Here is a 452,029-nt window from a genome sequence, read left to right on the forward strand (position 1 = left end):
AGCCCGGTGTACACCAACCAGGGCTTCAACACCACCTTCCGCGTGGTGGCGAACGACTTCAAGCTGGGCAGCTCGCTGGGCAAGTACGCCACGCAGAAACTGGGCGCCAAGCGCATCGCCGTGATCGACGATCGCACCGCCTACGGCCAGGGCGTGGCAGCCGAATTCCTGAAGGAAGCCAAGAAAGGCGCCGGCGTGCAGATCGTGGACAAGCAGTTCACCACCGACAAGTCGACCGATTTCAACGCCATCCTGACCTCGATCCGGTCCAGGAACCCGGACCTGGTGTTCTTCGGCGGCATGGACTCGGTGGGCGGCCCGCTGCTGCGCCAGATGAAGGCGCTCGGCATCAAGGCCAAGCTGATGGGCGGCGACGGCATCTGCACCGAAGCGCTGCCGAAACTGTCGGGCGGCGCCGACGACGTGGTGGTGTGCGCGGAAGCCGGCGGCGTGACGCCGGAGCAGGAGAAAAAACTGGACGAATTTGCCGGCCGCTTCAAGAAACGCTACGGCTACGACGTGCAGATCTACGCCCCGTACGCCTACGATGCAACGATGGCAATTGCCCACGCCATGGCCGATGCCAAGTCGACCGACCCGGCCAAGTACCTGCCCTTCCTGAAGAAGGTCAGGCATGACGGCATCAGCGGCACCATCGCCTTCGACGCCAAGGGGGATATCAAGGATGGCGCGCTGACGCTGTTCGGCTACAAGGCCGACAAGAAAACGCGCATCGAAGTAATCAAATAAAAAAAGGGGACGTACCCCTTTTTCTTTGAAAAATGGGGTACGTCCCCATTTTTTTACGTCATTTCTGGGACAGGACCCATTTCACCAGGGTCTTGGCTTCCGCCTCGCTTACCTGCGGGTTGGCTGGCATCGGGACTGCGCCCCAGACGCCGGAACCGCCCTTCATGACTTTCGCAACCAGCTTGGCTTCAGCATCTTTCTGGCCGGCGTACTTGGCAGCGACATCCTTGTAAGCCGGGCCAACCAGCTTGGTGGCCACTGCGTGGCAAGCCATGCAGTTCTTGGCCTTGGCCAGGTCAGCGTTTGCGAAAGCAGCCTGCGACGAGAAAGCCGCGGTAACCAGGAAACCAACCAACAGTGAACGTTTCATTTTCATCTCCAGGAAAAAAACTGACACAATTCTACTCCACAACGCGCACTGCGTATTATGGGTTGACCGTTAGCCGGATATTGCTATGATGGAATACTAAGGAGTTTTCCATGCCCATTATCTTATTGATTATCGCCCTCGTGGCACTGAAGTACTTTGAAGTCTGGAAGTTCGCCGACCTGTCGTGGTGGTGGATCGGCGGCATCATGGCCATTGCCTTTGTCTTTTTCGAAGTGATCGAGCCGATGCTGGGCCTCGACAAGCGCAAGGCCCACAACGTCGACGAGCAGCGCCGCAAGGATCGCGTCAAGAAGGCGTTCGACGACCTGAAGAAGCGTAAGTAAGGGTTTCGCCATCCGCGGGCACGACGACGCGGCCGGCCAGGCCTGCACGCAGCGCCTGTTCCTGTAGCGCTGCCCGCTGAACCGGGCAGTGGCTCAAGGCTTCAAGATGGTTCGCCACCACGATGCCCTTCGTGACGCGGGCGAACTGCAGCACCTCTTCGATTCCCATGATGATTTCGTGGCCCAGGTCGAACCTGGCGCCGCCTGCCGGTACGACGCTGACGTCGGGCTGGTGCAGCGCCAGGAAATCCAGCACTTCCTGCGTCAGGATGGTGTCGCCCGACAGGTACAGGCTCGGCTCACCGGGCATCTCGATGAAGTAGCCCACGCCGTGTTCCATCATCAGGCTGACCAGGCCTTTGCCGTGGCGGCAGTTCACGGTCCTGATACGCCCTTCAAGGAAGGGCTGGGGTTCGTGATGGCCCGGCGCCAGCGGCTGCACGTTCAAGCCGCGCTGGAGCAGGTGTCCCTCATCATGCGGCGTGCAGATGACGGGGATCTGCTTGCCGCGTAGCCAGGCTTTGGCGGCGCGGTCCAGGTGGTCGAAGTGGCCTTTCTGGCAGTGCGTGATCAGGCAGTGCGTGACCGTTTCCAGCATGCCTTCCGTCAGCGGCGGCAGCTCGACGACCGGATTGCGCAGCCTTTCCCCCAGCAGCTTGAGCGGCGGCAGCGCGCCCTTTGGCGCCAGCATGGGGTCCACGAGTATTTTGTATGGGCCAAACTCGATAATGGCCGTCGCGTTGCGAAGTTGAGTGATCTTCATGCCGAAATTGTGCGCCCGGGCGGCTCGCTCTACAATGGCAGGATCCGACACAATCCATCCATTTCCCGCCATGCGCATCGGCCTCCTGCTCTACCCGAATTGCCTGCCTGCCGGCTTGTTTGCCGCGATGGACTTGCTGCACGCCGCCAACCTGCGGGCCGGCAAGCCGCTGTTTGAACCGGTCTTTGTCGCCGCCCGCGCCGGCAAGGTCGAATGCGCACACGCCCAGCACCTGCACGCCGCGATAGCGCTGGAAGAAGCGGCAGTCGATGCTTTGCTGGTGCCAGGCTTCTGGGGCCAGTCCCTGGGCCAGGCCGCGCGCACCCTGGACGCCAGCGCAGGCCTCGTCGCCGCGCTTGCCGCGCTGCCGCGTCGCGTGCAGCTGTGGGCCTACTGCACCGGCGTATGCCTCGCCGCCGCAACGGGCCGGCTGGACAGGCAAACGGCAACCCTCACCTGGTGGCTCGCCGATTACGCCACAACAAGCTTCCCCAAGGTGCGCTGGCAATTCGAGCGCACGCTGGCAGTTAACGAGCGTACCGCCACCGCATCGGGCGTCAACGGCCATCTGCCCATCATTCAGTCACTGATTGAGGCCAAGCTAGGCAAGGAAGCCTATCGTGAACTGGCAAGGTTGATGGTGTTGCCGCGACCGGAGGAAAGAACCCACCACACCTTTCACATGCTCGACCTGATCGAGCAACAGGACGCCATGCTGCGCAAGCTGCACCTGGCCGTCGAGAGACTGCCGGCCAGCGAAGCCTCCGTGGCGCGTGTAGCGGCCGAGATGCATACCACGGAAAGGACGCTCGCCCGCAAAGTGCTGGCAGCGAGCGACATGCCGGCTGCTGCCTACATCCGCCGCATCAAGTTGCGGCAAGTAAGCGAGCGCCTGATTTACACCAAGGCATCCGCCAGCACGATCAGCATCGAGCTAGGCTTCAGCAGCGACTCAGGCATGCGGCGCATGTTCAAAGACCTCACCGCCCTCACCCCGACCCAATACCGAACTAGCTTCAGCAGACTTTTTATTTGCGAGCGAGCTGGCTGAGATCGCGCACGGCGCCGCGGTCGGCGGAGGTGGTCAGCGCGGCGTAGGCTTGCAGGGCTTGCGAGACGTAGCGCTCGCGATCCACCGGTTTCCAGGCGTCGGCGCCGCGAGCTTCCATTGCGGCGCGGCGCTGTGCCAGCGTCTCCGGCGTCACGCGCAGGTTGATGGTGCGCGCCGGGATGTCGATGTCGATCATGTCGCCCTCTTCCACCAGGCCGATCGCGCCGCCTTCGGCCGCTTCCGGCGAGGCATGGCCGATCACCAGGCCAGACGAGCCGCCGGAGAAGCGGCCGTCGGTGAACAGCGCGCATGCCTTGCCCAGGCCTTTCGACTTGATGTACGAGGTCGGGTACAGCATTTCCTGCATGCCCGGGCCGCCTTTCGGGCCTTCGTAGCGGATGATGACCACGTCGCCTTCATGCACGGTGTCGCCCAGGATGCCTTCCACCGCAGCGTCCTGGCTTTCGAACACGCGTGCCTTGCCGCTGAATTTCAGGATCGATTCATCCACGCCGGCGGTCTTCACGATGCAGCCCTTTTCGGCGATGTTCCCGTACAGGACCGCCAGGCCGCCGTCCTTCGAATAAGCGTGCTCCAGGTCGCGGATGCAGCCGCTGCTGCGGTCCAGGTCCGAGGAGGCATAGCGTTCGGATTGCGAGAACGCCACCTGGGTCGGGACCCCGCCCGGTGCGGCGCGGAACAGCTGGTGCACGGCAGCGTCGTCGCTGCGCTTGATGTCATATTTTTCGATGGCGTCGCCCATGGTCGGGCTGTGCACGGTGTGCTGGGTGGTGTCCAGCAGGCCGGCGCGCGCAAGTTCGCCGAGGATGGAGATGATGCCGCCGGCGCGATGCACGTCTTCGATGTGGAACTTGTCGGTCATCGGCGCAACCTTGCACAGGCATGGCACCTTGCGCGAGATGCGGTCGATGTCGGCCATGGTGAACGGCACGCCCGCTTCGTGCGCGGCTGCCAGCAGGTGCAGCACGGTGTTGGTGGAACCGCCCATGGAGACGTCCAGCGCCATCGCGTTCTCGAACGCCTCCTTGGTGGCGATGGAGCGCGGCAGCACGCTGTAGTCATCCTGTTCGTAGTGGCGCTTGGTGATTTCCACGATCAGGCGGCCGGCGCGCAGGAACAGTTCCTTGCGGTCGCTGTGAGTGGCGACGATGGTGCCATTGCCCGGCAGGGACAGGCCCAGCGCTTCGGTCAGGCAGTTCATCGAGTTGGCGGTGAACATGCCGGAGCAGGAACCGCAGGTCGGGCAGGCCGAACGCTCGATTTCCGCCACGTCGGCATCGGATACGGTGCGGTCGCCGGCCTTGATCATGGCGTCGACCAGGTCCAGCTTGATGATCTTTTCGCCGCCGTTGACAGCCTTGATCACCTTGCCCGCTTCCATCGGGCCGCCGGAGACGAAGACTGCAGGGATATTCAGGCGCATGGCGGCCATCAGCATGCCCGGGGTGATCTTGTCGCAGTTCGAGATGCACACCATGGCGTCGGCGCAGTGGGCGTTGACCATGTATTCGACGGAGTCGGCGATCAGGTCGCGCGAGGGCAGCGAGTACAGCATGCCGCCGTGGCCCATGGCGATGCCGTCGTCAACGGCGATGGTGTTGAATTCCTTGGCAACGCCTCCCGCTGCTTCGATCTCGCGTGCAACCAGCTGGCCCAGGTCTTTCAGGTGCACGTGGCCCGGTACGAATTGGGTGAAGGAATTGACCACGGCGATGATCGGCTTATTGAAATCGCCATCTTTCATGCCGGTGGCACGCCACAGGGCGCGCGCGCCTGCCATATTGCGGCCTTGGGTGGTGGTGTAGGAACGGTATTGCGGCATGGTGGGGTCTCCTCAGTAAGAGTCTAAGGTTGCCTTGCCCCTGTCGAGTTGTCAAATATATGATAATCACTGCTGTGATATGCTTTGCGAATGAATATCGAACTTCGCCAGCTGCGCTATTTCGCCACGGTCGCCGAGGAGCTGCATTTCGGCCGCGCCGCGCGCCGGCTCCACATGACGCAACCGCCGCTGTCGCAGACCATCATGGCGCTGGAGGAGATGCTGGGCGCACCGCTGTTCGAGCGCAACCGGCGCGGCGTGGCGCTGACCGCGGCCGGCGAAGCCCTGCTGCCTGAGGCGCGCCGCATGCTCGAACAGTCTGCCGCCCTGCCGGCGCTGGTGCAGCGCGCGGCCAGCGGCGCCAGCGGGCGCCTGTCGCTGGCTTTCGTGTCGTCCGCCGACTACAGCGTGCTGCCGCCGACATTGCAGGCCTACCGTGCTGAATTCCCGCTGGTGGAGATCACGCTGAAGGAGGCCACCTCCGACCTGCAACTGGACGATCTGCTGGAAGGCCGCGTCGATGCAGGCCTGCTGATCCCGCCCCTGCCCGACCGTGCGCGCCAGGAACTCGACTACCTGCCCGTCCTGAGCGAACCGCTGGTGCTGGCCGCACCTGCGGGACTGCCTGCACTGGCGCGGGCGCGTACCGCCAACTTGCGCAGGCTGGCAGGCCTGCCCCTGATCATTTTCCCGCGCCATATCTCGCCCGGCCTGTACGATGCCATCCTGTCCGTGTTCCGCGAGGCAGGCATTACCGCCGAGGCGGGGCAGGAAGCGATCCAGATGCAGACCATCGTCAGCCTGGTATCGGCTGGCATGGGTATCGCACTTGTGCCACAATCCGTGTCGAATTTGCGCCGGCCAGGCGTGGAATACCTGCCCCTGGTCCAGAGCACGCCGCTGGTGGAAACCGGCCTGGCCTGGCGGCGCGACAATGCCTCGCCCGTGCTGCGCGGCTTTTTGGAATTGATGAGAAAGAGAATCTGAATGCCCTTAATGCATCCAATGCCCGATCCGGTCGCCGTCCACCTGGGTCCTGTGGCGATCCACTGGTATGGCCTGATGTACGTGCTGGCCTTTGCCATGTTTATCGCCTTGGGCCGCGTGCGCATCAAGCAGCCGCACATTGCCGCGCAAGGCTGGACCAAGGAAGACCTGGACGACATCCTGTTCTACGGAATGCTGGGCGTCATTGTTGGCGGCCGCCTGGGCGAAGTGTTCTTCTACCAGCCGGAAATGCTGCTGACGCCGCTGCGCATCTTCAAAGTGTGGGAAGGCGGCATGAGCTTCCACGGCGGCTTCCTCGGCGTATTGATCGGCATGGCGCTGTGGGGGCGCAAACGCAAGCGCAACCTGCTGGACGTGTATGACTTCATCGCGCCGCTGGTGCCGCTCGGTTATGCCGCCGGCCGCATGGGCAATTTCATCAACGCCGAACTGCCGGGGCGCATTGTCAGCGATCCGAACCTGCCATGGGCGATGATCTACCCGAACGTAGGCCCAATGCCGCGCCACCCCTCGGCCATCTACCAGATGCTGGTCGACGGCATCCTGGTGTTCTGCATCCTGTGGCCGTTCGCGCGCAAGGCCCGCCCTCGCCTGGCGGTCGGTGCGCTGTACGTGCTGCTGTATGGCTGCGCGCGTTTCTTCACCGAGTGGTTCCGCACGCCGGACTGGGAAATCACCGTGGCCGGCCTGCCGATCACTTCCGGTCAGATGCTGTCGCTGCCGATGATCATCGGCGCCATCATCATGCTGGTATGGGCCTACCGCTCAAACCAGCCCGATCGCGCCGGCCAGCGCGCCTAAGGCAATCAGCCACAAGGGATTCAGCTTGGTCGCATAGGCCGCCGCCGCGGCGGCCAGCGCCAGCACGATGCCGCGCCATCCGGCGCCGGCCACGCTCAGGAAAGTCCAGGCGGCGCCGGCCAGCATGCCGGCCGCCAGCGGCGCCAGCGCATCGCGCAGCGCGCCGGCCCAGCGCCCCTCCCCGCCGCCGTGGCGGTTGATCACCGTCCCCAGCGCCAGCACCAGGCAAGACGATGGCACGATTGCCGCCAGGGTAACCACGACGGCGCCCAGCCAGCCCTTGATCATCCAGCCGATCAGCGTGACGAACAGCAGGTTCGGGCCGGGCGCTGCTTGCGCCAGGGCGTACATGGCGGCGAACTGTTCATCGGTCAGCCAATGGTTCTGCACGGAGACGTAATGGTGCACGTCCGGCGCGACCAGCACCACGCCGCCGCCGATTGCCGTCAGCGACAGCACGGCAAGGTGCCATGCCAGCCCGCCCAGTTTGACGTCATCGCTCATGGTTTCCTCCAGACGAAGGCAAACAGCAGGAAGCCGATCGGCACCAGCGTGGCAACCACCGTGATGAGTCCGACCTTGGCTACCCCCAGGCCGATGAAAGCCGCCACCAGCAGCGCGACCTGTACCGCACGGCGGGCCGGCAGCGCAGAGCCGCGCAACATGCCGACCGCCAGCTTGAGCGCAGTCGCGAGGATCAGCCCGGACGCCGCTGCCGCCATGCCGCGCATGGCGTTGATGAACAGCGGATGGTGCGCCAGCTCCTGGTAGGCCGCGCCTAGCGCGATCACGATGAAGAATGGGCCAAGCAGGAGACCGGCCAGCGCGGAAAAGCCGCCTGCCACGCCGGCGTAGCGCTGGCCGACCATGACGGACAGGTTGCAGATCGTGGGCCCGGGCAGCAGCTGCGCGATGCTGAGGAGCTGGCCAAATTCAGCGGCGGTCAGCCACTGCGTGCGTTCAACCAGGTGGCGGTAGGCAAAGGGCAACACGCCGCCAAAGCCCTGCATCGCCATGTGTGAGAAGACCTTGAACAGCGCCCAGCATCCGATCCGTGCATCCTGCATCGCAACCTCCAATCAGCCGGCACGTCCGGCTGCCGCCGGGGCGCCGCCACGCATGCGCTACGCGAACGCGTGATAGGACATATATCCCGCCAGTGCAAACAGCACCACGGCAAACACCCGCTTGAGCGCCGCCACATCCATCTTGTGCGCCATGCGCGCGCCGAGCGGCGCCATGGTCACGCTGGCAGCCACGATCACGGCCAGCGCCGGCAAATAGACAAAGCCCAGCGAATACTGCGGCAGGCCCGGCTCGGACCAGCCAAAGTAAATATTCGACAAGGTGCCCGACAGCGCGATCGGGAAGCCCAGCGCCGCGCTGGTCGCCACCGCCTGGTGAATACGCACGTTACACCAGGCCATGAACGGCACCGAGATAAAACCTCCGCCCGCACCGACCAGCCCCGCTAGCGTGCCGATCACTCCACCGGCAGCGAACATGCCCGCTGTGCCAGGCAAATCGCGCCCGGCGGAAGGCTTCCGGTTGCGCAGCATCTGCAGCGCTGAAAACGCGACGAATAGCGCAAACAGCAGCGACAACGCCGAAGTATTCATTTGCTTGCCGATCCAGGGCCCGATCCACGAACCGAGCACGATGCCCGGCGCCAGCAACGCCACGATGCGCCACTGCACGGCGCCATGCCGGTGGTGCGCGCGCACCGATGACAAGGAAGTAAACATGATCGTCGCCAGCGAAGTCGCAATCGCCATATGCACCACCAGCCCGGGCGCAAAGCCCTTGGCCGTGAAGATCATGGTGATGAAGGGCACCAGCACCATGCCGCCGCCAATCCCCAGCAAGCCCGCCGCGTATCCGCCGCCCGCCCCCATCAGGAGCAGGACGCCGACCAGACTCCAATCCATCAATCGCCCTTCAGCAGCGCCATCACATGCTTCCACTGGGCCGGCGTGACCGGCGTGATCGACAGGCGGCTGCCCTTTTGCAGCACCACCATGTCTTCGAGCTGCGGCAGCGTACGCATTTCCGCCAGGGACAGCAGGCGCGTCTTGCGCACGCCCTTCACGTCGACGGAAATCCAGCGCGGCTGCTCCTGCGTCGCCTTCGCATCGTAATAATGGCTCTTGGGATCGAACTGGGTCGCGTCGGGATAAGGCCCGCTGGCCACTTCCGCGATGCCGGCAATACCGGGCTCGGGACAGGAGGAATGGTAGAACAGGACACCGTCGCCAACTTTCATCGCATCGCGCATGAAATTGCGGGCCTGGTAATTGCGCACGCCGAACCACGGCACCGTCTTGCCCTTGGCAGACATCACATCATCGATGCTCACTTCGTCGGGCTCAGACTTCATCATCCAGTATTGCATGGCTCTCCTCTGGGCGTAAAAAAACGGTTGCGCACCCTTGGGTGCTGGCAACCGCTTTTATGGAATGAGGCCCCGCCTGTGCCGTTATGCCGGCATCCCGAACCTTACGGTTCAAGGTGGTTGCAGTTAGTTCAACTTCGGGTTCATCAGACTAGTGACGCTCACGCCCGTCGAACAAATTTCCGCAACCGATGCGTGTAAATGGTTCAAGGAATATATGGCAAATCTCGAACACCGCAGGGTGACACGAAGTTTACTCCTCAAACGTTTTGCGGGAAAGGCCTTTAAGACAATTTTTGGGAATTAGAAGAGATTCTCTTGCGGGGTCAGCGCGTTGTCGAGCACCTTGTGCATGGCGCCCAGCTTCTCCTGCACTTCCAGCATCGACGGGCCGCCGTTGGCAGTTTTCGATGCCAGGAATTCCGCCGCCATGCCCAGCGCCGCCATCACGGCGATGCGGTCATTGCCCTTGACTTTGCCGGCGTCGCGGATGGCACTCATCTTTTTGTCGAGCAGGTTGGCCGCTTCGCGCAGCGCGCGTTCTTCATCGGCCTTGCATGCCAGCTTGTAGGGCTGGCCCATGATGGTCACGTCGACATGGATCATTGCGCATCCTCAGGAGTGTCTGCTTCGGCAGCGGGGATTTTGTCCAGCAGCGCCATCACGCGGGCATGCGCTTCGCCCAGGCGGCGTTGGTATTCAAGATTATCGGCTACCAGGGCTGCATTTGCCTGGCGCAACTGAGCGTTCTCACGGCGCAAGGTGTGCGCGAGTTCCGCCAGGCGGTCGATTTTATCGGAAAGTTCTTGGAAGTCTGCGATCATCCCGAAACTATATGGCCGTACGGTTGCACGGTCAACTTGGTGTTAAACATTCTTACGATTGTAGCTCATTTGAAAGGATGGCCCGCAATCTTGCGCGCCGCCGCTGCGATGTCGATGCACACGTCCTTGAATGCGCCGCCGATGTCGGCCAGGTCATTGCCTAGCTCCCTGAACCAGATGCCAAGGCTCATGATCCGTCTCCCGTGATTGAACCCCGCCATTACACCAAACGAAAATGACAGCTGGCCCACGCTTTGATTACAAAGCTGTAATCGAGCGCCGTTCGCATTGACGGCGCTTTGGCATTTCCTGACAATGCTGGGCATGAAAGCCCTACTGGTAGAAGACGAACAGCGGATCGCGAGCTTTGTATGCAGCGGATTGCGCGAACAAGGCATCCTGGTGGACCATTGCGAAGATGGGAACCAGGGCTATGACTACGCGCTGTCACGCCAGTACGACATCATCCTGCTCGACATCATGGTGCCGGGCCGCGACGGCCTGGCGATCCTGAAAGCCCTGCGCCGCGACGGCCGCGATACGCCGGTGATCCTGCTCACCGCGCGCAATGAACTGGACGACCGGCTGGAAGGCCTGAACCTGGGCGCCGACGATTACCTGGCCAAGCCGTTCTATGTGGAAGAACTGATTGCCCGCATCCACGCCCTGCTGCGCCGCGTGAGCGGCGAGCGGCAGAACGTGCTGACCGCCGGCCCGCTCAAGCTGGACCGCCTGTCGCGCGTGGCGGAACTCGATGGCCGCGAAGTAGAACTGACCAGCCGCGAATTCAACCTGATGGAATACCTGATGCGCGCCCCGGGCCGGGTGTATACCCGCACCCAGATCCTCGAGCATGTTTGGGGCTACGATTTCGACCCGCAAACCAATATGGTCGACGTCTGCATCCAGCGCCTGCGCAAGAAGCTGGCCTTGCCCGAACACGTAGCCATCGAAGCAGTGCGCGGCGTCGGCTACCGCCTGCGCAAGCCCGACGGCGAAGCATGACGCCGTCGCACCGCCCCTTCATCCGTTCGTACCGGCTGCGGGTGGCGCTGACGACCGGCGGCCTGGTCACGGCGGTGGTGGCCGTGCTGTTTGTCGCCGCCGCCCTGACCTTGCTAAACCGGCGCGCAGCCATCATCGACCGCGTCATGCTGGCCCAACTGGCCGGGCCGGGCTTCGGCGCTTCGCCGGTCCCGCTCTGGAATGCCATCGACGCCCACCTGAACGCCAGCTTCAGCGGCTTTGCGCCGGAAGGAGACGACGAGAAATTCGCCATCCTGCGCGCGGCGGACGATGCGCGCGGCGTGATTTACCAAAGCCCCAACTGGCCCGCTTCGCTGCTGGTGCCGGAAGCGAACGACAGGCAGCTGCGCACTTACTACGGCGGCGGCAGCCAATGGCGCATCGGCCAGGTCCGGCGCGGCAGCGTGCTGGTGCAGATGGGCGTCAACACCACCCTGTCGGAAGCGCAGCTGGCCGTGTCGATCAAGCGCTTCGGCGCATTCGTGGTCGTGCTGTGCCTGATCGTATGCGGCGTGGCCTGGTACCTGGCCGGGCGCGCCATGCGTCCGATCGAGCACCTGAGCAGCGTGATGGAGCGCATTCGCGCCAGCGATTTGCGCCAGCGCGTGGCGGCCGACGAGGAGGTGCAGGAGTTCGAGCGCCTGGTCACGGTGTTCAACGACATGCTGGACCGGCTCGAGCGCAGCTTCCTGCAGTCGGCCCGCTTCTCCGGCGACGCCGCGCACGAACTGCGCACGCCGGTCTCGATCCTGCAGGGCGAGCTGGAACGGGCCTTCGAACGCGCCGCCGCCTATCCGGAACTGGAACAGTCGCTGGCCGACATGCTGGACGAAGTGCGCCGTCTCGACAACGTGGTGCGCAAGCTGCTGATGCTGTCGCGCGCGGACGCCGGCCAGCTCCAGATACCGATGCAGGCGCTCGACCTGGTGCCGGTCCTGCGCGAACTGGCCGACGACCTGGACCTGATGGCGCCCGAGCGCCCGCTGCGGCTTGACATGCCGCCGCGCATGCAGGCGCAAGGCGATGCGGACCTGCTGCGCCAGGTACTGCAAAACCTGGTCAGCAATGCCGTCAAATACGGCGTGCCGCAAGGCTGGATCGCCATCACCGGCCGCCGCACCGCCAGCGGCTGGCAGATCGACGTGGCCAACGCCTCCGCCGGCATCGCCATCGAGCAGCGCGACCGCCTGTTCGACCGCTTCTACCGCGCCGGCCATGCCTACAACCGCCGCGTGGCCGGCGTGGGACTGGGCCTGGCCCTGGCGCGCGAGATCGCCCGCGCCCACGGCGGCGAACTGCGCCTGTCCGACTGCACCTCCAGCGAGGTGACGTTCAGCCTGTCCCTGCCTGCAAGCGCAAGCGACAACTGACTAGCATTTCAGGCATATCAAGCTCCCAAGAAATATAGCCGTCCGGAAATACCAAACACCCTTCGTTCATAGAGAGGACGTGCCGGCACGCCCTTCCCGCGCACGCTTGCATGAGCTCCCGTTGCGACAGCAAGCTGAACTTGTCATTATTTATTTACGAAAAGACCACAAATTCTGACAAGTTTTGCTGGGAGGGACTATGCAGTACAAGCAGGTCGAACGGGTCGACGCTGCGCTGGACGCAACACGCACCGACGACCCCTTTCGCGATGACCGCTTGCTGGCGGAAATGCAGGACATCGTCACCGGGGAGAACACCTTCGGCATCAGATTAGTCGACACGCCCGAAGGGCGTAGCAAGGCTAGCATGCTGATCCACAAGATGTACGCCTGGCGTGGCCTGGAGGGCACCCATGCACTGACCGATGACCCGAACCGCGTCACGCTCATGGCGCACAACCGCGACGAAGCAGTCGGCACGCTGACCCTGGGGCTGGACAGCCCATCCGGCATCCTGGCCGACCAGCTGTTCCGCGCCGAGATCGACGCCTTCCGGGCGCGCGGCAAACGTGTCTGCGAATTCATCAAGCTGGCCTTCGACATGGGGCCAAAATCGAAGAGCTACCTGGCAGCGCTGATCCACCTGGCCGTCATGTATGCCTACGACATCCACCGCTACGACGTGCTGTTCATCGAAGTCACGCCGCGCCATCGCCAGTTCTACCAGCGCATGCTCGGCTTTCGCCAGCTTGGCGAAGAGGTCGTCAATCCGCGCGTCAACGTGCGCGGGGTGCTGATGCACATCGAACTGTCGTACATGAAGGAGCAGATCCGCCTCCATGGCGGACAGCCCGATTCCGAGGAACGTTCCTTCTATCCCCTGTTCTTCTCGCAGCATGAAGAAGCGGGAATCATCAACCGCCTGCGGGAACAGGAATAATCGCCATGGCCGAATCCAACACCGAACGCCGCTTCGATTACGAGCAAGCCTTCTCGCGCAATATCGGCTGGGTCACCGAAGCGGAGCAGCAGGCACTGCGCAACAAATGCGTGGCGATCGCCGGCGTCGGCGGCGTGGGCGGCGTGCATTTGCTGGCCTTGGCGCGCATGGGCGTGGGCGCCTTCCACCTGGCCGACTTCGACACCTTCGACATCCCCAACTTCAACCGCCAGGCCGGCGCCTTCATGTCGACGCTGGGCCAGCCCAAGGTGGAGGTGATGGCGCGCATGGCGCGCGACATCAACCCCGAAGTCAAGATCCGCACCTTTCCGCAGGGCGTCAACCAGGGCAACCTGCGCGATTTCCTGCAGGGGGCGGACGTGTATGTCGACGGGCTCGACTTCTTCGCCTTCGAGGCGCGCAAGCAGACCTATGCCATGTGCGAGGCGCTGGGCGTGCCGGCCACTTGCGCGGCGCCGCTGGGCATGAGCGTGGCGGGCCTGAACTTCGTGCCGGGCGGGACGACCTTCGAAGAGTACTTCGGCTGGGGCGACCTGCCGGAGCTGGACATGGCAATCCGCTTCCTGGTCGGCCTAGCGCCGGCCGCCCTGCATCGCAGCTACCTGGTGCCGGGCGGTATCAACCTGGCGGAGCGGCGCGGCGCCTCGACCTCGATGGCTTGCCAGCTTTGCTCGGGCGTGGCCGCCACCCAGGCCGTCAAGATGATGCTCAAGCGCGGCAAGATCCTGGCCGCACCGCATGGCTTCCAGTACGACGCCTATCGCGACAAATTCGTCTACACCTGGCGACCGGGCGGCAATAGCCATCCCCTGAACTGGCTAGCAATTCAGTTAGCCAAGCGCAAATTCTCGGCAATGCTTGCCGCGCAGTCGAAATAAATGCAGTTTAATTTTAAATTAATACTCACGCCGAGCGCGGCATAAAAAGTCACACAAAATATCAAAACATGCGAATGCTCACCAAATATATCATCCAAGTCATTGAATTTGCTACTTAATCTTGAGAAGCTACATGTCGGAATATTTTACAGAGCAGGCCGCGCAGCGCAAACAACATGGTTTGAAAGTTAATACTAAGTTTTTGTTTTTCGGCCGCATTTTAAATGTGGCATATGTATTGCTTTGATAAAGATCATGACCTGAACAAATTTAATGCTCAGTCATCCCAAAACTGGTGCTTTATCCTCTCAACGGAGAAATGTAATGAAGATTCTCACACCTAGCGTTCGCGGCCTGGCCGCCAGCATGCTGCTAGCGTTTGGCGCTCTGGCAACTGGCAGCGCTGCCGCTGCACCCTCCTTCCAGGTGGACCCAACGGGACTGGCACCTGCCGGCAACATCTTCACCGCCGACGCCATCAACGGCGTGTCGTCCGCGCGCGTGGCCTATACCGGCGTGGGCAACAATTACGTGTCCAACGGCTACATCGTGTTCAGCGGCTTTTCGCTGAATTCGAACAACGTGTCGACTACGGATACCCGCGTCAACTTCGACTATGGCTTGTATGCCACGTTCCACCAGGACTTCTCTTGCAGCGGCATTCTTGGCCCGGGCGTTTCCTGCACCCCGACCGCGCTGTCGCTGCAGCTGTGGGCCGACGTCGGCAACGACAACACCTATAACCAGGCCGTGGTCGGAACCGATCCGTCCATTAACTTTGCCGGCGCCCAGACCCAGCTGGCCTGGTCCGACTTTGCCTACAATGGCGTAGGCGGCATCGACAACCTCGGCGGCGTGTTCCAGAACGTCACCATGAGCTGGTTCCTGACCGCGGAAGGCAAAGCCTACTTCTTCGACCCGGATCCGTTCTACACTGCCTCGTTCGCAGCATTCAACAACACCACGCAAGGCGTCGATTGCGATACCGTGGATTGCACCAACGCCCTCGACATTGCCATCACGCAGGAAGGCGGTATCCTCGATTTTGTCGCCCCCGTCCCTGAACCGGGCGTGCTGGGGTTGCTCGGCATCGGCCTGCTCGGCATGGCCGGCGTGCATCGCCGCAAACAGCATTGATCTGCGTGCGTGACCATGATGGGACCGGCGACGGTCCCATTTTTCTTTTATAACTGCCCCGCTTTACCCCCTCCCCGCCACTCGCGCGCCATGCCGTTGCATCTCTGGCATGATTGATATCAATTCAACGCTTGACCAAGCGCAAAGAAATTCCCTTGAAAAGGGAAAGTGTCGTCCCTATAATTGTTGGCACTCGTTAGCCGAGAGTGCTAACAACTGTCAATAAACCGAGTAAAAGGAGTTTTGTATGAACCTTCGCCCTTTGCATGACCGCGTCATCGTCAAACGCCTGGACCAGGAAACCAAGACCGCGTCCGGCCTGATCATCCCTGATGCAGCCGCTGAAAAGCCGGACCAGGGTGAAGTGCTGGCAGTTGGCAACGGCAAAGTTGCTGACAACGGCACCGTGCGTGCTCTGGAAGTGAAAGTGGGCGACCGCGTTCTGTTCGGCAAATACGCCGGCCAAGCCGTCAAGGTAGACGGCCAGGAACTGCTGGTAATGCGCGAAGAAGACATCATGGCCGTGGTACAGAAGTAATCACAGCCCCCTAGATACAGAATTCAGGAGAAACAAACATGGCAGCTAAAGAAGTCATTTTCGGCGATTCCGCACGTTCCAAGATGGTCGAAGGCGTGAACATCCTCGCCAACGCAGTGAAAGTCACCCTGGGCCCGAAAGGCCGCAACGTGGTGCTGGAGCGCTCCTTCGGCGCCCCAACCGTCACCAAGGACGGCGTTTCGGTCGCCAAAGAGATCGAACTGAAAGACAAGCTGATGAACATGGGCGCGCAGATGGTCAAGGAAGTCGCTTCCAAGACCTCCGACAACGCCGGTGACGGTACCACCACCGCAACCGTGCTGGCCCAGGCCATCGTCCGCGAAGGCATGAAATACGTTGCCGCCGGCATGAACCCGATGGACCTGAAGCGCGGCATCGACAAGGCAGTTGCTGCCACCGTCGAACAGCTGAAGTCCATCTCCAAGCCATGCACCACCTCCAAGGAAATCGCCCAGGTTGGCGCGATCTCCGCCAACTCCGACGCATCGATCGGCGAGCGCATCTCCGAAGCGATGGAAAAAGTGGGCAAGGAAGGCGTCATCACCGTTGAAGACGGCAAGTCCCTGCACGACGAGCTGGACATCGTGGAAGGCATGCAGTTCGACCGCGGCTACCTGTCCCCATACTTCATCAACAACCAGGAAAAGCAAGTTGCCGTCCTGGAGAACCCATTCGTCCTGCTGTGCGACAAGAAGATCTCCAACATCCGCGACCTGCTGCCAGTACTGGAGCAAGTAGCAAAAGCCGGCCGTCCACTGCTGATCATCGCTGAAGACATCGAAGGCGAAGCACTGGCGACCCTGGTGGTCAACAACATCCGCGGCATCCTGAAGACCTGCGCAGTGAAAGCTCCTGGCTTCGGCGACCGTCGCAAGGCCATGCTGGAAGACATCGCCATCCTGACCGGCGGCCAGGTAGTGGCTGAAGAAGTCGGCCTGACCCTGGAAAAAGCCACCCTGGCAGAACTGGGCCAAGCCAAGCGCATCGAAGTGGGCAAGGAAAACACCATTGTCATCGACGGCGCAGGCGAAGCTTCGGCCATCGAAGGCCGCGTGGCACAGATCCGCACCCAGATCGAAGGCGCGACCTCCGACTACGACCGCGAAAAACTGCAAGAGCGCGTGGCCAAGCTGGCCGGCGGCGTTGCCGTGATCAAGGTTGGCGCAGCCACCGAAGTCGAGATGAAAGAGAAGAAGGCCCGCGTTGAAGACGCACTGCACGCAACCCGCGCAGCTGTGGAAGAAGGCATTGTGCCAGGCGGCGGCGTAGCCCTGCTGCGTGCCCGCGCTTCGCTGAACGTGAAAGGCGACAACGCCGACCAGGACGCAGGCATCAAGATCGTGCTGCGCGCAATGGAAGAGCCACTGCGCATGATCGTCACCAACGCCGGCGAAGAAGCTTCGGTGGTTGTGAACGCCGTCCAAGCCGGCACCGGCAACTACGGCTACAACGCTGCCAACGGCACCTACGGCGACATGGTTGAAATGGGCGTGCTGGACCCAGCCAAGGTAACCCGTTCCGCTCTGCAGAACGCAGCCTCCATCGCTGGCCTGATGCTGACCACCGACTGCATGGTTGCCGAAGTCGTAGAAGACAAGCCAGCCGGCGGCATGGGTGGCATGGGCGGTATGGGCGGTATGGGTGGCATGGACGGCATGATGTAATCGCCGACAGCCTCACAGCTGACTAAAAAGCCTGCAAGGTTTGCGCCTTGCAGGCTTTTTCTTCATTGAGATACATCATTTCCCCTATGCGCAAAAAGAAGCCGGCAAATAACCGTGCTACAATCACAATAACTTTTACGCAACCTTCATTTAATTTCGACAATATGAAGAAACTTCTGACCGCCCTCCTGTTTGTCGTCGCAGGCACCGCCTATGCGGGCCCGATGGAATTGATCACCAATGGCAGCTTTGAAAAGAACGGCGTCGCCGCTGGTTCCTGGACCATCAAGTCCGCGCTGGACGGATGGAGCGTCGGCTCAAAAGGCGTTGAAGTGCGCAATAACGTGGCCGGTACGGCCCAGGACGGCGGCAACTTCCTGGAACTGGATTCCTCGGTCAATAGCTGGATCAGCCAGACCATCGACACCGTCGCCGGCGGCAGGTACAACCTGTCTTTCTACTACGCCCCGCGCGAACACACATCGGCCGCCACCAACGGCATCGACGTGCTGTGGAACGGCAATCTGCTGAAGCACGTCGAGCAAGACAACTTCACCTCGAAGACCAATTGGTTCAAGATTGAGTTGTCGATGTTTGCCGTCGGCAGCCTGTCGAACCTGAGCTTCCAGGCTTCCGGCATCAGCGACAGCATCGGCGGTTCGCTCGATAACGTCTCGCTGAAAGCCGTACCGGAGCCTGCAACCATCGCCTCGATGCTGCTCGGCCTGGGCATGATGGGCCTTGCCCTGCGCCGCCGCAAGCAGTAAGCGTCCACTCTGCGTATCCCGAAAGCCTGCCTGGTTCACGCCTCGCAGGCTTTTTAATTCTGTTAGTATTGGCGCACTTTCACCGCATGGTCGTGCCAAGCAATGTCTTCCTCCCGTAAATCCGCCATCGCCGGCGCCGTTGCCGGCCTGCTCCTTGCAGGTATCGGTGCCTGGTATGCAAGCAATCACAACATCCATGCAACTGCTGCGCCGATGGCCGCTGCGGCGCCTGTGGCCATGCCAGCAGCGAAAGCAAACCTGAGCCGCGACCAGGCGGTTGAAAAACTGATGGCGCTGCCGGAGCTGAAACGGCTGGCGGACGCCATCGAAAAGCGCAGCGGCGGCGAGCGCCATGGTGCGCTGCTTGAAACCGATCCGGCGCCGCGCGACGTGAACGGCAGCCCTTATTACCAGCTCATTTTCGTGGAGAACGGCGACGACATGGCGCAAGCCGTGGCCAGCTTTCTGGTCTCGCACGTGAACGGCGATATCCTGGTTGAAGACGATATCAGCGGCGAGCTGATGTCGCTCGATCAATGGCGCAAAGGCTTGAAGGACTAGACCATGTACACCCTCTATTACGGCAAAGGTGCAGCCAGCCTGGCGATCCACGCGGCGCTGAAAGAGATCGGCGTGCCTTACGAACTGGTGGCAATCGACCTTGAAGCGGGCCAGCAGCGCAGTCCTGAATACCTGCGCATCAACCCGCAAGGCAAGGTGCCTACCCTCCTCATCGACGGCAAGCCCTTCGCCGAATCGGCGGCCCTGATGCTGATGCTGGCCGAACGCCACCCGCAATCGAACCTGGCGCCGCCTGCCGGCTCGCTGGCACGGGCCGAATGGTACGAGTTGATGGTGACGCTGGCGAACAGCCTGGGCAACAATTTCCGCCTGTGGTTCTACCCGTCCGACCTTGGAAGCACGAATGACGACAGCGCGCTGCGCAGCGCAATCCGGCAGCGGATTGAAGCGACGTGGGCCACGCTCGATGCCCGCCTGGCCGATAATGGCCCTTACCTGCTGGGCGAAACGTTTTCCGGCGCGGACCTGATGCTGACCATGTACATGCGCTGGTCGCGCAACATGCCGCGTCCTGCAACTGCCTGGCCGGCATTGCAACAATATGCCGACATGATGCGCGCGCGCCCAAGCTGGCGCCACATTACGGAAGTTGAAGCATTAACTGGATGGTAAAGATGTTCAAGAAGTTGTTTGCGGCGTTCAGCGCCAAGTCAAAAGTCCGCGCTGACGCGCCGTACGGCACGGAAGAGTTAAACACCGTGCACAAGATGCTGTTCGCCGACGATGCCGGCCAGCTCTTTGGCGAAGCTCCCGACGCGCGCGTGGTGCAAGCCATCGCACAGGACGCAAGCGAAGAATCGCGCGTGCGGCTGCTGGCTGCGCACTGGCTGCGCGCCAACGGCCATGCCCCGGCCGCGCCGGAAGTGCTGGGCGTGGTGATTGAAGTGCCGCTGGACGGCAGCATGGACACCCTGGCCGCCTACGCCGACGGGCGCGTGCGCTACATCAACCAGACCGGGCGCACCGCCGTTTTCGAAGGCGCGCCGGCCGACGTGGCGGCGCAGGCGAAAGTGCTGGTCGCAAGCGCCATCCCGGCCTTCATCAAGGCTTCGCCGCAAAGACCGGTGTATGCGCCGGGCCCGGGCCAGTTGCGCTTCACCTTCCTGTCGCAGGACGGCAATCGCGTCACCGACGGCTTCTTCAGCGACGTCGTGCGCGATGAACTGGCCAAGCCCGTGCTCGAGCAAGGCCAGCGGCTGCTGGACCTGGTGGTCAAGCAGGGGAACGCGCAGTAAGCGGGACGTGCGCGCTCTGCACGCGCCCGATCCACCATACCGAGAACACGATAAGCACCGAGGCAATGACGCCGATGGTGCCGTATCCCAGCAAGCGCCCTGTCGCATCGGTATGCACCAATAGGCCGCCGGCAAAGGCGCCAATCCCCGTTCCCATCTGCTGGACCGCCGCGTTCGCGCTGAGGAAAGCGCCGCGCCGCTGCGGCTCGGGGATGGTGGTCAGCAGCGCCTGCAACGGCACGAAGCGGCCCGACATGGCGACCATGAAGAATGGGAAGAACAGCATGATCGCCAGCAGCGGGATGTGCGGCATATGCGTCATGAACAGCGTCGGCGCAATCGAGAACAGCGCCACCCAGCGGAATACGCGTTGCTTGCCGGCCCGGTCGGACCAGCCGCCAATCAGGCGTGAGCTGAACAGGGTCGCAATGCCGCCGCACAGGTAGACGTAGCTGATCTGCGCCGGTTCGATGCCCAGGTTCCCGACCAGCATGGGCGAAATGAAGGGAATCACCATCATGCCGCTGACTGTCACCACAAAGCACAGCAGGAAACCGCGCAAGTGGGCGCCCACCGTGAACAGGCCAAACAGCTCGGGCAGCACGCGCGCCAGCGGCACCGGCGCGTTCGCCAGGTGCGCAGTCATCGCAGGCAGGGTGCGCGCAGCGACCAGCCACACGACCATCGACAGTACTACCAGCAGATAGAACGGCGACTGCCAGCCGAAGTGCGCGCCAAGCATGACGCCGATCGGCACGCCCGCGATCGCGGCCATGCTGAAGGAAGTCATCACGACGCCGGTGGCGGCGCCGCGGCGTTCCTGCGGAATCAGGTCGGCGATGATGGACATGCTGATCGCCCCCAGCACGCCGCCGGTCATGCCGGCAAAAGCTCGCGACAGCACCAGCACGTGGAAATTCGGCGCCAGGGCGCAGGCCAGGTTCGACAGGTTGAACAGCATGAACACGGTCAGTTGCAGCTTCTTGCGGTCAAAGCGGTCGGCATAGGTTGCCGCCAGCAGGCCGGAAAGCCCGGCGCACCAGGCGTAGGCCGATACAGCGCCGGAAACCTGGGCGGCGCTGATGGTGAATGCCTTCATCAATTGCGGAGCAAGCGGCATCATGACCATGAAGTCCATGATGACGGTGAATTGTATGAACGCCAGCAGCCACAGGACTGTGCGTTCGCGTTGCGGAGTGAGTGTCTGGGTCATCAGCTGAGTTGGTTAATGTCGTTGATGGCGCGCTTGAGGATAGCGCGAATTGCGTCGACGTGCTCGCGGCTGGCACGCGGGCCGCGGCCGCGGGTGATGACGGCGTCTTTCAGGGCATGCATCAGGGTGCGCAAATCCCCCCCGTCTTCCCCCCTCGCGTTTTCCACCAGGCGCGCCATGTAGGCGTCCACCATATTGCGGTTCTCGTCGAGGAACTGCTGCCCTTCCGGCAAGACCGAATACAGCTTCTTGTTGCCATCCTTGACGATGTCCACATGGCCCATGTCGGCCATCATCGACAGCAGCGGGTAGATCGCGCCCGGGCTGGGCGAGTAGCTGCCGCCGGTCAGCGTTTCCAGTTCCTTGATGATTTCGTAGCCGTGGCGCGGCTTGTCGGCGATCAGTTGCAGCACGACGTAGCGCATGGCGCCAGCGTCAAACATCTTCGGCCCGCGGCCGCCGCCGCGCTGGTGATGGTGGTGTTCATGGTGCAGCCGGTGGTGGCCGCGGAAAAAATGGAACATGGCTTTCTCCCGGAAAGTTAAGATATATCTCATTAAGACATATCTTAACTCATTTTTTGCAAAATGCAAGAAGCTTGAATGTTAAATCCCGCATGGAAGCCAACCGGCGTGCGCCCCACAATGGCCTCACTTAGGGGAGATAGGATGGAAAACCATAAACAACACGGCGTATTGCCAGGGCGCCTGGTCATGCTCGGCTTCGGCAGCATCGGCCAGGCCGTGGTGCCCTTGCTGTTTCGGCATTTCGGGCTGGAGCCGTCCCAGCTCACCGTCGTGTCGCGCGGCCCGGACAAGAGCGGCGTCGCCGAGGAATATGGCATCGACTACCAGGCTACGCCGCTGCAGGAGGGGAGTCTCGAGAGCATCCTCGATCCCCTGCTGCGCAAGGGCGACTTCCTGCTAAATCTTTCAGTCGACGTGTCGAGCCTGGACCTGATCCGCTATTGCTGGCGGCGTGGCGTCCTTTATCTCGACACATGCACGGAACCGTGGAAGGGGTTTTACGATGACGAAGACCTATCGTTGTCGCAGCGTTCGAACTACGCGCTGCGCGAGGCAGTGCTGGCCTTCCGCCTCGACAAGCGCCACGGCGCGACAGCCGTGGTGACGCAAGGCGCCAATCCGGGCCTGGCCTCCGTGCTCGTCAAACAGGCGCTGATGAATATGGCGCGCGACCAGCGCCTCGAAGTGGCGCGCCCCGACTGCTACGAAGACTGGGCCAGGCTGGCGCACCAGCTGGATATCAAAGTAATCCACATCGCCGAACGCGACACGCAAGTCTCCAGCCGCCGCAAGGCGCGCGACGAATTCGTCAACACCTGGTCGGTGGACGGCTTCGTCAGCGAGGGCTTGCAGCCGGCGGAGCTGGGCTGGGGCAGCCATGAGAAGCATTGGCCGGCCGACGCCGCCCGCCACGGCTACGGCAGCGACGCCGCCATTTATCTGAAGCGCCCCGGCATTGCCACCCGCGTGCGAAGCTGGACGCCGCTCGAGGGGCCTTATCACGGCTTCCTCGTCACGCACGCCGAGTCGATTTCGATCGCCGACCACCTGACGCTGCGAGAAAACAATGAAGTGGTATACCGCCCTACCGTGCACTATGCCTACCATCCCTGCGACGACGCAGTGCTGTCGCTGCACGAAGTGGCCGGCAAGAACTGGCAGCAGCAAAGCGAACAGCGCATCATCGGCAAGGAAATCGAAAGCGGGATGGACGAACTGGGCGTGCTCCTGATGGGTAATTCGAAAGGCGCCTACTGGTTCGGTTCGCGCCTGGACATCGAACAGGCGCGCGAACTGGCGCCGCACAACTCGGCGACTTCGCTGCAGGTGGTGGCGGGCATCCTGGGCGGCATGGCATGGGCCCTGCGCAATCCCGATTGCGGCGTGGTGGAGCCGGACGACATCGACGACCAGCTGGTCATGGAAATCGCCGCGCCCTACCTGGGCGAGCTGGTTGGCGTATATAGCGACTGGACGCCTCTCAAGGAGCGCAGCGGCCTGTTCGACGAGCCGCGCGACCTGGAGGATCCCTGGCAGTTCCTGAACTTCCGCGTCACCTGATATGGGCACGCTGCTGCGCAAAGAACTGGGCGTCATCGAGAACTCATACTATGAGGCGAGCGTGCAGCGCGCCGCTGCCCTGCCCCCGTTGGCAGGCAGCACCAGCGCGGACGTCTGCGTGATTGGCGGCGGCCTGGCCGGGCTGTCCGCCGCACTGGAGCTGGCGGAACGCGGCTATTCCGTGGTCTTGCTGGAAGCGCAGCGCCTGGGCTGGGGCGCGTCGGGCCGCAATGGCGGGCAGGTATTGCCCGGCTTCGGCAACGACGGCGAGTCCGCCATCGAGCGCCAGTTGCCGCGCGAGGACGCGCGCCGCGCATGGGACGCCTCGGTGGCAGGCGTGCAGCTGCTGCGCAAGCGCATCGACAAGTACAGCATCGATTGCGACTACAAGCCCGGCGCACTCAGCCTGGCCGTCAAGCCGGGCAAGATGCGCGCGCTTGAAGCCTGGGGGCGGCATGTGGAAAAAGCCTACGCTTATCCGCTGCACTGGATTTCGCCGCACGAGATCGGCCGATGGATCGACAGCCCGCGCTTCCATGCCGGCGTGGCCGACATGGGCGGCGGGCATGTGCATCCGCTCAAGTACACCCTGGGTCTTGGGCGCGCGGCGATGGCAGCCGGCGTGCGCATCTTCGAGGATTCCCCGGTATTCCTGCTGGAGCGCGGCAATACGCCGCTTGTGCACACCGCCCAGGGACAGGTGGCCGCGCGCTTTGTTGTGCTGGGCGCGAACGTCTATCTCGCCGAGTATGGCAACCTGGTGCCGCAGGTGAGTGCGCGCATCATGCCGGTGGGGACGTATATCGTCGCCACTGAAGCACTCAGCAAGGAACATGCAGACAGCCTGCTGCCGCGCCGCAGTGCCGTGTCGGACACCAACTTCGTACTGGATTACTTCCGCTTCAGCGCCGACCACCGGCTGCTGTTCGGCGCCGGCGACAGCTACAGCGCCAAGACGCCGGCCAACCTGGTCGAACGCATCCGGCGCCGCATGGTCGCCGTGTTTCCGCAACTGGCGGACGTGGGCATCGATTACGCGTGGGGCGGCTTCATCGACATCAGCATGAACCGCGCCCCGGACCTGGGGCGGATCGGCCACAACATCTATTACATGCAAGGCTTCTCAGGCCACGGCTTGGCCTTCACCGGCATGGCCGGCCTGCTGGTGGCGGAAGCGATTGCAGGACAGGCCGAGCGCTTCGACATCTTCGCGCGCATCAAGCACGCCCCCTTCCCCGGCGGCACGCTGCTGCGCACGCCGGCGCTGGTCTTGGGCATGCTCTACTTCCAGATGCGAGATCTATTTTGAAAGTCGGGGTCAGGTCTGGCAATCCGCCAAAATGGCGGATTGCCAGACCTGACCCCGACTTTCAATTATCAAGGTGGGAGATTTGCAGGCGGCGGCTTTCCTGCACCACGCCGTTGGCTTTGTGCTCCAGCACCAGTTCGGCGTTCTGCTCGTCCAGCGAGATGCCGACTGACAGGATGTCGATCAGCAGCAGCTGCAGGATGCGCGAAATCATCGACAGGAAGGCGCTGCTGTCTTCCGTGTGGTCGACCGCCAGGCAAACCGTAGCCTTCTTGGCCAGCGGCGATTGGCTGCTGGTGATGGCGATGACGTCGGCCCCGGCGTTGCGGGCTGATTCCACCGCTTCAACCAGCTCCGGCAGCTTGCCGGAATTGGAAATCGCGATCACCACGTCCCCCGGCTTCAACAGTTCGGACGCAAGCTTGAACAGGTGGGAGTCGCCGTAGGCGGCGGTCGGAATGCGGAAGCGGAAGAACTTGTGCTGGCCATCCAGGGCTACCACGCGCGAGTTGCCCATGGCGTAGAACTCGACCTTCTTGGCCTTGGACAGCAGCTCGATCGCGCGGTCCAGCGAGTGCACGTCCATCTGGTCGCGGAACTTCAGGATCGCGGAGACGGTATTGTCGATCACCTTGGCGCTCAGGTCGTGCGTGCTGTCGGATACGCGCACCTGGCTGTGACGCACCGGAATGGCGCCGGTCAGGCTGGACGCAAACTTCAGCTTGAAGTCGGCCAGACCCTGGAAGCCCAGCGAGCGGCAGAAGCGGATCACGGTCGGCTGCGATACTTCCGCCAGCCGTGCAATGTCGGCGATCGGTTCGTTCAGCACCAGGCGCGGCTGCTCGATCACCAGTTGCGCAACGCGCTGTTCGGCCGGGGTCAGTTCCGACTTCAGCGACTGCACGCGTTCCATCAGGGTGTTGGCGCCGGTGCGGCCGCGCAGGTGTTCGGACAAGATCGTGGCGACGCCGTAGAACGCCGGGTTCGGCGTGGTGATGACATAAGTCGGAATGTCGGCCAGGTAGGACGAGAAACGGCCCTTGGCTTCGAAGCGGCTGCGGAACGGCGACTCCTTGAACCATTCGCCCATGCGAGGCACGATGCCGCCGCCGATGAAGATGCCGCCAAAGGAACCGAGCGTCACCGCCAGGTTGGCCGCGGCGCCGCCCAGCATGGCGCAGAAGCATTCCAGCACTTCGAGGCAGAGCGCATTCCTGTCTTTCAGCGCGCCGGCGATGATCTGCTGCGAGGTCAGGTCGCGCACGCTTAGGCCGTTGCGGCGCGCCAGCGCACGGTAGATGATTTCCATGCCGGGGCCGGAAATCAGGCGTTCGTTCGACACGTGCGGCCAGGTCTGCCAGGCGTATTGCAGGATCGCGTATTCACGTTCGTCGGCCGGCGCAAAGTTGGTATGGCCGCCTTCAGAACCAAGGGTCACGAAACCGTCGGTGGTCGGGATCACGCCAGAGCAGCCCAGGCCAGTACCGGGGCCGAGCACGCCGATCACCGAGTTCTGCGCCGGCGAGCCGCCGCCAACCTGCATCAGGTCTTCCGCCTTGAAGCCTGGGATCGCCATCGCCAGCGCCGTGAAGTCGTTCACCACCAACAGGGTATGCAGGCCCAGTTCACGCCGCACTTCGTCGGTGGAGAACTGCCAATCGCGGTTGGTCATGCGGATGTAATCGCCATGCACCGGGTTGGCCAGCGCCAGCGCGCCGTGATTGAGGTTGATGTCGCCGTGATCCGCCAGGTAGTTGCGCAATAGCGGGACGATGCCGGTGAAGTCGTCGCACTGCAGCACCCGCACTGCCTGGAACTCGCCAGGTGCGGTTTGCAGCGCCAGGCGCGCATGAGTGGCGCCGATGTCAGCCAGCAGGCGGGGGCCGTCCGCAAAAGCGGATCGGTTAGCTTTTGGGTCTGCCTCTATCTGTTTCATTGTCTTTTAAGTATTAGATAACGCCTTAAAGGCGGGAGGATACCCGAAAAACAAGGCCCCGTGCGTAGACGGGGCCTCTTATATTTATACTACGTAGCCAAACCAGGCGCCGTAGCCTGGCAACTGGACCTCTTCGCCGGCCACTTCGCCCGGAAGGCCCGGCTGCTCCAGCTTTTGCGCCCCCTTGGCTGCCGGCAGCGCGAAATTGACCGGCGCCGCGCCGAGGTTAAACAGCGCCAGCACGCTGCGCTGCCCTTCCAGGTCGCGCCGCAGTGCCAGCACCGGCTCCGGCGCGTCGTAGAACACGATGTCGCCGCGCGTCAGCTGCGGCATGGTCTTGCGCCAGGCGATCATTCGGCGCGCGAAGTTCAGCGGCGAATCCGGGTCTTCTTCCTGCACCGAGGCGGCGATGGCCCTGTGCTCCTCCGCCACCGGCAGCCACGGTGTGCCGGAAGTGAAACCGCCATGCGCGCCAGTGGTCCAGGCAATCGGGGTGCGGCAACCGTCGCGCCCCTTGAACTCGGGCCAGAAGGTCTTGCCGTAAGGGTCCTGGATCAACTCGTACGGTACATCGGCTTCGCTGAACGCCAGCTCATCGCCCTGGTACAGGCAAGGCGTGCCTTTCAGCGACAGCTGCATGGCCAGCACCAGCTTGGCGAAAGCTGCCTGGTTGCTCATGCCATTCCAGCGCGTCACCACGCGCACGGCATCGTGATTGCCGACCGACCAGGATGGCTGGCCGTCCTTGACGCGCGCCTTGAAGTCTTCCACCTGCTTGCGGATATGGCCTGCGCTGCTGTCGGCAGTCAGCAGGTTGAAGCTGTAAGCCATGTGCAGCTTGTTGCCGCCGGCGGTGTATTCGGCCATCACGGCCAGCGAATCGTCGGCGCCCACTTCGCCGATCGCCACCGCGCCGTATTCGTCCAGCAGCAGGCGCAGCTTTTCCAGGAAGGCCACGTTTTCCGGCTGGCTCTTGTCGTGGATGTGCGCCTGCATGCCGTAGGGGTTGGCGTCGCTCACGGTGGAAGTGTCGCGCACCAGGGCCGGCGGGTTGCTGCGCAACTGGCGGTCGTGGAAGTGGAAGTTGCAGGCATCCATGCGCACGCCGTCGACGCCGCGCTTCAGCCAGAAGCGCAGCGCGTCGAGGTGGGCCTGTTGCACTTCGGGATTATGGAAGTTCAGGTCCGGCTGGCTGACCAGGAAATTGTGCATGTAATACTGCTTGCGGCGCGAGTCCCACTGCCACGACGAGCCGCCGAACACGGACAGCCAGTTGTTGGGCGGATTCCCGTCCGGCAGCGGATCGGCCCAGACATACCAGTCGGACTTGGGGTTGTCGCGCGAGGAACGGCTCTCCTTGAACCACGGATGTTCTTCGGAAGTGTGCGACATGACCTGGTCGATCATGATCTTCAGGCCCAGGCTGTGGGCCTTGGCGATCATGCGGTCGAAGTCGGCCAGCGTGCCGAACATCGGGTCCACATCGCAGTAGTCGGCCACGTCGTAGCCGAAATCGCGCATCGGGGATTTGAAGAACGGCGAGATCCAGATGATGTCCACGCCCAGCTTGGCGATGTAGTCGAGGCGATCGGTAATGCCATTCAGGTCGCCGATGCCGTCACCGTTGGTGTCCAGGTAACTGCGCGGATAAACCTGATAAATGATTGCTTCTTTCCACCAAGGTGTGCTCATATTCCTCATCCCGAGTCAAAAACAGTTATGTAGATAATATACATGATGACTGCGGGAAGTTCAAATACTATGAATCCTTAAAAATCAATGACTTACAATTTTTCGCGTAGTTAAACTACATGTAAGTGAAACCTGTAGTTGCCAACACAGATGCGTTCGCATAGCATCGCGCCCATTATTTGAAATCGGGAGACCTCATGTCGACGCAAGAACTGGAACAGGGTAACGGGCCAATGCCCCGGCAAATCCCGTACATCATCACCAACGAGGCTTGCGAGCGTTTCAGTTTTTACGGCATGCGCAACATCCTGGTGCCGTTCCTGATCAGCACCCTGCTGCTGTTCATCCCTTCCGAGCATCGCGCCGGAGAAGCGAAGCATGTGTTCCACACCTTCGTGATCGGCGTGTACTTCTTCCCGCTGCTGGGCGGCTGGCTGTCGGACCGCTTCTTCGGCAAATACAATACGGTATTCTGGTTCTCGCTGATCTACTGCGCAGGGCACGCCTGCCTGGCGCTTTTCGAGAGCAACCTGAATGGCTTCTACTTTGGCCTGTTCCTGATTGCCTTCGGCTCGGGCGGCATCAAGCCGCTGGTAGTCTCCTTCGTCGGCGACCAGTTCGACCAGACCAACAAGAAGAAAGCCAAGGTGGTATTTGACGCCTTTTACTGGAGCATCAACTTCGGCTCCTTCTTTGCGTCCCTGCTGATGCCGATCTTCCTGAAGGACTTCGGCCCGGCCGTCGCGTTCGGCATCCCCGGCATCCTGATGTTCGTCGCCACCCTGGTGTTCTGGGCCGGCCGCAGGAAGTATGTCCACGTGCCGCCGTCGGAGCCAAGCAGCGAATCGTTTTCACGTGTCACCCGCACCGCGCTGATGTCGGCTGCACCGGGCCAGTCCCGTCCCGGCTTGACCGTCGCGGTCATTGGCGTCATTGCCGCGCTGGTGTCGCTGGCGATGACCCCATCCTGGGGCTTCGTGATCGCGGCCTGCACAGCGCTGGTGCTGCTGATCTCTTTCGGCGGCATCGGGACCTCGATGCAGCTCGAGCGCGCACGCGGCAAGCATAGCGATGAAGCGGTGGACGGCGTGCGCGCCGTGCTGCGCATTTTCATCGTGTTCGCCCTGGTGACCCCGTTCCACTCCCTGTTCGACCAGAAAGCGTCAACCTGGATCGTTCAGGCGAACGATATGGTGCACCCGACCTATGAACTGCTGGGCTGGTCCTTCAGCTTTGTGCCGGCGCAGATGCAGGCGCTAAATCCGCTGCTGGTCATGCTGCTGATTCCATTTAATAACATCGCGCTGTTCCCGCTGCTGCGCAAGCTGGGCATCGAACCGACGCCGCTGCGCCGGATGGGCGCCGGCATATTCTTCGCCGCACTGGCCTGGGTGGTGATCGGCACGCTGCAGGTGCTGATGGATGGCGGCTCGCCGGTGTCAATGGCCTGGCAGATCCTGCCTTATGCATTACTGACCTTTGGCGAAGTACTGGTGTCCGCAACGGGCCTGGAGTTCGCGTATTCGCAGGCGCCCTCCTCGATGAAGGGTGTGATCATGGCACTGTGGTACCTGGCGATCACCGTGGGCAACCTGTGGGTGCTGATTGTGAACGCGGGCGTGAAGAACGACGCCGTGTCCGCCTACATCAAGACCACCGGCTTCTCGGTGATGGCCTTCCAGATGTACTTCTTCGCCGTCTTCGCGGCACTGGTGGCCGGCTGCTTCGCCCTTTACGCGATGCGCTACAAGATGGTGGATTTCTACCGCAAGGATACGGAACCGCAGGTCTGCTACGGCTCTGCGCCCGAACCGCAAAAGGCATGAGCAAAGGGGCGCAGCGCAGCGCCGTACTAGCCAGCAGTCTCTTTGCCTTGTATGCTGTCTGCTACAAATTGAAGGATGGTGGACTTTTACCGGCTGATACGGATGAGCATCCTGCGCGCCCTGGTTCTATGCCTGGCCATGACGGCCTCCCTCGCCCACGCACAGGTGGTCGAACTGCGCGTAGCCTTCGAGGATAAGGATACTTACGACCATACCGGCGCCGGCACGGCAATTCCTGATAATCCGGGAGTCGCAGTAGAAATGGTGGCAATGCTGCCTTCCCGCGTGCCTCGCCTGAAGATTCAATTTTCGCGCAAACCATGGGCACGCTGCCTGGCGGAACTTGAGGCCGGCGCCGTGGATGCCGTGTTCTCCAGCAGCTTCAAGCCAGAGCGAACGAAGATGGGCGTCTACCCGATGCGCGATGGCAAGGACGACAGGCGCTTTCGGATCGACACCAAGACGTACAGCCTGTACCGCCTGATCGATTCACCGCTCCATTGGGATGGCAAGCGCTTCTCGTTTCCACCAAGGCTGGTCGCCATGCGCGGCTACGCCATCGTTGACGACCTGCGCAAGATGGATATCCAGGTGAACGAAATCAGCAGCTCCGAGGACGCCTTCCGCATGCTGCTGGCCGGCCGTGCCGACGGCTTGGCGCAGTTGAGCGACGTGGGCGACTACGTGCTGCGCAAGAATCCCGTGTTCGCGCGCATTGTCAAAGTCTCCCCGCCGCTGGCCAGCAAGGATTACTACTTGCAGTTCAGCCACCAGTTCCAGCAAAAATATCCTGAGCTGGTCACCGAGGCCTGGAAGGCACTGGCCGATATCCGCCAGGGTGAACATGAACGGCTGACGGCGAAGTACCTGAAGCAGTACGCCGACTAAGCATTGGCGAAAATCCGCACAAGGCGCGGATGGAATTCCGGAATTCCGCCACGCCACAGCGGGCCCGCGCCAGCCGCCAAGGGCTGCGCACCAATAAAATCAAGCACTTGCCGAATTCCAATTTTCTGGCACGGAAGCTGCTATTAGCTGGTCAAAACACCCCTTATCCAGGAGACCAGCATGACCAAGCTTAAACTCGCATCCCTCTTCGTGGCCGCAGCATTCGCTTCCGCCGCCAACGCCCAGGAAGTTGTCCGCCTCGGCAACCTGAAATTCGCCCACTACGGCGCCGTCTCGTACATCAAGGAAATCGCACCGAAGTGCGGCATCAAGGTCGAAGAACACGTCTTCGCCAAGGGTCCTGACGTGATGCAGGCGATCCTGGCAGGCGAGCTCGATGTCGGCGCCACCGCATCGGAGGCCGCCATCCAGGGCCGCGCCAATGGCGCCCCGATCTATGTCGTCGCCGGTTTCGCCAAAGGTGGCGCGCGCCTGGTCGCGCGCCCCGACAGCGGCATCAAGGCGATCAAGGATTTGAAGGGCAAGAAAGTCGGCGTGACCCGTGGCGGCATCCACGAAGTGCTGCTGGCTGCCGAACTGGCGCAAGCCGGACTGACCTTCTCCGACCAGCCGGGCAAGGACGTGCAACTGGTGTTCCTGGCCTTCGCGGACCTGAACCAGGCCCTGCTCGGCAAGAACCTGGACGCGATCATGCAATCCGAACCGCAATCCTCGCAAGCCATCAACAAGGGCTTTGGCGTGGAAGTCATGAAGCCGTATGACACCCCGATCGGCGAACCAGTCCGCACCATGGTCATGAGCGAGAAGTTCTACTCGACCCGCCGCGCTACCGCCGCCAAGTTCATGAACTGCTTCGTACAGGCCACCAAGACCTTCATCGACGACAAGCCAACCGCAGAAAAATACGTGCGCAACGTGATCTTCAAAGGCCAGATCACTTCCGACGACTTCCAGGACGCGATTGCCAACTCGCCGTACACCTACGACATCTCCCCGCAGCACATCCAGGTCACCACCGATGTGATGAACAAGACCGGCGTGGGCAAGATGCGCAAGGCGCCCGTGGCTTCCGAGTGGGTCAAGACGGACCTGCTGGACGAAGCCAAGAAGAGCCTGAACATCAAGTAAGGCGAGGCACATCATGGCAAAACTGAATTTGCGCCAGATCGCAGCGGGCTCCGTGGTGCCCGTGCTGGTGATCGCATTGTGGCAGGCTAGCGCATCGCTGGAGTGGATCAACCCGCAAGTGCTGCCCTCGCCATGGGCAGTGGTCACCAAGTGGGTGGAATACCTGCTGCCGCTGCAGCCTTACGACCCGGCTGCCAGCTCCTGGTTCGCCTGGGCGCTGTCCGGCGAGCTGATTGGCGACACCATCAGCAGCATGTACCGCGTGCTGGTCGGCTTCGCTGTCGGCGCCGGCCTGGCCTTGCCTTTCGGCCTGGTGATGGGCTCGAGCAAACGGATGTACGACTGGCTCAATCCCCTGCTGCAGGTGCTGCGTCCGATTCCGCCCATCGCCTACATCCCGCTGGCGATCCTGTGGTTCGGGCTGGGTAACGCGCCAGCTGTGTTCCTGATTGCGCTGGGCGCCTTCTTCCCGGTGCTGATGAACACCATCGCCGGCGTGCGCCACGTGGACGGCATTTACATCCGCGCCGCCCGCAACCTGGGCGTCAGCCAAAGCACCATGTTCATGCGCGTGATGCTGCCGGCAGCCGTGCCTTACATCCTGTCCGGCGTGCGCATCGGCATCGGTACCGCCTTCATTGTGGTGATCGTTTCCGAGATGATCGCCGTGAACAACGGCCTGGGCTTCCGTATCCTCGAAGCACGCGAGTACTTCTGGTCGGACAAGATCATCGCCGGCATGATCAGCATCGGCCTGCTTGGCCTGGCGATCGACATTGGCATGAACAAGCTGAATAACCATCTGCTGCGCTGGCACCGCGGCCTGGAGAACTGAGATGAGCGCAACCCATATCGACGTCAAGGGCGTCAACAAGGTATTCAAGACCGACAACCGCGAAGTGGTGGCGCTGCGCGACATCAACCTGCAGATCCCGCAAGGCCAGTTCGTCTGCCTGCTGGGCCCATCGGGCTGCGGCAAGTCGACCCTGCTGAACGCCATCGCCGGCTTCTCGCTGCCGTCGAGCGGCGAGATCACCGCCGACGGCCAGTTGATCACCGGCCCGGGCCCGGAGCGCGGCATGGTGTTCCAGGAATACGCCCTCTTTCCATGGATGACGGTGGAAAAGAACATCGCCTTCGGCCTGGAAGTCAAAGGCATGGCGCAGGCGCAAATCAAGCAGCGCGTGGACCAGCTGCTGCAGATGCTGTCGCTGTCCGACTTCCGCAACCGCTATCCGAAAGACCTGTCGGGCGGCATGCGCCAACGCGTGGCGATTGCGCGCGTGCTGGCACTGGACTCCCCGATCATGCTGATGGACGAGCCTTTCGGCGCACTGGATGCACTGACCCGCCGCAACCTGCAGGACGAGCTGCTGCGCATCTGGTCGGAGCTGAAAAAGACCATCATCTTCGTTACCCACAGTATCGAAGAAGCGATCTACCTGGCCGACCGGATCGTGGTCATGACCTATCGCCCTGGCACCGTCAAGCGCGACATGATCGTGGAGCTGTCGCGCCTGCGCGATCCCGCATCGGCCGACTTCAATGCCTTGAAGCGTGAACTGGGCGCGCTGGTGATGGAAGAACAGCAGCGCCACCACAGCGACGAACTGCGCATGGCTGCGGTGGACTAGAATTGCGCTTATGCGCAAACCTTTCCTCTTGCTGTTAACCCCGGCGGCCGCGATTATCGTGGCCGCCTACCTGCTCGGCGCCTATCGTGCCGGCAACGAACAGTTGGCGCAGGGCCAGCGCCAGCTGCAGCTCATGGCGCCGGAACTGCAGTCGGTGCTGGAACGCTTTGAAACCCTTCCCTTCGTCCTGGCGCAGCAACCCGACCTCACCAACGCCCTCGCCAACCCGAAAGATCCTGAAGCGATCGCCCGGCTGAACGAAACGCTGCAAACCATCCAGCAGCAAGCCAAGGTCGGTGCGCTGTACCTGATGGACCGCAACGGCCTCACGCTGGGCGCCAGCAACTGGGACCAGCCGCGCGGCTTCGCCGGCAAGAATTTTTCCTACCGTCCGTATTTCCAGGCCGCGCTGCGCGGCGATGCGGGCCGCTTCTACGGCATCGGCACCAGCACCAGCGAAGCGGGCTACTTCATCGCGCAGCCGGTGCGCCGCCACGGCGAGATCGACGGCGTAATCGCCGTCAAGATCAGCCTCGCCGAACTGGAACGCAACTGGAACAGCAGCGAAGATCCGATCCTGCTGGCCGATCGCCATGGCGTGATCTTCCTCAGCAACCGTCCGAATTGGCGCTACCACAGCCTGGAGCCGCTGCCGGCCAGCGCGCTGGCCGAACTGGCCCGCACGCAGCAATATATCGGCCGCGACGTCACGCCGCTGGCCCGCAATCCCGGCCCGCGCGTCACGCAGGAGGTGGGACGGCTTGGCTGGCAGCTGATGATCTTCCCGAGCCAGTTGCGCGTGGTCCGCAGCGGCATCAACTGGGCGCTGGCAACTGCCCTGCTGCTGGCCTGCGGCGGCGTATCGTATTGGGCCATGCACCAGCGCCGCCGGCGGCGCGAGGAGCGCCTGGCCTTCGACCGCGAACTGGAGTCGCGCATCGCCCAGCGCACGCAGCAGCTGAGCGAAACCAACCGCATCCTGCGCACGACGCAAAACGAACTGGTGCAGGCCGGCAAACTGGCCATGCTGGGTCAGATGGCGGCTGGCATGACGCATGAACTGAACCAGCCCCTGGCAGCGATCCGTGCCTTTGCCGACAACGCCCGCACCTTCCTGGAGCGCGGCCAGCCGGAACAGGCGGCCAGCAACCTTGGCCACATCGGCGATGCCAGTGCGCGCATGGGCGCCATCATCAGCCAGCTGAAAGGTTTCGCGCGCAAGGACGAAACCGTCGGCCCGGTGGATTTTGGGCGCGCCGTGCGCAGTTCGGCCTTCCTGCTGGAGAGCGAGAGCAAGCGCCGCAACGTGGCGATGGAGATCGATACCGGCGCCGCACCGTTGATGGTGGCGGGCGATACGGTGCGCATCGAACAAGTGCTGATCAACCTGCTGCGCAATGCCCTCGATGCTGTCGAGAGCACCGCGCAGCCGCGCGTCTCCGTCGTGCTGTCGCGTGAAGGCGGCGACGGCGTGGCACGCATCAGCGACAACGGCCCAGGCATCCCGCAGGAAGTGGCAGCGCACCTGTTCGAGCCCTTCTTCACGACCAAGCCTGCCGGGAAAGGGCTGGGCCTGGGGCTGGCGATTTCCTCGTCGATCGCGCAGGCAATGAACGGCCGCCTGTCGGCCCGCAACCTGGACGGCGGCGGCGCGCAGTTTGAGTTACGCTTACCGCTTATCAAGGAAGGAGCCGCCCCATGAAGGCGCTATTGGTTGAAGACGAGGCCGCGCTGCGGCTGGCCACCTCGCAAACGCTGGAACTGGGCGGTTTTGCGGTGCAGGCTTGCGCAAGCGCCGAGGAAGCACTGCCGTTGTTGCTGGCGAACTTCGCGGGCGTGGTGGTGACCGACGTGCGCCTGCCGGGGCTTTCAGGCCTGGACTTGCTGGCGCGCGTGGCCGCTCTGGACGCCGAGCTGCCGGTCATCGTCGTCACCGGCCATGGCGACGTCAGCATGGCCGTCGAAGCCATGCGCGCCGGCGCTTACGACTTCATTGAAAAGCCGTTCGCCTCCGAACGCCTGATGGATGCCGTCAAGCGCGCCCAGGAGCGCCGCAACCTGGTGCTGGAAAACCGCCGCCTGCGTTCCGAGCGCGCGCAGCATCCCGACATGCCGGACCTTATCGGGCGCTCCGAGGCCATCGAACACCTGAAGGTCGTGGTGCGCAACGTGGCGCCGACCGGCGTCGATATCCTGGTCAATGGCCAGACCGGTACCGGCAAGGAAGTGATGGCACGGCTGATTCACGCGGCCAGCGGGCGCAAGGGGAATTTCGTCGCGATCAACTGCGGCGCCTTGCCGGAGTCGGTATTCGAGAGCGAGATCTTTGGCCACGAAGCGGGGGCCTTCACAGGCGCGCAAAAGCGGCGCATCGGGAAGCTGGAATTTGCCAACGGCGGCACGGTTTTCCTCGACGAGATCGAGAGCATGCCGATGGCCTTGCAGGTCAAGCTCCTGCGCGTGCTGCAGGAGCGACGCCTTGAGCGGCTGGGCGGGAACGAGTCGGTCGCGCTGGATTGCCGGGTAGTCGCCGCCAGCAAGGCCGACTTGCTGGCGCTGTCGGCGCAGGGCCTGTTCCGCGAGGACCTGTATTACCGGATCGGCGTGATCAGCATCGACTTGCCGCGCTTGCGCGACCGGCGCGAGGATATTCCGCTGCTGCTGGCGCACTTCGTCGCCGAGGCAGCACAGCGCTACCAGCGGGCGATGCCGATGTGGACGCCGGAGCAGATGGCTGCGTGGCAAGCTGCGGATTGGCCGGGCAATGTGCGTGAACTGCGCAACTTCGCGGAACGCCTGACGCTTGGGCTGGTACCTGCTGCGCCGGTCGCAGCGCCGCACAGCATCCCGGCTGGTGTCGCCGCCCCAGCCACGCCCGGCAGCACTGCCGGTCCGGCTTTTGCCACTGGTGCGGGCATTTCGTCGCCAGCGGGCGCCGCGACGGGTGCCGGCATGGAATGGGCCGCCGGCGCTGGAGCATCCGGCAGCGCCGCGATGAGCGCCGGCGCTGCGTCGGCTGCCGGCGTCGTGATGGCGGCCGGCGTTCCCGCCGCGGGCGCTGCGGGGACGGAGGCCGAGCAGCCCTCCCTGCCGCAGCAAGTCGACGCTTTCGAGCGCGACCTGATCCTGCGCGCCCTGGCAGCGGCCGATAATAATGTGGCACTGGCCGCCGACCGCCTGCTCCTGCCCCGCAAAACGCTGTACGACAAGCTGAAAAAGCACCAGATCCAGCGCGACTGAAATGTAGTAAAGCTACAGATTTTGCGGTAAGATTTTCGTAGCATCACTACTACGGAGACAAAATGAAGCAGCGCACCCTGGTCGCGGCCCTGCCGGTGGTTTTTGCGGCAGTTTCCGCCGCGGCAGCACCAACCACCGCCCTCACCGCAGCGCCAACTGCTGCGACATCGCACACGCTGGCCTCTTGCGAAGGCCCGCACGAAACCGTGCTGGCCCGTACGCAAGGCTTCGACGCCCGCGCCCTGTGGCTGGATGGCAGGCTGGCGAAATGGACCGGCGCCCAGGCCGAAGGCAGCTTCAAGCTCTATTACGCAACCGCAGCCGGCATCAGCGCCCCGCAAGGCGCCACCGTGAGCGGAGCCGATGGTGCGCTGCAGCTCAGCGCAACGACAGAAGCGCTGCCCCCGCAACTGGCCGAGCGCTTCAGATATACCGGAGACGGCGTGCTGCTCGCGCTGTCCGCCGCCGACCGCGCCCGCCTGCCGGCGCTGCTGCCGAAACAACTCGTGCTGGTGCAGGAGAACGCCGACGGCACCGTGCGCGACGCCACGGCTTTGCAAGTCCCGGGCGTGCTGGATGACGTCTACGCCGCTGCAGAACAAACGACCGACCTTGGCGCTAGCATCGCCAAAGGCGGCACCACATTCAAGCTGTGGGCGCCGACCGCGCAACGCGTCTCCGTCTGCGTCTTCGACTCCGGCAGCAGCAAGCCGAAATCCATCACCACCATGCATGCCGATGCGAAAACCGGCATCTGGTCCGCCAGCGCGCGCAGCGACCTGTCCGGCCGCTACTACAAGTACGTGGTGGACGTGGTCGCGCCGAAAACTGGCCTGGTGCGCAACGCCGTTACCGACCCGTATTCCGTCAGCCTGACCGCCGATTCCGCCCGCAGCTACATCGCCGACCTGGCCGACCCGCGCCTGGCGCCCGCCGGCTGGAACAAGGACCAGCCGCCTGCCACAGTGAAGGCGCAGCCGGACATGTCGATCTACGAGCTGCATGTGCGCGACTTCTCGATCAACGACCTGTCGGTCAGCACCATGAACCGCGGCAAATACGCAGCTTTCCGCGAGACCGGTTCCAACGGCATGAAGCATCTTGCCATGCTGGCCAAGGCCGGACTGACCGACGTGCACCTGCTGCCGGTATATGACCTGGGCAGCGTGCCGGAAAAAGGCTGCATTGCCCCCGTCGTGCACGGCGCGCCGGACAGCGACCAGCAGCAGAGAATCGTCAGCGACAACGCGCTGAAGGACTGCTACAACTGGGGTTACGACCCTTGGCATTACAACGCACCTGAAGGCAGCTACAGCACCGATGCCGCCGACGGCGCGCGCCGGATTATCGAGCTGCGCGAAATGGTGATGGCGCTGCACAAGACCGGTTTGCGGGTCGGCACCGACGTGGTCTACAACCACACCTACCGCGGCGGACAGCATGAGCGTTCGGTGCTGGACCGCATCGTACCCGGCTATTACCAGCGCCTGAACCTGAAAGGCGAGATCGAGAACTCCACCTGCTGCTTCAACACCGCCACCGAGAACCGCATGGTGGCCAAGCTGATGATCGATTCGGCCGAACTGTGGACCAAGCACTACCACATCGATTCCTTCCGCTTCGACCTGATGGGACACCAGCCGCGCGCCGCAATGGAAGCGCTGCAGGCGCGCGTCAATAAAGCGGCCGGGCGACACGTGAACCTGATCGGCGAGGGCTGGAACTTCGGCGAAGTAGCCGACGGTGCACGCTTCGTGCAGGCTTCGCAACTGTCGCTGAACGGCAGCGGCATCGGCACATTCAGCGACCGCGCGCGCGACGCAGTACGCGGCGGCGGTGCTGGAGATTCGGGTGCGCAAATGGTCGCGCAGCAGGGGTTCATCAATGGCCTGGTGTACGACCCGAACGCCGGCGCCGGCCTGCGTCCCGTGACGGACCTGATGAAGGCATCCGACCTTGTGAAGGTCGGCCTGGCAGGCTCGATCCGCAGCTACCGCATGCAGACCTTTACCGGTGAAGCCAAGGAACTGCAGGCCATCGTGTACGGCGGCAGCCAGCCGGCCGGCTATGCGAGCCAGCCCAGCGAAGTAGTCAACTACGTGGAGAACCACGATAACCAGACGCTGTACGACATCAATGCCCTCAAGCTGCCCATATCCACGACCAGCGCCGACCGCGCACGCGTGCAGATGCTGGCGGCGGCAATCAACGCCTTCTCGCAGGGCGTGGCGTATTACCACGCCGGGTTTGAAATCCTGCGTTCGAAATCGATGGACCGCAACAGCTTTGAATCGGGCGACTGGTTCAATCGCCTCGACTGGACCTACCAGACCAACTATTTCGGTTCCGGCCTGCCGCCTGCTGCGGACAATGGCAAGGACTACGCATTGCTCCAGCCCTTGCTGGCCAATCGCGCGCTGCAGCCAACGCCCGTCGATATCGCATTCGCACGAGACACCTTCCGCGACCTGCTGCGCATTCGTGCCAGCAGCACCCTGTTCCGGATGCGGACCGCGGAGGATGTCAGGAAGCGCCTGCACTTCCTGAACACCGGGCCGGATCAGGTGGCAACCGTCGTCGCGGCGCGCCTGGACGGCGCTGGCTACGAAGGCGCGGGATTCAAGACGGTGGCTTACTTCATCAACGTGGACAAGGTGGAGCAGACTATCGTCGCCGCTGGAGAAGCCGGCAAGGCTTATCGCCTGCATCCCGTCCAAGCTGGCGCGGCGGCTCGCTACGACGCAGCAACGGGCAGCTTCACCATTCCGGCGAGGACGGCTATAGTGTTCGTTGAATAAACTCAAAGGCCGCCGGCCGCCCAGCCATGACAATCACCCTTCGCGCGATTCAAGGCGATATCACCATACTTTCGGTCGACGCAATCGTCAACGCTGCAAATTCCTCGCTCCTGGGCGGTGGCGGCGTTGACGGCGCAATCCATCGTGCTGCCGGGCCGGAGCTGGTCCACGAATGCCGGCTTCTCGGCGGCTGCAAGACTGGCCAGTCGAAGCTGACCAATGGCTATCGGCTTCCGGCCAAGTACATCATCCATACCGTAGGACCGGTTTGGCGCGGCGGCAACAGCGGCGAGCCGGAGCTTTTGGCGGCCTGCTATCGCGGCAGCATGGCGCTGGCGGCCGAGCATGGCGTAGCCACGCTGGCGTTCCCCAGCATCAGCACCGGCATCTATGGCTACCCGATCGACTTGGCCGCAACACTCGCCGTCGCGACAGTCCGCGCTGCGGCCGAACAATTTCAAGGAATTAAAGAAATCATCTTCTGCTGCTTCTCCCAAGCCGACCTGGCTGTCTACGAAGAGGTCCTTACTCAGTGACTCTTCCAGGAAAAAAATTGCCGACGCATCGAAGTGGGGCAAGTGCGCTATCGCTACATCATTTCAACATCGGCAGCAGGTCGCGACGGCGATATTGCGTTGAACGTGACGATTCAGGCCGAAAGTGGCAGTGGCTGCATCCTTAAGATAGCGGGGCTGAGCACCCGCGATCCCTGGCTTGATTTTCCCCAGCCCGAATCGGCGGACAAATACCTGAAATTGAGGCCACGACACGTGGCCTCACTTATCAAGCATGCACTTGCAAATGGATGGAGTGCTCAACAGGCTGGGGCGCCATTTCAGATGAACGCAAATGAATGTGCGTTCATGCCAGAATATGGATAACGCCATCGCGAAAGCTAAGCATGACGCAGGAACTCGTCTGCACCATCGGCCACTCGAATCGTTCAATCGACGAATTCATCGGGTTGTTGCGCCAGAATGGTGTTGAATGCCTTCTCGACATCAGGACGGTGCCGAAGTCGCGGCATAATCCGCAGTTTGGGCAAGACCAGTTAGCTGCGTCGCTGGCCGCAGCAGGAATTGAATACCGTTATTTACGCGGGCTTGGCGGGTTGCGTCGTCCGCGGAAGGATTCCGAAAATACTGGCTGGCGTAACCTGTCCTTTCGCGGCTATGCCGACTATATGCAGACGGAGGAGTTTGCGGAAAACGTCGATGCTGTGGTTGAACTTGGGCGCAACAAGTGCTGTGTGCTGATGTGTGCCGAAGCAGTGCCGTGGCGCTGTCACCGCTCACTGGTAGCCGATGCTTTGCTGGTCCGCGGCGTGCACGTGGACGACATCATCGACGCGCGACAACGGCGACCACACAAGATGACGCCATTTGCCAGCGTTGAAGGGGTACGCATTACTTATCCCGGCGAAGAAGAGCGTGGAAATCGGTGAGCTTTTTGGATCAAGCGTGATGATATCCTGATTCAATTTCGATCTCCGCCATGAAGAGAACTTTGCACGCTCTGGTCGTCGCAGCCATATTAGTCGCCTCCTTGCAAGCCAATGCATGTATCAATTCGGTCGGCACCAACTACCGCGGCGAAATCATCAGACCAGGCACACGGGCAATGATCTCAAGCCCCAGTTGATCACACCGAACGACAAAGCCTTTTTGATTCCTTGGTCTAAGTACGCAGTCGCAGAAGTACGCAAGTCGCCAACATTCCGCAATTTAATCGAATTGTCCGCAGTTCTGATCCGCTTCGACAAGTTGCCTGAAGCGGTGAAACTGCTTCAATTTATAGAGAACAAGTACCCAGGGAAATATCAAACAGCGTCCAACTTGGGTACTGCACACGAATTACTGGGGCAGAACGAAGATGCATTGAAATGGATTCTTGAAGGGCTGAAGCGAAACCCAAACGACCACTTTGGAACTGAATGGCTGCATGTTCACATCCTGAATGCAAAGTTAGGGAAAGTTCCTCGGCAGACTCCTGGAAAATCAATCCTGAATCTCGACTTCGGCAATGATGCAATGCCGCGACTTCCGGCACAGCTTCCCAACGGGAACGATGGAAAGCCAACCTCTCTGTACGCGATGGGCCGTGCGCTAAGCTACCAACTGACGGAGCGGATCTGGTTCGTGCCCGCTCCAGACAAAGTGGTTGCAGGGCTGCTGCTCGATTGGGCGAACCTGGAGTTGCTCGCGGGTGCAGTGGAATCTGCTGACGTGCTTTATGACGCCGCAATTCGTTACGGCGTTAAAGAGGACAAGACAATCTCTCTCCGCCGGAAGGAAGTGGAAAAGATTCTGTCGCTAGCAAGGAAAAATCCAAGCGACAAAACAGGGGATTGTGAGTTATGCGAGCCGCCGGCTTCGGATCTCAAATAGGAACTGCTTAGCAATGACGGTACGCGACTTCAAAGCCTCGGACTTCCCTGCAGTCTGTCGCATCTATCTTGAAGCAAAGCGGGAAGAACTGAAGTTCGAGTCCCGCCCTTTTAACGTCACCCCACTTAATCAGGACGAAGCTCTCCTGGCGGCATTTGACGAATCCGATGTCATCGTGTTCGACGATGGCACAGTACGTGGGTTCGCGGCGACTTTTGCCGGCCAATTGAGGGCTCTGTTTGTTGATGGTGAGGTGCGAGGCAGAGGTATCGGGCAGTCACTGCTTGATGCCGTGCTGGCAAGAGGAACGGAAGGTATTTCCCTGAACGTCGCAAAATCGAATGTGGATGCCTTGCGATTTTATGCTCGGAATGGTTTTTCGAATGTTGGTGAAACTGTGAGGCATTACGCCGGCTATGAAATCATGTACCTCAAAATGCAGCTTGCTCCCAAGCTTGGGGAGGTCATCGCATAACCTGCAAAAACTTGTATCTTGTTGCCAGGCGCAAGGACGTTATTGGCAGGATGGCGTCAAGCTAAAACGAACGCGGCAACCATTGTCATAACCATTGCGCTACCGACCAGCGCTGTCTCCAATAGTCGCATTTTTGGCCGAGGCTTTTCCGTTCTGAAGTAGTCTATCAAGCCCAGTAAACTGCCGACCACAGAAAATGCTCCACCAGTCACAACGCAAAGGGCAAGCAAGGCGGCCATGCCAGTGCCGCAAACGAAGTTACCATTGTTTGCTTGCTCTCTGGCCCATTGCGAGAAAACCCAGTTATGATACGCGAAGTAAACCGCTGGCATTATGGACGCTGCACCGAGCATCAACGACCAAAATCGCAGGGATTTGATCGGTCTTAGCATTTGCATTGAAGTAAACCCGAATTCTTACTCTCGTTTTGAACTTGGTCGAGTGCTTCTGGCCGGTCACTGCAGAGTGAAATTATTTTCAAGAGGGTCAATTTAAGCAGCACCATCCGTCTTGCTGGAAGGCGTCTTCCCCTCCGCCTCCGCAGCTTCGACATGAAGGCGGAGCGCGCGCAGGCCGACCCGCTGGATGCAGGCAAGCGGCCGCTGGGGCCTCGGCCGCGCTTCCTTATCTCTTGTTGCGCCGTACATCATCAGCTGAATCTTCTCGATCTCGGTGAGCGAAAATGGTAAAGGCGCTTCCGACGCCTCGAAGAAGTTGATCCCAATGTGGATTGGAACCGAAGTACGTGGTGGCGAGTTGGCGGAGTAGACCAGCGTGATCGGCTCCACTTTCGGTGCTGAGTTCGAAGTGGATTCTATCCACAGCTTGGCGCGGCAAACCTTAGTGTAGTTTATTCCACCCTCAGTCCTGTCCGGGAGCTTCTCGTGGTCAGTCAGCCTCACCTTGATCTCGCTTCTAAGCTCCCTGAAGTTGCTCTTTCTTAGGTAAGCGCCAAGGCCAATTTTCTGCCACCCTTCCGGCATCCGCGCGTAAAGCCGGGGCAAGAGCCACATGACGTCGTGGTCAACCGCGAGGAACGGCTGGTAGGCGTCAATCATCGCCTGGTGCCGGGGCGGCACAGGAATAGCCGCAGGAAACGCCTTCTGCGACGCGCTTTGCACTGCCTTCTGCAATGCGCGTTGCGATACATCGTCGAAAGCCCTTGATACTATCGTGTAAACGTGTGCCTCCATCTCGTCCTCCGCGCGCCCACTGTCGCAGTCTGGAACGCCAGAACACCCACTCAGGAAAAGCAGGCATGACAAAACGGAGGCAATTACTCGTAACATCGCTGAATTGATTTTTTTACAATCCGGTAGTTTGCCGCAAACTGCGCGCTTCTGGCAAGCCGGACCCAAGCCGGCCTTACGGCGAGAGCAGGATTGTGGAGTTTTTGCCGTTGGTGCGAACGACGCCGTCCTTCACGGTATAGGCGACGCCGGCGTAGGCATCTTTTACTTTGGTGCCGTCTGCAAATACGCTGCCGACCGCGATATCCACTGGCTGGCCGGTCTTCACATCCAGCGCCACGACTACCTTGTCCTCGCCACGTACGCGGCTGAAGGTGTACGGCAGGTCCGCCAGCTTCTTATGCTCGCCGGCGCCGACCGCAGGATGCGCCTGGCGGAATTTCCCCAGCTTTGCCCAGTGCGTCCTCACTTTGGCATTTGTTTTCAAGTCGCCCCAATTCATGAAGGAGCGCAGCTTCGCATCGCCCTTCGCTTCGGCCACGTCAAGTCGCCGTGAGATTTCGTCGCCGTAGTAGATCTGTGCGGCGCCGGGGGCAAGCAGCAGCTTGTTGGCTGTCTCGAACGGCTTCTGGCGCGCCGGGTCGAAGGGATTGCCGTCGTCGTGCGAATCCATATAGTTCATGACCGAATGCCCTTTCAGCGGACCCGCGAGTTGCGTCGCGTATTTGCTGAACAGGGATTCGTAGTCGCCCTTCGCGTCATGCACCATGCCGAAGTTGATCAGGCCATCAAAGCCATTGGCGAAGTAATTGGCTTTCTCGCCGCCGCCCATATCGAAGTCCTGTCCATGGACGATGTTGTAGTTGTAGACCTCCGCCAGCATGTAGAAGCGGCCATCGCCCAGCACTTTCCTGGGGTTCAGGCTTTTCCATTCGTCGTGCGCGGCCAGGGCGACCTTGCGCAGCTCGGCCCATACCGCAGGTTCAACGTGCTTGGCCGTATCCGCGCGGAAGCCGTCAACGCCGTACTTGCGAACCCAGTCCGCGTGCCATTTCATCAGGTAGTAGCGCGGGGCGCGTGGATAGCCGGTGCGGGTAAAGAAGCCATCGAGCTCTTTCACTTCGCGTTCGTAGCGGCCTTCGGCTTTCCACTTGGCTGCCAGCGCTGGCGGCAGTTCCACCGGCGCATCGCTCTCGGTGCGGAAGTCCGGCAGGTTCTTTACCAAGGTGCAGCTTACGGTGGACGGCACGTCCTTGTACTGGCATTGCGGCTCGGTGCGTACCCAGCCTTCGGGCCAGACAGGATCGGCCTCGGTTACAGGGCCGGTATGGTTCATCACTACGTCCAGCAGCACGCGAATGCCGCGTGCATGGGCGGCCTCAACGAAGTCGCGGAAGTCTTTTTCCGTGCCAAGGTTGGCGTCCATCGCAGTAAAGTCGCGCGCCCAATAGCCGTGGAAGCCGTAGGACTTGCCAGTGCCTTCGTCCGTGCCGGCATGGATTTGTTCGACAGGCGGCGTGGTCCAGATCACGTCCACTCCCAGGTCATCGAAATAGCCGGACTTGATCTTTTCTGTCAGCCCCTTGAAATCGCCGCCCATGAAGCCGCGCAGTGGTGCAGCGTCTGCCTTGCGGCCGTAGGCCAGGTCGTTTGCCTTGTCGCCATTGGCGAAACGGTCGGTCACCAGGAAGTAGACAGTCGCATTCTCCCAAAGGAAGGGCTTGGGCGGCGCCGCGGATGCGCTGTTGGCGCCAGCGGCAAGTAGCAAGGACAATGCGAGGGATGAAAGTTTCATTCAGCTTTTCCTATGTAATGACTGTTGGATTACTGCGGCCTGTGTGCATGGCGATGCTCGCCACGCTGTCTGCGATTGCAATCAGCCCTGCGAGGGCTTGCTGCGTTGGGATATGGTGCTGCTCCGGATCGGCCTCGTAGCGTTCCAGGTAGACGCGCAAGGTGGCGCCCTCGGTGCCAGTACCGGACAGGCGGTACACAATGCGCGAGCCGTCCGTCATCATGATGCGGACGCCCTGCTGGCTGGCGTGCGAGCCGTCCACCGGGTCGGTATATTCGAAATCGTCGGCGGCCTGCACTTCGTAATGGTTCAACTTCTGCCCCGGCAAGTTGGGCAGCTTGATGCGCAAGTCCTGCATCAGCAGCTGCGCCGCATCGCTTGCGATGGCTTCGTAATCGTGGCGCGAGTAGTAATGGCGGCCAAAGCGCTGCCAATGCGCCGTGACGATGTCCTGCACCGAGCCGCCGCGCACGGCCAGCAGGTTCAGCCAGAACAGCACGGCCCACAGGCCGTCCTTTTCGCGGATGTGGCGCGAACCGGTGCCGTAGCTCTCTTCGCCGCACAAGGTAGCCTTGCCGGCGTCGAGCAGCGTGCCGAAGTACTTCCACCCGGTTGGCGTCTCATAGCAAGGCACGCCAAGTTCCGCAGCCACCCTGTCGGCGGCACGCGAGGTGGGCATGGAACGGGCAATGCCGGCGATACCGTCTGCATAGCCTGGCGCAACGGTCGCATTCGCAGCCAATACGGCCAGGCTGTCCGAAGGTGTGACGACGAATTCGCGGCCGACGATCATATTGCGGTCGGCGTCGCCGTCGGAGGCGGCACCAAAGTCCGGCGCGGCGTTGGCGCACATGATGTCGATCAGTTCTTCGGCGTTCACCGGATTGGGATCGGGATGCAGGCCGCCAAAGTCCGCCAGCGGCGTGCCATTGATCACCGTGCCCTCCGGTGCGCCCAGCATTCCCTCCAGGATGGCGTGGGCGTAAGGGCCGGAAACGGCATTCATGGCGTCGAACCGCATGGTAAAGCCGCCGGCAAACAGGCGGCGAATGGCGTCGAAGTCGAACAGCTTCGCCATCAGCTCCGCATAGTCGGCGACGGGGTCGATGACTTCGACCGCCATGGCTTCGACGGGCGTGCGCGCGCCGGGTGAATCGATGTCGATATCGGGTGCATCGCTGATGCGGTATTGCGCCAGCGCCAGCGTGCGTTCGTAGATTGCTTCGGTCAGCGCTTCAGGCGCCGGGCCGCCGTTGGCGGCGTTGTACTTGATGCCGAAATCGCCGTCCGGGCCGCCGGGATTGTGGCTGGCCGAGAGGATGATGCCGCCCAGTGCGCCATGCTTGCGGATTACACAGCTCGCGGCGGGCGTGGACAGGATGCCGCCCCTCCCCAGCAACACGCGTGCAAAGCCGTGCGCAGCGGCCATCTTCAGGATTACCTGGATTGCCTCACGATTGTGGAAGCGGCCATCGCCGCCCAGCACCAGCGTCTTGCCGGCGGCGGAGCCGAGCGTGTCGAACACGCCCTGCACGAAATTCTCGAGATAGTGATGCTGCTGGAAAACTGCGACTTTCTTGCGCAGCCCCGAAGTCCCCGGGCGTTGCCCGGGGATAGGAGTAGTTGTCACCGTCTGGATTGCCATATTCGCTCCTCCTGGATGAGAGGATAGTTTTACCGCGAATGGCGCGATCGGTGCGCGCCGCTGGATGGCTTTAAGCTTCCTTCTTGGCCGAGTCGCTGACGATCAGGCAAACGATGCCGCCGATTGCCATCGAGACGCCGCCCAGCACCAGCACATTCACCGAGTGGCCGTTGAACAGGTGCTTGATGACAGGGCCCAGAACCAGGTTGGCGACAATCTGCGGCAGCACCACGAAATAGTTGAACACGCCCATGAAGTAACCCATGCGCTTGGCCGGCAGCGCGCCAGCCAGGATCGCGTACGGCATGGTCAGGATGCTGGCCCATGCAATACCCACGCCGATCATCGGCAGCATCAGCATATTCTTGTCATGGATGAAGGCGATGCTGATCAGGCTCAGGCCACCAATCACGAGGCAAAGCATGTGCACCACTTTGCGGCTGGTGACGTGTGCCAGCTTAGGCAGCAGGAAAGCCACCAGCGCGGACACGCCGCCGTAGATCGCGAACAGGTTGCCGACCCAGTTGCCCGCCTCCTGGAAGATGGCCGACTTGCCATCGGTGGTGCCGAACACGTTTTCAGCAACTGCCGGGGTAGTGAAGACCCACATGCCCATCAGCGCAAACCAGGTGAAGAACTGCACCAGAGCCAATTGCACCATGGTTTTCGGCATGTGCACGAAGCCGCCAAACACTTCCTTCAGCGAGAACAGGAAGCCGCGGCGCTGCGCCTTCTCCATGCGGAACTTCTCGACATCTTCCGGAGGCAGTTCGTCGGCGGTCAACACTGTCCACAGCACCGACAGGAAGTATGCAGTACCGCCAGCATAGAACGAGTAGCGCACGGAGTCGGGGATCGCGCCGTTGACCACTTCATTGCTGACGTGAAGGAAATTGGTGAAGATCATTGGCAGCAGCGAAGCAATCACGCCGCCCAGGCCGATGAAGAAAGTCTGCATCGCAAAACCGGCGGTCTGCTGCGATTCATCCAGCTTGTCGCCGACGAAGGCGCGGAACGGCTCCATCGAGATATTGATCGATGCATCCATCAGCCACAGCACAAGGATCGCCATCCACAGCGCGCTCGAATTCGGCATCAGGAACAGTGCAATGCTCGCCAACAGGGCGCCGACAAAGAAGAAAGGACGACGGCGTCCCCACTTCGCGTGCCAGGTGTTGTCGCTCAGGTAGCCGATGATCGGCTGCACCAGCAGGCCGGTGACCGGAGCAGCAAGCCAGAACAGCGGCAGTTCGTCCGGGGTCGCGCCCAGGGTCGAGAAAATGCGGCTGGTATTGGTGTTCTGCAGTGCGAAACCGAACTGGATGCCGAAGAAGCCGAAGCTCATGTTCCACAACTGCCAAAAGGTCAGCCGCGGCTTGCTGATGATGGAATGCATTTGCATCACTGTTCCCGAGTAATTTTGTAGCAAAATAACATGCCGAATTCAGGCTGTCAATCCACAGACAGCCCGCAAATACGCCATTTTTCGACGTCTTTGTAGTCAAGCTACAAAACAACAGACAGTTTTGCCTTCATTGCACTACCTGCCGGCAGCGCCAGTCGCAGGGTGTGGCTGCGGGCATCCCAGCGGGCCTCGACAGCCTTGCCATCCAGCTTCACGCTGCGCGGACGGCTCGCTATATTGTGGACCTTGAGCGCGTAGACGCGGCTGACCGGCTGCCATGCTTTGCCCACTTCGGTCTCAATGCCGATTTCGAAACCGCTTGCCGATGCAGCGCCGGCAAAATGAGCGATTTCGTACCGTCCCTGCTCGTAGGCGCTGGCGGTCGCGCCGTCGTCGTCGTACAGCTTGCCGCTGGAGGCGCCGGCTGTGGCGTGGTAGTAGTAATTCAACTCGATCTGCTTCGTGTTGTAGTCGCGCGTGGTCTGCACCACCTTGGCCAGCGGCACGAATGCGCCGGCGCGCACGAATACCGGGATATGTTCGGCGGCCACCGGCACCACCTCGTTGATGCCACCCTTGTGCGCGGCATCGCTATGGAAGTCGAACCAGATCCCGGCCGATGCCGGGAAATTGACTTCCTTGCGTTGCGCTCCGGGCTCGGTAACAGGCGCCACCAGGAAGTCCCGGCCCCACAGGTAGGTCGATGCCACGGCGTTGTCGCCGCCCTCGAACATGATCGGGCGCATCAGCGGCAGGCCGGTCTGGCTGTTGTCGAAGGCTGCACTGTAGTTATAAGGCAGCATGGCGTAACGCAGGCGGATCGCCTCTCGCGCCAGCGACTTGGTGCGATCGGTGCGGAATACCGGTTCGGCCGGAACTTCCTCCTGCGCGTGCGGGCGGAAGACCGGCTGGAATACGCCATACTGCAGCCAGCGCACATACAGTTCGTCGTCCAGCATCGGCGAGGCAAAGCCGCCCAGGTCGGAGTGCATATAGGCCAGGCCCTGCATGCCCATCTGCAGCGCGATTTCCATCTGCGACTGCAGGCCGCCCCAGCTACGCTGCACGTCGCCCGACCATGGGATCATGCCGAAACGCTGCGAGCCCGAGTAACCGGAGCGCATCAGGATGAAGGGGCGCTCCTTCGGGAAGTCTTTCTTGTAGCCTTCCGCGATCAGGCGCGCCCAGTCGTGGCCGTAGATGTTGTGGACCTGGTCCGCGCCGAGTTGGCCATGACTGCCGTGGCGCAGCGCGGATGGGTGCACTTCCGGCTCGCCGAGGTCGCCCCACCAGCCGGCAACGCCGCCCTCTTTCAGCCCCTTGTAGATATTCCAGAACCAGTCGCGCCCTTCCGGGCGGTACAGGTCGACCAGGCCGGTATTACCGAAGTAGAAGTCGTATTTATATGGCTCCCCCTGCGTATCCGTGGCCAGCACGCGGCGCTCGACCGCCTCTTGCCAACGGGTGGAAGTGGTCAGCACAAATGGTTCGGTAATAACGACGGTCTTCACGCCCTTTGCCGCCAGGTCGGCCATCATGCCTTTCGGATTGGGGAAGCTCTCCTTGTCCCAGGCCAGGTTGCCCATGGTGCCTTTGACGGTCTTGCCGAACCAGTACAGGTCCAGCACCACCGCATCGACCGGGATCTTGTCGGAGATGAACTTATCGACCACGGCGCGCGTCTCCGCCTCCGTATGGTAGCCGAAGCGGCTGGCGAAGTTGCCGAAGGCCCAGCGCGGCGGCAAGGGCTGGCGGCCGGTCAGGCTGGTGTAGTTGGCGACTACGTCTTCCCATTGCTCGCCGGCGATCACCTGGTAAGTCTTGCGGCCGCCAATGGTTTCGTAGGACAGCGTACCGTCTTTCCTGCTATCGAAATCCAGGTAACCAATCTGCGGGTTATCGAAGTGGATGGCGTACTTCTTCGAGGACAGCGCCATCGGAATAGTGAAATTCAGCAGCTGCGAGCGCGCTTCATAGCCGTAGTGGGCACGGTTGTACAACTGGAAGCGGTTGCCGCGGCGGTTCATGCCTGTAGCCCGTCCGCCGGCGCCATACAGGGCTTCATCGCCGTCCAGCGCAAATTCGATCGCTTCCAGGCCGCCTTCGCGGCGATACCCGCGCTTCTCGGCGACCAGCGGCTGGCCTTTATACAAGTAGCTGATGCGGAACGGCTGCTTTTCCACGCGCACCGTGATGCCCGGCGTGGCGAATTCCAGTGCGCCGCCTTCGTCGCGCAGCGTGCTGGCCACAACGGCAGGCGGCAGCACTACCGCGTGCGACACCGCGTCCGCCACTTCCCCCTTTGGAACAAAGGTGGTCTCCACAACAGCCGCGGAGTAAGGCTTGATGATGTATTTGCCATCGTTTGTGCCGATTTCCAGGACATTGCCGCTTTTCGCGGCAGATAAGAAATGGCGATCCGCGTTCTGCGCCATGGCAGCCTGGCTAATAAGGGCCAATATTGCAAATTTAATTAGTTTCATGGGGTGATATATTAGCGGGCAGTTTTATCTGAGAGGAGAATGAATTGAATAAAACGACTATGAAAAAACCGATGGTCCTGGCCCTCGGCCTGGCCCTGGCAGCGGGCTTCGCCCACGCCGCGCCAGCCGCAAAAAAAGCCAAAGGCACTCCTGCCGAAGCGAAGAAGTTCATCGCGCAGACTGAAGAGAAATTCGACAAGCTGGGCAACGATGCCAACAAGGCCGCCTGGGTTGCGCAGAACTTCATTACCGACGATACCGAAGCGCTGACCGCCTACTTCGGCGAACAGCAGCTGGACGCGTCCGGCCAGGCTGCCCTGGAAGCGCGCCGCTTTAACGGCGTCAAGCTGGCGGACGACGAAGCGCGCAAGATCAAGTTGCTGCAACTGACCCTGATGCTGCCGGATCCGAAGGAGCGCCAGGCTTACGCCGACGCCAACGCCAAGCTGAATGGCGCGTACGGCAAGGCCAAGTACTGCCCGACCCCGGACAACTGCAAGGCCCTGGGCGAACTGGAAAAGACCCTGGCCACCAGCCGCGATCCTAAAGTCCTGCTGGACGCCTGGAACGGCTGGCACATGCAATCGCCTTCCTACAAGAAGCTGTACACCGACTACGTTGAACTGTCCAACAAGGGCGCGCGCGAAATGGGCTATGCCGACACCGGCGCCCTGTGGCGCTCGGGCTACGACATGAAGCCGGAGGAATTCTCGGCCGAGATGGAACGCATCTGGCAGCAAGTGAAGCCGCTGTACGATTCGCTGCACACCTACGCCCGCTACAAGCTGCGCGAAACCTACGGTCCGGACCAGGTTCCGCTGACCGGCCCAATCCCGGCCCACCTGTTCGGCAATATGTGGAGCCAGAGCTGGGAAAACATCTACCCGCTGCTGATGCCTGCCTCCGGCGCCTCCAAGTTCGACCTGACCAATGTGCTGGAAGAGAAAAAGACCAGCGCCAAGGAAATGGTCCAATACGGCGAGCGCTTCTACACCTCGCTGGGCATGCCCAAGCTGCCGGAATCGTTCTACCAGCGCTCCCTGCTGGAAAAACCGCGCGACCGCGACGTGGTGTGCCACGCTTCGGCATGGCAGCTTGACGGCAAGGACGACGTGCGCATCAAGATGTGCATCCGCCCGACCGAAGAAGAATTCGCCGTCATCCACCATGAGCTGGGACATATCTATTACGACCTGGCCTACAAGAACCAGTCCAACCTGTTCCGCACCGGCGCCAACGACGGCTTCCACGAAGCGATCGGCGACACCATTGCACTGTCCATCACCCCGAGCTACCTGAAGAAGGTCGGCCTGATGAACGAAAACCCGGACCCGAACGCCGACATCGGCGTGCTGCTGAAGCGCGCCCTGGCCAAGGTTGCCTTCCTGCCGTTCGGCTACTCGGTCGACAAATGGCGCTGGGACGTCTACAGCGGCAAGACCAAGCCTGCGGACTACGACAAGAGCTGGTGGCAGCTGCGCGAGCAGTACATGGGCGTGAAGCGCCCGCTGCCGATGCTGGCTGACGGCTTCGACGCCGGCGCCAAGTACCACGTTGCAGCCGACGTGCCTTACGCCCGCTACTTCCTGGCCCACCTGCTGCAATTCCAGTTCCATCGCGCCCTGTGCAAGGAAGCCGGCTACACCGGCCCGCTCCACCAGTGCTCGATCTACGGCAGCGAAAAAGCCGGCAAGAAGCTGTGGAGCATGCTGGAGATGGGTACCTCCAAGCCATGGCCTGAAGCGCTGAAAGCCGCCACCGGTGAAGAGCGCATCGACGGCCAGGCCCTGCTCGACTACTTCGCCCCGCTGAAAGTCTGGCTGGACGAGCAGAACAAGCAATTGGCCGCCAAGGCCAAGTAATACAAAAACGGGGGCCTCGGCCCCCGTTTTTTCTACCCCTGGATGCTTAGAACTTGTAGTTCGCGCCCAGCAGGATGGTGCGGCCATACTTCTGGTATTCCAGTTGCTGGTTGCGGTTGCCGTTGTAGGTCTCGTAGGCCTCGTTACGCAGGTTGTTCACCTGCAGCACCAGTCCCATGCCCTTGAACATGCCTTCGTTGAAGCTGTAGCCGATCTGGAAGTCGAGAATGTTCTCGCCAACCACATAGCGCAGCGAACGCTCGCCGGCGAAGTTGCCGATCTCACCCACGAAGTCCGAACGCTTGCGCTGGCTCAGGCGAGTCTCGAAGCCGGCCTTCTCGTAATACACGGTCAGGTTGCTGGTGTGCTTCGACAGGCCTGGCAGCATGATGGTCTGGCCCAGGTTGGCGCTAGGCTCCTTGATGGTGATCGCACTGTCGTTGTACGAGTAGCTGCCGCTCACACCGAAGCCGTCCAGTACCGGGGTCACCATGTTCAGCGGCAGGGAAGCAGTCAGCTCCAGGCCTTTCATGTTGCCGCCCTTGCCATTGTACGGAGCGGTGTAGTTGCCGAACGGGGTAATCGCGTTGGTGCCAGGGATCTGCTGCGAGAAGTCGTGGGTACGGGTCTCGGTAAAGATGTAGGTATCCAGCTTCTTGTAGAAGAATGCCAGTGCTGCGTAGGCTTTCTTGCCGAAGTATTTTTCATACGACAGGTCGAAGGCCTTGGCGCGCCACGGATCCAGCTGGGCGTTGCCGCCGCTGCCGCCTGGTTTGAAGTCGTTGGTGCCGACGTTGAAGTCCAACGCGGAACGCAACTGGTCAACACGTGGGCGGGCGATCTGCTTGGCCAGGGCCATGCGCACGGTATGGTCGTTCGGCAGTTGGAACGCCAGGTTCAGGCTTGGCAGCACGTCGGTATAGGTCTTGCCGTCGTGGACCGGCTTGACTTCCTGGCCGGCAGGTGCTGTGCCGTCCCAGTACTTGGAGTCGGACGACTGGTCGGTGCGCTGCACTTGCACGCCGACGTTACCGCGCAGGCTGACATTGCCCAGTTCGTGCTCGATGTTGGCCTTGGCAAAGGTCGTGGTGATCTTCTCATTCACGGTCCAAGCCTTGGCGATCAGGTAGCTCTTGTCTTCGGTCGGTGCAAAGGTCATGTACTTGGCCACGACGCCCGGTACGTTCCATGCAGGGATGGTGCCCGTTCCGGCAAAGCCCAGGTCGACCGAGTTGTACATCAGGTCCGACGAAATGGTCGAAGGCGCACCTGCCAGGTTAATGCTTGCTTCCGGCTGGTGCTTCTCCTTGCTGCGGTCAGAGTAGTGCACGCCGATATCGAAGCTCGAGAAGTACTTCTCGAGGGCGCCGGACGATTGGATGTTGGCTGCCAGCTTGAAGCCGTTCAGCTCGTCTTCCACGTGCGGGGTCTTGCCGTAGCCGGAACCGTAGATGGTGTTACGCACGTACAGGTTGGCCGGGTTGCTGTAGTCGAGGCCCGGTTTCAGAGTCGGGAAACCGCCGGTGCCCAGCGACAGGGCGACGGAATCCAGGAATGGATTGCCGGCCGCGTTACTGATCTGCAGGTTGTTTTCCAAGCTCAGTTCATCGCGCTTGGCGGTCGAGCGGCTCAGGTCAGCCACCAGGGACCAGCCATCCATCTTCCATTCGTTGTTCCAGCCGATGGCGCGGATATCGTCCTTGCGCTTGGTGTACATGCCGCGCACCAGCGGATACGCATTGTTTGCGGTGCCGGTGGCGAACGAACCATTGTTGGTGGTGACGCCCGTAAACGACATAGGCGTGGTGGTGCCATTGTAGCCGCTGATGTTTACTTCGAACTGATTGGCAGTGTCTTCGTGCTTGAAGCGCGAAGCATACACGTCGATCATCGAAGTGAAGTTCTTGTTTGGACGGTATTGCAACACGCCCATCAGGCCATCGCGCTTGTTGTAGCCGCTGCGTGCCAGGGACTTGAGGCCGTCGGTGACGTTGGTACCGGCAGGCACGCCTGGACGGGACTCTTTCTTCCACGGCTCGTACAGGCCGGTTTCCTGCGCCAGCACTGGGGAGTCCAGGTGCGCGAAGCCGATCGCCACGCCAATGGTACGGTTGGCAAACTGGTCGATGTAGCTGGCGCTGAAGCGGCCGCCGCGCGAATCGGTGTCGGCGATGCTGCCCAGCGAATTCTTCTCCATGCGGGCGTTCATGGACACGGTACGGCCGCCGAAGGCCAGCGGACGCACGGTCTGCAGGTCCAGGGTGCCGGACAGGCCCTGGCCAACCATGCCGGCGTCAGGGGTCTTGTAAATGGTCACGCCGCTGATCAGCTCAGACGGGTACTGGTCGAATTCCACGCTGCGATTGTCGCCGGTGGAGACTTGCTCACGGCCGTTCAGCAGGGTGGTGGCAAAGTCCGGGGACAAGCCGCGGACCGCGATGTTTTGCGCACGGCCGGCAACGCGCTGGGCGGCCAGGCCTGGCAGGCGGGCGATGGATTCGGCGATGGAGGTATCAGGCAGCTTGCCGATGTCCTCCGCGGAGATGGCCTCGACGATGGAAGTCGCGTTTTTCTTGACGGAGATCGCGTCCTCAATACCGCGGCGAATGCCGGACACGGTCACAGTTTGCATCGGCGCGTCAGCTGCCTGGCCGGTGGCGGTGGTGGTTGCGGTCTGCGCGTACGCAGAGCCAGCGAAGGCGGATACAAATACAGCACACCCAGCCGCAACCGGACTCAGTCGGAAAGCGGTATTGCCTCGCTTGTTGGCGAAGATAGTCATCAAAGTCCCCTCACTCATTAAACATTCTTTCCCGCAACCTACACAGACCGGTTTATTTCGACTACACGGGAATCCTTGGAAAGCGAACGCTCTTACGGACGCTCTGAGGCGGATTCTGTACTAAAACTAGATTTGGTGTCAATGAATGACCATCATCATTCCTGTGTATTTCTGCCTTTCCCAGCGGCTTCTCTCTGCCATTCGGAGCCAGCACGTTGTATTTCGGCTACAAATCTAGACATATTCATGTGTAGTAGAACTACAGTCAATTTCGGTGTATTGTCGGGCCCATAAGACGTCCAGACCGGAGATTTCATGAAGAAGACCGCTTTCGCCGCCCTGCTTGGCCTTGCCCTACTGCAAGCCGCCCATGCAGCCCCGCCAACTGTCCAGCATATGGAGCCTCCTTTCTGGTGGGCCGGCATGCAGAATCCCAAGCTGCAACTCATGGTGAATGCGCCGAAGGTGGCGGACCTGGAACCAACGATCGACTATCCGGGCGTGCGGATCGGGAGCGTGAGCCGGGTGGCCAACCGCAACTACCTCTTCATCGACCTGGTACTGGCGCCGGACGTGGCGCCTGGCCGTTTCGACATCCGCTTCGCCGCGCCGGGCAAGCAAAGCCTCACATATGGTTACCAATTACTGGCGCGCACGCCCGGTTCGGCGCAGCGCCAGGGCTTCAACAGTTCCGACGCGATTTACCAAGTCATGCCGGACCGCTTCGCCAACGGCAATCCAGCCAACGACAATATCGCCGGCATGCCGGACAAGGCCAACCGCGCCGAGGGCAACGGCCGCCACGGCGGCGACCTGGCAGGCATGGCGGCGCACCTGGACTATATAAAGGACATGGGTTTCACGCAGGTGTGGCCAACCCCGCTTGTGGAAAACAACCAGGATATCCACTCCTACCACGGCTATGCGGCAACCGACCATTACAAGATCGACGCGCGCTACGGCAGCAATGAGGATTACCGCAATTTTGTGGCACAGGCGCGCACGCGCGGCATCGGCGTGATCCAGGATGTCGTGTTGAGCCACATCGGCAGCCGCCACTGGTGGATGAAAGACATGCCGATGCAGGATTGGCTCAGCTACGACGGCAAGTACACGCCGACCGCGCACCACCGCGTTGCCAGCGTCGATCCGTACGGCAGCAAGGAAGACGCGCGCAACTTCACCCAGGGCTGGTTCGGGCCGCATATGCCGGACATGAACCAGACCAATCCGTTTGTGGCGAACTATCTTATCCAGAACAATATCTGGTGGATCGAGTACGCCGGCCTGTCCGGCCTGCGCGTGGATACCTACGGCTACTCCGATACCGCCTTCCTGACTGAATGGTCGAAGCGCGTGCGGGCGGAATATCCGAAGCTGAATATGGTGGGCGAGGAATGGAGCACCCGGATTCCTATCGTGGCCCGCTGGCAGGCCCTGAACGCGCCCAGCATGATGGACTTCCCGCTCAACGACGTGCTGCGCAAGGCATTGGGCGACACGGACGGCACCTACCGCCTGTACGACGTCTACGAGACGCTGGCGCAGGATTACCTTTATCCCAACCCGTCCAATCTGGTACTGTTCGAAGGTAATCACGACCTGGCGCGCAGCTTCAGCATGGCGAACAGCGACCCTGCCCTGCTGCGCATGGCGCTGGCCTTTACGCTGACCGTGCCGCGCATCCCGCAGTTCTACTACGGGACTGAAATCCTGATGCCGAGCACCGTGAAAGGCCGCGACGATCCATCTTACCGCCACGATATGCCAGGCGGCTGGGCAGGCGACAAAGTGAATGCCTTTACAGGCGAAGGCCTGAGCGCGGAGCAGCGCGACATGCAGTCCTTCGTGAAGAAGCTGGCCAACTGGCGCAAGACTTCCAGCGCGGTCCAGCACGGGAAGATGATGCAATACGGGCCGGAACAGGATACGTATGTCTACTTCCGTCATGACGGCAAGCAGAAGGTCATGGTCGCGCTGAACAAGAACGCAAAGGATGTGACGCTGGATGCGGACCGTTTCCGTGAAATGCTGGACGGCGTACGCAGTGGCACGGACATCATCACTGGCCGCAGCATTCCGCTGGCGGGCAAGTTCACGCTTCCGGCCCGTTCCGTCCTCGTGATGGAGGTCCAGTGATGCTGCGCCGCCCGCTGCCTGCCGCTGCCATCGCGGTCGCCTTCGCAACTGCGGGCGCGCTGGCGGGCGGCCCGGCACTGGCACATACCAGCATCGAGCTACCATTCGGCAGCTACAAGGCCAGCTTTGCAACGCCGGATGCGCAAGCGGCGCTGCGCAGTTACACGCAGTCCACCAACATGCCCCTGCGCGACAATGCGCCCCAGTCAATCGCCTTCAGCGAGCAGGCCGGCTCGCCCAAAGTCCGCAGCGGCAACCTGGCCTTCGACGCACTGTTCGCGCTGGCGATGACGGAAATGAAGCAGGACTCGGTGCAGGCCATCCGCGATGGCAGCTACAACGGCGGCCAGCCGATAGCTTGCGAATGCTTCGAGACCGGCGAAAAATGGCACTACGTGTGGACGCGCGACTTGTCCTACGCTGCCAACCTGGGCCTGGCGATGCTCGATCCTCAACGCAGCCGCGACTCCCTGCTGTTCAAGCTTTCCGGCTACCGTAACGGCAAGCCGCCGCTGGCGGCCGGCAGCGAAGACGGCCTGCAGATCGTGCAAGACACGGGCAGCGGCGGAAGCTGGCCTGTCAGTACGGACCGCGTCAGCTGGGCCTTCGGCGCCGAGCAAACGCTCAAGTCGCTGCCGGAGGAAGAACGCGCGAAATTCGCCGCCACTGCCTTGCAGGCGCTGCGCAACACGATCGAGAACGACCGCATCGCCGCTTACGATCCCGCCAGCGGCTTGTACAATGGCGAGCAGTCCTTCCTTGACTGGCGCGAACAGTCGTATGCAGGCTGGATTCCCAACGACCTGTCCAGCATGGCCACGTCCAAGTCGCTGTCGACCAATGTCGCCCACTATAAGGCGCTCACACTGGCGGCAGAACTGGCGCAGCATGCCGGCGACAACGACGGGGCGCTGCGTTACGCGCGTTGGGCGTCAGGCTTGAAGATTGCGATCAACGACCGGCTTTGGCTCAAGGACGCCGGCATGTACAGCAGCCTGGCCGCCGGTCACTTCGACGGCGCCGCCATGCACAAGTTTGACTGGCTTGGCCAGTCGCTCGCCATCATCACAGGCGTGGCAGATGCCGGGCAGGCGCAGTCGATACTGGCCCGTTATCCGCACGGACCGCTGGGCGCGCCGGTCATCTGGCCGCAGCAGCCAGGCGTGCCGGTGTACCACAACCGTGCCTTGTGGCCTTTCGTTACAGCTTATGGCTTAAGGGCCGCTGCGCAGTATGCAAACGTGGCCGTTGCCGATGCCGCCTATGCCAGCTTGCTGCAGGGCGCGGCGCTCAATCTGTCGAATATGGAGAACATGGAGTGGCGAGGCGGAGATCCTTCCGCGCCGGCCATCAATTCACGCCGCCAGCTTTGGTCTGTGGGCGGCTTTCTTGGGATGGTGGTGCAGCAGGTGTTTGGCGTCGGCGCCGATGCCGAGCGGCTGCACATCAATCCCTTCATTACCGCCCGGCTGCGGCGCGAGTGGTTCACGGGCAGCGATGCGATCGAGCTGTCCGGCCTGGTCTTGCACGGCAAGCGGCTGCATATCAGGATCAAGCTTCCCCCGCCTGTTGCGCTCGAAGGCTATTACATGCCGGCAGGCGGCAAGCTGAATGGCAAGGATGCGCGCGGCCCGGTTGCATGGAACGAACTGGCCGACGACAACCTGATTGAAATAGAAATGGGCACGCTGGTGCCTGGGCGGCAGCAGATCACCTTCGCGGGCAGCGAGGCCGCTTCGACTGCACCGCCAGAACCGTTCGTCCGGCAAGCAGAATCCGGCATCCTTCGCATCGCGCCGGGAGCGGGATCGCAAGAAGGCACGCGCTTCAACGTGTACCGCGACGGGCAACTGGTCGCCGCGGAGCTCACCGGCGGCAGTTGGGCGCCTGGCCCTGCGGCCGCAACGTCGTCCTGCCATGCGGTGGAAGCAGTCTACCCGGCCACCGGCTTGCGAAGCCATCACTCGCAGCCGCTCTGCCCCACCCCAGCCAGCGGCACGGTCGGGCCAAGTGCCGTGACGGACAGCGTGACCGCAACAAAAGACGGACGCTACTACGTCCAGCTTCGCTACAACAACCACGCCCACCAGATCAACCTCGGCATCACCAACGCCGTGCAGTTCCTGCGCCTGCGCGACAAACACGGTGCGGTCGCGGCGGAAGGCGTCCTCCAGATGCCGCACAACGCTCCTGCCAACGGCCCGGCATGGTCGACTCCTCTGCCCGCCACGCTGAAGCAAGGCAGCTACCGGCTCGAACTGCAGCCCTTCTACAATATGAGCAGCCTGCAAGCCAACGCCGGCTACGCCGACGCGGGCGGCAGAAGCGGCGCACGCAACGATGCCGACGTGCTGGCGGCACGCCTCCTGCCAGCACCGGCAGCAAGCAAACCGCCGCTGCACGGCACCTTGCAGCTGGTGGAAAAGTTCAAATCGTCCCGGTTGGGCAACGAACGCACGCTACGCATCTATCTGCCGCCAAGCTACGGCAGCGACACCAGGCGGCGCTATCCTGTACTGTACATGCACGACGGCCAGAACCTGTTCGACGCCACAACCGCCAGCTACGGCACCGAATGGAACATCGACGAGGTGGCGGACCGCCTGGTGCGCCAGGGCGACATGGAGGAAGTAATCGTGGTCGGCATCGACAACACCACCGATCGCATCGCCGAATACACACCATGTTGCGACCCCAAGCATGGCGGAGGAAAGCTGAACGCCTACGCCGACTTCCTGGCGAAAACAGTCAAGCCATGGGTGGACAAGCAATACCGCACCAAACCCGGCCGCATGCACACGGCGGTGATGGGTTCATCGCTGGGCGGGCTGGCATCGATCGGCATCGCGCAGCGCTATCCGCAAATATTCTCGATGGCAGGCGGTGTCTCCAGCTCTTTCTGGTGGAACAACCGGGAAGAAGTGAAGCATCCGCCGAAGAAGATGCCGGTCCGGTTCTACATCGACGTGGGAACGGTCTATGACGGTCAGGAAGACAGCGAAGCATTCCGCCAGGCCATGCTGAAGAACGGCTACCGCGAAGGCCGGGACCTGCGATTCCTCGTCGACGAAGGGGGACGCCATAACGAGCAATCGTGGGCCGGCCGCGTGCATGCCGCGCTGGCCTGGTTCTTCGGCAAACCGGGCCGCGCCGCGCCGCAGAAGGCGCCTTAAGCCGGCAAGGCGCGCAAGCTGCGGCTTGCCGACAGTTTCATGTGCGAGCCGCCTGACGTCTCGCGCACCTTGAACACCGACACCGCTTCCTCCAGGCTTGCGGCCTGCTGCTGCAAGGCCTCGGCAGCCGCGGCGGCTTCCTCGACCAGCGCCGCATTCTGCTGCGTCACGCTGTCCATCTGGGTGATGGCATCGCTGATCTGCTCGATCCCGTCGCGCTGCTCCCCGGTTGCCACGGCGATCTCGCCGATGATCGAGGTAACACGGCGCACGCTGTTGACAACTTCCTCCATCGTGACGCCGGCCTCGCCCACCAGGCGGCTGCCCTCTTCCACGCGTTCGACGGAATTGCCAATCAGTTCCTTGATCTCCTTCGCGGCCGCAGCGGAGCGGTGCGCCAGGTTGCGCACCTCGCCCGCCACCACGGCAAAGCCGCGGCCTTGCTCGCCGGCGCGCGCAGCTTCCACCGCCGCATTCAGCGCGAGGATATTGGTCTGGAAAGCAATGCCATCGATCACGCCGATGATGTCGACAATCTTGCGCGACGATTCGTTGATCGCACCCATGGTCTGCACCACTTCCGAAACGGTCGCGCCGCCGCGCACGGCGACATTGGAAGCCTCGTCGGCCAGCTTGCGCGCCTGGGTCGCATTCTCATTGTTCTGGCGCACGGTGCTGGTCAGTTCCGTCATCGACGACGCGGTTTCCTCGAGCGAACTGGCTTGCTGCTCGGTGCGCGTCGACAAGTCCATGCTGCCGGTCGCCACCTCGCTCGATGCGCTGGCGATCGTCTGGGTGCCGGTGCGCACACGGCTCACGATATCGGACAGGTTGCCGCTCATTTGCTTCAATGCCGACAGCAGTTCGCCCACTTCATCCTTGGTGCGCACGTCCACGTCGACGCTCAGGTCGCCCGCCGCGACCGTCTTGGCGATATCGATCGCCTGGTCCAGCGGACGCGTGATGCCCTTCACGATCCACCATACGATGACCGCACCGATCACCGTCGTGACCACCAGCACCACCAACAGGGTAACGGTAGCAGAGCGGTTGGCCGCTTCCGCCGTCGCCACCGCTTCTTCCGCATTCTTCTTGGACTGCGCATCGATGAACGCCACGATTTCGTCGATCTTCTTGGTTGGCGCGCGGTCCATGCCGGCAACGGCCTTGTCGAGAATCTTGTAGCTTTCCGGGTTGGCCGCATCGAACTGCTTGAGCGCGGCCATATAGCTCTTGCCAAGGTCCTCGTGCATCTTGATCGCTTCGTCATCCAGCGTGGTCTGCAGGTTCAGCTTTTTCAGCATGGCCGACAGCTTCTGCAGCTCCGCGTTGGTAGCCTGGCCGCTCTTGACGAAGGCTGCGGAATATTTTTCGAGCTGCGCAGGATCGTGGCCGCGCACCAGGATGTTCTTCCACTCCTGCACCTGGATCTTGAATTCAACCTGCGCGCCGCGCGCAGTATCGACGGCCTGGGTCAGGTCGACCGAGCGCTGCATGCTCTGGGCATTGCTGGATTTGATGAAGCTGATGGCGCTCCAGCCCTGGTAGCCGACCGTCAACAAGGCCAGCATGAAGAAAGCGCCCAGCAAGGCCAGGCGCACTCCGATCTTTAGATTGCCGAAGTTCATGATTAGTTTCCCCTTGGTAAAAAGGCGACATTATGCCTTCAGGACTGCAATCGTCATCATGCGCCCTAAAGTACCAAAAGCCAAGAAACCTGTTTTCGCAACAACCTAGCTGTGGCGCGGGGGAAACTCCATGCGGTAAAGATCCGTCTTTCCCGCATCAAGCCGCTCGACAAAGTGCATGCCAAGCTTCATCAGCAACGCTGACGACGCCGTATTGCCGGGCGACACGATGCCTAGCAGGCGCGGCAAGCCAACGACATCGCGGCCGTAGGCCATGGCCGCCGATGCCGCCTCCCACGCATAGCCCTGGCCCCAATAGGCTGGCAGGTAGGCATAGCCTATATCGGTATCGGGCAAGGTGTCGCGCTTGATCAAGCCGCACATGCCGATGGCGGCGCCATCTTCCTTGCGCACCACCATCCACAAGGAATAGCCCAACCGGGCCTGCATGGCGACGGGGCCGGCGAGCAAGGCGGCGCGCGCGCCTTCAAGGTCGCGCACGCCCTTGTCGCCAATGTTTTCGAGGAAGGAAGGCTCGTTCACCAGGCGCAGGTAGAACGCAGCATCATCAACAGTTGCGGGACGCAGGGTCAGTCGTCTGGTATCGATCATTGCTCCGGCCAATCGTTGGGGTCGGCCAGGAACTTGTACATCACATACACGTCGACAAAACCGAGCTGCTTGTGGCGATAGGCGCGCGGCAGCGTGCCTATGACTGAAAAGCCGAGCCGCTTCCACAGCAGCACGGCAGAAACATTGGTACTGACCACATAATTGAACTGCATGGCGAGGAAGCCATCGCGCCGCGCCTGTTCCAGGCAATGGCGGCCCAGCATCTTGCCGATGCCCACGCCTTGCGCAGCGGGGCTGACCATGAAGGAAGCGTTGGCCACATGCGAACCCCGGTCGAGCTGGTTGGGCAGCAGGCGGTACATGCCGAGCAGGCGGCCGGTATTCAGCACCGCCACCCAGGTCTTGATGCCGCGCCCGAACCAGTACGCGTGGCAGTCGTCGCGGCTGGTCTCCGCGGCGAAATAATAAGTATCACCGCTGGCGATCAACTCCTGGAAAATCGTCCACATGGAGTCGAAATCGGCCTCAGTAGCCGGGCGGATGACGATGTCTTTCAAAGCTGCTCCCAACGGCAGGAATGATGCTGAATTTTCATGCATTTTCCCTTGCAAGTCCAGCATGCCCGGACAGGCGGAAATCGACTTGCTGCGGCCGGCCCGGCAAGGCCAGGCGCGCCGCCGCCCGCGGCGATTCAGCCACCACCTGCCCGCGCCGCAGCACCAGCCGCCGCGCAGCGCGCAGGCGGATTGCCTCCACCGGATCGCGGGCATCGAGCAGCACCAGGTCGGCGTGGCAGCCGGGTTGCAGGCCGTAGCCATCCAGGCCGAGGATCTTTGCCGGTGTTTCCGTCACCGCCGCAAAGCAGGCGCGCATTGCATCCTGCCCGGTCATCTGCGCCACGTGCAAGCCCATGTGGGCCACTTCCAGCATGTCGCCCGAGCCCAGGCTGTACCACGGATCCATCACGCAATCGTGGCCGAAGGCGACGTCGATGCCGTGCGCCAGCAGCTCCGGCACACGCGTCATGCCGCGCCGCTTGGGATAGCTGTCGTGGCGCCCCTGCAAGGTGATGTTGATCAGCGGGTTGGCGATGGCGGCCACGCCGGCTTCACGGATCAGCGGCAGGAGCTTGCTGGCGTAGTAGTTGTCCATCGAATGCATGGACGTCAGGTGCGAGCCGGCCACGCGGCCCTGCAAGCCAAGACGCTGCGTGTGGAAGGCCAGGGTTTCGATATGGCGCGACAGCGGATCGTCCGATTCATCGCAGTGCATATCGACGCGCAAGCCCTTCCCGGCCGCGAATTCGCACAGCACGCGCACAGACTCGGCGCCATCGGCCATGGTGCGTTCGAAATGCGGAATGCCGCCGACCACGTCGACGCCCATGGCAATTGCGCGCTTCAGGTTATCCAGCGCACCTGGGCAGCGCAGCACGCCATCCTGCGGGAAAGCCACCAGTTGCAAGTCAAGGTAAGGAGCCACGCGGCGTTTCACATCCAGCAGCGCTTCCACGGCGAGCAAGCGCTCGTCGCACACATCAACGTGGCTGCGAATGGCGAGCAAACCGCGCGCCACGGCCCAATCGCAATACTGCAAGGCGCGCTCCACCAGCGCTTCCTGCGTCAGTTCTGGCTTCAGCTCGCCCCACAGCGCAATGCCTTCCAACAGCGTGCCCGACCGGTTCACACGCGGCAGGCCGTAGCTTAGCGTCGCGTCCAGATGAAAATGCGCATCGACGAAAGGCGGCGTGACCAGGTCGCCTTCCGCATCGATCTCGCGAGCCCCCTTGGCTTGCAAAGCAGGAGCGACATCGACGATGCGTCCCTGCGCGATGGCGATATCGACGCCCTGGCGGCCATCGGGCAAACTGGCATTGCGGATTACAAGATCCATCGCTTAGCTCCACAGGTGAGGATGGCCGATTGTAGGCAGGCTGGCCAGGGCACGCAATGTTGCACTGCATAACTTCTGCTTCAATAGTCGGCAAAAATGTCTTTCCATTACCATATTTCGTCGCTAGAATGGGTTTATTGCAGCGCACCATTTCCCATCGATCCAGGAGAAAATATGTTTTCGATTCCCGAGCAATTTTCCGCAGCCACCAAGTCGCAGCTGGAAGCGCAGCTGAAAATCCTCAACAACTTCGCCACCACTGCCTTCGAAGGCGCGCAAAAGGTGATTGCGCTCAACCTGAGCACCACCAAGGCCTCCGTCGAAAAAAGTTCCGCCGCTGCGCGCGAGCTGCTGGAAGCGAAAGACCCGCAAGAATTCTTCGCCAGGAGCACTGCCCGCGTGCCGAATCTCGACGGCCTGTTTGCCTACAACCGCGAGCTGTTCAGCATTGCCAGCAAGACCCAGGCGGAACTGTTCCAGGCAGCGCAGGAGCAATTGAAGGAGGCAGGCCAGCAGGCCGCGAAAGTGCCCAAGCTGGCCGCACCGATCGCTGCGCCAGCGCCAGTGGCGGCCCCTGCTCCGGCACCAGCCACTGCCCCCGCACCGAAGGCAGCCAAAACCGAAGCCAAGCCATCCCCCAAAGCTGACGCCAAGGTCGAAGCCAAGCCCGAGGCAGCAGAAAGCAAGCCAGAAGCCAAAGCCGAAGCAAAAGCCGACACCAAGCCAGCCAAGCCAGCCGCCAGCTTCCCCGACCCAAAAGCCGCCCACGCCAACGGCGCCAAAGCCCACAAGTAAATTAAAAGTCGGGGTCAGGTCTGGCAATCCGCCAAAATGGCGGATTGCCAGACCTGACCCCGACTTTCATCTTGGCGCGCTCGGCGAAAAATTCTGCCCTGAGGTATCCTTGCAGGCTCTTGGCAGCATTTTTCTAGTAAGCATATGAGTTTATCGCGCCTGATCGGTGGCTTCGTCCGCAGCCATTGGCGTCCTTACGCAGCCGCCGGCGCCATGCTGACCGGCGTTGCCGTCATCGGTATCTGTATTCCGCGCCAGATCGGCTATATGGTTGATGGCCTGGCGGCGGGCAAGCTTGGGCCCGAGGCTTTGTGGCAGGCGATCGGCCTGCTGCTCTTGCTGGGCGTGGCAAATTATGGCTTGCGCGTCGCCTGGCGCATGAAGCTGTTTTCGGCCGCTTATCAATTGGGCGTTGAGCTGCGCACGCGCTTCTACCGCCGCTTGTCGCTGCAAGGTCCGCAATTCTTCCAGAAGCAGCGCACCGGCGACCTGATGGCCCTGGCCACCAACGACATCGATGCGATCGAGATGGCGGCTGGCGAAGCAATGCTGGCCGGTTTTGACGGTTCGCTCACCCTGCTGCTGGTGCTGGGCATGATGCTGGTCGGCGTCGACTGGCGCCTGGCCTTGTTCGCGCTGATTCCGTTCCCGCTGATGGCCTGGGCTTTCTGGCGCATCTCGTCGCATATCCATACCGCTTCCGCCGATTCGTTGAAGCGCTTCAGTGCCTTGAATGATCATGTGCAGGAAACGCTGTCCGGCGTGCGTACCCTGCGTGCGCTTGGACTGGAACAGCGCAGCAGCAGGCGTTTTGAAGAACTGGCTGGCGCCGCTGCCGACGCCAGCCTGACTGCGCAGCGCTGGGAAGCGGCGTATGAGCCGGCTGTCGGCTTGACGCTTACTGCGGCCACCGGCCTGTCGCTGGGCCTGGGCGGCTTTCTCGTGTGGCGCGGCGAATTAAGCATTGGCGAGCTGACGTCTTTCAGCATGTACCTTGGCCAGTTGATCTGGCCGATGTTTGCGGCGGGCTGGGTGCTGTCGCTGATCGAGCGTGGCCGCGCCGCCTATGCGCGCTTGCAGCCGATGCTCGATGCCCCCTTGAGCATCGAAGACCATGGCACCTTGCCGCATGTTGCGCCCGGCAACCTCGAACTACGCGGCGTGGGCTTCGCCTATCCCGGCCAGCACGAGCCGGCGCTGTCCGATATCTCGCTGACCTTGAAGCCGGGCCAGACCCTCGGCCTGGTCGGCCCGACCGGCGCCGGCAAGTCGACCCTGCTGCGCGTGCTGCTGCGCCAGGTCACGCCAACGCAGGGCAGCGCGCAATGGAGCGGCCACGCGCTGGACCAGTACACGCTGCAGGCGCTGCGCGCGGCCATCAGCTGGGTGCCGCAGGAGTCGTTCCTGTTCTCGGCTTCGATTGCCGACAATATCGCGCTGGCCAAGCCCGGCGCCACGCGTGCGGAAGTCGAGCGCGCAGCCAGCCTGGCTGCGATCCATGACGACATCCTGCTGTTCCCGCACAAGTACGAGACCGAAGTCGGCGAGAAGGGCATCACCTTGTCCGGCGGCCAGCGCCAGCGTGTTGCAATCGCGCGCGCCCTGCTCTCGGACAACGATTTGCTGCTGCTGGACGATGCCTTGTCCGCAGTGGACACCGGCACCGAAACCGCCATCCTCGAACACCTCGAAGAACTGCGCCGCGCCCACGCCAGCCGTTGCGCCATCATCGCCAGCCACCGCCTGAGCGCCGTGGTCGATGCGGACCAGATCGTGGTGCTGCAGCATGGCCGCATCACCGAATCAGGCACGCATGAAGAATTGCTTGCGCTGAACGGCTGGTACGCCAGCCAGTGGCGCTACCAACAACTGGAGGCCAGCCTTGACGCAGCCTGATAAAACAAGCGCGCGCGAACAGACGCGCCAGGCCGTCGGCCTCCTGAAAGAAGCTTCCGGTCCGGACCTGCACCATCTCGGCTGGGCCGTGCTGTGGCTGGCCTTTGCAGCCGGCATGGAAGTGCTGGGTCCCCTGCTGGGCAAGCGCCTGATCGACGAACACCTGCTACCAAGGCACCTGGACTGGACCCGCATGGCCCTGCTGCTGGGCGGCGTGCTGCTGACCGGCTGGATCGCGACTTGGGTGCGCTACCTGCAGCTGGCCCGCCTGTCCGGCGTCGCCATGCGTTCAGTGCAGCGGCTGCGCGAGCGCGTCTACAGCCACGTGCTGCGGCTGCCGATGGCATTCTTCGATCGCGCCATCACCGGCCAACTGGTGTCGCGCGTGACCAACGATACCGAGGCCGTCAAAGGCCTCTACATCCAGGTCCTGTTCGTGATCCTGGACAGCACCATCGTCCTGGCCGGAACCGTAGCCGCCATGGCCTGGCTGGACTGGCGCCTGATGACCCTCGTGGTCGCGCTGCTGCCTTTCGTGCTGGTGATCGTGTGGGCTTACCAGCGTCTGAGCGCTCCGGCCGTGACCCGCGCCCGCCAGCTGCGCAGCGACATCAATGCGCAGATCGCCGAATCCATCGGCGGCATGACCGTACTGCAGGCGAATAATGCGGAGCAGCGCTTCGGCGAACGCTTCGCGCAAACCAACGCGGAACACTACACGCAGCGACTGGCCGAGATCCGCGCCAACGCCTGGCTGCTGCGTCCCGCGCTCGACATGCTGAACATCCTGCTGCTGGCGTCCGTGATCTTCATGTTCGGCCAGCGCGACATGAGCGCGGCGGAAGTGGGTGTGCTGTATGCCTTCATCAACTACATCGCGCGCGTCATCGAGCCGCTGATCCAGATCACCATGCAGTTCAGCCAGTTGCAGCAATCGGTGGTGGCGACATCGCGCGTAGCGATCCTGCTCGGCGAACAGAGCGCGCCGGAACATCGCAGCGCTGCCGGCTCCCATGTGCGCCACGCCGCCAACGATGACGGCGCCCCCGCCATCGATATCCGCGCGCTGGATTTCGAATACATCGAAGGCCAGCGGGTGCTGCACCAGTTGTCGCTGGAGATTCCGCAAGGCGCCTTCTTCGGCATCGTCGGCCACACCGGCAGCGGCAAGTCGACCCTGCTGTCGCTGCTGCTGCGCTACTACCCCGCCCCGCACGGCAGCATCCGCATGAATGGCATGCTGCTCGATGAAATCGACAACGAGCAGTTCCGCGCCGACGTGGGACTGGTGCCGCAAGATCCCTTCCTGCTGGCCGCTTCCGCTCGCGAAAATATCGACATGGGCCGCGGCCTGCCGCGGCAGGAAATCGAGGCCGCGGCGCGTGCGGCGCACTGCCACGACTTCATCATGGCGATGGAAGACGGCTACGAAACCGTGCTGGGCGAAGGCGGCTCGCGCCTGTCCTCCGGCCAGAAGCAGCTCATTGCCATTGCGCGCGCACTGGCGGGCAAGCCGCGCATCCTGCTGCTTGACGAAGCCACCTCGCGCATCGATTCGCACACCGAACAGATCGTGCAGGTGGCGCTCAAGGAACTGCGCGGCCAGGTCACCATCATCGCCATCGCGCACCGCCTGTCCACCATCCGCGAGGCGGACCGCATCATCGTGCTGAACCACGGACGCATCGTGGAACAGGGGCCGCACGAGGATCTCATGCAGATTGACAACGGCTTGTACCAGCGCCTTTACCTTTTGCAACAGCTCGCCGCCTGAATCTCGTTTCCGCACGATAAGAATTACTAGTTGCCTGGTAGTCGGGGTATGCTGTCCTCCAGAGGGGGGACAGCGCCATGCAAAAGAACCTATCCATCAAACGTATCTTCCTGGCGTTTTTTGCCATTACGGTCGCGCTGGCAACACTGACCATGCTGGCATTGCTCCGTGTCTCCAGCAAAGGCGCGGAAGCCAAGCAGGCCGCCGATTCGCGCTACCAGTCCTATCTGCTTGCCGACGAATTGCGGCAAAGTTCGGACGACCTGACCCGCCTGGCGCGCACCTATGTGGTGTCGGGCGAGGCGGCTTACGAGCAGCAGTACATGGACATACTGGCCATCCGCAACGGCCAGAAGCCGCGCCCGAAAAACTATGAACGCATCTATTGGGACTTCGTCGCCGCAGGTACGCCGGTGCCGCCCTCCTCCGGCCAGGCCATCGCCTTGTCGGAGCTGATGAAACGCGCCGGCTTCACCGGCCAGGAATTCGCCAAGCTGAAGGAAGCGGAAGCCAACTCCAACGAGCTGGTTCACACCGAGGTGATCGCGATGAACGCGGTCAAGGGCAAGTTCGATGACGGCAAGGGCGGCTTCACGCGCGAAGGCCCGCCCGATCCGGAGATGGCCCGCCGCATCATGCATGACAAGGCCTACCACCAGAACAAGGCCAGGATCATGCAGCCGGTGAATGAGTTCCTGGCCCTGCTTGACGAACGCACCAGCGCCGAAGTAGCGGCAGCCAGCACCGCCTTCGAACGCGCCCAACGCCTGGCGCAGGCGCTGCAAGCCATGTCGGTCATCGCAGCCGTGGCATGCCTGCTGTTCGCTTACCGCTACATCCGCTCGGGCCTGCAACAGGCGATCGATACCGCCGAATGCATTGCAGGCGGGGATTTGAGCCGGGACATCGACTCCAGCCGCAGCGACGAAATCGGCCAGCTGCTGCAAGCGATGGAGCACATCAACAAAGGCCTGGCGGAAATGATCGGCAATATCCGCAGCAGCACCGACCAGATGACAGTAGCCACCGGCGAGATCGCCAAAGGCAACGCCGACCTGTCGGCCCGCACCGAGACGCAGGCTTCCTCGCTGGAAGAAACGGCCAGCGCGATGGAGAACCTGACCGACACCGTGCAGCAGAACGCCAGCAACGCACAGCAGGCCAACCATCTGGCAGCCGATGCGGCGCAGGTGGCCGAGCAAGGCGGCGACGTCGTCTCGCAGGTGGTTGCCACCATGGGCGCGATCAAGGATAGTTCGGCGCGCATCAGCGACATCATCGGCGTGATCGATGGCATCGCGTTCCAGACCAATATCCTGGCGCTGAATGCGGCAGTGGAAGCTGCAAGGGCGGGCGAACAAGGGCGCGGCTTTGCAGTGGTGGCGTCGGAAGTGCGCAACCTGGCGCAGCGCAGTGCGGCCGCGGCCAGGGAAATCAAGGAATTGATCGGCACTTCGGTGTCGCGTGTGGAAGAAGGCGGACGGCTGGTCGATGCAGCCGGCGATACCATGCAGCGCATCGTCGCTTCGGTGCACAAGGTTGCCGGCATCATGGGGGAAATTACCAGCGCCAGCCAGCAGCAGGGCAGCGGCATCGGTGAAGTGAACCAGGCGATAGGACAGATGGATGCGATGACGCAGCAAAATGCGGCGCTGGTCGAGCAAGCTGCTGCCGCGGCGGAGAGCTTGCAGGAGCAAGCCCAGGCACTGGCGCAGGCGGTCAGCATCTTCCGGCTGAAGGGCGGCGCCGTAGCCGCCAAAGCGCGCACCGGGGTCGCGCTGGCGGCCAAGGTGCCGGCAAACGTGGCGGCACCCCGCGCCACAGCCAGGGCCTCCGGCCGCAACGCTGCCGGCGCGGCGCCGCCCCGCGCCGGCGATCCGGAGCGATCCCGGCGCACTACGGCGCGCAATACGGCGCCGGCAAGCGAAGGCTGGGAAGAGTTCTAAGCGCTGCGCAAGCGGCTGGCGTGCACGAATCCCGCGGCCCACGCGAGGCAGCCCGCGATCGCCCATGCAGCCACGGTCGCTGTGTTTGCGGAGCCATTGAAGCCGACCAGGTCCAGCGCGGCTTCTTTCGGCGTATTGAGCGCGATATACCAGGTGAACAGGAACAACGCCAGGAACAGCCGCGACCCGCGCGTCAAGCCACCCAGCAGGCTGGCGGCAGATGCCAGCGCCAGCACGCCGGAAACTGCAGCAACAGCGCGCAGCGGAGCTTCGAGCGACCAGCGCAGGGCCACGATGGCGAGCGGCAGGGCGAGCAGCAGGCTGGCCGCCCACTGCCGCAGGTAGCGCCGGCCCGAGCCACCGGGCAGCGCCGCGGTCATCGCATCCGCCCCACTCTGCCAATCGCGCGGCGCGATGCCGCACACAATCATGCCCCACCCCGCCACGCCGGCAATCATCACGCCCGGCAGAACCTCGGGCGCCGCCAGCGCTGCCGCCACGGCGCCCGCAGCAAGAACCAGCGCTGCGGAAGGCGACATGGACAGCACAAGCGCCACTTCCGCCAGTACTTCGCCAGCAAAGCCCGGCACTAGCATCGCCAGTCCCGGCAAGGGCCGCAGCACCACCGCCACCGGGCGCAGCGCACGGTCGGCCAGCGCCAGCAGGCGGTTGCCGCGCGCCGATCGTGGCCGCACCCGGTCCGGCGAATAACGGTGGAAGAACAGGGTTGCCGGCACCAGCAGCAGCATGGACAGCGACAGCGTCGCCGCACGGATGCCCCACGCTTTGAGTGTCCACAAGGTCGCCGGAAAGACCAGCGTCGCTTCAGCCGGATCGAAAGCACTCCGGCCGAGGACAAAGGATGTCGTCGCGAAATGTTCGCGCAGTGTCGTCACGGCCACCGACAGCCCCGAGAAATCGAGAAACATCGGCCACAGCGCTCCCGGGCTCTCGGTCACGCCAACCAGCGCGCCGAACTGCATGCACCACAGGAAGAAGAACAATACGTCGCCACGCTTGCCCAGCAACGGCCCGATATTGTCGAACAGGACTGCGCAGGCGGCCGCGTAGCTGACGATCGGCAGCAGCATCAGCAGATAGGTTTGCAGGTAGACCAGCACTTCGATCGGCCCTTCGCCGCGCAAGGCATGCAGCGCCAGGGTGGAAGCAAGGTAGGCAAACACGAACAGCACCAGGTACGCCACGCCGCCCAGCCAGCGCCCGGCAACCAGCAAGGCATTGCTGGCGCCTGTTGCGCCGATCACTGCGCCCATGCCGCTTTGCAGGTCGTCTGCAACGCGACCGCGCACCAGGTAGAAGCCTGCCAGTCCGAGCAGCATACCGGCGATATGGGCACTGCCAAAGGCCAGCGCCTGGCTGGTGTACAGCACACGCTTTCGGTCGATCATCATCATCGTGATGCCATCGGCCGGATCGGAAATGCCGAGCCAGCACAGGGCCATCGCCGCCAGCAGCGCCACCAGCGTGGACCGCCGGCGCAGCCGCAAGCGCACCTCATTGAGCGCCATGACACCGATTGCATTCATGCTGCCTCCGCAACCGGTTCCGACAGCGCATAGCGTTGCGCCATCAGCGCTTCTTCCAGGCTCGGCTCGACCGCATGCGCGCCCGCAAACGGCTGTCCCGGATGCGCCACGCGCAGCTGCACCTGCGGGCCCTGGCGTTGCGCCTGCAGCACATGGAAGCGGCTGCGCAGCGCATCGTAATCGGCGGCATCGACGCTGGCCTGCCACACCTGGCCGCGCGCCCGCTGCAGGATGGCGTCCGGCGTTTCCAGCGCCAGCAAGCGGCCCTTGCGCATGATGGCCAGTTGGCCTGCGATGCTCTCCACATCCGGCACGATATGAGTCGACACGATCACAAGCTTGCCAAAACCCAGTTCGGACAACAGGCGGCGGAAGCGCAGGCGCTCTTCCGGGTCCAGGCCCGCTGTCGGTTCATCCACGATCAGGATATCGGGATCGTTCAGCAGCGCCTGGGCGATCCCCAGGCGGCGCCGCATGCCGCCCGAGAACGATGCCGCCGGCCGCCGCGCATGCTCGGACAGGTTCACCAGTTCCAGCAGGTGGCGAATGCGGGCGGGATCGCGCACGCCCTTCAGCGCAGCGAAATACTGCATGCACTCCAGCGCGCTCAGGTTCGGATAGACCCCGAACTCCTGCGGCAGGAAGCCAAGGCGGCGCCGCATCGCATCCGGATTGCGCACAATGTCCTGGCCATCGAACAGGATGCTGCCGGCAGTCGGCCGCGACAGCGTGGCGACCAATTGCATCAAAGTGGTCTTGCCGGCGCCATTGTGACCAACAAGCCCGACTACACCACTACCAAGTTTCAGGGAAACGTCCTCCACCGCTTTCAGTTCGCGGAAGGCCTTGCTGACATTGCGCAATTCGAGCATCTTGTTTTCGCCTCAAGTATGTTGTTGAAGCAAACTTTATCGAGCCCGCAGCGGGCCCGCGCAGGAAATGCGATGAACGGTAAAAATCGAGGGCCAGGCGGAAAGCGATGGCAAGTAGTTTCACAAGTGGAAATTCCACTTGCATTTTCCCCACAGTTGGGGCGTCTATCATGCAAATAGTGAGTGGCATTGCGGATTTCCCGCTTGCAACAGGCATATAATGAACCGCACACGCTGCTCATGCGACCCCAAGGACTCAAGTTGCCAGGCTTTCCGGTTTTGACGATTTCCAAGCGCCTCCGAACGCTGGCGGGCGCCTGCCTGCTTGCGCCCTGCCTTGCATTTGCCCAGTCGCCCCTCGACAGCGAAATCGCGCAGATCCGCGAACTGGTGCGTTTCGTTCCCGAAAAGGCCCTGGTCCAGTTGCAGCAGATGGAACCGGTGGCGCGCTCCGCCCCGCCCCTGACCCGCGCCGAATTCCTGGCCCAGCTCAGCCTGACCCACCGCAGCCTGGGCAAGCATGACGTGGCGCTGGCGCTGGCCGAAGAACTGCATGACTTCGGCCGTGCCCAGGACAACAAGATCATCATCGCCAAGGGCTTGCTGACCAAGGCCTACGTGCGCTCGGCGATGAACGAGCGCCAGGTGTCGCACGAACTGGCGTTCGAAGCGGAAAAGCTGGCCAGCGACACCAACGACATGTTGCTGCGCGTGCAGTCGACCATCACTGCCGGCCAAAGCTACGCTGAACAGGGCAATTATCCCGTGGCCCTGATTCGCCTGCAGTCGGCAGTGGAGCTGGCGCAAAAGGTCGAGAGCGACAAGGTACCGCTGGCCAGCGCGCTCAATGCGCTCACCCTGTTCTACACCCAGGTGCGCGAATACGACAAGGCGTGGGAAACGCTGGGCGAAACCTTCGAAGTGTCGGAGACCCTGAATTCGCCGGGTCGCATGGCGATCGCCAACAACACCGAATATGGCCTGGCGGTCGACACGCAGCAATACAAGCGCGGCATGCGCGCCCTGCTGGCCAACCTGGACCTGACCCGCAAGCTCGGCGCCAAGCGCATGATCGCCACCACGCTGGTGAACCTGTCCGATATCAACCTGAAGCTGCACGATTTCCCCGCCGCGCTGCGTTTTGCCAACGAAGCTTCGGCCGCCGCGCGCGATGCGAACGACGATGCCAACGAAGCCACGGCGCGCATCAATGCCGGCCAGGCCTACATGGGAACCAACAAGGTCGCGGAAGGAAAGAAGTCCTTCGCGCTCGGCATGGCTTATTACGAAAAGACCGGCGACAAGCCCGAGCTGCAAGCCCTCCTGACCGAATACGGCGAAGCGCTGGAACGCGTGGGCGACTACCAGGGTGCGGTGGAAGCCTACCATCGCGAACGCCAGATCTCGAACGAATTGTTCGAGTCGCAGCGCAAGAAGACCATGTGGGAGCTGCAGGAAAAGTACGACACCGAAAAGAAGAAGCGCCAGATTGAACAGCTATCGCACGAAAACCAGGCCAAGGGAGCGGAGCTGACCGCGCGCCGCCTGCAGCAGCGCATCTGGTGGCTGCTGGCGGTGGTGTTCGCGCTGGCTGCCGTGATTGTCGGCCTGCTGTATCGCAAGGTACGCCAGGCCAACGCCCAGCTCGAGGTGAAGAACCTGGAGTTGAAGGCGCAAAGCTCGCTCGATCCGCTCACGGCGCTGTACAACCGCCGCCACTTCCAGGAATACATGCGCACGCATAACCAGGTGGAGCGGCGCGGCGCCAACGGTGAAGACATCGTCGGCGCCCTTTTCCTGCTGGACGTCGACCACTTCAAGCACGTCAACGACACCTACGGCCACGCCGCCGGCGACGCGGTGCTGAAGATGATAGCCGAGAGCCTGCGCATCGCGCTGCGCGAGACCGACATGATCGTGCGCTGGGGTGGGGAGGAATTCCTGGCCTTCCTGCCGGCCATTCCGCGCAACGGCGTGGATGAAATCGCGCGCCGCATCCTGAGCTGCGTGTCGTCGCAGCCGGTGCCGTTCCAGGACCACATGATCCACGTGAATGTATCGGTCGGCTTTGCGCCATTCCCGCTGGCGCCGGGCGGCCTGCCGCTGCCTTGGGAACGTGCGGTCAACCTGGTGGACATGGCGCTGTACCTGGCCAAGGCCCATGGCCGCAACCGCGCCTACGGGGTGCGCGGCTTCAGCAACTTCGAACAGACCTCGATGGAGGCCATCGAGCAGAACCTGGAGCAGGCCTGGCGCGCCGGCTTTGTCGACCTGACGCTGGTGTTGGGCGGCATGCCCGACGAGCCGCCGCCTTCCAATGTGGTGCCGCTGAAGAGCAAATCAGGGAACTAGTTCTTTTCCTTGCGCGCCTCGCGGGCCGACTCCTGCATTTCCTTGCCAGCCTGCTCGACTTTTTCGCCGATTTTTTCGGTGGCCTTGTTCAGCTTTTCGCCAGCCTGCTGGGCCGCCTGGTCCAATTTCTCGCCGGCCTGGCCCAGTTTTTCTTCAGCCTTGCTGGCCGCCTGGTCCAGCTTTTCGCCTGCCACGCTGGCGGCCTTGTCGATCTCGCGGCCGGCCTGTTCCGCCGGACCGATGCGCTTGTCTTCCGGTTTCTGGCAACCGCCCAGGGCCAGCGCCAGCGTTGCAAACAGCACGGCAATCATGCTTTTCATGGTGTCTCCTTTCCTTCCAGCATAGTGAAAATGTTACGCTAGAATACTCCAATGGACGCGCACATTCCCATCCTTAAGCGGGCGGGCATGGTGCTGGTGGTGCTGGGCACCTGCGACCTGCTGGCCATCCGGTCCGGCCTTTTCCTGCTCGGTGCGGCAGCCGGTATCGGCTTGCTGTCCGGCAGCCTGCACATGGCGTCGCTGGTGCGCTGGGGGGCCGCCTTTGCCCTGTGCGCGCTGGGCGTGATGATGCTGGCCTGGCCCCTGATGCAGCCGGTCGACCTGACCCTGACCCAGCTCAGGCTGCAGCCGCGCATCCTCCCCTCCCTCGTCACCAGCGCAACCTGGCTGTTGCTGCTGCACTGGCTGTACCGCACCCTTGGCGCGCCCGCTGTTCTTGCCGCGCGCCGCGCCGCCGGCCACAAGGCGCGCCACATGGGACTGGCGGCCGCCAGCGGCGCCGCGCTGTCGCTGATGCTCTGCGTCGCACTGTCGCTACTGCTGCATGGCGATGCCGCGGAACGCGCAAGGCGCGCGGCCGAACGCCAGTTCGGGCCCGACTACCGCTATCACGTGGCAGCGCTGAAGGTCGACGGAAAACGCGTGGAAGGGCTGGTCACCGCGTGGAATGGCAACGAGATCCGCCACATCCCGGTGGCGTGGCAGGAAGATGCTAACGGCGACCGATGACGAAGGCGCCGACCAGCGCCGCCACGCCGAACACCAGCAAGGTGCTGCAAAACGCCAGGTTGAGGAACTTGGAAAGGTTCAGCACCCCGAGCACGGCGGCGGCCAGGAAAGCCAGCCCGAAGAACAGCAGCCAGCCGGCCGTGTCGGCAGCCGGCAGGTCGGCGCCGCGCGCTTGCACATGGCGCATGAAGGAACGCCGGATAGCGTTGGATGCCAGCAACACCAACAGGAAAACGCCACCTGCAGCTAAAAGATTTACCTGCATCTGCCCTCCAATGTTTGGCTTTGGGCTGATGGTAGCACCGAGTCTTAATCGGCGACGATCTTTTTGGGCGGCGGTGGCGGAGCGAAGGCGACGTTATCGCCTTCCGGTGCGGAATCCTGGGCGTCTGAAAACTCGAGCCAGCGATCCAGGCTGGCTCGGCGGCGGATGGTGATGCCCTTGTTGCTGATGTAACCGATCTGCTCGAAGTTATCCAGCTTGCACACCATCTTGGAGGTGGTGGGCAGGTTGTCGCGCAGGCGGTCGTAAGCCTTGCGCGCCTTCTGCTCCCACTTGGCCAGGGTTGGCTCGTTGAAGCGGTTGCTTTCGTAATAGATGGTCAAGGTATGGTCGTGATTGCCGAAGCCGACGACCGCCGCGCCCTTGCGGACAGCGGACAGGATATCTTCCTTGATATTGGCGGTCGGGACGAAAATGGCCGCACGGCTATCCGTTTCATCGGGCCGCTGGAGCGGCAAGTCCTGGCCAAACTGTACACCCATTGATGTTTCTCCCCGGCTATATTCGTCCGATTCTACCTCGCGCCCCTTCCCGGTTCAAGCGGCGGCACGCCGTATAATGCGCATGCCTCATCCTCTTTATAGCCTGATAATGACCGCTTTTCCACCTGCCGCCCGCGATACGGCAGCCCGCAATGTACGCGACCTGCTTGCCCACGCCATCGAATACGCCGTGCCGCAGCAGGCTTTGCTGGTGTTCGACCAGCGCAGCCCGCTTTCCATGGTGCTGGCGGACGCCTACCGCGCGGCCCTGCCGGAGGGCCGTTTCATCGACTTCGACACGGTGCAGCCGGCCGACGTGCTTGCGGCTTTCGAGCAACTACGGGCGGGCGACCTGGTGGTGCTGGTGCAAACCACCAGCTTCCGCCTGAACGAATACCGCATCCGCATGGAGCTGTTCAAGCGCGGCCTGAAGGTGATCGAGCATATGCATTTGTCACGCATGCCGGACGGGCAAGGCCTGGTCTATATCGATGCGCTGGCCTACGACCCGGCGTACTACCGCGGCGTCGGCCATGCTTTGAAGACCCGCATCGACCGCGCGCAATCAGGTGTGGTGGAAAGCGGCGGCGAACGGCTGGTGTTCGCCTCCCCGTTTGAAGAAGCCAAGCTGAATATCGGCGACTACAGCGCCATGAAGAATGTGGGCGGCCTGTTTCCGATCGGCGAAGTGTTCACCGAAGCGCAAGACCTGGAAGCAGTCAACGGCCGCGCCAAGGTCTTCGTGTTCGGCGACACCACTTTCCACGTCAACCGCCCGGCCACGCCGATCACCATGATCGTGGAAAAAGGCCGCGTGACCGGCGCCGAGAACAGCACGCCGGAGTTTGACAATATGCTGGCAATCATTCGCGCGCATGAAGGCGAAGTATGGGTGCGCGAACTCGGTTTCGGCATGAACCGCGCCTTCTCGCGCGAGCGCACAGTGGACGATATCGGCACCTATGAGCGCATGTGCGGCATCCATCTCTCGCTCGGCGCCAAGCATGGCCAGTACCAGAAGCCGCAGTTCAAGCGCAAGGACGCCCGCTACCACGTCGACGTCTTCGTCCAGACCGATGCGGTCTACCTCGACGACGACCAGGTCTACCGCGACGGCGGCTGGGCGCCTGCTTCCTGAGGCAACCACTGCCAGTTGGTGATGGCGCGCAGCAGCCACTCGGCGGGGCCGTAGGTGTAGTGCTTGAGCCACCAGGCGCTGAGGGCCATTTGCGCGAGATAGATCGCAGGCACCAGGGCAAGAACGGCGATCGGCGGGAGTTCATCGCACAGGCGCATGCCGTAACCGGTGAACAGCAAGGCCATGACCAGCGACTGCATCAGGTAATTGCTCAACGCCAGCTTGCCCATCGGCGCCAGCGCCGCGATCAGCCGCGCGCCGCGACGGCTCTCGAACAACAGCATCAGGACGACCACATAGGCCGCGGTCAGGATCGGCGCCGTCAGGTAGCTGAGCGCCGTCGAGAATATCATCAGCACGCCGCCCGGCGCGAACTCGGAAGCAGCCGCATACAGCAAGGCGCCAACCAGCCCGAACGTGGCGGCCAGGCGCAGGATCGGGCGCACCAGCTGCTCGATTGATCCGACACGCTCAAGCAGGTGCGCACGCCCCGCTCCCAGCCCCAGCAAGAACATCGCCAGCGCGCTCGGCCCCTGGCCAAACATCAGGAAGGCCACAGTCGACGGAAATTCGTCCATGATGAATGCCTGCGTGCTGCGGGCATCGCCATGGAAGGCGGCCAGCTTGGCAAAAACAGCCTTCAGCTCCGGGGGGCCCGCTTGCGGCGAGAGCATCACAACAACGCCCAGCACGACCAGCATGAAGGCCGCCAGCATCAGCAACAGCGCAGCACATTCGGCCGAGCGCCACCTGCGGCCATCCCACTCACGGCCATACCAGACCAGCAGCAAGAAACTCAGCAAACCATACAGGTGCAGGATATCGCCATAGAACAGGAAACAGCCATGCAATCCGCCCAACAACAGCAAGCCTGCCGCCCGGCGCAGCATGCGCGGCCGGAATGCGGCGCCTGCACGCTCGGCGGCCCAGGCCTGGAGCATGAAGCTGTAGCCAAACAGGAAAGAGAACAGCAGGTAGAACTTGGCTTCGAACAGCAGCGCGACGATGAAGCGCACCGCCATATCAAGCGCGCTCGCATAGCGCGGGTTGTTCACGCCGGAGGCAAAATAGGGATCGGCGAACGACCAGATATTGACGGCCAGGATGCCGAACAGCGCAAAGCCGCGCAAGGCGTCGACATTGAGCAGGCGCTCCTTGCTTTCCCTCATCGCAGCCCCAGCTCCTGCCACGTCGGCAATTTATTGACCCGTCTCGTGCGCAGGAAAAATGCAGCCATCAGCAAGGCCAGCGCCAGGCCAAACAAAGCACCGGACAGCAGGACCGAATTTTTCACAACCAGTCTTTGCGCTGTTCCAAACGCCATACCCAGGGTCGCGACAGCGCTGTAAGCCAGCCAAAACACCAGTAGATTGACGTGGAAAGGAGCAAACAGCGGTGGCGGAACCCGGATGCCAATGCGCCACATCATCCGATGTAACAAAGGCAGCAAATCCCGGCTGGGGAAGCCTGCGGCCTCCAGCAATTCAATTGCGCGCTCATGTCGTGAATTTTTCATCGTCGGATTGTCGCATCAGGGTTACAAAATAAGCAACCCCGCATCCGCCAAGGCTTTGTCCCAAGGGGGCGCGGGCTGGTACTCCGCCACCAGGAAATCGATCAGCGCCCTCACCTTCGGCGATAGCTGGCGCGTGGCCGGATACAGGGCGCTCAAATGGTTCAGGGGCAAGTCCCAGTCGGCCAGCACCGGCACCAGCCGCCCTTCGATAAGGTCGCGCCAGGCCAGGAAGGTTGTCGTATAGACGATGCCCAGCCCGCGCAAGGCCGCATGCTGCAGAACCATTCCGTTATTGGCGGTGAAGGCCGGCGTCACGCGTACTGTGGCCTGCTCCTCGCCGCGAGCGAAGTGCCAGGCGATACCGCCGGTGAGGTGGCTGAAGTGCAGGCACTGGTGGCGATGCAGGTCCTCTGGAATCTCAGGCCGGCCTGCCCGCGCCAGGTAGGCCGGCGAGGCGCACAGGATGCCGCGGCAAGGCGCCAAAGGCCGTATTGCCAGCGCACGGCTGTCCGGAATCCCGCCCACGCGGATCGTCAGGTCGAAGCCGTGTTCGATCGGATCGAGCAGTGCATCGTCCACATGCAGCAGCGGCGACAACTGCGGATGCGGCAAGCTAAAGCGCGCCACCGCATCGGCCAGCCATTCGCTGCCGAAGCTGGACGGCGCCTGTATCCGCAGCGGCCCTGCCAGCTCGACGCCGGCATGCGTCACCACCCGCGCCGCTTCCTGCGCCTGCAGCACCGCCAGCGCGCAAGGCTCCAGGTAAGCCTGCCCGGCATCGGTCAGGCTCACATCGCGCGTGGAGCGGTGCAGCAGGCGCGCATTGAGCCGTTCTTCGAGCGCAATCACATGCTTGCTCACCATGGCGCGCGTCATGCCCAGCCGGCGCGCGGCGCCGCTGAAGCTGCGCTGCCGCGCCACCTCCACAAAGATTTCCATTGCCTTGAGCTGGTCCATGGGTCGATTGTCTCCATTTCAGAGACAATGTGTCAACCGTTTGCGCATTGTTGGCATCCAATGACTTCCCTACAATGGCCTAAGTTAAGAAAAGGAGCGCCACATGCTGACCGATGCCCAGAAAGCCCAATACGCCAAGGATGGCTTCATCGTCATCCCCGGCTTCAAGACCGCGGAAGAAATCGCCGCCCTGCGCGCCCGCGCCGCACAAGTCGTGAACGACTTCGACCCGGCCGTCGCGCAAGGCATCTTCACCACCAAGGAACAGGAGAAGAAGGCCGACGACTACTTCCTCGGCTCGGACAACACGGTGCGCTGCTTCTTTGAAGAAGAAGCCTTCGGCCCGGACGGCCAACTGAAGCAGGCCAAGGAGCTTTCGATCAACAAGATCGGCCACGCCATGCACGACCTGGACCCGGCCTTCCGCGCGTTCACCGCCGATGCGCGCCTGGAGCAGATCGCCCGCGATATCGGCCTGGCCGAACCGCAGGTCTGGCAATCGATGTACATCTTCAAGCAGCCCGGCATCGGCGGCGAAGTGCGCTGGCACCAGGACGCCACCTACTTCGACACCACCCCGATCAGCGTTACCACCTTCTGGTTCGCACTGGAAGACGCCACGCTGGAGAACGGCTGCATGTGGGCCGAACCGGGCGGCCATCGCTCGCCGCTGCGCGAACGCTTCATCCGCGAAGGCGACCAAGTGAGCGTGGAAAAGCTGGACAACACGCCATGGCCGACCGACGCCACCGCCGTGCCGCTCGAATGCAAGGCCGGCTCGCTGGTCTGCTTCCACGGCCTGCTGCCGCACTACAGCGCGCCGAACCGTTCGCCTGTTTCGCGCCACGCCTACACGCTGCACGTCACCGACGGCCGCGCCGAGTACTCCAAACGCAACTGGATCCAGCGCGATGCGTCCTTCCCCGTGCGAGGCTTCCTGTGAAAATCAGCATCTTCGCGCCGCACTGGGGCAGCAACGACTTGCCGCCCGACGTCTTCATCGCCAAGGTGAAAGAGGCCGGCTTCGACGGCATCGAAATGTCGCTGCCGCTGGACCGCGCGCAGCGCGACAACTGGGTCTACAAAATCGCCAACGCCGGACTGGACCTGATTGTCGCTCAATGGGAGACAGTCTTCCACAGCGACTTCGACGCGCACAAGCAAGCGCTCGGCGAACTGCTGCGCAATGCCTGCGAAGTGCAGCCAGTGCTGGTCAACTCGCACACCGGCAAGGACTGGTACACGCCAAGGCAAAACGAAGAACTGATCGCGCTCGCCGCCGGCATTTCGAAGGAATATGGCGTGCCGGTGGTGCATGAGATCCACCGCAGCCGCTTCAGCGGCCACCCGATGCTGCTGCTGCCCTACCTCGATCGCCTGCCGCAATTGCACCTGAATGCCGACCTTTCGCACTGGTGCGTGGCCTGTGAATCGCTGCTCGAAGACCAGGAGCTGACACTGGCCAAGGTACTGCCGCGCGTGCGCCACATCCACGCGCGCGTAGGCCACCAGCAAGGCCCGCAAGTGGCCGACTTCCGCGCGCCGGAGAATGCCGATGCGCTGCAGGCCCACCTGTCCTGGTGGGACCGCATCATCGAACTGCGCCGCAACGACGGCGCCGAACGCATGACGCTCACGCCGGAGTTTGGTCCGGCCCCTTATACTTTCACCTTGCCCTATACCGGCCAGCCGGTGAGCAATGCGTGGGAGCAGAACGTGGCGATGCTGGACCTGCTGCGCAAGCGCTATTGCATATAATGCCGGTGGCAGATTGAGCTGAAGATGAAACGCCTATTCTCCATGTTGGTTCTTGCGGGTTGCTGCCACGCCGCGGCCGCGCTGGCGGACGACTTCCCGGCCAGCTACATCCGCGCCCAGCTGCAGAAGGCAAACAATCGCGTCGACGTCGACCTGGCCGCCGTTGCCCCAGGCAAGCCGGTCAAGGTCGATTACGTTGACGCGCCGGTGTGGATCTACCGTCGCACGGCCGAAGACCTTGAATATCTGCGCGGCGGCCCGACGACGCAGCTCGCCGACCCGGAAGGAAAAAACTGGGCTGAGTCGATCGCCGCCTCCAACCAGACCTCCGCATCGTCCGCGTGGACGCGACTCTTCATGTTCGGCCAGCCGCCGATAGAAAAGACACGCTATCGCTCATTCAAAGACGAATACCTGGTGATTGCAGCATGGAGTCCGCACTCGGGATGTTCGCTGCAATTCCAGGAGCCCGATCGCCGCCAGGAGAAGCAGGCGCTGTTTCTCGATCCTTGCCGAGGCGCCAGATTCGATGCTGCGGGACGCGTGCTGAAAGGTGAGCTCTACACCCCGCCCGGACAGCCAAAGGAAAACACCCGGTACAACCTCTTCGTGCCTCCACACTATTTCGTTTCAAATTCACGCCTGACGATAGGCCTGCAGGCTGGAGCATCCCTGCCTGAATTCGACGCAGCAACGCTGCGTAACTATCAAGGGATGGATCACAATGAGCGCCTGGCCGCCGCAGCTGCCTACAACGATATTGCGGAGGTACGGAAAGCCCTGAAAGCGGGTGCCAACGCCAGCGCTTATGTCCCCGGAAAGAGAAACCCCTTCGACGCTGCGATCGTCGGCGGCAGCATGGAGATTATTCAACTGCTGGTCGCGAATGGCGCCCTCCCCACCCCGAACTCCCGCAATGCCGCCACCTTCGTGAAGCGGCAGGAGGTGCTTGAACTGATCGACCGGCTCGAAAAACGCTAGAAGCAGAGCCCCGCGCGGCACATCCACGGGATTGGCGATTTTGCAATTAACTGGCATACTTTAAATTGCAAATCCGCAATAATTAATCCCGCAAAAATGCGCGCCGAGCCTTTATGACTTACACCAACAGGACCATTCCAGTCTTTCTCGGCACCGCCGCCGCTCTCGCTCTCGTCAACATCCTGGGCACCATCGCCGTCAATGTTTTGGTATGGATCGGCATGAACCAGGGAACAGACCTGGGCCAGGCAATCACGGCCGCGGTCGGAAGCCCCTGGTATCAGAAAGCTTCGATCACTACGCAAATTTTCGCCAGCATCATCGGCGGCTACATGACCGCGTCATTGGCTGCCAATCAGCGCTACCTGAACGCCGCGATCGTTGGAGCGCTACAGAGCGCATGGTTTGCCATCTTGCATACCTTCCCCATTCAGGGCGCGGAGTTCGACATAATTTCAATCATCATCTGGTTCGTGCTGCCGCTGCCGGCTTCCGTCCTTGGCGCATTCCTTTACACGCTGCTCCTGGTGCCAGGTCCGGCTCCCCAACACAAAATCAGCACGGAGAACATCCATGGATAAAGCAGGATTCTGGAACATCATCGACAAGTCGCGGCACGCTGCCGGCGGCGATCCGGAGCGGCAGCTTGACTCGCTTGGTGAACTGCTCGCAGAGATGTCGCCCGAAGAAATCGTGTCCTTCGACCGTCATTTGTCCGAGTACCATGCTCGGGCCTACCATTGGGACCTTTGGGGCGCGGCCTACATCATTGGTGGAGGATGCTCGGACGACGGCTTCCTTGATTTCAGGGGCTGGCTGATTTCCCGGGGCGAGAAAGTCTACGAAGCCGCAATGTCCAACGCCGATTCGCTTGCAGCGGTCGTGGAGGACCATGATGGCGAGTGCCAGGTCGAGGGCTACCAGTACATCGCCTGGCAGGCCTGGGAGGAAAAAACTGGCAAATCGTACGATGACTTCCCCGAGCACGACCTGCCAAAGGGAGGCGAAATTGAAGGCTCGCCATGGGAAGAAGAGGACCTGGATGCCCGGTTCCCCGAGCTTACCAGGAGGTTCGGCTGATAGTAATGTCAAGGTGAAATGATGCCCTGGCTGGTCCAAACCTTCGCTCTTCTCTGCGCTCTCGCCTCTGTCCACGTCGCCGCAACAGCGCTGGCGGCGCACTGCGCCAGCATCCCTGTTCGCAAGGTCTCCTTCGGAACAGGGGCAGCGATACGCGGAAAGCAGCTACTCGCGATCGCCACTTTCGTTGGGGGGAAATGATGGGAGTTGAATATCGCCACTTCTTCGTAGTGGATCAGGAGAACTGGCATCCTGAGCAGGACACGTTCGAGCGCGTGAACAAGGTGCTCGGATCTTGGGGCCTTAACGACGAGCTGTTGGAGATCGTCGACCTCACGTCCGGAAAGCAAAGCCGGACCACCGATGCAAGCATTCCGAAAGGCCTTGCGGGCAAAGTGTTCAAGTTCGCAGGCCCAAGTGGGGGGACAGTCGCTCGCCTTGCGGGTCCTTCTTTCCATGATTGCGAGGACGAGGAGCGCTATCTTTCGGAGATCCTCGTCATAGTTGGCGAGGACTACAGGATTCAGTGGAGCTGTGAAGGGCTTTTCTTCGAGCTGCTGGAGGCGCCCACCATCGCTTACCAGGACGAAGAACCATATGGGACGGCCTACGCCGAGTCATTCCCGTCCACGAATACGACAGCGCCGAAGGTAAAGCTGCACGTCGAGGATTACGCGAAGGAGCATCTCGCTTCAACGGAATGCAAAGGATATTGGCGCGCGGCGGTAATCTTCGACTTTGGCAAGGACCTGCCCACGTTTGCCGATGAAATTCGCTCCTTGCCAAACCGCGAATTTGTCGAGGCGCTGCGAAACGCCTTGCGCGCGCAATCGATTATCGAAATTGGAGAGTTCTACTAGATATCGGTGGTTTCATCGCTCATATGCAGCGTTCCTTTCAACCAGCCTTTCAAGTTCCATACAAAACATGCCCTACCCTACTGCCCTGGAATACCGCGTATGGTGCCATCCGGAGCGCAGCGCCCCGGACGCGCCGTCGAACCGGCTTGAAATCCTGCGAGGACGCGCTCCACGGAGCAGGAAATGCTGACCATCGCCGTATTGCTGCTTTTCTTCACAGGCATCGCACACTCTTACCTGGGCGAGCGCTATATCCTCATGCGCCTCTTCAAGCGCGACAACCTGCCCCAGCTCTTCGGCGGAACCCACTTCACAACCGGAACACTCAGATTTGTCTGGCATCTTCTCACCTTGGCCTGGTGGGGGATCGCGGCGATTGTTTTACTGGCATCGGGAAAGCCGGTCGAAACCAGGACGGTTCTTCAGGTCTTTAGCATCGTCGCAATGGTATCCGGCCTGTTCCCTCTCTACTTCACCCGCGGCCGCCACCTTTCCTGGATGGTCTTCTTCGCCGTCGGTGCCCTTCTCTGGCTAGGCGCCCCATGATGACAGCCCTCCTCCGCAATTTCCAGCGGTCCTGATGTTGCGAAAACCGCGCAATGCGAGCGGATAGATTCCGCCTCACTTATACTAGGGCGCACCGTCTGCCTGAAGAAGCCCTATGATCACCTGCTACCTTCGCTACATCATCGATCCGTACAAGCTCCAGGAATTTGAACACTACGGGAAAATCTGGATTCCGTTAGTCGAGAAGTTTGGCGGCGCGCACCATGGCTACTTCATGCCTTCCGAAGGCGCGAACAACGTCGCACTCGCGATGTTCTCGTTCCCGAGCCTTGCGAAGTATGAGGAGTACAGGATCAAGTCCCTTGAAGACCCGGAGTGCCAGGCTGCCTTCAAGTATGCTGAAGACACCCGTTGTATCGTCAGTTACGAACGAAGCTTCTTCCGCCCGGTTTTCGCTTGAAAGGCGCTCACGCACAATGGAAAACGAGCTCGATCGATTGGAAGCGATGTTTCGTGCACGGCCGACAGAACTCACCATCGCTCAGCGCCGGGAGGCGTGCGATGCCTTGGCCGGGCTCTATCCGACTGCCGCGGACGTCAGCGTCGCTCCCGTCATGGCGAACGGCGTTCCCGCCGAATGGACCTTCACTTCGGACGCGCGCGAAGACGGCGTCATCCTCTACCTGCACGGCGGCGGCTTCGTATGGGGTTCCCTGGAAAGCCACCGGCATTTTGTCAGCGAACTGGGTCGCGCGGCGGAAATGAAGACCTTCGCCCTGGACTACCGGCGCGCGCCCGAATTCCCCTTCCCTGATGCGCTGGACGATGCCGTTAACGGATACCAGTATTTGCTTGATCGAGGCATGCAGCTCACGGTGGCAGGCGATAGCGCGGGCGCCGGCCTTGCCATCGCCATGCTGGTGCGTTTGCGGGAATTGGGCCTTCCCCAGCCGGCGAGCACGGTCCTGTTCTCGCCCTGGGCCGACATGACCATTGCGGCAGGCAGCTACGCACGAAACGCCGAATGCGACCCGGTGCTGAACCGCGAACTCATGCTGTTCCTGGCCGAGCAATACCTCGGCGACCGGCCGCGAAACGTGCCCCTGGCCTCCCCTGTTTTCGCCGATCTGCACGGCATCGCCCCGCTCAACATCTTCGTCGGCGCCACTGAAGCGCTGCTCGATGATTCCATCGCCCTCGCCCGTGCAGCCACCATCGCCGACGTACGCGTGCGGCTCGAAATATGGCCGAAGATGTTCCACTTCTGGCCCAACTATTACCAGGAACTGAAGGAAGGCAAACAAGCCCTGGACATGGCGGGGTCGATCCTGCGTGATGCCATGCTGGTGAAGTGATCAGCTAGCCATTCGCTTGCCGAAGCGTGAACTGGCGGAACCGCGACTTCACCTGGCCGGCCAATTCGCCGTGCAAAACGCCTTCGCTGGCGGAATTGATCAAATCCTGGCTGCGGCAGCCAACCGAACGGAAATCCTGCAGTGCATACGTCTCGCAGCCCATGCCGGAAATCTGCTCCACCAACGCGGCCAGGTGCCGGGGTGTAGTCAGCTTGGGATGGATCGTGGTCCTGAATTCGTACGGAACGCCGCTCTCAATGACAATGCGGGCGGCGGTGCGCGCTGCTTGCGCGCTGCCGCTGACGCCAGTGATTTCATCGTAGGCCTCGAATGAGGTCTTGATGTCGAGGCCTACCCAGTCCGTCAGCGGAAGCACCTGCTTCAGGCGCTCAGGGTAGATGCCTGCGGTGTGCAAGCCCACCTTGAAGCCGAGCGCTTTCACGCTGCGCATCGCGTCTTCCAGCGCCGGATCGAGGGTCGGCTCGCCGCCGGAAAACACCACGGCGTCAAGGAGCCCTGCCCTGCCGGCGAGAAAAGCGAGCATGTCGCGCCAGGCGATCGCCGGCGCAACGTCCCTGGGCTGCAAGTGCGGGTTGTGGCAGTACCCGCAGCGCCAGGGACAGCCCTGGACGAACACAACGGCTGCCAGCTCGCCGGGATAGTCGGTCGAGGTAAACCTGGCGTAGCCGCCGACCTTGAGCTCCCTGTCAGCCATTGTTCCGGCGCTCGACGAAATAAGTGCGCTCATTGAATTCCCCCTTCTTGCCAACGTTGAAGGACGAGTACGGGCGGTGATACCCCATTACACGCGTCCAGATTTCGCAAGGCTGGCGCTCTGCGTCGGTGAGGGCGATTTCCTGGTTTGGCTGCTTGGCGGTCATGCCTATCTCCTTAGTCAAGTGAAAGTTCGCGCGTCTTGCGCGCAAGGATGTCCTCATCGCATTTCGGACAGAATTCGTGCTTGCCGCTCAAGTAGCCGTGTTTCGGACAGATCGAGAACGTCGGCGTCACCGTGATGTACGGCAGGCGGAAGTGCGTCAGTGCGCGCTGCACCAGGTGGCGGCAGGCATCGGCGCTGGATACCTGCTCGGTCATGTACAGGTGCAGCACGGTGCCGCCTGTGTATTTCCGTTGCAGCTCGTCCTGCCGCTCCAGCGCTTCGAACGGGTCATCGGTGAAGCCCACCGGGAGCTGCGAAGAGTTGGTGTAGTAAGGCATTTCCGGCGTGCCTGCCTGCAGGATCGACGGCATGCGGGCACGGTCCTCCTTGGCAAAGCGGTAGGTTGTGCCTTCGGCCGGCGTAGCCTCGAGGTTGTACATATGCCCTGTCTCTTCCTGGAACTCCAGCATGCGGGCGCGGATGTGATCGAGCAGGCGTATCGCCAGCGCGGCCCCGGCTTCGGTGGTGATGTCTTCCGTGTCGCCGCTGAAGTTGCGCAGCATTTCGTTCATGCCATTCACGCCAAGCGTGGAGAAATGGTTGCGCAGCGTGCCGAGGTAACGCTTGGTATAGGGGAACAGGCCGCCATCCATCAGGCGCTGGATCACCTGGCGCTTGATCTCCAGGCTGGTCTTGCCCAGTTCAAGCAGTTCGTCCACGCGTGCAAACAGCGCCGCCTCGTCGCCTGCATACAGGTAGCCAAGGCGGGCGCAGTTCAACGTGACCACGCCCAGCGAGCCGGTTTGTTCGGCCGAGCCAAACAGGCCGTTGCCCCGCTTGAGCAGTTCGCGCAGGTCGAGTTGCAGGCGGCAGCACATGGAGCGGATCATGTTCGGCTTGAGTTCCGAGTTCACGAAGTTCTGGAAGTAAGGCAAGCCATAGCGGGCAGTCATTTCGAATAGCAGGTCGGCATTCGGGCTGTGCCAGTCGAAGTCCGGCGTGATGTTGTAGGTCGGGATCGGGAAGGTGAAGGCGCGGCCTTTGGCGTCGCCGCGCATCATCACTTCGATGTAGGCGCGGTTGATCATGTCCGTCTCGGCCTGCAGGTCGCCGTAGGTAAACGGCATCTCTTCGCCGGCGATCACCGGCACCTGCTCCTGCAAGTCTTCCGGACAGGTCCAGTCGAAAGTGAGGTTGGTGAAAGGCGTTTGCGTGCCCCAGCGCGAGGGGACGTTCAGGTTGTAGACCAGTTCCTGCATGGTCTGCAGTACCTGTTCATAGCCCAGCCTATCCTTGCGGACGTAGGGCGCCATATAGGTGTCGAAGGAGCTGAAAGCCTGGGCACCGGCCCATTCGTTCTGCAAGGTGCCAAGGAAGTTCACGATCTGGCCGGCGGCGCTGGAGAGGTGCTTCGGCGGCGCCGATTCCACCTTTCCCGGCACACCGTTCAGGCCTTCGTTCAGCAGCGTGCGCAACGACCAGCCGGCGCAATACCCGGCCAGCATGTCGAGGTCATGGATGTGGATATCGGCATTGCGATGCGCTTCGCCGACCGTGCGCGGGTAGACGTGGTCGAGCCAGTAGTTGGCGACCATCTTGCCGGAAATGTTGAGGATCATGCCGCCCAGCGAATAGCCCTGGTTGGCATTGGCGTTCACCCGCCAGTCGAGCTGCTGGAGGTATTCATTGATCGAGGACTCCACGTCCACGGTAGTCTTGCGGGCAGGGTTCATTATTCTCTTAAACTACATGTTGTGTTTCGATGGATATTACACACTAAATGTAGTGAACAGCGACTTGACGGCGCTGATTTTTGATTTCCTTGATCTGGTTTAAATTTGATAAGATTCGTGCAAAATTCGCCTATACCATGAAACGAGCACTCTTCATCTGCACGCAAAATCGCTTGCGCAGCCCGACAGCGGAGCATGTATTCGCGAGCTGGCCCGATGTGGAGACCGATTCCGCAGGCCTGGGCAATGACGCCGACGTCCCCCTGTCGAGCGAGCAGATCGCGTGGGCCAACATCATCTTCGTGATGGAGAAGACTCACCGCAACCGCCTCTCCCGCGATTTCAGGGCGCACCTGAACGGGAAGCGCGTGATTTGCCTCGACATTCCTGACGACTACGAATACATGCAGGCCGAACTGGTTCGGCTCCTCGAAGCCAAAGCCGGCAAGTTCCTGCGCTGATCCTGGAATGACGATGCCTACCAAAAGCGTTGATGACTACGAGATTGAGTACACCGGCGAACTGCTTGAAGGCACGGAGCAATGGGGCGCCTACGTCTCCATCTTCGCCCCTTCCGCGAACCCGATGCATATGACCCATATCTATCCGAAGCGACGCGTGTCGGCAGACCAGACCTTTCTGGACCAGCATGCCGCCGAAGGCGAAGCGGAGCGTGCTGCATTGAAAATCCTGGAAGGCTTGCGCACCTGACTTCTGGCTTTGCCCGACTACTGCGCGTGAAGCAGGTCGGTTTCCGCCAGTTCCTCCTTCGCGGGAACCTGGCGCGGCAAGGTCATGATCACGGTAGTGCCTTTTCCAGGCTCGGATTCAACGTGGATGGTCCCGCGCAAGACGCCGGTAACGAGGTTGTAGACGATGTTCATGCCGAGCCCTGACCCGCCCTGCCCCATCTTGGTGGTGAAGAAGGGATCGTACACCTGGCGCAGCGTGCGTGCACTCATGCCATTGCCGTCATCGGCAAAGCGCAGTTCGACATTATCCTCGTCCATCTCGACGGCGCTGATGGTGATATGCCCGGACTCCCGGCCCTCGAAGGCATGCATGATGGCGTTCTGGATCAGGTTGCTCAGCACCTGGCCCACGCTGCCGGGGTAGGACATGAAGTTGAGCGTCTCCGGCATCCACACCTTCACTTCGCAGTTGGCACGGCGCAGCTGGGCGGAATAAGTCGCCAGCGTGTCGTGCACCACGCCATGCAGGTTGAACGAACGCCGTTTGTCGGAGGTCTGGTCGACCGCCACCTGCTTGAAGGAGTGGATCAGGTCAGCCGCCCGCGTCAGGGAGTTGGTGATGATCGAGCACGCCATACGCGCATCCTTCAGATGCGTATCGAGGGCCGAGCGCTTGATGCCGCCCTCGGAGAGCTGGCGCTCAAACTCCTTGCACATGTCGCTCAAGGCCGTCGCGGTCAGCAGGCTGTTGCCGATCGGCGTATTCAGTTCGTGCGCAATGCCTGCTACCAGCGCGCCCAGCGATGCCATTTTCTCGGACGTGATCAGGTTGGCCTGCGCCTGTTTCAACGTCAGCAGCACGGCCGACAGATCCTTGTGCGCCATTTCCACGTTAGACTTTTGCAGTGCCAGCTCATTCAGGCTGCGCTCCAGGCCATGCTTGGTGTCGACCAGCGCTGCCTCGGTCTGCTTGCGCTCCGTGATATCGATAATGACCCAGACGCAGCCTTTGCGCGGCTCATTCTCGTCCAGCATGCGTCCGTTCACCATGCACCACAGGCGCCGGCCGCTGGAGCTGGCCAGCTCCAGCTCGAAATGCATCGGCGTGCCATCGGCCACGCAGGCAAAGGGATCGCTCAGCCCGCCCGTCAGCATATTGCAGGAGCGGCCCGCCAACTGGCCCGGCTGGTAACCCATCATCTCTTCCAGCCCGCGGTTGCAGCGCACGATCAGCCCGTTGGCGAACAAGCCGATGCCGACAATGGCGCTATCCTGCAACGCACGCAATTCGTCGGCAGTGACGCGCAGCTTTTGCGCCAGCGCGCGGCGCCGCTGCAATGTCATGATCTGCGCGCCGATCAGGGCACTGATGATAAAGCCGGCCAGGCCGATCACCGTGATCAGCCTCAAGTCGCGGCTATAACGCTCGCTCGCATGGCCTTCGAATTTCATGATCCAGCGCCGCTCGCCGACATCGAGAGGGATGTTGCTGGTCAGGCCTGGCAGCGCCGGCATGCGCTCGCCCGAACCTAGCTTGCCGAAGCTGTTGAACATCAGGTTGTCGACCGTGGCCGGCATCTTGCCGCCGTCGTTGATGTAGCCCGCATCGTTGATGCTGACATAAAGGTGCTGCAGCATCGGACTGTCGATCGTTTCCGACATCAGGTCGTTGACACGGAAAACAATGGCGACAAAGCCCACCAGCGCTGCGTCGCGCTCCTGCTCCGTCAACAGCGAGGCGCCACGGCGGTAGATCGGTGCGCGCGCAACGAAGCCGGGCTGGCCGCTGGCGTCCTGCACCAGGGTGATGCGTTCGGTGGCCACCACGCGGCCGGTGGCCTTGCCCAGCTGCAGGGCCTTGTAATGCGGAGGCAGTGCGGCCAGGTCCAGGCCGAAGGCGTTTTCATTGCCCCTCATCGGCTCGTTGTATTCGATCAGGAAGTGCTCCTGCCGCACCGAAGCCGGATGCACCTTGTAGTCGGGATAGCCGCCGCTTTGCAGGCTGTCATCAGCACGGATGCGTACCGCATAGGCATCCAGTTGGCTGGATGGCACGCGCCGCACGAACTGGATGGCCTGGAAGCCGGGATAGCGGCGCTTGAGGTCCAGCTCGCGCACATAGCGGCTGAATTCCACGCGCGAGACATCGTCCTTCACCGCGAACACGCCCTTAATGCTAAGCAGCATGTCGAAGTAGGTTTGCAAGCGAAGCTGGGTGTCGCGCGCAATTTTTTGCGTGTCGCGCTGGAAGGCTTCATTGGTCTGGCGGTCCTGCACATTCATCACGAACATGCAGACCCACACGGTAACGCAAATACCGACAATAAAGGCCAGGTATCCGTGTATGCGCATGCTTGCTCCGACGGGACTATGGAGACGACTATAGCATAGTGAAATCCCTCATACGCCAGGGAAACGGTCAGCCGTTGTTACCCTGTCGCATCCTGGTATCGCAGCGCAATTTCCCTGACCTGTTCCTCGGCGGCCAGCAGCGCATCGACCACATCCGGGTCGAATTGCTCGCCGCTGCCCTGGCGGATCAGTTCGATGGCAGTTTCGTGGGTAAAGGCCGGACGGTATACGCGCTCGGATACCAGCGCATCATAGACATCGGCCACCGCGACCAGGCGCGCCGCTACCGGAATGGCATCGCCAGCCAGGCCTTGCGGATAGCCGGAGCCATCGTAGCGCTCCTGGTGGCTGTAGGTGATCTCGCGCGCGAAGCGCAGGAAGGCGTTGGAGAAGCCCAGCTCGCGCTCCACCCCGGCGATGGCATCGCGGCCGTGCACCGTGTGCAGCTTCATGATCTCGAATTCTTCCGGCGTCAGGCGGCCCGGCTTGAGCAGGATCGCATCGGGAATGCGCACCTTGCCGATATCGTGCAGCGGGGCTGCCTTGAACAGCAGCGGGATATGGGCCTCCACCAGTTCATTGGCAAAACGCGGGTTGCCCTGCAACTGGCGCGCCAGCGCCAGCACGATGTGCTGGATGCGGCGCAGGTGCGAAGGGTCTTCCTCGTCGCGCCATTCGGCCAGGCTGGCGATGGCCCAGGCAGCGGCATCGGCGATCTGGCCCAGTTCATTGAGCCGGTTGCGCTGGCGCTGCACCTTGGCGCGCGCCTCGCGCAACTGCAGGTGGGTGGCGATGCGCGCGCGCAGCAGCTCCGGCACCAGCGGGCGCGCCACCACGTCGGAAGCGCCTTCGGCCAGGGCGCTTTGCTCCAGGTCCGGCTGGCCGCGCTCGATCATGGCGATCAGCGGGATGCCGGCAGTGTCCGGATTGCCGCGCAGGCATTGGCAAACCGCAAAGCCATCGCGCACCACGTCGACCAGGATCAGGTCCGGGCGCGGCAACAGCTCCGCCGAGGCAAGCGCGTTGTCGCCATCTTCGACTAGGCGCACGGCATACCTGTCTTCCAGCAGGTGGCTGAGCTGTTGCAGGTGGTCGGCCGATCCGTCAACGATCAGCAGCAGCGGCTTGGTCTTTGGGCTCTTCATTGCGGCATGATACCGCACGGGAACAATACGCAGGGAATGTTCAGTCGGCGAGGGCCGGCGAGCCATCGGGCAGGAAAGCGCCGAAACAACGGGTGCATTCGATGCAGAACAGGTGCGCCACCCGCACGTTCTTCTGGCGCAGGACAAGTTGCAGGTGGCCCTCTTCGCAAATCGGGCAGGTTTCGCGCATGGTGCCGCAGGCCAGCACGTCATCGGCCAGGTAGTTTTCGTCGTAGCGCACACCATCAACGACGCGCTGCGGGTCCAGTTCGACCAGGAAAAGCACGGGCTCCGGGCCTCGCTGGTCGGGCACTGGGTAGGCGCCTGAATGATAGTGATTCATTTGATTCATTGTCATCCCCTTTGCCCAGCGCAGGTTACGGGCACTTTAACGATAGTCAAAGATTCCTCATCAGGCAAGGTCAACGGAAAAATTTGCTTGCAATTAGATCGCGCACTATCTATACTGCCAGGCATGGATACGAAATCATTTGACCTCGAGCAGGTTCCCAAGCTGGACCAGCAATTGTGCTTCGCCTTGTACTCGACTTCGCTGGCGATGAACAAGCTGTACCGCAAGCTGCTGCGCAAGCTGGGCCTGACCTACTCGCAATACCTGGTGATGATGGTGTTGTGGGAACAGGACGAGCAAACGGTGTCGGCCCTGGGCGAGCGCCTCTTTCTCGACTCGGCCACGCTGACGCCGCTGCTCAAGCGGATGGAGCAGGCCGAACTGATCACCCGCACCCGCTGCCCGCAAGACGAGCGCCAGGTGATCATTGCCCTCACCCCGCACGGCAGCGAGCTGCGCAACGAGGGTGCCAAGCTGCCGGCTTGCGTGCTGGGCGCCAGCGGCTGCGACCTGGAGCAAGTGATTCGTTTGCAGCGCGAGCTGTCGGTCCTGCGCACCAGCCTGATGAACAACGCGTAACAGTCAGGTGCCCACCTTGGTGTCGCCAGTGTGGGCATTTTTTAAAGCCAATTAAGTAGCGCACTATTTAATCGTTAACTAAAGGAGATTTGCCATGAAAACCCTTATCGCCGCTTCCGCCCTTACCCTCCTCGCCGGTTCCGCCGTCGCCGCCAGCCTGCCGGGCGTAGAACCGCAAACCGCGCAATTCCTGAAAGCGCTGGAAGGTGGCAAGCCGCTGGAATCGCTGAGCCCTGCCGATGCACGCCAGGTACTGGCCGGCGCCCAGCAAGGCGCCAGACTGCCTGCCGCCGACGTGTCCGACAAGGTGATCGATGTCGATGGCGAAAAGATCAAGCTGCACATCGTGCGCCCGGCCGGCGCCAAGGGCACCCTGCCGGTCTTCATGTTTTTCCACGGCGGCGGCTGGGTGCTGGGCGACTTCCCCACCCACGAACGGCTGGTGCGCGACCTGGTAGTGAACTCTGGCGCCGCAGCCGTCTTCGTTGACTACACCCCTTCGCCGGAAGCCGGCTATGGCGTGGCAATCAAACAAGCCTATGGCGCCACCAAATGGGTCGCGAAAAATGGCAAGGAAATCAACGTCGACGGCACCCGCCTCGCAGTGGCCGGCAATAGCGTCGGCGGCAATATGGCTGCGGTAGTGGCGCTGATGGCGAAAGACCAGGGCCAGCCGAAACTGCGCGCCCAAGTCCTGTTGTGGCCTGTCACCGATGCCGATTTCGACAACGCCTCCTACAAGCAGTTCGCCGATGGCCACTTCCTGACCCGCAATGCGATGAAATGGTTCTGGGACAATTACACCACCGACCTCGCCAAACGCAAGGAAATCTACGCCTCGCCCTTGCAGGCCACGACCGAGCAATTGAAAGGCCTGCCGCCAACCCTGATCCAGACCGCCGAATTCGACGTGCTGCGCGACGAAGGCGAAGCGTATGGCAAGAAGCTCGATGCCGCCGGTGTCGAAACCGCCACAGTCCGCTACAACGGCATGATCCACGACTTCGGCCTGCTGAACGTGCTGAGCAACGCCCCCGGCACCAAAGCCGCGATGCGCCAAGCCGGCGAAGAGCTGAAATACCGCCTGAAGTGAAAGATGAAAGTCGGGGTCAGGTCTGGCAATCCGCCAAAATGGCGGATTGCCAGACCTGACCCCGACTTTCACCACAGATGTTTCAGGTTTTTTACAAATAAACGAAGTGTCGCAGGACAAAGCTCTCTAGAATAGCCCGGCATTTATTACAACAAGCTTGGGGATTCGATGAAACGCTTTCATTTCGGCCTTGCCGCACTTTGCCTGACGGCGACGGCCTTCGCTGCCGAACCATTCGATGACAAGTTCCGCCAGCTCGATGAGCTGCTGCCTTCCGCCAACCAGTACCGCACCGCTTCCGGCGCTCCCGGCCATGCCTACTGGCAGCAGCGCGCGGACTACACCATCCGCGCCACCCTGGATGAGGCCAACCGCGCCATTTCCGGCAGCGGCCAGGTCACTTACCACAACAATTCGCCGGATACCCTGCATTACCTGTGGCTGCAGCTTGACCAGAACATCTACAAGCCGGATTCCGATGCCCGCATGACCATGACCGCGCCTTCGCGCGAGGCCTGGGGCCGGGCAAAGAGCGATGAAGAAGGCATGAAGTATGAAGGCCTGCGCAATATCCTGGCCGGCCGCGATTTCGATGGCGGTTTCAAGATCGGTTCCGTCAAGGGTTCCGGCGGGGCTCCGCTGCAGTACACCGTCAACCGCACCATGATGCGCATCGATCTGCAGCAGCCGCTGAAACCGGGCGAGAAGTTCAGCTTCTCCATCGATTGGACCTACAAGATCAATGAGCAGAAAGTCCTTGGCGGCCGCTCCGGCTACGAGTACTTCGCAGAGGACAAGAACGCGCTGTTCGAAATCGCGCAGTGGTTCCCGCGCATGGCCGCCTACTATGACGTGTACGGCTGGCAGCACAAGCAGTTCCTGGGCTCCGGCGAATTCACGCTGGAGTTCGGCGACTACGACGTGCAGATCACCGTGCCGGCCGACCATATCGTGGCCTCCACCGGCGAATTGCAGAATCCCGGCGAGGTTCTGACTGCGGCCCAGCGCGACCGCCTGGCAAAAGCCCGTACCAGCAAGACCCCGGTCGTCATCGTGACCCAGGCCGAAGCCGAACAGGCCGAGAAGAACCAGGCCAAGGGAACCAAGACCTGGCACTTCAAGGCGAAGAACGTGCGCGACTTCGCCTGGGCTTCTTCGCGCAAGTTCATCTGGGATGCGCAGGGCTACAAGAAGGATGGCAGCAACCTGATGGCCATGTCCTATTATCCGAAGGAAGGCAACCCGCTGTGGGAGAAGTATTCGACCGCCGCCATCATCCACACCATCGAACAGTACAACAAGTACAGCCTGGATTACCCGTACCCGACCGCGATTTCCGTCAATGGCCCGGTGGGCGGCATGGAGTATCCGATGATCTCCTTCAACGGTCCGCGTCCGGTGAAGGACAAGAAGACCGGTGAAATCACCTATACCAAGCGCGCCAAGTACGGCCTGATCGGCGTGGTGATCCACGAAGTCGGCCACAACTACTTCCCGATGATCGTCAACAGCGACGAGCGTCAGTGGACCTGGATGGATGAAGGCCTGAACACCTTCGTCCAGTCGCTGGCCCAGGAAGCCTGGGAAGACAACTACCCGGCCGGCCGCGGCGATCCGCGCTTCATCGTCGACTACATGCGTTCGAAGAACCAGGTGCCGATCATGACCAACTCGGAGTCGCTGCTCCAGTTCGGCAACAACGCTTACGCCAAGCCTGCCGCTGCGCTGAACATCCTGCGCGAGACGGTGCTGGGCCGCGAGCTGTTCGACTACGCCTTCCGCGAATACGCTCGGCGCTGGAAGTTCAAGCGCCCTACCCCGGCCGACTTCTTCCGCACCATGGAAGACGCGTCGGGCACCGACCTTGACTGGTTCTGGCGCGGCTGGTTCTACACCACCGATGCGGTCGACGTGTCGATCGACGGCATCAGCGAGTACGGCGTGAGCACCAGGAATCCGGAAACCGAGAAGGCCTGGAAGAAGGCGCAGCATGATGCGGAGCCGGTCTCCATCATCGACCAGCGCAACAAAGGCATGGTGCGCAAGGTGGACGAGCAGCCGGCCCTGAAAGACTTCTACAACGAGCACGACGACTACACCGTCACCAACGCAGACCGCAACAAGTACGCCGAGCAGGCCAAAGAGCTGGAACAATGGGAAAAGGACCTCCTGGCACAGGGCAAGCACCTGTACCTGGTGGACTTCTCGAACCTGGGCGGCCTGGTGACGCCGCTGATCCTGCAGATCGAACTGAAGTCGGGCAAGAAGTATATCGAGCGCATTCCCGCCGAAGTATGGCGCTATTCGCCGAAGAAGATCACCAAGGTGATCGTGACCGACGAGCCGCTGCTGTCGCTGGTGCATGACCCGTACTGGGAAACCGCCGACATCGACCAGTCGAACAATGCCTGGCCGCGCAAGGTGACGCCTTCCCGCCTGGAGCTGTTCAAGTCGCGCCAGCCGGAAAACATGATGAAGGACTTCAACACGCCGCTGAAGAAGCAGGATGCTGAAGGCGACAAGGAAGGCGCCAAAAAGGAATGATGCGTTTCAAGGCCGTCCTCGCGGCGGCGCTGCTCTGGTGCAGCGCCGCCGCCCAAGCCCATAATTTTCACGTGGGTTTGACCGAGATCAGCTTCAATCCGCGCTCAGGCAGTACGGAAGTGGTTCATACTTACACGGCGCATGATGTGGAGGCGCTGCTGATGAACCTGTACCAGCGCCAGTTCGACCTTGGGTTGGAGGAGGATCAGGCCGTGTTCCGTCGCTACCTCGAAAAGCAGTTCCGCATCAGCGTCAACGGCAAGCCGGTGGCGCTGCAGTGGGTCGGCATGCAAGCCAATGCCGACAGCATCAACGTGTTCCAGGAAATCGAAAAGACCGCCTTGCCGCCTGGCGCCGTCCTGCGCGATGGCGTGCTGACGGATTTCCTGCCGCAGCAAGTCAACAACGTCAACGTCAGCGGCCCCGGCCGCCCGGCCGCTTCCATCGTCTTCAACCGCGATCGTCGTGAACAGCCGCTTCCCTGAGAGGCGGCGGCTGCCAGCCCTCGCGCTGGCCGGGCTGCTCTCGCCGGCAGCCGCTTACGCCGACGATCCCTTCATGCAGCGCGTGCTGGTCGAAGGCGCGCGCGCCAGCCAGCTTGGCGTGGCCGATTCGGGCGGCATGGGCAGCGTGTCGCAGCGCCAGCTCGAGGCGCGCACCATTTACCGTCCGGGCGAATTGCTCGAGGCAACCCCTGGGCTGGTGGCCAGCCAGCATAGCGGCGAAGGCAAGGCCAACCAGTTCTACCTGCGCGGCTTCAATCTCGATCACGGCACCGACCTGCGCACCACGGTGGACGGCATGCCGGTCAACCAGCGCAGCCATGCGCATGGCCAGGGCTGGACCGACCTCAATTTCATCATCCCCGAACTGGTGGCGCGGCTCGATTACAGCAAGGGGCCGTACAACGCGAGCAACGGCGACTTTTCCTCCGCCGGCGCCACGGCGATCAATTATTCCAGCCGCCTGCCGCAGGACCAGGCCAGCGCCACCGCAGGCCAGAACGGCTACGGCCGCGCCCTCCTGGCGGGCTCGCGCGAATCCGGCGACAAGGGATCGCTGCTGTACGCAGTGGAAGCCGTGCACAACGACGGCCCATGGACGCGCGGCGACAACTACCGCAAGCTGAACGCCGTGCTGCGCTACAGCGAAGGCTTTGCCAACAACGGCTACACCATCACCGCCATGGCCTACCGCGGCGCATGGAACGCCACCGACCAGATTCCACAGCGCGCCGTGGACAATGGCTTGCTGGGCCGCTTCGACGGGATCGACCTGACGGACGGCGGCCAGGCACGCCGCTTCAGCCTCTCTGCCGCCTGGGCGCGCAGCGACGACAAGCAGACCACGCGCGCCAACGCCTACGTCATCAACAACCGGCTCGAGCTGTTCTCCAACTTCACGTATTTCCTGGACGATCCGCTGCATGGCGACCAGTTCGCCCAGCCGGACCGTCGCGTGACCAGCGGTTTCGATGTGAGCCATAGCTGGCATGACCATATGGACGATATGGCGTGGAGCACCACGCTGGGCCTGCAGGCGCAGAACGACAATATCTTCAATGCCTTGCAACATACGCAGGCGCGCCAGGTGCTGGCGACCGTCCGCGCCGACCATATCGTCGAAACCAGCGCCGCCCTCTACCTGCAGCAGCGCCTGCGGGTCACGCCATGGCTGCGCGGCGAAGCCGGCGTGCGGCTGGACCGCTACCGCTTCGGCGTCGGCCAGGCACGCGCCGGCGATACGCTGGCGAGCCCGGGCATCAGCCTGGCTTTCGGGCCATGGGAACGCACCGAGTTTTACCTGAACGCCGGCCGCGGCTTCCACAGCAACGACGCGCGCGGGGTGACGCAGGCGCAGGAGCCGGCAACGCCCCTGGCCCGTTCGCGCGGCCTCGAATTCGGCCTGCGCAGCGAAGCAGTCAAGGGCCTGCAAACGGTGGTGGCCCTGTACCGCCTGGACTTCGACTCGGAACTGATCTACCTCGGCGACGCCGGCAGCACCGAAGCGGGCCGCCCGAGCCGCCGCTACGGCATCGAGTTCTCCAACTACTACAAGCCGTTCAAATGCCTGTCGCTTGATGCCGACCTAGCGTTTGCGCGCGGCCGCTTCCGCCAGGCGGCGCCGGAGGGCGAGCGCATCCCCGGCGCGGTAGAGGGCGTGGCGCAGCTGGCCGCCACTCTCACCCCGGCAGGCCCCTGGTCCGGCTCCCTGCGCCTGCGCTGGTTCGGCCCGCGCCCGCTGGTGGAAGACAACTCTGTCCGCTCGAAAGCCAGCGCCACCGTCAACGGCCGCCTGGCCTACAAGCTGGCCGCACGCGCCACGCTGGAGCTGGAAGGCTTCAACCTCGCCAACCGCCAGGTATCGGCCATTGACTACTTCTACGAATCGCGGCTGGGCGGCGAAGCCGAGGCCCGGGCGGACATCCACTTCCACCCGATCGAGGCGAGATCTTTCCGCCTCAGCCTGAATTACGCATTCTAAGTACAATAAGGGGCATGATGACGCCACTGCCCCAATTGATCCACACCCTGCGCAGCGCCGGCTACGCCCTGCTCAAGCCGGCCGACGTGGCCAGCCTGGCCGGCTGCTCCCTGGATGAACTGAATTCCCTGGTCCCGAGCTGGGACGACCTGGCACCGGACAACTACCTGAAAGACGGCGGCCGCTATCGCCGCCGCCGTCACTCCTGCTTCGTGCAGGATGGCCTGGCCCTGGACCAGACTGCCCACCGCGCCCACTGGCAGCCGGTCGAATACAACGCCCTGCACGGCGGCATGCGCCGCCTGTTCGAACCCATCGCCCCGCAAACGGTCGCCAACCAGGCGTGGACCAAGCTGCTGGCCGCCATCGGCCAGGCCTGCGCCCAGGTACGCGGCCAGCATCCCTGGTACGTGGAAGCCCACCAGTTCCGCATCGACACTACCGACGGCATCGGCCGCCCGACCCCGGAAGGCGCCCACCGCGACGGCGTCGACTTCGTGGCCGTGCTGCTGGTCGGCCGCCATGGCATCAAGGGCGGCGAAACCCGCGTGTTCGAGGCCGACGGCCCGAACGGCAAGCGCTTCACCATGACCGAGCCCTGGACCATGCTGCTGCTGGACGACGCGGCTGTCATCCATGAATCGACCCCGATCCAGCCGCTGGCCGAACATGGCCACCGCGACACCCTGGTCATCACCTATCGTGACGGCGGTTTCCAAGGCGGGTGAAAAAACGGTATAGTCTGAACACCCAACCATTTCGGAGGTGACTTGGACTCCAGCTACGAAATCGCGCCCGATGAGCTGGAAATACTCATCGTGGAGGACAGTCCAACCCAGGCCGAGCGCCTGCGGCGGCTGATCCGGTCCTCGGGCTATCATGCCAGGGTGGCGGCCAACGGCAAGCTGGCACTGGCCGATATTCGCGAACACAAGCCGCACCTGGTGCTGTCCGACATCGTCATGCCCGAGATGAACGGCTATGAGCTGTGCCGTGCCGTCAAGGCCGATCCGGCCCTGCGCGATATCCCGGTCATCCTCGTGACCTCGCTGACCGATCCCAAGGACATCATCCGCGGCATCGAATGCGGCGCCGACAACTTCATCCGCAAGCCCTACGCCGAGGACTACCTGCTGAACCGCATCGGCCAGATGCTGGTCAACCAGAAGCTGCGCAAGAATTCCAGCATGGAGGTCGGCATCGCCCTCTACCTGGGCGACCAGAAACACTTCATCAATGCAGAACGCCAGCAGATCCTCGACCTGCTGATTTCGACCTACGAGCAGGCGGTGCAGGTCAACAGCGAGCTGCAGGCGCGCGAGCGGCAGGTGATCGAACTGAACATGCGCCTGGCGCACCATGCCGGCGAGCTGGAAACCATCAACCGCGAGATCGCGCTGAAGAACCTGGAACTGGCCGAGGCCAGCCGCATGAAGTCGGCCTTCATCGCCAATATGTCGCACGAGCTGCGCACGCCGCTGAACGCCATCATCGGCTTCACCGGGGCGCTGCTGATGAAGCTTCCCGGCCCGCTGACCGACGAACAGGACCGCCAGCTCAACACCATCCGTTCCAGCGCGCGCCACCTGCTCTCGCTGATCAACGACATCCTGGACGTGGCCAAGATCGAAGCCGGCAAGGTCACCCTGACGGTGGAATCCGTGCACTGCCAGCAGTTGATAGGCGAAGTGGCCGATACCTTGCGCCCGCTGGCCGCGCAAAAGGGCCTGGAAGTCTTCATCGACATGCCGGAGCAGCCGATCGTTCTGCAGACCGACCGCCGCGCGCTGGCGCAAATCATCATCAACCTGGCCAACAACGCGATCAAGTTCACTGAAAAGGGCATGATCAAGCTGGCGCTGAAACAGCGCACTGACGAAGAGCAGGCTGTGATCACGGAGTTCAGCGTGACCGACAGCGGCAGCGGCATCAAGGAAGAGGACCAGGCCAAGCTGTTCCAGGCCTTCTCGCAGCTGGATAACACGTCGACGCGGCATGCGGAAGGCGCCGGGCTTGGCCTGTACCTGAGCCAGAACCTGGCCAACCTCCTCGGCGGCTCGCTGTTCTTCAGCAGCGACTTTGGCAAAGGCAGCACCTTCACGCTTGCGCTCAAATGTCGGCACGCATCCTGATCATTGAAGACAACCAGGCCAATATGGACCTGATGACGTACTTGCTGCAGGCCTTCGGCCATCGCCCGCTGTGCGCCAGCGACGGTGAAATGGGGGTAGCGCTGGCCACCAGCGAAAAACCGGACCTGATCCTGTGCGACCTGCATCTGCCTAAGCTTGACGGGCCGGGCGTGCTGGCGCGGCTGCGCGCCGATCCAGCCACGCAGGCGATTCCGATCCTGGCAGCCAGCGCGCTCCCCGTCACCGACGGCTGCGCAGCCCTGCGCCGCGCCGGATTCTCCGGCTGCCTGCCCAAGTCGATGGAGCCGGATGTGCTGATTCCGGCCCTGGAATCCTTCCTTCCGGCGCACCTGCGCCGCGCCAGCGCGCAACCGGCGCCCGCCACTGCGGCGCCGGCCGCGCCATCCGCAGCGGCCGCGGCGCCCTTGGCCTCGCCGGCACGGTCCCGCGTGCTGCTGCTCGACGCCGCGCCCGAGAATTCCGGGCTGGTGGCGGCCATCCTGGCACACAGCGGCTACTCCGTCAGCACGGCTGCCAATCCAATGGATGCCGGCGTACTGCTGGACGGCCATCAGTTCGACCTGGTGCTGTGCGAGCTGGGCTTGCTGGAGGCCGGCCGCCTGGCCTTCCTGGGCGATGCGCTGGAAATGGCGCCGGGGCTGCCGGTGCTGCTGATCCGCCCCGATGACGAAGACGAGCTGGGAACGCTGGGCGCCGGACGCAAACGCAGCGTGCTGTCCCACCCGCTCGACCCGCAACAACTGGTCGGCGCCATCGAAGCCCTGCTGCGCAGTTAAGGGTTCCCCTCACTTGCAATGCGAATGATTCGCATTTATTATTGCGCATTTTTCAACTTCGTTAAACCAGTTCAATGCGCAAACATGTCGTACTGGCCGCCGGCTTGCTGGCCGCCTTGCCCGCCCTCGCGGATGAAAACCTGTTCGGCTACGTCCGCGGCTCCGAAGTCCTGCCAAAAGGCAGCGGCGAGTTTTACCAATGGGTCACCCAGCGCAACAACAAGGGCAGCGGCCACTACCGCGCGGTGGACACCAAGACCGAGATCGAATACGGCGTGACCGACCGCTTCCAGGTATCGGCCGAAGTGAACGGCCTGGCCGTCAAGAGCCAAGGCCTGCTGATCAACGGCTACCTGCCGAAGGACATTGATTCCAACCTGCGCCTGCAAGGCTTTGAAGTCGCAGCCAAGTACAACTTCCTCAGCCCGGCCAAGGACGATTTCGGCCTGTCCGCCTATACCTCCTTCGAATACGGCCGCCTGGACGTGCACTCGGGCCAGCGCAAGCGCGAACTGGAATTCGAAGCGCAACTGCAGGCGCAGAAGTACTTCCTGGAAGGCCAGCTGACCTGGGTGGGCAATATCGGCCTGCGCGCAGCGCACGAAAAACGCAAGGCCATTGCCGACCTGCCGGAAGACTTCGAATGGCCGACCGATCCGGAGATGGAAATCTCGACCAAGATCGGCACCGGCCTGTCCTACCGTTTCGCACCGGGCTGGTATGCCGGCGTTGAAGCGCTGTTCGAAAACGAGTATGAGACCGAGGTTGGGCAGGAGCGCTGGTCGGTCTTCGGCGGCCCTTCGCTGCACTATGGCGGCAAGCAATGGTGGGCGACGCTGACCGTGTTCCGCCAGCTGCGCGGTGGCGGCGAGCGTTACGACGGCCAGCCTGCAAAGCAATTGCACCTGATCGAGCGCACCAAGAACGAGCTGCGTTTGAAGGTCGGCTACAACTTCTAAAGGGAATCGCCATGAGTGCACTTCGCTGGAATGCCTTCTTCCTTCCTGTGGCCGTGCTGGCCGGTCCCACGGCCTACGCCACCGACTACCTGACGGTGGCGCAGGCGCAGGAGCAGTTGTTTCCCGGCGCCCAGTTCAGCGAGCAGACCCTGAAGTTCAGCGGTGAACAGCGCGACCGCATCAAGGCCGCTGCCGGCGTGCGCCAGCGCAACGACGAAATGAAGCTCTGGCGCGCCGAGAAGAACGGCAAGCTGCAGGGCTGGCTGATGGTCGATGAAGTGATCGGCAAGCACGAGTTCATTACCTACGCCACCGCCATTGGCGCCGATGGCAAGGTAGTCGGCATCGAAATCATGAGCTACCGCGAAACGCACGGCGGCCAGGTACGCGAGCCGGCTTGGCGCAAGCAATTCGCCGGCAAGTCGGTCAGCGATCCGTTCAAGCTGGACCAGGACATCCAGAACATCAGCGGCGCCACCCTGTCGTGCCGCAATGTGATGGATGGCGTCAAGCGGCTGCTGGTAATCCAGCAGATGTTCCTCAAGGCCTGATGGACGTAGTGCGCCGCATGCGCCCTGCATTGGGCACTTTCGTCGAGGCAGGCTGCTCCGGCAGCGCCGGCCTGCCCGCCCTCGACGCGGCCTTTGCCAGCCTGGCACTGGCGCAGGAACGCTGGAGCTTCCAGGACCCGGGCAGCGAACTGTCGCGCATCAACGGCAGCGACGGCGGCTGGGTCGCCGTGCATGGCGACACGGTCCGCTTGCTGCGCCTTGCACGCGGCCTGATGCTGGCCAGTGGCGGCTACTTCGACTTTACCGTCGGCGGCGCGCAGGTGCGCCGGGGCAGCCTGCCCGACCATGGCGGCTTGCCCGCGCTGGAACGCGGCTCGGCGCTTGACGTGGAACTGGGCAGAGGAGCTGTCCGCTTGCGGCGGCCGGTGCGCCTGGTGCTGGACGGAATCGCCAAAGGCTTTGCCGTCGATGTGGCCTGCCGCGCCATGCGCCGGGCCGGCGCGGTGGCGGGCTGGATCAACGCCGGCGGCGATCTCCGCGTCTTCGGCGACATCGAACTGCCGATTGCCCTGCGCGGCGAAGACGGCGGCGTGCGCCCTTGCGGCACGCTGCGCAACGCAGCTTTCGCCAGTTCGATGGTGGCCTCCCGGCGCGACGAATCCTTCGGCGCCGACATCATTGGCCCGGCCGGTCTGGCGCCGCAACAAGGCGTCTGGTCGGTGACCGCGCGCAGCGCGTGGCGCGCCGACGCATTGACGAAGGTGGCCGCCATTGCGCCAGCGCAGGTACGCGCAGAACTGCTGGCAAGCCTGGGAGGGCAAGTGGCATGAAAGGCTATCCCCGCTGGTTCTTGCGCGCGCTGCTCGGCGCGCTGCTGATGATGCTGGTCACCGGCCTGTTGCTGGCGCCCGGCACGCTGGTGATGCGCGCCGAAATGGACCTGCCCTGGCGCCTGCCGGGCGAAGCCCGCGTTTACACGGCGATGCTGCACGCAGCCGGCGGCTTCAGCCTGGCGGCGTTTACCGGGTCCTTATGGAGCCTGCACATGCGCGCGGGCTGGCGACGCCGGAAGCACCGTGGCAGCGGCTTGTTCGTCGGCTCTTTGCTGGTGCTGCTGTGCATGAGCGCCGTGGCAGTCTATTACCTGGGCGAGGAACAAGCGGGCACCATGGCGGCGCTGCTGCACCTGGCCCTGGGCATCGTCCTGCTCGGCCCTTTCGGCTGGCACTGGCTGCGCGGCTACCGTAGCCGGCATCATCATGGCCCAGCGGTTTAAGCCAGCACCAGCCAGCCCAGTGCGATCAGGCTGAACACCGCGGCGATCATGCCGAGCGTGTTCTCCGACCGCTCATCGGGGCTGGTCAACTTCCATAGAAACTTCAGCATGATTCTCGTCCCCAACCGCGTCCCAACGCCAGGCAGACGTCAGGCGTACCTGCAGGTAATCAAGGAAGAGGCGAACCCGGAGCGGCAGGTTGCGGCCGTGCGGCAGGATCGCCTGCAGCGGCGCGGCCGGCATGCCATAGCGTGGCAACAGGCGCTGCAAGCGCCCGGCCAGCAGGTCATCGCCCACATCCCAGATCGATTTTACTACCAAGCCACTACCTTGCAGCGCCAGCATGTGCGCAGCCTGGCCATCATTGGTGAGGAAGGTTGCGGCCACGCGCACGCTGGCCTCACCAGCAAAGCGCCAGTCGACGCGCCGGGCGTCACCGATCACGATGCAACGATGCCCGGTTAGCTCAGCAGGACTTGCCGGCGTGCCGTGCTGCGCCAGGTAGGAGGGCGCGGCGCACAGCACGCGGAAATTCGGCGCCAGCCGGCGCACCACCAGGTTGGGATCTTCCACGCTGCCGAAGCGGATCGCCATGTCCTGCCCGGTTTCCAGCAGGTTCACTACCGTATCGGTCAGTTCAAGCTGTACCTGCAGGCCAGGGTGCTGGCGCTGGAAGTCGGCGACGATGGGAACGATGTGCTGGCGTCCAAGTTCGGCTGGAGCGCTCAGGCGCAGCAGGCCGTCCACTTCTTGCCGGCTGTGCGCGAGCAGGGACTCGGCCTGGCCAACCTCCTCCAGGATGCGCAGGACGCGCGCATGGAACAAGGCACCGTCGGCCGTCAGCGCCTGGCGCCGGGTGGTCCGCTGCAGCAGACGCAGGCCGATATTCTTCTCGAGCTGCGCCAGGCGTTTGCTCACCACCGATAGCGGCAGTTCAAGTTCACGCGCCGCGGCCGACATGCTGCCTGCCGCAACGATGTGCGCAAAAGCCCGCAGGGCCGGCAAATCATCAAGCATGGGCCGATTCTCCCTGAATTGGAAAGTATGTATTCGTCATTGCCGTCTATTTTAGCCACACCAGGGCAAATACCATGCAATTCTTTCCAAAGGAGATATGATGAAACAGCTGACCACCCTGTTGCTGGCTGCCCTGCCCCTGGCTGGCGCCCACGCGGCCCCCGAAGCGCAACTGGTCCATCCCCGCCAGCAGCTTGTCGACCCTTCGCTGCCGGCGGCACAGGCCGAAGCCAGCGTGCTTGCCGCCCGCCGCTACGCATCGTTCTGGAACAACGGGGACGAAGCGCTGGCCCGCGCCGCGCTGGCGCCAGGATTCACCGACCGCACCCTGCCGCCTGGCCGCGCACAAGGATTGCCAGGCCCGCTGGCGGCATCAGCCTTCGTGCGCGCTGCCGTACCCGATATGAGCGCCGAGATCGAGCAACTGATTGTCAGCGGCGACCGCGCCGTCGTGCACTTGCGCTTCCGGGGCCATTTCACCGGCAGTTTCAAGGGCGTGCACGGAAAAGGACAGGCAATCGACTTCATCGCCACCGACATCTACCGCGTCGTTGACGGCCGCATCACCGACAACTGGCACATCGAAGACAACCTCGCCTTCCTGCGCCAGCTCGGCGTGATCGGAGACTAAGCCAGCAACTGCAGGCGCGCAGCGGAAGGCAGGCCGGGGAAGGTGCGCGCCAGCGCCGTGTCGGGCAAGCGCAGGTGGCGCTCGGCCACGTGCGCCAGCACATGGCGGAAGTCGGTGGTCACAGGCAGGTCGCGGCCCTCGTTCAACTGGGCCTCGGCCAGGCCTTTCCATTCGCCTGCGACCTTGCCGCCCTGGAGCTTGCCGCCCAGCAGCCACATGGCGTTGCCGTGGCCATGGTCGGTGCCCCGGTTGCCGTTCTCGCGCGCGGTGCGGCCAAACTCGGACATCACGACAATCACGGTATCGTCGAACAAGGGGCCAAGGCGCTGCGCCAGCGTCGCCAATCCCTGCCCCAGCGGCTGCAGGCGGTTAGCCAGTTGCCCGGTGCCGGCACCCTGGTTGGCATGCGTGTCCCAGCCGCCCAGCGCAACGAAGGCGAGCTGGATGTTCGGATTGTTGCGCATCAGCGTGGCGAGCCTGCCGGCATCGTCAGGGAAGCCGTTCGGCAGCGGCGCGCCGTTATCGGCCGCCTGCATCTCGGACATCATGCCGCCGTTGGCAGCGGCCATCACTTCCTCATGCGCCTTGCGCCCGGCCTGGTACACCTTGCCGTAGCGTTCATTGCCGGCGTACAGCGCGTCGAAAGCCTTGGCGATCTGCGGCCGGTCGAGCGGCGTGGAGCGGGTGCCGGCCGCGCCATTGGCAAGGTTGGTGGCCGGCTGCGCGCCCGACAGCACGCGCGGCATGACGGGACCGATGCTAAGCGCCCGCGTCGGCGTGGTGTCGCCCGGCAGGCTGCCAAGCAGGCGGTTCATCCAGCCATCCTGCGTGCTCTTCACGCCCGGCGTGGCAGACTCCATATAGTCTTGCGCATCGAAGTGGGACCGGCTCGCATCCGGCGAGCCGCTGGCGTGCACGAAGGCCAGCTTTTTCTGCTCCCACAGCGGCATCAAGGGCGCCAGCGCCGGATGCAGGCCAAAGTAGCCGTCCAGGTTCAGCGCGCCGTCCTCGGCGCCCGGCCTGGCCAGCGCAATATTCGGGCGCAGGCGGGCATATTCGGGGTCGGCCACCGGCGCCACCACGTTCAGGCCGTCCACCGCGCCGCGCAGCATGACGACGATCAGTTTTTTCGCGGTGGGCGAGCTGCTGCCGGGGGCCATGGTCGCTGCCCAGGCATGGGGGCTGAGCGGCAGCATCAGGCCGGCGCTGGCGGCAAAGGCGTTCAGGAATTGGCGTCGTTGCATGGCGCGCTCCGTTAGCGTTGCATGAAGTCGGGGCTGCCGAGCAGCATGGCGGCGCGCAGGCGTTCATTGCTGTCGGCGACGATGGCGGCAGTCTGTTTCGACACCGAGGCGCCCAATGCCTCCTGCACCTTGCCGGCATCGGCGCCGTTGGAAAATGACAGCGCGTAGCTGATGCGGCGGCTCAGGCCATCCGGGTTCAGCCAGGCGCCTTCCGTGTTCTTGTAGCCGTCCGGCGTCTGGCAGCCGTACAGGGGCATGCCGAGCCGGTTCAGGATGCCGACCAGCGGCTTCACTTCGGGCATCGGCATGGCAGCGGCGCGCGAGGCGGATACCACGTACTGGTAGGGCGTCTTGAACTTGGCGCCGGCATATTGCTGGTCCATGAACTCCGGGCTGGAGAACAGGGTGCGCAGCACGGTGCGGATATCGCCCTTGCTGGCGATCCAGCTTTGCGCCAAGCGCTCCACCAGCGCGGGCGGCGGCTGGTCGGCCACGAAGTACTGCGCCAGCTTGCTGCTGACATGGCGCGCGGTCGCGGGGTGCGTCGCCAGCACGTCCAGCGCATACTCGCCTTCCGCTTCCCCGCGCGCGGTGACCGGCTTGCCCAGCCAGGTCTTGGCGCCGTTATCGTGGCGGCGCGGATCGAAGGCGAACTGGGCGTCGCGCTTGGGGCGGTAGGTCCAGCCGGTCAGCATGCGCGCGAGCTCGGTCACGTCTTTCTGGGTATAGCCGCCGTCCACGCCCAGGGTGTGCAGCTCCATCAGCTCGCGGGCGTAGTTTTCATTCAGGCCGCCAGCCTTCGAGACCCAGTTATCCAGGTAGAACAGCATGGCTGGATGATGGGCCGTGGCGCCGAGCATCTGGCGGAAGGAGCCAAACACGTAGGGACGGATCGCATCGCGCTCGTAGCTGGCCACCAGGGCGCGGTCCTGGCCTTTGCCTGAAAATACGTTGAAGTGGTTATACCAGAAGTCAACCATCACCTCTTCCAGCTGGCGCGGGCTTTCGATGGCGCGCAGCAGGCGGGCTTCGGCTGCCTCGGACGCCATCTGCTGCACCACTTCCCGGCGCTCACCCTGGTCGCCGCTGCGTGCTTCCTGGAATCGTTCCAGCGCATCGCCCGCGCTCATTTTCAGCGTTTCCAGTCTGTCCAGCCGCTGGGCTAACGCACCAGGCAAGGCCGGCGGGGTGAGTTGCTCATCAATATAAGCTTGCACGCCGGACTGGCGCACCCGCTCGATATCGCCGGGCCGCGGTCCATATGCCAGCCGGTTCAGCACATGGACAGCTGCCTGCTCGCCGGCCAGTGGCGCAGCCCACAGGGCGGCCTGGGGGAGCGCCGCAAGCACGGCGCCGAGTATCCAGCTTCGCATGATGTCGTCTCAATACAATGATCTACAGGACTTTCTTTATACGCTAGCCGCCGGATTGAGGGCAAAGACTCCTTTGTATCAGGATGTTAATTGTTTGATTTGTATGCTCTAATTCACGTTGCGCAAATTGAAAGGACGGCATGAAGAGATATCAGGTCCCGCTATCGGTGGCGGCCATGCTGGCGCTCAGCGCCTGCGGCATCACCGGACCGGCGAACAAGGTCGCGGCGGATGCGCCGCAACAATGGCAGGCCCCCCTGCCCCATAACGGCAGTACCGGTGAACTGGCCAATTGGTGGCAGCGCCAGTCCGATCCGCTGCTGGTGCAGTTGATCGAGGCCGCACAGGCGGCCAGTCCCACCATCGCCAGCGCCCAGGCGCGCTTCGCAGCAGCCAGCGCCGAGCGCACCGCCGCCGGCGCCGCCCTCGCACCTTCGCTGACCGGTGTACTGACCTCCACCCGCATGAGCCAGCAGTCCGCCAGCGCTCCTACCAATACCACCACCCAGCTGCTGGCCCAGGCCCAGTGGGAGATCGACCTGTTCGGCGGCGGCCGCGCGCGCCGCAACGCTGCCATCGCGCGCCACGAGGGCGCGCAGGCGGGCTGGCACGAAGCCCGCGTCAGCGTGGCGGCCGAAACGGCCAACCAGTATTACAGCCTGCGCGCCTGCGAAAAGCTGCTGGACGTTGCCCGCATGGATGCCGCCTCGCGCGCCCATACCGCGCGCCTGACCGACATCACCACCAAGGCCGGCTTCCAGTCGCCCTCCGCCAATGCCCTGGCCCGCGCCAGCGCCGCCGACGGCAATAACCGCGCGGTGGCCCAGCGCGCCGCCTGCGACAGCGAACTGAAAGTGCTGGTGGCGCTGACCGCCATCGCGGAACCGGAGCTGCGCGCGCGCCTGGGCGACAGCGCAGCCGATGCCGTGCTGTCGCCGGAAGCCGGCGTCGCTATCGATACGGTGCCGGCCCAGGTGCTGGCGCAGCGTCCGGACGTGTTCAACGCCGAGCGCGAAGTGGCTGCTGCCAGCTACGACGTCGCCAGCGCGCGCGCCGAGCGCCTGCCGCGCCTGGGCCTTTCCGGCTCCATCGGGCGCGGCCGCCTGCATGCCGGCGGCCAGGACATCACCGCCAACGTATGGACCATCGGCCCCCTGCAAATGACCCTGCCGATCATCGACTGGGGCGTGCGCCGCGCCAATGTGGAAGCTTCCCGCGCCCGCTATGACGCAGCCGTATCGAGCTACAAGGCCAGCGTGCGCCAGGCAGTGTCGGAGGTTGAACAGGCGCTGGTGGCGCTGCAAAGCACGCAGGAGCGTGCCGAGGATGCGCAAACCGCGCTGGACGGCTATCGCAGCTTCTTCACCGCGACCGAAGAACGCTACAAGAACGGGCTGGCCAGCCTGCTTGAACTGGAAGACGCCCGCCGTACGCGGCTGGCCGCAGAAAACACAGTGGTGAACCTGCAGCGCGAACGCAGCGCCGCCTGGATCGCCCTGTACCGTGCAGCAGGCGGCGGCTGGGCCGCACCTGCCGCGCAATAAGATTGGACAAACTATGAAACCACTGCACCGCACTCCCTCCGCTGTCGCCGCCCTGGCAGTTGCTACTGCCCTTGCCGCCCTGGCCCAGGCGCCCTGCGCCATGGCCGAAGACAAGAAGCCTGCCGCCGCCAAGCCATCGCTGACCGTCACGACCGTCCGCCCTCAGAAAACCAGCCTGCCGATCCGCCTGACCGCCAACGGCAACGTCGCCGCCTGGCAAGAGGCAATCATCAGCAGCGAATCGAACGGCCTGCGCCTGTCGGACGTCAAAGTCAACGTGGGCGACGTCGTCACCAAGGGCGAAGTACTGGCCGTGTTCGCGCCGGAAACCCCGCAGGCCGAAGTGGCGCAAGCCAAGGCCGCCTTGATGGAAGCCGAAGCTGCCGCCGCGGAAGCGAAGGCCAATGCCGAGCGCGCACGCTCGATCCAGGACACCGGCGCCCTGAGCGCCCAGCAGATCAGCCAGTACACCACCGCCGAAGCCACGGCCCAGGCGCGCGCCGCCTCCGCCAAGGCCATGCTGGCGTCGGCCGAACTGCGCCTGCGCTACACCAGGGTGGTCGCGCCCGACGCGGGGGTGATCTCGGCCCGCAGCGCCACCGTCGGCGCCGTCGCCGGCCCGGGAACAGAGCTGTTCCGCATGATCCGCCAGGGACGCCTGGAATGGCGCGCCGAAGTCACGGCCGCCGACCTGCGCAACATCAGGATTGGCGGCAATGCCGTCGTCAAGGCCGCCAATGGCAGTGAACTGACCGGCAAGGTGCGCATGGTGGCGCCGACCATCGACCCGCAGACCCGTTCCGCCCTGGTCTATGTCGACCTGCCGCCGAATAACGGCAAGCAGGCGCCGTTCAAGGCCGGCATGTTCGCCACCGGCCAGTTCGAGCTTGGCGCATCCGATGCGCTGACCGTGCCGCAGCAGGCGATTACCGTGCGCGATGGCTTCAGCTACGTCTTCCGCCTGAACCAGGACCAGCGCGTGAGCCAGGTCAAGGTGCAGCCGGGCCGCCGCATCGGCGACCGCATTGAAGTGCTGTCCGGGCTGGCGCCCGATGCGCAGATCGTGGCTGCCGGCGCAGGTTTCCTGAACGACGGCGACCTGGTACGCAATACCGGCGCGCCGGCGCAAGCCGCTGCGGCGGTCAAGCCGGCACGCTAAGGAGGCGCCGTGAACTTTTCCGCCCTCTCAATCAAGCACCCGGTTCCGGCGATCATGCTGTTCATCCTGCTGTCGCTGGCAGGCTGGATGGCCTACCGCGCCAACCCGGTGCAGGACTTCCCGGACATCGAACTGCCGATCGTCACCGTTTCCGCCTCGCTGCCCGGCGCCGCGCCGGCCCAGCTGGAAACCGAAGTGGCGCGCAAGATCGAGGATTCGGTCGCCACGCTGCAAGGCGTGAAGAACATCTACGCCAAGGTGCTGGACGGCACCGCCACCATCACCGTTGAGTTCATTCTCGAGAAGAACCTGTCCGACGCAGTCAACGAAGTGCGCGACGCCGTCACCCAGGTGCGCGCCGACATGCCCGGCGAAATGCGCGACCCGGTGGTCAGCAAGGTGTCCACCGCAGGCCGCGTGATCCTGGCCTTCACCGTCACGCCGAAGCAAGGAACGAAGATCGACGATGCGGACCTGAGCTGGTATGTGGACAATACCGTGGCCAAGAAGCTGCTGTCGGTGCCCGGCGTCGGCGCCGTCAAGCGCGTCGGCGGCGTGAGCCGGGAAATCCGCGTCGAGCTGGATGACGAACGCATGGCGGCCCTGCGCGTGTCCGCGCTGGACGTGTCGCGCATGCTGCGCCAGGTGCAGAAGGAAGCGCCGGGCGGGCGCGGCGACGTCAGCGGCGCCGAGCAATCTGTGCGCACCATCGCGACCGTGAAAAGCGCGCAGGAACTTTCGCAGATGGATATCCCGCTGGGCGATGGGCGCCACATCCGCCTCGATCAGGTGGCCGACGTGACCGACACCATTGCCGAACCGCGCTCGGAGGCGACGCAGGACGGCAAGAAAGTGGTCGCCTTCGAAATCTTCCGCACCAAGGGCGCCAGCGAAACCCAGGTTGCCGCCGACTCGCGTGCCGCGGTGGAAGAACTGCGCAAGGCGCATCCGACCATCGACATCACACAATCGATCGACAATGCCGAGCCGGTTGCCGAGAACTTCGACGGCTCGATGGAACTGCTGTACGAGGGCGCCATCCTGGCCGTGCTGGTGGTGTGGTGGTTCCTGCGCGACTGGCGCGCCACGCTGGTAGCTGCTTCGGCGCTGCCGCTGTCGGTGCTGCCGGCCTTCCTCGGCATGTACTGGATGGGCTTCACGCTGAACACCGTGACCTTGCTGTCCCTGGCCCTGGTGGTAGGCGTGCTGGTGGACGACGCGATCGTGGAAATCGAAAACATCGAGCGCCACCTGCACATGGGCAAAACGCCGATGCAGGCCGCGCTTGAAGCGGCCGACGAAATCGGCATGGCGGTGATCGCCACCACCTTTGCCCTGGTTGCCGTATTCCTGCCGACCGCCTTCATGGGCGGCATTCCCGGCAAGTTCTTCAAGCAGTTCGGCTGGGCCGCCGTGCTGGCGGTGCTGGCATCGCTGGTCGTGGCGCGTTTGCTGACGCCGATGATGGCGGCCCACCTGCTGAAGCAGACCGACAAGCCGCAGCAGGAAGACGGCTGGATCATGCAGCGCTATATGAAGACCATGCGCTGGTGCCTGGATAATCGCGGCAAGACCGCGCTGGCCGCAGGCGCGTTCTTTGTCGGCTCGATCATGCTGGTGGGTCTGCTACCGACCGGCTTCGTGCCGCCGGCCGACCGCGGCCAGACCATGGTCAACCTGGAACTGCCGCCCGGCTCCACGCTGGCTGAAACGCGTGCCATCGCCGAGCGCGCCCGCCTGGCCATCATGGAAGTCAAGCCGGTCACCAACGTATTCAGCTCCATCGGCGGCGGCTCTTCCGGCGACGCCTTTGCACCCGGCGCCGCGGCCGAAGCGCGCCGTGCCGTGCTGACCATCACGACCAAGCACCGCAACGACCGCAAGGAGTCGATGCCCCAGATCGACGACATGATCCGCGAAAAGCTGTCCGCCCTGCCGGGCGCGCGCTTCACCGTCGGCCCACCGGATACCGGCGTGAAGATGCAGCTCGTGCTGCGTTCGGAAGACCCGGTGGCGCTGATCGAGTCGGCGCGCAAGGTGGAGCGCGACCTGCGCACCCTGCACGGCATCGGCAATGTCACCTCGAGCGCTTCGCTGGTGCGTCCGGAAATCATCGTGCGCCCCGACTTTGCCAGGGCGGCCGACCTGGGCGTGACCGCCAATGCCATCGGCGAAACGGTGCGCGTGGCCACCGCCGGCGACTACGACTTCGAACTGACCAAGATGAACCTGGCCGAACGCCAGGTGCCGGTCCGCGTCAAGCTGCCGGACAGCGTGCGCGCCGACCTGGATGCCATCGGCCGCCTGACAGTCCCCGGCCGCAATGGCCCTGTGATGCTGGCCAATGTGGCGACCATCACCATGGATTCCGGCCCGGCCCAGATCGACCGCCTGAACCGCAGCCGCAACGTGACGCTGGATGTGGAGCTGGGCAGCCGCTCGCTGGGCGAACTGGATGAAGAGGCACGCCAGCTGCCGTCGATGAAGAACCTGCCGCCAACCGTGACCCGCGCCGAACTGGGCGACACGCAGGAAATGCAGAACCTGTTCGCCAGCTTCGGCATCGCCATGCTGATCGGCGTGCTGTGCATCTACGGCGTGCTGGTGCTGCTGTTCCACGATTTCCTGCAGCCGCTGACCATTCTTGCCGCGCTGCCGCTGTCGATCGGCGGCGCCTTCGTGGCGCTGCTGGTGACGCAGAAAGCGCTGTCGATGCCATCCATGATCGGCCTGATCATGCTGATGGGGATCGTGACCAAGAACTCGATCCTGCTGGTCGACTATGCCATCCTGGCGCGCGCCGAAGGCATGAGCCGCTTCGATGCGCTGGTCGACGCCTGCCACAAGCGAAGCCGCCCGATCCTGATGACCACCATCGCCATGGGCGCCGGCATGATGCCGCTGGCCATGGGCTGGGGCGCCGACCCGAGCTTCCGCTCGCCGATGGCGATTGCCGTGATCGGCGGCCTGATTACTTCCACCCTGCTGTCGCTGCTGGTGGTGCCGGCCGTGTTCACCTATGTGGACGATGCCGAACACCTGATCAAGCGCATCGTGCATAAGGTCCGCAAGCCGCACAAGCATGCAGCGGCGCCCGTCGCCGAATGAGGAGCCTGCCATGAAAGTCCGCACCGTAGAAATAGAACCGGCCCGCGTTGCCTGCCTGCGCCACACCGGGCCCTTTGGCCCGGCCCTGGGCGATTTCTGGCGCGACGTGGTGGCGCCGTGGATGCAGTCCAACGGCCTGATGGGACGCGTCACCTACGGCGTGGCGCTGGATGATCCCGGCAATACTCCGCCAGAGAAGTGCCGCTACGACGCCTGCGTCGAAGTCGGGCATGACGACCCGGCGCCGCCGCCAGCGGCGCTGGCAACCATTCCCGGCGGGCGCTATGCCGTGGCGGACTATTATGGCCCGGCAGGCGGTATTGGCGACGCGTGGCATGAATTCTATTCACGGGGCTTGCCCGAGGCGGGCTTGAAAGGCCGCCCCGGCCCCTGCTTCGAACGTTATGCCGCAGATTTTCGAGCCGACCCGCAAACGGGCGAATTCGCCTGCGAACTCTTTATCCCGATCGACTGATCATGAGCAGCCAGCCAGGCCACGACAGCGACCACCTGCGCTTTCATCGCGAACATGAACACCTGAGCAAGACCTTTGGTGCGGACACCTTCGGCCTCAAGGCCGAAGCGTTCGCCCGCTTCTTCGGCACGCCGCTGTTCCTCGGGGCGCAGACTGTCATCGTGGCGGTGTGGATCGGTGCGAACATCTGGGGCCTCACGCGTTTCGACCGCTACCCCTTCATCCTGCTGAACCTTGCGTTCAGCCTGCAGGCAGCTTACGCGGCGCCGCTGATCCTTCTCGCGCAAACGCGCCAGGCCGAACGGGACAAGGCCCACAACGATGCCGACGCGCGCCACCGCGAGGCGCTGGCACAGCAGGCGGCCCGCCACACAGCGCAGATGATGGAGCTGCTTCGCCAGAATACTGAACTGACCCAGACCACCAAGGAGCTGGTCGAGCGCATCGACAAGCTGACCGCTGAAGTTCACGGCCACCTGCTGCATGAGCGGAAGGACGGTTCCTGAGCATCACGCAGCTTCACAGGAAACACATAATCAACGCATAATCGGCATTCACAATTGCGCTTCCACCATCCACCATGGAAGCGCAATGCCAACAAATTCCGCCGTAGCAGGCCGGCCGGCAAACGGGACTATCGCGTTTGTCGCACTGTTCGGGGTCGCCCTGCCCATCGCCGCGCTGCTGTTTGAGTCAATCACCGGCATGTGCCGCCAGATCTTCTTCGATCCCCTTCCGACGCCGATTCACTTCGCCTTGTACGCCACCATTCCATTGGCAAACGTACGGCTATTGCTCGCATTGAGGCGCGGCGCGGCATTACCACCGCGCTGGGCCCTTTTGCATGCATTCTCCGCCGGCGTTGCCGTGTTTTACAGCCTGGTATTCCTGCCGATATCCCCCATTGCGGCATTCGCGGTCATCGCGCTCGGCATCGGCCTGCTTGGCCTCTCGCCGATGTTTGCCGTGGCATGCGTCGTATTCTCCAGAAAGGCATTGAGGGCTGGAAGCGGACAATCGCCTGGCAAGCTGTGGCAAGGCATCGCGCTCGCATTCCTGGTACTGCTGGTGATTGATGCCCCGTCCACCATGACAAGGATCGGCATGCAGATGGCTGCGTCGGATTCCGCCGAAATTCGCTTGCGCGGCATCCGGCTCTTACGCAAAGTGGGCGATGAGGACTTGATGCTGCGCCTTTGCTACCGCCAGGGCGCACAGGCGACCGACCTGCTCGGCACCCTGTTCACAAGCCAGGCGGAAGCCGACCCGCAGCGTGCCCGAACCGTCTTCTACCAGGTGACGGGAACAGTATTCAACTCCCGCCCCGCCCCTGTTCACCGCTCGATGCGCGAGTGGGAGCGCACATTCGACGATGGCCAGGGAAATGCCGATGTAGGCCAGCGCGTCAACGACGTCGCGCTGGCAGCCTCGCGCATGGATGGATCGATTGACGCCAATGCCGCGCTGGGCTACTTGGAATGGACCATGGAGTTTCACAACAAGTCGCCCAGCCAGCAGGAAGGCCGGGCGGAAGTAGTCCTGCCGCCGGGCGGCGTCGTGTCGCGCGCAACGCTGTGGATTGACGGAGAGGAGCGCGAGGCCGGTTTCGGAGCCCGCGCGCAGGTACGCGAAGCCTACGCGAAAGTGGTCAGCAAAAACCGTGATCCGCTGCTGGTCACCACGGCGGGGCATGACCGGATTCTGGTGCAGCTGTTTCCAATCCCCCCATCCGGCGACATGAAAATCCGCCTCGGCATCACCATTCCCCTGGTGACTCAAGGCCAGCAAGCAATGCATCTCCGGTTGCCGGCCTTCAGTGAACGCAACTTCGACCTGGCGCCGGACTTGCGCCACGCCGTATGGTTCGAGTCAGCCGCACCGTTGAAAGGCAGCCCCGGGTTAAGAGCCCAGGCAGGCCCACGCGGCATCTTTGCCGTACGCGGCGAACTGGCCGAACCCTTGCCGGCGCATCCAATGCATACGGTCTGGGTGCCAGGCGCGCGGCCGGCAGCGCTGGCATGGAGCACCGATGAGAAAGGCGGAGACGGCAAGAACGTCGTCCAGGAAGTCAGCGAAGCCACCGCCATTCCGCCGCAGCGGGTGGCCATCGTCATCGACGGCTCGGCCTCAATGCTGCAACGGAAGCATCAACTGCTTGAGGCCCTGGCTTCCTTCCCGCGAAACATCGAGATGGCCGTGGTGTTTGCCGGGGACGAGACACCGTCGCTGTTCCTCCATGACGGCACCAACTCGCTACTTACGCGCCAGTACATCGGCAAGCTGGACTTCGCCGGCGGACGCGATAACAGCGAAGCACTGGGTATGGCGTGGGACTGGGCCGCCATGTCGTCGCGCGGAGCGATTGTATGGATCCATGGCGCCCAGCCGCTGGCATCCCAGTCAACGGGCGCCTTGCAGCAGCGGCTGGAACGCAGGGCAAGCCAGGTCGCCCTGTATGACCTGGCCGTGGAACGGGGACCAAACGTGATAGCGCAGCAGCTCGAGGGAGCAAGCGCGGTAGCAAGCTTCGGCAACCTGGCCGAAGATCTCGGCAAGCTGTTTGCACAATGGGCGCCCGGAGCCAGGCGCACGGTCCTGTTGCGCGAGCGACGCAGCGGCGGTGGCATGCCACAATCGAGCCAAACCTCGCAGCACCTGGTGCGGCTGTGGGCGGCAAACGAAGTCGCCGCAATGAGCGCAGCCTCGTCCCGGAAAGCGGATGCCGTCAGCCTGGCCGTACGCTACCAGTTGGTTACCCCCGTCACCGGCGCCGTGGTGCTGGAAACGCGCGAGCAATACAAGGATGCCGGCCTGGAGCCCGTACCGCCGGGCAGCGTGCCGACTATCCCTGAGCCGGAAACCTGGGCGATGATCCTGGTGGCGACCCTCATGCTGGCGTGGCACCGCCGCCTCAGGCCGCAATGAAGCCGGCGCCATTTCCCCTGCTGCTGGCCGCATTGTGCCTGGCGTGCTGGCCGGTCCTGCTCTGGTTCGCCACGGGCACGCTGGACGGTTCGAACGACAGTGCAGGCTTGCTGGCCGCGGCGGCCGCCGCAGCCGTCGTAGCCTTTGCGCCGGCGCAGCAAACCCTGGCACGTCCGCTGCTGCTGCCGTGCGCATGCCTTGCCGTCTATCTCGCCGCCACCATTTGCAAGGTACCTGTGCCGGCGCGTTCATTGATCCTTGCGGCGGCAATCACTGCGCTGGCCAGCAGCGCCAGGCTGGGCAAGCGATTTGACGTAGCCCTGTTCTCGCTTTGCATCCTTGCATTGCCGTTCGCCGCAACCTTGCAGTTCTACCTGGGATATCCGCTGCGGGTTCTCGCCGGCGACGTCTCGGTTTTCCTGCTGCGCATGAACGGCGTCCTCGTAACGCGCGAGGGCGCCATGCTGGCATGGCATGGACAGCTGGTGTCGATCGACGCACCATGCAGCGGAGTGAAAATGCTGTGGACAGGCCTGCTCCTGGCAAGCGCCGCGGCAGGAGCCAAGCGCCTTGCATCGCTACCCACGGCTGCGGCGCTGACGCTGGCAGTCGTCGTGGTCGTTGCGGCCAATGCACTCCGCGCTTCGGCGCTGTTCTACGTGGAAACCGGCATCGTGCACCTGCAGCAGGCGGCGCATGGCGCCATCGGCATCGTCAGCTTTGCCGGCGCGGGCGCGGCAATCCTGTTCATGACCCATCGCATGGGCAGGAGTGCTCCATGAGACCGTTAGCCGCCATGGCGTTCGCAGGCTTGTGCGTTTTGGCCGCGCTCGCGCCCGCGTGCGTCGAAAGCGGTGCAAGCTCCCGCGTCATGGCCGGCTTTCCAGGATGGCCCGCCAGCTTTGAAGGCAAGCCGCTTTCGCCGCTTCCCCTCACGCCGATCGAAGCGCGTTTCCAGCAGAACTTCCCTGGACGCGTAGGCCGATTCAGCGATGGCGAGCGCGAAATCGTCATCCGTTGGGTGGACCGGGGCACGCGCAAGCTGCATGCAAGCAGCGACTGCTTCAAGGCGAATGGCTACGAGCTCGCCATGCGGCCCGTCAAGATCGTCGGAAACGAGCGCTGGTCGGGCTTCATCGCGTCCCGCGGAGCGCAGAAGCTTGAAGTGCACGAACGGATTACCGATGGCCACGGCGGGCAGTGGAGCGACGTCTCGGCCTGGTATTGGGCAGCGCAACTGGGGCAGACAAACGGACCGTGGTGGGCCATCACCGTTGCGAAAAGCGCCAGCGGGCATGCGCCTTAGTCGGCCGCCCAGCCGCCGCCCAGTGCGCGGTACAGGTCCACGCTGGCGCCTAGCACGCGGCTGCGCAACTGAAGGCGCGTCACGTCGGCGTTGAACAGCGTGCGTTGCGCATCCAGTTCTTCCAGGTAGGAGGCGTAGCCATTGCGGTAGCGGTTGCGCGCAATGCGCAGCGTTTCGGCCGCCGTGGCGCGGCGCGCGTCATTCTGTACCGACTGCTCCTGCAAACGCTGCAAGGCCGTCAGGCTGTTCTCCACTTCCACCAGCGCCGCGCGCACCGTCTGCTCGTAGGCCACCAGCGATTGGTCGCGCTGGGCGGCGGCGGCATCGGTCTGCGCCTGCACGCGGCCGCCATCCCAGATTGGCGCGGTCATGCCTGCGCCTACGCGCCACAGGAAGGTCGGATCGTGCAGGAACTTGCTGAAATCCGGCGATTGCATGCCGCCGGTAGCGGTAAGGCGGAAGGCCGGCAGCAATTGCTCGCTGGTCGCCCGCACCCCGGCCTTCGCTGCCGCCAGATTGTGCGCGGCGCGCGCGATGTCGGGACGCCGCTGGAGCAAGCTTGATGGGAGGCCGACCGGTATTTCCGGCGGGGACAGTTCGTCCAGGGTCTTGCCGCGCGCGACCGGACCTGGGCTGCTGCCGGCCAGCAGGGACAGTGCGTTTTCCTGGTCGCTGATTTGCCGCTGCAACTGCGGGATCTGTTCGGCGGCGGCCTCGTACTCGGCTTGCGCCTGCAGCCATTCCAGGCGCGAGGTATAGCCGGTCTCGAACTGCCGCTGCGCCAGCCGGCGCGAATGCTCGCGCAAGTCCAGGGTGGCGCGCGCCAAGTCGAGTTGGGCATCGAGCCCGCGCAGTTGCAGGTAGCCGTTGGCAGCCAGCGCCGCCACCGACAGTTGCGCGGCGTCAGCGTTGGCCTGTTCGGCTGCCAGCGATTGCCCTGCCGCCTCGCTGGCACGCGCCAGGCGCCCCCACAAGTCGACTTCATACGCCGCCTGGAACTCGCCGGAAAAAAGGTTGGTGATGTAGGGCACGCCGTTGTAGGCCAGTGTGCGCGTGCGCACTGGCGTCAAGGTGGCGCCCAGCGTCGGCGCCCGGTTGGCCTCCGCCGCCGCCAGCCGCGCGCGGAACTCCACTACGCGCAAACGCGCCAGGCGTGCGTCCGTATTGTGCTCCAGCACTCGATCCACCAAGGCGGACAGCGCCGGGTCGCCGTACGCCTGCCACCACTCGCGCTCCAGCTGGGCCCGTGATGCGGGCCCAGTTGTGGCGGGAGGCTGGCTGCGCCATTGCCCGGGGACCGACAGCTGCGGTTCGAGCGCTGCGGGGATGCGCGCGGCGCAGCCGGCCAGCGCCAGGGCAACGCATGCGGCAGCGCTACGCTTCATGGCCGCGCTCCCGCTGCTTTCTCGTTCAGGACAGCGGAGGTATCGACGCTGACGATGACCGACATCCCTGGCCGCAGGCGTTGCGCCAGCTTCTGGCCCTGGTCGATCCTGATCCGCACGGGAATCCGTTGCGAGATCTTGACGAAGTTGCCCGTTGCGTTATCTGCCGGCAGGACGGCGAACTCGGAACCGGTGGCAGGCGATATCCGCTCAACCTGCCCGGTCAGGGTGGCGCCATCCAGCGCGTCGACCTTGAAGGTTGCGCCCTGCCCCACCTGCACGGCGTTCATCTGCGTCTCCTTGAAGTTGGCGATTACCCACATCTCACGCGGCACCAGGCCCATAAGCTGCGCACCGGAGGCCACATACGCGCCACGCCGCACGTTCACCTGTCCGAGTTGCCCGTCGGCCGGTGCGACGATGCGTGTATTGTCCAGGTCCACGCTTGCTGCTTTCAGCGCCGCCTCCGCATTTGCCACTGCCGCCTCCAGGGCGCCGCGATTCACGGTGACGGATTGCGCCTGCTGGCGCGCGATATCCACGTTCGCCCTGGCCTGGGCTACCGCCGCCAGCGCCTGCGCACGCGCCGCTCGCTGCGCATCCTGCTCGCGTACCGACAGCGAACCGTCGCCGACCAGTTGCTCCGCCCGCCCGTAATCTGCCGAAGCACGCGCCGCCTGCACCTGCGCATTCGACAGCACGGCTTCCTGCAGGGCGATGCCGGCCCTGGCGCTGGCGCGCGACTGTTCCCAGTTCGCCAGTGCTGCCTTTTGCGCGGCCAACTGGGCCTGTGCCTGCTCGAAGCGCTGGCGGTAAATGCGCGAATCCAGTTCCACCAGCAGGTCGCCCTTGTGCACGAACTGGAAGTCCTGCACCTTCACGTCCGCTACATAAGCAGGCAGTTGCGATCCTATGACTGTCACCTGACCGCGCACCGTGGCGTTCTCGGTCGACACCACTGGACTGGTGAAGGGCGGCAGGCGCCACGCGTACAGCACGATCAGTACGCCAATCAAGGCGATCAGGGCGAAACCAATGCCCGACAGCCACTGTGCGCGCCGGTCTGGCGCAGGAGGCGCAGGCGCGGTGGCGGGTGCCGCAGTTGCGGGAGTCTCGTTTGCTGGTGGTGATGCGCTCATTGAGCCCCCGAATTGGAAAGTGAAACCTGCGCCATGCCAGTCTGCGCATTCTGCGCCGGCGCCGCCGGACGGGTGGCCGTGCACACCTGCCACGCATAATGCAGCGCCATCCACGCCAGCGTGCCGCAAGCAACAAAGAAGATCATCAGGAAGACGTCGTTATAGGCCAGGATATTGGCCTCCCGGGTCGCCGCCCCGCTCAGAGACGGCAGGCCGAACGCCTGCACCCGCGACGCTACCTGCGGGTCCTGCAGCGTCAGGTGCTCCACCAGCTGGCTGGAATGGAATTTTTCACGCAGCACCTGGAACGTCCCCACCAGCGCCGAGCCAAGCAGGCTGCCCAGGTTCTGCGTCATCGAAAACATCAGCGAGAAGCTGATCAGGTTGCACGGCTGCGCGATCACCGCACCGAATCCCGACACGAAGATCGGCCCAAGGAAGAACGTGCCGCTGAACGCCAGCAGGAACTGGCTGAAATACATCTGCTCCGGGCGCGTCAGGCTGGTGGCCTGCGAATCGATCCACGCTCCCACTGCCATTAGCGCCAGCGCGAACATCAGCATCGGCTGCAGGCGCTGCGGCGCGATGAGCAGGGCACTGGCGAGAATGCCCAGCGTGGCCCCGGCCAGGGCCACCAGCCACAGGGTTTGCATCTGGTCGTTGTTCAAGCCGATCGCCTGCAGGAAGCCGACCGCGCCGCCCGCCTCCGACTGCACCACGCGGATCAGCAGCACCGAGATCGCCAGGCGCGTCATGCTGGCAGTGGTCAGCCAGCGCGTATTGAGCAGGGGCTTGCGCCGGTTATGTTCGATTGCCACCGCCGCCGTGAACAAGATGATGAAGGCGACCAGGGCCCAGCCGATCCAGCGCGCCTCGAACCACCATACCGTGCGCCCCAGCGCCAGCACGGCGCACAGGAAGGCCACGCCGGGCGCGAACAGCGCAAAGGTCACGAAGTCCATTTTCTCGAACGCTTTCACGCGGTCGCCGGGAGGAAGCTTGAGCAGCAGCACGCAGCCGAAGGACAGCAGCGCCATGCCCAGCTCGAAAGAATACAGGCCGCGCCATTCGGCGATGGACAGCAGTTCGGAAGAGAAGATGCGCGCCAGCGGCAGCGACAATTGGGCAAAGCCGATGCCCAGCACCACACCCTTCAAGCGGTGCTGGGCCGGGAAGGCCTGCAGCACATAGTACAGCCCCAGCACCGTCAGCGCGGCGCCGCTGATGCCGTGCGCCGCACGCACCGCGATGGCCGACGCCAGGCCGTGCACGAACAGGTGGGCCACCGTGACCACGGCATACAGCAACAGGAACAGTTCGGTGAACAGGCGCAGGCCAAACTGCTGGCGGAACTTCACCAGCAACAGGTTCATGGAGACATTGCCCATGACGTAGGCCGCCGGCAGCCATTGGATCTCCGCGCTGGTCACGCCCAGCGAGCCCTGGGCATAGACTAGGTTGACCGTGACCAGCGCGTTCCCGAGTCCGCCGGTCAGCGCGACGATCAGCCCAACCAGGAGGAAGGCCAGCCGCTTTGGTGCCGAGTGCAGCGGCGTAGAGGGAGAGCCCGGCAGCAGCGGGCGCTCGTGAGGCAGCCATTTTTGTGGGGCATACTCATCCATTGGATTAGTCTACACCCAGGCAGAACGGCTGCCTACAACTACACTGCCGGCGGGTCGGTCTCCCTGTCGAACACGCGCGGCCCCGCCAGGGCTGCGATGAATGCCGCCAGGGCCGGCTGCAGGTCGGCCGGCGCCGTGCCTATCAGGCCCGGGTCGGGCACGCCGCCCGGCAAGGTCGCCGGCACTCCTGCTGCCGCCAGCAGCGTCGCCCCCGCGCCCACCACCATCAGCGGCTTGCAGTGGCGGTATTGCAGCGTCACGAACTCCACTGCCAGCGCGTTGGCCGCCAGGGTTTCGGCCGCGGCATCGCCATCGGGCACCACCACGGCATCGAACAGCACTGCCGGCCCGGTCTCCAGCGACATGTCGGCCTCCAGTCCGCCGACCATGCCGACGTGGGGCGCCACCAGGCGCGTGACCGCGCATTGCGCTTCCAGCCCGGCCTGCAGCGCATCGACCATGGCCTCGTCGCAGCCGGCCGCGATCAGGATCGCGACCTTGCGGCCGTGGATGCCCACCTGCCCCGGCCGCGACAGAAGCGACAGCCCGGGCGACGGTTGGTAGGTGGGCAGCTCGCGCGTCGTGGCCATCGGCTGCGCATCCGGCACCCTGGTCCCCAGGCGCAGCGCCACCATGTCCGCCAGCGCCGCATCGACGTTGACCAGCATGGACAAGGTGCGTTCGCGTATGGCTGGCACCTGCACCTTACTTAATTCGAAGCTGAAGGCATGCGCGATGTGCATCTGCTCGGCCGGCGTCTGGCTTTGCCAGAACAGGCGCGCCTGCGAGTAATGGTCGGCGAACAGTTCCGGCTTGCCGCGCACCTTGTCTTCCTGCACCGGTTCCGGGAAAGACGTGAAGCCCATGCGGCCGGCCTGGAAGGGGCAGCCTCCGCCCAGCGAGTTCGGTTCATACGCTACGCGGCCGCGATGAATGGCCTGGCGGTGCATGCCGTCGCGCTGGTTGTTGTGCACCTGCGCGACCGGGGCATTGATCGGGATCTCATGGAAATTCGGCCCGCCCAGGCGGCTGATCTGGGTGTCCACGTAGGAGTGGATGCGTCCGGCCAGCAGCGGGTCGTTGCTGAAGTCGATGCCCGGAACGACATGGGCGGCGCAGAACGCCACCTGTTCCGTCTCGGCGAAGAAGTTGTCGGGGTTACGGTCCAGCACCATGCGGCCGACCGGCTGCAGCGGCACCAGTTCTTCCGGCACGATCTTGGTCGGGTCGAGCACGTCGAACGGGAATTCCGCCGCTACTTCTTCTGTGAAGACTTGCAGCGCCAGCTCCCATTCCGGATATTCGCCCATTTCGATCGACTCCCACAGGTCGCGGCGGTGGAAATCGGGGTCGGCGCCGGAAATGCGCACGGCCTCGTCCCACACGAGCGAATAGGTACCCTGCCTGGGCAGCCAGTGGAACTTGACGAAGCGCGACTGCCCCGCCGCATTGACCATGCGGAAGGTATGCACGCCGAAGCCCTGCATGGTGCGGAAGCTGCGCGGGATGGCGCGATCCGACATCAGCCACATCAGCATGTGCATCGATTCCGGCATCAGCGACACGAAATCCCAGAATGTGTCATGCGCGCTGGCCGCCTGCGGCATGGCGTTGTGCGGCTCCGGCTTGACCGCATGCACCAGGTCCGGGAATTTCATCGCGTCCTGGATGAAGAAGACAGGCATGTTGTTACCGACCAGGTCCCAGTTGCCTTCGTCGGTATAGAACTTGACGGCGAAGCCGCGCACGTCGCGTGCGGTATCGGTCGAGCCGCGCTCACCGGCCACGGTGGAGAAGCGCACGAAAACCGGTGTGCGCTTGCCCGCAGCGGCAAACGGCGCGGCGCGCGTCAGCTCCGTCAGCTCGCGGTAGCACTCGAAGTAGCCGTGCGCTGCGGAGCCGCGTGCATGCACCACACGTTCGGGAATGCGCTCGTGGTCGAAGTGCGTGATCTTCTCACGCAGGATGAAGTCTTCCAGCAGCGCGGGGCCGCGCAGGCCGGCCTTCAGGGAATTCTGGTTGTCGGCAACCGGCACGCCCTGGTTGGTCGTGAGCGGCTGGCCGCCGGCATCGGTACGGACCCGGTCGAGCGGTCCGTTATTGGGATTGTCGCCCTGCGGCGGCGTGCCGGCCCCGGCCTTGGGCGATGCGGCGCCCTCGCTGGCGGTGCCGGCTGTCTCCAGCGGATCCGCTGGACTGGCAGTGGCGCCGGCAGGCGGAACGCCCGCGCCATGCTCCGCAGCCTTGTTGACGTTGTAGGGAAATTGCGCGGCCAGTCCGGCGCCGCGTTTAGCCGGGTCAGGTTTGGTCGTGGGCACGGCGCGCTCCCCGGTTCAATGCTTGCGCGAACCGAGCAGCTTGGAGACAGCGTAGCCTGCGGCCAGCGCAACCAGCAGCGATTTGCCCGGGCTCTGGCGCACGTAGTTGCGTCCGGATTCGGCGAAGCGCTTGTAGGCAGCATTCAACTGGTCGCCTTTGGCGCCCACCTGGTCGGTGATGCTGGTGATGTTGTCGGCCACCTTGTCAATCGTGCTGTGCATGCCGGCGCGCAAGTCCTTGGCCGGGTTGTCGCTGCGGGTGATGTTGTTGTCCATGATCGGGTTCCTTATCGTTCAGGTTGCAGTGGAAGGGTCAAGATAAGGCTGCACGCTTGCATCCACCGTGCGCCACCTAACGATGTGCGGCGGCGATTTCAGGCAAGCTGAGATTGTCCCTGTTGAAAGGTGCCGTGTGATTCCTATCGACCCTGTCACGAGCGCAAGCACCGTCACGCCGGCAACGCTGGGCGACCGTGTGGCGCCGGCTTCGGCGACGCCTGCGCCCGCCAATACCACGCCCTCGGTGTCCTCGCTTGGCCTGTTCCTGTCCAACCTGGTCCTGGCGCAGCGGCGCTTGCGCGAGCTGGCCGCATCAGGCGGCGATGCCGCGGCATTCGCAGCTGCGGCCCAGCAGGTGGTCGAGAACATGAATGCCAACGCCCCCGCCACCCTGGCGGCCGTGCTGACATCGCAACAGGCAGCGCTGGGGCAGGCCGGGATCAACGTCGCCAGCGGCGGCACGCTGTCGGCGGACGACGGCACCCTGGCGGCGGCGTTCAACGCGGCGCCGCAACGTGCCATCGCCGGGCTCGGCGAAGCGGTCGGCGCGGTGGCCGACGCTGCCGCTGCCGCTGCCCAGCCTGGCGCCGGCGCACTGGCGCTGGCAGCCGCTGACGATGCAGCAGCGACACCGTCGCCCAACCTGGCAGACCTGGCAACTCAGCAGCGTATTGCGGCGGAACAGGCGGCCGAAACCCGCCGCGTTGCCAGCGAGGCCCTGGCCGCCAACCAGCTGGAAAATACCCAGCAGCAGCGTATCGCCGAGGCACAGGCTGCGGAAACGCGGCAATTGGAAAGTACCCGGGAAGAAGACCTCGCCGCACAGGCATTGGCCGACCGCCTCGACGCCGCGCGCCGCGCCGCCGTGCAAGAGGCCGAAACCAACCAGCTCGGCCGCACCCGTGCCGAACGCGCGGCGGCCGACCGTCTCGATACCGCACGCCGGCTGGTCGCAGAGCAAGCAGAGTCCGCCGAGACGGAAGAACTGATCGCCGCCCGACTGGCACTTGCCCGCCAGCAGGCAGCAAGCACTGCGAATGCCGCGCCCGCCAGCACTGCCGCCGGCAATGCACCAGCCGGTTCGGCTGGCGCGACGGCAGGCGAAACGCCATCACCGGCCCAGGCTGGTGCTGCCGCGAACGCAACAGCAACGATCGCTGGCCCGCCGACGCCCGAGCAGGCCGCGACAGTGGCCGCACAAGAATTCCGTGCCGAGCAAGCCGCGACAAACGCCGCACGTACGCGACAGGACCAGGCAGATGCCTCTGCAGCACAGGCCAGGCGCATTGCCGAAGAAAGCGAACGTACCCGCGCAGCCGCGACAAGCGACGCCCTGTCCCTGCAAGACCGGTTGACCGCCCAGCGCCTGGAACAGGCAAGGAGCGCCGCCCGCGATGTGGCGACCGAACAAGCAGAAGACCGTCTCGAAGCTCGCCGCCAGGCATTGCGTGAAGCCCAGGCCGCTGCGCAAGCTGCCGCCACGCTGACCAGCAACGCTGCCATCGCGCCACCGGCCGCCCCGCCCAACCCGGCCGTCGCTGGTGCACCGGCTGCACCGCCTGGCGCCGTCCCACCCGGCAATACCGCGATCCGCCCACCGGAGGCAGCAATCAGCGCGGCAGGACCACAGGTCAGCGGCGCAAGCGCAAGCGGCATTGCCGCCGGCCCAGGACCAGGCCCGGCGGCGGGCGCCGGCCAGGCCGGCGCCACCGCGGCAGGCACCTCCGCCACGGCCGCTGCTGCTGCCGCTGCCGCGCAGGAAGCGAGCGCAGCCGCCGAGCGCGCCGCCCTTGCTGCCGAGGCAGCGCGCCGCGCTGCCGCTCCCACGTCGCAGCAAGCCCAACGCCTGCAAGCCGCCGACCCCGCCATTGCCGCCGCTGTGGCGGCCTACCGTACCGGCGATATCGCCGCCGCAGCGGGACGTCCTCCCGCCGCGGCGCCGGCCATCGAACCGGTTCCCGCCCCGGTGGCCGTGCCCGCCACCACGCCCGTCGCGCCGGTCCAGTCACGCCCGGTCCAGCGCGCAGCAGAGCCCGCTACCGGCCGCCATGCCGGCGCGGGCGGGCAGCCGGGCAACAGTCCCGGCAGCGGCGCAGCGGGCGCCGGCACGCCCGGCGAAGGAGCGCTGGCAGGGCGCGCACGCGGCGGGCGGGCTGCGCCCGGTGCGCCGCAGGCTCCAGGCACGCCGGCAGCGCCGCCTCCCGGCAGCCGCATCGACAATAATGCCTGAAAGCAAACGGAACGTTGTCGGCACGCACTAGCTGATCTGTATCGTGCTCCCCCTCCCTTCCAGCCGGCGGCATAATCAAATGCATGATTTCCACGCCTCGCCGCCGCTTGCTGCGCACCGGTCCCCTGCTGTTGGCCAGCGCCCTCGGCTTGCCCATCCGGGCCAAGCCGCAGCCGGTCACGCTGATTGTCGGCGAAGCACTGGACCAGAATGGGAAGGTGCAAGCGCTGCGCCCCTGGCAGCAACAATTGTTCGCTTTCCTTGAGGCCGAACTCGGCGTCAAGTTCCAGCTCCGCATGTACCCCTGGGCGCGCGCCGAACGCAATGCCCGCAATGGCGCCGGCCTGGTTTTCGGCCTGCCCAAGAATTCCGATCGGTTGCGCGACCTGCACTACAGCGAACCGGTCGCCAGCAATACCTTGTGGATCGTCACCCGCAGCGACGCCACATTTCCTTTCGAATCACTGGCCGACCTGAAAGGCAAGACCGTCGGCGCCGTCCACGGCTACGGATACGGCGAAGAATTCGAACAATCGCGTAACAAACTGTTTCGCGTGGAAGACGATATTCCATCGCGCACCATACGCCTGCGGCGCCTCCTGTTGAAGCGAGTGGACGCTGTGCTGCTTTTCCAGCCTGACTGGCAGAATGCGGCAGAAGTGGAAGCCGAGTTGCGCGCCTTTGCTGCCCCTCTGGCCAGGGAACTCCAGTTGCCGCCGGGGCTGACGCTCAGCGTACTGCCTCGCCCAGTCCAGGCCGAGAACCAGCAGTACTTCGCTATTTCCAAGGGCAAGGACGCCGGCCTGATCGACCGCATCAACGCCGCCCTCGCCAAGCAGCAAAAGCGCGCCTCCCTCTCCAGTCCTCCCCGTGCTTCATGATGCGCTGCGGCTTGCCGCGCCGCCCGGATTGTGGATAATCACGCCATCGACAAACAAAGGGAGACCCTTCGATGAAGCTGAAGCACTCGGCAAGCGCAGCGGCGCTGCTGGCAATGGCCGCTGGCGCCTGCGCGCAGGACATGGTGGTAAAGATCGGCCATAGCGGCCCGCTGTCCGGCGCACAAGCGTTTTCCGGCAAGGACAATGAAAACGGCGCTCGCCTGGCCATCGAAGAACTGAACGCCAAGCCGATCACCGTCGGCGGCAAGAAACTCAAATTCGAACTGATGTCGGAAGACGACCAGGGCGACCCGAAAGCCGGCGTTTCCGCCGCCCAGAAGCTGGCCGATGCCGGCGTCAAATACGTGGTCGGCCCGTACAACTCCGGCGTCGCCATTCCCGCTTCCCGCATCTATAACGAAGCCGGCGCCCTGATCGCACCGGTAGCAACCAACCCGAAGTTAACACAACAAGGTTACAAGGGAATCTTTCGCATCAATGCCAGCGACACCCAGCTCGGCTCCAAGATGGCGCTGTACGCCGCCAATGAGCTGAAGGTGAAGAATGTCGCGGTAATCGACGACCGCACTGCCTTCGGGCAGGGCCTGGCGGAAGAATTCAAGAAGCAGGCACGCGCTTCCGGCCTGCAGGTCGCCGGGCACGAATACACTACCGACAAGGCGGTCGACTTCACCGCCATCCTGACCAAGCTGAAATCGAAGAACGTCCAGGCCGTATTCTTCGGCGGCTACGCGCCGCAAGGCGCACCGATGGCGCGCCAGATGAAGCAGCTGGGCATCCAGGCCAGGCTGCTGGGCGGCGACACCATCTGCACCGCGGAAATGGGCAAGCTGGGCGGCGATGCCGTCGGCGACAATGTCCTGTGCGCACAGGGCGGAGCGCTGCTGGAGAAAGCGGCTTCCGGCCCGGCCTTCAAGGCCAAATTCAAGAAGCGCTTCAATGCCGAACCGGACGTCTATGCGTCGGCCTACTACGACGCCGTGCTGATGTACGCAGCCTCGATGCAGAAGGTGAATTCGATCGACCCGGCCAAGGTCGGCGCCGATATTTCCGCCGGCAGCTACAAGGGCGTCTCCGGCACATACGCCTTCGATGCCAAAGGCGACATGAAGTCCTCGCCAGTGACCATCTTCAGCTTCAGGAACGGCCAGCCGGCCGCCATAGCAAGCTATTAAGAAGCCCCGCTTCCCCTGCGGCCGGCCACAGCAGCCGGCCGCAGTTCCCAACTGTCGCGAATCTTCCACAGTGACAATTGGAGAATTTATCGCGCGTTTTTGCCGCTAGACTCCTTCCTGTAGTTGCTGCACGGCCCCCCGGCCGCGCCACATGGCAACTCGCCAATCGGCCCTGTCCACGCTGCTTGCACCTGTCATTACTTCCGCCCAGCTTCCGCTGGCTGCCTGAACGCGAATCCGTGGAGAGACAAACAATGAACCTCAACCGAATGAAAGTCGGCACCCGCTTGCTCAGCGGCTTTGCCATCATTGCCCTGGTCGGCGCCCTGGTGGCCGGCATCGGCATTGTCAACATGAGCAAGTTGAACGATATGGGCGAGCGCGTCTACGAGCGCGAGTTGCTTGGCTTGTCGTACATAAAGGAAGCCAATATCAACCTGGTGTTCATCGGACGTTCGCTGCGCGGCTTGCTGTTGGCATCCAGCGAGCAGGAACGCGACAAATACCTGGCACGCATCGAAACCGGCCGCAGCGAGATGCGGGCCAACCTGGCCGAAGCGGACAAGCGCTTCTTTTCTCCCAAGGGGCGCGAATTGCTGGCCAAGCTGAACAGCGAACTGGAAGCCTACGACAAAGGCGTGCAGGAAGCCATGCGCCGCGCCAGGGCCGAGCCACTGCAGGAAAACCGTGACCTGGTCAACTATGTGCTGGGCTCGATGGCCAGCGTTTCCAACTCGGCTGACGACCGCATGTCCGAACTGGCGCGCATGAAGGAAAAGAACGCTGCCGAAGCGGCACGCGCCTCCGTCGACCTGTACCAGTCCAGCCGCAACTTCATGATCATGCTGGTGCTGGGCAGTGCATTGATGGGCCTTGGCCTGGGCGCGTGGATCACCCGCGGCCTGCTGCGCCAGCTGGGCGGCGAACCGGCTGATGCCGCGGCGATTGCCGAACGCATTGCCGGCGGCGACCTGTCGGTCGACATCCGCACCAGGCCGAACGACAAGTCCAGCATGCTGTTCGCCCTGGGCCGCATGCGCGACAGCCTGGCACAGATCGTGGGCCAGGTGCGCAGCGGCACGGAAACCATTGCCACTGCCACCCAGCAGATCGCGGTGGGCAACCAGGACCTGTCCTCGCGCACCGAGCAGCAGGCCGGCTCGCTGGAAGAAACTGCTTCGTCGATGGAGGAACTGACTTCCGCCGTACGCCAGAACGCCGACAATGCGCGCCAGGCCAACCAGCTGGCCGCGTCGGCATCGGAAGTGGCGACGCGCGGCGGCGCCGTGGTGGCGCAGGTCGTCGATACCATGGGCTCCATCAACGAGGCCTCGAAGCGCGTGGTGGACATCATCTCGGTGATCGACGGCATCGCCTTCCAGACCAATATCCTGGCCCTGAATGCCGCGGTGGAAGCGGCGCGTGCCGGCGACCAGGGCCGCGGCTTTGCCGTGGTGGCCAACGAAGTGCGCACGCTGGCGCACCGCTCCGCAGGCGCGGCCAAGGAAATCAAGGCGCTGATCGAGAACTCGGTGGCCTGCGCGGAAAGCGGCAGCAAGCTGGTGGACCAGGCCGGCCGCACCATGGACGAAGTGGTGGCGAGCATCGCCAGCGTGAGCGACATCATGGCGGACATATCGGCGGCCAGCGCCGAGCAATCGACCGGCATCGACCAGGTCAACCAGGCGATCTCGGAGATGGACCACGTGACCCAGCAGAACGCCGCGCTGGTGGAGGAGGCTGCCGCCGCAGCCGAATCGCTGCAGTCGCAGGCCAGCCAGCTGTCGGAACTGGTGGCGGTATTCACCTTGCACAAGGCGGCAACCAGTGCCGCCATCGCCGTGGCCGCCGCACCGCGCGCACCGGCCCATGCCGGCAAGCCGGCCAGCCAGCGTACGGCAACACCCCGCCCTGCACTGCCGCAACAGGCGCCCAGCCAGCACACCATTCCGCAGCGCGCCCGCAGCAAGGCCGCAGTGGTGAAGGACGACGCCGGCGCGTGGGCGGAGTTCTGAATCAGCCTGGGCCGCTCGAGCTGCCGGCGGCCGGCTTTTCCGCGCTGATCCAGGCGATTGCGGCCGCATAGCCTGGCGGCGCGGGCAAGCTGGCGGCGGCGAATCCTGGCCATGGCCAGCGGCCATAGGCCAGCCGGTAGCGGCCTTGTTCCAGCGCCAGCACCGACAGTTCATTCAGGTATTTCCCGATTCCTACGCCGATCGCCTTCAACACCGCTTCCTTGCCAACCCAGCGCGTGAAGAAATTCATCGGCGCCGCGCGCTCGCGTGCTGTCAGCGCTTCCTCTTCCACGCACGACAGGCGCTCGTCCTGCCTTTCGATGTCGACCCCGACCGGTCCCTGGCTGGACAAGGCGATCAAGGCATAGTCGCCGGAATGCGATACATTGAACCACAACCCCTGCACGCCGGCCAGCGCGGGCTTGCCGTGGCGGCCGGTGCGCAGCATCACTTCCGCGGGTGCGCATGCCAGCGACTCGCCCAACAGGCGGCGCAAGGCGGCACGTGCCAGCACGTAGCGGCGCAGCGCCGCAGGTGCGCGAAATTCTTCCGCCCGCCCGCGTTCGGCCCCGTTCAGCAATGCCCATGCCGGCTCCAGCGCGCCATCGAGCCGCACGCGCCACACGCTCAGGCCGGCCGGCAGCGGCGCATCCAGTTTCTCAGGCAGCATGCAGGGCAGGATCGTTGAGCGGTACGTTGCGCAGCCGCTTGCACAGGCCGAACATGGCCAGGCCCAGCACGCCCGCCGCGGCGCCCAGGACGAAAATGCCGGCGGTGGCCGACAACAGCTTGCCCAGCAAGCCGATGCCGATCGTGGCCAGCGAATCGCCAGCCGCATCCTGCGCCGCCCACAGGCCGTTGACGCGACCCAGGTAGTGGTCCGGCGTATGGCCCTGCACCAGTCCGTACTGCAGCAGCGACGCAATCGACACGCAGTAGCCGAAACAGGCCAGCAGCGCCAGCACGAAGGGGAACGCAGGCTGCACGCCCAGCAGCATCAGGCAGGCGAATGCCGCCAGGCTAGCACCGATCATGGCGCGGCCGGGGCGCTGCAGGCGCTCGGTCCAGCCGCTGACCACCGCACCCAGCGTGGCGCCCAGCGACACCGCCGAATACATCAGGCCCAGTTCCAGCGCCCCCGGCGCCATGGCCGGGAACAGCACGCGCACTGCCGTGGTCAGCGTCACCAGCGTGCCGACCAGCACCGTGGCGGCCAGCACCGGGCTGGTGGACAGGAAGCGCACCCCGTCGGCCAGCGCGCGCAGCGGGTGCTCATCGCTCGCATATTGCGGCAGCATGGCGGGCAGGCGCAGCAAAGGCAACAGCGTCAGGCCGGTGCCGACGGCGGCGACGGCATAGGCCCAGCCCACGCCGGCAGCGGCAATCAGGACGCCGCCGATGGCCGGCGAAATCACCGTCGCCAGCCGCATCGAGACCATGCTGATGGCGCGCGCCTGCATCAGGTTTTCGCGGCCGACGATGGCGGGCATGCAGGCCAGCAGCGCCGTCACGCCCAGGGCGCCGAAGAAGCCGTCCCAGGCCGACAGCAGGCACACCGCCCACAGCGACGGCGCCGGCAGCCAGGCATTGGCAGCCAAGCCGACGAAGCCCAGGCCGCAGATGGCGCGCGCCAGCAGGATCAGCTTGCGGCGGTCGTAGCGGTCGGCCAGCACGCCGCCCAGCAACAGCCCGGCAAACATGCCGCCGCCTTCCAGCGCCAGCGCCAGTCCCACCTGCAGGCTGTCGCCGGTCAGCGCGTACACCTGCATCGGCACCGCCACCGACAGCATGCCAAGCCCCAGCAGCGAGATGGTGCGGGCAATAAAGACGCTGCGGAAGTCGCGGTTGCGCCGCAGCAGGCCAAGGTCGACCAACATTTTCATGCTCATTTCCATTCCTTCGTTCATGCGCTGCGCCGCTGGCGCAGCTGGAGCCGCTGCTCTGCGCTGCCGATGGCGCGGTCCAGCAGCGGGCCAAGGGTTTCCAGCGATTGCGGCGACAGGATGTTTTCGTGCGAGCAGTGCGCCAGGTGGTGCACTTCCAGGTCCGTCACATGCCGGTGCCATGCCTCGACCGGGCTGATATACTCCGGCAAGGACTGGCCGGCGATGAACAGCGTGACCGGCCCGTCATAGTCCGGCGTGCGCGTTTGCGCCAGCAAGCGCACTGCGTCGCGGTAGTTGGCAAAGACCTGCTCCAGCATGGCCGCCTTCTCCTGCCGCAGCACTTCGTCGGTCTCGCCGTCGTAGGCATCGCCCAGCAGGCGTTCCTGTTCGCGTTCCGCGCCCAGCGCCGCTTCGGCGCCTTGCGGATCGGTCCAGTCGTGCACCTCGGCCGGATAGGTATCGAGCAGTCCGAGGAAGCTGACTTCCTCCCCTTGCGCCCGCAAGCGCTCGGCCACGCCGTAGGCGACGGTGCCGCCCAGCGAGTAGCCCAGCAGGTAGTACGGCCCCTGCTGCTGCACGCCGCGCACGATCTCCACCTGCCGGTCCAGCAGCGCTTCCATGTCGCGGCTGGCAGCCACCAGGCCATGGGGACGGGGAGACTGCAGGCCGACGATGGCGCGGCCGCCGCCAAGATAGCGCGATAGCACGCTGTACTGCCATGCGAAACCGGAACCCGGATAGAAGCAGATCAGCGGCGGCCCGTCGCCCTGGCGCAGCTGGATCACCTCGTCAAAGCCGTCGTTGCCGAAATCGTTGACCATGCCCTGGCTGTTCAACAAGGCTGCCAGGCGCGCCACCGTCGGCGCCGTCATGACCTGGCCCACCGTGATGCGCCGCTGCAGCGTGCGCCGCACTTCCGCCGCCAGCTTCATGGCCAGCAGCGAATGCCCGCCAATGGCGAAAAAGTCGTCGTCGGCGCCCACCGCCCCGGTCCCCAGCACACGCGCGAACACTTCGGCCAGCCGTTCTTCCAGCCCGCGCGCCGGGGCCCGGCCGGCCGGCGTGCCGCTGCGTGCCGGCAGCGGCAGCGCCTTGCGATCGAGCTTGCCGTTGGCGCTGAGCGGCAGGGCTGGCAGCGCCATCACCGCCACCGGCACCATATGGGACGGCAGGCGCGCCGCCAGTGCGCTGCGCAGCTGCTCCCCATCCGGTTCTGCGGCCGGCGCCGCGACCACATAGGCCAGCAATTGACGCGCATCCGCAGCGCCGCTGTCGCCGCCCAGCACTGCGGCTTGCACCGCTGCTTCGGCCACGCCCGGCTGCTCGCGCAACGCGGCCTCGATCTCGCCCAGCTCGATGCGTTGGCCGCGGATCTTCAGCTGGTCGTCGGCGCGGCCCAGGTACTCCACGATGCAGCCTTCCAGCCAGCGCACGATGTCGCCGGTGCGGTACAGGCGGGCGCCGGCCACGAACGGGTCGGCCACGAAGCGCGCCGCGGTCAGCCCCGGCTTGCCGATATAGCCGTCGGCCAGCTGGACGCCGCCCAGGTACAGCTCGCCGACCGCGCCCGGCGGGACCTGGCGCAGCCAGCGGTCCAGCACACGCAGCTGGGTGTTCCAGACCGGGCGCCCGATCGGCACGCCAGCACCGCCCTGCCCCATGTCGCCAAAGGCGGGCATGTAGCTGACGTCCACCGCAGCTTCGGTCGGGCCGTACAGGTTGTGCAGTGCCGCCGAACTGTATTGCGCGAATTCGCGCGCCAGCGACTTGCCAAGCGCTTCGCCGCTGCAGAAGACCAGGCGCAGGCTGGTGCAACGGCGCTCACCGAGCTCCGACAGGTGGCCGGCAAACACCGACAGCATCGACGGTACGAAATGCAGGCAGGTGACGCCATGCCGCTCGATAGCCTGCACCAGCGCGGAAGGGTCGCGATGCGCATCCGGCTCTGCCAGCACCAGGCAGGCGCCCTGCATCAATGGCCAGAAGAATTCCCACACCGAGACGTCGAAGCCGCAAGGGGTTTTCTGCAGCACGACATCTTCCTCGCGCAGCTGGTATGCATACTGCATCCACGCGATACGGTTGTAGATCGCCCGGTGCGGCACCATGGTGCCCTTGGGCCGGCCGGTGGTGCCGGAGGTGTAGATCACGTACGCCGGATGCGCCGGCGTGATCCTGACGTCCAGCTGCGGCGCAGGCGCGCCGGCCTGCGCCAGTTCGTCAAAGCGCAGCACCGGCGCGGCGGCCGATGCGAAGCGTCCGGCGTGGGTCTCGTCGGTGACCAGCAGGCGCGGCCCGGCGTCGGACAGCATGTAGGCCAGGCGGTCGGCGGGATAGCCCAGTTCCAGCGGCAGGTAGGCGGCGCCGGCTTCGATCACGGCCATGATGGCGATGCTGAGGCGCACCGAGCGCGGCAACGCCACCGCCACGATGTCGCCCGGCACAACGCCCTGCTGCACCAGTTGCGCTGCCAGGATGCACACCTGGCGCCGCATTTCGGCGTAATCCAGTGCGCAGCGCGCGTCGGCCAGCGCCGGGCGGTTGGGCGTGCGCCGCACCTGCGCGGCCAGCACGTCGCGCAGCGTCAGCGCGGACAGGTCGACGCTGGTGTCGTTGGCGGCAAGCAGCGCCTGCGCCTCGCCGGGCGTCAGCAGCGGGTAACGCGCCAACGGCAGCTGCGGGCTTTCCAGCGCCGTGCGCAGCACTTGCGCCACGCGCTGTGCCAGCGCAGCGGCATCGACGGCGGCGCCGCGCTGCTCGACCAGCAGCGTCAGGCGCTCGCCCGGCAGCACCAGCAAGGCCAGCGGGTAATGGCTGTAGCCGCGGTTGACCACTTCGCCGATGCGCAGCGGGTAGCCGTCGCATCCCGGCAGCTCCTGCGCCAGATAGCCGTTGTCCGGGTAGTTTTCCACCACCAGCAGCGTGTCGAACAAGGCCGCCGCGCCGGCCGCGCGCTGGATCGCAGCCAGTCCCAGGCCGTCGTGCTCCATCAAGGCGATATGGCGCCGCTGCAGCGCAGGCAGCTGGTCCCACAATGGCTGCGCCGCATCGAGGCGGGTGCGGACCGGGATCGTGTTGAGGAAGAGGCCGACCTGCTCCTCGATGCCGTCGATCCCGCCGTGGCGCCCCGACACCGGGCTGCCGAACAGCACGTCGCTGCGGCCCGCCATCATGCCCAGCACCTGTCCCCAGACCGCCTGCATCAGCACATTGAGCGTGATGCCGCGGCTGCGCAATGCGTCCTGCAGCTTCGCCGTCAGCGATGCCGGCAGTTGCAGCATGTATTCCTGCACCGGCGCAGCCTTCGCGGCGGCGTCGAACAGCAGCAGCGGCTCCGCGCCCTGCAGGTCCTCGCGCCAGGCGGCTTCCGACGCTGCGGTATCGCGTTGCGCCAGGCATTCCACCACACGCTCGTAGCTTGCGCGCAGGGGGGCAAGCGCGGCGCCGGGCTGGCGGTAGGCCGCCATCAGGTCGCGCAGCAGCAGCGGCGTGGACCAGCCATCGATGACCAGGTGGTGCACAACCAGCAGCAGCACGTGGCGGCGCGGCGCCAGTGTCGCCAGGGCCGCCTGCAGCATGCCGCCGAAGCGCGTGGTCGAACCGTCCCGCGCCAGCAAGGCGGACTGCAAGGCAAGCAGTTGCGCCTGGGCCTCCGCTTCCGGCAGGTGGCCGAAATCGTGCTGTTGCCACGGCCATACGGGCATCGCCCCGGGCGCGGGCATCAGGAACAGGGGCCGTTCGGCCGCATCAAGGTCGAACATGCCGCCCAGCTGAGGATAGCGGTGCAGGACGGCTCCGAGCGCGCCATGCAGCCGTGCCGCGTCGACTTCGCCTTCCAGGTGCAGCAATGTGAATGCGTTATAGCTGCCCTGCCCCTGCGCCGCTTGCGCCGTTTGCGCATGGAACAGCATGCCCGCCTGCAGCGGCAGCACGGGCAGGATCGCGCCGTGCGCACCGTGGCGTTGCTGCAGCAACGCGCGCTGCTGCGCGGTCACGGCGTCGGACAACAGTTCCGCCGGCGAAGCGGCGCCCGTCACGGCAAAAGGCGCCAGTTGGCCGGCCATGGCACGTGGCGTGCGCTGCGCGAACACCGCGGCCGGGCGCAGCAGGTAGCCGCAATGGCGCAGGGCGGTGCACAGCATGATGGCGGAAATGCTGTCGCCGCCAAGGGAGAAGAAGTCGTCGCCGGCCGACACGTGGGCGAGCTTCAGCACTTCGGCCATGGCGCGCGCCACCAGCAGGGGCAGCGGACCGGCAACATCGTCCTGCGCGGCCGATGCGCTCGCGGCTGCGGCCTGCGGCGCCGGCAGCTGCTTGCGGTCGACCTTGCCGCTGACATTGCGCGGAAACTTGTCGAGCACGACCAGCGCAGCCGGCACCATATAGTCAGGCAGGGACTGGCGCAGCGCCGCCAGCAGTTCGGCGCCACGGGCCGCCCGCCCGCCCTCGTCCAGGGCCGGCACCACGCAATAGCCGACCAGGCGGTGCGTATTGTTGACTGCCTGCGCCAGCACCGCCACGCTTTCCACCCCGGGCAGCAGCGACAGCGCATTCTCCACTTCGCCCAGCTCGACGCGGTAGCCGCGCACCTTGACCTGGTCGTCGCCGCGGCCGAGGAATTCCAGCAGGCCCGCATGGTTCCAGCGCACCAGGTCGCCGGTGCGGTACATGCGGCTGCCAGGTTCGCCGAACGGGCACGCCACGAAGCGCGCAGCGCTCAGGCCGCCGCGCGCCAGGTAGCCCCGGGCCAGGCCGGCGCCGCTGATATACAGCTCGCCCGCCACGCCGACGGGCACCGGCATCAGCCGCGCGTCCAGCACATGCGCCACCGTATTGCCGATCGGGCGGCCGACTACCGGCTGCTCGCTGTCGGCCAGCGCGGCGCGCAGCGTATCCACCGTGTACTCCGTCGGGCCGTACAGGTTGTGCGCCTGCAGGCCGGGGAAGGAGCGCAGCTGCTGCCACAGGGCTGCCGGCGCCGCTTCGCCGCCGATGAGCAGGAGCGCCGGCTGGTGCCGCCCCGGCGCCATCAGGCCGTTGCCCAGCATCTGCGCCAGGAAGGAAGGCGGCAGGTCCATGGCGTCGATGCCGATGCGCTCGACTTCCTGCACCAGGCCGTACGCATCGCGCCGCATCTCCTCGTCGAACACATACAGTTCCTGGCCGCGCAGCATCCAGAACAGCTGCAGCCAGGACGAATCGAACGAGAACGAGTGCGTATGGGCGGCGCGCAGGGCGCGGCCGGGATAGCGCGCTGCCACTGCCGCCAATGCCGGGCCGTATACCGACTCTTCGTGCGCCTGGAACAGGTTGAGCAGGGCGCCATGCGTGTTCATGACGCCTTTCGGCCGCCCGGTGCTGCCGGATGTGAAGATGATGTAGGCCACGCCATCGGCCGGCAGCAGCCCGCCCCGCTCCTCCTCGCCCAGCGGCGCACAGGACAGCTGGTCCAGCGCAGTGCGCGCGGCGGCACTGTCGACGTCGATGCGGGCAATGCCTGCCGGCGGCGCGATAGCAGCCGCGCCGGTGGACAGCAGCAGGACAGGCGCCGCGTCCTCGCACATCATGGCGATGCGGTCCGCCGGGTAATCCAGGTCCAGCGGCAGGAACACCGCGCCGCATTCCATCACGGCCAGCATCGCGACCACCGATTCGGCCGAGCGGGGAATCGCCACCGCAACCACCCGGCCGGGGCCGGCGCCCTGGGTGCGCAGCAGGCGTGCCAGCTGGGCGACACGGTCCGCCAGGGCGGCAAAGCTCAGGCTGACGGCGCCGCACACCAGCGCCAGCGCGTCCGGCCGCGCCGCCGCTTGCCTCGCCAGCATGGCCGACAGGCGGTCCACGCCGGGCGGCGCGATGTCCGGTCCGCGCGACCAGGCGCCGATGCGGGCCAGTTCGTCCTCCGTGGCGGGCGCCAGCGCCTGCAGCTCGCGCTGCGGCTCCGCCAGCCATTGCTGCAACATGCCGGCCAAGCGCGCCGCATGCTGCTCCAGTTCCGCCACTTCGTAGCGTGCCGCGTCGGCGCGCAGTTCAAGCGAGATATGCTCGGCCACCTGCAGGTTGAATTCCAGGTCGTCCACCGGTCCGGTCGCCAGGTGATGCGTCAGGCCCTGCAGGCCAGCCAGGTCCAGCCGGTAATCGAACATCTTGAAGTTGACCAGCGCGCCGTACAGTTTGCGGCCGGTCCCGACCAGGCCCGCGTCGCGCTGGATCTGCTCCGCTTCATAGCGCTGGTGCGGGCGCACCACCTGGACGGCGGCGCGGAAGGCGCGCGCCACCGCAAACCAGTCCATGCCGCCGGCCATCTCGACCGACAGCGGCAGCACATTGACCGTCGGCGCCAGCGCGTTGATGGCGCGCGCGCCCATGCGCCGCATGAACGGCATGCCGATGGCCTGCCGCTTCTGCCCGGTCATGCGGTACAGGTAAGCGGCCAGCAGGCCATGCAGCAGGTCCGGCACAGCCAGGCTTGCGGAAGCGGCGTGGCGCTGCAGGCCGGCGGCCGTACCGGCCGGGAATTCCCATGCCACGCTGTGTACACGGCCGGATGGCGGCGCATTGCGCAACGACAGAGTGGCCGCCGGCGGCAGGGCTTCGCAGAAGCCGGCCCAGAAGGCACGGTCGCGCTCCCGCGCATCGCTGCGCTGGTAGGCCTCGTATTCCGCGACTGCCGCGGCCGCCGAAACGAAAGGCGACGGCGCGGCGGCAGCGCCGGCTGCCAGTGCGCCATAGTGGGCGGCGATGCGCCGCGTCAGGGCGAGGAAGCTGAAGCCGTCCAGCATGATGTGGTGGAAGCGCTGGTACCACAGCCAGTGGTCCCGGCCGACCTGGAACAGGGCCTGGCGGTAGCACGCATGGCCGCCGGACAGGTCGAACGGCGCCGCCATGTCGTCCTGCATCCAGGCGTCGGCCCGCTGCCGTGCGTCGGCATGGCAGCGCAGGTCGAGCTGCACCGGCGGGTCGATGCCGTCTGCAGCGGAAGCTGTGCGCAGCTGCTGGCGCGCGCCGGCTTCGGTCTCGACGTAGCGGGCAGTCACCGTATCGGCTTCGGCCAGCCCGCGCTGGATCGCGCGCGACAGCAGCTCCGGCTGCAAGGCGCCGCGCACTTCGATGCAGTGGGCAATGAGGTAGCCCTGCTTGTTCTCGGCCACCTGGTCTGCCAGCCAGATGCCAAGCTGGCTGCCGTTCAGCGGCAGGTATTGCTGGTCCATGGATTTTCCTCAGGCGCGGGCCGCGAACGGGTTGATGGTGTGCCAGTAGCTCTCGATGTAGTCGATGCACTCGCGGCGCGGCGCCGGACCGTGCTGCACTTGCCAGCCGGCCGGTTGCTCGGCGAACTCGGGCCACAGGCTGAATTGGCCGGCGCCGTTGCGCAGCACCGTGAACCGGTAGCTTTCGTCGTCAAAAGGATTGGTCGTGTTTTCGTTGCTCATGGTTCCTGGGTCTCGTCAAAGTCATTCATCAATTCACACAGCCCTTCCAGCAGGCCGTCGCGCCAGCACAGCCAGTCGTGGCCGCCGCGCACTTCGCGCAGCGTGGAGCGGTGGCCGGCGGCGCGGAGCGCCTGGTGGAAGGAGCGATTCGGGCCAAGCATCTGGTCTTCGTAGCAGCCGATCTCCAGCAGGAAGCGCAAAGGCCGGCCGGCAGCCGGTCCTTGCGCCACCGAGCCGGCAAGCCAGCCGCCGCTGGCGGTATCGGATGGATCGGGCCACCAGAACGAACCGGATTGGCTCAGCACATTGCCAAAGCGCGCGGGCCAATGCAGGGCCGCATAGGCTGCAGCAAGGCCGCCGAAGCTCTGTCCTGCGACAATCGTGCGCCCCGGCAGGGCGCTGAACGGTTCCAGCGCGTACGCTGCCGGCAGCAGTTCCTGTTGCAGGGCTTCCCAGAACGGGGCGTGGCAGGGCAACTCCAGGGCGCGCCGTTCCGGCGTCACGGCATCGACCAGCAGGTAGATCGCCGGGGGCAGCGCCCCTTGCGCAGTCAATATGTCCAGCGCCCCGAACAGCGGCATCTGCCGCGCCCAGTACTGGCCATCGAGCAGGACGACCAGCGGCGCATCGTTCGCTTCCTGCGGCGCCGTGCGGTAGATCCACGTGTCCCGGCCGAGGTCCAGCGCGGCACTCTGCCAGCGATGCTGGTGCAGGCGGCCTTGCGGCGGACCCGCCTGCGCCCAGGCGGGATGGCTGGCGGCATCCGGCAGCAGCAGCGGCGACAGGGGCAGGCCCCAGCTGCCGCCATGGGCCGGGCCCGGATTCAGCGGGTCGGCCTGGGCGTTTGTCTCCAGCAGGCCGACCCACCAGCGGCGCAACGCTGCGCCGCCGCCCTCTTGCGGCGCTTCCTGTCCCGCGCCAAGCGGCATCAGGAAGTAGCTGCCGCGCCAGTCAGGCGGCAACCGGGTGCTCCAGCTCCACACGTCTGTCCCGGGATGGTGGCGCATGGCGGCCGGTCCCACGCCGGGGTGCGGCGTGTGCGAATACACGTCGATGTAGACAGCCCGCGCCTGCGCGGCGGCCGGCGCACGCCACAGGAAAGTGACGTTGCAATCTGCGGCGTACTCCAATAGCGGGGTGCCGCGCGCGGCGACCTCGTCCCACCATGCCGGACTGCCAAGATCGGCACGGTCCATCATGCCTGGCGCTCCTGCGGAAATGCCGGTTCCGGCGCAGCCGCGGCAGGCGCCGCCCACACGCTGTCCAGCGGACCGCTGCGGGCACGGCGTGCAGCCAGGCGCGCCCCCCATGCCAGCGGCAACGCCAGCACCAGCGCAGTCAGGTCGACAGCCACCGCGCCCAGGCTGCCATGCGCCCACATGCCGAGCGAAGGCGCCAGGCGCGCCAGCAGCGAGGTGGCGGGAATCGCGCAGCCGGCCAGGGCGCACAGCGCCAGCAATTCTGGCGCGGCACGCGCGGCGCCGCGCCAGAAGGCCCACGCCACACAGGCCAGGAAGACGATGTAGTAGGTCGTCATCAGCACCGCATTGAGGTTGCCCGACGCAGCGTGCAGCCACTTCGCAGCCAGCAAAGCAGCCGCCACGCCGGCCACGCTGCCAAGGCAGACGCCGACAGTGGCGGCGGCCAGGACGGCCGTGCGGCGCGGCTGGGCCGGTGGCGCCTGGTCGCGCAACTGGTTCTTGCGGCGCTTCTCGAGCCACAGCAGGTTGCCCGAATAGAACAGGAACGCTCCGGACAGCCCGAAAGCGAAATAGATCCAGCGCATCCAGTCACCGCCGTAGCTGCCGAAATGCAGGGCGAAGAACGGCGCCACGAGGCTGCTCCACGTATCGCTCTTAGTGGGCAGCATGCTGCTGTTCAGCACCTGGCCGTTGTACGGGTCCATCAGGAGATAAGCGGATACCGCGCCGCGCACCACGTAATCCTCATTGGCCACGCCGACGCGGACCAGGGGACGCGGGCTCTCCAGGTCCATGAACAGCATTTCCGTCACCTCGAATCCCGGTGCTTCCTGCTGCGCCAGGCGAACCAGTTCGCTTGCCGGCGCCAGCTTCGTCACGTCGCCCGGTCCCGCGGTTCCGCTCGGGCGTGCCCACATCTTCTGCTCGCCGTACACCACATGCTGCAGGCTGTCGTAGAACTGGTCGTGGAAGGCGAACACGATCACCGTCAGGCTGATCACGATGTGGAACGGCAGGCTGGCGATGCCGATCACATTGTGCGCATCGAGCCAGAAGCGCTTGCGGTTCTTGCCCTTGCGCAGGGCGAAGAAGTCCTTGACCAGCGTCGGCAGCAGCAGGACCACGCCCGACACCAAGGCCAGGAAATACAGCACGCCCGCCACGCCCATCAGGTACACGCCCAGGTACTCGTCGCCCAGCGTGCCGGGAATGCCGCCGGTGCGGTGCAGCATGTCGACCAGTTCGCCGAGCAGGGACGGCCGCACCTCCTGCGCCACCAGCTTGCCTTGCTCGTCCAGGCTTGCCTGCCAGCGCATGGCGTTCAGGTCGATGTCGCGCCCCGCATGGCCCGCGCTCCAGGTCACCGGCGCCGGATTGTTTTCATGCCGCACCACGTGCAGCGTGAATTCCTCGCGCGCAGCGGGATGGGCAGCCAGCACTTCGCGCACCACGCTGTCGACCTGCTGAGGCGCCAGCGCGCTGGCCAGGGCGGAGGGTGCGCTGACCCAGCGCTCCAGCGGGTGCTTGAACATGGTCAGCGCGCCGCCAAAGAAGCCGATGAACAGCAGGATGCCGGCGCAGATGCCGGTCCAGGTATGAAGGGATTGGTAAATGCGAAGGATATCGCTGCGGACTTTCATGGCTTACCCCAGGGTGGAACGGATGTAGAACAGCAGGCTGTAGGCGGCCACATTGGCGCCGCCCAGCCACAGCACGGCGCGCAGGCCGCTGCGGAACAGGTAGACCGTGGAGAAAACGGCCATCCACAGCGGCGCCATGATCCACATGACGAACTGCGCCTTCTCGCGGGCATTGATGCCGCCCGGCCCGGCCCAGGCGAACAGCCCGGCGAGGGCCAGCGCCAGCGTGGCGCCCAGCACTGCGCCGGCAAAGGTCTTGCTCCACCAGTCCGGCCGGATCGCATCGGGTTTGGCGCTCATGGTTTTCCTTTCAACAGGGAGCCGAACGGCAGCAGGCTGAATGCCAGCATGCTGGCGACAGTCCACGCGAACACCGCCGCCAGCGGCGACAGCGCAATGCAGGCGGCGGCCAAGGCCAGCAGCAGGGCCAGCGCGCCGGCCGCCACGCGAAGCGGGCCAATCGGCTGCGCCAGCCAGCCCTGGTGGCGGTGGCCGAGGTAGAGCAGGCAGCAGCCCGCAATGTCAAGCAACAGGAACAGGATCATTTGCAAATGCCCGGCGTTGGCCGAGTTCAAGGATGGAGAGATAGAACAGCGGCACCAGGAACACGCCCAGGGCCGTGGAAAGGAGCACGCCACCCAGCACGCTGGCCCCGATGGCCTGCTGCGCTGCCGCGCCGGGCCCGTTGGCCAGCACCAGCGGCACGATGCCGGCGCCGAACGCCAGTGAGGTCATCAGGATGGGCCGCAGGCGCTGGCTGGCGGCGGCCGTGACGGCAGCCCAGGGCCCCTGCCCTGCGCGCACCGCCGCCACGGCGAATTCGACGATCAGGATCGCGTTCTTGGCCGACAAGCCCACCGTGGCCAGCACGCCGACCTGGAAGAAGATGTCACGCTCGAGACCCAGCACGCCGGCGCCCGCCACCGCTCCCAGCACGCCCGGCGGAATTGCCAGCAGCACGCAGAACGGGATCGACCAGCTGCCATACAGGCCGGCCAGGCAGAGGAACACGAACAGCACCGATACCGCGTACAGCATGGGGGCCTGGCCGCGCGACAGCTGGTCCTGGTAGGACAGGCCGCTCCATGCCAGGCGGCTGGAAGGCTGCTGCGCCACCAGCGCCTCGATGCGCGCCATCGTGTCGCCGGAACTGGCGCCGGGCGTTCCGGCGCCGCTGATGTGCACTGCCGGCAGGCCGTTGAAACGGCGCAGCTGCGTCGGGCCGCTGTCCCAGCGCGTACCGGCGAAGGCGGACAGCGGCGTCATGGCATTGCCGCTGCCGCGCACCGACCAGTGCTGCAGGTCGTCCGGCGCGGCGCGCCACTGCGCATCGGACTGCACCAGCACCTTGCGCACGCGGCCTTCGTGCAGGTAGTCGTTGACGTACACGCCGCCCCAGGCCGCGCTCAGGGTGCTGTTGACATCGTCCAGGTTCAGGCCGAGGGTCAGCGCCTTGGCCTGGTCGATGTCGATGCGCAGCTGGGCCTTGCTTTCGCTGCCGTCGGCTTCCGCATACATCACGCCGGGCAATTCACCCGCCCCGGCGGCCAGTTGGGCGGCCCGTGCGGCCAATGATTCCGGCGTCGCGCCGGAAGTATCCTGCAGCCAGAATTCGAAGCCGCTGGCCTCCCCCAGGCCGTCGATCGGCGGCGGCACCATGGCAAACACCCGTGCATCGCGCAGCTTGCCCAGCGCGCCGGTGGCGCGCGCGGCAATCGCCTGCGCCGAGTTCTCCGCTCCCTTGCGTTGCGACCAGTCCTTCAGGTTGACGAAGGCCATGCCGGCATTCTGGCCGGCGCCGCCCATGCCCATGCCGGCAATGGTGTACACCATCGCGACGTTGTCCTTCTCGTTCTCGCGGAAATGGCGCTCGATCTGACGCGCCAGTTCGGCCGTGCGCGGATAGGTGGCGCCGGCCGGCAGCGCAAAACGCACCATCACCGTGCCCTGGTCGTCGACTGGGATGAAGGATGCCGGGAGGCGCTGGTAGCCCCAGGCGGCCGCCCCCAGCAACACGGCGTACACCGCGCCCAGGCGCCAGCGGCGGCCGGGCAATTTTTGCAGCAGCCCGTCGTAGCGCCGCTGCAGCGCCGCCATGGCACGCGCAAATCGCCCGTCCGCACCGTGCGCCGCGGCGGGACGCAGCAGCGCTGCGCACAGCACCGGCGTCAGGCTGATCGCCACCAGCACCGACAGCGCCATGGCTGTGACCAGCGTGACAGAAAACTGGCGGTAGATCACTCCGACCGAACCGGAGAAGAAGGCCATCGGCAAGAATACCGCACCCAGCACGATGGCAATGCCGGCCAGCGCACCCGTGATGCCGCGCATCGACTGCAGGGTCGCTTCGCGCGCGCCGATGCCTTGTTCCGCCATGATGCGCTCGACGTTCTCCACCACGACGATGGAATCGTCCACTAGCAGGCCAATCGCCAGCACCATCGCAAACAGCGTCAATGTATTGATCGAGAAGCCGGTCAGGGCCAGCACGCCGCAGGTGCCAAGCAGGACCACCGGCACGGTGATCACCGGCACCAGCGTGGCGCGCCATCCCTGCAGGAAGACGAACATCACCAGCACCACCAGCAGCACGGCTTCGGCCAGCGTCACCGCCACCTGGCGGATTGACAGCTTGACGAAGCGCGTGGCGTCCTCCGGATAGGCCGCCTCCACGCCGGCCGGGAAAGACGGCTGCAGCGCCGCGATGCGCTCGCGCACGCCGGCCGCCGTGGCCAGGCCGTTGGCGCCCGGCGCCAGCATGACCGCAAAGCCCGAAGCCGGCTGGCCGTCCAGGCGCGACGCGGCCCCATACGATTCGCTGCCGAGCTCCACCCGCGCGACATCGGACAGGCGCACCACGGCACCGTCCGGGCGGGTCTTCAGGATCAGGTCGCGGAACTGCTGCGGCGTTTTCAAACGCGACAGCGCAGTCACTGACACGTTCAGCGCCTGCCCCGGCGGCGCCGGACGCGCGCCAAGCTCGCCCACCGGCACCTCGGTATTCTGGCTTTCGATGGCGCGCACCACGTCAGCCGGCATCAGGCCGAAACTGTGCAGCTTATGCGGATGCAGCCACACGCGCATGGCATACGGCGAGCCGAAATTCCGCACCTCGCCGACACCCGGGACGCGGCTGACCGCATCGATCACCTGGCTGCTCATCCAGTCCGCCAGCGCCGCCTCGCCCAGCGCGCCCTGGCGGTCGCTGAACACCACCACCATCAGGAAGCTGTTCTGCATGGCCGTCACGCTCAGGCCATTCTGCTGCACCGCACGCGGCAGGCGATAGGCCAGCTGGTTCACCTTGTTCTGCACCTCCAGCTGGGCCAGCGCCGGGTCGGCGCCCTGCTCGAAGGTGAGCATGATCTCCGCCTCGCCCGCCGAGCTGCTGCTGGCATCGAAATAGGTCAGGTGCTTGAGGTTCTTGAGCTCCTGCTCCAGCACCTGCACCACGCTGTGCTCGACCACCTGGGCCGAGGCGCCCGGATAGCTGGCCGACACCCGTACCGTCGGCGGTGCGATGTTGGGATACTGTGCCACCGGCAGCAGGGCCAGCGCCAGCAGTCCGCCCAGCATGACCGCCGCCGCCAGGACCCAGGCCAGCACCGGCCGGGCGATAAAGAAACGCGCCACCACCGCTCAGCCCTCGTGCCCCGGCTGCACCGGAACGGATGCCGCGCCCAGGGCCGCACCGCGCCACTCGACCGCATTGACGCGCCCTCCCGGCGCCGCCTTCATGGCCCCCTCGACGATCACTCGCTCGCCCGCCCGGACACCCGACAGCGCAGCCCAGCGTCCCTGGTGGCTTCCGGCCAGCACCAGCTCGCGCAATTCGACCTCGCCCTTTGCGTTGACCACCAGCGCCGACGCCTTCTCCCCTTCGCCCAGGCGCACCGCCTGCTGCGGGAGCATCACCACTTCCGGCTGCACGCCGTGCTCGACGCGCGCCCGGACGTACATGCCGGGAACCAGCAGGCGCTCCGGATTCGGAAAGCGCGCCCGCAGCGTCACCATGCCGGTCTGCTGGTCCACCTGCATTTCCGCGAACTGCAACTCGCCGGCATGGGCGTACTCGCTGCCGTCTTCCAGCGCCAGCGTCACGGCGCGCGCTCCCGGCTTCAGGCTGCCGCTGCGCAGCGCACGCTGCAAGGCCAGCATCTGCTGGCTGGACTGCACCACGTCCACATACACGGGGTCAAGCTGCTGCACGCGCGCCAGAGGTTCCTGCTGCGCGCGCGATACCAGCGCGCCTTCGGTGGCTTCCGCGCGCCCGATGCGGCCGGCGATGGCGGCACGCACCTCGGTGCGCTGCAGGTCGATTTCCGCCGCCCGCAGCGATGCCTGGCGTGCGCGCACGCGGGCCAGGCCCTGCTGATAGTTGGCTTGCGCCAGGTCGTGGTCCTGCTGCGTCACCGTGCGCGAATCCAGCAGGCGTGCGTAGCGCTCGGCGATCACGCGCAGGTTGACCAGGCTGGCCTTTTCCAGCGCCAGCTCGGCGCTGGCCTGCTCCTGCCGCGCCGCATAGCTGGCACTGTCGATGCGGTACAGCAGTTGCCCGGCCCGCACGTCGGCGCCTTCCTCGAAATAGCGCCCCACGATCACGCCGTCGACCTGCGGCCGCACTTCCGACACGCGCACGGCCGCCACGCGGCCCGCCAGCTCACTGTTCAGCGGCAGCTTCTCCAGCGCCAGCGTGGCCACGGCCACTTCCGGCACCGCCGGCGCGGGCGGCTTCTCGTCTTTCGCGCCACAGGCGGCCAGCAGCAACAGGGCCGGCAGGTACTTCATGAATCGCATATTTGCTCCAATCCGGTCATGCTGCCAGCGTGGCTCCGCCGTCGACGACCAGGTCCTGCATGGTGATATGGCTGGCCAGGTCGGAGGCCAGGAAAACAATGGTGTTGGCGATCTCGCGCGCGGTGGCAATCTTGCGCAACGGGATGCCCAACTTGAACTGCTCGGGCAGGCCGGCGATGGTGCGCTGCATGCCTTCGTCGTCCGGCAGCATGGAGCGCAGCATCGGCGTATCGGTGGAGCCGGGCGACACCAGGTTGCAGCGCACGCCGTACTGCGCCAGCTCCAGTCCCGCGCAATGGCTCAGGCTCACCAGCGCCGACTTGGAAGCGCAATAGGCCACCATGTTCAGGCGCGGGACGTGCGCCGCGTTCGACGCCACGTTGACGATACTGCCGAAACGCTGCGCCTTGAACTGCGGCAGCAGCCGGCTGAGGATGTGGAACACGCCGCTGACATTAATGTCGAAGCAGGCCTGCCAGTCCTCGGCGCTGGTGTTCTCCAGCCGCCCCAGGCGCAGCACGCCGGCCGCGTTGACCAGCACATCCACCCGCGGCGTTTCCAGCAGCAGCTGGTCGAAAGCCGCGGCGATCGCCGCGCGGTCGGTGATATCGAGCTGCACGGTCTTGAACGGGTACTTCTTGCCGTGCCGCGAGCCCAGCTCCGAATCGAAGCATCGGTCGATGCCGATCACGCGTGCACCCAGCTGGCGAAACGCCATCGCCGCCTGGTAGCCGATGCCGCGCCCGGCGCCGGTCACCCATACCTGGCGCCCTTCGAAGTGGAAGCCGGGAGGACGCGGCGGCGCCTGCGGACGCGCCGAAGCGAGGTTGTTCTGGTCGGCCAGGAACATGGCTCACCTCATGCGGCGATCTTGCGCTGCAGGACGTCCCACCACGCGTTGAGCGTCGGCGTGCCGGCCAATTCTTCGAAGCTGACGCGCAAGCCCAGCTTCTCCCATTCGGCCACCAGCGCCATCACTTCCAGCGAATCGAGGCCGTAATCGACCAGGTTGTCGTCCGGCCCGAAGCTGCCCTCCTCCAGGCGCGGCAGCAGGCTGGCGCGCAGCCAGTCGATGGTCAGCGGCGGACGCGCGGCGAGCACCTGCGCCGTATGGGTCACGCTGCCGCAGCGACCAGCCACGTAGCGCAGCGCCATGCGATGCTCCTCTTCGCTGAAGTCGGCCAGCGCGTCGGCAACCATGAACGGCTGCACGTCGCGCATGAAGGCGTCCAGCGCAGTCGTCATGCAGCCGATATGGGCGTACACGCCGGCGATCAGCAGCTGGTCGCGGCCCCAATCGCGCATCAGGGACTGCAGCTCGGAGCGCTGGAAGGCGCTGTAGCGCCATTTGACCAGTACCGTATCGCCCGGCAGCGGCGCCAGCGCGGCGGTCACCTGCTGCAGCGCCGGATCGGCTGTGGTCAGGCCCGGGCCCCACATATCGTTCAGCAGCGCGCGCTCTTCCGGGCTCTGCTTGACCGGCTGCGCGGTGTACACCACCGGCACGCCGGCCGCCCGCGCCCATGCGCACAGCGCGGCGATATTGGCCACCAGCGCGGTGCGCAGTTCGCTGTCCTGGCCATAGAAGCGCAGGAAGTAATCCTGCATGTCGTGCACCAGCAGCACGGCGCGGCCGGCCTCGGGCTGCCACGCCACCTTGTTGGCGGGCAGGCTGTCCGGCTGCGGCATCGGGTAGGAAGAAATAACGGGAATACTCATGGTCCAGGCTCCATCTCAGTTCGGGATGCTGGCGCGCAGCGCCAGCTTGTCGGTCTTGCCGACCGCCGTCAACGGCAGGCGGTCCAGCATTTCAAAGCGGTCGGGCAGCTTGTAGTCGGCCACGCCCAGGCCGCGCAGGTATTTGCGCAGTTCGACCGGGCGCAGGCTGTCGCCGCGCGGCACGATGCAGGCGCAGCTCATTTCGCCCAGCAGCGCATGGGGCACCGAGATCAGCGCCGCATGCAGCACGCCCGGATGGCGCAGCAGCAGGTTTTCCACTTCCTCCGCCGCGATCTTTTCGCCGCCGCGATTGATCTGGTCCTTCACCCGGCCGACGACGCGCAGGTTGCCGCCGGCGCTGCGCTGCACCAGGTCGCCCGTGTGGTAGAAGCCGTCCGCATCGAATACGCGCGCATTGTGTTCGGCAGCGCGGTAGTAGCCGCGGAAGGTGTAAGGGCCGCGCGTGGCCAGCATGCCGGTCTCGCCGTCGGCAACCTGCTGGCCGTCCGCGTCCAGCACGCGCACCTCGTCGGCGTCACTCATGGGGCGGCCCTGGGTGGCGTAGACCACGTCGTCCGGATCGTCCAGGCGCGTGTAGTTCACCAGGCCCTCGGCCATGCCGAATACCTGCTGCAGCGCGCAGCCCAGCTCCTGCGGTACACGGCGCGCCAGCGCTTCGGCGAAGCTGGCGCCGCCCACCTGCAGCAGGCGCAGCGAGGACAGCTGCGCGCGGCGTTCCGGCTGCTGCGCCGCCTGCAGCCACAACGCCACTGCCGACGGCACCAGCGCCGCCATGTTCACGCCATGCCGTTCGATCAAGGCGAAACAGGCCAGCGGTTCCGGCGCCGGCGCCAGCACCACGGTGCCCCCGGCGTGGAATACGCCCAGCGCGCCGGGGGAGCTGAGCAGGAAGTTGTGGCCTGCCGGCAGTGCGCACAGGAAGCGCGTGCCGCGGTCCAGACGGCAGATTTCCGCACTGCGCCGCACACTGTAGTAGTAATCGTCATGGGTGCGCGGGATCAGCTTGGGCGTGCCGGTGCTGCCGCCGGACAGCTGGAAGAACGCCACTTCGGAAGCGGGTGCATGCTGCGGCCGCGGCCCGATGCCCTGCGGCTGTTCGCGGAAGCCGTCCGCGCCCAGCACCATGGTGTGCGGCACGGCCAGCTCGCGCGCGAACGCGTCGTTGGCGAACAAGGGGTGGCTGGCCGAAGCAACCAGCAGCTTCGGCTGCAGCTGCTGCGCATACGCCGTGAGCTCCAGCCGTTGATGGCTGAACAGCGCATTCACCGGCGCCACGCCGGCCTTCAGCAAGCCAAAGAAAGCGATATACAGCTCGGCCACATTGGGCAGCTGCACCAGGGCGGTATCGCCCACGCCCAGCCCGCGCCGGGCCAGCGCTTGCGCCAGTTGTTCCGCCTGCTCGTCCAGTTCGCGATAGCTGAGCATGCGCTCGCCGCAGATCACGGCGATGCCCTGGGGATGTTCGCGCGCCTGCCGCTCCAGGATCTCGGTCAACGGCAAGCCGGCCCACAGTCCCTGCTCGCGGTAGCGTTGCGCCGCGTCCTGCGGCCAATGAGTGAATTCGATCACGCGGCCTCCCTTGCGCTCAGGGCGCCAAGCATGGTCTGCAATTTGGCCTGGGTTTCGGCCCATTCGGCATCCGGACAGGAATCGGCCACGATGCCGGCTCCGGCAAACAGCTGCACGCGGTTGCCAGCCACCCGGCCGCAGCGGATGGTCACGGCCCATTCGCCGTTGCCTTCATCGTCGCACCAGCCCACCATACCCGCGAACAGGCCGCGGTCGAATGGTTCGACCAGGTCGATCAACTTGCGCGCCAGGCGTGTCGGGAAGCCGCAGACGGCGGGCGTCGGATGCAGGCGGCAGGCCAGCTCCAGCGCCCCCATCGCCGGATCGTGCAGCTCGCCTTCGATCGGCGTCGACAGGTGCCACATGGCGGCAGTCGAAAGCAGCGACGGCCGCTCCGGAATCACCAGGTCGCGGCAGACCGGCGCCAGCACGCGGCGGATCTCGTCCGTCACCAGGCGGTGTTCGTAGGCGTCCTTGGAAGAGCGCAGCAGCGCCTCGCTCACCTCGCGATCGCGCACCGGATCGGCATCGCGTCGCGCAGAACCGGCCAACGGATTCGATTCCATGCGCGCGCCCTGCTTACGCAACAGCAGCTCGGGGCTGACGCCCACCAGTTCCGAACCGTCGGCCAGCGGCAGGCGGAACTGGAAACCGGAAGGATTGCGCGATACCAGGCGACGGAAGATATCGCCAGCATCGGCATGGCCGGCCAGCTCGACGTCCAGCAAGCGCGACAGCACGGCCTTGCGGATGTCGCTCAGGCCGAAGTTGGCCACAGCCTGGCGCACGCCCTGCTTGAAGCGCTCCTCGCCGGGAATGCTCTGCGTATGAAGGATGGGCGGCAAGTCCGACGCTTCGCCACGCGCCACATCACCGCGCTCGACGAATTCGGACACCACCGGCACCACCAGCGCGGACGGCTGGCGCGTATCGAAGGGAATGGCGCCCAGCGCCACCGGATGCGGATTGCCGCGCGCGCGCGCGCGGCGCAAGGCTGCCGCGACATCGGCCTGCAGGCGGCCGGCATCGTGTGCCGGCGTTTCGATGCGTTCCGCAACGCCGCTGCCACGCAGCGAACGGTGGCGCGACAGGAATAAGCTTGTAGCCATGTTCTACCTCGCAAACTGTTTGAATGGTTCGCTGGCTTTACGCTGGCTAGGGAATTCAGGGGCATGCCCCTGCGGGGTCAGAAGCCGTAAGTGGCGCTGACGTAGTAATTGCGGCCCAATTCGAAGAAGCTGAAGTTCTTGCTCTTCTCGGACAGGTCGACATCGGTCAGGTTCTTGACGCCGGTGCGCAGCGTCCAGTGCTTGCCGACCTTGGCCGAGAGGCCCAGGTCGACGCGGGTATAGGCCGGCAGTTCCTTCTCGGAGTAGAACTGCTTGCCGGTATAGTGCGCCGACAGCGACGCCTGCACCCCGGGTACTGCGGTCCAGGCCAGGCCGATGCGGCCCACGTTCTCAGGACGGTTGTCCAGGACCGTAGTCTTGCCGTTCTCGTTGACGTAGTCGGCCTTCAGGTGGGTGAAGTTGCCCGACAGGGTCAGCGAAGGATGCAGCTGCACGCTGGCCTCCAGTTCCAGGCCCTTGGTCTTGGCCTGAGCAACGTTGACCCAGCGGCGCGAATTGGTCGGCGCATCGTAGGTCGCCACGATCATGTCGTCCACATCGTTCTTGAAGGCGACGGCGGTCAGGTCCCAGCCTTTCTGGTGCACTTCGAAGCCCAGCTCGTAGTTGGTGCTGGTCTCGGGAGACAGTTCCGGATTCCCGGCCAGGAAGCAGCTGCCGCCGCAGCTCACGATACGATACTCCTTCGTCAGCTGATAGGCGTCCGGCGCCTTGAAGGCCTTGCTGATGCCGCCTTTCACGGTCAGCGAATCATTGCTTTGCCATACCAGGTAGCTCTTGGGCGAGAAGTGGCTGCCAAACACGCTATGGTCGTCCAGGCGGCCGGCCAGCGTCAGGTGCAGATCCATGGCCAGGGCCAGTTCATCCTCGATGAAAACAGCTTTGCTGTCGGTGCTGACCTTGCCGGTATCCTTGTAGCTGACCGCATCGCGGATCACCTGGCGGCGCAGGTCCACGCCGGCAGTCAGCGCGTTGATGCCAAGGGTGGTATTGCCGTAGAACTTGGCATAGGTGTTCTCTTCCTTCAGGGTGCGCTGCTGCGGTGCGTCGTAGCGCGTGTTGAAGTCATGGATTTCAGCGCTCTCGCGGGTGATGTAGGCCGTGGTGTTGCCCCAGTCCCAGTTGGCGCGGTGGGTCAGGCCATAGGTGTTGCGCTCGATTTCCTGGTCGCGGATGTCCTTCGATTCGAAATTCCATTCAGGGTAGAAGGCATAGTAGTACATCACGCGCGGGCGCTTGTCCTTGTTGTAGCCCAGGTCGAAGTCCAGCGACTGGTTTTCCGCCAGTTGCCAGGTCAGGGTACCGGTCAGGTTGCTGGCTTTTTTCTCTTCCAGGCGCGGGGTGCGCGTCGCGTCGCTGGCCGGGGCGCCCCACCAAGCGTCGCGGTCATAGCGCTCGCCGGCAAGGGACAGGCTGAACGTGTCGCTCAACGCGCCCGACAGGCTGGCGCCGACGCGGTACTGGTCGCCGCCATAGCCGCTGTCCACCGTGCGGTATTCGCCGGTCACGCTGCCCTTCCACTCCCTGGTGGCCGGCCAGGTGATGATGTTGATCACGCCGCCCATCGCGTCGGAGCCGTACAGCGCCGCCATTGGGCCGCGCACAATTTCCACCCGCTTGATGCTGGACAGGGGGATCGAGCTGAAATCGAAATCGCCGCCGCGCCACAAGGCTCCGCCGGACGAGACACGCTTGCCGTTCACCAGCATCAGCGTGTACTTGCCGCCCAGGCCGCGAATGCGGATTTCGTCGCGGCCATTATCGTCGGTCTGGTTATTGACGCCGACGCTGTCGCGCAGCAGGTCGGCCAGGCCATTGACCGGCGACTTGGCGATATCTTCGGCTGTAATGACGGTGGTGAAGGCAGGTGCTGCGGCCACGGTGTGGGCGCGCATGGAGGCGGTTACCACAACGACGCTGCCATCGCCGACACCGCCTGCATCATCGGCAAACGCAGGAAGGCCGATGGCGGCCAGGCTTGCCGCGATGAGGGATTTCGAAAGGGACATAACAAGGTTCAAGAATTAAAATGAACGCAAATGATAATCATTCGCATTCAATCATGCAAGAAGTATAAGGCAAAAAAGTTAATCTGTCTTAATTATTAACGGCTACCATCCTCGCCAGGAGGAAAAACATGGATCACATGCACCTGATGACGGTATTCGTGGCGGTTGGCGAGCAGGAAAGCTTTGCCGCCGCCTCGCGCAGCCTTGACATGTCGCCGGCGGCGATCACGCGCGCCATTTCGGCGCTGGAGGAAAAGCTGGGTGTCCAGCTGCTGCAGCGGACCACGCGCAATGTGCGCCTGACCGAAGCCGGCCAGCGCTATCTGGACGACTGCCGCAACATCCTGGCCAGCATCGAAGAGGCCAATGGCGCCGCCGCCGGCATCAACGCCGAGCCCAAAGGCAACTTGGCCGTCACCGCCTCGGTCCTGTTCGGGAAGCAATTCGTCACACCCTGCATCGTGCAATTCCTGAAGCAGTACCCGGAGGTCGACGTCTCGGCCTACTTCCTCGACCGCGTCGTCAACCTGATTGAAGAAGGCATGGACGTAGCCGTGCGACTGGGTCCCCTGCCCGATTCCAGCATGAAGGCCTTGCGCGTTGGCCAGATGCGGCGCGTGCTGTGCGCTTCCCCCGAGTATCTTGCCCGGCATGGCGTGCCGCGGCATCCGGAAGAGCTGCAGCAGCATACGATTATTTCGGCCAGCAATATCACGCCGCGCGTCGAATGGAAATTCGGGCGCGACGGCAATCCGCTCACCGTCCGCATCAAGCCCCGGTTTACCGTAACCAGCAACGATGCTGCGATTCGTGCGGCCGTCGAAGGATTGGGCATCTGCCGCCTGCTGTCCTACCAGATGGCTGAAGAACTGGCGACAGGCCAGCTGAAAATCATCCTGCCGGAATTTGAAGAGGAGCCATGGCCGGTGCATATCCTGCACCGCGAAAGCAAATACGGCTCCTCCAAGGTGCGCAAATTCATTGACCTGCTGGCGCAGCACCTGCGGACGCACCCGCACCTGAACTGAGCTTGCCGAGGAAATCGCCGGTGATCGCGGCGACGTCGTCCAGCCGGGTATCCATCACAAAGTGACCACCGTCCAGGATATGCACTTCGGCTGAAGGATTGTCGCGCTTGAAGGCTTGCGCGCCGGGCACCGTGAACGCCAGGTCGTGCTTGCCCCATACCACCAGCGTGGGCAACTGGCGCTGTTTCAGCCAGGCCTGCCATTCAGGATAAGCCGCCAGGTTGTGCTGGTAGTCGTAAATCAGATCGGCCTGGATGCGCGCCTGGCCAGGGCGATTGAGATAGGCATGTTCATCCATCCACAAATCCGGATCGTAGGCTTCGATTGCAGGATCGCTGCCGATATGCCGTGCGCGCGTCGCCGCCACTGACTGGTGCACGGCGATGACGTCCTTCTCGTGCGCGGCGCGGTCCGCCCAGAACGGCTTGCGCTTGGCCCACATCGCGCCCAGCCCGTCTTCGTACACATTCCCGTTCTGGAACACCAGCGCCTGCACCGCTTGCGGCCTTGCCTGTGCCATGCGCATACCGACCGGCGCACCGTAATCCTGCATTAGCAGCACATAGCGTTGCGTACCGACGGCATCTGTGAATTTCTGCATCACCGCCGCCAGGTTGTCGAAGGTGTAGGCGAACTTCGCCGGATCGGGCGCGTCGCTGTTGCCGAAGCCGGGATAGTCCGGCGCCAACAGGTGATAGCGGTCGCCCAGCCTGCGCAGCAGCCCGTCGTACATGCGGGACGAACTTGGCACGCCGTGCAGCAGCAGGACGGTCGGCTTGCTCGCATCGCCGGCTTCGCGGTAAGCGATATTGATGCCATCGACGGCGACGGTGCGGTAAGCAACGGGTGCCGCGTGCGCGGCTCCGGCAAGTGCAATGGCGGCAGCTGCTACGAATGCTTTCATGTTGTTCTCCAGAGGATTGTCAATGGCCCCACTCTATCGACACCCTGCGCCAGGCGGAACGCCGCCCGGCGAAATAGATTGTTTCGCTGCGCGTAGTTCCGGCACCCAGGGACGCTTCCTACAATCCATCCCATCAAAACCACTCTTGAAGGAAACGAACATGAAAACCTCCCGCATCGCCGCGTCCCTGGCCCTGGCCTTCGCCGCCATCACCGCATCAGCAGCCGCCACGGACGTAAGCTACCGCACCGTAAAGGTCGATGGCGTCAACATCTTCTACCGCGAAGCCGGCCCGAAAGACGCGCCCACCGTGCTCCTGCTGCACGGCTTCCCCACCTCGTCCCAGATGTTCCGCAACCTGATTCCGCAGCTGGCCGACCGCTACCACGTGATCGCACCCGACTATCCGGGTTTTGGCCAGAGCGATGCCCCCGCAGTCGACAAATTCGCCTACAGCTTCGACAACCTGGCGAACGTGGTCGACAAGTTCACCGTCGCCGTCGGCGCATCGAAGTACGCCTTGTACGTACAAGACTATGGCGCTCCGATCGGCTTTCGCCTGGCTGCCGCGCATCCCGAGCGCGTATCCGCCATCGTGGTCCAGAACGGCAATGCCTACACCGAAGGCATCGACAATGAATTCTGGGCGCCGTTCAAGGTCTACTGGGCTGACAAGACCAAAGCGAATGCCGCCAAACTGAAACCGTTCTTCGAGATCGGCGCAACCAAATGGCAGTACACGCATGGCGCGCGCGACGTCAGCAAGATCAGCCCCGACGCATGGACCGTCGACCAGACCTATATGGACCGCCCCGGCAACAAGGATATCCAACTCGAACTGTTCTACAGCTACGGCAGCAATCCGGCGCGCTATCCGGAGTGGCAAGCCTACTTCCGCAAGCACCAGCCGCCGATGCTGATCACCTGGGGCAAGAACGACCAGATCTTCCCTGCTGCCGGCGCCGCGCCTTACTTGCGCGACCTGCCCAAAGCCGAGCTGCACCTGCTCGACACCGGCCACTTTGCCCTCGAAGAGGAAGGCGAGCAAATCGGCAAGCTGATGCGCGGTTTCCTCGCACGCAAGGCTAGATAGCCTAAAGCAAGTTCATGCGCACGATTGAGCAGGAGTTGCAAATGGTTAAATGTTTTTTTAGTATCTGATTCGCCTCGAAAATAGCGCCCACTGTAATCTTGAAACCACTAACGAGCAAAGCCAAGCCGGGAGATTTGTTTTACGTCCCGGCCATGAACAAAGAGGGTAAATCTGGCTTTGTGATCGGGCGCTATATTGAGCTTGTCCCCACGAATGTTGGTCATTTGATCGAAGTATTCGCAAGGTTTTATACGGAGCTGCCCCAGTCGATCGACGCGGTCGACAAAAGCCAGCGGCTATTCCGCCCGATCATGTGCTCGCTCCGGCTACGATTTGCCGAGATTCCCAGATGGAAGGTGCTGTTCAGCGATCCCGATTACGACAAAAGCCAATCGGACTACGGCAGAATTGCCATCGCATTTGATACAAAACTTTGGATGGGCGGAAAGAGCCGGAGCGCAATAAAGGATGAACTAAGGGAGTTTGAGGACGCGACCTGCTGGCGGATGCATCACATCGTTTTCAGGGTCCATGCACATCTGGCCGGAATCTTCGACCCTAATGATTGGTATGACTATCACCGCGTACCAAATGAACAGCGCGTAGACGACCCCGCAGCAAAGGAAAAAGTAATTGCCTTGGCTGAAGCAATGGATGCGTGTTTTGAAATTTGGTCAGGGGAGATCAAGACCCGCAAAGGAGTCTGCCAATGAGCTCAGCATGCATTCCACTGCGCGCGATGCCAGTCCTGTATGAATACCAGGGAATTCCTCTTGGGGTAAGCCCGCCGCTTTTGGTGCTGGAAAGTTTCGTGAAGGAGGCTTGTTTAAAGCCGAGGCAATAGAATGAAGAACAACGAGTTTTACGGCTGCTCACAACCGCTTGAAGATGTCGACCTGGATGCTTGCGAAGCAGTGCTGAAGCATAAGCTGCCAAGCGAGTTTCGTCAGCACTATCTGAAATATAACGGTGGGGTACCAGAAAATAGCCTAATTCCAGGCAACGACGAATGGGAGCCTTTTGAAATAGCAGGCTTTTATCCGATTAGGCACAGGAGGAGCGCTGCTGGTTCTCAAAGTTCGCTACTAATAGAGCACTATCAGTTGATGTGCGCAAAAGACGTCATTCCCGATCACCTGCTTCCTTTCGCCTACGACCCTGGAGGGAATTTCTTTTGCCTTCATTTGTGTGACGGTTCGGCGCATTTCTATGCGACAGACGGATTTGATCCAGCTCGGAGTGTTGCAGAAAATTTCGTCAAAGCGCAGAGACGTTTGGCTGGCTCGTTCAAAATTTTCATGGATAGTTTGATGCACAACTCAGAGTATGATTCCGACGAATGGCCCGAATAAAATAAGGAATTTCAATGATTGAGCACTTTGAATCCATTTCGGAGCTGATAGCCGGCCTAAAAGGACTAAAGCAGGAAGCATGGATTCATACAGATGTGGAGGCTTGGTTGTCGAAGCCGCAAAAGGCAGAATTTTATTATGTGCCTTGGGACTACATGCAAAGCCTGGAAGACGATGAGGTCTTTTTAAACGATGACGGCTTGGAACTTCCACTTGTTTTGAGAGATAAGAATTTGAAGGAGTGGATGCTTGTGAATGTCCTTGCACATATCTCGAATTCCATTAATTGGGAGAAGGCGGGGCCGCAAGAATTCATTGACCAAGTCAACTATTACCTTGAATTTGATACCTTTAAGCGGTGAAAAAAGAAGGCCCGTGCACATCGCAAGCCGATCGCGGTCTCGTCGCAGTAACGGAAAGTAACGCAGCGCCATGCACATTTGAGTTGAATCAAACGGGCGCTTGGTGGTATGGCGAAAATGATAGGATCACTTGAGGAGCCGCCATGGATGTTACGCCACTACCAGAGCTCGCTGACCACGAAGAGCGCTTGAACCAGCTGGAGAATGCAATGGTCAATCTTTCATGCGAATTGAAGGCGCTGCGGGCGCATATCGATTGCCGGTTCAAGGAAATCGAGACGCAAATCGAGACCGGATTGAATTCCCTCCGCCTTGAGTTGCGAGCAGAATTCGAAGCAAAGCTGCACGAGGCCGTGGAAAAACTCCACGCCCGCATGGACGCCCAGCATCATCAAATGATCGCACTTCAAGTCGCGATATTTCTCGCGCTGATTGCACTATTCGCCCAGCGTTAAACGAAAAAACCCTGCCAGATCAATGACCTGACAGGGTTTTTATACGTCCTGGTGCCGGAGAAGAGAATCGAACTCCCGACCTTCTCATTACGAATGAGCTGCTCTACCAACTGAGCTACACCGGCAAAGAGCCCGGATTATAGCAAACAAACTTGCGCGTTTGCTAGTATCGGGACGCCATCATTGTAAAAATTACACGCCTTCCTGGTGATAGCTGGTAACCAGTGCCACTTCGTCGCGGGAACCGAGGAAGACCGGCACGCGCTGGTGCAGCTTCTCAGGCTGGATGTCGAGGATGCGGCGCTTGCCGTCGGTGGCCATGCCGCCGGCCTGTTCGACGATGAAGGACATGGGGTTCGCTTCGTACATCAGGCGCAGGCGGCCTGGCTTGCTTGGATCTTTCAGGTCGGCCGGGTACATGAAGATGCCGCCGCGGTTCAAGATACGGTGCACGTCGGCCACCATGGAGGCGATCCAGCGCATATTGAAATCGGTGCCGCGCGGACCGGTGGTGCCTGCCAGCAGTTCGCCGATGTAGCGCTGTACCGGCGCATGCCAGTGGCGCTGGTTGGACGAGTTGATCGCGAATTCCTTGGTCTTGGCAGGAATCTGCATATTGCGCTGGGTCAGCACCCACGAACCCATCTCGCGGTCCAGGGTGAAGCAGTTCACGCCGTTACCGGTGGTGAGCACCAGCAGGGTTTGCGGGCCGTACAGGGCGTAGCCGGCGGCCACTTGCTTGGCGCCTGGCTGCAGGAAGTCCTGTTCGGTCGGCTCGGTCATGCCTTCCGGTGCTTTCAGCACGGAGAAGATGGTGCCGATCGATACGTTGACGTCGATGTTGGAGGAGCCATCCAGTGGGTCGAACACCAGCAGGTATTCGCCTTTCGGATAACGGTTAGGAATCGGGTGGATGTCTTCCATTTCTTCCGAAGCCATTGCCGCCAGGTGGCCGCCCCATTCGTTCGCTTCCAGCAGGATCTCGTTGGAGATCACATCCAGCTTCTTCTGGACTTCGCCCTGCACGTTTTCCGATTCCAGCGCGCCGAGCACTTCGCCAAGTGCGCCCTTGCCGACGCTGTGGGAAATGGTTTTGCAGGCGCGGCCCACCACCTCGATCAGGAGGCGCAGTTCGGCCGGAATGGAGTGGTGCTGGCGTTGTTCTTCAACGAGGTATTGGGTCAGGCTGATACGTTTCATTGTTTCCCTAGGTTTGTGCTTAATTAGTTTGCGAGTGCTTTGCTGACCACTTCCATCACGTCATTCGACAACGGCGTGGTGGCGGCGACTTTTTCCAGCGCGTGCCGCATGTGGACTTGCAGCGCCGGCGCATAACGGCGCCAGCGGTCCATGCTGCGTGCCAGGCGTGCGGCGACTTGCGGGTTCAGGGCGTCGAGCTTGATCACGTGTTCGGCCCAGAATTCGTAGGCGCTGCCATCGGCAGCATGGAATTGCGATGGATTCTGGTTGCAGAAGCTGAACAGCAGACTGCGCGCGCGGTTCGGGTTCTTCAGCGTGAAGGCCGGATGTTTCATCAGTTCGCACACTTTGGCCACATTGGTGTGCGGGGCGGAGCCTTGCATGGCGAACCACTTGTCCACCACCAGCGCTTCGGCTTTGAAGTCCTTGTAGAAGGCGTCCAGCTGCTTGCCGGCGTCGGCGCCGCTGTGGATCAGGGCGGACAGGGCGGCGGCGCGATCGGTCATATTGGTAGCGGCAGCGAACTGCTCGCCGGCCAGCTTGGCCGCTTCTGCGTTCGGCTGCACCAGCAGGTAGGCCAGCGCCACGTTTTTCAGGCCGCGCTTCCCGGCCGAGATGGCGTCCGGGCTGTAGGCGCCTGGCGTTGTATTGTCTGCATACACCTGCAGCAGCTCCGCATGCAAAGCAGTACCGATGGCGTGTCGCACGAACTGGCGCGCGCTGTGGATTGCTTGCGGGTGCACCACTTCCATCTGCTCGGCGATGATCGTCTCCGACGGCAGGATCAGGCATTGCTCACGGAAGGCGGCATCCAGCTCCTTGTCGGTCAGGACCGCGCGCAAGGCGCCGATGTAGGTGTCGTCCAGCTCGAGCGGCTTGTCGTCCAGCACCGCCTGGGTCAACGACAGCAGGCGTTCCATGGCCAGGCGCTGGCCGGCTTCCCAGCGGTTCACCGGGTCGCTGTCGTAGCGGAACAGGTGCAGCAATTCATCGTCGGTGTACGGGTACTCCAGCACGACCGGTGCAGAAAAATCACGCAGGATGGACGGCACCGGCGCCTCGGCAATGCCTTCGAAGCGGAACGTCTGTTCGGCCTCGGTCAACTCTAGTACGCGGGTCGAAATCAGGTCCTTGCCATCGCGGCCGAGCAGGCCCACGGCGACCGGGATGTGGAACGGCAGCTTGTTGTCCTGGCCCGGCGTGGCCGGGCAGGACTGGCGCAGCGTCAGTTCATACACTTGTTTGGCGCCATCGTGATGGCCGCTGGCGCTCACCACCGGCGTGCCGGCCTGGCTGTACCAGCGTTCGAATTGCTTCAGGTCGCGCTTGTTGGCGTCGGCCATCGCGGCGCGGAAATCGTCGCATTGCACGGCTTGGCCGTCATGGCGTTCGAAATACAGGTCCATGCCCTTGCGGAAGCCTTCGCGGCCCAGCAAGGTCTGGTACATGCGCACCACTTCGGCGCCTTTTTCGTACACGGTCACCGTGTAGAAGTTGTTGATTTCGACGAAGGAATCGGGACGCACCGGGTGTGCCATCGGGCCGGCGTCCTCCGGGAACTGGGCCTGGCGCAGCGTACGCACCTGGTCGATGCGGGTCACGGCGCGGCCGCTGTCGGTGCCGATCATGTCGGCACTGAATTCCTGGTCGCGGAACACCGTCAGGCCTTCCTTCAGCGACAGCTGGAACCAGTCGCGGCATGTCACGCGGTTGCCGGTCCAGTTGTGGAAGTATTCGTGGCCCACCACTGCCTCGATGCCGGAGTAGTCGATGTCGGTTGCGGTGCGCGGGTTGGCCAGCACGAACTTCGTGTTGAAGATATTCAGCCCCTTGTTTTCCATCGCGCCCATGTTGAAGTCGCTCACGGCGACAATCATGAAGCGGTCCAGGTCCAGCTCCAGGCCCCAGCGTTCCTCGTCCCAGCGGATGGAATTCTTCAGCGACTGCATGGCGTAGTCGGTCTTGTCGAGGTTGCCCTCTTCCACCCACACCTGCAGCAGCACTTCGCGGCCCGACTTCAGCTTGAATTTCTCTTCCTGGCACACCAGGCGCGCTGCCACCAGGGCGAACAGGTAGGACGGCTTCTTGAACGGGTCTTCCCACTTGGCATAGTGGCGGCCGTCACCGAGCTCGCCCTCTTCCAGCAGGTTGCCGTTGGAGAGAAGGACCGGGTATTGCTCCTTGTCGGCGCGCAGCATCACGGTGTAGCGCGCCATCACGTCCGGACGGTCCGGGAAGTAGGTGATGCGGCGGAAGCCTTCGGCCTCGCACTGAGTGTAGAAACCGCTGCCCGAGGTGTACAGGCCCGAAAGCGTGGTGTTTTCAACCGGGGCGCAGGTGGTTTCGATCTCCAGCAGCACATTGACCGGCGCGTTACGGATGGTCAGGGTGTTGTTGCCAATAATGTACTGGTTTGGGTTCAGCACCATCCCGTTCATGCGCAGGGCGATCAGCTCAATGGCTTCGCCGTGCAGCACCAGGTCGTGGCTCTTGCTGTCCGGGTTATGGCGCAGCTGCACGCGGTTGGCGACGATGGTACAGGCGGGATCGAGGTCGAAGCCCAGTTCCACGGTCTCCACCAGGTAGCTGGGCGGGGTGTAGTCTTTACGATAGATCGTTTGCGGGCTGTCGGTACGCATGGTTTGGGCGAGCGAGGACAAAGAAGACTATTTTACCAATACCGGAAGCCGGGCACGCCCGATTCTTTTCCGCTCTCCCCGCGGGGGTAACATTCTGTAATAATTAGGTGAAACGCATGTTGCCGGATTAAACTGGCCTATGAGTATAAAAGGAGTGTTGCCATGAAAGCGCTAGCCATTTTGGTGGCGGCCACCAGTTTGTTGCTGAGCGGCTGTGCCACTACCCTGCACAGCAACGTCACGGTGTTCCACGAGTGGCCGAGCGACATGCAGGACAAATCGTATACCTTCGAAACACCGGCGCCGGGCGAGGATACGCTGGAATACCGCAGCTACCAGAACCTGGTCAGCGGTGAACTGGCCAAGCTGGGCTTCAGCCAGGCCGCCAGCACCAAGGACGCCAAGCTGCGCGTCGGCATGCAGTTCAGCACCATCGACCGCCCGGTCAAGGTCCTGACGGCGACCGACCCGTGGATGTATGGTCCCGGCCCATGGGGTTATTACCCGCGCTGGGGCTACTACCCTTACCGTTATCGCTACTACGGTTTCTACCGCCCATACTACGATCCGTGGATGTGGGGCCCGATGGAATTCCGCGAAACCATCCAGCATAACTATGACCGCAACTTGCGCGTCACCATCAACAACCTGCAGGGCAAGAAGCTGTATGACGTAACGGTGCAGAACACCAGCCGCAAGCAATCGACGCCGCTGGTCATGCCCGCCCTGGTGCAAAGCGCCTTCACCGGCTTCCCGGGCGAAAGCGGAAAGGCCAAGCGCGTAGATCTTGAGCTCCAATAACGCCGTCAAATCGATCGGGCGGTGGTTGCGCGAAGGCGCTTCCACCGCTTTTTTCCGTTCGCCGCGCTGGGAAGGCCTGTCCACCGGACCGGGCGTCGTCGCGGCCCTGGTATTGCTGGTGCTGGCGATCTCCTTATCGTTCCAGCGCCTGTATATCCAGGGACCGGCGATCTTCTACTGGAAGGCCATCGCCTACGGCTGGCTGCCTTTCGCCCTGCTGCCCTTCTATGCGCTGATGACACGTGGAACAGGGCCGAGCGGGCGTCCCGGCGCGGCGCCGGACCTGGCGCTGCTGACTACCCTGCTGCTGGCGCAGACCGTCTGGCTGGAGCTGTTTGTTGACCTGTGCTTTGCTGCCATGCTTGATGGCGGGTCTGAAGCCTGGTCGGTGCGCTACCTGGGGCAATGGGGCGCGTGGATTGCCTGGGGGATTCCGGTCACCCTGATGATCCTGTCGCAACTTGTGCTGCTGGCGCGCGGCGGACGCGGTCGGCGCTGGCCGCTGGCGTTCGCAGCGGGCATGATGGCGGGCGTCGTGGCGCTGGGTGTAGCCACCCAGCAGCCTGATTTCTGGTATCCGAAAAAGCAGGAAGCCAACAACGAGGAATCGTCGCGCTACCTGAAGCTGACCGCGGAACTGATGGAGTCGCAGCCGGTGCTGTTGTCGCGCCAACTGGCAGGGCTGGCGCCGCAGCGCCCGGGCAAGGTCGACATGTATGCGCTGACCTTCGCGCCTTACGGCGATGAGGTGTTCCGGCGCGAGAGCCAGATGGTGGCGGACGTGATGTCGCAGCGCTTCGGCACGGAAGGCCGCACACTGCAGCTGGTGAACCATTTCCAGACTGCCGAAAAACTGCCCTGGGCCACCACCGTGAACCTGCAGAAGGCGATCCGCAGCGTGGCGCGTACCATGGACAAGGACGAAGATGTGCTGTTCATCTACCTGACTTCGCACGGCGCGCGCGAAGGCCAGTTGGCGGCGGACTTCTGGCCGTTCGAATTGACCGAGCTGACCCCGTCCATGCTGCGCAAGTGGCTGGATGAAGCGGGCATCCGGAATCGCGTAATTGCAGTGTCGGCCTGCTTCTCGGGCAGCTGGATTCCGTCGCTGAAGGACGATGCAACCATGGTGCTGACTGCAGCCGATGCCGACCACACTTCCTACGGCTGCGGCTACAAGTCGGAGCTGACCTTCTTCGGCCGCGCCATGTTCGACGAACAGCTGCGCACCCACACGCGCTCCTTTGAGCAAGCCCATGCCGCTGCCCGGGAAGTCATCCGCAAGCGCGAAGTGGAGGCGGGCAAGGACGACGGCTATTCGAACCCGCAGATCTCGGTCGGGACCGCTATCCGCGCCAAGCTCGCTACTTTCCAATAACGTCGCGCAGTGAGATGTCGTTGTGACCCACACCAGGAACGACGTGGAGAGTGGCCAGGCCAGGGCGGAAGCTGCGGTACAGGGCTTCACTGCTGGCGCGCGGAATAACCTCGTCGCGCTCGGCGGCGAGGATGGTGGTCGGGGCGTTGACCTTGGGCGCGTAGCTGGCCGAGTCGTAGCGGTCGCGCAGCAGCAGGCGTACCGGCAGCCAGGGAAAGTGGTGCGAAGCCGCGCCAGCCATGCTGTCGTAGGGCGTGACCAGCACCAGCCGGTCGACCGCCTTGACGCTGGCCAGCCGGGTGGCAATGCCGCTGCCAAGGCTGCGTCCCACGACCGTCACCTGGGGATGCTGGGCGCGAACATGCTCGTACAGTGCCAGCGCATCGGCAAACAAGCCGGTCTCGGTCGGCTCGCCCGGCGTTGCGCCGTAGCCGCGGTAGTGCATTAAATATAGCGCCTGGCCGGGAAAGACAGCCTGCAGCTCCGGCAAGCCATACCCCACCGCCTCGGCATTGCCGCCAAAGTAGATCACTGCAAAAGGCCCCGGCTGCTCGTGCAACGTGACGCCAACGCGCACGCCGCCGCCCAATGTCAGCACAGTGCCGCCTTCAAATGCCTGGGGGTAGTAGATCATGCTGCGCTGGCGGAAAAACACCACGGTGCACACGGCCAGGTAGGCTACCAGTGCGGTCAGCAGCAGCGTCGTAGCCATGCGCATGAGCGGCTTACGTGCGCGCATCCGCGCGCGCCCAGCTCATGCCCCAGGAGTACAGGGCGACAAACATCATCACATCCATGAAGATGCCGAATACCAGGTACAACAACGGCAAGAACAGCAACGTTAAATGGTGCAGCACATATGCATGCAGCAAGTACTGCATGGGGAAAGCCACAACGAAGTAGGCCAACGTACACACGGTCAAGCCGACTTTGCGCCATAGCGAAAATCCGAACATGTAGTAAGTCGCGCCTAGTCCCCACGGCATCATGAACAGGAAGATCAACGCCATCGTCAGCGTATCGCCCAGGTAGCGCGCCGAGTCATACGGAAACTCGCCAGGCAGGTAGTGGAAAAAAATCAGCGCCGTAGCCTGCACCAGCAGGCAGGCTCGCACGATGTACTGCAATGGCAGGAAGCGGTCGCGCGATACCAGGAACGTCGCCAGCAAGGCAAGCACGCAACCCGCCAGCGTGATCCACCACAGCTGGTCGCCTGGATCTCCGGCAGGGAGCAGCGGAAACGGCAGGTCCAAGTAGTAGGCACCCAGGTCGACCTGGCGAAGCGCGACACTCCCCTGCGGGGCGATACGTGGCAGCCAGAATTCGAACAGGCCACGCCACAGTGCAAGGATCGGCGACAACAGGCAAAGCAGCACGACGGTAAACACGGCGGGCAGCGCCAGGGATCCCAGCAGGTTGGTGCGGCTTAGCTTGATCTGGTACATCGAGCGGTGCAGCTGGATCGCGCTGCCGCCGAAGCCGCGAAAGCGCATATCGTCGATCTTGCGCTGCAATGCATGCAATTGCTTCACGCTCAGAATTCCTTGAACAGGGTCGCTTCCAGGCCGCGGCGGTCATAGAAAGGGTTATGGTAAGCCTCCGCGCGCAACTGGAAGCCATAGGTCGGGGCCAGCCACTTGCGCCAGGTGCCGCTGACGACGCTGCTGCGGAAGTTCACCAGCAAGTCTGCCGAACCGGCGCCGATGTACTGGTAAGCCTCCTCGCCCATATCGTAGCGCAACGCGATGTATTGCTGTTTGTTGTAGCCCCAGGTCGCGGCAATATACTTGGCGTTGGCCATCACGCCGCCCGGGTTGCTGCGGTTGATTCGGGTGCCGCCCTGCAGCACCCAGGCATTCGGCAGGTACCACGACAGGCCAAGCAACAGGCTGCGGTCGCGATGGCCGTCGCGCGCATTCACTGCGGTCACGCCGACGGTGGCAATCACATTGCGGGCGTCGCCCAGCTTGCGGTTGATCACCGCGTCGCCGCGCGACTGCGGGAAGAAAAAGCTGCTGCCATGGCTGGCGGCCAGGCTGCCATACCAGTCCTCATTGAAGACGTGGGTGACGCCGCCCACTACCAGGGCGCCATGCGCGCCGAACTGGCGTGCATTCACCAGGTCCGCATTCCACACCGTCGCGTCGGAGGTCCGCAGCGAGCCCCGCACGAATTGCTGGTTCCAGGTGCCAAAGCCGTCGCTCAGGCTATGGTGCAGCACCCCTGCTTCAACCGTGCCGGTGTTATCGGCCTGGGCCGTAGGCTGCCCGGCCGCCAGCAAGGCTGCCAGGCCAATGAAAGGCAGGCGTAACTTACGAGTCATTCATACTCCGTATCATGATGTCTTTGATGCGTGCGGCGGCAAAGCCGTCGCCGAAGGGATTGGGGGCGGCACGCATTGCCGAATAAGCATGGGCGTCCGCGCGCAGCGCATCGACGGCCTCGATAATGGCTGCGCCATCGGTACCGATCAGGCGTCCCCCGCCGCTGGCCACCAGTTCCGGCCGCTCGGTGGTTTCGCGCAGGATCAGCACCGGCACGTGCAGGCAAGCCGCTTCTTCCTGGATGCCGCCGGAATCGGTCAACACCAGCCAGGACTGGCGCAGCAGTTGCAGCGTGGTCGAATAGTTCAGTGGCCGGGTCAGGAAGATGCGTTCCGATACTTCTTCCGGCAGGTCGGTGAACACTTCATCGACCGTCGCCCGGATCTTTGGATTGCTGTGCACCGGCCAGACGATCACCAGGTCTTCGTCAGACAGCAACAGCTTGCGCACCGTGGTCGAAATCGACAGCAGGGGCTGCCCCAGGTTTTCGCGGCGGTGCGCCGTGATGAACACCAGGCGCCGCCCTGCCGCCACCTCCTGCAGGCCGCGCAGCTCGTCGCTGGACAATTCATCCGGGTTGCCTGCCAGCTCCGGGTCGGTGGTTGCCAGGCGCACTGCGTCGACAATGGTATTGCCGACCATATGGATACGGTCGCCTCCGACGTTTTCACGCAACAGGTTCAGGCGCGCGTTTTCAGTCGGTGCGAAATGCCAGTCCGCCAGCCTGCCGATCAGCTCACGATTCTGCTCTTCCGGGAACGGATTGAAGCGGTTGTGCGAGCGCAAGCCCGCCTCCACATGGCCCACCGGGATATGCTGGTAGAACGCCGCCAGTGCCGCCATGGCCGCGCTGGCGGTATCGCCATGCACCAGCACTGCTGCGGGCTTGACTGCCTCGAAGGCTGCGCCCAGCTTTTCCAGCAACATGGCCGACAGGTGATGCAGCGCATCGGACGTGCGCTGCAGCGGCAAGCTGAAGTCGGGCAGGATCTTGAAGAAGCGGTACATCGGGTCGGCCATGTCTTCGTGCTGGCCGGTATGCAGCAGCAAGGGCTCCAGTCCCTCGTGCTTCAGCGCGTAGTAGACCGGCGCCATCTTGATGATCTCGGGCCGCGTGCCCATGCAAAGGAGGATGCTGTTTGCGCTCAAAATGGCTCCTGTGTCAGTTAATGCTTGTGGAGGGAACGACGTAGCCGAGCTCCCTCGCCCACACGGTGCCATGCGCTACCGCACCTTCGCACACGCGGATTTCAATGGCGGTCACGGTGGTTTCCGCGCCGTCCGCCCCGAGCACCGTGCCGGCATCGATCCGGATGGTCTTTTCGCAGACCAGCGGGCCGCGGATCGTACAGCCGGGGCCAATGAACATATCGCCGCTGCAGACCACTGCACCTTCGATGCGCGCTCCGGCTCCAATGTGCAGGTCGCCGTGGCACTTGACGCTGCCTTCGAGCATGGCGTACGCGCCGACCGTCATGCTGCCGCGCGCGACCAGGTCGCCATGGTGGAAACAGGCTTCCGGCAGGTGCAGGTCGCCGCCTGCCAACCAGCGCCCGGCGGCATCGTCCAGCAGCACGGCCGGACGCTCCAGCGTGGCGCGGCTGGTCGGTTGCGGCAGCGGCGCCGGCGCCGCATCGCCGAAGCGGATCAGCGGCGCATGCATGCGGCCAAAGCGGGTGTCGCCATGCAGCACCAGTTCCTGGCTGGCAGACACCCGGCCGAACAGGCGCGCGCGGCGGCTGGCGGTAAAGCGGGTATCGCTGTGCGCCCAGCGCAGCACGTCGCACTGCTCGCCGAGCACGATCTCGCCGCGCGCCAGCAGGGCGCGGAACGAGTTTTCGCTGCCGGTGCGAATCGCGCCGGCGGCAAACACTTCCTTTTCGTACAGCAGCCCCTGGCCCAGTTCCAGCGCGCCCGTACCCAGCACCATCTGGTCTACCGCCTGCGCAACACGCTCCTGCTCGGTGATCGAAGGTTTGCCATCGGCGCCCACCAACTGGTAGCGGTCGCCCGTTGCCAGCCGGCCGTTGCGCGGCACGGTGGCGGAGCCGCTGGTCTGTGCCAACTCGGCAAACTGCTCAGTGAGGAACTGGCGGAAACGGTTGGCGAAGTGTTTGATATTGCCATCGTAGTCGCGCACTACTTTCAGCGGCTGCGCGTCGCGCCGGACGCGCCATTCAAGCAGCGCCGGCAGCAAGGGCAGCAGGAACAGCAGCGCCTGGCAAGCAAGAAACAATACGATCCAGCTCATGGCCTTGGCTCCGGCTGGCGGTAACGCGCGGTCTTGTCCCATTCCAGGCTGCGCCGGAACAGGCCATCGAACAGCACCTGCCTGAAGGTGGCGATGGTGATGGAAAGCAGGCTGACCAGGAAGCCGAAGTAATTCAGCGGCATCAGGCGGATACGTTCGCGGCTGCCGTCCAGGTAGACGGCGGCGCCGATCTCGAAGAAGACGGCGAAGTTGCCCAACGCGCTGTAGGACATCAGGCAGAACAGTGCCAGCACGCCCGTCAGCCAGTGGTTGGCGTCGAAATAGAACAGGATGATGGCCAGTATCCAACCGGCCAGCAGGATCGGCGACATGGCAAACACGCCCAGCAGCAGCATGCCGTCGAGCTTTTCGCGTAGCGCTACCTTGTCGCTGGCCAGCAGTGCGCCCGCATAGCGGAAAGCAGCCTGGTTGTGGCCTTTCGACCAGCGCATGATCTGGCGCACCCGTACCGGCCAGGTTTCCGGCACTTCCTCGTAGCACTCGGAGCGGTTCTGGTAGGCGGTTTTCCAGCCGCTTAGCAGCAAGCGATATGTCAGGTCGGTGTCTTCGGCCAGCGCGTCTTCGCGCCAGCCGCCGATTGCTTCTAGCGCGATGCGCCGCACGCCGCCGACCGTGCCGCCGTATTGCGGCACCAGCGACAGGTTCATGCGCGCCTGCTGGTCGACCTGATAGCCACCGGAGCGCTCCATGTCCAGCAGGCGGGTCAGCAGGTTGCTGCCGGTGTTCAGCGGCACTACCCTGCCCATTACGGCGCCAACCTCCGGGTCGAAGAATGGCGCCACCAGCTGGCGCAACAGGCCGCGTCCCGGCACATAGTCGGCATCGAACACGATCAGGATGTCGCTGTTAACCTGTGCAGTCGCATCCTTCAGCGCGGCCGCCTTGCCCGGCTTGCCTCCGCCGCGGTGGAACGGCGTGATGCGGCCCGGATGTGCGGCGCAGATCTCGTCGATGATGCGGCGCGTGTCGTCGGTCGAGCGATCGTTGACCGGCATGATGCGCAGGCGATCGCGCGGGTAGTCTACTTCCAGCAGGGCGCGCAGCGAATCGGCAATCACGGCCTGTTCGTTATGCGCAGCCACCAGCACCGTCACGCTCGGCCAGTTGCCGCTGTCGACATCCAGGTAGGGATGGCGCTGGGCGCCGTACAGCCGGTTGAAAGTGAAGTAATAGTGCCGCACGGTGTACACCAGCACCAGCGCAATCACAGCCCACAGCAGGTAAAGCATGATGGTCAGCGTGCGCGAGGTCAGCAGTTGCTGGTGGCGCGACTGGACCTGGTCATGGATGCCGAGCCAGTTATTGTTCTCGGCTTTTTTATGCAAGGCTGAAGAGGGATCAAGGCTGAAGCCTGGCGCGGCCGCCGCTGACGCAGGCAACGCAGGCGCGGGAGCAGCCAGGACCAGCGCCAACGACAGCCACCAGCCGGCAAACAGCCCAAGGACTTGCAGGGTTAAGCGACGGCGCCCGGTCATCGATTCAGCCTGCGCCAGTTCGGTGGAATTTCTTGGTAAGGCATTTTGACAAATCAACTTTCAGTTCGGTCTGACGTGACGGCCGGCATGGCCGGCGAAAACGGTGCGGCGAGTTGCCCGCCTAGCTGGCTGGAAACGGCGGTATCGCTACCATATTCCGCCGGCCAGTGGCCCGGAAGGTAGTGGGTGCCGAATACCCGGTCCAGCAGCGGCAGCATGGCGGCAAAATTGCGGTCGACATGGTTATGGCGCGTATGGTGCCAATGGTGGAAGGCCGGACTCGACAGCAGCCACTCCAGCGGCCCTAGGCGCACCCGGATATTCGAATGGATGAAAAAGCCCCACACGCTGCCAACCAGGATTACCGCGACCGGCGTCGCGCTGGCTGCCGCGTCTGGGCCTGCCAGGCCGAGCACGTAGAGGGGCAGCAGGCTGCACAGCCGCGTGAACAGCAAATCGACCGGATGCGCGCGCGTATTGGTCAGGAAGTAGACGTGGGCAGCGCTATGGTGCACCGCGTGAAAGCGCCACAGCAGCGGCCAGCGGTGGGCCAGGCGGTGCGACCAGTAGGCCCCGACGTCACCGACCAGCAGTGCCAGCGGCAGGCGCAGCGCGAGCGGCAAAGCCGCCAGCGTCTCCGGCACCGCGACTGGTACCAGTGCGCGCGACAATTGCGCAACGAGCGCCAGCGGCACCGCCAGCACCAGCATCGGCAGCAGGCTGTTGGCAAAATAATAGAACAGGTCCGGCCAGCGCTGGCGCTCGCCGGGCTGCGCCTGGCGCACGGCGAGATAGCGTTCCAGCGGCAGAAAGATGGCGCACAGCACGCACAGCCACACTGCCAGCCGCAGGACCTGTTCAGCCAAGGCTGTCACGGCAGGGCTTCAGCTCAAGGCTGGCGACGACGGCGCAGCGCCAGTGCCAGCAGTCCGAGTCCGGTCAGCATGACCAGCAGGCTGGCAGGCTCCGGCACTTCGGCAGGCGGGGTACCGTTGTCCGGCGTGTCGATGGCAAACAGGGAAACGCCGTCAAGCAGGGAAAACGGCGGGTGGCCTTCCGGCGTTCCGGCGGCCAGGAAGGACAGCAAGCTGCCGCTGGACTTGGCGGTAAACGTGAACGCCTCCTGCATCCAGCCGCTCGATGCCTGGCTCTGGTTGTTGTAGGTGGCGGTTTCGAAGGTGTTGCCGTCGATGCTCACGCTCCATTTTTCGCTGGTCTCGCCAAAGAAGCCCCACTGCTGGGCAGCCGCCCATTCGAACCGCAGCATATACGTGGTGCCGATTTCCAGGTCGCTGATCGCCTGCTGGATGGCGACCACGCCGTAGGCGCCGTCGGCGGCGATGAAGTTGCCGCCGTTGGCGCTGCTTGCCAGCGCGTTGGCGCCGCCGTTATTGGCGCCCCACAATTTCAGGGGAACGTCGTTCTGGCCACCGAACCAGGACACGGCACCGGTGGTGTCTGCGGTTCCGGAAGCAAAGACAAAATTGTATCCGCCGGGCGCAGACCAGCCAGACACGGAGGTATTGAAGTCCACCTGGCCATTGCCATTGGAAGTCAGTTCAAAGCCGCCGTTTTGTACCAGGTTGACCGGGCCGGCGTGGGCGGCCGCCACCAGCAGCAAGGCCGCCACGGCCGTGAAACTTTGCAATACTTTGCCCAACATTGCGTTCTTCATAATTCTTCCTTGAAATTCAAATGTCCCGGCGGAACGCAAGCAAGAATTATGCCAAACTCAATAACTCATCAGTAAACTATTGACCGCAATGGCAATTACTCCATGGTAATGCCAATTATGTGAATGGCAAAGTTCCTTAGTGTAAAGAAATTCGACATCAAGTATTTGAAGTTCAGCGGTAATAGGCTTCGCTGGCAAACGTGATGAGACCGATCAAGGCTACGGCACTCAGCAGGACGATCAGCAGGCGTCCAAATTTCGGGGTACCGTCGTCATCGTCGGCTGGGCGGTTCTGGTCTGTCATAGTGAAATCAAGGCAGGAGGATGGTGGAGCCCGTGGTGCGGCGCGCCTCAAGATCGCGATGCGCCTGCCCCACATCCGCCAGATTATACCGCTGCTTGATTTCGATCTTCACGTCGCCGCGCGCCACCACGTCGAACAACGACTGCGCGCAAGCCTCGAGGTCGGCGCGCGTCGCCGTGTAGTTGCCCAGCGCAGGACGGGTCAGGAACAGCGAGCCGCGCGAAGCCAGTTCGCCCAGCGAAAAGTTCGCCACCGGACCGGAGGCATTGCCGAAACTGACCATCATGCCGCGCGGGCGCAGGCAATCGAGCGAACCGATAAAGGTGTCCTTGCCGATCGAATCGAACACCGTGGAGACGCCTTTGCCGCCGGTGATCTCGCGCACCCGCTCAGTGAAATTTTCCGTGTTGTAGTTGATTGCGTGGGCGGCGCCATGTTGCAGCGCCAGCGCCACCTTTTCGTCCGAACCGGCGGTGCCGATCAGGTTCACCCCCAAGGCACGCGCCCACTGGCAAGCGATCAGGCCCACGCCTCCGGCCGCCGCATGGAACAGAATCGTGTCGCCCGCCTTGAGCGGCGCCGCGCTGTGGAACAGGTATTGCACCGTCATCCCTTGCAGCATCATGGCCGCCGCGGTATCGCTGCCGATAGAATCGGGCAGCTTCACCAGCAGGCTGGCGGGCATATTGCGCGCCTGCGCGTAGGCGCCATTCGGACGGCCGGCATAGGCCACCCGGTCGCCCACACGCACATGGCTTACGCCCTCGCCCACCGCCTCCACCACGCCGGCGCCTTCCTGTCCGAGCCCGCCCGGCAGCGGCTGCGGATACAGGCCGGTGCGGAAGTACACATCGATAAAGTTAAGGCCGATCGCCTCGTGCCGCACCGTCGCTTCGCCGGGGCCGGGCGCCCCTGTTTCGACATCGACGTATTCCATCACTTCCGGCCCGCCGGTGCGGAACATGCGTATCGCCTTGACCATTCAATACTCCTCTAGTGTGTGATAAAGCCGCGCTCGCGCAGCCATTGCGTCATGCGCGGATAGTGTTCGCGCGCCCAGTGCGTGGAATTGATATATGCGCTGCCCCCATCGAGATCCGTTTCCCACAAGCCGTGCGCGGCGCGCGGCAGCATCCAGACCTGGTGGTCCTTGTGGCCGCTCGCATCCAGCGTCTGCCGGAACAATTCCGCACTCTTATGCACGGGAACGAAGGCGTCCTTCTCGCCGAGGATGTACACCACGGGCGCCTCCAGTTTCTTCAGGTCCGGCAGCGGATCGTAGCTGTAAAAGGCCGTGCTGGTCTCGCTCGGTTTCTCCTTCAAGGTATCCGGCACAATTTCGACCTGGTTGGCCCAGCGCGCATTCTCGCCGACGCGCGCCGCGGCCAGCAATTCGGCCCTATTCGCGCCGCGGCTGGTCACCCAGCGCATCAGCTTTTCCTGGTAGGCGGCGCCGGCCCTCACTTCGTCTTCGCTGAAGCCTTGCGCACGCAGCGAGTTCTCGATGCGGTACACCTCCTGCTCGGCAGGCGGCACGGCCGACGCGGCTTGGGCAATCACGAAGGCGACCTTTTGCGAACGTACCGCCGCCAGCGGCGCCAGCCAGCCGCCCTGGCTGTGGCCCCAGGTGCCGATCGCGCCGGCCTTGATGTCGCTGCGCTTGCCGAGCAGCTCGATACCTGCGATGGCATCGTCGGCCAACTGCTCCATGGTGGCCTTGTTGAACTCACCGGTGGATTTTCCGACGCCGCGCTTGTCGTACATCAGCGCGGCCATGCCGTGGGCCGCGAAGTAATAGGCTTGCAGCGCATAGGCGCCGCGCGGGGCGGGGCTCGACATCTGCGTCAGCACGATGGCCGGGAACGGCCCCTTCCCTTCCGGCAGCACCAGCGTGCCGGACAGGGTGACGTCGCCATTCCTGAACGTGACTTCTTCCGAACGGAATTGCAGGCGCCGGCCGGCCTCTTTCTTGCCGGCCTGCTGCCAGGTCATCTTGCCGCCATCGAAGCGCATCGTGGTTTCGCGCACCGCGGGATTCAGGTTGCCGGCGCCGGCGTAATACACGTTCTCGCTTTCGGCGAACATGGAAGCGTAGCGGCCCGTGCTCATATCGGTGTAGAACATTTGCGGGAAGTCGCCCCATTCCGACAGCACGACGATGCGCTTGCCAGGGAATTCGTAGGCGCCCAGCAGCGGCTGGTGACGGGCTGGATCATCGGCCAGGGTGCGGCGGAAAGCAAATTGGCCCTCCTTCCCGTTCAGGCTCACTTTGCCGGCCAGCAGGTCGCCTTGCAGCTTCCCGTCAAACTGCAGCACGCCGTCCGGGCCGGGTAGGTTGAAGCGCACCTGCCTATCCTGCTGCGCGACGGCGTCCAGCGGCAGGCCTTTTTTCTCAAAGGCGGGCATGTCGACAGTGGCTTTGCCATCCGCGCCAAAGTGCGGCCGCAGGAAATTGAAATCATTGCCGACGCCGTAGGTGCCGACCCAATGGCCGGCCAGCGCAGGCGTTGCGGCATGCGCAGCGAACGTGGCCGATGCGGCAGCAATGGCGGCGATCGCGCCAAGGATGGATTTCATGCAGGCTCTCCTCTATCTTGTAATGAGGGCGCTACATTGCCAGCGCGCGCGGCGCCGGCCAAGAATCATGCGACAGGCTGCGATTTTGCGGCATCAGCCTGCAGTTGCGACAGCACCAGGTGGGCGCTTGCCAAATTGGTAGCGCAAGCAACGTTGTGCACGTCGCAGGCGCGCACCAGTGCATTGATATCCGGCTCGTGCGGCTGTGGCGTCATCGGGTCGCGCAGGAAGATGATGGCGTCGATATGGCCATCTACCAGCAGGGAGCCGATCTGCAGGTCGCCGCCCAGCGGGCCGGAGTGCTTGCGCTCCACGGTCAGGCCCACTTCTGCAATCAGGCGGCCGCCCGTGGTACCGGTCGCGCACAGCTTGCAGGTGCGCAGGAAGGCAGCGTACTCGCGGGCCAGCGCGATCATGTCGTCTTTTTTCTTGTCGTGGGCAATCAGGGCAATGCGGGGCATCATTTCTCTTTACCTTTCACTTTCGACAGCAGATAGATACCGGCCAGCACCAGGACCGTTCCCGCCAGTTGCCAGCTGGTGACGGGTTCGGACAGGATGACGGCGCCAAAGAACAGGGTGGAGACAGGACCGATCATGCCCGCCAGCGAAGCCGGGCCGGCGCCAATGCGCTGCACGGCGACCATGGTCATAAATACCGGCATCACCGTGCACAGGATGCCGTTCACCAGCGACAGGCCGTACACCTCCATCGGCTGCACCAGCAGTCCAGCAGGCCGCAGGATAAAAAACTGGCCGATGCAGGCGGCGCTCGACACGCACATGGCATACGACACCAGGCGCAGCGAGCCAAGGCGCTTGACCATTTCGCCGGACCCCAGCAGGTACAGCGCGTAGGCCAGCGCGGAACCCAGCACCAGCAGCGAACCCAGGGCTACGTTGCTGCCGCCATCGCGCAGGTCGTGGAAGAACACCAGCACAATGCCGGCGTAGGCAGTCAGCAGCGAGAGCCACTGGCTGCGGCCGATGTGCTTCTTCAGCCATAAGGCGGAGCCCAGCAGCACGAAGGTCGGCGTCAGGAACAGGATCAGCCGCTCCAGCCCGACGGTAATGAACTGCAGTCCGAGGAAATCGAGATAGGATGACAGGTAGTAGCCGACCAGGCCCAGGCCGATCAGGCGCCAGGCATCGGCGCGGCTCAAAGGCGGATCGGTGCGCATCTTCCACAGCGCGATGGCGGCGAAGACAGGCAGCGAGAACAGCATGCGGAAGGCGATCACCGTGACCGCGTCGAGGTGGTAGCGGTACAGCAGCTTGGCCACGATGGCCTTGGTGGAAAACAGGACGGCGCCGCCGATAGCAATCGCCAGCCCTCCCAGGTAGGCGGCGCGTTTGCCCTGCGGTTCCGATGTGGCTATTTCCATGCCACCATTGTAGCGGCAAGCCGCCAGGCTTGCTGGCGGCCCGTTAAAACCGGCAAGTCAGTGCCTGACCCGCAGGGTCAGGCACTGGTCTGCGGCCGCCGCATGCCGGGTGCCCGACCCTGCGGGCCGGGCACCGTTGTGCCGGTTTTGACGGCGTTTAAGACACGACTACGGCCGCCTGGCCAGCGGTGACGGTGGCGGTCGTGACCTTGGCGATCACGGTCGCGGGCGCATTGCCGCCAACCAGTTTGTTCACCTGCTTGAACTGGGCCACCAGCGAGCCCGGGGTCAGGGTCACCACAGTAAAGCCCTGCGCATCGGTGTTCACGTGACGCAGCCATGGGTTGCTGTTCAGACTGGACAGCTGCTGCGCCAGGCCGACCAGGGTGGCGAAGTTGGAGTCGGCCTTGATAGCCGACAGCACGGCATCCATGGTGGCGTCCAGGACGGTCTCCGGCACGCCTTTCGCGCCAAGCGCGCCGCGCAACTGGATCATCAGCGAAGTCGCCAGGGAATCGGCGGTCGGCGACACCTTGCCCATCGTGTAGTCCAGCAGGTTGACGTTCAGCGCGATGGTGCCGACGTTCGGCACCGGCACGGACAGCGGCAGGGACACCAGCGTGCCCAGGCTGCCAAGGCTCGCCGAAGCTTCGCGCAGGTAGGTGAAGAAGGAATCGGAGCTGACGCCGGCCGATACCAGGTCCACCATCACCGGCGTGCCGCCGCCCGCCGCGTCGTAATCGTCATTCACTGTGCCGGCGAAGAAGGAATGGATGTCGCCGGTCAGCGCCACCACGTTGCCGATGCCGTTGGTCTTCAGGTGCGCCATCAGGTTCTTGCGTTCGGCGTTATAGCCGTCCCACTGGTCGCAGTTGATCAGGAACTTGCGGAAATAAGGCGCCAGCGCGGCGGCCTGGCCCGATGCAAGCACAAACACCGATGCTGCGCCCTTGGCCTGCACATCCGGCTTGATGTAGCCGATCGCGATGCCTTGCGCGGCTGCGGTAGCCTGGGCAACAGCGTTGCCGCCCGACTTGGCTGAGTTTTCCGCCTGGCCGAATGCCAGCACCGCCACGCTGGCCTGGGTCGAGTTCAGCCCGGCGCCGACGGCAGCCGTCAGGCGCGCGCTGGTGTCGCCGCCTCCGGCGGCGGAAGTGGCGATCGCAGTCGCGGCCGCAGCAGCCACGGAAACCGAAGCGCCGGCGGTCATGGCGCCGACAATCGCGCTGGCAACCGGCACATTGCCGCCGGTTGAGGTTGCAGCCGTGGTGCCGATGTCGGTGGCCAGCTTGGCAACCGCCTGCAGCGCCACCAGGGTGGCGATGGCGTCAGTGCCGCTCAGGCCCATGCGCAGCAGCGACACTTCGTTGCCCCACAGTTTCCAGGTCGAGGTGGAAGCCTTCATGGTGTTCTTCCACCAGTCGCGCTGGGCGGCGCCCAGCATGCTGATGGCGGCCAATGGATCGGAGCCGCCCACGGCAGCCACTTTCTGCGCTTCGGCGGCGCTGTACAGGTCCTGCGCCACCAGGTAGCGCGCGCCGATGCTGCCCAGCGGCTGGCCTGTGGCCGGATTGGCCATCTGCTCCGGCACCACGTGGTCGGCGCGATACAGGCGCTCGTCGGTCATCACCAGTTGCATCAATTTACCGAACTGGAAATCACGGTAGATCCTGATGTTCTGGAAGCCGGTGGCCGCACTGTCCAGCGTGACGTCGGCCGGCATGAACTCGAACCAGGCCTGGTTTGCGCTGCGGCGGCGGTTGGTGTCGTGCTTTTCGCCTTCCGAATAGGTCTGGGTATCGCCCCAGGAATCGTCGCTGAACTCGTGGTCATCCCAGATCGCGATGAAGGCGAAGCGCTCGTGCACGGCCTGCAGGCGGGTGTCGGTACGGTATTTCTTGTACAGGTAGCGGTAGTCGGCCAGGGTGGTCGCGTATTTCGCGCCCGAGCTGCCATTCTTGAAAGTACCGTCCGGCAGGGTCAGTGCGCCATGGCGGGATTCGACCGAGCCAACCTGGAAAGCCTCGCCCACGGTCTCGTAAATGTAGTCGCCAAGGTGGACGATGAAGTCCAGTTTTTCATTTTTGGCAATATGATCCAGGGCGCCCCAGTGGTTGATGCTCCAGTCCTGGCAGGTCAGGTAGGCAAACTGCAGCTGCGACACGCTGGCGTCGGCCGCCGGCGCGGTCTTGAAGCGGGCCACGTTGGAACGCACGTCGCCTGCGCTGAACTGGTAAAAGTAAACGGTATTCGGCTGCAGGCCGGTGACCTTGTGGCGGATCGTATTATCGAAATCGGCATTCAGTTCAATCTGGGCATCGACCACCATCGTGCCTTCGAGCGCCTTGTTGCCGCCCAGGGATGCCGTATTGTCAGCCGCGGAGACCTGCACGCGCACCGTTACGCCGCTCCTGACGGTGACGGTGGCCACGTCGTCGAGGGAGGTAGGCACCACGCGGGTCCACAGCATGATGCTGTCAGCGCGCGGGTCGCCGGAGGCTATGCTTTGCGGAAACTTCCAGTTGGCGCCGGTCGCGGGCGGCAAGCCGGGTGCCGGCGGGGTGTAATCGCTGCCGCCGCAGCCCACCAGGCCGCTGGTGGCAGCCGATACAGTAATGAAGCCGCCCAATTTGATAAATTGCCGACGATCCATAAGTCTCCTTCAATATAAAAGTTGTTGTTTTACGATGGTAACTTTACAAGCCGATGAAATGCCCTCGAGGAAAGCTACTAAACATGCCTGCAAGGGGTGCCTTGGCACTTTTGGTCGCGCCGGCGCGACAAATTCATAGAGGTACCGGTATGCTAGAATGTCGCCCTCGATTGCATACCGTCTAAGGAAGATTGAACATGGCTGGACACAGCAAATGGGCCAATATTAAGCATAAAAAGGCTGCAACGGACGCGAAACGCGGCAAAATCTGGACGCGTCTGATCAAGGAAATCACGGTGGCTGCACGCATGGGCGGCGGCGACCTGAACTCCAATCCGCGCCTGCGCCTGGCAGTCGACAAGGCCGCTGACGCCAATATGCCGAAGGACAACGTGAACCGCGCCATTACGCGCGGCACCGGCGGCGGCGACGGCGCCAACTATGAAGAAGTGCGCTATGAAGGCTACGGCATCGGCGGCGCAGCCATCATTGTGGACTGCATGACCGACAACCGCGTGCGTACCGTGGCTGAAGTGCGCCATGCCTTCAACAAATACGGCGGCAATATGGGTACCGAAGGTTCCGTGGCGTTCATGTTCCAGCACACCGGCCAGTTCCTGTTCGCCCCGGGCACCGATGAAGCCAAGCTGATGGACGCCGCGCTGGAAGCCGGCGCCGAAGACGTGGTGACCGACGAAGAAGGCGGCATCGAAGTGCTGTGCGGCCCGCACGATTTCGCCGGCGTGAAGGATGCGCTGGAAGCGGCTGGCTTCAAGGCCGAAGTGGCGGAAGTGATCATGAAGCCTGCCACCGAGACCGTATTCACCGGTGAAGACGCAGCCAGGATGCAAAAGCTGCTGGATGCACTGGAAAACCTGGACGACGTCCAGGAAATCTATACCAACGCTGTCATCGAAGAATAATCCTTATGAAGATCCTGGTAGTCGGCTCGGGTGGCCGTGAACACGCTTTGGCTTGGAAACTGGCGCAGTCGGAACGCGTACAGATGGTCTATGTTGCGCCTGGCAACGGCGGCACCGCGCGCGATGTGCGCCTGGAAAACGTGCCGATCACCGACCTGAACGCGCTGGCCGATTTCGTCGAGCAAGAGCACATCGGCCTGACCGTGGTCGGCCCGGAAGTGCCGCTGGCTGCCGGCATCGTCAACCTGTTCCGCGCGCGCGGCCTGAAAATCTTTGGCCCGACCAAAGAGGCTGCGCAGCTCGAGTCGTCCAAGGATTTCGCCAAGGCCTTCATGAAGCGCCACGGCATCCCGACCGCCGAATACGAAACCTTCGCCGACGCCAAGGCAGCCCACGCGTACGTGGATGCCAAGGGCGCGCCGATCGTCATCAAGGCCGACGGCCTGGCCGCCGGCAAGGGCGTGGTGGTTGCCATGACGCTGGAAGAAGCGCATGGCGCGGTCGACCACATGCTGTCCGATAACGCCTTCGGCGACGCTGGCGCGCGCATCGTGATCGAGGAATTCCTGGCCGGCGAAGAAGCATCCTTCATCGTCATGTGCGACGGCAAGAACGTACTGCCGCTGGCCACCTCGCAAGACCACAAACGCCTGATGGACAACGACCAGGGCCCGAACACCGGCGGCATGGGCGCCTACTCCCCTGCCCCGATCGTGACCCCGGCCATGCATGCGCGCGTGATGCGCGAGATCATCATGCCTACCATCCAGGGCATGGCGAAAGACGGCATCCAGTTCACCGGCTTCCTGTACGCGGGCCTGATGATCGACGCCGCCGGCAACCCGAAAACGCTGGAATTCAACTGCCGCATGGGCGACCCGGAAACCCAGCCTATCATGACGCGCCTGAAGACCGACCTGCTGGGCGTGATGGAATACGCCGTCAACGGTAGCCTGGACCAGGTGGAACTGGAATGGGACCGCCGCACCGCCGTAGGCGTGGTGCTGGCAGCCGCCGGCTACCCTGACGCGCCGCGCAAGGGCGACCACATCCACGGCATTCCGGCTGAAACCCCGGATTCGGTCACTTTCCACGCTGGCACCACCGATGACACGGAGGGCAAGCTGATCACCTCCGGTGGCCGCGTGCTGTGCGTGGTGGGCCTGGGCGACAACGTGAAAATGGCGCAGAAGCAGGCTTACGAAGCGGTCGACAAGATCGGCTTCGAAGGCGTGCAGTTCCGCCGCGATATCGGCTGGCGGGGCTTGAAGCACTAAAACCAGTAAACCGGTGTCAGACCCACAGGGTCCGACACCAGCCGGCGACCGCCGCGTAACGGGGTGTCTGACCCTGCGGGTCAGACACTGGTTTACCGGTTTAAGGAAGAAAGCAAGAAGAAAATGACCGCCCCCAACCCACAAGAAGTCAAAGCCTGGCTCTTAGGCCTGCAAGACCGCATCATCTCCGCCCTGGAGGATGTGGACGGCAAGCCATTCCTGCGCGATGCGTGGGAACGCCCGGAAGGCGGCGGCGGTATCTCGCGCCTGGTCGAAGAAGGCAACGTCTTCGAGCGCGGCGGCTGCAACTTCAGCCACGTGACCGGCGCCAAGCTGCCGCCATCGGCCTCGGCGCACCGTCCGGAGCTGGGCGGCCAGCCATGGGAAGCCATGGGCGTCAGCCTGGTGCTGCACCCGCGCAATCCGTACGCGCCGACAGTGCACATGAACGTGCGCTTCTTCAGCACCAGCACCGCCGACGGCAAGCCGGTCTGGTGGTTCGGCGGCGGCATGGACCTGACGCCCTATTACGGCAACAGGGAAGACGCGAAGCACTTCCACGCCACCTGCCGCGATGCGCTGGCGCCATATGGCGAGAACCTGCACCCGAAATTCAAGAAATGGTGCGACGAGTATTTCTACCTGAAGCACCGCAAGGAAGCGCGCGGCGTGGGCGGCATCTTCTTCGATGACTTCAACGCCCTTGGCTTCGAGAAGAGTTTTGAAATGACCCGCAGCGTGGGCGACGCATTCCTGGCCGCCTACCTGCCGATCGTGAAAGCCCGCAAGGACACGCCCTACGGTGAACGCGAACGCGACTTCCAGGCCTACCGCCGCGGACGTTACGTCGAGTTCAACCTGGTGTTCGACCGCGGCACCCTGTTCGGCCTGCAGTCCGGCGGCCGCACGGAGGCGATCCTGATGTCGATGCCGCCGGTCGTCAAATGGCGCTACGACTGGCACCCGGAAGACGGCAGCCCCGAAGCGGCGCTGACCACCGACTTCCTGCCGCACCGCGACTGGCTGGCCGAGTGAAACGCTGCATCGCACTGCTGGGAGGCAGTTTCGATCCGGTGCACAACGGCCACGTCGCGCTTGGCAAGCAATTTGTCCAGCTGCTGAACGCCGATGCACTGCTCGTCATTCCGGCCCTGCCCTGGCAAAAGGGCGCGCTGGTGGCGACGCCGCAGCAGCGGGTGGACATGCTGACTTTGGCCTTCCAAGGCCTGCCCTGCCCCGTCACGATCGACTGGCAGGAACTGGCGCGCGGCAGCGCCACTTATACGATCGAAACGTTGCGGGCAATCCGCGCCGACGTAGGGCCCGATGTATCGCTGGCCTTCCTGATGGGCGCGGACCAGCTGCAGCGACTGAATACCTGGCACGAATGGCGCAACCTGTTCGACCTGGCCCACTTCTGCGTGGCGGCCAGGCCCGGCTTCGAGCTGGACGACGCCCACGTGCCGGCCGAGGTGGCAGCTGAATTCCAGCGCCGCCTGGCCACGCCGGATCAGGTCAGGAACACCCCGGCGGGCATGACCATGCTGGCGGCTGATTTAGCCGTCGACATCTCGGCCACTGCCATTCGTGCTGCATTACAACGTGGGGATGGGGCGAACTCGCTTCTGCCAGCGGTAGTGCTAGACTATATTGAACAACATAATTTGTATAAGAACTAAATAATGGATATCAAAAAACTGCAATCCATCGTCGTGGACGCCCTGGAAGACGTCAAGGGCCAGGAAATCGTCCTGTTCGACACCACCGGGCTGACCAGCCTCTTCGACCGCATCGCCATCGCTTCCGGTACTTCCAACCGCCAGACCAAGGCACTGGCTGCCTCGGTGCGCGACAAGGTGAAGGAAGCCGGCGGCGACGTGATCGGCATCGAGGGTGAAGACACCGGCGAATGGGTGCTGGTGGACCTGGGCGACATGATCGTCCACATCATGCAGGCGCCGATCCGCGCTTACTACCGCCTGGAAGAAATCTGGGGCGAAAAGCCGGTGAAACTGGGCGCCGCCAAGCGCAAGTCCACCGCCGAAGGCAAGGCTGCAGCGGAAAAAGAGGCTGCGCCGAAGAAATCCGGCCACCTGGCTGCCACCAAGGCTGCCAAAGCCGCCGAAGCCGTGGTCGAGAAGAAAGCAGCGGCCAAGAAGCCTGGCACCGTGAAGGCAACCGCCGCTGCCGGCGCCGTGGCCAAGAAAGCCGCCGCCAAAAAGGCCGCGCCGAAGGTCGTCGCGCCGGAAGGCAAGAAAGTGAAGGTCGCTTCGACCAAGACCGCCGAGGCATCCGCCAAGGCCGCCAAGGAAAAGAAAGCCGCCGCTGCAGCCGCAACGCCGGTCAAGACCGTCATCAAGCGCCTGAAGAAGGCTGCTGCGGCTGAGTAAGTGCAGCTGATCATCGCTGCGGTCGGCCATAAGATGCCGGCCTGGATCGAAAGCGGCTTCACCGAATACGTGAAGCGCATGCCGCCGGAACTGCGCATCGTGCTGAAAGAGATCAAGCCCGTCGAGCGTTCCGGCAGCAAGACGGCAGCCACCGCCATGGCCCTGGAAAGGGAGCGTATCGAGGCGGCCCTGCCGAAATCGGTGCGCATCATCGCCCTCGATGAGCGTGGCAAGGACCTGACCAGCGTGGGCCTGTCCCAGCAGCTGGAAGCCTGGCAGCAGGATGGCCGCGATACGGCCTTCCTGATCGGCGGCGCCGACGGCCTCGATCCGGGGCTGAAGGCGAAGGCGGAAGGCATGATTCGCCTGTCCAGCCTGACCCTCCCGCATGGCATGGTACGCGTCATGCTGGCCGAACAGTTGTACAGGGCGTGGACAATAACGCAAAACCACCCTTATCATCGTGTCTAAACCCTAAGGCATACGATGAAACTGGCCGAAAAAAAGATCTACCTGGCTTCCAAGAGTCCTCGCCGGCGCGAATTGCTGCGCCAGATCGGCGTGGACTTTGAGTTGCTCCTGCTGCGTAATGACGGCCCGCGCGGGCCGGATGTCAGCGAAGACGTCCATGCCGGCGAAGAGCCGCTGGCCTATGTCGGCCGCGTGGCCCAGGAAAAGGCCGATTTCGCCTGGGACATGATCCAGCGCCGGCGCCTGATCCTGCGCCCCATCCTGGCTGCCGACACCACCGTCACCATCGACGGCGAAATCCTCGGCAAACCAGCCAATGTGCGCGAAGCCACCGACATGCTGCACAAGCTGTCGGGCCGCACCCACCAGGTCTTGACCTCGGTGGCCGTGCATTCGCAAGATTTTTCAGGCCATATCACCCAGGTCTCCGACGTCCGCTTCGGCAAGCTGACCGAGGCCGAGATCAAGACTTACTGCGCCACCACCGAGCCTTACGACAAGGCCGGCGGCTATGGCATCCAGGGCCTGGCCTCCCTGTTCGTTGAACACATCGAAGGCAGCCACTCCGGCATCATGGGCCTGCCGCTGTACGAAACGGCGCAACTGTTGCGCCAGGCAGGATTGAAACTCCCCTGATGAACGAAGATATCCTCATTAATATCACCCCCCAGGAAACCCGCGTCGCCCTCATCGTGCAGGGCGCCGTGCAGGAACTGCATATCGAGCGCACCCTGACGCGCGGCCTGGCGGGCAATGTCTATTCCGGCAAAGTGGTGCGGGTGCTGCCCGGCATGCAGTCGGCCTTCATCGACATCGGCCTGGAACGTGCCGCCTTCCTGCACGTGGCCGACATCTGGGAAGCCCGCCCGCATGACGGCGCCCAGAACGCGACCCCGACCCCGATCGAGAAACTGCTGTTCGACGGCCAGGTGCTGACCGTGCAGGTGATCAAGGATCCGATCGGCACCAAGGGCGCACGGCTGTCGACCCAGATCTCCATCGCAGGCCGCATGCTGGTCTACCTGCCCCAGGACGGCCATATCGGCATCTCGCAGAAGATCGAAAAAGAGTCCGACCGCGAAGCGCTGCGCGCGCGCATGCAAGGCCTGCTGCCGGAAGACGAAAAAGGCGGCTACATCGTGCGCACCCAGGCCGAAGACGCCTCGGACAGCGACCTGCAGGCCGACATCGAATACCTGCGCAAGACCTGGGGCGCGATCTGCCATGGCGCGCGCACCCGCCCGCCGACCTCCCTGCTGCACCAGGACTTGAGCCTGGCCCAGCGCGTGTTGCGCGACTTCGTGCATGACGAGACGGCCACCATCCAGGTCGATTCGCGCGAAAACTTCCTGTCGCTGACGGAGTTCGGCCGCGTCTACACGCCGTCGGTCCTGTCGCGTTTGCAGCACTACACCGGCGAGCGCCCGCTGTTCGACCTGTACGGTGTGGAAGAAGAAATCCACCGTGCCCTGGGCCGCCGCGTCGACCTGAAGTCCGGCGGCTACCTGATCGTCGACCAGACCGAGGCCATGACGACCATCGACGTCAACACCGGCGGCTTCGTCGGCGGCCGCAATTTTGCCGACACCATCTTCAAGACCAACCTGGAAGCGGCGCACGCCATCGCGCGCCAACTGCGCCTGCGCAACCTGGGCGGCATCATCATCCTCGACTTCATCGACATGGAGAACAACGAGCACCGCAACGCCGTGCTCGCGGAGCTGAAGAAGGCCCTGGCGCGCGACCGAACCAAGGTGTCGGTGTCCGGCTTCTCCGCGCTGGGACTGGTGGAGATGACGCGCAAGCGCACGCGCGAATCGCTGGCCCACATCCTGTGCGAGCCCTGCCCCGCCTGCGAAGGCAAAGGCCAGGTCAAGACCTCGCGCACCATCTGCTACGAAATCCTGCGCGAACTGCTGCGCGAAGCCAAGCAGTTCAACCCGCGCGAATTCCGCATCCTCGCCTCGCAGGAAGTAGTCGACCTGTTCCTGGAAGAAGAATCGCAGCATCTGGCGATGCTGGGCGACTTCATTGGCAAGAAGATTTCGCTGCAGGTCGAGACCAGCTACCATCAGGAGCAGTACGACGTTATCCTGATGTGACGAAGACTTACGCCAATTACTTCTCGACTGCCGGCGGCGATGCGGTGACTCTGCCAACACTGAAGTAGCCGTTGAAGCGGCGGTCTTTATCCTCGAAGCCGATGCGTTTGGCCGGCGTGGCGCCGTCCGGTTCATTGCCGTCGAGCGGATTGGCATCGCAATACGGCGCGCAAGCCCATGCCTCGCCCCCAGTGTAGCGCGCGTTCAAGCTGAGAACGTTGTTTGACCTGGCCTGAACATATTGGCCGAATGGGACCGAAGTAAAGCTGTCGCCCTTCCCAGCCGCCAGCTGTGCATGGGTTCCTCCTACCAAGACCAGGTTGTATCCGTTTTCCAGCCGATGCCGCAGGAAATTTTCGCCCATTGCGGCGTTGCTGTCTGCAACTCCCCTTCCCGGTACAAAACCGACCACCGGTACACCTTTCAGCGCGCGGTGCAGTTCCAGCATGGCCAGGCTGGTTCGCCCATCATGCACCCGCCAGCGCGGTGATGACAACAAAGCCGCTTCGTCGATTTCGCCACGCAGGTACTTTGCCGTATGTTCGGTGTCTGCGGCATCAAGCTCCAGGAACACCTTGACCGTCTCTCCGCGGTCGAGGAACTCACGGACGCAGGCGGAGAAGAATGCTGGAATCTCGTTCGTGCCATGGATCTCGCCAAAAATGACAGTCCCCGCCTGCGGCAGGCGCTGTTTCAACGCTGCATGGCAGCTTGCCTGCGCCACCGACGCAAACATCATCCCCACCGCCAGCGCTCCGCTCATCAAGGTACGCATACCTAGCCTCCTGTGAAAGTTGGCGGAGTATAGCGTTAATACTAAGGAAATTTTCTATTGAAAAATCACGGTGATGGCGGTTGCCAGCGACTGCGGCTGCTCGAGCGGAATCAGGTGGCCTGCGTGGGGGATTGTCGCCAGCTTTGCGCCAGGGATGCCCTCGGCCAGTTCGCGCGCTTCTTCGGGCCTGCGCAACTGGTCTCCGGCTGCCGCGACAACCAGGGTCGGACATTGGATGTCGGACAGGCAGGCTGTATCGGCGTCGCGCACAATCAGCGACTGGCGCACGAAGACCTCGCGGCCCAGGCGTTCGCCCATCGCGCGCACCCGCGCCACCAGCGCTTCGTTGGCAACATTGTCGCGATGCAGCGATTGCGCGATGGCGGCGCGGCCCAGTCCACGGAAAGGGCCGAGCGGCGTGGCGCGCGCGGCCCTGGTACGCTGTTCGACCTGCAGCGGCAGATCAGCCCGGCTGGAAGTGGCGACCAGCGCCAGCGCCTGCACGCGGCCGGGCGCGAGACGGACGATTTCGCGCGCGACATATCCGCCCATCGAGAAACCGAGCAAGGTGAATCGCGACGGGCACTTCGCCAGCACGGCCTGCGCCATGGAAGCAATGGAATCGCCTTCGGCCAGGCTGGCGAAATGCAGCGGGAGTTCAGGAGGCAGGAACGGCAGCATGCCATCCCATAAGGCGTCGTCCAGCATATAGCCGGGAATCAGGACCAGCGGTGTCATGCCGCGAGTATACCCCCGGTGCCGGCAGCTGGCACGGCACCGAGGGCAAGTTCAATGTCCCATCATCTCATTCCACTGCGGCAGCAGCACAATGCTGTTCGGGTTCAAGCCGGCGTTCTTCAGCGTGTCCATGCTGGTGACGACGGTGCCGGACTGCAGGTCAACCACGGTGACCGAACCATCGCTCATGCCCGGCAGGTTGAGCAAGGCATTCTGCACGAAGGCGTATTTGCCGTCCTTGGTAAAGGCCACGTGGTGCGCGCCTTCCGCTGCGGGGATGGACTTGAGCAGCTTTGGCTCGCCGGCCTTGGCTGAAATGTCGAAGACGTGCAGTTGGCCCGGCTTCGCGCTGGTTACGTACATGCGCGTGGCGGCCTTGTTGAAGTAGATCTCAAGCGGTACGCCTGCCTTGGCCTCGGCAAAGTCGTACACCTGCGCCACTTCGAAGTCCTTCTTGTCCTTGTTCCAGCTTGCGGTCCACAGCGTGCCGCCATACATATTGGTGATGTAGGCCACGGCGGGTTTTGCATTCGGCACGAACAGGACTTCGACCGGCGCTTCGCCTGCGGGTGAAGCTTTCCTCGATACCTTGTAGGTGCCCAGCACCTTGCCGGTGCTGGCTTCCACCGCGCTGATCACTTCCCCCGGGTCGCTCAGGTCGGAGGCGCGCACGGTCGACGTGAGCAGGATGCGGTCTGCCGCACCGGAAACGGCCAGCCCATGCGGATATGGCGCCGCCACCTTGATGGTGGAAAGCACCTTGTCGCTATGGGCGTCGCCCACCACCATGGCCTGGCTGCCCATGCAGCTCACATACCAGCGCTTGTGGTCGGGTGAGAAGGCGATATCCTCGCCCACGCTGCAGTCGGGAATGCTGACGGTGGTCATGGCATAGTCCTTCGACTTCATGTCCATCACGCGCAGCTCGGTCTTGCCCAGCGCCGTGATGTAGGCCTTGCTCATGTCGTGGTTGTAGAAGATGTGGTGCGCCACCAGGTCGGCCGGCAGCGGGATGTCCTTGACGATCTTGCCGAAGGCCTTGGAGTTGGGATCGACATCGACAATCGCGATGCCCTCCTTGCGTGACGCCGGCGCCACGGGATTCTTGAGCGCCTTGAGCGACTCGGCGGACTTGCTTTCATAATTCATCATCGCCAGGATTTCGGCGCTGGCCAGGGCGGGGATGCCCAGGGCGACCGCGAGGGGAAGCAGGAAACGGATACGCATGGTCCACTCCTTCTTGTGCAGGGTCAGTCGTTGCATATTACGCCTGCTGGACTAGAATCTCCATATGCGCCTGCCCCGCCAATACTGGCTGTTTGCAACGCTAACGCTGTTGGCAGGGACGCCTGTGTGGTCCGCGCAACAAAGTGCCAGCTTCGAAGTCAGGCAGCAGCGCATTGCCAATCCGGCACCCACCGTGCGCGTGCCGCAGGGCGATACGCTGGTGCTCGAATTACGCAGCGATACAGCGCTCGACCTGCACCTGCATGGCTATGACCGGATGTTGTCGCTCAAGCCCGGCATCCCGGGGCGCCTGCAGCTGCAGGCACAAGCCGCGGGCCGCTTTCCCCTTGCGGCGCATGGCAAGGGGCACCACCACGCGCCGGCGCTGCTTTACGTGGAAGTCATTCCCAGATGAAGCGCTGGCTGCTGGCAGCCATTCCCCTGCCTGCGCTGGCGCACGGATTCGGCCAGCGCTTCGACCTGCCGCTGCCCTTGTGGATGTTCATGGCAGGCGCCGCGGCCACTGTCGCTGTCACCTTCCTCTTGCTGGCGCGCCAGCGCAATATGCAGCCACGCCCCGTTGGGCAAGCTTTCATTTTGCTTCGAAAAGTGCCCCTGGCTGGCGCGCTCGCGACCAGCCTGCGGCTGGCGGTGCTGGCACTGTACCTTCTCGTGCTGTGCGCCGGGTTTGTCGGCACGCAGAACCCCTTTAAGAATATCGCGCCCGCCATGGTCTGGGCCATTTGGTGGGTCGGCATGGCCTTCGTATCGGCCTTGCTGGGCGACCTGTGGGCGCTGGTCAATCCGCTCGATACCCTTTACCGCTGGGTGCTGGGCGACCGGCCCGGCAAGCTGGCCTGGCCCCAGTGGGCAGGCGTGTGGCCGGCCGCCCTGCTGTTCCTCGCGTTCGTGAACATGGAATTGAACTGGGAGGGCAGCGAGCAGCCGGCCAGCCTGGCGGCCGCCATGCTGGCTTATTCCTGCCTTTCCTGGCTGGGCATGTTCGTATTCGGGCGACGCACATGGCTGGCGCATGGCGAGGTGTTTGCTGTGGTCTTCGGCTTGCTGGCGCGCTTTGCACCGAACCAGGTGCAGGACGGCCGCTGGCAACTGCGGCCTTTCGGCGCCGGACTACTGCTCGGCGCGCCGCTGGGCTGGTCGCATATCGTGCTGGTGATGCTGATGCTGGCCTCTGTCAGTTTTGATGGCCTGCTGGAGACCCAACTGTGGCTGGATTTGCAAGCCGCCCTGCCATGGCCGCCCGTCCTGCTGCGCGCCGCCACGCTAGGTCTCTTGCCGGCCTTGTTCCTGCTGGCCTATCTTGCCGTATGCCGTGCCATCGCCTGGTGCGGCGGCGGCGCTTCGCTGGCCACGACCGCCGGCTGGTACGTGCTGACGCTGGTGCCGATCGCAATCGCCTACCATTTCGCCCACTACCTGTCCTTCCTGGCGATGGCGGGGCAATACCTGATCCCCCTCGCTTCCGATCCGCTCAACCTGGGGTGGGACCTGTTCGGCACGCGCTTCTACTTCATCCGGCTAGGCATCGTGGATGCGCGCATGGTCTGGTACGTGTCGCTGTTCGCCATCGTGGCGGGGCACGTGGCGGCGGTCTGGCTGGGGCACCAGACTGCCTTGCGCCAGTTCGGCACACGCGCCAGCCGCAGTCAGTTGCCGATGCTGGCGCTGATGGTGTCTTACACCTTGCTGAGCCTCTGGATCATCGCCCAGCCGGTGGTCAACGGCTGAGCATTGGCTCCAGCGTTTGCCACACTTGGCCAGAACTGATGCCGTGCATGCAGTTTTGATGGCCGAGCGGGCATTCGCGCTGGCGGCATGGCGAGCATTCCAGTCGCAGCGAGATCGAGGCGGCCAGGTCGGAGAATGGCGGCGCGTGATCGGGATCGGTCGGGCCGTAGATGGCGATCACTGGCCGGTTCAGCGCGGAGGCCACATGCAGCAGCCCGGAGTCGTTGCTGACCACAGCCGCAGAACGTGCGATCAAGGCCACTGCATCGGACAGGCTGGTCTTGCCGGCCAGGCTGACCAGGCCGGCAGGGGCGCCGGCTGCAGCAATGACGTCGTCGCAAGTCGGGCCATCCTTGGGCGAACCGAGGAGCGCAACCTGGGCTTGCGGGTCGCGCGCCAGGATATGCTGCGCCAGCTGGCCGAAATGCGCGGGCGGCCAGCGCTTGGCGCCCCCGAACTCGGCGCCGGGTGCAAACACCACCAGCGGTCGCGCCGGGTCCAGGCCGACCTTGGCGCAGGCAGCGGCCATTTGCTCGCTGCTGGCGGCCATGCGCGGCTTGGGCATGCCGCTGCGCAGCGGCGCTCCCGGCGCGTCGGCCAGGGCGGCGTAGAACGGCACCATCGGCCTCGGCGGCGTGTCGTCATGGTGCATCACGTTGATCAAGCCATAACGGCTTTCTCCCTTGTAGCCGACGCGGCGCGGAATGCCGGCCAGCCAGGGGATCAGGGCGTACTTCAGGGTATTGGGCAGGATATAGGCGTCAGCGTAGCCGCGCTGGCGCAGCAGGCGCGCATAGCGCCAGCGCTCCTTCAACTGCAGTGCGCCATGGCGGAACGGCGTTTCCAGCACTTCGGCCACTTCCGGCATCTGGCGCCAGACCGGCGACACGGCCGGCGGCGCCAGCACGTCGATCGGGCGCTCCGGGTGCAGCGCTTTCAGGCGCTGCAGCAGCGGCTGCGCCATCACGGCATCGCCGATCCAGTTGGGAGAAATCACCAGGGTCCTCACCGGCAGGCCTCCTGTCCGGCGCAATTCGAATCGTGCATCCGGCACTGGTATACTGGCGGATTGGCATCCGCCAGCAGGACGGCATTTCTTCTTAATCTTTTGGCATCCATGCAACTAGCTTCAACCATCTCGTTAATTATCACCACATACAATCGTCCGGACGCCCTGACGGCCGTGGTGGAGGCCTGTTTTGCGCAGGACGATCAAGATTTCGAGATCATTATCGCCGATGACGGATCGACCAACAACACGCGGGGTACCGTGGCCGCCTTGCAGGCGCGCTCCCCGGTGCCGCTGAAGCACGTGTGGCAGGAAGATATCGGTTTTCGCGCGGCGCGCGCGCGCAACCTGGGCATTCTTGCAGCGCAAGGCGAATACATCGTCTTCATCGACGGCGACTGCGTGCCGCAGAAGAACTTCATCTCCAGCCACCGCCGCCTGGCCAGGCGCGGCCATGTGGTGACGGGCAGCCGCGTGCTGCTTAGCGAAACCTATACGCGTCGACTGCTGGAGCAGCACCTCGACATCCAGCGCCTTGGCCCCTTGGAGAAACTCAAGCTGTACCTGACCGGCGGCGCCAATAAATTCCTGCAGACGATACTGACCTTGCCGGACGTGGGGCGTGAAAGCAAACACTTTACCTGGCGCCGTATCAAGAGCTGCAATATGGCGGCATGGCGCAGCGACCTTGACCTGGTGAACGGCTTCGACGAGAGCTTCACCGGCTGGGGCCACGAAGATTCCGACCTGGTGCTGCGCCTGTTCAACGCGGGCGTGATGCGCAAGAGCGGGGCCTTTGCCACCGAGGTCTATCACCTGTGGCACCGCGAAGCGAAACGCGACCAGGAATCAAGCAACCGCTCGGCGGTGCTGCAGCGGGCAATCGACAAGACCACGCAAGCCGTGGCCGGCCTGCGCGAGCTGCGCGCCAGCGCAACTTAAGCACGCAATTTAGTCGCGTAGCGCGACGCGCACCAGGTCGGCCACGTTATCCACGCCCAGCTTGGCCATCAGGCGCGCCTTGTGGACTTCCACGGTGCGCACGCTGATGTTCAGCTGGGGGGCGATCTCCCGGTTATGGCGTCCCATCACCACCAACTCGAACACTTCGCGCTCACGCGGAGTCAGCTCGGCCAGCAACTGGTCGCGCTGCTGGCGGCGGTCGTGGTCCTGGCGCTGGCGCAACTGCATCGAGAACGCTTCCTCGATGGCCGCAATCAGCTTGTCGTCGTCGAACGGCTTTTCCAGGAAATCGACGGCGCGCGCCTTGAAGGCTTCGCGCGCCGAACTGACGTCGCCATGGCCGGTCACGATAATCACCGGCAGCAGGCAGTTCATCTCGTTGAGCTTGCGCTGCAAGGCCAGGCCGTCCATGCCGGCCATGCGGATGTCGGCCACCAGGCAGCCGGCCCATTCGGGCAGCCAGGCCTGCAGGAAGGCTTCGGCACTGGCAAAAACGGCGGTGCGATAACCGCGCACGCCCAGCAGCAGGCCAAGGGCATCGCGCAGCGACGGATCATCGTCGACAATGAAAACGGTAAGGTTTGACAAGGCTATTCTCCAGAGTCCAGCGCCGGCAGTATAAAACGAAAGACGCCGTGGCCGGCAACTTCTGCCCATAAAGTCCCGCCGTGCGCCTCCACGATGGAGCGGCTCAGCACCAGCCCCAGCCCCATGCCGCTGGCCTTGGTCGATACAAAAGGCTCGAACAGGCGTCCGGCCGCCTGCTGCGTCAGGCCGTCGCCGCTGTCTTCCACCGTGAAGCGCAGCTTGCCGCCGACGTTTTCCGCCATGAGCCGGATGCTGCGCTGTCCTGCGGGACGCATGCGTACCGCATCCAGGGCATTGGCCAGCAGGTTGCGCAGGACCAGCTCCATCTGCAGGCGGTCGACCTGCACCGCCAGCGCCGGCGCCTCGGCAACCCTGACTTCCACCCCATGTTCGGCGAATTGCGGGCCAAACTGCTGCACGATGCCCGCCTGCAGGGCCGCCGCACTGACGGTCTCGAGCTGCATGGCGCCGGTGCGGAAGAAGTCGCGCAGGCGGCGCACCACTTCCGCCGCGCGCGCCGATTCATTGATCATCTGGCCGATGGCGTTCTTCAGCAGGTCGCCCGCCTCGCCGCGCGCCAGCAGGTGCTCGCAGGCCTTGCCGTACACCGCCAGCGCCGTCATCGGCTGGTTCAGCTCATGTGCCAGCGCGGCCGCCATTTCGCCGGCCGCGGCCAGGCGCAGGGTTTGCTTCAGTTCCTCCGCCACTTGGCGCCGTTCGTCGACCACGATGCCGATGAAGAAGCCCACCAGCGCCAGCACGGCATCGAGCACCTGCAGCTCGGACACGGTGATGTTGTTGGCATGGTTAGCCCTGACCAGGGCCACGATGGCCAGCTGCAGCACGAACACCACCAGGGCCGCGCCATGCACGCCCTGGCGCGAGGCGGCCCAGATCAACGGCAGGAACAGGAAATAGAAATGCTTGAATTCGGCCGTCATGATGTAGCCGAACACCGCCCACAGCACGAAGATCGCCAGCGCCAGGTAACCCAGGGTTTCCGGCTTCCAGGTGGCTTCGCCCAGGCGCGCCCGGTCCTGCGGGTTGGCCAGTTTCCACAGCAGCGGCATGCTGACCACGACGCCCACCATGTCGCCGAAGCCGAAGCGCCATACCGCGCGCAGCCAGTCGTCCCACGGCACCAGCCCAAGCCAAGCCAGCAGGCTGATATGGCCGACTGCATTCAGCATGGTGCCGGCTGCAACCATCAGCAGCCAGCGATAGAAGCTGGAGCGCGAACTGAAGATGGCGCCGCCGCCCAGCGCCCGGCGCAGGGCTTCTCCCAGCAGGCCGTAGCCGCACAGCAACCACGCAGCCGTGAGCAGGGTGCCTGCCGGGCCGCCGGGCAGGCCGCGCACCAGGACATCGCCCGCCACCAGGGCCAGGAACCACGGCAGCGCGGCGCGCCGCCCATACACCAGCCAGAACACCAGGCCCAGTGCCGTGTCAGGGTTCCACGGCGTGATGTTCAGCCCCAGCAGCGGCTCGACATAGGTGATCCAGTCGAACAGCAGGTAGGTCAGGACAAAACCGGCGGCCGGCAGCAAGAACGGAAAACGCATAAGGGAATTCGCGGGCTTCAGGGAAGTATGTTGATCCAGGTTAATTTTACTGCTTTGCGCTGGCCATGCCGGCAATCTTGCATGGCCACAGCCAGGCAAGCAGAGTAGAATCAAAGCGTTACGCCAGCCTGTGCGTAGGACTAGTTGAAGGGAGATGAAGATGCGCCTGGATATCTATCGTCGTGCCGAACATGACGGCATTTTTTCCTACCTCGCCGTGCCCGAGGGCAAACCCATCCCACAGGAAGCCATCAACACCGACTGGCTGCCAGCCGAGCAATCGCTGGAGGTCGATGATGATGTGCAAGTCCTGCCTGACTACCACATCGACCGGCTGACCCAGCAGATGGGCAGCAAAGGCTACGCCATCACTGCACTGAAAGACATGTAATTGAAAGTCGGGGTCAGGTCTGGCAATCGGACATTTCGCTTGCGAAATGTCCGATTGCCAGACCTGACCCCGACTTTCAATCGAACAGCTCGTCAAGGCCGGCGGGACGCGTTCCCGGCTGCGGCTTGGCGCGCCCTTTGCGGCCGGTGAATTCTTCTTCGATGTTGTCGCGGTAGAAGCTCCACGCGCTAGCCGAGGTGGACAGGCGTTGCCAGACGTCGCGCCCCACGCCTTCGTAATCGATGGCGCTGCCGTCGTCGAATTCGACGCGCAGCATGCGCGCGCGCTCGTCATAGCCAATGGCGCGCAGCTTGCCTGCGTTAATGCGTTTCATGTCCATCTCATCGCTCCTTCACAACTGCTTCTCCTGCCTGCGTACTGCGCGCGCGACCAGCTCCCTCGCCTCGGCGAACAGGCCCGGCTGCGCCGCCACGCAATGGGCACGCTCGGCGGCAATGCGCTGCCGGTCCTGCTCCAGGTTCCGCAAGGTCAGCGCCATGCCGAAACCATTGTCCGGTGCATCGGCCAGCATGCGCCGCATCATCTCTTCACCCAGCGCCGGCTTCTGGTGCCCGGCCTCCCAGTACCATTGCGTCGTGCCCTTTTCGCTCGGCCCCGGAATCGCCTCGCAATTGAATTCGCCGAACCCGCTGAAGTCATGCACCACGATGTGCGCCTGCGGATAGCGGGCGCGCGCAGCCTCTGCCTCTTCCAGCACGATACGCTTCCATTCCTCGAAACGCGGCCACATGCCGCTTGCTTCGAATAGCGCCAGCATCTGCGCATGGTAAGCGTACACCATCAGGCGCAGGTCGACGCCCGGATTATCGCTGGCCGCGGCATCGACCAGGGCGCGCAATTCCGCCCGCAGCCCTTCGCGATCCAGGCCTCCCGGCGCTTTCCTCACCAGCGAAGCCGCACTCTCTTCCGCGCGCTGGCGGAAGATCTTGTAATAGCCGTCGTAGCGCGCAAACTTGACGTACTGGTTCAGCGGATTCAAGCCGCGCTCGGTCATGGTCTCGGCTTCGCGGTCGCCCTGCATCGTAAAGGTAGTCGCAGCGTCGCGCAAGGCGGCAAGCGAGAACAGGCTCTCCACGCGCCAGCCCAGTTTTCCCGCCCCTGCCACAGGCACCCGGCGCGCTCCGCCACGCTGGCCCGGCGCCAGCAAGGCATCATGGAAATCGACGCCTGCAATCACGCGCGAAGGCCTGATGCCGAAACTGCGCAAATACTGCAACTGCCCGGCCGCCACCATGGTGCCGGTTCCCGCCAGCCCGAGGTTGTAGGCGCTTCCTCCCAGCAGCGGGCTGTCCGGGTCAAAGCCGACTTCCACCCGCGAATTGCCGAGCAGGAACTGGGTGGCCCCCAGGCGCTGGGCAATGGACAATTTGATCTCGTTGCGGAAGTGCTGCGGCACCGGCTTTTCGGCATTCAGGCCCGGCTCGCGCACCAGGCCATACAGGCCGTAGGGGTCGGCCAGCACGACCACGCCGGCCACCAGCACGAGGCCCGCCAGCATGGCCAGGCCAAGCTTGCTCAGGTAACGATGGTGCGAGGCATTGGACATGGTCAGAACTGGAAATAAAGGAACTCGCTCGGCCGCGAAAGGGCCAGCAAGCAAAACACCGCCAGCATGCCGGTCACCAGCGCCGGACGCGGCGCCGGCAGCCAGGCCAGGCGCGCTGGCGCCGTGGTGCCGTCGTGGTCCAGGGCCGGCTCGAAGCGATGCATGATTTGCTGCGTATTCGGCGCCAGGAAGGCCACCAGCGCGGCAACCGTCACCCAGCACCAGGTTTCGATGAACTGGGTAGCACCGCCCAGCGTCCACTTGATTCCCAGGGCGGCCAGCGCCTCGTGCAGGTTCCCCAGGCGGGCGCCGATTGCATCGGGCAACGCCACGCCGTACTGGCCGGACATGCCAGCCACGATGCGCATGGCGGAAGGCAGGTCTGCCGCGCGGAAGAACACCCAGGCATAGGCCACGGCGATGAAGGTCAGGGCCCAGGCCGCGACAGCGCCTGCCCTGCCGCCGCCCTGCCAGCCAAGGCGTGCCTTGAGCGAATGCCAGGCGTGTGCCAATACCAGGTAGGCCCCATGCAGCCCGCCCCACAGCACGAAATTCCAGCTTGCCCCATGCCACAGGCCGCCCAGCACCATGGTCAACATCAGGTTTGCCTTGGCACGCACGGCGCCGTGGCGATTGCCGCCGAGCGGGATGTACAGGTAGTCGCGCAGGAAGCGCGACAAGGTGATATGCCAGCGCCGCCAGAAATCCACGATGTTGAGCGCCTTGTAGGGCGAGTTGAAATTCAGCGGCAAATGCACGCCGAACATGCGCGACAGGCCGATCGCCATGTCCGAATAGCCGGAGAAATCGAAATAGAGCTGGAAGGTATATGCCAGCACGCCGCCCCATGCCAACAGCAGCGTGGGCTCGCCGGGCGCCGCAAACAGGGCGTTGGCATAGGGCGCCAGCGTATCGGCCAACAGCGTTTTCTTGGCCAGGCCAAGGATGAAAATGGTGGCGCCGACCGAGAAGTTCTCTGCCCGCGGCAAGGCATTCCGCGGATCGGCAAACTGCGGCATCATTTCCTTATGGTGCAGCACCGGCCCGGCCACCAGGTGCGGGAAGTAGGTAACGAACAGCAGATAGTGGATGAAGCGCCCTTCCTGCACAAAACCGCGCGCCGTGTCGACCAGGAAGGCGATCTGGGTGAAGGTGAAGAACGATATGCCGATCGGCAGCACCACTTGCAGCAGGTCTGCATGCTGGCCGGTCAGGCTGGTGTAGAAAAAGTTGGCGTACTTGTAGTAGCCGAGCAGCAGCAGGTTGGCCGCGACGGCGCCGCCAAGCCACCAGCGGCGTGCCCGGCCCTGCGCCCGGCGAATCAGCTGCGCGCAGCCGTAGTTGGCGACGATGGAGCCAAGCAGCAGCGGTACATAGCGCACGTCCCACCAGCCGTAGAAAAACAGCGAGGCCAGCGCCAGCCACGCCACGCCCCACTCCGGATGGCGGCGCGCGAGCAGGAAGTAGCCGGCCAGGGCGAGCGGCAGGAAACCCAGCAGGAAGCTGAAAGAGTTGAACAACATGATCGGCAGGCCACCATGCGAATGGTTGGGTACTACCGGATTATGTTGAGATATTAATAACGCCGTCGCACGATACCGCTGAGCTGCGCCGGCGTTCCGCGCACCGGGTTAATACTCGATTGCAACTTCCTGTGCCCCCAGGCCCTGCTCCAGCGCAATTTTCAGCGCATCCGACGGCGCCACGCGCCAGTCGTCGCCAAGCTGCAACACGCAGTCGATGCCTTGCGGCCGGACGCGCATCGACACCGGCAAACCGTATTCGTCGCGGTGCGGGCCGAGGATCTCGGCCAGCTTGGCGGTCGGCACGGCCTTCGGCAACGCCAGGCCGATCTGGCGGCCAAACTGGATGCGGGCGGCGGTGATGTTGTACACCTTTTCCGCCGAAATGCGCAAGCCGCCGGAGAAGCGGTCTTCCGACACCTTGCCCGTGACGCACAGGAATTCGTCTTCCTTGAACATATGCTTGTTCGGCTCGAAGACTTCGTTATAGACGGTGACTTCGACCACGGCGGTCTTGTCGTCCAGCGTGACGATCAGCAGCTTGCCGCGCTGGGTCATCTGGGTGCGGATGCCGGAAATCACGCCGCACATCATGCGCGGTTCGCGCGACGGCTCGAGTTCGGACAGCTTGGTGCGCGCAAAGCGGCGCGCTTCCTGCTGGTAGGAGTCGAACATGTGGCCGGACAGGTAGTAGCCCAGCGCGATCTTTTCTTCCGCCAGCTTTTCGCGGTCGGTCCACGGCGTGGCCGCCACGTAATCGGGCGGCGCCACCAGGTCGGAATCGTCGCCGCCGAACAGGCTGACCTGGTTAGCCGACTTGGCTTCCTGGTCGGCATATTCCATGGCGAAGCCCACGGAGGCAAACAGCACCGCGCGGTCGACGCCGAAGCAATCGAAGGCGCCGGAGCGGATCAGCGCTTCCACCGTGCGGCGGTTGATCTGCTTCTTGTCCACGCGCTTGCAGAAGTCGAACAGGCTGGTGAACGGGCCGCCTGCTTCGCGCGCGGCGATGATCGCTTCGATCGCGTTCTGGCCGGCGCCCTTCACGCCGCCCATGCCGTAGCGGATCTTGGTTGCCTTCTTGCCCGGCTCGCCGTCCGGACGGAAGCGGTAGGAGGACTGGTTCACGTCCGGCGGCAGGATGGTCAGGCCGCACACGTCGATCGAGTCCTCGACCAGGATCTTGACCTTCTCCGTGTCGTCCATGGCCAGCGACATGTTGGCTGCCATGAACGCTGCGGTGTGGTGATGCTTGAGGTAGGCCGTGTGGTAGGACAGCAGCGCATAGGCAGCCGCGTGCGACTTGTTGAAGCCGTAGCCCGCGAACTTTTCCATCAAGTCGAAGATCTCGTCGGCTTTTTCGACGGTCAGCCCGCCCTCTTGCGCGCCCTTGCGGAAGATCTCGCGGTGCTCCGCCATCTCCTCGGCCTTTTTCTTACCCATGGCACGGCGCAGCATGTCCGCGCCGCCCAGCGAGTAGCCGCCGATGATCTGCGCCATCTGCATCACCTGTTCCTGGTAAACCATGATGCCGTAGGTTTCGGACAGGATGCCCTCGGTGCGAGGGTCGGGGTAATCGAATTTTTCGCCGTGCTTGCGCTTGCAGAAGTCCGGGATCAGGTCCATCGGCCCCGGACGGTACAGCGCCACCAGCGCGATAATGTCTTCGAAGCGGTCGGGACGCGCGTCTTTCAGCATGCCCTGCATGCCGCGCGATTCAAGCTGGAACACGGCGACGGTTTTCGCCTTGGTCAGGAGCTCATAAGTCGGGCGGTCGTTCAGAGGCAGCTTGGCCAGGTCGAAGTCCTTGGTGCCTTCCGGATCGAGGTCCTTGATGTAGTTGACCGCGCGGTCGAGGATGGTCAGCGTGGTCAGGCCCAAAAAGTCGAACTTCACCAGGCCGACGGCTTCCACGTCGTCCTTGTCGTACTGCGACACCACGCCGGCATCGCCGCCCTGGGTGTACAGCGGACAGAAGTCCGTCAACTTGCCCGGCGCGATCAGCACGCCACCGGCGTGCATGCCGATGTTACGGGTAATGCCTTCCACCTGCTGCGCCAGGTCGAGCAGCTGGCGCACTTCCTCTTCGTTCTCCTGTCGCTCTTTCAGCAGCGGTTCTTCCTCGATCGCCTCGGCAATCGACACCGGCTTGCCTGGCTTGAACGGAATCAGCTTCGACACGCCGTCGCAGAACATATAGCCGAAGTCCATCACGCGGCCCACGTCGCGGATTGCGCCTTTCGCCGCCATGGTACCGAAGGTAGCGATCTGCGACACCGCCTCGCGGCCGTACAGGTCCTTCACGTGCTGGATCACCAGTTCGCGCTTTTCCTGGCAGAAGTCAATATCGAAGTCGGGCATCGATACCCGTTCCGGATTCAGGAAGCGCTCGAACAGCAGGTTGTACTTCAGCGGATCCAGGTCGGTAATCTTCAATGCATACGCCACCAGCGAGCCTGCGCCGGAGCCGCGGCCCGGGCCGATCGGCACGCCGTTGTTCTTGCCCCACTGGATAAACTCCGCAACGATCAGGAAGTAGCCCGGGAACTTCATCTTGATGATGGTGTCGTTCTCGAACTTCAGGCGCGCCTCGTAGCGCGGGCGCTCCTTCTCGCGCTTTTCGGGATCGGGGAACAGCTGGATCAGGCGCTCCTCCAGGCCCTTCTGCGTTTCCGCCACCAGGAATTCGTCGATCGACATGCCCGGCGTCGGGAAGTTCGGCAGCTGCGGCTTGCCCAGGGTCAGCGTCACATTGCAGCGCTTGGCGATTTCCACCGAGTTTTGCAGCGCGGCCGGCAGGTCGTGGAACAGTTCCGCCATTTCGGCCTGCGTGAGGAAGCGCATCTGCTCGTTGAAACGCTTGACGCGCTTGGCATTGGCCAGCATCTCGCCTTCCGCGATACAGACGCGCGCTTCGTGGGCGATGAATTCATCCTTCGACAGGAACTGCACCGGGTGCGTCGCCACGACAGGCAGGCCAAGCTTGGCCGCCAACGCGACGGACTGGCGCACCTGCACCTCCTGGTTGGCCTGGCCGGCCCGCTGGATCTCGACGTAGAAATGGCCGTTCGGGAAGATTTCCGCCCATTTGCGGGCATTGGCCTCGGCCAGGTCAAGGTTGCCGTTTTCGATGGCCTGGCCGATGTCGCCAAAGTGCGCGCCGGACAGGGCGATCAGCGCATTGGCGCCGCTCTCGCCGGGCAGCAGCGGGTATTCCTTGTTGGCGCGGTCGCGCAGCCACTCGGTACGGATCTCGGCGCGGCCCTTGTACTGGTTGTTCAACCACGCTTCCGACAACAGTTCGCACAGCTGCAGGTAGCCCATGCGGTTCTTCGCGAACAGCATGATGCGATGCGGCTTGTCGCGGTTCTCGTCGTTGGTGATCCAGGCGTCGACGCCTACAATGGGCTTGATGCCCTTGCCGCGCGCCGACTTGTAGAAGCGCACCATGGCGAACATGTTCGCCAGGTCGGTGATGGCCAGCGCGCCCTGCTTGTCCTTGACCGCCGCCTTGATCATGTCATCGATGCGCACCAGGCCATCGACAATCGAGTACTCGGTATGCACGCGCAGGTGGACGAATTGCGGTCCCACCGGGGCTGCGGCTGGCGTGGCGTCTACTGGCTGGTCGATTGTTTCAATGCTCATGGGGCGGGCGGATTTCAAGTCGAATATCCCCCTATTTTAACGCCTGAGCTGCCTCTACCGCTATTCGTAGACGGTGCCGCCGGCCGCACGCATGGCCGCAGCCAACTGGCGGTCAAAAGTTGCCAACGCAGCGCCTGAGCGCATGGCTAGTGCCAGATAAGCGGCATCGTAAACGGAAAGGCCTGAGATTCTTGCACGCGCCAGTGCCTGGTGTTTAGTTGATGACAAAGACACATCTTCAGTCTTGATTGGCAAGGCATCGAGCAAATTCAAATATTCGTCGACATGGGCCATCGTGAGACAGCCGCGCCTTTCTGCCACAAGCAAACCGTTCGCAATTTCGAGATGCCAAATCGCTGGAACCAGGATGTCTGCCGTCCCCAACGCCATTCGAAGCTTTCGCGCGCAATCGCGCTCAGCAGGGTCAAAGCGTTCAAAGCGCCACGCCATTGCCATTGACGCATCCAGGACCAGCTTCATTCTCGACCTTGCCGGATCCAGTTTCGAATTTCATCATCGCTGACGCCTTTGACCAACTCCAGTCTCCCAAGAGCGTCGACTGTCTCCTTGACATCGCGTTGCTCGCCCATACGCGACGGAACGAGGTCGGCAACCGGTTTTCCACGCACAGAAATGGTAAAACTTTCCCCCTCACCCACACTTCTTAGCAGCTCGGAAAACCTTGCCTTGGCATCAAATGCCCCTATCCTCTTGAACATAAGACCCCCAACGAACTAGCCTGTTGACTAGTTCAGTATAGGACGCGCGATAATTGCTTACAAATGAGGCCGCTGCTTCCGCGTGGCACGGCTAGAATCACCCTTACCAATCCCCCTTGGAGAGAAAGATGAAAATTGTTGCTGCTGCCCTGCTGATGACTGCCTCGCTGGCGGCCTATGCGGAAGAACCTGAGCAGTTGGCCAAATCGAAGAGCTGCTTCGCCTGCCACGCCATGGCCAAGAAGCTGGTGGGACCGTCGTTCAAGGATGTCGCGGCCAAGTACAAGAACGACAAGGGTGCTGAAGACAAGCTGATCCTGAAGGTGCTGCAGGGCGGTTCCGGCACCTGGGGCGCGGTGCCGATGCCGCCCAACCAGGTGACCGATGCCGAAGCTCACCAGCTGGTGCGCTGGGTCCTGGCGCAGAAGTAAGCGCTAACCGGAGCGCCCGCCTCACGCAGGCTTGCGAAGGCGGAAGGTGTTCTTGCTGATCAGGTGATCGCCGTTCGCGCGGCGACGCCTTGCTCGGATGCCATGTCGTAGAACGCCATAATGTCGCGCGCCGGCTGCCTATTATTTGGGCATTCCGCCGAGTGCGGCTATAATGTCGGCTGTTCCGGATTCAATCGATTACCAATCCCATGCAAGCAACCATTGAAAACGCGCCTGCAACGCCCGGCGCGGCACCAGCCGTTTACGTCAACATCGCGGCCTACAAATTCATCACGCTCGACAAGCTGGACGAGCTGCGCCCGCAATACCAGGACATCTGCGCCCGCCTGGGCCTGAAGGGCACCATCCTGCTGACCCCGGAAGGCATCAATATGTTCCTGTCCGGCACCCGCGCCAATATCGACGAGTACCTGGCCTGGGTGCGCAGCGACGCCCGCCTGGCGGACCTGGAAGTGAAAGAGAGCCTGTCGGCCGAGCAGTCGCACCGCCGCATGCTGGTGCGCATCAAGAAAGAAATCATCACCATGCGCCATCCGCTGATCCGTCCGGAAGACGGCCGCGCACCGCATGTGAAAGCCAAAGACCTGAAGCGCTGGCTCGACCAGGGCCACGACGACAACGGCAAACCGGTCGTGATGGTCGAAACCCGCAACGACTACGAAGTGGACGTCGGCACCTTCAACAACACGGTCGACTACCGCCTGACCAAGTTCACCGAATTCCCGGAGATCATCGAGAAGCACAAGGCCGACTTCGAAGGCAAGACCGTGGTGACCTTCTGCACCGGCGGCATCCGCTGCGAGAAAGCCGCGATCCACATGCAGAACATCGGCTACGACAATGTCTACCAGCTCGAAGGCGGCATCCTGAAGTATTTCGAGGAAGTGGGCGGCGCCCACTACACCGGCGATTGCTTCGTGTTCGACTACCGCACTGCGCTGAACCCGCAGCTCGAGCCAACCGAAACCAAGCAGTGCTTCGCCTGCCGCGCGGTGGTTACCCCGCGCCAGCAACTGGCGCCGGAATACGTGCCGGGGGTGTCGTGCCCTGCCTGCTTCGGCAAGCATTAAACGAGTGTCAGACCCTGCGGGTCTGACACTGCCTTGCCGGTTTTAGCGCGCGATTGGACAGGATTTGGAAAACCGGTAAACCGGTGTCTGACCCTCAGGGTCAGACACCATCGTCAACGATCAAAAAAAGGGCCCGTTCATCGACGGGCCCTTTTTACATCTCATCAGCCTTTCGGCAGGCCGCCCAGCAAGGCGGCGATCTTCTGCTTCGGCTTGGCCGGTGCGGCCGGCGCGGCGGCGGCAGGCGCGCCGTTGCTGCGGGTCGGCTCATACGGTTTCAGGAACCATGGGTCGACCTTCTCGCGGCGAGGTGGTGGTGCGCCTTCACGGCGTTCCCCACTGCGCGGCGCGCGGTCGCTCTGGGTGCGGTCGCGGCGGCGGTCGCCATGGCGCTCATCGCTGCGGAAGCCGCCCGGTACGAAGCCTTCCAGCGTGCCGCGCGGGACGGTCTGCTTGATCAGCTTTTCGATGTCGGCCAGCAGGCGTTCATCCTTGTCCGAGTAGATCGAGATCGCGTCGCCCGAGGCGCCGGCGCGGCCGGTACGGCCGATGCGGTGCACATAATCTTCCGCGTTATACGGCAGGTCGAAGTTGATGACGCAAGGCAGGTCGGAAATGTCCAGGCCGCGTGCCGCCACGTCGGTAGCCACCAGCACGTCGATCTCGCCTTTCTTGAAGGCTTCCAGCGCCTGCATGCGTTCCTGCTGCGTCTTGTCGCCGTGGATGGCGGCCGCCTTCATGCCCTCGGTCACCAGGCCGCGCGCCAGGCGCGAGGCGCCGATCTTGGTATTGGAGAACACGATGACCTGCTTCAGCTCGCGCTGGCGCAGGATGTGGGCGACCGCGTCGCGCTTGTGGTCTTCGTTGACCTTATAGACTACCTGGGTCACCTTGTCGGCGGTAGCGTTGGAGCGCGCCACCTCGATGGTGATCGGATCGGTCAGGAAGCTCGATGCCAGCTTCTTGATCTCCGGCGAGAAGGTGGCCGAGAACATCAGGTTCTGGCGCTTCTTCGGCAGCAGGTTGATGATGCGCTGCAGGTCGGGCAGGAATCCCATGTCCAGCATGCGGTCGGCTTCGTCCATGACCAGCATCTGCACCTGGCCCAGCGAAATATTCTTTTGCTCCACGTGGTCCAGCAGGCGGCCCGGCGTGGCGATCACGATTTCCACGCCGCTGCGCAGCTTTTCAGTCTGCGGCTTCATGTCCATGCCGCCGAAGACCACGGTGGAACGCAGCGGGGTGTGCTTGCAATATGCAGCCACGTTTTCCGCCACCTGCACCGCCAGCTCGCGGGTCGGCGCCAGCACCAGGGCGCGCACCGGATGGCGCGCCGGGCTCATCGACGTATTCGCATGGGCCAGCAGCAGCTGGATGATCGGCAGGGAAAAACTGGCCGTCTTGCCGGTACCGGTCTGGGCGGCACCCATCACGTCGCGGCCCTGCAGCAGGATCGGGATCGCTTTCGCCTGGATCGGCGTCGGGTGCACATAACCCTGGTCGGTCAGCGCGCGCAGGATTTCCGGCGCCAGGCCGAAATCGGCGAACTTTACTTGCTCAGGGGTGTTCTCAATGTCAGACATACAATTCTTAAGGTTAACAGCGGCCAACCCCGCATGATACCCGAGAACTGTGGTAAAGCGCATGGATTGGGGCAGCGGAGCGGAAATTATTGCTGGGATGGAAGCTATAATGTCACTAAATGAATGCTACTGACGCCCGCGGCTGGCACCTGAGCCGCTTTATTTTGCTGCTTATCCTGGCAAGCTGCCTGCTCACTGCCATCGCCCAGGCTGCCGCGCCTACCCTGCGCTTTCGCAAGCTCGGGCCGTTAGGCAATGACGAACCTTCAATGTTATCGCTGCTGCAAGACCAGCGCGGCTTCATGTGGATCGGCACCCAATCGAACGGCCTGTACCGCTACGATGGCTACCGTGTCACCAAGTACCGCAGCAAGGCCGGCAACCCGCGCGCCCTGCCGCATGACCGCGTTGCGGCGCTGTTTGAAGATGGCCAGGGCCGTTTGTGGGCCGGCACCCAAGACGGCCTGGCGCGCTTCAACCCGGCCAGCAACGATTTCACGACTTTCTTGCCGGTCAACGCGCCCAATAACGGCCGCATCATCCGCGCCATCGTGTCCGATGGAAAAGGCGGCATGTGGCTGGCCACCTGGGGCGGCCTGCAGCACTTTGACCCCGGCAGCGGCACCTTCACCGTTCATGTGCACGATCCGGCGCGCCCGGGCAGCCTGGGCGGCAACGACCTGAATGCACTGGCGGTCGATGGCAAGGGCGGCGTCTGGGCCGCCACCTGGCCAGGCGGCCTGGACTACCTGCCTGCCGGGGCCAGCGAGTTTGAACACCGCCGCGTCGACAAGGGCCAGGATCCGAACGCGCGCGCCAACATCGTGCGCGCCCTGCAGTTCGACCGCAACGGCGTGCTGTGGATCGGCACTGAAGGCGGCGTCTGGCGCTGGGACAGCAGCAAGCCGTGGGAAACACGCGACAGCGTGCCAGTGCCCGACAGCCGCGTCACCAGCTTCTATTTCGACCGCGACAATACCTTGTGGGCCACGACCCTGTCGGCCGGCCTGCTGCGCTGGGATGCAACGGCGCAGCGCTTCGACCAGTACAGCCACAACAGCGACGACCCGTATTCTCTGCCGGGCGACAATCTGCGTGCCATGCTGCAGGACCGCGGCGGCATGCTGTGGATCGCCTCGTTTACCGACGGCATTGCCCTGGTTAACCTGAGCAGCAGCGGCTTCACGCGCTACCTGCCGTACCGCCTGGACGGCCGCCATGGCCGCGCCAACAACGCCTTGCTGAGCCTGGAGAATGGCCCGCACGGCACGGTCTGGATCGGCGGCAACCTCGGCATTGGCTTGTTCGACCCCGCCAAGGGCGAAGTGCTGCGGCGCTACCATGCCGACGACCGGCCCGGCTCGATGAACAGCAATATCGTCTACAGCCTGTACCAGCAGCCCGGCGGCCCGCTGTGGGTGGGCACGGCCAACGGCTTGAACCGGCTGGATGCGCTGGACGGCAAGTTCCAGCTGGTCCGCTTCGGCAATACCGCCAGCGACTTCATCAATTCCATCGCACCCGGCAAGGATGGCGTGCTGTGGCTGGGCACGGGCAACAGCCTGGTACGCTACGACACGCTGCGCGACCGCTCCCTGCTGTTCTACCACGACCCGCAAAACCCGGACAGCCGCAGCGTCGGCGGCACCAGCGTGGTGCTGGAAGACAGCAAGGGCCGCGTGTGGATGGGTTCGGAATTCAACGGCGGCGGGCTCGACCTGCTGGACCCGGCCACCGGCAAGTTTCGCCACCTGCGCGCCGGCGGACCGGAAGGCATGATCGACGATAACGTCACCGCGCTGCACCAGGACGCCGCCGGCCGGCTCTGGATCGGCACCTCGCGCGGCCTGCTGCAGCTGGAAGAGAGCGCTCGCGGCGACTTGCGGCTGCGCTCGCATGCCGCCGCCGTGCAGCACCTGAAGACACTGGCCATCCAGTCCGACGCCAAGGGCAGGATCTGGATCAGCACGCTGGCTGGCCTGTTCCGCCTCAACCCCGGCAATGGCTCGGCCCAGCTCTACACCGTGGCCGACGGCATGACCGACGGTTTCACCACCAATGCCTCGGCGCCGGGCGCGGACGGCAAGCTGTACTTCGGCGGCGTGCACGGCATGACCGGCGTCGAGCCGGAGCAAGTGCGCAGCAACTCGGTGCCGCCGCAGGTGGCCATTACCGATATCAAGCTGTTCAGCCACTCGCTCAGCGAAGGCCGCTTCCGCGACCAGGCCTGGCTGGAAGGCCCGCTGACGGCACCCACCGGCCTGGTGCTGTCGTCGCAGGCGACCGCCTTCACCATCGAATTCGCGGCCCTGCACTTCACCGAGCCTTCGCAAAACCGCTACGCCTACCAGCTGGAAGGCTTTGACCCCGACTGGCAGGAAACCGATGCCGAACGCCGCGTGGCCACCTATACCAACCTCGACCCGGGCCGCTACGTCTTCCGCGTGCGCGCCGCCAACCACCACGGCAGCTGGAGCAAACAGGCCGCCACCCTGGAGGTGACGATCACGCCGCCGTTCTGGCAGACCACCTGGTTCCGCCTGGCCGCAGCCGCCGTGATCCTGGGCGGGCTTTGGAGCCTGTACCACTGGCGCATCCGGCGCCTGACACGCCTGCAGGCCGTGCTCGAGCAGCAGGTGGCCGCCCGTACCGCCGAGCTGGAAGACTCCAACCGCAAGCTCGAAGCGCTGAGCCAGACCGACGGCCTGACCGGCGTCAGCAACCGGCGCGGCTTCGACCTGGCGCTGGAAGCGGAATGGCGGCGCGCCCAGCGCACCGGCCAGCCGCTGGCGCTATCGATGCTGGATGTGGACTACTTCAAGAAATACAATGACCGCTATGGGCACCTGGCCGGCGATGCCACGCTGCGCGCAGTGGCGCGCGTGATCACCGAGCATGGGCGGCGCAGCTCGGACCTGGTGGCGCGCTACGGCGGTGAAGAATTCGCGCTGCTGTCGGTAGCCACCCCGGGCGCCGATGCGATCGGCGTGGCGCAGACCATCTGCGCCGAACTGGCGCGGCTGCAGCTTCCGCACGACGCCTCGCCGTTCGGCCTGGTGACCATCAGTATCGGCGTGGCGGTGCTTGTGCCGACCGAAAACAGCCGCCCCGAGCAACTGGTACGCCTGGCCGACGAAGCGCTCTACCGCGCCAAGCAGCGCGGCCGCAACCAGGCCTTGCTGGCAATGGAAGAATGATGGACGACACTGAAGCACCTGCCGACGACCCCAAGCCGCAACCGCCGGCCGAACCCGGCCCCGACGACTGCTGCCACAGCGGCTGCACCTGGTGCGTGCTCGACCTCTACTACGACGACCTGGAGCGCTACCGCATCGCCCTTGCCGCCTGGGAAGCTCGCCAAAAGCAAGTCGGGGTCAGGTCTGGCAATCCGCCATAAAGCGCACATTCGTGCGCTTTATGGCGGATTGCCAGACCTGACCCCGACTTTCATGTTCGTGACTTAACGGAAGGCTGCTCCTGCTCCCGCTAGCATCGGGGGCATGGAACAGCAGAGCCAATCATGGCTGGACAAGCTCGGCCCGGGCCTGGTATCGGGGGCTGCCGACGATGATCCCAGCGGCATCGCCACCTATTCCCAGGCCGGAGCGCAATTCGGCCTGGGCATGCTGTGGCTTGGGCTGTTCACCTATCCGCTGATGGTCGGCATCCAGGAAACCAGCGCGCGCATCGGCCGCACCAGCGGGCGCGGGCTGGCTGCCAATATGCGCCGCTGCTTCCCGGCCTGGCTGCTGTACTGCATGGTCAGCCTGCTGCTGCTTGCCAACACCATCAATATTGCTGCCGACCTGGCCGCCATGGGTGACGCGCTGCACCTGGTGGCGGGCGGCAAAGCGCAGTGGCATGCCCTGGCTTTCGGCTTGCTGTCGGTAGCGCTGCAGGTCTTCATCCCCTACCAGCGCTACGCGCGCCTGCTAAAATGGCTGACGCTGGCCCTGCTGGCCTATGCCGCCACGGTGCTGGTGATCGACGTGCCCTGGCGCGAGGTGGCCAAGCGCACCTTCTCGCCGCACATCCAGTGGAACAAGGAATACCTGACCACCATGGTGGCGGTGTTCGGCACCACCATCAGCCCCTACCTGTTCTTCTGGCAGGCCGCGCAGGAAGTGGAAGAACTGCAGGCAGACCCGGAGGCCGAACCGCTCAAGCGCGCGCCGCGCCAGGTGCGCCCGCAACTGCGCCGCATCAAGCTCGATACCGCTATCGGCATGGGCTTTTCCAACCTCGTGGCATGGTCGATCATGCTGACCACCGCGGTCACGCTGCATGCGCACGGCATCTTCCACGTCGGCTCGTCAGCCCAGGCCGCGGCGGCGCTGCGGCCGATTGCGGGCGAGCTGGCGTTTGCGCTGTTCGGGCTGGGCATCATCGGCACCGGCCTGCTGGCGATTCCTGTGCTGGCCGGGTCGGCGGCCTACGCCATGGCCGGTGCGTTCAACTGGCGCAGCAGCCTGGAACTGGAACCGCTGGCCGCGCGCAAGTTCTACGCCATCATTACCGCCGCCACGCTGGCCGGCGTCTGCATTGGCTTCTTGCCGATGGACCCGATGCGCGCGCTGTTCTGGAGCGCGGTGGTCAACGGCGTGGTGGCGGTGCCGGTCATGGTGGTGACCATGCTGCTGTCGACCCGGCGCGGGGTGATGGGCGAGGTGGTCCTGTCGCGCCGCCTGCGCGTCCTGGGGTGGTCCTGTACAACAGTGATGGCCCTGGCCGTTTTGGCCATGTTCGCCAGCATGGTAAGCTAGCGGACATGGACAAACGACACTTCCTGCTGGCCCTTGCGGCCGCAATGACCCTCCCTGCCCTGCCAGCGCTGGCCGCCGAGCCTCGCCCATTCCCGCCCAACGCCAAGCGCGGCAAGATTACCTTCGGCTATGCGCCGGACATCGTTGTCGACGGCAAGCCGCGCCAGCTTTCGCCAGCTGCACGCATCTTCAGCGATGAAAACCTGACCGTGGTGCCGAGCGCGCTGGCCGATGCGACCTTCATCGTCAACTACACGGAAGACATGAACGGCAATCTCAACCTGGTCTGGATCCTGACTTCGGAAGAAGCGCGCCTGCCGGCAGCCAGCGCGCGCTGAGACCGGGTCGCGACGCCCGGAGGCGCGCCATGGCACGACCGCACCTGTTGCTAGTGTTTTGCAGCGCCCTCGCTGCGGCGCCGGCTGGCGCCGATACCATCGTCAAGGCCTACAACAGTTATCGCGGGCCGCCCTACATCGACGGCAAAAGCGGCCTGGCGCCCGACCTGGTGCGCTATGTGAACCGCAAGCTCGAAGGCCGCTATACGCTGCAACTGGTGTCGTTGCAACGCCGCCAGCTCAACCAGCTGATGGAGGCATCCGGCGGCTTCGACGGGGTGGCGCTGTTCCTCTCGCCGGCCTTCATCGGCGACGTGCCGCGCAAGCGCTTTCACTGGAGTCCGCCCTTCCTGGACGACAGCAATGTCATCGTGTCGCGCATCGACAATCCGGTGCTCTACCACGGCCCGGCTTCGCTGGTCGGCCTGCGCTTTGCCGGCATTTACGGCAACCGTTATCCCGGCATCGACGAATACGCCGGCAAGAGCCTGACGCGCAGCAATGCGCCCGATGCCATGAGCAACCTGCGCAAGCTGGCGGCGGGACAGGCCGATTTCACGGTGATGCCGCTGAGTGCTTTCCGTTACCTGCGGCGCCAGATGGACAGGGAAAAGCTGCCCCTGGGGCAGTTGCATGTGGGCGACAAGCCCTTCAGCCAGTTCGGCCGCCATTTCGTGCTGGCGCGCGATGCCGGGGCGCTGGCGGCGGAGCTGGACAAGATCGCTGCCGCCATGCCCTGCGATCGCGCGTGGCGCCGCATCGCGCTGCGCTACCACTTTACCGTCGCCGACGCCGACGCTTGCCGCTGAAGCGGGCAGCGGCGCGGAAGGCAAGCAGCAACACCAGGCTCATGCCGCACAGGGCTTGCAGCGTCGGCTTGTGCGCGGAATCATCGACCGTTTCGTACTTGCTGCCCGACAGGACGTTATTGACCAGGGCCGGATCGACGTCCAGCATCATGCTGCCAAGGTTGGCCCGGGCCCGGCCCGCGCTGCCCGCCGGACTGAAGGGGAATTCCTGCTGGTCCACCAGCCGTTCCTCGAATGCGGGAGCGCCATCATCGCCGGTGCTGATGTCGAACAGTTCGGGGCCGGCGGCAGGGCCGGCGCTGCCGGCACCTAGTGCCTGGGAGCTGGACAGCAGCGCAGCGCACGCCCCATGGCTCACGGATAGCAGCAAGGCGCAAACGCCCAGCCCCAGCTTCCTCATTTATTTCCTCTAGTTAATTTTACTTAACCAGACATTAAGCAATAATCTCACCAAGCAATATAAGTTGCTGATTTTAAATGCAGCGTTTTTTCATCTGTAAAGAATTCCGACAGGCTCAGGACTTGAGCAGGCTGTCGATGAAGGCTTGCACCGCACTCGTATAGCCGCTGTCGGCGCCAAGCTGCAGGTTGATGTCGCGATGGCTCTTCGCCTGCTCCAGCACTTCGGCGCGGCTGCCGCTGGCGTGCAGCCGTTGCGCAAAATCGTGGGCCTGGCGGCAGGAGCTGTCGCGCTGGCTGGAGCACACCAGCAGCATCGGCTGCGCGCCCGTTTGCAGCGCGTGGGCCGGCGATACCTTGCGCCAGAGGGCCGGATCGCTGCCGAATGCTTCGTCGTACAAGCGCGGGTGGCGCTGTTCCATGATCTGCGGCACATCCAGCGCACCGCTGTCGAGGGCAATGGTGCCGAGCCAGCTGCTGCCGGCCGCCAGCGAAGGCTGGGCCGACAACAGCGCCACCAGGTGCGCCCCGGCTGAATGGCCCATCAGGATGAAGCGGCGCGCATCGCCGCCCCAGGTGGCGGCCTTGTCCTGGGCCGTGGCCAGCGCCAGCGCCACGTCCTGCGCCTGCAGCAGCGGATCGGCATCGGGCAGCATGCGGTAGTTGATCGAAATGACCAGGTAGCCGCGCCCCGTGAAATACGGCACCTTGTTCTCCACCACGGCCGTTTCGGCCTTACCGCCGATGCGCCAGCCGCCGCCGTGCACCATGAAAATGACGGGGGCCCTGGACGCTGCCTGCGCAGGGAGGTAGACGTCGAAACGCTGGCGGGGATCGCTGCCGTAGGGGATGTCGCGCAAGGCTTTGCCGGGGGCGGCGTCATGCGCAGTGCGGGACGCCTGGCGTTCCAGCAGCCGGTCGCGCAAGGGGCCGGCGCCGGCTGCAAGGGTGGTGGCGCCCAGCACGATGGCCAGGACGCCGGCGGGGACTCGGTGCCGCATGCTGCCTCCTTTTGACGAGGCAGCGCGGGCCGCCTCACATGTAATAGATTGCTGCTGCGAGGCCGATGATAAGGCCAAACTTGGTGAACTTGTAGACGGTCTTGTTCCAGGCCTTGAAGGCGCGGCGGTATTTGCCGGCGTAGAAGGAGACGCGGAACAGCTTCGACACCAGGCCGACCTGGTCGCCCTGCTCGTTGGGCGAGGCGGCGGCAGTCATCATGGTGCGGCCGAGGAAGCGGTTGATCGCCTGCGCCCAGCGATAGCGCATCGGACGCTCCACGTCGCAGAACAGGATGATGCGGTCGCTCTCGGAACCGTTGATGGCCCAGTGAATATAGGTTTCATCGAAGATCACGCCCTGGCCGTCGCGCCAGCTATGGCGCTCGCCGTCGACGTCGATGAAGCAGCGGTCGTCGTTCGGCGTGGCCAGGCCCAGGTGGTAGCGCAGCGAGCCGGCGAACGGGTCGCGGTGCGGATTGAGCTTGCCGCCCGGCGGCAGTTCGGCAAACATGGCCGCCTTCACCGACGGGATCGCGGCCAGCAGCGCATAGGTTTGCGGGCACAGTTCCTGGGCCGAAGGGTGGCTGGCGTTGTACCACTTCAGGTAAAAGCGCTTCCAGCCATTCTTGAAAAAGGAATTGAAGCCGGCGTCGTCGTTCTTTTCCGACGCCTTGATCTTCTGCAGGCGCAGCAGGTTTTCCGCTTCGGCGCGGATCACTTGCCAGTTGTCTTCCAGCGGCTTGAGTTCCTTGAAGGTGTCAACCGGCAGGTAGGGCGTGGATGGCACGCGCGAGAACCAGTGCATGAAGATATTGATGGGGGCCATGAACGACGAGTGGTCGAACAGTTGGCGGCCGATCGGGAGACGTACCTTGCCACGGAAGTGGATATGCAGGACGGACAGGATGTAAAAGCCGACAACAGCCCATTTCATTGCGAAACCTCGGAAAGATCCAAACCTGCGATTCTACCGCAGTCTGCAAAGTGAGTATTTGTGAATATCGCAACAATGTAAGCATGCTATCGTGGCGCGCATGACTTGTATTATTTGCTACGCCCCATTGAAGACCGGCCTGTCAGGCTGGCACCGGACCTGCCCCGGCTGCGCCTACGAAGGCGCAGCCCATTCCGCCACACCCGCGACAAGCGACGAAGACCTGCGCGAAGCGTCCCTGAATGCGCTGCGCCAGGAGAACTGCCGCACCATCGTCGCCCTCACCCGCCAGTTCGCGGCGCCGCGCGCCAACACCTTGCTTGACGTGGGCAGCGCCCATGGGTGGCTCCTGGAGTCGGCAGCCTGCGCGTTCGACGTGCTGGGGGTCGAGCCGGACGAAGTGCTGGCCCGGCAGGCGAGCGAGCGCGGGCTGCCGGTGCGCCTCGGCTACTTCCCCCAGGCGCTGGCGGACGGGGAGCAGTTCGACATCATCGTGCTGAATGAAGTGATCGAACATATCCCCGATATCCGCGCCGCCCTGCGCGACTGCCACCAGCACCTGGCCCCGGACGGCACGCTGGTGCTCAACCTGCCCAGCAGCCGCGGCCTGTGCTACCGCCTGTCCAAGCTGTTCGCGCGCGTCGGGCTGCATGGCCCGTTCGACCGGCTGTGGCAGAAAGGCATGCCTTCGCCGCATGTCCATTACTTCAACCCGGCCAACCTTACCAGGCTGGTGGAGCGAGAAGGCTTCACGCTGCGCCACAGCAGCGAACTGGCCGTAGTGAAAAAGCAGGGCATGTGGCGCTGGATGACCGTGTTTGGCCAACTCCATCCATTCAAGGCGCCGCTGCGCTACCTGGGCATGCGCTGGCTGCTGCTGCCGCTGATGCGGCTATTCCCCAGCGATATCATGGTGTGCATCTACCGCAAGCGCTAGGCATCAGGCGCTGCGCCACAGCGCCAGCGCTTCCCGCGCCACCAGGCCTGGCTGCTCCTCGGGCCAGAACAGCTTGCCGCCTTCGATGCGGCGCACGCCCTTGCTGTTGCCGAATGCCTGCTCGAGATAGTCGGCGCCGCGCGGCGGGAAGATTTCATCGGCCATGCCCCACAGCACGCGCACCGGCGCCGTGCTGGCCTTCAGGGCGGGCTTGATGCCGTGCAGGGCATTGCGTTCCAGCGCAGCGATGTAGCCGTGCAGGCGCTGCGGGTTGTCGACCAGGGGGCGCAGGTAGGTTTCGAACACCTCGTCCGCCAGCGCGGCCGGCCGGGCGTAGCAGATGCCGCCCAGGCCTTCGGGCGAGCGCGCCTTGTCCTTGTCGGCCAGCCAGGGCGCCAGCCACTCCTGCGCGAACTTGCCCTGCTTTGCCAGTTCGATCACCGGCTGCATGGCCGGCGGCGGGCAATCGAGTTCGGTGTCGCAGTTGGCAAGCAGCAGGCTGCGCACGCGCTCGGGATGCAGCACCAGGAACAGTTGCGCCACGGCGCCGCCGCTGTCGCTCGCAACCACGTCAACCTTCTCGACGCCCAGCTTGTCGAGCAGTTCGGCCAGCATGGCGACCTGGCCTTCCGGATCGAGTTTGGCTTGCGGCGCCGGTTCGCTATGGCCAAGGCCAAGAAAGTCCGGCGCGATGCAGCGGCGATGCGGCGCCAGGCGCGCTATTGCGCCGCGCCACTGGAAGCTGTTTAGCGGCAGGCCGTGCAGGAACAGCGCTGCCTGCGGGCCGCGTCCGCGCTCGACCACCGCAACGCGTCCAGCGCTGGTGGCCACAAAGCGCCGCGAGGCGCGCCACGCACGCGCATCGCGCGCCGCCTCGGCCCGCAGCGCCGCATCGGCGGGCGCCAATTCCTTCGCCGCGCCCGCGGCGCTGGCAGGGCGCGCCACGCCGGCCGCAGCGGCGAATGCAATGGCGGCTTTCAAAAGGCTTCTGCGATTCATGCTCATCTCCTGCAAGACGGGTTTCGATGGGATGCATGATCGGGCCGGGTCTGATGCGAAGCAATGACCTCCCAGGTCATGGAAGCGCAGCGCAAAACCTTGTTACCATGGCCACATGAATGCAAACCCGCTTCCGATCGCCCACGTCGGCGCCCTGCTGCGCGAGTGGCGCTCCGCCCGCCGCCTGAGCCAGATGGACCTGGCGCTGGACGCCGGCCTCTCCACACGCCACTTGAGCTGCATTGAAACCGGCAAGGCCCAGCCCAGCCGCGAGATCCTGGCGCGCCTCGCCGACACGCTGGAAATGACGCTGCGCGACCGCAACTCGCTGCTGGTCGCCGCCGGCTATGCGCCGCGCTACACGGAATCGGCGCTGGCCAATCCCGAGCTGGCGCCGATGCGGCGCGCGATCGAAGCAATGCTGAAGCAGCAGGAACCCTACCCCGCCTTCCTGATGAATCGCCACTGGGATATCGTGATGGCGAATGGCGCCGCCGTCCGCATGAACCGCTGGCTGCTGGGCGGCCGCGACAGCCCGCACCGCAATATGCTGCGCCATGCCTTCGACCCGCAGGACTTGCGTGCCGTACTCGTAAATTGGGAGGAAATCGCGGGCACCCTGCTGGCCCACCTGCACAAGCTGGTCGCCACGGCGCCCAGCGACGCGAAGGCGCGCGAGCTGCTGGAAGAAGTCCTGGCCTATCCGGGTGTGCCTGAAAAATGGCGCCAGCGCGACCTGCGCGCCGTGCCCGCGCCGCTGCTTGAAACCGTATTCGAGCGCGACGGCCGGCGCGTGGCATTCTTCTCCACCATCACCACCTTCGGCACCCCGCGCGACGTCACGCTGGAAGAACTCCACATCGAATCGTGCTTCCCGGCCGACGAAGCCAGCGCGGCATTCTGCAGCGCCCTCCAAGAGGATCCGGCAAATTAGCCGCGCTTCCGCCTGCGCAGCCCTGCGATGGCAACCAGGCCGATGCCAAACAGTGCAGGCGCCGCCGGTTCAGGCACGGCAGCCATTTCCAGCTTGCCATCCCATCCTTCCGCCTCGATCAGCGACTCGTCGCCAGTCACCGGATCGACGCTGCTGCGATCCCACTCTGTCATGAAAGTCTTCCTGGTAAAAGCCTGGCGCTGCCACAAGGAGCCTGCAAGTGCCGCATCCATGGCCGTATCGAGAGCCAGCCCTGCGCCCTGATAGCGAAATATGTAACCGGTGAAAAAGCCCTTGCGAGTGATACCGGTCGCGTCGTCAGAATCCACGTAACTGATGGTAGTGAAATTGAAGTAGCCTGTATAGCTACCATCGCCATTGACCTGGAGCCGGGAAATCAGGCCTGCACGGGGAGGTTCCGTGCTTCCCGTCCGCCGCTGGTATGCATCGTCGTACGGCGAGCGGAAGTCTGCGGTGTCCAGATCGAACCAGCAATGCGAGTTATGCTCGGTCCCGGAATAGCTGCCGAAGCAGCTCGACGGCGTCAGACTGGAGCGCATTGTCCCGCCAAATGGGGTGAAGACTTCCGAGTCTTCCAGAGTGCCCGCTCCCGTGGACGTCCAATGAACTGCGGAAGTGACGTTAAAGCTGCTTGTAATGCCAGCCTGCGCCGGCACGGCAAGCGCCAGCAGCATGGCCGGCAAAACGAAAAGTTTCATACTTTATTTGCAATTGGTAAAAAATAAAGTATGAACGGAAATTAACAAAAAGAAAACTCACTTTTGCAGAATTGCAACAGATTAATGCGCGTTCCATCGAACTTCGGCGAGACCCTGCACGCCGGGACGCAGCAGCAAGACCGAGCCGGGCCAGTCGTCGCCGGCATTGCCCGGGTCGATCGAGGTCACCAGCAGCGTGGACAGGTCGGGACCGCCGAAACTGCACATCGATGGCTTGGCAAACGGCAGTGCGATTGCCCGATCGAGCGCGCCGCCCGGCGTGTAGCGCTGCAGCAGGCCGCCGTCATTGGCGCAGGTCCAGTAGCAGCCGTCGGCATCGACGGCGGCACCGTCGGGACGGCCTTTCTGCGTGCCCAGGTCGAGGAAGATGCGCTTGTTGTGCGGCGTGCCGCTGCCGATGTCGTAATCAAAGGCCCACACCATGCGCCGCTTCGGGTGCGAGTCGGACAGGTACATCACGTCGCCGCGTGGCGAGAACGCCGTGCCGTTCTGGGTCAGCATGCCGGACACGAAAGGCGCAGACAGCCCTTCCGCGGCGGTATAACGATAGAGCTGACCGACCGCGCGTTCCGCCGCCATGTCCATGAACATGGTGCCGGCCCAGAAGCGTCCTTGCCGGTCGCAGCGGCCGTCGTTGAAGCGCATGCCCTGGCCCAGCTCGGAAGATGGCGGCGCAGCCAGGCGCTCCGCCGATACGCTGCCGTCATCCTGCAGCACGAGGTGGAAGATGCCCGTCTCCATGCCTGCGATGAAGCCGCCGCGCGCGGCGGGCGACAGGCAGGCCACCATCTCCGGGGCATCCCAGAAGCGGGTCGCGCCGCTGGCGTAATCGAGGCGCCAGATGCGGCGCGCCGGAATGTCGACCCAATACCAGGCGCCCTCGCCCGCGTGCCAGGTGGGGCTTTCACCCACCATGCAATGTACACCGCTTACTTTTTCCATCAGAGGTCAGTGATTTCCTTATGCGCCGGCACCAGCGCCTTCATGATGCACCAGGCGAGCAGGTAAGCCAGTGCGCAGAAGGTGAACATGATCATGTAGCCGGTCTGGATCTGGCCCAGCGCGTTGTAATAGTCGAACAGCTTGCCGGCCACCTTGGTGATCAGCACGCCGCCCAGGCCGCCTGCCATGCCGCCGATGCCCACCACGGAGCCGACGCTGTGCTTCGGGAACATGTCCGACACGGTGGTGAACAGGTTGGCGGACCATGCCTGGTGCGCCGAGGCGCCGATGCCGATCAGGATCACCGGCACCCAGATGCCGAGGTAGCCAAGCGGCTGCGCCAGCAGCACCGCCAGCGGGAAGAAGGCGATGGCCAGCATGGCGCGCATGCGGCCGTGATAAACGCTGGCGCCGCGATTGATGAAGAAGGTCGGGAACCAGCCGCCGCCGATGGAGCCGAACATGGTCATCGAATACAGCACCGCAAGCGGCACCACCATTTCGGTGGCCGACACGCCGTATTGGGCCGACATGAACTTCGGCAGCCAGAAAAGGAAGAACCACCAGACGCCGTCGGTCAGGAATTTGCCGACCGTGAAAGCCCAGGTCTGGCGGTAGGCCAGCAGCTTGAACCAGGAAGCCTTGCGCGCAGCGGCGCCGGCCGGCGCTGCCGCCGGAGCATCGGCCGCATCGCTGTTGATGTAATCGAGTTCCGCGCGCGACAGGCGCTTCTGCCTTGACGGCGCATCGTAGAAAACCAGCCAGAAGCCCATCCAGAGGAAGCCGATTGCGCCGATGATGATGAAGGCGGACTGCCAGCCCCAGGCCTCGGCGATCAGAGGCACCGTGATCGGCGCCAGGATCGCGCCGATATTCGCGCCGGAGTTGAAGATGCCGGTGGCGAAGGAGCGCTCCTTCTTCGGGAAGTATTCTGCGGTGGCCTTGATGGCGGCAGGGAAGTTGCCTGCCTCGCCCAGCGCGAGCACGGCGCGGCCCACCATGAAGCCGGCCACCGATACGGGTACGGCGGCAATGCCCACCGCAGCGAGGACGTTGGAGAACGTGGCGCCGATCGGCACCGAGTAGGCGTGCAGGATCGCGCCAAGCGACCATACGACAATGGCCAGCACGAAGGCGCGGCGCGTGCCCATCCTGTCGATCACGCGGCCGGCGAACAGCATCGAGATCGCGTACACGAACTGGAACACGGCGGCGATGTTGGCGTAGTCGGTATTCGACCAGCCGAATTCCTTCGACAGCGCGGGCGCCAGCAGCGACAGCACCTGGCGGTCGAGGTAGTTGATGGTGGTGGCGAAGAACAGCAGGCCACAGATGGTCCAGCGGTATTTGCCGATGGCGGCGGCCGGTTCGGCCGCCAGGCCGACGGCTTGCGGGTTGGGCTGATTCATAGTTTCTTGTATTCGAAAGCGGCCGGCGTCTCCTCCGGCCGTACTACTCAATCAAACTGCCGTGCGCAGCTCCCCATCCACGATGCGTGCCAGGCGCAGTGGATTATCGTCCTGCAGGGCGGCCGGCAGCAAGGCCGCCGGCACATTCTGGTAGCTTACCGGACGCAGGAAGCGCTCGATGGCCGTGGCGCCGACGGACGTGGTGCGGGTGTCCGAAGTGGCCGGGAACGGGCCGCCGTGCACCATCGCGTGGCAGACCTCGACGCCGGTCGGAAAGCCGTTGAACAGCACGCGGCCCGCCTTGCGTTCCAGCGTCGGCAGCAGCCGGCCCGCCAGCGGATGGTCGTCGGCCGTGCAGTGCACGGTGGCGGTCAGCTGCCCTTCCAGGCTGGCGGCAAGGCGCAGCATTTCGGCTTCGTCGCGGCAGGCGATCAGTACCGAGGCCGGGCCGAAGACTTCTTCCTGCAGCGCGTGGCTGGCAACGAAAGTCTCCGCGTCGACGCGGAACAGCGCAGCCTGGGCGGCGCAGCCGGCGCCCTCTTGCTGCCCCAGGGCCAGCAGCTTGACGCCTGCGGCATCGGACAAGCGGCCGACGCCGGATTCATACGCCTTGTGGATGCCGGCGGTCAGCATGGTGCCGGCGCCTTTCGGCTGCAGCGCAGCGGCTGCGGCTGCGGCAAAGCGGTCGAAATCCGGACCGGCCACGCCGATCACCAGGCCTGGATTGGTGCAGAACTGGCCGACGCCCATGGTCAGCGACTCGACGAAAGCGGCGCCCAGTGCTTCGGCGTTTGCAGCCAGGACCGCGGGCAGCATGAAGACCGGATTGATGCTGCTCATTTCCGCATAAACCGGGATCGGCTCATGGCGCGCGGCGGCGGTGCGCATCAGGGCCGTACCGCCCTGGCGCGAGCCGGTAAAGCCGACAGCCTTGATCGACGGGTTGGCAACCAGCGCCTGGCCAACCACGCGGCCATCGCCGTGAATCATGGAGAACACGCCTTCCGGCATGCCGCAATCGGCGACCGCCTTCTGCACGGCGCGCGCCACCAGCTCGGACGTGCCAGGATGGGCGGCATGCGCCTTCACCACGACCGGGCAGCCGGCGGCCAGCGCAGATGCGGTGTCGCCGCCCGCGACAGAAAACGCCAGCGGGAAGTTGGACGCGCCGAACACCGCGACCGGGCCGACGGCGATCTTGCGCAGGCGCAGGTCTGGGCGCGGCGGCGTGCGCTGCGGCAGCGCGGAGTCCAGCGTGGCGTGCTGCCAGTGGCCATCGCGCACGACTTTTGCGAACAGGCGCAGCTGGTTGACGGTGCGGCCACGCTCGCCTTCCAGGCGCGCTTGCGGCAGGCCGGTTTCGGCCATGGCGCGCTCGGTCAGGGTGGCGCCCAGCGCATCGATGTTGCTGGCGACCGCCTCCAGGAAGGCGGCGCGCGCTTCCGGCGTGGTGGCGCGGTAGGCGTCGAAGGCCTGTTCGGCCAGCGCGCAGGCTCGATCCACATCCGTCAGGTCGGCCTGGCCGAACGGCGGCTGCAGGTTTTCCCTGGTCGCCGGGTTGAAGGCCAACAGCGTGCCGGCAGCGCCGCGCACCAGTTGCCGGCCGATGATCATTTCACCGGTGATCTGCATTATTGGGCACCTTGCTTCTTGATCAGGGCCAGCAGCATGGCGTCTTCTTCCGCGGTCAGGTCCGTCAGCGGAGCGCGTACCGGGCCGCCGGAATGGCCAACCAGGCGGGCGCCAGCCTTGACGATCGACACGGCATAGCCGGCCTTGCGGTTGCGAATGTCCAGGTATGGCAGGAAGAATTCATCCAGCATGCGGTCGGTTTCGGCGGTATTGCCGGCTGCGGTGGCGTGGTAGAAGTCCATCGCCAGCTTCGGCACGAAGTTGAACACGGCCGAGGAGTAGACCGGAGTGCCCAGCGCCTTGTAGGCGCCGGCATACACTTCCGCAGTCGGCAGGCCGCCCAGGTAGGAGAAACGGTCGCCCAGCTTGCGGTAGATCTGCACCATCAGTTCGATTTCGCCCACGCCGTCCTTGAAGCCGATCAGGTTCGGGCAGCGCTCGGCCAGGATCGCCAGCGAATTGGCGTTCAGGCGGCAGTTGGCGCGGTTGTACACGATCACGCCGATCTTCACGGAGGCGCACACCTGGGCCACGTGTTCGATCAGGCCGTCCTGGCTTGCCTCGGTCAGGTAGTGCGGCAGCAGCAGCAGGCCGTCGGCGCCCAGGCGCTCTGCTTCCTGCGCCAGCGCGATGGCCTGGCGGGTCGGGCCGCCGGTGCCAGCCAGCAGCGGCACCTTGCCGCGGCAGCTTTCCACGGCAACCTTGATCACCTGCGAATATTCAGGAGCGGTCAGCGAGAAGAACTCACCGGTGCCGCCGGCGGCGAACAGTGCGCTCGCGCCGTAAGGAGCCAGCCAGTCCAGGCGTTCGGCATAGGTTTTGGCGTTGAAATTGCCTTCAGCGTCAAAGTCGGTGATCGGGAAGGACAGCAGGCCGGACGACATGACTTTCTTGAGTTCTTGCGGGGACATGGACATCGTTGACTCCTAAGTGTGGTTTTTGCACGAATCGAGCGCGAGCTCAGTTGTAAGTCATCGTACAACCTAGTTTAAGCGAACGCAAGCGAAAAAAGGGGACGTACCCCTTTTTTATGCGGCGTTTTCGAAACGTTGCTGGGCCTGCAACAGGCGTTCGCGCGAGTTGGAAAGGTGGGTGCGCATGGCGGCGCGGGCAGCTTCCGGATCCTGGCGCTGGATGGCGCGGAAGATGTCTTCGTGTTCGCGGTGCACGCGTTCGAGGTAGTCGGCCGGGCGGTCCTGCGCCAGGTTGGCGGTGTTGACGCGCGCGCGCGGAATGATCGCCTGTCCGAGCTGGCCGAGGATGTCGACGAAGTAGCGATTGCCGGTAGCCTTGGCGATCACCAGGTGGAAGCGCCGATCGGCTTCCACCGAGGCGCGGCCCTGCTCCATCGCTTGCCGCATATCTGCCAGCGCCTGCGCCAGTTCAGCCACCTGCTCGTCGCTGCGGCGGGTAGCAGCCAGGCCAGCGGTCTCGGTTTCCATGCTGATGCGCAGTTCGAGAATGGCCAGTACATCGCGCACGGTGACGATGCTCTCGGCATCGATGCCCAGGCCGCCGCTGTTGCGCGGCTTCTCCAGCACGAAGGTGCCGATGCCGTGGCGGGTCTGCACCAGCCCGGCCGCCTGCAGGTGCGAGATGGCTTCGCGCACCACGGTGCGGCTGACGCCGTGCTGCTCCATGATGGCCGATTCGGTCGGCAGCTTGTCGCCGGGTTTCAGCACGCCGCTGTTGATGCTGCCGCTGATCTGTTCGACCACGCCCTGGGCCAGGGTGTGTCGCTTGCGAGGGAGAATAGTCATGGCCTCCATTATACATGCAAAAAAGATGTCAGACATCCTATCAGAGACATCTCCGGCGTTTGGCAGCTGTTGCTTTCTTGCGAAATTGGCCGGACCAAATTAAAATCGGTCGACTTCTCAAGGGACCTCGCATGAACAAAAAAACCGTTGCTACGGAGCCGAATCCAGCAGCCGAACAACGGCTGTACCGCGTGGTCGCAGCCAAGATCCAGGACCTGATCCGCGAAGAGAACATCAAGCCCGGCACCCGCCTGCCGGCAGAGCGCGACCTGGCAGCGAAACTGAGCGTCAGCCGCGCTTCGCTGCGCGAGGCGCTGATTGCCCTGGAGCTGTCCGGCATCGTCGAAGTGCGTGGCGGTTCGGGCGTGTACGTCAGCGAAAAGGCTTCCGCTCCTTCCGACGTGGCCGAAGGCGGACCGGGTCCGTTCGAAGTGCTGGCGGCGCGCCGCCTGATCGAATCCGAAGTCGCAGCCATTGCAGCCAAGATGGCGACCGATTCCGCGATCGATGCGATCCTGCGTGCGGCGGCCGAGATGGAGCAGCACCACTCTGACCGCGCCACCAATGAACAGGCCGACCGCAACTTCCACCTGGCGATCGCACGCGCTACCGGCAACACCGCGCTGGTGGGGGTGGTCGAAACACTGTGGAACCAGCGCGGCACCATGTGGCACAAGCTGAAAGAGCACTTCCAGACGGAAGAGCTGCGCCAGAACACGCTGGACGACCATCGCAATATCGTGGCGGCCATTGCTGCGCACGATGCGGCCGGCGCCCGCCAGGCCATGCGCGCCCACCTGGAACGCGTTACCAAGACCTTCTCACGCGGCTAAAATAATTTGGCCTGACCACTTGCATGCATGGTCAGGCCAAAATAGAATGAGGTGAACTTCAGGGGGAGCCTCATGCTACGTCACATCCTTTTGTCCCTGGCCTGCGTGGCCAGCCTGCCGGCTTTTGCCGCCGACCGCATCATCCTGGTCGGCGATTCGACCGTCGCCAGCGGCGGCGGATATGGCGATTACCTGTGCCGGCGGCAGCGCCCCGACACCACCTGCCTGAATCTCGCCAAGAACGGCCGCAGCTCAAGTTCCTTCCGTGCCGAAGGCCGTTGGGACGAGGCGCAGGCCTTGCTGCGCAACGGCGCAGGCTTCCGCAACACTTACGTGCTGATGCAGTTCGGCCACAACGACCAGCCGGGCAAACCGGGCCGCTCGACGGACCTGGTCACGGAGTATCCCGCCAACCTGGCACGCTATGTGGCGGACGTGAAGGCTGGCGGCGGCGTGCCGGTGCTGGTGACTTCCCTCACCCGCCGCAGCTTCCGGAATGGCTATGTCTGGAACGACCTGGCGCCGTGGGCGACAGCGGCGCGCGAAGTGGCCCAGCGCGAAGGCGTGGCCGTACTGGACCTGAATGCCCTGTCGCTGGCAGCCGTCCAGGCAATGGGACCGGCGGAAGCGGACACGCTGGCCCAGCCCAAGGGTGCGGGCTTCGACTACACCCACCTTGGCCCGAAAGGCGGCCGCTTCTTCGGCGACATGGCTGCGCGCGAACTGCTGCGGCTATTCCCTGCCCTCCGCCCGCTCGCTGATCCGGACGACACATCGCGGCAGGCAGCGCGCGAACATGCGCCGGCCGACGGCTGGGCCGGCGAGCAAGGCGGCACGCGCGGCGGCGCTGCGGCTTCCGCTGGCCACGTGCATACCGTCTCCACGCCCGCCGAGCTGAAGACTGCGGTGGCCGGCACTGCCGACGCGCGCATCATTCAGGTGCGCGGCACCCTCGACATGGCCGATGGCGCCAAGGTCGGCGTGGTGCGGCTGCCGTCCAACACCACGTTAATCGGCCTTGGGGAAGATGCCGGTTTCGTCAACGCCAGCCTGATAGTCGGCAATGTGAGCCAGGTCATCATCCGCAACCTTTCGATCAGCAATCCCTGCGATCCCGATCCGAAATGGGACCCGCAGGACGGCGCCAAAGGCAATTGGAATTCGCTGTACGACGGTATCACGGTCACCGGATCGCACCACGTCTGGATCGACCATAACAGCTTCACCGATGCGCCGCGCACCGACGGCCAGTCTCCTAAAGAGAACGGCATGCTGAAACAATGCCACGACGGCGGGCTAGATATCACTTCGGCTTCGGACTTCGTCACGGTGTCGTACAACCACTTCGCTTTGCACGAAAAGAACACGCTGGTAGGCGCCAGCGACCGCGCCACGAGCGATGAAGGCCACTTGCGCGTCACCTTCTCGAACAACTTCTTCGAGCAAGTGACGGCGCGCACGCCACGCGTGCGATTCGGTCAAGTCCACCTGTTCAACAACTATCACAAGGGCTCGCGCAAGCACGCCGAATATCCGCATGAATACAGCGTCGGCATCGCCAGGCAGGCGCGCGTGATCATTGATGCCAACGCCTACGATATCGAAGGCGCGCGCGGCTGCGGCGACGTGCTGCACAATCCCGGCAAATCCGAAGCAGGCGCCGTGCTGGACCACGGCTCGCTCTTGAACGGCAAGGCGCTGGCAGATTGCGGCTTTGCGACCGACGTCGGCTGGAGCGTGCCGTACGCCTTCCGCGCCCTGCCCGCCGCCGACGTGCAGCCCAACGTCATGACCAATGCCGGTGCCGGCCACCTCGGCAAACTGCAGCCAGCATCCCGCTAAGGCGTAATGCGCAGATAATCGATATCGGCGTAGGCGCCCTTCGCGCCAGTGGCGAACAGCCCGACCTGGGCGCCAACCCAGCGTCCCATGGCGGCCGTGAACGGCGTGCCGGCGGGTGTGAAGTTCACCCCGTCCTGGCTGTAGGAGAAGGCGGTTTGTCCGCCTGCGCCAACGTCCATGCGAAGGTGGGTGAAAGTCTTCAGCGGCAAGGCGTTCGACGCTTCCTGCCGCTCCTTGCATTTGTCATTGGCCGCCTCGCAGCGCACGTAGACAATGCGCAGTTCACCATGCTGGCGGCGCAAGCCGAGCCAGGCGTAGCTTCGCCCGTACATGGCCAGGCCGACCGTGTCGCCGTCCGCAACGGCTTGCAGCTCAAGCTTTGCCACTGCAGAAAAGACTGGTGCGGGCGGTTTCTGCGTCAGCACGGCTGGCAGGGAACGCAGCGGTGCGATCGGCGCTTCGCCATTGGCCGGCACCGGAGCAGGCTGCGCGTACAGCCGCAGGAAGCCGGCACGCTCTGTCAGCGAGTACCAGCCGGGGGCCGGATTGGCCACCCATTGCCATTGCGGCGCGAGGCGCTTCGCCCGGAATTCGTCGCCGATGTCCGGCCAGGCCGGCGCCGGGACCGACGCCGCGGCAGCCATGGTCGCCGGCTTGGCGAATTCAGCAACCGGTTGACCAACGCCAGGCTTGGCCGAAGCTTCGCCAATGATCGGCCAGCCATCGTCCTGCCAGCGCATTGGCTGTAAATGCACCACGCGGCCGAAAGCGCGCTTGTCCTGGAAGTGAAAGAACCAGTCGGTCCCGTCCTCCGCACGCACCCAGGCCCCCTGGTGCGGCCCGTTGACGGCCGAACTGCCTTGCTCCATCACGATGCGCGCCTCGTACGGTCCGTCGACATGCCGCGAGCGGAACACCGACTGCCACCCGGTCTCCACACCGCCAGCCGGCGCGAACACGTAATACCAGCCGTTGTGCTTATAGAGCTTGGGGCCTTCCAGCGTCTTGTAGCCCGGCAGCGTGTTGCCTTCGATGACCACGCGGCTCACGTCATCCAGCATGCGGCTGCCATCCGGCGCCATCGGGCGCAGGCTCAGGACGTTGTTGAAGCCAGCGCGCGACTTTGCCCATCCGTGCAGCAGCCATGCCTTGCCATCGTCGTCCCACAGCGGCGCAGGGTCGATCAGGCCCTTGCCGGCCATGAGCAGCCGGGGCTTGCTCCAGGGTCCTCCGAATCGCGTGGCGGTGACGACGTAAATGCCGAAATCCGGGTCTGGGTAGAAGATCCAGAATTTGCCATCGTGGTAACGCAGGCATGGCGCCCACACGCCTTTGCCGTGCTGCGGTGCACGGAACGCTTCCTCCGGCACCAGCCGCGGCAAGGCGTGGCCGACCAGCCGCCAGTTCACCATATCGTCGGACTCCAGCAATGGCAGGCCGGGGACGTTGGTAAAGCTCGAGGAAGTCATGTAGTAGCGCTTGCCGACGCGGATCACGTCCGGGTCCGAATAGTCGGCGTGCAGGACCGGGTTGCGGTAGCGGCCATCGCCCAGGTCCGGCGACCACGGCGCACGCGCCATTTGCGGCGCGCCAAGCGTGCGCTCCAGGAAGGCTTGCATGGCGTCGACGGCCGGCGCCAGCCAGGGATCGAACAGCCAGAACGAATGCGGCGTGCCGGGCAGATTCACGTGCTCGGTCGGGATTTTGTATTGGGCAAGGCGTTGCGCCAAGGCTTCCCGCCCGACGCTGAAGCGCGGTAGTCCGCTGGTGATGAACAGTATCGGGGCACTGCCGGGGCCTGCATGCGTCAGGGGCGAGGCATCTCGCCAGCGCGCCTCCTGTTCCGCATAACGCCCACCCAACCATGCTCCGGCTGCGGTCGGATTCCTGGACGGGTCGTCTTCATGCTTGCGCGCTTCTTCGGAAGTGAAGTCGGACAGGCCATCGATATTGACGGCCGCCTGCACGGCACTGGCCGCATCACTGCCGTTCGTCGTGCCAACCAGCGCGGCGATCTGGCCGCCCGCCGATCCGCCAGCGACAGCAATGCGCTTGTCATCCAGGCCGTATTGCAATGCCGCGGCGCGCAGCCAGCGAATCGCTTCCCTGACGTCGTCGATCGCAGCGGGAAACTGCGCTTCGCCCGACAAACGGTAGTCGACCGTGGCCGCAGCGAAACCCCTGGCCGCAAGGCGCGCCGCCAGCGGCGCCATATTCTGCCGCGTGCCGCTGCGCCATCCGCCACCGTGGACCAGCACCACCAGCGGCCAGGCACGACCGCGGCCGTCGCCATTTGGCCCGGGCAGGTAAAGGTCTAGCTGCAACGCACGCTCACCGCGCTGGACGTAGCCAAGGTCGCGCAGCACGCGCACTGGCGCCGGCGCTTCCGCACTGGCAATCGCTATGTGCGGGTACTGGCCAGCCAGCTTGGCGTATGTCGTTTCGGCGTTATATGGCGCATCGGAAGCCGCCAGGGCGCTCGGCCCGGCGCCGAGCCAGGCGGCAGCAAGCACGGCTTGCAGCGTCCTCACGCAATCTCCTCAACGGTGAAACGCACGGTACGCCGCAGGTCCTGCCCCGGCGCCAGCACGGTCAGCCCATGCGCAGTCGCACCGCCTGGCAGGTTGTGCGCATTGACCGGATGGTCCACGGGCTCGAAGCAGAAGAAGTCTTTGCCCGGCGGTACATACAGGATGTAATAGCCCATGTCCGTGCTGATGTGCAGGCGCAAGCGGCGCGATGGCCAGTCGATCTGCGCTTTGCCGTCCCAGCCGGTGAAGGCATTGTCGACGCCGTCGCTCGGCAAGGGGCGCGGCGCTTCGCCGCAGAAGTTCCACCCTGGCGGCAGCGCGCTTCGCCCGGCTGGCAACTTGTCGGCGCCGGACAGCCACACGCCGTCGGCCACGGCGCGCAGTCGCGCGTCGTCGGGGCAAGGCATCCATGGATGCAGTCCAAGGCCAAACGGCAGCGGATGCCGGCCGTTGTTCGTGACCTTGAGCGTCACACGCAAGACGTTGTCCGACAGCGTGTAAGCCATGTGGGCGGTGAATGCGAATGGCGAACCATCGCGGCGGTAGAGCGAAAGCACGACGCTGCATTCGTCCCGCGCCTCCACATGCCATGGCATGCGCCAGCCTTCGCCGTGGATCGGACAGGGCTCGCCTTCCCGCGTCGGCGCCGGCGTAATGCGGCGGTCCTGGAACTCAAAGCCGCCAGGGGCGATCCGGTTGGACCAGGGGACCAGGGGAAAACAGGCCAGCTGGCCAGGCTGCGGCTGCGCGACGCCATCGGCAAGGGGACGCAGCACGGGTACCGGCTCGGCAGCGAGGGCGCCGGCGCAACCAGGATTGCCGGCCCAGTCAAGCCGTGCCAGCCCGCCGCCGACAGCAGGCAGCACCACGGCCCGCAAGCCGCCGCTGCGCAGCTCAATCATTTGAACATCGGGCCGTCGAGCAGGAATTTGCCGCCCTGGTAGATCGTGGTGACGTCGTCCTTTTCCGGGAACTCGGACGTATCCGGGAACAGATGCGCGAACTTGGCCGATGAATCCTTCGGGCGATAACCAAGGTGCGCGGCGTAGCGGTTATCCCACCATACCGAATCGTTGTCCGACATGCCGAACACGATGGTGTGGCCCACGCGCGGCGCGAACAGCGAGCAGCGCAGCAGCTCCGTCAGGTCGTCGTAGGACAGGTAGGTCGACATCATGCGCTTGTTGGCCGGCTGCGGGAAGCTGGAACCGATACGGATGCAAACGGTTTCGATGCCGAAGCGGTCGTAGTAATAGCGCGACATCTGCTCGCCGAATACCTTGGAGATACCGTACATGCTGTCCGGACGGGTCGGCATGTTCGCATCCAGCATATCGGTCGTCTTGTAGTAGCCGATCGCATGGTTCGAGCTGGCGAACATCAGGCGCTTCACGCCGTGCTTGTAGGCCGCCTCGTACAGGTTCGCCACGCCCAGGATATTGGCCTGCATGATCGCCTCGAACGGCGCCTCGGTCGAGATGCCGCCGAAGTGCAGCACCGCATCCACGCCCTCCATCAGCTTCATCACGGCCGCCTTGTCGGACAGGTCGCACGGCACCAGTTCCTCGCCGGGACGCGCCTCGCCCATGTCCGCGATATCGCTCAGGCGCACCACTTCAGCCCAAGGCTTGATGCGGTCGCGCAGCACCTTGCCCAGGCCGCCGGCGGCACCGGTCATCAGGATGCGCTTGAATGGTTTTCCAGTTTGGCTCATGTCTCTTACTCCGTCATCAGGTTACCGGCGCCGGATTGAATAGCGCCAGTGAATTATGGATCTTCCAGTGTTCGGCCCAGGTTTCCTTGCCGCTCGCCACATCCAGCATCAGGCGGAACAGCTCCCAGCCCACATCCTCGATAGTGGCCTCGCCGCTGGCAATGCGGCCCGCGTTCACGTCCATCAGGTCGTGCCAGCGCTGCGCCAGGTCATTGCGGGTGGCGACCTTGATCACGGGTACCGCCGCCAGGCCGTAAGGCGTGCCGCGGCCGGTGGTGAAGACGTGGATGTTCATGCCAGCCGCCATCTGCAGCGTACCGCAAATGAAATCGCTGGCCGGCGTCGCCGCGTAGATCAGGCCTTTCTGCGTCAGCTTGTCGCCCGGCGACAGCACGCCGTGGATGGCGCCCGAGCCGGACTTCACGATCGAACCCATGGCTTTCTCCACGATGTTCGACAGGCCGCCCTTCTTGTTGCCCGGCGTGGTGTTGGCGCTGCGGTCAACGCCGCCGCGCTTCAGGTAGTCGTCGTACCATTGCATTTCGCGGATCATTGCCGCCGCCACCTCAGGCGTCTCCGCGCGGGACGTGAGCTGGTCGATACCGTCGCGTACTTCGGTCACTTCCGAGAACATCACGGCAGCGCCGGCACGCACCAGCAGGTCGGTGGCAAAGCCCACTGCCGGATTGGCAGTCACGCCCGAGAAGGCATCGCTGCCGCCGCACTGCACGCCCACCACCAGTTCCGAAGCAGGCACCGTTTCGCGCTGGCGCGCATTCAGCACTTTCAGGTGATGCTCCGCCGTGCGCATGATCGAATCGATCATCGAGTTGAAGCCGACGTGCGCGCCATCCTGCAGGCACACCACGTCCGGCTCACCGGCCGCCGAGTTGAGATTGGCCGACGCGATCGGGATGCTCCCGGCAGGGAACAGTCGGGTCGGCGGCAGCTTTTCGCAGCCAAGGCTGACCACCATCACCTGGTTGCCGAAATTCGGGTTCTTGCTGATATTGCGCAGCGTGCGGATCGGCACGTCGGCGCCAGGCGCATCGATCGCCACGCCGCAACCGTAGATGTGCTCCAGCCCCACCACGTCGTCCACGTTCGGATAGCGCGGCAGCAGTTCTTCCTTGATGCGCTTGACCGCGTGGTCGACCACGCCCGACACGCACTGCACGGTGGTGGTCACGGCCAGGATATTGCGCGTGCCGACCGAGCCATCGGCATTGCGGTAGCCCTGGAAGGTGTAGCCCTCCAGCGGCGGCAGCGGCGCCGGCTTGCGGGTGCCGATCGGCAGGCCATCGAGCGAACGGGCGCCCGGCATGCGCAGCACCTTTTCCGAGACCCAGGAGCCGCGTGGAATCGCCTGGTCCGCGTAGCCGATGGTCACGTTGTAGCGCGTCACGGGATCGCCTTCGGCCAGGTCGACCAGGGCGACTTTATGCCCTTGTGGCACGCCTTCCACCAGCGTCAGGCCGTCGGGGAATACCGAGCCGGCCGGCAAGCCGCCGTCATTGACCACGATGGCAACATTGTCTGCCTCGTGCATCTTGATGTAGCGTGCGAGTTTCATTAGATGTCCTTTTGATGATCCTGAACTTCATTTTCAGTATGCCACACAAAAACGACGATTGGCTAGTCCACCTTGCATATTTGGTCTGACCAAATTAGAATGGCCTGACCAGATGACGCAGTTACACCACACCTAAAACGTCGCACGGAGACCCATGAAGCCGACATCGTCCCTGCTGGCAGCCGCCCTGGCCTGCCTCTTCGCCCTCAGCCCTGCCCACGCGGAAGGTCCTTACCGCAATACCGACAACAAAAATCCGAACGACGCCGGTGAAGGCAGCTACCCGGTCCCGTACAAGATGCCGACCGTCGCCGAGATCACCGGCACGCTGCAGAAAGTACGCGGCTACATGGACAGCGTGACGCCGACCCGCATCGTCAGCAAAAAGACCGGCGAAACAATCACCGACCTGAAAACCCCTGTGGCCGACGCGATCTTCGAGCCGAGCAAGGGCGACTTCGGCATCCAGGTGTACGAAATGGGCGTGGTGCATTCCGGCCTGCTGCGCGCGGCCGAAGCGACCGGCGACCGCAGCTTTCTCGCCATGACCGAGCGCCACCTCAACTTCTTCAAACAGACCAGGCCCTACTTCGCCGCCCAGGAAAAGCAGTTCAAGCTGGAGCGCGGCAACAGCTTCTCGCGCTTCCTCGACCCGCGCTCGCTCGATGATTCCGGCTCGATGTGCGCAGCCTTGATGCGCGCCCGCGCCGCCAAGGTCGGCCCCGACCTGGCCGACATGATCGCCACGTGCAGCGACTGGGTCGCCAACAAGCAGTACCGCCTGAAGGACGGCACCCTGGCCCGCAAGCGCCCGCAAGCCGAATCGCTGTGGGGCGACGACCTGTACATGGGCGTGCCGGCGCTGGCCGAAATGGGCCGCATGACCGGCAAGCGCGCCTACTATGACGACGCGGTGAACAATGTGCTCAACATGGCGGGCTACCTGTTCAACCCGCAAACCAAGCTGTACACGCACGGCTGGCACGCCGGCATGAACGACGCGCCGAACTTCTACTGGTCGCGCGCCAACGGCTGGGCGGTGCTGGCCATGTCCGACCTGCTCGACGTGCTGCCGAAAGACCACCCGGGCTATCCGAAAGTGCTGGCGCAACTGCGCCTGTCACTGCAAGGCATTGCGGAACGCCAGTCCGGCAGCGGCCTGTGGCACCAGATGATAGACCGTAACGACTCCTACCTCGAGACCTCGGCGTCGGCCATCTTCACCTACGTGATCGCCCACGCCGTCAACCAGGGCTGGATCTCGCCTGCACCATACGGCTCCATCGCACAAGCCGGCTGGGCCGGGCTGCAGACGAAAATCACCAGCCAGGGCGAAGTAGAAGGCACCTGCGTCGGCACCACCCTGGCCGGCGACATGGTGTACTACTACAACCGGCCAACCAGCAAGCACGCCCTGCACGGCTACGGCCCCGTGCTGCTGGCCGGAGCCGAAATGATCAAGCTGGTCACCAATCCCAAGCTCGACATCCAGTACCGCGTCCGCACCTATCACTACCTGCCGAAAGGCGGCCAGACCGACTACCGCGAACACCACTGAGGAGCAGTCATGAAGACCACCCGCATCCTTGCCGCACTGGCCGCCGCCCTGCCCGCGATTGCCGCCAGCGCAGCGGAACGCCTGACCATCACGCTGCAGCACGACCTCGATATCGCACGCCCCTCGGAAACGGTGACCGTCCCCTGGTCGGAAGTGAACAAGGCCCTGCCGCACGCCCTGGTCCAGAAAATCGCCGTGCGCGATGCCTCCGGCCGCGTGGTGCCGCACCAGGTCACCAATGTCGCGCCGCAGGCGAAAGACCCGCAGAACGTCGGCACCGCTTACGGCGAGCTGATTTTCCAGCACAGCTTCAAGGCCGGCGAAAAGTCCGCCACTTACACGGTTGAAAAAATCGACAGCGTAGCGCCCGTATTCGCGGCGCAAACCTTTGCCCGCTACGTCCCCGAACGCCTCGACGATTTCGGCTGGGAGAACGACAAGATCGGCCACCGCACCTACGGTCCCGCGCTGGCTGCTCCCGCTCCGGCGGGCGTCGTGAAGGAGGTGCTGGTGACCTCCGGCCTGGACCTGTGGTTCAAGCGCGTGCCTTATCCGATTGTCGATCGCTGGTACAACAAGGGCCACGACCACTACCACCATGACGAAGGCGAAGGCATGGACATGTACAACGTCGGCCGCTCGCGCGGCGCCGGCGGTACCGGTGTGTGGGACGGCGGCAAACTGTACGTATCCACCAACTACGCAAGCTGGAAAGTTCTGGCCAACGGCCCGGTACGTTCCATCTTCGAGCTGTCCTACGCCGCATGGGACGCCGCCGGTCTGCCGGTGACGGAAACCAAGCGCTTCACCGTCGACGCCGGCCAGCAGCTGGACATGATCGAGTCCACCTTCAGCTATGCAGGCGACAAGCCGCTGACCGTTGCCGTAGGCCTGAACAAGACCCCAAGCGACAAGGGCCAGACCCCTCAAATCGCCACTAGGCGCGAAGGCAAGGTGCTGCTGCAATGGGTCGAGCAAGCCAGCAACGGCGCCTTCGGCACCGCCGTCGTCGTGCCGGCGGCACAAGGCTTCGCTGAAGACGCCCTGAATGAACTGATCCTCGCCCCGGCAAGCGCCGGCAAGCCACTGCGCTACTACGCCGGCGGCGCCTGGAGCCGCGCCGGCGAAATCACCACCCGCGAGCAATGGGAAGCCTACGTCGCCAACGCCGCCGCCCGCGCCGCCAACCCCGTGCGCACCGCCCTGGCGGCAAGCAAATGAGCGGCCCGCACCGCACCACCCAGCCGAGCCCGTGTCACACCCTGGGGTCAGGCCCCAAGAGTGACACGAGCCCAGCTGTATCCGCTCGCCGCGCCTTGCTCCGTGCAGCGGTCGCCGGCGGGGCATTGATCGCTTCGCAGCCAGCGCTGGCACGTTTCGCGGCGGCCGTGGCGAATGCCGCCGCCAGTGACCCGGCGGGCGGCGACCCATGGCTGCGCGCAAGGGAAATCGCCGCGCGGTTTGCCACGCCAATCGCCTTTCGCAAGCAGGATTTCCTGGTGACGGAATTCGGCGCCAAGCCATGCAAGCTGGTCTCCGTGCAAGGCCAGGTCGCATCGCTCGAACCGGGCACGCTGCAAACGCCGGCAAAAGGCAGCCATGACTGCTACCCTGCCATCACCGCTGCAATCGCCGCCGCGCACCAGGCCGGCGGCGGGCGCGTTGTCATTCCAGAAGGCGCGTGGTACATCAAAGGCCCGCTGGTGCTGCGCTCCAACGTCCACGTGCACTTGGCAAAAGGCGCGCGCCTGGTGTTCAGCGCCAATCCGGACGATTACGCGAAATACGGCGACATCGACTGCGGCAAGAACGGCAAGCTGGTTCGCAGCCGCTGGCAAGGCAACGATTGCCTGAACTTCTCCCCGCTGGTGTATGCCCACGGCCAGAAGAACATCGCTCTCACCGGCGAAGACTGGACCTCCGTAATGGACGGCCAGGGCGGCACCCCTTTCGAGAACAATCCGAGCGAATGCTGGTGGGACTGGAAAGGCCGCGGCAAGCCTGCACGCGAACGCACCGAAACAGCCATCAATCCGAACAACGCCGCGCAGGTGCAACGCGCGCCCGGAGAGCGCATCCTGATTCAAGGTTCAGGCAATCGCTGGCAGAGCGACTCGCGCTACCTGCCCGTGCTCTCCGAGTCCAGTGTCCCCGCCGATCAGCGCGTGTTCGGCCAGGGCCACTTCCTGCGCCCCTGCATGGTCGAACTGATCGAATGCGAGAACGTCCTGCTCCAGGGCTACCAGATCGTCGGCGCCCCGTTCTGGGTGCACCACCCGGTCGCCAGCCGCAACGTCCACTTCAAGGACGTGAACATGGAAAGCCTGGGCCCGAACAGCGATGGCTTCGATCCGGAAGCCTGCGACGGCGTGCTGGTGGAAGGCTGCACCTTCAACAACGGCGACGACTGCATTGCCATCAAGGCCGGCAAGAACAGGGACACCCACTACGGCCCCACCCGCAACATCCTGATCCGCCACTGCGTGATGAACAGCGGCCATGGCGGCGTCACGCTGGGCAGCGAAATGGCCGGCGGCATTGAGCACGTCTACGCCGAGCAGATCGAATTCAGGAACCTGCACTGGGCCAGCGACGCGCTCAACACCGCCATCCGCCTGAAGACCAATATGAACCGTGGCGGCTTCCTGCGCCACCTCTACGTCCGCGACTGCACGCTGCCGAACGGCGTGCAGACCAGCCCGGGCTTCTACAAGCCGCTGTCCGGCACCACCAGGCCGTCCGGTCCGGTCGCATCAAGCGCCGGCGCCGTGATCACCTTCGACTGCGATTACGCCCCTGCCGACGACGTGGTGCGCACGCGCCCTCCCGAAGTGTCGGACATCGAGATCTCCGGCCTCAAGGTGGGCAACGTGGACACGCCCAATGGCAAGGTCTCCTGCTACCAGGCCATCGTGATGCTGGGTCCTGTCGCCAGCAGCTACAACGGCCCCGCCGGCGCGGCATTTCCGCCGATCGCGCGCGTGAGAATCCGCGACTGCGACTTCGGCACCCCACGCAATGCCGGGCAACCGTGGCTTCTGCACAACGTCCGCGCACTGGTTCTCGACAACGTCACCATAGGCGGAAAGCGCTATAGCGGGGAGTTTTCCGCCGACGCCTGATCTGGACAGGCCAATTTTGCAAATAAATAAATTTGGACTGACCACATTGCAAAATTCTTAGCATAAAATAGCGCAACCGGCCTGACCACTTACAAGAGCCGGCAGCAATAATAACCAGGAGATGGCATGAAGTTCACGGATCAAACCGAGGCTTTGCGCAAGTTCGCGCTGCGCCTCGTCGGCACTTACTCAGTCACCGCGCTGGCCATGGGCCTCGCCCACGCACAGGCCACCGCACCGGCCGCGCCGGCCGCGGAACCGGAAATGAAAGTCGTGGTCACCGGCCTGCGCGCCGCGCTGGAATCGGCGCTGAACAAGAAGCGCGAGGACAACGGCATCGTCGACGTCATCAAGGCCGAAGACATGGGCAAATTCCCCGATACCAACCTGGCCGAATCGCTGCAGCGCGTGCCAGGCGTGGTGATCGACCGCGACGCGGGCGAGGGCCGCAGCATCACCGTGCGCGGCCTGGGCCAGGACTTCACCCGCGTGCGCATCAACGGCCTGGAAGCGCTGGCCACTACCGGCGGCACCGACAGCTCCGGCGGCACCAACCGCTCGCGCGGCTTCGACTTCAACGTATTCGCCTCCGAACTGTTCTCGTCGCTGACCGTGCGCAAGAGCTCTTCCGCCGACGTGGATGAAGGCTCGCTGGGCGCCACCGTCGACCTGCAAACCATGCGCCCCTTCGACCTGAAAGGCTTCAACGCCACCATCACGGCCAAGGGCAAGTACAACGACCTGTCGAAGAAGACCGACCCGCGTGTGGCCTTCCTGCTGTCCGACACCTTCGCTGACCGCAAGGTAGGCGTTCTGCTGTCCGGCGCCTTCTCCAAGCGGCAGTTGCTGGAGGAAGGCTTCTCCACTGTGCGCTGGGATAACGGACCATCGAGCGGCGGCTGGTGCGCGCCGCGAGGCGTGGCGGCCAATCCAGCCAACTCCACCGCAGCCACCTGCGGCCCTGCTGCCCAAGGAGTACCGCGCCTGCCCGCTTCGCAAGCGGCGACCGACGCCTACAACCTGGCCAGCAGCGCCGACAACTTCCATCCGCGCCTGCCGCGCTACGGCCGCCTGACCCACGACCAGGACCGCGTCGGCCTCACTGGTTCCGTGCAGTGGCGCCCGATGCAAGGCTCGCTGGTCACCTTCGACATGCTGTATGCAAAGCTCGATGCAACGCGCCAGGAAGACTTCCTGGAAGCGATTTCGTTCAGCCGCTCCGCCAGCCAGGGCGGCAAGCCGCAAACCTCGGTCGTGGAAGCGCAGTACGCACCAAACGGCAACCTGTTGTACGGTAAGTTCAACGGCGTGGACATGCGTGCCGAGTCGCGCTACGACGAGCTGTCCACCACCTTTACCCAACCGACGCTGACCCTCGACCAGCGCCTGACCGATACACTGCAACTGCAGGCGCGCGTCGGCCGCGCCACCTCGAAGTTCCGCAATCCGGTGCAAACCACCACCACGCTTGATGCGCTGAACGTGAACGGCTACACGATCGACTTCCGCCAGGACGACCGCCATCCGATCATCTCGCTGCCGTTCGACCCGGCAGCCGGCGGCAGCATGGGAATCGTCGGCGTGCCGCAAGTGGCCAGCGGCACCCAGCCGACCACCATTCCAAATACCACGAGCAGCGAAATCCGCATCCGCCCGCAAGGCGCCAACAACCGTAACGACACGGCGACCGTGGACCTGGCCTGGGAGGCGTCGGACGCGCTGACCATCAAGGGAGGCCTGAATCGCAAGAAATACGACTTCGATTCCTACGAGTCGCGCCGCGTGAACCAGAACGACACGATCTTCGCGCCGCCGGCAGGCTCCGGCAACCTGACGACCACCGTGAGCGGCTTCGGCAAGGGGCAGAACCTTCCGGCCGGGACCTATACCACCTGGCTGATTCCCGACCTGAACGCCATCGCCAAGGCCTACGACATCTACTGCAATTGCATCAAGAGCGGCCCTGCCGGCGGTCCCGGCGACTTCACCCTGTCCTCCATCACCAACGGCAATGCGCGCGGCAACAACCGCTCTGTCAACGAGGAAGACAAAGGCTTCTACCTCATGGGCGAGTTCAAGACGGAGCTGGGCAGCGTTCCGCTGCGCGGCAATTTTGGCGCGCGCTACGTAAAGACCGAGCTTTCTGCAACCGGCTACCAGGCTGCAGGTGGCGGCACTGCGGTTACCGTCAACAATGAATACTCTGACACCCTGCCGTCCCTGAACATCGCTGCCACGCTGACGCCGGATTTGATCGCCCGCTTTGCCGCGGCCAAGGTCATGACCCGTCCGCAGCTGAACAACCTGTCGCCGGGCGGCACCATCGCCACCACCGGCACGCCAAGCATCACCACTGGCAATCCGCTGCTCAAGCCCTTCCGTGCCAAGACCTTCGACACCAGCCTCGAATACTACTTCGGCAAGAACGCCTTTGTCGGCCTGGGTCTGTTCCAGAAGAACATCAGCACCTACATCCAGTCCCTGCGCACCAATATGGCGTACAATGACACCGGACTGCCCATGTCGCTGCTGCCAGCCAACTTCACCGGCGAAGAAGTTTTCCAGGTAACGGCTCCGATCAACACCGATGGCGGCAAGCTGAAAGGCTTCGAGCTGAATTACCAGCAGCCGTTCACCTTCCTGCCGGCATGGGGCAAGGACTTCGGCGCGCTGCTGAACTACACCCACGTGAAGTCGAAGATCGAGTATGTGGTTTCGCCAACCAGCGACACCCGCATCACCGACGACCTGCTCAACCTGTCGCCGCGTTCCTGGAACGCCACCCTGTACTACGACAACGGCAAGCTCAGTGCCCGCATTTCGGCTTCCTCCCGTTCCTCGTTCGTGACCCGCGTGCCGGGCCAGAACAACAACGACGTGGAAGGCAAGAACAAGTCGCTGAACGTGGACATGTCCGTGTCGTACAAAGTCAACGACAAGCTGGAACTCACGCTGGAAGGCGTGAACCTGACCAACGAAGAAAACGACCAGTTCGTGAGCCGCGCGCGCAACAGCGTGGTGGTGAACAACGTGACCGGCCGCGAATTCCTGGCCGGCCTGCGCTACAAGTTCTAAGGTGTTTCAAAGGCGTCTCTCCGCCTCTGCTTCCGGCCCCGCCTAGTGCGGGGCTTTTTTTTTCTGCGAGAATGTCCACAGTTGTTCCTTACCCCAAGGTGGACAATATGGCTAGCGATATGCAATTGACGGATATTCCCGGCGAGAGCCCGCATTTTGTACGCTCGGTCACCGAGATGGGGGATACGCGCGACGTCATTGCCAGCGAAGACATCTACGCCAGCAACGGCACCAAGATTTTGGCCAAGGGCGCCCGCATCGACAGCAAGCAGTTCGAAAAACTCACCCGCTACAAGCTCTTCGCCCCGCTCGACCAGGTGCTCTCTTCCGACAAGGCCGTCGACGCCGCCACGCTGGCGATCGAGTTCGACCGCATCCTCGAACACGACACGATTTACCGCCAACTCCTGGCGCGAGCCGGCGACCCGCGCCAGCTTAAGCACTGCACCGCCAACCTGCGCCTGCACTCGACCATCGAATTGCGCCTGACCGTCATGGCGGACAAGCACAAGGACGTGTTCGAGCACACGCTGCGTACCGCCATCATCGCCTTCGCCTGCGCCCAGCGCATGGGTGTTCCAGTGGGCGACTTGCCTGCCGTGCTGCTAGCAGCCCTGTGCCACGACTTCGGCGAGATGCACACCGACCCGCGCATTCTCGACCAGGCGCACCATGTCACGGCGGAGGAACGCCGCTTCGTGCACGTGCATCCCGTGACCGGCTACGTTCTGCTCAAGGATTTGCCCGGCTTCCCCGCCGCCGCGAGCAAGGCCGTGCTGCAGCACCATGAACGGCTGGACGGTAGCGGCTACCCCAACGCCCTGCGTGGCGCCCAGGTCGACCGGCTGGCGCGCATCGTTGCCGCCGCCGATGTCACCGAAACCGTACTGCGCCGCCTTGACATGCAGCGCCTGGAAATGCTGTACCGGATTAACAAGCCGCGCTTCGATGGCGATGTGCTGGCAATCCTGCGCGACCTGCTTCAACCGCAGTCCAATCACCCGGCTGAAACCGCCCCCTCCGGCGATCCATCGGAGCGACTGAATCATCTGTCGGAATTACTTCATGCCTGGTTCGACTTGCGGGCAATGCTGCAGGAGCGCCCCGCCGCAGACGCTCCCGGCTCGCCAATGGAATTCCTGTTCGAGCGCATGGCATCGGTCCGTTCGCTGGTACTGCAGGCCGGCTTCAACCCGGACGACATGACCAGCATGCTGGCCATGATGCAGGGCGACCCCGAAGTACTGGCGGAATTGCGCGCCATGCTGGACGAAATGGATTGGCTGCTGACCGACCTGGCCAATGAAATCGACCGCCGCTCTCCGGAGCTGGACAGCTTGTCGCAGGGTGCGCTGAAAGACCTGATGCAGCACCTGCGCCCCGATGTTCATTAACAAAACGGTTGCAAATGCTTACACCGATTACATGGCGTGATGTTTTTTGCGGGCCGCACCCACCCTATACTGCAGCCACGCGCTTCGCGATAACCAACCAAAGAAAGGGAACGCCATGAAAACCACCAAGTTGTTCGCCGCCGTCCTGGTATCGGCATTTGTCCTGCCTGCCTTCGCCCAGTCCACCCCGAACCTGGACAAGCGCGAAGAGCACCAGCAAGCCCGCATCGCCCAAGGCATCGAGTCCGGCCAGTTGACCGCCAAGGAAGCACAGCACCTGGAGGCGCGCGAAGCCAAGCTGGCAAACGACGAAGCGATGGCCAAGGCCGACGGCAAAGTCACCCGCAAAGAGCGCCACAAACTGCAGCGCGAGGCTGACCGCAATAGCGCCGCAATCCATCACCAGAAGCACGACAAGCAAACCCGCTGATCGTCCAAGTCCCTTCCCTTCGTGCCGCACCTGTTCGCGTGCGGCACGGCTCCCCTCCTCCGTCCTGCCCATCCCTCCGCTAATCCATAACGTTGTCGATATAATTTGACAACACCATTGTCTCCACGACATTGGCCTGCACGTTCGATATGGAACAGGAGATCCATCATGGCAAAGGGACCAACCCTTCAACGCTATGACGCCATCGTTGTCGGCAGTGGCCCGGGCGGCGCCAGCGTCGCGCATACGCTTGCGCGGCATGGCCAGCGCGTATTGGTATTGGAACAGGGCAGCGGTGCGCCGCTAAAGGGCACGCTGGCGCAAATGGCGGGGATCGGCGCCATTCCAGGCAAGGGAGCGTTCTTCCACCGCGATGCATCGCTACTGGTGCGCGGACTGGCTACCGGCGGCAGCTCCACGCTGAATTTCGCCACGGCGGCGGCCCCGCCGCTGGAACGCTTTGCAGCGCTGGGCATTGACCTGGCTCCTTCGCTGGCGGAATGCCGCGCCGAACTGCCGATAGGCCAGTTGCCCGATGAATTGCTGGGCCCCATGGCGCAACGCATCATGCAGGCCGCGCTGGCCTCCGGTCTCCCTTGGCAGAAACTCGACAAAATGATCCGCCCCGCCATCTGCCGCAGCGGCTGCTGGCGATGCGTCTACGGCTGCCCCTATGGCGCCAAGTGGACTGCGCGTGACCTGCTGGACGAGGCGCGCCTGCGCGGCGCGCATATCCTGGACCATGCGCCGGTCCGGCGCGTGCTGCTCGATCGAGGCCGCGCCGTCGGCATCGAATACACGCGCGACGGGGCAGTCCTCACGGCCCATGCCAGCGTAGTCATCCTGGCTGGCGGCGGCATCGGCAGTCCGCGCCTGTTGCATGCCTCAGGACTGGCGCCGCGCAGCCTGCCCTTTATCAGCGATCCCGTCGTGGCGGTGATGGGCTTCGTCGACGACATCGACGGCGGCGCCGAAGTGCCGATGACCGCCGGCATGGCGTTGCCGGAAGAAGGCTTGTCACTTGCCGACCTGACCCTGCCCAAGCCGATGTACCAGGCCTTCGCGCTGCAGGTCGGCCGCATAGACCGATTGTTCGCGCACCGCCGCACGCTCAGCATCATGGTCAAGATCCGCGACCTTGCCGGTGGCGGCATCGGCCCGCACTGGGTCGACAAAACGCTGCAGGCCGCCGACCGCGAACGCTTCAAGCGCGGTACCGCGCTGGCACGGCGCATCCTGGCCCAGGCCGGTGCGCGCCATGTATTCCAGAGCTGGCATTTCGCCGCCCATCCCGGCAGTGCGCTGGCAGTTGGGAGCGGCAGCCCGGCCGCTGTCGACAACGATTTGCGTACCTCCACTGCGGGCCTTTACGTCTGCGACGCCTCCGTCCTGCCCGCCCCCTGGGGCTTGCCGCCCACCCTCACTCTGCTTGCACTCGGCAAGCGGCTGGGGCGCCGACTACAGGATTCTTTGTAGTCAAAATACTTCAATTTAATCGCGGATTTTGCTGCGTTTACGCCACATAGCAAGCGTGTGCGTAGTCAAACTACTCCATACTTTGTCAACCAAAACAAAGAAAGGAAGGACTATGGAGACTCAACGCAACAAAGTGTTCGCGGCAATCCTGGCCGCTTTCGCCCTCAACGGGCAGGCCGCCCCGGATACCGCAGTCGGCAACAAGCAAGGCTTCAACACGGACGTGATCTATCAGATCGTGACCGACCGCCTGGCGGACGGCAACAGCGCGAACAACCCCACCGGCACCGCCTTCAGCTCCGGCTGCACGCAGAAAAAGCTGTTCTGCGGCGGCGACTGGAAAGGCATCCAGAACAAGATCGAGGACGGCTACCTGACCGGCATGGGCATCACCGCCATCTGGATTTCGCAGCCGGTGGAAAACATCACGGCAGTGCTGAACTACTCCGGCACCAACAGCACCGCCTACCACGGCTACTGGGCGCGCGACTTCAAGCGCGCCAACCCGGCCTTCGGCACCATGACCGATTTCAGCAACATGATCAACGCGGCCCATGCCCGCAACATCAAGGTGATCATCGATTTCGCGCCCAACCATACATCGCCTGCCTCGGCCACCGATACAAGCTTCGGCGAGAACGGCAAGCTGTATGACAACGGCGCCCTGCTGGCCGGTTACGGTTCCGACCCGAACGGCTACTTCCACCACAATGGCGGCACCGATTTCTCCACGCTGGAGAGCGGCATCTACCGCAACCTCTTCGACCTGGCCGACCTGAACCATAACAGCGCCACCGTGGACGCCTACATGAAGGCTGCCATCAAGGTGTGGCTGGACCTGGGCATCGACGGCATTCGCATGGACGCGGTCAAGCACATGCCCTTCGGCTGGCAAAAGAGCCTGATGTCCTATATCCAAGGCTACAAGCCGGTGTTCACCTTCGGCGAGTGGTACCTGAGCGAAAACGAGGTCGATCCGGCCAACCACTACTTCGCCAACCGCAGCGGCATGAGCCTGCTGGACTTCCAGTTCGCTCAGAAGGTGCGCCAGGTCTTCAAGGACGGTTCGGCGAACATGACGTCGCTGAACCAGATGGTGAGCGATACCGCCGGCCAGTACTCGCACGTGGGCGACCAGGTCACCTTCATCGACAACCACGACATGCCGCGCTTCCAGGTGGCGGGCGCCAGCGGCCGCAAGCTGGAACAGGCGCTGGCCTTTACCTTGACCTCGCGCGGCGTGCCTGCCATCTACTACGGCACAGAGCAGTACATGCAAGGTACCGGCGATCCGGACAACCGTGCAATGATGACGTCTTTCGCCACCACCACGCCTGCGTACGGCCTGGTGGCCCGCCTGGCCCCTCTGCGCAAATCCAATCCCGCCATCGCCTACGGCACGACGCAGCAGCGCTGGGTCAACAACGACGTGCTGATCTATGAGCGCAATTTCGGCAATAACGTCGCCGTGGTTGCGATCAACCGCAACCTCTCCACAGCGACGTCGATCAGCGGCTTCATCGCCGGACTGCCGGCGGGCAGCTATACCGACGTGCTGAATGGCCTTGGCTTCAATGGCAACAACATCACCGTCGGGGCCAACGGTGCGGTCAGCAATTTCACGCTGGCAGCCGGCGCCATCGCTGTCTGGCAGTACACTGCCACGGTGGCTTCGCCAAAACTGGGCCACGTCGGTCCGAACATGTCGATGCCCGGCAAGACCATCACCGTCGACGGCCGCGGCTTCGGCGCCACCAAAGGCACGGTGAAGTTCGGCAGCACGGTGGTCAGCGGCGCCAACATCCTGTCGTGGGAAGACACGCAGATCAAGGTGCTGGTGCCGAGCGTGGCCGCGGGCATGAGCGGCGTGAGCGTGGTCACGGCTGGCGCGGTCACCAGCGATAGCTGGGATAACTTCGAAATCCTCAGCGGCCCGCAAGTGACGGTGCGCTTCGTGGTGGGCAACGCTACCACTTCGCCGGGGGAAAACGTCTACCTGACCGGGGATAAGTTCGAACTCGCCAACTGGAGCGCCACCGCGCCGCTTGGCCCGCTGTTCAACCAGGTGGTCTACAGCTATCCGAACTGGTACACCGATGTCAGCGTGCCGGCCGGCACAACGGTGAGCTACAAGTTCCTGAAGAAGAGCGCCAACCCCACCGTGTGGGAGGGCGGCAGCAACCATACCTTCACCACGCCGGCCAGCGGCACGGCGACGGTGAACGTCAACTGGCAGCCATGAATCAGGGCTTCAGCTTCATGATCGTGTGCTGAGTCGCCACGTATAGCGCGCCCTTCCTGTCTATGGCAAGGGCGCGCAGTTTGCCTGCGTCTTCCGGCAAGCCTTTCCCTTCGGTGCCAACTTCGCCGTCCGCCGATATCTTGCGCAGCATCCCATCATCGATCAGGTAGATGTTGTTGGCAGCATCAGCCGCCGCGTGCGTAATGTTGCGGAAGCGCGCCAGCAATCCTGTTCCATTTCCGCTGCCTTTCCGTTCGCGGCTGCCCGCCGCCAGCCATTGGTAGCCGTCGGCGCCGACGCGGGTGATGTAATGGCCGTGCAGCATGAAGACGTCGTCGCTGGGGGCCACCAGCACATCGCCGCAACCATCTCCTGCCCGCAGCTCGATCTTGCGCGCGACGCCGCGGGGGCGAATGCGCCACAGCACGTTATCGGCGCAATACCAGGCCTGGCCGCTGGCATCCGCCGCGATGCGGTGCTGGCCCAGGCCGGGCAACATGAAGGGTTCCGCATCCTGGGCGACATAAGCCCAGATGCGTTTCAGCGCAGGCATGAAACCGGTCTGCTCGGGCGTCATGCCAGGCGGCCCGCTAACCAGGGAGATCAGGCCTTCCGCACTCACTCCGGCCAGCCCGCCATTGGCGGTCACAAACACGCCGGTGCTGGGCCGTGCAACCATAGAGCCGTGCAAGTCCACCTGGGCTGCCGCATGGGATTCGCGCAACTTGCGGAAACTGCCCGCCTCCAGCAAGGTACGCACAATGCCCTCCTTGTCGATGCGGCGCAACTGGTCGCCGTCCAGCACATAAAGCCCGCCGTCGCGCCCTACTGCAAGCTGGGTAATATCGCCGAAACGCGCCTGCATTGCCGGGCCATCGCGGTTCAGCGAGGCAGCGTATTGCAGCGCAAATGGCTGCTGCTGGCCGCTGGCGTCCCAGCGCATGGCCGCCAGCCGCTCGGCCAGCAGCACGTTCAGGGCGCCCTCGCGATCGCGCACAACGCCTGACAATTCGCCGGTTACGTCGCCGGTGCCCAGCAAGGGCACAATCAGGCCGTTATGTTCGATGCGGTAGATGGTGCCGGTGGCAGGCGACGTCGCCAGCAGCCGGCCCTGGGAATCCGCAGCCAACTGCCCGGCCGGCACCGCGCGCGCCTTGTCGGCAGTCGGCATGCTCGGGGCTGAATAGCGACGCAGGCATTTGCCGCGCTGGCATTCGTCCAGCGCCCCCGCCACGACACCTGCATCGTGCTCGGCATCGGCCGGCCGCGCCTCTTTTGCTTCGCGTACCGCTTTCTCGGCAGCACCGCGCACCGCCGCGATCACGCTGGCGGAGACGCGCTCAGTGGCGTTCCCCTGCTGCGTCTGCGCCTGTCCCTGGTCGGTCGACGCCCCCGATTGCGTGCCGAGCGGCTGCCATTTTCCTTGCCCATCGATGCGCAAGGCGCCGGCTGCGTCGGACAACACGATCCCCCCGCTTGCGTCAAGCGCAATGCCTTGCGGCTGAAACGGCAACCCCTGGGCCATCGTGCTGACCACGCCGTCGGCGCCGATGCGCCGCAACGCGCTATTGCCGGCATCGGCCACCAGAAGGCCGCCCGCTGCATCGAGCGCCAGCCCGGCCGGATGGTCGAAGCGTGCTGCGATACCCTTGCCGTCATTGCGTCCGGCAGTACCGGCCTGGCCCGCGACCGTGCGCACCTCGCCGGCCGGCGAGATCGCCTTTACCGCATGGTTGCCGGCATCGGCCACATACAGCGTGCCATCGCTCGCCGCCGCCAGTCCTGCCGGGGCAATGAAGCGCCCCGGCAGGGTCGCCAGCCTGCCATCCGGCTTCAATGCCCGAACCGATGCGCCATCGGTGAAATAGATGGTGTCGTCGCTCCCCACCGCGATGCCACGCGGCGTCTCCAGCTTCTCGCTGCGCAAGGCACTGGGCGCTCCCGCAATCACTTCCCAGCGTGCGGCGAAGGCGGCATGGGACAGCAGCAACGCGGCTGCAGCGGCAATCAAACTTTTCTTATTCATCCAGCGGGCGGGAGGTGGGAAGGCGCAACAGGTAAATCGTCACGCCGCAGGCAACCAGGAACAGCATGACTTTCAACGAAAGGAAAGGCACCCTGTACATCGAGTAAAACATCGACGGCCACATCATCGCCATGGCCAGGACCTTGCCGCGCAACGGTATGCCGCGCCCGTCCTCGTAATCCCGCAGGTAGCGGCCAAAGCGGCCGTGGTTGCGCAGCCAGTTGTGCAATTTGTCCGAACTGCGCGCGAAACAGGCCGACGCCAGCAACAGGAAGGGCGTGGTGGGCAGCAGCGGCAGGAACACGCCCAGGACCGCGAGGACCATGAACAGGCAGCCGAAAGTGACCAGGACGATTTTCATCGCCCCATTATAGCGGCGGGCAGGCCCTCGTATGCGCGTTGTGCACTTCGCGGCAGATCGCCGGGTCGCCGGCATCGAAGCTGGCCTTTGGGTAGGCGCAGAACAGCGGGAACGATTCGCGCTGGCACAATTGCGTCCACATATGTTCCAGCCGCATAGTGGCCCGATACAGCCTTTCTTCCCACAGCAAGGCCACCATTTCGCCGAAGGCGCGCACCGTCGGGTGCTTTTCACGTGCCTTGGCGAGCAATTCCTCGACCATTTCAATGAAACGCGATTCGGCAGGCCAGCCGTCAAACATGAATCGCGCCAGGCAGGCGCGGGCATCGCGAACGATGTACTGGCCGCTCGAGGCAGCAGCGCTGACGCTGATGCCGTTGCGTTCCAGGCGCTGGGCCAGCGCTGCCCGGTGCTCCGGGGTGGCAATAATGACGATGGCGTCGTTGCTGCGGAATCCCTCCACGACAAAAGCCTCCAGCGTATCGAGGAACGATTCTTCGGTTTCGTACATTTGCACCACGTGGTCGCAATGCGAAATATGCTGCCAGAACTCCTCTATCGCTTCCTGCTGCTGCGTCGGTTGCATTCTCTTGGCTCCGAAAGTAAAGTGACCAAGAGTAGCAAATAAAAACGGTAAAAGATGCGCGCTTTGTCACGCGCCGCGGTCGTGCAGGTGCACCGCCAGCCATAAGGCGCCATCGGACACCTTCTTCACCGTGTGTGCGGTGCGCGCCGGCAGGAACAGGTAGTCGCCAGCCTTCAACGGCACCTTGCGCCCCGCCACTTCAAGCATGGCCTCTCCGGTCAGCAAGATCACCCATTCGTCCTGCTCCTGTACGCATTCCTGGGATTCGATTTTCGACGTGCTGACGATGCGCTCGATCACCAGCCCCTTGTGCGACAGCAGCGTATCAAAGCGCTCACCCGTTGCGGGCGGCAGTGCATCCTCGTACAGATTTCCCATTTCCGTTTCCCTGGTCAGTGCGTGCCATCATGGCAGGCGTAGCATACACCTCGCCCTGCGCGTCGATCAGCATGGCTTCCTTGAGATCGAGCCGTTGCGCCATGCCGCACCAGCCCTGCGGGCCGACAACGAACAGCGGCTTGGAGTTACCATCCGAACGCAAGCCGGCATCGGCCCCACCGGAGGTGATGATGGTCACCGATGCCACCAGGTCCACCGTCTGTCCGGTGCGTGCGTCGATGATGTGGGCATGGCGCTTGCCATCCTTCATGAAGTAGCGCTCATAGTCGCCGCTGGTACCGATCGCCTCATTGTCATGCAGGGCCACGCGCGCCACCATCTCCGGCCCGCGCGGATTGCGGATGCCGACCATCCATGGCCGCGAGCCAGGCTGGCCGAGTGCAATCGCGTTGCCGCCAACATTGACCAGCGCCGCTTTGACGTTGGCCCGGCGCAGGATTTGCGCCGCACGGTCCAACGCAAAGCCCTTGGCGTAGCCGCCCAGGTCCAGCATGACGGCGCGGTTGCTGCTGGTAATGCGGTTGCCGTCGAAATGCAGGTCCGCCATGCGCGGATTGGCCTTCACCAGCCTGTCGACTTCTTCTGCCGGCGGGCCGCCAGCCGTAATATCGTTCTTCTGGAAACCCCACAACCGGATCAGCCGCCCGATTGCGGGGTTGAACGTATCGCCGGAGCGCGCCGACAGTTCGGCCGCGGAGCGCAACAGCCCCACCATTTCCTCGTCTGCGTCGAAAGGCTCGCCGCGGGCGATAGCATCGTTCAGCGCCGTGAGCTGGCTCGGTTGCCAGGCGTGGTACTTGTGGTGCAGGCGGTCGAACTCGCGCAACACGGCCGCGCCCTGCTCGCGCGCCTCCGCTTCGGAAGGCCCGTAAATGCTGACCTCCACCTGCGTGCCGAACACATGCCCCTGCACATGGTGCACCTCATCCCTGGCCGTGCAGGCCGCCAGCAAGGGCAGCAGCACGGCGCAAGCCAACAGCCGCCGGCGCTGGATCATCAGCTCTTGGCCATGAAGTCGATGGCGGCCTTCACCTCGTCGTCTTTCAGGCCAGGATTGCCGCCTTTTGGAGGCATCATCTTGAAGCCGTTCAGGCCGTGGGTGTACAGCACTTCCTTGCCCTGCTTGACACGCGGGCCCCAGGCGGCCTTGTCGCCGACCTTAGGCGCGCCCAGCACACCGGCGGCGTGGCAGGAGGCGCAGTTGGCCGAATAAATCTTCTCGCCGTTGACGCCGGCGCCCTTGGCAGGTGCGGCGGCCATGACCGCAGGCGCCAGTACGGCGGCAGCGATAGCGACGGTCAGCTTGGTAAATGTTTTCATGCTTGTCTTCCTCTTGGTTGGTGGGTAAAAAACTTCAGCGCATTGAGTCATCACGCGCGTCGTGGGCCGGCTTGGTGCCCAGCTTGAGCACGTCCGGCTTGACCTGGCTGTAATCGAGCACGCGGCCGCCTTCGCGTGCTGCGAACGCTTGCGCATCCTCCTTGCTGGCAAAGGTGCCGATAGTCGGTCCCATGGCGCCCCGCGCGCGGCTGTCGATTACAAAGAATGCGTTGCGGGCTTCGATCCAGTGGCCGCGCGGCTTGTTCCAGTCGGCCTTGCCCATGTCCTGCACGTAGCTGGCGCCTAAGCCGCGCTGGCCATCTTCGCCGAACAGCACCTCAAACAGCTCGGACAGGCTGCAGAAATAGTCGATATGGCCGTCCTTGAACACGATTTGCGCCTTGGGGCCCGGATAGTCCTTGAGGCTCATGCCGTCCAGCGCGCAAGCTGCGTCGTCCGCCGGCTCGCCGGCCGCCAGCGAGCGGGCGGCATCGCCGCAGGCGGCCAGCATCAGGACCACCACCATGGCGGCGGCATTTCGCTTGAACTTCATTTGAACCTCCACGTTGCAATGGCGAAGGGAACTGCGATCCAGGCCAGCATCACGCCAGCCAGCAGGCCCGGACTGGTCATATGCTCCGGCATCACGGTGGCCAGGCCATACAGGCCCTGCACCTGCTCGGAGCTGAAGATGTTCAGCAGGCGGAACACGTCTGCGGGATTGAGCATCAGCAAGGCGCCGAACACGCTGCTGTCCAGGGCTCCCTGCGACAGCACCAGCACCCCCATCAGCACCATGTCGAACACCAGCACGAACAGGAACCACAGGCCGATGGCCACGCCGCTGGCGCGGATGCGGTTGTGCGCCAGCACCGACAGGCACAGCGACATGCTGAGGAATGCCAGTCCCAAAAGAATGGCGCTGCCGGCGAAGCCGAGGAAATGCATGGCGTCGCGCGCATCGAGCTGGTTGGAGAGCGCCAGCAACGCCACGCCGAAGCCCAGGGCTGTCGATGCAGCCAGCGCTGCCGCCAGGCCGGCAAATTTTCCGAGCAGGAGTTCAAAGCGCGTAATCGGCAGCGACAGCAGCAACTCCAGCGAACCGCGTTCACGCTCGCCGACGATCGCGTCGTAGCCAAGGAGCAGCGCAATCAGCGGCACCAGATAGGTGACAAGGCTGGACAGGCTGACAATGGTGACGTCGATGCCGCGGTATCCCACGCTGCCCTGCTGCGCCATGCCAAACCAGACAATGGCCAGCGCAAACACCGCAAACACCAGCGCCACCGCCAGCACCCAGCGGTTACGCAGGCGGTCACGGAACTCACGGGAGGCGATGGTGGCCGCCGCCGACCAGTCAAGCCGCGCGTGCATGACGGCCTCCCATCCCGAAGAACAGGTCTTCCAGCGACGGTTCGTGGATCGCCACGTCATCGATGGAGTCGCTGAGCGTAGAAATCAGCTGCAGCATCTGGATTTTCTGCCGTGGCGCGCAGGGAACGCGAATGCAATCGCGCTCCACGCGCACCTGGTGTCCACGCAGCGCGGCAATCACGCGGCTGGTGCCGCCGGCGCGCGCCACCAGCCGTATTTCTGCCGGCATGGCCGCTCCGGCGCGCAACTGCGCCAGCGTGCCTTGCGCCGCGATGCGGCCCCCGCTCAGGATCACCAGCTCGTCGACCCGCTCCTGGATTTCAGCCAGGATGTGCGAGGTAATGATGATGGTCGCGCCCTCCTCGCGCAGCTGGTGCAGGATACGGTAGAAATCGTGGATGCCGTCCGGATCGAGGCCATTGGTCGGTTCGTCGAGGAATACCAGTTCCGGCGCCCCGAGCAGCAGCTGGGCGAAGCCAAGACGCTGGCGCATGCCCTTGGAATATCCGCCGACGCGGCGGTCCGCCGCAGCAGACAGTCCGACCCTCTCCAGGACGTTGCCGCAGGCACTGCGCGCGACTTTTTTCAGGTCGGCGAACAGGTGCAGCAGTTCCATGCCGGTCAGGTTGTCGTAGGCAACGAAGCTCTCCGGCAGGTAGCCGATACGCCGCCGCACGTCGCGAAACGCGCCGTCACTTGTCCGCACGCCGCAGATGCGCACTTCGCCGCAACTCGGTTCCAGCAAGCCAAGCATCATCTTGAACAGGGTGCTTTTTCCGGCGCCGTTATGCCCGATCAGGCCCAGCATGCGGCCGCGTCCCACGGACAGGTCGACGCCGTCGACCGCCTGCAGCGCTCCATAGCGCTTGCCCACGGCGCGCAAGTCAATCAGCTTGTCGTCCATGCCATTTTCTCCAATCGGTGTTCCAGGGCTGCATGCGGGCGTGCTTGTCGATCACGCTCGGTGCGCGCAGCAAGGGGAATTGCCGCGACACGAAGCGCAGCGTTTGTACGGCGGGGCTGCTCAGCAGGAGCTTGAGCAGCGGGTATTGCCAGTGCAGGCGGTCGACCACGTCGTTGGCCTGGTACAGCACATCGCCGTTGCCGTCGTTATCCTGGTCCCAGCCGCTGTAATTGCTCCAGTAATTGCCCTTGTTGCGGCCCCATTCGACATCCTTGGAAGCGACGAACTTGACCTGCTCCGCATTGTTGATAAAGTCGTTTCCATCCACAGTGTTATTGCTCGAACCGGCCGTCAGGTGCACCCCGGTGCGGTTGCCGATCACCAGGTTGCCGCGCAGGATATTGAATTCGGCATCGTAGATAAAGAAGCCGCGCCCATTGCCGGCGACAACGTTGTTCTCGATGACGGAATCCTGGATCGTGCGCAGCATGATGCCGTGGTCTTCGTTGCCCCGGGCGACGTTGTTGCGCACTGTGAGGTTGCGCACTTCCATCAACGCCAGCCCGGCGCGGCTCTGGTACACGGTGTTGCCTTCCCAGGAGCTGTTGTGGGTGTTCATATAGTGCGTTCCGTAGCGCACGTGGTGCACGGTATTGCCACGAAATGTGGCGCGGCGCGAGTAGTCGACGTAAATGCCGTCGCGCACATAGCTGATCGTGTTGTTGATGACCTGCGTGTCGTCGGTGTTGTAGACCTGGATGCCGTTGCCGCGCATCTGCGACATCAGGTCGCGGCGGCCGGTCACCAGGTTGCCTTGCAGGACGGCGCCGCGAGACTGTTCGAGCCAGATGCCGAAAAGGTTGGTGACCAGGTCGCAGTTGGCGATCACGATGCGGTCCGAGCCTGGCATCACGTAAATGCCGGCATTCTGCGAACCTAGGTCGGTGCCGCTGTCGCGCACGATCAGGCCACGGATTGACACGTCAGCCGATTTGACGCGAATCACGTCGCCCTCGTAGCCAGCGGCGATAGTCGGCTTGCCCACGCCCTCCAGGCGCAACGGCTTGTCGATCAGGATGCGTTCCCTGTAAGTACCGGCCATGACCTGGATCGTGTCGCCGGGGTGTGCCTGGCCGACGGCAGCGGCGACCGATTCGCCGGCGCGGACCTGGAGCACGGCCGCGTGCGCGCCTGCCGAGGCGCAGGCCAGCATCGCGGTGATGGTCGCGGCCAGAGCGGCCGCGCAAACCCTGAGGACACTCATGGTTTTACCCTGCCTTCCTTTTCAGCTCACTGCGAACCGAATCCAGCGAAATAAAGTAGCCGCGTTCATCGATAGGCGTCAGCGGCTGGCCATTCTTCTCGCGTGTCTTGCGCTCCTTGGCCAACGGCGGGCAGGCATGGTCGTCGTAGTACATCACCATGCAGTCCAGGCAAAGCAGGCATTCCTTCTGGTCGATGCGGCCCTGCGCATCGATAGCGTGCGAACCGCAGCCCTTGGCGCAGGCGGTACAGGTCACGCACTCCTGCTTGCGCTTCAAGCCGAACAGGCGGAAGAAGCTTGGCACGGCCAGGCCGGCGCCCAGCGGGCAGATGTACTTGCAGTAAGGCCGTTCGCTCAGGATCGAAATGCCGAGGATGACCGCCACGAAGGCAGCAAACGGCCAGCCGCGATTCAGCACGCCCACCAGGAAGGTGGTTTTGAACGGCTCGATCTCGGCCAGGTGTTCGGCCAGCTCCATCGAGTAGAAGGACACGCCAACCAGCACCGCGAACACGCCGTACTTCACCCATTTCAGCTTGTCGTGCACGCGCTTCGGCAGCAGTCCCTGGAAACGGCCCAGCCCGATCAGCGTGCCAAGCTTGTACGCCAGATGCTGAAGCGAACCGAAAGGGCACAGCCAGCCGCAGAACAGCCCGCGCCCCCACAGCACCACGGTGGCCACCATGAACCACCAGAAGATAAAGATGAACGGGTCGGACAGGAACAGTTCCCACTTCCACTGATAGACCAGGGAATGGAACCAGGTCATCACCTGCGTGATCGACGGCTGCGCCTTCAGGTACAGGCCAAAGAATCCGACCGCGATTACCCACAGGATGGTGCGCGGAATGCTGATCAGCGGCTTGCTCTTGCGGCTGGAGGCGCGCACCAGCCGGTCGCGTTGCGAGTACAGGCCTGCAGTGGCAAGCAGCGCCAGCACGAACAGCGTAAGTTCGCCCTTGCGCGCCAGCCAGGCGGCCTTCCAGGCCGGCACCGGACGCTCGACTTTCGGGCGGCCACCTTCCAGGTAGCGTGCCGGCGTCCAGTATTCTTCGTCAAAGTGCACGAACACCTTGGTGTGCGTCTGCATGTCCAGCTTGTTTGCCAGCAGGCTCAGTTGCCATGGCCACGCTGGGTTGAAGTTTGCCGAGCGGACGATGAAGATGGCCGACTCCTTGTACTCTGGCGCATCGGCCGGCTCCAGATGGTACAGGTTCAGGTAATCGGTATCGCGGAAGGTGAAGCGGTCCGCATCCTGGCGCACCTGGATGCGGTCATAGATGCCGCCGCGCACAAAGCCGGAACCCTTGAACGATTCCAGGCCCGTGCCGATGACGAAAATCGCATGCTCGTCTTCCTTCAGGTCCTGCATCAGGCGCGCATAATTGCGCTCGCCGAGCAGGCTGATGCCGACGGTCGGCACGTTCAGGTAGCCGAAATGCAGGTCCATGTAGGGCTTGCCGCCGGAGGGCAAGCCGACATCCGCGCTTTCCACCCGCAGGTGCTGGACCGCGCCCTCCTTGACGAGCGCGGCCCAGTCCAGACGTTCGCGCAGCGGCGTGAAATGGGCGCGCGGTTTGACCATCCCCTTGAAGATGCCCACCTGCTTGCCAATTTCGTACGCGCTTTGCGCAATGGTCTGGTTCTCGGCTATGGCAGTAACGGTGGCCCCGCTGATCGCATCAAGATCACCACCATCACGTCCAAGGCCGAGTTCCAGCTTGGCGTCGCCGGGCTTGCCGAAGTACTGCTTGACGAACTTGGTCAGCACAGTTTCGGGAATGCCCGCCAACAAAATCGGTTCGGAGTGCTTCAGGATACGCACCCCGGTAATCAAACCTTTGGTATCCATGCCGATCAGGGTGACGACCGGCTTGCCAGAGTAAGCCGGAATGTCCACCACATCGGTGGACAGGAACACATAGCCCACCATCTTCTGCTTGCCCTGCTCCAGCGCGTAGCCTTCGACGTAGGCCGGGGCGCCTTTGCGCTTGGAAAACACCGTTGCGGCAGGCAGCACGTCGCTGCATGGCGCTTCGGCACACAAATCGGGACCACCCATCAACCCCGCGGACAGCACGGTGTCGTACATCGAAGTGGCCAAGGCGGGCGCTGCGCACAACGTCGCAAGCAGCGCTGCCCAAAGCAGGGAAATCAGTCGATACAGCATGGATAAACCGCCCTCGCGGGCTTAAGCCTCCACCAGGAAGCGGCTGCGCATTTCAAGATGCAGCGCGTGGCAGAAGTGCGTGCAATACATCCAGAACGCACCGGCATGGTCAGCCTTGAAGGTGACCGACTTGGTCTCCTGCGGGTTGACGATGAAGTTGATGTTGTAGGTCGGCAGCGCGCAACCGTGGGTCAGGTCTTCCACCTTGTCATGGTTGGTCAGCGTGATCGTCACCTCGTCGCCCTTCTTCACCTTGATGACCGGCATGCTGAAGGCTGGCGCCTGGGACATCAGGCGCACATGCACCTTGTTGCCATTGCGCGTAATGCCCGCGTTATCCGCCGTCACCTTGTTCGGGAAGTCGTCCATGTTGTAGATCTGGCGCGTCTTCACGATATCGCGGCGCACGATGATCGCGTCATGCGGTTCCGGATAAGCGGTATGGTCGGAAATGATCACCATCTTGTCGCCGGTGATGTCGATCAACTGCTCCGTTTCGCTGTGCAGCGGGCCGACCGGCAGGAAGCGGTCTTTCGAGAACTTGTTACCGGAGTTGAAGTACTTGCCGTCCGCTTCCTTGGTTTCACCCATCGAAGCGTAGCCGTGGCCCGGCTGGTAGTGCACGTCCACGCGGTCCACCACCGGCTTGACGCTCTTGTCGCCCTTGAACTGCGCGATAGCGGCAGCCACGTTCCACTTGACGATCTGGCTGTCCAGGAACAGGGTGGTGAAGGCGTTGCCCTTGCCGTCGAAGGCGGTATGCAACGGGCCCAGGCCGATTTCCGGCTCCGCCACGACTGCATCGCGTTCGGTTTTCAGTTCACCATCGAACCACTTGGCGACCAGCGCCACCTCGATCACGGTCGCAGTCGGCGACAGCTTGCCGGAGCAGACCATGTACTTGCCGTCCGGCGAAGCGTTGACGCCGTGCGGGTTTTTGCCGACCGGGACATAGCAGGTCACCGCAGTCTTCGGATCGGCATTGGCAGCCTTGCGGCCGTCAACCACAGGCACTTTCGACGAGCCGATGGTGGTGAACTTGCCGGCCTTGACCAGCGCCTCCACACGCGCCACGTCGAAGAACACGCAGGCGTCGCGTTCGGCGGCCATCATGCCCGCCTGGTCAGGTGCGTTCTCGGTGTTGTACTGGTTGGAGCAGGCGAAGCGGCCGTCGTAGGACGTCGCGGTCAGGTCCATATTGCCGTCCACGCGCACCTGCCAGCGCACCTCCATGGATTCCGCATCCACGCAGGTGAACAGCGAACCCCACTTCGATGGATCATCCAGGTCGCGGCCATCGTTCGGGAACGGAATCGCGAATTCCGCGCCGCAGAACACGCGGGTGGTGTGGTTGATCGACTTGTCGACCGGGTCGCACTTGTCCGGGAAGATACCGTGGAAGCCTTGTACGTTAGGCAGTTCGGTGATCTTGTCGCATTCCATGGTGTCCATGCGGATGCGGGCCAGGCGCGAGTGGATCTTGTCGTTCACCCACAGGAAACGGCCATCGTAGGTGCCGTCCTTGTAGCTGCCGTGCACGTGGTGGGTATCACCGGTGGTGTATTTCAGGCTGCCGTCAGGCTTGGTGCCGATAATGGCCTTGGACTCGTTGGTGATACCCCAGCCAACCATAGGATCGATATTGAAAACAGGGATGCGGCGCAGCGTGCGCCCGGACGGAACGCCCATGATGCGCGCCTCGCCGGAATGCCCGCCGCTGGAGAACAGGTAATAGTCATCCAGCTGGCCAGGTTCCACATGCGCCTTGCTGGCGCCATGCGACTTGCCCGCTGCTGCTGCAGATGCTGTAGCAGAACCGGGCGCCCCCGCACCGTTCTCCTTGCAACCTGCCAGCACGCCAGCGCCGGCCAGGCCTAACGCAGCACTCTTACCCAGGAATCGACGACGGCTGTTCGTTTGCACGTCGTTTACCTCATTGTCGCTACCCATGTTTCAATACTCCTACTCTGTGTTATTCCAGTGCAGGACTGTACGGAGTTTGCGAATTAATTAAATTGATTCAGGTCAAGCGCTTTCAATTTGAGAGGATCTGCCCATGAAATCATTCCTGTCTTTTCTCGCAGCTTCGCTGCTTGCAGGCGCCGCAGCCGCGGCACCGCTACCCTCACTGCAAGTCAGCGACACGTCCGCGCAGGCGCAAGCCGGCGTGCCTGTCACCGTCGGCCACGTCTTCGCAAAGGGAGATGTGAAAGTGGGCGACTATTTCGCTGCAGCGTACAAGGGGGTCTCAATACCCGTGCAGGCCGACGTCAAGGCCAGGCACGCAGATGGCTCGGTACGCCACGCATTGATCAGCACCGTGCTGCCGCAACTCGCTGGCGGAGAAACCGCCAGCGTGCAGCTCTCGACGGTGCCATGGACGGGCCCTGGCGGTGGTGCGCGCCCCGATGCCCTGCTGGCCAGCGGATTCAGCGCCTTGGTCCGGTTGAATATCGGCGGCGTGACCTACAGTGCGGATGCTGCACAGCTATTGGCCAGCAAGCCCTATACAAGCTGGTTGTCCGGCCCCCTGGTCAATGAATGGCAGGTAGCCGGACCGGTGACGGCAAACGGCGTCGCCCACCCGCATCTGGCGGTGCGCTTTGCGATCCGACACTATCCCCTGGCGGGCGCCGGCCAGTTCGGCGCAACGCGCGTCGACGTTACCGTCGAAAACAACTGGGCCTACGAACCCGATCCGAAGAATGTCACGTACGATGCAGAAATCCTGGTCAACAACCAGGCGGTGTACCAGAAGGCCGCGCTGACGCATTACCACCACGCCCGCTGGCGCAAGCTGTTCTGGGCCGGCGCCGAGCCGAAAGTGCATGTGAAGCACGACATCGCCTACCTGCTAGGCACGCGCGCCCTGCCCAATTACGACCGCACGGTGATGCCGTCGCAAACGGCGCTGGCGAAAATGAAGACCGACTGGGAGGCGGCCGACAGCGGCCCGATGGCAATGCCCTTGGTGAACAAATACATGCCATCGACCGGCGGCCGCCCTGATATCGGCTTGCAGCACGCCTGGGCCGCACTGTATATCCTCAGCATGGATGCGCGGGCCAGGCAGGTGACAAACGGGCTGGGCGACCTGGCCGGCAGTTGGCCGGTGCATTACCGCGACAGGAACACGGACCAGGTGGTGTCCATCGTCGACTATCCCTACGTACGCGACCAGCGGATCGGCTCCGACAGCTACAACCCGGTTACAAAGAAACATGAGGACATGCCGCGCTGCACCTCGACCGAGGCCGGCGCCTGCGCCACGCCCTACACGCCGGACACGGCGCACCAGCCCTCGTTTGCCTACTTGCCCTACCTGCTGACCGGCGACACTTACTATCTCGACGAGCTGCATTTCTGGGCAAACTGGAACCTGGTCACCATGAATCCGTATTACCGCTCACTGTCCAAGGGCCTGGTGAAGGGCAACCAGGTGCGCGGCCAGGCCTGGTCGCTGCGCACCCTCGGCCATGCGGCCTACATCACGCCCGACGCGCACCCGATGAAGCCCTACTTCAACCAGGTACTGCAACACAACCTGGACTTCTACAATACGACCTTCGCCGGCGGTGCGACCAACCAGCTTGGCTTCATCGACAATACCGCCACCAGTTATGCCGTGGCCTACGGCGGTCCCACAGGCCCGAACACCGGCGTGGCACCGTGGATGGACGACTTCTTCACATCGGCGGTCGGGCACCTGCACGAAATGGGATTTGCCGGTGCCGAGCCGATCCTGACGTGGAAGGCGCGCTTCCCGATCGGCCGCATGATGGCCGGCGGCTATTGCTGGGTCGACGGCGCCGTCTATGCGCTCATGGTTCGGCCAAGCGCCACCTCGGCATATTTCAGCAGTTTCGCCGAAGCCTACCAGGCCACCATGCGCAACAACGACGGTTCACCAATGGTCAACAGCACGGGTGCACGCTACCTGGACCAGCCCTGCGGCAGCCAGGCGCAGGCCGACTGGCGCATCCAGGCAGACAAGGACGCCAAGGTGTGGCGTACGCCATGGCTGGCCGGCGAGATGACCGGCTACTCGGCTTCGTCCGAAGGCTACCCGTCGAATTTGCAGCCGGCGCTGGCGATGGCCGCCGCCACCGGCATTCCCAATGCACGGGAGGCGTGGAACCGCTTCGCCAGCCGCAGCGTCAAACCGAATTACAGCGAGCGGCCGCAGTTCGCCATCGTGCCGCGTTGAGCGGAAGCTCAAGCCGCTTCCTGGGCCCGGGTGTACAGCGCCACCTGGGCCGCCATCGCCTTCTCGTAGGCGGGGCGCGCCATGCAACGCGCCTGGTAGGCGGCAACCGCCGGGAATTCGTCCAGCAGGCCACTCGAATCCAGCAGACGCAATACGGTCGACATCATGATGTCGGCAACGCTGAACGTACCGGCCAGGTATTCGCAACCGGACAGCCATGCCTCCAGGTCGCCGAGGCGGCGCTTCGCCATCGCTTCCAACCCGGGCCGGCGCGCCTCGACCCACGATTCTCCCGCATGGAAGACGTCCAGTTCTGCGTACGCGCCAAAATACGGCTCGACCGAATTGAGCGCGGCATACAGCCACATTTCGGCCAGTTGCCGCTCGCGGGCGCCGGAAGGCATCAATCCCAGCTTGTCGCCCAGGTGGCGCAGGATCGCCCCGGACTCGAAGATAGACTGTTCACCATCCAGCAGCACCGGCACCTGGCCGAAAGGTTGCTGCTGGCGGTAGGTTGAAGACTTTTGCTCGTCGGGCCCGATGGTCTGCACGGAATACGGCTGGCCTGCCTCTTCCATAACCCAGCGCACGCGCAAGTCGCGCACGTTACCCACAGCGAAATCGGGAACGGAACGCAAAGTAACCAGGGTGTACATGTTGATCTCCTTTGGGGTGGGGTTTGAACATGTGGCCAGATTACGGAGATACATAATATGTTCAAGAACATAATTTGATTCGGACGCATAATGCGAACCGAGGAGGAGAAACACATGCCTTACACCGCTGAGCACAAGGAACGCACCCGCAGCAAGATTGTCGAATCGGCCCGCAAGCTGTTCAACCGGCACGGCTTCGAGCAGGTATCGATCGAGACCATCATGTCCGGAGCGGGCCTGACACGCGGAGGTTTCTACAACCACTTTGACAGCAAGGATGAACTGTACGCGGCAGCTGTGGCCAGCTTCGCCACCTGCAATCCCTTCCGCAAGGACGTCGCCAGGTCGCCCGCTGCCGGCCAGCTCGACATGGCGCGGCGCCTGATCAACCTCTACCTGAGCGACGAGGTACTGGAAGATATTGAAAACCACTGTCCCCTGTACGCCCTGCCGGGCGACGTGGCGCGCGCCGGGCTGTTGCCGCAGCGTGCCTACACAGACCTGATCCGCAACCTGACACGCATTTACGAACACGCGCTGAAGGATGCCAGCGACGGAGCACAGCGCGCGCAGGCGATTGTTGCGCTTTGCGTCGGCGGCATGGTGCTGGCCCGTACCACCGACGATGCCTCGCTGCGCGCAACCCTGCGCGCGTCGGCACGCCAGCAAGCCCTGGCACTGCTGTATCCAGCTCGCGTAGATTAAGGCTTGATTTCCGTCCCAAGCAATTTCAGGAACTGCGCCATCCACTGCGGATGCGCAGGCCACGCCGGCGCCGTGACGAAATTGCCGTCGGTGACCGCCTGGTCCATCTCGACCGAAACATATTCACCGCCGGCCGAACGCACTTCCGGCGCACACGCTGGATAAGCCGAGATGCGCTTGCCCTTGATGACGTCTGCCGCAGTCAGGATCTGCGCACCGTGGCAGATCGCGGCAATTGGCTTGCCCGCCCTGGCGAATTCCTGCACTGTTTCCAGCACCCGTGGATTGAGGCGCAAGTATTCCGGCGCGCGCCCGCCTGCAATCACCAGCGCATCGTATGCCGACACACGGGCCTCATCAAAGCTCGCATTCAGCGCGAACTGGTGGCCAGGTTTTTCTGTATAAGTCTGGTCGCCTTCGAAATCGTGGATCGCGGTCTTGATCTTCTCTCCCGACTTCTTGCCGGGGCAGACCGCATGCACGGTATGCCCAACCATCTGCAGCGCCTGGAACGGCACCATGGTTTCATAGTCTTCCGCAAAATCGCCCGTCAAAAACAGGATCTTCTTGATTGCCATTCCGATCTCCCAGTTAAAAACTTGCATGACGAAATACGCTCACGAAGTGCAGCGCGACTGACGAGGATAACATTGCTGGCCAACATCCGCCGCTCGTGGCGCGTATGATGGGAATACCTCCTTTCATGCCACAGGCGCTATTGTGTTGAAAATCGGCTTCCTGCTGCCGCCTGGTTTCCAGATCATGGGCCTGGCGGCGTCCTCCGCCTTCGAACTTGCCAACACCACAGCGCGCGAGCGCCTGTACGACATTGGTTTCTTCTCGGCGCTCGGCGGCCCTGTCGTCAACTCCTTTGGCGTGACCGTGGAAACGCTGCCGCTTGCCAGGCGCCGGCTGGACACCCTGATCGTTTGCGGCCTCGTCGCCCCCGCCCCAACCGACACGCAAACGCTTGAGCGCCTGCGCTCCGCCTCCCGGATAGCCCGCCGTACCGCATCCGTCTGCACCGGCACCTTCCTGCTTGGCGAAGCGGGACTGATCGACGGCCGGCACGTGACAACGCATTGGCTGTTCGCCCGTGCACTGCAGCAGCAATTTCCCGCCGCGAAAGTCGACGCGGACCGCATCTTCATCAACGATGGCCCGATCTGGACTTCCGCCGGCATGAGCACCGGCATCGACCTTGCGCTCGGCCTGATCGAAGCTGATTACGGCGCCGAACTCTCGGCATCCGTGGCGAAAAAACTCGTGGTCCACCATCGCCGCGCCGGTGGTCAATCCCAGCATTCGGTACTGTTGGACCTGGGCGCCAAGTCCGACCGCATCCAGCACGTGCTCGAATATGCGCGCAACAACCTCGAATCCGGGCTATCGGTACCTGAGTTGGCCGGCGTCGCCCACCTTAGCCCACGCCAATTCAGCCGCGCCTTCACGACTGAAACCGGCCAGTCCCCAGCCAAGGCGGTCGAGCAGCTACGGCTGGAAGCTGCGCGCCTGATGATCGAGCAAAGCCGCCACACCATCGAGGAAATCGCCGCAAAAACCGGCTTCATTGATACGGAACGCATGCGGCGGGCCTTCCTGCGCGTCTTCGGCCAGCCGCCGCAAACATTGCGCCGCATCGCACGCATGTCCTAAAAGGAGGGAAATACGACATTTACGTCATAAGCAGCGGAACCTATATTGGAGACATCTCGAACTCTCCACCAAGGATCACCAATATGTCCGCGCTCAAGAAATCAATCGCCGCAGCCGCAGCCGCGAGTACCCTGGCATTGACCGGTGCCGCCGCACAGGAAATCGGCTACGTAAAGATCAGCTCCGATATCACCTTGCGCCGCATGGTCGTCAAGAATCCCGCCGCCAAGGGCACTGTCCTGTTCCTGCACGGCTTCCCGGAAACGATGTTGACCTGGCGCGAGCTCGCGCAGGATCTCGGCCGCGACTATGAGGTCCACGCCTTCGACTGGCCGGGCTACGGTCATTCTTCCCGCCCCTCCGCCGACAAGTTCGGCTATGCGCCGCGCGACTATGCCCAGGTCGTAAAGTCCTATATCGACAAGGCAGGTATCGACAAATCGAAGCTCGTCATCTACGCCACCGACGTCGGCGCCCTGCCTCCGTTGCTGCTCGCGCTGGAGCAACCGGAAATCGCGAAGAAAATCATCGTCGGCGACTTTGCACCGTTCGACCGGCCGGAATACATGTCCGACCGCTTGCGCAGCCTGAAAGCGCCGCAAACCGCCGAAGCAACCCGCAACGCGATCAACCAGAACCGCGACGACATCGTCGAAAACGCCTTCCGTCGCGGCCTGGAAGCCAATGAGCAATTCAACCTGGCCGAGGACTTCAAGCAAGACATGCTGGCCGGCTGGACGCAAGGCAGCATGAGCACCGGCGACGCCTTCTACCATTACTACTTGCGCTTCACCCGCGACCAGCAATATTTCGAAGCCAACCTGGGACGCCTGAAGACGCCGCTCCAGGTGGTATGGGGCGAGAAAGACATCTACATCGACAAGAAGATGGGCGAGGAATTCGCCGCCAAATCAGGCAAGCCCTTCACCGTCCTGCCCAGACTTGGGCACTACCCCCACCTGCAAGCGCCACAACAAGCCGGGCGCGAAATCCGCGCAGCGTTTGATTGAGCGTCAAACTTGAGCGTCAAACTTGAGCGTGAATCGGCTGCGTCAACACTTGGCGATTACCGGCGAGCTCCCGCTGCGTTAAAGATCAACGACAGCTTGCCGCCGTTCTTTCCGCAACTACGCTTGGCCTGCTCGGGCGTCAATGTGCCGTCGACGGAAATATTTCGCGGCGAACCATCGAGCGGCAGCGTAAGGGAGACGCCATCGCTTTCGTACATGACGATCTGCGGCAGCTCCTTGCCATTCTCGTCTTCTGGATTGAAAACATCCACCTGGACCGCGTGCCCGTTCATGTTGAAGCGGCACTCGCCTGCACGCTGCTCATAAACGTAATCGAAAGCGCGCGCCCCTTTCTTGTCGATGTTGATCCGGCCCAGGCTCAAGGAATGCTCTACGCCCGCCACGGTCTGGGTGAAGCGCGTATCACCACCTATCGATCCCGAATACCAGGCCAGCTTACCGGCGGCATCCTTGGAGATAACGAACCATTGGCCCGAATTGGTATCCGCGAAGACCGGCTCACCTGGCGCCAGCTGCAATGGACTTTCTTTGCCGTTGGCAGGCGAAATGAGCGTCAATTCCGCCGCCTTGCGCTTTTCATCGCAAGGTTTGCGCAACGCCAGCACGTCCGCGCCATAGTCGCTAAGCGAACTCGTTTCGCAGAATTTGCTTGGATAGCTGCTCAGGAAAAGCTGCTTGCCCTCTGCGCTGGTCACGGCCAGCGTGGACTCGGTTTCACTGTACGCCAGCGAATAAATCGCGCCTTGCTGCGAAATGCCGGCCTCCACATGGCGTGGAGCCTTTTTGAACGGACGCATGCTCCAGGCATAACCGCCATTCGCCATCACACGCGAATTTGCATAGTCGCTGGCCAAACCGTCCTTCGCCAGTTTCGCAGGAAAGAACGAACCGGCAACCTGCAGGTTGTCGCCTACGAAGCGCGCTTTGGCACCACTCACGAAGGCCCCGGATTTCCGGACATTCAGCTTCACCTCGTTCAGGCGCCGGTCCAGCGCGAGCGTAAAGAAGGAGTAAAACTCGGAAGTATCATCCTCGTCCATGATATAGCCAGCGACCTGCACGCCATTTGCGGACACGCCCAAGGCATGGCCATAACTGTTTCGCCCCTCGATAACGAGCCGCTTCTTGCCAAGCTGCTTGCCTTGCATGTTGAACTGATACAGGTAGACGATGCCCTGGTTCAGCGAGCGCGGGAGCTGCGTATTCACGTTCGCCAGCAGGTAGACAGTGTCGCCAACGATCGCGCATTGCACTGGATACAGCGAGGCGTAATCGTCCGGCACAGGAATATGCGCCTGCGCGACCAAGATATCGCGCTTCAGGTCAAGCAGCAGCAAATCGCCAGTGCTTTGCATCGACTCCGGATCAAAACGGCCGCCTGCCAGGCAAGCGCGCGTATTGTCGGCAGCAAAGCCTACGTGATAGGGCGTGAACTTCTTGGCGCTGAATGGAAGGGATGCGGCCATGGCATTGGTGAATACAAGACCAGCCAGGGCGGCTCCAAAGAATCTGATGATATGCATGATAAGTCTTATTGGTTTGCTGGATAGCGCGCGATAGTGCGGATCAGGGTTCCCTGTTCAAACGCTTCGACGCGCACGGTTACGGTTGGCGTTACAAATCGGTTGGCTTCGACGCTCTCGTGTGAATTCTCTCCGGCGTCAGCAATTTCCAGTCGGCGGGCCTTGAGCCGCTTGCGAAGTTCGCCCGCGACCTGTTCTGGCGGCGCATCGAGAATCAAATGGTAGGCGGAACCATTACCGGTGATTCCGTACCAGAGCCTGTTCACGTTTGCACCAAATGCCCGTACCGGCTGCAAAGGCAGATAGACGTATGCCTTGGCGCATTGGCAGATTTCATGCTCCTCAATACGCCAGGACCTGCGCCATCCGCCAAGGCAGGCAACGCTAGCGCTGCCGAAGCAGTTCAGGTAACCCTTGCTGGCGTCGAGAAACAACTCTTCGAGAGCATCCGTGGCGCTGAGAACATGTTCCGAGGTAGCGATCCTTGTCAGGTCCCATTTGCCGGCAGTTGTCTTATGCCATTTGAACCGGGCATCGAACCACGGAAGGATCTGTACGATTCGGCTGCTCGTCCGTAGGCCTTGGGGAAAAGCAGGGATGGCCGGCACAGGAATCGGTTCGCCAAAATTGCCCTCAGCGTCAACCACCAGCACCACCGAAGGCTCCGCTAACGAGTCCACATAGGCAAAAGCCTTGCGATCTGGAGCAATACCAGCCGGCTCCTTGATCGAAGGCCAGTCAGGCCCTTTGGGCAGAAGCGTCTTCTCAATCGGAAAGGCCTTGAGAAGGGCTCCCCCGTACTGCGAGTCTTCGTTCTCGAAAAAGCGCAAGCCAGGACCGATGGGTTCGCCGATTTCCTTGATGTAAGTACCCATATCGATATGTTCGACGACAGCCTTCTTATTGCGTTCGTAAACGAGGAAAAGTGGGCTTTGGTCATCCGAAATATTGGCATATTGATGCACTATGACTGCCGGCTGCCCAAGGCCTTGCCACAAGCGGGCCGGATCGCCCTTTTCGATGACAACTTTGCGCTTGTACAGCACGCGATCGTAACGCTCCTGATTCGAGAATATTCGCAGCCAATCCGTAGGCTCCCGATTGATATGCAAGATCGTCAAAGGCAGTTCCTGGCTGACGGACTCCACTGTTTCATCGTTTTCAAGCCACTCGGCATAGGGTCCTTCGGGCGTGCGGCCGCAGGCAGAAAGCAGGAGGCAAAACGTTAGCAGGATGAGTTTGGACGGCAGGGATAAGTGCATGAAAGAAAGATTACCATAATAGCAATCATCTTCTGTGCACGATAGGCGACACAACAGTGCGCGATTGCCAAATCAACCAGCTTGGCCGCTGGCCGCCCATGTCTGGCAATGACAACTTCACGCATCTCGCCTTGTTCGTCTGGCTAAGGCGATAATTCCAATAGGAAAAAGCCCCGGCGATTTCTCGTCAGGGCTTGTTTTCCAAGCATAAAGCGAATTGGTAGGCCCTCGCGGAGTCGAACCGCGCACCAAAGGATTATGAGTCCTCTGCTCTAACCAAGCATGAGCTAAGGGCCCTGGGAACCCGGCAGGATAGGGCCGGTGGCCCTATCCGTCAAGTCTTAGTTACCTTCCAGGAAGCTCTTCAGCTTATCGGAGCGCGATGGGTGGCGCAGCTTGCGCAGTGCCTTGGCTTCGATCTGGCGGATACGCTCACGGGTCACGTCGAACTGTTTGCCGACCTCTTCCAGCGTGTGGTCGGTGGACATTTCGATACCGAAACGCATGCGCAGCACCTTGGCTTCGCGCGGGGTCAGCGAATCCAGCACGTCCTTCACGACACCGCGCATCGAGGCATGCAGCGCTGCGTCCGAAGGCGCCAGCGTGTTGTTGTCCTCGATGAAGTCGCCCAGATGGGAATCGTCGTCGTCACCGATCGGCGTTTCCATCGAGATCGGCTCTTTCGCGATCTTCATGATCTTGCGGATCTTATCCTCCGGCATTTCCATCTTGATGGCCAGGGTCGCCGGATCCGGCTCGGCGCCGGTTTCCTGCAGGATCTGGCGCGAGATCCGGTTCATCTTGTTGATCGTTTCGATCATGTGCACCGGAATACGGATGGTACGCGCCTGGTCGGCGATGGAACGCGTGATCGCCTGGCGGATCCACCACGTAGCGTACGTGGAGAACTTGTAGCCGCGGCGGTATTCGAACTTGTCGACCGCCTTCATCAGGCCGATATTGCCCTCCTGGATCAGGTCCAGGAATTGCAGTCCGCGGTTGGTGTACTTCTTCGCGATCGAGATCACCAGGCGCAGGTTGGCCTCGGTCATTTCACGCTTGGCCTTGCGCGCCTTCATTTCACCGGCCGCCATCTGGCGGTTGATGTTGCGCAGGTCCGGCAGCGGCAGCACGACGCGCGCTTGCAGGTCGATCAGGCGCTGCTGCAGTTCCTTGATGGTCGGGATGTTGCGGCCCAGGATCGCGCTGTAAGCGTGGCCTGCAGCGACTTCGCCATCCACCCATTCCAGGTTGGTTTCATTGCCCGGGAAGACCTTGATGAAGTGGGCGCGCGGCATGCCGCACTTGTTCACTGCCACGTCGAGGATCTGCTTCTCGATATGGCGCACTTCATCGACCTGGCCGCGCAGGGTGTCGCACAGCTTCTCCACCACTTTGGCGGTGAAGCGGATGCCCAGCAGCTCGGCGGAAATCGACTCCTGCGCCTTCAGGTAGGCTTTCGAGTTGTAGCCATCCTTCTCGAAGGCCTTGCGCATGCGCTCGAACTGGTTGGCGATATTGTCGAATTTCTCGAGGGAGGCCTGCTTCATGGCTTCCAGCTGCTCGGCGGTGTAGCCGGCTGCCGCGCCGCCTGGGCTGGCTGCTTCTTCCTCTTCTTCTTCGTCCTCTTCTTCCTCGTCCTCTTCCTCGTCTTCCTCGTCGGAAGCGGCTGGTGCCGCGGCGGCGGCTTCGCCTTCCTCATCCACCAGGCCATCGACGATTTCGTCGATCTTGATCTCATCGATGCGGATGCGTTCGGACGTGGCGAGGATTTCGGCGATCGTCACCGGGCAGGCGGAAATCGCCTGGATCATGTCGCGCAGGCCGTCTTCGATACGCTTGGCGATTTCGATCTCGCCTTCGCGGGTCAGCAGCTCGACCGAACCCATTTCGCGCATGTACATGCGGACCGGGTCGGTGGTGCGGCCGAAGTCGGAGTCGACGGTGGACAGCGCGGCTTCCGCTGCAGCCTCGGCTTCGTCGTCGCTGGTCACAGTGGCGACATTATCGGACAGCAGCAGGGTCTCGGCATCAGGCGCGTGTTCGTACACGGCGATGCCCATGTCGTTGAAGGTGCCGATAATACCTTCGATCGCTTCCGGATCGACGATATTTTCCGGCAAGTGGTCGTTGATTTCAGCGTACGTGAGGAAGCCGCGCTCCTTGCCGAACTTGATCAGCGTCTTGAGCTTCTGGCGGCGGCGTTCGAGTTCCTCTTCCGTTGCCTCGGTGTCGGACGAGAACGCGTCCTTCAGCAATGCCTTTTCCTTGGCCTTGCGGTCCTTGGCTTTCGCCTTGTCCGCAGCCTTCATCTCGGCACGCTCAACAGCGTTCAGTGCTGCAACCTCGTCGTTTTCCGGCGTGAATTCCTTCGGCTTGCGGCCACGGCGTCCCGGCACCTTGACGGTTGGCAGCACATATCCGGAAGTATCGATGGCAGCCAGGGCGGCTGCGTCCGTTGTCTGACTAACCACCGGCGGTGCCTTGGTGACGCGAGTAGCCGGCTTATCAGCCGACTTCGTCGCAGGCTTGGCGGTCACTTTGCGAGGCTTTTCAGCCGCTTTGGTTTCAGGTTTCTTTGCTGGCACAGGCGCTTTCGGGAATAGTTAAGTCCACTACAAACCGCAACAACTACTACTGTAACTTACTGAAAACAAACGAAAAAACAGACCCGCTAAATATTGCAATATTTAGCATTTTATTATAGCACGCCACTTTACAATTACCAGACGGGAAGGTTTGCGTGCGTGCAGGCAATTACCTCGGACTTAAATCAGCTTCAGCTTCCTTCCGCAATTGATCTTGCTTGGCGGTAATTTCGCGGTAGCGTACACCAATCTCCTCAGAAGACAAACCTGCCGAAAATAGCTGGTCCAGCTCCTGTTTTAATGCATCCATCTTCAGGTGGCGCACCGTGGCCAGCAGCCACAAGCGCTCGCCTTCGATATCCGGCTCCGGCGCAGCGGCAATCTCGCCGATGAGCGCATCATAATCGCTGCCCGTTTCTTTCACCAACTGGCAGAACGCAGCGAAACTGCCCTGCTCTCCCAGCGATTGGGCCTGCACCATCAGCCAGACCAGTCGCTCGGCGGCTTCCTGGCCGAAGTGGCTGAAAGCCAGCAGCGCCTCGTCGTCCAGTTCCAGCGCTAGCGTCGGGTGCGTCAGCACCACGCGGATCAGCTTCAGTTCCAGCCCAACAGGCTGCTCGCGGCGGCTACGCGGCGGTGCAACCTTGCTGGCAGCCACCGGCTTGGCCAGCTCAAACAGCTGCTCAATCTCGCCCGGCGTGCTCTGCGTCATGGTCGCCAGGCCGCGCACGATCTGCAGGCGCAGCGAGGTCGGCGGCATGGCCTGCAACAGCGGCTTGGCGTCGAACTGGACGCGCGCCCGGCCTTCAGGCGATGTTAAATCATGCTCGCCCGCCGCCTCGCGCAGCAGGAACTGGGACAGCGGCATGGCTTCGTGTACCTGCTGTTCGAACGCGTGGGCGCCATATTCGCGGATATAGCTGTCCGGGTCGTGCTCAGCCGGAAGGAACAGGAACTTGATCGTCTTGTCATCCGACACGTGCGGCAGACAGGCTTCCAGCGCACGCCGTGCAGCGCGGCGGCCGGCCTTGTCGCCATCGAAACTGAAGATCACGTTGTCGGTTTGACGCAACAACTTCTGGACGTGGGTCGTGGTGCAGGCGGTTCCCAGCGTCGCAACCGCCTGGGGAAAGCCCATCTGGGCCAGCGCCACCACATCCATATAGCCTTCCGTCACCAGTACATAACCCGCATCGCGGATCGCCTGGCGCGCTTCGAACAAGCCATACAGCTCCGAGCCCTTTGAAAATAAAGGCGTTTCGGGAGAATTCAAGTACTTGGGTTCGCCCTGGTCCATGATGCGGCCGCCGAAAGCGATCACCTGGCCCTTGGTATTGCGAATAGGGAACATTACCCGCTCGCGGAAACGGTCATAGCGCTTGGTGCGCTTGCCGTCCTCATCCACGTTCTGGATGATCAGGCCGGCTTCCACCAGGACCGGGTTTTCGTAATCCGGGAAAACGGCTTTCAGACTGTCCCAGCCGCTAGGCGAATAGCCGAGCGCAAAGCGGGCCGCGATTTCCCCGGTCAGGCCACGGCCTTTCAGGTAGCCAATCGCCTGCGGCGCAAGGCGCAGCTGGGCCCGGTAGAACTCGTTAGCCTTGGACATGGCATCGGACAGCGCCATGGATTGCTGCTGCTGGGCAGCACGCTGGGCGGGCGGGATCTTGTCATCCTGCTCAGGCACTACCATGCCGACGTTCTGGGCCAGATCCTTGACGGCATCGACGAAACCCATGCCCGAGTACTCGATCAGGAAGCCGATGGCTGTGCCATGGGCGCCGCAGCCAAAGCAATGGTAGAACTGCTTGGTCGGGCTGACGGTAAAGCTCGGAGATTTTTCGCTATGGAACGGGCACAAGCCCTGGTAATTGGCGCCGCCCTTTTTCAACTGGACGTAGCGCCCCACCACATCGACGATATCGACGCGGTTCAGCAGGTCGGCAATAAATGACTGTGGAATCACGAGGCTGAACGGTATTTGTTATAAATCAGACTATACCGCCGCGCGCGATGGGCATTTGATCCAAATCAACACACGCGGCCCACGATATGGCTCAGCCCGTGTCACACCATGGGGTCACACCCCGAGAGTGACACGGCCTCAACCGAGTCATGGCCGAGGCCGTGTCACACTTGGGGTGTGACCCCATGGTGTGACACGAACTCGGCTGTAGATTATGCGGGGGTCAGGGCCTTTTTGACCAGTGCGGACACTACGGTCATGTCGGCGCGGCCGGCCAGCTTTGGCTTGACGATGGCCATGACTTTGCCCATGTCCTGGGGACCGGCGGCGCCGGACTCGGCTACGGCTGCTTTCACTTCAGCGGCAATTTCTTCATCGGACAGGCCGGCAGGCATGTAGGCCACCAGCACGGCCAGCTCGGCCTTTTCGATGTCAGCCAGGTCGGTACGGCCGCCGGCTTCGAACTGGGTGATGGAATCCTTGCGCTGCTTGATCATCTTTTCAACGATGGCCACGGTCTGGGCGTCGTTGACTTCGATCTGTTCGTCCACTTCCTTGCGCTTGATCTCGGCCAGGATCAGGCGGATGGTGGCCAGCTTGCCGGCTTCCTTGGCGCGCATGGCGGATTTCATGTCATCAGTAATCTGGGCTTTCAGGCTCATAGCTACCTCAAAAGTGTGCGTGGAAAAAGGAAAACCCGCTGCGGCTTAGACCGGAGCGGGTTGAAACTCTGGCGTGGGCATCCGTGGCGATCAGTGCGCCTGCAAGAATGCCGACGAGAGCTGAATTAGTACAGCTTCTTAGGCAGTTGCTGGCTGCGGATGCGCTTGTAGTGACGCTTCACGGCAGCTGCCAGCTTGCGCTTGCGCTCTGCGGTTGGCTTTTCGTAGAACTCGCGTGCGCGCAGTTCGGTCAGCAGACCGGTCTTTTCGATGGTGCGCTTGAAGCGACGCATTGCGACTTCGAACGGCTCGTTTTCTTTAAGGCGGATAGTAGTCATGTAAAAATTCAAACCGTTAGGGTTCAGGAAAGACAGCGATATTAGCAGGTTTTGCTCAAAAATGGAAGAGACAATAGACGCCAAACCGGCCACTCAGGCGGTTCCGAAGGGGATATCGACGTCTTTCGCGGGCAATATTTCAGCCCAGCTAACATCATGAATCCGGCGGAAAATGCGTTGCCGGAAGTGGAATAATATCAGATCGCGAGGCCAGCAGCCACTCCGGATGCCCAGGCCCATTGGAAGTTGTAGCCGCCCAACCAACCGGTCACGTCGACTGTTTCACCAATGAAGTACAGGCCGGGCACGTTCTTGCATTCCATCGATTGCTGGGACAGTTCGCGGGTGTCCACGCCGCCGCGCGTGACCTCGGCCTTGCGGTAGCCTTCCGAGCCATTGGGGGTGATGGTCCACTGGTTGACCGCGCGGCCCAGCTTGCGCAGCGTGTCGTCTTTCATGTCGGCAATGCGCGCTTCGGGGTCCAGGCCGTGCACTTGCAGCAAGCCCTCCGCCAAGCGCGCCGGCAGCCATTGCGATAGCAGGTTGCCAAGCTGCTTCTTCAGCGTACCCTTTCCTTCGATCAGGGTCTGGGCCAGGTCCATTTCCGGTAACAGGTTGATCGTGATCGGGGTGCCAGGCTGCCAGAACGAGGAAATCTGCAGGATGGCCGGACCGCTCAGGCCGCGGTGGGTGAACAGCAGGTCTTCGCGGAAGCGGGCGCCGGTCGGGTTGCGGCCTTTCAGCGAGCCGGTTTCCACGTCCACTTCCAGCGAGACGCCGGCCAGCGGCACAAACGGCGCCCATTCCTCGGCGTCGAAAGTCAGCGGCACCAGGGCGGGACGCGGGTCTACCAGCTTGAGCCCAAAATGCTTGGCCACGCGATAGCCGAAGTCGGTCGCACCAATCTTCGGGATCGACAGGCCGCCGGTCGCCACCACGACAGCGCCAGCATGGATCTCGCCTTCGTCTGTCTGCAGCACGAAGCCGGCGCCATTCTGCGCCACGGCCTGCACCTTGCTCGGCATGCGCCAATGCACGCCACCATCGGCGCACTCGTTGCGCAGCATGTCGATGATCTGCTCGGCGGAGTCGTCGCAGAACAGTTGCCCTTTATGCTTTTCGTGGAAGCCGATGCGGTGCTTCTTCACCATCGTCAGGAAATCATGCGGCGTGAAGCGCGACAGCGCGCTCTTGGCGAAGTGCGGATTCTCGGAGAGGAAGTTGGCAGGGCCGGCGTTAATATTGGTGAAGTTGCAACGACCGCCGCCAGAGATGCGGATCTTCTCCGCCAGTTTCTCGGCGTGATCGAGCAGCACAACGCGTTTGCCGCGCTTGCCGGCCGTCGCCGCGCACATCATGCCCGCCGCGCCTGCGCCGATTACCGCTACATCGTACTGATTTGCCATTTCCTGCCGCCCTGCCCTGAGACCAAACCCACCATTTTACAGGAGGGCGGCGCCGGCAGCGAGCGAGCGGGCGACATCTTTGCAGTGGCCCACCTGCTGGATAATCGAATCCGGCACGGGGATTTCACCGCGCAGCACGGCCTGGATCCAGGCAGCGGTCGACTCTGCGCTTTTATCCTCCGGCAGCTCGGGCAGCTTTTCGACCAGCGTCTGCTTTTCAACCAGCACGGTGCGTTCGCCGCCGTGGAACCAGTCGATCTTCTGCGCCTTGTTGGCGTTGGCGACGGTCTCGCCTTCCGTGCCGCGCATCAGGAAGGCGTGGCCTTTGTTCAGGGTGAAGAATTCGCCCAGCGACTCCAGGTATTCCGGGTGGGTGTAGGACACCAGCCGCAGTGCAGGCCCGGCAAACGGCTGCATGATCTTCACCAGCGTATGGGTCGAGTTGCGCACGCCGAGGATGCGGCGCAGCGACAGCATCCACGCCAAGCGCGGCGCCAATGCGTCGATGGTGATGAAGGCCACGCGCCCATCCTCCAGCGCCGCCTCCGCCGCTGCATGATCGGGCGAAGCATGCACGCCCAGTGCTTCGAATACTTCCGCCGTGGCGACGCGCCCAACGTCGTGCGCCACGCCATGCACCAGCACCGGGACGCCCTCGCGCGCCAGCAGCAGCGCCAGCAACGCGGTCAGGTTCGCCATCTTGCGGGCGCCGTTATAACTCGGGATCACCACAGGCGCGAATTCGCCGGCCGGCGCGCGCAGTTTTTCAAACGAGGCTTCGGACGCTTCCAGGAAGCCTTCCAGCTCCTCCACCGATTCACCCTTGATCCGCATTGACAGCAGGATGCCGCCCAGCTCAAGGTCCGATACGCGGCCATCGAGAATCGCGCCCCACAATTCGCGTGCCTGCTCGCGGTCCATGCTGCGGGCGCCCTTCGCGCCCCGGCCGATCTCCTTGATGTAGGGAGCGGCCTGGAAAGGTTGTTTAGTCGTCATTCTGCCAGTTTACGGCATTTCGGCTACACTGTTAGATCCCCCAAGAAAAAACACGTTGAAAAGCAGACTGATCATGATTGCCCAAAACCTTGAAAACATTAACGTTACCTCGTTCGCATCCATGCCTACCCCAGAGGAGCTGCATGCGAAACTGCCGCTGACCGACAAGGCTTCCGAGACCGTCACCAAGGGCCGCGCCGACCTGCGCGCCATCCTGGAGCGCAAGGACAAGCGCCTGTTCGTCGTGGTGGGCCCTTGCTCCATCCATGACCCGGTCGCGGGCCTGGACTATGCGCGCCGCCTGAAAGCGCTGCAGGAAGAAGTCAAGGACACCATGCTGCTGGTGATGCGCGTGTATTTCGAAAAGCCGCGCACCACCACGGGATGGAAGGGCTATATCAACGATCCGTATATGGACGATTCGTTCCGCGTCGACGTCGGCATGGAAAAGGCGCGCCAGTTCCTGCTGGACGTATGCGAACTGGGCCTGCCGACCGCCACCGAGGCGCTGGACCCGATCTCGCCGCAGTACCTGGGCGACCTGATCGCCTGGACCGCCATCGGCGCCCGCACCACCGAATCGCAGACCCACCGCGAAATGTCGTCGGGCCTGTCGACGCCTGTGGGCTTCAAGAACGGCACGGACGGCGACATCGGCATCGCGATCAACGCGATCCTGTCGGCGGCGAATCCGCACGCCTTCCTGGGCATCAACAGCCAGGGGAATGTGTCTGTCGTGCGCACGCGGGGCAATCCGCATGGCCACGTGGTGCTGCGCGGGGGCGACGGCCGGCCTAACTATGATTCCGTGTCGGTGGCGATTGCGGAACAATCGCTGCAGAAGGCCAAGCTGCCGGCCAATATCGTGATCGACTGCTCGCACGCCAACTCGTACAAGAAGCCGGAACTGCAGCCGCTGGTGATGACCGACGTGGTCAACCAGATCGTGCACGGCAACCAGTCGATTACCGGCGTGATGATCGAGTCGAACATTGTGGCGGGCAACCAGAAGATCCCGGCCGACCTGTCCGAGCTGAAATACGGCTGCTCGGTGACCGATGCCTGCATCGATTGGGATACCACGGTCCATATGCTGAAGGAAGCGGACCGCGAACTGCGCGCCCGCCCTTGAACCGGTAAACCGGTGTCTGACCCACAGGGTCAGACACCCCACCTGCGGCCGACACTGAATTACCGGTTTTAAAAGCGCCAGCTTCCCTCAACGCGAATCGCGGACTTCACCGAGCGCGCCAGGAAGCACTCTCCATGCGCTTCATGGTGCAGCCGCTCCAGCTCCGCATCCGTCGGCGCCTTCTCGCCCGAGAAGGCGACCATCGGCTTCAGCGTCACCACGCTGATCCAGCCGTCCTCCATCTTCCCTTCCGCCGCATCGACATAGCTGTCGACCACATAGCCGTCACGCGCCGCCAGGCTAAGGAACCACAGCATATGGCAGCTCGATAGCGAAGCTACATACGCCTCCTCCGGATCCACCGCCGAAGGATCGGACAACGGCACCCGGACCACGTGCGGCGACGACGATCCCGGCACCACCGTACCGCCGTCGAAGGTCCACTTATGCAGCCGGCTGTAACGGTTATCGGTGAACTTGGCATCGTGGCGATGCCAGGCAACTTCCGCGGTATGAATGCTCATATCAGGCTCCCAAGGGTAGAAACTGCAAGCTTTTCGGTTTCGCGCAGGTGCTGCGCCAGCATGGCGCAAGCGCCATCCGGGTCACCCGCCCGCACCAGCGCGATCAGTCGCTGGTGCTCATCGTTCCAGCCGGACCGGCGCGCCTCAGGCCCCAGCTGCGCCAGGTAGAAACGCTCGACCGATGCGCGCAGGCTGGCCACCATTTGCTGGCTGCGCAGTCGCCTGCCCGGCGCATAAAGCTCGTCGTGGAACGCGCGGTCAAGCCGCAGCCATTCCAGCGGCGCCGTTTCGCCATCCAGTTCATGCTGGATGGCTTCCAGGCGGCGCAGGCTGCGCTCCGTATGCAAGGGCACTGCACGCCGCAGCACATCCGTCTCCAGCAGCACGCGCAGGTCGAACAGTTCATGCAGCTCGTCCGCGCCAAGCGTGGTGACATAAGCGCCGCGGTTCGGCTCGATCTGCACCAGGCCTTCCGCCTGCAGGGAATTGAGCGCTTCGCGCACGGGAATGCGGCTGGTGCCGAATTGTTCGGCCAGTTCGGCCTGGCGCAGCACGGCGCCGGGCGCCAGCTTGCCGCTGCCGATGTCGTCGCGCAGGGCCGCCAGGATGGCCGGGCCGCCTTGAGCACGGGGCGGAGGTGTCTTCATGCGATAAATTGTATACACGTATACCAATCAATGCAAGCGGGCTTTCCATTACAATGGCGGATTGCCCTTTACCCTTTTGTGCATTCCAATGATCGTTCTCGGCGTTGAATCCTCCTGTGACGAAACTGGCCTGGCCCTGTATGACACGCAGCGCGGCCTGCTCTCGCACGCCCTGCACTCGCAGGTGGCGATGCATGAGGAATACGGCGGCGTGGTGCCGGAACTGGCCTCGCGCGACCATATCCGCCGCGCGATTCCGCTGCTGGAACAGGCGCTGGGCAAAGCCGGCCTGCAAGCCGGCGAGATCGATGCCATCGCCTACACCCAGGGTCCCGGCCTGGCAGGCGCCCTGCTGGTCGGTTCGGCGATTGCCTGCTCGCTGGGCATGGCGCTGGATAAGCCGGTGCTGGGCGTGCACCATCTGGAAGGCCACCTGCTGTCGCCGCTGCTGGCCAGCGAGCCGCCGGAGTTCCCTTTCGTGGCGCTGCTGGTATCGGGCGGCCATACGCAGCTGATGCGCGTGGACGGCGTCGGCCAGTACGAACTGCTGGGCGAAACACTGGATGACGCGGCGGGCGAGGCCTTCGATAAATCGGCCAAGCTGCTTGGCCTGGGCTACCCTGGCGGCCCCGCCATTTCGCGCATGGCCGAATTCGGCGACCCGGAAGCCTACAAGCTGCCGCGCCCCATACTGCACTCGAAGGATTTGATGTTCTCCTTCTCCGGCCTGAAAACAGCCGTGCTGACGGTGGTGAACAACAACGGCGGCGCTGCCAACGTCTGCGAGCAGGACAAGGCGAATATCGCGCGCGGTTTCGTGGATGCGATCGTGGACGTGCTGACAGTCAAATGCCTGTCCGCGCTGAAGCAGACGGGCCTGAAACGCCTGGTGATCGCCGGTGGCGTGGGCGCGAATGCGCAACTGCGCGCGTCGCTGAACGCGGCGGCAAGGAAGAAGCACTTCAAGGTCTACTACCCGGAACTGGAGTTCTGCACCGATAACGGCGCAATGATTGCCTTCGCCGGCGCCATGCGCCTGCAGATCAATCCGCAGGCGGCGCAGCGGGACTATTCCTTCAATGTCCGTCCGCGCTGGCCGCTGGACGAACTGCGGGTCATTTGATCAGGCGAGCAGCCATGCGCTCAGGCCCACCAGGGCCAGCAGGCCGGCTGCGATACCGGTACGAAGACCGGTGTGGTTCATCTGCTGGCGCACCAGTTCGTGGCGGTTCGGCTTGTCTTCCCGCTTTGCTTCTTTGTTAACTTCGTGCTGCTGTACTTCGGTACTCATCAAGTGTCTCCGTTTGTATAGACCACCAATGTAGCAGCAGAGTCGCCCCGCTGCCACACTTTTGCACATTGCTATGCAGCAAAACGTTGTGCCGGGTGTCCTTGTCGTTGGTAGAGGAACTCCAGCACGCTTGTCCGATAGTCAAGATACAGCGGATCTTGCGCCAGGGATAGTCTGTCGCGCGGGCGTTCCAGCCGTACTTTGACGACGCCGCCGATGGTGGCGGCCGGGCCATTTGTCATCATGACAATGCGATCGGACAGCAGCACGGCTTCATCCACATCGTGCGTCACCATCACCACGGTGGCCCCCGTCGCGGCGACGATGCGCATCAATTCGTCTTGCAGGTGGGCGCGTGTCAGCGCATCGAGGGCGCCGAACGGTTCGTCCATCAGCAGCACCTTCGGTTCCATCGACAGTGCGCGGGCGATGCCGACGCGCTGCTTCATTCCACCTGAAATTTCATTGGGCCGCTTGCCGCCAGCGGCCGCCAGTCCCACCAGTTCCAGCGCCTGCCAGCTGCGTTCATCCAGTTGCGCGCGCGTCTCCTTGCCGCCGAACACCCGCTCCACTGCGAGGTAAATGTTCTCGAAACAAGTCAGCCAGGGCAGCAGCGAATGGTTCTGGAACACGACCGCGCGTTCCGGCCCCGGCCCGGCGATCTCGCGCCCGCTGCAAACCAGCACGCCACTGGTGGGACGGTTCAGGCCCGCGACCAGGTTGAGCAGCGTCGACTTGCCGCAGCCCGAGTGGCCGATCAGGGTAATGAACTCACCCTGCTCGACCACCAGGTTGACGTCGCTCAGCGCGTGGAACTGGCCAAAGCGCATGTCGACCTTGCTGATATCGATGAATTTCGAAGCCATCTCATTTCTCCTCATAGCTGAAAGCTTTGGCCAGCGCGACCAGCGCCAGTTCCAACGACAGGCCAACCACGCCGATCACGCCGATGGCGATCAGGATGTGCGGCACGTTCAGGTTATTCCACTCATCCCACACCCAGAAGCCGATGCCCACGCCGCCCGTCAGCATTTCGGCTGCGACGATGACCAGCCATGCCGTGCCGATGGCGAGCCGCACGCCGGTCAGCATGTAAGGCAGCACGGAAGGCAGCAGTATCCTGGTCGCCACCTTCCATTCGGACAGGTTCAGCACACGCGCCACGTTCAGGTAATCCTGCGGCACGCGCTGCACGCCGACGGCGGTGTTAACGATCATGGGCCAGATCGAACAAATGAAGATGGCCCAGATCGCGGCTGGATCGGCCGCCTTGAACACCAGCAGGCCAATCGGCAGCCAGGCCAAGGGCGATACGGGCTTCAGCAAACTGATTAAAGGGCTGAACATGCCGTACAAAAAGCTGAAGCGTCCGATCAGGAAGCCAAGCGGAATACCCACCAGCGCCGCCAGGCCGAAGCCCAGCGCGACGCGGCGCAGCGAGGCCAGGATGTTCCAGCCAATGCCCTGGTCATTCGGACCCTTGCGGTAGAACGGGTCCGAGAACAGCTTCACCGCCTCATGCCAGGTCTCCAGCGGAGTGGGAAAGCCTGCGTTGCGTACCGCCAGGATTTGCCAAGCCAGCACCAGCAGCGACAAGCCAAGCAGCGGCGGCAGTACTTTCATGACAAAGGGCCGCAGCCGCCCACCTTCCGGCGCCAGGTGCACGCCTTTCGCCGCCAGCCGCATGCGGCGCGTTGGCCTTCCCGGCACCGCGGGCGCCGGTTGCACTGATGCTCCCGCCTTCCCAGCCTGTCCTGCCGGCGCAACGTCCACCTTCATATCGATTGCCCGCCCCACGCCAGCCGCGGCCAATGCAGCTGCAGCTGCTTCCCGCGCAGCGTCCTGCGCGGTCAGTGCGCCGTGTGTGCCAGGCGTGCCCGCGCCGGCCCCGTCTATCGTTCCGTACATAGCACTCATAAGGCCTCCCTTCACGCTCTGATCTTGAACGAATCAGCATAGGCCTTGGGATTCTTGCCGTCCCAGGTCGTGCCGTCGATCATCTTTACGCTGCGCAGGGGCGACTTTGGTACGCTCACCTTCGCCATAGCCGCGCCGTCCTTGTACACATCGATCTGGTTGATTTGCGTGGCAACTGCCAGGTAATCCGGCTCCGCCTTCAGCAAGCCCCAGCGCTTCTGTTGCGTGAGGAACCACATGCCGTCGCTGAGGTATGGGAAATTCACCGCGCCGTCATTGAAGAACTTCATGTAGTTCGGATCGTCCCAGGTTTTGCCCAGGCCATTCTGGTAGCGGCCCATGATGCGCTGGCCAATCACATCGACCGTCGTGTTGACGTAGGATTTGTCGGCAATGGCTTCCGCCATCTTCACCTTGTTCGACAGGGACGCATCAATCCAGCGTCCAGCATCCAGCACCGCAGCGATGAGTGCGCGTGCAGTATTGGGATACTTCTTCACCCACTCCGCGCTAGTACCCAGCACCTTCTCCGGATGGTCACGCCAGATGTCCTGCGTTGTCGTGGCCGTGATGCCGACGCCATCCACAATCGCGCGGTGGTTCCATGGCTCGCCCACGCAAAAGCCATCCATGTTCCCGATCCGCATATTGGCGACCATCTGCGGCGGCGGCACCGTAATGACCTTGGCGTCCGTCATCGGGTTGATGCCATACGACGCCAGCCAGTAATACAGCCACATCGCATGGGTGCCGGTCGGGAACGTCTGTGCGAAGGTGTACTCGCGCTGGTCGGTGCGCATCAGCTTCGCCAACGAAGCGCCATCGACTGCGCCTTTGTCGGACAGTTTCTTCGACAGCGTGATCGCCTGGCCGTTGTGATTGAGGTTCATCAGTACGGCCATGTCCTTCTTCGGACCGCCAGCGCCCAGGTGGACGCCATACACCAGCCCATACAGCACATGGGCCGCGTCGAGTTCACCGTTCACCAGCTTGTCCCGCACGGCGGGCCAGGACGCCTCCTTGCTCAAGACGATCCTGATGCCGTACTTCTTGTCGAAGCCCAGCACAGAAGCCATCACGACGGAGGCGCAATCGGTCAATGGAATGAAGCCGACTTTGACTTCTTCTTTCTCAGGCTTGTCGGAGCCTGCAGCCCAGGCGTAATTCGATAAGGCTGTCGCAGCGCCCGCAGCAAGCAGGCGACGACGGGTAAGGCTGAACGTGCGATCCATCTCTATCCCCGGTTTGTAAATAATGGGGATACTGCAAGCGCCGTGCCACCCCGCTTTCAGGGGGAAAGGCGGTGGAAATCCAGCACTTTGTTTGTGCACCGCACCAATTTAGCGCCGTCAACGCACCGGGCGAAGCCTCGGATCGGTGCGCAGGCGTTCGGCCATCAGGTCCACGAAGCTGCGGATGCGGGTCGAGCCCTGACGGCTGTCACGGTGGATGATATGGATAGGCACCGCCGGCGTCGCGTAGTCCTGCAGCACCTCAACCAGCTCGCCTGCATCGAGCAAGGCTGCCGCCTGGTAGGACAGCAGGCGCGCGATGCCGAAGCCGCTGCGCACTGCTTCGATGGCAGAGTCGTTATTGTTCACGCCCAGGCGCGGCTTGACGCGCAGCGATTGCGTGCCGGCGCCATTCTGGAAGCGCCAGTCCGGAGGCACGCTGGAGCCGGACGAGGCGACAATGGTGTGCTGCTCCAGCTCCTGCGGCGTGCTCGGCGCGCCATGCTTCTCTATATAGGAAGGCGAAGCGATGATCATGCGCCGCACCTGCCCGACCGGAATGGCGCGCATGCTCGAATCGGGCAGCTCGCCGATGCGGATGCCGACATCGATGCCTTCTTCCAGCAAGTTGGTCACGCGGTCGACGAAGACAGTGGAAATATCCATCGCCGGATAGCGCTGCAGGTAATCGACAATGCCCGGCACCACGTAGATGCGTCCAAACAGCACCGGCGCCGTCACTGTAAGGTGGCCGCGCGGCGCGGCGTTGATGCCGGCAACTGCATCGTCGGCCTCGTCGACTTCCGCGATGATCCGGCGCGCATCATCCAGGTAGCGCTGGCCGGCTTCCGTCACGCGCACATGGCGCGTGGTGCGGTCCAGCAGCCTGGCGCCCAGCCTTTCTTCCAGCGCCGCCACCGCGCGCGTAACGGCAGGCGGCGACATGCCGAGGCGGCGCGCACCTGCCGCGAAGCCCTGCTCCTCGGCCACAGCCACGTAGACGGTCATCAGGTAAAGGCGGTCCATTTGCGTTTCACCATGAAGTCGATAAAGTGCCGCACGCGCATCGGCATGCGGCTGCGCTGCGGATAGTACATGTAAACGGCCGCATTTGCCGTCACATGGGTCGGCAGCAGGTGCACCAGCCGCCCTTCCGCCAGGTCGCGCTCCACCATGTACAGCGCCAGCTGGCCGATGCCGACCCCGGCGCGCACCGCCTCGACCTCGCCCTCCGCCGTATTGAACGTCGCCACGCAGGGCACGTCCTGGTACACCGTGCCGCCCTGCCCTTTGAGTTCCCACGGAATCACGCGGCCCGTGTTCGGCTGGCGGAAACCGGTGCACCGATGGTGCAGCAATTCTTCCACCGTGCGCGGGGCGCCGTGGCGCTCGATATAGCCGGGCGAAGCGCAGATATGCAAAGGAATCCTGCCCAGCTGGCGCGCAACCAGGTTGCGCTCCGGCGGATTCCCCGCCCTGAAGCCGACGTCGATCTTCGCCTCGGTCAAGTCGGTGAAGTGGTCGTCGAACAGCATGTCGAAATGCGCGCTCGGATACAGCTCCTGGAATTCGCGCAGCAGCGGCGCCAGCACCACCGTGCCCAGCGAGGTAGGTGCGGCGACGCGGATCATGCCGTCAACCGCCTCGCGGCTGTTCTGAACGTGGTCCAGCGCCTCGTCCAGCAAGCGCAGGCCCGGGTTGGCCAGCTCGAACAGGCGCTGGCCTTCGTCCGTAAGACTCAGGCTGCGTGTCGTGCGATGGAACAGGCGCACGCCGAGGTATTCCTCCAGCTGGCGAATCGCCTTGCTGACCGCCTGGGCCGACAGGCCGGCATCGACCGCCGCCTGGCTGAAGCTGCCGCCATGCACGACGCCGATGAACAATGTGATGACGCGGGCCTTATCCATTCATTTACAACCAATAGTTGAAGATCAATCACCTTTACTATGGCTAGTGTAGCAGCTCTCCGAAGCCTAATATGCCCTTCACCAACTACCCACTCTTGAAGGAGCAAGATCATGGCAAACAAAGTCTGGTTCATCACTGGCGCCTCCCGCGGCTTCGGCCTGCTGATTGCCCGCGACGCACTGGCGCGCGGCGACTCCGTGGTAGCAGCCGCCCGCAACCCGCAAGCGATTGTCGACGCCCTTGGCGCGCATCCCCAGCTGCTGCCAGTGCAGCTCGATGTGACAAAGGAAGCAGCCGCCGTAGTTGCCACCCAGGCCGCCATCGAGCGTTTTGGCCGCATCGACGTGCTGGTGAATAACGCCGGCTACGGCATCCTCGGCGCCGTCGAGGAGACCTCGGCGGAAGAGGTGCGCCGCAATTACGAAACGAATGTCTTCGGCCTGCTGAACGTGAGCCGCGCGGTGCTGCCGGCCATGCGCCGGCAGCGCAGCGGCCATGTGATCAATATTTCCTCTCTGGGCGGCTACCAGGCGTACTACGGCTGGGGCGTCTACGGTTCCACCAAGTTCGCGGTGGAAGGCCTGAGCGAAGCGATGGCGCAGGAACTGGCTCCGCTGGGCGTGCACGTCACCGTGGTGGAACCCGGCTTCTTCCGCACTGATTTCCTCGACGCCACCTCGCTGGTGGAGACCGCAAGCCGCATCGAGGACTACAAGGATACGGTGGGCGCCATGCGCACCTTCGCGGCGGGCGCAAACCACGCTCAGCCAGGCGATCCTTCCAAGCTGTCGCAAGCCCTGTTGAAGCTTGCCGATGCAACGCAGCCGCCATTACGCCTTCAGTTGGGCAGCGATGCCATCGTTCGCATCAACGCCAAGCACCAGCAGGTAGAGAAGGAACTGGCGCAATGGAAGGACCTGGCCCTGTCGACCGACTTCGAACAGCCGGCCAAGCAGGCCGCCTAACTTCCCGGGAGTTTGGTTCCGCAGCTCTTGCAGAAACGCGCCGACTGCTCATGGTCTCCGGCCAGGCAGCCGTCGCAAGTGCGACTTGAGCGGCGCTGCTGGCTGATTTCGGCGCTGATGATGCCCGTCGGGACGGCAAGAATGCCCCACCCCAGCAGCATCATCACCGACGCAATGGCGCGGCCCAGGTCCGTCTTCGGCACCAGGTCGCCGAAGCCCACGGTGGTCACGGCCGAAATCGCCCAGTAGACGGCAGTCGGAATGCTGGTAAAGCCGTGTGCCGGTCCTTCGACCACGTACATCACGGTCCCCAGCAAGAAGACGACCATGAACACCACCGACAGGAAGATCAGGATCTTGCGGCGGCTGGCCAGCAAGGCACGGCCCAGCATCCCATATTCCTCGATGTACAGCGTGAGCTTGAGAATACGGAACATGCGCAGCAGCCGCAGGATCCGCACGTTGAGCAGCACATGTGCGCCCGGCACGAACAGCGCCATATAACTTGGCAATACTGCCAGCAGGTCGATCATGCCGAAGAAACTGCGCGCGTAGCGCAACGGGTGCCGCACGCACAGCAGGCGGCTGGCGTATTCGATGGTGAACAGCACGGTAAAGAACCACTCTGCCGCAAACAGCCAGTCGCCGTAGTCGCGCGCCACTTCGGCGACACTGGCCAGCACCACGGTCGTCACGCTCAGCAGGATAGCGCCGATCAGCGCGAGGTCGAACGCCATGCCGGCAGGCGTATCGGACTCGAAAATTATTGCATAGAGCTTTTCGCGCCAACCGCCTTCCGGCCGGCCGAAGCGCTGGTGCGGATCGTAGGTCTTCATTGCGGGCTCCCCAGCAAATCAGCGCGCGGCATGCCCCATCCCGGCACGCTGAAAGGGCATTCCGGTTTCGCCGCCAGCATCAAAGTAGTGAAATTCCCACGCGGCGAGGCGGAGAAGCGCAGGTCGCTGGCCTGGGCCGCATCCACCGCCGGCATGCGGGCGAAACGCAGCCAGGCAGCCAATTGGCAATCGGCTGCGGCGCGCGCGCGCAAGCCAGCCACATCGCCCTGCCATGATCCGGACACCAGCACGCCGGGTACCGTGACGGCCATCTCCTGCACCGCATCGGCCGTCAGTGCCGCCGGGCATTCACGCGGTGGCAGCAAGGAAGGCGCAAGGCTCAAATGCCCGCGCCGGAGCTGGTAAATCTTCCCGTCCGACTCGATCGAGGTAAAGCTCCAGCACAGGGGCTGGGACGGGAAAGCGGTCAGTGCAACGTCCAGCACGCGGGACTGAGGATCCTGCAACACCAGTGCCGCCGTCACCGCCTGGCGCGCCTTGAACGAGGCCGACGCCTGGACGCCGATAAATGCCAGCACCATGCCAAGGGCCAGTAGCAGCGCACGCCTGCTTTGCATATGCATGAATCGCAGCACAGCCACCACGCCACCCAGCATGACCAGCGCAGCGAACGACGCCCAGCCCAAGTAGCCATGCAGCGTCACATACAGCAGGACCACCGGCAGCACGGAAAGCAGCACAATACGCATGCGCCGCGAAGGTGCGGCCATCGCCAGCGGCACCCCGAACGCCCCCCAGAACACCGGCTCGATGATGTAAACCATATCGCCGAAGTACCAGGTTCCGCTGAAAGGATAGAACGGATGAACCCCATAGTTGTTCATGAAGTCCATCCCCAGGTGCAGCAGGAAACCCGCGGCCAGCGTTATCAGCAGCCCACGCCGCGCATCGCGGCTCTCACGCAGCAACGCCCGCGCATTCGGCCACAAGACCCATAACAGGGCAAACAGCAGCAAAGCCTGAGGCAGCAGGTACAGCAAGGTATGCGTATGTCCGCGGTGATGCAGCAGGTAGCCCAATGGCGCCGGCGCCAGCCGGGTATAAACCAGGTCGAGGTCAGGAAAATTGCTGGCAAGGGCGCAAGCCGTCAGCAGCAAGCGATGCCGCGTCCTGTGACGCCCCGGATCGGCCTCCGGCGGCAGCGAGCGCTGAATCAGCTCGCCAACGCCCAGGCCAACTACGCTATGAGTAATGTTATCCATGCTTAATGAAAGTCGGGGTCAGGTCTGGCAATCGGACACAGGCTCAGCCGCTTGCGGCTGAGCCTGTGTCCGATTGCCAGACCTGACCCCGACTTTCAACAATTAATGCTGGACTTCGACGCCGTGCCAGAAGGCGATCCGGTCCTTGATGTTGTTGGCCGCTTCTTTCGGGCTCGGGTAATACCAGGCGGCGTTGGCGTTCACCTTGCCATCCACCACCACGTTGTAATAACTGGCCACGCCCTTCCATGGACACAGCGTGGTGTGCTGGCTCGGCTGGAGATAGTCCTTCCTGACCCGCGACGGCGGGAAATAGATGTTGTGCTCGACGATCTCGACTTCGCTGCTATCGGCTTCCGCAATCACGGCGCCATTCCAAATTGCCTTCGGCATGCAAACTCCTGTCCTGTTCAACCTTCCACACGGTTGCGGCCCCTGGCTTTGGCGCGGAACAGCGCGGCGTCAGCCTGCTTCAGCAGCATCTCGGCATCATCAATATCCATGTGATTGAAGGAGCCGACGCCAAGGCTGGCCGTCACCGCGACCGTGCGCGCCCCGGCGCCATGCACCTGGGCCTCGATCCGCGACCGCAACGTCTCTGCGAACTTGCGCGCGCCTTCGGGCGGCGTGTTCGGCAACAGGATACACAATTCTTCGCCGCCGTAGCGTCCGGCCACATCGATCACCCGCACGTTTTCGCGCACCAGGCGGCCGATCGCGGCCAGCACTTCGTCGCCCAGCTGGTGGCCGAACTCATCGTTGACGTTCTTGAAGTGGTCGACGTCCACCATCACGGCCGACAGCGGCGTGCGGAAGCGGCGCGTGCGGGCCACTTCAAAACGCAGGTGGCTCATCAGGGAGCGGCGGTTATGCAAGCCGGTCAGCTCATCGGTGGTAGCCAGGGTCTCCAGCTCATCCTTCGAGGCTTTCAGCGCCCGTTCGCTGGCGTGCAGTTCGAACAGGGCCATGACCTGGCGCGCCAGCTTGCGCAGCATGTCGCGTTGGGAGGTCGACAGGCAGCCTGGTTTGGTGTCCATCACACACAGGGTGCCGATCGCGAAACCATCCCTGGTGGTCAGCGGCACGCTGCTGTACATGCGCATGAACGGCGCAGCGACGGTCAGCGGCATGCCGGCCGTGCGGGCATCCCGGCCCAGGTCGCCGATCTCGGTGGCCGCTTCGCCCAGCACCGCCAGCGAGCAATAACACTGGCTGCGCGGCATGGAACCCAGCGCCAGCCCGGTGCAGGACTTGACGACGGCGCGTTCGCCATCGACCAGCGTGATGAAGGCATACGGAACGTCGCAGGCCTTGGCGGCCAGCTCTGTCAGGAAGGTGAAATCTTCGCTCGCTGGCGCATCGAGGGCGCCGTAGCGGTGCAGCGCAGCCAGGCGCTTGTGGTCGTCCGACTGCCCGGGGTACAGCGTTGTTATGATTTTTTCGGCGGCAGACATGCTCTCTCCCTTGTTACGGTACCAAGTGTAACAAGGTTGCTAGCAAGATAATAGTTTTATTTGGCAGCCACTATTTGCCGCAGGGCACGCTCAAAGGCTTCCGGCGGCTGTCCGCCGGAGATGAGATGTTTTTCATTGATGATGACGGCCGGCACCGACTGGATGCCGTTGCGGTGGTAGAAATGCTCCATATCGCGAACTTCCTGCGCGTAGCGGCCAGATGACAGCACTTGCACTGCCTCCGCCTCGTCCAGGCCGACCTTGCCCGCCAGTTGCACCAGCAGGGTGCGCGAGCTTGGATCCTGGCCGCGCGTGAAATACGCATCGAACAGGGCCTTTTTCAGCTCTTTCTGCTTGCCATGCTCGCCGGCCCAATGCAGCAGCCGGTGCGCATCAAACGTGTTGTAAATCCGGCTACGCATGCCCATGGCGAAGTCGAAACCGACATCGGCGCCGCGCTGGCGGATCATTTCACGGGTCTGTTCCTGCTGGGCGGGGCTGGCGCCGTATTTCTGGCGCAGGTGCTCGGTGATGTCCTGCCCTTCCGGCACCATGTGCGGATTCAGCTCGAAGGGCTGGAAGTGGATTTGCGCCTGGACGCTTTCGCCAAGACGGCCCAGCGCCACTTCCAGGCTGTTCAGCCCGATCGCACACCAGGGACAGGAGACGTCGGAAACGAAGTCGATGCGGATCGGGGTGGTAGTCATGGTTTTCTAGGCCTTTTTCTTGGCTTTGCTGCCGATGCGGCTTTCTTTGCCAGCAATAAGGTTAGCAATATTTTTGGAATGGCGCCAAACCAGCAAACCGCTCATGGCCAGGACGGCAGCCAGTTGCGGCTCGGCGCCGAACAGCAAGCCGTAGTAGAACGGTGCGAACACGGAAGCGACCAGCGCAGCCAGCGAGGAATAGCGGAAGGCGTAAGCCACCACCAGCCAGGTCGCCAGCGTTGCCAGGCCCAGCCATACATTCAATGCCAGCAGCCCGCCCAGCGCCGTGGCCACGCCCTTGCCACCGACGAACTTGAAGAATACCGGCCACAAGTGGCCAACAAACACGGCCACGGCCACCAGTGCGATGGCCTGGTCCGCCTGGTAGCCCAGGCCCAGTTGCTGCTGGAAATGGTCGACCAGGAACACGGCCAGCCAACCTTTGAAGGCATCGCCGATCAAGGTCCAGATCGCCGCACCCTTGTTACCGCTGCGCAGCACATTGGTGGCGCCGGGGTTGCCGGAACCATAGGTGCGCGGATCGTCCAGGCCGTAGAACTTGCTCACCACCACGGCGAAGGAAATCGAGCCGATCAGGTAAGCGCCAATAATCAAAAGCAGAGTAATCATAAATCCCCAGGATTCCTTGTTTTTATATGCGGCAGCGACTATACACCATACCGTCCGGCTCGGGCGGCGCGGCCGCAGGCAATCTTATCAATCCGCCAATGCGCATTGCACCGGCCTGGCCGCCAGCACCTCGGTCAGGACCGCTGGCTTGATACCAATCAGGAAGCCACGGCGCCCGCCATTGATATAAATCGTTTCCAGGCCAAGGATGCTTTCCTCGACATAGACCGGCATTGCCTTCTTGGTGCCGAACGGCGATGTGCCGCCCACCATGTAGCCGGAATGGCGCTGCGCCACCTCGGGCTTGCACGGCTCAACGGACTTGCAGCCGATATTTCGGGCCAGGTTCTTGGTCGATACCTTGCAGTCGCCGTGCATCAGCACGATCAGCGGCTTGGCCGCCTCGTCCTGCATCACCAGGGTCTTCACCACATGGTGTTCATCGACGCCCAGCTCGCGCGAAGAGACGGAGGTACCGCCATGCTCTTCGTACTCATAAGGATGTTCGGAAAATGCGACTTTGTGCTTGCGCAGCAAGGCTGTCGCCGGGGTTTCGGAAATGTGCTCTTTTTTTGCCATGCCGTGATACGCTAGTGCCAAGAGAGGAGTTTCTCATTATGCAGCAAGAAATTCGCTTTGCCACCTTCAATGTCTGCAACCTTGCCCCGCCAGGGGCGAAACTGTACGACAACCTGCAGCCTTTGACGGAGCAGGAGTACGAGGCCAAGGCGGAATGGACCGCGCAGCAGCTGGACCAGCTCGATGCCGACGTGATCGGCTTCCAGGAGATCTTCTCCCAGGCAGCGCTGCGCGACGTGCTCGCGCGGTCCCGTAAGTATCGCGATGCCGTGCATGCCGGCTTCGATCCCGATCCCCACGCCTCTCGTTTGACGCCTAATGTGGCGCTGGTGTCGCGCCTGCCTTTGGCTGCCGCGCCGGAAGTCTATGCCAATTTCCCTGAAGGCGTGCCGGCCGACTCGGGCCTGCCGGAAGCGGACCGCTTCGCCCGCGCGCCCCTGCACGCCCAGATCATGCTGCCCAACGAAGTGGTGGTGGACGTCATCGTGGTCCACCTGAAATCGCGGCGGCCGGATTACCGCAGCGGCGACACCTCGGAAGATCCGCTGCACCTGGCCATGGCCAGCCTGCGCTCGCTGGTGTGGCGCGGTACGGAAGCGGTGGCCCTGCGTGTCCTGTTAAGCAAAATGATGCGTGAAACGCGCCGGCCTTGCATCGTTCTGGGTGATTTCAACGACACAGCCGACGCGGTGACCACCACCATCGTGCTGGGCAACGGCGGCGGCATGATGCCCGGCGACGAGCGGCGCGGCCGCATGTATGACGCCAACCAGATCCAGCTGCGGCAAGACCATCTGCGCCATGTGGCCTATACCAGCATCCACGAAGGACACTACTCCACCATCGACCACGTGCTGGTGTCGGAAGAATTCAACCCTGCCTCGCCGCGCGCCATCGGCGAAGTGCTGGACGTCAGCTACTTCAACGACCACTTGCGCCAGGAGCGGCCCGAGGTTTCCGACCACGGCCAGGTGCTGGTGCGGCTGCGGCTGCGCTAGCCGGCCGTTCGTCAGTGACCACGAAGCCGATCGGCCGCTTGGCTGGCGCCTCGGCAGGCCGGGCCAGTTGCCTGAGTACGTCCACCATGGCCTTCAACTCAACTCGCGTTGACTCCTGGCCACGCGCCACCAGAGCGGCAAGCTCATCTAACCGCGCAGCAAGGCCATCGTGCGCGGCAACGAGTTCCCGAAGGTGAAGGAAGGCTCGCACGACATAAAGACCCATTTCGATTGCCTGTCCGGTGTTGAGCACATTGGATGCCTGGATTGACCCATGTTCAGTAAAGGCAAAAGGAAGGGTTCTCGCAAACTTCAGTCGCGCGAGGTGGTCACAGTTTGTGACCACCTCGCGTTTCTCAAGCGTAGTGAGCTGGAACATAAAATCTGGCGGGAAGCGACGGCTGTTGCGTCGTACGGCCTGATTAAGTGCTTTGGTCGGCACACCATACAGCTCGGCAAGATCCGCGTCCAGCATGACCCGCTGCCTACGTAAAACCAAAATGCGGCTGGCAATCGATTCACGCGTCATGGCGTCGTCCTTACTGCATTTTCCGCCAGTTGCCCCTGGTACTGGTCGCAGCCAAGCTCTCTCAGCAACTGAAGCTGGTCCTCAGTTTCGACGCCTTCGGCGATGACTGTCATGTCCAGGCTGCGCGCCATCGCAATGATGGTGCGAATGGCGGTGGCATCCGTGCCATTGTCCATGAAGGATTGGGCAATCTTCAGTTTGTAGATAGGGAATTCCTTCAACTGCATCAATTGCGAATAGCCAGTCCCGAAATCATCGATCGACACTCGCACACCAAGCTCCCGCAACGCACCAAGCTTCTCCGGCACGTCCGAGCCGCCACGCATGATGGTGTCTTCGGTCAGTTCCAGTTCCAGCCACTGCGGCGCCAGGCCACTGCCGCGCAACGCCTCAGCCACGCTGTCGACAAAATTCTTGTGCATGAACTGGCCAATCGCAATATTCACCGAAACCACCAGCGCCCCCCCATCTTCCAGCCATTTGCGCGCGCGGCTGCAGGCGCTGCGCAACACCCAGCCACCAATTGCCACCATGAGTCCCGACTCCTGCGCCACGTTCAGAAAATCCTGTGGCAACAGCAAGCCCTGCTCCGGATGGCGCCAGCGCAGCAGCGCCTCCATGCCAACCACTTCGCCACTGGCGATGTCGACTTCCGGCTGGTAAGCCAGTTCGAACTGGCCCTCGTCCAGTGCACGCCGCAGGCCCTTTTCCAGGCTGGCATGCACAACCACGCGTGCGTTCATTTCCTGTCCAAAGAACTGGTAGCGGTCGCGCCCGGCCTGCTTGGCGTGGTACATCGCGATATCCGCATGTTTTACCAGGCTGTCGATGTCCGCCCCGTCCGACGGGAACATGGCAATGCCGATTGAGGTCGAGACATGCAGCAGGTGCTCGCCCAGCACATATTCCTGCGTGACCGCCTGCAACACCGTCTCGGCCACATGCGCCGCGCGCTCCGGCCCACCAACCTCCGCCAGCACGACCACGAATTCGTCGCCGCCATGCCGGCTCACCGTGTCGACGCTGCGCACGCATTTCAGCAAGCGGGCGGCGACCTCTTTCAGCAAGCGGTCACCCACCGCGTGGCCGAGCGTGTCGTTGATCATCTTGAAGCGGTCCAGGTCGAGGAACAGTACTGCCAGCGAACTCTTGCTGCGGCGCGCTGCCGCCAGCGCCAGATTGAGGCGGTCGAGCAGCAGCACGCGGTTTGGCAGATCGGTCAAGAAATCATGCTCTGCCAGGTGGCGCGTATATTCCTCGGTCCTTTTGCGCTCCGTGATATCGGACAGGCTGCCCATATAATTCGACACCAGACCGGCCTGGTCCCGGATCGCTGTCACACTGACCCAACACGGGAAAATCTCTCCGTTCTTGCGACGGGCCCAGGTTTCGCCCTGCCAGTGATCGCTGGCTTCGACCTGGCTCCATACCTCACGATAGAACGACTCGTCCTGCACGCCGGAGCGATACAGGCTGATCGGCTGGCCCAGCAGTTCTTCCGCCGCAAAGCCGGTGGTCTGCGAATAAGCGCGGTTGCTGGCAATGATGTGGCGGCGCCGGTCCGTCAGCACGATGGCATCGCGGCTATTTTCAAACACCTGGGCCGCCAGCCGTACCGTGCGCTCGGCTTGCTTGCGGTCAGAGATGTCGCGCACAACCACATACAGCAGGTCCGACTGTCCGGGCTGCAGGGCAGTCATCAATACCTCGGCCCAGAATGCTGTGCCATCGCAATCGGTGTAGCACCATTCGAAACGGCTATTGCCATCGCTAAAGGCGACTGCTTCCCGGCTCGCCACCGCCGTTTCCGACAATTCGCCTCCCGGCTGGCGCAGCGGCGAAAAGGTATGCAAGCGGTGGCCTGCCAGGCGTGCCGCTGAGTCGCATTTGAACAGGCGCATGGCAGCGGGGTTAACCTCCACGATCATGCCGTCACGCATGATCAACACCGCATCGCTGGAACGGGCGAACATCTGGGAAAAATTTTCCCCGACTGCGCGCAGCGCCGATTCATCATCCTTGCGCTGGGTGACATCGACATCCATGCAGACAACCTGCGCCAACTCGCCGTCCTGCCAGACCGGAACCTTGGTCGAATACAACCAGAGGTCGCGTCCGGAAAATGCGCGCACATGCCAGTCGCCAAGCGGGCCCGGCTTGCCGCTGCGCCACACTTCTTCCACCATGGCGTCATGCTCATCTTGCCGTTCGGCGCGCGACATCAGTTCAGCCAGAGGCCGGCCGATCGCCTCCTGCATCGTCAGGCCGGCCAGACTCGCAAACTGCGAATTGCAGAATGTCACCTTGCCTTCGCGGTCCAGGCTGCTGATCGCGACCAGCGGCGTCTGTTCAAGCGCCCCCACCATGCGCGCTATCAAGTCGAGCGCTGCATGGACGGGAGTCAAGTCGGCAGGCGAGGGAGTGCTCATGCCACATTTTTCGCCCGCTTCGCGTTTTTTCGTTTGCGCTATGTCAAAGGTGCCTGACAAGCGCCGCTCCATCCGCACTTTTTGCATTTCAAGTCGCCGTTTATGCGCTTTATCGCATTTACATGGCCGCTGGACTTGTTAAAACCTACAGTGTCACCATCGCAATCCGCGCCAGCGGACAACTTTGATGAAGAGACAATAATGAGCCCACAACCCGTGCACCTGAAATCCCCAAAACGCTGGCGCCTTCCCGTGATCGGCCTGGTAGTACTGGGCCTGGCGGGCGGTAGCTGGACCGTTATGAAATCGCAGGCCAAGCCGGCAGAAACGCCAAAGGCAGCGGCCACCAAGGCCGAGCCTGTGCTCGAGCTGGCCAGTGCCGACGTGGCCGCCATCGATGCGCGGCCGCTCTCGGTTGGACTCCCCTTGTCGGGTTCACTGATCCCGGTCAACCAGGCCACCATCAAATCAAAAGTATCGGGCCAGGTGCAGGAGGCAACGCTGCGCGAGGGCGTCTCAGTGCAGGAAGGGCAAGTGCTGGCCCGCCTCGACCAGGCCGACCTGAAAGCGCGCCTGGCCCAGCAGCAGGCCATGCTGGAAGAGGCGCATGCCAGGCTGAGCATGGCCCAGAAAAACGAATACAACGCGAAAGCGCTGTTGTCGCAAAAATTCATCTCGCAGACCAGCTTCGATACCACGGCCAATGCCGTCGAGCTGGCGCATGCCAACGTCAAATCGGCTTCCGCCATGGTCGACCTGGCCCGCATCGCGCTGAACGACAGCGTCATCCGCGCACCGATCAGCGGGATCATCTCCAAACGTCATGTGCAGGCGGGCGATAAGGTCGCGCCTGACATGCCCGTCTACACCATCGTCGGCCTGCAAGAGCTGACGCTGGAAGCGCAAGTGCCCACCACCGATATCCCGCGCGTGAAAATCGGCCAGGAAGTCAGCTTCCGCGTCGACGGCTTCGCCAAGCGCGAATTCAGCGGCAAGGTAGCGCGCATCAACCCGACCACGGAAGCCGGTTCGCGCGCCATGCTGGTGTATATCTCGGTGCCGAACGCCGACGGCGTACTGCGCGGCGGCATGTTCGCCAAGGGGAATATCACCACCGAGCGCACCAAGGAAGCGCCGATGGTGCCGCTGGCTGCCCTGCGCGAAGAAGCGGGCAAGCAGGTGGTCTACAAGGTCGCCGACGGCATCGTCGTGGCGCAGCCGGTCAGCCTTGGCCTGCGCAGCGAGGACGTGGGCCTGGCCGAAGTGACCGCGGGCCTGGACAAGGGCGCCAACGTGATCATCTCGAAGCTGGAAGGGGTGAAGCCGGGCGCCAAGGTCAAGCTGGCTGCCCCGGCAGGCGTTCCCGCCGCCAGGCCGGCCATGCTGGCGGCGGCCAAAGGTTAAGGGGCGCCGTCATGTGGATCACTAAAATCTCGATCCGCCAGCCGGTCTTTGCCACCATGGTGATGGTGGCGCTGATGGTGCTTGGCATCTTCTCTTACAAGGGGCTCGGCGTGGAATCCATGCCGAACGTTTCCTTCCCCTTCGCCGCAATCGAGGTGGTGTACCCGGGCGCCTCGCCGGAAGCGGTGGAAAACGACATCACGCGCCCGCTCGAGGACATCGTCAACACCGTGTCCGGCGTCAAGACCATCCGCGCCAATTCGTGGGAAGGCAAGGCCGGCGTCTACGTCGAATTCGAACTGTCCACCAATATGGACAAGGCGATGCAGGACATGCGCGACAAGATTGCGCTGGTGCGTCCGAAATTCCCGCGCGAAGCGAAGGAGCCCTTCATCGCCCGGGCCGAAGGCGAGAACGACCAGCCCATCGTCAGCCTGTCGTTCAGCTCGGACAAGCGCAGCCTGCGCGACCTGTCCACCATGACCGACCAGATCCTGGCCAAGCGCTTCCAGGGCGTGCCGGGCGTGGGCCAGGTGCGCGTATTCGGCACCACCAAACGCCAGATGCTGGTCAGCCTGCGCCCGGCCGACATGCGGGCACAAGGCGTGGGCGTGGACGAAGTGATGCGCGCCATCCAGAACACCAACGCCAACCTTCCGGCCGGACGCCTGTCGGCCGACGTCACCGAAACCCTGGTGCGGGTGGAAGGCAAGCTGAAAGAAGCGGTGGAATTCAACAAGATCATCGTGGCGCGCCGCGCCAACGGCCCGGTCTACCTGGACCAGGTGGCCGACGTGATCGACGGCGAGGCGGAGGAACAGTCGATCTCGCGCGTCAACGGCAAGCCCGCCGTCTCGCTCGACATCACCAAGGTACAGGACGCCAACGTGGTCGAAGTCGGCAACGGCATCCTGAAGGTGGTGGAAAACCTGCGCAAGACCCTGCCGGAAGACATCAAGATCAAGGTTCTCGATTCGCAATCGGAGCGCGTGCAGGCACAGCTCGACAACGTCAAGCGCACCATCATCGAAGGCGCGATCCTGACCATGGTGATCGTGTTCTTTTTCCTGCACTCCTGGCGCTCGACCATCATCACCGGCCTGACGCTGCCGATCTCGGTGCTGGCCTCCTTCATCGCCATGAAGGCCTTCGGCTTCACGCTGAACTTCCTGACGCTGATGGCGCTGTCGCTGTGCATTGGCTTGCTGATCGACGACGCCATCGTGGTACGCGAGAACATCGTGCGCCACCTCGGCTTCGGCAAGCACCACCGCAAGGCGGCGGAGGACGGCACCAATGAAATCGGCATCGCCGTGATGGCGACCACCTTTGCCATTGTCGCCGTGTTCGTGCCGGTCGCCTTCATGGACGGCATCATCGGCCGCTTCTTCCTGCAGTTCGGCGTGACCGTGACGGTGGCGGTGCTGGTATCGCTCTTTGTCTCCTTCACCCTCGACCCGATGCTGTCGTCGGTATGGCATGACCCGGTCAAGGACCGCTTCAAATACCTGCCGTGGCTGGGCCGCATCATGGAGAAAGTCGAACATGGCGTGGAGAAGGTGCACAAGCTGTATGGCAAGGTGCTGGCCCTGGCGCTGAGATGGCGCAAGCTGACGCTCGCCACCGCCTTCGGCCTGTTCGCCGGCAGCCTGATGCTGGTGCCGATGATCGGCGGCGAGATGTTCCCGGAAACCGACCAGGGCCAGATTGTGCTGCAGCTCAAGGTGCCGGTCGGCTCCAGCCTGGATTACAACGACGCCAAGGTGCAGCAGGTAGAGGCGGCGCTGAAGGAGTTTCCCGAGGTCGACGCCGTCACGGCCAATGTCGGCGATCCTGCCGGCCGCCACATCTCCTTCCTGCGCATCAAGCTGACCGACGTCAAGAAAACCCACCGCCAGTCCCAGCAAAAGCTGGAAGGCGCGATCCGCAAGCGCATCGAGCGCATTCCGGGCATTACCCTGTCGGTGGGCCAGAAGCCGATCTTCATCGCCATCCTCGGCACCGACGAAGCCAAGCTGGAGCAGACCGCGCAGGCGCTGATGGCCAAGATGCGCAAGATCAAGGGCGTGGCCGACCTGGAATACAGCCAGGAAGGCGCCAACCCGTCGACGCTGATCAAGATCAATAACGAACTGGCCAGCGACCTGGGACTGAGCGTGCAGCAGATCGGCAGCGCCATGCGTCCTTTCGTCGCGGGCGACACGGCCAGCTACTGGCTGGCGGCGGACGGCCAGAACTATGAAGTCAATGTGCAGTTGCCCAAGTCCGGCCGCCAGCGCATCGCTGACCTGGCCGACCTGTCGCTCACCTCGAGCAAGACCGGCCCGGACGGCAACCCGCTGATGGTGCCGCTGCGCCAGGTGGTGGACTTTGTGCCAGGCTTCAGCCCGCAGGTGCTGAAACGCCAGGCCCTGCAGCGCCGGGTGGCCATCTACGCCGCGACCGAAGGCCGCCCCGCCGGCGACGTGGATGCCGACGTGAAAAAAGCCATGGACTCGATGACGCTGCCGGACGGCGTGCGCTTCGACGTGGCCGGCAATGCGCAGCAGATGGCCGAAACGATGAACGGCGCCATCACGGCGCTGAGCATCGCCGTGGTGTTCATTTACATCGTGCTGGCGTCGCAGTTCGGCAGCTTCCTGCAGCCGATTGCGATCATGGTATCGCTGCCGATGTCGCTGATCGGCGTGCTGGTGGCGCTGCTGGCGACCGGCTCCACGCTGAACGTGTTCTCCGTGATCGGCGTGATCATGCTGATGGGCCTCGTGACCAAGAACGCGATCCTGCTGGTGGACTTCACCAACCACGGCCAGCGCGACGGCATGAGCCAGTTCGACGCCCTCATGGCGGCCGGCCAGGTGCGCCTGCGTCCCATCCTGATGACGACCCTGGCAATGATCTTCGGCATGCTGCCGATGGCGATCGGCCTCGGCGAAGGCGGGGAAACCCAGGCGCCGATGGGCCGGGCAGTGATTGGCGGCGTGATCACCTCCACCCTGCTGACGCTGGTCGTGGTGCCCGTGGCCTACACCTACCTCGACAGTTTCGGCAAGCGCGCCAAGCGCTGGCTGCGCCGCGGCCACCACGACGACGCAGCCGCCGCCGAACAATCCAGCGTAGCCGAAGCCGCGTAAGCAGTTTCGCCCGACGGCCCGCCAAATAGCCGAGCCCGTGTCACACCATGGGGTCACGCCCCAAGTGTGACACGGGCTCGGCTATTCTGGACTGGTGGTGTCGGTCTCTTCGGTTTCGTAGCCGGCCTCGTCGGCATCCTGCTCGTCGGCTGGCCGGTTCTTGGATGCAAGTTTTTTCTGCGCTTTTTCCTCAGCCTTGCGCTTCTTTTCCAGCTCTCGCTGGCGTTTCTCGAATGCGAAATTCGTCTTTGCCATGGAAATACCTCCTGAAAGCCTACATTAGGCCGATTGGCGGCGCTGCGCAAACGAAATTATCCGCGCGGATGATGTAGCGCATGAATCTGCTTCAGACGCTCGCGGGCAACATGGGTATAGATCTGTGTGGTGGAAATGTCGGAGTGGCCTAAAAGCAACTGCACCACGCGCAGGTCGGCGCCATGGTTCAGCAGGTGCGTGGCGAAGGCGTGGCGCAGCGTGTGCGGCGACAGCGGTGCGGTAATGCCAGCCTTCAAGGCCTGCTTTTTCACCACGACCCAGAACATTTGCCGCGTCATCGGCCCGCCGCGGCCGGTGATGAAGAGCGCATCGTCCTGCTTGCCGTCGAGGATGACACCGCGCGCTTCGCGCAAGTAGCGCTCGATCCACAAGCGCGCCTGTTCGCCGAACGGCACCAGGCGCGTCTTGGCGCCCTTGCCGGTGATGCGCAGCACGCCGTCGTTCATGCTCAGCTCGAGCGTCTTCAACGCCACCAGCTCCGACACGCGCAGGCCGCTGGCGTACATCAGTTCCAGCATGGTGCGGTCGCGGATGCCCAGCGGCGTGCGCAAGTCCGGCGCAGCCAGCAGCGCTTCCACCTGCGCTTCGCTCAGGGTATGGACGAAGCGCAGCGGCTGCTTGGCCGATGCCATGCGCAGGCAGGGATCTTGCGCGATGTGGCGCTGGCGCAGCGCCAACTGGTAGAAGCGCTTCAGGGCCGACAGGCGGCGGTTGGCCGAGCTGGCCTTGGTGTCTGCGTGGCGGGCTGCGAAATAGGCTTGCAGGTCGGCCGTGCCGGCTGCATGCAGGCTGCCGACCGAGGGCCGCGCCGTTTCCAGCCATTTGGCAAAGGCCGTCAAATCGCGCCGGTAGGCATCCAGGGAGTTTTTGGACAGCCCGTCCTCCAGCCACAGGCTGTCGCAGAACTCGTCAATCAGAGCAAGGTTGCCTGCTGCCATTGATACTCTTTATGTCCTTCGTGAGCCAGCAGCCAGCGCTTCACGCCGAGGGTGAAACCGTTCTGGTCGTCGCTGCCGGCAAAGCCGCCCAGGCTGCTGGCGCCCATCACGCGGTGGCATGGCACCAGCGGCGGGAAGGGATTGCTGCGGCAAGCCTGCCCCACCGCGCGCGCCACCGAATCAAGGTGCCTGGCCAGCTCGCCGTAGGTGCGCACCTGGCCGCGCGGGATTTCGCGCAGCGCTTGCCACACGCGGCGCTGGAACTCGCTGCCGCGCATTGCCAACGGCAGGTCGAAGGCGTAGTCGGCATCGTCGCAATAGGCCAGCAGCTGCTGCACGGCTTGTTCGGCCAGCGCATTGGTGGGCGATTTTTCCGGCGTGTCGCCGGGCAGGTAGAACATTTCCGTCACGACCGCGCCGGCCGTGCCGACGCCCATGGCGCCGAACGGGAGATGGATGATGGCGCTGAAGTCCCTGCCAACATGTTGCTTTTCGGTCACGCTTACTCCAATAAAACTGTGGCAATCATGCTACACCAGCGCGCCAGGATAGGGCAAAAAAAAAACGCACCCGCAGGTGCGTCTTGAATCTTTTTTGTCACCACCCCGGCCATTTAACCCCGCTTGTGGCGGCGGCCAACAGCATACTGTCAGGCAGCGTGTCTCCTCTATGATCCGCGGCCGCGCCGCTTGTTCTTCTTCTTCACTCCCCACTAAATCCTGTGCCCTTAACCATCATGGTGCAAGTCGCACCGTTCGGGGGCGTGGCCATAGTAACCGATCTTTTTCCGAATATCGTTATTTATTTTGAGCAACTTGACAGCGGACTTATTTTGCTGTCTCGCGATTGATGGCCTGGATCAGGTCCTTGCCGATGCGCTCTTCCATCTGCTTTTGCACCGGCAGCAGGGCATTGCGCCACAGGGCCTGTTCCTGCGCGCTCAGGTTGTAGATCTGGGTCTTGCCGGACTTGCGGATCGCTTCCAGCGCCATATCGTTGTCGCGCTGGGCGATGGCCTTTTCGTAGGTGGTGGCTTCCTTCATGGCGCCTTCGAGCTTGCCGCGGATGTCCGACGGCAGGCCGTCCCAGAACTTCTTGTTGACGATGACGGCGTAGCCCAGGTAGCCGTGGTTTGAGATGGTCAGGTGCTTTTGCACCTCATGCATCTTTTGCGTGTACATGTTCGAGGGCGGGTTCTCGGTGCCATCCACGACGCCGGTCTGCAGCGCCATATACGCTTCGGAAAAGGCCAGCGACTGCGGCACCGCACCGAGCGCGCGCATCTGGATGTCCAGCACCTTGGAGGACTGGATCCGCATCTTCAGGCCCTTGAAATCGGCCGGCACGCGCAGCTGGCGGTTGGCCGACATGACCTTGAAGCCATTGTCCCAGTAAGCCAGGCCGGTAATGCCCTTGGTCTCGAGCTTCTTCAGCAGCGACTTGCCGATCGGGCCCTCGGTCACGTTGTACAGCGCGGTCTTGTTGGGGAAGATGTACGGCAGGTCGAACACCTCGAATTCCTTCACGCCGAGCGGACCGAACTTGGCCAGCGACGGGGCCAGCATCTGCACCGCGCCCAGCTGCAGCGCTTCCAGTTCTTCCTTGTCCTTGTACAACTGGCTGTTCGGGTAGACCTGGACCCTGACGCGGCCGCCGGTGGCCTTCTCCGCGAGCTGCTTGAAGCGCTCCGCCGCCTGCCCCTTGGGCGTGTCCGGCGCGACGACGTGGCTGAATTTGATGACGATGGGCGCCTGAGCGAATGCTTGGGACGTGACAAGTGCGGCCGCGCCGAAGGCGGCCAGGAGGGACTTCAAATGCATAAGGTCTCCCGGCGATTTTGGTGCATTATTATTCTCACTTTATATTGTCTTCAGCGGAATGGTGGCACACAACTGTGGAAACCCACAATACAAGCAGCAACTGGATTCGCTACCCTCGGCGCATGTTGAAACGCATATCCCTGCCCTTTTCCATACGCTGGCTGCTGCCGGTAGTCCTGGTGCTGCTATTCGTCGCCATCGTGTTCTGGCTCCCTTGGCAGGCGCGCCAGCTCGAGAGCAACGAGCGGCAGGAGCAATTGATCGCCGATACCCTGTGGGTCGAACAATCGATCCGCTTCCAGCTTGGCCGCCACGAAGAAAGCCTGCGCGGCCTGGCCAATGAAATCGCCGCCGGCCACCTGGCGCCGGCCGACGTGCAGCAGCGCATGGGGCGCATGCTGAAAAACGGCGCCGAGCTGAAAAGCGTGGTCCAGGTCGATTCCAAAGGGCGCATCGTCGTGGCCAGCGAAGGCACCCCGGCCAGTCCGGCCGGCGACGCCATGCTCGGTTCAGCCGCGCTGGCGGCGCAGGACCATGCGCGCCGCACGCACACTCCCGTCTACGCCGAACCGGAGCCGATTGGCGGCGACGCCGCGCCGGACGCGCTGAAAATGGACCTGCTGTTCCCGATCTACCGCGGCGACCAGTGGATCGGCAGCCTGGTAGCGACTTTCCAGCTCAGTAGCCTGCTCGACGAAATGGTGCCGTGGTGGTTCGCCCAGGATAACCAGATCTCGCTGCTCGACCGCGACGACAAGGTGCTGGCGCGCCGCAGTTCGGCCGGCCCGGGCCACGGCGTCTACACCCACAAGCGCGCCCTCGACCTGCCCGGCGCCACCATTACCCTGATGACGGACAGCGTGAAAAGCGAGCCGAAGCTGCTGCCCAACCTGCTGGTCGGCTCCGTCATCGCGCTCTCTCTTGCCCTGTTATGGAGCCTGTTCGCACTATGGGGCCACATTTCGCGACGGCTGGCGGCAGAAGGCGAACTGCGGCAGCAAATGACTTTCCGCACCGCGATGGAAAATTCGCTGGTGACCGGCCTGCGCGCGCGCGACCTGGAAGGCCGCATCACCTATGTCAATCCCGCCTTCTGCCAGATGGTGGGCTACCCGGCGGAAGAACTGATCGGGCGTTCGCCGCCCATGCCGTATTGGGCGCCGGACGTCATGGAGGAATACCAGCACCGCCTGGCCAATGTGCTGGCCGGCTCGGTCACCCCCGAATTCGAAACCCTGTTCCAGCGCCCCGACGGCACCCGCATTCCGGTACTGGTGTTCGAAGCGCCGCTGGTGGACAAGGAAGGCCGCCACACCGGCTACATGGGTTCCATCCTCGACATCTCGGACCGCAAGCGCATGGAGGAATTGAACCGCCAGCACCAGGAAAAGCTGCAGGCCAGCGCGCGCCTGGCCACCATGGGCGAAATCGCTTCCATGCTGGCGCACGAGCTGAACCAGCCGCTGGCTGCCATTTCGAGCTACACCACGGGCGCCCTGAACATCCTTGCGCGCGGCGGCGATGCGGGCATGCTCAAGCCCGCGCTGGAGCAAGCCGGCGCGCAGGCACAGCGCGCAGGCCAGATCATCCGCAGCGTGCACGAATTCGTGAAGAACCGCGAATCGGAGCGGCAGGACGTGGCGCTGCAATCGATGCTCGACTCCATCCTGGTGCTGATCGAACTGCAGGCGCGCCAGCACCACGTTTCGCTGCAGATCGAGATCCCGGAATTGCTGCCGCTGGTGCGCGCCGACCGCCTCCTGATCGAACAGGTGCTGCTGAACCTGACCCGCAACGGCATCGAAGCCATGGCCGACGTGCAGCCGCTGAAACGCGTGCTGCGCGTGCTGGCGGAAAACGATCCGCTGGCCGGCATGGTGGTGGTGCAGGTCATTGACAATGGCCACGGCATTCCGCAGGACGTGGCCGAGCGCCTGTTCTCGCCTTTCTTCTCGACCAAGGCGGAAGGCATGGGCATGGGCCTCAACATCTGCCGCACCGCGATCGAGTTCCACGGCGGCACATTGACCCACCGCGACAACCCGCAAGGCGGTACCATATTCACTTTCACGCTGCCGGTCGCAGGCGGCGCCCAATAGAGCAAATTCGGGAGACCCAGAATGCTACATATCGTTGACGATGAAGCCGTAGTGCGCGATGCGCTGTCGTGGCTCGCGTCCTCGCGCGGCATCGCAGCAACCACATACGAAAGCGCCGCCGCCTTCCTGGCCTTCGCGCAGGGCGGCGCCTTCGACCCGGAAGGCGACTGCGTGCTGCTCGACGTGCGCATGCCCGAGATCAGCGGCGTGGCAGCGTTCGACCAACTGGCGGCGCGCGGGCTGACGGCGCGCCTGCCCGTCATTTTCCTGACCGGCCACGGCGACGTGCCGATGGCGGTCGATACGCTCAAGCGCGGCGCCTTCGACTTCTTCGAAAAGCCTTTCAACGACAACCAGTTGATGGACCGCGTGCAGGAAGGCCTGGCCGCCTCGCGCCTGGCCAGCGGCAAGGCAGCCGTGCAGGCGCGCCTGGCCACGCTCTCCAGCCGCGAACGCGAGGTGCTGGACCTGATCCTGGCCGGCAAGATGAACAAGGTGGTGGCCGACGAGCTGGGCATCTCGATGCGCACCGTCGAAGTGCACCGCGCCCACATCTTCGACAAGATGCAGGTCAAGACCGCGGTCGAACTGGCGGGACTGCTGAAGTGAAACAGGACGGGGCGCTGATCCTAGTGCTGGCGCAGCGCCCACTCCACGTGCTCGCGCACCAGTTCCGACGGGTGGCCGCGGCGCGCCTGCAACGCGGCCAGGATGGCCGGGTCGCTCTTGGCGCCCATGCGCGCCGCGTTGCCTAGCCCGACCGCGAGGTTGCGCAGCCAGCGTTCATGGCCGATGCGGCGGATCGGGCTGCCCTCCATGCGGCGGTTGAATTCTTCCTCGGACCACGCAAACAGCTCGATCATGCCGGCGCTGCCCAGGGCGTGGCGCTCGTCGAAATCCGGCAAGGTAGCCCGCTGGGCGAACTTGTTCCAGGGGCAGACGGTCTGGCAATCGTCGCAGCCGTAGACGCGGTTCCCCAGCAAGGGCCGCAGATCCTCCGGGATCGCGCCTTTGAGTTCGATGGTCAGGTAGGAAATGCAGCGCCGCGCATCCAGCTTGCCAGGACCGAGGATGGCCTGGGTCGGGCAAACATCGATGCAGGCCGTGCACTGGCCGCAGTGCGCGCCGGTCGGCTCATCGACGGGCAAGGGCAGGTCGACCAGGATCTCGCCCATGAAGAACATGGAGCCCGCGCTGCGATTGATCAGCAAGGTGTGCTTGCCGCGCCAGCCCAGGCCCGACTTTTCCGCCAGCGGCAGCTCCATCACCGGCGCCGAGTCGGTGAACACCCGGTAGCCGAATTCGCCGACGGCCGCACTGACCTTGTCGGCCAGCTGCTGCAGCCGCGCGCGCAACACCTTGTGGTAGTCGCGGCCGCGGGCATATACCGAGATGACGGCCTGCGTGGGATCGGACAGGCGCGCCGTTTCCCGTTCGCGCCAGCCCTCGTCGGCCGCGCCGGGCAGGTAATTCATGCGCGCGGTGATCACGCGCACCGTGCCGGGCACCAGCTCCGCCGGACGGGCGCGTTTCATGCCGTGACTTGCCATATAGTCCATATCGCCGTGCATGCCTGCATCCAGCCAGGCTTGCAGCCCCGCCTCGGCGGCGGACAGGTCGATATCGGCGATCCGCACTTCCGCGAAGCCGAGTTCCTGCCCCCATGCCTTGATGCGGCTGGCTAATTCGTCTAAATTGGCTTGGGAGAGTGGCACGGCCTTACAATGCGGGGAAATCCAAACCATCATTTTATTCGATGCAGCACTTTAAATCCCATCTCCACGACGAAGCCGGTACCGCGGCGCTAGGCGCCGCGCTGTCGCGCGCCCTGCTGCCCGGCATGGCGATCTACCTGCACGGCGACCTGGGCGCCGGCAAGACCGCCCTGACGCGCGCACTGCTGCATGCTGCCGGCCACGTGGGACCTGTGAAAAGCCCGACATATACCCTGTCCGAGCCTTACCGCGTGAAGGTCGACGGCAAGCTGGCCAACGTGGTGCATTTCGACCTGTACCGCATGGGCAGCCCGGAAGAATTCCTCGATGCCGGCTTCCGCGAGGAATTCAATCGCGAGAACGTTTGCATCGTCGAATGGCCGGAGAAGGCCGACGGCGTGTTGCCGCCCCCCGACCTTCACGTTTTCCTCTCTGTAGCCGGGTCCGGACGTGATGTAGAATTGCAGCCGTCTTCCGCTCTTGGTACGTCATGCCTGCAACGCCTCCAATTCGCTCCAAACCTGTAAGTCGCCGCACGGTGCTCAAGGCCGGCGGGACGCTGCTCCTGTCCGTGCTCGCCCCCATGTCTGCGCAAGCTGCGCAGATCCTGGCTGTGCGCGTGTGGCCGGCGGAGGATTACACCCGCGTCACGCTGGAAAACGACACCGACCTCAAGGTCAAGCACTTCCTGGTTCCCGATCCGGACCGGCTGGTGGTGGACATTGAAGGCCTGGTACTGAACTCCACGCTGAAAAGCCTGGTCGCCAAGATCGAGTCGAACGACCCGTACATCAAGGAAGTGCGCGTCGGCCAGAACCGCCCGAATGTGGTGCGGCTGGTGTTCGACCTGAAAGAGAAAGTCACGCCGCAGGTGTTCACGCTGGAGCCGGTCGGCACCTACAAGCATCGCCTGATCTTCGACCTCTACCCGGTCAAGGCAGTCGATCCGATCGCGGCGATGATCGAGAAGGGCGAGTGGTCGCAGGATGAGAAGGCCGCCAGCGCCAATCCTCAGCCCCCTGCCGCCGGATCGTCCCAGCGCCCGGCCCCAGGCAGCCAGGCCGGCACAGCGGGCCAGCCCGCACTCGCCGGCCAGCCGGCTGCGTCGGGCCAGGGCAGCGCCAGCAGCAACGCCGAGGGCGCTGGCAGCCCGTCCATCGCATCTGCCCCGCCATCCGGCCAGCCCGGCACCGCCACGCCAGCACCAGGCACCGGCGCCAGCGCGCCCGGCCAATCGCCCGCCCTCGCCGGCCAGTCCGGCAAGCTCGTTCCCGGCGAACCCGAGCCGGCGCCCGCACATCACAAGCCCGGCCAGAAATCCGGCCAGGAGAAAATGGTGCGCATGCTTACCATCGCCCTCGATCCCGGCCACGGCGGCGAGGACCCCGGTGCCATGGGCGCGCGCGGCAGCCGTGAAAAGGACATCGTGCTGGCCATCGCCAAGCGCCTGAAAGACAAGATCGAAGACCACCCCAACATGCGCGTGATGCTCACGCGCGACGGCGACTATTTCGTCCCGCTCGGCAAGCGCGTGGAAAAGGCGCGCAAGGTCGACGCCGACCTGTTTGTCTCGATCCACGCCGATGCTTTCGTGAAAACCAGCGCCCGCGGCTCCTCCGTCTTCGTGCTGTCCGAAAAAGGCGCGACCTCGAGCGCCGCGCGCTGGCTGGCCGACAAGGAAAACCAGGCCGACCTGATTGGCGGCGCCAATGCCAAGGGCCACGACCCGCAACTGGCCAGCGTGCTGTTCGACCTTTCCACCACGGCCCAGATCAACGACAGCATGAAGGTCGGCAAGGCTGTGCTGGGTGAAATCGGCGGCATCAACAAGCTGCATAAAGGCTCGGTCGAGCAAGCCGGCTTCGCCGTGCTGAAGGCGCCGGACATTCCATCGATCCTGATCGAAACCGCCTTCATCTCCAACCCGGAAGAAGAAGCGCGCCTGCTGGACGATGATTACCAGGACAAGATCGCGGACGCCATTGTCAAAGGCATCCGCCGCTATTTCGCCAAGAACCCGCCGCTGTCGAAGAACCGCCTCACATAGGGAAAGCACATGAACGAAGTCCGCATCTCCACACCCGAAGGCGCCGAAGCCACCATTTCCCTGTTCGGTGCGCATTTGATGTCGTGGAAGACTGCGGACGGCAAGGAGCGCCTGTTCCTGAGCCAGCGTTCAGCGCTCGACGGCAGCGCCGCCATCCGCGGCGGGGTGCCGGTCATCTTCCCGCAATTCGCCACGCGGGGCGACGGCCTGCGCCACGGCTTCGCCCGCACTTCCACCTGGCGCATCGTCGAGCAGGCCAACGACTGGGCCGAACTGGCGCTGGCGCAAAGCGACCTGCCGCGCAACCACTTCCAATCCTGGCCGCGTGCCTTCGAACTGAGCCTGCGCTTCGACCTGAAAGCCAACGCGCTGCAGATCCGCTACACCGTGCGCAACACCAGCCAGCAGGAATTCAGCTGGGCCGGCGCCCTGCACACTTATTTCGCAGTAGGGGAATTCGACAAGGCCACGCTGGACGGCATGCCTTTCACCGGCGCCCTGGACGACATTCGGCCCGCAACGCCGCAGCTGCGCCTCGACACCGGCGCTGGCACGCTGCAACTGGAGCAGCAAGGCTTTTCGGAATGGGTGGTGTGGAACCCGGGCGCGCAAGGCGCGGCAGCTGCCGCCGACATGGACGACAGCGACTACCGCCGCTTCGTCTGCATCGAGCCGGCCCGGGTCGACAAGCAAGTGCTGCAGGCCGGCGCCGAATGGACCGGCCTTCACACCATCAGTTTGATTCCTTGATCATGCGGCCGGAGCTGGCCTGGATCGGACGCGCATTGAACGGATACAGGCGGCTGAACAAGGCCAACTGCGCCGGCGATGCCTGCACCGGCTCCTTCATCACCAGCCACAGCACGCCTTCGGTGCATGGCGGCGTGGTCAGCGATCCCATGAAAGTATAGTAGTCGCGGCGCTGCGGCAGCATGTCGTTCGGGTCCAGCACGATGCTCGGCGTAGCCGTGTCGCCCTTTTCCAGCGGCAGGTTGTTCCATACGGTCTGGATGGTCGGCTGCGGCTTGCCGCGTTCCAGCAGCAGCGCCAGCACTGCCAGCCTGCCTTCCGGATCCTTGTGTACCAGGTGCACCACCATCTCGAAACCCTTGCCGTTGACGCGTTCCTCGGCCGGGCGATGGAAGTGGAACTGCTGCAGCTCGTAGGTGCGGCCCGCCACGCTCAGGTAGTTGCCCGGGCTGACCATCACCTGCACGGTATGGCCGTTATCGGTCACGTTGAAACCGGATGGGCGGTAATCGAAGGCGATCTGCTCCAGGTCCACCTTCATGCCGTCGCGGATATCGATCGGCGACTGGCGGCTGCCCGTCGAGCATTTCGCCCAGTCGGAGTTGATCTTGGACCAGTTGGCAGGACCTGATTCGCCTTCATACGTCCAATGGGTGCCATACACGCGCGGCGGCGGCGCCTTGGCCGCCACTTCGGCAGCGGCGGCCTTGACGGCCTTCTGCTTGCGCGCCTTTTCGGCGGCAGCCATGCGCGCGGCCTGGTTGGCACGCATTTCAGCCAAGCGCTGGGCAATCTTCTCCGACAATTCCGCTTCGGCGCGCGCTTCTTCCTCGCGCTGCGCAGCGGCGGATGCAGACGCAGTGCGATTCTTCCTTACCGGCGGAACGTACTTTGGCCCGCTGGCCGAACTGGCATCCTTTTCGACATTCGCCTTGTCAGCCGCAGCAGCTGCGGCCAGGTTCGGGCGAATATTCGGCACGCCTTTGGAAGGCGCGGTGACGGGATCGGCGGCGCCTGCTGTCCCGATGACAAGACAACAGGCCGACAGGGCGATCAAGTTACGCATGTTAAATCCGGAGGAGAGACTGTTACTCCGGTTAACGGTTGCGCTATGGGAAAACTTGAGAGGCTTAACGCTTGAGCATGCGGCGGCCCAGTTTCCAGGCGCCGCCCAGTGCCATCGGCACCACCGCCACGCCAACGCCGAACAGCACGATGGTGCTCAGGTGGTCGCGCACGAAGGTAGTGTTGCCGAAGATGTAACCCGCCACGCACAGGGACACCACCCAGGCCACGGCGCCGACGATGTTGAACAGCTGGAAGCGGGCATGGGTCATGTCCGACACGCCGGCCACGAACGGCGCGAAAGTGCGCACTACCGGCACAAAGCGGGCCAGGATGATGGTCTTGCCGCCATGCTTTTCAAAGAACTCGTGGGTGCGCCGCAAGGCATCCTTGTTGATCCAGCGGTAATCGTGGGTAAATACCCGCTGGCCGATGGCTTCGCCGATCCAGTAATTGGTGGTATTGCCCAGAATTGCGGCAGTCGCCAGCAGGAACATCAGCAATCCGAGGTTCATCTGGCCGCTGGCACAGAAGGCGCCTCCGATGAACAGCAGCGTATCGCCGGGGAAGAAAAACAGCACAACCAGGCCAGTCTCGCAGAAGACGATGGCGAACAGCAGCGCATAAATATACATGCCGTATTGCGCAATCAGTTTATCCATCGCACTGTCTACGTGCACCAGCATGTCCAGCAATTGAACGAAATCCATTTATTAAATCCCAAAAGGTTGCGGCGGGAATGATACCAAACTGTCTATCTTACAGGCTAAAATTGCCCGGCATCTTAGCACCAGCTTAGAACCCCCACAAAGGAGACCTTAGTGAAGTCCATCACGCCCGCCGTCCTTGCCCTGGCCTTACCCCTGGCCGCCGTGGCCGCGCCCTCGAAAGAATTACCGCCCAGGCCGACCGTCAGCGACATCGTCAAGGCATCGCCGCAAGCCGATTGGCGCCAACTGGATCCGGCCAACACCCTGTACATGGACCTGCCAGCCGGCCGCGTCATCATCGAACTGGCGCCGGCCTTCGCGCCCAACCACGCTGCCAATATCCGAACCATGGCCAGGGAAGGCTACTGGGACGGACTGTGGATCTATCGCACGCAGGACAATTTCGTGGTGCAGTGGGGCGATCCGCGCGAAGACAAGCCAAAGGCGATCGGCACCGCCAAGGCCAGGCTGGAGCAGGAATTCACGGTACCGATGAAGAACGACACCCAGTTCACCCGCCTGCCGGACAAGGACGGCTATGCGCCGCAGGTAGGCCACTCCAACGGTTTCCCTTCCGCACGCGACCCGAAAACCGGCCAGGCCTGGCTGGCGCATTGCTACGGCATGGTTGGCGTGGCGCGCGGCAATGAATCCGACAGCGGCAACGGCGGCACCTTGTACACGGTCATTGGCAACTCGCCGCGCCACCTGGACCGCAACATCACCGTGGTGGGACGCATCGTCAGCGGCATGCCGCTGCTGTCCGTACTGCCGCGCGGCCCGGCGCCGATGGGCATGTTCGAGAAGGAGGAGCAGTGGGTGCCGATCAAGTCGGTCAAGCTGGCAGCCGACGTGCCGGAAGCCGAGCGCTCGAAGTTCGAAGTGATGCGCACCGAGTCGGCCAGCTTCAAGTCCGTGATCGAAGCCCAGCGCAACCGCGGTGGGCCATGGACCAAGTATGCGGCCGGCCATGTGGACCTGTGCAACGTGCCGATCCCGGTGCGCGAGGCAAAATAACTTCCTGGGGTAAGCACCCGGCATGCGACACGCGAAGCGTGTTGCGTGCCGGAGCCTGACACCACCGGCTACCGTTATAATCTTGCCCATGAATGCCCCAACTCCGCCCCGCCCGATCCGGGCCCTCCCCGACCAACTGATTTCCCAGATCGCCGCCGGCGAGGTGGTCGAGCGCCCATCGGCAGTTGTCAAGGAACTCCTGGAAAACGCCCTGGACGCCGGTTCGACCCAGATCACCGTGCGGCTGGAAGAAGGCGGCGTCAAGCGTATTTGCATTACTGATAACGGCCGCGGCATCCCGCCCGACCAGATGCCGCTGGCCCTGGCGCGCCATGCGACCTCGAAAATCGCCTCGCTGGACGACCTGGAAAACGTCGGCACCCTGGGCTTCCGCGGCGAGGCCCTGGCTTCGATCGCCTCGGTAGCCGCAGTTACCCTGACTTCCCGCACCGCCGACGGCGCCCACGCCTGGGAGCTGGAAGGCTCGCACGAAGGCACCGTGGTGCCCTCCTCCGGCGCCCCCGGCACGACGATTGACGTGCGCGACCTGTATTTCAACACCCCGGCGCGCCGCAAGTTCCTGAAATCCGAACAAACCGAATTTGGCCACTGCGCGGAAGTTGTTCGCCGCATCGCCCTGGCACGTCCCGACGTATCGTTCACGCTTAGCCACAATGGCAAGACGGTCGACCATTGGATGGTCAGCGACATGGCCAGGCGCAGCGCGCAAATCCTGGGCAGCAATTTCGAGGAAGCACGCCTGGCCCTGGACGAAGGCTCGGGCGTACTGCGCATCCACGGCTTTGCCGGCCTGCCGACTGCTTCCAAGGGCCGCGCCGACAGCCAGTACTTCTACGTCAACGGCCGCTTCGTGCGCGACAAGCTGCTGGTACACGCCGTGCGCGCCGCTTACGAGGATGTGCTGCACGGCGACCGCTATCCGTCCTATGTGCTGGCGCTCGACCTCGACCCTGCGCTGGTCGACGTGAACGTACACCCATCCAAGATCGAAGTGCGCTTCCGCGATGGCCGCGCCGTGCACCAATTCGTGTTCCACGCCGTGCAGCGCGCGCTGGCCGCAACTTCGGCCACCTCGCACGGCAGCGTGCCTTCGCCGTTGCCGGCCTCCGACAACCTGCAGGCATCGGGTCCGGTCTGGCGCCCGCAGCAGCAGACCAGCTTCGGCTCGATCCTGAATCCCGAATACCGCCCGACGTTCTCGCCATCGCCGTTCGGCGGCCCAGGCACGGGCACGGGCGGCGTGGCCCAGAGCACGGAACGCTACGGCGCCCTGTGGTCGAACGACCCGCGCGACAATTTCGTCCCTGGCGCGACTCCAGCGGACGGCGGCAACGGCTTCCGCGCCACTTCCGAGTACACGCTGCCGCAAGCGGCGCCGATCAGCGCCTCGCCGGCGCAGATGGCAGGCGAAGAATTCCCGCTCGGCTTTGCGCTGGCGCAGCTGCACGGCATCTACATCCTGGCCCAGAACAGCAAAGGCCTGGTGCTGGTCGACATGCACGCTGCGCACGAGCGCATCCTGTACGAACAGTTGAAGAACGCACTGGACGCCCAGATCGATGGCACCGAAATGTCGGTGCAGAACCTGCTGATCCCGGTCACCTTCTACGCCGACGCAGTGGAGGTGGGGACGGTCCAGGAACACGGCGACACGCTGAAGACGCTCGGCTTCGACATCGCCGTGATGTCGCCCACTACGCTGGCAGTGCGCGCCGTACCTGCCTTGCTGAAGAACGCGGACGCGCAGACCTTGGCGCGCGACGTGATCCGCGACGTGCGCGAGTATGGCGGCTCGCGCGTGCTGATCGAGCGCCGCAACGAGCTGCTCGGCACCCTCGCCTGCCACACCGCCGTGCGCGCCAACCGCATCCTGGCCGTGCCGGAAATGAACGCCCTGCTGCGCCACATGGAAGCCACCGAGCGCGCCGACCAGTGCAACCACGGCCGCCCGACCTGGGTGCAGATCGACATCAACGCGCTGGATAAACTCTTCCTGCGCGGACAGTAAGCAATGAACGAGCAGTTGAACAAGCGCCCGCTGGCGGTCGCCATCATGGGGCCGACCGCGTCCGGCAAGACCGCCGCCGCGCTGGCCATCGCGCAGCAGGTGCCGTGCGAAATCATCTCCGTCGATTCCGCGCTGGTGTATCGAGGCATGGACATCGGCACCGCCAAGCCTTCGAAGGAAGAACTGGCCGCGGTGCCGCACCACCTGATCGACATCATCGATCCGCTGGACTCCTATTCGGTGGCCCAGTTCCGTACCGACACCCTGCGCCTGGTAGCGGAGATCAGCGCACGCGGCAAGGTCCCGCTGCTGGTCGGCGGCACCATGCTGTATTACAAAGGCCTGGCCGACGGCCTGGACGACCTGCCAGGCGCCGACGCCGCCTTTCGCGCGCAGCTGGACGAGGAAGCCGCCCGCATCGGCTGGCCCGCGATGCACGCGCGCCTGGCGCAGGTCGATCCCGAAACCGCCGCCCGCCTCAAGCCTGCCGACGCCCAGCGCATCCAGCGCGCCCTGGAAATCCATGCCCTGTCAGGCAAGCCGATGTCCGAACTGCTGGCGCAGCGCGAGAAAGAGGAGCTGCCCTTCGACCTGGTGTCGTTCGCACTCGAACCGTCCGACCGCGCCTGGCTGCACGAACGCATTGCACGCCGCTTCGACATCATGCTTGGTTCCGGCTTCCTCGATGAAGTGAAAACCCTGCGCGCGCGCGGCGACCTGCATCTGGGCCTGCCGTCGATCCGCTGCGTCGGCTACCGCCAGGCCTGGGAATACCTGGACGGCACGATCGATTACGCGGCGATGCGCGAAACCGGCATCATCGCCACCCGCCAGCTATGCAAGCGCCAGCTGACCTGGCTGCGCGCCATGCCGGACAGGATCGTGGTCGACTGCTGCGCCCCTGACGCCAGCCAGCAATTGCAGCAGCAGGTGCTTGCCAAAATAGCCAAAGCGAAAATCAGTCCTTGACACGCCGGCATCCAGCACCGATAATGCTGGCCTTGCGGTGATATAGCTCAGTTGGTTAGAGCATAGCATTCATAATGCTAGGGTCGGTGGTTCAAGTCCACCTATCACCACCAAATTAAGCTACAATGTACGACCGCGCGGTGATATAGCTCAGTTGGTTAGAGCATAGCATTCATAATGCTAGGGTCGGTGGTTCAAGTCCACCTATCACCACCAGAGATTTATCAAAAAAGCCTGATCCGGAAACGGTTCAGGCTTTTTTGTTGTCCATGCATAAATTCACCTCTTTAGGTGCAGTGTGCAGATGGAGTATCGCTGAATCCTGCAATAGCGCTCGCGAGCTTAGCTGCCGGAGATCTGGCCAAAGCCTTCGCGCAACTCGTCTGCGTCTTCGGGACGCACGACGCGGGCGACTTCCTTGCCATCTTTCAGGAAGATGACCGTCGGCCACAATTTGACGCGGAAGGCACGGCCCAGCACTCGGCCGGGACCGTCTTCCACTTTGAAGTGCGGGATGTTGGCATACTCGCGGTATGCCTCGGCGATGGCCGGCTGGGCGCCGCGGCAATAGCCGCACCAGTTGGTACCGAATTCCAGCACCGCTGGTCCGGTGAGCGCATCAATGTCAGCCCGGCTGGGCTGTTCTGTCTTGTACACAGTTTCCATCATGCGACCCACCTTACCATGATCGCGCGGGCTTATGCGCCCGGCTGGATCTTGCCGTCGACCACGCGCGGCACGTTTTGCGGATTGTCGTTGGCCAGGGTCGATGGCAGCGCCCATTCCGGCGCATCCTGGTAGCACACAGGACGCAGGAAGCGGTCGATGGCGGTGACGCCGACCGACGTGCTGCGCGGGTCGGAAGTCGACGGGAACGGGCCGCCGTGCACCATGGCGTGCGCCACTTCGACGCCGGTCGGGAAGCCATTGAACAGGATGCGGCCGGCCTTGCGCTCCAGGGTTGGCAGCAGGCCGGCGGCGATCTCGCGGTCGTCGGCGGTAGCGTGCACGGTGGAGGTCAACTGGCCTTCCACGTGCTCGGCGATGCGGCGCATATCGGCGGCATCGCGGCATCGTACCAATACCGAGCTCGGGCCAAAATTCTCATCTTCCAACGCCGGCGTGGACAGGAAGGTGTCGACGTCGGTGCTGTACAGGTGCGGTCGCGCCGCGCAGGCAGTGCTGCCCGCGCCGCCTTGCGCCAGCAGTTCCACCTTGTCCAGCGCGGACAGTTTGCCCACACCGGCTTCGTACGACTGATGAATGCCAGGGGTCAGCATGGTGGTCGATGGCTTGGCTTGCACCGCAGCCGCAGCCGCAGCAGCAAATTCGTTCAGCTCAGGGCCTTCCAGCGCGATCAGCAGGCCAGGATTGGTGCAGAACTGGCCGGAGCCCATGGTCAGCGAATCGGCAAAACCTTGCGCGATGCGCGCGGCGCCGGCTTTCAATGCGCCCGGCAGCAGGAATACCGGGTTGATCGATGCCATTTCTGCGTACACGGGAATCGGCTCCTTGCGGGCCTGGGCGATGCGCACCAGCGCCAGGCCGCCGCCGCGCGAACCGGTGAAGCCGACGGCCTTGATGGCTGGATGCGCCACCAGGTCGCCGCCGATCTGCACGTCGCCAATCACCAGCGAGAAGACGCCTTCATGCAGGCCGCAGTCGGCCACGGCTTTCTGGATCGCCTTGCCCACCAGCTCGGACGTACCCAGGTGCGCAGGGTGCGCCTTCACGACCACCGGGCAACCTGCAGCCAGTGCCGACGCGGTATCGCCGCCAGCGACCGAGAACGCCAGCGGGAAGTTGGAGGCGCCGAACACCGCGACCGGGCCGACGCCGATCTTGCGCATGCGCAGGTCGGAGCGTGGCGGCACGCGTTCAGGCAGCGCGGAGTCCAGCGTCGCGCCCAGGAACAGGCCATCGCGCACCACTTTGGCGAACAGGCGCAGCTGGTTGACGGTTCGGCCGCGCTCACCTTCCAGGCGGGCTTGCGGCAGGCCGGATTCCTGCATTGCGCGCTCGATCAGTTGCGGGCCGATGTCGAGGATGTTCTGCGCCACCTGCTCCAGGAACTGCGCGCGCTTTTCCAGCGTGGTTTCGCGGTAGGAGTCGAAAGCTTGTGCCGCCAGGTCGCAGGCGCGCTGCAGGTCGGCCGGTGTGGCCATGCCAAATGCCGGCTCGATCTCGATATTGCGGGCCGGGTCGGTGGCCTTCATTTGGCCCGCGCTGCCTTTGACGGCGGCTTGTCCGATCAACATTTCACCTGCGATCTGCATTCTTTGCTCCTTGATGTATTGGGGTCGGCAGGGCCGAAAGTTTACTTGAATTTGGCGCAAGGGTCTGTGCGCTTTTGCGCTGCAACCTTGCGGATTTCGTCATAGCTGCCCTGCAGGCCATCGGGTTCGATGAAGCCTATGGTGCGGACGGTCAGCCTGGGTTCAATAGCATTCAGCCAACGCGGCACGCCAATGTCCTTGCGCACATGGCCGTTGCCTGCAATGAGGACGACGTCGCGCGGCTGCTGCTGGCGAATCAGCTTGGCCATCCAGATATCGCGCGCCACTTGCGCATTGACCATGCCGGGCAACATCATGTCCGACGCCATGTTGCAGTGCCCCTCCTGGATCGCCTTCTCCTGGCCGCGGCGCAGGTCCGATGGCAGCGGCTCTTTCAGCTTGTAGGCTGCGACGGTGGCGGCATCAAAGCTGGAGGCAACGCCGTCGCGCACGACTTTCGATGCATCGGTGCGCGACAGGTTGACGGCGATCAGCGGCAGGTGGTTGCTCAGTGCGAGCTGGATGATGGGGTGGTAAAGCTGCCAGTCCCACCCTTTCTTGTTCATGACGTTAATCACGCACGAAGCGTCCAGGCAGCCCTTTTGCGCTTCGTCCAGCAAGCCTTGCGATTCGCGGTCGAACTGCTCCATTGCGATCGCGGGCCGCCAGCCGGCTTCCACACGCTGGCGCAAGTCTTCGAAGCGAAGCTTGTGGCCTTCCTTGTTGTCGTGCACCTCGCCCAGCAAGAGCACTTGCGGGTTGGAGGCAGTCGTGGGTGCCGTGTAGGCGACGGTTTGCTTGCTGCTGCAGCCGGCCAGCGCCAGGCCTGCCAGCAGCAGTGCGATCGTGTATGGCTTCATCGATGCGTGTTCGGGCTATCTTCGAAAGCGTCTAGTCTAACAGGGCATGGATGGCTTTGCCGATCACCTCGACGTGGGTCTCAAGCGCGAAATGCCCGGTATCCAGCAATTGCACGATCGCGTTCGGGTTATCGCGGCGATAAGCCTCGGCGCCCGGCGGCGTGAAGAACGGATCGTTTTTGCCCCAGATCGCCAGTGTCGGCACCTGCGCTTTGCGGAAGAACGCCTGGAATACGGGGTACAGCTCGAGGTTTTTGCGATAGTCGTAGAACAGTTCGAGCTGGATATCGATATTCCCCGGGCGCGCCATCAGGGCCGAGTCCAGGGTATAGGACTCGGGCGCCACGCTGGCGGGATCGGCGACACCGTGCGTGTACTGCCATTTGGTGGCTTCGGGCGTCAGGAAGCCGCGCATGACGTTCGTATTCTCTTCGTTCGGGTCCGCCCAGTGCTTGCGCATCGGAGTCCAGCCATCGCTCAAGCCTTCCAGGTAGGCGTTGCCGTTCTGCGAAACCAGGGCCGTAATGCGTTCCGGTTTGGCTGCAGCCAGGCGCAGGCCGACCGGGGCGCCGTAGTCGAATACATACAGCGCGAATTTTTCGAGCTTGATGGCTTGCAGGAAGGCCTCCATGGTGTTGGCCAGGTTGTCGAACGTGTATGTGTACTTGCGTTCAGGCGGCACCTCGGTGAAACCGAAGCCCGGCAGGTCGGGGGCGATGACGCGATATCTGGTCGCCAGCAGCGGAATCAGGTTGCGGAACATGTGGGAACTGGTGGGAAAACCGTGCATCAGGAGGATCGCCGGCGCATCCGGCGCACCTGCTTCGCGGTAAAAGATGTCAATGCCGTCGGCCTGGATAGTGCGGTTCATAATTAACCTCTTAAAATTAGTTTTGATGGTTACGAGAATACTCCAGCCACGTAACTTGTCAAGCGTTATTTTGATGGTTACAATGAAATCGGGAGGACAGGAAAATGATTGAGTTCTACGGCGATCATCCGGCGCTGGACATGATGAATACCGTTGTGCAAGGAGAAGAAACCTGGCATGACGATGCTGGCGTCATGGCCTGGCTGGCAGCTGCCGGGCAGCTCACGGCGGAAGAGCAGGCGTCCGGCAAGCCAGGCGAGCTGCTGGCTGCAGCGCGCGCGTTGCGCGAATCCGTTCGCGCGGCTGTGGCGGCGCGCAAGGCCGGGCAACGGTTCGATGCCGCGGCGCTGAATGCGGCGCTTGCGCACGCCGAACGGCACCTGGTGCTGGTGGAAGAAAGTGGGGACGGATTGTCGCTGCAAGCCCGCTACGCGGCCCGCACGCCGCAGCAGCTACTGGCGCCCCTGGCGGAAGCCGCGGCGCAGTTGCTGGCGACAGCCGACTTCAAGCTGGTGCGCAAATGCGAGGACCACGCCTGTACGCTGTGGTTCCTGGACCGCACCAAGTCGCACCGCCGCCGCTGGTGCAGCATGGCGCTCTGCGGCAACCGCAACAAGGTGGCGGCTTTCCGCCAGCGCCAGCAGGAAGGCTAGCGCACGAGGAAGTCGACAAAGCTGCGCACGCGCAGCGACAGGTGGCGCGCGTGCGGATAGATCAGGTAGAACGGCCTTGAGCAGCCGCCATGCTGCGGCAGCAATTCGACCAGCGTCCCGCTGGCCAGTTCGCGCTCCACGGCAAAGCGATAGGCCTGCGTAATGCCGCCGCCATGGACGGCCAGGGTGCCCATGCCAAGAAAGTCTTCCGCGCACACCACGGCATCGCCGCCGATCAATTCGATTTCCGAACCGTCGCGCATGAACTGCCAGGGTACCAGCCGTCCGGTACTGGGCAGCACGAACTGGATGCAATCATGCCCGGTCAGTTCTTCAAGCGACTTCGGCTTGCCGCGCCGTTTCAGGTAGGACGGCGCAGCCACCAGTACCAGCTCCGCATCTTCCATCTTGCGGGCGACCAGGGTCGAATCCTGCGGCGCACGGCCGCGCACGGCAAGATCATAGCCCTCGTCTGCGAAATCGATGTTGCGGTTGCTGATGTGGACTTCGACCTGCACGTCCGGAAACTGCAAGCGGAAGGCCGCCACGCGCTCGAGCAATCGGTAATGCGCATAGGGCGTCGTGACACTGATACGCAGCTTGCCGGATGGCGTAGCCTGCTGCCCCGCCACTTCACGCTCGGCCTCCACCAGTTGCGACAGCGCCTGCCGGCACTGTTCGAAGTACACCCTGCCGCCATCGGTCAGGCGAATCTGGCGCGTGGTGCGCACGAACAGGCGCACGCCAAGGCGCTCCTCCAGGCGCGAAATGGAACGGCTCACCGCCGCCGGCGTCACGCCCGCCACCGCCGCCGCCGCGGTGAAGCTGCCCTGCTCTCCCGCCAGCACGAACAGCTCAATGCTGCCCAGCTGCATATCGTCAAAGTGGCGCTGCATTCATTACCCCATGTATCAAGTCAATTACCGGGAACCATATTTATCTACCAAAACGTCATAAGTATAGTGGACTCACCTCAACCAGACTCATGGAGTTTCAAATGACCAAGACAGCAATCGTGACCGGCGCTTCCAGCGGCCTGGGCTTTGCCATCGCCAAGGCTTACCTGGCGCGCGGCTACAACGTGGTCGGCAATGCCCGCACCATAGACCGCCTGCAAACGGCAGCGGCCCACCTCGGAAATCCCGCCAACTTCCTGGCGGTCGCAGGCGATATCGCCTCGCCGGCGACCGCCAGGGAACTGTTCGAGAAAGCGGCTGCGCGTTTCGGCAAGGTCGACATCCTGGTGAATAACGCCGGCATCTTCATCGCCAAGCCGGCCGTCGATTACACCGAGGCCGACACCGACGCCATTGTGGCGACCAACCTGAAGGGCTTCCTGTTCCCGGCACAGGAAGCGGTGCGCCACATGGAAGCCAACGGCGGCGGCCACATCGTCAACATCACCGCCAGCCTGGGCGTGACGCCGGCCAAGGCGACTGCGCTGCTGCCCGTGCTGATCAAGGGCGGCCTGAACATGGCGACGCGCGCCCTGGCGCTCGAGGTGGCCAACAAGAACATCAAGGTGAACGCGGTAGCGCCCGGCATCATCAGCACCCCGCTGCACAGCACGGATGCCGGTACCCAGGAATTCCTGAAAGGCCTGGTGCCGACCCACAGGATGGGTACGGCCGACGACATCGCCGACGCGGTGCTTTACCTGACCGATTCGAGCTTCATCTCCGGCCATGTGCTGACCGTCGATGACGGCGCGGCAGCCGGCAACTGGTAAGCAAGGAGACTGGCATGCCCTACGTGAACATCAAGGTCACCCGCGAACAAGGCGGCCCGACCGTGGAACAGAAGAAGGAACTGATCGCCCGCACCACCAGGATGCTGCAGGAGGTGCTGGACAAAGACCCGGCCACCACCTTCGTCATCATCGACGAAGTGGAAACCGATAGCTGGGGAGTGGGATTTGAATCGGTGACCGAGCGGCGCGCCCGCCAGTCATAAGCCGCAAACGCTGTGGATATTGCTCAAGGCGACACCACCGACGATGGCGCGGCCAATGCAGCTGACTTTTTGCCAGCCATTGTCGGCCACAGCAAAGCCACCGATGACCAGGGCCACTACGACGGCGCCCAGTATCATGGCACCTCTTATCGAATCGCTAATCTTCATTGTGCATCTGACAAAATCATGGATAAGCGATTTTAGACGCTGGACGCGACAGTCGACAACTAATTATTTGCCATCGCGTGCAGTTTGCTGATGGTGCTCCAATTGCGCGAAGTGACCGCATCGCCCAGCGCCTTGCCCATCGCTGCGGCAGCGCGACTGGTCAGCACGCCATCGGGGCACCAGATGTAGGCGGCGTGGCGGCCGAGTGCGAACGCTTCCGGCTGCCAGCTCTGCCGTGCCAGAGGTTCCAGCTTGCCGCGGTCTTCATCGGGCCTGTTGAGGACAGCCACCAGCAGCCGCGAATGGTCGCTGGCCACCTCCTGCAGGCTGTTTTCATTGACGATCTCGGCCAACTGGGCGGCCTCGATCACGGTGACTTTGGCCGGTACGCCGAGCTTGAGCACCAGTGCTTCTTCGATGCGCGCAGCGCTGTCGGCAGCATCGGCGGCATTGCAATCAAACACGACGTTGCCGCTGTTGAGCAGCGTGCGCACGTCGCCGTAGCCCATATCGCTCAGCACCTTGCGCAGGTCGGCCATCGCAACGCGTTTTGCGCGTCCGACGTTAATTCCGCGCAACAAGGCGATCAGGCGCTGCTTATCCATGACATTCCTCCCTGCATGGCTTCAGTATGCGGCAGATGCTCCTGCGGCGGCGCTCAGCTCGCAGTCGGCGCGTGCAAGGGGGCGTCCGGGTGCCTGTCCTCATTTTCATCGCCCGGCGTCACGCGCGGGATGCGGAAGACGAAACTGGCGCCCTTGCCCAGCGTGCTCGACACCGAAATGGTGCCGCCGAACTGCTTGACGACCAGGTTGAAGACGATGTTCAGGCCGAGGCCGGTGCCGCCCTGCCCGCGCCGGGTGGTGACGAAGGGGTCGAAGACCTTGTCCAGCATGTCCGGTGCAATGCCCTTGCCGTTGTCGACGACCTGCATTTCGATATGGTCGCCTTCCGGGATGACGTTGATGTCGATATTGCCGGCGCCATCGGGCTCGAAGGCGTGTTCGACGCAGTTCAGCGTGAGGTTGGTGATGACCTGCGCCAAGGCGCCGGGATAGCTGTCCAGAATGACGTCGTCGGGGCAGTTGATGGCGACCACGATGCGGGTTTTCTTCAGCTTCGGCTGCAGGCTGGACACCACTTCGCCAATGTATTCCTTCAGTTCGAAGCGGCGCCGCGCTTCGCTGACCTGGTCGACCGCAATCTGCTTGAAGCTGTGGATCAGGTGCGCTGCGCGGTAAGCATTGTTCATGATCAGGCGCGCGCTTTCACCGGCCGTATCGATGTATTTCTGGATTTCCGACTTCTTCACCTGGCCCGCCTTCATCGACTCGTCGACGGCCGTGGTGGCATCCATCAGCACCGAGGCGCTGGTCAGCGCGATGCCGACCGGCGTGTTGATTTCATGGGCCACGCCGGCCACCAGCGAACCGAGGGACGCCAGGCGCTCGGCCTGCAGCAGGGATTCCTGGGTGCGCTGCAAGTCGTCGAGCGCCTGCGCCGTTTCCTGCGCCGAACGGCGCGCCAGGTCTTCCGCTTCGCGGGTGCGCTTGATGATCGATTTAACCTTGCGCTGGATGGCGTTGAAGCCGCGGATCACGTCACCCAGTTCATCGCTGCGTTTTTCCGGCAGCTCCTCCACTTCATCGGAACCGCGCGTGGCCAGTTCGAACAAGCCGTCGCGCAGCTTCTTCAAGGGATCGAACACGATGCGCAGGGACAGCGCCAGCGCCACCACCAGGATCAGGTCCAGCGTCAGCACTTCCACCACTTTGCGGCGCACTTCGGCGGCCAGCGTGGCATCGATCTGGGCACGGGTGAAATTGACCACGACGCGGCCCACGATCACCGGTTTCAGGGCACTGCCAGCGGCGCCGGCGTCGCGGTAGGCCAGGTCGGCCACGACCGGCGCGCCCTGCACGGCAGTTTCGGATTCGATGGGGACGATGCTGCCGTCTTCCTTGCGGCGCTTGCCGGAAAACAGGCCGACCGAGGTGTCGTAGACGCGGATCGCAACCAGTTCCGGCGGCAGCATCTCGGCTGCCACGATATTGTCGACCTTGGCCTTGTCGAGGTCCCACAGGGCGGATGGCAGGCTGGTCTGCAAGCGGGTCAGCACGCCCTCGCGCAGGCGCTGGTTAGCTACTTCCAGTTCGTGACCCAGGCTGTATTGGGCGTAGGTGCCGGAAATGCCCAGCACGACGGTGACGATCACAACGAACAGTGCAGTCAGCCGGCCTTGGATACCAAACATTCACTCCCTCCCCATATTCCCCCCAATGTAAGGGAAGCGGTGTGACTTGGCAAGATTTTAAGGGTGATGCCTTCCCGGCACTGATGTAAGATCTGGCATTGATCTGTGGGAGATAAAACAATGACGGCGACATACCGCCACCTGCCCCTTGCCAAGGTCGAGCCTGGCATGGTGCTTTCTGACGAACTGCTGGACACGCACGGCCAGGTCCTCCTGCCGGCAGGCGCCGTGCTGACCGAACGCATGCTGGAGCGCCTGCAAGGCCACGGCATCGAGTCGCTGGCCGTGGTTGACGACACACCGCCCGACCCGGCGCAATCGGCTGCCGAACGCACTGCCCACCTGGCGCGCATCGAAGTGCTGTTCCGCCGCCACGATCCGGCCGATGCCGAAGACTCTGCGGCCAAGGCGCTGCGCACCCTGGTCACGGATTTCCGCGTTGGCAAGGAGGCTGCATGAGCGCACCGCTCAGTTATGACGACGTGGTGAAAAATCTGGACGACCTGCCTTCGCTGCCGGCCGTGGTGATGGAACTGCTGAACAGTGTGGACCAGGAAGAAATCGATATTGCCGTGCTGGCAAAGAAGGTCTCGCATGACCAGGCCTTGACCGCCAAGACGCTGCGTCTGGCGAATTCTTCGCTGTTCGGGCTGCAGGTCAAGGTGACCACGATCCAGCAAGCGATTACCTTCCTCGGTTTCCAGAGCACGCGCAACCTGATTACGGCGGCCGCAGTGACCGGCTGCTTCGCCGGCAAGCAGTGCCCCGGCTTTGACCACGGCATGTTCTGGCGCCATTCGATAGCGACGGCAGCTTGCGCCAAGGTGCTGGCGCGCCACGTGCGCTTCAACCAGGATTATGCTTTCACGGCGGGGCTGCTGCACGATATCGGACGCCTGGTGCTGGTGTCGACCTTCCCTGAGCGGTATGCCGAGGTGATCGCCTACCAGAAGGAACACGACTGCTATACGCTGGAGGCGGAACGCGCCGTGCTCGGCATCGACCATGTCGAAGCCGGCCTGGCGTTGGCGGAGCACTGGAATTTTTCAGACACCATGCGGCTGGCGATTGCCGGCCACCACGAACCCGGAAAGCCAGGAGCCGGCTTCCTGGCTGCCATCGTGCACGTGGCCGACGCGGTGGTGCATGCGCTCGACCTCGTGCAGAAACCGGACGACCTGGTGCCGCCCGTTTCCCCGATTGCCTGGAAAGCGCTCAACCTGGGCGAAGACACTTTCCTGCACCTGTTCCGCGAAACGGAACTGCAATATGAAGAAATTGCGCTGGTGTTGATGGCCTGATGCGCAGCGCGCTCAGTGCGCGCTGGCCTGCGGCATGCCGCCCTGGGTCGAGGCGCCGACTGGCTTGTCCTCTGGCTTCGGGCGGCCTTGCGCATCCGACAGGCGATACTTGGTGCGGCGATCGCCCATCAAGTCACGCAGTTCGCGAATGCTCATGCCGGTCACTTCATGCATGCGAATCAGCAGGGATGCGCCGACTGGCAAGCGATGGTGGCGGATTTTACTGATGACGGGCGGTGCGACTTCCAGCATGCGCGACAGCGCAGCATCGTTCTTCAATTGCATTTTGCCGAGCAGGATGTCCAGCAGGTGGTTCGGGTTGTAGCTTTCCTGCGAAGCGAGAGCGTGGTGTGCCATGATTGATCCTCTCTTGACAGTGGAGTGTTGAGGAAAGGGCCTTGCAGTCTTGCTAATCTTCTTACTGCGCTGCGAAGCGAACCTTGTTCAACATCAAGACTTGGCGATGATTTGCCGAAAATCTTGACAACAATGCCATTTCAACACAGTCATTATTCCTGTGTCGCACGAAAGAACCATACGGAAATTGTGTTGCGCGGATATTTCAGGCTGTAACGGAAATGATGCTGCCCGGCGCCGGGGTGCCTGGCGTGCGCTGGCTTGACTGGGCATTCTGGGCCAGCAGGTCCTGCCGGGTCAGGAAATCCTGCAGCTCGGCCGATTGTGCTTGCTCCAGGGCACGAGTCTCTTCACGGCGGGTACTGATTTGCTCGGTGCTTGCGGCCTGCTGCTCGCGGATGCGTTGCTCTTCCTGCCGCAACTGGCGCTGTTCGGCCAGGCGGCGTTCGGCTGCAGCACTGTCCACCTGCTGGACATTCGGGGTGGTCGGTCCTATTCCATTGATAGCCATGACATAGCTCCCGCAGAAAATTGCTCTTTTAACTCTAGAGCTCGCGGGGCCGGTTTTCAAGGGACGATTGGCGATTTACGGTAAACTTGCGGGTATGCAGAAAAAAGTATTCATCAAAACCTTCGGCTGCCAGATGAACGAGTACGACTCGGACAAGATGGCAGACCTGCTCGGCGCGTCCGAGGGACTGGTACGCACCGAATCCCCGGAAGAAGCCGACGTTATCCTCCTCAACACCTGCTCCGTGCGCGAAAAGGCGCAGGAAAAGGTGTTTTCGGACCTGGGCACCTTCAAGAAGCTCAAGCAAGCCAAGCCTGAACTGGTGATTGGCGTGGGCGGCTGCGTCGCCTCGCAGGAGGGCGAAGCCATCGTCAAGCGCGCGCCGCTGGTGGACGTGGTGTTTGGCCCGCAAACCCTGCACCGCCTGCCGAAGATGATCGAACTGCGCCGCCACACCGGCAAGCCGCAGATCGACATCAGCTTCCCCGAAATCGAAAAGTTCGACCACCTGCCGCCGGCGCGCGTGGAAGGCGCTTTCGCCTACGTCTCGATCATGGAAGGCTGCTCCAAATACTGTTCCTACTGCGTGGTGCCCTACACCCGCGGCGAGGAAGTATCGCGCCGCTTCGAAGACGTGCTGACCGAAGTCGCCGGCCTGGCTGCCCAGGGCGTGAAGGAAGTCATGCTGCTCGGCCAGAACGTGAATGCCTTCCGCGGCGAGACCGCGGACGGCAGCGTCGCCGATTTCGCCATGCTGATCGAATACGTGGCCGAGATTCCCGGTATTGAACGCATCCGCTTCGTCACCAGTCATCCGAAGGAGTTCACGCAGCGCCTGATCGACTGCTACGCGAAAATCCCGAAACTGGCGGACCAGCTTTACCTGCCGGCCCAGCATGGCTCGGACAAGATCCTGGGCGCCATGAAGCGCGGCTACACTGCGCTGGAATACAAATCCATCATCCGCAAGGTGCGCGCGGTGCGCCCGAACGTGGTGATCTCTTCGGACTTCATCGTCGGCTTCCCCGGCGAGACCGACGAGGATTTCGAAGCGATGGTCAAGCTGGTGCAGGACGTCGACTTCGACAACAGCTTCAGCTTCATCTTCAGCAAGCGCCCCGGCACGCCGGCCGCCAACCTGGCCGACGACACCCCGGCCGAAGTCAAATCGGCCCGCCTGCAGCGCCTGCAAGCCCTGTTCGACGAGAACACCAAGCGCCACAGCGCCGCCATGGTCGGCATGACCATGCAGGTGCTGGTGGAAGGCCAGTCCAAGCGCGGCGGCAATGAAATGCAGGGCCGCGCCAGCAATACCCGCACCGTGCACTTCGACGGCGGCGCCAATGCGCAGGCACTGATTGGCCAGATGGTCAGCGTGCGCATCACCGAAAGCCTGGATTACTCCCTGCGCGGAGAAGCGATACTTTGAAAACAAAAACCCCGGTGCAACCGCACTACTTCGTCCCAGAACCCCTGGACAACACACGCCTGGCCCATTTGTGCGGCCCGCTCGATGAAAACCTGCGCCAGATTTCAGCGGCGCTGGACGTGACCATTTTCCGCCGCGGCGAAAAATTCATTGTCAGCGGCACCAATGCCGAACGCGCAGTGGCCATCCTCGAGCGCTTCTATGAAGTCGCCGACAAGGTAGTGCCGGTGGAGGAAGTCCAGCTCGCCCTGGTCGAGCAGCGCGCCAGCGAGGCGCCGGACGACTTTGGCCCGGGCGAGGAAGAGCCTCCTTTCCACGAACCGGACATCACCAGCCCGGTGCTGAAAACGCGCCGCAACGACCTGCGCGGCCGCACGCCGCACCAGATCCGCTACCTGCGCAATATCCTCGACCACGACATCAGCTTCGGCATCGGCCCGGCCGGTACCGGCAAGACCTATCTGGCAGTGGCCTGCGCGGTCGACGCCCTGGAGCGCGACGCGGTCAAGCGCATCATCCTGACCCGCCCTGCGGTGGAAGCGGGCGAGCGCCTGGGCTTCCTTCCAGGCGACCTGGCGCAGAAAGTCGACCCGTATTTGCGCCCGCTGTACGACGCGCTGTACGACCTGCTCGGCTTCGACCGCACGCAGAAGATGTTCGAGAAACAGGTGATCGAGATCGCCCCGCTTGCCTATATGCGCGGCCGCACGCTGAACCACGCCTTCGTCATCCTGGACGAGGCGCAGAACACCACTGTCGAACAGATGAAGATGTTCCTGACCCGTATCGGCTTTGGCAGCAAGGCCGTGGTGACGGGCGACGTGACCCAGATCGACCTGCAGAAGCACCAGAAATCCGGCCTGGTCGATGCCATGCACGTGCTGCGCAATGTGCGCGGCATCGCCTTCAGCCAGTTCTCCAGCGCCGACGTGGTACGCCATCCGTTGGTGGCGCGCATTGTCGATGCCTATGAGAATGCCCAGGAAGCCAGCGCCGAGCTGGCGCCCCTGCTGCAAACCGTGAAACCCGCTGTGAAAGCTGTGCGCAATGTCCGAAAAAAATAAGCTGGCCCTGTCCGTCCAATACGCCGACCCGCGCCTGCAGGAAGAAATCACCCGCCCGATGATCCGCAAATGGGTCAAGGCGGCCCTGTTCGCACCGGCTGAACTGACCATCCGTTTCGTCGATGCGGAAGAAGGCCAGGAGCTGAACCGCGACTACCGCGGCAAGGACTACGCCACCAATGTGCTGACCTTCGCTTACAACGAAGGCGAGGAAGTGGCCGAGGACGAGCCGACGCGCGCCGACATCATCCTGTGCACCGACGTGCTGCAGCGCGAAGCGGCCGAGCAGAAGAAAACCGTGGAAGAGCACACCGCCCACCTGATCGTGCACGGCGTATTGCATGCCCAAGGCTACGACCACGAGGACGACGAAGAAGCGGCCGAGATGGAAGGCATCGAAACCGAGATCGTCACCGGCCTCGGTTACGCCGACCCGTACTAGACTTCCAGCGTCAGCATCGTCACGCCGAAGGCGCAGAACACGAAAGCGCTCAGGCGCGACAGGGTGCGCGCAGCGCTCGGCCGGCTGAGCCACGCGCGCGCCTTCGCCGCAAGCCCCGCATAGATCCCGTGGATCACAACCAGCACCATGCAATAGGTGGCAATGGCCAGGGCCAGCGGTACCTGCTGTTGCGCGGCTCCCGTGGCGCCGGCCACTTGCGGCAGGACAGACAGGAAGAACAGCAGCGACTTCGGGTTGCTCGTCTGGAGCAAAACACCGCGCAGCAGGCGCTTGCGGCAGCCGTCGGCCTCTTGCGCCTGGCCCGCTGCGGCGCCTTGTCCAATGGGTGCTGGCACGCGGCCCCAGGCCTTGCAGGCGAGGTAGAAGAGGTAGCTGACGCCGCAATACTTCAGCAGCAGGAACGAGGCTGGCGAGGAACGAATCAGCAGCCCAATTCCGGCCGAAGACAAGCCGGCCATGACGGCAGCGCCGATGGCCAGGCCCAGCACTCCATGCATGGCCGCGCGCCAGCCAGTCGCGATGGCATTGTCCAGCGTCATCAACACCCCTGGCCCCGGGCTCGACACGGTGAAGACCACCATGACCGCAAACATCCAATAAGTATTGTTCATGTGCGCAGTGTGCCGCTGGCCCGACAGGCATTCAAACGAGATCTTGGTATGATGTGTTGAGTATTCCTCAACACTATCTTGCCGAGCAATCGATGACCGTCCGTCCGCCCCTCCATGCACTCCATGTTTTCTGCATCGTCGTGCGGGAAGGCGGGTTCCGCCAGGCGGCACAAGCCCTGCACCTGACGCCGAGCGCCGTCAGCCGCCAGGTACAGGCGCTCGAAGGACACCTCAGGCAAATACTGTTCGAGCGTACGGCCGGCAATGCGGCCGCACTAACCGCCGCCGGCCGGCAGTTGCATGAACAGGCCGCCGGCAAGATGGCGGAAATCGTCGGCATGCTCGAACCCGGCGGCAACCCGGGAAACCAGGCCTCGATCCTGGTCGACACCAGCGTGACGCTGGCCATGCACTGGCTGATTCCGCAACTGACGGGCTTCCGCCAGCAATATCCGTACATCCGCATTGATGTGCGCACTGCGGACGGCGACATCAATCCTTCCGCGCCGGTCGATGTATTCCTGCGGCGGGATGTGGCGGAATTGCGCGGGATACCTTCACAGGTGTTCATGCGCGAGCACTGCGTATTGGTGTCGAGTCCATCCTTCGCAGCAGGCCTGAGCTCGCGCGAGCCGGACAACATGTACTGGCTGGCCACGGCGCCGCGCATCGGCATGCGCTCGCGGCCCGACCTGTGGCCATTATGGAGCCAGGCGCATGGCTTGGATGCCAGGACGCTGGCACCGGCCATTGAATTTGACAACACCGTGCTGGCTATCCAGGCTGCCGTGCAAGGGCTCGGCGTGCTGGTGGTGCCGGAGGCCTTTGTCGCGGCAATGCTCGAAAACGGTACGCTTCAGCGCCTCCTGGCGACCGCTATCGAAAGCGGCACTTATTCGTTTGCCGTGGGCCGCCAGCGCGCGTCGCCTCGCGTGGACCTGTTCACGCAGTGGCTGAAGGAGCGCGGGAACGCCGCCTAATCGTTACGCTGGCGGAACAGCCAGGCCCCCGCCACCACGGTAAACAGCACCACGATGCCGGCGATGATCCAGAAGCCGGCCTTGTCGTCGGCCAGCGGCACGCCGCCGACATTCATCCCCAGCAGGCCGGCAATGATATTGATCGGCAGCGCCAGCACCGTCACGATGGTCAACACATAAAGGCTGCGGTTATTGGCCTCGTTGACCAGGGCCGCAATCTCTTCCTGCAGCAGCTTGATGCGCTCCTGCAGCGCGGCCATGTCGTTCAGCACTACCGCAAATTCCTCGGTCGATTCGCGCAGTTCCTGCCGATCCGCCTCGCTGGCCCACGACGGCGGCCGTTGCAGCAGGCGGAACAAGGCCGCCGGCTCTGGCGCCAGCAGCCGTTGCAGCCGCACCAGCACCCGCCGCAGGGCGCCCAGGTCGGCGCGCTTGAATTTCAGCTTGCCCGACAGGAGGTTGTCTTCGATCCGATCCACCTTGCCGGTAGCGTCGCGCACGATGCGGGTCAGCACGTCCGCCTGGTCGCGCAACAGGTGGGTCAGCAGCACCACGCTGGAGACCAGGTTCTCGCCGCCGCGCACGGCCTGCCGCAGCCTTTCGACTGCCTGCAATGGCTTGCGCCGGGCGCTGACCACCAGCCGCCGGTCGACGCTCAGGCAGACGCTGGAAATATCCGACGGCTCGAAACTGAAGTCGCGCAGCACGTCGTTGACCACGGCCACCAGGGTATCGTCGGCCTGCTCGATGCGGGTCGAGCGCGCGCCCTCTTCATGCAGGCTGTCGTAATATTCATTGGCCAGCACGGCATGTTCGCGCATCCATTTTTCGCTGGCGGTGTTGGCAAGGTTGAAATGCAGCCAGATGAACTCCCCTGCCGGGGTGCCCGTATCACGCAGCCATTGTTCGGCCTCGGATGCCTCGATCGGCACCGGCTGCGGGCCGCGCCCGAACAGGTAACCGCATACGAGGCCGCACTGGTCGGATCCATAGGTGACTGCACTGATCTGCATGAGTTTCCAATCTGATAATTTCGGCCGGGACTCGGCCGTTTAGTGTATGCTATAGCACTTCGGAACAACGGCTTTAATGCCAATTATGCAAGAGCACTCTAGTAGCGTCAGGAATGACGCTAAACCACACCGGTCGCTGTTCGAGCGACTCACCGCCCTGATTTCCCCTGAGCCCGAGAGCCGCTCGGAGCTGCTTGAAGTCCTGCACGACGCCCATGAACGCAACCTGATCGACGCCGACGCGCTGTCGATGATCGAAGGCGTGTTCCAGGTGTCGGACCTGTCGGCGCGCGACATCATGATCCCGCGCTCGCAGATGGACGTCATCGACATCACCAAACCGATCGAGGAATGGCTCCCGCTGGTGCTGGAAACGGCCCACTCGCGCTTCCCTGCCATCGAAGGTGAACGCGACAAGGTGGTCGGCATCCTGCTGGCGAAGGATCTGCTGCGCTATTACGCGGAAGAATCGTTCGACGTGCGCGACATGCTGCGCCCTGCGATCTTCATCCCGGAATCGAAACGCCTGAACGTGCTGCTGCGCGACTTCCGCGCCAACCATAACCATATGGCCATCGTGGTCGATGAGTACTCCGGCGTGGCCGGCCTGATCACCATCGAGGACGTGCTGGAGCAGATCGTCGGCGATATCGAAGACGAATACGATTTCGATGAAGAAGAAGACAATATCCTCTCCATCAAGGAAGGCAAGATCGGCCCTCGCTGGCGCATCAAGGCGCTGACCGAGCTGGAACAGTTCAATGAAGAGCTGGATGCCGACTTGGCCGACGAGGATGTCGACACTATCGGAGGCCTGGTGGCCAAGCACCTGGGCCGCATGCCGCACAAGGGCGATACCTTCGACATCGCCAACCTGCGCTTTGAAGTGCTGCGCGCCGATGCGCGCCAGGTCCATGTGCTGACGGTTGAAAAACTGCCGGCATCCGTGGACGAGCAGGACTGATGCGCTGGCGTAAGACCAAGGCAGGCGAACCGCCTGCCGCGCCCCGCTCTACCCGTAGCCGCATGCTGATCGCCGCCATCTCCGGCGCGGCGGGCGTGTTCGCGTTCGCGCCGTTCGGCTGGTGGCCGCTACAGATCCTTTCGCTGGCAATGCTGGCCTACCAGGCCTTGCGCGCGGATGGCGTGCGTGCCTGCGCCCTGGTCGGCTGGGCCTTCGGCTTTGGCTGGTGCCTGGCGGGATTCCATTGGTTGTACATCGCGATCCACAATTTCGGCGGCATGCCGGCACCGCTGGCCGCCATTTCGATCGCCCTGCTGGCGGCGGCAATGGCCTTGTATGCCTCGGGCGCCCTGGCCGCTACCGCCTGGCTGCGCAAGCGCTGGCCGCTGCCGCTGCCTGCCGCCACGCTTCTTGTGTTGCCGGCTTGCTGGGCTCTGTTCGAATTCCTGCGCGGCTGGCTTTTCACCGGTTTTCCCTGGGTGACGGCGGGCTATGCACACAATACTTCGCCGCTGGCAGGCTATGCCCCGGTGCTGGGCGTGTACGGCATCAGCTGGCTGGCCGCCATCACCGCTGGCGCCCTGCCGCTGCTGATGCATCCGTTCCGCTACAAGGCGATTACGCTGGTAGCGGCGATCTGGATCGGCGGCTTTGCGCTGGGCCGGGTCGAATGGACGACCCCTTCCGGCAATCCCCTGTCGGTGCGCCTGGTTCAGGGCAATGTCCCGCTGGTGAATAAATTCGACATCAAGCATCTCGGCGACATCCTGCGCATGTACCAGCAAGTGGTAACTGCGGCTCCCGCCGACCTGATCGCAATTCCGGAAACGGGCGTGCCGCTGTTCGCCTCTCAACTGCCGCCTGGCTACCTGGATTCCTACGGCCAGTTCGCGCGCCGCACCGGCAGCCATATCGTGCTGGGCATGCCGATGACCAATGGCGTGGAATATTCGAACAGCGTGCTCGGCCTGCCGCCTTCGCTCTCCAGCAGCACTTATCGCTACGACAAGCACCACTTGGTGCCGTTCGGTGAATTCATCCCGACTGGCTTCCGCTGGTTCACCAACCTGATGCAGATCCCGCTCGGTGACCAGACACGCGGCGCTGTGATCCAGGCCCCGTTCCCGGTGAAGGACCAGAAAGTGCTGCCAAATATCTGCTACGAAAACGTGTTCGGAGAAGAGATCGCGGAACAGATTTCGCTGACCGGCGCCACGGTGATGCTGAACGTATCCGAGCTGGCATGGTACGGGGAATCGATTGCGATTCCGCAGCACTTGCAGATGTCGCAGATGCGTGCGCTGGAAACCGGCCGGCCGATGCTGAGCGCCACCAATAGCGGCGCCACGGTCGTGATCTCTCCACGCGGCGAAGTGATGCACGCGTTGCCTTATCGCCAGCCGGGCGTATTGAGCGCAACGGTACAAGGCATGTCGGGCGACACGCCTTACATCAAGCTGCAGAACAAGCTGTTCTTTGTCCTTGCCGCCCTGGCTTTGGCCGGTGCCTGGCTCTGGGCGCGATCCGTTAAACGCTAGCGGAGTGGAGCGCAAAACCGATCAGTGTTTTGCGCTCTCAATGACATCTTCGATACTTTTTGCTTCCAGCACCGCCATGATTTGACGCTCCAGGTCCTCGACGGTGCCTGCGGCGATCACTTGCTGCACATGCTCGTCCAATGGACCAAAACGCAGCCCAAGTTGGGACAGGACGATCTGGCGCAACATGCGCAGCTTCCCCTCCCGTAGTCCTTCCTCGCGTCCTTCTTCGCGTCCTTCCAGCCGTCCTTCCAGCCGTCCTTCCATCCGTCCTTCCATCCGTCCTTCCATCCGTCCTTCCATCCGACCTTCCAACCGGCCTTCCAACCGGCCTTCCTGGCGGCCTTTGATCTTGGCACGCTTTTCAACGCGATGTTCATACGCACTCACGTAAGGCATGGCACTCCTCCCAAACAAGTCCTCCAACCTGGCATCCAGCTGTTGCTGCAATCCCCAAGGCAAGCGCATCATGCGATCGATTAACTCATGAACATCGAGAACTTTTTCCTTAGGCCAACCACAAGCATGAATTCCTGTTAGCAGACAGCCTTTGACACGCATGCGGTCCTCTAGTTCCCTGCGAGTGCGAAGGGTCGCCACATGCGCCGAAACCAGCCACGCGAAAACGTTGTCGCTCAACAGTAGTTCCGCGATCCGGTCCTCAAAGTCGATTAACTTGATCGTTTCGAATCCGAAACTCAAATGCGTGCGCCCGGAAATCATCTCCAGGCCCTCCGGACGCCAAGTTGGGCTGAGATCGCCAAGGATAGCGATACTACGCACCGGCAGGCGGAAGCGTTCATACAGGCGGTAGTAGCAGATAAACATGCGCTCCGCAAAATCAGCCTGGCTGGCGGTCTGGACTTCGATATGCCACAAGCAACTGGAACTGTCCGGCTCAGTAACGCGCATCAGCTTGTCCAGTCGACGCAGCCCAAGTGCCCCATCGCGCATGCATTGGCCAATGCTCCTGCTCCAGGCTCTCGGGCGCAACCTGCCTTTCCCGCGTTTCAAGCAGGAAAAGTTCCGCAAAATCAGCCAGATAGCGCTCAGGGGCATGCTTCCACGGGGAATCGAAGTCGGCATTTGGACTGTCCATGCTGCTTGGAGGCCGCTGCGGGCTAGAGGTTCACGCGGCACCGCCAAGGTTTGATATGGATCAAAGGACCGCTGGGCCGGGCAAAACTCTACAGGTTCGCCGCAAAAACCGCTAAAATGAGCCGTTTTAGCGAACCGATAACGCTCGCGCCCAGGGCGCCACCAACGACCACGATGCTGACATTTCAACAAATTATCCTGACCCTGCAAACCTACTGGGACAAGCAGGGCTGCGCATTGCTCCAGCCGTACGACATGGAAGTCGGCGCGGGCACCTTCCACACCGGCACTTTCCTGCGCGCCATCGGCCCTGAGCCTTGGCGTGCCGCCTACGTCCAGCCATCGCGCCGCCCGAAAGACGGCCGCTACGGCGAAAACCCGAACCGCCTGCAGCACTACTACCAGTACCAGGTGGTCCTGAAGCCGGCGCCGGAAAACATCCTGGACCTGTACCTGGGCTCCCTGGAAGCGCTGGGCCTGGACCTGAAACAGAACGACGTACGCTTCGTGGAAGACGACTGGGAAAGCCCCACCCTGGGCGCCTGGGGCCTGGGCTGGGAAGTCTGGCTGAACGGCATGGAAGTGACCCAGTTCACCTACTTCCAGCAAGTGGGCGGCCTCGATTGCAAGCCGGTGCTGGGCGAGATCACCTACGGCGTTGAGCGCCTGGCCATGTACCTGCAGGGCGTGGAAAACGTCTACGACCTGGTGTGGACCGAGTGGGAAGAAGGCGGTGTGAAGAAGCAGCTGAAGTACGGCGACGTGTTCCACCAGAACGAAGTGGAGCAGTCCACCTACAATTTCGAGCACGCCAACACCGAGCTGCTGTTCGCGCAATTCGCCAACCACGAATCGGAAGCGAAGCGCCTGATCGAGCTGCAACTGACCCTGCCGGCCTACGAGCAGATCATGAAAGCCTCGCACAGCTTCAACATGCTGGACGCCCGCGGCGCCATCTCCGTGACCGAGCGCGCCGCCTACATCGGCCGCGTGCGCAACCTGTCGCGCATGGTGGCCCAGGCCTACTACGAGTCCCGCGAACGCCTCGGCTTCCCGATGGTCGCCAAATAAAAGAATACCGAACATGAATCAGACCCTGCTCATCGAACTGCTGACCGAAGAACTGCCGCCGAAGGCCCTGTCCAAGCTGGGCGCCGCTTTCGCCTCCGGCATCGTCAACGGCCTGAAATCGCGCGACTTCCTGGAAGAAGACAGCGTCGCCACCACTTACGCCACGCCGCGCCGCCTGGCGGTGTCGATCACCAAAGTACGCGCCACCTCGCCGGACAAGCAGGTACGCGAAAAGATCCTGCCAGTCGCCATCGCATTGGACGCCGACGGCAACCCGACCGCGCCGCTGACCAAGAAGCTGGCAGCCATGGGCCTGGCCCACATCGCCGTCGCCGACATGGAACGTGCCCAGGACGGCAAGGCCGAAAGCTTCTTCTACACTAAGCTGGCAGCCGGCTCCGCCCTGCAAGCGGGCGCGCAAGCAGCGCTGGAAGAAACCATCGCCAAGCTGCCGATTCCTAAGGTGATGAGCTACCAGCGTCCAGACGGCGAGACCGTGCAGTTCGTGCGCCCGGCCCACGCGCTGGTCGCCCTGCATGGCGCCACCGTGCTGCCACTGACCCTGCTGGGCCTGACCGCAGCCAACAAGACCGAAGGCCACCGTTTCCTGACCGCACCGGGCAAGCGTGAAGTGACCATCGCGGACGCCGAGTCCTACGCAGCCACCCTGGCTGAGGCGGGCAAAGTCGTTGCAGGCTTCGATGCGCGCAAAGAAGCGATCCGTACCGCCCTGCTGCAAAAGGCAGGCGCCGACCAGGTGCTGATGCCGGAAGCGCTACTGGAAGAAGTGTCGTCCCTGGTCGAATGGCCGGTCGTGTATGAATGCCACTTCGAGGAAGAATTCCTGGCCGTGCCGCAGGAATGCCTGATCCTCACCATGCAGACGAATCAGAAATACTTCGCCCTGACCGATGCCAACGGCAAGCTGCGCTCGCGCTTCCTGATCGTGTCGAACATTGCGACCGACACGCCGGCCGCCATCATCGGCGGCAACGAGCGTGTCGTGCGCCCGCGCCTGTCCGACGCCAAGTTCTTCTTCGAGCAGGACAAGAAGAAGTCGCTGGAATCGCGCCTGCCGCTGCTGAAGAACGTGGTGTACCACAACAAGCTGGGCACCCAGGCCGAGCGCTCCGAGCGCGTCACCTCGCTGGCCGCAGCCATCGCCGGCCGCCTGGGCGGCGACAAGGCGCTCGCAGAACGCGCCGCACGCCTGTCCAAGGCCGACCTGCTGACCGACATGGTGGGCGAATTCCCTGAGCTGCAAGGCATCATGGGTACCTACTACGCGCGCCACGACGGCGAACACGAAGAAGTCGCCCTGGCCGCTTCCGAGCACTACCAGCCGCGCTTTGCCGGCGACAACCTGCCGTCTACCGCCACCGGCACCGCCGTGGCACTGGCCGACAAGGTGGAAACCCTGGTCGGCATCTGGGCCATCGGCCTGCAGCCGACCGGCGACAAGGACCCATTTGCGCTGCGCCGCCACGCCCTGGGCGTGCTGCGCATGCTGGTGGAAAAGCGCCTGCCGCTGTCCGTCTCGGCGCTGCTGGGCGACGCGGCCGCGCAGTTCGTGGCCGTGCCGAACTTTAAGGACCCGACCGCCGAAGTCACCGCCTTCATGATGGACCGCCTGCGCGGCATGCTGCGCGAGCGCGGCTTCAGCGTAAAAGAGATCGAAGCAGTCGTGGCGCAGAACCCGGACCGCCTGGACGACATCGTGCAGCGCCTGGAGGCCGTGCAAGCCTTCGCCGCCCTGCCGGAGTCGGTCTCGCTGGCCGGCGCCAACAAGCGCATCACCAACATCCTGAAGAAGAACGAGGAAGCGCTGGCGCAAGCCGGCACGGTGCGCGCGGACCTGCTGCAAGATGCCGCCGAAAAGGCTCTGCACGCAGCCATGGGCCGCGTGGCGCCGGAAGTCGACACGGCATGGGCTAAGGGCGACTTCAGCGCCACGCTCAAGACATTGGCGCAACTGAAGGAAGAAGTCGACGCCTTCTTCAACGACGTGATGGTGATGGCAGAGGATATCGCGCTGCGCAACAACCGACTGGCGCTGCTGTCTTCCCTGCACGGCATGATGAACCGCGTGGCCGACATTTCCAAGCTGGCAGCCTGATATGCCTCAGACCCAGCCGACCAAGCTGATCATCCTGGACCGGGATGGCGTGATCAACCACGATTCGCCCGACTTCATCAAGTCGCCGGACGAGTGGATCCCCATCCCCGGCTCGCTGGAAGCCATCGCCCGCCTGAACCAGGCGGGCTACCGCGTGGTGATCGCGTCGAACCAGTCGGGCATCGCCCGCCAGTACTTCGACATCAACACCCTGAACGCGATCCACCAGAAGATGCACCGCCTGGCGCAGCAGGTGGGCGCCGATATCGACGCCATCTTCTTCTGCCCGCACGCGGCAGCCGACAACTGCGACTGCCGCAAGCCAAAGCCTGGCATGTTCACGGAAATCTCGAAGCGCTTCGAGATCAGCCTGAAAGGCGTGCCGACCGTCGGCGATTCGCTGCGTGACCTGCAGGCAGGCTTCATCAGCGGCTGCGTGCCGTTCCTGGTATTGACGGGCAAGGGCGAGAAGACTCATGCTACTGGTGGACTGCCGCCCGGCACGCAAGTCTTCCCCGACCTCGCTGCCACTGTAGACCACATCCTTAAGTCCGATTAATTGGAGACTGTCGTTGCGTAATTTCGTTCTGTTCCTGCGTTCCGCCCTGTTCATGGTTCTGATGGCAATTGCCACCGTCATCTGGTCCGGAGTCTGCATGCTGGCGGCGCCGCTGCCATACAACAAACGCTATTTCGTGACGTCGCGCTGGAACGTCTTCATCGTCTGGTGCGCCAAATGGATCTGCGGCATCAACTACCAGTTCAAGGGCTACGAGAACTTCCCGGATGCCCCGGCGATCATCCTGTCCAAGCACCAGTCGGCATGGGAGACCATCTTCCTGCTGGCGAACCTGCCGCGCCCGCTGGTGTTTGTATTTAAAAAAGAAATCCTGTACATCCCCTTCTTCGGCTGGGGCATTGCGCTGCTGCGCATGATCCCGATCGACCGCAAGCAAGGCAAGAATGCATTCAAATCCGTTGTTGCGCACGGCAAGCGTCGACTCAAGGACGGCCAATGGATTATCATGTTCCCGGAAGGGACTCGCATTCCGGTCGGCCAGCAAGGCAAGTACAAGAGCGGCGGCACGCGCCTGGCAGTGGAAACCGGTGCGGTGGTGGTGCCGATCGCGCTGAACTCCGGCGAGTGCTGGCCAAAGAATTCCTTTATCAAGAATCCGGGCACCGTTACGGTGTCGGTGGGCAAACCGATTTCGTCGGAAGGTAAAACTCCCGACGAATTGATGGAGCAGGTGGAACAGTGGATCGAATCAGAAATGCGCGTCATTTCGCCCCACGCCTACAGCGCTGGCTAGCCGAAAAGGCCGAAGCGCAACAGGAGGCGCCGCCGCCAGCGGCCGCGCCTTCTTCCCCGTTTCCCGTTCCCGCTCCCGCGGCAGTGAACCTGCTGCGTCCCCCGGTGCAACTGCGCCGCCCTGAACCGACCAACCCGCCACTGTCCGGCGACCAGGACAAGCGACAACTTCTTGTCGGCGAATACATTCTCGAATACGTGCTGAAGCGCTCCACGCGCCGCTCGATCGGCTTTACGGTCGACGATACCGGCCTGTACGTGACGGCGCCCAAGCGCTGCTCGCTGGCCGACATCGACAACGCCATCCGCGCCAAGCAGCACTGGATACTGTCCAAGCTTGACGAGCGCCGCCAGCGCCGCGCAGCACGCCTGGAAAAGCCGCCCATCGTGTGGGATGACGGCGCGAAGCTGCCCTACCTGGGCGAAGAGATCACGCTGCGCCTGTACCAGGCGCCGCGCAATCGGACTGAATTCGATCCGGTGGCGATGGAGCTGTCGATGGGACTGGTGCAGGGCGCCACCGAGCAGCTGCTCAAGGAACGCGTCAAGAACTGGTACAAGGCGCAGGCGGAAGGCCTGTTCCAGCAACGGCTGGACCTGTACGCGGCGCGGCTGGGCGTGCAGTATGCCGGCTTTTCGCTGTCCTCGGCCGACACGCGTTGGGGCTCCTGCACCGCGCAGCGCACGATCCGCCTGAACTGGAAGCTGATGCACTTCTCGCTGCCGCTGGTGGATTATGTGGTGGCGCACGAGCTGGCGCATATCCTCGAGATGAACCACAGCCCGCGCTTCTGGGCCAATGTCGGGCGCATCTATCCCCAGTACGAGGAAGCCAAGCAACTGCTGCGCAAGCGCGCCGCGGAATTGCCTCCCCTGTTCACCTAGTGCGCGTTCCCCCTGCCCTCCTGCTGCTTGCATCACTGGCCGCATGCGGCACGATTCGCGCCGGCGAGCCGCATTTTACGGTCATCACGGTCGATCCGCTGCGCGAACGCCTGCAACTGTTCCTGAACGATGAGCAGGGCCGTCCCTACAAGCGGCTGGAGAGAGTCGCTGCAGCGTTGGACGGGCGCGGCCAGCATCTCTCGTTCGGCATGAATGCGGGCATGTACCATGCGGACTACTCGCCGGTTGGCTTGTTCGTTGCGGACGGTGTCGAACTGTCGCCGCTGAACCTGTCGCCAGGCAAAGGCAACTTTTTCTTGCGCCCAAACGGCGTGTTCCTGGTCAGCGACGCCGGCGCCCAAGTGGTCGAATCTTCGGCCTACCCGGCGCTTGCTGGCAAAGCGCGCCTGGCAACGCAGTCAGGCCCGATGCTGCTGACCAATGGCGTGGTCAATCCACTGTTCGATCCGGATTCGCGTTCGCGCCACGTGCGCAACGGCGTGTGCGCCCTGGACGGCAAAGCCGTCTTTGTCATCAGCGAAGAGCGGGTCAATTTCTACCAGTTCGCCAGGTATTTCCGCGATGTGTTGAAGTGCCGGGACGCCCTCTACCTGGACGGCTCGGTCTCATCGCTTTACTGGCCGGCCCTGGGCCGCAACGACCGCCGTGCCGACCTGGGACCAATGATCGGCGTGATTGCGGACTAGAGCCAGCCCGCTTCGCGCGCCAGGCGGAAGGCTTCCACGCGGTTGCCTGCGTTGAGCTTGCTGATCGCTTCCGACAAGTAGTTGCGCACCGTTCCTTCCGACAGGCTTAGCTGCTTTGCGATCTCCGCGCCACTGCGGCCTTCACCGGCGAGCCGCAGCACCTGCCGTTCGCGTTCGCTCAACGGGTCTTCGCTTCCACTCCAGCTCTCCAGCGCCAGCTCCGGCGCGATGGCGCGCCCGCCGGCATGCACGCTGCGGATGGCGGAGGCCAGGGAATCGGATGGAGCATCTTTCAGCAGGTAGCCGCGCACGCCGGCCGTCATGGCGCGCCGCAGGTAGCCTGAGCGGGCAAAGGTGGTGACGATCACCACGCGCGTTGCGACGCCGCGCTCGGCCAGCACGGCAGCGAGCTCAAGGCCTGTCATCAGCGGCATTTCGATATCGGTCAGCACGATGTCGGGGCGCAGTTCTTCACAGAGCAGCAATGCCTCCTGCCCGTTGCGCGCCTGGCCGACCACATCGAGGCCGGATTCCAGTTTCAGTAGCGCAGCCAGCGCCCCCAGCACCATCGACTGGTCTTCGGCAATCAGTACGCGGATCATGCGACAGGTCCCATCGGTAAATGTAATTCCAGCGCCAGGCCGCCGGCGGCGGCGCTGGCGTGCAGTGACAGGCGCCCGCCCGCTGCCATGACACGCTCGCGCATGCCGCGCAGGCCATTGCCGAGTGCCAGCGCCCCGCGGTCAAGCGGCGCGCTGCCGTCATCGCTGATGTGGCAAACAACCTGCCCGCCGTCCTGCCGTACGCTCACCAGGCAGCGCGTCGCCCTGGCGTGGCGCAGGATGTTGGTGACGGCCTCGCGCAGCGACAGCGCAAGCACGTTCTCCACCGTTGCAGGCATGGGGAAAGGCTGCACATTTGCGTCAAGTTCCACGCCGGCCGCGGCGAGCGCGGCGCGCGCCTGCGCCAGCTCTTGCGCGAAGCCGCTCTGGCGATAGCCGGTCACTGCGCTACGCACTTCGGCCAGGGCATGGCGCGCGGTGGTTTCGATATCCTTGATTTCCTTCGCCGTCGCCGCCGTGTCGCGCTCCAGCAAGCGTCCCGCCAGTTCTGCCTTGATGGCGATCAGCGACAGCGTATGTCCCAGCAAGTCATGCAAGTCGCGCGAGATGCGTTCTCGTTCTGCGATGCGGGCAAGATGCTCGACTTCTTCCTGCTTGCGCAGCAGTTGCTGGCTCGAGCGGCGCACCCGCGCATCCATCACGCTGGCGATGCCGACTGGCGCGCCGACCGCCAATGCCGGCAGCAGGAAAGGCAGCGGCAACTCCAGCGTCAGCGCAAGCAGCGTCGCGGCAATCAGGGTGATCCCGATTCCCAGGTAAGCGTGGCGCGGCTGCTCCAACGCAGCGCACATCGAGCAGGCAAAGATGAAATAGGTGCAGGCGCCAAAATTGAACGGCGCCCAGGCAACGCCCAGCGCAATGGTCGCCAGGAGCAGAGGCGCCACGCGCAGGTTGCGCAGCCAGTAGCTGGCAAGGTACATCGGCACGAACGCCAGGATCGACAGCACCAGCAAACCAAGTTCGAGCAGCGAGGGTTTGATGTAGAAGTACTTCCAGAGGAAGAAATTCAGCGACAGCAGCCACAGGTAAGGCGCCTTGCCCAGGTGCGGAGGCAACCAGGGACCTTGCAGCCAACGCCTTGCCTGGATCATGCCTGCTCCCTTTACTGGTTAGTCAAACGCACGTCGGCGATCTGGAACTGATAGTCGCCGATCTTGGGGCCGGCATTGAACATGATGAGCGTGATCGCACCGGTATCGACCCCGGCGAAACTGGCCATCGGCATGGCAACTTCCCGCCATTCTGCACCGGCTGCAAACGGCTGATAGACCGGGATGCGCGCGCTGCCATGCATGATCCCCACCTGGTAGCCCTGGCCGTCGCCTTTGACGCGGAAGCGCAGGGTCTTGGCGGCGCTCAGGTTCGCCGCCTGGAACGGCTGGCTGCCCGGCACGAAAGCGATGCCGGCCCACGGGAAGGCAAAGCCCTGCTGCACGCTTGCCTTCACTTGGACCGCGTTCTCGCCCGCGTACTCCAGGCTCACCGTCGATTTGCCGCCCAGGAAAGCGTCGTTGGAAGGCACCCATCCGGTGCCGAACGGGCTGGCCAGCTTTTCCTTGCTGAACAGGCTGATCATGCCGTCTGCCGGCAGCACCAGCGGCGCGCCCTTGGGCGTATTCAGTTCCCTGGCCACCAGGTCCTGCTGCGCCTTGCGGCGTGCCGATACGGTCGCGCCATCCTTCCAGACTTCGACAATATTGCGAGTGGCCTTGATGTCCCGGCTTGGATCGCCTTCGACCAGCACCAGGTCGGCCTTGGCGCCTTTGGCAACGACACCCCGGTCGGCCAGGCGGAATGACTTGGCCGGTACCGACGTGGCGGCGCGCAAGGCTTCCAGCGGCGTCAGTCCGGCACCGGTCAGCGAGAGCAGTTCGTGGTGCAGGCTGGCGCCGGCCTGGGTTCCGCCGTTGCCGGCGTCTGTGCCCGCCAGGACCGGCACGCCGGCGGTGCGCAGCGCAGCTACCACCGACCTGGTCGCGTTCATGCGCTGTGCCATTTCCTTTTTCCCGTACGGGGAATTCAGCGGCGCAATCTGGTCGCTCGTCAGCAGGGCCATCATCTGCTTGTCTTCCAGCACGTCCTCCTCCTTCAGGCCTGCTACGCTTTCCAGCACGCTGAAGGTCGGGATGATGAAGGCCTTGCGATCATGCGCCAGCTTGACGAAGGACTTGAGGTCCTGCTCCGTCATCGCCTCGCCGTTGAACAGGTGCACCAGGCCATCGGCGCCCTCTTCCAGCGCGGTACGCGCATCCTCCGGATTGGAAATATGCACCAAGGCCAGCTTGCCGCGCCGATGGGCGGCCACGATCAGCGCCTTCACGGTGGCGCGGTCCAGGCTCGGCACCGGATGTGCGGGCCAGCCAGGTTCCATCACGATCTTGATGAAGTGCGAGCCTTCCGCAATGCGGGCATCGACCCAGGGCTGCGCCTCTTCCGCCTTGGTCAGGGTAGGAATCGGCATGCCGTATTCGGTGCCATGGCCGCCCGGCACGGTTGCCAGCACGCCGGCCGAGATGATATCCGGACGATCCTTGTTCTCGCCGCGCGCCATGCGCCCGTTCATTTCCTGCAGCAGCGGCACGGCGGTGAACATATCCAGTTCGCTGGTCACGCCAAATACCAGCGGCAATTCAAGGTGCTGGAAGCTGTGGGTATGGGAATCGATCAAGCCCGGCATCAGCGTGCGGCCGGCGCCAGCGACCACTTTCGCGCCAGCGGGCGCCTTGCCCTTGAAGTCGGTGCTGGCGATCTTGCCGCCTTCCAGCAGGACGCTGCGCCTGGCATGCATTTCCTGCCCGTCGAAAACGCGGACGTCCTTGATCAGGGTAGTTTCGGCCGCCATGGCAGGCAGGGCGCCGGCCAGGCTGGCGGCTACTAACAGTTTCAGCATTGCGGTTCTCCTTGTGGTCAGGTGAACCCAGTATCCGGTTTGCGCCCGCTGCGCACCAGAACGGAATGCCACGACTTGGTCATGACATTTGTCACTTCAAATCGGGAAGCAATGCAATCGTGCGTGCCGTGGCGCCGCGGTGGGTATTGGCAAAGGTCTGCGCATGCGCGCCCATGGCGCCGCGCGCTGCGCTGTCGGCCAGCAGGCGCGCAGCCTGGTGCATCAGGCCGTCGCTGTTCGGCACGCGCACCGCGCCGCCCTGCTGCAGGCAGTCTTCGGTGGCTTGCGCAAAATTGAAAGTGTGCTCGCCGACGATGATCGGCTTGCCCAGTGCGGCCGGTTCAATCAGGTTCTGGCCGCCCAGCGGTTGCAGGCTGCCGCCGATGAAAGCCAGGTCGCAGGCCGAGTAGTAGGCAAACATCTCGCCCATCGAATCGCCCAGCACCACCTCGGTGGCCGGGTCGACCCTGGCGCCCGGCGCCGCCAGCGCTGAACGGCGCTGCAGCGACAGGCCGCGTTCTGTCACCATTGCCGCGACTTCGTCGAAGCGCTGCGGATGGCGCGGCACGATCAGCAGCAGCACATCCTGCGGCAGCGATGCGCGCGCAGCCTGGAAGGCTTCCAGGATGAGGCCTTCTTCGCCTTCGCGCGTGCTGGCGCACAGGAATACCGGGCGCACACCGAACTGCTGGCGCAACTGCGCGCCGGTTGCCAGCGAGGCTTGCGGGATCACGACGTCGAACTTGATGCTGCCGGTCACGCTCACATTGCTGGCGCCCAGCGCGCGGATGCGCAGGGCATCGGCCTCGGTCTGGGCTGCCACCAGCGTGATGCCTTGTGCCGCATCTCGGATCACCTTGCCGAAGCGTTGCGCCTTGCCCAGCGACCGCTCGCTCAAGCGCGCGTTGGCCAGGACCACCGGCACCTTGTCGCGCTGGCATTGCAGGATCAGGTTCGGCCATACCTCGGTCTCCATCAGGATGCAGACACGCGGTTCGAAATGACGAATGAAGCGCGCCACCAGCAGCGGCATGTCGTAGGGCAGGTAGGATTGCACCACGCGTGCACCATGCTTGCCGAACAGGCTCTTGCCGGTCGCGCGGCCGGTAGGGGTCATGCAGGTCAGCACGATGCGGGCCTGCGGGTATTTCTTCAACAGCGCATCGACCAGCGGTTCGGCAGCGCGCGTCTCGCCCACCGAAACTGCATGCACCCAGATGGTGGCCGGTTCATCGTTGGCGGCGCGCGCGCCATACATGCCAAGCCGCTCGCCCCAATGCTGGCGGTAGCCCGGCTCCTTGCGGCCGCGCCACCACAGGCGGCCCAGCACCAGCGGCAAAGCCAGCCACCACATGAATGTATAAAAGATCCGCATGCTCAGAGCAGGCTCCTGGACGCGGCCAGCACTTCCGCCACGCCGGGCGGCGAACCCTTGTCGCCGAGGTTGATGATGCGCGGCGACCAGTTGCCTTCGGTCTTCCAGCGCGGCGAGTCGGCATAGATTTCCACCACGGGACGCGAGAAAGCCGCCGCGATATGGGTCAGGCCCGTATCCACGCCGACCGCCAGCGCGGCGCGGCGCGCCAGCATGACGGCATCGGCCATCGACAGCTTCGGCAGCACCCGGGCATGCGGGATGCCGGCAGCCAGCGTTTCCGCTTCCGCCTTTTCCTTGTCCGAGCCCCACGGCAACAGCACGGGCATCGGCGCCAGCGCCTTGCCCAGCTCGATCCAGTTGGCAGGCGCCCATTTCTTGGCGTCGCGCGCCGTGCCGTGGAAGAACACGGCATAGGGCGCCTCCCCCATCCACTGCGGGCGCGCTTCGCTGGCCGGTACTTCAGGCAAGCCGAAATCGGCCGGATAATCCACCTTGAAGCCCAGCGCAGCGCCCACTACCAGGCGGCCGCGCGCCACCGCATGCGTGCGCGGGTCGAGCGGAATGCTCTTGCTGTGGAAGATGCGGGATATGCCTTCATAGCCCGAGCCTTCGCTGCCATTGGCCAGGCCGACCTTGTTCTTGCCGCGCGCGGCGCCCATGATGATGCCGGTCTTCAGCAAGCCCTGGGTGTCGAACACATAGTCATACTGCACTTCGCGCAGCTTGCGGAAGAAGGCCCCGATCTCGGCGCGCGTTTCCTTCTTGCCCAGGCTCTTGCGCCAGCGGCGCAGGCCCCACGGCAGGATATTGCGCACCATCGGGTTCAGGCGTACCAGGCTGACATAGCCCTCCTCCACCACCCAGTCGAGGTTCGCATCCGGGAAGTGGCGCTTGATGTCGGCCACGATCGGCATATTGTGCAGCACGTCCCCCAGCGACGAGACGCGCACGAGCAGGATATTCATTTAGAACGGCAGTTTCGCATCCGGCTTGGCGGCCAGGATCACATCGCGGAACTGGCCCTGGATGCGCGCCAGCGCCGCTGGCGATTCCGCCTCGAAGCGCATCACGATCACCGGGGTGGTATTCGAGGAACGCGCCAGGCCAAAACCATCGGCATATTCCACGCGCAGGCCGTCGATATCGATGACACGCTCATTGCCGGGGAATTTCGCCTCGGCCGCCAGCTTGGCCATCAGCGCATAATTTTCGCCTTCGTCCAGCTGCAGCTGCAGTTCCGGCGTGCTGTCCGACTTGGGCAAGGCGTTCAGCAGCGCCGAAGGATCGGCGTGGCGGGTCAGGATCTCCAGCATGCGCGCGCCGGCGTACAGACCATCGTCGAAACCGTACCAGCGGTCCTTGAAGAACACGTGGCCGCTCATTTCGCCGCCCAGCGGGGCGCCGGTTTCCTTCAGCCTGGCCTTCACCAACGAATGGCCGGTCTTGCACATCAGCGGCTTGCCGCCTGCCTGTTCTATGTACGCGGCCAGGTGGCGCGTGCATTTCACGTCGTACAGGATCTGCTCGCCCGGGTGTCGGGACAGAACGTCTTGCGCGAACAGCATCAGCTGGCGGTCAGGATAGATGACCTGGCCATCCTTGGTCACGATGCCGAGGCGGTCGCCGTCGCCGTCGAAGGCCAGGCCGATTTCAGCGTCGGTTTCCCGCAGCGCCCTGACCAGGTCCTGCAGGTTTTCCGGGTGCGCCGGGTCCGGGTGGTGGTTCGGGAAAGTGCCGTCCACTTCGCAGAACAATTCGACCACTTCGCAGCCCATGCCGCGATACAGGTCGCCCGCGAAGGCACCGGCCACGCCGTTGCCGCAATCGACGGCAATTTTGATCGGGCGCGCAATCTTCACGTCGCCGATGATGCGCTGCAAATATTGCGCGCGAATGTCGCAGGTGCCGTATTTGCCGGCGGCAGCCGCTGGCTGCAGGCCGGCTTCAATGGCGTGGTACAGGGCGGTGATGGCATCGCCATGGATCGCCTCGCCCTTCAGCACCATCTTGAAGCCGTTATAGTCCGGCGGGTTATGGCTGCCGGTCACCATGATGCCGGAACGGGTGTCGAGCACCTGGGTGCCGAAGTACACCATCGGCGTTGCCACCACGCCCAGGTCGATCACGTCGACACCGGCTGCCTGCAGGCCCTGCGCCAGTGCAGCGATCAGCCCCGGGCCGGACAGGCGGCCGTCGCGGCCGATCACCACGCTGCGCTCTCCCTTCGCGGCGGCAGCCAGGCCGAAGGCATGCCCAACAGAGCGCGCCACGCCTTCGTCCAGCGTCTTGCCAATGATGCCGCGGATATCGTAAGCCTTGAAAATCGATTTAGAGAGAGCAACCATAGAAAAGGAGAAAACAAATAGTAGAAATTGAATCGGCTCAGATGCGCAGCTGGTCGATCGACTTGCCGCCATCGACCCATTCCTTGACCCATTTCGGCTGGCGGCCGCGGCCGGTCCACTGCTCGGCAGCATTGGCAGGATTGCGATAGCGCGCTTCCACCTTGCCGCCCCTGTTGCGGGTGCCCGGGAAGCCAGCCAGCAATTCCTTCAGCGGCACGCCGGCTTGCTGCGCGATGGCGAATATCTGCTCGCGCGCCTTTTGCTTATCCATGCCTTCGCGCTGCTTTAATTCGCGCTTAATCTGCTCTTGCAGGTTGCGCAATTCAGGGGACGACAAATTCGACAGGTCCATCTTCCTATCCTTTATCAGATTTCGATGTCTGGGAATATACACGAAATCGGCTTAACGGATTTTCTTATGTCGGATCATCCAGCGCGGCGCTTTAAATCTGACGATACGTGCATATAGCCAGACATAACTCGCGATAAATAACAGGCAGAACAGCATCAGCACCCAGGTATAGGCCCAGAATACCGTGGCGGGAATCACCGCCATCAGCGAAAACATCCACAAATATGGCGAGGTCATCGAATTGCGGCGCACCAGCGCGCGCGCATCCTTGCGGCCCACCGCCCATTGCACCACGCGCCGGAAAATCAGGCTATGCAGGTGAATACCGTCCGGCATGGCCGGCGAAGTCCCGCGGATAAAGAAGCGGCGATAAACGCTGAACAGTGTTTCAAAGGTCGGATAAATTAACAGCAATACAGCATACCAAGTAGAAACTTGTGGATTGCGCATTACCAGCAACAGGGCCAATTCGCCCAGCATGAAGCCGATAAAATAGGCGCCGCCGTCGCCCAGGAATATCAGCCCGACCGGGTAATTCCAGATCAGGAAACCGGCAGTGGCGCCAGCCACCATCAGGGCCGCCACCAGCACGAACATATCGTTGACTTGAAGAGCAACATAGCCAAGCGACAGCAGCATGCAAATCGTCACCACGCTGGCCAGGCCATTGAAACCATCGATGATGTTGACGGCGTTGGCAATGCCGGCAACGGCCAGCACCGTGAGCGGCAGCGTAAACCACAGGTACGGCAGCGGCGTGGTGGAGAACATCCAGTCGATGCGGTCGATCCGGGCATCCATCAGGAAATAAGCCAGCAAGGCAGCAAACATGGTCAGCAGCAGGCGCCGGCGCGCGCTGACCTTGCCGGTATAGTCTTCGACAATGCCGCCGAGGAAGGCAAACAGGGCACACATGATCAGTGACAGCATCCAGCTGGTCATGACCGGCACGCGCCACACGGAAACGCAGGCGCTCAGTGCCACCGCCAGGAAAATCGACAGGCCGCCGATGCGGGCCACATGATGGGCATGCACTTTTTGCACGCCGCCGAAATCAGTGTCCAACGCAGGTCCATGCAAGCGCACTTCCTTGATGACCCACAGGGTCAAGAGTGCGGACGTGAAAAAGCTCACGAGGAAGGAAAACATTTGTTCTTATCAGTATAGTGAGCCAGCCGCCATTTACGCAGCGCGGCAAGAAAGATTGCTTGCGCGCTAAGCGGCGATTGTACCGTATGCACAGGGCGGGACGGGAAATTCTAGCCGATACCGTTGCGCCCAAGGTATTTCCTTACCAATTGATACCATTTGCCAAGCCGCCCGGCGCAGCGCTCCGCCGGATGCGCTGATCATGCGTTATCCTATTGCCATGAAAACTTATGTAGTGGGCGACCTGCAGGGTTGCCACGGCGAGACAGTCACCCTGGTCGAAAAGATCCTGGACACCGAGCATGCCGCCGGAAATGAACCGCCAGCCATCCTCTTTTGCGGCGACTTGATCAACCGCGGCCCCGACTCGCTGTCCACCCTGCGCTATGTGCAGGCCCTGAGCCAGGGCAGCGACGGCCGCATCGACGCCGTGCTGGGCAACCATGACCTGCACCTGCTGGCCGTGGCCAACGGCATTCGCCCCGAGTCGAGTTCCGACACCATCGAGCATATCCTGGCGGCGGCCGACCGCGACCCGCTGCTGCACTGGCTGCGCCTGCGCCCGATGGCCATCATGCGCCGCGGCCACCTGCTGGTGCATGGCGGCGTGCTGCCGCAATGGACGGCGCAGCAGGCCATGGCGCTGGCCGGCGAGGTGGAAGCAGCCCTGCGCGGCGACGAATGGGTCGGCTTCCTGCGCGAAATGTACGGCAACCAGCCCGATCGCTGGGACGATGCGCTGACCGGAGCCGCGCGCTTGCGCTGCATCGTCAATGCCCTGACCCGCATGCGCTTTTGCAGCGCCGAAGGCGTGATGGATTTCAAGATGAAGGAATCGGCGCATGCCGATCCATCGACCGGTCTGATGCCGTGGTTCGAGGTGCCGGGCCGCCGCACCAGCGATACCACCGTGGTGTTCGGGCATTGGTCGGCGCTGGGCCTGCGCATCATGCCGCGCCTGATTGCACTTGACAGCGGATGCGTGTGGGGCGGCAAGCTGTCGGCCGTCTGCCTGGACGACCGCAGCCTGCTGCAGGTGGATTGCCCGGAGTACCGGACGGTTTAGTGCTTCGACGTCCCGTCAGGCGGCGCCGAAGCCTGCGCCTGGGACTGGCCGTCGGCCTTGGCCGGTTCGCCGCCGCCTTCCGTGGCGGCGGGCGCCTCGCCTTCAGCCGGCGCTGCGGCGGCAGGCGCGAAAGTGGCCGCCATCAATTCCTTGTAGGCTTCCGATTTGCGCAGCGGTTCCAGGTTGGCGCTGCCCTTGATCGCCTCTTCATCGGTAAAACCGTTGACGATCGCCGTCTCCAGCGACGCCATGGCCGCATTCTTGCGGCCCAGCTGCGCCTGGGCCTGGGACAGAAGGAACCAGGACTCGGCTTCCTTGGGCGCCTTGAGCGTGGCCGCGTAAGCCTTGTCGGCCGCAATGCCATAGTTCTTCTGCGCCAGGCTTTCCGTGGCCTGCGTGCGCAGGGTCTTGGCGTTGGTGAAGGTGTCGCCGCAGGCCGCCAACAGCAGGCAGGCTGCCAGCACGCTGATCCTGGTCATGCTGATTGCTCCTGTAAAGTTTCGGCCTCGGGCACGATGCCCAGGGCTGCACCGATGGCAGCGTGGCTCGCGGCCGCCAGCTCGCGGCGATGGGCGCCCTCGCCCGGCATCGCTTCCAGCACCGCGAGGCGCGCGCGCACCGGCTTGCCATCGAGGATATTCACCACGCTTTGCACGAAAGTCATGTCGCCGATGAAGTCCACCGACGGATGCGCCTGGCCCGCTGCATCGACGTAGGACAAGGCGAACGGCTGCACCAGCACCTTGCCGTCCACCGCCGCCTCAAACAGGTTGGCATGAAAAGGCAGCAGCGTGCCTTGCGCGGCGGTCGTCCCTTCCGGGAAAAAGGCCACGCGCTGGCCATCCTGCAGCGCATGCACCAGGCCCTTGAAGATGTTGCGCAGTTCGCGCTTGTTGCCGCGTGCGATAAACACCGTGCCCGCCTGCGCCACCAGCCAGCCGGCCAAGGGCCAGTCGCGGATTTCCGCCTTGGCCACGAAGCGGCATGGATACAGCGCATTGATGACGAAGATGTCCAGCCACGAAATGTGGTTGCAGACGATCATGCCCTGCTCCAGCGGCGCCGCGCTGCCTGGCGCCATCTGCACGCTGACGTTGCAGATGGCCAGCAGCTGGCGCGACCAGCGCCGGACATGGCCGTTGCGCTTTGCCGTCCCGATGAAGGGGAAGATGAAAGCGCAAGTGGCCATGCCCGCCAGCAGGTGCACCGCCATGCGCCCGATGCGCAGCACCAGGCGCCAATCGAGATTGCGTTTAGCTGGCTGCGCGCTCATACGCCACTTGGCCCGCAACGATGGTCGCCTGCACCTGTCCCGCCAGCTCATAGCCGAGGAACGGGGTGTGCTTGCCCTGGCTGGCCAGCGCGCTGCCGGTGACGGTCCAGCGCGCGGCCGGGTCGAACACCACCACGTCGGCCACGCTGCCCACGCCAAGCTGGCCGGCCTGCGCCAGGCCGGCTACGCGTGCCGCATCACAGGTGACGCGCGCCACGGCGCGCGACAGCGCATCGTCCTTGCCTTGCAGCCCCGCATAATCGTCGGCCCACTTGATGGCCAGGGACAGCAGCAGTTCCAGGCCGGTAGCTCCCGGCGAAGCTTCGCCGAACGGCAGCAGCTTTTCGTCGTCGTCGCACGGCGTGTGGTCCGAGCACATCGCATCGATGGTGCCGTCCAGCAGGCCGGCGCGGATCGCCTCGCGGTCGCGCTGGGTGCGGAATGGCGGATCCATGCGCGCATTGGAATCGAAGAAGTTGATGTCGGTGTCGGTCAGGTGCACATGGTGTGCGCCGACGTCGCAGGTGATCGGCAAGCCTTCGGCCTTGGCGGCGCGCACCAGCTCCAGGCCGGCTGCCGACGACATGCGGCACAGGTGGACCTTGGCGCCGGTCGAGCGCATCAGCTCGAAGATGGTGTGCAAGGCGATGGTCTCGGCCATCACCGGTACGCCGGACAGGCCCAGGCGCGAAGCCAGCGGGCCGCTGTTTGCCACGCCGCCGCGGCCGATCCAGGCGTCCTGCGGGCGCAGCCAGATGGTGAAGCCGAAGGTGGCTGCATACTGCATGCAGCGCTGCAGCACGGTGGTGTCCTTGATCGGGGTTTCGGCCTGCGAAAAGCCGATGCAGCCGGCGCCGGTCAGCTCCACCAGCTCGGTCAGGGCCTCGCCTTTCAGGCCATGGGTCAGCGCGCCCAGCGGATGCACGTGGGCCTGGTTCAGGCCGCGCGCGCGGTGCTTCAGCATTTCCACCAGGCCCGGCTCGTCGAGTACCGGGTCGGTGTCGGGCGGGCACACCAGGGAAGTCACGCCGCCCTGCACTGCCGCCTGCATTTCAGATTTCAGCGTAGCCTTGTATTCGAAGCCCGGCTCGCGCAGGCGCGCAGACAGGTCGACCAGGCCCGGCGCCACGACCTTGCCGGCGGCGTCGATGGTGCGGCCGGCCTGGAAGCCGGCCGGCGCGCTGCCGATGGCGGCAACCTTGCCGTCCACGATGTACAGGTCTTGCTTGGAATCGATCTTGTTGGCCGGATCGATCAGTCGGCCGTTTTGGATAAGTACGTTCATTTTTATGCTTGCGTGCCTGCCAGGATGCTCATTACCGCCATGCGGACTGCGATACCGAAGGTGACCTGCGACAGGATCACCGCTTGCGGGCCGTCGGCCACGGCGGAGTCGATCTCCACGCCGCGGTTCATCGGGCCCGGGTGCATCACGATGGCGTCGGGCTTGGCCAGCGCCAGGCGCTCCGGCGTCAGGCCGTAGGCGCGGAAGTACTCGCCGGCGGACGGCAGCAGCGCCCCGCTCATGCGCTCGTTCTGCAGGCGCAGCATGATGATCACGTCGACGTCCTTCAAGCCTTCATCCATGTTGGTGAAGGTACGCACGCCCAGCTGCTCCAGGCCGCCCGGCAGCAGCGTGTGCGGGCCGATGGCGCGGATTTCCGGCACGCCCAGCGTGGTCAGGGCGTGGATGTCGGAACGGGCCACGCGGCTGTGCAGGATGTCGCCCACGATCGCCACGCGCAGGTTGGTGAAGTCCTTCTTGTAGTGGCGGATGGTGTACATGTCCAGCAGGCCCTGCGTGGGGTGCGCGTGGCGGCCGTCGCCCGCGTTCACCACGTGCACGTGGTTCTGCTTCGTATCCTGCAGGTGCTTGGCGATCAGGTAGGGCGCGCCGGACTGCGAGTGGCGCACCACGAACATGTCGGCGTGCATGGCCGACAGGTTGTCGATGGTGTCCAGCAGAGACTCGCCCTTGCTGGCGGAGGACGCCGCGATGTTCAGGTTGATCACGTCGGCCGACAGGCGCTTGGCCGCGATCTCGAAGGTGGTGCGGGTACGGGTGGAATTCTCGAAGAACAGGTTGAAAACGCTTTTGCCGCGCATCAGCGGGACCTTCTTCACTTCGCGGTCCGACACGGACACGAAAGAGGAGGCGGTATCGAGGATCTGGTTGATGATGGCCTTCGGCAGGCCCTCGGTCGTCAGCAGGTGCTGAAGCTCGCCGTGTTTGTTGAGTTGCGGATTAAGCATGGTTCTGTTCAAGAGTCAGGGAAAACTTTCCGTCGCCGGTTTGCTGCAGGCGCAGCGCCTGGCCCGGCGCGCAGCGCGTGTGCGCCGCCACGAAATCGGCAGCCACCGGCAATTGGCGTTCGCCGCGGTCCACCAGCGAGGCGAGCATGATGCGCGCCGGGCGGCCGTAGTCGAACAATTCGTTGATGGCGGCACGGGTGGTGCGGCCGGTGTAGAGCACGTCGTCCACCAGCACGATGGTGGCGCCGTTGACGTCAAAACCGATGTGGGTCGGTTTCACTTCGGCCGGCAGGCCCTTCTTCGCGTAATCGTCGCGGTAGAAGGACACATCCAGCACGCCCAGGCGCGCCGCCAGGCCCAGGTCCTTGGCCAGGCGCTCGGCGATCCAGGCGCCGCCGGAGTGGATGCCGACGATGGCGGGATCATTGGCGCCGGCGATACCGGCCTTCACCTGCTCGAGCAGGCTGGCGTACAGCGCTTCGGCGTCAAGCTGTTGGGGATCAGTGTGGGACATATTCGTCAAAGTATTGTTGGAGGATGATGGCAGCGGCACGGTCGTCGATGATCTCGCCGCGCTTGGCGGCAATCATCGCGGACGAGTAGCGCTCGTCGACCAGCACCACGGGAAGGTTGAAGCGGCCGTTCAGCTGATTGGCGAACCTGCGGCAGCGCGCCGTCATGTCGTGCTCTGCCCCGTCCGGGTGGAAAGGCAGGCCGACAACCAGCCTGGTCGGCCCCCATTTGTCGATCAGGGCCTTGATCTCGGCGAAGCGAGCATCGTTGACGGTGGATTGAATGACGGCCAGGGGGGTGGCCTGGCCGATCATTGTGTTTCCCATTGCGACACCAACGCGTTTGATGCCGAAGTCGAAGCCTAAAACAGTTTCCGGACTATGCATGACCCGCTTCAGAGTTGAGCATCAGGGGGTCGAAGCCCAGCAGCTTGATGGCGGCCTGGTAGCGGTCCTCGATCGGCACATCGAACACGATGCGCGGGTCGGCGGCCACCGTCAGCCAGCCATTGCGGGCCAGCTCGTCTTCCAGCTGGCCGGGGCTCCAGCCCGCGTAGCCGATCGACACCATCATGCGTTCGGGTCCCTGGCCGCGGGCCACGGCTTCCAGCACGTCGATGGAGGTGGTGAAGGCGACGTCGTTGGTTACCGTCAGCGAAGACGAATAGTGCGCGCCCGGGGTATGCAGCACGAAACCGCGGTCATCCTGCACCGGGCCGCCGAACATGATCGGCTCCGACTCCAGGTGGCGCTCGGCGGCGGACGACACTTCCAGGTCGATCCGGTCGAACAGCACTTCCATGGTCATGTCGGTAGGTTTGTTGATCACGACGCCCAGCACGCCGTTCTCATTGTGTTCGCATACATACACGACCGTGCCGCCAAAGATCGGGTCTTGCATGGATGGCATGGCAATCAGGAAATGATTCGCCAGGTTGAGCGCAGGGGCAGTCATAGGCGCCTTTAGCTCCTTCAGTTCACTAGTTTCCGGTAACAATCCCGGCACAGGCATGCTTCTGGTCAATTTGACTTTTTTCATGATTGCTCTCTATGCAGGACTGTTAAGAGTTCTTTACTGTAATATCCGCGCTGCAACTGCCGGATATACCCACAGTTTACTATGAATTGCTGATCCAGCCATGAAAAACGCCCTTGTCTGGTTGCGCCGGGACCTTCGCCTGTTCGATCATGCCGCCATGCATCACGCTCTGGCCTCTGCAGGGACAGTGTACTTGGCCTTTATTTTCGACCGCGCCATCCTGGATCGGCTCCCCGCTGCCGACCGGCGGGTCGAGTTTATCCACGATACGCTGGCGGCCCTTGCTGCTGAGCTGGAAGCGGCTGGCGGGCACCTGATCGTGCGGCATGGCCTTGCCGAAACAGCAATTCCCGCGCTGGCGGCCGAGCTCGATGCGGATGCCGTTTTCGCCAACCATGACTATGAGCCGGCCGCCATTGCCCGCGACGACGCCGTGGCCCGCAGCCTGCGCGCTGCCGGCCGTGAACTGCGCACCTTCAAGGACCAGGTGGTGTTCGAGCGCGACGAAGTGCTGACCCAGGCCGGCCAGCCGTTTTCCGTGTTTACGCCCTACAAGAACGCCTGGCTGCGCAAGCTGGAAGCGGATCCCTCGGCACTGGTGCCGTACACCGTGGAGCCGGGCCGCTTCGCACCGGGCGGCAGCACGCTGCCGGCGCTGGCCGATCTTGGTTTCGAGCGCACCAACCTGCATGAACTGGGCATCGGCGACGGCCCGCAGCTGTTCGACGAGTTCCTGGGCCGGATCGCCGGCTACGGCGTGGCGCGCGACTACCCGGCCATCAAGGGGCCGTCCTACCTGTCAATGCACCTGCGCTTTGGCACCGTGTCGATCCGCCACCTGGTGCGCACCGTGATGACCCTGTCGGCGCGCGGCGCGGCAGGCGAAGGCGGCGCGGTGTGGCTGTCGGAACTGATCTGGCGCGAGTTCTACATGCAGATCCTGTACCACCATCCGCACGTGGTGGATGGCGCCTTCAAGCCGGCCTACGACAGGATCGAATGGGAAACCGGGCCGCAGGCCGACCAACTGTTCGCGGCCTGGTGCGAAGGCCGCACCGGCTATCCACTGGTGGATGCGGCCATGCTGCAGCTAAACCGGACCGGCTATATGCACAACCGCCTGCGCATGGTGACGGCCTCTTTCCTGTGCAAGGATCTGGGGATCGACTGGCGCCGCGGCGAAGCCTACTTCGCGCTGCATCTGAATGATTTCGACCTGGCGGCCAACAACGGCGGCTGGCAATGGGCGTCGTCGTCGGGCTGCGATGCGCAGCCCTACTTCAGGATTTTCAATCCGGTCACGCAGTCGCAGAAGTTCGATCCGGAGGGGAAATTCATCAAGCGCTACCTGCCGCAGCTAGCCGGTTTGCCGGCCAAGGAGATCCACCTGCCGCGCAATCCGGTCGTCGACCACGACCAGGCGCGCCAGCGCACGCTCGAGCGCTACGAAGTCGTCAAGAAATAAAAAGGGCAGGCGCTGTGGCCTGCCCTTTGGTCCGCTGCTGCGCGCCTCAAGCCCGTTGAGGCAGCAGGCCGGCGATGGCGCCGAGCAGGATATCTTCCTGGAACGGCTTGCCGAAGTAGGCATTCACGCCCAGTTGCAGCGCGTAGTTGCGGTGCTTGTCCGCCGAACGCGAGGTGATCATGATGATCGGGATCTCCTTGGTGCGTTCGTCGCCGCGCACGTTGCGGGTCAGGTCGAAGCCGTCCATGCGCGGCATTTCGATGTCGACCAGCATCAGTTCCGGCAAGCGGTCCTGCAACTGTTCCAGCGCATCCACGCCGTCTTTTGCCAGCATGACGTGGTAGCCTTCGCGCTCCAGCAGGCGCTGGGTCACCTTGCGCACGGTGAGCGAATCGTCCACCACCATGACGGTGCCATGCGCGCGGGTCGGTTCCACCGGTTCGGCGCTGCCGCCGGCCGGCGCCGGCGCCGGAGTCGCGGCAGTGCGCGGCGCCAGTTCCGGATGCTGCGCCACGTGCAGCTGCAGCGCCACCGGATTCAGGATCAGCACGATCTCGCCCGAACCGAGCACGGTTGCGCCGGCGATGCCGGGCATGCGCGACAGCTGTGGGCCGATGTTTTTGATCACCACCTCGCGGTTGCCGAGGATCTCATCGACGTGCAGCGCGACACGGTCGGTACCGTTACGCAGCATCATCACCGGCGAAGAGCGTTGCAGCAGCGGACGCGCTTCCCCATCGCCCAGCAAGGTTGCCAGGTAGCGCAGCGGCACGTGCTGGCCATGGTGCACCACGGCGCCCTTGGCGGTAGCTTCGGCCAGTGCCCCTTCCTTCAGTTGCAGCACCTGCTCCACCATCAGCGCCGGCACCGCGTGGGTGCGGCCGCCGGCGGAGATCAGCACCACCTGGGTCACGGCCAGCGTCAGCGGCAGGCGGATCGTGAAGCGGGTGCCCTTGCCTGGCTCGGTGAAGGTTTCCACGCGGCCGCCCAGGGCTTGCGCCTCGGACAGCACGATGTCCATGCCCACGCCGCGGCCGGCCAGTTCGGTCAGCGTATCGGCAGTGGAGAAGCCCGGCTGGAAGATCAGGTTGGACGCTTCGGCATCGCTGACCACCTGGTCGTCGGCCAGCAGGCCGACGCTGCGCGCCTTGGCGCGGATGCGTTCCAGGTCCAGGCCGGCGCCGTCGTCGCTGAACTCCAGCACCACTTCGTTACCCTGCTGGCTGACCTGCACCAGCAGCTCGCCGGTCTCGCCCTTGCCGTGTTCAACGCGGCGTTCGCGCGGCTCGATGCCGTGCACGATGGCGTTACGCAGCAAGTGTTCGAACGGCGCGGCCATGCGTTCCAGAACGCTGCGGTCCATTTCCACGCCGCCGCCGCGGATGTCCAGGTTGACGCGCTTGTCGGTTTCTTTCGCGCCCTGGCGGGCCACGCGGAACAGACGCTCGGACACGCTGTTGAACGGCACCATGCGCACGCGCATCAGGTCTCGCTGCAGGTCACGCGTCATGCGCGCTTGCTGCGTCAAGTCGCCGGTGGCGCCGTCGATGGAACGGATCAGGCCTTCGTGGAAGGAGGCCACGTCGTTCACCGATTCGGCCATCATGCGGGTCAGTTCCTGCAGGCGGGTGAAGCGGTCGAACTCCAGCGGATCGAATTCGCGCTCGCCGGCAATCGACATGCGCGAAGCGATCTGCGACTCGGCTTGCATTTCGACTTCGCGCAGCTGGCGGCGCAGGCGATTCAAGTTTTCCTGGAAGTCCGATACCGAGGTACGCAGCGAGGTCACTTCGTTTTCCAGGCGCGAACGGGTGATCGACACTTCACCGGCCTGGTTCACCAGGCGGTCGAGGATGTCTGCACGCACACGCACCAGCGGCGAGGCCTTGGCGCCTTCCGCTTCGTCGCCGCCGCGTGCCGCCGTGCCAGGCGCTGCCGCCAGGCGCGCAGCCAGGGCGCTGAGCGAAGGCTGGGCTGCGCCTTGCGCTGCCGGCGCGCGGGCATCGGCGGCCGGTGCTGCGGCTGCCGCTTGCGCGGCGGCCATGGCAGCTGCATAGGCTTCCGGATTTTGCAGTTGTTCGAACAGCAGCAGCGCGTGGTCGTAGTGCGCCATCAGCTCGTCGAACGAGTGCTGGGAGGCGCTACCTGCGTGCACCATGTTTTCAATGTGCGTTTCGATTTCGTGCGCGTGCTGGCCCAGGCGCATCGCGCCGGCCATGCGGGCGCTGCCCTTCACGGTGTGCAGCACGCGCTGCAGGCTGTGGGCGTGGCTGAAATCGGTCGGCTTGGCGTGCCAGGCGCGCAGCGATTCGCCGATCTGCGGCAGCAGGTCGGTGCCTTCTTCCAGGAACACAGGCAGCAGGTCCGGGTCCAGTTCGTCGTGGATGTCGGACGGGCTGGCGCCCAGCAGGTGCGGGGTTTCCGGCAGTTCGACCACCTGCACTTCGCTTGCAGCGGCGTGGTCCAGGTCGACCGCATCTTCTTCGATGGCTTCGCCGGCAGCCAATGCCGTGGCATCGATGGCGTCGACTTCCATCGCGGCTTCGGCAGTGGCAGCATCGGCTTCGGCCAGCAGCGCGGCTTCCTCGATGTCCCCGGTGGCAGGTTCGGGTTCGGCTTCGGCAACGGCCGGCTCGGCAATCTGCTCGATGGCCGGGGCAGCGGCTTCTTCGACGACCGGCGCAGCGGCCTGCTCGACGACTGGTTCGGCAGTTTCCTCGGCGACCGGCACCGGGGTTTCTTCGACCAGCAGCGCATCGATCTGCTCGAGGTCCGGTGCGGCAGCTTCTTCGACCACCGGCGCGGCGATTTCCTCGACCGCCGGTTCAGCGGCTTCGGCGACGATCTCTTTGGCTTCGCCCGGCTCCACCAGGCGCAGCGTTTCTGCGGCAGGCCCGGCCTGCTTCAGTTCAGGCGCATCGAAAGCGTCATCGAAAGCGGCATCGAACAGGTTATCGATGTTGCCGTCCTGCGCGACAACTTCCTGCTTCGGCTGCTCTGCGTGTGCCGTTTCTGCCGGCGGTTCGGCGACCAGGCTGTGGTAAGTATCGCTGAACAGGTTGTCGAGGCGCTGTTCCAGCTGCGCGCTGGCTGGCTCGCCGACAATGCTGTCCAGGCGTTCGTCGAGTTCCTGGCCGACTTCCGGCGGATGCGCCAGTTCGTCGCGCAGCTTGTGCAGCGCTTCGATCAATTCCGGCTGTTCCGGCGGCAGCTCGCCGGTGGCAAAGCTTTGCAGCATCTGGCGCACGCGCTCGATCGTGAAATCGAACAGGTCGTGTTGCGCATCGTCCAGGTGCGGCGCTGGCGGTTGCAGTTCCTGCAGCGTGATTTCCAGCGCATAGGACAGCTCACGCAGCGGCTTGAAGCCCACCGTGCCGGAGGTGCCGGTCAGGGTATGCACCGCCTGCAACGCCTCCGGATTCACCGGACGCTGCTCGTGGCGCCATTCGCCGAAATCTTGCGACAGCAGGCGTACCAGTTCGTCGGTTTCCGCCATGTAGATGTTGTACAGCGGCAGCGGGATCGCCAGGCGCCCCACGAACTTCATATTGTCTTCCGCCGGCGGCTCTGGTGGCGTTGGCGCGGTAGCAGTCGGGAATTCGATGACGTTGGTTGGGCGGGCCGTTGCCGCTTCCGTTTCCAGCGCCTCGACGACCAGCGGCTCGTCCAGCGTCAGGGCAGGTTCGGGCTCGGTGACTTCGATCGCGTCCAGGTCAAAGGACAGGTCGGCAGGCAGTGCTTCGATCACTTCCTCGGCCGCTTCCGGCGCGGCTCCCTCAGCCGCCGCCTCGGCGCCGGCAGGCTCCACGACGATTGGCTCGGCCAGTGCCGGGGCCTCGATCGCGTCCACTGCAGCCTCGATCTCGACGCCGGCTGCTTGCGGCGCACTTGGCGCCGCGGCAGGCAGGGTGCCCGCAGCAGGACGCTCGAACACGCCAGTGTCCTGCACGCGCGTGGCAGCGTCGACGATCGGTTTTTCCTGGCGCGCAGAATTGCCCGTGCTGGCCAGTTCATCCACCCATGCCGACATCTCTTCGCTCGCAAATTCGAGCAGGCCGAACAGGTCTTCGGTGGCACGGCGCTCTTCTGCCAGCCACAGGTTCATCACCTTCTCGATCGAATGCGCGCCGTCGCCGAAGCGATTCAGGCCCACCATGCGGCTGCTGCCCTTCAGCGTGTGGAAGGAACGGCGCAGCATGGTCATCGTGTCCAGGCTGGAAATCTCGCTGTGCGGACGCGCCAGCGTCTCGCGCACGAAGGCCAGCACTTCCTGCGCCTCGCCGATGAAGATTTCCAGCAGTTCCGCTTCCACCGCCTCGTCGCCGGCGGCGCCGGCTTCGGGAACGGGCGCGGTCAGCACCGGCTCAGGGGCCGCTTCCGGCTCCGGCAGCGCCTCCTCCAGCACCGGGATCGACTCCGGGCCGGAGATTTTCTTGAACGGCACGGCACGGAACGTACCGTGTTCCGGATCGAAGGCGAACCGCTCGCGCGCGCCGGATGGATTCTGCGCCAGCATATCGACGAAGAAGCCCAGCGCGCCCACGTTCTGGGCGATCTCGTCGAGCGCCCTGGCTTCGTGCGCCTCATCGAACTGGCCCGATGCCAGGCGGCCGATCTCGATGCGCACGTGCGCCGCGGCGTTCATTGCATCGTCCTGGTCCAGGATGGCGCAGGCGCCGTGCAGCTGGTGCAGCACCTTGTCCAGGTCCGACAGTTCGGCGCGGCGCGCCGGGTCGGTGTAATACTCGTCCAGCATCTTCTCGACCTGGCGCAAGCCGGTCTTCATTTCCAGCGCCAGGGCGACGACGGTATCTTCTTCGTGCAGCTGGCGGGCCAGGCCGCCCTGCCACTGCGCCGGCTCCGGCGCCGCGCCGCCGGCCTGCAAGGCTTGCAGGCGCGCCGCGATGGTGTCGGCGTGGACGTTGAAATCGTCCGGCAGGTGGCGGATCTGGGCGATGCCGTGCTCGGCGAACAGCAGTGCCGTCGCCATTTCCAGCCCCAGCGCCTCGCTGCGGCGCGTGCCCACGGTATTGCGTGCCGACTCCGCCAGCTGGCGCAGCAACGCTGCCAGCGCGCCCAGGCCCAGCATTTCGCTGGCCACGGCCGCCTTGGCCAGGGACTGGCCGAAATCGTTATCGAGTTCCGGATTGTTTTCGTTCTGTTCGATGCGCTGCCAGACCGAACGCGCGTGGGCGATGCCCTCGCGCGCAGCGGCCAGCGAAGCGTCGTCAATACGGCCGTAGCGGCGCGTCTCGAAATCGTGCGGCACCATGCCGTCCAGCGCATAGCCGGCGCGCAGCTGGCGCGCCAGCGGCGGCAGGGTTTCCGGATCGGCCGAGGCGATGAAGAACAGCGCCTCTTTCAGCACATTGTCCGGCAGTTCGGGCGAACCGGCCGACAGGCGGCGCAGTTGCAGGTTGATCAGGCCGAACAGCTGCTTGACGTAGCGGTTGCTTTCCTGCTGGCCGCTCACCACCAGTTCGGCGAAGGCCTGCATGGCGCGCCAGAACACGCGCGCCTTATGCTCGCCTTGCTGGTCTGCCACGTCGGTAATGGCTGCCTGCAGCGCCGCGGCATGGATCGCCTGGCTGCCGGCGTCGGCCGCCTTCAGGTAGGGCAGCAGCGCGCGCTCGAAGCGCTGGCGCAGGGCCTTGTAATCGGGGGCGCCGCCCGGCGCGCCGGCCGATGGCAGCGCCGCCGGCAGTTCCGGCACATGCGATACGTCGGGGAAGAACAGGTCGGCCGGGTGGACCCGGTCGATGCCCAGCAAATCCTGGATATCGCGGAAGAAGGGGAACAGGCGCACCGGCTGGAACGGGGCGCCGGACAGGAGCTCCTCCAGGAACTCTACCAGCGCCTGGTACATATTGGCCAGCAGCTGCGCATGGTCCGGCGTGCATTTCAGCGTGCCGTCGCGCATGCGGTCCAGCACCACTTCCGCCAATTGCGTCAGCAGCGCGACGCCGTCCACGTCCACCATCTGCAGGGCGCCGTGCGCCTGGTGCAGGTGGGACTTGGCATGCATCAGCGCCGTGGTCTGGTCTTCCGCATCTCGCCCGCCGGCTTCGAACAGCGCCGTGCGGGAACGGGCCAGCGCTTCGCGGATTTCACCCATGACCCAGGACAGCGGGCCGGTGTCGTATTGCGGCAAAGCGGTGAACGAAAGATCAGGTTTGCTCATAGATTCTAAAAATTAAGCGGCAACTTGGGCACTAATCAGGCACTCATCAGGCGCCGACGCGGAATCGCGACACGGAGTTCTTCAGCTCCTGCGCCAGCGAGGTCAGTTTGCGAACCGAGCTCGCGGTTTGCTGGGTACCATCCTGGGTTTGCTGCGTTACCTGCAGGATGTGCTGCATATTGTGCGCCACGCCGTTTGCGGACGTCGCCTGCATGCCGGTTGCGTAGGAAATACCCTGAATCAGTTCCGCCAGGCGGTTCGAAACCTGCGAGATGTCCTGCAGTGCGGTACCTGCCGCGTCGGACAGCTTGGCACCTTCGACCACACCCTGCGTGGATTTTTCCATTGCCGCCACCGCGTCGTGGGTGTCGGTCTGAATGGTCTTCACCAGCGCACCGATCTGCTTGGCCGCTTCGGCGGAGCGTTCCGCCAGTCGCTGAACCTCTTCCGCAACCACCGAGAAGCCTCGGCCTGCCTCACCTGCCGATGCCGCCTGGATCGCCGCGTTCAGCGCCAGCACGTTGGTCTGTTCGGTAATGTCGGAAATCAGCTCGGTGATCTCGCCAATCTCCTGCGAGGATTCGCCCAGTCGCTTGATGCGCTTCGAGGTTTCCTGGATCTGCTCGCGGATCTCGTCCATACCCTTGATCGCGTTCTGCACCGCTTCCGCACCCTGGCGCGCCGCATCAACCGACTGGCGCGCAACGTCCGCCGATTCGGCCGCGCTGCGCGACACGTCGGTAATTTCGTTGGCCATCTTCACAACGGTGTTGGATGCGTCCTGGATCTCCTTCGACTGCGCTGCCGATGCTGCCAGCAGGTCGTTGGAAATACCCTGTGCGTGGGTCGATGCCGAGGTAACCTGTTCCGCGGTGATCGTCACACGGCCTACCAGGCCGCGCAGCTCTTCCACGGTGTAGTTAACCGAGTCGGCAATCGCGCCGGTAATGTCTTCCGACACGGTTGCCTGCACGGTCAAGTCACCGTCCGCCACTTCCTGCAGTTCGTTCATCAGGCGCAAAATTGCGGCCTGGTTCTGCTCGTTAATGGCCTTGGTTTCTTCTTCCTGCTGCTGCGCTTTCAGGCGCATCGCTTCCGCTTCCTGGCGGCGGCGCTCGGAAGCGCGGCCACGGTTCTGCGAATCGAGCAGCAGCACGCGGCCGATCGCCGCAGCGGAGACCAGGGTCACCGTCAGGCCAACCACCATCAGCCAGAACGAGATACCCAGCGAGTCCTGCTGCTCGCGCAGCTTGGTCTGCAGGTTGGCGAAGTTGGCACGAACGTCTTCGTTCTCGTTGAACAGCAGTCGTTCCGCGCTCTTCGCAGCGGAGAATTTTTCCAGACGGTCCAGAATGAACTTGACCAGCTTGTCGTAGTCTTCGAAGCCTTTCTTCAGCGCCTGCAGGTTTTCGCGGGTCTCGCCATCCTTCACGGCCGGCAGGCCGAGCTGGTCGCTGCCGCCCAGGAAACCGTCCACGGTCTGGCGGAACACGGTCGCGTCGCGGCCCAGCTGGAACGCGGTCTCGGACGAGGAAACGCCGCCCTCGGTCAGGAAGTTCGAAGCGCTACGGCTCATGCGCTGGGTCAGCATGCCCAGCTTGCCCAGGGCCGCCAGTTCCTTGGCGCTGCCGCCCTGCTTCAGGCGCGCCGATGCGACTTCCTCGGTCAGCGACAGCAGGTCAGGCGACATGGCGTTGAGCTTTTGCAGGGTCTCGTCCAGACCGGCCAAGTCCCATTTGTATTTGGCGATGGTGGCGGCAGCCTTGTCGGAAGCGGTCCACTTCTTGCGGGCATCGTTCAGGGTCGGCAATACCGCGCCCGGGGCCGACAACACCGAGTGGCCGGCATAGCGGCCGCCGTCGGCCAGCGCCAGCAGCGCGCGATTCAGTTCGCTGCGGCTGTCCTCCAGCTGCTTGATCGCCTGCTGGTTGCCCTTAATCGCGTTTGGCGCCGCCTTGCCGATACGCTGCGAGTGCATCAGCACGTCGGAAGCGATCTGGGTACGGGTCGACGTCACGCCGCTGTTGTACGCGTTCCACGCCACGAAGACCACCGACAGCAGCAGCGATACGCCCAGCGTGGTGGACAGCAGGCTCAGCTGGCGCGCGCTGGGCAGGTGGCCGATCAGCGGCAGCTTGACGTTGGCCGCAGCCTCGCCCACCGAGCTGGTACGCAGGCGCTGCAGCAAGCCGCGCGCGCCTTCCGCCGCTTCCGGGGTAACGCTTTCGGTCGCTGCCGGTTGTTCAGCAGTGTCAACGGCCGCCTCTGGCGACGCGCCTTCGTACTGAGAATTGTTAAAGTTGGCAAACTCCGAATTGGAACCCAGCTCGGCGCTGGCCTCCGGTGCGGAGCGCGACAAAAATTTAAATGCCATTACTACGTCCCCCGATAGCTTTCAATATGTTGCGCCTGCCCGATGGCAGCGCGAGATTACAGGCCGATTTGCAGGAACCGCGCATCGTGCACCAGTTCGCCCAGGTCCAGCCTGGTCCACTGCTGCCCTTCACGGTCTTGGAATTGCTGGCCACCCCAGGCAGCTTGCCCACTGTCCGCCGGTGCTTGTTCCACCATTTCGTCCAGGTTGCGCAAGCCAAGCACGCGCCCGGCCAGGATTGCTACATTAAAGTTGAGGTGGGTGGCAAACGTCACCAGGCGGCTGTCCGGGCCTGCCTGCGTGCCAGCCTCGCCCATATAGCGCGCCAGGTCGACCACACCGACCAGGTTGCCGCGGATATTGGACAGGCCGCGATACCAGTCCTGCGACAGCGGTACCGCCGTCACAGCCTGGAACGGCACGATTTCGCCGACCTGGGTCAGGTCCAGCAGGCAGCGGCGGCCGCCCAGCAGCACGCCCAGTTCGCGGCCGGCATTGCCCGTGCCGGCCTTGGCGGCCTGCATGCGCTCCAGCAGCGTCACTTGGTACTGCCGCAGGCGGCTGCGGCGTTCAGCGCCGGTCGGCGCCTGCTGTTCGGTCGTCATCGCTTAACCGAGTGCGGCAATCTTGGCCAGCAGCTCGGCCGCGTCGACCGGCTTGACCAGGTAGTCCTTGGCGCCCTGGCGGATGCCCCAGATACGGTCGGTTTCCTGGTTCTTGGACGAGCAGATGATGATCGGCACGTCCTGCAGCTCAGGATCCTTGGCGATGGCGCGCGTGACCTGGAAGCCGTTCTGGCCAGGCATCACCACGTCCATCAGGATCAGTTGCGGCTTGTCGGCCTTGATCTTGGCCATGGCTTCTTCGCCGTTTTCAGCGGTGGACACGGTGAAACCGCTGCGCACCAGGATGTCGGTCAGGTAATAACGCTCGGTAGGCGAGTCGTCTACGATCAGGATTCGTTGAATGGCCATGCTTTACTCTCTGTATTACGGTGTTTTACGCACTGGCGGCGGCGGTGTGCTCTCGCACCGCAGCCAGCAGGCTATCTTTGGTGAAGGGTTTGGTCAGGTAGGCAGCCGAACCGACCATGGCGCCGCGTGCGCGGTCGAACAGGCCATCCTTGGATGAGAGCATCAGCACTGGGGTCGTATGAAACTTGGCGCTCTTTTTGATCAGGGCGCAGGTTTGATAACCATCCAGCCGCGGCATCAGGATGTCGCAGAAAATCAGCGCAGGCTGCTGGTCATTGATCTTGGCCAGCGCATCAAAGCCATCCTCGGCCAGGATTACCTGGTATCCCGCCTGGGTCAGGAAAATTTCTGCGGACCGGCGAATAGTCGAGCTATCGTCGATCACCATGATTTTCAGTCCGGTTCCTTGCGGTTTTGTCGTCATTTCTAAAGTATTTCCCTATAGTCTCGCTACGATAGCACAGGGGACAGCCCTATGGCAGGATCTGCTGCTTAAAAGAAACACTTATTTATTTGAAAACTTGGAAACATTCCTTATTTAATAAGAAACTAAGTTTTCAACTACATAACGGTTTAGATGGCGACCATCTCGAAATCATCCTTGCGCGCGCCGCATTCCGGGCAAGTCCAGTTCATCGGCACATCGGCCCAGCGGGTGCCCGGCGCAATACCTTCTTCCGGCAAGCCTGCGGCTTCGTCATAAATCCAGCCACAGATCAGGCACATCCAGCTCTGGAATTCCTGGCTTGTATCATTGCTGCTCACGTTGAGTCACCTTCTAATAAAGTAAAATGCTGAATTAGGTATCTTAATCTAACCGCCGTGCAAAACCAAACATCTCCCTTGATCCTGACATTTGGCGTGGCCGATCCGGTCGGAGCGGTGGGCGTGCATGCCGACCTGGCTGTTTTCCATGCCCTCGGCTGCCGCGGCCTGTCCGCCACCACCGCCCTGCTGGTGGGCGACAGCGCGCGCGTCGAAGACCAGCAGCATGTCGATCCCGACTGGGTGGCCGACCAGGCCCGCATGGTGCTGGAAGACGTGCCGGTGCAAGCCTTCAAGGTGGGCGCGCTGGACCACCTGGAACATGTCTCCACCCTGGCCGAAATCGTTTCCGACTATCCCGACGCGCCGCTGGTGCTCGACCCCTTCGGCAGCCAGTTGCCGCCGCCGGGCGACGAAGACGATCCCGAAGAGCTGCTGACCGTGTTGCGCCAGCTGCTGGTGCCGCAGGGCACGCTGCTGATGCTGTCGGAAGTCGAACTGGCGCGCATGGCCGAAACCTGGCGCGACCTGGGCAACGGCGAAACCATGGCCGACGACGCCGAACACCTGATCGACCTCGGCTGCGAATACGTGCTGGTCACCGGCACCAACGCCGGCGGCGGGCAGCGCGCCAATACCCTGTACAGCGCCGAAGGCGTGCTGCGCCACGACAAATGGCAGCACCTGCCGGGCCCCTTCGTGGGCGCCGGCGGCACCCTGTCGGCCGCCATCGCCGCCTGGCTGGCGCACGGCCTGGCCGTGCCGGAAGCCGTGGAGCGCGCCGAACAATACACCTACCAGACCTTGCTCCATGCCCAGCGCTATGGCATGGGGCGCTTTGTCCCCAATCGATTCTTCAAGCCATGACTACTTCGAAAAACGACATCCTGTTCGAACGCGCCCAGAAATCCACCCCGGGCGGCGTCAATTCGCCGGTGCGCGCCTTCCGTTCCGTGGGCGGCACGCCGCGCTTCATCACCCGCGCCGAAGGCCCCTACTTCTGGGATGCGGACGGCAAGCGCTACATCGACTACATCGGCTCCTGGGGCCCGGCCATCGTCGGCCACGCCCATCCGGAAGTGGTGAAGGCGGTGCAGGATGCCGCCACGCGCGGGCTGTCCTTCGGCGCCCCCACCGAAGCTGAAATCGAGATGGCGGAAGAAATCTGCCGCCTGCTGCCGTCGATCGAACAGGTGCGCCTGGTCTCCTCCGGCACCGAAGCGACCATGAGCGCCCTGCGCCTGGCGCGCGGCGCCACCGGCCGCGACAAGATCGTCAAGTTCGAAGGCTGCTACCACGGCCACGCCGACTCCCTGCTGGTGAAAGCCGGCAGCGGCCTGCTCACCTTCGGCAACCCGACCTCGGCCGGCGTGCCGGAAGACTTCGTCAAGCACACCCTGGTGCTCGACTACAACAACGTGGACGCCATCCGCGCCGCGTTCGACGAGTACGGCAATGAGATCGCCTGCGTCATCGTGGAACCGGTGGCCGGCAACATGAACCTGATCAAGGGCACCCCGGAATTCCTGGGCGCGCTGCGCGAACTGTGCACCGAGCACGGCGCCATCCTGATCTTCGACGAAGTGATGTGCGGCTTCCGCGTCGGCCTCGGCGGCGCGCAGGAACTGTATGGCATCAAGCCCGACCTGACCGCGCTGGGCAAGGTGATTGGCGGCGGCCTTCCGGTGGCAGCCTTTGGCGGCTCGAAAGAACTGATGTCGAAGATGTCGCCGGTGGGCGCGGTGTACCAGGCCGGCACCCTGTCGGGCAACCCGGTTGCCGTGGCGGCCGGCATGACCACTTTGAAACTGATCCAGCAGCCCGGCTTCTACCAGGGCTTGGCCCGCAGCGCGCGCCGCCTGGCCGACGGCCTGAGCGCCGCCGCGAAAGAAGCCGGCGTCACCTTCTGCGCCGATGCCGAAGGCGGCATGTTCGGCCTCTACTTCAGCGCCACGCCGCCCAACAACTACGCCGAAATGATGGCCGGCGACCGCGAGAAGTTCAACGTGTTCTTCCACAAGATGCTGGACGAAGGCGTCTACTTCGCCCCGGCCGCCTTCGAAGCCGGCTTCGTCAGTGCCCAGCACGACGACGCCGTGATCGACGCCACCATCGCCGCCGCGAAAAAAGTCTTCGCTACGCTTTAAAAAGTCGGGGTCAAAAAGTCGGGGTCAGGTCTGGCAATCCGCCACATTTTTCGCTTTGCGAAAAATGTGGCGGATTGCCAGACCTGACCCCGACTTTTAATTCACTACTGGGGCGCAGTTGAAAGGCCGCGCGTCCATCGGGATGTCGATCCGGAAGGTGGTGCCCAGCGCCGCCGAACTGGTGACGATGATGCTGCCGCCGTGGCTCTCGGCCACGCGGCGCGCATAGGGCAGCCCTACTCCCCAGCCATCCTTGGAGCATTTGCCCCCGCGCGCGCGGCGATAGACCTGGAAGATCGATTCCAGCTCTTCGGCAGGAATCGGCTCGCCGTCGTTGTGCACGGACAGTTGCACGCGCTCGCCATGGAAGGCGACCCGGACCAGGACCGGCGTACCCGGCGTGCGATACTTGATGGCATTGCCCAGCAGGTTCTCCAGCGCGCGCTGCAGCGAGGCGCGGCACCATTGCCCCACTGCCGACTCGAATTCCACCTGCACCTGCACTGCGCTGCGCTCCATGGTTTGCTGCGCAACCTCGTAGGCCAGCAAGGCAAGGTCGAACTCCTCCAGGTGCAGCGGCAAGCGTTGCCCGCCTTCGAACACCATGCAGTCCAGCAGGTCGCGCGTCATTGCTTCGATGCGCTGCGCGTTCACCGCGATGCGCTCGGCCAACCTGCGGATGTCGTCACTCGGCGCCTTGCTTTCGATAACTTGCGCCGCCACGCTGACGGTCGACAGTGGTGTGCGCAGGTCATGCGTCAGCGCGGCAATGAACTGCTCGCGCAGCGCTGACTGGATCAGGGCGAAGGCCGTCACGCTTTCGCGGATGGCGCTGTCGATCGAGGTGGCAATCGCTTCGCGCTGATCATGGGTCAGCACCACGCTGTGCAGGTGCAGCATCTTGAACAGCACTTGCCGGAACAGCTGGTATTCGCGGATCAGGGTGGTGGTGTCGTAGCCGCTCAGGCGCGCGCGCTCGCCGCCATGCTCCTGCGCGATCACCGCCACGTCGACGCCGCTGGCCTGGTAATACTCGTGCGTCAGCAGGCGTGCCAGGTGCTCGTAAAAAGTCGGCAGGGTATTCAGCAAGATCGGGTCGGGCAGCTCGCCGGCCTTGCACAAGGTCTCCCGCGCTACCTCGCGCCAGGCGTCGATCACCTGGTCGCGCAGCGCCAGCATCGCTTGCGATGCTGGCGACAAATCGACCTCAGCCATTCAGCCTCCGGGGTAAATGTGGATTGTGAAACGAAAGAATGTGACGAAGATACTTTCGTGTCAATATGTGGCCCGAATGCTGTATATGATTGACAAGTACAAGTACTGGAGCATGCAATGGTTCGCAGCTGGAGCAGGAACAACTGGTTTTCACTGTTATTCGCAGGCGCCCTGGGCGGTCATTTCGTCCTTTACCGGACACAGGGCAACCCCTTGGGTCATCCGGAGTGGCCGCTGCTACTGGACCTTTTGGTTACATTCCCTGTTGCATATTTGCTGATTTGCCGGCCCGCCTGGAAGGATTGGCTCAGGAAATGTGCCGCCATGTTGTTGCTGGGGCTGGCGTTCGGCAGTTTCGCCATCCCCGATGCATCCAAGCTGGCATGGCGCGAGATTGACCGCTTGCGCATGGCACTGCCTGGGCTGCTCGCCATGGCGGAAATAGCCCTCGCAGCCTGGCTGCTGCTGGGAATTCGTCGCGCCCTGCAGGCCGACGCCAATCCAGACCGCGTCCTGGCGCGTGCTATCCGGCGCCGCTTTGGCAAAGGCACCACGGGCCGCCTGATGGAGTTCGAAGCACGCATCTGGTATTACGCCCTGTTCATGCGCACGGCGCCCGTATTTGAAGGCGAACAGCATTTTTCGACGGCCCGTGCAGGCGGCAACGCGAGCAACCAGCTTGCGTGGATCTGGCTGATGGCATTCGACATCCCCGTCGCGCATTTGCTGCTGCACTTCCTATGGTCTCCGGCTGCCGCCTGGGTCGCTACGGCGTTGACTGCCTGGGGCCTGCTCTATTTGCTGGCCGACTATCGCGCCACCCTGGCGCGGCCAGTGTCGCTTGGCGCTGCCGATTTGCACCTGCGCTGCGGCGCGCTGGCCGCCGATGCCGTCGTCCCGTATGCCGCGATCGTCTCAGTCGCGCGCGTGCCGCATCCGGAGCGGCGCCTGCCTGGCAAGCGCTATTTCCGCCACCAGGGTGCGATGAATGTGGAAATCACGCTGCGGCCCGGTACCGCGCTGCCAACACTCTTGGGCGGCGACCGGGCTGCCACCCACATCGTGCTTGGCGTGGACGACCCTGCAAAATTCGTCGAGGCGCTGGGCGCGCGGCTGCACTGAGCCGGGTCCGCTGCGCTACAGCGCTGGCGGCCCGGCCGGCCCAGCGCACTCGGGCGCTGACGCGCGCACGCGCTTGAGCGGAATCGACATCAGCCAGCCACGCAAGTTCCTGACCAGCGCACGGCCGCAATGCTCGCTGACCGGTACAGCGCGTTCGACTGCCTCATTCTTCCCTTCCAGGTAGCGGAAGGTGCGCTCGGCGCCGGCGTTCGGTGCGACAGGCACGAACGCATGCGCCCGCGCAATCTCGACTGATGCACGGAACAGTCCAGCGCTGACCTCCCGCAGCCGCTGGCCGCCGTCGCGTTGCCAGAATACAGCCTCGTTCTCCACTTCAACGGCTCGCGACACGACCCGCACCGTGTTGGTGTAGACCGGCTGCTCGCTTCCCGCCTGAAACACCGACACGGTATTGTCGACGATCAGCGCGCTCTGGTCCTGCGTCATGTAAAACACCGGTGAGCTGGCAATGAGCAGTCCTGACTGCGGCCGCTCATTGCTGCCGAGCCAGGATGCGCCCGTCGCCGCAGGAAAAGCACGCTCAGCCAGCTCGGCATGGCTGAAGGTATTCAGGGTCTTCCTGAAAGGCACCAGGATCCGGTCCGCCTCAGCTTCGATCTCGCTGCGCTGCTCTTTCATCTGGCCCTTGACCACCGCCGCGTGCGTCGCCAGGGCCATGATAAAACCGGCCAGGCCGGGCGTCGGATACAGCATGGTGCCCGGCGCCTGGCCGGCCTTGTCAAAATTGACCTGGCCGTGGAAGGCGACTTTTTCCTCGGCCGGCAAACTGAGCGACCAGTGGGCATCGGCCTGCGCGGATTCGGCCGCCTTCGCCGCCGGCAGGCAAGCCAGCAGTACGGCCAGGGCAATGTAACGATGGCGGGTCATTGTCTTAGTTGGCCAGCGGCTGGAGGATGGCCTGGCGGGCCGCTTCGATCGCCTGGAAATAGGCATTGCTCAAGCCAGGGAAGGCCGGCGCTTCGTCCCAGTTGCCCTGCGCGCTCTTTTGCTGCAGCAGCGGCACATACCACTCGTAGGAACCGTCCCTGAAGTCGACCATGTAGAACATGCCGCGGACGACTCCTTTGGGTTCGCCAGCGGGAATGTACGAGGAGTATGCGCGCGTGATGCCTACTTCCGCCAACTCCACCACCAGCAGCTTGTCCAGCTGGTACTGCGATTGGAGCGAGGAGTAATCCCTGGGCGCCGCGTTGCGCACTGTGCTGCCGGCCTTGGGCAATTGGCCCACCACAATCGGCTCGTCGATCACGACAGGCACCTGGCCCTTCAGTTTCAACACTGCGGCGATGTCATCCTTCAGGCCGGCCAGGTCATCCGTCGGCAAGGTCCGCGCGTGGGCCGTCAGCTTGGCGTTTGCCAGCGCGGCGGCAGCATGGCACAGCGGCCATTCGGCACCTGGGAAACTGGTGTCAGCCTTGGGCAATTTGCTCATCGCGACGCCGATGCGCAGTCCCGGCTCGGCAAATGGCCTGTAAGCCATCGAGACCGGAGCTTGAGGCGGGGTGGCGCAACCTGCCAGCCAGCCTGCGGCAACGGCAAGCAGCAGCCCAAATCCGAATCTCATCTCAGCCCTTTCGTATCGTTGGAATTTCGCGCAACCGGGAGTCGCGGCGAAATTCTACCTTTCAAACAGGGCTTAGCAAATAAATATGTTGCTTTACATCAACGCAGCCAGCCGCGGCGGCGGAAATACATCAATGGCGCGGCAGCACTGACAATCATCAGGCCCCAGGCCCAAGGGTAGCCCAGGTGCCATTTCAGTTCGGGCATGAAGTCGAAATTCATGCCGTACACCGAGGCGATCAGGGTCGGCGGCAGGAAGGCCACCGAAGCCACCGAGAAGATCTTGATGATCTTATTCTGGTTAATGTTGATGAAGCCGACGGTGGCATCCATCAGGAAGTTGATCTTGTCGAACAGGAAGGAAGTGTGGCCATCCAGCGATTCGATGTCGCGCAGGATCTGGCGTGCTTCCTCGAACTGGTCGGAATTGAGCAGGCGGCCGCGCATCAGGAACGAGACCGCGCGGCGCGTGTCCATCATGTTGCGGCGGATGCGGCCATTCAAGTCTTCCTCGTGCGCGATGGCGCTCAGGGCGTCGGCCGCGTCCTTGTCGGTGAATTCTTCCTGCAGCACGCGGCCCGAGACTTCTTCCAGGTTCTGGTAGATGCCTTCCAGCGCATCTGCCGAATACTCGGCGTCGGTGGCGTACAGGTCCAGCAGCACGTCCATGTAGTCGGCGATCGAACCGGGACGCGAACGGGCGCGCATGCGCACCAGGCGGAATACCGGCAGGTCGTCGGTGTGTACCGAGAACAGCATTTTCTTGGCCAGGATGAACGCCACCGTGACCACGCGCGACGGGCCCTCGTCTTCTTCCAGCAGGAAGTCGGTCCGCAGGTGGAGGTCGCCGTTTTCCGCTTCGTAGTAGCGGGCGGAGGCTTCGATGTCCTTGACTTCGTCTTCGCCTGGCAGGATGACGCCGTAGATGGACTTGACCCAGGCGCGTTCGTCTTCTGTCGGATCAGTCAGGTCGACCCAGACCGGCGCCACTTGTTCAAGGTCTTCGCGCGTCTCAATTGGCACCTGGTTGAGCCGGCCATTTTGTAAAACGAAAACATTGATCATAGGCAATCTCAGCCGGACAGGGGATGTAGAGCGCGGGTTCTAAAAAACTTCGCAAGTGTACCCGCAAAGGGGGGCGGGTTGCCACCCCGCCGAGGCATATTTTTAGCGCGTTGCCCGCTCAATGGCGCGGTCTGTGGCATTCGGCATCGCTTCCGGCGGCGGCTTGGGCGGCTCCTTCGGCGGCTCGATGCCGCGCGAGTCGTGGATCTCGATGACTTTGCCTTTTTCACCACATTCGGTATTGGAAATCACGGTCTTGCCGTTGATGACGCACTTGCGCATCGGTGCCGGCGGCGGCGTCACCGATGCCACCGCTGGCGCCGCCACTTCGGCCGCCTTGGCGCCGACCTTGTTCAGTCCTTCTGCAAACAGGTTGCGCTCCTGCCGCATCGAGATCAGTGCAAATGCCGCCACTGCGCCCAGCACGCCCATAATGACCGCCACCGCGACCAGGCTGATGCCCGCTTGATGTTTTTTCATGGAAGATCCGCCGAATTCATTCGTTGCATGATGATGCCGGTACGCCGCGCCAGATAGGCCGATTCGCGGTGCGCATCATAGTATTTAGGACGCGGCAGCATGACTGCCAGCCGCGCCGCCTGTTCCGGCCCCAGCTTCGACGCCGGAATCCGGTAATAGTGGCGCGCCGCCGCTTCCGCACCGTAGATGCCGCGCCCGAACTCCGCCACGTTCAGATAGATCTCGAAGATGCGGCGCTTATCCATCAGCATCTCGAGCATATAAGTGATGATCAGCTCCTGCCCTTTGCGCAGATAGCTGCGCGAGCCGGACAGGAACAGGTTCTTGGCCAGTTGCTGCGTGATCGTCGAGCCGCCGTGGATCTTGGCGCCCTTCTTCTTTTCCTGGTTGTGCTCGTAGGCTTTCTGCATCGCCTCCCAATCCACGCCTTCATGCTCGGCGAAGTTGGCATCCTCCGAAGCGATCACCGCGCGTTTCAGGTTCGCGGAAATGGCCTGGTAGCCTACCCATTGCTGCTGCACGCGCGCTTTCGGGTCCTTCTCCTGCATGGCGGCCTGCTGCTCACGCATGAAGGCCGTCATGGTCGGGTTATGGTCGACCCACCACCAGATCTGCACCAGGAAATACAGCTGCACCGCGAGGAAAATCGCGATCGGGACGATGATGAACCACTTCAGCTTCCTGATCATAGCCTGGCGCGCAACTGCTGTAGCACTTCGGCAGTCCGAGGGCGCACGCCACGCCAGACCTGGAAGGCTTCGGCGGCCTGTTCGACCAGCATGCCCAGGCCGTCGCGCGCGACGGCGCCGTGGCTGGCGGCGAATTGCATGAAGACGGTCGGCCTGGCGCCGTACATCATGTCCAGCGCCAGCGCACCCGGCGCAAAGACCGTGGCCGGCACGGGCGGAAGATCGGCGCTCAGGCTGGCGGAGGTGGCGTTGATGATGATGTCGAATGCGCCCAGGACGTCGGCAAAGCCGCAGGCCGACAACACGCCCGGCCCGGCCAGCGCGCCGAATTGTTCGACCAGGGCCTCGGCCGTGGCAACGGTGCGGTTGGCGATCACCAGCGCAGCGGGACGATGTTCCAGGATGGGCAGCACGACGCCGCGCGCAGCGCCTCCTGCGCCAAGCAGGAGCACGCGCTTGCCGGCAATCGCGACGCCGGCGTTCTGCACGATGTCGGCCACCAGGCCGGCGCCGTCGGTGTTGTCGCCCGTGATGCTGCCATCAGCGCCGAACACCAGGGTATTTACCGCGCCCGCAGCCTGGGCGCGCACGGTCAGCGAAGTGGCCAGCCTGTGCGCTTCCAGCTTGAAGGGCACGGTGACGTTGGCGCCCTTGCCGCCAGCGGCGATAAAGGCCCGGACTGCGGCGCCGAAGCCATCCAGCGGCGCCAGCCATTTCTCGTAACTCAGTTGCTGGCCAGTCTGCGCCGCATAGGCCGCGTGGATTTCAGGCGACTTGCTGTGGGCAATCGGGTTGCCAAAGACGCAGTACTTGTCCATCACTGGTTGCTTCCGTAGGAAACCTCGACCTTCTCTTCACGCGTAAAGACGAACTTCTGCACGATCACCCACAGGTCGTCGCGGTCCTTGGAGCGCATATTCGGCGGGAATTTGCCGAATGGCGCGGAGCGGCGCACGATGCTGATCGCAGCCTTGTCCAGATCCGGATTGCCGGAGCTGCGCTCGATCACGGTGCCGCCTTCCTTTTCATAGACGCTGCCGTCCTGGAAGATAGGAATGCTCAGCACCACCACGCCGTACAGCTTGCGCCCATCCTTCTGCGGGAAATTGAGCGTGCCGATATCCTCCACGCGGCGGCGGAAGGCGTTGTAATACATGGCGTAGCCGACGCCCTGCGTGCTCGGCGACAGGAAAGTCTTTTTCGGCCGCTTGTTCTGGTCGTCGATGGTTTGCGTGATTTCCGCTTCCATGCGGGCGATGGCCTTGCTGCTTTCAATCAGCTCGGCGCCAGTGCGGCTAGGGTCGGTCTGGTTCTTTTCGGCCACCGGCGGGGCGGACAAAGGACTCTTCCTGACTTGGCTCAGCAGGTTTTTCTGGCGCTCCTCCAGCTCCTGCATATAGCGCTGGGAGGCCTTGATGCTGTCGCCGGTTTCCATGCGGCGCATGTCGGGCAGCGGGGATTTGGCACGGCCGGCATCGGCATTGCCGCCGCCATCCAGGTCGGCCTGCGCCAGTGCATCGGCCTTCAGCGGCTTGGATGCATGCTTGGCATTGACCAGGATGACTTCAAGGCCGGGGTCGGTTGGCTCGACCTTGAAATCTTTGGGGGCGACGAAATGCACCATCAGCGCCACGGCGTGGAAACCCACCGATACTGCGGAGGCGATGACAAGGAACTGGTTTTCTTTGAAATACTTCACGCGCTGGAATCAAAAATGATGCTTTAGAGAATCTTGAATTCTACTTCACTGTGGGCCAGGTTCGGTAACAACCGTCTCGCTGGCGAGCGAAGCTTCCTCTGCGTCGGCCTCGGTCGGCTGCGCCGGGTCGGCTGGCGCCTCTTCCTCGTCCAGTTCCGCCTCGGGCTCGGAAGGCAGGATAATCGAGCCTTCCTGCAGGCGCGTCTCGATGGCCAGGTCGACTTCGTCCCAGCGCAGCACGTCCAGCTTCACGTGTGACCCGCGTGCAACAGACGGCATGCCGGGCATGCGCACGATCAGCGGGATGTCGGCCAGGCGCAGTACTTCATCCTTCAGCACCACGGCTTCCACTTCCTTCGCATTTTCCTGGCCCAGCCATCTCAGGCACCAGTAACGCTCCATATTCGACTGGAAGTCGGCATAGGCCGCGTAGGCCGCATCGAAGGCCGACACGATGGCGAACAGGTTGGCGTCCTTGTGCTTGAACGGCGCCACCATCGGCGCGGTCACGCCGTGCGAAGCGCAGGCCAGGATCTGCCATTGGTTGACCAGGTCGGTATACCGGCGCAGCGGCGAAGTCGACCACGCGTACTGGTCCACGCCCAGGCCCTGGTGCGGGGCCGCCTGCGTCATCATGCGCACCTGCATCTTGGCGGCCCAGCCGCCCACGCCCTGTCCCTGGGTACGGTAAATGCCCGGCACGCCATGGTCGTGCATCAGCTTGCCCCAGGTGGAGTTGGCAAAGATCATCAGCTCGGCCACGATCTTGTCCAGCGGCGCGCCGCGCTTGCGGCGGGAAATGGTGACGACATCGTCTTCCACATAGAAGTTGAAGTCGACGCGGTTGTTCTGTTCCGGCTTCAGGCCGAACGCTTCGCGCTTGACCATGCGGCCTGCTTCCAGGTGCTGTGCCCAGCCCCACAGCAAGGCCAGCTCGGCCTTGCGCGGGTAGTCGCCCGCGCCGCTGGCCAGGGTTTCCTCGTTGACCAGTTCGTCCAGCGTGTTGTGGCGCAGGTTGTTGGCGATCGGAACCAGTTCAGCTATCGTCTCGGTCGAGATCACGGACCAGTCGGCCGGGTCGAGCACGGCATACAGGGACAGGGCCGGGCAAGTCTTGCCCTCGGCCAGGGTGAAAGCGTCGACGATGCTGTCCGGCAGCATGGTGATCTTATCGCCCGGCATATAGACCGTGGACATGCGGCTGCGCGCGATCTTGTCGATGGCGTCGTCCGGCTTGATGCCCAGGCCCGGGGCGGCGATGTGGATGCCCACGCGCACCTTGCCGTCCGGCTGGTGCACCACGGAGAAAGCGTCGTCGATCTCGGTGGTGGTCACGTCGTCGATGGAGAACGCTTCCACCGCCGCCAGCGGCAGCTTGGCCGGAGCGGAAGGCACCGGCAGTTCGGGGAAGCCATGGCCTTTCGGGAAATTCTCGAACAGGAACTTGGCCATATGCAGCTCTTTCGGCGACTTGATGCCGCCGGCCGACAGCATCAGGCGCGCCGGCGTGGTGTGGGCCTCGTTGGCGGCCTGCTCCAGCGCCTTGTATTCGATGGTGTTCTTGTCCGGCTTGAACAGCAGCTGGTTGACGATGTTCTGCATCGATGCCGGCAGGGTGCCAGCCTTCAGCTCCTCGGCGTACTGGCCCTGGATGATGGCTTGCTGTTTCTTTTTCTCGATGCCGGCCAGGGCGGCCTTCAGGGTCTGCTCGGGCGCTTTCTTATAGCGGCCGCGGCCCTTCTTGTGGAAATAGATCGGTGCCGAGTGCAGGCTCAGGATCAGGCCGGCCGCTTCGGCCGCTTGCGGAGCGTGGCCGAAGTATTCGGCGCCCAGTTCGGCAAAACCGAACTCCTCTTCGCCCGCCACCTCCCACAGGAAGTCCAGGTCGACGTCGGCGGCAATGGCCTTGGCCTGCTCCATCAGCTCGGCCGGCGACGGCTTGTCAAACTGCAGCATGACATCCTTGGTCTTGACCTTGTTGCGCTTGCCGCTGGCCATTTCAACCTGGTAGGCTTCGCCCGCCTGCGACAGCACGCTGCCTACTTTGAAATCGCCGGATTCTTCAAAAAATACATTCATTTCACATTATTCCGTTCAAGCTTGAGCACCGGCGGCAGGAATACCTCGGTCACAAGCAAAGTTCCTTCATGGCGCTGGTACAGGCAGCGCCGTGCATACAGTAAAGCTTCATCCGGCACCTCGGCGCCGTGCGCCGACAAGGCACTGCGGGCACGCCGGGCCAGCGGATGCGTCGCGCGCAGCCGCGCAAATTCCAGTTCGCCACGCCGCACCTGCGGGTCGCCAAACAGTGTACTGCCGAGCGAACGTTCGCCCAGGGCGCTGAACAGCGGCCAGTCCGAGGCATCGGCCGACATCGGCACCACGGTATGGGCGAAGACGACAGGCGTATTATCACACCGCAGCAAGACCTCCCGCTCCCAGACGCGGCCTGGGCGGTGGTAGCCGATGATGTTGGCTTCATCTGCCAGGCAGATTGCCGTGTCCTGGTGCAGCAACTGCACGCGGAAGGCGCTGCTGTGCGCTTTCAGCTTATTGGTCAGCGAGCCGCCGCCGGTCAGCCAGTGGCGGTAGGGGTGCGGGGCGTTTGTCGCGAGCACGTGACCGTGCCAGTTGGCCTGGCGCAGCGATTGACCTTTCATCGAGCCTCGCCCGTGATGCCGCAAAACTCGAGGACCTCGTCGAGGTAGCCGGCGTACTCGCTGATGGCGTGGTCGCTGCCCTGCACTACCTTCTGCTTCGCGCCGGCATAGTGCGCCACCATGTCGCGGTAGTCCAATACTTCGTCACCGGTGCAGGCAACCAGGAAGTAGCGTTCCGGCTGCGTAATCTTCGGCACGGCCAGCGCGCGCAGCTCCTCTATATATTCACGCTTGAATTCGAACGGCTCGTCCGAATGATAGGCGGTCGTGACGCCAACGTGCTTTTCGAGGTCAAGCGCCGCAACCACTGCGGGATTCAGCAGGACGGCGCGGCAGCCAAGCTTTTCCGCCATCCAGGTGGCGTAGTAGCCGCCCAGCGAGGAACCGACAATCGTGAGTTCTTCGGCCGGCACGCCTGCCACCAGGCCAAAGGCCAGTTCCATTGCCAGCCTGGGGCTGGCCGGCAGTTGCGGGCAGATGAATTCCGCGCTGCGGCCAAGCTGCGCCATCCGCTCCCCGGTCAGCCGCGCCTTCATCGACTGCGGCGAAGAACGGAAGCCATGCAGGTACAAAATCATTACTTCAGCGCCTCCAGCAATTTCTGGTGGACGCCGCCGAAGCCGCCGTTGCTCATCACAATAATATGGTCGCCCGGCCTGGCCTGCGCGACAATAGCTTTCACCATACCGTCCAGGTCCTCGTAGGCCGAGGCGATTTCGCCCATTGGCGAGAGGGCTTCGGCCAGTTTCCAGCCCAGGGCTTGCTCGCTGCCAAAGCCGAATACCAGGTCGGCCTCTTTCAGGCTGCCGGGCAGCGCGTCCTTCATGGTGCCCAGCTTCATGGTGTTGGAGCGCGGCTCCAGCACGGCCAGGATGCGGCCATTGCTGCCGATCTTCTGGCGCAGGCCGCCGACGGTGGTTTCGATGGCGGTTGGATGGTGGGCGAAGTCGTCGTACACGGTCACGCCGTTGACGGTGCCGCGCACTTCCATGCGGCGTTTCACGCTCTGGAAGCTTTCCAGCGCCTGGGCCGCGACCTCGATCGGCACGCCCACGTGGCGGGCTGCGGCAATCGCGGCCAGCGCGTTGGAGCGGTTATGTTTACCGGTCAGCTGCCAGTTCACAGTGGCGGCCTTGGCACCTTTGAAGATCACGTCAAAGCTGCCGTCGGCATGTTCAGCCATGGACCAGTCGGCGCCCTCTGCGCTGCCGAAGGTTTCCTTCTCGCTCCAGCAACCGCGTTTCAGCACGCGCTGCAGGCTCGCTTCGTCGGCATTGGCGATCACGCGGCCGATGCCCGGTACCGTGCGCACCAGGTGGTGGAACTGGGTTTCGATAGCACCGATGTCCGGGAAGATGTCGGCGTGGTCGTATTCCAGGTTGTTCAGGATGGCCGTCTTCGAGTGGTAGTGCACGAACTTGCTGCGCTTGTCGAAGAAGGCGGTGTCGTATTCGTCTGCTTCGATGACGAAGAATTCGGAGTCGGCGCCGGGGCCGGTCAAGCGGGCCGAGATGCCGAAGTTCTGCGGGATGCCGCCGATCAGGAAGCCGGGCGCGTAGCCGGCATGTTCCAGGATCCAGGCCACCATCGCCGAGGTGGTGGTCTTGCCGTGGGTGCCTGCGACCGACAGGACCCATTTGTCCTTCAGGATGTGGTCACCGATCCATTGCGGGCCGGAGATCATCGGCAGGTTGCGGTTCATGATCTCTTCGATCAGCGGATTGCCGCGCGAGACGACATTGCCGATGACATAAAGGTCGGGATTCAGTTCTACCTGCTCGGGGCCGAAACCCTGGATCAGTTCTATGCCCTGCGCTTCCAGCTGCGTGCTCATCGGGGGATAGACATTGGCGTCGCAACCCGTTACGCGGTGGCCGGCTTCCTTTGCCAGGACGGCAAGCCCGCCCATGAAGGTGCCGCAGATGCCTAGGATGTGGATGTGCATGGTGCAGATAGAAAAGAATCAAGAGCCGGATTTTACCTGATTAAAACCGGTAAACCGGTGTCTGACCCGCAGGGTCAGACACCCAACGGTCTCCTGGTCGGCGGTTTTGGTTGTGCGATGTTGATCTTCTCAAAAGTCAAGGGCACAGAACCAACCCACGGCTTCGAGACCGTTCGGGGTCTGGCTCTGCGTCAGATGGCCGCCCCGTCAGACCCCGAATTACCGGTTTTAGGTATGATGCATCCATGAACCCCGAGATCAAAACCGAAATCGCCGCCGCCGCCGCCCGCATGATCGCGCAGGATGGCGCCGACTACGGCAGCGCCAAACGCAAGGCCGCCCGCCAGATATTGGGCGAGTCGCAAGCCCGCGACCTGTCCGACATCCTGCCCGACAACGAACAGATCGAAGAAGAAGTCCGCCTATACCACGCTCTATATAACGCCGACACCCACCCGGCGCATTTATTCAGATTGCGCGGCCTGGCTTTGCAGGTCATGGAAATGCTGGAACAATACCAACCTTTCCTGACCGGCTCCGTCCTGTACGGTACGGCGGGCATGCACGACGACATCCACCTGCAAGTATTCGTCGACAGCGCCAAGGAAGTAGAAATCTATTTATTAAACAAGAACCTGCAAATCGAGATCTCCGAGTCGCCCCATTTTCGAGGGCCCCGTTTCGAAGATGTTGAAACGGCCAGCTTCATGTGGAAGAACGTCGGCGTGCACGTCGAAATCTATGAGCAGGACGATCTGCGCGGCGCGAAAAAGAAAAGCGGCGACAAGCTGCTGCGCGCCGACCTCACCGAATTGCGCACCATCCTTACCAATAGCTCCCACCCAGCCCAATAATGAAAAAATTTGCAATCTACGCCGTGGCCGCCGTCCTGTTTGCCGGTGCCGGCGCCTGGTACTTCCTCCACACCCAGCAAGCTCCCGCTCCAGCCCCGATCACCACCACCGCGCCAGCCGGCGTGACCAGCCCGATGGCCGCCATGATGGCCGAGTCCTTGCCAAATGATAAAGGCGTCAAGGAAGCGCTGTCGAAATGGAAAGGCAAGAACCTGCTGGTGAATTTCTGGGCGCCGTGGTGCGCGCCGTGCGTGGAAGAGATGCCGGAATTGTCCGAACTGCAAAATTCCGAGCTCGGCAAGAAGGTCCAGGTGATCGGTATCGGCATTGACTCGCCATCCAATATTGCAGAATTCACACAGAAAGTGAAAGTCGCCTACCCTGTTTACGTGGCAGGAATGAGCGGGACCGAACTGTCGCGCCAGTTCGGCAACACGCAAGGCGGGCTGCCCTTCACCGTCCTGATCGGCGCTGACGGCACAGTCAAAAAGACCTACCTCGCACGCCTGAAATTCGACGACCTGAAGGCCGACCTGGCGGCACTAAACTAGCAGAAGAACGCCGCCGAACGACCGTTCTATTAAGTTCCGACAAGTTATTTTCTCTTGCCAATGCTCGTAGATGGCGGCAAAATGCGGAACTTTCGCGGAAAATGGTCAGGGAATCATGGCATCGAACCTGCTGCTACTTAATGGCCCCAACCTGAATTTGTTGGGGACGCGCGAGCCTGAAACCTACGGCGCCAGCACGCTGGCAGACGTTGAACAGGCTGCGCAGGCACAGGCCAACACAGCCGGTGCACAGCTCGCCTGTTTCCAGAGCAACCACGAAGGAGCGTTGATTGACCGCATCCACGCAGCCCGAACCGAGGGCGTGGATTTCATCGTCATCAACCCGGGTGGCTATACCCACACCAGCGTCGCATTGCGCGATGCACTGGCCGGCGTAGCGATCCCTTTTATTGAAGTGCACATTTCGAATATTTATCGGCGGGAGGAGTTCCGCCACCATTCCTATCTCAGCGCAATCGCACAGGGGACGATCTGCGGGCTTGGTATCGACGGATATCGTCTCGCCATCGACTTTGCTTTAAAAAGCAGTTAATCTACCGCGATCTGCGCACATCTAACGCGATGCCGCCCATAAGGCGACATCAATGTAACCGTCAACATAATAGATAGAACAAGGGAGCCAACAACATGGATCTACGCAAGCTGAAGACGCTGATCGACCTGGTAGCAGAGTCGGACATCGCTGAACTGGAAGTGACCGAAGGCGAAAGCAAGGTTCGCATCGTCAAGTCCGGCGGTCTGGCACAAAACCAGGTCGTGATGATGCCGCCGCAAGCGCCAACCCATTACGCACCCGCTGCCGCTCCTGTCGCAGCACCGGTTGCCGCGCCTGCCGCAGCCGCTCCAGCTGCCGCCGAGCCGACCGGCCACGTTGTGAAGTCCCCAATGGTGGGCACTTTCTACCGCGCTTCCGCGCCTGGCAACCCAGCCTTTGTTGAAGTGGGCGCCACCGTGAAGGAAGGCGACACCCTCTGCATCATCGAAGCGATGAAGCTGCTGAACGAGATCGATGCCGACAAGTCCGGCACCATTACCCAGATCCTGGTCGAGAACGGCCAACCGGTCGAATTCGGCCAGCCACTGTTTGTGATCGGCTAAAGCCGGGCCATGGCTGCTGTGGATACTGCGGCAGCCAGCACAATCTCTCCTCCTTTCACAAACATAGAAGCTGCCATGTTTGAAAAAATCCTTATTGCCAATCGCGGTGAAATCGCCCTGCGCATCCAGCGCGCGTGCCGCGAACTGGGCATCAAGACTGTGGTCGTGCACTCCGAAGCCGACCGTGACGCCAAGTACGTGAAGCTGGCCGACGAGTCCGTCTGCATCGGCCCTGCTCCTTCGGCCCAGTCCTACCTGAATATGCCGGCCATCATTTCCGCGGCCGAAGTCACCGACGCGGAAGCGATCCACCCGGGCTACGGCTTCCTGTCCGAGAACGCGGACTTCGCCGAGCGCGTGGAAAAATCCGGTTTCGTCTTCATCGGCCCGCGCGCCGAATCGATCCGCATGATGGGCGACAAAGTGTCGGCCAAGCAGGCGATGATCAAGGCCGGCGTGCCTTGCGTGCCAGGTTCCGACGGCGCCCTGCCGGATGATCCGAAAGCCATCGTGCAGATCGCACGCAAGGTTGGCTATCCGGTGATCATCAAGGCCGCTGGCGGCGGCGGTGGCCGCGGCATGCGCGTGGTGCACACCGAAGCTGCCCTGCTGAACGCGGTCACCATGACCAAGTCGGAAGCCGGCGCCGCCTTCGGCAATCCGGAAGTGTATATGGAGAAGTACCTGGAAAACCCACGCCACGTGGAAATCCAGATCCTCGCCGACGAACACAAAAACGCCGTCTGGCTGGGCGAGCGTGACTGCTCCATGCAGCGCCGCCACCAGAAAGTGATCGAAGAAGCGCCGGCGCCGGGCATCCCGCGCAAGCTGATCGAAAAGATCGGCGACCGCTGCGCCGAAGCTTGCCGCAAGATCGGCTACCGCGGTGCGGGTACCTTCGAATTCCTGTACGAGAACGGCGAGTTCTATTTCATCGAAATGAACACCCGCGTGCAGGTCGAGCACCCGGTGACCGAAATGATCACCGGTATCGACATCGTGCAGGAACAGATCCGCATCGCTTCCGGCGAGAAGCTGCGCTTCCGCCAGCGCGACGTGATGCTGTCCGGCCACGCCATCGAGTGCCGTATCAATGCCGAAGACCCGTTCAAGTTCACCCCGTCGCCAGGCCGCATCACCGCGTGGCACGTACCGGGCGGCCCAGGCGTGCGTGTTGACTCGCACTCCTATGCGGGTTACTTTGTACCACCGAACTACGATTCGATGATCGGCAAGGTCATTACCTACGGCGCGACCCGCGAGCAGGCTATCCGCCGCATGCAGATCGCGCTGTCGGAAATGGTCGTTGAAGGCATTTCGACCAACATCCCGCTGCACCGCGAGCTGATGGTTGACGCACGCTTCATCGAAGGTGGCACCAACATCCATTATTTGGAACAACGGTTGGCAGAGATGCCAAAAGCAGGTAAGTAAAATAGGTAAGAAATAAGATGAGCTGGACTGAAATCGTCATCGAAGTAGCCCGTGAACACGCTGAGGCCCTGTCCGAAGCGTTGATGGATGCGGGCGCGCTGTCGGTGTCGGTGGAGGATGCCGATGAAGGCACCGACGCCGAAAAACCCCTGTTCGGCGAGCCGGGCATGGAGCCGACCGAAGCGGCATGGGATCATAGCCGCGTGGTCGCGCTGACCGATGACGAGGAAGACCAGGCCCTGATCGTGGCGGCTGCCGCCGGCGCGATCGGGCTGGCTCACCTGCCAAAGTTCACCACCCGCAAGGTGGAGGATGCCGACTGGGTGCGCCTGACCCAGTCGCAATTCGAGCCGATCCATATCGGCAAGAACATCTGGGTCGTGCCGAGCTGGCACGAAGCCCCCGATCCGTCGGCCCTGGTGCTGGAACTTGATCCCGGCCTGGCTTTCGGCACCGGCTCCCACCCGACCACCAAGCTGTGCATGGAATGGCTGGAAGCCCACCCGGCTCCGGGCAAGACCGTGCTGGATTACGGCTGCGGTTCCGGCATCCTGGCCATGGTGGCGCGCAAACTGGGCGCTGCCACGGTAGCCGGTGTGGATATCGATCCACAGGCGATCGTCTCGGCCAACGACAATGCGGTGCGCAACCGCGTGGAAGATATCCAGTACTTCGTGCCGGATGATTTCGCGGAATCGGCGTTTGCCTCGCAGCGTTTCGATATCGTGGTCGCCAACATCTTGTCTTCGCCGCTGAAACTGATGGCGCCGATGCTGTCCGGCCGCGTTGCACCGGGCGGTTCGCTGGTGCTGTCTGGCGTGCTGGCGCGCCAGGCAGAAGAAGTCGCTGCGGCCTACGCGCCGTTCATCAAGCTGAGCGTCTGGGCTGAGCACGAAGGCTGGGTGTGCCTGTCCGGCACGCTGGCATAAGGTAGCTTCCTGACTGATGGCGCTCGCCACTAAATGCCCCCATTGCAATACGATCTTCAGGGTCGCGGCTGACCAACTGAAACTGCGCGGGGGCATTGTCCGTTGCGGCTCTTGCGCGCTGGTCTTCGACGGCAATGCTGCCCTGGTCGAACCGGCTGCCAAGCCGACTCCTGTCATTCCCGATGTAGTCGCCGAGGCGCCGCCGCCCAAGCCGGCGGTCTCCGATTACGTGCATGGCTCGCCGGTCGATTTCGAGATCGATTTCGGCGAGGAGCCGGCACCTGCTACGCCACAGCCGCCTGTGGCCGAGCCAGTCTCGCCTGCCGTCTGGCGTACCGCAGGTACTCCGGCCCCTGTTGCCGAGCCAGTGCCCGCTGCCGCCCAGCCCAAAGCGCCCTCGCCTGACGACATCGCCATCGCCGCCGTCACTCGTGCGTTCGCCCACGTGACCACGAATCCTGCGGTGGCATCGCCCGCGCCAACTTCGCCATCGCAAGCCGAACCGCCGCAGCCCGCCGCGCCTGCGCAAGCGGCAGCCTCGACGCCTGTCGCCGAGCCATCACGCCCGGCTGCCGCTCCGCTTGCCGCCAAGCCATCGCAACCGGTCGAAGCTTTGCACGCTACGGCGCCGTCACCGGCAGCTCGCGCCCCCTCGTCGCAGGCTGCGCGTTCGCTGATCGATGTAGTGTCGCCCGACGCCGCTTTCACGGCAGCTGCCGAACCATCACCTCCGCTGGTAGCCGACACTGCTGCCGCGGCATCATCAGCCAAGGCGCGGACGCCGGCTGGTTCGTCTTCGCTGGCCGACCTGGTGGCGCCCGATGCCATCTTCACGGCCACCGCAGAACCGTCGCAGCCCCTGGCACCTCCACCGGCCGCCAAAGCGTCGGCCCCGGTTGGCTCAGCCATGCTTTCGGATGTGCTGTCGCCTGATGCCACTTTCTCGGCCGCTACGCAAGCAACACCAGCTGCCACGGCACCGGCGACGCCAGCACCGCGCACCGCGTTCACGCCAGCGCCAACGCCAATCCCTGCGGCGGCCGCTCGGCCTCCTGTCGACGTAACCACGTCCACGGCGATGCCCCAGCCGGCAGAAAGCCTCCCATTCGGGGCCCCTCCGCCAGTCGACCGGGCGCAACCTGCTGCCCTTGAAGCCGCTCCGCAGCGGGACGAGCCACCTGCCGAGCCGGCGCAACCTGCCGATGCGAGCGCGCTCGCGCCGGAAGAAGCGCTCGAAGTCGAAGCCCCAGCGCCCGTCGAGCAGGCTGGCGCGCCTGCCGACGATACAACGCCTCAGCAGCGGGACGAAACACCTGCCGAGCCGGCGCAAGCTGCCGACGCGAGCGCGCTCCCGCCGCAAGAAGCGCTCGAAGTCGAAGCCCCAGCGCCAGTCGAGCAGGCTGATTCGCCTGCCGACGATGAAGCGCCCCCGCAGCGGGACGAAGCACCTGTCGAGCCGGCCCAAATTGCCGACCAAATCGTGCTCGCGCCCGATGAAGCGTCCGCATTCGAGGCCCCATCACCCATCGAGCACACCGATTCACTGGCCGACAATGAGGCCCGCCTCGAGCCAGCGCAGGCGGTCGAAGATGGCGATGGCGTTCAGCCATGGGACGATACGCCCGCCGGCGAAGAGCACGCGACGACGGAATCTGGCGAGCAGGCCGGCGCTTCCCTCGTGGAGGCTATCGACCAATGGTCGACCGATAATTTACATCCCGACGGCCGCGTCGAGCCCTCGCTCGACACGCCCCAAGAGCACGTGGTGGTCGCCGCCCTTGATGACGCGCACCATTTTGAAGACCTGCCGTCCGAAGAGCCGTCCGAGCCGGTAGCACCAGCAGCCGAGGCAGAGGCGAACCGCCTGAGCGAACCATCCCTGGATGCCGAACCGTGGCACACAGGCGAAGCAGAGGCGTCCGACGACGCCGCGCCAGCCAGCGAAGCATGGAGCCTGTCCGATCCCGACGAAACTGCCCAGCATGCAGTCGCAGCAGTCAACACGGATGCACCGGACGACGGCGCCTCCATCCCCGACGAAGCGCCAGCCGAACAACCGGCCAAATCCCGCCGCGAACGCGCCCTGAAGCGCGCCAAATCGCGCCGCGATGCCAGCGGTCCGTCCGCCGAACACGAAGTCTTTGCGCTTGAAGAAAACGGCCCCGCACAGGAATCGAGCGCCGAAGAAGTTGCTGCCCGCATGCGCGCGCTGGCCGGCGTCGACGAAGAAAAAGCCGAGGCCGAAGCCGAAGACCTCGACCACTCCGACCTGAGCTTCGTAAAGCGCGTCGACCGCAGCCAGAAGTACGGCAAGGCGGTCACGATCACGATGGCCGTCGGCGTCCCGATCCTGCTGGCGGGACTGGTGCTGCAAGCCGCCACCACCTTCCGCGACAGCCTGGCCGCGAATTACCCGCAACTGAAGCCAGCCCTGGCCGCCGTCTGCCAGCCGCTCGGATGCAAGATCGCCCTGCCCACCCAGCTCGATGCCCTCAGCGTCGAACCGGGAGAGCTGGCCAGCATGACTGAAAACACCTTCAGCTTCAGCACCGTCCTGCGCAACCAGTCCAAGACTCCACAAGCCTGGCCGCACATCGAACTGACCCTGAACGACAACGCCGACAAGCCGGTGCTGCGGCGCGTATTTGCCCCGCGCGAATACCTGCCCTCGCCAATCGAGCCCGAAAAAGGCTTCGGTCCGCGCAGCGAGCAAAGCATTAAACTGTACTTCGAGCTGAATGAGCTCAAAGCTTCCGGCTATCACATCGCCATTTTCTACCCTTAAAAATACTATGACTAAAACCGCGCTTGTCTGTGGCTCGCTGGCCATCGACATCATCATGCAATACGAGGGCCGTTTCGGCGACACCCTGCTGGCAGACCAGCTGCACAAGGTCAACGTGTCCTTCCTGGTGCCGACCATGCGCACCGAGTTTGGCGGCTGCTCCGGCAATATCGCCTACTCGCTGAAGATGCTGGGCGGCGAACCGCGCATTGTTGGCGTGCTGGGCCAGGACTGCGCGGCCTACCTGGAGCGCTTCCAGAAGCTCGGCATCTCGACCGACAACATCCTGATCAAGAAGGATGCCTACAACGCGCAGTGCTTCGTCACCGCCGATGCGGACCACAACCAGATCAATGCCTTCCACCCAGGCGCCATGTCGTTTGCGCACGAGAATCCGATCGAGAAAGCCGGCCCGGCCCGCATCGCGATCATCTCGCCGGACGGCCACCTGGGCATGCTGAAGCACGCGGAAGACCTGGCGCGCCTGGGCATCCCGTTCATCTTCGACCCGGGCCAGCAGATGCCGATGTTCACCGCCGAACAACTGATCGGCTTCATCGAGCAGGCCACTTATGTAACCTGCAATGATTATGAAATCGAGCTGCTGATGTCGCGCACCGGGCTGACCATCCCGGATATCGCTGCCAAGCTGGAAGCGTTGATCGTGACCCGTGGCGAGAAGGGTTCGGAGATTTATACCCAGGGCAAGCGGATCGATATTCCTGCCGTGGTGGTCGATTCGTCGCTCGACCTGGACCCGACCGGTTGCGGCGATGCGTATCGCGCCGGCTTGCTGTTTGGCCTGGTCAACGACCTGGGGTGGGAGTCGACCGGCCGCCTGGCCAGTTTACTGGGTGCGATCAAGATTGTTACCAAAGGGGCGCAGAACCATGTGTTCACGCCTGCTGAAATCGCGGACAAGTTTGAGGCGGCGTTCGGTTACCGTTTCTGAAACCGGTAAACCAGGGTCAGACCCAAGGGTCTGACCCTGTACGGTCTCCCAGGCGCGGGTTGGTTTTGGGCTTTTGTCGTATTGAGAAGATCAAAAACGCACAACCGAAACCCGCGGCCATAAGACCGTACGGGGTCTGACCCTTGGGTCAGACCCAGATTTACCGGTTTACAAGACGCGCCACATCCTCCAGCGTCACGCCGGACACTTCCAGCAGCTTCTTCTTATTGGTCTGCCCATGCGTCAGCGTCACCGCGCTGCGCGACACGCCCAAGGCTCCGGCCAGCCACTTCACCAAGGCCTCGTTCGCCTTGCCCTCGATGGGTTGCGCAGCCAGCTTGATCTTCAGGGCATCATCCAGCACCCCGATCACCTCGGTCTTCTTCGCATTCGCCTGGATCTGAACCGCCAGCCGCACGCCGCCCGGCAAGGGCGAACACCAGCTGCGGCTCATGCCACCCCGAACAGCTTGCCCAGCAGAAGTTGGAAGATCTGCAGCAGGATCACCGCCACCAGCACTGACAAGTCCAGGTTGCCAACCAGGGGCACCACCTTGCGGATAGGCCTGAGCAGCGGATCATTCAGCGCGCGCACGAAAGGCGCCAGCGGGGCATGCGGGTTGACCCAGCTGAAGATCACTTCGATGATCAGCAGTGCCATGAAACCGAACAGTATCCACTGCAGGAAGCGATACAAGGCCGCCAGCAACACGTACTCCACCGACCGTCCAATCAGGAAATCGATCGACGTCGCCAGGATTACGATCAGGAACGCCCCGATCAGGCTGGCCCAGTCATAGCCGCCCATGCCGGGAACGATGCGGCGCAGCGGGCGCACCAGCCAATCCGATAATTGAAAAGTAAACTGTGCCACCGACGAAGGCGGCCGGACGCGGATAGCCTGCATCCAGAAGCGCAGCAGCAGCACGCCGCCGAGGAGGCTCGCTATTACATCGACGATCAACTTCAGAATATCAAACACGAGTTCACTCCAAATAAAAAAACCGCTGTGCGATTGTCTCACACAGCGGTGTCTTCGCCATCCGGCACCAAGCGTTTAACGGCTTAGGAAGGACGGGTGCTGGTCGGGAACGGCCATGCGGCTGCCGGGGCGATCACGGTTTTTGCTGCCGGAGCGGCGGCTGGAGCTGGGGCTGCAGCAGCGGGTGCTGGTGCGGCGGCTGGCTTCACAGCTTCCTTCTTAGGAGCAGCTGGTTTCTTAGGAGCGGCCTTTTTAGGGGCAGCTGGTTTAGCAGCCGGAGCTGCAGCCGGTGCTACGGCTACTGGCGCAACAGCTGGCTTGGCTGCTGGCTTAGCCGAGGCTTTTTTTGGGGCGGCCTTTTTAGCTGCAGGCTTGGCAGCTGGTTTTGCGGCGGCTTTAGGAGCGGCTTTTTTAGCAGCTGGCTTGGCAGCAGCTTTCTTGGCAGCTGGCTTCTTGGCGGCTGGCTTGGCAGCAGCTTTAGGAGCGGCCTTCTTGGCAGCAGGCTTGGCAGCGGCTTTCTTGGCAGCTGGTTTCGCAGCAGCTTTCTTGGCGGCTGGCTTGGCAGCAGCTTTCTTGGCAGCTGGCTTGGCAGCAGCTTTCTTGGCGGCTGGCTTGGCAGCGGCTTTAGCTACGGTCTTCTTGGCTGCTGGTTTCGCTGCAGCTTTCTTGGCAGCTGGCTTAGCTGCTACTTTCTTGGCAACGGCTTTTTTAGCTGCTGGTTTAGCGGCGGCTTTCTTGGCTGCTGGTTTTGCTGCTGCTTTAGCTACAGTCTTCTTGGCTGCTGGCTTGGCTGCTGCTTTCTTCGCTGCTGGTTTTGCTGCTGGCTTAGCAGCGGCTTTCTTCGCTACTGGCTTAGCTGCTGCTTTCTTGGCTGCTGGTTTTGCAGCTGGCTTGGCGGCGGCTTTCTTGGCTGCTGGTTTAGCGGCTGGCTTGGCAGCGGCTTTCTTGGCAGCTGGTTTAGCAGCTGGCTTAGCTGCGGCTTTAGCGGCCGGCTTGGCGGCAGCTTTCTTTGCTGGAGCAGCTGCTTTAGCGGCTGCTGGTTTCTTCTTAGCGGCGGTTGCCATTTTTAGTTCTCCTTCATCTGGGATGGGAAAAATTCACGCACAAATTTAAAACCCGTCCGGCCCTGCGCTGGACCAGGCGAATTATTCATCGGCACAAACAGGGTTGCGGTTTGCGCTAATGAATTCGGCACCCAGCTGAACTGCTGCACCTCCTCACAAGTGCAGCGCTTCAGCCATCGATTCCTGCGCCGGTGCTTGGCAGCGCAGGACTCAAATTCTTTGTCGCGACGATTGCGCGGGTGGGGCGTCAACTCAGCTCCTCGACCCTTCGCCGGGCCACTTGGTACGACCAGCGTTCAAAGAAAAAACCGCCCGGCCTGATCGAGTGATCAGGAGAGCGGCTTCGCTGTCGTCGTGTGGTCTTTAAGCATACTTATGCGTTTTTGGTTCCCATTATTTTTCGATTTTTGCGGTAACAACACACCCGAAAAAACAGTGCTTGCAAATTCACGCGATTTCAAGTTCGCAAAGTACACGAAAGCTTGTCGATGCGCAACCAGCACGAATGATTTTCTTCTTCTTTTTTTGCGCCGATCTGCGAGTTCGCGCACATTGAAACGCGCATCGCGCGCCGCTCACGCGCTTCGATCGACCATCGCATGGTCGACCACCTTCGCATAACGCCTTTAGGTAAAGGCTGTATAAAAAGTGAAGCGCCCCGGCCTGCGTTTGGGCGCGAGACCGGGACGACTGATGACGGCGTTTGAAAATTTTTTTTCGTCGCGATTACGCGACATGCAAAATTCGCTGCATCACGCGTTCGAGATCAAGCAAACAGGTGCTGTGCGTGCTGCCATCTGTTTGCGGCAACTCCACCACCTCATGCGATTCGGCTGACAGTCCTTGCAGCGCCGCCGAGGCCTTCATCAGCGACGGTGCAGCGAAGCGCTTGCCGTCATCGACCGTGACGATGTCGGCCACCTAGTCGACTACCAGGCCGTAACGCCCTTCTTCGCGCTCGATCACCAGCACCTTGCCTGCATCTTCGCCGGCGTCCATCCCGTACAGGCGGCGCAAGTCGACCAGGCTGATGAGCTGTTGGCGCAGGTTCAGCACCCCGCACAGGCAGTCGGGCATGCCGGGCGGGTGGCTGATGTCGCCGCCGTGGTCGATGATCTCGCGTACTTGCTTCAGCTCCAGCGCGAACAGCTCGCCCACCCGGAAGCTCAAGTAGACCTTGCGTCCGGCGCGCTGGCTGGCTGCCGCCGCCCCGCCCTGGTCGGCTGGATACAGCCGGCGATGGCCCAGGTCCATCTCGCCGATCTCGCTGCGCGAGAAGGTGCCCGCGTGGTCCAGCAGGATCACGTCCTCTTCACCGGGCCGCGCCACGCAACCGGCAAACATCGCACAGCGCTCCTTGCTCAGCAAAGGGATCGGCAGCACTTCATCGCTGGTGAAATGCAGGATGCTTTCCACTTCGTCGACCAGGAATCCGATCGTCGCCTCGCCGATGCGGGCGACCAGGATGCGCTGTTCGGCATCGGCTTGCGCGGGCAGGCCGCCGGCCAGCGCGGCAAAGTCCACCACCGGCACCTGCAGCCCGCGGAACAGCATGCGGCCGCGGCACAGGGGACTGGCCAGGATGGACGCGGCCAGTTCGGGCACGCGAACGATTTCCTGGATCGCCTTCATCTCCATCGCGAACCGGGCGCCGGCGGCACGGAAGCTGATCGCGTGGCGGCGCTCGCCGACCACCCGCATCTGGCGCCGCGATTCGGCGCCGGCGGCGCGCATCGATTGCACCTGCGGCACGTTCTCGATATGCACCAGGCGGTCGATGTCGAGCACCTGGACCAGGCGCAGGCCGTCTTCCAGCAAGATGGTGCCGGCTACTACCCCTTGTGTCGATCCCTCCGCATAACGCAACCGGCTGCGTTGTTCGGGCCGCACGCGCAGGATTTCGCCGGTGGCGTGCACCAGCAGGCCGACCTGCGCTTCTTGGTAGTCGATGATGGCGATCTTGTCCGAAGCTGCGGCCGCAGGCGCCGACGGATCGGACAGGCGGCCCAGGTTGACCACCGGGATCACGCTGCCGCGCAGCGTGAACATGCCTTCCAGATAAGATGGCGCGAGCGGCACGCTGGTCATGCGATCGGGAAAGTTGACCACTTCCCGGATGCACAGTGCGGGCAAGGCGAACTCGCTGCCGCCCAGCATGAAAGACCCAAACAGTTCGACCGCCGCCGCGGCGTCCGCCTGCGGCGCCGCCGACACCACACGCGAGGCTTCCACGGCTTACACCACGAAACCGGCGACCAGCTTGTTCAATTCCCCGGCGCGCGAATTCAGGCTGGCGGTCGACGAGGCAATGCTGTCGCAGCTGCCGGCGGACTGCTCGGCCGCTTCGGCGATATGGTTGATGGCCACGCTGACCTCGCGCGCCGACAACAGTTGCTCACGGGCTTCGTGCGAGATTTCGGCAATGGCTTCGCTGGTCTTGCCGACGCCCTTGACGATGCGGTCGAAGGCTTCGCTGGCCTGGTGCGAGATGGCGGTGCCGGTATTGACCCGCTTGACCGACTCGCTGATCAGCTTGGAAATCTCCTTGGTCGCCTGCGAGGAACGCTCGGCCAGCTTGCGCACCTCGTCCGCCACCACCGAGAAGCCCAGGCCATGTTCACCGGCGCGCGCCGCTTCGATGGCCGCGTTGAAGGCCAGCATATTGGTCTGATTGGCAATATCGCTGATCACCTTGACGATCTCGCCGATGTCTTCCGACGAACGATTGATCAGGTCCATCGCCTCGATCGAGCGCGCCACCGCCTTGGCGCCCGCCTCGGCTTCGTCCTGGGTCGACTTGGCCAGTTCGTTGGCCTGGCCGGTGCTGGTGGCAATCGCATCGATCGAACGGGTCAGGCCGTCGACCGTGGCGTTCATCTCCTCGACTGTCGCACCCAGCTCCTGCGAACCGCCAGCCACTACGCCGGCACGGTTGGCGATCTCCTCGGCATCGTCGGCGAAGGCGGTGGCCGACATCACTACCTGGCCGATCACGCCGCGCAAGTCGCCCATCATCTTGCCGATCCCTGCGCCCAGCTGGTCGAGCGGCTCGTCGCCGGCCAGCGGCACCTCGGCCGTCAGGTCGCCCTTGGCCGCGCGCGCCACCGCATCGAGCAGGCGCTCGATCCTGGCGGCGTCGCTGGCTGCCTTGTCCTTGATGCCCTGCTCCATCAGCACCTGCTCCGTGATGTCGTTGGCGAACTTGACGATTTTGAAAGGCGTGCCGTTCATGTCCAGGATCGGATTGTAGGTAGCCTGGATCCAGATCGTCTTGCCGCCATTGCCGACGCGCTTGTAGCGGCCGCCGTCGAATTCGCCGCGGTTCAATTTTTGCCAGAAGCGCTTGTAGTCGACGCTGGCCGCGTAGTCGCTCTCGCAGAACATGCGGTGGTGTTCGCCCTTGATGTCGTCCAGCGTATAGCCCATCGCATCGAGGAAGTTGCTGTTGGCGGTGAGCACATGGCCGCCCATGTCGAATTCGATCATGGCCTGCGCCTTGTCCATCGCGCTGACCTTGCCCTCATACTCTGCGTTGCGCAGCTTGGTGGCCGTGATGTCGGTGGCGAACTTGATTACTTTATAAGGCTTGCCGTCGGCGTCGAACACCGGGTTGTAGGAAGCGTTGATCCAGATTTCACGCCCGCCCTTGCCAAGGCGCTTGTACTCGCCGTGCTCGAAATGGCCGCCGCGCAGGCGTTCCCAGAATTGCTTGTATGCTTCGCTGGCCACGAACGCGCTGTCGCAAAACATCGCGTGGTGGCGGCCCTGCACCTCGTCCAGCGTATAACCTGACCGGGCTGTTCATTTGGGTGAGCTCCTGTATGGATTGTTGCCACTGAGAATTTTCAGTATAGACAGCGCCCTGCGGGGATACTCACGCTTGTCACCGTTGTCGACCCACAACGAAACAACGCCCGGCGTGCCGGGCGTTGTCAGTTTATTACTCCTCGTGGAAGGCTTCTTCCCGCTTCTTGCGCAAGGAAGGCGACAGCACCACCGCCAGCGCCAGCACTGCCAGCGCCAGCAAGGTGGCACTGATCGGACGGTTGAGGAATACCATCGGGTCGCCATGCGACAGCGTCATGGCGCGCCGCAGGTACTCTTCCAGCATCGGCCCGATGATGAAGCCGAGCAGCATCGGCGCCGGCTCGGCATCGAGCTTGGCGCAGATATAGCCGAACACGCCGAACAGCGCCATCAGCCAGACGTCGAACTGGGCGTTATTCAGGCTGAACACGCCAATCGCACAGAACATCAGGATGGCCGGGAACAGGCGGTGGTAAGGCACGGTGATCATCTTCACCCACAGGCCGATCATCGGCAGGTTCAGCACCACCAGGAACAGGTTGCCGAACCACATCGACACGATCAGGCCCCAGAACAGATCGGGCTTCTCCGTCATCACCGCCGGTCCCGGGGTAATGCCCTGGATGATCATGGCGCCGATCATCAGTGCCATCACCGGGTTGGACGGGATGCCCAGCGTCAGCATCGGGATGAAGGAAGTCTGTGCGCCCGCGTTGTTGGCCGATTCCGGCGCCGCCACGCCTTCGATGGCGCCCTTGCCGAACTCTTTTGCGTTCGGCGACACCTTTTTCTCGAGCGAGTAGGAAGCGAAGGAAGCCAGCATCGCGCCGCCGCCCGGCAGGATGCCCAGCGCCGAACCGAGGAAGGTGCCGCGCAAGACCGGCGCCAGGATGCGCTTGAAGTCTTCCTTGTCCAGCATCAGCCCCGACACTTTCTTCATCAGGATGTGACGCTCTTCATCATGCTCCAGGTTGCGCACGATCTCGCCGATGCCGAACATGCCCATGGCCACGATTACGAAAGAAATGCCTTCAGCCAGTTCCGGCATGTCGTAGGTGTAACGTTGCTGGCCCGAGTTGACGTCTGTGCCGATCATGCCCAGGAGCAGGCCCAGGATCACCATGCCGATCGCGTTCAGCAAGGAACCGCTGGCCAGCACCACAGCCGCCACCAGGCCCAGCACCATCAGCGAGAAGTAGTCGGCCGGGCCGAACTTCAGCGCCAGGTCGGCCAGCGGCGGCGCAAAGCACGCCACCACCACGGTGGCCACCGTGCCCGCGAAGAAGGAGCCCAGGGCCGCCGTTGCCAGCGCCTTGCCGGCATGTCCCTTGCGCGCCATCTGGTAACCGTCGATGGCGGTCACCACGGAGGATGACTCGCCCGGCAGGTTGACCAGGATGGCCGTGGTGGAGCCGCCATACTGGGCGCCATAATAAATACCGGCCAGCATGATCAGCGCCGCCACCGGCGGCAGGCCGAAGGTGGCCGGCAGCAGCATGGCGATGGTGGCGATCGGGCCCAGGCCCGGCAGCACACCGACGGCAGTGCCGATGAAGACGCCCATCAGGCAGTACATCAGGTTGGTCAGGGTGAAGGCGGTTTCAAAGCCCAGACCCAGGTTGCTTAAAATTTCCATGCCCGCTCCCTAGAAACCGAGCCAGGGGCCGAGCGCAGGTATCGGCAATCCCAACAATTTAATGAACAGCACATAGGCGAAGGCCGCCAGGCCGATGGCCAGCAGTGCCACTTCTTTCCAGCGGAACTTGGGGCTGGCATACGCGCTGACCAGCACCAGCACGGCTGCCGCCGGCACCAGGCCGGCGCCGCGCATCAGGACGCCGAACAGCACCACGGCCAGCGTAACCAGGGCCAGCGGCTTGAGGTGCAGCTTTTCCATCGGTTCGCCGTGGCGGAAGAAGGAACGCAGCACCCCCGCCGCGCCGATCACGGCCAGCAGGATGCCCAGCACGACCGGGAAGAAGGCCGGCCCCATGCGGAAGGAAGTGCCCATGTTCAGGTCGCCGCGCGTGAACACGGCGCCCAGCCCAATGGCGATGAAGATCACCCCGATCCAGAAATCCTTCGGGTGACGAATTGCGGAAGACATCAGAGACTCCTTGGCCGGCGCTTAGTCGGCGTAAACACCAGCTTTGCTGATGATCGGGCCCCAACGGTCGATATCAGCCTTCAGGTGCGCACGCAAGGCTTCCGGCGTGGCGCGCTTGGTTTCCACCGGCTCGGTGCCGAGGTCGGCGAAGCGCTGCTTGACGGCCGGATCCTTCAGCGCCACCTGCAGGGCGCCAACCAGGGTGTCGATCACTGGCTTCGGCGTGCCTTTCGGTGCGTACATGCCGTGCCACACCGCCACTTCAAAGCCAGGAACGCCGGCTTCGTTCAGGGTCGGCACGTCCGGCATCGACGGCACGCGGGTCTTGGTGGTGACGCCGTAGACCTTCACCTTGCCGCTCTTGATCTGGCTGGTGGTGTTGGTGGTCTGGTCGCACATGAAGTCCACCTGGCCGCCCAGCAGGTCGTTCATGGCCGGGCCGGTGCCCTTGTATGGCACGGTGGTCAGGTCGGTCTGGATGGCGGACATGAACAGCATGCCGCACAGGTGGGACGCCGAACCGAGGCCGGCGTTTGCGTAAGTCACCTTGGCCTTGTTAGCTTTTACATAAGCCAGGAATTCCTTGAAATCCTTGGCCGGGAAGTCCTTGCGCGCCACCAGGGTCATTGGCACGTCGGTCACCAGGCCGATCGGCTCGAAGCTGTCGATGGCGTTGTAGCTCAGCTTGCGGTACAGGGCCGGCGCGGTGGAATGGCCGATGTGGTGCAGGAAGATGGTGTAGCCGTCCGGAGCCGCCTTGGCGGCGCGCGCCGCGCCAATGGTGCCGCCGGCGCCGCCGACGTTTTCCACAACGATCTGCTGTTTCAGCTTGGTGCCCATGGACTGCGCCAGCAGGCGCGCCACGGTGTCGGTCGGTCCGCCGGCTGCGAACGGCACGATCAGGGTGATCGGCTTGGTTGGGTAGCTCTGTGCCTGCGCGAGGCCGGCGCCGAACAGGGGCAGGCATGCCATTGCGGTGATGAGGGCGCGTCGTTTCATGTGGTTCTCCAGTTGCTGATTAATTGTTGGATTTGCGCTACTAGTAATGTTGTACCAGCAATTATTGGAGGACACAAGTCGGGCCTGTCAGTTTGATTGACTTCGCGCCTCAAGACGCACATGATTGGCTGATCATGGCTCCCAAGCTGCACCTTGCCGCATCGTTCCTGGCGCTGCCTTTGGCGGCGTCGGCCGGCTCGCTCCAGCTGTTTACCGAGTACACGCCGCCCGACATCATGCGCGATGGCGAACGGATCGTCGGCATCTCGCCGGACAAGGTGAAGGAAATCATGGCGCGCGCCGGCATCAGCTACACCATCGAGATCATGGCGTGGCGCCGCGCCTACGAACTGGCGCTGCGCACGCCGGCTTCCTGCGTATTCTCCACCTCCCGCACGCCGGAGCGGGAAGCCCTGTTCAAATGGGTTGGGCCGCTGCGCGAAGTGGACTGGACGCTGTACGGCCTGGCCAACCCGCCGTTCCGGCTCGCCACGCTGGATGACGCCAGGCACCTGCGCATTGGCGGCTACAACGGCGACGTGCGCGCCCAGTTCCTGCTGGACCGCGGCTTCAAGGTGGATATTGCGCCCGACAATTTTTCCAACCCGCGCAAGCTGCTGGGAGGCCGTATTGACCTGTGGGCGACCAGCCACCAGCTGGCCAACGGCGTGCTGGCGCAGGAAGGCCTGCTCGGCAAGATCGTGCCCCTGCTGACCTTCCACACCTCGCGCGCCTACCTGGCCTGCAACAAGGCGGTGCCGGACGCGCAGGTTGCCGCCATGTCGGCGGCCATGGCGGAAATGGTGAAAGACGGTACCTCGACTGCGATCGACCGCAAGTATGCCAACTGGCGGCCAGCGCCCTCACCCACCCGCTGACCTGGGCAAGCGCAAGCGCCGGAAGCGGTGGCGCCGGTGCTCCTCGTTGTCGAGCGAAAGCGAGGACTTGACCAGGTCGCTGCGGCTGATCACGCCCACCAACTGGCGGCTGCCGGCATCGGCCACCACCGGCAAGCGCTCCAGTCCGTGCACCGCCAGGCGCACCGCCACCGTGCGGCAAGTTTCGCCGCGCAGCGCCACAATCGGGGCGTTCACGCCATACAGCTCGCGCACGTGCACGGCGTGGCTGGCCTGCACCAGGGTCGCGCGATCAAGCATGCCCAGCACCGCGCCATTGCTGGTGACCGGATAGGCGCGGTGGCGCTGCGCCGCGCCGAAGTGGGACGCCAGCACGTCGGCAACGCGCGCATCCGCGTCGATCGACACCGGGGCGGCCGTCATCACCTCCTCCACGCTATGCCGCTCCAGCGGATCGATGCCGTATTCGCGGTAGATATGGTGGCCGCGGCGAGCGATCTTCTCGGTCAGGATCGAACGGTGCATGGTGATGACGGTGAAGCCATAGGCCACCACCGAGGCTGCCAGCACCGGCAGCAGCGCATTCGCATCGTGCGTCAGCTCATAGGCAAAGACGGTGGCCATGATCGGTGCGCGCATCATGCCGCCAAGGGTGGCTGCCATGAACACCAGCGGCCAGACCGCTGGCGAGCCACCCGGCAGGTAGGGCGCCAGCAGCGTTCCCACGCCGGCGCCCAGCATCAGCAAGGGCGCCAGCACGCCGCCCGACGTGCCCGAGCCGAGCGCGATCAGCCACATCACGGCCTTGGCGGCCAGCAGCGTCGCCACCACGCCGGCGGCCAGGTGGTTTTGCAGCAGGTCGCCGATCACGTCATAGCCGACGCCCAGCGCGCGCGGCTGGAAATAGCCGCCGATGCCGATCGCCACGGCGCCCAGCGCCGGCCACCACATCCAGTGCAGCGGCAGCTTGTGGAAGCCGTCTTCAATGCGGTACAGCGCGGTCGACAGCAGCCACGCCATGGCGCCGCACAGCACTCCGGCCACGGCGCAGGACAGCAAGGCTACCGGCGGCAGCTGCGGGCTTTGCTGCGGGAACAGCGGCCCCGCTTCCATCAGCAGCGGCCGCAGGAAACCGGCCACGGCGCAGGCAATGGCGACCGGCAGCAGGCTGCGCGGGCGCAGTTCGAACAGCAAGAGTTCAACCGCCAGCAGCAGCGCCGCGATCGGCGTGCCGAAGACGGCCGTCATGCCGGCCACCGCGCCCGCCACCAGCAGGGTCTTGCGCTCGGCATCGCTCAAATGGAAATGCTGCGCGAACAGCGAACCGACCGCGCCGCCGGTCATGATGATCGGCCCCTCGGCGCCGAACGGCCCCCCACTGCCGATGGCAATGGCCGAGGCCAGCGGCTTGAGCACCGCCACCTTGGGCGACATCGCACTGCGCTTGAACAGGATGGCCTCGATCGCCTCGGGAATGCCGTGGCCGCGGATCTGCTCCGAACCATAGCGGGCGATCAGGCCAATCACCAGTGCGCCAATCACCGGCACCACGATCACCCAGGCGCCCAGCGCATGGGCGGACGGCGCTTGCGGCGCGGTCGACAGGGACTGGAAAAAGAACAGGTTGGTGAACAGCGAAATGGCCTTCAGCAGCAGCCAGGCGGTACCGGTGCTCAGCATGCCGATCAAGGCAGCCATGGCGCCAATCTGCAGCAGGCGCGCGTCGCCGCTGAAATCGCGGCGTGGATCGTACGGTTTCATGGTGTGGCGGGCAGGTTGGGAACGGTGAATACGCCGTGCAGCGATTGCAGTTCGGCGCGGTGGATGGCAGCCAGGCGCAGCAACACTTCTTCGCCGGCGGGCAGCAGGTGGACTTCGACCCGGCGCCGGTCTTGCACATGGGGGCGGCGCTGCACCAGCCCGGCCGCCTCGCAGCGGCCCAGCAATGCGACGACGCCATGCTGCTGCGCCTGCAGCCGTTCGGCCAGCTCGCCGACGGTGGCCCAATCGCGGCCGGGAAAGCCCTTGATATGCAACAGCAGCAAATACTGCAGTGGCGTGATGCCTTCGGCCTGGGCCGCGTTCTCGGAGAAGCGCTCGAAGCGCCGCATCTGGTAGCGGAATTCGGACAGGGCCATGAAGTCGGCCTTGGCCAGGGTATCTGGTGGAGACGGCATTTTTATATCACGATATGATGTAATTAGCCGGTCATGATACCACCGTTTTTCTATCTGCAATCAGGCCGGCCAGCGCTGCCTGTCGCGGGATCACGCCGCCGGCTTTGACCTCGCAGGCGCCACGATGTGCGGTTGCTGCGGTTCTTGCGTGAAGTGCGGCGACATGATCTGGACGCCTTCGCGATTGAAGACGTCGACCACCTGCTGGTGTAGTAGGCTGAGCAGCTCGGCACGGCTATTGGGCGAGCTCAGTACCGAGCATGCCACGAGCTTGTATTCGATATAGAAATCGGACAGGGCGCTCTGGATCACATACGGCCGCGGTTCCGCAGCAATGCCCTCGGTGGTCGCAGCCGCTTCCTCCAGCATGGCGTAGACCTGGCGCCAGGGCGTGTCATACCCGATGGTCACGCTCGTATCGACCACATAAGCGCCCGGCACGGCGCGCGAGTAATTCTTGATCGTATTCGACAGTACCCAGGCATTCGGCATTGCCACATCCACGCCCATGCCGGTGCGCACGCGGGTATCGAAGATCCCGGGTTCGACCACCGTGCCCTGCACGTCGCCGATGCTGACGTAGTCGCCCTTGCGCAGCGCCCGCGTATACATCAGGATCAGGCCTGCCGCACCCTGGCCGACAATGCTGGAGGCGCCGATCGACAGCATCAGCCCCGCCAGCACCGTCACCCCCTGGAAGGCCGCCGTGTGCGAACCGGGCAGGTAGGGGTAAGCCATGGCCAGCGCAAACAGCCAGATCACCACCTTGCCCAGGCGGCGCGTCGGCACTGCCGTATCGCGATCGAGCCAGCCGAAATGCAGCTCGCCGCTTTCGATGCGCTTGAAAACAGAGGCCAGCGTGGCGCTGGCAAGGCGCGCCACGACAACAATCACGGCAACGAGCAGCAGGCCGGGAATCGCATCGGCCACGTTGCCGGCGATTTCAGCGGCGGTATCGAGCAAGAATTGCTGCAAGCGTTCGCCCCAGTTGCGCGCGAACGGAATCCGCGCCAGCACAAAGGCCAGCCAGACGTAGGCGGCAAGCAGCCCCAGGAACCAGGCCGCAACATCCATGGTGAGCCGCATGAAATGGACCAGGTGTTCCGCATCGAGCACGCGGACGTTGCGCACCCGGACCTGCGCCAGGCGCCGCCCCAGGATCGCCTCCAGCCGGCGCCGGCCCTGGCGGCGCAGTGCCGCCAGCACCCACAGGAACAAGGCCAGCGCGCAGCTGGCCAGGGCGCACAAGGCCAGCGCTTGCGCGATATAGGCCGGGCTGCGCTGCTCGCGGCGTTCCAGCAGAGCTTTGTTCAATTGCGCGGCGCTTTCATGCGCCAGCAGCTCGGTGGTATCACCCGCCAGGGCGTTGACGTCGCCGGGAGACACCAGGAACAGCAGCGAGCCGTCCAGCAGGACTTGCGTACCCTCGGCGATCGAACGGGTGCCGGCCTGCTGCGGACCGCCTTGCGCAAGCGCGCGTTCGAGGCGTTTCTCTGCAGCTTCGGCGCGGTCATATGGGGGATAGCCGCTCAGCATCGCGCGGAACACGAAGACTGTCCGGTTGCCGACGGTGAGCCGCGCGAGCGGCGCCTCTGGCTGGGCCGCCGGCGTGGCACTTGGCAGTGCGTGGCTCAACTGGCTGAACGTCAGCAGAAAAAGACAGAAAAGCGTGCGTAGCAGCATGGGTTCCTTCGTGTCAATTTGCGTGCCATCATTGCATACAATGCTGTACAACTCAATCCATGCGCTCGCCACCGCCAAGCATGAAAATGTTACGACTGCTCGTCCTCAGTTGCCTGCTGCTGTCCGCACCGTGCGCAGGGTGCGGCGAACTGGTCGTGCTGGTCGACCGGGCGGCCGACATGCCCATGGCCCGCATCGACAATGGCCGGCTGGCGGACGGCGTGCACAAGATGCTGGGAGAGGCGCTGGCCCGCGGCACGGGGCGCGAGCTGCGCTTCCTGCTGCTGCCGCGCAAGCGCATTGCCAGGGCCTTGCAGCAGGGCGAGGCCGACATCCTGTGCGGCTATACGCCGGAATGGATCGAAGGAGACTATCTATGGACGGAGCCGGTGTTCACGGCGGAGGAAGTCCTGGTCACCGATGCCCGCCATCCGCAACCGCATTCCATCGCCGACCTGCGCGGACAGGCCATCGGCACCATCCTCGCTACCAGCATCCTGAAATCGAAAAGATTCTCGGTGCCGGCTTTGTACGGGACGATTCGCCCAATATGGAAACCAATCTCGAGAAACTGGCGCGCGGCCGGGTGCACCATGTGCTGATCGCGCGCGCTGTCCTCGAATACCGGCAGCGCCTGCGGGCCTTTCCACTGAACCTGCACCCGCCCCTGACCGCAGCGAGCTTCACGACCCGCTGCGCGGTCTCGCGCAAGGGCCATCTCAGCCTGGAAGAAGCCAACCGTGCGATCGCTGCCGCCGCCCGGGACGGCACGCTCGCGCGCATCCTGGCCCAGTTCCGTTAAGGGCCTGTGCGGCCTCACATGCCGACGTTCTTCAACTCTTCCGGCAGCAGGTAGGTATAGCTCTTCGGATCGAACATCACCTTCCAGGTTTTCGCCGGGACCTGGGCACCGCCCTGCATGCCCGCCTTGCGTGTGATATACAGCGGTGTGAACGTCGAGTCGCTTACCGGGTCGGTGCGATAGGACCACTACAGTTGGTTGCAGCGGCGCGGAACGATGGCGTACTCCTCGTCCGCCTCCTCGCTCGACGCTTCCGGCGAACCCTCACCCTCGGCAGGCGCAGTCTTCTTTTCGTCCTTGTTTTTTCCCAGTCGGCATACGCGCTCTCGGTTTCCTTGCAGTTGCCGGCCCCAGGACCTGGAACGCTGCCGTGAACTCGGTCAGCACGACGATCTGTTCATTGCGCTGCGCCAGGACCACGTTGCTGGTGGTGGTGAAGTGTTCGCCCACGGCGGCTTCATTGGCGGTAGTCTTCAGCCCCCCCCGGCATCGACGCTCAAGGCTTCGAACGAATCCTGGCCATCCTTCGATTCGATGGCGAGGCCGCTGGTGACCAGGTAGAGCTCATCGCCTCCTGGCCGTCGACTTTCTTTTGCTGTACGACCGTGATGGGGTAAGTTGCGTGGTTCATTTCGTCAACGTAGAGCCAGCCTTTCCGCGACTCCGAGTACTTGCCATAGTTGCGCCTCATGAGCCCGTCGATCGGAACGGCGATACCCTGCTTGCGGTCCGCGCTCAGCGCTTCGTGTCCACCTTCAATGAACCTGCAACGGGTAACAAACTGCTAATGTGACGGCCAGCAAAGCCGTGTACACCAGCGAAGCCATAAGCAATGAGCTGCGCAGTAGGTACCCCGCCCCCAATGAAGTTGCGCCACTTGAAACCAGTCTGTAGGCGAAACCATTATCTGCCGGATTTCAGAAATAGCAATGCACGCTCAAGCACTTCATCCTGTTGCGCCCGCAGTCCCGCAACAGTAGGGTGGACCGTGATATGAGGTTGAATACCTATTTGTTGCAAACGAGTGCCATTGGCGCGGGTGATTCCGATCCCAGAATAGCTTACAGTGACTTTGCCCGGAAGTGTCATGAGGCGAAGGTCGCCGTTCGTGCCAACGCTCGGGCTGCCAATAAAGGTGACAGGCGCCACCGACTCAAACAAGAGCGCGGCATGTTCCGCCTGGCTCATGGTTCGAGCATCGATCAGGACCACGACCGTACCGGAATAGATCGGGCCGTCGGCACGGCGAATTGGCTGCGGATGATACAGGCGGAAAGCTGTCGACGGTAACAGGCCACTGCCGAAAAACTGGTGTATCCCGGGGCCGCTGGCGGCGCCCTTGACGTTCAAGCGGGCGGCAATGGCCAACGCCGTACTGCGCGGATAACCCCGCAAGTCAAAGATTACGCCCGACGTATCCGCAATGAACGAGAACATGGCGGGGACCGCATCCGGTTCCAGGCGGTCGAGGTCCACATAGGCGATACGGCCTTCAAATCTTTGCAAGACGGGTGAGGATGCCCGTTGAATCGTCTCGGCGGTTACAGCTTTCCGGCCCAGCGTGGCTTCATACTCACCGCGCGCACCGAGTAGCTTCAGCCTGGCGACCGAAGCCGGCTGGCCTCGCAGCAAGGTGCCCAAAACGCCAAATTCAATGCCAGCCGCCGTGGCAGCTGAAGTCCGGGACGCAAGCATTGCCATTCGCGTTGAAATTGGCTGGTCATCGATTGCAATGAGCTCATCGCCGGCACGAATGAATTCTGCTTGATCGCCGCCAACGCTGTCTGCGGTGGCGATAACCTTTCCGTCGATCAATGCAAAGCGCAGGTCCAGGTCTCCCTTTCCATAAAAGGCATTCAGTGCCCGGCTCGATACCCAGACATGGTTGTCCCCCATCTGAATTGCCATCGTCTCCAAGGCTTGGGCGTACTCAAGGCTGTTGCTGACCATCGTCATTTGTTGCAGACACGTGGCCAAAGCGTCATTCCAGGCCTCGCCAAGTAACTCCCGATAAGGATATTGGCGATCTATCGTGGCCCACATTTTAATGGCGGCGAGAAGCCGTTGCTCCAGCGCGGGGAATTCGGCCTGATCAGCCTGGTGGTGCTGGCGTGCCATTATGGGCGCTGGATGCTGGGCGGGAGCAGGACGCCAATGGCCGTGATTTTTCAGCATTTGTATTGCCGCTTGCACGAGTGCCTTCTCGGCATTGCCGTCGCCTGCAGCGGAGATGACCTCATTGGGGCGAAAGCCGATGATTCCCTGAGTTGTCACCAATCTGGCGCGGCTAAACTGAACCGTTATATGTTCGCCGATATTCAGGTGCTGCAATGGCACCGCATATGCAGGCAAAATTCGTCCCACTGCAATAATTTGTGCCGCGCCCCTTGTTTGCAGGGCCACGGCAACCTTGGGAACCGGGAACAGATTGTCGACTATAAATACGATGGGTTTGCCGCGCTGCGAGGGCTGCGGCGTAACCGAGCGCATATTCATCGTCAGCAAGCCGCCGACAGCAGCGCCGTCGTCCGCCGTGCCGGATGGCAGCGCGTCAGCATAAAACCGGTATTGCTCAGTTGGCAAGGCCAGCGGCGCCGTGATGACGCGGGCTGCAAGCTGCTCCAGATAGGGAGCTTGGTTGGGAACTTGCCAGGATGTGCTACGCAGATCGATGACCAGACCGCGCACGTTTGGCAAATGCGCCAGAAATTTCGCCCAGTCCGCCGGCGACACCGGGCGGCCGCCATGCAGTCGCAGCAGGCAATAGCTAGCCGGCAACTCTTGCCACAGAGCTTGGCCCGACGGGAGGGCGAGCGGCCGGCTCTCGCTCTTATCCCAGATGCGCAACGCAGAATCATGCAATGGTTGCATCAGCCGCTCGATGGCAAGCATGCGCGCGCCGTCATCCTGCGCAGCGAGCATTGCCGGCAACGCATCGACCAGCGCCTGATCCCAGTCGACTGTCCCGTCACCCAAGGCTGGATGAAGGTATTGCACATCGCGCCAGATGCGCGCCATGTCCGGCAGGTCGGCCTGTGCAGCGACAGCCGCTGTAGGCAGGCAAATTAACAGGCTGGCCAAGCAAAGCAAGCTGGCCCACCTGCGCCGAATACCTTGCCGCAAGCTCATCCATGACATCATGGTTGGGCTTGCGCTACGGCATGCGTCAACGGCGCGCGCGCGTGTTTGCCAATGATGTCGCGCAGCAGCAAGTCGTTAAGTGTCCACAGCAAGGCTTCGTGTTTAATGGCAGGATGTGCAGCCTGCAGCGCCTGGAAGCTGATCGGCTGTGTGGCATTTGCAATGGATTCCGTGACCGCCTGGCCATGCGGCGTGCGTAAGGAAGCGCGGCCATTGATCGTGCGCGCCTTGAAAATGGCGCGACCATCGAAGCGCGAGTGCAGGATGAAGCGACTCTGTTCCAGCTCGTCGTAAGCGTCTGCCCGGAAGGGACGTGCAATGTCGAAAGCACTTGCCGTGCGCTCGTTGCGGACCAGCTGCGTTTGGTAAGCCGAGAAGGTCTCGTCACTAAATAGGACTTCCAACAGCGTCTCCTTTGCCGCAGCGATGATGTGCCGCGATTGCTCATTCGCGTGAATTGAGTGTCGGCACGAAAAATGGTCGGGCAATACGTTCTTGGCCACCCATTCCACGTAGTTCGCGACGACTGGTGGGTGAACGCCGATGGCAACGTGGAATGTCTCTTCCCGCAATGGTATTGCAGTGTGCCACCATCCGCGCGGAATATAAAGGATATCGCCTGCTTCCAGTATCTCATCGAAGAAGGGAGTAGCGGGGCAATCGGCTTTATGGTGCAGGCTGGTTTGACCAGGCAGTGGCAGGGAGAACGTGGGTTCATAAACAAGCCACCGCTTGCGTCCGATCAACTGTACTGCAAACACGTCGTGCGTGTCCCAATGGTTGCCAAACGTCTCCTTGTCACCAAAAGAAATATAGCCGTTTGCCGCTGCGGGCGCGCCGGTGAATCGGGCGACCTGATTGCACAGATCGCGAATGGGTACGGATACCCCTTCCATCCGGTTGTAAATGATCGAGGCACCGTCTTCCAGCAACTTGGCCAGTTCGGCTTTGATGATGCGTTTGCGAACCACGCCGAGGTCGGAACAAAGTTCCGTATATTTCGCTTCATCGATGACCCCCCCCTTGTGCACGCGCAGATTGGCATCGGTGTTCTCACCGACAAACAGGGTGCGATCCACTTCGTCCCAGCCGACAGCAAGCGCGGCGTAACCGCCACGCTGAATAAAGGGACGCTTTTCGTGCAGTTCGTCAAAGAAGGTCTGTTTCGATATTCCAAAGTCCAGCATGAGTACTTCTCCAATTGTCGTATAGGAATGCAGTCAAGCACTGCGTAGATGGCTGGCAGGCTGATCGTTCGCGACCCGGCCGTGCTCAATGGTCAGAATCCGGTCTGCGGAGGCGATGGTCTCAAGCCGGTGCGCGATAATAATGCGCGTTATCCGCAGCGCACTGATGGCAGCGTTCACCTGCTTTTCGCGTGGTACATCAAGGTGGCTGGTAGCTTCGTCCAGGAACAATATTTGAGGACGCTTGTACAAGGCACGCGCCAAAAGGATGCGCTGCTTCTGCCCGCCAGATAACACCGTACCCATATCGCCAACCAAGGTATTGAATCCCATCGGCATAGCCCGGATATCGTCCAGTACGGAGGCGGTCGCGGCACACTGCTCAACCCATAGCGGATCGGCATCGGCGTCAAAGAAACTGATATTGTCCTGAATCGAGCCAGCAAACAGGACGTCATCCTGCAGTACGGTACCGACCATCGAGCGAAATGCATTGACGCCGAGCTGCCGTATATCGGTGCCGCCAATGGTAATGCTTCCTTCGTGGGGCGGACGAATTCCCAACAGGACAGATAGCAGAGTACTCTTGCCGCAGCCCGATGCGCCGACGATGGCCAGCGACTCTCCTGCTGCCAATTCGAAGCTAACGCCGTTCAACACCCATGGTTCCTGTTCGCCATACCGGAATCGTAAGCCGGCCACCCGTAACGATGGCGCCGTGCGGTCGGTGGCGCCAGCCATATGTTCGGGCCCATTTTCTTCGGGTGCCGTCAATACAATATCGCCCAGCCGTTCGCTCTGCAATTGAAGCATTTTGAATTCCATCGTCTTATCGATAAGGGAGGCGGTACGATTGATAAACTGCGTCTTGTACGCCATGAAGGCGAGCAGAATGCCTACGCTGAAACGGCCCTCCATGACGAACAGCGCGCCGAGGCCAGTCAGCAGCAGGTTTTCGAGACCAAAGCCAAGACCATTCACCACACGGAAATACAGATTCAGTTTTTGCAGCCGAAGATTGGCGTTGATCTGGTCGGAGGACAGCGCCAGCCAGGCTGCGCGCCGCTGTTCTTGCTTGGAAAACAGTTTGATCGCCTTGACTCCCCGCACCGTTTCCAGGAAATGTGTGTGTTGCTTGGCACCGCAGTTAATTTCCCTCTCGCTGGCGGCACGGGTAGGGTAATACCATGCCCACCGCAGCAGTGCGTATAAGGCAACCACGGCGATGCTGACCGCAGTCATGGCAGGACTGTAGTAGCACATCAGCATTAGTGTCACCAATGCCATCGTGCCATCAAGCAGCGCTTCCAGGAATGAGGTAGTGATCGTGCGCTGAATCTGGTTGACAGCGTCGAACCTTGAAATGACATCGCCCAGGGTGCGCTTCTCAAAGTACGGCATGGGCAGCCGGACCAGGTGGGAGAAGATATTCGATCGCCACTGCAGGCTGATCGACGTGGACATATAGATCAGCATCCAGCTACGCGCCGTACTGATACCGGTCTCCAGCAACAACAGCAATGCAAAAGCTGGTACGAGGACGTAGAGCAGCGGCTTGTCGTTGGATGGAATAACCGAGTCGACAATCCAACCCGTAAAGAATGGGCTGATCAACGATAAGACTTCCAGGGCCGCGGCCAGGAGCAGGATTTGGCCAGCGGCACGGCCGAATCCACGCGTCGTGCCTATCAGTTCACGGAACCGGACCCGAGGCGTTTCGACTCGTGGCTGGAACTCCGGCTTGGGCCAAAGCTCCAGGGCGACCCCGGTAAATGATCGCGACACCTCGGCAAAGGTCAGCTTTCGCTCGCCAAACGACGGATCCTGGACTGTAATGCCGCGCTGATCGACCTTGGTCAGTACCACGAAGTGATTGAAATTCCAGTGCAGGATGCACGGCAACTGCAACTGGTCCATGTCTTCCAGCTCCAGGCGCAATGGGCGTGACCCCAACCCCATTTTTTCCGCAATATGAATCAGTTGGCCAAGGGATGCTCCTTTTAAGGAGATGGCGAAACGTGCTCGCATTTCCGCCAAATCGACGCGGTGCTGGTAATAGGAGAGCACCATGGTCAAACAGGCCAGTCCACATTCCGCAGCCTCAATTTGAAGAACCAGTGGGACGTTTCGCCCACGGGCGAATAGCATTTTTTCAAAGGACTGCATTATTTGCGATTTTTCGGAAGCGAAGAGGAGGATGAAGCTGCTTAAGGCTTAGTGGCGCCGACCAGTGCATTGAGCTCGCGGAATGGCATGAACATCCATTGGTAGAGACTACGCGTTTCTGACAACACGTCGGCCTGCAAGTTCATCCCGGCCGGAAGCTTGCGCATCTGGCCTGCGACCTGAATATCCTGCTGGTCCAGTTCAACGATGATTTCATACTGAGGCGTGCCAATGCCGCCGTTTGCCGCGCTCACCGCAGTGCCGACGACGGCCGGGGCCTGAGTGACTGAAACAACGTTGCCGCCAGCTTGACCAAAGTGCTGATAGGGATAGGCGTCATAGCGCAGGAGCACGCGCGCATTGGGACGGACGAAACCGATGGCATTGCTAGGGGCGTACAAGCGCGCCTGCATCCGGGAAGCTTGCGGCAGCAAGCTTGCAAGTGTACTGCCTGCCCCCACGGCCTGGCCTGTATCCGCCAGGATCGCCGTGGCGACGCCGTCGCGTGGTGCGACTATGAGTTCGGTGAGCTGCAATTCATTTTCACTGAGTTCCTGCTTGTTCGACGATAGCTGGCGGCGCAACGCTTCCGCGTCACTGGCATGGCGCAGCCGTGCTGTGGCCAAGTCATCTTGTCGTTCGTTGATATTTCGCTCGACTTCCAAACGCTCGCGTTGCAGTGCAGCCAGGCGATTCCTGTGCTCAAGCAGTTCAGACTGCTTTTGCTTGAAAGATTCGTCGGAGACATAGCCGCGCTCATGCAGGTCCTGGAATCGTTGGTGGCTCCCCTGCTCCAGCGTCAACAGCTTGCTTTGGCTGGCAAGTTGCTCATCCAGCTTTGCCAGTTCCTCTCGCAGGGTACGCAAGTGCAGTACCGTGCGACGCTCCTGATCCTGCAAATACTCGGCCTTGAGACTCAGTTCGTGCTGGAGCGAATCTGACCGCGACTGCAGTTCGTGTGCAGCGGTCTGGCGTGTAGGGGCCAGTGCACCATTTTGACGTTCGCTGGAGATGACATACATGATCTGCCCGGCCCGCAGGGTATCTCCTTCGGCAAAGCGGCGCTCAAGCACAACGCCGGCCTGGTTGGCCGCCACCTGGATAAGACCGCCAACCGGGACAAGTTTGCCGGACACCGTTGTCCGGCGCGTATACGTGCCCAGCGAGAGCAGCAAGACCAGCCCCACCAGCACGCAGGCAACCAAGGCGGACACGAGACGTGCCGAGGGCGGTTGAATTACGATAATTTCGCCAAGCCATTTTGGGCGGCGGGCGGCATAGGCTTCCCGCCTGAAAAGCTCACTCATGCGGCGACTTTCCTTGTGTTGGCGCGTTGCCGGCCCAATGCCGTGCGATAAATGCGTTCCAGTGCATCGTAGGCGATGACTTCATACGAGCGCGGATGCTGGCTGAACAAACGTATACAGCACATATGCAGATGGCTCTGCACGATCTCATCTGCCAACGGCTGCACCGTGCTCAACAACGCGCGACGTCGTTCCAGTCCGCTGGCGGCAGCCAAACGATAATTCGCGTCCCATCCCTTGGCGTCGGCGGTATCGTCGAGGATGCAGTTCAATTGGCTGGCATGCGTGCGGAAATTTTTTCCCAGCAAATCGCGCTGATAGGAGCTCACGCTGAACTCGGCGCGGTATTTGTTTGCCATTGTGGCTACGATGCGGTGACGAGCCTCGATAGAGTAGCCCAGGTCGGCCAACAGGGTGTTGCAGGACCAGACGGCAGCATGACAGCGCTCTTCTTCTCCTTGTCCGGCGATGCCCAGCAAAGCGATGGCAATATCGCTGTCGGCGCAGAACAGTTGCTCGCTCAGTCCCATCAGTTGTGCACCGCCATAACGGATCAACTCGCGCTCATACTGGGCGAAATGGTAATGGCGAATGCGCTGCTTTTCATGCAGCGAATCGAGAACTTTGGTAACTTCGCGCACAAGCGGTCCTAACTCGGGGCTCAGGAATCGAAGCCGCAAGTGATGGTTCGGATCGGCGTAGCGGATAAAGAACCAGTCGCTGGCCAGTCCGGCGCCGCGCAGACGGCGCACCAAGGGTTCGATCACGTCCAGCAGCAGCGCGTCGACCTCGGTGGGAGCAAGATATATTTTGGCATACAGAACTTCGTGCATGGCCACGAGGGGCAGATCGCATTGATCCAGCTTTCGTACCTTACCATGTGACACTGCCGCTGGGACGGCATCCGGTCCAAAGGGCAGCAGCACCTCGTGCCTTGTCAGCAGCGGCGCACCGTTCGCGGGCGCTGCCTGCGAAACGACTTCGCGCAGCACGAGCCGGCGGCTCTTCCGGTATATGCGATAGAGCTGTTCCATATCCAACTCATCGGTGCGGTCCAGCAGCAACGTGTTGTCGAACTCTTTTAGTTCGGTCAGTGCCGGGAGACCGCGTTGTGCAAGGTAAGTTGCAAACGCCCGCCTGTTCTCCTGCTCGGACAGTGCCTTGTCAGGTACGAAATCCCCGGTTTGGATCAACCAACGGGCCGGCGCAAGGATAATATTGGCATATTCCAGACGTGGAAGATAAGGATAGCTCCTGAAGAAATTGCTCCATCCAAAATGCGCGAAATACGCTGGATGCAACTCAAGGCTACGCAGGAGAGAGTAGGCCTTGACATTGCCAAAATGCTCGCTGTTATGAGCGGACGACATATGCGGAATCACCCGTTTGCCGTGCCGACGCGAGTACAGCTGCACCTCGCCGCCGACCACGGTCACAAGCAGGTCGTTCAACGGAATTTCGTTGTCGCTACCGCGCAGATCCCCTTCAACCAGATTGATGCGGTAGGGCCAGATGTCGGCCCGAGACATCACATTGTTGAGTTTGCCATATGGCATGTAACAAATTTCCGCATGCAGGACTTCGGGATCGTTTTGCTCCGTTGTCCTTGCCATATCGCGCAGAGCATTGCCGATTGCCGGATCGCCATAAGCGAAGCGGCCGGTCCAAGCCCCCAGGCTGGAATTGGAAATACCCTGCAGCCAGGTACGCGTACCCTCGGCTGTTGGGGGCAGCACGGTCATGATCGCAAACAGGCTATCCGGGAACTTCCTGCCGCGGCGTTTGAATGTCCGCACTTCTTCCGGCGTAATGCGCAATACAGTATTGCTGCCAACGGGAGCGGCCAGCAACTTCCCGACCAAGAACTTGTCAAATTCACGCAGAGTGTCTTGCGCATTGCCGTTATGGCCACTCCCCTTCGTGAGGCCAAATTTTCGTAGCAAGTCGCAATTGTAGGGATCGCTCCCGGCCCCAAACAATTCTTCATCGTCCAGCAGTTCAGTCAGTGGCACGACGCTCTCGCCGTAGCGGTGCGAAAATGCCTGGGCCAAGTTGTTGAAGGACGCTTCCTCTTCGCAGAAGCGAGAAATCAGCAGACCTAAATCCGCCAGCAGCTCGTCGCAATACTGCCTGGACAGACTGAACGCTGCATCCGGACGGAAACAATCGACTCTTACTTGCGGTGCTTTCGGCGCTGGTTCGCAAAGTGCGGCCAATTCTGCTCCTATGCGCTGGTATTGAGCCATGGGGAAGGCCTGGACGTCGGTCAGAACGTCCAATTCGTCCGCCGCCCGCAACAAGGCTCGGCCAGCGGCGCTTGCAGGAGAAGCCAACAGTGCAGCTGCCAGTGCACGGGCAGGATCCGGGGCCAGCAGGTCGATTGTTAATGCTGGCAGTAATAGCCGGGCTTCGATGAGGTCGCCAATCAGGACCTCAAGGACTGCGTTCGGCACCTGCGGGAATTTGCCGGCGACGCGTTCGCACACCTGTTGCGGCAGCAATGGGGCTGCGTCGCAAAGTGCCAAAATTGCTTCCACTACCGGGTGCCGATCAACCTGGGCCAGTTGGTAATTCCGTCCGCCGGTGGAGGTGCTGGACCAATCCGTATATTTCAGGAACTCGCCGCTGACATATGCCGAGCGATTTGCGAGGTAGGGAAGTTGTTCGCGGTGCCGGATCACCATCTGGTCGCAAAGAATTTGTAGAAAGCCGGCATCGACGCGGGCGCGCCGTACGCCGCTGCCATCGCCTTCCAACTGAGCGGGGCCATGATAGCCATCACTAGTGATGCGACCGATGGCTACGGTGGAAAACATCCCAAAAGGGGTCGACCGCAGGCACATGCGGTTCAGGTAGCGCTCGAACGTCAGGAGAAGCTTGCGGCTGTCCGCTCGCGCGCTATCCCAATCGGATGACTGAAGCCGATGGTGCAGCTCGCCGCTTGCCAAGTAGATCGCTTCACTTACCGGGGCGCGAGCGAACAGTTCACGCGCCGCGCCCATGCGCTTGGTCCAAAGAAGCTCGGCTGGATCGGCAGCGCCAACTGCAGTATTGTGCCGATATTCCAGCCAGACTTTGGCAGGCAGAAATGGCGCGCGCAAAATAAAGAAATCGCGATGGGTGAAGCGGAGATCAGTGGTCATGAGTGTCAAAGTTTGCGGTACAGGGCATATGGCCAGCGTTAATCAGAAACCGAATGTCAGGCAAACATCCCAATGGTGGCGCCCGCGCGAATGTCGATCTTCCATTGCCAGCAATACGCCGCAGCTGCCTTCAAGCAGGCCTGGCTGCAGGGCATAGTGATCCCGGCCATCACCTAGCAAGTCCAGACGCGTGCGAAGGAACTCGGCGTAGCGCGGAGCCGGCGCGGCGGCATTCAGTTTGTGTACCATATGTAGGGCTCCCCCATGTCCGTGGCAGAGTGTGTTGTCACTGAAGCCGAACGATGCCTCAGGTTGCGCAAGGCGCGACAGGACAATTTCGTGGGCTTGCGAGGCCAGGGCCGGTTGCACGAGGGCCGTCGCGGCGCCGTGCAATGCAAATCCTGCACTCAGGTCGCCATAGCACCAGCCCAAACGGCTGGCTTGCGACAACTTCTGGCTCGTGTAATAACTGTAGCGACTGCCTTTCACTGGGTCCGACTGATACTCCAGCAGCGCAGCAACTGCCTCCTGCAGCAAGCCAGGAGTCGCGCTGGTGCCCAGGCCGTGATAGTGAGCACCTGCCAGCAGCAGCACTACGCCGGGCAAGCCGTGAGCGATGCCCAGGTCGGTATGGCCATTCTCGCGCGCGGACGCGGGGGCCAGCGGGCCTAGGTGTATGGGTTGAGTGTGCCAGGTACGGCCTGCGGTAGTCCTTGTAGACATCGCCACCAGGCTCGCCTCGACGATTGCATAAAGGTTACGGGCAGCTTCAAGGTTAGTGCGCATCAGTGCATATGCACCAATACCTGCGACGCCAGAAATGAGATCGAAATGTAAGGTGGTGGCCCGGCTCCTGATGTAATCGCCGAGCTGGGCATCCATTTCGTCAACAAAATCTGCTACTGCGGCTGGTAGTATTTCCGGTGCGCTGGCGCGGACGAATTCGAACGCATACAGGATGCCTACCAGGCCGGACCACAGGTTGACCTCCAATGGGTGTTTTTGAATTGCATTGATTAGCGCTTGCAGTAGCTGCTCCAGCCTCGCGCGCCGCTCGGCTGTCGGGTGGACCGCGTAGCGCTCGGTTTGCATGAGCAGCCCGCCGGCCAGCCCACCGGACAAGTATGGATAATTAGGGTTGCCCATCAATTGCGTCAGGTTCTGGCGTTCAGTTTGATCGTGCGCGGCAAACATGTTGGTCACTTCAACAGGAAAAGAATAGGGTGCGGAGCTGGCTCATCCAGATGGAAAATTGCCGGCCCAAGCGTTCTGGAGCCGGCAATCTTTCAGCGTTTTTTAGTCACCAGTGTTTGGACAGCAACGAACGTTCCTCGAGGTGCCCGGAGGGCATCTGTCGGACGGCACCGGGCACAGTTCAGTCGGGCACGGGCAATTCGTTGGCAAGGTGTCTGGCTTTGGCTTTTGTTTGGAACCATCTGGATCCTCGTCACCGTCTTCGCTTGCGCCTCCAACAAGCTCCAGCTCACTCAGGGTTAACGTACGCAAGGTACGCTTATTCAACTCAATTTTTTCCATTATTTTAAAAATGATAAATTAATACTCCGCGATATAAGAGTGCCATAACGCACGGTCTACACCGTCAATTATCAGGCACTCCGATATAATCGCAACCTACCCCAAATAAATCTGGGATAGGAATAATAATTATCATTTTAAAAAAAGTAAATACAGGGAGAATGATTTTATCGCAGCAAAAGACTAAATAATTCCAGGCGAAAATATATGCGGATGGCGCCACACCCATTGCACGATGCGCAATAGGCGTACATAAGGCGCCGCCATGTCGCTTTCAATATTTTGGGGGCAAACCTATTTTGTCACCCGTGGCTGGCAATTACTCATGAGCGTACTGGCGAAACCATTTTGTCATTATCCATTTTTCACCGCTTTGCACCGGGTCGCCCGCATGCAGGGTGCCGCATTGCACGGTTGGCGTTGGATAAGAAAAGAAGAGCGCGCTGCCCTTTCTTGGCATCACGCGCACGCCCAAGTTAGCCATAAATGTGGCGCCACCGCGCTCCGGCTGTTTTAAGTAAACGATCAGGGTCGCCAGGCGCTGCCCGCCATTCTGGACCGAATTTTCAAAATATTCGTTACCTTCCAAGAAATAATCATAGTGAGGCTTGAAGCTGCCGTGCGCGCCATAGCGTTGGATCTCCAGCGGCTCGCCCCAAGCCTGCGGCCACCCTGTCAGCGCTTCGATACGCCTCTCTATTGCCATTGGCAGTGGCTGTCGCGCCGCATCCAGCCTGCATGTGTCCGACTTGCGGTAATCATCAAATTGGATGCCGTGCTCGTGATTAGCATGCAGCACCATTGCCGCCTCAAGCGAGTCATGGGCGAGCTCGCACAGGGCGTCGCACTCCTCTTCAGACAGGAAATCATCGAGCAATACCAGACGCGGCGCAAATTGTTCCATTGCGATACGTACCCGGCGATCTGGCAGTTCGACAAACAGATCACCCTTGCCGGTGTCTATGGCGGGCAGGGCCTGCCCATGTAATCTTTCATCGCTGACTGCCTGAAAGTCGTTGGCGCCATGATCGAGCACGGTTTCCACAATGCGCTGCGCGAAATGCGCCGCATATCCCCCGGTTACCACCAAATTCATGACGATTTGGGTAAAGGGAGTGCCTTGGGCATGCAGTTTTTCAATGTGAATTTGCAAGTTTGCAGGGAATTGCACAGGTAACCTTTTTGAATCAATGGAAATGCGCCTGGGTTGCCCTGCTTTGCCTTGGCTAAACCGTATCTTTTTTCGGCATACAACATACGAAAGCGATGCGGCTTATTGAGGCTGAGCATGATAGCGCGTTTTTTTAATTTGTCAACACCATCAATATTAACTTGCAAATAGCAATCTAGTGTTGCAGCAAGACATCCGACAGTGTTCAATTTTATAATTTCCTGATAACATTTTGAGTTTGCCGCGACACTCCCGGCTGAAACAGGGAAAATGCTCACACAAGGAATTAAATGAATTACGCAAGAAAAAATCTATCCCCACACACCGCCTTTCGCCTTATTAATGAAGAACAGGGGGACGTGAGTTCAAAGCTGGGCGTTGTCGTACAGGCGATGGCAAACCTTATTAACGAAAAGGGTGGATTATCCGAGGCAATTTTGGCCGCTGCAGAGTTGCCGAACTTCGAGCGTTTTTTTGAATATGACGCCGCTGCCCCCGCAGCATCGTTTGCCCCGCGTGACAGCCTGCTGTTCCCTCCGCGCTATCCATTGGACACCTTTATCGTTTCGGTAGATGAAAGGCGGGAAGACTCGTTTGCCGAACAGTATTTGATGAAAATGCGAACCCCTGAAGGCGTGAAGATGGTGGCTGACACGCTATTATGGATAGCTGGTGACCAGACTGACGACCCGCCATCGGATGAGTTGATAAAGCGGCTCGACGAGATAGGTTGCTTCAGTGAGGCGGCAGACGAAGCCGACACGATTGCCGCGGCATTCAGTCAGGACGGCATATACAGGCTGCAGCACGCATCACTGCTCTATGTCCATCAAGGGCAATCGGTGCTCATTGATCCAGTGCTGCATACCGTCGGCTATGGCGTTGGCACCGGCGATTTGCGCCTGTTGATCGCCTCGCGCACGTGCTCTGCAATTCTGATCTCGCATTCGCACGGCGATCATTTTGAGCCCTCGTCCCTGGCCTTCTTCCCACGGGATATTCCGATTGTCGTCCCGACAGTCCGACGCACCAACATTCTGACTTCATCGTTTGTTGAACCGCTCAAAGCGATGGGGTTCATTAACATCATTGAGGCCGATTGGTGGAGTAATCCGCTGAACGTCGGGGATATCAAAATCACGGCTTTGCCCTTTTATGGTGAGCAGCCACGCTCGACAGGATATGTGCGCAATCCTGAACTGCGCAACATTGGCAATACGTACTTGATCACAACCCCAACCGACAAGACCTGGGTGGTCGTTGATACGGGCAATGAAGTGGAACACAAGATGGTTCATGTGGCGGAGGCGATAGCGGCCAAGTTCGGAAAAATCCGGCACATTGCCTGCAATCTGGGAAGGTTCACTGCCCATACTCCGCACTATTGTTCGGGCTCAGGCAGTTACTGGGCATGCTTGAGCAACGAGGATATGGCCAATTTTTCGCAACTTCGCTCAGAATGCGTGACCTTGGGGCCCAAAGGTGTCGCGGAAATCATTGCAGCCAGTGGTTGCGAAAGATTCATTCCCTATGCTGACTGGTGGGGCGAAATGGATCAGCCATCCATGCAGCAGGAGAAACTGACAAAGGCATTGCAGGAACAACTCAAGGGCTTGGGGTCCGCTTGCTCAATTGCAGACGTCAACATTGGTGGGGTCGTGAGGTTGCCTTAAGCGCCGGCAACCCATACGCCGATTTGGTCCACCAAATTCGCTAACAAAAGCCCGTGCCAGGCCCAATGCCTGGTGCCGGCGATTCGATGCACGGGTCGATCAGCTCATTGAGCGTCTCGGCCAGGTGCTGGCACCACACAAGCCCCTGGCCAACGCATGTCTTCCGTTTCCGCGTGAAGTCGAAGAATCAGCTGCTGATGCGGCAAGCTTGGCTTCGATTTGAATAAGCTGACCGCCGGCAGCAGCAAAGAGCTGGAGTTACAGCGACCTGCATCGAGAAGGGAACACGTTTCGTTTTGCAATCAGTACGCTCCGTGTGTTCTGCTCGCGTCCGCTTCCCGAAGGGAAAAATCAAGGATGGCAGCTATTTTGCGTAAGATAGCTGGGGCAATTAGTTCCTCAATATTGTGATCGAGTTTGCAGCCCCCCAGGTCTTCCGCTCGACCACGGTGTTGGTATTGACCTCGGCTTGAAGGATGTCGCCATGCCCCGGTACGTGAAAGTGGACGAACGCTTTACCACCCAGACCTGCTCGAATTGCGGAACCCCGATCCACGATCGAGCGCCAAGGTGGGACCGAAAGGTATCGCAGGCCTTGGAATAAGAGAATGGGAATGCAGCGAACGCGGTGTGATACATGAACGAGATCGTGATGCTGCGTTAAACATTCTCCGCCGCGGACGTGCGACGCTGGAAGCAGGAAACCCCAGCCTTTAGTGCGGGGAGGAAGTAAGCATTGCACACAATGCAGTACAACTCAATCAGTGTCCTTGCGACCGCTGCGTATGAAAACGTTTTACCTGCTCGCCCTCGTCTGCTTGCTGTGCGCGCCACATGCATGGGGCGGCGAACTGGTCGTGCTGGTCGACCGTGCGGCCGACATGCCCATGTCGCGCATTGAGAATGGGCGCCTGGCGGACGGCGTCCACAAGATGCTGGGAGAGGCGCTGGCGCGCGGCACAGGGCGCGAGCTGCGCTTCCTGCTGCTGCCGCGCAAGCGCATTGCCAGGGCCTTGCAGCAGGGCGAGGCCGACATCCTGTGCGGCTATACGCCGGAATGGATCGAAGGGGACTATCTATGGACGGAGCCGGTGTTCACGGCAGAGGAAGTGCTGGTTACTGACGCCCGCCAACCGCAACCGCATTCCATCGCCGACCTGCGCGGACAGGCCATCGGCACCATCCTAGGCTACCAGCATCCTGAAATCGAAAAGGTCCTGGGCGCCGGCTTTGTACGGGACGATTCGCCCAATATGGAGACCAATCTCGAGAAGCTGGCGCGCGGCCGGGTGCACCATGTGCTGATCGCGCGCGCTGTCCTCGAATACCGGCAGCGCCTGCGGGCCTTTCCACTGAACCTGCACCCGCCCCTGACCGCAGCGAGCTTCACGACCCGCTGCGCGGTCTCGCGCAAGGGCCATCTCAGCCTGGGAGAAGCCAACCGTGCGATCGCTGCCGCAGCCAGGGACGGCACGCTCGCGCGCATCCTGGCCCAGTTCCGCTAGGGCCTGTGCAGCATCACATGCCGACGTTCTTCAACTCTTCCGGCAGCAGGTAGGTATAGCTCTTCGGATCGAACATCACCTTCCAGGTTTTCGCCGGGACCTGGGCACCGCCCTGCATGCCCGCCTTGCGTGTGATGTACAGCGGGGTAAAGGTCGAATCGCTGACCGGGTCGGTGCGATAAGACCATTGCAGCTGGGTGCAACGCGGCGGAACGATCTCGAACTCCTCCTCCGCCTCCTCGCTCGAGGCTTCCTGCGCGGTTTCACCTTCGGCCGGAGCAGCCTTTTTTTCGGCCTTGGCTTTTTCCCAGTCAGCGTACTGGCTTTCGGTTTCCTTGCAATCGCCTCCGCCCAGGACCTGGAATGCCGCAGTGAACTCGGTCAGCACCGCGATCTGTTCGTTGCGCGGCGCCAGGACCACGTTCCTGGTAGTGGTGAAATGTTCGCCCACGCCAGATTCATAGGAGCTGGTCTTCACCACCCATCCCCATACATCAGCACTCAAGGCCTCGAAATGCACGCGCTCCGGAGTCACCGGATCGACATCGCTCGGGCGGCGCGGATCGCTGTATTCATACAGCTGGCCGTCGCGGTAGCGCAGTTGGAACACGCCGTAGAATGAATCGTCCTCGTCCTTGTTTGCGATGGCACGGCCGCTGGTGACCAGGTAGAGCTCATCACCCTCCTTGCCGTCCACCTTCTTTTGCTGCACCACGGTCACGAGGTAAGTGACGTGACTCGTTTCATCGACATACAGCCAGCCTTGCTGGGATTCCGAGTACTTGCCATAGTTGCGCGTCATGACGCCGTCGATGGCCTCGTTCGCGTCGAAGGTGCGCGGCGCCTGCGGCTTGGATTGCAGCGCCATCACGGCGATCAACACCGAGAACAGTAGCCCGACTGCGGCAAAGATGTAGATGGCGATGCGGCCCAGTTTCCTGGTGCGCTTTGGTTGTTCCGGGGTAGTGGCTTCTTCCATGTTGTAACATTGCAATATTAGTAGAAGCGCAATTATACAAAAGCCAAAGAAACATGATTTCAGCCGTGCGCGGCTGACTGTTCCCTACGCATCCTGCCCACCTCAGTCGGAATAGCCTTGCGGCTCCGGTCCTGCATCGTGGCGCAATCCCCACCAAGGCAGGAATGCGTTGCCCCCGCCGCGGGCTCGGAACCACGGCGCGTTCGGATCGATCGGGCGTACCTTGGCGGGTGGGCTCACCACGACTGCCGTTGGCTGTTCGGCGTCGGTGGTGCCTGCCACCAGCACGTGCTTGCCCAGGTGATTGGCGTAGGCGATGCCAAGTGCAACGTTGGTCAGCGCCGTGCCAGCCCCCATCTCGCCCAATAGGGCCGAAGTATTGAAGGCCTGCTTCTTGAAATCGAAGTCCACCAACTCAGTGGTGAGTGTTTGAGCCAAGGCGCTGATGCGTTCAGAAGAAGCAGAGTGAGTCTTGTTGGCATCATGAATGACGTAGCCAATGTCGCCATTTAGCTTGCCAACGTTACGTGCCGCGGCTTCCATAGTCGCCCTCCAAGCCTGGACTTCGCGAGACGGCTGTCCTTCCTGGCCTTCGAAGTCCACCACGTTCGTGGCGGCCGGATGGCCAATCCAAGCCAGCGGTGCACGCTCCGTCTTGTAGTTCGGACCAGCGAGCACCAGCAGCACCATATTCTCGTTAATCTGCGCGTCTTTTGGCGGGAAGCTCGGGGCGTCCCAGTTCATCACCCAGACCGTTTCGTTTGGGTGCGCTTGCAAATAGTCGAGACCAGCGGCCAACGATGTGAATCCAGCATTGGCACCGCCCATCGTTACACGTACGTCTGGCGGGGTACTCCGGCTCCATGCGGCGGGGAAGTTAGGATTGCCAATATCAAACGTATCAACGATGCGCTCTCGTGTGTAGGTTGCCGCCTCGATTGGATCCAGGCGCCCCTCGGGCAATGCATACTCGACGTGAATGCCAGCCAATTCTCGCCACGTTTTCTTGTCCTTTAAGGAGTGGACATTATAAAAATATGTCGAACTTGAAAAGTAATTCTTGTGAAATCTTAGCGTCAGTGAATCAACGTACTTGTGATGAAATCCATTGAAGGTTTCCACCCCATCATTACCGCTCGCGATAATGCCTATCGCCCGGAGCTCCGAGAATGACTTGGGATCTGACTTAACCATGTCATCGTCGTTGTTAGGCTGAACAAGCCCCAAGGTCCAAAGCAATTGCCACTCGGTCGGATAATCCCGCCGTTGCAGCAGGTTAAGCCATTGCAGCCCAACGACTTGTGCCTGAAATGGTTTGGCTTCCTGCAGCGCCCCCATCGCGGCGGCAGGCTCAGACCGGGTCGTACTGCACGCGCCAAGGTTAAGCAATGCCATGACACTCGTGCTAAAGAGGGCAGGCAAAAGTAAGAATCGATTCATAGTCAGCATCTGTTGGGAAAAGGGCGACGACTGGATAGTCACCTTGGCTGCACTGCCACCGATACTCCCCTGCCGCAACTACTTCGCGCACAAAATCTGCCGCGACAATGCACTGCCCACGTTATCCGCGGGTGCTCTTCGGGGCAGTGGTGATAAGGGTCGCGCCACAGCTGGTTTTATGACCGTCAAATGCCACTGGCACACCGTCGATCAGCACTTTGGGGTCACCTTCAACAATCACGCAAACGCCATGACCAGGCACTGGGCAGGTACAGCTGTCACCCTTGCGGGCGACAGCGATTCCATGGACCTTGGAATTAGGTGATGCACTGATGACGATGCCACCATGGCTGGTGGGGTCGTTCAGGCGGATCACGCCGCGCATGTGACGGCCTTACTCATCGCGAATAGCCTTGCGAGCCAGGCTTGGCGTCGTGACGCAGTCCCCACCAAGGCAGGAATGCGCTGCCGCCACCCCGAGCCCGGAACCAAGGAGCGTTTAGATCGATTGGCCGCACTTTGGCAGGCGGGCTTACAACGACTGCTGTCGGCTGTTCCGCGTTGGTTGTACCAGCGACCAGCACGTTCTTGCCAATATGATTGGCGTAAGCAATACCAAGTGCGACATTGGTTAGCGCCGTGCCGGCGCCCATTTCGCCCAGCAGCGCAGGAGTATTGAAGGTCTGCTTCGTGAAATCGAAATCCACCAGTTCAGTCGTCAGGGTTTGAGCCAGTGCGCCGATACGCTCGGATGAGGCGGAATGGGTATTGTTGGCGTCATGAATAACGTAGCCGATATCGCTATCCTGCTTGCCGACGTTCCGAGCGGCGGTTTCGACTACTGCCTTCCAAGCTTGGATCTGGCGCGGCGGCTGGCCTTTTTGCGCTTCAAAGTCCGCCACTTTTTGCGTGGCAGGGTAACCGATCCAGGCCAGTGGCGCGCGCTCAGTGCTGTAGTCTGGGCCAGCAAGAACCAAAAGCACCATGTTTTCGTTTATCTGCTCGTCTTTCGGCGGAAAGCTCGGGGCATCCCAGTTCATCACCCAGACTGTTTCGTTTGGATGTGCTTGTAGGTAGTCGAGACCTGCAGCCAGCGAAGTGAAACCGGCGTTGGGGCCGCCCATCGTTACGCGTACGTCAGGTGGCGTGTCGCGGTTCCATGCTTTGGGAAAGTTCGGGTTTCCAATGTCAAACGTATCAATAATGCGTTCCCGCGTGTATGTTGCGGCCTCGATCGGATTCAAGCGACCTTCTGGCAGCGCATACTCGACGTGGATACCAGCCAACTCACGCCATGTCTTCTTGTCTGTGAGCGAATGGGCGTTGTAAAAATACGTTGGACTGGAAAAATAGATGTCGTGAAAGAGCTCGGTAAGGGCATCAACGTACTTGTGATGATATCCCTTGAATGACTCCCTTCCATTATTGCCCGAGGCGATAATTCCTATCGCTTGAACCTTCGAGAATTTCTCAGGCTTTAATTTAACCATGTCATCGTCCTTGTTAGGCTGCACAAGCCCTAAGGTCCAAAGTAATTGCCACTCGGTCGGATAATCCCGCCTCTGCAGCGGGTTAAGCCATTGAAGGCCAACGACTTGAGCCATAAAGGGCTTTACTAAATTTGGTACCGCCGACTCAGCCGCTGCGGGCACCGGCTGGGCGGCTGCATGTGTGCCGAGGCTTAACAAAGCCAGTACGCCAGCTCCAAACAAGGCGGGAAAAACCAAGAAACGTTTCATAAGGTCACCATCAGATAGCAAATTTGGCGAGGATTCAGCGGCTCCTCTCGTAATTACGAAGGCCGCAATGACTGCAAGAACAAAGGCGAATAAGGCACAGGCGACTCGGCGCGTACGCGTCTCAGACAGAAATTTCATTGTGCCCCCTTGGGTACTTTGGCAAAGAAGCCTCGTTGATTAACGATCTTAATAGGCATGCTGCCTTCAGGATCGTTTTCCGCCCAAGTGTGAACAGCTAATTTCTTGAACTTCCCTAATTCAAAATATTCCTTGAATCGCTTGTTAGAATTATCGTCATCAAGACCACGAAGGAATCGCCAGTCTGCAGCCTTTCGTAACTCGGTAAAATCTACTGCTTTGATATAGCAAGCGCCAACTGCCACGTCGTAGGCAAGCGCCTTTTGTGCATGCATGCCGTTAGTCATAATCGTCGAATGGTCTGTCGCATGTGTGTCGATGTTATCAGCCAGGCTCTCTTTGATTTTCTTGGTGCGCCAAGCATTGTATTCTGCACTGGCAGTACTTGGATCGTCTTCTTCCATCACTTGATCTCCATTTTTATAGAGGCCCTCCCGTTTCGCCTGCATGCGTAGCATGGCATGGTGCTCATAACGCAAGCCGGCCTCGGAAGACTGATCACCTTCTGCCGTATCGGTACCCTTGCGTGTCGAACCCTCTGAGCCACCACGCGGAATGGTCCGGTCGCCAGCATAAGCGTCACCTTCGTTGCGTTCACGATTCTTGTCGCGCGAGTCGCCCGGAGCATCGTAGCTCTGATCGAAGTCGGCGCACGGCTGGCCAAAACGCAGCGCAACTGGCAAGAACGAATCTGGCAGGTTTGGTGCGGTAAGTGGCGTCTTCCAGTTTTCTGGCGGGCTGCCATTGATGCGTGTACGAGCCAGCGATGTTGCTACCACTACCAACGGAGCGCTTACAAGCGTCATCACTTTGCCAAAAATATTCGTGTTGGCCGCAAGGCCTTTTGAAATGGAATATTTTGCTATCGGCGAAGGCGGGTGCCAGAACTCCTTAATGCCGCGGTCTTTCATCGCCTGTGCAAAGTCGTATTGCCCCTGCTCACCAACTTTGAATCCTTGCGCGAACACCCTTTGACTGAACACACCGTGGCCGCTGGTGGCATTGATCTCTTGCTGGCTCAGGCCACGCCAGCCTATGCCTTGAATGGTGGAGGATGAAATTACTTGGTCGTGCGGATTGAAATACAGGGTTACGCGTCCAAACGTTGTCAATTTGTCGCCATAGCCATACTTGTTACGGTCGCTTCGCGCATCGAAACCATGCGCTTCGTTTTTCATGAGTTCATCAACGACAGATGCTGGTTGCTCGTATGCCGCCTGCTTCCGTATGATGTCAAAGAAGGCGGCCAGCGTCTTGTAGCGGGCCTCGCCACTTGTACGCCCCCTACGCCCCTCTTCGTCTTTCATCCCGCGCTCGGCCCAGGTCTGGGTAGCGTTCTCTTGCAATAAGCTGTAAGGCGGATTGCACAGCACGTAGGTATCTGCTACGCAGTTGCCAGTTTTACCGGTCGCGTCACTGACGGGATCGAGCCGATCACCGAGAAATGCAGCCGCAATGCCGATCATATTGCCTTGGCTATGGCAGACGATAGTAATCGGGGTATCGGCCTGCTTCTTACGGATCGATTCGACCAGCTTCGCCAGGCGCAACGCGGCCAGCACGTAGTAAGGCCGGGGTGGGCAGGAATACACCAGTCGATCATTGGTCGGGTTCATGTGTTGGATGTGCAGCCACAGAAACAGAGTGTCGTCGATGCCGCTTCCCCATAGGTCGGGCAGCGATGTGCACCCGTTGGCAAATGGCCCACCTCCCCAATAGTTCTTTTCATTGAGGTAAATGGAATCGCCAAACTTCTGCAGTTCTTCGCTGCTAGCCTTATACCCCCAGCGGAAGTGAATCACCGGAGAGAAACTACCCGCACAATCAACAAAAGAATTTTCGTTCAGCTCGGGATTAATGAACCCATCCGGCGTCAACTCCTCCATATATTTGGCTGGCCGTAGCTGGCCGCCTTCCGGCGTAGCATGAACAATCTGTCCCTCATTGCGTTTGAGGCGGTCGTTCAGGCCTTTGCAGATGCCATCTTCCGTCTGCGTGTACCACTCGCCATCGGAATTCACTCCGTGCACGAAAATGGTAATGCCCGGCAGCGGCATCTGGGCGATCACGTCGAGGTGTTTGGGGTCGACCAGGCAGACGCCACTCTTGGCGCCGACGATCAGGTTACACGGGTCCTCAACCGGACCGTCAAAAGTTAATGGCTTCGTCATTGATGCGATTTCCTGGCTGATACGGGAGTGCACTTCATTTGCGCGGACGATAGAAAATGGCCTTGATCTGCTGCAGGCGGTCGGCGACGATCTTTTCGCCGGTACCGGCACCATCGCTGACGCCCTTCATCGCGCTGTCGCCGACGCGCTCGACGTGCAGCTGCATGCCTTCCACCGGCTTGCCGTCGGTGGCGCGCAGCAGGCGTGGCACGCGGCCAAAATCGCCCGATTCAAACTTGGGCAGCTCGGTCGCGGCGCTTGCGGGACCGTTCCAGTGGTGGCCATCCGTTTTCACGGTGAGTGGTCCCGGACCGCCGATTTCGGCATTGCCGCCTTTCAGCGTCAAATAGGCGCCACCACTCACCATCAAGGTCACTTCTTCTTCGGCCATGATGATCAGGCGCTTGGCAGCGGTGACCTTGATGTCCTTGGCCGAATTGATCTGCATGTCATCCAGTTGGCTTTGGAGCAGGAACTTGCCCTTGTGCGCCACCTGGGTGATGCCGTCCATGTGCGAGAACAGCGAAATGCCCTTCCCCGCATTGAGATTGAAGCGTTGGCCGCTCGTGAACTGCATATGCTGCTGGGCCACCGTGTCGACGTTCACGCCGGCGTAGCTGACCAGCGTTTTCGGTGTACTGAGCGCGATTCCGGCCGGCGCCGTCATGCTCAGCGTCGGCTTGCCGCCGTCGCGCTGGCGATCGGTATTGCTGCCGCCGGCGGCGGCGTCCACATGGTCTTTGAGTTCCGCTTGCGGCTCGGCATCCAGCGCAAGGCCCTGGTGTTCGGCGGCGTACTGGCCAAGGGACTTGAACAGGTCGAGGCAGTCCTGCATCAGGGCCAGGTGTTCGTCGCTGCTTAGCTGGTTGCCGCAGGCGTCCAGCCGCTTCCAGGCGGAGATCAGGAGCGACTTGGCGGTACGAATGGCGCCGCTGTCGTTGGTGGCCAGCTCGAAGCCCTCGCCGCGCGGGTCGGCTTCGCCGTCGCAGCGCGGATGGGTCAGATAACCGAGGTTCAACTGGCTGTGTCCATGTTCACTGGCCAATTGGGCGCTGATCTGGCCGGGCGTATCGTCCATGCGCAACTGGTTATAGCGCTGCGCCTTGACCTCTTTGCTCTTGATGCCGGACAGGTATTTGTCGCCGGGCAGTCGGCTGCGGTGGCTGAATGATGGCGGGTTGGTCTTGCCGCCATGTACGCGGCCGATGATCAGTGGCTTGTCCGGGTCGCCGCCGAGGAAGACGCAGATCACTTCGTCGCCGGCGCGCGGGAGGGAGATCGCGCCATACTGGGCGCTGGCCCAGCCGCTGGCCACGCGCACCCAGGCCGAATCGCGCTCGCTGTCGGACGCGCCGGCGCCGTTGGCGTGCTCATGGTCTTCGTTGCGGCAGCCGGCAAAGCGGATCTTGACGCGGCCCAGCGCATCGCAGTGGATTTCTTCGTTGACGGGGCCGACCACCGTCACGCTCTGCGCCTCGGTGCGCGGCAGATCGATGCGTGGGTCGTAGCGCGGCACGATGGGAATGCCGCGCCTCATGCAAGTAAAGCGATTGGTGTAGCGCACGCCGCGTTCGGCACTGGCCTGCTCCATGCCATTGCTGTCGGTACGCCAGTGATTGAGCGCGAACAGCCGGCGCACGCGGTCGTCGAATGCTTTGGGCAGGTTGTTTTCGGCCTCCACACGCAGTTCGGTGATGACAAACTCACGCTGCTCTTCCGAATGCGACTCCAGCTCCGGATGGCCGCTCACACGATTCCACTGGCCTACGCACATATTGCGGTCGCTGCCCTCGCCCTGGAAGAACTTGGACTCGTATTCATGCCGTTGCATGCGCAGGGTGCCCAGGCTACGGTAATCGGCGTCGTTGTCACCCGCATGCGGCACATCGACCAGGTAATCATCAAGGCCACTGGCGAACTGGTTGCCAAGCTTGCCCTGGTCAGCCTCGCTGAGGTTCTGGCTACCCATGGACCAGGCCTGGGCGTAATCCCAACTGCGGCGGCTCACGCTGCCGGCGCTCAGTTGCCGCACTGCGTGCCATGTCGTGATGGTGTCGCGCTGTTCGGTACCGTTGTCACGGTGGTAGCGAATGGGGCACGATTGAATTTTTTACATTGACAAGGTGCGGTCTGTCACTTTCTTTCAGACCGGACGCAACTGATCGGCAAGGCTCCGCGTTTTTGTCGTAACTTCGGTACCGGTATGAAGCGTCGATTTTCGTTCGATCAGCATGATATGGCACTCCTCAACAGCGACGGGATTGTGCCTGACGCCTTTCGGAACGACGAAAGCCTCCCCTTCACGGAGCACCACCGTTCTGTCTTCCATCTCGATAGTTAAAGAGCCTTTGAGAATATAAAAAAGCTCGTCCTCGTTATCGTGGCTGTGCCAGGTGAGCGAGCCAAGTACCTTGGCAACTTTGACGAACGAGTCGTCCAGTTCTGCCACTACGCGGGGCGACCAGTGTTCAGTAAGGCCTGCCGCGATCTGGTTCGGAGAGACAACGTTGGTCATTGCATACCTCATTTAGGAGAACATCTTATTTCCTGGCTTCAGATACAAAAAAGCCCGGCAGTGCCGGGCTTTCCAGGTAGCAGGGTTTAATCCCAGCTCAACGCGCCGCCGGTCTGGTACTCGGTGACGCGGGTTTCGAAGAAGTTGCGCTCTTTCTTCAGGTCGATCATTTCCGACATCCATGGGAATGGATTCTCGTCCTGGTCGAACAGGGTTTCCAGGCCGATCTGGGTGGCGCGGCGATTGGCGATGAAGCGCAGGTAGCCTTTGAACATGGCTGCGTTCAGGCCCAGCACGCCGCGTGGCATGGTGTCTTCCGCGTAGCGGTATTCCAGGTCCACGGCTTGCAGGAACAGGCCCTTGATCCCTTCCTTGAAGGCCGGGGTCCACAGGTGCGGGTTTTCCAGCTTGATGGTGTTGATCAGGTCAATGCCGAAGTTGCAGTGCATCGATTCGTCGCGCAGGATGTACTGGTATTGCTCGGCGGCGCCGGTCATCTTGTTCTGGCGGCCCAGCGCCAGGATCTGGGTGAAGCCGACGTAGAAGAACAGGCCTTCCATCAGGCAGGCGAACACGATCAGGGACTTCAGCAGCTGCTGGTCGGTCTCGATGGTACCGGTCTTGAAGGCCGGGTCGGTCAGCACGTTGATGAACGGGATCAGGAACTGGTCCTTGTCGCGGATCGACGCTACTTCGTTGTAGGCGTTGAAGATTTCCTGTTCGTCCAGGCCGAGGGATTCGACGATGTACTGGTAGGCGTGGGTGTGGATTGCCTCTTCGAACGCCTGGCGCAGCAGGTACTGGCGGCACTCAGGGGCGGTGATGTGGCGGTAGGTGCCCAGCACGATGTTGTTGGCTGCCAGCGAGTCGGCGGTGACGAAGAAGCCCAGGTTGCGCTTGACCAGGCGGCGCTCGTCTTCGGAGAGGCCGTTCGGGTTCTTCCACAGCTCGATGTCGCGCTGCATGTTCACTTCCTGCGGCATCCAGTGGTTGGCGCAGCCGGCCAGGTATTTGTCCCAGGCCCATTTGTACTTGAACGGGACCAGCTGGTTGACGTCGGTCTGGCCGTTGATGACGCGCTTGTCGTCGGCGTTGACGCGCAGGGCGACTTGCTCGGCGGTGGCTTCGGCGGTGGCGCCCAGTGGTGGGGTTTGGCGCGGTGCTGCCGCGGCTTCATCATCCCAGGATAGCATTTGTTTTTTTCCTCTTAGATTTACTCTTCTTTAACCGGTAAACCGGTGTCTGACCCATAGGGTCAGACACCTTCTGCTCGACCGCCGACGGTATTGTTACAGCCGAGGACTTTGTGCAGACGGGGTCTGACCCAGCGGGTCAGACCCCGGTTTACCGGTTCTAACTATGACTATTGTATTACTGGCAGGCTTCGCATTCCTCGAAACCTGGGTCACCAGGACGCAGGTAGCAGGCGGCGCCTTCGGTTACCTCGGCAGTCACTGCCGCCGGGGCATCCGGCACGTTCGCGGACACGGCGTTCAGGGCGCCGGTGCGGGTGGTGGATTTCTCCATGTGCGACGCTGCAATGGTGCGCAGGTAGTAGGTGGTCTTCAGGCCGCGCAGCCAGGCCAGCTTGTAGGTTTCGTCCAGTTTCTTGCCGGAAGCGCCTGCCATGTAGATGTTCAGCGACTGTGCCTGGTCGATCCACTTCTGGCGGCGCGATGCTGCTTCCACCAGCCAGGTTGGCGACACTTCGAACGCGGTGGCGTAGATGTCGCGCAGGTCTTGCGGAGCGCGGTCGATCTTGCTCAGCGAGCCGTCGAAGTACTTCAGGTCGGCGATCATCACTTCGTCCCACAGGTCGCGTGCCTTCAGGTCGCGCACCAGGTAGGCGTTGATCTCGGTGAATTCGCCGGACAGGTTGGACTTCACGTACAGGTTCTGGAAGGTCGGTTCGATGCAAGCCGACACGCCGATGATGTTCGAAATGGTTGCGGTCGGGGCGATCGCCACGCAGTTCGAGTTGCGCATGCCGAACTTGGCGATGCGTTCACGCACCGGGGTCCAGTCCATCGCGGACGACAGGTCCTGTTCCAGGTAGCCGCCGCGCTGTTCCGCCAGCAGGCGCACCGAGTCTTGCGGCAGGATGCCACGCGACCACAGGGAGCCTTCGTACGACTCGTAACGGCCGCGCTCTTCCGCCAGCTCGGTCGAAGCCAGGTAGGCGTAGTAGCACACGGCTTCCATCGAGGTATCGGCGAAGCTCACCGCTTCCATCGAGGCGTATGGCACGCGCATCATGTGCAGGCAGTCCTGGAAGCCCATCACGCCCAGGCCGACCGGACGGTGGCGCATATTGGCGTTGCGTGCTTTCTCAACTGCGTAGTAGTTGATGTCGATCACGTTGTCCAGCATGCGCATCGCGGTGCGGATGGTCTTCTGCAGCTTGACGTGGTCGATCTTGCCCTCTTTCATGTGGGCCGGCAGGTTGACGGAACCCAGGTTGCAGACGGCAATTTCGTCGTCATTGGTGTTCAGGGTGATCTCTGTGCACAGGTTCGACGAGTGCACCACGCCCACGTGCTGCTGCGGCGAACGGATGTTGCACGGATCCTTGAAAGTGATCCATGGGTGGCCGGTTTCGAACAGCATGGACAGCATCTTGCGCCACAGGTCCAGCGCTTCGATCTTCTTGAACAGGCGCAGTTCGCCGTTGGCTGCCTTGGCTTCGTAGCCCAGGTAGGCTTCTTCGAATTCCTTGCCGAACTTGTCGTGCAGGTCAGGCACGTCGGATGGCGAGAACAGGGTCCAGGTGCCCTTTTCCATCACGCGCTTCATGAACATGTCCGGAATCCAGTTCGCGGTGTTCATGTCGTGGGTGCGGCGGCGGTCGTCGCCGGTGTTCTTGCGCAGGTCGAGGAATTCCTCGATGTCCATGTGCCAGGTTTCCAGGTAGGCGCAGACGGCGCCTTTGCGCTTGCCGCCCTGGTTCACTGCCACGGCGGTGTCGTTCACCACTTTCAGGAACGGCACCACGCCTTGCGACTTGCCGTTGGTGCCCTTGATGTGGGCGCCCAGTGCACGCACCGGGGTCCAGTCGTTGCCCAGGCCGCCGGCGAACTTGGCCAGCAGTGCGTTTTCCTTGATGGCGTCGTAGATGCCTTCCAGGTCGTCGGACACGGTGGTCAGGTAGCAGGAGGACAGCTGCGAACGCTGGGTGCCGGAGTTGAACAGGGTCGGGGTCGACGACATGAAGTCGAAGGTCGACAGCAGGTTGTAGAACTCGATGGCGCGCGCTTCGCGGTCGGTTTCGTTCAGGGCCAGGCCCATGGCGACGCGCATGTAGAAGGCCTGCGGCATTTCGATGCGCACATCGCGCACGTGCAGGAAGTAGCGGTCGTACAGGGTTTGCAGGCCGATGTAGCCGAACTGCAGGTCGCGGTCGGCCACCAGGGCCTTGGCCAGCTTGGCCAGGTCGAACTTGCCCAGTTCTTCGTTCAGCAGTTCAGCGGCGATGCCCTTGGCGATGTACTGCGGGAAGTATTCGATGTAGGCGGCAGCGGCGCCGGCTTGCGGAACTTCCTTGCCGAACACTTCCTTGCGGATGGTGTGCAGCAGGATGCGGGCGGTCACCTGGGAGTAGGCCGGGTCCTTTTCCATCAGCGCGCGGGCAGCCAGGATGGCGGACTTGTGCAGTTCTTCGACCGGCACGCCGTCGTACAGGTTCTTCACGGTTTCGGCCAGGATGGCGTCGGCATCGACGTGCTTTTCCAGGCCCTTGCAGGCGGCGCCGATCAGGTCGCGCACTTCCTGCATCACCAGCGGACGGGATACGCCGTTCTCGGTGACGTTGATCTGCGGCTCAGCGGTCGCGGTGGCGCCGGCTGCCTCTTTCTTCAGGCGGCGTTCTTCCATGTGCTTGGCGCGGTACAGCACGTAGGAGCGTGCCACGTCGTGTTCGCCGGAGCGCATCAGGGCCAGTTCAACCTGGTCTTGCACGTCTTCGATATGGAAGGTGCCGCCGGCTGGCTGGCGGCGCATCAGGGCGCTCACCACGTTCTTGGTCAATTCTTCCACCAGTTCGCGGATGCGGGCGGAAGCCGCACCCTGGCCGCCGTTTACTGCCAGGAAGGCCTTGGTCATTGCCACGGCGATCTTGGATGGCTCGAAAGCGACCACGGCGCCGTTGCGGCGGATGATGCGGTAGTCGGCCATTTGGCTAGCGGAAACAGCGACGCCGCCAGCGGTTTCGCCAGCGGAAACAGGCACTTGAGGCGCCTGAGTGGTGGAAATATCTTGAGTAGATTGCATTTATGCTCCGCGTATTCAGTATTTGTTAATGGCCACTATATCTAGTGGACCATCGAATTCTGTCCACTAATTGTAGTGACGTGATTCGGATCGTACAAGGTGAAATTTTTTCGTTTAGACCACGTTTTCTTATTGACTTTTGATATCCCCCATCGCTACAGGCGATCGGCGGTGAGCGAGCACTAACACAGCTTTTTGCGTGCTGATTTAATAAGCAATGTTGCGGCGCAGCACACGGTTGTGCGTTGGCGAAAACGCTACATCAATCAAGGGGATTTTCGCGGCGGACCGGGATTATAGACCAATCGGGCGGCGGGCGCCCCGCCGCCGCGAACTGCTAGCCTGGGTCCTGGATGTTCAGCTTCTGCATCTGGTAGCGAAGCTGGCGGTAGCTGATGCCCAGCAGCTGGGCGGCCTGGGTGCGGTTGTAGTTGGCCTGGGCCAGGACACGCGTGATGATGTCGCGCTCGACCGCTTCCAGGTAGGCCGGCAGGCTGCTTGCCTGGACATTGAACGCCGGCAGCTGCGGCATGGCCGGCGCGCCGCCTGCTGCGGCCGCCCCTGCAGGGGCTTCGGCCGGCAAGCTTGCCACCGGCGCTGGCGTGGCGGCCGGGCTGGCCGGCTGGGCGGCAGCCTGGCTGGGCTCCGGGCTGGCAGGAGCGGCTGGCGCGGCCACGGGCGCAGGGCTTGGCACTGGCGCCGGCAGCGAACCGCCTTTCAGCGCCAGGTCTTCCGCCGAGATCACGCCATCATTGGAAAATGCCAGCGCGCGTTCCAGGATATTCTCCAGCTCCCGCACATTGCCCGGGAAGGAGTAGCCTTTCAAGACGTCCAGCACGCCGGGCGCCAGCACCACCTTTTGCTCAAAGCTCCCCAGCCGCGCCAGGATGGCTTCGACCAGTTCGTCCAGGTCGTCAAGCCGCTCGCGCAAGGGCGCCAGGCGCAGTTCGATCACGTTCAGGCGATAGAACAGGTCCTGCCGGAACAGGCCGTTCTCCACCAGTTTTTCCAGATTCTTGTGGGTGGCTGAAATGATCCGCACGTCGACCGGCTCCTCGGCCGTGGCGCCGATCTTGCGCACGCGCCGTTCCTGGATCGCGCGCAGCAGCTTGACCTGCATGGCCAGCGGCAGGTCGGCCACCTCGTCCAGCATCAGGGTACCGCCGTTGGCAGCCTGGAAGAAGCCGTCGCGCTCGTCGGAAGCGCCGGTGAACGCGCCCTTGCGGTAGCCGAAGAACTCGGCCTCCATCAGGGCTTCCGGGATGGCGCCGCAGTTGACGGCGATGAACGGCTTGTCCGCGCGCGAGCTCTGGGCGTGGATTTCGCGCGCCGCCAGCTCCTTGCCGCTGCCCGACTCGCCACTGATGGCAATCGGCGCCATCGAGCGCGCCAGCCGGGCAATCTGGGCGCGCAGGGCCTGGATCGCAGCCGAACTGCCGCGCAGCCTGCCTTGCGCCTGTCCGCGCGCCGGGGCGGCAGCCGGGGCGCTGTCGCTCAGCTTCAACGCCGACTGCACCAGCACGCGCAACTGCTCCAGCTGCACCGGCTTGCTCACATAGTCAAAGGCGCCCGCCTTCAGCGCCACCACGGCATTTTCGGCACTGCCGAAGGCCGTCACGACTGCAATCGGGATATTCTTGCCGCTGGCAGCCACCTCGCGCACCAGGTCCAGCCCAAGGCCGTCGGGCAAGCGCATGTCGGTCAGCACCAGTTGGAAGTCTTTTTCGGCAAACAGCTGGCGTGCTTGCTGAAGTGTTTCGGTGCTGTCCACGTCCAGCCCCATCTTCAGCAGGGTAATTTCCAGCAGTTCGCGCAGGTCGGCTTCATCGTCGACGACCAGGACACGTGGAGAAGTCATGTGTTTTTCGCAAATGTAATCACAAAACGGCCGCTCGATTTGCGCGCACCGCCCTCTGTCACGCTGGCTTCGAAGCGGTGTTCGTAGTCCAGCATGGCTTCGTTATTCGAGCACAATTCACGCGCCAGATACAGCCCCAGGCCCGTGCCTTTGCTCGACGTAGTATAAAACGGCTCGAACAGGTGGGCCCGCACCTGCGGCGAAATGCCGGGGCCATCGTCCTGCACGTGCAGTTCCAGCGGCCGGCCGGCCACCTGCACGATGAAGACGCGGATGCTGGCCGGCGTGCCGCTGGCGTAGCGCACCGCGTTGTTGAGCAGGTTGATCAGCACTTCGCGCAGGTGCAGCGGATCGAAGCGCACCACCACCTGGCGCATGCCGCCCAGGCAGACGATCTTGCTGTCCAGCTTATGGGTTTCGTCGAATTCCGCCTTCAAGTCATTGAGGAAGCTTTCCAGCTCCATCGGCTCATGGTGGTTTTGCGCCTTGCGCGACAGTTGCAGGATGTCTTCCACCATGCGGTTCACGCGTGCCACATTGTCGGCGATGATCTTCAGCAGGCGCTTGTGCACGGGCGCGTGCAAATCCTCTTCCAGCAGCGAATTGGCGTGGCCGATGGCCGACAGCGGATTGCGCACCTCGTGCGCGATGCTGGCGGTCAGGCGGCCCATCGAGGCCAGCTTGAGCTGCTGCGCCTTTTCCTCGATGCTGGTCACGTCTTCCAGGAAGATCACGTTGCGTTCCACGTCCAGGCCGTTGGTATCGGCGGCGGCGAAACGCAGTTTCAGGTGCAGCGCTACGTCGCGCCGCGAATTCCAGGCAGCCGTCATGTCTTCCTTCCGGGGGTCCTCGAACGGCTTGACGGTGATGAAGGCGCTGGCCTGATGCGGGTCGTTGCGCCAGGTTTCGTAAGCGAGCACAATCGGCTGCAGGGCTGCGCCATCCAGCATCTGCGCGGCGCCGCCCAGCATCTGCTGCGCTGCCGGATTGCTCATATGGATGGTGCCGTCCGCTCCCACCACCAGGATGCCGTCGGCCGAATGCGCGATCACCAGGCGGTTGACGGCCTGCTGCACGCCGATTTCAATGCCGCGCTGCGCCGCCAGTTCTTCCTGGCCGATCAGGCGCGCCGCCATGCGGTTCACCACCAGCGTCACGGCAAACCAGGCGACGCCGTACAAGCCGGCCTGCAGCACCGACGAATCTTCCCCGGCAATGGCGAAGTAGGCGCTATGGGCCAGCATGAACAGCGTGGCCAGCGAAGCACTGAACAGCGACAGCACCAGCGGCGCCAGGATGGCGCAGCCGGCCAGCGGGAACAGGTACAGGATGGCCAGGCCGGAGCGCAGGCCGCCCGATGCAAGGTACAGCAAGGAGATGCAGGTCAGGTCGCAGGCCACCTGCGACATCAGCTGCAGCATGAAATGGCGGCGCCAGCGGATAGCCAGCACCTGCATCCCCACCGCCAGCAGCAGGTAGGCGATGCACACCTGCACCGACAGTTCCGGGAGCGTCAGCTTGCCGGCGCTGAAGTACAGCAGCAAGACCAGGGCAATGACGATGCGGGTCGCGCCCAGCGCCTTCAGCGAGCGCCAGAAGGTGTCGCGCGAGGCGGCCGACAGGGTATGGAGACGGGCGAACACGCTGCGGCTTAATGCGGGGCGTGCGCCGCGCAGCAGTAGTCACGGCCGTTGGCAGGCACGTTTTCGGAGGCAGGGAAATGCACGCCGCAATGGGCGCATTGCAGCATCTTCTCGGCCTGTTGCGGCTCGGCCGCGCGCGGCTGTTGCGGCGCAGGCGAGCTACCGCCCTGCGGCGGGCCGCTCATCTTGCGCAGCTTGCTGCGGACGGCGGCGATGACCAGGAAGATCAGCGCCAGCCAGAACAGGAGTCGTGTCATGCCAAACCTCGATGTAAAACCACTTCCAGGACAAAACGGCTGCCGACATAGGCCAGCAGCAGGGTCGCAAAACCCGCCAGCGTGAAGCTGAGGGCCGTCTTGCCGCGCCAGCCGCGGAAATGACGCCCGGCCAGCAAGGCTGCGAACAGGACCCAGGACAGCAGGGTGAACACCGATTTATGGTCCCACTTCAGCGCCCGCCCAAACAATTCTTCGCTGAAGACGATACCCGACAGGACGGTCAGGCTCAGCAGCACGAAGCCGAAGGCGATCAGGCGGAACAGCAGCTTTTCCATCGTCAGCAGGGCCGGCAACTGGTCCAGCGCGGCGGCGAAAAAGCCGGGACTGTCGCTGCGCGTATGCAGGCGCGACTCCTGCAGCGCCATCAGCACGGCATGGAAGGCGGCGATGGTCAGCGTGCTGTAGGCCAGCGTGGCGATGGCAATGTGCCAACCCAGCATGGTGGAACGGCCCGCCATCGGCACCAGCGAGCCGGGAAAGCCGGCCTGCAGGGCCACCGCCAGGGCAGCCACCGGCATGACGATGCGGCGCAGGCCATCCAGCGGGTAATTCTGGTTCTCCAGCCAGTAGGCGCCGACCGAAATCCATAGCGCGGACGACAGCATGGTGGCAAAGCCGATGCGCAGCGAGCCTGGCACCATCACGTCGACCCACAGCGCCGCCCCGTGCAGCAGCCAGGCGCCGGCCGTCAGCGCGGCGATAGGCACGGATTTACGCGACGGGAGAAAACCACAAATCAGGTAAAGCAGCGTTGCTGCGAGCAGGAAGTAAGTTTGCATCCGGTAAGTTTAACACCTGAACACCATGGGGTCAGGCACTGACATGCAACACGCTGCGCGTGTCACATGTCAGTGCCAGACCCCTGCTAATCAACCGCCGCCGCGCGCAACTCGTCGTTGTGATGGCGTTGTTGTTCTTCCATCACCAATTGCCCCAGCTCGCGCTTCAGGGCATTGAATTCCGGCGACGACGGATCGCGCAGGCGCGGCATGTCGACCAGGATGTCGCGCTTGACCGTGCCGGGGCGGTAGGTCATGACCACGATGCGGTCGGCCAGGTAGATCGCCTCCTCGATGCTGTGGGTGACGAAGATGATGGTCTTTTTCTGCTGGTCCCAGATGCGCAGCAGCTCGTCCTGCAGGTCGCGCCGGGTCAGCGCATCGAGCGCACCGAACGGCTCGTCCATCAGCATGATCGGCGAATCGAGCGCCAGCACGCGCGCGATCGCCACCCTTTGCCGCATGCCGCCCGACAGGTCTTTCGGGAAGCGGTGGCGGAAGTCCTGCAGCGACAGGGTCTTGAGCAGCCTGTCCACGGTGGACGCGATCTGCTCCTTTGGCATGCCCTTGATCTCCAGCCCGAAGGCCACGTTGTCGGCCACCGTCATCCACGGGAACAGCGCGTACTCCTGGAACACCATGCCGCGCTCCGGGCCCGGGCCGGCCACCGGCTTGCCGTCGGCGACGATGCTGCCGCGGGTGGGCGGGGAAAAGCCGGCGATGGCATTCAGCAGCGTCGACTTGCCGCAGCCGGAAGGCCCCAGCAGGCAGACGAACTGGCCGCGCGGGATCTCCAGGTCGATGCCCTGCAGCGCCACCACCGAGGTGCCGAAGACCTTGGTGACGCCCTTGACTTCAATATGTGCAGCGCTCATTCAGCTCTCCAGGCCGCGGTGCCAGCGCAGCAGGTGGTTGTTCAGGCGGTCCATGGCGACGTCGATGGCCAGGCCGAGCAAACCGATGGTGATCATGCCGGCGATGATCTTGTCCGACCAGAAGTACTCGCGCGCCTCGCTGATGCGGAAGCCAAGGCCGTTGTTCACTGCCACCATTTCCGCCACGATCACCACGATGAATGCCGTGCCGATGCCGATGCGCACGCCGGCCAGGATGGAAGGCACGGCGGCCGGCAGGATCACGCGCAGGAACATGGTGGGTCCGGAGGCGCCGAGGTTGCGCGCGGCGCGCAGGTAGATGCCGTCCACCTGGCGCACGCCGGCGATGGTGTTGATCAGCACCGGGAAGAAGGCGCCCAGCGAAATCAGGAAGATGGCCGGCGGGTTGCCCAGCCCGAACCACAGCATCGACAGCGGGATGTAGGCGATCGGCGGCACCGGACGGATGATCTGCACCAGCACATTGAACAGGCGGTAGGCGTGGGCGCTGGCGCCCATGGCCAGGCCCAGCGGCAGCGCCAGCCCGCCGCCGATGGCAAAACCAAGCAGCACGCGGTACATGCTGCCGATCGCATCGTGGATCAATTCGCCGGAGAAGGCCCAGGCCAGCCAGTTGCCGCAGCCGTCATAAGGCTGCAGCGGCAGCAGGTACTCCACCCATTTGCGCGCCACCGCCTCCGGCGACGGCAGCGCCTGCGGATTGACCCAGCCGCGGTAGGTCACGAGATGCCAGGCCAGCACCAGCATTGCCGGCACCACCAGGCCGACAGCGACGTCCCGCCATGCGACCTTCATTTGACGCCCAGCGATTTCTTGGCCTGGTCCAGCAGATCAGTCTTGACCCAGTCCTTGGCCACCGGCGGCTTGGCCATCTTGCCCACGCCGGTCTTGACCATGATGTCGGTGGTGACCTGGATGTGCTCAGGCGTCACGTCGTACGAATACGGCGAGTTGCCGATCGCGTCCTGGAAATCGTCGCTGGTGATCTGGCCCTTGAACACGGTGTCGCGCACATATTTTTCCGCGGTGGCCGGCTGGTCGATGAAAGTCTTGGTCGCCTCCACGAAGCAGCGCATGAACTTCTCCGCCACCGGGCGGCGCTCCTTGTAGAACTTCTCGGTCATCACCATGGTGCGGATCGGCTCGCCGATCGGGGTGTTGTAAGGCTTGAGGATCTCGGTGCCGTAGCCTTTGTTGATGGCCTGCGACGACTGCGGCTCCGACTGCATCATGGCGTCGATATGCTTGCCGAGCAGGGCCTGGTTCAGGTCCGCATAGGCCAGCAGCACGGTTTGCACGTCCTTGCCCGGCTGCTCGGAAACCGTCAGGCCGGCCTGCTGCAGTTCTGCCAGCAGCAGCACTTCCTGGATGCCGCCGCGCGTCACGCCGACCTTCTTGCCCTTCAGGTCCTTGACCGACTTGAGATTCAAGTCGCTGCGGCCCACCAGGCGCGCCCCGCCCTTGGCGAAACCGGCCACCACGTAGATCGGGGCGCCGCCGGCGCGGCCGGAAATGGCCGCCTCGGAAGCGGTAGCGCCCACGTCAAGCTCGCCGGCCAGCACGGCGGACATCACGTCCAGGCCCTTGGCGAACACGCGCTCTTCGACCTTGATGCCGCATTTCGGCGCGATCTCCTTGATGTACGACACGGCGCCGTAGTGGGCGAACTTCAGGTTCCCCAGCCGCACCACTTCCTGCGCCTGCGCGCTTCCAGCAGCCACCAAACTTGCCAGCGCCACGAGGGCCGCGGCCTTGCCGATACGTTCCAGTTTCATCCAGGTCTCCTTAGTGAATTTTGGCCTGCGCGGCCGCGCGCCCATCATACATTGAAGGCAGTGGCGCTTAAAGGGCGCTGCGTTCGCGCTGTTGCGCCAGGCGTTCCGCGCACGGGGGATGGATCGCGAGGTAGGCGCGCTCGGCGCCGGGCGTGCCGGTGGTGCCGGCCGCGCCGCTGAGCGCTTCCTGCACTTCGGTCAGGAGGCGCAAGGACAGGCCGTTATGCTCCAGCAGGTCGGCGGCGTAGTTATCGGCTTCGATTTCAGCTTGTTGCGGCCACTCCAGGTGCGGCGCCCGCGCCGCCATGCTGGAAACCAGCCAGTTGGTGTCGCCCAGCACCACCGCGCTTGCCGCCGGCAGCATGGCTTCCTGCACCAGGCGGCGCAGCATGTGGCGCTGCTGCTGGTGGCCCAGCTCGTGCGCCAGTACCGCCAGCACCGCGCCATCGTCGGGCAGCGCCAGCACCAGGCTGTCGGTCAGGATGATGTCGCCCGATGGCAGGGTGAAGGCTGCGGCGCCCAGTTGGCTGCTGCGAAACAGCAGGCGGTGGCGCGGCGCGCCCTCATGCGGCGCCTGCAGGCTGGCGAAGGCCCCGCTGATGCGGGCCCGGTGCGTTTCCGACAGCTCGCTGGGCTGCAACGCCTGCCTATCGAGTTCGCGCAGCATGTCCTGCCCCAGCCGGGTTTCAAGCGTTGGCGGGAAAGCCTCGGCCAATTGGTCGACGATGGCGGGACGCGCCAGCTGCCAGCCGATGTACAGGGCGACGCAGGCCGCTGCCGCCAGCGCAGCGAGGCGCCAATGGCGCAGTGCGCGCCGCCGGCCGGGCGCGAATAGATTGATCAGGTCTGGAACGGCCAGCGTCTGCACAAGGTTTATCCATAAAATTAATTTATGAACAAGATGCACGTGGGTCGCATGTCTTGTCAAGAAGAAACTTTGTTTATTTCGCAAATTTGTGCAAGATAGTGACATTTCGTGAGAGACCCGGGGTCACCGCCGGACGCTGCCGCCGAAGCCGGCTCCTAAGGTAAAATGGCGGGATTTTCCGCTTATCGCGCCACTCTCTATTAATTAGTAGGCCACCAATGCTAGACAACCTGACTACGCGCCTTGCCAAAGTCGTCAAGACGATGCGCGGCGAGGCCCGCCTGACCGAATCCAACACCGCCGACATGCTGCGCGAAGTGCGCATGGCGCTGCTGGAGGCCGACGTCGCCCTGCCGGCCGTGCGCGAATTCATCGCCAAGGTCAAGGAAAAAGCCCTCGGCGAAGAAGTGATTTCCTCGCTGACCCCGGGCCAGGCCCTGGTCGGCGTGGTGCAGCGCGAACTGGGCGCCCTGATGGGCGCCGACCTGGGCGTGGAAGCCTCCCAGCTCTCGTTCGCCCAGCAGCCGCCGGCCATCATCCTGATGGCGGGCTTGCAGGGCGTGGGCAAGACCACCACTGTCGGCAAGCTGGCCAAGTACCTGAAAGAGCAGAAGAAAAAGAAGGTGCTGACCGTTTCGGCCGACGTCTACCGTCCCGCCGCGATCGCCCAGCTGCAATCGGTGACCGGCCAGGTCGGCGCCGACTTCTTCCCTTCCACCGCGCAGGACAAGCCGGTCGACATCGCCCTGGCTGCCCTCGACTGGGCCAGGAAGCACCACCATGACGTGCTGATCATCGACACCGCCGGCCGCCTCGGTATCGACGAAGAGATGATGAAAGAGATCGCCGCCGTGCACGGCGCGGTCAAGCCGATCGAAACCCTGTTCGTGGTCGACGCCATGCTGGGCCAGGATGCGATCAACACCGCCAAGGCCTTCAACGATGCGCTGCCGCTGACCGGCGTGGTGCTGACCAAGCTCGATGGCGATTCGCGCGGCGGTGCGGCGCTGTCGGTGCGCCACATCACCGGCAAGCCGATCAAGTTCGCCGGCGTGTCGGAAAAGCTGGACGGCCTGGAAGCGTTCGACCCGCAGCGCATGGCCAACCGCATCCTGGGCATGGGCGACATCCTGGCCCTGGTCGAGGAAGCGCAGAAGAACGTCGACGCCAAGGCGGCGGCCGAGCTGGCAGCCAAGGTCAAGTCGGGCGGCAAGTTCGACATGAACGACTTCAAGGCGCAACTGGCGCAGATGAAGAAAATGGGCGGCATGTCCGGCCTGCTCGACAAGCTGCCGGCCCAATTCCAGCAAGCGGCGGCCGGCGCCAACATGGACCAAGCCGAAAAGCAGGTGCGCCGCATGGTCGGCATCATCGACTCGATGACGCCGCAGGAACGCGCCAAGCCGGAGTTGATCAAGGCGGCGCGCAAGCGCCGTATCGCGGCCGGTGCCGGCGTCCAGGTGCAGGAAGTGAACCGCATGCTGACCCAGTTCGAACAGATGCAGACCATGATGAAAAAACTGTCCGGCGGCGGCATGATGAAGATGATGCGCTCGATGAAAGGCATGATGCCGGGCATGCGCTAAGCCCCGCCAAGCCGCAAAAAGCCGCCTTCGGGCGGCTTTTTTTGTGTTTAAGTCTTGTTTCCCCTAAAAAACCCACAAAAACACTTGCACAAGCTGCAAACCCCCGCCAATATTAGCCGTGCGATAGTATTGCGCAATTATCCATTTGTTTGTTAAGGAGGCTCGAATATGGCAACAGCCAAGAAAGCAGCACCAGCAGCAAAGAAAGCCGCCGCCAAGCCAGCAGCAAAAAAAGCTGCTCCGGCCAAGGCAGCCGCCAAGCCAGCAGCAAAGAAAGCAGCCGCACCAGCCGCACGTAAACCTAACGCAGCCTTCATGAAGGCGATGACACCATCGAGCGCACTGTCCGCCGTAGTCGGTTCCGCACCGCTGCCGCGTACCGAAGTGACCAAGAAAGTCTGGGACTACATCAAGAAACTGAACCTGCAGGACGCCGCAAACCGCCGCATGATCAATGCGGACGACAAGCTGAAAGCTGTCTTCGGCGGCAAAGCCCAGGTTTCCATGTTTGAAATGACCAAGCTGATTTCCGACCACCTGAAATAAGCTGCTTCTGGCTGTTGCAGCCATTCGAGGAGCCCCGACGCCACGCGCTCGGGGCTTTTATTTTTTATGCACCCACGCCTTCACACTGCCCTGTCGCTCGCCAGCCTGGCCGCCCTCGGCCCGCTGGCCTTCGACGCCGTGCTGCCCGCCTTGCCGGCGCTCGGCAAGGAGCTCGGCCTGTCCCTTCCCGCCACCCGGTCCTTGCTGGCTGTGTACATGGCAGCCCTGGCATCGTCCCACCTGCTGTCGGCCTGGGCCGCCAATGCGCTGGGCAAGCGCACAGCACTGCTTGCCGGCGCCTTGCTGTTCGGCGCCGGCGGCGCCATGTGCGCGCTGGCCCAGGCACCGTGGGAATTGCAGGCCGGGCGCATCCTGCAGGGCCTTGGCGTGGGTGCGGCGGCGGCCCTGCTGCCCCTGCTGATGCGGGCCCATTCAAGCCGCGGGCTGCGGCTGCTGGCCGATGGCGCCATTCCGATCCTGGCGCCGGCGGTTGGGGCGCTGTTCGTGCTGTGCGCCAGCTGGCGCCAAGCGTTCTGGCTGGCGGCAGCGGCGGGCCTGCTGCTGCTCGTCCTGCTGGCGTCCACCCCGGCCGGCAGCATCAGTGCCGGCGACAGGTTCCAGTTCGGGGAGTTGATGGGAAACCTTGCCTACCTGCGCTATGCCGCCTGCCATGCCATGTGCTTCGGCGCCCTGGCGGCCGGCGCAGCTGCCCTGCCAGTCATGGCCTCCATGGACCTGGGGCTTGGCGCCGGCCACATTGCACTGCTGCAGGCCGCCGGCGCTTCAATCATGTTGCTGCTGTCTTACAGCAGCCCGGAGGGGCCGACGAGGCAACGGGTCACAGGCGGCATCGCAATGATGATCATGATGGCCGTTTTCATCGTGGCCTGGAACGAACTGGAGAAAGGGGTCGATCCCTTCTACTACCTGCTCGGCTGCTGGGCGATGCTCTGCGGCGGCTTCTCGACCTGCGCAATGCCGCTGGCTGCGGGAGCGCTGAAAGCGGCGGGCCAGCAGGCGCGCGCCGGACTGTCGCTGCTGCAGTTTGCCAGCCATGCCGTCGCCGCCGCCGCCATCCAGTGCACGGCCAGGGGCAATGTGGAAGACACGGCACTCATCACGTTCGGCACTGCCGCCCTGAT

The 452,029-nt window shown here is 63.1% G+C and carries 408 protein-coding genes, 4 tRNA genes, 1 other RNA gene and 1 pseudogene (2 of these 414 running past the window's edge); 177 read left to right on the forward strand and 237 right to left on the reverse strand.

Features of this window, described 5'->3' with window-relative positions; all coding sequences use genetic code 11:
• Positions 1–750, forward strand: partial view of a branched-chain amino acid ABC transporter substrate-binding protein gene (locus ACN9M3_RS25775; RefSeq protein ID WP_426164081.1) — the 3' portion only. The gene continues 378 nt to the left of window position 1, outside the view; only the last 750 of its 1,128 coding nucleotides appear in the window; its start codon lies beyond the left edge, outside the window; its stop codon occupies positions 748–750.
• Positions 751–808: 58 nt separating this feature from the next.
• Here ACN9M3_RS25775 and ACN9M3_RS25780 read toward each other — a convergent pair whose 3' ends face one another.
• Complete coding sequence (locus ACN9M3_RS25780) at positions 809–1,120, reverse strand: c-type cytochrome (RefSeq protein WP_426164083.1); 312 nt, start codon at positions 1,118–1,120, stop codon at positions 809–811.
• A 110-nt stretch (positions 1,121–1,230) separates the two neighbouring features.
• Here ACN9M3_RS25780 and ACN9M3_RS25785 point away from each other — a divergent pair, with 110 nt between their 5' ends.
• Positions 1,231–1,464, forward strand: a complete 234-nt coding sequence (locus ACN9M3_RS25785; protein ID WP_426164085.1) for a TIGR04438 family Trp-rich protein — start codon at positions 1,231–1,233, stop codon at positions 1,462–1,464.
• On the opposite strand, the gene ACN9M3_RS25790 is transcribed toward ACN9M3_RS25785, so the two are convergent.
• Positions 1,427–2,227, reverse strand: coding sequence for an MBL fold metallo-hydrolase (locus tag ACN9M3_RS25790; RefSeq protein WP_426319042.1), 801 nt, complete (start codon positions 2,225–2,227; stop codon positions 1,427–1,429). The genes ACN9M3_RS25785 and ACN9M3_RS25790 overlap by 38 nt on opposite strands.
• 34 nt (positions 2,228–2,261) lie before the next feature.
• Between ACN9M3_RS25790 and ACN9M3_RS25795 the strand changes: the two genes are divergently transcribed.
• Positions 2,262–3,278 carry a GlxA family transcriptional regulator gene (locus ACN9M3_RS25795; RefSeq protein WP_426319043.1) on the forward strand — a complete coding sequence of 339 codons (1,017 nt, stop codon included), beginning with the start codon at positions 2,262–2,264 and terminating at the stop codon, positions 3,276–3,278.
• Here the strand turns inward: ACN9M3_RS25795 and ilvD are convergent.
• Positions 3,256–5,121, reverse strand: a complete 1,866-nt coding sequence (gene ilvD, locus ACN9M3_RS25800) for a dihydroxy-acid dehydratase (protein WP_426319044.1) — start codon at positions 5,119–5,121, stop codon at positions 3,256–3,258. The genes ACN9M3_RS25795 and ilvD overlap by 23 nt on opposite strands.
• 90 nt (positions 5,122–5,211) lie before the next feature.
• On the opposite strand from ilvD, the gene ACN9M3_RS25805 reads away from it, so the two are divergent.
• The gene (locus ACN9M3_RS25805; RefSeq protein WP_426319045.1) at positions 5,212–6,108 is read left to right on the forward strand and encodes a LysR family transcriptional regulator; all 897 of its coding nucleotides are present in this window, start codon (positions 5,212–5,214) and stop codon (positions 6,106–6,108) included.
• Positions 6,109–6,930: a prolipoprotein diacylglyceryl transferase gene (gene lgt, locus ACN9M3_RS25810; RefSeq protein ID WP_426319046.1), complete on the forward strand. Its 822-nt coding sequence runs from the start codon at positions 6,109–6,111 to the stop codon at positions 6,928–6,930.
• Here the strand turns inward: lgt and ACN9M3_RS25815 are convergent.
• The 8 genes from ACN9M3_RS25815 to ACN9M3_RS25850 all read right to left on the reverse strand — a co-directional run bounded on the left by ACN9M3_RS25815 (position 6,895) and on the right by ACN9M3_RS25850 (position 10,337).
• Positions 6,895–7,434, reverse strand: a complete 540-nt coding sequence (locus ACN9M3_RS25815) for a chromate transporter (RefSeq protein ID WP_426164100.1) — start codon at positions 7,432–7,434, stop codon at positions 6,895–6,897. The genes lgt and ACN9M3_RS25815 overlap by 36 nt on opposite strands.
• Entirely contained in the window at positions 7,431–7,997 is a 567-nt protein-coding gene (locus tag ACN9M3_RS25820; RefSeq protein WP_426164102.1) for a chromate transporter, read from the reverse strand. The genes ACN9M3_RS25815 and ACN9M3_RS25820 overlap by 4 nt, the downstream gene beginning before the upstream one ends.
• Positions 7,998–8,054: 57 nt before the next feature.
• Positions 8,055–8,858: a sulfite exporter TauE/SafE family protein gene (locus ACN9M3_RS25825; protein WP_426164104.1), complete on the reverse strand. Its 804-nt coding sequence runs from the start codon at positions 8,856–8,858 to the stop codon at positions 8,055–8,057.
• Positions 8,858–9,322: an EVE domain-containing protein gene (locus tag ACN9M3_RS25830; protein WP_426319047.1), complete on the reverse strand. Its 465-nt coding sequence runs from the start codon at positions 9,320–9,322 to the stop codon at positions 8,858–8,860. Before ACN9M3_RS25830 ends, ACN9M3_RS25825 begins: the two co-directional genes overlap by 1 nt.
• A 65-nt stretch (positions 9,323–9,387) precedes the next feature.
• Positions 9,388–9,568: non-coding RNA, 6S RNA (gene ssrS, locus ACN9M3_RS25835), on the reverse strand.
• 57 nt (positions 9,569–9,625) lie between these two features.
• Positions 9,626–9,928 carry a cell division protein ZapA gene (locus ACN9M3_RS25840; protein ID WP_057260583.1) on the reverse strand — a complete coding sequence of 101 codons (303 nt, stop codon included), beginning with the start codon at positions 9,926–9,928 and terminating at the stop codon, positions 9,626–9,628.
• The gene (locus ACN9M3_RS25845; protein ID WP_426164108.1) at positions 9,925–10,146 is read right to left on the reverse strand and encodes a hypothetical protein; all 222 of its coding nucleotides are present in this window, start codon (positions 10,144–10,146) and stop codon (positions 9,925–9,927) included. Before ACN9M3_RS25845 ends, ACN9M3_RS25840 begins: the two co-directional genes overlap by 4 nt.
• Positions 10,147–10,211: 65 nt before the next feature.
• Positions 10,212–10,337 (reverse strand): hypothetical protein, encoded by a 126-nt coding sequence (locus tag ACN9M3_RS25850; RefSeq protein WP_426164111.1) that lies wholly within the window; start codon positions 10,335–10,337, stop codon positions 10,212–10,214.
• A 133-nt stretch (positions 10,338–10,470) separates the two neighbouring features.
• Between ACN9M3_RS25850 and ACN9M3_RS25855 the strand changes: the two genes are divergently transcribed.
• The 11 genes from ACN9M3_RS25855 to ACN9M3_RS25905 all read left to right on the forward strand — a co-directional run bounded on the left by ACN9M3_RS25855 (position 10,471) and on the right by ACN9M3_RS25905 (position 20,325).
• The gene (locus tag ACN9M3_RS25855; RefSeq protein WP_426164113.1) at positions 10,471–11,151 is read left to right on the forward strand and encodes a response regulator transcription factor; all 681 of its coding nucleotides are present in this window, start codon (positions 10,471–10,473) and stop codon (positions 11,149–11,151) included.
• Positions 11,148–12,542: a sensor histidine kinase gene (locus ACN9M3_RS25860; protein WP_426319048.1), complete on the forward strand. Its 1,395-nt coding sequence runs from the start codon at positions 11,148–11,150 to the stop codon at positions 12,540–12,542. Before ACN9M3_RS25855 ends, ACN9M3_RS25860 begins: the two co-directional genes overlap by 4 nt.
• 199 nt (positions 12,543–12,741) lie before the next feature.
• Positions 12,742–13,482: an N-acyl amino acid synthase FeeM domain-containing protein gene (locus tag ACN9M3_RS25865; protein ID WP_426164118.1), complete on the forward strand. Its 741-nt coding sequence runs from the start codon at positions 12,742–12,744 to the stop codon at positions 13,480–13,482.
• 5 nt (positions 13,483–13,487) lie between these two features.
• Positions 13,488–14,381, forward strand: coding sequence for a ThiF family adenylyltransferase (locus tag ACN9M3_RS25870; RefSeq protein WP_426319049.1), 894 nt, complete (start codon positions 13,488–13,490; stop codon positions 14,379–14,381).
• Positions 14,382–14,705: 324 nt separating this feature from the next.
• Entirely contained in the window at positions 14,706–15,518 is an 813-nt protein-coding gene (pepA, locus tag ACN9M3_RS25875) for a flocculation-associated PEP-CTERM protein PepA (RefSeq protein ID WP_426319050.1), read from the forward strand.
• A gap of 247 nt (positions 15,519–15,765) precedes the next feature.
• Positions 15,766–16,056, forward strand: coding sequence for a co-chaperone GroES (groES, locus tag ACN9M3_RS25880; protein ID WP_028101749.1), 291 nt, complete (start codon positions 15,766–15,768; stop codon positions 16,054–16,056).
• A gap of 38 nt (positions 16,057–16,094) precedes the next feature.
• A complete protein-coding gene (gene groL, locus ACN9M3_RS25885) occupies positions 16,095–17,741 on the forward strand; it encodes a chaperonin GroEL (protein ID WP_426164125.1) in 1,647 nt (548 codons plus the stop codon).
• A 164-nt stretch (positions 17,742–17,905) separates the two neighbouring features.
• Positions 17,906–18,508 (forward strand): PEP-CTERM sorting domain-containing protein, encoded by a 603-nt coding sequence (locus tag ACN9M3_RS25890; protein WP_426319051.1) that lies wholly within the window; start codon positions 17,906–17,908, stop codon positions 18,506–18,508.
• Between the two features lie 102 nt (positions 18,509–18,610).
• Complete coding sequence (locus ACN9M3_RS25895) at positions 18,611–19,069, forward strand: hypothetical protein (protein ID WP_426164131.1); 459 nt, start codon at positions 18,611–18,613, stop codon at positions 19,067–19,069.
• Between the two features lie 3 nt (positions 19,070–19,072).
• Positions 19,073–19,702 (forward strand): glutathione S-transferase family protein, encoded by a 630-nt coding sequence (locus ACN9M3_RS25900; RefSeq protein ID WP_426164134.1) that lies wholly within the window; start codon positions 19,073–19,075, stop codon positions 19,700–19,702.
• Between the two features lie 2 nt (positions 19,703–19,704).
• A complete protein-coding gene (locus ACN9M3_RS25905; protein ID WP_426319052.1) occupies positions 19,705–20,325 on the forward strand; it encodes a hypothetical protein in 621 nt (206 codons plus the stop codon).
• Here the strand turns inward: ACN9M3_RS25905 and ACN9M3_RS25910 are convergent.
• On the reverse strand, positions 20,303–21,538 hold the full coding sequence (locus ACN9M3_RS25910; RefSeq protein WP_426319053.1) for an MFS transporter: 1,236 nt from the start codon (positions 21,536–21,538) through the stop codon (positions 20,303–20,305). The two genes, ACN9M3_RS25905 and ACN9M3_RS25910, sit on opposite strands and share 23 nt — an antisense overlap.
• A complete protein-coding gene (locus ACN9M3_RS25915) occupies positions 21,538–22,062 on the reverse strand; it encodes a PadR family transcriptional regulator (RefSeq protein ID WP_426164143.1) in 525 nt (174 codons plus the stop codon). The genes ACN9M3_RS25910 and ACN9M3_RS25915 overlap by 1 nt, the downstream gene beginning before the upstream one ends.
• Positions 22,063–22,206: 144 nt before the next feature.
• On the opposite strand from ACN9M3_RS25915, the gene ACN9M3_RS25920 reads away from it, so the two are divergent.
• Positions 22,207–23,625 (forward strand): homospermidine synthase, encoded by a 1,419-nt coding sequence (locus ACN9M3_RS25920; protein WP_426319054.1) that lies wholly within the window; start codon positions 22,207–22,209, stop codon positions 23,623–23,625.
• 1 nt (position 23,626) lies between these two features.
• Positions 23,627–24,934 carry an NAD(P)/FAD-dependent oxidoreductase gene (locus ACN9M3_RS25925; RefSeq protein ID WP_426319055.1) on the forward strand — a complete coding sequence of 436 codons (1,308 nt, stop codon included), beginning with the start codon at positions 23,627–23,629 and terminating at the stop codon, positions 24,932–24,934.
• Positions 24,935–24,995: 61 nt separating this feature from the next.
• On the opposite strand, the gene ACN9M3_RS25930 is transcribed toward ACN9M3_RS25925, so the two are convergent.
• Together ACN9M3_RS25930 and ACN9M3_RS25935 are read right to left on the reverse strand one after the other, a co-directional pair.
• Entirely contained in the window at positions 24,996–26,870 is a 1,875-nt protein-coding gene (locus ACN9M3_RS25930; RefSeq protein ID WP_426319056.1) for a glucokinase, read from the reverse strand.
• Positions 26,871–26,954: 84 nt separating this feature from the next.
• Positions 26,955–28,562 (reverse strand): alpha-amylase family glycosyl hydrolase, encoded by a 1,608-nt coding sequence (locus ACN9M3_RS25935; protein WP_426319057.1) that lies wholly within the window; start codon positions 28,560–28,562, stop codon positions 26,955–26,957.
• A 197-nt stretch (positions 28,563–28,759) separates the two neighbouring features.
• On the opposite strand from ACN9M3_RS25935, the gene ACN9M3_RS25940 reads away from it, so the two are divergent.
• The 13 genes from ACN9M3_RS25940 to ACN9M3_RS26000 all read left to right on the forward strand — a co-directional run bounded on the left by ACN9M3_RS25940 (position 28,760) and on the right by ACN9M3_RS26000 (position 42,959).
• A complete protein-coding gene (locus ACN9M3_RS25940; protein WP_426164154.1) occupies positions 28,760–30,388 on the forward strand; it encodes an oligopeptide:H+ symporter in 1,629 nt (542 codons plus the stop codon).
• 102 nt (positions 30,389–30,490) lie between these two features.
• Positions 30,491–31,276 (forward strand): substrate-binding periplasmic protein, encoded by a 786-nt coding sequence (locus tag ACN9M3_RS25945; protein WP_426319058.1) that lies wholly within the window; start codon positions 30,491–30,493, stop codon positions 31,274–31,276.
• Between the two features lie 180 nt (positions 31,277–31,456).
• Entirely contained in the window at positions 31,457–32,425 is a 969-nt protein-coding gene (locus tag ACN9M3_RS25950; RefSeq protein ID WP_426164159.1) for an ABC transporter substrate-binding protein, read from the forward strand.
• A gap of 13 nt (positions 32,426–32,438) precedes the next feature.
• On the forward strand, positions 32,439–33,260 hold the full coding sequence (locus tag ACN9M3_RS25955) for an ABC transporter permease (RefSeq protein ID WP_426319059.1): 822 nt from the start codon (positions 32,439–32,441) through the stop codon (positions 33,258–33,260).
• Position 33,261: 1 nt separating this feature from the next.
• The gene (locus ACN9M3_RS25960) at positions 33,262–34,059 is read left to right on the forward strand and encodes an ABC transporter ATP-binding protein (RefSeq protein WP_426319060.1); all 798 of its coding nucleotides are present in this window, start codon (positions 33,262–33,264) and stop codon (positions 34,057–34,059) included.
• Between the two features lie 10 nt (positions 34,060–34,069).
• On the forward strand, positions 34,070–35,761 hold the full coding sequence (locus ACN9M3_RS25965) for a sensor histidine kinase (protein ID WP_426164165.1): 1,692 nt from the start codon (positions 34,070–34,072) through the stop codon (positions 35,759–35,761).
• Positions 35,758–37,299: a sigma-54-dependent transcriptional regulator gene (locus ACN9M3_RS25970; RefSeq protein ID WP_426164167.1), complete on the forward strand. Its 1,542-nt coding sequence runs from the start codon at positions 35,758–35,760 to the stop codon at positions 37,297–37,299. The genes ACN9M3_RS25965 and ACN9M3_RS25970 overlap by 4 nt, the downstream gene beginning before the upstream one ends.
• Positions 37,300–37,361: 62 nt before the next feature.
• Complete coding sequence (locus ACN9M3_RS25975) at positions 37,362–40,097, forward strand: alpha-1,6-glucosidase domain-containing protein (protein WP_426319061.1); 2,736 nt, start codon at positions 37,362–37,364, stop codon at positions 40,095–40,097.
• A 26-nt stretch (positions 40,098–40,123) separates the two neighbouring features.
• Complete coding sequence (locus tag ACN9M3_RS25980) at positions 40,124–40,633, forward strand: O-acetyl-ADP-ribose deacetylase (RefSeq protein WP_426319062.1); 510 nt, start codon at positions 40,124–40,126, stop codon at positions 40,631–40,633.
• 42 nt (positions 40,634–40,675) lie between these two features.
• Positions 40,676–40,978 carry a hypothetical protein gene (locus tag ACN9M3_RS25985; protein WP_426319063.1) on the forward strand — a complete coding sequence of 101 codons (303 nt, stop codon included), beginning with the start codon at positions 40,676–40,678 and terminating at the stop codon, positions 40,976–40,978.
• Positions 40,979–40,998: 20 nt separating this feature from the next.
• Entirely contained in the window at positions 40,999–41,541 is a 543-nt protein-coding gene (locus ACN9M3_RS25990) for a DUF488 family protein (protein WP_426319064.1), read from the forward strand.
• Positions 41,542–41,656: 115 nt separating this feature from the next.
• A complete protein-coding gene (locus ACN9M3_RS25995; RefSeq protein ID WP_426319065.1) occupies positions 41,657–42,484 on the forward strand; it encodes a tetratricopeptide repeat protein in 828 nt (275 codons plus the stop codon).
• 13 nt (positions 42,485–42,497) lie between these two features.
• On the forward strand, positions 42,498–42,959 hold the full coding sequence (locus tag ACN9M3_RS26000) for a GNAT family N-acetyltransferase (RefSeq protein WP_426319066.1): 462 nt from the start codon (positions 42,498–42,500) through the stop codon (positions 42,957–42,959).
• Positions 42,960–43,450: 491 nt separating this feature from the next.
• Here the strand turns inward: ACN9M3_RS26000 and ACN9M3_RS26005 are convergent, their stop codons facing one another.
• From ACN9M3_RS26005 to ACN9M3_RS26025, 5 genes are all read right to left on the reverse strand, one after another.
• Positions 43,451–44,152: a hypothetical protein gene (locus ACN9M3_RS26005; protein ID WP_426319067.1), complete on the reverse strand. Its 702-nt coding sequence runs from the start codon at positions 44,150–44,152 to the stop codon at positions 43,451–43,453.
• A gap of 172 nt (positions 44,153–44,324) precedes the next feature.
• Entirely contained in the window at positions 44,325–45,944 is a 1,620-nt protein-coding gene (locus tag ACN9M3_RS26010) for an alpha-amylase family glycosyl hydrolase (RefSeq protein ID WP_426319068.1), read from the reverse strand.
• A 10-nt stretch (positions 45,945–45,954) separates the two neighbouring features.
• The gene (locus ACN9M3_RS26015) at positions 45,955–47,589 is read right to left on the reverse strand and encodes an alpha-D-glucose phosphate-specific phosphoglucomutase (RefSeq protein ID WP_426319069.1); all 1,635 of its coding nucleotides are present in this window, start codon (positions 47,587–47,589) and stop codon (positions 45,955–45,957) included.
• 70 nt (positions 47,590–47,659) lie between these two features.
• Positions 47,660–48,991, reverse strand: coding sequence for an MFS transporter (locus tag ACN9M3_RS26020; RefSeq protein WP_426164189.1), 1,332 nt, complete (start codon positions 48,989–48,991; stop codon positions 47,660–47,662).
• Between the two features lie 104 nt (positions 48,992–49,095).
• Complete coding sequence (locus ACN9M3_RS26025) at positions 49,096–51,429, reverse strand: TIM-barrel domain-containing protein (RefSeq protein ID WP_426319070.1); 2,334 nt, start codon at positions 51,427–51,429, stop codon at positions 49,096–49,098.
• A 92-nt stretch (positions 51,430–51,521) separates the two neighbouring features.
• On the opposite strand from ACN9M3_RS26025, the gene ACN9M3_RS26030 reads away from it, so the two are divergent.
• A complete protein-coding gene (locus ACN9M3_RS26030) occupies positions 51,522–53,339 on the forward strand; it encodes a M2 family metallopeptidase (RefSeq protein ID WP_426319071.1) in 1,818 nt (605 codons plus the stop codon).
• 46 nt (positions 53,340–53,385) lie between these two features.
• Here the strand turns inward: ACN9M3_RS26030 and ACN9M3_RS26035 are convergent, their stop codons facing one another.
• Positions 53,386–56,121 (reverse strand): TonB-dependent receptor, encoded by a 2,736-nt coding sequence (locus ACN9M3_RS26035; protein WP_426319072.1) that lies wholly within the window; start codon positions 56,119–56,121, stop codon positions 53,386–53,388.
• 315 nt (positions 56,122–56,436) lie between these two features.
• Between ACN9M3_RS26035 and ACN9M3_RS26040 the strand changes: the two genes are divergently transcribed.
• Both ACN9M3_RS26040 and ACN9M3_RS26045 read left to right on the forward strand, forming a co-directional pair.
• The gene (locus tag ACN9M3_RS26040; protein ID WP_426319073.1) at positions 56,437–58,260 is read left to right on the forward strand and encodes a glycoside hydrolase family 13 protein; all 1,824 of its coding nucleotides are present in this window, start codon (positions 56,437–56,439) and stop codon (positions 58,258–58,260) included.
• A complete protein-coding gene (locus tag ACN9M3_RS26045; RefSeq protein ID WP_426323856.1) occupies positions 58,260–61,433 on the forward strand; it encodes an alpha/beta hydrolase-fold protein in 3,174 nt (1,057 codons plus the stop codon). The genes ACN9M3_RS26040 and ACN9M3_RS26045 overlap by 1 nt, the downstream gene beginning before the upstream one ends.
• On the opposite strand, the gene ACN9M3_RS26050 is transcribed toward ACN9M3_RS26045, so the two are convergent.
• The 4 genes from ACN9M3_RS26050 to ACN9M3_RS26065 all read right to left on the reverse strand — a co-directional run bounded on the left by ACN9M3_RS26050 (position 61,430) and on the right by ACN9M3_RS26065 (position 65,527).
• A complete protein-coding gene (locus tag ACN9M3_RS26050; protein WP_426319074.1) occupies positions 61,430–63,061 on the reverse strand; it encodes a methyl-accepting chemotaxis protein in 1,632 nt (543 codons plus the stop codon). The two genes, ACN9M3_RS26045 and ACN9M3_RS26050, sit on opposite strands and share 4 nt — an antisense overlap.
• Before the next feature lie 105 nt (positions 63,062–63,166).
• On the reverse strand, positions 63,167–63,673 hold the full coding sequence (locus ACN9M3_RS26055; protein WP_426164203.1) for a GNAT family N-acetyltransferase: 507 nt from the start codon (positions 63,671–63,673) through the stop codon (positions 63,167–63,169).
• On the reverse strand, positions 63,670–64,191 hold the full coding sequence (locus ACN9M3_RS26060; RefSeq protein WP_057259917.1) for a GNAT family N-acetyltransferase: 522 nt from the start codon (positions 64,189–64,191) through the stop codon (positions 63,670–63,672). The genes ACN9M3_RS26055 and ACN9M3_RS26060 overlap by 4 nt, the downstream gene beginning before the upstream one ends.
• Positions 64,192–64,225: 34 nt before the next feature.
• Positions 64,226–65,527, reverse strand: coding sequence for an amidohydrolase family protein (locus ACN9M3_RS26065; protein WP_426319075.1), 1,302 nt, complete (start codon positions 65,525–65,527; stop codon positions 64,226–64,228).
• A 174-nt stretch (positions 65,528–65,701) separates the two neighbouring features.
• On the opposite strand from ACN9M3_RS26065, the gene phaP reads away from it, so the two are divergent.
• The 4 genes from phaP (at position 65,702) to ACN9M3_RS26085 (ending at position 71,938) form a co-directional block, all read left to right on the forward strand.
• Entirely contained in the window at positions 65,702–66,322 is a 621-nt protein-coding gene (gene phaP / locus ACN9M3_RS26070) for a TIGR01841 family phasin (RefSeq protein WP_426319076.1), read from the forward strand.
• Between the two features lie 144 nt (positions 66,323–66,466).
• Positions 66,467–68,218, forward strand: a complete 1,752-nt coding sequence (locus ACN9M3_RS26075; RefSeq protein WP_426319077.1) for an ABC transporter ATP-binding protein — start codon at positions 66,467–66,469, stop codon at positions 68,216–68,218.
• Positions 68,205–69,992: an ABC transporter ATP-binding protein gene (locus ACN9M3_RS26080; protein WP_426319078.1), complete on the forward strand. Its 1,788-nt coding sequence runs from the start codon at positions 68,205–68,207 to the stop codon at positions 69,990–69,992. Before ACN9M3_RS26075 ends, ACN9M3_RS26080 begins: the two co-directional genes overlap by 14 nt.
• Before the next feature lie 77 nt (positions 69,993–70,069).
• Positions 70,070–71,938, forward strand: coding sequence for a methyl-accepting chemotaxis protein (locus tag ACN9M3_RS26085; RefSeq protein ID WP_426319079.1), 1,869 nt, complete (start codon positions 70,070–70,072; stop codon positions 71,936–71,938).
• On the opposite strand, the gene ACN9M3_RS26090 is transcribed toward ACN9M3_RS26085, so the two are convergent.
• A complete protein-coding gene (locus ACN9M3_RS26090) occupies positions 71,935–73,485 on the reverse strand; it encodes a hypothetical protein (RefSeq protein ID WP_426319080.1) in 1,551 nt (516 codons plus the stop codon). The genes ACN9M3_RS26085 and ACN9M3_RS26090 overlap by 4 nt on opposite strands.
• On the reverse strand, positions 73,482–74,357 hold the full coding sequence (locus ACN9M3_RS26095; RefSeq protein ID WP_426319081.1) for an ABC transporter ATP-binding protein: 876 nt from the start codon (positions 74,355–74,357) through the stop codon (positions 73,482–73,484). Before ACN9M3_RS26095 ends, ACN9M3_RS26090 begins: the two co-directional genes overlap by 4 nt.
• Positions 74,358–74,636: 279 nt before the next feature.
• Between ACN9M3_RS26095 and ACN9M3_RS26100 the strand changes: the two genes are divergently transcribed.
• Entirely contained in the window at positions 74,637–76,709 is a 2,073-nt protein-coding gene (locus ACN9M3_RS26100) for a GGDEF domain-containing protein (protein WP_426164220.1), read from the forward strand.
• On the opposite strand, the gene ACN9M3_RS26105 is transcribed toward ACN9M3_RS26100, so the two are convergent.
• Positions 76,706–77,029 (reverse strand): hypothetical protein, encoded by a 324-nt coding sequence (locus ACN9M3_RS26105; RefSeq protein ID WP_426164222.1) that lies wholly within the window; start codon positions 77,027–77,029, stop codon positions 76,706–76,708. The genes ACN9M3_RS26100 and ACN9M3_RS26105 overlap by 4 nt on opposite strands.
• Positions 77,030–77,080: 51 nt before the next feature.
• Between ACN9M3_RS26105 and ACN9M3_RS26110 the strand changes: the two genes are divergently transcribed.
• Complete coding sequence (locus tag ACN9M3_RS26110; RefSeq protein WP_426319082.1) at positions 77,081–77,719, forward strand: hypothetical protein; 639 nt, start codon at positions 77,081–77,083, stop codon at positions 77,717–77,719.
• Here the strand turns inward: ACN9M3_RS26110 and ACN9M3_RS26115 are convergent.
• The gene (locus tag ACN9M3_RS26115; RefSeq protein ID WP_426164226.1) at positions 77,703–77,984 is read right to left on the reverse strand and encodes a hypothetical protein; all 282 of its coding nucleotides are present in this window, start codon (positions 77,982–77,984) and stop codon (positions 77,703–77,705) included. The two genes, ACN9M3_RS26110 and ACN9M3_RS26115, sit on opposite strands and share 17 nt — an antisense overlap.
• A 44-nt stretch (positions 77,985–78,028) precedes the next feature.
• Entirely contained in the window at positions 78,029–78,484 is a 456-nt protein-coding gene (locus tag ACN9M3_RS26120) for a hypothetical protein (protein WP_426164228.1), read from the reverse strand.
• Positions 78,485–78,593: 109 nt separating this feature from the next.
• On the opposite strand from ACN9M3_RS26120, the gene ACN9M3_RS26125 reads away from it, so the two are divergent.
• Entirely contained in the window at positions 78,594–79,622 is a 1,029-nt protein-coding gene (locus ACN9M3_RS26125) for a hypothetical protein (protein WP_426319083.1), read from the forward strand.
• Here the strand turns inward: ACN9M3_RS26125 and ACN9M3_RS26130 are convergent.
• The 3 genes from ACN9M3_RS26130 to ACN9M3_RS26140 are packed head-to-tail and all read right to left on the reverse strand — an operon-like array spanning position 79,589 to position 82,095.
• A complete protein-coding gene (locus tag ACN9M3_RS26130) occupies positions 79,589–80,791 on the reverse strand; it encodes a DUF418 domain-containing protein (protein WP_426319084.1) in 1,203 nt (400 codons plus the stop codon). The genes ACN9M3_RS26125 and ACN9M3_RS26130 overlap by 34 nt on opposite strands.
• Positions 80,788–81,138: a DUF6404 family protein gene (locus ACN9M3_RS26135; RefSeq protein WP_426319085.1), complete on the reverse strand. Its 351-nt coding sequence runs from the start codon at positions 81,136–81,138 to the stop codon at positions 80,788–80,790. Before ACN9M3_RS26135 ends, ACN9M3_RS26130 begins: the two co-directional genes overlap by 4 nt.
• Before the next feature lie 21 nt (positions 81,139–81,159).
• Positions 81,160–82,095 carry a LysR substrate-binding domain-containing protein gene (locus ACN9M3_RS26140; RefSeq protein WP_426319086.1) on the reverse strand — a complete coding sequence of 312 codons (936 nt, stop codon included), beginning with the start codon at positions 82,093–82,095 and terminating at the stop codon, positions 81,160–81,162.
• Positions 82,096–82,198: 103 nt separating this feature from the next.
• On the opposite strand from ACN9M3_RS26140, the gene ACN9M3_RS26145 reads away from it, so the two are divergent.
• From ACN9M3_RS26145 to ACN9M3_RS26185, 9 genes are all read left to right on the forward strand, one after another.
• Entirely contained in the window at positions 82,199–83,038 is an 840-nt protein-coding gene (locus ACN9M3_RS26145; protein ID WP_426164239.1) for a phytanoyl-CoA dioxygenase family protein, read from the forward strand.
• Complete coding sequence (locus ACN9M3_RS26150) at positions 83,035–83,853, forward strand: sugar phosphate isomerase/epimerase family protein (RefSeq protein WP_426164241.1); 819 nt, start codon at positions 83,035–83,037, stop codon at positions 83,851–83,853. Before ACN9M3_RS26145 ends, ACN9M3_RS26150 begins: the two co-directional genes overlap by 4 nt.
• A gap of 24 nt (positions 83,854–83,877) precedes the next feature.
• Positions 83,878–84,834, forward strand: a complete 957-nt coding sequence (locus ACN9M3_RS26155) for a hypothetical protein (protein WP_426319087.1) — start codon at positions 83,878–83,880, stop codon at positions 84,832–84,834.
• Positions 84,835–84,947: 113 nt separating this feature from the next.
• Positions 84,948–85,415 carry a hypothetical protein gene (locus ACN9M3_RS26160; RefSeq protein ID WP_426164245.1) on the forward strand — a complete coding sequence of 156 codons (468 nt, stop codon included), beginning with the start codon at positions 84,948–84,950 and terminating at the stop codon, positions 85,413–85,415.
• On the forward strand, positions 85,408–85,914 hold the full coding sequence (locus ACN9M3_RS26165) for a DUF4240 domain-containing protein (protein ID WP_426164247.1): 507 nt from the start codon (positions 85,408–85,410) through the stop codon (positions 85,912–85,914). The genes ACN9M3_RS26160 and ACN9M3_RS26165 overlap by 8 nt, the downstream gene beginning before the upstream one ends.
• 197 nt (positions 85,915–86,111) lie before the next feature.
• Entirely contained in the window at positions 86,112–86,774 is a 663-nt protein-coding gene (locus ACN9M3_RS26170; RefSeq protein ID WP_426319088.1) for a hypothetical protein, read from the forward strand.
• Positions 86,775–86,957: 183 nt separating this feature from the next.
• Positions 86,958–87,320 carry a hypothetical protein gene (locus tag ACN9M3_RS26175; protein ID WP_426319089.1) on the forward strand — a complete coding sequence of 121 codons (363 nt, stop codon included), beginning with the start codon at positions 86,958–86,960 and terminating at the stop codon, positions 87,318–87,320.
• Positions 87,321–87,435: 115 nt separating this feature from the next.
• Positions 87,436–87,741, forward strand: coding sequence for an NIPSNAP family protein (locus tag ACN9M3_RS26180; RefSeq protein ID WP_426319090.1), 306 nt, complete (start codon positions 87,436–87,438; stop codon positions 87,739–87,741).
• Positions 87,742–87,757: 16 nt separating this feature from the next.
• On the forward strand, positions 87,758–88,636 hold the full coding sequence (locus tag ACN9M3_RS26185) for an alpha/beta hydrolase (RefSeq protein WP_426319091.1): 879 nt from the start codon (positions 87,758–87,760) through the stop codon (positions 88,634–88,636).
• A gap of 4 nt (positions 88,637–88,640) precedes the next feature.
• Here the strand turns inward: ACN9M3_RS26185 and ACN9M3_RS26190 are convergent, their stop codons facing one another.
• The 3 genes from ACN9M3_RS26190 to ACN9M3_RS26200 are packed head-to-tail and all read right to left on the reverse strand — an operon-like array spanning position 88,641 to position 91,249.
• Positions 88,641–89,384: an anaerobic ribonucleoside-triphosphate reductase activating protein gene (locus tag ACN9M3_RS26190; RefSeq protein WP_426319092.1), complete on the reverse strand. Its 744-nt coding sequence runs from the start codon at positions 89,382–89,384 to the stop codon at positions 88,641–88,643.
• A complete protein-coding gene (nrdD, locus tag ACN9M3_RS26195; protein WP_426164268.1) occupies positions 89,344–89,517 on the reverse strand; it encodes an anaerobic ribonucleoside-triphosphate reductase in 174 nt (57 codons plus the stop codon). Before nrdD ends, ACN9M3_RS26190 begins: the two co-directional genes overlap by 41 nt.
• A gap of 10 nt (positions 89,518–89,527) precedes the next feature.
• On the reverse strand, positions 89,528–91,249 hold the full coding sequence (locus tag ACN9M3_RS26200; RefSeq protein ID WP_426319093.1) for a ribonucleoside triphosphate reductase: 1,722 nt from the start codon (positions 91,247–91,249) through the stop codon (positions 89,528–89,530).
• A gap of 137 nt (positions 91,250–91,386) precedes the next feature.
• Between ACN9M3_RS26200 and ACN9M3_RS26205 the strand changes: the two genes are divergently transcribed.
• Both ACN9M3_RS26205 and ACN9M3_RS26210 read left to right on the forward strand, forming a co-directional pair.
• On the forward strand, positions 91,387–91,710 hold the full coding sequence (locus tag ACN9M3_RS26205; protein ID WP_426164274.1) for a low molecular weight protein tyrosine phosphatase family protein: 324 nt from the start codon (positions 91,387–91,389) through the stop codon (positions 91,708–91,710).
• Positions 91,711–91,723: 13 nt separating this feature from the next.
• Positions 91,724–91,960 (forward strand): hypothetical protein, encoded by a 237-nt coding sequence (locus ACN9M3_RS26210; protein WP_426319094.1) that lies wholly within the window; start codon positions 91,724–91,726, stop codon positions 91,958–91,960.
• Positions 91,961–91,977: 17 nt separating this feature from the next.
• Here the strand turns inward: ACN9M3_RS26210 and ACN9M3_RS26215 are convergent, their stop codons facing one another.
• The 3 genes from ACN9M3_RS26215 to ACN9M3_RS26225 all read right to left on the reverse strand — a co-directional run bounded on the left by ACN9M3_RS26215 (position 91,978) and on the right by ACN9M3_RS26225 (position 95,790).
• A complete protein-coding gene (locus tag ACN9M3_RS26215; protein WP_426319095.1) occupies positions 91,978–94,293 on the reverse strand; it encodes a CHASE domain-containing protein in 2,316 nt (771 codons plus the stop codon).
• A 77-nt stretch (positions 94,294–94,370) separates the two neighbouring features.
• Entirely contained in the window at positions 94,371–95,438 is a 1,068-nt protein-coding gene (locus ACN9M3_RS26220) for an HD-GYP domain-containing protein (protein WP_426164282.1), read from the reverse strand.
• A gap of 40 nt (positions 95,439–95,478) precedes the next feature.
• Positions 95,479–95,790, reverse strand: coding sequence for a hypothetical protein (locus tag ACN9M3_RS26225; RefSeq protein WP_426164285.1), 312 nt, complete (start codon positions 95,788–95,790; stop codon positions 95,479–95,481).
• A 123-nt stretch (positions 95,791–95,913) separates the two neighbouring features.
• Here ACN9M3_RS26225 and ACN9M3_RS26230 point away from each other — a divergent pair, with 123 nt between their 5' ends.
• The 12 genes from ACN9M3_RS26230 to ACN9M3_RS26285 all read left to right on the forward strand — a co-directional run bounded on the left by ACN9M3_RS26230 (position 95,914) and on the right by ACN9M3_RS26285 (position 108,166).
• Entirely contained in the window at positions 95,914–96,369 is a 456-nt protein-coding gene (locus ACN9M3_RS26230) for a MarR family winged helix-turn-helix transcriptional regulator (RefSeq protein ID WP_426164288.1), read from the forward strand.
• A gap of 94 nt (positions 96,370–96,463) precedes the next feature.
• A complete protein-coding gene (locus tag ACN9M3_RS26235) occupies positions 96,464–97,462 on the forward strand; it encodes an alpha/beta hydrolase fold domain-containing protein (RefSeq protein ID WP_426164291.1) in 999 nt (332 codons plus the stop codon).
• Positions 97,463–97,630: 168 nt separating this feature from the next.
• Positions 97,631–100,006: a M1 family metallopeptidase gene (locus tag ACN9M3_RS26240; protein WP_426319096.1), complete on the forward strand. Its 2,376-nt coding sequence runs from the start codon at positions 97,631–97,633 to the stop codon at positions 100,004–100,006.
• Entirely contained in the window at positions 100,003–100,491 is a 489-nt protein-coding gene (locus ACN9M3_RS26245; RefSeq protein ID WP_426164297.1) for a DUF6702 family protein, read from the forward strand. The genes ACN9M3_RS26240 and ACN9M3_RS26245 overlap by 4 nt, the downstream gene beginning before the upstream one ends.
• On the forward strand, positions 100,472–102,490 hold the full coding sequence (locus ACN9M3_RS26250) for a TonB-dependent receptor (protein WP_426319097.1): 2,019 nt from the start codon (positions 100,472–100,474) through the stop codon (positions 102,488–102,490). Before ACN9M3_RS26245 ends, ACN9M3_RS26250 begins: the two co-directional genes overlap by 20 nt.
• 14 nt (positions 102,491–102,504) lie before the next feature.
• Positions 102,505–103,218 (forward strand): 2OG-Fe dioxygenase family protein, encoded by a 714-nt coding sequence (locus ACN9M3_RS26255; protein WP_426164300.1) that lies wholly within the window; start codon positions 102,505–102,507, stop codon positions 103,216–103,218.
• A gap of 42 nt (positions 103,219–103,260) precedes the next feature.
• Complete coding sequence (locus tag ACN9M3_RS26260; protein ID WP_426164303.1) at positions 103,261–104,622, forward strand: hybrid sensor histidine kinase/response regulator; 1,362 nt, start codon at positions 103,261–103,263, stop codon at positions 104,620–104,622.
• A complete protein-coding gene (locus tag ACN9M3_RS26265; RefSeq protein ID WP_426164306.1) occupies positions 104,604–105,419 on the forward strand; it encodes a response regulator in 816 nt (271 codons plus the stop codon). Before ACN9M3_RS26260 ends, ACN9M3_RS26265 begins: the two co-directional genes overlap by 19 nt.
• A 74-nt stretch (positions 105,420–105,493) precedes the next feature.
• Positions 105,494–106,378: a DUF6662 family protein gene (locus ACN9M3_RS26270; RefSeq protein WP_426164309.1), complete on the forward strand. Its 885-nt coding sequence runs from the start codon at positions 105,494–105,496 to the stop codon at positions 106,376–106,378.
• Positions 106,379–106,389: 11 nt separating this feature from the next.
• The gene (locus ACN9M3_RS26275) at positions 106,390–106,929 is read left to right on the forward strand and encodes an FMN-binding protein (RefSeq protein ID WP_426164311.1); all 540 of its coding nucleotides are present in this window, start codon (positions 106,390–106,392) and stop codon (positions 106,927–106,929) included.
• A complete protein-coding gene (locus tag ACN9M3_RS26280; protein WP_426164313.1) occupies positions 106,929–107,720 on the forward strand; it encodes an FAD:protein FMN transferase in 792 nt (263 codons plus the stop codon). The genes ACN9M3_RS26275 and ACN9M3_RS26280 overlap by 1 nt, the downstream gene beginning before the upstream one ends.
• Positions 107,717–108,166 carry a hypothetical protein gene (locus tag ACN9M3_RS26285; protein ID WP_426164315.1) on the forward strand — a complete coding sequence of 150 codons (450 nt, stop codon included), beginning with the start codon at positions 107,717–107,719 and terminating at the stop codon, positions 108,164–108,166. The genes ACN9M3_RS26280 and ACN9M3_RS26285 overlap by 4 nt, the downstream gene beginning before the upstream one ends.
• 72 nt (positions 108,167–108,238) lie before the next feature.
• Here the strand turns inward: ACN9M3_RS26285 and ACN9M3_RS26290 are convergent, their stop codons facing one another.
• Positions 108,239–109,183 (reverse strand): LysR family transcriptional regulator, encoded by a 945-nt coding sequence (locus ACN9M3_RS26290; protein WP_426164317.1) that lies wholly within the window; start codon positions 109,181–109,183, stop codon positions 108,239–108,241.
• Positions 109,184–109,280: 97 nt separating this feature from the next.
• Between ACN9M3_RS26290 and ACN9M3_RS26295 the strand changes: the two genes are divergently transcribed.
• Complete coding sequence (locus tag ACN9M3_RS26295) at positions 109,281–109,814, forward strand: ester cyclase (protein WP_426164319.1); 534 nt, start codon at positions 109,281–109,283, stop codon at positions 109,812–109,814.
• On the opposite strand, the gene ACN9M3_RS26300 is transcribed toward ACN9M3_RS26295, so the two are convergent.
• A complete protein-coding gene (locus ACN9M3_RS26300) occupies positions 109,811–111,058 on the reverse strand; it encodes a DUF1501 domain-containing protein (RefSeq protein WP_426319098.1) in 1,248 nt (415 codons plus the stop codon). The two genes, ACN9M3_RS26295 and ACN9M3_RS26300, sit on opposite strands and share 4 nt — an antisense overlap.
• Positions 111,059–111,069: 11 nt before the next feature.
• Positions 111,070–112,431 carry a DUF1800 domain-containing protein gene (locus ACN9M3_RS26305; RefSeq protein ID WP_426319099.1) on the reverse strand — a complete coding sequence of 454 codons (1,362 nt, stop codon included), beginning with the start codon at positions 112,429–112,431 and terminating at the stop codon, positions 111,070–111,072.
• 140 nt (positions 112,432–112,571) lie between these two features.
• On the opposite strand from ACN9M3_RS26305, the gene ACN9M3_RS26310 reads away from it, so the two are divergent.
• The 8 genes from ACN9M3_RS26310 to ACN9M3_RS26345 all read left to right on the forward strand — a co-directional run bounded on the left by ACN9M3_RS26310 (position 112,572) and on the right by ACN9M3_RS26345 (position 122,948).
• Complete coding sequence (locus ACN9M3_RS26310; RefSeq protein ID WP_426164325.1) at positions 112,572–113,975, forward strand: efflux transporter outer membrane subunit; 1,404 nt, start codon at positions 112,572–112,574, stop codon at positions 113,973–113,975.
• A gap of 13 nt (positions 113,976–113,988) precedes the next feature.
• The gene (locus tag ACN9M3_RS26315) at positions 113,989–115,134 is read left to right on the forward strand and encodes an efflux RND transporter periplasmic adaptor subunit (protein WP_426164327.1); all 1,146 of its coding nucleotides are present in this window, start codon (positions 113,989–113,991) and stop codon (positions 115,132–115,134) included.
• 9 nt (positions 115,135–115,143) lie between these two features.
• On the forward strand, positions 115,144–118,242 hold the full coding sequence (locus ACN9M3_RS26320) for an efflux RND transporter permease subunit (protein WP_426319100.1): 3,099 nt from the start codon (positions 115,144–115,146) through the stop codon (positions 118,240–118,242).
• A 10-nt stretch (positions 118,243–118,252) separates the two neighbouring features.
• Positions 118,253–118,717, forward strand: a complete 465-nt coding sequence (locus ACN9M3_RS26325; protein ID WP_426164331.1) for an AraC family transcriptional regulator — start codon at positions 118,253–118,255, stop codon at positions 118,715–118,717.
• A gap of 2 nt (positions 118,718–118,719) precedes the next feature.
• Complete coding sequence (locus ACN9M3_RS26330; RefSeq protein WP_426164334.1) at positions 118,720–119,223, forward strand: DUF1003 domain-containing protein; 504 nt, start codon at positions 118,720–118,722, stop codon at positions 119,221–119,223.
• Positions 119,224–119,308: 85 nt separating this feature from the next.
• Positions 119,309–121,642, forward strand: a complete 2,334-nt coding sequence (locus ACN9M3_RS26335; RefSeq protein ID WP_426319101.1) for a VIT domain-containing protein — start codon at positions 119,309–119,311, stop codon at positions 121,640–121,642.
• Positions 121,639–122,424, forward strand: coding sequence for an archaeosortase/exosortase family protein (locus tag ACN9M3_RS26340; protein WP_426164338.1), 786 nt, complete (start codon positions 121,639–121,641; stop codon positions 122,422–122,424). Before ACN9M3_RS26335 ends, ACN9M3_RS26340 begins: the two co-directional genes overlap by 4 nt.
• Positions 122,421–122,948, forward strand: coding sequence for a hypothetical protein (locus ACN9M3_RS26345; protein WP_426164340.1), 528 nt, complete (start codon positions 122,421–122,423; stop codon positions 122,946–122,948). Before ACN9M3_RS26340 ends, ACN9M3_RS26345 begins: the two co-directional genes overlap by 4 nt.
• On the opposite strand, the gene ACN9M3_RS26350 is transcribed toward ACN9M3_RS26345, so the two are convergent.
• The 5 genes from ACN9M3_RS26350 to ACN9M3_RS26370 are packed head-to-tail and all read right to left on the reverse strand — an operon-like array spanning position 122,945 to position 129,688.
• Entirely contained in the window at positions 122,945–124,333 is a 1,389-nt protein-coding gene (locus tag ACN9M3_RS26350; RefSeq protein WP_426164342.1) for an efflux transporter outer membrane subunit, read from the reverse strand. The genes ACN9M3_RS26345 and ACN9M3_RS26350 overlap by 4 nt on opposite strands.
• Positions 124,330–125,472 carry an HlyD family secretion protein gene (locus ACN9M3_RS26355; protein ID WP_426319102.1) on the reverse strand — a complete coding sequence of 381 codons (1,143 nt, stop codon included), beginning with the start codon at positions 125,470–125,472 and terminating at the stop codon, positions 124,330–124,332. Before ACN9M3_RS26355 ends, ACN9M3_RS26350 begins: the two co-directional genes overlap by 4 nt.
• The gene (locus ACN9M3_RS26360) at positions 125,469–127,094 is read right to left on the reverse strand and encodes an MFS transporter (protein WP_426164346.1); all 1,626 of its coding nucleotides are present in this window, start codon (positions 127,092–127,094) and stop codon (positions 125,469–125,471) included. The genes ACN9M3_RS26355 and ACN9M3_RS26360 overlap by 4 nt, the downstream gene beginning before the upstream one ends.
• Before the next feature lie 38 nt (positions 127,095–127,132).
• Positions 127,133–129,412, reverse strand: a complete 2,280-nt coding sequence (locus tag ACN9M3_RS26365) for a catalase (protein ID WP_426319103.1) — start codon at positions 129,410–129,412, stop codon at positions 127,133–127,135.
• A gap of 15 nt (positions 129,413–129,427) precedes the next feature.
• On the reverse strand, positions 129,428–129,688 hold the full coding sequence (locus tag ACN9M3_RS26370) for a hypothetical protein (protein ID WP_426164350.1): 261 nt from the start codon (positions 129,686–129,688) through the stop codon (positions 129,428–129,430).
• Between the two features lie 136 nt (positions 129,689–129,824).
• Here ACN9M3_RS26370 and ACN9M3_RS26375 point away from each other — a divergent pair, with 136 nt between their 5' ends.
• From ACN9M3_RS26375 to ACN9M3_RS26390, 4 genes are all read left to right on the forward strand, one after another.
• Positions 129,825–131,921, forward strand: a complete 2,097-nt coding sequence (locus tag ACN9M3_RS26375) for a hypothetical protein (RefSeq protein WP_426319104.1) — start codon at positions 129,825–129,827, stop codon at positions 131,919–131,921.
• Between the two features lie 83 nt (positions 131,922–132,004).
• On the forward strand, positions 132,005–132,802 hold the full coding sequence (locus ACN9M3_RS26380) for a substrate-binding periplasmic protein (protein WP_426319105.1): 798 nt from the start codon (positions 132,005–132,007) through the stop codon (positions 132,800–132,802).
• 71 nt (positions 132,803–132,873) lie between these two features.
• Positions 132,874–133,998: a branched-chain amino acid ABC transporter substrate-binding protein gene (locus tag ACN9M3_RS26385; RefSeq protein WP_426319106.1), complete on the forward strand. Its 1,125-nt coding sequence runs from the start codon at positions 132,874–132,876 to the stop codon at positions 133,996–133,998.
• A gap of 254 nt (positions 133,999–134,252) precedes the next feature.
• Positions 134,253–136,013, forward strand: a complete 1,761-nt coding sequence (locus tag ACN9M3_RS26390; RefSeq protein WP_426319107.1) for a methyl-accepting chemotaxis protein — start codon at positions 134,253–134,255, stop codon at positions 136,011–136,013.
• A 1-nt stretch (position 136,014) separates the two neighbouring features.
• Here ACN9M3_RS26390 and ACN9M3_RS26395 read toward each other — a convergent pair whose 3' ends face one another.
• The 15 genes from ACN9M3_RS26395 to ACN9M3_RS26465 all read right to left on the reverse strand — a co-directional run bounded on the left by ACN9M3_RS26395 (position 136,015) and on the right by ACN9M3_RS26465 (position 159,416).
• The gene (locus tag ACN9M3_RS26395) at positions 136,015–136,683 is read right to left on the reverse strand and encodes a 4'-phosphopantetheinyl transferase superfamily protein (RefSeq protein ID WP_426164360.1); all 669 of its coding nucleotides are present in this window, start codon (positions 136,681–136,683) and stop codon (positions 136,015–136,017) included.
• Complete coding sequence (gene entS / locus ACN9M3_RS26400) at positions 136,673–137,896, reverse strand: enterobactin transporter EntS (RefSeq protein ID WP_426319108.1); 1,224 nt, start codon at positions 137,894–137,896, stop codon at positions 136,673–136,675. Before entS ends, ACN9M3_RS26395 begins: the two co-directional genes overlap by 11 nt.
• Positions 137,897–137,916: 20 nt before the next feature.
• Positions 137,917–145,110 (reverse strand): amino acid adenylation domain-containing protein, encoded by a 7,194-nt coding sequence (locus ACN9M3_RS26405; protein ID WP_426319109.1) that lies wholly within the window; start codon positions 145,108–145,110, stop codon positions 137,917–137,919.
• A gap of 9 nt (positions 145,111–145,119) precedes the next feature.
• Positions 145,120–145,332, reverse strand: a complete 213-nt coding sequence (locus ACN9M3_RS26410; protein ID WP_426319110.1) for an MbtH family protein — start codon at positions 145,330–145,332, stop codon at positions 145,120–145,122.
• A complete protein-coding gene (fes, locus tag ACN9M3_RS26415) occupies positions 145,329–146,531 on the reverse strand; it encodes an enterochelin esterase (protein ID WP_426164369.1) in 1,203 nt (400 codons plus the stop codon). Before fes ends, ACN9M3_RS26410 begins: the two co-directional genes overlap by 4 nt.
• Positions 146,528–148,174: a PepSY-associated TM helix domain-containing protein gene (locus ACN9M3_RS26420; RefSeq protein ID WP_426164371.1), complete on the reverse strand. Its 1,647-nt coding sequence runs from the start codon at positions 148,172–148,174 to the stop codon at positions 146,528–146,530. The genes fes and ACN9M3_RS26420 overlap by 4 nt, the downstream gene beginning before the upstream one ends.
• Before the next feature lie 3 nt (positions 148,175–148,177).
• Positions 148,178–148,474, reverse strand: coding sequence for a hypothetical protein (locus ACN9M3_RS26425; protein WP_426164374.1), 297 nt, complete (start codon positions 148,472–148,474; stop codon positions 148,178–148,180).
• On the reverse strand, positions 148,471–148,719 hold the full coding sequence (locus ACN9M3_RS26430; RefSeq protein ID WP_426319111.1) for a hypothetical protein: 249 nt from the start codon (positions 148,717–148,719) through the stop codon (positions 148,471–148,473). The genes ACN9M3_RS26425 and ACN9M3_RS26430 overlap by 4 nt, the downstream gene beginning before the upstream one ends.
• The gene (locus ACN9M3_RS26435) at positions 148,697–151,807 is read right to left on the reverse strand and encodes a multidrug efflux RND transporter permease subunit (protein WP_426319112.1); all 3,111 of its coding nucleotides are present in this window, start codon (positions 151,805–151,807) and stop codon (positions 148,697–148,699) included. The genes ACN9M3_RS26430 and ACN9M3_RS26435 overlap by 23 nt, the downstream gene beginning before the upstream one ends.
• Before the next feature lie 6 nt (positions 151,808–151,813).
• Positions 151,814–152,971 carry an efflux RND transporter periplasmic adaptor subunit gene (locus ACN9M3_RS26440; protein ID WP_426319113.1) on the reverse strand — a complete coding sequence of 386 codons (1,158 nt, stop codon included), beginning with the start codon at positions 152,969–152,971 and terminating at the stop codon, positions 151,814–151,816.
• Between the two features lie 16 nt (positions 152,972–152,987).
• The gene (gene dhbA / locus ACN9M3_RS26445) at positions 152,988–153,821 is read right to left on the reverse strand and encodes a 2,3-dihydro-2,3-dihydroxybenzoate dehydrogenase (protein ID WP_426164384.1); all 834 of its coding nucleotides are present in this window, start codon (positions 153,819–153,821) and stop codon (positions 152,988–152,990) included.
• Between the two features lie 8 nt (positions 153,822–153,829).
• Positions 153,830–154,690 (reverse strand): isochorismatase family protein, encoded by an 861-nt coding sequence (locus ACN9M3_RS26450; RefSeq protein WP_426164386.1) that lies wholly within the window; start codon positions 154,688–154,690, stop codon positions 153,830–153,832.
• A 15-nt stretch (positions 154,691–154,705) separates the two neighbouring features.
• Positions 154,706–156,280, reverse strand: coding sequence for a (2,3-dihydroxybenzoyl)adenylate synthase (locus tag ACN9M3_RS26455; RefSeq protein ID WP_426319114.1), 1,575 nt, complete (start codon positions 156,278–156,280; stop codon positions 154,706–154,708).
• The gene (locus ACN9M3_RS26460; RefSeq protein ID WP_426319115.1) at positions 156,277–157,389 is read right to left on the reverse strand and encodes an isochorismate synthase; all 1,113 of its coding nucleotides are present in this window, start codon (positions 157,387–157,389) and stop codon (positions 156,277–156,279) included. Before ACN9M3_RS26460 ends, ACN9M3_RS26455 begins: the two co-directional genes overlap by 4 nt.
• A 77-nt stretch (positions 157,390–157,466) precedes the next feature.
• The gene (locus ACN9M3_RS26465) at positions 157,467–159,416 is read right to left on the reverse strand and encodes a TonB-dependent receptor domain-containing protein (RefSeq protein ID WP_426319116.1); all 1,950 of its coding nucleotides are present in this window, start codon (positions 159,414–159,416) and stop codon (positions 157,467–157,469) included.
• Positions 159,417–159,544: 128 nt separating this feature from the next.
• Here ACN9M3_RS26465 and ACN9M3_RS26470 point away from each other — a divergent pair, with 128 nt between their 5' ends.
• Positions 159,545–160,444: a LysR family transcriptional regulator gene (locus ACN9M3_RS26470; protein ID WP_426164398.1), complete on the forward strand. Its 900-nt coding sequence runs from the start codon at positions 159,545–159,547 to the stop codon at positions 160,442–160,444.
• Here the strand turns inward: ACN9M3_RS26470 and ACN9M3_RS26475 are convergent.
• Positions 160,395–161,348: an alpha/beta fold hydrolase gene (locus ACN9M3_RS26475; RefSeq protein WP_426164401.1), complete on the reverse strand. Its 954-nt coding sequence runs from the start codon at positions 161,346–161,348 to the stop codon at positions 160,395–160,397. The genes ACN9M3_RS26470 and ACN9M3_RS26475 overlap by 50 nt on opposite strands.
• 160 nt (positions 161,349–161,508) lie before the next feature.
• Here ACN9M3_RS26475 and ACN9M3_RS26480 point away from each other — a divergent pair, with 160 nt between their 5' ends.
• From ACN9M3_RS26480 to ACN9M3_RS26500, 5 genes are all read left to right on the forward strand, one after another.
• Entirely contained in the window at positions 161,509–162,441 is a 933-nt protein-coding gene (locus ACN9M3_RS26480; RefSeq protein WP_426319117.1) for an alpha/beta fold hydrolase, read from the forward strand.
• Positions 162,442–162,593: 152 nt separating this feature from the next.
• Positions 162,594–163,154 carry a hypothetical protein gene (locus ACN9M3_RS26485; RefSeq protein ID WP_426319118.1) on the forward strand — a complete coding sequence of 187 codons (561 nt, stop codon included), beginning with the start codon at positions 162,594–162,596 and terminating at the stop codon, positions 163,152–163,154.
• 132 nt (positions 163,155–163,286) lie between these two features.
• The gene (locus ACN9M3_RS26490; protein ID WP_426319119.1) at positions 163,287–163,793 is read left to right on the forward strand and encodes an SMI1/KNR4 family protein; all 507 of its coding nucleotides are present in this window, start codon (positions 163,287–163,289) and stop codon (positions 163,791–163,793) included.
• Between the two features lie 14 nt (positions 163,794–163,807).
• Entirely contained in the window at positions 163,808–164,155 is a 348-nt protein-coding gene (locus ACN9M3_RS26495) for a hypothetical protein (protein ID WP_426319120.1), read from the forward strand.
• A gap of 143 nt (positions 164,156–164,298) precedes the next feature.
• A complete protein-coding gene (locus ACN9M3_RS26500; protein ID WP_426319121.1) occupies positions 164,299–164,610 on the forward strand; it encodes a hypothetical protein in 312 nt (103 codons plus the stop codon).
• A gap of 49 nt (positions 164,611–164,659) precedes the next feature.
• Here ACN9M3_RS26500 and ACN9M3_RS26505 read toward each other — a convergent pair.
• The 3 genes from ACN9M3_RS26505 to pepN form a co-directional block, all read right to left on the reverse strand.
• A tRNA-Thr gene (locus ACN9M3_RS26505) sits at positions 164,660–164,735 on the reverse strand.
• A 67-nt stretch (positions 164,736–164,802) separates the two neighbouring features.
• Entirely contained in the window at positions 164,803–165,810 is a 1,008-nt protein-coding gene (locus ACN9M3_RS26510; protein WP_426164418.1) for a class 1 fructose-bisphosphatase, read from the reverse strand.
• A gap of 23 nt (positions 165,811–165,833) precedes the next feature.
• Positions 165,834–168,449, reverse strand: a complete 2,616-nt coding sequence (pepN, locus tag ACN9M3_RS26515) for an aminopeptidase N (RefSeq protein WP_426319122.1) — start codon at positions 168,447–168,449, stop codon at positions 165,834–165,836.
• Between the two features lie 162 nt (positions 168,450–168,611).
• Here pepN and ACN9M3_RS26520 point away from each other — a divergent pair, with 162 nt between their 5' ends.
• Together ACN9M3_RS26520 and ACN9M3_RS26525 are read left to right on the forward strand one after the other, a co-directional pair.
• Positions 168,612–169,250 carry a DUF4136 domain-containing protein gene (locus tag ACN9M3_RS26520; RefSeq protein ID WP_426164424.1) on the forward strand — a complete coding sequence of 213 codons (639 nt, stop codon included), beginning with the start codon at positions 168,612–168,614 and terminating at the stop codon, positions 169,248–169,250.
• On the forward strand, positions 169,237–170,628 hold the full coding sequence (locus ACN9M3_RS26525) for a C13 family peptidase (RefSeq protein WP_426164427.1): 1,392 nt from the start codon (positions 169,237–169,239) through the stop codon (positions 170,626–170,628). The genes ACN9M3_RS26520 and ACN9M3_RS26525 overlap by 14 nt, the downstream gene beginning before the upstream one ends.
• Here ACN9M3_RS26525 and ACN9M3_RS26530 read toward each other — a convergent pair.
• From ACN9M3_RS26530 to ACN9M3_RS26595, 14 genes are all read right to left on the reverse strand, one after another.
• Positions 170,615–171,367, reverse strand: coding sequence for an alpha/beta hydrolase (locus ACN9M3_RS26530; protein ID WP_426319123.1), 753 nt, complete (start codon positions 171,365–171,367; stop codon positions 170,615–170,617). The genes ACN9M3_RS26525 and ACN9M3_RS26530 overlap by 14 nt on opposite strands.
• Positions 171,354–172,160 (reverse strand): hypothetical protein, encoded by an 807-nt coding sequence (locus ACN9M3_RS26535; protein WP_426319124.1) that lies wholly within the window; start codon positions 172,158–172,160, stop codon positions 171,354–171,356. The genes ACN9M3_RS26530 and ACN9M3_RS26535 overlap by 14 nt, the downstream gene beginning before the upstream one ends.
• Before the next feature lie 2 nt (positions 172,161–172,162).
• Positions 172,163–172,951, reverse strand: a complete 789-nt coding sequence (locus tag ACN9M3_RS26540) for a YaiO family outer membrane beta-barrel protein (protein WP_426319125.1) — start codon at positions 172,949–172,951, stop codon at positions 172,163–172,165.
• Entirely contained in the window at positions 172,941–174,101 is a 1,161-nt protein-coding gene (gene wecB / locus ACN9M3_RS26545; protein ID WP_426164439.1) for a non-hydrolyzing UDP-N-acetylglucosamine 2-epimerase, read from the reverse strand. The genes ACN9M3_RS26540 and wecB overlap by 11 nt, the downstream gene beginning before the upstream one ends.
• A 13-nt stretch (positions 174,102–174,114) precedes the next feature.
• A complete protein-coding gene (locus ACN9M3_RS26550) occupies positions 174,115–175,203 on the reverse strand; it encodes a polymer-forming cytoskeletal protein (protein ID WP_426319126.1) in 1,089 nt (362 codons plus the stop codon).
• Entirely contained in the window at positions 175,200–176,453 is a 1,254-nt protein-coding gene (locus tag ACN9M3_RS26555) for a glycosyltransferase (protein ID WP_426323858.1), read from the reverse strand. Before ACN9M3_RS26555 ends, ACN9M3_RS26550 begins: the two co-directional genes overlap by 4 nt.
• Positions 176,454–176,752: 299 nt before the next feature.
• A complete protein-coding gene (locus tag ACN9M3_RS26560) occupies positions 176,753–177,574 on the reverse strand; it encodes a sterol desaturase family protein (RefSeq protein WP_426164444.1) in 822 nt (273 codons plus the stop codon).
• A 14-nt stretch (positions 177,575–177,588) separates the two neighbouring features.
• Positions 177,589–178,374 carry a PEP-CTERM sorting domain-containing protein gene (locus ACN9M3_RS26565; RefSeq protein ID WP_426164447.1) on the reverse strand — a complete coding sequence of 262 codons (786 nt, stop codon included), beginning with the start codon at positions 178,372–178,374 and terminating at the stop codon, positions 177,589–177,591.
• A gap of 172 nt (positions 178,375–178,546) precedes the next feature.
• Positions 178,547–178,678, reverse strand: coding sequence for a hypothetical protein (locus ACN9M3_RS26570; protein WP_426164449.1), 132 nt, complete (start codon positions 178,676–178,678; stop codon positions 178,547–178,549).
• A gap of 7 nt (positions 178,679–178,685) precedes the next feature.
• The gene (locus ACN9M3_RS26575) at positions 178,686–179,660 is read right to left on the reverse strand and encodes a quinone oxidoreductase family protein (RefSeq protein ID WP_426319127.1); all 975 of its coding nucleotides are present in this window, start codon (positions 179,658–179,660) and stop codon (positions 178,686–178,688) included.
• Between the two features lie 11 nt (positions 179,661–179,671).
• On the reverse strand, positions 179,672–181,255 hold the full coding sequence (locus ACN9M3_RS26580) for an alpha/beta hydrolase family protein (protein WP_426319128.1): 1,584 nt from the start codon (positions 181,253–181,255) through the stop codon (positions 179,672–179,674).
• A 65-nt stretch (positions 181,256–181,320) separates the two neighbouring features.
• The gene (locus ACN9M3_RS26585; RefSeq protein ID WP_426319129.1) at positions 181,321–181,719 is read right to left on the reverse strand and encodes a methylglyoxal synthase; all 399 of its coding nucleotides are present in this window, start codon (positions 181,717–181,719) and stop codon (positions 181,321–181,323) included.
• The gene (locus ACN9M3_RS26590) at positions 181,716–182,639 is read right to left on the reverse strand and encodes a DMT family transporter (RefSeq protein WP_426319130.1); all 924 of its coding nucleotides are present in this window, start codon (positions 182,637–182,639) and stop codon (positions 181,716–181,718) included. Before ACN9M3_RS26590 ends, ACN9M3_RS26585 begins: the two co-directional genes overlap by 4 nt.
• Before the next feature lie 157 nt (positions 182,640–182,796).
• Positions 182,797–185,292, reverse strand: coding sequence for an alkaline phosphatase D family protein (locus tag ACN9M3_RS26595; RefSeq protein WP_426319131.1), 2,496 nt, complete (start codon positions 185,290–185,292; stop codon positions 182,797–182,799).
• 197 nt (positions 185,293–185,489) lie between these two features.
• Here ACN9M3_RS26595 and ACN9M3_RS26600 point away from each other — a divergent pair, with 197 nt between their 5' ends.
• The 8 genes from ACN9M3_RS26600 (at position 185,490) to rng (ending at position 192,455) form a co-directional block, all read left to right on the forward strand.
• Positions 185,490–186,215: a YebC/PmpR family DNA-binding transcriptional regulator gene (locus ACN9M3_RS26600; RefSeq protein WP_426319132.1), complete on the forward strand. Its 726-nt coding sequence runs from the start codon at positions 185,490–185,492 to the stop codon at positions 186,213–186,215.
• 5 nt (positions 186,216–186,220) lie between these two features.
• Complete coding sequence (gene purD, locus ACN9M3_RS26605) at positions 186,221–187,492, forward strand: phosphoribosylamine--glycine ligase (protein WP_426164464.1); 1,272 nt, start codon at positions 186,221–186,223, stop codon at positions 187,490–187,492.
• 123 nt (positions 187,493–187,615) lie between these two features.
• Positions 187,616–188,527 carry an oxygen-dependent coproporphyrinogen oxidase gene (gene hemF, locus ACN9M3_RS26610; protein WP_426319133.1) on the forward strand — a complete coding sequence of 304 codons (912 nt, stop codon included), beginning with the start codon at positions 187,616–187,618 and terminating at the stop codon, positions 188,525–188,527.
• On the forward strand, positions 188,524–189,171 hold the full coding sequence (locus ACN9M3_RS26615; RefSeq protein WP_426164468.1) for a nicotinate-nucleotide adenylyltransferase: 648 nt from the start codon (positions 188,524–188,526) through the stop codon (positions 189,169–189,171). Before hemF ends, ACN9M3_RS26615 begins: the two co-directional genes overlap by 4 nt.
• Before the next feature lie 3 nt (positions 189,172–189,174).
• Positions 189,175–189,882 carry a ribosome silencing factor gene (gene rsfS / locus ACN9M3_RS26620; protein WP_426164470.1) on the forward strand — a complete coding sequence of 236 codons (708 nt, stop codon included), beginning with the start codon at positions 189,175–189,177 and terminating at the stop codon, positions 189,880–189,882.
• On the forward strand, positions 189,883–190,353 hold the full coding sequence (gene rlmH / locus ACN9M3_RS26625; RefSeq protein ID WP_130310589.1) for a 23S rRNA (pseudouridine(1915)-N(3))-methyltransferase RlmH: 471 nt from the start codon (positions 189,883–189,885) through the stop codon (positions 190,351–190,353).
• A 15-nt stretch (positions 190,354–190,368) separates the two neighbouring features.
• Complete coding sequence (locus ACN9M3_RS26630; protein WP_426319134.1) at positions 190,369–190,989, forward strand: Maf family protein; 621 nt, start codon at positions 190,369–190,371, stop codon at positions 190,987–190,989.
• On the forward strand, positions 190,989–192,455 hold the full coding sequence (rng, locus tag ACN9M3_RS26635) for a ribonuclease G (RefSeq protein WP_426319135.1): 1,467 nt from the start codon (positions 190,989–190,991) through the stop codon (positions 192,453–192,455). The genes ACN9M3_RS26630 and rng overlap by 1 nt, the downstream gene beginning before the upstream one ends.
• A gap of 16 nt (positions 192,456–192,471) precedes the next feature.
• Here rng and ACN9M3_RS26640 read toward each other — a convergent pair whose 3' ends face one another.
• Genes ACN9M3_RS26640 through ACN9M3_RS26650 form a run of 3 tightly spaced genes read right to left on the reverse strand, consistent with a single transcriptional unit; the run spans position 192,472 to position 195,231 of the window.
• Positions 192,472–193,230, reverse strand: coding sequence for a hypothetical protein (locus tag ACN9M3_RS26640; RefSeq protein ID WP_426319136.1), 759 nt, complete (start codon positions 193,228–193,230; stop codon positions 192,472–192,474).
• A 54-nt stretch (positions 193,231–193,284) separates the two neighbouring features.
• The gene (locus ACN9M3_RS26645; protein ID WP_426319137.1) at positions 193,285–193,968 is read right to left on the reverse strand and encodes an alpha/beta fold hydrolase; all 684 of its coding nucleotides are present in this window, start codon (positions 193,966–193,968) and stop codon (positions 193,285–193,287) included.
• A 51-nt stretch (positions 193,969–194,019) separates the two neighbouring features.
• Positions 194,020–195,231 carry a YncE family protein gene (locus tag ACN9M3_RS26650; protein ID WP_426319138.1) on the reverse strand — a complete coding sequence of 404 codons (1,212 nt, stop codon included), beginning with the start codon at positions 195,229–195,231 and terminating at the stop codon, positions 194,020–194,022.
• Positions 195,232–195,259: 28 nt separating this feature from the next.
• On the opposite strand from ACN9M3_RS26650, the gene ACN9M3_RS26655 reads away from it, so the two are divergent.
• Both ACN9M3_RS26655 and ACN9M3_RS26660 read left to right on the forward strand, forming a co-directional pair.
• Complete coding sequence (locus ACN9M3_RS26655) at positions 195,260–195,610, forward strand: hypothetical protein (RefSeq protein WP_426164484.1); 351 nt, start codon at positions 195,260–195,262, stop codon at positions 195,608–195,610.
• The gene (locus ACN9M3_RS26660) at positions 195,607–196,944 is read left to right on the forward strand and encodes a hypothetical protein (RefSeq protein WP_426319139.1); all 1,338 of its coding nucleotides are present in this window, start codon (positions 195,607–195,609) and stop codon (positions 196,942–196,944) included. Before ACN9M3_RS26655 ends, ACN9M3_RS26660 begins: the two co-directional genes overlap by 4 nt.
• Here ACN9M3_RS26660 and waaF read toward each other — a convergent pair.
• On the reverse strand, positions 196,934–197,953 hold the full coding sequence (waaF, locus tag ACN9M3_RS26665) for a lipopolysaccharide heptosyltransferase II (protein WP_426319140.1): 1,020 nt from the start codon (positions 197,951–197,953) through the stop codon (positions 196,934–196,936). The two genes, ACN9M3_RS26660 and waaF, sit on opposite strands and share 11 nt — an antisense overlap.
• A gap of 108 nt (positions 197,954–198,061) precedes the next feature.
• Here waaF and ACN9M3_RS26670 point away from each other — a divergent pair, with 108 nt between their 5' ends.
• A complete protein-coding gene (locus tag ACN9M3_RS26670) occupies positions 198,062–198,895 on the forward strand; it encodes a glycosyltransferase family 2 protein (protein ID WP_426319141.1) in 834 nt (277 codons plus the stop codon).
• 9 nt (positions 198,896–198,904) lie between these two features.
• Here the strand turns inward: ACN9M3_RS26670 and ACN9M3_RS26675 are convergent, their stop codons facing one another.
• Together ACN9M3_RS26675 and ACN9M3_RS26680 are read right to left on the reverse strand one after the other, a co-directional pair.
• Positions 198,905–199,504, reverse strand: a complete 600-nt coding sequence (locus tag ACN9M3_RS26675) for a response regulator transcription factor (protein WP_426164492.1) — start codon at positions 199,502–199,504, stop codon at positions 198,905–198,907.
• Positions 199,505–199,506: 2 nt separating this feature from the next.
• Positions 199,507–201,066, reverse strand: coding sequence for an ATP-binding protein (locus tag ACN9M3_RS26680; RefSeq protein WP_426319142.1), 1,560 nt, complete (start codon positions 201,064–201,066; stop codon positions 199,507–199,509).
• A 160-nt stretch (positions 201,067–201,226) separates the two neighbouring features.
• On the opposite strand from ACN9M3_RS26680, the gene ACN9M3_RS26685 reads away from it, so the two are divergent.
• A complete protein-coding gene (locus tag ACN9M3_RS26685; RefSeq protein ID WP_426172307.1) occupies positions 201,227–201,457 on the forward strand; it encodes a DUF6139 family protein in 231 nt (76 codons plus the stop codon).
• Between the two features lie 76 nt (positions 201,458–201,533).
• Here ACN9M3_RS26685 and ACN9M3_RS26690 read toward each other — a convergent pair whose 3' ends face one another.
• The 6 genes from ACN9M3_RS26690 to ACN9M3_RS26715 all read right to left on the reverse strand — a co-directional run bounded on the left by ACN9M3_RS26690 (position 201,534) and on the right by ACN9M3_RS26715 (position 208,914).
• Positions 201,534–201,791, reverse strand: a complete 258-nt coding sequence (locus ACN9M3_RS26690; protein ID WP_426319143.1) for a KTSC domain-containing protein — start codon at positions 201,789–201,791, stop codon at positions 201,534–201,536.
• Positions 201,792–201,809: 18 nt separating this feature from the next.
• Positions 201,810–203,024 carry a hypothetical protein gene (locus tag ACN9M3_RS26695; protein ID WP_426319144.1) on the reverse strand — a complete coding sequence of 405 codons (1,215 nt, stop codon included), beginning with the start codon at positions 203,022–203,024 and terminating at the stop codon, positions 201,810–201,812.
• Between the two features lie 2 nt (positions 203,025–203,026).
• Positions 203,027–204,547, reverse strand: coding sequence for an MBOAT family O-acyltransferase (locus ACN9M3_RS26700; RefSeq protein WP_426319145.1), 1,521 nt, complete (start codon positions 204,545–204,547; stop codon positions 203,027–203,029).
• Between the two features lie 108 nt (positions 204,548–204,655).
• Positions 204,656–208,195, reverse strand: a complete 3,540-nt coding sequence (dnaE, locus tag ACN9M3_RS26705) for a DNA polymerase III subunit alpha (protein WP_426319146.1) — start codon at positions 208,193–208,195, stop codon at positions 204,656–204,658.
• A gap of 60 nt (positions 208,196–208,255) precedes the next feature.
• On the reverse strand, positions 208,256–208,675 hold the full coding sequence (locus ACN9M3_RS26710) for a type II toxin-antitoxin system VapC family toxin (RefSeq protein ID WP_426319147.1): 420 nt from the start codon (positions 208,673–208,675) through the stop codon (positions 208,256–208,258).
• Positions 208,672–208,914 (reverse strand): type II toxin-antitoxin system Phd/YefM family antitoxin, encoded by a 243-nt coding sequence (locus ACN9M3_RS26715; protein WP_426164506.1) that lies wholly within the window; start codon positions 208,912–208,914, stop codon positions 208,672–208,674. The genes ACN9M3_RS26710 and ACN9M3_RS26715 overlap by 4 nt, the downstream gene beginning before the upstream one ends.
• A gap of 128 nt (positions 208,915–209,042) precedes the next feature.
• Between ACN9M3_RS26715 and ACN9M3_RS26720 the strand changes: the two genes are divergently transcribed.
• Positions 209,043–209,345: a c-type cytochrome gene (locus ACN9M3_RS26720; RefSeq protein ID WP_426164509.1), complete on the forward strand. Its 303-nt coding sequence runs from the start codon at positions 209,043–209,045 to the stop codon at positions 209,343–209,345.
• Between the two features lie 209 nt (positions 209,346–209,554).
• The gene (locus tag ACN9M3_RS26725) at positions 209,555–210,436 is read left to right on the forward strand and encodes a sulfurtransferase (RefSeq protein WP_426164512.1); all 882 of its coding nucleotides are present in this window, start codon (positions 209,555–209,557) and stop codon (positions 210,434–210,436) included.
• Positions 210,437–210,600: 164 nt separating this feature from the next.
• On the opposite strand, the gene ACN9M3_RS26730 is transcribed toward ACN9M3_RS26725, so the two are convergent.
• Entirely contained in the window at positions 210,601–212,019 is a 1,419-nt protein-coding gene (locus ACN9M3_RS26730) for a DEAD/DEAH box helicase (RefSeq protein ID WP_426164515.1), read from the reverse strand.
• 119 nt (positions 212,020–212,138) lie between these two features.
• Between ACN9M3_RS26730 and ACN9M3_RS26735 the strand changes: the two genes are divergently transcribed.
• The 5 genes from ACN9M3_RS26735 to ACN9M3_RS26755 all read left to right on the forward strand — a co-directional run bounded on the left by ACN9M3_RS26735 (position 212,139) and on the right by ACN9M3_RS26755 (position 217,929).
• Positions 212,139–215,216, forward strand: a complete 3,078-nt coding sequence (locus ACN9M3_RS26735) for a diguanylate cyclase (protein WP_426319148.1) — start codon at positions 212,139–212,141, stop codon at positions 215,214–215,216.
• Positions 215,213–215,416 (forward strand): oxidoreductase-like domain-containing protein, encoded by a 204-nt coding sequence (locus tag ACN9M3_RS26740; protein WP_426164521.1) that lies wholly within the window; start codon positions 215,213–215,215, stop codon positions 215,414–215,416. Before ACN9M3_RS26735 ends, ACN9M3_RS26740 begins: the two co-directional genes overlap by 4 nt.
• Before the next feature lie 103 nt (positions 215,417–215,519).
• Complete coding sequence (locus ACN9M3_RS26745) at positions 215,520–216,782, forward strand: NRAMP family divalent metal transporter (RefSeq protein ID WP_426164524.1); 1,263 nt, start codon at positions 215,520–215,522, stop codon at positions 216,780–216,782.
• 5 nt (positions 216,783–216,787) lie between these two features.
• Positions 216,788–217,120, forward strand: coding sequence for a hypothetical protein (locus tag ACN9M3_RS26750; protein WP_426164526.1), 333 nt, complete (start codon positions 216,788–216,790; stop codon positions 217,118–217,120).
• A 29-nt stretch (positions 217,121–217,149) separates the two neighbouring features.
• Positions 217,150–217,929 carry a substrate-binding periplasmic protein gene (locus ACN9M3_RS26755; RefSeq protein ID WP_426319149.1) on the forward strand — a complete coding sequence of 260 codons (780 nt, stop codon included), beginning with the start codon at positions 217,150–217,152 and terminating at the stop codon, positions 217,927–217,929.
• Here ACN9M3_RS26755 and ACN9M3_RS26760 read toward each other — a convergent pair.
• The 3 genes from ACN9M3_RS26760 to lpxO form a co-directional block, all read right to left on the reverse strand.
• The gene (locus tag ACN9M3_RS26760; protein WP_426319150.1) at positions 217,898–218,329 is read right to left on the reverse strand and encodes a hypothetical protein; all 432 of its coding nucleotides are present in this window, start codon (positions 218,327–218,329) and stop codon (positions 217,898–217,900) included. The genes ACN9M3_RS26755 and ACN9M3_RS26760 overlap by 32 nt on opposite strands.
• A gap of 115 nt (positions 218,330–218,444) precedes the next feature.
• Complete coding sequence (locus ACN9M3_RS26765; protein ID WP_426319151.1) at positions 218,445–219,329, reverse strand: alpha/beta hydrolase; 885 nt, start codon at positions 219,327–219,329, stop codon at positions 218,445–218,447.
• A gap of 34 nt (positions 219,330–219,363) precedes the next feature.
• Positions 219,364–220,263, reverse strand: coding sequence for a lipid A hydroxylase LpxO (gene lpxO / locus ACN9M3_RS26770; protein ID WP_426164536.1), 900 nt, complete (start codon positions 220,261–220,263; stop codon positions 219,364–219,366).
• Positions 220,264–220,363: 100 nt separating this feature from the next.
• Between lpxO and ACN9M3_RS26775 the strand changes: the two genes are divergently transcribed.
• Positions 220,364–221,200 (forward strand): methyltransferase domain-containing protein, encoded by an 837-nt coding sequence (locus tag ACN9M3_RS26775; protein WP_426319152.1) that lies wholly within the window; start codon positions 220,364–220,366, stop codon positions 221,198–221,200.
• A gap of 3 nt (positions 221,201–221,203) precedes the next feature.
• On the opposite strand, the gene ACN9M3_RS26780 is transcribed toward ACN9M3_RS26775, so the two are convergent.
• Positions 221,204–222,199 carry an alpha/beta fold hydrolase gene (locus ACN9M3_RS26780; protein ID WP_426319153.1) on the reverse strand — a complete coding sequence of 332 codons (996 nt, stop codon included), beginning with the start codon at positions 222,197–222,199 and terminating at the stop codon, positions 221,204–221,206.
• A gap of 115 nt (positions 222,200–222,314) precedes the next feature.
• Between ACN9M3_RS26780 and ACN9M3_RS26785 the strand changes: the two genes are divergently transcribed.
• Positions 222,315–223,133 (forward strand): helix-turn-helix domain-containing protein, encoded by an 819-nt coding sequence (locus tag ACN9M3_RS26785; RefSeq protein ID WP_426164543.1) that lies wholly within the window; start codon positions 222,315–222,317, stop codon positions 223,131–223,133.
• Here ACN9M3_RS26785 and ACN9M3_RS26790 read toward each other — a convergent pair.
• The 6 genes from ACN9M3_RS26790 to ACN9M3_RS26815 form a co-directional block, all read right to left on the reverse strand.
• Positions 223,130–223,852, reverse strand: coding sequence for a PEP-CTERM sorting domain-containing protein (locus ACN9M3_RS26790; protein WP_426319154.1), 723 nt, complete (start codon positions 223,850–223,852; stop codon positions 223,130–223,132). The two genes, ACN9M3_RS26785 and ACN9M3_RS26790, sit on opposite strands and share 4 nt — an antisense overlap.
• Positions 223,853–223,933: 81 nt before the next feature.
• A complete protein-coding gene (locus ACN9M3_RS26795; RefSeq protein ID WP_426319155.1) occupies positions 223,934–224,815 on the reverse strand; it encodes an SMP-30/gluconolactonase/LRE family protein in 882 nt (293 codons plus the stop codon).
• The gene (locus ACN9M3_RS26800; protein ID WP_426164550.1) at positions 224,815–226,224 is read right to left on the reverse strand and encodes an MFS transporter; all 1,410 of its coding nucleotides are present in this window, start codon (positions 226,222–226,224) and stop codon (positions 224,815–224,817) included. The genes ACN9M3_RS26795 and ACN9M3_RS26800 overlap by 1 nt, the downstream gene beginning before the upstream one ends.
• A 51-nt stretch (positions 226,225–226,275) precedes the next feature.
• Positions 226,276–227,856, reverse strand: a complete 1,581-nt coding sequence (locus tag ACN9M3_RS26805) for an aldehyde dehydrogenase (NADP(+)) (RefSeq protein WP_426319156.1) — start codon at positions 227,854–227,856, stop codon at positions 226,276–226,278.
• Positions 227,856–228,767 (reverse strand): 5-dehydro-4-deoxyglucarate dehydratase, encoded by a 912-nt coding sequence (kdgD, locus tag ACN9M3_RS26810; protein WP_426164554.1) that lies wholly within the window; start codon positions 228,765–228,767, stop codon positions 227,856–227,858. The genes ACN9M3_RS26805 and kdgD overlap by 1 nt, the downstream gene beginning before the upstream one ends.
• A gap of 117 nt (positions 228,768–228,884) precedes the next feature.
• Positions 228,885–229,616 carry a FadR/GntR family transcriptional regulator gene (locus tag ACN9M3_RS26815; protein ID WP_426164556.1) on the reverse strand — a complete coding sequence of 244 codons (732 nt, stop codon included), beginning with the start codon at positions 229,614–229,616 and terminating at the stop codon, positions 228,885–228,887.
• 131 nt (positions 229,617–229,747) lie between these two features.
• Between ACN9M3_RS26815 and ACN9M3_RS26820 the strand changes: the two genes are divergently transcribed.
• A complete protein-coding gene (locus ACN9M3_RS26820) occupies positions 229,748–230,449 on the forward strand; it encodes a FadR/GntR family transcriptional regulator (RefSeq protein WP_426164558.1) in 702 nt (233 codons plus the stop codon).
• Positions 230,450–230,521: 72 nt separating this feature from the next.
• Complete coding sequence (locus ACN9M3_RS26825; RefSeq protein ID WP_426319157.1) at positions 230,522–232,291, forward strand: GDSL-type esterase/lipase family protein; 1,770 nt, start codon at positions 230,522–230,524, stop codon at positions 232,289–232,291.
• Here ACN9M3_RS26825 and ACN9M3_RS26830 read toward each other — a convergent pair.
• From ACN9M3_RS26830 to garD, 4 genes are read right to left on the reverse strand one after another with little or no spacing between them, the layout of a single operon-like run.
• A complete protein-coding gene (locus ACN9M3_RS26830) occupies positions 232,288–234,822 on the reverse strand; it encodes a family 43 glycosylhydrolase (protein WP_426319158.1) in 2,535 nt (844 codons plus the stop codon). The genes ACN9M3_RS26825 and ACN9M3_RS26830 overlap by 4 nt on opposite strands.
• A complete protein-coding gene (locus ACN9M3_RS26835; protein WP_426319159.1) occupies positions 234,819–235,724 on the reverse strand; it encodes an aldose 1-epimerase in 906 nt (301 codons plus the stop codon). Before ACN9M3_RS26835 ends, ACN9M3_RS26830 begins: the two co-directional genes overlap by 4 nt.
• On the reverse strand, positions 235,721–236,536 hold the full coding sequence (locus ACN9M3_RS26840) for an NAD-dependent epimerase/dehydratase family protein (protein WP_426319160.1): 816 nt from the start codon (positions 236,534–236,536) through the stop codon (positions 235,721–235,723). The genes ACN9M3_RS26835 and ACN9M3_RS26840 overlap by 4 nt, the downstream gene beginning before the upstream one ends.
• Positions 236,537–236,552: 16 nt before the next feature.
• Entirely contained in the window at positions 236,553–238,109 is a 1,557-nt protein-coding gene (gene garD / locus ACN9M3_RS26845; protein ID WP_426319161.1) for a galactarate dehydratase, read from the reverse strand.
• A gap of 154 nt (positions 238,110–238,263) precedes the next feature.
• Between garD and ACN9M3_RS26850 the strand changes: the two genes are divergently transcribed.
• The 8 genes from ACN9M3_RS26850 (at position 238,264) to ACN9M3_RS26885 (ending at position 251,406) form a co-directional block, all read left to right on the forward strand.
• Positions 238,264–239,667: a glycoside hydrolase family 88/105 protein gene (locus ACN9M3_RS26850; RefSeq protein ID WP_426319162.1), complete on the forward strand. Its 1,404-nt coding sequence runs from the start codon at positions 238,264–238,266 to the stop codon at positions 239,665–239,667.
• A 9-nt stretch (positions 239,668–239,676) separates the two neighbouring features.
• Positions 239,677–240,888 carry a DUF4861 family protein gene (locus tag ACN9M3_RS26855; protein WP_426319163.1) on the forward strand — a complete coding sequence of 404 codons (1,212 nt, stop codon included), beginning with the start codon at positions 239,677–239,679 and terminating at the stop codon, positions 240,886–240,888.
• 125 nt (positions 240,889–241,013) lie between these two features.
• The gene (locus ACN9M3_RS26860) at positions 241,014–242,789 is read left to right on the forward strand and encodes a glycoside hydrolase family 28 protein (RefSeq protein ID WP_426319164.1); all 1,776 of its coding nucleotides are present in this window, start codon (positions 241,014–241,016) and stop codon (positions 242,787–242,789) included.
• 126 nt (positions 242,790–242,915) lie between these two features.
• Entirely contained in the window at positions 242,916–245,864 is a 2,949-nt protein-coding gene (locus ACN9M3_RS26865) for a TonB-dependent receptor (RefSeq protein WP_426319165.1), read from the forward strand.
• A 107-nt stretch (positions 245,865–245,971) separates the two neighbouring features.
• The gene (locus ACN9M3_RS26870) at positions 245,972–247,258 is read left to right on the forward strand and encodes an HD-GYP domain-containing protein (protein ID WP_426319166.1); all 1,287 of its coding nucleotides are present in this window, start codon (positions 245,972–245,974) and stop codon (positions 247,256–247,258) included.
• A gap of 115 nt (positions 247,259–247,373) precedes the next feature.
• Positions 247,374–247,688 (forward strand): hypothetical protein, encoded by a 315-nt coding sequence (locus ACN9M3_RS26875; RefSeq protein ID WP_426319167.1) that lies wholly within the window; start codon positions 247,374–247,376, stop codon positions 247,686–247,688.
• Between the two features lie 168 nt (positions 247,689–247,856).
• Entirely contained in the window at positions 247,857–249,164 is a 1,308-nt protein-coding gene (locus ACN9M3_RS26880; protein ID WP_426319168.1) for an FAD-dependent oxidoreductase, read from the forward strand.
• A gap of 112 nt (positions 249,165–249,276) precedes the next feature.
• On the forward strand, positions 249,277–251,406 hold the full coding sequence (locus ACN9M3_RS26885; protein WP_426319169.1) for an alpha-amylase family glycosyl hydrolase: 2,130 nt from the start codon (positions 249,277–249,279) through the stop codon (positions 251,404–251,406).
• Between the two features lies 1 nt (position 251,407).
• Here the strand turns inward: ACN9M3_RS26885 and ACN9M3_RS26890 are convergent, their stop codons facing one another.
• The 12 genes from ACN9M3_RS26890 to nosZ all read right to left on the reverse strand — a co-directional run bounded on the left by ACN9M3_RS26890 (position 251,408) and on the right by nosZ (position 263,760).
• A complete protein-coding gene (locus ACN9M3_RS26890) occupies positions 251,408–253,417 on the reverse strand; it encodes a hypothetical protein (protein WP_426319170.1) in 2,010 nt (669 codons plus the stop codon).
• A gap of 7 nt (positions 253,418–253,424) precedes the next feature.
• Positions 253,425–253,793, reverse strand: a complete 369-nt coding sequence (locus tag ACN9M3_RS26895; protein WP_426319171.1) for a YbaN family protein — start codon at positions 253,791–253,793, stop codon at positions 253,425–253,427.
• Between the two features lie 7 nt (positions 253,794–253,800).
• Positions 253,801–254,379 (reverse strand): MEDS domain-containing protein, encoded by a 579-nt coding sequence (locus tag ACN9M3_RS26900; protein ID WP_426319172.1) that lies wholly within the window; start codon positions 254,377–254,379, stop codon positions 253,801–253,803.
• Positions 254,380–254,445: 66 nt separating this feature from the next.
• Positions 254,446–254,757, reverse strand: coding sequence for a cupin domain-containing protein (locus tag ACN9M3_RS26905; protein ID WP_426319173.1), 312 nt, complete (start codon positions 254,755–254,757; stop codon positions 254,446–254,448).
• A complete protein-coding gene (locus ACN9M3_RS26910) occupies positions 254,714–255,775 on the reverse strand; it encodes an FAD:protein FMN transferase (protein ID WP_426319174.1) in 1,062 nt (353 codons plus the stop codon). The genes ACN9M3_RS26905 and ACN9M3_RS26910 overlap by 44 nt, the downstream gene beginning before the upstream one ends.
• Positions 255,775–256,098 carry a c-type cytochrome gene (locus tag ACN9M3_RS26915; protein WP_426164596.1) on the reverse strand — a complete coding sequence of 108 codons (324 nt, stop codon included), beginning with the start codon at positions 256,096–256,098 and terminating at the stop codon, positions 255,775–255,777. The genes ACN9M3_RS26910 and ACN9M3_RS26915 overlap by 1 nt, the downstream gene beginning before the upstream one ends.
• 34 nt (positions 256,099–256,132) lie before the next feature.
• Complete coding sequence (locus ACN9M3_RS26920) at positions 256,133–256,651, reverse strand: nitrous oxide reductase accessory protein NosL (protein ID WP_426164598.1); 519 nt, start codon at positions 256,649–256,651, stop codon at positions 256,133–256,135.
• Positions 256,648–257,472, reverse strand: coding sequence for an ABC transporter permease (locus ACN9M3_RS26925; protein WP_426319175.1), 825 nt, complete (start codon positions 257,470–257,472; stop codon positions 256,648–256,650). The genes ACN9M3_RS26920 and ACN9M3_RS26925 overlap by 4 nt, the downstream gene beginning before the upstream one ends.
• The gene (locus ACN9M3_RS26930; RefSeq protein WP_426319176.1) at positions 257,456–258,376 is read right to left on the reverse strand and encodes an ABC transporter ATP-binding protein; all 921 of its coding nucleotides are present in this window, start codon (positions 258,374–258,376) and stop codon (positions 257,456–257,458) included. The genes ACN9M3_RS26925 and ACN9M3_RS26930 overlap by 17 nt, the downstream gene beginning before the upstream one ends.
• Positions 258,357–259,640 carry a nitrous oxide reductase family maturation protein NosD gene (locus tag ACN9M3_RS26935; RefSeq protein WP_426319177.1) on the reverse strand — a complete coding sequence of 428 codons (1,284 nt, stop codon included), beginning with the start codon at positions 259,638–259,640 and terminating at the stop codon, positions 258,357–258,359. The genes ACN9M3_RS26930 and ACN9M3_RS26935 overlap by 20 nt, the downstream gene beginning before the upstream one ends.
• A 4-nt stretch (positions 259,641–259,644) precedes the next feature.
• Positions 259,645–261,810, reverse strand: a complete 2,166-nt coding sequence (locus tag ACN9M3_RS26940; RefSeq protein WP_426319178.1) for a 4Fe-4S binding protein — start codon at positions 261,808–261,810, stop codon at positions 259,645–259,647.
• 21 nt (positions 261,811–261,831) lie between these two features.
• On the reverse strand, positions 261,832–263,760 hold the full coding sequence (gene nosZ, locus ACN9M3_RS26945) for a TAT-dependent nitrous-oxide reductase (protein WP_426164608.1): 1,929 nt from the start codon (positions 263,758–263,760) through the stop codon (positions 261,832–261,834).
• A gap of 106 nt (positions 263,761–263,866) precedes the next feature.
• Between nosZ and ACN9M3_RS26950 the strand changes: the two genes are divergently transcribed.
• Positions 263,867–266,017 carry a hypothetical protein gene (locus tag ACN9M3_RS26950; RefSeq protein ID WP_426319179.1) on the forward strand — a complete coding sequence of 717 codons (2,151 nt, stop codon included), beginning with the start codon at positions 263,867–263,869 and terminating at the stop codon, positions 266,015–266,017.
• An 8-nt stretch (positions 266,018–266,025) separates the two neighbouring features.
• On the opposite strand, the gene ACN9M3_RS26955 is transcribed toward ACN9M3_RS26950, so the two are convergent.
• Positions 266,026–266,673, reverse strand: a complete 648-nt coding sequence (locus tag ACN9M3_RS26955) for a glutathione S-transferase family protein (RefSeq protein ID WP_426319180.1) — start codon at positions 266,671–266,673, stop codon at positions 266,026–266,028.
• 114 nt (positions 266,674–266,787) lie between these two features.
• Between ACN9M3_RS26955 and ACN9M3_RS26960 the strand changes: the two genes are divergently transcribed.
• On the forward strand, positions 266,788–267,378 hold the full coding sequence (locus ACN9M3_RS26960) for a TetR/AcrR family transcriptional regulator (protein ID WP_426319181.1): 591 nt from the start codon (positions 266,788–266,790) through the stop codon (positions 267,376–267,378).
• Here the strand turns inward: ACN9M3_RS26960 and ACN9M3_RS26965 are convergent.
• Positions 267,375–267,956 carry a DJ-1/PfpI family protein gene (locus ACN9M3_RS26965; RefSeq protein WP_426319182.1) on the reverse strand — a complete coding sequence of 194 codons (582 nt, stop codon included), beginning with the start codon at positions 267,954–267,956 and terminating at the stop codon, positions 267,375–267,377. The genes ACN9M3_RS26960 and ACN9M3_RS26965 overlap by 4 nt on opposite strands.
• 142 nt (positions 267,957–268,098) lie before the next feature.
• Between ACN9M3_RS26965 and ACN9M3_RS26970 the strand changes: the two genes are divergently transcribed.
• Positions 268,099–269,034, forward strand: a complete 936-nt coding sequence (locus ACN9M3_RS26970; RefSeq protein ID WP_426319183.1) for a GlxA family transcriptional regulator — start codon at positions 268,099–268,101, stop codon at positions 269,032–269,034.
• A gap of 83 nt (positions 269,035–269,117) precedes the next feature.
• Positions 269,118–270,044, forward strand: a complete 927-nt coding sequence (locus tag ACN9M3_RS26975) for an alpha/beta fold hydrolase (RefSeq protein ID WP_426319184.1) — start codon at positions 269,118–269,120, stop codon at positions 270,042–270,044.
• A gap of 56 nt (positions 270,045–270,100) precedes the next feature.
• Here the strand turns inward: ACN9M3_RS26975 and ACN9M3_RS26980 are convergent, their stop codons facing one another.
• Positions 270,101–271,372: a hypothetical protein gene (locus tag ACN9M3_RS26980; RefSeq protein WP_426319185.1), complete on the reverse strand. Its 1,272-nt coding sequence runs from the start codon at positions 271,370–271,372 to the stop codon at positions 270,101–270,103.
• On the opposite strand from ACN9M3_RS26980, the gene ACN9M3_RS26985 reads away from it, so the two are divergent.
• On the forward strand, positions 271,355–271,615 hold the full coding sequence (locus ACN9M3_RS26985; protein WP_426319186.1) for a hypothetical protein: 261 nt from the start codon (positions 271,355–271,357) through the stop codon (positions 271,613–271,615). The two genes, ACN9M3_RS26980 and ACN9M3_RS26985, sit on opposite strands and share 18 nt — an antisense overlap.
• On the opposite strand, the gene ACN9M3_RS26990 is transcribed toward ACN9M3_RS26985, so the two are convergent.
• From ACN9M3_RS26990 to ybiB, 8 genes are all read right to left on the reverse strand, one after another.
• A complete protein-coding gene (locus ACN9M3_RS26990; RefSeq protein WP_426319187.1) occupies positions 271,597–272,850 on the reverse strand; it encodes a hypothetical protein in 1,254 nt (417 codons plus the stop codon). The genes ACN9M3_RS26985 and ACN9M3_RS26990 overlap by 19 nt on opposite strands.
• A 218-nt stretch (positions 272,851–273,068) precedes the next feature.
• A tRNA-Ile gene (locus tag ACN9M3_RS26995) sits at positions 273,069–273,147 on the reverse strand.
• 44 nt (positions 273,148–273,191) lie between these two features.
• Positions 273,192–275,438, reverse strand: a complete 2,247-nt coding sequence (gene rpoD, locus ACN9M3_RS27000; protein WP_426164628.1) for an RNA polymerase sigma factor RpoD — start codon at positions 275,436–275,438, stop codon at positions 273,192–273,194.
• Between the two features lie 169 nt (positions 275,439–275,607).
• Positions 275,608–277,404 carry a DNA primase gene (gene dnaG / locus ACN9M3_RS27005; RefSeq protein ID WP_426319188.1) on the reverse strand — a complete coding sequence of 599 codons (1,797 nt, stop codon included), beginning with the start codon at positions 277,402–277,404 and terminating at the stop codon, positions 275,608–275,610.
• Between the two features lie 212 nt (positions 277,405–277,616).
• Positions 277,617–278,066: a GatB/YqeY domain-containing protein gene (locus tag ACN9M3_RS27010; RefSeq protein WP_426319189.1), complete on the reverse strand. Its 450-nt coding sequence runs from the start codon at positions 278,064–278,066 to the stop codon at positions 277,617–277,619.
• A gap of 125 nt (positions 278,067–278,191) precedes the next feature.
• Positions 278,192–278,404, reverse strand: coding sequence for a 30S ribosomal protein S21 (gene rpsU / locus ACN9M3_RS27015; protein WP_005665410.1), 213 nt, complete (start codon positions 278,402–278,404; stop codon positions 278,192–278,194).
• Between the two features lie 197 nt (positions 278,405–278,601).
• Entirely contained in the window at positions 278,602–279,810 is a 1,209-nt protein-coding gene (locus ACN9M3_RS27020; RefSeq protein WP_426319190.1) for an NAD(P)/FAD-dependent oxidoreductase, read from the reverse strand.
• A gap of 36 nt (positions 279,811–279,846) precedes the next feature.
• Positions 279,847–280,806, reverse strand: a complete 960-nt coding sequence (gene ybiB / locus ACN9M3_RS27025; RefSeq protein ID WP_426319191.1) for a DNA-binding protein YbiB — start codon at positions 280,804–280,806, stop codon at positions 279,847–279,849.
• Between the two features lie 73 nt (positions 280,807–280,879).
• Here ybiB and ACN9M3_RS27030 point away from each other — a divergent pair, with 73 nt between their 5' ends.
• Positions 280,880–281,938, forward strand: a complete 1,059-nt coding sequence (locus tag ACN9M3_RS27030; protein WP_426164640.1) for a 3-deoxy-7-phosphoheptulonate synthase — start codon at positions 280,880–280,882, stop codon at positions 281,936–281,938.
• A gap of 68 nt (positions 281,939–282,006) precedes the next feature.
• On the opposite strand, the gene ACN9M3_RS27035 is transcribed toward ACN9M3_RS27030, so the two are convergent.
• A complete protein-coding gene (locus ACN9M3_RS27035; RefSeq protein WP_426319192.1) occupies positions 282,007–282,462 on the reverse strand; it encodes an OsmC family protein in 456 nt (151 codons plus the stop codon).
• Positions 282,459–283,109, reverse strand: coding sequence for a GntR family transcriptional regulator (locus ACN9M3_RS27040; RefSeq protein ID WP_426319193.1), 651 nt, complete (start codon positions 283,107–283,109; stop codon positions 282,459–282,461). Before ACN9M3_RS27040 ends, ACN9M3_RS27035 begins: the two co-directional genes overlap by 4 nt.
• A gap of 88 nt (positions 283,110–283,197) precedes the next feature.
• Here ACN9M3_RS27040 and tsaD point away from each other — a divergent pair, with 88 nt between their 5' ends.
• Positions 283,198–284,232, forward strand: a complete 1,035-nt coding sequence (gene tsaD, locus ACN9M3_RS27045; RefSeq protein ID WP_426319194.1) for a tRNA (adenosine(37)-N6)-threonylcarbamoyltransferase complex transferase subunit TsaD — start codon at positions 283,198–283,200, stop codon at positions 284,230–284,232.
• On the opposite strand, the gene ACN9M3_RS27050 is transcribed toward tsaD, so the two are convergent.
• The 6 genes from ACN9M3_RS27050 to ACN9M3_RS27075 form a co-directional block, all read right to left on the reverse strand.
• The gene (locus ACN9M3_RS27050; RefSeq protein WP_426319195.1) at positions 284,233–284,400 is read right to left on the reverse strand and encodes a hypothetical protein; all 168 of its coding nucleotides are present in this window, start codon (positions 284,398–284,400) and stop codon (positions 284,233–284,235) included.
• A 71-nt stretch (positions 284,401–284,471) separates the two neighbouring features.
• The gene (locus tag ACN9M3_RS27055) at positions 284,472–285,266 is read right to left on the reverse strand and encodes an ABC transporter ATP-binding protein (protein ID WP_426164650.1); all 795 of its coding nucleotides are present in this window, start codon (positions 285,264–285,266) and stop codon (positions 284,472–284,474) included.
• A 1-nt stretch (position 285,267) separates the two neighbouring features.
• Complete coding sequence (gene ntrB / locus ACN9M3_RS27060; protein ID WP_426172309.1) at positions 285,268–286,086, reverse strand: nitrate ABC transporter permease; 819 nt, start codon at positions 286,084–286,086, stop codon at positions 285,268–285,270.
• Positions 286,087–286,328: 242 nt separating this feature from the next.
• Positions 286,329–287,549 (reverse strand): CmpA/NrtA family ABC transporter substrate-binding protein, encoded by a 1,221-nt coding sequence (locus ACN9M3_RS27065; protein ID WP_426319196.1) that lies wholly within the window; start codon positions 287,547–287,549, stop codon positions 286,329–286,331.
• A 117-nt stretch (positions 287,550–287,666) separates the two neighbouring features.
• Positions 287,667–288,575, reverse strand: coding sequence for a LysR family transcriptional regulator (locus tag ACN9M3_RS27070; protein ID WP_426319197.1), 909 nt, complete (start codon positions 288,573–288,575; stop codon positions 287,667–287,669).
• Positions 288,557–289,456, reverse strand: coding sequence for a LysR family transcriptional regulator (locus tag ACN9M3_RS27075; RefSeq protein WP_426319198.1), 900 nt, complete (start codon positions 289,454–289,456; stop codon positions 288,557–288,559). The genes ACN9M3_RS27070 and ACN9M3_RS27075 overlap by 19 nt, the downstream gene beginning before the upstream one ends.
• A gap of 111 nt (positions 289,457–289,567) precedes the next feature.
• Here ACN9M3_RS27075 and ACN9M3_RS27080 point away from each other — a divergent pair, with 111 nt between their 5' ends.
• Positions 289,568–290,422 (forward strand): oxidoreductase, encoded by an 855-nt coding sequence (locus ACN9M3_RS27080; RefSeq protein WP_426319199.1) that lies wholly within the window; start codon positions 289,568–289,570, stop codon positions 290,420–290,422.
• Here the strand turns inward: ACN9M3_RS27080 and ACN9M3_RS27085 are convergent.
• From ACN9M3_RS27085 to ybaK, 7 genes are all read right to left on the reverse strand, one after another.
• Entirely contained in the window at positions 290,419–291,258 is an 840-nt protein-coding gene (locus ACN9M3_RS27085) for an ion transporter (protein ID WP_426319200.1), read from the reverse strand. The genes ACN9M3_RS27080 and ACN9M3_RS27085 overlap by 4 nt on opposite strands.
• Positions 291,255–292,481 (reverse strand): metal-dependent hydrolase, encoded by a 1,227-nt coding sequence (locus ACN9M3_RS27090; RefSeq protein ID WP_426319201.1) that lies wholly within the window; start codon positions 292,479–292,481, stop codon positions 291,255–291,257. Before ACN9M3_RS27090 ends, ACN9M3_RS27085 begins: the two co-directional genes overlap by 4 nt.
• A gap of 102 nt (positions 292,482–292,583) precedes the next feature.
• Complete coding sequence (locus ACN9M3_RS27095; protein WP_426319202.1) at positions 292,584–292,874, reverse strand: DUF427 domain-containing protein; 291 nt, start codon at positions 292,872–292,874, stop codon at positions 292,584–292,586.
• A gap of 17 nt (positions 292,875–292,891) precedes the next feature.
• Positions 292,892–293,935 (reverse strand): GGDEF domain-containing protein, encoded by a 1,044-nt coding sequence (locus ACN9M3_RS27100; RefSeq protein WP_426319203.1) that lies wholly within the window; start codon positions 293,933–293,935, stop codon positions 292,892–292,894.
• Between the two features lie 56 nt (positions 293,936–293,991).
• Positions 293,992–294,642 carry a DsbA family oxidoreductase gene (locus tag ACN9M3_RS27105; protein WP_426164666.1) on the reverse strand — a complete coding sequence of 217 codons (651 nt, stop codon included), beginning with the start codon at positions 294,640–294,642 and terminating at the stop codon, positions 293,992–293,994.
• A gap of 6 nt (positions 294,643–294,648) precedes the next feature.
• Positions 294,649–295,272: a glycerol-3-phosphate 1-O-acyltransferase PlsY gene (gene plsY, locus ACN9M3_RS27110; RefSeq protein ID WP_426319204.1), complete on the reverse strand. Its 624-nt coding sequence runs from the start codon at positions 295,270–295,272 to the stop codon at positions 294,649–294,651.
• 87 nt (positions 295,273–295,359) lie between these two features.
• Positions 295,360–295,851 (reverse strand): Cys-tRNA(Pro) deacylase, encoded by a 492-nt coding sequence (ybaK, locus tag ACN9M3_RS27115; protein ID WP_426164670.1) that lies wholly within the window; start codon positions 295,849–295,851, stop codon positions 295,360–295,362.
• A gap of 38 nt (positions 295,852–295,889) precedes the next feature.
• On the opposite strand from ybaK, the gene ACN9M3_RS27120 reads away from it, so the two are divergent.
• Positions 295,890–296,849, forward strand: a complete 960-nt coding sequence (locus tag ACN9M3_RS27120; RefSeq protein WP_426319205.1) for an endonuclease/exonuclease/phosphatase family protein — start codon at positions 295,890–295,892, stop codon at positions 296,847–296,849.
• Here ACN9M3_RS27120 and ACN9M3_RS27125 read toward each other — a convergent pair.
• Positions 296,773–297,378, reverse strand: a complete 606-nt coding sequence (locus ACN9M3_RS27125; RefSeq protein ID WP_426319206.1) for an ORF6N domain-containing protein — start codon at positions 297,376–297,378, stop codon at positions 296,773–296,775. The genes ACN9M3_RS27120 and ACN9M3_RS27125 overlap by 77 nt on opposite strands.
• Entirely contained in the window at positions 297,375–299,807 is a 2,433-nt protein-coding gene (locus ACN9M3_RS27130) for a sensor domain-containing protein (protein WP_426319207.1), read from the reverse strand. Before ACN9M3_RS27130 ends, ACN9M3_RS27125 begins: the two co-directional genes overlap by 4 nt.
• 201 nt (positions 299,808–300,008) lie before the next feature.
• On the opposite strand from ACN9M3_RS27130, the gene ACN9M3_RS27135 reads away from it, so the two are divergent.
• Positions 300,009–301,211 (forward strand): efflux RND transporter periplasmic adaptor subunit, encoded by a 1,203-nt coding sequence (locus ACN9M3_RS27135; RefSeq protein WP_426319208.1) that lies wholly within the window; start codon positions 300,009–300,011, stop codon positions 301,209–301,211.
• Positions 301,212–301,222: 11 nt separating this feature from the next.
• Positions 301,223–304,345: an efflux RND transporter permease subunit gene (locus ACN9M3_RS27140; protein ID WP_426319209.1), complete on the forward strand. Its 3,123-nt coding sequence runs from the start codon at positions 301,223–301,225 to the stop codon at positions 304,343–304,345.
• Between the two features lie 81 nt (positions 304,346–304,426).
• Here the strand turns inward: ACN9M3_RS27140 and ACN9M3_RS27145 are convergent, their stop codons facing one another.
• The 4 genes from ACN9M3_RS27145 to ACN9M3_RS27160 form a co-directional block, all read right to left on the reverse strand.
• Positions 304,427–304,600, reverse strand: a complete 174-nt coding sequence (locus ACN9M3_RS27145) for a hypothetical protein (protein ID WP_426164682.1) — start codon at positions 304,598–304,600, stop codon at positions 304,427–304,429.
• 56 nt (positions 304,601–304,656) lie between these two features.
• The gene (gene xerD, locus ACN9M3_RS27150) at positions 304,657–305,559 is read right to left on the reverse strand and encodes a site-specific tyrosine recombinase XerD (protein WP_426319210.1); all 903 of its coding nucleotides are present in this window, start codon (positions 305,557–305,559) and stop codon (positions 304,657–304,659) included.
• Positions 305,535–306,059, reverse strand: coding sequence for a methylated-DNA--[protein]-cysteine S-methyltransferase (locus tag ACN9M3_RS27155; RefSeq protein WP_426164686.1), 525 nt, complete (start codon positions 306,057–306,059; stop codon positions 305,535–305,537). The genes xerD and ACN9M3_RS27155 overlap by 25 nt, the downstream gene beginning before the upstream one ends.
• 327 nt (positions 306,060–306,386) lie before the next feature.
• Positions 306,387–307,379 carry a TRAP transporter substrate-binding protein gene (locus ACN9M3_RS27160; protein ID WP_426319211.1) on the reverse strand — a complete coding sequence of 331 codons (993 nt, stop codon included), beginning with the start codon at positions 307,377–307,379 and terminating at the stop codon, positions 306,387–306,389.
• A gap of 122 nt (positions 307,380–307,501) precedes the next feature.
• Here ACN9M3_RS27160 and ACN9M3_RS27165 point away from each other — a divergent pair, with 122 nt between their 5' ends.
• The gene (locus ACN9M3_RS27165) at positions 307,502–309,478 is read left to right on the forward strand and encodes a PAS domain S-box protein (protein WP_426319212.1); all 1,977 of its coding nucleotides are present in this window, start codon (positions 307,502–307,504) and stop codon (positions 309,476–309,478) included.
• A gap of 21 nt (positions 309,479–309,499) precedes the next feature.
• On the forward strand, positions 309,500–310,087 hold the full coding sequence (locus tag ACN9M3_RS27170; RefSeq protein WP_426164692.1) for a response regulator transcription factor: 588 nt from the start codon (positions 309,500–309,502) through the stop codon (positions 310,085–310,087).
• Between the two features lie 20 nt (positions 310,088–310,107).
• Here the strand turns inward: ACN9M3_RS27170 and queG are convergent, their stop codons facing one another.
• The gene (gene queG, locus ACN9M3_RS27175; RefSeq protein WP_426323861.1) at positions 310,108–311,223 is read right to left on the reverse strand and encodes a tRNA epoxyqueuosine(34) reductase QueG; all 1,116 of its coding nucleotides are present in this window, start codon (positions 311,221–311,223) and stop codon (positions 310,108–310,110) included.
• A gap of 11 nt (positions 311,224–311,234) precedes the next feature.
• Here queG and tsaE point away from each other — a divergent pair, with 11 nt between their 5' ends.
• Genes tsaE through ACN9M3_RS27190 form a run of 3 tightly spaced genes read left to right on the forward strand, consistent with a single transcriptional unit; the run spans position 311,235 to position 313,990 of the window.
• A complete protein-coding gene (gene tsaE / locus ACN9M3_RS27180) occupies positions 311,235–311,720 on the forward strand; it encodes a tRNA (adenosine(37)-N6)-threonylcarbamoyltransferase complex ATPase subunit type 1 TsaE (RefSeq protein WP_090434857.1) in 486 nt (161 codons plus the stop codon).
• On the forward strand, positions 311,684–313,240 hold the full coding sequence (locus ACN9M3_RS27185) for an N-acetylmuramoyl-L-alanine amidase (protein ID WP_426319213.1): 1,557 nt from the start codon (positions 311,684–311,686) through the stop codon (positions 313,238–313,240). Before tsaE ends, ACN9M3_RS27185 begins: the two co-directional genes overlap by 37 nt.
• Positions 313,241–313,249: 9 nt before the next feature.
• A complete protein-coding gene (locus ACN9M3_RS27190) occupies positions 313,250–313,990 on the forward strand; it encodes a D-hexose-6-phosphate mutarotase (RefSeq protein ID WP_426319214.1) in 741 nt (246 codons plus the stop codon).
• Here ACN9M3_RS27190 and ACN9M3_RS27195 read toward each other — a convergent pair.
• Together ACN9M3_RS27195 and ACN9M3_RS27200 are read right to left on the reverse strand one after the other, a co-directional pair.
• Positions 313,974–315,056 (reverse strand): carbonic anhydrase, encoded by a 1,083-nt coding sequence (locus tag ACN9M3_RS27195; RefSeq protein ID WP_426319215.1) that lies wholly within the window; start codon positions 315,054–315,056, stop codon positions 313,974–313,976. The two genes, ACN9M3_RS27190 and ACN9M3_RS27195, sit on opposite strands and share 17 nt — an antisense overlap.
• Before the next feature lie 64 nt (positions 315,057–315,120).
• A complete protein-coding gene (locus ACN9M3_RS27200; RefSeq protein WP_426319216.1) occupies positions 315,121–315,765 on the reverse strand; it encodes a VTT domain-containing protein in 645 nt (214 codons plus the stop codon).
• 111 nt (positions 315,766–315,876) lie between these two features.
• Here ACN9M3_RS27200 and ACN9M3_RS27205 point away from each other — a divergent pair, with 111 nt between their 5' ends.
• The 5 genes from ACN9M3_RS27205 (at position 315,877) to ACN9M3_RS27225 (ending at position 319,996) form a co-directional block, all read left to right on the forward strand.
• Positions 315,877–316,782 (forward strand): peptidylprolyl isomerase, encoded by a 906-nt coding sequence (locus tag ACN9M3_RS27205; RefSeq protein ID WP_426319217.1) that lies wholly within the window; start codon positions 315,877–315,879, stop codon positions 316,780–316,782.
• Between the two features lie 88 nt (positions 316,783–316,870).
• Positions 316,871–318,811 carry a DNA mismatch repair endonuclease MutL gene (gene mutL / locus ACN9M3_RS27210; RefSeq protein WP_426319218.1) on the forward strand — a complete coding sequence of 647 codons (1,941 nt, stop codon included), beginning with the start codon at positions 316,871–316,873 and terminating at the stop codon, positions 318,809–318,811.
• 3 nt (positions 318,812–318,814) lie between these two features.
• A complete protein-coding gene (gene miaA / locus ACN9M3_RS27215) occupies positions 318,815–319,780 on the forward strand; it encodes a tRNA (adenosine(37)-N6)-dimethylallyltransferase MiaA (RefSeq protein ID WP_426319219.1) in 966 nt (321 codons plus the stop codon).
• 36 nt (positions 319,781–319,816) lie between these two features.
• Positions 319,817–319,893 (forward strand) — tRNA-Met (locus ACN9M3_RS27220).
• Between the two features lie 26 nt (positions 319,894–319,919).
• Positions 319,920–319,996 (forward strand) — tRNA-Met (locus ACN9M3_RS27225).
• 126 nt (positions 319,997–320,122) lie between these two features.
• Here the strand turns inward: ACN9M3_RS27225 and ACN9M3_RS27230 are convergent.
• Genes ACN9M3_RS27230 through ACN9M3_RS27245 form a run of 4 tightly spaced genes read right to left on the reverse strand, consistent with a single transcriptional unit; the run spans position 320,123 to position 323,787 of the window.
• Positions 320,123–320,446 (reverse strand): thioredoxin family protein, encoded by a 324-nt coding sequence (locus tag ACN9M3_RS27230; protein WP_426323863.1) that lies wholly within the window; start codon positions 320,444–320,446, stop codon positions 320,123–320,125.
• A gap of 32 nt (positions 320,447–320,478) precedes the next feature.
• A complete protein-coding gene (locus ACN9M3_RS27235) occupies positions 320,479–322,056 on the reverse strand; it encodes an aldehyde dehydrogenase (NADP(+)) (protein ID WP_426319220.1) in 1,578 nt (525 codons plus the stop codon).
• A gap of 41 nt (positions 322,057–322,097) precedes the next feature.
• Entirely contained in the window at positions 322,098–322,916 is an 819-nt protein-coding gene (locus ACN9M3_RS27240; protein WP_426319221.1) for a ChaN family lipoprotein, read from the reverse strand.
• Positions 322,917–322,947: 31 nt separating this feature from the next.
• Complete coding sequence (locus ACN9M3_RS27245) at positions 322,948–323,787, reverse strand: alpha/beta fold hydrolase (RefSeq protein WP_426319222.1); 840 nt, start codon at positions 323,785–323,787, stop codon at positions 322,948–322,950.
• A 104-nt stretch (positions 323,788–323,891) separates the two neighbouring features.
• Here ACN9M3_RS27245 and ACN9M3_RS27250 point away from each other — a divergent pair, with 104 nt between their 5' ends.
• Positions 323,892–324,440 (forward strand): CGNR zinc finger domain-containing protein, encoded by a 549-nt coding sequence (locus ACN9M3_RS27250; protein WP_426319223.1) that lies wholly within the window; start codon positions 323,892–323,894, stop codon positions 324,438–324,440.
• On the opposite strand, the gene ACN9M3_RS27255 is transcribed toward ACN9M3_RS27250, so the two are convergent.
• Positions 324,437–325,336, reverse strand: a complete 900-nt coding sequence (locus ACN9M3_RS27255) for a LysR substrate-binding domain-containing protein (protein WP_426319224.1) — start codon at positions 325,334–325,336, stop codon at positions 324,437–324,439. The genes ACN9M3_RS27250 and ACN9M3_RS27255 overlap by 4 nt on opposite strands.
• A 101-nt stretch (positions 325,337–325,437) precedes the next feature.
• Here ACN9M3_RS27255 and ACN9M3_RS27260 point away from each other — a divergent pair, with 101 nt between their 5' ends.
• Together ACN9M3_RS27260 and ACN9M3_RS27265 are read left to right on the forward strand one after the other, a co-directional pair.
• Entirely contained in the window at positions 325,438–326,169 is a 732-nt protein-coding gene (locus ACN9M3_RS27260; RefSeq protein ID WP_426319225.1) for an SDR family NAD(P)-dependent oxidoreductase, read from the forward strand.
• A gap of 14 nt (positions 326,170–326,183) precedes the next feature.
• A complete protein-coding gene (locus ACN9M3_RS27265; protein WP_426164725.1) occupies positions 326,184–326,393 on the forward strand; it encodes a tautomerase family protein in 210 nt (69 codons plus the stop codon).
• Here the strand turns inward: ACN9M3_RS27265 and ACN9M3_RS27270 are convergent.
• The 3 genes from ACN9M3_RS27270 to ACN9M3_RS27280 all read right to left on the reverse strand — a co-directional run bounded on the left by ACN9M3_RS27270 (position 326,388) and on the right by ACN9M3_RS27280 (position 328,815).
• Entirely contained in the window at positions 326,388–326,531 is a 144-nt protein-coding gene (locus ACN9M3_RS27270) for a hypothetical protein (protein WP_426164727.1), read from the reverse strand. The two genes, ACN9M3_RS27265 and ACN9M3_RS27270, sit on opposite strands and share 6 nt — an antisense overlap.
• A gap of 89 nt (positions 326,532–326,620) precedes the next feature.
• The gene (locus ACN9M3_RS27275) at positions 326,621–327,166 is read right to left on the reverse strand and encodes a DUF1697 domain-containing protein (RefSeq protein ID WP_426319226.1); all 546 of its coding nucleotides are present in this window, start codon (positions 327,164–327,166) and stop codon (positions 326,621–326,623) included.
• A 53-nt stretch (positions 327,167–327,219) separates the two neighbouring features.
• On the reverse strand, positions 327,220–328,815 hold the full coding sequence (locus ACN9M3_RS27280) for a sensor histidine kinase (protein WP_426319227.1): 1,596 nt from the start codon (positions 328,813–328,815) through the stop codon (positions 327,220–327,222).
• Positions 328,816–328,935: 120 nt separating this feature from the next.
• On the opposite strand from ACN9M3_RS27280, the gene ACN9M3_RS27285 reads away from it, so the two are divergent.
• Positions 328,936–329,274, forward strand: coding sequence for a hypothetical protein (locus ACN9M3_RS27285; protein WP_426164733.1), 339 nt, complete (start codon positions 328,936–328,938; stop codon positions 329,272–329,274).
• Entirely contained in the window at positions 329,271–330,116 is an 846-nt protein-coding gene (locus tag ACN9M3_RS27290; protein WP_426164735.1) for an HDOD domain-containing protein, read from the forward strand. The genes ACN9M3_RS27285 and ACN9M3_RS27290 overlap by 4 nt, the downstream gene beginning before the upstream one ends.
• A 12-nt stretch (positions 330,117–330,128) precedes the next feature.
• Here ACN9M3_RS27290 and ACN9M3_RS27295 read toward each other — a convergent pair whose 3' ends face one another.
• Positions 330,129–330,473 carry a hypothetical protein gene (locus ACN9M3_RS27295; protein ID WP_055929479.1) on the reverse strand — a complete coding sequence of 115 codons (345 nt, stop codon included), beginning with the start codon at positions 330,471–330,473 and terminating at the stop codon, positions 330,129–330,131.
• Positions 330,474–330,678: 205 nt separating this feature from the next.
• A complete protein-coding gene (locus ACN9M3_RS27300; protein ID WP_426164737.1) occupies positions 330,679–330,984 on the reverse strand; it encodes a hypothetical protein in 306 nt (101 codons plus the stop codon).
• A gap of 94 nt (positions 330,985–331,078) precedes the next feature.
• Here ACN9M3_RS27300 and miaB point away from each other — a divergent pair, with 94 nt between their 5' ends.
• From miaB to ybeY, 3 genes are read left to right on the forward strand one after another with little or no spacing between them, the layout of a single operon-like run.
• Positions 331,079–332,413 (forward strand): tRNA (N6-isopentenyl adenosine(37)-C2)-methylthiotransferase MiaB, encoded by a 1,335-nt coding sequence (gene miaB, locus ACN9M3_RS27305; protein WP_426164739.1) that lies wholly within the window; start codon positions 331,079–331,081, stop codon positions 332,411–332,413.
• A complete protein-coding gene (locus ACN9M3_RS27310) occupies positions 332,410–333,477 on the forward strand; it encodes a PhoH family protein (protein ID WP_426164741.1) in 1,068 nt (355 codons plus the stop codon). The genes miaB and ACN9M3_RS27310 overlap by 4 nt, the downstream gene beginning before the upstream one ends.
• Complete coding sequence (ybeY, locus tag ACN9M3_RS27315; RefSeq protein WP_155453299.1) at positions 333,461–333,919, forward strand: rRNA maturation RNase YbeY; 459 nt, start codon at positions 333,461–333,463, stop codon at positions 333,917–333,919. The genes ACN9M3_RS27310 and ybeY overlap by 17 nt, the downstream gene beginning before the upstream one ends.
• Here ybeY and ACN9M3_RS27320 read toward each other — a convergent pair.
• Positions 333,916–334,551 (reverse strand): LysE family translocator, encoded by a 636-nt coding sequence (locus tag ACN9M3_RS27320; RefSeq protein ID WP_426164745.1) that lies wholly within the window; start codon positions 334,549–334,551, stop codon positions 333,916–333,918. The two genes, ybeY and ACN9M3_RS27320, sit on opposite strands and share 4 nt — an antisense overlap.
• Positions 334,552–334,607: 56 nt before the next feature.
• Here ACN9M3_RS27320 and ACN9M3_RS27325 point away from each other — a divergent pair, with 56 nt between their 5' ends.
• Positions 334,608–335,531: a LysR family transcriptional regulator gene (locus ACN9M3_RS27325; RefSeq protein WP_426319228.1), complete on the forward strand. Its 924-nt coding sequence runs from the start codon at positions 334,608–334,610 to the stop codon at positions 335,529–335,531.
• Here ACN9M3_RS27325 and ACN9M3_RS27330 read toward each other — a convergent pair.
• On the reverse strand, positions 335,528–336,544 hold the full coding sequence (locus ACN9M3_RS27330; RefSeq protein ID WP_426319229.1) for a transporter: 1,017 nt from the start codon (positions 336,542–336,544) through the stop codon (positions 335,528–335,530). The genes ACN9M3_RS27325 and ACN9M3_RS27330 overlap by 4 nt on opposite strands.
• Positions 336,545–336,629: 85 nt before the next feature.
• Between ACN9M3_RS27330 and ACN9M3_RS27335 the strand changes: the two genes are divergently transcribed.
• Positions 336,630–337,508 (forward strand): HlyC/CorC family transporter, encoded by an 879-nt coding sequence (locus ACN9M3_RS27335; RefSeq protein ID WP_426172317.1) that lies wholly within the window; start codon positions 336,630–336,632, stop codon positions 337,506–337,508.
• Positions 337,508–339,046 (forward strand): apolipoprotein N-acyltransferase, encoded by a 1,539-nt coding sequence (gene lnt, locus ACN9M3_RS27340; RefSeq protein WP_426319230.1) that lies wholly within the window; start codon positions 337,508–337,510, stop codon positions 339,044–339,046. The genes ACN9M3_RS27335 and lnt overlap by 1 nt, the downstream gene beginning before the upstream one ends.
• Positions 339,047–339,067: 21 nt before the next feature.
• Here the strand turns inward: lnt and ACN9M3_RS27345 are convergent, their stop codons facing one another.
• On the reverse strand, positions 339,068–340,000 hold the full coding sequence (locus ACN9M3_RS27345) for a hypothetical protein (protein WP_426319231.1): 933 nt from the start codon (positions 339,998–340,000) through the stop codon (positions 339,068–339,070).
• A 318-nt stretch (positions 340,001–340,318) separates the two neighbouring features.
• On the opposite strand from ACN9M3_RS27345, the gene glyQ reads away from it, so the two are divergent.
• The 6 genes from glyQ to ACN9M3_RS27375 are packed head-to-tail and all read left to right on the forward strand — an operon-like array spanning position 340,319 to position 346,235.
• Positions 340,319–341,215 (forward strand): glycine--tRNA ligase subunit alpha, encoded by an 897-nt coding sequence (gene glyQ, locus ACN9M3_RS27350; protein WP_426164755.1) that lies wholly within the window; start codon positions 340,319–340,321, stop codon positions 341,213–341,215.
• A 13-nt stretch (positions 341,216–341,228) separates the two neighbouring features.
• Positions 341,229–343,331 carry a glycine--tRNA ligase subunit beta gene (gene glyS, locus ACN9M3_RS27355; protein WP_426319232.1) on the forward strand — a complete coding sequence of 701 codons (2,103 nt, stop codon included), beginning with the start codon at positions 341,229–341,231 and terminating at the stop codon, positions 343,329–343,331.
• 1 nt (position 343,332) lies between these two features.
• A complete protein-coding gene (gene gmhB / locus ACN9M3_RS27360; protein ID WP_426164759.1) occupies positions 343,333–343,890 on the forward strand; it encodes a D-glycero-beta-D-manno-heptose 1,7-bisphosphate 7-phosphatase in 558 nt (185 codons plus the stop codon).
• 13 nt (positions 343,891–343,903) lie between these two features.
• Positions 343,904–344,644, forward strand: a complete 741-nt coding sequence (locus ACN9M3_RS27365; RefSeq protein ID WP_426319233.1) for a lysophospholipid acyltransferase family protein — start codon at positions 343,904–343,906, stop codon at positions 344,642–344,644.
• Positions 344,590–345,528, forward strand: coding sequence for a M48 family metallopeptidase (locus tag ACN9M3_RS27370; protein ID WP_426319234.1), 939 nt, complete (start codon positions 344,590–344,592; stop codon positions 345,526–345,528). The genes ACN9M3_RS27365 and ACN9M3_RS27370 overlap by 55 nt, the downstream gene beginning before the upstream one ends.
• A complete protein-coding gene (locus ACN9M3_RS27375; RefSeq protein WP_426319235.1) occupies positions 345,528–346,235 on the forward strand; it encodes a phosphodiester glycosidase family protein in 708 nt (235 codons plus the stop codon). Before ACN9M3_RS27370 ends, ACN9M3_RS27375 begins: the two co-directional genes overlap by 1 nt.
• Here ACN9M3_RS27375 and ACN9M3_RS27380 read toward each other — a convergent pair.
• The 8 genes from ACN9M3_RS27380 to ACN9M3_RS27415 all read right to left on the reverse strand — a co-directional run bounded on the left by ACN9M3_RS27380 (position 346,232) and on the right by ACN9M3_RS27415 (position 354,972).
• Positions 346,232–346,837, reverse strand: coding sequence for a response regulator (locus tag ACN9M3_RS27380; protein ID WP_426319236.1), 606 nt, complete (start codon positions 346,835–346,837; stop codon positions 346,232–346,234). The two genes, ACN9M3_RS27375 and ACN9M3_RS27380, sit on opposite strands and share 4 nt — an antisense overlap.
• Positions 346,834–347,949 (reverse strand): sensor histidine kinase, encoded by a 1,116-nt coding sequence (locus ACN9M3_RS27385; protein WP_426319237.1) that lies wholly within the window; start codon positions 347,947–347,949, stop codon positions 346,834–346,836. Before ACN9M3_RS27385 ends, ACN9M3_RS27380 begins: the two co-directional genes overlap by 4 nt.
• 11 nt (positions 347,950–347,960) lie before the next feature.
• Positions 347,961–349,748 (reverse strand): CIA30 family protein, encoded by a 1,788-nt coding sequence (locus ACN9M3_RS27390; RefSeq protein ID WP_426319238.1) that lies wholly within the window; start codon positions 349,746–349,748, stop codon positions 347,961–347,963.
• A 91-nt stretch (positions 349,749–349,839) separates the two neighbouring features.
• A complete protein-coding gene (waaA, locus tag ACN9M3_RS27395) occupies positions 349,840–351,123 on the reverse strand; it encodes a lipid IV(A) 3-deoxy-D-manno-octulosonic acid transferase (protein ID WP_426319239.1) in 1,284 nt (427 codons plus the stop codon).
• 2 nt (positions 351,124–351,125) lie between these two features.
• Entirely contained in the window at positions 351,126–352,091 is a 966-nt protein-coding gene (gene waaC / locus ACN9M3_RS27400; protein WP_426319240.1) for a lipopolysaccharide heptosyltransferase I, read from the reverse strand.
• Complete coding sequence (locus tag ACN9M3_RS27405; RefSeq protein WP_426319241.1) at positions 352,092–353,471, reverse strand: phosphomannomutase/phosphoglucomutase; 1,380 nt, start codon at positions 353,469–353,471, stop codon at positions 352,092–352,094. It lies immediately after the preceding gene.
• Between the two features lie 37 nt (positions 353,472–353,508).
• Positions 353,509–353,823, reverse strand: a complete 315-nt coding sequence (locus tag ACN9M3_RS27410; RefSeq protein ID WP_426319242.1) for an H-NS family nucleoid-associated regulatory protein — start codon at positions 353,821–353,823, stop codon at positions 353,509–353,511.
• 51 nt (positions 353,824–353,874) lie between these two features.
• Positions 353,875–354,972, reverse strand: a complete 1,098-nt coding sequence (locus ACN9M3_RS27415) for an MraY family glycosyltransferase (RefSeq protein ID WP_426164781.1) — start codon at positions 354,970–354,972, stop codon at positions 353,875–353,877.
• Between the two features lie 220 nt (positions 354,973–355,192).
• On the opposite strand from ACN9M3_RS27415, the gene ACN9M3_RS27420 reads away from it, so the two are divergent.
• Positions 355,193–356,038 (forward strand): symmetrical bis(5'-nucleosyl)-tetraphosphatase, encoded by an 846-nt coding sequence (locus ACN9M3_RS27420; RefSeq protein ID WP_426323866.1) that lies wholly within the window; start codon positions 355,193–355,195, stop codon positions 356,036–356,038.
• Here ACN9M3_RS27420 and ACN9M3_RS27425 read toward each other — a convergent pair.
• From ACN9M3_RS27425 to ACN9M3_RS27455, 7 genes are read right to left on the reverse strand one after another with little or no spacing between them, the layout of a single operon-like run.
• Positions 356,035–356,517 (reverse strand): hypothetical protein, encoded by a 483-nt coding sequence (locus tag ACN9M3_RS27425; RefSeq protein WP_426164783.1) that lies wholly within the window; start codon positions 356,515–356,517, stop codon positions 356,035–356,037. The genes ACN9M3_RS27420 and ACN9M3_RS27425 overlap by 4 nt on opposite strands.
• Complete coding sequence (locus tag ACN9M3_RS27430; RefSeq protein WP_426319243.1) at positions 356,514–357,311, reverse strand: lysophospholipid acyltransferase family protein; 798 nt, start codon at positions 357,309–357,311, stop codon at positions 356,514–356,516. Before ACN9M3_RS27430 ends, ACN9M3_RS27425 begins: the two co-directional genes overlap by 4 nt.
• Complete coding sequence (locus ACN9M3_RS27435; protein WP_426164787.1) at positions 357,292–358,596, reverse strand: dihydroorotase; 1,305 nt, start codon at positions 358,594–358,596, stop codon at positions 357,292–357,294. Before ACN9M3_RS27435 ends, ACN9M3_RS27430 begins: the two co-directional genes overlap by 20 nt.
• Positions 358,597–358,598: 2 nt before the next feature.
• On the reverse strand, positions 358,599–359,564 hold the full coding sequence (locus ACN9M3_RS27440) for an aspartate carbamoyltransferase catalytic subunit (RefSeq protein WP_426164789.1): 966 nt from the start codon (positions 359,562–359,564) through the stop codon (positions 358,599–358,601).
• Positions 359,557–360,078, reverse strand: coding sequence for a bifunctional pyr operon transcriptional regulator/uracil phosphoribosyltransferase PyrR (pyrR, locus tag ACN9M3_RS27445; protein ID WP_426164791.1), 522 nt, complete (start codon positions 360,076–360,078; stop codon positions 359,557–359,559). Before pyrR ends, ACN9M3_RS27440 begins: the two co-directional genes overlap by 8 nt.
• Positions 360,065–360,403, reverse strand: coding sequence for a Holliday junction resolvase RuvX (ruvX, locus tag ACN9M3_RS27450; protein WP_426319244.1), 339 nt, complete (start codon positions 360,401–360,403; stop codon positions 360,065–360,067). Before ruvX ends, pyrR begins: the two co-directional genes overlap by 14 nt.
• A gap of 52 nt (positions 360,404–360,455) precedes the next feature.
• A complete protein-coding gene (locus tag ACN9M3_RS27455; RefSeq protein WP_426319245.1) occupies positions 360,456–361,031 on the reverse strand; it encodes a YqgE/AlgH family protein in 576 nt (191 codons plus the stop codon).
• 184 nt (positions 361,032–361,215) lie between these two features.
• Between ACN9M3_RS27455 and ACN9M3_RS27460 the strand changes: the two genes are divergently transcribed.
• Positions 361,216–362,580 carry a cryptochrome/photolyase family protein gene (locus ACN9M3_RS27460; protein WP_426319246.1) on the forward strand — a complete coding sequence of 455 codons (1,365 nt, stop codon included), beginning with the start codon at positions 361,216–361,218 and terminating at the stop codon, positions 362,578–362,580.
• 46 nt (positions 362,581–362,626) lie between these two features.
• On the opposite strand, the gene ACN9M3_RS27465 is transcribed toward ACN9M3_RS27460, so the two are convergent.
• The 6 genes from ACN9M3_RS27465 to ACN9M3_RS27490 form a co-directional block, all read right to left on the reverse strand.
• On the reverse strand, positions 362,627–368,761 hold the full coding sequence (locus ACN9M3_RS27465; RefSeq protein WP_426319247.1) for an Hpt domain-containing protein: 6,135 nt from the start codon (positions 368,759–368,761) through the stop codon (positions 362,627–362,629).
• Positions 368,762–368,807: 46 nt separating this feature from the next.
• The gene (locus ACN9M3_RS27470; RefSeq protein ID WP_426164801.1) at positions 368,808–371,135 is read right to left on the reverse strand and encodes a methyl-accepting chemotaxis protein; all 2,328 of its coding nucleotides are present in this window, start codon (positions 371,133–371,135) and stop codon (positions 368,808–368,810) included.
• 56 nt (positions 371,136–371,191) lie between these two features.
• Positions 371,192–371,740, reverse strand: a complete 549-nt coding sequence (locus ACN9M3_RS27475; protein WP_426164803.1) for a chemotaxis protein CheW — start codon at positions 371,738–371,740, stop codon at positions 371,192–371,194.
• Between the two features lie 3 nt (positions 371,741–371,743).
• Positions 371,744–372,109 (reverse strand): response regulator transcription factor, encoded by a 366-nt coding sequence (locus ACN9M3_RS27480; protein WP_055929369.1) that lies wholly within the window; start codon positions 372,107–372,109, stop codon positions 371,744–371,746.
• A 25-nt stretch (positions 372,110–372,134) separates the two neighbouring features.
• Positions 372,135–372,533 carry a response regulator gene (locus ACN9M3_RS27485; protein ID WP_426164806.1) on the reverse strand — a complete coding sequence of 133 codons (399 nt, stop codon included), beginning with the start codon at positions 372,531–372,533 and terminating at the stop codon, positions 372,135–372,137.
• Between the two features lie 149 nt (positions 372,534–372,682).
• Positions 372,683–372,835 (reverse strand): rubredoxin, encoded by a 153-nt coding sequence (locus tag ACN9M3_RS27490; protein WP_028104578.1) that lies wholly within the window; start codon positions 372,833–372,835, stop codon positions 372,683–372,685.
• 96 nt (positions 372,836–372,931) lie between these two features.
• Between ACN9M3_RS27490 and thiD the strand changes: the two genes are divergently transcribed.
• Together thiD and hemL are read left to right on the forward strand one after the other, a co-directional pair.
• The gene (gene thiD, locus ACN9M3_RS27495; protein ID WP_426164808.1) at positions 372,932–373,741 is read left to right on the forward strand and encodes a bifunctional hydroxymethylpyrimidine kinase/phosphomethylpyrimidine kinase; all 810 of its coding nucleotides are present in this window, start codon (positions 372,932–372,934) and stop codon (positions 373,739–373,741) included.
• Positions 373,738–375,021, forward strand: a complete 1,284-nt coding sequence (gene hemL, locus ACN9M3_RS27500; RefSeq protein ID WP_426164810.1) for a glutamate-1-semialdehyde 2,1-aminomutase — start codon at positions 373,738–373,740, stop codon at positions 375,019–375,021. The genes thiD and hemL overlap by 4 nt, the downstream gene beginning before the upstream one ends.
• A 96-nt stretch (positions 375,022–375,117) precedes the next feature.
• On the opposite strand, the gene ACN9M3_RS27505 is transcribed toward hemL, so the two are convergent.
• A complete protein-coding gene (locus tag ACN9M3_RS27505; protein ID WP_426319248.1) occupies positions 375,118–376,236 on the reverse strand; it encodes an ATP-binding protein in 1,119 nt (372 codons plus the stop codon).
• 324 nt (positions 376,237–376,560) lie between these two features.
• Here ACN9M3_RS27505 and ACN9M3_RS27510 point away from each other — a divergent pair, with 324 nt between their 5' ends.
• A complete protein-coding gene (locus tag ACN9M3_RS27510) occupies positions 376,561–377,358 on the forward strand; it encodes a hypothetical protein (RefSeq protein WP_426164814.1) in 798 nt (265 codons plus the stop codon).
• 15 nt (positions 377,359–377,373) lie between these two features.
• On the opposite strand, the gene ACN9M3_RS27515 is transcribed toward ACN9M3_RS27510, so the two are convergent.
• The 11 genes from ACN9M3_RS27515 to mpl all read right to left on the reverse strand — a co-directional run bounded on the left by ACN9M3_RS27515 (position 377,374) and on the right by mpl (position 387,480).
• Complete coding sequence (locus ACN9M3_RS27515) at positions 377,374–378,246, reverse strand: hypothetical protein (RefSeq protein WP_426319249.1); 873 nt, start codon at positions 378,244–378,246, stop codon at positions 377,374–377,376.
• Positions 378,247–378,250: 4 nt separating this feature from the next.
• On the reverse strand, positions 378,251–378,943 hold the full coding sequence (locus tag ACN9M3_RS27520) for a hypothetical protein (protein ID WP_426164818.1): 693 nt from the start codon (positions 378,941–378,943) through the stop codon (positions 378,251–378,253).
• 98 nt (positions 378,944–379,041) lie between these two features.
• The gene (corA, locus tag ACN9M3_RS27525; protein ID WP_426164820.1) at positions 379,042–380,007 is read right to left on the reverse strand and encodes a magnesium/cobalt transporter CorA; all 966 of its coding nucleotides are present in this window, start codon (positions 380,005–380,007) and stop codon (positions 379,042–379,044) included.
• Positions 380,008–380,109: 102 nt separating this feature from the next.
• Positions 380,110–380,487, reverse strand: coding sequence for a DUF4124 domain-containing protein (locus tag ACN9M3_RS27530; protein WP_426164822.1), 378 nt, complete (start codon positions 380,485–380,487; stop codon positions 380,110–380,112).
• Positions 380,484–381,176: a monofunctional biosynthetic peptidoglycan transglycosylase gene (gene mtgA, locus ACN9M3_RS27535; RefSeq protein ID WP_426164824.1), complete on the reverse strand. Its 693-nt coding sequence runs from the start codon at positions 381,174–381,176 to the stop codon at positions 380,484–380,486. Before mtgA ends, ACN9M3_RS27530 begins: the two co-directional genes overlap by 4 nt.
• Positions 381,173–381,994, reverse strand: a complete 822-nt coding sequence (gene aroE, locus ACN9M3_RS27540) for a shikimate dehydrogenase (RefSeq protein WP_426319250.1) — start codon at positions 381,992–381,994, stop codon at positions 381,173–381,175. Before aroE ends, mtgA begins: the two co-directional genes overlap by 4 nt.
• A complete protein-coding gene (locus tag ACN9M3_RS27545; RefSeq protein WP_426164828.1) occupies positions 381,994–382,875 on the reverse strand; it encodes an energy transducer TonB in 882 nt (293 codons plus the stop codon). The genes aroE and ACN9M3_RS27545 overlap by 1 nt, the downstream gene beginning before the upstream one ends.
• Before the next feature lie 45 nt (positions 382,876–382,920).
• Positions 382,921–384,954: an RNB domain-containing ribonuclease gene (locus tag ACN9M3_RS27550; protein ID WP_426319251.1), complete on the reverse strand. Its 2,034-nt coding sequence runs from the start codon at positions 384,952–384,954 to the stop codon at positions 382,921–382,923.
• Positions 384,951–385,535, reverse strand: a complete 585-nt coding sequence (locus ACN9M3_RS27555) for a chorismate--pyruvate lyase family protein (RefSeq protein ID WP_426319252.1) — start codon at positions 385,533–385,535, stop codon at positions 384,951–384,953. Before ACN9M3_RS27555 ends, ACN9M3_RS27550 begins: the two co-directional genes overlap by 4 nt.
• On the reverse strand, positions 385,532–386,113 hold the full coding sequence (locus tag ACN9M3_RS27560; protein WP_426319253.1) for a YqiA/YcfP family alpha/beta fold hydrolase: 582 nt from the start codon (positions 386,111–386,113) through the stop codon (positions 385,532–385,534). The genes ACN9M3_RS27555 and ACN9M3_RS27560 overlap by 4 nt, the downstream gene beginning before the upstream one ends.
• A complete protein-coding gene (mpl, locus tag ACN9M3_RS27565) occupies positions 386,113–387,480 on the reverse strand; it encodes a UDP-N-acetylmuramate:L-alanyl-gamma-D-glutamyl-meso-diaminopimelate ligase (protein ID WP_426319254.1) in 1,368 nt (455 codons plus the stop codon). The genes ACN9M3_RS27560 and mpl overlap by 1 nt, the downstream gene beginning before the upstream one ends.
• 245 nt (positions 387,481–387,725) lie before the next feature.
• On the opposite strand from mpl, the gene ACN9M3_RS27570 reads away from it, so the two are divergent.
• The 8 genes from ACN9M3_RS27570 to ACN9M3_RS27605 all read left to right on the forward strand — a co-directional run bounded on the left by ACN9M3_RS27570 (position 387,726) and on the right by ACN9M3_RS27605 (position 396,104).
• Positions 387,726–388,334, forward strand: a complete 609-nt coding sequence (locus tag ACN9M3_RS27570) for a hypothetical protein (protein WP_426164836.1) — start codon at positions 387,726–387,728, stop codon at positions 388,332–388,334.
• A complete protein-coding gene (locus ACN9M3_RS27575) occupies positions 388,334–388,885 on the forward strand; it encodes a redoxin family protein (RefSeq protein ID WP_426319255.1) in 552 nt (183 codons plus the stop codon). The genes ACN9M3_RS27570 and ACN9M3_RS27575 overlap by 1 nt, the downstream gene beginning before the upstream one ends.
• A 115-nt stretch (positions 388,886–389,000) precedes the next feature.
• Positions 389,001–389,438: a type II 3-dehydroquinate dehydratase gene (aroQ, locus tag ACN9M3_RS27580; RefSeq protein WP_426164840.1), complete on the forward strand. Its 438-nt coding sequence runs from the start codon at positions 389,001–389,003 to the stop codon at positions 389,436–389,438.
• Positions 389,439–389,533: 95 nt separating this feature from the next.
• Positions 389,534–390,004 (forward strand): acetyl-CoA carboxylase biotin carboxyl carrier protein, encoded by a 471-nt coding sequence (accB, locus tag ACN9M3_RS27585; protein ID WP_426164842.1) that lies wholly within the window; start codon positions 389,534–389,536, stop codon positions 390,002–390,004.
• Between the two features lie 75 nt (positions 390,005–390,079).
• Positions 390,080–391,438, forward strand: a complete 1,359-nt coding sequence (gene accC, locus ACN9M3_RS27590; protein WP_426164844.1) for an acetyl-CoA carboxylase biotin carboxylase subunit — start codon at positions 390,080–390,082, stop codon at positions 391,436–391,438.
• A gap of 17 nt (positions 391,439–391,455) precedes the next feature.
• On the forward strand, positions 391,456–392,367 hold the full coding sequence (gene prmA / locus ACN9M3_RS27595; protein WP_426164846.1) for a 50S ribosomal protein L11 methyltransferase: 912 nt from the start codon (positions 391,456–391,458) through the stop codon (positions 392,365–392,367).
• A gap of 16 nt (positions 392,368–392,383) precedes the next feature.
• Positions 392,384–395,152 carry a DUF3426 domain-containing protein gene (locus tag ACN9M3_RS27600; protein ID WP_426319256.1) on the forward strand — a complete coding sequence of 923 codons (2,769 nt, stop codon included), beginning with the start codon at positions 392,384–392,386 and terminating at the stop codon, positions 395,150–395,152.
• Positions 395,153–395,159: 7 nt separating this feature from the next.
• The gene (locus ACN9M3_RS27605) at positions 395,160–396,104 is read left to right on the forward strand and encodes a carbohydrate kinase family protein (protein WP_426319257.1); all 945 of its coding nucleotides are present in this window, start codon (positions 395,160–395,162) and stop codon (positions 396,102–396,104) included.
• Between the two features lie 160 nt (positions 396,105–396,264).
• Here the strand turns inward: ACN9M3_RS27605 and ACN9M3_RS27610 are convergent, their stop codons facing one another.
• The 3 genes from ACN9M3_RS27610 to ACN9M3_RS27620 form a co-directional block, all read right to left on the reverse strand.
• On the reverse strand, positions 396,265–396,558 hold the full coding sequence (locus tag ACN9M3_RS27610) for a DUF167 domain-containing protein (RefSeq protein WP_426164852.1): 294 nt from the start codon (positions 396,556–396,558) through the stop codon (positions 396,265–396,267).
• On the reverse strand, positions 396,555–397,085 hold the full coding sequence (locus ACN9M3_RS27615; protein ID WP_426164854.1) for a YggT family protein: 531 nt from the start codon (positions 397,083–397,085) through the stop codon (positions 396,555–396,557). Before ACN9M3_RS27615 ends, ACN9M3_RS27610 begins: the two co-directional genes overlap by 4 nt.
• A gap of 83 nt (positions 397,086–397,168) precedes the next feature.
• On the reverse strand, positions 397,169–397,294 hold the full coding sequence (locus ACN9M3_RS27620) for a hypothetical protein (protein ID WP_260115156.1): 126 nt from the start codon (positions 397,292–397,294) through the stop codon (positions 397,169–397,171).
• 109 nt (positions 397,295–397,403) lie between these two features.
• Between ACN9M3_RS27620 and ACN9M3_RS27625 the strand changes: the two genes are divergently transcribed.
• Positions 397,404–398,198 (forward strand): hypothetical protein, encoded by a 795-nt coding sequence (locus ACN9M3_RS27625; protein ID WP_426319258.1) that lies wholly within the window; start codon positions 397,404–397,406, stop codon positions 398,196–398,198.
• A gap of 677 nt (positions 398,199–398,875) precedes the next feature.
• Here ACN9M3_RS27625 and ACN9M3_RS27630 read toward each other — a convergent pair.
• The 6 genes from ACN9M3_RS27630 to ACN9M3_RS27655 all read right to left on the reverse strand — a co-directional run bounded on the left by ACN9M3_RS27630 (position 398,876) and on the right by ACN9M3_RS27655 (position 405,062).
• The gene (locus tag ACN9M3_RS27630) at positions 398,876–399,070 is read right to left on the reverse strand and encodes a hypothetical protein (protein WP_426319259.1); all 195 of its coding nucleotides are present in this window, start codon (positions 399,068–399,070) and stop codon (positions 398,876–398,878) included.
• Positions 399,071–400,381 (reverse strand): chemotaxis protein CheW, encoded by a 1,311-nt coding sequence (locus tag ACN9M3_RS27635; protein WP_426319260.1) that lies wholly within the window; start codon positions 400,379–400,381, stop codon positions 399,071–399,073.
• A 3-nt stretch (positions 400,382–400,384) separates the two neighbouring features.
• The gene (locus ACN9M3_RS27640) at positions 400,385–401,929 is read right to left on the reverse strand and encodes a methyl-accepting chemotaxis protein (protein ID WP_426323868.1); all 1,545 of its coding nucleotides are present in this window, start codon (positions 401,927–401,929) and stop codon (positions 400,385–400,387) included.
• A 160-nt stretch (positions 401,930–402,089) separates the two neighbouring features.
• Complete coding sequence (locus ACN9M3_RS27645; RefSeq protein WP_426319261.1) at positions 402,090–403,592, reverse strand: tripartite tricarboxylate transporter permease; 1,503 nt, start codon at positions 403,590–403,592, stop codon at positions 402,090–402,092.
• Positions 403,593–403,601: 9 nt separating this feature from the next.
• Positions 403,602–404,063, reverse strand: a complete 462-nt coding sequence (locus ACN9M3_RS27650; RefSeq protein WP_426164866.1) for a tripartite tricarboxylate transporter TctB family protein — start codon at positions 404,061–404,063, stop codon at positions 403,602–403,604.
• Between the two features lie 21 nt (positions 404,064–404,084).
• Positions 404,085–405,062: a tripartite tricarboxylate transporter substrate binding protein BugD gene (locus ACN9M3_RS27655; RefSeq protein ID WP_426164868.1), complete on the reverse strand. Its 978-nt coding sequence runs from the start codon at positions 405,060–405,062 to the stop codon at positions 404,085–404,087.
• A 134-nt stretch (positions 405,063–405,196) separates the two neighbouring features.
• Between ACN9M3_RS27655 and ACN9M3_RS27660 the strand changes: the two genes are divergently transcribed.
• Entirely contained in the window at positions 405,197–405,940 is a 744-nt protein-coding gene (locus tag ACN9M3_RS27660) for a substrate-binding periplasmic protein (protein ID WP_426319262.1), read from the forward strand.
• On the opposite strand, the gene ACN9M3_RS27665 is transcribed toward ACN9M3_RS27660, so the two are convergent.
• The 3 genes from ACN9M3_RS27665 to ACN9M3_RS27675 form a co-directional block, all read right to left on the reverse strand.
• The gene (locus ACN9M3_RS27665) at positions 405,926–407,680 is read right to left on the reverse strand and encodes a chloride channel protein (protein WP_426319263.1); all 1,755 of its coding nucleotides are present in this window, start codon (positions 407,678–407,680) and stop codon (positions 405,926–405,928) included. The two genes, ACN9M3_RS27660 and ACN9M3_RS27665, sit on opposite strands and share 15 nt — an antisense overlap.
• Positions 407,677–408,096, reverse strand: coding sequence for a MarR family winged helix-turn-helix transcriptional regulator (locus ACN9M3_RS27670; protein ID WP_426319264.1), 420 nt, complete (start codon positions 408,094–408,096; stop codon positions 407,677–407,679). The genes ACN9M3_RS27665 and ACN9M3_RS27670 overlap by 4 nt, the downstream gene beginning before the upstream one ends.
• 90 nt (positions 408,097–408,186) lie before the next feature.
• Positions 408,187–409,779: a mechanosensitive ion channel family protein gene (locus ACN9M3_RS27675; protein ID WP_426319265.1), complete on the reverse strand. Its 1,593-nt coding sequence runs from the start codon at positions 409,777–409,779 to the stop codon at positions 408,187–408,189.
• Between the two features lie 86 nt (positions 409,780–409,865).
• Between ACN9M3_RS27675 and ACN9M3_RS27680 the strand changes: the two genes are divergently transcribed.
• Both ACN9M3_RS27680 and ACN9M3_RS27685 read left to right on the forward strand, forming a co-directional pair.
• Positions 409,866–410,381 (forward strand): substrate-binding periplasmic protein, encoded by a 516-nt coding sequence (locus ACN9M3_RS27680; protein WP_426319266.1) that lies wholly within the window; start codon positions 409,866–409,868, stop codon positions 410,379–410,381.
• Complete coding sequence (locus tag ACN9M3_RS27685; RefSeq protein WP_426319267.1) at positions 410,330–410,581, forward strand: hypothetical protein; 252 nt, start codon at positions 410,330–410,332, stop codon at positions 410,579–410,581. The genes ACN9M3_RS27680 and ACN9M3_RS27685 overlap by 52 nt, the downstream gene beginning before the upstream one ends.
• Positions 410,582–410,845: 264 nt before the next feature.
• Here the strand turns inward: ACN9M3_RS27685 and ACN9M3_RS27690 are convergent, their stop codons facing one another.
• From ACN9M3_RS27690 to ACN9M3_RS27725, 8 genes are all read right to left on the reverse strand, one after another.
• Positions 410,846–411,031 (reverse strand): hypothetical protein, encoded by a 186-nt coding sequence (locus ACN9M3_RS27690; RefSeq protein WP_426319268.1) that lies wholly within the window; start codon positions 411,029–411,031, stop codon positions 410,846–410,848.
• Positions 411,032–411,484: 453 nt separating this feature from the next.
• The gene (locus ACN9M3_RS27695) at positions 411,485–413,662 is read right to left on the reverse strand and encodes a S41 family peptidase (protein ID WP_426164882.1); all 2,178 of its coding nucleotides are present in this window, start codon (positions 413,660–413,662) and stop codon (positions 411,485–411,487) included.
• Between the two features lie 56 nt (positions 413,663–413,718).
• Positions 413,719–414,909, reverse strand: coding sequence for a JmjC domain-containing protein (locus ACN9M3_RS27700; RefSeq protein ID WP_426319269.1), 1,191 nt, complete (start codon positions 414,907–414,909; stop codon positions 413,719–413,721).
• Between the two features lie 33 nt (positions 414,910–414,942).
• On the reverse strand, positions 414,943–417,075 hold the full coding sequence (locus tag ACN9M3_RS27705; protein ID WP_426319270.1) for a peptidase domain-containing ABC transporter: 2,133 nt from the start codon (positions 417,073–417,075) through the stop codon (positions 414,943–414,945).
• A 41-nt stretch (positions 417,076–417,116) separates the two neighbouring features.
• Positions 417,117–418,382 carry an HlyD family secretion protein gene (locus ACN9M3_RS27710; protein ID WP_426164888.1) on the reverse strand — a complete coding sequence of 422 codons (1,266 nt, stop codon included), beginning with the start codon at positions 418,380–418,382 and terminating at the stop codon, positions 417,117–417,119.
• Positions 418,379–421,525 carry a lantibiotic dehydratase gene (locus tag ACN9M3_RS27715; protein WP_426164890.1) on the reverse strand — a complete coding sequence of 1,049 codons (3,147 nt, stop codon included), beginning with the start codon at positions 421,523–421,525 and terminating at the stop codon, positions 418,379–418,381. Before ACN9M3_RS27715 ends, ACN9M3_RS27710 begins: the two co-directional genes overlap by 4 nt.
• Positions 421,526–421,567: 42 nt before the next feature.
• On the reverse strand, positions 421,568–422,719 hold the full coding sequence (locus ACN9M3_RS27720) for a lanthionine synthetase LanC family protein (protein WP_426164892.1): 1,152 nt from the start codon (positions 422,717–422,719) through the stop codon (positions 421,568–421,570).
• A 661-nt stretch (positions 422,720–423,380) separates the two neighbouring features.
• Positions 423,381–424,232, reverse strand: a complete 852-nt coding sequence (locus ACN9M3_RS27725; RefSeq protein ID WP_426164894.1) for a 2OG-Fe(II) oxygenase — start codon at positions 424,230–424,232, stop codon at positions 423,381–423,383.
• A 290-nt stretch (positions 424,233–424,522) separates the two neighbouring features.
• Between ACN9M3_RS27725 and ACN9M3_RS27730 the strand changes: the two genes are divergently transcribed.
• The 3 genes and pseudogenes from ACN9M3_RS27730 to ACN9M3_RS27740 all read left to right on the forward strand — a co-directional run bounded on the left by ACN9M3_RS27730 (position 424,523) and on the right by ACN9M3_RS27740 (position 427,410).
• Positions 424,523–425,905 (forward strand): MBL fold metallo-hydrolase, encoded by a 1,383-nt coding sequence (locus tag ACN9M3_RS27730; protein WP_426164896.1) that lies wholly within the window; start codon positions 424,523–424,525, stop codon positions 425,903–425,905.
• Positions 425,906–426,170: 265 nt separating this feature from the next.
• A pseudogene (locus tag ACN9M3_RS27735) lies at positions 426,171–426,622 on the forward strand (zinc ribbon domain-containing protein); the annotation flags it as partial.
• A gap of 68 nt (positions 426,623–426,690) precedes the next feature.
• Complete coding sequence (locus ACN9M3_RS27740; RefSeq protein WP_426164898.1) at positions 426,691–427,410, forward strand: substrate-binding periplasmic protein; 720 nt, start codon at positions 426,691–426,693, stop codon at positions 427,408–427,410.
• 13 nt (positions 427,411–427,423) lie between these two features.
• Here ACN9M3_RS27740 and ACN9M3_RS27745 read toward each other — a convergent pair whose 3' ends face one another.
• The 17 genes from ACN9M3_RS27745 to ACN9M3_RS27825 form a co-directional block, all read right to left on the reverse strand.
• Complete coding sequence (locus ACN9M3_RS27745; protein ID WP_426319271.1) at positions 427,424–428,389, reverse strand: hypothetical protein; 966 nt, start codon at positions 428,387–428,389, stop codon at positions 427,424–427,426.
• A 102-nt stretch (positions 428,390–428,491) separates the two neighbouring features.
• Positions 428,492–429,784, reverse strand: a complete 1,293-nt coding sequence (locus tag ACN9M3_RS27750; RefSeq protein WP_426164902.1) for a hypothetical protein — start codon at positions 429,782–429,784, stop codon at positions 428,492–428,494.
• A 166-nt stretch (positions 429,785–429,950) separates the two neighbouring features.
• Positions 429,951–430,214, reverse strand: coding sequence for a PAAR domain-containing protein (locus ACN9M3_RS27755; RefSeq protein WP_426319272.1), 264 nt, complete (start codon positions 430,212–430,214; stop codon positions 429,951–429,953).
• 13 nt (positions 430,215–430,227) lie between these two features.
• Positions 430,228–431,706, reverse strand: a complete 1,479-nt coding sequence (locus ACN9M3_RS27760) for a virulence factor (RefSeq protein ID WP_426319273.1) — start codon at positions 431,704–431,706, stop codon at positions 430,228–430,230.
• Complete coding sequence (locus ACN9M3_RS27765; RefSeq protein ID WP_426164908.1) at positions 431,703–433,877, reverse strand: T6SS effector phospholipase Tle3 domain-containing protein; 2,175 nt, start codon at positions 433,875–433,877, stop codon at positions 431,703–431,705. Before ACN9M3_RS27765 ends, ACN9M3_RS27760 begins: the two co-directional genes overlap by 4 nt.
• A 34-nt stretch (positions 433,878–433,911) precedes the next feature.
• A complete protein-coding gene (locus ACN9M3_RS27770; RefSeq protein ID WP_426323870.1) occupies positions 433,912–435,984 on the reverse strand; it encodes a DUF2345 domain-containing protein in 2,073 nt (690 codons plus the stop codon).
• A 36-nt stretch (positions 435,985–436,020) separates the two neighbouring features.
• Complete coding sequence (locus ACN9M3_RS27775; protein WP_426164912.1) at positions 436,021–436,392, reverse strand: cupin domain-containing protein; 372 nt, start codon at positions 436,390–436,392, stop codon at positions 436,021–436,023.
• Positions 436,393–436,478: 86 nt separating this feature from the next.
• Positions 436,479–437,585 carry a ribonucleotide-diphosphate reductase subunit beta gene (locus ACN9M3_RS27780; RefSeq protein WP_426319274.1) on the reverse strand — a complete coding sequence of 369 codons (1,107 nt, stop codon included), beginning with the start codon at positions 437,583–437,585 and terminating at the stop codon, positions 436,479–436,481.
• A 178-nt stretch (positions 437,586–437,763) separates the two neighbouring features.
• On the reverse strand, positions 437,764–440,658 hold the full coding sequence (locus ACN9M3_RS27785; RefSeq protein ID WP_426319275.1) for a ribonucleoside-diphosphate reductase subunit alpha: 2,895 nt from the start codon (positions 440,656–440,658) through the stop codon (positions 437,764–437,766).
• A 337-nt stretch (positions 440,659–440,995) separates the two neighbouring features.
• The gene (locus ACN9M3_RS27790) at positions 440,996–442,516 is read right to left on the reverse strand and encodes a sigma-54-dependent transcriptional regulator (protein WP_426319276.1); all 1,521 of its coding nucleotides are present in this window, start codon (positions 442,514–442,516) and stop codon (positions 440,996–440,998) included.
• On the reverse strand, positions 442,513–444,159 hold the full coding sequence (locus tag ACN9M3_RS27795; RefSeq protein WP_426319277.1) for an ATP-binding protein: 1,647 nt from the start codon (positions 444,157–444,159) through the stop codon (positions 442,513–442,515). The genes ACN9M3_RS27790 and ACN9M3_RS27795 overlap by 4 nt, the downstream gene beginning before the upstream one ends.
• Positions 444,160–444,167: 8 nt before the next feature.
• Complete coding sequence (locus ACN9M3_RS27800; protein ID WP_426164922.1) at positions 444,168–444,416, reverse strand: PP0621 family protein; 249 nt, start codon at positions 444,414–444,416, stop codon at positions 444,168–444,170.
• Complete coding sequence (locus ACN9M3_RS27805; protein ID WP_426164924.1) at positions 444,413–445,216, reverse strand: cytochrome C assembly family protein; 804 nt, start codon at positions 445,214–445,216, stop codon at positions 444,413–444,415. Before ACN9M3_RS27805 ends, ACN9M3_RS27800 begins: the two co-directional genes overlap by 4 nt.
• Before the next feature lie 86 nt (positions 445,217–445,302).
• Positions 445,303–446,091, reverse strand: coding sequence for an ABC transporter ATP-binding protein (locus tag ACN9M3_RS27810; protein ID WP_426319278.1), 789 nt, complete (start codon positions 446,089–446,091; stop codon positions 445,303–445,305).
• The gene (locus tag ACN9M3_RS27815) at positions 446,092–446,859 is read right to left on the reverse strand and encodes an ABC transporter permease (protein ID WP_426323872.1); all 768 of its coding nucleotides are present in this window, start codon (positions 446,857–446,859) and stop codon (positions 446,092–446,094) included.
• A 44-nt stretch (positions 446,860–446,903) separates the two neighbouring features.
• Positions 446,904–447,887, reverse strand: coding sequence for an ABC transporter substrate-binding protein (locus tag ACN9M3_RS27820; protein ID WP_426164928.1), 984 nt, complete (start codon positions 447,885–447,887; stop codon positions 446,904–446,906).
• A 67-nt stretch (positions 447,888–447,954) separates the two neighbouring features.
• Positions 447,955–448,755, reverse strand: a complete 801-nt coding sequence (locus tag ACN9M3_RS27825) for a M48 family metallopeptidase (RefSeq protein WP_426164930.1) — start codon at positions 448,753–448,755, stop codon at positions 447,955–447,957.
• A 218-nt stretch (positions 448,756–448,973) separates the two neighbouring features.
• Here ACN9M3_RS27825 and ffh point away from each other — a divergent pair, with 218 nt between their 5' ends.
• The 3 genes from ffh to ACN9M3_RS27840 all read left to right on the forward strand — a co-directional run.
• A complete protein-coding gene (gene ffh / locus ACN9M3_RS27830) occupies positions 448,974–450,341 on the forward strand; it encodes a signal recognition particle protein (RefSeq protein ID WP_426164932.1) in 1,368 nt (455 codons plus the stop codon).
• A 168-nt stretch (positions 450,342–450,509) separates the two neighbouring features.
• On the forward strand, positions 450,510–450,887 hold the full coding sequence (locus ACN9M3_RS27835) for an SWIB/MDM2 domain-containing protein (protein WP_055929217.1): 378 nt from the start codon (positions 450,510–450,512) through the stop codon (positions 450,885–450,887).
• A gap of 66 nt (positions 450,888–450,953) precedes the next feature.
• A protein-coding gene (locus ACN9M3_RS27840) for an MFS transporter (RefSeq protein ID WP_426319279.1) crosses the window boundary here: on the forward strand, positions 450,954–452,029 show its 5' portion. The gene runs 64 nt beyond the window's last position; the window shows 1,076 of its 1,140 coding nt (coding positions 1–1,076); the start codon lies at positions 450,954–450,956; its stop codon lies beyond the right edge, outside the window.

Origin of the sequence: Pseudoduganella sp. R-43, from assembly GCF_049913255.1 — a bacterium.
Taxonomy (GTDB): domain Bacteria; phylum Pseudomonadota; class Gammaproteobacteria; order Burkholderiales; family Burkholderiaceae_D; genus Rugamonas.

Bases quoted from the DNA above. Each gene is read 5' to 3' on its own strand.
- ACN9M3_RS25830 (WP_426319047.1), bottom strand. From the start codon at position 9,322: ATGCAATACTGGATGATGAAGTCTGAGCCCGACGAAGTGAGCATCGAT.
- ACN9M3_RS26095 (WP_426319081.1), bottom strand. From the start codon at position 74,357: ATGCTCGAATTGCGCAATGTCAGCAAGGCCTTCCGCGAACTGAAAGCG.
- ACN9M3_RS26105 (WP_426164222.1), bottom strand. From the start codon at position 77,029: ATGAAAAGCATGATTGCCGTGCTGTTTGCAACGCTGGCGCTGGCCCTG.
- ACN9M3_RS26115 (WP_426164226.1), bottom strand. From the start codon at position 77,984: ATGCAGGTAAATCTTTTAGCTGCAGGTGGCGTTTTCCTGTTGGTGTTG.
- ACN9M3_RS27345 (WP_426319231.1), bottom strand. From the start codon at position 340,000: ATGCGCGATGGGGCACTTGGGCTGCGTCGACTGGACAAGCTGATGCGC.
- ACN9M3_RS27835 (WP_055929217.1), top strand. From the start codon at position 450,510: ATGGCAACAGCCAAGAAAGCAGCACCAGCAGCAAAGAAAGCCGCCGCC.
- ACN9M3_RS26710 (WP_426319147.1), bottom strand. From the start codon at position 208,675: ATGAAGCTGGTCCTGGATGCGTCAATGGCAATGGCGTGGCGCTTTGAA.
- ACN9M3_RS27575 (WP_426319255.1), top strand. From the start codon at position 388,334: ATGAAAAAATTTGCAATCTACGCCGTGGCCGCCGTCCTGTTTGCCGGT.
- ACN9M3_RS27075 (WP_426319198.1), bottom strand. From the start codon at position 289,456: ATGGATAAGGCCCGCGTCATCACATTGTTCATCGGCGTCGTGCATGGC.
- ACN9M3_RS26475 (WP_426164401.1), bottom strand. From the start codon at position 161,348: ATGAAAGCATTCGTAGCAGCTGCCGCCATTGCACTTGCCGGAGCCGCG.
- pepA (WP_426319050.1), top strand. From the start codon at position 14,706: ATGAAGATTCTCACACCTAGCGTTCGCGGCCTGGCCGCCAGCATGCTG.
- ACN9M3_RS26960 (WP_426319181.1), top strand. From the start codon at position 266,788: ATGCCTTACACCGCTGAGCACAAGGAACGCACCCGCAGCAAGATTGTC.
- ACN9M3_RS25940 (WP_426164154.1), top strand. From the start codon at position 28,760: ATGTCGACGCAAGAACTGGAACAGGGTAACGGGCCAATGCCCCGGCAA.
- ybiB (WP_426319191.1), bottom strand. From the start codon at position 280,806: ATGACGACTAAACAACCTTTCCAGGCCGCTCCCTACATCAAGGAGATC.
- ACN9M3_RS26840 (WP_426319160.1), bottom strand. From the start codon at position 236,536: ATGAGCCAAACTGGAAAACCATTCAAGCGCATCCTGATGACCGGTGCC.
- ACN9M3_RS26140 (WP_426319086.1), bottom strand. From the start codon at position 82,095: ATGGACCAGCTCAAGGCAATGGAAATCTTTGTGGAGGTGGCGCGGCAG.
- entS (WP_426319108.1), bottom strand. From the start codon at position 137,896: ATGAAAATGTTGGTCGACCTTGGCCTGCTGCGGCGCAACCGCGACTTC.
- ACN9M3_RS26390 (WP_426319107.1), top strand. From the start codon at position 134,253: ATGAACCTCAACCGAATGAAAGTCGGCACCCGCTTGCTCAGCGGCTTT.
- ACN9M3_RS27265 (WP_426164725.1), top strand. From the start codon at position 326,184: ATGCCCTACGTGAACATCAAGGTCACCCGCGAACAAGGCGGCCCGACC.
- ACN9M3_RS26985 (WP_426319186.1), top strand. From the start codon at position 271,355: ATGCGCCTGCGCGACCAAGATATCGCGCTTCAGGTCAAGCAGCAGCAA.
- ACN9M3_RS26225 (WP_426164285.1), bottom strand. From the start codon at position 95,790: ATGAATCAAATGAATCACTATCATTCAGGCGCCTACCCAGTGCCCGAC.
- ACN9M3_RS26135 (WP_426319085.1), bottom strand. From the start codon at position 81,138: ATGAAAAATTCACGACATGAGCGCGCAATTGAATTGCTGGAGGCCGCA.
- ACN9M3_RS25955 (WP_426319059.1), top strand. From the start codon at position 32,439: ATGGCAAAACTGAATTTGCGCCAGATCGCAGCGGGCTCCGTGGTGCCC.
- ACN9M3_RS25785 (WP_426164085.1), top strand. From the start codon at position 1,231: ATGCCCATTATCTTATTGATTATCGCCCTCGTGGCACTGAAGTACTTT.
- ACN9M3_RS26460 (WP_426319115.1), bottom strand. From the start codon at position 157,389: ATGGCTACAAGCTTATTCCTGTCGCGCCACCGTTCGCTGCGTGGCAGC.
- ACN9M3_RS26200 (WP_426319093.1), bottom strand. From the start codon at position 91,249: ATGAACCCTGCCCGCAAGACTACCGTGGACGTGGAGTCCTCGATCAAT.
- ACN9M3_RS26775 (WP_426319152.1), top strand. From the start codon at position 220,364: ATGACTTGTATTATTTGCTACGCCCCATTGAAGACCGGCCTGTCAGGC.
- ruvX (WP_426319244.1), bottom strand. From the start codon at position 360,403: ATGGGAAACACAATGATCGGCCAGGCCACCCCCCTGGCCGTCATTCAA.
- ACN9M3_RS26190 (WP_426319092.1), bottom strand. From the start codon at position 89,384: ATGAGCGCACTTATTTCGTCGAGCGCCGGAACAATGGCTGACAGGGAG.
- plsY (WP_426319204.1), bottom strand. From the start codon at position 295,272: ATGATTACTCTGCTTTTGATTATTGGCGCTTACCTGATCGGCTCGATT.
- ACN9M3_RS27645 (WP_426319261.1), bottom strand. From the start codon at position 403,592: ATGGAAATTTTAAGCAACCTGGGTCTGGGCTTTGAAACCGCCTTCACC.
- ACN9M3_RS26355 (WP_426319102.1), bottom strand. From the start codon at position 125,472: ATGAGCGCATCACCACCAGCAAACGAGACTCCCGCAACTGCGGCACCC.
- ACN9M3_RS26500 (WP_426319121.1), top strand. From the start codon at position 164,299: ATGGATGTTACGCCACTACCAGAGCTCGCTGACCACGAAGAGCGCTTG.
- ACN9M3_RS26440 (WP_426319113.1), bottom strand. From the start codon at position 152,971: ATGCGATTCATGAAGTACCTGCCGGCCCTGTTGCTGCTGGCCGCCTGT.
- ACN9M3_RS26065 (WP_426319075.1), bottom strand. From the start codon at position 65,527: ATGGATCTTGTAATCCGCAATGCCAGTTTGCCCGATGGCCGCCAGGGC.
- ACN9M3_RS25805 (WP_426319045.1), top strand. From the start codon at position 5,212: ATGAATATCGAACTTCGCCAGCTGCGCTATTTCGCCACGGTCGCCGAG.
- ACN9M3_RS26835 (WP_426319159.1), bottom strand. From the start codon at position 235,724: ATGATTGAGCTGCGCAGCGGCGGCTTGCGGGCCGTGGTGCTGCCTGCT.
- ACN9M3_RS25935 (WP_426319057.1), bottom strand. From the start codon at position 28,562: ATGAGCACACCTTGGTGGAAAGAAGCAATCATTTATCAGGTTTATCCG.
- ACN9M3_RS26920 (WP_426164598.1), bottom strand. From the start codon at position 256,651: ATGAAGTTCAAGCGAAATGCCGCCGCCATGGTGGTGGTCCTGATGCTG.
- ACN9M3_RS26650 (WP_426319138.1), bottom strand. From the start codon at position 195,231: ATGCAACGACTGACCCTGCACAAGAAGGAGTGGACCATGCGTATCCGT.
- ACN9M3_RS26155 (WP_426319087.1), top strand. From the start codon at position 83,878: ATGAAACGCCTATTCTCCATGTTGGTTCTTGCGGGTTGCTGCCACGCC.
- ACN9M3_RS26245 (WP_426164297.1), top strand. From the start codon at position 100,003: ATGATGCGTTTCAAGGCCGTCCTCGCGGCGGCGCTGCTCTGGTGCAGC.
- ACN9M3_RS27650 (WP_426164866.1), bottom strand. From the start codon at position 404,063: ATGTCTTCCGCAATTCGTCACCCGAAGGATTTCTGGATCGGGGTGATC.
- glyS (WP_426319232.1), top strand. From the start codon at position 341,229: ATGAATCAGACCCTGCTCATCGAACTGCTGACCGAAGAACTGCCGCCG.
- ACN9M3_RS27055 (WP_426164650.1), bottom strand. From the start codon at position 285,266: ATGGCTTCGAAATTCATCGATATCAGCAAGGTCGACATGCGCTTTGGC.
- ACN9M3_RS26130 (WP_426319084.1), bottom strand. From the start codon at position 80,791: ATGAGGGAAAGCAAGGAGCGCCTGCTCAATGTCGACGCCTTGCGCGGC.
- ffh (WP_426164932.1), top strand. From the start codon at position 448,974: ATGCTAGACAACCTGACTACGCGCCTTGCCAAAGTCGTCAAGACGATG.
- ACN9M3_RS26050 (WP_426319074.1), bottom strand. From the start codon at position 63,061: ATGAACTTCGGCAATCTAAAGATCGGAGTGCGCCTGGCCTTGCTGGGC.
- ACN9M3_RS26360 (WP_426164346.1), bottom strand. From the start codon at position 127,094: ATGGATGAGTATGCCCCACAAAAATGGCTGCCTCACGAGCGCCCGCTG.
- ACN9M3_RS27430 (WP_426319243.1), bottom strand. From the start codon at position 357,311: ATGAGCGCGCAGCCAGCTAAACGCAATCTCGATTGGCGCCTGGTGCTG.
- nosZ (WP_426164608.1), bottom strand. From the start codon at position 263,760: ATGGGTAGCGACAATGAGGTAAACGACGTGCAAACGAACAGCCGTCGT.
- ACN9M3_RS27455 (WP_426319245.1), bottom strand. From the start codon at position 361,031: ATGACTGCCCCTGCGCTCAACCTGGCGAATCATTTCCTGATTGCCATG.
- ACN9M3_RS27655 (WP_426164868.1), bottom strand. From the start codon at position 405,062: ATGAAACGACGCGCCCTCATCACCGCAATGGCATGCCTGCCCCTGTTC.
- ACN9M3_RS27485 (WP_426164806.1), bottom strand. From the start codon at position 372,533: ATGACGACAAAACCGCAAGGAACCGGACTGAAAATCATGGTGATCGAC.
- ACN9M3_RS25950 (WP_426164159.1), top strand. From the start codon at position 31,457: ATGACCAAGCTTAAACTCGCATCCCTCTTCGTGGCCGCAGCATTCGCT.
- ACN9M3_RS26165 (WP_426164247.1), top strand. From the start codon at position 85,408: ATGGATAAAGCAGGATTCTGGAACATCATCGACAAGTCGCGGCACGCT.
- ACN9M3_RS26495 (WP_426319120.1), top strand. From the start codon at position 163,808: ATGATTGAGCACTTTGAATCCATTTCGGAGCTGATAGCCGGCCTAAAA.
- ACN9M3_RS26645 (WP_426319137.1), bottom strand. From the start codon at position 193,968: ATGACACCGCTGGTCCTGATTCCCGGCTATATGCTGGACGACGCCTTA.
- ACN9M3_RS27670 (WP_426319264.1), bottom strand. From the start codon at position 408,096: ATGCCGTCTCCACCAGATACCCTGGCCAAGGCCGACTTCATGGCCCTG.
- corA (WP_426164820.1), bottom strand. From the start codon at position 380,007: ATGATCAATGTTTTCGTTTTACAAAATGGCCGGCTCAACCAGGTGCCA.
- ACN9M3_RS25920 (WP_426319054.1), top strand. From the start codon at position 22,207: ATGGAAAACCATAAACAACACGGCGTATTGCCAGGGCGCCTGGTCATG.
- dhbA (WP_426164384.1), bottom strand. From the start codon at position 153,821: ATGTTCCTGGCCGACCAGAACAACCTCGCTTCGGCGCGTCCGCAGGCG.
- ACN9M3_RS27605 (WP_426319257.1), top strand. From the start codon at position 395,160: ATGACTAAAACCGCGCTTGTCTGTGGCTCGCTGGCCATCGACATCATC.
- miaA (WP_426319219.1), top strand. From the start codon at position 318,815: ATGAACGAGCAGTTGAACAAGCGCCCGCTGGCGGTCGCCATCATGGGG.
- ACN9M3_RS27765 (WP_426164908.1), bottom strand. From the start codon at position 433,877: ATGACGAAGCCATTAACTTTTGACGGTCCGGTTGAGGACCCGTGTAAC.
- ACN9M3_RS26510 (WP_426164418.1), bottom strand. From the start codon at position 165,810: ATGAAACGTATCAGCCTGACCCAATACCTCGTTGAAGAACAACGCCAG.
- ACN9M3_RS27105 (WP_426164666.1), bottom strand. From the start codon at position 294,642: ATGACTACCACCCCGATCCGCATCGACTTCGTTTCCGACGTCTCCTGT.
- ACN9M3_RS27275 (WP_426319226.1), bottom strand. From the start codon at position 327,166: ATGGATAAGCAGCGCCTGATCGCCTTGTTGCGCGGAATTAACGTCGGA.
- ACN9M3_RS26410 (WP_426319110.1), bottom strand. From the start codon at position 145,332: ATGAGCAACGAAAACACGACCAATCCTTTTGACGACGAAAGCTACCGG.
- ACN9M3_RS27420 (WP_426323866.1), top strand. From the start codon at position 355,193: ATGAAAACTTATGTAGTGGGCGACCTGCAGGGTTGCCACGGCGAGACA.
- ACN9M3_RS25820 (WP_426164102.1), bottom strand. From the start codon at position 7,997: ATGCAGGATGCACGGATCGGATGCTGGGCGCTGTTCAAGGTCTTCTCA.
- ACN9M3_RS26185 (WP_426319091.1), top strand. From the start codon at position 87,758: ATGGAAAACGAGCTCGATCGATTGGAAGCGATGTTTCGTGCACGGCCG.
- ACN9M3_RS26425 (WP_426164374.1), bottom strand. From the start codon at position 148,474: ATGAGCGCCAAACCCGATGCGATCCGGCCGGACTGGTGGAGCAAGACC.
- ACN9M3_RS26015 (WP_426319069.1), bottom strand. From the start codon at position 47,589: ATGGCAATCCAGACGGTGACAACTACTCCTATCCCCGGGCAACGCCCG.
- ACN9M3_RS26580 (WP_426319128.1), bottom strand. From the start codon at position 181,255: ATGAAATCCATCCTTGGCGCGATCGCCGCCATTGCTGCCGCATCGGCC.
- ACN9M3_RS26175 (WP_426319089.1), top strand. From the start codon at position 86,958: ATGCTGACCATCGCCGTATTGCTGCTTTTCTTCACAGGCATCGCACAC.
- ACN9M3_RS27730 (WP_426164896.1), top strand. From the start codon at position 424,523: ATGAATTACGCAAGAAAAAATCTATCCCCACACACCGCCTTTCGCCTT.
- ACN9M3_RS27470 (WP_426164801.1), bottom strand. From the start codon at position 371,135: ATGGCATTTAAATTTTTGTCGCGCTCCGCACCGGAGGCCAGCGCCGAG.
- ACN9M3_RS27200 (WP_426319216.1), bottom strand. From the start codon at position 315,765: ATGGATTTCGTTCAATTGCTGGACATGCTGGTGCACGTAGACAGTGCG.
- ACN9M3_RS25780 (WP_426164083.1), bottom strand. From the start codon at position 1,120: ATGAAACGTTCACTGTTGGTTGGTTTCCTGGTTACCGCGGCTTTCTCG.
- ACN9M3_RS26430 (WP_426319111.1), bottom strand. From the start codon at position 148,719: ATGATCCTGTTCCTGTTGCTTGACATTGCGGGCTGCTGCCTGCTCTAC.
- ACN9M3_RS26450 (WP_426164386.1), bottom strand. From the start codon at position 154,690: ATGAGTATTCCCGTTATTTCTTCCTACCCGATGCCGCAGCCGGACAGC.
- accC (WP_426164844.1), top strand. From the start codon at position 390,080: ATGTTTGAAAAAATCCTTATTGCCAATCGCGGTGAAATCGCCCTGCGC.
- ACN9M3_RS26230 (WP_426164288.1), top strand. From the start codon at position 95,914: ATGGATACGAAATCATTTGACCTCGAGCAGGTTCCCAAGCTGGACCAG.
- ACN9M3_RS26145 (WP_426164239.1), top strand. From the start codon at position 82,199: ATGCTGACCGATGCCCAGAAAGCCCAATACGCCAAGGATGGCTTCATC.
- ACN9M3_RS26600 (WP_426319132.1), top strand. From the start codon at position 185,490: ATGGCTGGACACAGCAAATGGGCCAATATTAAGCATAAAAAGGCTGCA.
- ACN9M3_RS25865 (WP_426164118.1), top strand. From the start codon at position 12,742: ATGCAGTACAAGCAGGTCGAACGGGTCGACGCTGCGCTGGACGCAACA.
- ACN9M3_RS27095 (WP_426319202.1), bottom strand. From the start codon at position 292,874: ATGCCGAAGGCAATTTGGAATGGCGCCGTGATTGCGGAAGCCGATAGC.
- ACN9M3_RS27295 (WP_055929479.1), bottom strand. From the start codon at position 330,473: ATGGCACACCACGCTCTCGCTTCGCAGGAAAGCTACAACCCGAACCAC.
- ACN9M3_RS25795 (WP_426319043.1), top strand. From the start codon at position 2,262: ATGGCAGGATCCGACACAATCCATCCATTTCCCGCCATGCGCATCGGC.
- ACN9M3_RS26160 (WP_426164245.1), top strand. From the start codon at position 84,948: ATGACTTACACCAACAGGACCATTCCAGTCTTTCTCGGCACCGCCGCC.
- ACN9M3_RS27270 (WP_426164727.1), bottom strand. From the start codon at position 326,531: ATGATACTGGGCGCCGTCGTAGTGGCCCTGGTCATCGGTGGCTTTGCT.
- ACN9M3_RS27130 (WP_426319207.1), bottom strand. From the start codon at position 299,807: ATGAGCACTCCCTCGCCTGCCGACTTGACTCCCGTCCATGCAGCGCTC.
- ACN9M3_RS26680 (WP_426319142.1), bottom strand. From the start codon at position 201,066: ATGCGTTTTCCGTTCTTGCTGCCGGCCGCCGGTTTTGTCCTGACCTAC.
- ACN9M3_RS27080 (WP_426319199.1), top strand. From the start codon at position 289,568: ATGGCAAACAAAGTCTGGTTCATCACTGGCGCCTCCCGCGGCTTCGGC.
- ACN9M3_RS26210 (WP_426319094.1), top strand. From the start codon at position 91,724: ATGCCTACCAAAAGCGTTGATGACTACGAGATTGAGTACACCGGCGAA.
- ACN9M3_RS27085 (WP_426319200.1), bottom strand. From the start codon at position 291,258: ATGAAGACCTACGATCCGCACCAGCGCTTCGGCCGGCCGGAAGGCGGT.
- ACN9M3_RS26330 (WP_426164334.1), top strand. From the start codon at position 118,720: ATGAGCAGCCAGCCAGGCCACGACAGCGACCACCTGCGCTTTCATCGC.
- ACN9M3_RS26405 (WP_426319109.1), bottom strand. From the start codon at position 145,110: ATGGACCAGCAATACCTGCCGCTGAACGGCAGCCAGCTTGGCATCTGG.
- groES (WP_028101749.1), top strand. From the start codon at position 15,766: ATGAACCTTCGCCCTTTGCATGACCGCGTCATCGTCAAACGCCTGGAC.
- ACN9M3_RS27170 (WP_426164692.1), top strand. From the start codon at position 309,500: ATGCTACATATCGTTGACGATGAAGCCGTAGTGCGCGATGCGCTGTCG.
- ACN9M3_RS25945 (WP_426319058.1), top strand. From the start codon at position 30,491: ATGAGCATCCTGCGCGCCCTGGTTCTATGCCTGGCCATGACGGCCTCC.
- ACN9M3_RS26740 (WP_426164521.1), top strand. From the start codon at position 215,213: ATGATGGACGACACTGAAGCACCTGCCGACGACCCCAAGCCGCAACCG.
- ACN9M3_RS27510 (WP_426164814.1), top strand. From the start codon at position 376,561: ATGTTGTTGCTGGGGCTGGCGTTCGGCAGTTTCGCCATCCCCGATGCA.
- ACN9M3_RS26270 (WP_426164309.1), top strand. From the start codon at position 105,494: ATGCGCAAACATGTCGTACTGGCCGCCGGCTTGCTGGCCGCCTTGCCC.
- aroE (WP_426319250.1), bottom strand. From the start codon at position 381,994: ATGGACAAGTACTGCGTCTTTGGCAACCCGATTGCCCACAGCAAGTCG.
- ACN9M3_RS26550 (WP_426319126.1), bottom strand. From the start codon at position 175,203: ATGAGCTGGATCGTATTGTTTCTTGCTTGCCAGGCGCTGCTGTTCCTG.
- ACN9M3_RS26735 (WP_426319148.1), top strand. From the start codon at position 212,139: ATGAATGCTACTGACGCCCGCGGCTGGCACCTGAGCCGCTTTATTTTG.
- ACN9M3_RS26285 (WP_426164315.1), top strand. From the start codon at position 107,717: ATGAAAGGCTATCCCCGCTGGTTCTTGCGCGCGCTGCTCGGCGCGCTG.
- ACN9M3_RS26180 (WP_426319090.1), top strand. From the start codon at position 87,436: ATGATCACCTGCTACCTTCGCTACATCATCGATCCGTACAAGCTCCAG.
- ACN9M3_RS27385 (WP_426319237.1), bottom strand. From the start codon at position 347,949: ATGATCCAGGCAAGGCGTTGGCTGCAAGGTCCCTGGTTGCCTCCGCAC.
- ACN9M3_RS26090 (WP_426319080.1), bottom strand. From the start codon at position 73,485: ATGAATGCAATCGGTGTCATGGCGCTCAATGAGGTGCGCTTGCGGCTG.
- ACN9M3_RS26010 (WP_426319068.1), bottom strand. From the start codon at position 45,944: ATGAAACTTTCATCCCTCGCATTGTCCTTGCTACTTGCCGCTGGCGCC.
- rng (WP_426319135.1), top strand. From the start codon at position 190,989: ATGAACGAAGATATCCTCATTAATATCACCCCCCAGGAAACCCGCGTC.
- ACN9M3_RS25980 (WP_426319062.1), top strand. From the start codon at position 40,124: ATGACAATCACCCTTCGCGCGATTCAAGGCGATATCACCATACTTTCG.
- ACN9M3_RS25995 (WP_426319065.1), top strand. From the start codon at position 41,657: ATGTATCAATTCGGTCGGCACCAACTACCGCGGCGAAATCATCAGACC.
- ACN9M3_RS26850 (WP_426319162.1), top strand. From the start codon at position 238,264: ATGAAGCCGACATCGTCCCTGCTGGCAGCCGCCCTGGCCTGCCTCTTC.
- ACN9M3_RS26575 (WP_426319127.1), bottom strand. From the start codon at position 179,660: ATGGTCAAGGCGATACGCATGTTCCGCACCGGCGGGCCGGAAGTGATG.
- prmA (WP_426164846.1), top strand. From the start codon at position 391,456: ATGAGCTGGACTGAAATCGTCATCGAAGTAGCCCGTGAACACGCTGAG.
- ACN9M3_RS27665 (WP_426319263.1), bottom strand. From the start codon at position 407,680: ATGAAACCGTACGATCCACGCCGCGATTTCAGCGGCGACGCGCGCCTG.
- mtgA (WP_426164824.1), bottom strand. From the start codon at position 381,176: ATGATCAGGAAGCTGAAGTGGTTCATCATCGTCCCGATCGCGATTTTC.
- ACN9M3_RS25850 (WP_426164111.1), bottom strand. From the start codon at position 10,337: ATGAGCCTTGGCATCTGGTTCAGGGAGCTAGGCAATGACCTGGCCGAC.
- ACN9M3_RS26955 (WP_426319180.1), bottom strand. From the start codon at position 266,673: ATGTACACCCTGGTTACTTTGCGTTCCGTTCCCGATTTCGCTGTGGGT.
- ACN9M3_RS27440 (WP_426164789.1), bottom strand. From the start codon at position 359,564: ATGCTTAATCCGCAACTCAACAAACACGGCGAGCTTCAGCACCTGCTG.
- ACN9M3_RS26570 (WP_426164449.1), bottom strand. From the start codon at position 178,678: ATGACAGACCAGAACCGCCCAGCCGACGATGACGACGGTACCCCGAAA.
- ACN9M3_RS27330 (WP_426319229.1), bottom strand. From the start codon at position 336,544: ATGCAGATCAGTGCAGTCACCTATGGATCCGACCAGTGCGGCCTCGTA.
- ACN9M3_RS26730 (WP_426164515.1), bottom strand. From the start codon at position 212,019: ATGTCTGACATTGAGAACACCCCTGAGCAAGTAAAGTTCGCCGATTTC.
- ACN9M3_RS25815 (WP_426164100.1), bottom strand. From the start codon at position 7,434: ATGAGCGATGACGTCAAACTGGGCGGGCTGGCATGGCACCTTGCCGTG.
- ACN9M3_RS25825 (WP_426164104.1), bottom strand. From the start codon at position 8,858: ATGGATTGGAGTCTGGTCGGCGTCCTGCTCCTGATGGGGGCGGGCGGC.
- ACN9M3_RS26555 (WP_426323858.1), bottom strand. From the start codon at position 176,453: ATGCTTTACCTGCTGTGGGCTGTGATTGCGCTGGTGCTGGTGTACACC.
- ACN9M3_RS26005 (WP_426319067.1), bottom strand. From the start codon at position 44,152: ATGGAGGCACACGTTTACACGATAGTATCAAGGGCTTTCGACGATGTA.
- rpsU (WP_005665410.1), bottom strand. From the start codon at position 278,404: ATGACTACTATCCGCCTTAAAGAAAACGAGCCGTTCGAAGTCGCAATG.
- ACN9M3_RS26170 (WP_426319088.1), top strand. From the start codon at position 86,112: ATGATGGGAGTTGAATATCGCCACTTCTTCGTAGTGGATCAGGAGAAC.
- ACN9M3_RS26240 (WP_426319096.1), top strand. From the start codon at position 97,631: ATGAAACGCTTTCATTTCGGCCTTGCCGCACTTTGCCTGACGGCGACG.
- ACN9M3_RS27195 (WP_426319215.1), bottom strand. From the start codon at position 315,056: ATGCGTAACTTGATCGCCCTGTCGGCCTGTTGTCTTGTCATCGGGACA.
- ACN9M3_RS26755 (WP_426319149.1), top strand. From the start codon at position 217,150: ATGGCACGACCGCACCTGTTGCTAGTGTTTTGCAGCGCCCTCGCTGCG.
- ACN9M3_RS26780 (WP_426319153.1), bottom strand. From the start codon at position 222,199: ATGAATCGCAGAAGCCTTTTGAAAGCCGCCATTGCATTCGCCGCTGCG.
- ACN9M3_RS26660 (WP_426319139.1), top strand. From the start codon at position 195,607: ATGAAGCGCTGGCTGCTGGCAGCCATTCCCCTGCCTGCGCTGGCGCAC.
- glyQ (WP_426164755.1), top strand. From the start codon at position 340,319: ATGCTGACATTTCAACAAATTATCCTGACCCTGCAAACCTACTGGGAC.
- ACN9M3_RS26370 (WP_426164350.1), bottom strand. From the start codon at position 129,688: ATGGACAACAACATCACCCGCAGCGACAACCCGGCCAAGGACTTGCGC.
- ACN9M3_RS27100 (WP_426319203.1), bottom strand. From the start codon at position 293,935: ATGTCTGCCGCCGAAAAAATCATAACAACGCTGTACCCCGGGCAGTCG.
- ACN9M3_RS27775 (WP_426164912.1), bottom strand. From the start codon at position 436,392: ATGACCAACGTTGTCTCTCCGAACCAGATCGCGGCAGGCCTTACTGAA.
- ACN9M3_RS25840 (WP_057260583.1), bottom strand. From the start codon at position 9,928: ATGATCCATGTCGACGTGACCATCATGGGCCAGCCCTACAAGCTGGCA.
- hemF (WP_426319133.1), top strand. From the start codon at position 187,616: ATGACCGCCCCCAACCCACAAGAAGTCAAAGCCTGGCTCTTAGGCCTG.
- ACN9M3_RS26520 (WP_426164424.1), top strand. From the start codon at position 168,612: ATGAAAGCGCTAGCCATTTTGGTGGCGGCCACCAGTTTGTTGCTGAGC.
- ACN9M3_RS25895 (WP_426164131.1), top strand. From the start codon at position 18,611: ATGTCTTCCTCCCGTAAATCCGCCATCGCCGGCGCCGTTGCCGGCCTG.
- ACN9M3_RS27460 (WP_426319246.1), top strand. From the start codon at position 361,216: ATGAAAAACGCCCTTGTCTGGTTGCGCCGGGACCTTCGCCTGTTCGAT.
- ACN9M3_RS27280 (WP_426319227.1), bottom strand. From the start codon at position 328,815: ATGTTTGGTATCCAAGGCCGGCTGACTGCACTGTTCGTTGTGATCGTC.
- ACN9M3_RS27810 (WP_426319278.1), bottom strand. From the start codon at position 446,091: ATGAGCGCTGCACATATTGAAGTCAAGGGCGTCACCAAGGTCTTCGGC.
- ACN9M3_RS25890 (WP_426319051.1), top strand. From the start codon at position 17,906: ATGAAGAAACTTCTGACCGCCCTCCTGTTTGTCGTCGCAGGCACCGCC.
- ACN9M3_RS27260 (WP_426319225.1), top strand. From the start codon at position 325,438: ATGACCAAGACAGCAATCGTGACCGGCGCTTCCAGCGGCCTGGGCTTT.
- ACN9M3_RS27035 (WP_426319192.1), bottom strand. From the start codon at position 282,462: ATGAGCATTCATACCGCGGAAGTTGCCTGGCATCGCCACGATGCCAAG.
- ACN9M3_RS27070 (WP_426319197.1), bottom strand. From the start codon at position 288,575: ATGGACCGCCTTTACCTGATGACCGTCTACGTGGCTGTGGCCGAGGAG.
- ACN9M3_RS26055 (WP_426164203.1), bottom strand. From the start codon at position 63,673: ATGATCGATACCAGACGACTGACCCTGCGTCCCGCAACTGTTGATGAT.
- ACN9M3_RS26420 (WP_426164371.1), bottom strand. From the start codon at position 148,174: ATGAAAGTCCGCAGCGATATCCTTCGCATTTACCAATCCCTTCATACC.
- ACN9M3_RS26540 (WP_426319125.1), bottom strand. From the start codon at position 172,951: ATGACTCGTAAGTTACGCCTGCCTTTCATTGGCCTGGCAGCCTTGCTG.
- ACN9M3_RS26875 (WP_426319167.1), top strand. From the start codon at position 247,374: ATGAAAACCACCAAGTTGTTCGCCGCCGTCCTGGTATCGGCATTTGTC.
- ACN9M3_RS27815 (WP_426323872.1), bottom strand. From the start codon at position 446,859: ATGCTGGTGCTGGCCTGGCATCTCGTGACCTACCGCGGCTGGGTCAAT.
- ACN9M3_RS26820 (WP_426164558.1), top strand. From the start codon at position 229,748: ATGAACAAAAAAACCGTTGCTACGGAGCCGAATCCAGCAGCCGAACAA.
- gmhB (WP_426164759.1), top strand. From the start codon at position 343,333: ATGCCTCAGACCCAGCCGACCAAGCTGATCATCCTGGACCGGGATGGC.
- ACN9M3_RS26885 (WP_426319169.1), top strand. From the start codon at position 249,277: ATGGAGACTCAACGCAACAAAGTGTTCGCGGCAATCCTGGCCGCTTTC.
- queG (WP_426323861.1), bottom strand. From the start codon at position 311,223: ATGGTTTGGATTTCCCCGCATTGTAAGGCCGTGCCACTCTCCCAAGCC.
- ACN9M3_RS26000 (WP_426319066.1), top strand. From the start codon at position 42,498: ATGACGGTACGCGACTTCAAAGCCTCGGACTTCCCTGCAGTCTGTCGC.
- ACN9M3_RS26020 (WP_426164189.1), bottom strand. From the start codon at position 48,991: ATGCAAATGCATTCCATCATCAGCAAGCCGCGGCTGACCTTTTGGCAG.
- ACN9M3_RS26315 (WP_426164327.1), top strand. From the start codon at position 113,989: ATGAAACCACTGCACCGCACTCCCTCCGCTGTCGCCGCCCTGGCAGTT.
- ACN9M3_RS27745 (WP_426319271.1), bottom strand. From the start codon at position 428,389: ATGGAAGAAGCCACTACCCCGGAACAACCAAAGCGCACCAGGAAACTG.
- ACN9M3_RS26125 (WP_426319083.1), top strand. From the start codon at position 78,594: ATGACCGCTTTTCCACCTGCCGCCCGCGATACGGCAGCCCGCAATGTA.
- ACN9M3_RS26880 (WP_426319168.1), top strand. From the start codon at position 247,857: ATGGCAAAGGGACCAACCCTTCAACGCTATGACGCCATCGTTGTCGGC.
- ACN9M3_RS27755 (WP_426319272.1), bottom strand. From the start codon at position 430,214: ATGCGCGGCGTGATCCGCCTGAACGACCCCACCAGCCATGGTGGCATC.
- ACN9M3_RS27570 (WP_426164836.1), top strand. From the start codon at position 387,726: ATGAACCCCGAGATCAAAACCGAAATCGCCGCCGCCGCCGCCCGCATG.
- xerD (WP_426319210.1), bottom strand. From the start codon at position 305,559: ATGGCAGCAGGCAACCTTGCTCTGATTGACGAGTTCTGCGACAGCCTG.
- hemL (WP_426164810.1), top strand. From the start codon at position 373,738: ATGACTACTTCGAAAAACGACATCCTGTTCGAACGCGCCCAGAAATCC.
- aroQ (WP_426164840.1), top strand. From the start codon at position 389,001: ATGGCATCGAACCTGCTGCTACTTAATGGCCCCAACCTGAATTTGTTG.
- tsaE (WP_090434857.1), top strand. From the start codon at position 311,235: ATGCAGCACTTTAAATCCCATCTCCACGACGAAGCCGGTACCGCGGCG.
- ACN9M3_RS27135 (WP_426319208.1), top strand. From the start codon at position 300,009: ATGAGCCCACAACCCGTGCACCTGAAATCCCCAAAACGCTGGCGCCTT.
- ACN9M3_RS26235 (WP_426164291.1), top strand. From the start codon at position 96,464: ATGAAAACCCTTATCGCCGCTTCCGCCCTTACCCTCCTCGCCGGTTCC.
- ACN9M3_RS27465 (WP_426319247.1), bottom strand. From the start codon at position 368,761: ATGAGCAAACCTGATCTTTCGTTCACCGCTTTGCCGCAATACGACACC.
- ACN9M3_RS26700 (WP_426319145.1), bottom strand. From the start codon at position 204,547: ATGTTGTTCAACTCTTTCAGCTTCCTGCTGGGTTTCCTGCCGCTCGCC.
- ACN9M3_RS27230 (WP_426323863.1), bottom strand. From the start codon at position 320,446: ATGGAAACTGTGTACAAGACAGAACAGCCCAGCCGGGCTGACATTGAT.
- ACN9M3_RS26325 (WP_426164331.1), top strand. From the start codon at position 118,253: ATGAAAGTCCGCACCGTAGAAATAGAACCGGCCCGCGTTGCCTGCCTG.
- kdgD (WP_426164554.1), bottom strand. From the start codon at position 228,767: ATGTCCCCGCAAGAACTCAAGAAAGTCATGTCGTCCGGCCTGCTGTCC.
- ACN9M3_RS26715 (WP_426164506.1), bottom strand. From the start codon at position 208,914: ATGTTCAAGAGGATAGGGGCATTTGATGCCAAGGCAAGGTTTTCCGAG.
- ACN9M3_RS27250 (WP_426319223.1), top strand. From the start codon at position 323,892: ATGATTGAGTTCTACGGCGATCATCCGGCGCTGGACATGATGAATACC.
- ACN9M3_RS26975 (WP_426319184.1), top strand. From the start codon at position 269,118: ATGTCCGCGCTCAAGAAATCAATCGCCGCAGCCGCAGCCGCGAGTACC.
- ACN9M3_RS27290 (WP_426164735.1), top strand. From the start codon at position 329,271: ATGAGCGCACCGCTCAGTTATGACGACGTGGTGAAAAATCTGGACGAC.
- ACN9M3_RS25905 (WP_426319052.1), top strand. From the start codon at position 19,705: ATGTTCAAGAAGTTGTTTGCGGCGTTCAGCGCCAAGTCAAAAGTCCGC.
- ACN9M3_RS27120 (WP_426319205.1), top strand. From the start codon at position 295,890: ATGCAGCAAGAAATTCGCTTTGCCACCTTCAATGTCTGCAACCTTGCC.
- ACN9M3_RS27185 (WP_426319213.1), top strand. From the start codon at position 311,684: ATGCCTGCAACGCCTCCAATTCGCTCCAAACCTGTAAGTCGCCGCACG.
- ACN9M3_RS26275 (WP_426164311.1), top strand. From the start codon at position 106,390: ATGAGTGCACTTCGCTGGAATGCCTTCTTCCTTCCTGTGGCCGTGCTG.
- ACN9M3_RS26865 (WP_426319165.1), top strand. From the start codon at position 242,916: ATGAAGTTCACGGATCAAACCGAGGCTTTGCGCAAGTTCGCGCTGCGC.
- ACN9M3_RS26295 (WP_426164319.1), top strand. From the start codon at position 109,281: ATGATGAAACAGCTGACCACCCTGTTGCTGGCTGCCCTGCCCCTGGCT.
- ACN9M3_RS26805 (WP_426319156.1), bottom strand. From the start codon at position 227,856: ATGCAGATCACCGGTGAAATGATCATCGGCCGGCAACTGGTGCGCGGC.
- ACN9M3_RS27805 (WP_426164924.1), bottom strand. From the start codon at position 445,216: ATGCAAACTTACTTCCTGCTCGCAGCAACGCTGCTTTACCTGATTTGT.
- ACN9M3_RS25855 (WP_426164113.1), top strand. From the start codon at position 10,471: ATGAAAGCCCTACTGGTAGAAGACGAACAGCGGATCGCGAGCTTTGTA.
- tsaD (WP_426319194.1), top strand. From the start codon at position 283,198: ATGATCGTTCTCGGCGTTGAATCCTCCTGTGACGAAACTGGCCTGGCC.
- ACN9M3_RS27415 (WP_426164781.1), bottom strand. From the start codon at position 354,972: ATGTTTTCCTTCCTCGTGAGCTTTTTCACGTCCGCACTCTTGACCCTG.
- ACN9M3_RS26255 (WP_426164300.1), top strand. From the start codon at position 102,505: ATGATGACGCCACTGCCCCAATTGATCCACACCCTGCGCAGCGCCGGC.
- ACN9M3_RS26990 (WP_426319187.1), bottom strand. From the start codon at position 272,850: ATGCACTTATCCCTGCCGTCCAAACTCATCCTGCTAACGTTTTGCCTC.
- ACN9M3_RS26350 (WP_426164342.1), bottom strand. From the start codon at position 124,333: ATGAAGCGTAGCGCTGCCGCATGCGTTGCCCTGGCGCTGGCCGGCTGC.
- phaP (WP_426319076.1), top strand. From the start codon at position 65,702: ATGTTTTCGATTCCCGAGCAATTTTCCGCAGCCACCAAGTCGCAGCTG.
- ACN9M3_RS27050 (WP_426319195.1), bottom strand. From the start codon at position 284,400: ATGAGTACCGAAGTACAGCAGCACGAAGTTAACAAAGAAGCAAAGCGG.
- ACN9M3_RS27750 (WP_426164902.1), bottom strand. From the start codon at position 429,784: ATGGCATTGCTTAACCTTGGCGCGTGCAGTACGACCCGGTCTGAGCCT.
- ACN9M3_RS27300 (WP_426164737.1), bottom strand. From the start codon at position 330,984: ATGGCTATCAATGGAATAGGACCGACCACCCCGAATGTCCAGCAGGTG.
- ACN9M3_RS26280 (WP_426164313.1), top strand. From the start codon at position 106,929: ATGGACGTAGTGCGCCGCATGCGCCCTGCATTGGGCACTTTCGTCGAG.
- ACN9M3_RS27710 (WP_426164888.1), bottom strand. From the start codon at position 418,382: ATGAGTGAGCTTTTCAGGCGGGAAGCCTATGCCGCCCGCCGCCCAAAA.
- ACN9M3_RS26395 (WP_426164360.1), bottom strand. From the start codon at position 136,683: ATGCTGCCTGAGAAACTGGATGCGCCGCTGCCGGCCGGCCTGAGCGTG.
- ACN9M3_RS26685 (WP_426172307.1), top strand. From the start codon at position 201,227: ATGCGCCTGGATATCTATCGTCGTGCCGAACATGACGGCATTTTTTCC.
- ACN9M3_RS27490 (WP_028104578.1), bottom strand. From the start codon at position 372,835: ATGTGCCTGATCTGTGGCTGGATTTATGACGAAGCCGCAGGCTTGCCG.
- ACN9M3_RS26950 (WP_426319179.1), top strand. From the start codon at position 263,867: ATGAAATCATTCCTGTCTTTTCTCGCAGCTTCGCTGCTTGCAGGCGCC.
- ACN9M3_RS27285 (WP_426164733.1), top strand. From the start codon at position 328,936: ATGACGGCGACATACCGCCACCTGCCCCTTGCCAAGGTCGAGCCTGGC.
- ACN9M3_RS27675 (WP_426319265.1), bottom strand. From the start codon at position 409,779: ATGCTGCTACGCACGCTTTTCTGTCTTTTTCTGCTGACGTTCAGCCAG.
- ACN9M3_RS27065 (WP_426319196.1), bottom strand. From the start codon at position 287,549: ATGGATCGCACGTTCAGCCTTACCCGTCGTCGCCTGCTTGCTGCGGGC.
- ACN9M3_RS25965 (WP_426164165.1), top strand. From the start codon at position 34,070: ATGCGCAAACCTTTCCTCTTGCTGTTAACCCCGGCGGCCGCGATTATC.
- miaB (WP_426164739.1), top strand. From the start codon at position 331,079: ATGCAGAAAAAAGTATTCATCAAAACCTTCGGCTGCCAGATGAACGAG.
- ACN9M3_RS26900 (WP_426319172.1), bottom strand. From the start codon at position 254,379: ATGCAACCGACGCAGCAGCAGGAAGCGATAGAGGAGTTCTGGCAGCAT.
- mpl (WP_426319254.1), bottom strand. From the start codon at position 387,480: ATGCACATCCACATCCTAGGCATCTGCGGCACCTTCATGGGCGGGCTT.
- nrdD (WP_426164268.1), bottom strand. From the start codon at position 89,517: ATGACCGCCAAGCAGCCAAACCAGGAAATCGCCCTCACCGACGCAGAG.
- ACN9M3_RS25900 (WP_426164134.1), top strand. From the start codon at position 19,073: ATGTACACCCTCTATTACGGCAAAGGTGCAGCCAGCCTGGCGATCCAC.
- ACN9M3_RS25930 (WP_426319056.1), bottom strand. From the start codon at position 26,870: ATGAAACAGATAGAGGCAGACCCAAAAGCTAACCGATCCGCTTTTGCG.
- groL (WP_426164125.1), top strand. From the start codon at position 16,095: ATGGCAGCTAAAGAAGTCATTTTCGGCGATTCCGCACGTTCCAAGATG.
- ACN9M3_RS27090 (WP_426319201.1), bottom strand. From the start codon at position 292,481: ATGGATAACATTACTCATAGCGTAGTTGGCCTGGGCGTTGGCGAGCTG.
- ACN9M3_RS27125 (WP_426319206.1), bottom strand. From the start codon at position 297,378: ATGACGCGTGAATCGATTGCCAGCCGCATTTTGGTTTTACGTAGGCAG.
- ACN9M3_RS27240 (WP_426319221.1), bottom strand. From the start codon at position 322,916: ATGAAGCCATACACGATCGCACTGCTGCTGGCAGGCCTGGCGCTGGCC.
- ACN9M3_RS26035 (WP_426319072.1), bottom strand. From the start codon at position 56,121: ATGACTATCTTCGCCAACAAGCGAGGCAATACCGCTTTCCGACTGAGT.
- ACN9M3_RS26305 (WP_426319099.1), bottom strand. From the start codon at position 112,431: ATGCGAAGCTGGATACTCGGCGCCGTGCTTGCGGCGCTCCCCCAGGCC.
- ACN9M3_RS26905 (WP_426319173.1), bottom strand. From the start codon at position 254,757: ATGGGAAATCTGTACGAGGATGCACTGCCGCCCGCAACGGGTGAGCGC.
- ACN9M3_RS27685 (WP_426319267.1), top strand. From the start codon at position 410,330: ATGGAAACCAATCTCGAGAAACTGGCGCGCGGCCGGGTGCACCATGTG.
- ACN9M3_RS27520 (WP_426164818.1), bottom strand. From the start codon at position 378,943: ATGAGATTCGGATTTGGGCTGCTGCTTGCCGTTGCCGCAGGCTGGCTG.
- ACN9M3_RS27040 (WP_426319193.1), bottom strand. From the start codon at position 283,109: ATGAAGACACCTCCGCCCCGTGCTCAAGGCGGCCCGGCCATCCTGGCG.
- ACN9M3_RS27530 (WP_426164822.1), bottom strand. From the start codon at position 380,487: ATGAAAAAACATCAAGCGGGCATCAGCCTGGTCGCGGTGGCGGTCATT.
- lgt (WP_426319046.1), top strand. From the start codon at position 6,109: ATGCCCTTAATGCATCCAATGCCCGATCCGGTCGCCGTCCACCTGGGT.
- ACN9M3_RS26585 (WP_426319129.1), bottom strand. From the start codon at position 181,719: ATGATGCCCCGCATTGCCCTGATTGCCCACGACAAGAAAAAAGACGAC.
- ACN9M3_RS26040 (WP_426319073.1), top strand. From the start codon at position 56,437: ATGAAGAAGACCGCTTTCGCCGCCCTGCTTGGCCTTGCCCTACTGCAA.
- ACN9M3_RS27680 (WP_426319266.1), top strand. From the start codon at position 409,866: ATGTTACGACTGCTCGTCCTCAGTTGCCTGCTGCTGTCCGCACCGTGC.
- ACN9M3_RS27030 (WP_426164640.1), top strand. From the start codon at position 280,880: ATGATTGCCCAAAACCTTGAAAACATTAACGTTACCTCGTTCGCATCC.
- ACN9M3_RS27800 (WP_426164922.1), bottom strand. From the start codon at position 444,416: ATGACACGACTCCTGTTCTGGCTGGCGCTGATCTTCCTGGTCATCGCC.
- ACN9M3_RS27335 (WP_426172317.1), top strand. From the start codon at position 336,630: ATGCAAGAGCACTCTAGTAGCGTCAGGAATGACGCTAAACCACACCGG.
- ACN9M3_RS26720 (WP_426164509.1), top strand. From the start codon at position 209,043: ATGAAAATTGTTGCTGCTGCCCTGCTGATGACTGCCTCGCTGGCGGCC.
- ACN9M3_RS26855 (WP_426319163.1), top strand. From the start codon at position 239,677: ATGAAGACCACCCGCATCCTTGCCGCACTGGCCGCCGCCCTGCCCGCG.
- ACN9M3_RS26795 (WP_426319155.1), bottom strand. From the start codon at position 224,815: ATGGAAAAAGTAAGCGGTGTACATTGCATGGTGGGTGAAAGCCCCACC.
- dnaE (WP_426319146.1), bottom strand. From the start codon at position 208,195: ATGAGCATTGAAACAATCGACCAGCCAGTAGACGCCACGCCAGCCGCA.
- ntrB (WP_426172309.1), bottom strand. From the start codon at position 286,086: ATGCGGCTGGCGGCGAAAGGCGTGCACCTGGCGCCGGAAGGTGGGCGG.
- pepN (WP_426319122.1), bottom strand. From the start codon at position 168,449: ATGCGTACCGACAGCCCGCAAACGATCTATCGTAAAGACTACACCCCG.
- ACN9M3_RS26800 (WP_426164550.1), bottom strand. From the start codon at position 226,224: ATGAATCAGCCCAACCCGCAAGCCGTCGGCCTGGCGGCCGAACCGGCC.
- accB (WP_426164842.1), top strand. From the start codon at position 389,534: ATGGATCTACGCAAGCTGAAGACGCTGATCGACCTGGTAGCAGAGTCG.
- pyrR (WP_426164791.1), bottom strand. From the start codon at position 360,078: ATGTCCCACACTGATCCCCAACAGCTTGACGCCGAAGCGCTGTACGCC.
- ACN9M3_RS25860 (WP_426319048.1), top strand. From the start codon at position 11,148: ATGACGCCGTCGCACCGCCCCTTCATCCGTTCGTACCGGCTGCGGGTG.
- ACN9M3_RS26640 (WP_426319136.1), bottom strand. From the start codon at position 193,230: ATGCGTACCTTGATGAGCGGAGCGCTGGCGGTGGGGATGATGTTTGCG.
- ACN9M3_RS26790 (WP_426319154.1), bottom strand. From the start codon at position 223,852: ATGAAACTTTTCGTTTTGCCGGCCATGCTGCTGGCGCTTGCCGTGCCG.
- ACN9M3_RS27020 (WP_426319190.1), bottom strand. From the start codon at position 279,810: ATGGCAAATCAGTACGATGTAGCGGTAATCGGCGCAGGCGCGGCGGGC.
- ACN9M3_RS26220 (WP_426164282.1), bottom strand. From the start codon at position 95,438: ATGAAGAGCCCAAAGACCAAGCCGCTGCTGCTGATCGTTGACGGATCG.
- ACN9M3_RS27320 (WP_426164745.1), bottom strand. From the start codon at position 334,551: ATGAACAATACTTATTGGATGTTTGCGGTCATGGTGGTCTTCACCGTG.
- ACN9M3_RS27255 (WP_426319224.1), bottom strand. From the start codon at position 325,336: ATGCAGCGCCACTTTGACGATATGCAGCTGGGCAGCATTGAGCTGTTC.
- ACN9M3_RS26565 (WP_426164447.1), bottom strand. From the start codon at position 178,374: ATGAAGAACGCAATGTTGGGCAAAGTATTGCAAAGTTTCACGGCCGTG.
- ACN9M3_RS26470 (WP_426164398.1), top strand. From the start codon at position 159,545: ATGGATCACATGCACCTGATGACGGTATTCGTGGCGGTTGGCGAGCAG.
- ACN9M3_RS26380 (WP_426319105.1), top strand. From the start codon at position 132,005: ATGATTTCCACGCCTCGCCGCCGCTTGCTGCGCACCGGTCCCCTGCTG.
- ACN9M3_RS27660 (WP_426319262.1), top strand. From the start codon at position 405,197: ATGGCTCCCAAGCTGCACCTTGCCGCATCGTTCCTGGCGCTGCCTTTG.
- ACN9M3_RS26785 (WP_426164543.1), top strand. From the start codon at position 222,315: ATGAATGCAAACCCGCTTCCGATCGCCCACGTCGGCGCCCTGCTGCGC.
- ACN9M3_RS27475 (WP_426164803.1), bottom strand. From the start codon at position 371,740: ATGACGACCGAACAGCAGGCGCCGACCGGCGCTGAACGCCGCAGCCGC.
- ACN9M3_RS26590 (WP_426319130.1), bottom strand. From the start codon at position 182,639: ATGGAAATAGCCACATCGGAACCGCAGGGCAAACGCGCCGCCTACCTG.
- ilvD (WP_426319044.1), bottom strand. From the start codon at position 5,121: ATGCCGCAATACCGTTCCTACACCACCACCCAAGGCCGCAATATGGCA.
- ACN9M3_RS26085 (WP_426319079.1), top strand. From the start codon at position 70,070: ATGCAAAAGAACCTATCCATCAAACGTATCTTCCTGGCGTTTTTTGCC.
- ACN9M3_RS27160 (WP_426319211.1), bottom strand. From the start codon at position 307,379: ATGCATTTGAAGTCCCTCCTGGCCGCCTTCGGCGCGGCCGCACTTGTC.
- ACN9M3_RS26745 (WP_426164524.1), top strand. From the start codon at position 215,520: ATGGAACAGCAGAGCCAATCATGGCTGGACAAGCTCGGCCCGGGCCTG.
- ACN9M3_RS26120 (WP_426164228.1), bottom strand. From the start codon at position 78,484: ATGGGTGTACAGTTTGGCCAGGACTTGCCGCTCCAGCGGCCCGATGAA.
- ACN9M3_RS27780 (WP_426319274.1), bottom strand. From the start codon at position 437,585: ATGCTATCCTGGGATGATGAAGCCGCGGCAGCACCGCGCCAAACCCCA.
- ACN9M3_RS26340 (WP_426164338.1), top strand. From the start codon at position 121,639: ATGAAGCCGGCGCCATTTCCCCTGCTGCTGGCCGCATTGTGCCTGGCG.
- ACN9M3_RS26300 (WP_426319098.1), bottom strand. From the start codon at position 111,058: ATGCAACGACGCCAATTCCTGAACGCCTTTGCCGCCAGCGCCGGCCTG.
- ACN9M3_RS27740 (WP_426164898.1), top strand. From the start codon at position 426,691: ATGAAAACGTTTTACCTGCTCGCCCTCGTCTGCTTGCTGTGCGCGCCA.
- ybeY (WP_155453299.1), top strand. From the start codon at position 333,461: ATGTCCGAAAAAAATAAGCTGGCCCTGTCCGTCCAATACGCCGACCCG.
- ACN9M3_RS25990 (WP_426319064.1), top strand. From the start codon at position 40,999: ATGACGCAGGAACTCGTCTGCACCATCGGCCACTCGAATCGTTCAATC.
- ACN9M3_RS27165 (WP_426319212.1), top strand. From the start codon at position 307,502: ATGTTGAAACGCATATCCCTGCCCTTTTCCATACGCTGGCTGCTGCCG.
- ACN9M3_RS26965 (WP_426319182.1), bottom strand. From the start codon at position 267,956: ATGGCAATCAAGAAGATCCTGTTTTTGACGGGCGATTTTGCGGAAGAC.
- waaA (WP_426319239.1), bottom strand. From the start codon at position 351,123: ATGCGGATCTTTTATACATTCATGTGGTGGCTGGCTTTGCCGCTGGTG.
- lnt (WP_426319230.1), top strand. From the start codon at position 337,508: ATGCGCTGGCGTAAGACCAAGGCAGGCGAACCGCCTGCCGCGCCCCGC.
- ACN9M3_RS27550 (WP_426319251.1), bottom strand. From the start codon at position 384,954: ATGAATGTATTTTTTGAAGAATCCGGCGATTTCAAAGTAGGCAGCGTG.
- ACN9M3_RS27790 (WP_426319276.1), bottom strand. From the start codon at position 442,516: ATGACTTCTCCACGTGTCCTGGTCGTCGACGATGAAGCCGACCTGCGC.
- ACN9M3_RS26075 (WP_426319077.1), top strand. From the start codon at position 66,467: ATGAGTTTATCGCGCCTGATCGGTGGCTTCGTCCGCAGCCATTGGCGT.
- ACN9M3_RS27705 (WP_426319270.1), bottom strand. From the start codon at position 417,075: ATGCAGTCCTTTGAAAAAATGCTATTCGCCCGTGGGCGAAACGTCCCA.
- ACN9M3_RS25790 (WP_426319042.1), bottom strand. From the start codon at position 2,227: ATGAAGATCACTCAACTTCGCAACGCGACGGCCATTATCGAGTTTGGC.
- mutL (WP_426319218.1), top strand. From the start codon at position 316,871: ATGAATGCCCCAACTCCGCCCCGCCCGATCCGGGCCCTCCCCGACCAA.
- ACN9M3_RS26695 (WP_426319144.1), bottom strand. From the start codon at position 203,024: ATGTCCAATGCCTCGCACCATCGTTACCTGAGCAAGCTTGGCCTGGCC.
- ACN9M3_RS26485 (WP_426319118.1), top strand. From the start codon at position 162,594: ATGAACAAAGAGGGTAAATCTGGCTTTGTGATCGGGCGCTATATTGAG.
- ACN9M3_RS27145 (WP_426164682.1), bottom strand. From the start codon at position 304,600: ATGGCAAAGACGAATTTCGCATTCGAGAAACGCCAGCGAGAGCTGGAA.
- ACN9M3_RS27190 (WP_426319214.1), top strand. From the start codon at position 313,250: ATGAACGAAGTCCGCATCTCCACACCCGAAGGCGCCGAAGCCACCATT.
- ACN9M3_RS25910 (WP_426319053.1), bottom strand. From the start codon at position 21,538: ATGACCCAGACACTCACTCCGCAACGCGAACGCACAGTCCTGTGGCTG.
- ACN9M3_RS27380 (WP_426319236.1), bottom strand. From the start codon at position 346,837: ATGATCCGCGTACTGATTGCCGAAGACCAGTCGATGGTGCTGGGGGCG.
- ACN9M3_RS25870 (WP_426319049.1), top strand. From the start codon at position 13,488: ATGGCCGAATCCAACACCGAACGCCGCTTCGATTACGAGCAAGCCTTC.
- ACN9M3_RS27435 (WP_426164787.1), bottom strand. From the start codon at position 358,596: ATGAACGTACTTATCCAAAACGGCCGACTGATCGATCCGGCCAACAAG.
- ACN9M3_RS26480 (WP_426319117.1), top strand. From the start codon at position 161,509: ATGAAAACCTCCCGCATCGCCGCGTCCCTGGCCCTGGCCTTCGCCGCC.
- ACN9M3_RS27235 (WP_426319220.1), bottom strand. From the start codon at position 322,056: ATGCAGATCGCAGGTGAAATGTTGATCGGACAAGCCGCCGTCAAAGGC.
- ACN9M3_RS26690 (WP_426319143.1), bottom strand. From the start codon at position 201,791: ATGAAACGCATTAACGCAGGCAAGCTGCGCGCCATTGGCTATGACGAG.
- ACN9M3_RS27410 (WP_426319242.1), bottom strand. From the start codon at position 353,823: ATGGACCTGTCGAATTTGTCGTCCCCTGAATTGCGCAACCTGCAAGAG.
- ACN9M3_RS27785 (WP_426319275.1), bottom strand. From the start codon at position 440,658: ATGCAATCTACTCAAGATATTTCCACCACTCAGGCGCCTCAAGTGCCT.
- ACN9M3_RS26595 (WP_426319131.1), bottom strand. From the start codon at position 185,292: ATGGATCGTCGGCAATTTATCAAATTGGGCGGCTTCATTACTGTATCG.
- ACN9M3_RS27480 (WP_055929369.1), bottom strand. From the start codon at position 372,109: ATGGCCATTCAACGAATCCTGATCGTAGACGACTCGCCTACCGAGCGT.
- ACN9M3_RS25960 (WP_426319060.1), top strand. From the start codon at position 33,262: ATGAGCGCAACCCATATCGACGTCAAGGGCGTCAACAAGGTATTCAAG.
- lpxO (WP_426164536.1), bottom strand. From the start codon at position 220,263: ATGAAATGGGCTGTTGTCGGCTTTTACATCCTGTCCGTCCTGCATATC.
- ACN9M3_RS26265 (WP_426164306.1), top strand. From the start codon at position 104,604: ATGTCGGCACGCATCCTGATCATTGAAGACAACCAGGCCAATATGGAC.
- ACN9M3_RS27600 (WP_426319256.1), top strand. From the start codon at position 392,384: ATGGCGCTCGCCACTAAATGCCCCCATTGCAATACGATCTTCAGGGTC.
- ACN9M3_RS25915 (WP_426164143.1), bottom strand. From the start codon at position 22,062: ATGTTCCATTTTTTCCGCGGCCACCACCGGCTGCACCATGAACACCAC.
- ACN9M3_RS27140 (WP_426319209.1), top strand. From the start codon at position 301,223: ATGTGGATCACTAAAATCTCGATCCGCCAGCCGGTCTTTGCCACCATG.
- ACN9M3_RS26465 (WP_426319116.1), bottom strand. From the start codon at position 159,416: ATGTCCCTTTCGAAATCCCTCATCGCGGCAAGCCTGGCCGCCATCGGC.
- ACN9M3_RS27760 (WP_426319273.1), bottom strand. From the start codon at position 431,706: ATGAAATTTCTGTCTGAGACGCGTACGCGCCGAGTCGCCTGTGCCTTA.
- ACN9M3_RS26925 (WP_426319175.1), bottom strand. From the start codon at position 257,472: ATGCACGCGCGGCTTGACTGGTCGGCGGCGGCCACCATCGCCTCCCGT.
- ACN9M3_RS27560 (WP_426319253.1), bottom strand. From the start codon at position 386,113: ATGATTTTGTACCTGCATGGCTTCCGTTCTTCGCCGCAGTCGATGAAG.
- ACN9M3_RS26670 (WP_426319141.1), top strand. From the start codon at position 198,062: ATGCAACTAGCTTCAACCATCTCGTTAATTATCACCACATACAATCGT.
- ACN9M3_RS27505 (WP_426319248.1), bottom strand. From the start codon at position 376,236: ATGGCTGAGGTCGATTTGTCGCCAGCATCGCAAGCGATGCTGGCGCTG.
- ACN9M3_RS27245 (WP_426319222.1), bottom strand. From the start codon at position 323,787: ATGAACCGCACTATCCAGGCCGACGGCATTGACATCTTTTACCGCGAA.
- fes (WP_426164369.1), bottom strand. From the start codon at position 146,531: ATGATGGACCGTGCCGATCTTGGCAGTCCGGCATGGTGGGACGAGGTC.
- ACN9M3_RS26870 (WP_426319166.1), top strand. From the start codon at position 245,972: ATGGCTAGCGATATGCAATTGACGGATATTCCCGGCGAGAGCCCGCAT.
- ACN9M3_RS26385 (WP_426319106.1), top strand. From the start codon at position 132,874: ATGAAGCTGAAGCACTCGGCAAGCGCAGCGGCGCTGCTGGCAATGGCC.
- ACN9M3_RS27425 (WP_426164783.1), bottom strand. From the start codon at position 356,517: ATGACCAGGATCAGCGTGCTGGCAGCCTGCCTGCTGTTGGCGGCCTGC.
- ybaK (WP_426164670.1), bottom strand. From the start codon at position 295,851: ATGGCAAAAAAAGAGCACATTTCCGAAACCCCGGCGACAGCCTTGCTG.
- ACN9M3_RS26025 (WP_426319070.1), bottom strand. From the start codon at position 51,429: ATGGCGCAGAACGCGGATCGCCATTTCTTATCTGCCGCGAAAAGCGGC.
- ACN9M3_RS26725 (WP_426164512.1), top strand. From the start codon at position 209,555: ATGCAAGCAACCATTGAAAACGCGCCTGCAACGCCCGGCGCGGCACCA.
- ACN9M3_RS26915 (WP_426164596.1), bottom strand. From the start codon at position 256,098: ATGAAAACATTTACCAAGCTGACCGTCGCTATCGCTGCCGCCGTACTG.
- ACN9M3_RS26290 (WP_426164317.1), bottom strand. From the start codon at position 109,183: ATGCTTGATGATTTGCCGGCCCTGCGGGCTTTTGCGCACATCGTTGCG.
- ACN9M3_RS26335 (WP_426319101.1), top strand. From the start codon at position 119,309: ATGCCAACAAATTCCGCCGTAGCAGGCCGGCCGGCAAACGGGACTATC.
- ACN9M3_RS26490 (WP_426319119.1), top strand. From the start codon at position 163,287: ATGAAGAACAACGAGTTTTACGGCTGCTCACAACCGCTTGAAGATGTC.
- ACN9M3_RS26310 (WP_426164325.1), top strand. From the start codon at position 112,572: ATGAAGAGATATCAGGTCCCGCTATCGGTGGCGGCCATGCTGGCGCTC.
- ACN9M3_RS27715 (WP_426164890.1), bottom strand. From the start codon at position 421,525: ATGACCACTGATCTCCGCTTCACCCATCGCGATTTCTTTATTTTGCGC.
- garD (WP_426319161.1), bottom strand. From the start codon at position 238,109: ATGAAACTCGCACGCTACATCAAGATGCACGAGGCAGACAATGTTGCC.
- ACN9M3_RS26825 (WP_426319157.1), top strand. From the start codon at position 230,522: ATGCTACGTCACATCCTTTTGTCCCTGGCCTGCGTGGCCAGCCTGCCG.
- ACN9M3_RS26895 (WP_426319171.1), bottom strand. From the start codon at position 253,793: ATGAAAATCGTCCTGGTCACTTTCGGCTGCCTGTTCATGGTCCTCGCG.
- ACN9M3_RS26530 (WP_426319123.1), bottom strand. From the start codon at position 171,367: ATGCGCGCACGTAAGCCGCTCATGCGCATGGCTACGACGCTGCTGCTG.
- ACN9M3_RS26215 (WP_426319095.1), bottom strand. From the start codon at position 94,293: ATGCGCATACACGGATACCTGGCCTTTATTGTCGGTATTTGCGTTACC.
- waaC (WP_426319240.1), bottom strand. From the start codon at position 352,091: ATGAATATCCTGCTCGTGCGCGTCTCGTCGCTGGGGGACGTGCTGCAC.
- ACN9M3_RS26750 (WP_426164526.1), top strand. From the start codon at position 216,788: ATGGACAAACGACACTTCCTGCTGGCCCTTGCGGCCGCAATGACCCTC.
- ACN9M3_RS26345 (WP_426164340.1), top strand. From the start codon at position 122,421: ATGAGACCGTTAGCCGCCATGGCGTTCGCAGGCTTGTGCGTTTTGGCC.
- purD (WP_426164464.1), top strand. From the start codon at position 186,221: ATGAAGATCCTGGTAGTCGGCTCGGGTGGCCGTGAACACGCTTTGGCT.
- ACN9M3_RS26935 (WP_426319177.1), bottom strand. From the start codon at position 259,640: ATGAGTGTCCTCAGGGTTTGCGCGGCCGCTCTGGCCGCGACCATCACC.
- ACN9M3_RS26760 (WP_426319150.1), bottom strand. From the start codon at position 218,329: ATGAGGAAGCTGGGGCTGGGCGTTTGCGCCTTGCTGCTATCCGTGAGC.
- ACN9M3_RS27010 (WP_426319189.1), bottom strand. From the start codon at position 278,066: ATGAGCCTGAAAGCCCAGATTACTGATGACATGAAATCCGCCATGCGC.
- ACN9M3_RS25970 (WP_426164167.1), top strand. From the start codon at position 35,758: ATGAAGGCGCTATTGGTTGAAGACGAGGCCGCGCTGCGGCTGGCCACC.
- ACN9M3_RS27610 (WP_426164852.1), bottom strand. From the start codon at position 396,558: ATGAGCCGCAGCTGGTGTTCGCCCTTGCCGGGCGGCGTGCGGCTGGCG.
- ACN9M3_RS27555 (WP_426319252.1), bottom strand. From the start codon at position 385,535: ATGAAAGGTCAATCGCTGCGCCAGGCCAACTGGCACGGTCACGTGCTC.
- ACN9M3_RS27700 (WP_426319269.1), bottom strand. From the start codon at position 414,909: ATGCTGGACTTTGGAATATCGAAACAGACCTTCTTTGACGAACTGCAC.
- ACN9M3_RS27515 (WP_426319249.1), bottom strand. From the start codon at position 378,246: ATGACCCGCCATCGTTACATTGCCCTGGCCGTACTGCTGGCTTGCCTG.
- ACN9M3_RS25975 (WP_426319061.1), top strand. From the start codon at position 37,362: ATGAAGCAGCGCACCCTGGTCGCGGCCCTGCCGGTGGTTTTTGCGGCA.
- ACN9M3_RS25925 (WP_426319055.1), top strand. From the start codon at position 23,627: ATGGGCACGCTGCTGCGCAAAGAACTGGGCGTCATCGAGAACTCATAC.
- ACN9M3_RS26205 (WP_426164274.1), top strand. From the start codon at position 91,387: ATGAAACGAGCACTCTTCATCTGCACGCAAAATCGCTTGCGCAGCCCG.
- rsfS (WP_426164470.1), top strand. From the start codon at position 189,175: ATGGATATCAAAAAACTGCAATCCATCGTCGTGGACGCCCTGGAAGAC.
- ACN9M3_RS26765 (WP_426319151.1), bottom strand. From the start codon at position 219,329: ATGCGGCACCGAGTCCCCGCCGGCGTCCTGGCCATCGTGCTGGGCGCC.
- ACN9M3_RS26930 (WP_426319176.1), bottom strand. From the start codon at position 258,376: ATGGACGACAAGCTGATTGACTTGCGCGCCGTGGGCAAGCGCTATGGA.
- ACN9M3_RS26815 (WP_426164556.1), bottom strand. From the start codon at position 229,616: ATGACTATTCTCCCTCGCAAGCGACACACCCTGGCCCAGGGCGTGGTC.
- ACN9M3_RS27405 (WP_426319241.1), bottom strand. From the start codon at position 353,471: ATGGTTGCTCTCTCTAAATCGATTTTCAAGGCTTACGATATCCGCGGC.
- ACN9M3_RS27390 (WP_426319238.1), bottom strand. From the start codon at position 349,748: ATGCTGAAACTGTTAGTAGCCGCCAGCCTGGCCGGCGCCCTGCCTGCC.
- ACN9M3_RS26655 (WP_426164484.1), top strand. From the start codon at position 195,260: ATGCGCCTGCCCCGCCAATACTGGCTGTTTGCAACGCTAACGCTGTTG.
- ACN9M3_RS26110 (WP_426319082.1), top strand. From the start codon at position 77,081: ATGGACGCGCACATTCCCATCCTTAAGCGGGCGGGCATGGTGCTGGTG.
- ACN9M3_RS27720 (WP_426164892.1), bottom strand. From the start codon at position 422,719: ATGTTTGCCGCGCACGATCAAACTGAACGCCAGAACCTGACGCAATTG.
- ACN9M3_RS26630 (WP_426319134.1), top strand. From the start codon at position 190,369: ATGAAACTGGCCGAAAAAAAGATCTACCTGGCTTCCAAGAGTCCTCGC.
- ACN9M3_RS26940 (WP_426319178.1), bottom strand. From the start codon at position 261,810: ATGCTGTATCGACTGATTTCCCTGCTTTGGGCAGCGCTGCTTGCGACG.
- ACN9M3_RS26045 (WP_426323856.1), top strand. From the start codon at position 58,260: ATGCTGCGCCGCCCGCTGCCTGCCGCTGCCATCGCGGTCGCCTTCGCA.
- ACN9M3_RS25845 (WP_426164108.1), bottom strand. From the start codon at position 10,146: ATGATCGCAGACTTCCAAGAACTTTCCGATAAAATCGACCGCCTGGCG.
- ACN9M3_RS27820 (WP_426164928.1), bottom strand. From the start codon at position 447,887: ATGAAACTGGAACGTATCGGCAAGGCCGCGGCCCTCGTGGCGCTGGCA.
- ACN9M3_RS26910 (WP_426319174.1), bottom strand. From the start codon at position 255,775: ATGATCCAGCGCCGGCGGCTGTTGGCTTGCGCCGTGCTGCTGCCCTTG.